Source organism: Frigoribacterium sp. NBH87, assembly GCF_014217665.1.
Taxonomy (GTDB): Bacteria; Actinomycetota; Actinomycetes; order Actinomycetales; family Microbacteriaceae; genus Frigoribacterium; species Frigoribacterium endophyticum.
Genome location: NZ_CP043650.1, coordinates 1,313,741 through 1,766,679 on the forward strand (window position 1 = coordinate 1,313,741; position 452,939 = coordinate 1,766,679).

425 protein-coding genes, 3 tRNA genes, 3 pseudogenes and 1 riboswitch (2 of these 432 running past the window's edge) are annotated in these 452,939 nt (G+C 73.5%); of the genes and pseudogenes, 161 read left to right on the plus strand and 270 right to left on the minus strand.

All coding sequences use genetic code 11. From position 1 onward, the window contains the following. The 3 genes from F1C15_RS06055 to F1C15_RS06065 form a co-directional block, all read left to right on the plus strand. Positions 1-625 carry the 3' portion of a glycosyltransferase family A protein gene (locus tag F1C15_RS06055; RefSeq protein WP_185233594.1) on the plus strand. It extends 449 nt beyond the left edge of the window, so the window shows 625 of its 1,074 coding nt (coding positions 450-1,074); its start codon lies off the left edge, out of view; it ends in the stop codon at positions 623-625. Positions 626-821: 196 nt separating this feature from the next. Then, positions 822-2,582, plus strand: a complete 1,761-nt coding sequence (locus F1C15_RS06060) for a polysaccharide biosynthesis tyrosine autokinase (protein WP_185233596.1) — start codon at positions 822-824, stop codon at positions 2,580-2,582. Continuing rightward, on the plus strand, positions 2,579-3,469 hold the full coding sequence (locus F1C15_RS06065) for a nucleotidyltransferase family protein (RefSeq protein WP_056056902.1): 891 nt from the start codon (positions 2,579-2,581) through the stop codon (positions 3,467-3,469). The genes F1C15_RS06060 and F1C15_RS06065 overlap by 4 nt, the downstream gene beginning before the upstream one ends. 85 nt (positions 3,470-3,554) lie before the next feature. Here F1C15_RS06065 and F1C15_RS06070 read toward each other — a convergent pair whose 3' ends face one another. Then, entirely contained in the window at positions 3,555-4,883 is a 1,329-nt protein-coding gene (locus tag F1C15_RS06070; RefSeq protein WP_185233598.1) for an O-antigen ligase, read from the minus strand. A 230-nt stretch (positions 4,884-5,113) separates the two neighbouring features. On the opposite strand from F1C15_RS06070, the gene F1C15_RS06075 reads away from it, so the two are divergent. From F1C15_RS06075 to F1C15_RS06090, 4 genes are read left to right on the plus strand one after another with little or no spacing between them, the layout of a single operon-like run. Continuing rightward, positions 5,114-7,285 carry an acyltransferase family protein gene (locus F1C15_RS06075; RefSeq protein WP_162240273.1) on the plus strand — a complete coding sequence of 724 codons (2,172 nt, stop codon included), beginning with the start codon at positions 5,114-5,116 and terminating at the stop codon, positions 7,283-7,285. Further along, positions 7,282-9,570, plus strand: a complete 2,289-nt coding sequence (locus F1C15_RS06080; RefSeq protein WP_185233600.1) for an acyltransferase family protein — start codon at positions 7,282-7,284, stop codon at positions 9,568-9,570. Before F1C15_RS06075 ends, F1C15_RS06080 begins: the two co-directional genes overlap by 4 nt. Further along, a complete protein-coding gene (locus F1C15_RS16025; protein WP_219731575.1) occupies positions 9,567-10,727 on the plus strand; it encodes a glycosyltransferase in 1,161 nt (386 codons plus the stop codon). Before F1C15_RS06080 ends, F1C15_RS16025 begins: the two co-directional genes overlap by 4 nt. Then, positions 10,724-11,968 (plus strand): hypothetical protein, encoded by a 1,245-nt coding sequence (locus F1C15_RS06090; RefSeq protein WP_185233602.1) that lies wholly within the window; start codon positions 10,724-10,726, stop codon positions 11,966-11,968. The genes F1C15_RS16025 and F1C15_RS06090 overlap by 4 nt, the downstream gene beginning before the upstream one ends. A 97-nt stretch (positions 11,969-12,065) precedes the next feature. Here the strand turns inward: F1C15_RS06090 and F1C15_RS06095 are convergent, their stop codons facing one another. The 3 genes from F1C15_RS06095 to F1C15_RS06105 form a co-directional block, all read right to left on the minus strand. Further along, positions 12,066-14,525, minus strand: a complete 2,460-nt coding sequence (locus F1C15_RS06095) for a polysaccharide biosynthesis C-terminal domain-containing protein (RefSeq protein ID WP_185233604.1) — start codon at positions 14,523-14,525, stop codon at positions 12,066-12,068. 230 nt (positions 14,526-14,755) lie between these two features. After that, complete coding sequence (locus F1C15_RS06100; protein ID WP_156370084.1) at positions 14,756-16,417, minus strand: hypothetical protein; 1,662 nt, start codon at positions 16,415-16,417, stop codon at positions 14,756-14,758. Between the two features lie 203 nt (positions 16,418-16,620). Continuing rightward, positions 16,621-17,670 carry a LacI family DNA-binding transcriptional regulator gene (locus F1C15_RS06105; RefSeq protein WP_185233606.1) on the minus strand — a complete coding sequence of 350 codons (1,050 nt, stop codon included), beginning with the start codon at positions 17,668-17,670 and terminating at the stop codon, positions 16,621-16,623. A gap of 76 nt (positions 17,671-17,746) precedes the next feature. Here F1C15_RS06105 and F1C15_RS06110 point away from each other — a divergent pair, with 76 nt between their 5' ends. The 7 genes from F1C15_RS06110 (at position 17,747) to F1C15_RS06140 (ending at position 25,818) form a co-directional block, all read left to right on the plus strand. Continuing rightward, the gene (locus F1C15_RS06110; protein WP_185233608.1) at positions 17,747-18,694 is read left to right on the plus strand and encodes a carbohydrate ABC transporter permease; all 948 of its coding nucleotides are present in this window, start codon (positions 17,747-17,749) and stop codon (positions 18,692-18,694) included. Between the two features lie 2 nt (positions 18,695-18,696). Continuing rightward, complete coding sequence (locus tag F1C15_RS06115) at positions 18,697-19,644, plus strand: carbohydrate ABC transporter permease (protein ID WP_056056922.1); 948 nt, start codon at positions 18,697-18,699, stop codon at positions 19,642-19,644. Positions 19,645-19,741: 97 nt separating this feature from the next. Then, a complete protein-coding gene (locus tag F1C15_RS06120) occupies positions 19,742-21,097 on the plus strand; it encodes an ABC transporter substrate-binding protein (RefSeq protein WP_185233617.1) in 1,356 nt (451 codons plus the stop codon). Between the two features lie 110 nt (positions 21,098-21,207). Continuing rightward, entirely contained in the window at positions 21,208-23,118 is a 1,911-nt protein-coding gene (locus F1C15_RS06125; protein ID WP_185233619.1) for a beta-galactosidase family protein, read from the plus strand. A gap of 86 nt (positions 23,119-23,204) precedes the next feature. Then, positions 23,205-24,083 (plus strand): helix-turn-helix transcriptional regulator, encoded by an 879-nt coding sequence (locus F1C15_RS06130; RefSeq protein ID WP_056056927.1) that lies wholly within the window; start codon positions 23,205-23,207, stop codon positions 24,081-24,083. Then, positions 24,080-25,309, plus strand: coding sequence for an MFS transporter (locus F1C15_RS06135; protein ID WP_255465516.1), 1,230 nt, complete (start codon positions 24,080-24,082; stop codon positions 25,307-25,309). Before F1C15_RS06130 ends, F1C15_RS06135 begins: the two co-directional genes overlap by 4 nt. Beyond that, positions 25,306-25,818 carry a GNAT family N-acetyltransferase gene (locus F1C15_RS06140; RefSeq protein WP_219731576.1) on the plus strand — a complete coding sequence of 171 codons (513 nt, stop codon included), beginning with the start codon at positions 25,306-25,308 and terminating at the stop codon, positions 25,816-25,818. The genes F1C15_RS06135 and F1C15_RS06140 overlap by 4 nt, the downstream gene beginning before the upstream one ends. Positions 25,819-25,907: 89 nt before the next feature. Here F1C15_RS06140 and F1C15_RS06145 read toward each other — a convergent pair whose 3' ends face one another. The 4 genes from F1C15_RS06145 to F1C15_RS06160 all read right to left on the minus strand — a co-directional run bounded on the left by F1C15_RS06145 (position 25,908) and on the right by F1C15_RS06160 (position 29,437). After that, positions 25,908-26,411, minus strand: a complete 504-nt coding sequence (locus F1C15_RS06145; protein ID WP_056056933.1) for a pyridoxamine 5'-phosphate oxidase family protein — start codon at positions 26,409-26,411, stop codon at positions 25,908-25,910. A gap of 91 nt (positions 26,412-26,502) precedes the next feature. Then, entirely contained in the window at positions 26,503-27,444 is a 942-nt protein-coding gene (locus tag F1C15_RS06150) for a MetQ/NlpA family ABC transporter substrate-binding protein (protein ID WP_185233621.1), read from the minus strand. A 167-nt stretch (positions 27,445-27,611) separates the two neighbouring features. Further along, entirely contained in the window at positions 27,612-28,385 is a 774-nt protein-coding gene (locus F1C15_RS06155) for a methionine ABC transporter permease (protein ID WP_185233622.1), read from the minus strand. Beyond that, positions 28,382-29,437 carry a methionine ABC transporter ATP-binding protein gene (locus F1C15_RS06160; RefSeq protein WP_185233623.1) on the minus strand — a complete coding sequence of 352 codons (1,056 nt, stop codon included), beginning with the start codon at positions 29,435-29,437 and terminating at the stop codon, positions 28,382-28,384. The genes F1C15_RS06155 and F1C15_RS06160 overlap by 4 nt, the downstream gene beginning before the upstream one ends. Before the next feature lie 257 nt (positions 29,438-29,694). On the opposite strand from F1C15_RS06160, the gene F1C15_RS06165 reads away from it, so the two are divergent. Continuing rightward, entirely contained in the window at positions 29,695-30,525 is an 831-nt protein-coding gene (locus tag F1C15_RS06165; protein ID WP_185233624.1) for a GntR family transcriptional regulator, read from the plus strand. 39 nt (positions 30,526-30,564) lie between these two features. Here F1C15_RS06165 and F1C15_RS06170 read toward each other — a convergent pair whose 3' ends face one another. From F1C15_RS06170 to F1C15_RS06250, 17 genes are all read right to left on the minus strand, one after another. Next, positions 30,565-31,191, minus strand: coding sequence for a hypothetical protein (locus F1C15_RS06170; protein WP_185233625.1), 627 nt, complete (start codon positions 31,189-31,191; stop codon positions 30,565-30,567). Positions 31,192-31,608: 417 nt separating this feature from the next. Next, positions 31,609-32,448: an alpha/beta fold hydrolase gene (locus F1C15_RS06175; RefSeq protein ID WP_185233626.1), complete on the minus strand. Its 840-nt coding sequence runs from the start codon at positions 32,446-32,448 to the stop codon at positions 31,609-31,611. 42 nt (positions 32,449-32,490) lie between these two features. Then, complete coding sequence (locus F1C15_RS06180; RefSeq protein WP_056056942.1) at positions 32,491-32,910, minus strand: tautomerase family protein; 420 nt, start codon at positions 32,908-32,910, stop codon at positions 32,491-32,493. A 126-nt stretch (positions 32,911-33,036) separates the two neighbouring features. Then, on the minus strand, positions 33,037-34,179 hold the full coding sequence (locus tag F1C15_RS06185; RefSeq protein WP_185233627.1) for a transaldolase family protein: 1,143 nt from the start codon (positions 34,177-34,179) through the stop codon (positions 33,037-33,039). Positions 34,180-34,238: 59 nt separating this feature from the next. Then, positions 34,239-35,108 (minus strand): sugar phosphate isomerase/epimerase family protein, encoded by an 870-nt coding sequence (locus tag F1C15_RS06190; RefSeq protein WP_185234123.1) that lies wholly within the window; start codon positions 35,106-35,108, stop codon positions 34,239-34,241. A gap of 6 nt (positions 35,109-35,114) precedes the next feature. After that, on the minus strand, positions 35,115-36,176 hold the full coding sequence (locus F1C15_RS06195) for a Gfo/Idh/MocA family protein (protein ID WP_185233628.1): 1,062 nt from the start codon (positions 36,174-36,176) through the stop codon (positions 35,115-35,117). Between the two features lie 33 nt (positions 36,177-36,209). Continuing rightward, positions 36,210-37,178, minus strand: a complete 969-nt coding sequence (locus F1C15_RS06200) for a sugar phosphate isomerase/epimerase (RefSeq protein WP_185233629.1) — start codon at positions 37,176-37,178, stop codon at positions 36,210-36,212. Positions 37,179-37,225: 47 nt separating this feature from the next. Next, a complete protein-coding gene (gene iolD / locus F1C15_RS06205) occupies positions 37,226-39,124 on the minus strand; it encodes a 3D-(3,5/4)-trihydroxycyclohexane-1,2-dione acylhydrolase (decyclizing) (RefSeq protein WP_185233630.1) in 1,899 nt (632 codons plus the stop codon). Further along, positions 39,121-40,047, minus strand: coding sequence for a 5-deoxy-glucuronate isomerase (gene iolB, locus F1C15_RS06210; RefSeq protein WP_185234125.1), 927 nt, complete (start codon positions 40,045-40,047; stop codon positions 39,121-39,123). The genes iolD and iolB overlap by 4 nt, the downstream gene beginning before the upstream one ends. A 12-nt stretch (positions 40,048-40,059) precedes the next feature. Further along, complete coding sequence (locus F1C15_RS06215) at positions 40,060-41,601, minus strand: CoA-acylating methylmalonate-semialdehyde dehydrogenase (protein WP_185233631.1); 1,542 nt, start codon at positions 41,599-41,601, stop codon at positions 40,060-40,062. A gap of 35 nt (positions 41,602-41,636) precedes the next feature. Then, positions 41,637-42,566, minus strand: coding sequence for a deoxyribose-phosphate aldolase (locus tag F1C15_RS06220; protein WP_185233632.1), 930 nt, complete (start codon positions 42,564-42,566; stop codon positions 41,637-41,639). Further along, positions 42,559-43,485 carry a 5-dehydro-2-deoxygluconokinase gene (iolC, locus tag F1C15_RS06225; RefSeq protein WP_185234127.1) on the minus strand — a complete coding sequence of 309 codons (927 nt, stop codon included), beginning with the start codon at positions 43,483-43,485 and terminating at the stop codon, positions 42,559-42,561. The genes F1C15_RS06220 and iolC overlap by 8 nt, the downstream gene beginning before the upstream one ends. A gap of 38 nt (positions 43,486-43,523) precedes the next feature. Beyond that, positions 43,524-44,969: a sugar porter family MFS transporter gene (locus F1C15_RS06230; protein ID WP_185233633.1), complete on the minus strand. Its 1,446-nt coding sequence runs from the start codon at positions 44,967-44,969 to the stop codon at positions 43,524-43,526. A gap of 457 nt (positions 44,970-45,426) precedes the next feature. Continuing rightward, positions 45,427-45,501 (minus strand) — tRNA-Arg (locus F1C15_RS06235). A 34-nt stretch (positions 45,502-45,535) separates the two neighbouring features. Further along, positions 45,536-46,030, minus strand: a complete 495-nt coding sequence (locus tag F1C15_RS06240; protein ID WP_056056958.1) for an HNH endonuclease — start codon at positions 46,028-46,030, stop codon at positions 45,536-45,538. A 320-nt stretch (positions 46,031-46,350) separates the two neighbouring features. Then, complete coding sequence (locus F1C15_RS06245; RefSeq protein WP_167260107.1) at positions 46,351-47,307, minus strand: C40 family peptidase; 957 nt, start codon at positions 47,305-47,307, stop codon at positions 46,351-46,353. A gap of 257 nt (positions 47,308-47,564) precedes the next feature. Beyond that, complete coding sequence (locus F1C15_RS06250; protein ID WP_185233635.1) at positions 47,565-48,257, minus strand: metal-dependent transcriptional regulator; 693 nt, start codon at positions 48,255-48,257, stop codon at positions 47,565-47,567. 86 nt (positions 48,258-48,343) lie between these two features. Here F1C15_RS06250 and serC point away from each other — a divergent pair, with 86 nt between their 5' ends. Continuing rightward, positions 48,344-49,456 carry a phosphoserine transaminase gene (serC, locus tag F1C15_RS06255; protein ID WP_185233637.1) on the plus strand — a complete coding sequence of 371 codons (1,113 nt, stop codon included), beginning with the start codon at positions 48,344-48,346 and terminating at the stop codon, positions 49,454-49,456. A gap of 102 nt (positions 49,457-49,558) precedes the next feature. Here serC and F1C15_RS06260 read toward each other — a convergent pair whose 3' ends face one another. Continuing rightward, complete coding sequence (locus tag F1C15_RS06260; RefSeq protein ID WP_185233639.1) at positions 49,559-50,236, minus strand: DUF3027 domain-containing protein; 678 nt, start codon at positions 50,234-50,236, stop codon at positions 49,559-49,561. Further along, the gene (locus tag F1C15_RS06265; protein ID WP_185233641.1) at positions 50,229-50,606 is read right to left on the minus strand and encodes a cold-shock protein; all 378 of its coding nucleotides are present in this window, start codon (positions 50,604-50,606) and stop codon (positions 50,229-50,231) included. Before F1C15_RS06265 ends, F1C15_RS06260 begins: the two co-directional genes overlap by 8 nt. Positions 50,607-50,756: 150 nt before the next feature. Between F1C15_RS06265 and F1C15_RS06270 the strand changes: the two genes are divergently transcribed. The 6 genes from F1C15_RS06270 to F1C15_RS06295 all read left to right on the plus strand — a co-directional run bounded on the left by F1C15_RS06270 (position 50,757) and on the right by F1C15_RS06295 (position 57,842). Beyond that, a complete protein-coding gene (locus F1C15_RS06270; protein ID WP_185233643.1) occupies positions 50,757-51,035 on the plus strand; it encodes a hypothetical protein in 279 nt (92 codons plus the stop codon). A 39-nt stretch (positions 51,036-51,074) separates the two neighbouring features. Continuing rightward, entirely contained in the window at positions 51,075-52,943 is a 1,869-nt protein-coding gene (locus F1C15_RS06275) for a helicase-associated domain-containing protein (protein WP_185233645.1), read from the plus strand. A gap of 67 nt (positions 52,944-53,010) precedes the next feature. Then, entirely contained in the window at positions 53,011-54,648 is a 1,638-nt protein-coding gene (locus F1C15_RS06280; RefSeq protein ID WP_056056974.1) for a DNA repair helicase XPB, read from the plus strand. After that, positions 54,645-55,208: a hypothetical protein gene (locus tag F1C15_RS06285; RefSeq protein ID WP_056056976.1), complete on the plus strand. Its 564-nt coding sequence runs from the start codon at positions 54,645-54,647 to the stop codon at positions 55,206-55,208. Before F1C15_RS06280 ends, F1C15_RS06285 begins: the two co-directional genes overlap by 4 nt. Before the next feature lie 81 nt (positions 55,209-55,289). Then, positions 55,290-55,982, plus strand: a complete 693-nt coding sequence (locus F1C15_RS06290) for a response regulator transcription factor (RefSeq protein ID WP_056056979.1) — start codon at positions 55,290-55,292, stop codon at positions 55,980-55,982. A gap of 108 nt (positions 55,983-56,090) precedes the next feature. After that, a complete protein-coding gene (locus F1C15_RS06295; RefSeq protein ID WP_185233647.1) occupies positions 56,091-57,842 on the plus strand; it encodes a cell wall metabolism sensor histidine kinase WalK in 1,752 nt (583 codons plus the stop codon). Positions 57,843-58,287: 445 nt separating this feature from the next. On the opposite strand, the gene groL is transcribed toward F1C15_RS06295, so the two are convergent. From groL to F1C15_RS06320, 5 genes are all read right to left on the minus strand, one after another. After that, entirely contained in the window at positions 58,288-59,907 is a 1,620-nt protein-coding gene (gene groL / locus F1C15_RS06300; protein ID WP_056056983.1) for a chaperonin GroEL, read from the minus strand. Positions 59,908-60,113: 206 nt separating this feature from the next. Then, the gene (locus F1C15_RS06305; RefSeq protein ID WP_056056985.1) at positions 60,114-60,317 is read right to left on the minus strand and encodes a cold-shock protein; all 204 of its coding nucleotides are present in this window, start codon (positions 60,315-60,317) and stop codon (positions 60,114-60,116) included. Positions 60,318-60,629: 312 nt separating this feature from the next. Continuing rightward, positions 60,630-61,262, minus strand: a complete 633-nt coding sequence (locus tag F1C15_RS06310) for a LytR C-terminal domain-containing protein (RefSeq protein WP_185233649.1) — start codon at positions 61,260-61,262, stop codon at positions 60,630-60,632. A 20-nt stretch (positions 61,263-61,282) separates the two neighbouring features. Further along, positions 61,283-61,576, minus strand: a complete 294-nt coding sequence (locus F1C15_RS06315; protein WP_156370092.1) for a DUF3263 domain-containing protein — start codon at positions 61,574-61,576, stop codon at positions 61,283-61,285. A 77-nt stretch (positions 61,577-61,653) separates the two neighbouring features. Then, complete coding sequence (locus F1C15_RS06320) at positions 61,654-62,640, minus strand: DUF2332 domain-containing protein (protein ID WP_185233651.1); 987 nt, start codon at positions 62,638-62,640, stop codon at positions 61,654-61,656. A gap of 100 nt (positions 62,641-62,740) precedes the next feature. On the opposite strand from F1C15_RS06320, the gene msrB reads away from it, so the two are divergent. Both msrB and F1C15_RS06330 read left to right on the plus strand, forming a co-directional pair. Then, the gene (gene msrB, locus F1C15_RS06325) at positions 62,741-63,178 is read left to right on the plus strand and encodes a peptide-methionine (R)-S-oxide reductase MsrB (protein WP_056056991.1); all 438 of its coding nucleotides are present in this window, start codon (positions 62,741-62,743) and stop codon (positions 63,176-63,178) included. Then, positions 63,175-63,729 (plus strand): nitroreductase family protein, encoded by a 555-nt coding sequence (locus tag F1C15_RS06330; protein WP_056056993.1) that lies wholly within the window; start codon positions 63,175-63,177, stop codon positions 63,727-63,729. Before msrB ends, F1C15_RS06330 begins: the two co-directional genes overlap by 4 nt. A gap of 9 nt (positions 63,730-63,738) precedes the next feature. Here F1C15_RS06330 and F1C15_RS06335 read toward each other — a convergent pair whose 3' ends face one another. Then, a complete protein-coding gene (locus F1C15_RS06335) occupies positions 63,739-63,921 on the minus strand; it encodes a hypothetical protein (RefSeq protein WP_056056995.1) in 183 nt (60 codons plus the stop codon). A gap of 155 nt (positions 63,922-64,076) precedes the next feature. Between F1C15_RS06335 and F1C15_RS06340 the strand changes: the two genes are divergently transcribed. Together F1C15_RS06340 and F1C15_RS06345 are read left to right on the plus strand one after the other, a co-directional pair. Then, positions 64,077-64,150, plus strand: a tRNA-Thr gene (locus tag F1C15_RS06340). A 343-nt stretch (positions 64,151-64,493) separates the two neighbouring features. Next, complete coding sequence (locus F1C15_RS06345; RefSeq protein ID WP_185233653.1) at positions 64,494-65,936, plus strand: family 16 glycosylhydrolase; 1,443 nt, start codon at positions 64,494-64,496, stop codon at positions 65,934-65,936. Positions 65,937-65,955: 19 nt separating this feature from the next. Here the strand turns inward: F1C15_RS06345 and F1C15_RS06350 are convergent, their stop codons facing one another. Beyond that, positions 65,956-66,504: a MarR family winged helix-turn-helix transcriptional regulator gene (locus F1C15_RS06350; protein ID WP_185233655.1), complete on the minus strand. Its 549-nt coding sequence runs from the start codon at positions 66,502-66,504 to the stop codon at positions 65,956-65,958. A 103-nt stretch (positions 66,505-66,607) separates the two neighbouring features. Between F1C15_RS06350 and F1C15_RS06355 the strand changes: the two genes are divergently transcribed. Continuing rightward, the gene (locus F1C15_RS06355; RefSeq protein WP_185233657.1) at positions 66,608-67,819 is read left to right on the plus strand and encodes an FUSC family protein; all 1,212 of its coding nucleotides are present in this window, start codon (positions 66,608-66,610) and stop codon (positions 67,817-67,819) included. On the opposite strand, the gene F1C15_RS06360 is transcribed toward F1C15_RS06355, so the two are convergent. Next, positions 67,816-68,061, minus strand: a complete 246-nt coding sequence (locus F1C15_RS06360; protein WP_185233659.1) for a hypothetical protein — start codon at positions 68,059-68,061, stop codon at positions 67,816-67,818. The two genes, F1C15_RS06355 and F1C15_RS06360, sit on opposite strands and share 4 nt — an antisense overlap. A gap of 76 nt (positions 68,062-68,137) precedes the next feature. Between F1C15_RS06360 and F1C15_RS06365 the strand changes: the two genes are divergently transcribed. The 4 genes from F1C15_RS06365 (at position 68,138) to F1C15_RS06380 (ending at position 73,893) form a co-directional block, all read left to right on the plus strand. After that, positions 68,138-68,419, plus strand: a complete 282-nt coding sequence (locus tag F1C15_RS06365) for a hypothetical protein (protein ID WP_185233661.1) — start codon at positions 68,138-68,140, stop codon at positions 68,417-68,419. Between the two features lie 617 nt (positions 68,420-69,036). Beyond that, entirely contained in the window at positions 69,037-69,999 is a 963-nt protein-coding gene (locus F1C15_RS06370; RefSeq protein ID WP_156370250.1) for a 3-oxoacyl-ACP synthase III, read from the plus strand. Further along, positions 69,996-72,770, plus strand: a complete 2,775-nt coding sequence (locus F1C15_RS06375; RefSeq protein ID WP_255465518.1) for an alpha/beta fold hydrolase — start codon at positions 69,996-69,998, stop codon at positions 72,768-72,770. Before F1C15_RS06370 ends, F1C15_RS06375 begins: the two co-directional genes overlap by 4 nt. Before the next feature lie 139 nt (positions 72,771-72,909). Continuing rightward, positions 72,910-73,893, plus strand: a complete 984-nt coding sequence (locus F1C15_RS06380) for an NAD(P)-dependent oxidoreductase (RefSeq protein ID WP_185233663.1) — start codon at positions 72,910-72,912, stop codon at positions 73,891-73,893. A gap of 118 nt (positions 73,894-74,011) precedes the next feature. Here the strand turns inward: F1C15_RS06380 and F1C15_RS06385 are convergent, their stop codons facing one another. Beyond that, complete coding sequence (locus F1C15_RS06385; RefSeq protein ID WP_185233665.1) at positions 74,012-77,614, minus strand: bifunctional proline dehydrogenase/L-glutamate gamma-semialdehyde dehydrogenase; 3,603 nt, start codon at positions 77,612-77,614, stop codon at positions 74,012-74,014. A gap of 245 nt (positions 77,615-77,859) precedes the next feature. Between F1C15_RS06385 and F1C15_RS06390 the strand changes: the two genes are divergently transcribed. Together F1C15_RS06390 and F1C15_RS06395 are read left to right on the plus strand one after the other, a co-directional pair. After that, positions 77,860-78,891, plus strand: a complete 1,032-nt coding sequence (locus F1C15_RS06390) for an ATP-binding cassette domain-containing protein (RefSeq protein ID WP_056057013.1) — start codon at positions 77,860-77,862, stop codon at positions 78,889-78,891. Beyond that, a complete protein-coding gene (locus F1C15_RS06395) occupies positions 78,888-79,730 on the plus strand; it encodes an ABC transporter permease (RefSeq protein ID WP_056057014.1) in 843 nt (280 codons plus the stop codon). Before F1C15_RS06390 ends, F1C15_RS06395 begins: the two co-directional genes overlap by 4 nt. Before the next feature lie 3 nt (positions 79,731-79,733). Here F1C15_RS06395 and F1C15_RS06400 read toward each other — a convergent pair whose 3' ends face one another. Then, positions 79,734-80,432, minus strand: coding sequence for a TetR/AcrR family transcriptional regulator (locus tag F1C15_RS06400; RefSeq protein ID WP_185233667.1), 699 nt, complete (start codon positions 80,430-80,432; stop codon positions 79,734-79,736). 170 nt (positions 80,433-80,602) lie between these two features. Here F1C15_RS06400 and F1C15_RS06405 point away from each other — a divergent pair, with 170 nt between their 5' ends. Continuing rightward, complete coding sequence (locus F1C15_RS06405) at positions 80,603-81,916, plus strand: MFS transporter (protein ID WP_185233669.1); 1,314 nt, start codon at positions 80,603-80,605, stop codon at positions 81,914-81,916. 27 nt (positions 81,917-81,943) lie between these two features. On the opposite strand, the gene F1C15_RS06410 is transcribed toward F1C15_RS06405, so the two are convergent. From F1C15_RS06410 to F1C15_RS06420, 3 genes are all read right to left on the minus strand, one after another. Continuing rightward, positions 81,944-82,183 carry a hypothetical protein gene (locus F1C15_RS06410; RefSeq protein WP_056057020.1) on the minus strand — a complete coding sequence of 80 codons (240 nt, stop codon included), beginning with the start codon at positions 82,181-82,183 and terminating at the stop codon, positions 81,944-81,946. Between the two features lie 11 nt (positions 82,184-82,194). After that, on the minus strand, positions 82,195-82,404 hold the full coding sequence (locus F1C15_RS06415) for a DUF2945 domain-containing protein (RefSeq protein ID WP_056057022.1): 210 nt from the start codon (positions 82,402-82,404) through the stop codon (positions 82,195-82,197). 281 nt (positions 82,405-82,685) lie between these two features. Beyond that, positions 82,686-83,408: a LysR family transcriptional regulator substrate-binding protein gene (locus F1C15_RS06420; protein WP_185233671.1), complete on the minus strand. Its 723-nt coding sequence runs from the start codon at positions 83,406-83,408 to the stop codon at positions 82,686-82,688. Positions 83,409-83,618: 210 nt separating this feature from the next. On the opposite strand from F1C15_RS06420, the gene F1C15_RS06425 reads away from it, so the two are divergent. From F1C15_RS06425 to F1C15_RS06435, 3 genes are all read left to right on the plus strand, one after another. Further along, the gene (locus F1C15_RS06425) at positions 83,619-84,068 is read left to right on the plus strand and encodes a DUF5997 family protein (protein ID WP_056057024.1); all 450 of its coding nucleotides are present in this window, start codon (positions 83,619-83,621) and stop codon (positions 84,066-84,068) included. An 80-nt stretch (positions 84,069-84,148) separates the two neighbouring features. Further along, positions 84,149-85,042, plus strand: a complete 894-nt coding sequence (locus F1C15_RS06430; protein WP_056057026.1) for a neutral zinc metallopeptidase — start codon at positions 84,149-84,151, stop codon at positions 85,040-85,042. Between the two features lie 153 nt (positions 85,043-85,195). Then, on the plus strand, positions 85,196-86,197 hold the full coding sequence (locus tag F1C15_RS06435) for an NADP-dependent oxidoreductase (protein ID WP_185233673.1): 1,002 nt from the start codon (positions 85,196-85,198) through the stop codon (positions 86,195-86,197). Between the two features lie 7 nt (positions 86,198-86,204). Here F1C15_RS06435 and F1C15_RS06440 read toward each other — a convergent pair whose 3' ends face one another. Next, on the minus strand, positions 86,205-87,107 hold the full coding sequence (locus F1C15_RS06440) for a carbohydrate kinase family protein (protein ID WP_185233675.1): 903 nt from the start codon (positions 87,105-87,107) through the stop codon (positions 86,205-86,207). 57 nt (positions 87,108-87,164) lie between these two features. On the opposite strand from F1C15_RS06440, the gene F1C15_RS06445 reads away from it, so the two are divergent. Both F1C15_RS06445 and F1C15_RS06450 read left to right on the plus strand, forming a co-directional pair. Continuing rightward, entirely contained in the window at positions 87,165-88,106 is a 942-nt protein-coding gene (locus F1C15_RS06445) for an ROK family protein (RefSeq protein ID WP_185233677.1), read from the plus strand. 255 nt (positions 88,107-88,361) lie between these two features. Beyond that, the gene (locus F1C15_RS06450; protein ID WP_185233679.1) at positions 88,362-89,405 is read left to right on the plus strand and encodes an NAD(P)-dependent alcohol dehydrogenase; all 1,044 of its coding nucleotides are present in this window, start codon (positions 88,362-88,364) and stop codon (positions 89,403-89,405) included. Positions 89,406-89,549: 144 nt separating this feature from the next. On the opposite strand, the gene F1C15_RS06455 is transcribed toward F1C15_RS06450, so the two are convergent. The 4 genes from F1C15_RS06455 to F1C15_RS06470 form a co-directional block, all read right to left on the minus strand. Next, positions 89,550-90,065: a MarR family winged helix-turn-helix transcriptional regulator gene (locus F1C15_RS06455; protein ID WP_185233681.1), complete on the minus strand. Its 516-nt coding sequence runs from the start codon at positions 90,063-90,065 to the stop codon at positions 89,550-89,552. Next, the gene (locus tag F1C15_RS06460; protein WP_185234131.1) at positions 90,046-91,821 is read right to left on the minus strand and encodes an MDR family MFS transporter; all 1,776 of its coding nucleotides are present in this window, start codon (positions 91,819-91,821) and stop codon (positions 90,046-90,048) included. The genes F1C15_RS06455 and F1C15_RS06460 overlap by 20 nt, the downstream gene beginning before the upstream one ends. A gap of 272 nt (positions 91,822-92,093) precedes the next feature. Continuing rightward, positions 92,094-93,227, minus strand: coding sequence for an AI-2E family transporter (locus tag F1C15_RS06465; RefSeq protein WP_185233682.1), 1,134 nt, complete (start codon positions 93,225-93,227; stop codon positions 92,094-92,096). A 178-nt stretch (positions 93,228-93,405) separates the two neighbouring features. Beyond that, positions 93,406-94,182, minus strand: a complete 777-nt coding sequence (locus F1C15_RS06470) for a glycosyltransferase family 2 protein (RefSeq protein WP_056057039.1) — start codon at positions 94,180-94,182, stop codon at positions 93,406-93,408. A gap of 31 nt (positions 94,183-94,213) precedes the next feature. Between F1C15_RS06470 and F1C15_RS06475 the strand changes: the two genes are divergently transcribed. Next, positions 94,214-94,807: a metallophosphoesterase gene (locus tag F1C15_RS06475; protein WP_082514587.1), complete on the plus strand. Its 594-nt coding sequence runs from the start codon at positions 94,214-94,216 to the stop codon at positions 94,805-94,807. A 43-nt stretch (positions 94,808-94,850) separates the two neighbouring features. Here F1C15_RS06475 and F1C15_RS06480 read toward each other — a convergent pair whose 3' ends face one another. Next, the gene (locus F1C15_RS06480) at positions 94,851-95,813 is read right to left on the minus strand and encodes a thioredoxin domain-containing protein (RefSeq protein ID WP_185233684.1); all 963 of its coding nucleotides are present in this window, start codon (positions 95,811-95,813) and stop codon (positions 94,851-94,853) included. Positions 95,814-96,121: 308 nt separating this feature from the next. On the opposite strand from F1C15_RS06480, the gene F1C15_RS06485 reads away from it, so the two are divergent. Continuing rightward, positions 96,122-97,222, plus strand: a complete 1,101-nt coding sequence (locus tag F1C15_RS06485; RefSeq protein ID WP_056057042.1) for an ABC transporter ATP-binding protein — start codon at positions 96,122-96,124, stop codon at positions 97,220-97,222. A gap of 134 nt (positions 97,223-97,356) precedes the next feature. After that, positions 97,357-98,652: a DUF4032 domain-containing protein gene (locus F1C15_RS06490; protein WP_056057045.1), complete on the plus strand. Its 1,296-nt coding sequence runs from the start codon at positions 97,357-97,359 to the stop codon at positions 98,650-98,652. A 90-nt stretch (positions 98,653-98,742) separates the two neighbouring features. Here the strand turns inward: F1C15_RS06490 and rlmB are convergent, their stop codons facing one another. From rlmB to F1C15_RS06510, 4 genes and pseudogenes are all read right to left on the minus strand, one after another. Next, positions 98,743-99,783: a 23S rRNA (guanosine(2251)-2'-O)-methyltransferase RlmB gene (rlmB, locus tag F1C15_RS06495; RefSeq protein WP_185233686.1), complete on the minus strand. Its 1,041-nt coding sequence runs from the start codon at positions 99,781-99,783 to the stop codon at positions 98,743-98,745. After that, a complete protein-coding gene (gene cysS, locus F1C15_RS06500; protein ID WP_185233688.1) occupies positions 99,780-101,198 on the minus strand; it encodes a cysteine--tRNA ligase in 1,419 nt (472 codons plus the stop codon). Before cysS ends, rlmB begins: the two co-directional genes overlap by 4 nt. Positions 101,199-101,346: 148 nt before the next feature. After that, positions 101,347-102,576 (minus strand): annotated as a pseudogene (gene ispD, locus F1C15_RS06505) (2-C-methyl-D-erythritol 4-phosphate cytidylyltransferase); the annotation flags it as partial. After that, the gene (locus tag F1C15_RS06510) at positions 102,566-103,048 is read right to left on the minus strand and encodes a CarD family transcriptional regulator (protein ID WP_043597211.1); all 483 of its coding nucleotides are present in this window, start codon (positions 103,046-103,048) and stop codon (positions 102,566-102,568) included. The gene F1C15_RS06510 and the pseudogene ispD, both read right to left, overlap by 11 nt. A 109-nt stretch (positions 103,049-103,157) precedes the next feature. Here F1C15_RS06510 and F1C15_RS06515 point away from each other — a divergent pair, with 109 nt between their 5' ends. Then, entirely contained in the window at positions 103,158-103,766 is a 609-nt protein-coding gene (locus F1C15_RS06515) for a DNA modification methylase (protein WP_156370104.1), read from the plus strand. Positions 103,767-103,877: 111 nt separating this feature from the next. Here the strand turns inward: F1C15_RS06515 and F1C15_RS06520 are convergent, their stop codons facing one another. Further along, on the minus strand, positions 103,878-104,564 hold the full coding sequence (locus tag F1C15_RS06520) for a response regulator transcription factor (protein ID WP_056057051.1): 687 nt from the start codon (positions 104,562-104,564) through the stop codon (positions 103,878-103,880). Continuing rightward, the gene (locus F1C15_RS06525; RefSeq protein WP_056057053.1) at positions 104,561-105,751 is read right to left on the minus strand and encodes a cell wall metabolism sensor histidine kinase WalK; all 1,191 of its coding nucleotides are present in this window, start codon (positions 105,749-105,751) and stop codon (positions 104,561-104,563) included. Before F1C15_RS06525 ends, F1C15_RS06520 begins: the two co-directional genes overlap by 4 nt. A gap of 208 nt (positions 105,752-105,959) precedes the next feature. Between F1C15_RS06525 and phoU the strand changes: the two genes are divergently transcribed. Both phoU and F1C15_RS06535 read left to right on the plus strand, forming a co-directional pair. Further along, positions 105,960-106,613: a phosphate signaling complex protein PhoU gene (phoU, locus tag F1C15_RS06530; protein WP_056057055.1), complete on the plus strand. Its 654-nt coding sequence runs from the start codon at positions 105,960-105,962 to the stop codon at positions 106,611-106,613. 22 nt (positions 106,614-106,635) lie between these two features. Beyond that, a complete protein-coding gene (locus F1C15_RS06535; RefSeq protein ID WP_185233692.1) occupies positions 106,636-107,169 on the plus strand; it encodes an AAA family ATPase in 534 nt (177 codons plus the stop codon). A gap of 74 nt (positions 107,170-107,243) precedes the next feature. Here F1C15_RS06535 and F1C15_RS06540 read toward each other — a convergent pair whose 3' ends face one another. Beyond that, entirely contained in the window at positions 107,244-107,996 is a 753-nt protein-coding gene (locus F1C15_RS06540) for a phosphoglyceromutase (protein WP_185233693.1), read from the minus strand. 45 nt (positions 107,997-108,041) lie between these two features. On the opposite strand from F1C15_RS06540, the gene F1C15_RS06545 reads away from it, so the two are divergent. Further along, positions 108,042-108,818 (plus strand): class I SAM-dependent methyltransferase, encoded by a 777-nt coding sequence (locus F1C15_RS06545; RefSeq protein WP_056057063.1) that lies wholly within the window; start codon positions 108,042-108,044, stop codon positions 108,816-108,818. Positions 108,819-108,834: 16 nt separating this feature from the next. On the opposite strand, the gene F1C15_RS06550 is transcribed toward F1C15_RS06545, so the two are convergent. From F1C15_RS06550 to F1C15_RS06565, 4 genes are all read right to left on the minus strand, one after another. Then, positions 108,835-109,947, minus strand: a complete 1,113-nt coding sequence (locus F1C15_RS06550; protein WP_185233694.1) for an aromatic acid exporter family protein — start codon at positions 109,945-109,947, stop codon at positions 108,835-108,837. 9 nt (positions 109,948-109,956) lie between these two features. Further along, complete coding sequence (locus F1C15_RS06555) at positions 109,957-111,090, minus strand: folate-binding protein YgfZ (RefSeq protein WP_185234133.1); 1,134 nt, start codon at positions 111,088-111,090, stop codon at positions 109,957-109,959. Between the two features lie 55 nt (positions 111,091-111,145). Then, positions 111,146-111,781: an FABP family protein gene (locus tag F1C15_RS06560; RefSeq protein ID WP_056057068.1), complete on the minus strand. Its 636-nt coding sequence runs from the start codon at positions 111,779-111,781 to the stop codon at positions 111,146-111,148. Between the two features lie 207 nt (positions 111,782-111,988). After that, positions 111,989-112,282 carry a hypothetical protein gene (locus F1C15_RS06565; RefSeq protein ID WP_185233695.1) on the minus strand — a complete coding sequence of 98 codons (294 nt, stop codon included), beginning with the start codon at positions 112,280-112,282 and terminating at the stop codon, positions 111,989-111,991. Between the two features lie 108 nt (positions 112,283-112,390). Between F1C15_RS06565 and F1C15_RS06570 the strand changes: the two genes are divergently transcribed. The 6 genes from F1C15_RS06570 to F1C15_RS06595 all read left to right on the plus strand — a co-directional run bounded on the left by F1C15_RS06570 (position 112,391) and on the right by F1C15_RS06595 (position 117,681). Then, positions 112,391-113,071 (plus strand): winged helix-turn-helix domain-containing protein, encoded by a 681-nt coding sequence (locus F1C15_RS06570; protein ID WP_056057071.1) that lies wholly within the window; start codon positions 112,391-112,393, stop codon positions 113,069-113,071. Continuing rightward, the gene (gene mshD / locus F1C15_RS06575) at positions 113,068-113,901 is read left to right on the plus strand and encodes a mycothiol synthase (protein ID WP_185233697.1); all 834 of its coding nucleotides are present in this window, start codon (positions 113,068-113,070) and stop codon (positions 113,899-113,901) included. Before F1C15_RS06570 ends, mshD begins: the two co-directional genes overlap by 4 nt. Before the next feature lie 35 nt (positions 113,902-113,936). Further along, positions 113,937-115,085: a hypothetical protein gene (locus tag F1C15_RS06580; protein WP_185233698.1), complete on the plus strand. Its 1,149-nt coding sequence runs from the start codon at positions 113,937-113,939 to the stop codon at positions 115,083-115,085. Between the two features lie 147 nt (positions 115,086-115,232). Next, positions 115,233-115,454 carry a hypothetical protein gene (locus F1C15_RS06585; protein ID WP_056057078.1) on the plus strand — a complete coding sequence of 74 codons (222 nt, stop codon included), beginning with the start codon at positions 115,233-115,235 and terminating at the stop codon, positions 115,452-115,454. Positions 115,455-115,591: 137 nt separating this feature from the next. Then, positions 115,592-116,653, plus strand: a complete 1,062-nt coding sequence (locus F1C15_RS06590) for a glycosyltransferase family 4 protein (protein WP_185233699.1) — start codon at positions 115,592-115,594, stop codon at positions 116,651-116,653. Beyond that, positions 116,650-117,681 carry a DUF418 domain-containing protein gene (locus F1C15_RS06595; protein WP_185233700.1) on the plus strand — a complete coding sequence of 344 codons (1,032 nt, stop codon included), beginning with the start codon at positions 116,650-116,652 and terminating at the stop codon, positions 117,679-117,681. Before F1C15_RS06590 ends, F1C15_RS06595 begins: the two co-directional genes overlap by 4 nt. Before the next feature lie 9 nt (positions 117,682-117,690). On the opposite strand, the gene F1C15_RS06600 is transcribed toward F1C15_RS06595, so the two are convergent. Next, positions 117,691-118,314 carry a TetR/AcrR family transcriptional regulator gene (locus F1C15_RS06600; RefSeq protein WP_185233702.1) on the minus strand — a complete coding sequence of 208 codons (624 nt, stop codon included), beginning with the start codon at positions 118,312-118,314 and terminating at the stop codon, positions 117,691-117,693. Positions 118,315-118,347: 33 nt separating this feature from the next. Between F1C15_RS06600 and F1C15_RS06605 the strand changes: the two genes are divergently transcribed. The 7 genes from F1C15_RS06605 (at position 118,348) to pstB (ending at position 126,813) form a co-directional block, all read left to right on the plus strand. Beyond that, a complete protein-coding gene (locus F1C15_RS06605) occupies positions 118,348-119,316 on the plus strand; it encodes a DMT family transporter (RefSeq protein WP_185233704.1) in 969 nt (322 codons plus the stop codon). A 36-nt stretch (positions 119,317-119,352) separates the two neighbouring features. Beyond that, positions 119,353-121,521, plus strand: a complete 2,169-nt coding sequence (locus F1C15_RS06610; protein ID WP_056057086.1) for an RNA degradosome polyphosphate kinase — start codon at positions 119,353-119,355, stop codon at positions 121,519-121,521. Beyond that, a complete protein-coding gene (locus F1C15_RS16285; protein ID WP_185233706.1) occupies positions 121,518-122,459 on the plus strand; it encodes an NUDIX hydrolase in 942 nt (313 codons plus the stop codon). Before F1C15_RS06610 ends, F1C15_RS16285 begins: the two co-directional genes overlap by 4 nt. Before the next feature lie 280 nt (positions 122,460-122,739). Then, positions 122,740-123,834, plus strand: a complete 1,095-nt coding sequence (gene pstS / locus F1C15_RS06620) for a phosphate ABC transporter substrate-binding protein PstS (RefSeq protein ID WP_185233708.1) — start codon at positions 122,740-122,742, stop codon at positions 123,832-123,834. Between the two features lie 145 nt (positions 123,835-123,979). Then, positions 123,980-124,924: a phosphate ABC transporter permease subunit PstC gene (gene pstC, locus F1C15_RS06625; protein ID WP_056057090.1), complete on the plus strand. Its 945-nt coding sequence runs from the start codon at positions 123,980-123,982 to the stop codon at positions 124,922-124,924. Further along, complete coding sequence (gene pstA, locus F1C15_RS06630; protein WP_185233710.1) at positions 124,924-126,000, plus strand: phosphate ABC transporter permease PstA; 1,077 nt, start codon at positions 124,924-124,926, stop codon at positions 125,998-126,000. The genes pstC and pstA overlap by 1 nt, the downstream gene beginning before the upstream one ends. Before the next feature lie 33 nt (positions 126,001-126,033). After that, on the plus strand, positions 126,034-126,813 hold the full coding sequence (pstB, locus tag F1C15_RS06635; protein ID WP_056057094.1) for a phosphate ABC transporter ATP-binding protein PstB: 780 nt from the start codon (positions 126,034-126,036) through the stop codon (positions 126,811-126,813). A gap of 165 nt (positions 126,814-126,978) precedes the next feature. Here the strand turns inward: pstB and F1C15_RS06640 are convergent, their stop codons facing one another. From F1C15_RS06640 to F1C15_RS06650, 3 genes are all read right to left on the minus strand, one after another. Next, on the minus strand, positions 126,979-127,872 hold the full coding sequence (locus tag F1C15_RS06640) for an anti-sigma factor domain-containing protein (protein ID WP_185233712.1): 894 nt from the start codon (positions 127,870-127,872) through the stop codon (positions 126,979-126,981). Further along, positions 127,869-128,465, minus strand: coding sequence for a sigma-70 family RNA polymerase sigma factor (locus tag F1C15_RS06645; protein ID WP_082514589.1), 597 nt, complete (start codon positions 128,463-128,465; stop codon positions 127,869-127,871). Before F1C15_RS06645 ends, F1C15_RS06640 begins: the two co-directional genes overlap by 4 nt. Positions 128,466-129,004: 539 nt before the next feature. Beyond that, positions 129,005-129,634, minus strand: coding sequence for a DNA-directed RNA polymerase subunit beta (locus tag F1C15_RS06650; protein ID WP_167260216.1), 630 nt, complete (start codon positions 129,632-129,634; stop codon positions 129,005-129,007). A gap of 316 nt (positions 129,635-129,950) precedes the next feature. Between F1C15_RS06650 and F1C15_RS06655 the strand changes: the two genes are divergently transcribed. Next, positions 129,951-130,023, plus strand: a tRNA-Lys gene (locus F1C15_RS06655). 822 nt (positions 130,024-130,845) lie between these two features. Here F1C15_RS06655 and F1C15_RS06660 read toward each other — a convergent pair. Together F1C15_RS06660 and F1C15_RS06665 are read right to left on the minus strand one after the other, a co-directional pair. After that, on the minus strand, positions 130,846-131,778 hold the full coding sequence (locus tag F1C15_RS06660) for an aldose 1-epimerase family protein (protein WP_185233714.1): 933 nt from the start codon (positions 131,776-131,778) through the stop codon (positions 130,846-130,848). Next, the gene (locus F1C15_RS06665; RefSeq protein WP_255465524.1) at positions 131,775-132,599 is read right to left on the minus strand and encodes a DeoR/GlpR family DNA-binding transcription regulator; all 825 of its coding nucleotides are present in this window, start codon (positions 132,597-132,599) and stop codon (positions 131,775-131,777) included. The genes F1C15_RS06660 and F1C15_RS06665 overlap by 4 nt, the downstream gene beginning before the upstream one ends. 79 nt (positions 132,600-132,678) lie before the next feature. On the opposite strand from F1C15_RS06665, the gene galT reads away from it, so the two are divergent. Continuing rightward, positions 132,679-133,782, plus strand: a complete 1,104-nt coding sequence (gene galT, locus F1C15_RS06670; RefSeq protein WP_185233718.1) for a galactose-1-phosphate uridylyltransferase — start codon at positions 132,679-132,681, stop codon at positions 133,780-133,782. Further along, the gene (gene galK, locus F1C15_RS06675; protein ID WP_185233720.1) at positions 133,779-135,002 is read left to right on the plus strand and encodes a galactokinase; all 1,224 of its coding nucleotides are present in this window, start codon (positions 133,779-133,781) and stop codon (positions 135,000-135,002) included. Before galT ends, galK begins: the two co-directional genes overlap by 4 nt. Positions 135,003-135,248: 246 nt before the next feature. Here the strand turns inward: galK and F1C15_RS06680 are convergent, their stop codons facing one another. Both F1C15_RS06680 and glyA read right to left on the minus strand, forming a co-directional pair. Continuing rightward, positions 135,249-136,142 carry a bifunctional methylenetetrahydrofolate dehydrogenase/methenyltetrahydrofolate cyclohydrolase gene (locus tag F1C15_RS06680; protein WP_056059029.1) on the minus strand — a complete coding sequence of 298 codons (894 nt, stop codon included), beginning with the start codon at positions 136,140-136,142 and terminating at the stop codon, positions 135,249-135,251. A gap of 86 nt (positions 136,143-136,228) precedes the next feature. Beyond that, on the minus strand, positions 136,229-137,503 hold the full coding sequence (glyA, locus tag F1C15_RS06685; RefSeq protein ID WP_185233722.1) for a serine hydroxymethyltransferase: 1,275 nt from the start codon (positions 137,501-137,503) through the stop codon (positions 136,229-136,231). A 63-nt stretch (positions 137,504-137,566) separates the two neighbouring features. Continuing rightward, positions 137,567-137,652: riboswitch (ZMP/ZTP riboswitch) on the minus strand. A gap of 77 nt (positions 137,653-137,729) precedes the next feature. Here glyA and clpS point away from each other — a divergent pair. The 3 genes from clpS (at position 137,730) to F1C15_RS06700 (ending at position 140,665) form a co-directional block, all read left to right on the plus strand. Beyond that, positions 137,730-138,032 (plus strand): ATP-dependent Clp protease adapter ClpS, encoded by a 303-nt coding sequence (gene clpS / locus F1C15_RS06690; RefSeq protein WP_056057109.1) that lies wholly within the window; start codon positions 137,730-137,732, stop codon positions 138,030-138,032. Beyond that, on the plus strand, positions 138,029-138,493 hold the full coding sequence (locus F1C15_RS06695; protein WP_255465526.1) for a DUF2017 domain-containing protein: 465 nt from the start codon (positions 138,029-138,031) through the stop codon (positions 138,491-138,493). The genes clpS and F1C15_RS06695 overlap by 4 nt, the downstream gene beginning before the upstream one ends. Positions 138,494-138,610: 117 nt before the next feature. Continuing rightward, positions 138,611-140,665, plus strand: a complete 2,055-nt coding sequence (locus F1C15_RS06700; RefSeq protein WP_185233724.1) for a serine/threonine-protein kinase — start codon at positions 138,611-138,613, stop codon at positions 140,663-140,665. 61 nt (positions 140,666-140,726) lie between these two features. Here F1C15_RS06700 and F1C15_RS06705 read toward each other — a convergent pair whose 3' ends face one another. The 3 genes from F1C15_RS06705 to F1C15_RS06715 all read right to left on the minus strand — a co-directional run bounded on the left by F1C15_RS06705 (position 140,727) and on the right by F1C15_RS06715 (position 149,437). Further along, on the minus strand, positions 140,727-145,061 hold the full coding sequence (locus tag F1C15_RS06705) for an FtsK/SpoIIIE domain-containing protein (protein WP_185233726.1): 4,335 nt from the start codon (positions 145,059-145,061) through the stop codon (positions 140,727-140,729). Between the two features lie 93 nt (positions 145,062-145,154). Then, positions 145,155-146,582 carry an ABC transporter substrate-binding protein gene (locus F1C15_RS06710; RefSeq protein ID WP_185233728.1) on the minus strand — a complete coding sequence of 476 codons (1,428 nt, stop codon included), beginning with the start codon at positions 146,580-146,582 and terminating at the stop codon, positions 145,155-145,157. Continuing rightward, positions 146,579-149,437, minus strand: a complete 2,859-nt coding sequence (locus F1C15_RS06715; RefSeq protein WP_185233730.1) for a hypothetical protein — start codon at positions 149,435-149,437, stop codon at positions 146,579-146,581. The genes F1C15_RS06710 and F1C15_RS06715 overlap by 4 nt, the downstream gene beginning before the upstream one ends. A gap of 206 nt (positions 149,438-149,643) precedes the next feature. On the opposite strand from F1C15_RS06715, the gene F1C15_RS06720 reads away from it, so the two are divergent. The 4 genes from F1C15_RS06720 to F1C15_RS06735 all read left to right on the plus strand — a co-directional run bounded on the left by F1C15_RS06720 (position 149,644) and on the right by F1C15_RS06735 (position 156,303). After that, positions 149,644-149,925, plus strand: coding sequence for a hypothetical protein (locus F1C15_RS06720; protein WP_056057119.1), 282 nt, complete (start codon positions 149,644-149,646; stop codon positions 149,923-149,925). Between the two features lie 120 nt (positions 149,926-150,045). Continuing rightward, entirely contained in the window at positions 150,046-155,481 is a 5,436-nt protein-coding gene (locus F1C15_RS06725; RefSeq protein ID WP_185233732.1) for a DUF6531 domain-containing protein, read from the plus strand. Continuing rightward, a complete protein-coding gene (locus tag F1C15_RS06730) occupies positions 155,478-155,873 on the plus strand; it encodes a hypothetical protein (RefSeq protein WP_185233734.1) in 396 nt (131 codons plus the stop codon). Before F1C15_RS06725 ends, F1C15_RS06730 begins: the two co-directional genes overlap by 4 nt. A gap of 10 nt (positions 155,874-155,883) precedes the next feature. Next, the gene (locus tag F1C15_RS06735) at positions 155,884-156,303 is read left to right on the plus strand and encodes a hypothetical protein (RefSeq protein ID WP_185233736.1); all 420 of its coding nucleotides are present in this window, start codon (positions 155,884-155,886) and stop codon (positions 156,301-156,303) included. On the opposite strand, the gene F1C15_RS06740 is transcribed toward F1C15_RS06735, so the two are convergent. Together F1C15_RS06740 and F1C15_RS06745 are read right to left on the minus strand one after the other, a co-directional pair. Continuing rightward, positions 156,285-156,851 carry a hypothetical protein gene (locus tag F1C15_RS06740; protein WP_185233738.1) on the minus strand — a complete coding sequence of 189 codons (567 nt, stop codon included), beginning with the start codon at positions 156,849-156,851 and terminating at the stop codon, positions 156,285-156,287. The genes F1C15_RS06735 and F1C15_RS06740 overlap by 19 nt on opposite strands. A 108-nt stretch (positions 156,852-156,959) precedes the next feature. After that, a complete protein-coding gene (locus F1C15_RS06745; RefSeq protein ID WP_056059034.1) occupies positions 156,960-157,142 on the minus strand; it encodes a PspC domain-containing protein in 183 nt (60 codons plus the stop codon). Between the two features lie 153 nt (positions 157,143-157,295). Between F1C15_RS06745 and F1C15_RS06750 the strand changes: the two genes are divergently transcribed. Both F1C15_RS06750 and F1C15_RS06755 read left to right on the plus strand, forming a co-directional pair. Next, positions 157,296-158,987, plus strand: a complete 1,692-nt coding sequence (locus tag F1C15_RS06750) for an ABC-F family ATP-binding cassette domain-containing protein (RefSeq protein WP_185233740.1) — start codon at positions 157,296-157,298, stop codon at positions 158,985-158,987. Further along, positions 158,984-160,279 carry an SGNH/GDSL hydrolase family protein gene (locus tag F1C15_RS06755; protein ID WP_185233742.1) on the plus strand — a complete coding sequence of 432 codons (1,296 nt, stop codon included), beginning with the start codon at positions 158,984-158,986 and terminating at the stop codon, positions 160,277-160,279. Before F1C15_RS06750 ends, F1C15_RS06755 begins: the two co-directional genes overlap by 4 nt. Positions 160,280-160,378: 99 nt before the next feature. Here the strand turns inward: F1C15_RS06755 and F1C15_RS06760 are convergent, their stop codons facing one another. Further along, complete coding sequence (locus F1C15_RS06760; RefSeq protein WP_185233744.1) at positions 160,379-161,026, minus strand: hypothetical protein; 648 nt, start codon at positions 161,024-161,026, stop codon at positions 160,379-160,381. Between the two features lie 478 nt (positions 161,027-161,504). After that, complete coding sequence (locus tag F1C15_RS06765) at positions 161,505-162,809, minus strand: MFS transporter (RefSeq protein ID WP_185233746.1); 1,305 nt, start codon at positions 162,807-162,809, stop codon at positions 161,505-161,507. A gap of 476 nt (positions 162,810-163,285) precedes the next feature. Here F1C15_RS06765 and F1C15_RS06770 point away from each other — a divergent pair, with 476 nt between their 5' ends. The 3 genes from F1C15_RS06770 (at position 163,286) to F1C15_RS06780 (ending at position 164,698) form a co-directional block, all read left to right on the plus strand. Next, positions 163,286-163,669 carry a DUF2256 and DUF3253 domain-containing protein gene (locus F1C15_RS06770; protein ID WP_056057139.1) on the plus strand — a complete coding sequence of 128 codons (384 nt, stop codon included), beginning with the start codon at positions 163,286-163,288 and terminating at the stop codon, positions 163,667-163,669. A gap of 146 nt (positions 163,670-163,815) precedes the next feature. Further along, positions 163,816-164,178: a YidH family protein gene (locus tag F1C15_RS06775; RefSeq protein ID WP_056057140.1), complete on the plus strand. Its 363-nt coding sequence runs from the start codon at positions 163,816-163,818 to the stop codon at positions 164,176-164,178. 91 nt (positions 164,179-164,269) lie between these two features. Beyond that, positions 164,270-164,698 carry a DUF202 domain-containing protein gene (locus F1C15_RS06780; RefSeq protein ID WP_197981330.1) on the plus strand — a complete coding sequence of 143 codons (429 nt, stop codon included), beginning with the start codon at positions 164,270-164,272 and terminating at the stop codon, positions 164,696-164,698. A 152-nt stretch (positions 164,699-164,850) separates the two neighbouring features. On the opposite strand, the gene F1C15_RS06785 is transcribed toward F1C15_RS06780, so the two are convergent. From F1C15_RS06785 to F1C15_RS16030, 3 genes are all read right to left on the minus strand, one after another. Continuing rightward, positions 164,851-165,369, minus strand: coding sequence for a DinB family protein (locus F1C15_RS06785; RefSeq protein ID WP_185233748.1), 519 nt, complete (start codon positions 165,367-165,369; stop codon positions 164,851-164,853). 253 nt (positions 165,370-165,622) lie between these two features. Further along, entirely contained in the window at positions 165,623-166,168 is a 546-nt protein-coding gene (locus tag F1C15_RS06790; RefSeq protein WP_185233750.1) for an MOSC domain-containing protein, read from the minus strand. Positions 166,169-166,218: 50 nt separating this feature from the next. After that, positions 166,219-167,019, minus strand: coding sequence for a GNAT family N-acetyltransferase (locus F1C15_RS16030; RefSeq protein ID WP_219731577.1), 801 nt, complete (start codon positions 167,017-167,019; stop codon positions 166,219-166,221). 130 nt (positions 167,020-167,149) lie between these two features. On the opposite strand from F1C15_RS16030, the gene F1C15_RS06800 reads away from it, so the two are divergent. Continuing rightward, on the plus strand, positions 167,150-168,256 hold the full coding sequence (locus tag F1C15_RS06800; RefSeq protein WP_219731578.1) for an XdhC family protein: 1,107 nt from the start codon (positions 167,150-167,152) through the stop codon (positions 168,254-168,256). A gap of 118 nt (positions 168,257-168,374) precedes the next feature. After that, complete coding sequence (locus F1C15_RS06805) at positions 168,375-169,550, plus strand: FAD-dependent oxidoreductase (protein WP_185233756.1); 1,176 nt, start codon at positions 168,375-168,377, stop codon at positions 169,548-169,550. A gap of 44 nt (positions 169,551-169,594) precedes the next feature. On the opposite strand, the gene F1C15_RS06810 is transcribed toward F1C15_RS06805, so the two are convergent. Continuing rightward, positions 169,595-169,810, minus strand: a complete 216-nt coding sequence (locus tag F1C15_RS06810; protein ID WP_185233758.1) for a hypothetical protein — start codon at positions 169,808-169,810, stop codon at positions 169,595-169,597. 131 nt (positions 169,811-169,941) lie between these two features. Here F1C15_RS06810 and F1C15_RS06815 point away from each other — a divergent pair, with 131 nt between their 5' ends. The 4 genes from F1C15_RS06815 (at position 169,942) to F1C15_RS06830 (ending at position 171,721) form a co-directional block, all read left to right on the plus strand. After that, on the plus strand, positions 169,942-170,115 hold the full coding sequence (locus F1C15_RS06815) for an antitoxin (RefSeq protein ID WP_185233760.1): 174 nt from the start codon (positions 169,942-169,944) through the stop codon (positions 170,113-170,115). 130 nt (positions 170,116-170,245) lie between these two features. Next, positions 170,246-170,731 (plus strand): MarR family winged helix-turn-helix transcriptional regulator, encoded by a 486-nt coding sequence (locus F1C15_RS06820; protein WP_185233762.1) that lies wholly within the window; start codon positions 170,246-170,248, stop codon positions 170,729-170,731. An 86-nt stretch (positions 170,732-170,817) separates the two neighbouring features. Further along, positions 170,818-171,258 carry an OsmC family peroxiredoxin gene (locus F1C15_RS06825; protein WP_056057151.1) on the plus strand — a complete coding sequence of 147 codons (441 nt, stop codon included), beginning with the start codon at positions 170,818-170,820 and terminating at the stop codon, positions 171,256-171,258. Between the two features lie 223 nt (positions 171,259-171,481). Further along, positions 171,482-171,721, plus strand: coding sequence for a hypothetical protein (locus F1C15_RS06830; protein ID WP_056057152.1), 240 nt, complete (start codon positions 171,482-171,484; stop codon positions 171,719-171,721). 134 nt (positions 171,722-171,855) lie between these two features. On the opposite strand, the gene F1C15_RS06835 is transcribed toward F1C15_RS06830, so the two are convergent. Continuing rightward, on the minus strand, positions 171,856-172,605 hold the full coding sequence (locus tag F1C15_RS06835) for an HAD family hydrolase (protein WP_185233764.1): 750 nt from the start codon (positions 172,603-172,605) through the stop codon (positions 171,856-171,858). A gap of 150 nt (positions 172,606-172,755) precedes the next feature. Between F1C15_RS06835 and F1C15_RS06840 the strand changes: the two genes are divergently transcribed. Further along, positions 172,756-173,433, plus strand: coding sequence for an NADPH-dependent F420 reductase (locus F1C15_RS06840; RefSeq protein ID WP_244634321.1), 678 nt, complete (start codon positions 172,756-172,758; stop codon positions 173,431-173,433). A 126-nt stretch (positions 173,434-173,559) separates the two neighbouring features. Here F1C15_RS06840 and F1C15_RS06845 read toward each other — a convergent pair whose 3' ends face one another. The 8 genes from F1C15_RS06845 to F1C15_RS06875 all read right to left on the minus strand — a co-directional run bounded on the left by F1C15_RS06845 (position 173,560) and on the right by F1C15_RS06875 (position 182,336). After that, entirely contained in the window at positions 173,560-175,323 is a 1,764-nt protein-coding gene (locus F1C15_RS06845) for a hypothetical protein (RefSeq protein WP_255465529.1), read from the minus strand. Positions 175,324-175,356: 33 nt separating this feature from the next. Further along, positions 175,357-175,647 carry a hypothetical protein gene (locus F1C15_RS16140; RefSeq protein ID WP_255465530.1) on the minus strand — a complete coding sequence of 97 codons (291 nt, stop codon included), beginning with the start codon at positions 175,645-175,647 and terminating at the stop codon, positions 175,357-175,359. Positions 175,648-175,709: 62 nt separating this feature from the next. Continuing rightward, positions 175,710-176,723, minus strand: a complete 1,014-nt coding sequence (locus tag F1C15_RS06850; protein WP_185234141.1) for a glycosidase — start codon at positions 176,721-176,723, stop codon at positions 175,710-175,712. Between the two features lie 129 nt (positions 176,724-176,852). Beyond that, positions 176,853-177,686, minus strand: coding sequence for a carbohydrate ABC transporter permease (locus tag F1C15_RS06855; protein ID WP_056057158.1), 834 nt, complete (start codon positions 177,684-177,686; stop codon positions 176,853-176,855). A gap of 1 nt (position 177,687) precedes the next feature. Continuing rightward, entirely contained in the window at positions 177,688-178,701 is a 1,014-nt protein-coding gene (locus F1C15_RS06860) for a carbohydrate ABC transporter permease (RefSeq protein WP_370543620.1), read from the minus strand. A 3-nt stretch (positions 178,702-178,704) separates the two neighbouring features. Further along, positions 178,705-179,991, minus strand: coding sequence for a sugar ABC transporter substrate-binding protein (locus F1C15_RS06865; RefSeq protein ID WP_082514597.1), 1,287 nt, complete (start codon positions 179,989-179,991; stop codon positions 178,705-178,707). Between the two features lie 69 nt (positions 179,992-180,060). After that, the gene (locus F1C15_RS06870; RefSeq protein ID WP_185233766.1) at positions 180,061-181,191 is read right to left on the minus strand and encodes a hypothetical protein; all 1,131 of its coding nucleotides are present in this window, start codon (positions 181,189-181,191) and stop codon (positions 180,061-180,063) included. Between the two features lie 128 nt (positions 181,192-181,319). Next, positions 181,320-182,336, minus strand: a complete 1,017-nt coding sequence (locus F1C15_RS06875; RefSeq protein WP_185233767.1) for a LacI family DNA-binding transcriptional regulator — start codon at positions 182,334-182,336, stop codon at positions 181,320-181,322. 173 nt (positions 182,337-182,509) lie between these two features. On the opposite strand from F1C15_RS06875, the gene F1C15_RS06880 reads away from it, so the two are divergent. Further along, entirely contained in the window at positions 182,510-183,814 is a 1,305-nt protein-coding gene (locus F1C15_RS06880; protein ID WP_255465531.1) for an AI-2E family transporter, read from the plus strand. On the opposite strand, the gene F1C15_RS06885 is transcribed toward F1C15_RS06880, so the two are convergent. Next, positions 183,811-184,020: a hypothetical protein gene (locus F1C15_RS06885; protein WP_185233769.1), complete on the minus strand. Its 210-nt coding sequence runs from the start codon at positions 184,018-184,020 to the stop codon at positions 183,811-183,813. The genes F1C15_RS06880 and F1C15_RS06885 overlap by 4 nt on opposite strands. Further along, positions 184,017-184,391, minus strand: coding sequence for a hypothetical protein (locus tag F1C15_RS06890; protein WP_185233771.1), 375 nt, complete (start codon positions 184,389-184,391; stop codon positions 184,017-184,019). The genes F1C15_RS06885 and F1C15_RS06890 overlap by 4 nt, the downstream gene beginning before the upstream one ends. 137 nt (positions 184,392-184,528) lie before the next feature. Here F1C15_RS06890 and F1C15_RS06895 point away from each other — a divergent pair, with 137 nt between their 5' ends. Both F1C15_RS06895 and F1C15_RS06900 read left to right on the plus strand, forming a co-directional pair. Next, the gene (locus tag F1C15_RS06895) at positions 184,529-185,053 is read left to right on the plus strand and encodes a DUF6578 domain-containing protein (protein ID WP_185233773.1); all 525 of its coding nucleotides are present in this window, start codon (positions 184,529-184,531) and stop codon (positions 185,051-185,053) included. Positions 185,054-185,196: 143 nt separating this feature from the next. Continuing rightward, complete coding sequence (locus F1C15_RS06900; RefSeq protein ID WP_185233775.1) at positions 185,197-185,940, plus strand: SDR family oxidoreductase; 744 nt, start codon at positions 185,197-185,199, stop codon at positions 185,938-185,940. A 43-nt stretch (positions 185,941-185,983) separates the two neighbouring features. On the opposite strand, the gene F1C15_RS06905 is transcribed toward F1C15_RS06900, so the two are convergent. From F1C15_RS06905 to F1C15_RS06920, 4 genes are all read right to left on the minus strand, one after another. After that, the gene (locus tag F1C15_RS06905; protein WP_185233777.1) at positions 185,984-187,945 is read right to left on the minus strand and encodes a glycoside hydrolase family 127 protein; all 1,962 of its coding nucleotides are present in this window, start codon (positions 187,943-187,945) and stop codon (positions 185,984-185,986) included. Positions 187,946-188,010: 65 nt separating this feature from the next. Beyond that, the gene (locus tag F1C15_RS06910; RefSeq protein ID WP_167261346.1) at positions 188,011-188,772 is read right to left on the minus strand and encodes a carbohydrate ABC transporter permease; all 762 of its coding nucleotides are present in this window, start codon (positions 188,770-188,772) and stop codon (positions 188,011-188,013) included. 128 nt (positions 188,773-188,900) lie between these two features. Beyond that, positions 188,901-189,893, minus strand: coding sequence for a carbohydrate ABC transporter permease (locus F1C15_RS06915; RefSeq protein WP_056057170.1), 993 nt, complete (start codon positions 189,891-189,893; stop codon positions 188,901-188,903). A gap of 92 nt (positions 189,894-189,985) precedes the next feature. Beyond that, on the minus strand, positions 189,986-191,239 hold the full coding sequence (locus F1C15_RS06920; RefSeq protein WP_167260281.1) for an extracellular solute-binding protein: 1,254 nt from the start codon (positions 191,237-191,239) through the stop codon (positions 189,986-189,988). Between the two features lie 179 nt (positions 191,240-191,418). Here F1C15_RS06920 and F1C15_RS06925 point away from each other — a divergent pair, with 179 nt between their 5' ends. The 5 genes from F1C15_RS06925 to F1C15_RS06945 all read left to right on the plus strand — a co-directional run bounded on the left by F1C15_RS06925 (position 191,419) and on the right by F1C15_RS06945 (position 197,620). Then, the gene (locus F1C15_RS06925) at positions 191,419-192,462 is read left to right on the plus strand and encodes a LacI family DNA-binding transcriptional regulator (protein ID WP_056057174.1); all 1,044 of its coding nucleotides are present in this window, start codon (positions 191,419-191,421) and stop codon (positions 192,460-192,462) included. 248 nt (positions 192,463-192,710) lie between these two features. Then, on the plus strand, positions 192,711-194,435 hold the full coding sequence (locus tag F1C15_RS06930; RefSeq protein ID WP_255465534.1) for a CBM35 domain-containing protein: 1,725 nt from the start codon (positions 192,711-192,713) through the stop codon (positions 194,433-194,435). A 186-nt stretch (positions 194,436-194,621) separates the two neighbouring features. Next, positions 194,622-196,598 carry a BCCT family transporter gene (locus tag F1C15_RS06935; RefSeq protein WP_185233779.1) on the plus strand — a complete coding sequence of 659 codons (1,977 nt, stop codon included), beginning with the start codon at positions 194,622-194,624 and terminating at the stop codon, positions 196,596-196,598. Between the two features lie 133 nt (positions 196,599-196,731). Beyond that, positions 196,732-196,959 (plus strand): hypothetical protein, encoded by a 228-nt coding sequence (locus tag F1C15_RS06940; protein WP_185233781.1) that lies wholly within the window; start codon positions 196,732-196,734, stop codon positions 196,957-196,959. An 88-nt stretch (positions 196,960-197,047) separates the two neighbouring features. Then, entirely contained in the window at positions 197,048-197,620 is a 573-nt protein-coding gene (locus tag F1C15_RS06945; RefSeq protein ID WP_185233783.1) for a hypothetical protein, read from the plus strand. Positions 197,621-197,695: 75 nt separating this feature from the next. Here F1C15_RS06945 and F1C15_RS06950 read toward each other — a convergent pair whose 3' ends face one another. Next, positions 197,696-200,953 (minus strand): hypothetical protein, encoded by a 3,258-nt coding sequence (locus F1C15_RS06950; protein WP_185233785.1) that lies wholly within the window; start codon positions 200,951-200,953, stop codon positions 197,696-197,698. A 234-nt stretch (positions 200,954-201,187) separates the two neighbouring features. Here F1C15_RS06950 and F1C15_RS06955 point away from each other — a divergent pair, with 234 nt between their 5' ends. The 4 genes from F1C15_RS06955 to F1C15_RS06970 all read left to right on the plus strand — a co-directional run bounded on the left by F1C15_RS06955 (position 201,188) and on the right by F1C15_RS06970 (position 204,326). Then, the gene (locus tag F1C15_RS06955) at positions 201,188-201,586 is read left to right on the plus strand and encodes a DUF1304 domain-containing protein (protein WP_185233787.1); all 399 of its coding nucleotides are present in this window, start codon (positions 201,188-201,190) and stop codon (positions 201,584-201,586) included. Positions 201,587-201,616: 30 nt separating this feature from the next. Continuing rightward, positions 201,617-202,492, plus strand: coding sequence for a formyltetrahydrofolate deformylase (gene purU / locus F1C15_RS06960; RefSeq protein ID WP_167260296.1), 876 nt, complete (start codon positions 201,617-201,619; stop codon positions 202,490-202,492). A 104-nt stretch (positions 202,493-202,596) separates the two neighbouring features. Then, complete coding sequence (locus F1C15_RS06965) at positions 202,597-202,980, plus strand: DUF2568 domain-containing protein (protein WP_056057190.1); 384 nt, start codon at positions 202,597-202,599, stop codon at positions 202,978-202,980. Positions 202,981-203,156: 176 nt separating this feature from the next. Next, entirely contained in the window at positions 203,157-204,326 is a 1,170-nt protein-coding gene (locus F1C15_RS06970) for an N-acetylglucosamine-6-phosphate deacetylase (protein ID WP_255465535.1), read from the plus strand. Positions 204,327-205,486: 1,160 nt separating this feature from the next. On the opposite strand, the gene F1C15_RS06975 is transcribed toward F1C15_RS06970, so the two are convergent. From F1C15_RS06975 to F1C15_RS06985, 3 genes are all read right to left on the minus strand, one after another. After that, complete coding sequence (locus tag F1C15_RS06975; protein ID WP_185233789.1) at positions 205,487-206,662, minus strand: peptidoglycan DD-metalloendopeptidase family protein; 1,176 nt, start codon at positions 206,660-206,662, stop codon at positions 205,487-205,489. Positions 206,663-206,833: 171 nt separating this feature from the next. Continuing rightward, a complete protein-coding gene (locus F1C15_RS06980) occupies positions 206,834-208,630 on the minus strand; it encodes an AMP-binding protein (protein ID WP_255465536.1) in 1,797 nt (598 codons plus the stop codon). 53 nt (positions 208,631-208,683) lie between these two features. Continuing rightward, complete coding sequence (locus F1C15_RS06985) at positions 208,684-209,859, minus strand: zinc-binding alcohol dehydrogenase family protein (protein ID WP_255465537.1); 1,176 nt, start codon at positions 209,857-209,859, stop codon at positions 208,684-208,686. A gap of 89 nt (positions 209,860-209,948) precedes the next feature. On the opposite strand from F1C15_RS06985, the gene F1C15_RS06990 reads away from it, so the two are divergent. Both F1C15_RS06990 and F1C15_RS06995 read left to right on the plus strand, forming a co-directional pair. Next, a complete protein-coding gene (locus F1C15_RS06990) occupies positions 209,949-210,518 on the plus strand; it encodes a TetR family transcriptional regulator (protein ID WP_056057194.1) in 570 nt (189 codons plus the stop codon). A 149-nt stretch (positions 210,519-210,667) separates the two neighbouring features. Continuing rightward, a complete protein-coding gene (locus F1C15_RS06995; RefSeq protein WP_185233791.1) occupies positions 210,668-211,645 on the plus strand; it encodes an NAD-dependent epimerase/dehydratase family protein in 978 nt (325 codons plus the stop codon). A gap of 86 nt (positions 211,646-211,731) precedes the next feature. On the opposite strand, the gene F1C15_RS07000 is transcribed toward F1C15_RS06995, so the two are convergent. Together F1C15_RS07000 and F1C15_RS07005 are read right to left on the minus strand one after the other, a co-directional pair. Next, complete coding sequence (locus tag F1C15_RS07000) at positions 211,732-212,352, minus strand: NAD(P)-dependent oxidoreductase (protein WP_185233793.1); 621 nt, start codon at positions 212,350-212,352, stop codon at positions 211,732-211,734. 174 nt (positions 212,353-212,526) lie between these two features. Beyond that, complete coding sequence (locus F1C15_RS07005; RefSeq protein WP_219731579.1) at positions 212,527-213,051, minus strand: N-acetyltransferase; 525 nt, start codon at positions 213,049-213,051, stop codon at positions 212,527-212,529. An 81-nt stretch (positions 213,052-213,132) separates the two neighbouring features. Between F1C15_RS07005 and F1C15_RS07010 the strand changes: the two genes are divergently transcribed. Both F1C15_RS07010 and F1C15_RS07015 read left to right on the plus strand, forming a co-directional pair. Beyond that, positions 213,133-213,606, plus strand: coding sequence for an N-acetyltransferase (locus F1C15_RS07010; protein ID WP_056057201.1), 474 nt, complete (start codon positions 213,133-213,135; stop codon positions 213,604-213,606). 173 nt (positions 213,607-213,779) lie between these two features. Beyond that, positions 213,780-214,055 (plus strand): MGMT family protein, encoded by a 276-nt coding sequence (locus F1C15_RS07015; protein WP_255465538.1) that lies wholly within the window; start codon positions 213,780-213,782, stop codon positions 214,053-214,055. A gap of 212 nt (positions 214,056-214,267) precedes the next feature. On the opposite strand, the gene F1C15_RS07020 is transcribed toward F1C15_RS07015, so the two are convergent. From F1C15_RS07020 to sucC, 7 genes are all read right to left on the minus strand, one after another. Next, positions 214,268-216,088 (minus strand): ABC transporter ATP-binding protein, encoded by a 1,821-nt coding sequence (locus tag F1C15_RS07020; protein WP_056059081.1) that lies wholly within the window; start codon positions 216,086-216,088, stop codon positions 214,268-214,270. Positions 216,089-216,171: 83 nt separating this feature from the next. Further along, positions 216,172-218,004: an ABC transporter ATP-binding protein gene (locus tag F1C15_RS07025; protein WP_185233795.1), complete on the minus strand. Its 1,833-nt coding sequence runs from the start codon at positions 218,002-218,004 to the stop codon at positions 216,172-216,174. A gap of 300 nt (positions 218,005-218,304) precedes the next feature. Then, positions 218,305-219,960 carry a bifunctional phosphoribosylaminoimidazolecarboxamide formyltransferase/IMP cyclohydrolase gene (gene purH / locus F1C15_RS07030; RefSeq protein WP_185233797.1) on the minus strand — a complete coding sequence of 552 codons (1,656 nt, stop codon included), beginning with the start codon at positions 219,958-219,960 and terminating at the stop codon, positions 218,305-218,307. Then, positions 219,957-220,550: a phosphoribosylglycinamide formyltransferase gene (gene purN, locus F1C15_RS07035; RefSeq protein ID WP_056057207.1), complete on the minus strand. Its 594-nt coding sequence runs from the start codon at positions 220,548-220,550 to the stop codon at positions 219,957-219,959. The genes purH and purN overlap by 4 nt, the downstream gene beginning before the upstream one ends. A 35-nt stretch (positions 220,551-220,585) precedes the next feature. Further along, positions 220,586-222,283 carry a DUF6350 family protein gene (locus F1C15_RS07040; RefSeq protein WP_185233799.1) on the minus strand — a complete coding sequence of 566 codons (1,698 nt, stop codon included), beginning with the start codon at positions 222,281-222,283 and terminating at the stop codon, positions 220,586-220,588. Positions 222,284-222,463: 180 nt separating this feature from the next. Beyond that, positions 222,464-223,348, minus strand: coding sequence for a succinate--CoA ligase subunit alpha (gene sucD / locus F1C15_RS07045; RefSeq protein ID WP_056057209.1), 885 nt, complete (start codon positions 223,346-223,348; stop codon positions 222,464-222,466). A 14-nt stretch (positions 223,349-223,362) separates the two neighbouring features. Next, the gene (gene sucC, locus F1C15_RS07050; RefSeq protein ID WP_185233800.1) at positions 223,363-224,526 is read right to left on the minus strand and encodes an ADP-forming succinate--CoA ligase subunit beta; all 1,164 of its coding nucleotides are present in this window, start codon (positions 224,524-224,526) and stop codon (positions 223,363-223,365) included. A 300-nt stretch (positions 224,527-224,826) separates the two neighbouring features. Here sucC and F1C15_RS07055 point away from each other — a divergent pair, with 300 nt between their 5' ends. From F1C15_RS07055 to F1C15_RS07065, 3 genes are all read left to right on the plus strand, one after another. Next, a complete protein-coding gene (locus F1C15_RS07055) occupies positions 224,827-226,518 on the plus strand; it encodes a RecQ family ATP-dependent DNA helicase (RefSeq protein ID WP_185233802.1) in 1,692 nt (563 codons plus the stop codon). Positions 226,519-226,593: 75 nt separating this feature from the next. Further along, complete coding sequence (locus F1C15_RS07060) at positions 226,594-227,004, plus strand: ester cyclase (protein ID WP_185233804.1); 411 nt, start codon at positions 226,594-226,596, stop codon at positions 227,002-227,004. A gap of 67 nt (positions 227,005-227,071) precedes the next feature. Continuing rightward, on the plus strand, positions 227,072-227,305 hold the full coding sequence (locus F1C15_RS07065; protein WP_185233806.1) for a hypothetical protein: 234 nt from the start codon (positions 227,072-227,074) through the stop codon (positions 227,303-227,305). Positions 227,306-227,405: 100 nt separating this feature from the next. Here the strand turns inward: F1C15_RS07065 and F1C15_RS07070 are convergent, their stop codons facing one another. The 5 genes and pseudogenes from F1C15_RS07070 to F1C15_RS07090 all read right to left on the minus strand — a co-directional run. After that, entirely contained in the window at positions 227,406-228,122 is a 717-nt protein-coding gene (locus F1C15_RS07070; RefSeq protein WP_185233808.1) for an ABC transporter ATP-binding protein, read from the minus strand. Next, positions 228,119-229,402: a hypothetical protein gene (locus tag F1C15_RS07075; RefSeq protein WP_185233810.1), complete on the minus strand. Its 1,284-nt coding sequence runs from the start codon at positions 229,400-229,402 to the stop codon at positions 228,119-228,121. The genes F1C15_RS07070 and F1C15_RS07075 overlap by 4 nt, the downstream gene beginning before the upstream one ends. Next, complete coding sequence (locus F1C15_RS07080) at positions 229,399-230,295, minus strand: hypothetical protein (RefSeq protein WP_185233812.1); 897 nt, start codon at positions 230,293-230,295, stop codon at positions 229,399-229,401. Before F1C15_RS07080 ends, F1C15_RS07075 begins: the two co-directional genes overlap by 4 nt. A gap of 83 nt (positions 230,296-230,378) precedes the next feature. Further along, the gene (locus tag F1C15_RS07085) at positions 230,379-230,792 is read right to left on the minus strand and encodes a hypothetical protein (protein ID WP_185233814.1); all 414 of its coding nucleotides are present in this window, start codon (positions 230,790-230,792) and stop codon (positions 230,379-230,381) included. A gap of 630 nt (positions 230,793-231,422) precedes the next feature. Next, positions 231,423-231,887 (minus strand): annotated as a pseudogene (locus tag F1C15_RS07090) (ATP-dependent DNA helicase PcrA); the annotation flags it as partial. A 121-nt stretch (positions 231,888-232,008) separates the two neighbouring features. Here F1C15_RS07090 and F1C15_RS07095 point away from each other — a divergent pair. Beyond that, positions 232,009-233,943 carry a hypothetical protein gene (locus F1C15_RS07095; RefSeq protein ID WP_185233816.1) on the plus strand — a complete coding sequence of 645 codons (1,935 nt, stop codon included), beginning with the start codon at positions 232,009-232,011 and terminating at the stop codon, positions 233,941-233,943. Positions 233,944-234,051: 108 nt separating this feature from the next. On the opposite strand, the gene F1C15_RS07100 is transcribed toward F1C15_RS07095, so the two are convergent. The 7 genes from F1C15_RS07100 to F1C15_RS07130 all read right to left on the minus strand — a co-directional run bounded on the left by F1C15_RS07100 (position 234,052) and on the right by F1C15_RS07130 (position 242,259). Continuing rightward, positions 234,052-238,461, minus strand: coding sequence for an FtsK/SpoIIIE domain-containing protein (locus F1C15_RS07100; RefSeq protein WP_185233818.1), 4,410 nt, complete (start codon positions 238,459-238,461; stop codon positions 234,052-234,054). Beyond that, positions 238,458-239,099, minus strand: coding sequence for a hypothetical protein (locus F1C15_RS07105; protein WP_167260325.1), 642 nt, complete (start codon positions 239,097-239,099; stop codon positions 238,458-238,460). Before F1C15_RS07105 ends, F1C15_RS07100 begins: the two co-directional genes overlap by 4 nt. A gap of 38 nt (positions 239,100-239,137) precedes the next feature. After that, positions 239,138-239,635 carry a hypothetical protein gene (locus F1C15_RS07110; protein ID WP_185233820.1) on the minus strand — a complete coding sequence of 166 codons (498 nt, stop codon included), beginning with the start codon at positions 239,633-239,635 and terminating at the stop codon, positions 239,138-239,140. Between the two features lie 167 nt (positions 239,636-239,802). Beyond that, positions 239,803-240,270 carry a hypothetical protein gene (locus F1C15_RS07115; protein WP_185233822.1) on the minus strand — a complete coding sequence of 156 codons (468 nt, stop codon included), beginning with the start codon at positions 240,268-240,270 and terminating at the stop codon, positions 239,803-239,805. 47 nt (positions 240,271-240,317) lie between these two features. Then, positions 240,318-241,541 carry a hypothetical protein gene (locus F1C15_RS07120; RefSeq protein WP_185233824.1) on the minus strand — a complete coding sequence of 408 codons (1,224 nt, stop codon included), beginning with the start codon at positions 241,539-241,541 and terminating at the stop codon, positions 240,318-240,320. Between the two features lie 47 nt (positions 241,542-241,588). Beyond that, on the minus strand, positions 241,589-241,891 hold the full coding sequence (locus F1C15_RS07125) for a hypothetical protein (RefSeq protein WP_185233826.1): 303 nt from the start codon (positions 241,889-241,891) through the stop codon (positions 241,589-241,591). Positions 241,892-241,965: 74 nt separating this feature from the next. Beyond that, the gene (locus F1C15_RS07130; protein WP_056057240.1) at positions 241,966-242,259 is read right to left on the minus strand and encodes a WXG100 family type VII secretion target; all 294 of its coding nucleotides are present in this window, start codon (positions 242,257-242,259) and stop codon (positions 241,966-241,968) included. A gap of 99 nt (positions 242,260-242,358) precedes the next feature. Here F1C15_RS07130 and F1C15_RS07135 point away from each other — a divergent pair, with 99 nt between their 5' ends. Next, complete coding sequence (locus F1C15_RS07135; protein ID WP_185233828.1) at positions 242,359-243,078, plus strand: FHA domain-containing protein; 720 nt, start codon at positions 242,359-242,361, stop codon at positions 243,076-243,078. Between the two features lie 79 nt (positions 243,079-243,157). Here the strand turns inward: F1C15_RS07135 and F1C15_RS07140 are convergent, their stop codons facing one another. Continuing rightward, positions 243,158-245,581, minus strand: coding sequence for an ATP-dependent helicase (locus F1C15_RS07140; RefSeq protein ID WP_185233830.1), 2,424 nt, complete (start codon positions 245,579-245,581; stop codon positions 243,158-243,160). Positions 245,582-245,639: 58 nt separating this feature from the next. Next, a complete protein-coding gene (locus F1C15_RS07145; protein ID WP_255465540.1) occupies positions 245,640-246,662 on the minus strand; it encodes a glycerophosphodiester phosphodiesterase family protein in 1,023 nt (340 codons plus the stop codon). A gap of 275 nt (positions 246,663-246,937) precedes the next feature. On the opposite strand from F1C15_RS07145, the gene F1C15_RS07150 reads away from it, so the two are divergent. Further along, positions 246,938-247,771 (plus strand): Bax inhibitor-1/YccA family protein, encoded by an 834-nt coding sequence (locus tag F1C15_RS07150; protein WP_056057249.1) that lies wholly within the window; start codon positions 246,938-246,940, stop codon positions 247,769-247,771. 486 nt (positions 247,772-248,257) lie between these two features. Here F1C15_RS07150 and guaA read toward each other — a convergent pair whose 3' ends face one another. The 9 genes from guaA to guaB all read right to left on the minus strand — a co-directional run bounded on the left by guaA (position 248,258) and on the right by guaB (position 259,537). Further along, on the minus strand, positions 248,258-249,844 hold the full coding sequence (gene guaA / locus F1C15_RS07155) for a glutamine-hydrolyzing GMP synthase (protein ID WP_185233834.1): 1,587 nt from the start codon (positions 249,842-249,844) through the stop codon (positions 248,258-248,260). Beyond that, positions 249,841-250,284: a DUF3817 domain-containing protein gene (locus F1C15_RS07160; RefSeq protein ID WP_185233836.1), complete on the minus strand. Its 444-nt coding sequence runs from the start codon at positions 250,282-250,284 to the stop codon at positions 249,841-249,843. The genes guaA and F1C15_RS07160 overlap by 4 nt, the downstream gene beginning before the upstream one ends. Positions 250,285-250,372: 88 nt before the next feature. After that, positions 250,373-251,200, minus strand: a complete 828-nt coding sequence (locus F1C15_RS07165; RefSeq protein WP_162240275.1) for an SURF1 family protein — start codon at positions 251,198-251,200, stop codon at positions 250,373-250,375. A gap of 93 nt (positions 251,201-251,293) precedes the next feature. Then, the gene (locus tag F1C15_RS07170) at positions 251,294-252,877 is read right to left on the minus strand and encodes a cation:proton antiporter (RefSeq protein ID WP_185233838.1); all 1,584 of its coding nucleotides are present in this window, start codon (positions 252,875-252,877) and stop codon (positions 251,294-251,296) included. A 6-nt stretch (positions 252,878-252,883) separates the two neighbouring features. After that, a complete protein-coding gene (locus tag F1C15_RS07175) occupies positions 252,884-253,414 on the minus strand; it encodes a cation:proton antiporter regulatory subunit (protein ID WP_056057274.1) in 531 nt (176 codons plus the stop codon). A 223-nt stretch (positions 253,415-253,637) separates the two neighbouring features. Further along, positions 253,638-255,500: a glycerol-3-phosphate dehydrogenase/oxidase gene (locus F1C15_RS07180; RefSeq protein ID WP_082514601.1), complete on the minus strand. Its 1,863-nt coding sequence runs from the start codon at positions 255,498-255,500 to the stop codon at positions 253,638-253,640. Positions 255,501-255,613: 113 nt separating this feature from the next. Next, a complete protein-coding gene (locus tag F1C15_RS07185; RefSeq protein WP_056057277.1) occupies positions 255,614-256,735 on the minus strand; it encodes a GuaB3 family IMP dehydrogenase-related protein in 1,122 nt (373 codons plus the stop codon). Between the two features lie 121 nt (positions 256,736-256,856). Continuing rightward, complete coding sequence (locus F1C15_RS07190; protein ID WP_185233840.1) at positions 256,857-257,837, minus strand: type IV toxin-antitoxin system AbiEi family antitoxin domain-containing protein; 981 nt, start codon at positions 257,835-257,837, stop codon at positions 256,857-256,859. A gap of 197 nt (positions 257,838-258,034) precedes the next feature. Next, positions 258,035-259,537 (minus strand): IMP dehydrogenase, encoded by a 1,503-nt coding sequence (gene guaB / locus F1C15_RS07195; protein WP_185233842.1) that lies wholly within the window; start codon positions 259,535-259,537, stop codon positions 258,035-258,037. A gap of 270 nt (positions 259,538-259,807) precedes the next feature. Between guaB and F1C15_RS07200 the strand changes: the two genes are divergently transcribed. The 4 genes from F1C15_RS07200 (at position 259,808) to F1C15_RS07215 (ending at position 264,096) form a co-directional block, all read left to right on the plus strand. After that, positions 259,808-261,172 (plus strand): branched-chain amino acid ABC transporter permease, encoded by a 1,365-nt coding sequence (locus F1C15_RS07200; RefSeq protein WP_235491277.1) that lies wholly within the window; start codon positions 259,808-259,810, stop codon positions 261,170-261,172. 11 nt (positions 261,173-261,183) lie between these two features. Further along, positions 261,184-262,170, plus strand: coding sequence for a branched-chain amino acid ABC transporter permease (locus F1C15_RS07205; protein WP_056057285.1), 987 nt, complete (start codon positions 261,184-261,186; stop codon positions 262,168-262,170). Positions 262,171-262,243: 73 nt separating this feature from the next. After that, the gene (locus F1C15_RS07210) at positions 262,244-263,311 is read left to right on the plus strand and encodes an ABC transporter ATP-binding protein (RefSeq protein ID WP_167261366.1); all 1,068 of its coding nucleotides are present in this window, start codon (positions 262,244-262,246) and stop codon (positions 263,309-263,311) included. A 17-nt stretch (positions 263,312-263,328) separates the two neighbouring features. Continuing rightward, on the plus strand, positions 263,329-264,096 hold the full coding sequence (locus F1C15_RS07215) for an ABC transporter ATP-binding protein (protein WP_370543627.1): 768 nt from the start codon (positions 263,329-263,331) through the stop codon (positions 264,094-264,096). 796 nt (positions 264,097-264,892) lie between these two features. Here F1C15_RS07215 and F1C15_RS07220 read toward each other — a convergent pair. The 3 genes from F1C15_RS07220 to groES form a co-directional block, all read right to left on the minus strand. Then, positions 264,893-266,233: an ABC transporter substrate-binding protein gene (locus F1C15_RS07220; protein ID WP_056057288.1), complete on the minus strand. Its 1,341-nt coding sequence runs from the start codon at positions 266,231-266,233 to the stop codon at positions 264,893-264,895. A gap of 177 nt (positions 266,234-266,410) precedes the next feature. After that, on the minus strand, positions 266,411-267,397 hold the full coding sequence (gene rarD, locus F1C15_RS07225) for an EamA family transporter RarD (RefSeq protein ID WP_185233848.1): 987 nt from the start codon (positions 267,395-267,397) through the stop codon (positions 266,411-266,413). Between the two features lie 194 nt (positions 267,398-267,591). After that, positions 267,592-267,888: a co-chaperone GroES gene (gene groES, locus F1C15_RS07230; RefSeq protein ID WP_056057293.1), complete on the minus strand. Its 297-nt coding sequence runs from the start codon at positions 267,886-267,888 to the stop codon at positions 267,592-267,594. Positions 267,889-268,032: 144 nt separating this feature from the next. Here groES and F1C15_RS07235 point away from each other — a divergent pair, with 144 nt between their 5' ends. Then, positions 268,033-269,220, plus strand: a complete 1,188-nt coding sequence (locus F1C15_RS07235; RefSeq protein WP_185233850.1) for a class I SAM-dependent methyltransferase — start codon at positions 268,033-268,035, stop codon at positions 269,218-269,220. Positions 269,221-269,316: 96 nt separating this feature from the next. Here the strand turns inward: F1C15_RS07235 and F1C15_RS07240 are convergent, their stop codons facing one another. The 6 genes from F1C15_RS07240 to F1C15_RS07265 all read right to left on the minus strand — a co-directional run bounded on the left by F1C15_RS07240 (position 269,317) and on the right by F1C15_RS07265 (position 274,215). Further along, positions 269,317-270,333, minus strand: coding sequence for a DUF4190 domain-containing protein (locus tag F1C15_RS07240; protein ID WP_185233852.1), 1,017 nt, complete (start codon positions 270,331-270,333; stop codon positions 269,317-269,319). 194 nt (positions 270,334-270,527) lie between these two features. Further along, the gene (locus F1C15_RS07245) at positions 270,528-270,932 is read right to left on the minus strand and encodes a DUF4190 domain-containing protein (protein WP_185233854.1); all 405 of its coding nucleotides are present in this window, start codon (positions 270,930-270,932) and stop codon (positions 270,528-270,530) included. 126 nt (positions 270,933-271,058) lie between these two features. After that, entirely contained in the window at positions 271,059-272,096 is a 1,038-nt protein-coding gene (gene tsaD / locus F1C15_RS07250) for a tRNA (adenosine(37)-N6)-threonylcarbamoyltransferase complex transferase subunit TsaD (RefSeq protein WP_185234165.1), read from the minus strand. 68 nt (positions 272,097-272,164) lie between these two features. Beyond that, positions 272,165-272,671, minus strand: coding sequence for a ribosomal protein S18-alanine N-acetyltransferase (gene rimI, locus F1C15_RS07255; RefSeq protein WP_255465542.1), 507 nt, complete (start codon positions 272,669-272,671; stop codon positions 272,165-272,167). Positions 272,672-272,702: 31 nt separating this feature from the next. Then, positions 272,703-273,365 (minus strand): tRNA (adenosine(37)-N6)-threonylcarbamoyltransferase complex dimerization subunit type 1 TsaB, encoded by a 663-nt coding sequence (gene tsaB / locus F1C15_RS07260; protein WP_185233856.1) that lies wholly within the window; start codon positions 273,363-273,365, stop codon positions 272,703-272,705. Between the two features lie 106 nt (positions 273,366-273,471). Next, entirely contained in the window at positions 273,472-274,215 is a 744-nt protein-coding gene (locus F1C15_RS07265) for an SDR family oxidoreductase (RefSeq protein ID WP_167260364.1), read from the minus strand. A gap of 157 nt (positions 274,216-274,372) precedes the next feature. Here F1C15_RS07265 and F1C15_RS07270 point away from each other — a divergent pair, with 157 nt between their 5' ends. Next, positions 274,373-275,221, plus strand: coding sequence for a helix-turn-helix transcriptional regulator (locus F1C15_RS07270; RefSeq protein ID WP_185233858.1), 849 nt, complete (start codon positions 274,373-274,375; stop codon positions 275,219-275,221). Here F1C15_RS07270 and tsaE read toward each other — a convergent pair. From tsaE to glmS, 5 genes and pseudogenes are all read right to left on the minus strand, one after another. Further along, the gene (gene tsaE / locus F1C15_RS07275; RefSeq protein WP_185234177.1) at positions 275,202-275,705 is read right to left on the minus strand and encodes a tRNA (adenosine(37)-N6)-threonylcarbamoyltransferase complex ATPase subunit type 1 TsaE; all 504 of its coding nucleotides are present in this window, start codon (positions 275,703-275,705) and stop codon (positions 275,202-275,204) included. The two genes, F1C15_RS07270 and tsaE, sit on opposite strands and share 20 nt — an antisense overlap. A gap of 68 nt (positions 275,706-275,773) precedes the next feature. Beyond that, positions 275,774-276,979: an alanine racemase gene (alr, locus tag F1C15_RS07280; protein ID WP_185233860.1), complete on the minus strand. Its 1,206-nt coding sequence runs from the start codon at positions 276,977-276,979 to the stop codon at positions 275,774-275,776. Then, positions 276,976-278,073: an alanine racemase gene (alr, locus tag F1C15_RS07285; protein ID WP_185233862.1), complete on the minus strand. Its 1,098-nt coding sequence runs from the start codon at positions 278,071-278,073 to the stop codon at positions 276,976-276,978. Before alr (F1C15_RS07285) ends, alr (F1C15_RS07280) begins: the two co-directional genes overlap by 4 nt. Positions 278,074-278,198: 125 nt before the next feature. Continuing rightward, positions 278,199-278,567 (minus strand): annotated as a pseudogene (locus tag F1C15_RS07290) (holo-ACP synthase); the annotation flags it as partial. Positions 278,568-278,600: 33 nt separating this feature from the next. Beyond that, a complete protein-coding gene (glmS, locus tag F1C15_RS07295) occupies positions 278,601-280,460 on the minus strand; it encodes a glutamine--fructose-6-phosphate transaminase (isomerizing) (RefSeq protein ID WP_185233866.1) in 1,860 nt (619 codons plus the stop codon). Between the two features lie 76 nt (positions 280,461-280,536). Here glmS and coaA point away from each other — a divergent pair, with 76 nt between their 5' ends. Beyond that, positions 280,537-281,535, plus strand: a complete 999-nt coding sequence (gene coaA, locus F1C15_RS07300; RefSeq protein ID WP_185233867.1) for a type I pantothenate kinase — start codon at positions 280,537-280,539, stop codon at positions 281,533-281,535. A 63-nt stretch (positions 281,536-281,598) separates the two neighbouring features. Here the strand turns inward: coaA and F1C15_RS07305 are convergent, their stop codons facing one another. From F1C15_RS07305 to infA, 13 genes are all read right to left on the minus strand, one after another. Continuing rightward, positions 281,599-282,636: a YdcF family protein gene (locus tag F1C15_RS07305; protein WP_185233869.1), complete on the minus strand. Its 1,038-nt coding sequence runs from the start codon at positions 282,634-282,636 to the stop codon at positions 281,599-281,601. 70 nt (positions 282,637-282,706) lie between these two features. Continuing rightward, positions 282,707-284,068, minus strand: coding sequence for a phosphoglucosamine mutase (gene glmM / locus F1C15_RS07310; protein ID WP_185233871.1), 1,362 nt, complete (start codon positions 284,066-284,068; stop codon positions 282,707-282,709). Positions 284,069-284,096: 28 nt separating this feature from the next. Further along, the gene (gene rpsI, locus F1C15_RS07315; protein ID WP_082514606.1) at positions 284,097-284,582 is read right to left on the minus strand and encodes a 30S ribosomal protein S9; all 486 of its coding nucleotides are present in this window, start codon (positions 284,580-284,582) and stop codon (positions 284,097-284,099) included. A 32-nt stretch (positions 284,583-284,614) separates the two neighbouring features. Continuing rightward, the gene (gene rplM, locus F1C15_RS07320; protein WP_056057329.1) at positions 284,615-285,061 is read right to left on the minus strand and encodes a 50S ribosomal protein L13; all 447 of its coding nucleotides are present in this window, start codon (positions 285,059-285,061) and stop codon (positions 284,615-284,617) included. Between the two features lie 175 nt (positions 285,062-285,236). After that, the gene (locus tag F1C15_RS07325; protein WP_185233872.1) at positions 285,237-285,719 is read right to left on the minus strand and encodes a GNAT family N-acetyltransferase; all 483 of its coding nucleotides are present in this window, start codon (positions 285,717-285,719) and stop codon (positions 285,237-285,239) included. Next, positions 285,716-286,666, minus strand: a complete 951-nt coding sequence (locus F1C15_RS07330) for a tRNA pseudouridine(38-40) synthase TruA (RefSeq protein ID WP_370543621.1) — start codon at positions 286,664-286,666, stop codon at positions 285,716-285,718. Before F1C15_RS07330 ends, F1C15_RS07325 begins: the two co-directional genes overlap by 4 nt. Positions 286,667-286,797: 131 nt before the next feature. Beyond that, positions 286,798-289,569, minus strand: coding sequence for an ExeM/NucH family extracellular endonuclease (locus F1C15_RS07335; protein WP_219731580.1), 2,772 nt, complete (start codon positions 289,567-289,569; stop codon positions 286,798-286,800). A 228-nt stretch (positions 289,570-289,797) separates the two neighbouring features. After that, positions 289,798-290,352 (minus strand): 50S ribosomal protein L17, encoded by a 555-nt coding sequence (rplQ, locus tag F1C15_RS07340; RefSeq protein ID WP_185233874.1) that lies wholly within the window; start codon positions 290,350-290,352, stop codon positions 289,798-289,800. Positions 290,353-290,403: 51 nt separating this feature from the next. Next, the gene (locus F1C15_RS07345; protein ID WP_055799947.1) at positions 290,404-291,396 is read right to left on the minus strand and encodes a DNA-directed RNA polymerase subunit alpha; all 993 of its coding nucleotides are present in this window, start codon (positions 291,394-291,396) and stop codon (positions 290,404-290,406) included. Positions 291,397-291,585: 189 nt separating this feature from the next. Next, positions 291,586-291,984, minus strand: coding sequence for a 30S ribosomal protein S11 (rpsK, locus tag F1C15_RS07350; protein ID WP_055799944.1), 399 nt, complete (start codon positions 291,982-291,984; stop codon positions 291,586-291,588). 45 nt (positions 291,985-292,029) lie between these two features. Next, positions 292,030-292,404, minus strand: a complete 375-nt coding sequence (gene rpsM / locus F1C15_RS07355; protein ID WP_056057338.1) for a 30S ribosomal protein S13 — start codon at positions 292,402-292,404, stop codon at positions 292,030-292,032. 193 nt (positions 292,405-292,597) lie between these two features. Continuing rightward, on the minus strand, positions 292,598-292,714 hold the full coding sequence (rpmJ, locus tag F1C15_RS07360) for a 50S ribosomal protein L36 (RefSeq protein WP_043593327.1): 117 nt from the start codon (positions 292,712-292,714) through the stop codon (positions 292,598-292,600). A 68-nt stretch (positions 292,715-292,782) separates the two neighbouring features. After that, positions 292,783-293,004 carry a translation initiation factor IF-1 gene (infA, locus tag F1C15_RS07365; RefSeq protein ID WP_055965022.1) on the minus strand — a complete coding sequence of 74 codons (222 nt, stop codon included), beginning with the start codon at positions 293,002-293,004 and terminating at the stop codon, positions 292,783-292,785. 178 nt (positions 293,005-293,182) lie between these two features. Here infA and F1C15_RS07370 point away from each other — a divergent pair, with 178 nt between their 5' ends. Next, positions 293,183-294,466, plus strand: a complete 1,284-nt coding sequence (locus F1C15_RS07370) for an LCP family protein (protein ID WP_185233876.1) — start codon at positions 293,183-293,185, stop codon at positions 294,464-294,466. Positions 294,467-294,558: 92 nt separating this feature from the next. On the opposite strand, the gene map is transcribed toward F1C15_RS07370, so the two are convergent. The 46 genes from map to rpoB all read right to left on the minus strand — a co-directional run bounded on the left by map (position 294,559) and on the right by rpoB (position 338,343). Beyond that, positions 294,559-295,341: a type I methionyl aminopeptidase gene (gene map, locus F1C15_RS07375; protein ID WP_056059103.1), complete on the minus strand. Its 783-nt coding sequence runs from the start codon at positions 295,339-295,341 to the stop codon at positions 294,559-294,561. Between the two features lie 55 nt (positions 295,342-295,396). Further along, complete coding sequence (locus F1C15_RS07380; RefSeq protein WP_185233878.1) at positions 295,397-296,017, minus strand: adenylate kinase; 621 nt, start codon at positions 296,015-296,017, stop codon at positions 295,397-295,399. Beyond that, the gene (gene secY, locus F1C15_RS07385) at positions 296,014-297,336 is read right to left on the minus strand and encodes a preprotein translocase subunit SecY (protein WP_056057350.1); all 1,323 of its coding nucleotides are present in this window, start codon (positions 297,334-297,336) and stop codon (positions 296,014-296,016) included. The genes F1C15_RS07380 and secY overlap by 4 nt, the downstream gene beginning before the upstream one ends. A 69-nt stretch (positions 297,337-297,405) precedes the next feature. Continuing rightward, positions 297,406-298,032, minus strand: coding sequence for a 50S ribosomal protein L15 (gene rplO / locus F1C15_RS07390; protein WP_082514609.1), 627 nt, complete (start codon positions 298,030-298,032; stop codon positions 297,406-297,408). After that, the gene (gene rpmD / locus F1C15_RS07395) at positions 298,032-298,214 is read right to left on the minus strand and encodes a 50S ribosomal protein L30 (RefSeq protein WP_082514610.1); all 183 of its coding nucleotides are present in this window, start codon (positions 298,212-298,214) and stop codon (positions 298,032-298,034) included. Before rpmD ends, rplO begins: the two co-directional genes overlap by 1 nt. Then, positions 298,214-298,972: a 30S ribosomal protein S5 gene (gene rpsE / locus F1C15_RS07400; RefSeq protein ID WP_056057353.1), complete on the minus strand. Its 759-nt coding sequence runs from the start codon at positions 298,970-298,972 to the stop codon at positions 298,214-298,216. Before rpsE ends, rpmD begins: the two co-directional genes overlap by 1 nt. Then, on the minus strand, positions 298,969-299,340 hold the full coding sequence (gene rplR, locus F1C15_RS07405) for a 50S ribosomal protein L18 (protein ID WP_056057355.1): 372 nt from the start codon (positions 299,338-299,340) through the stop codon (positions 298,969-298,971). The genes rpsE and rplR overlap by 4 nt, the downstream gene beginning before the upstream one ends. A 2-nt stretch (positions 299,341-299,342) precedes the next feature. Further along, positions 299,343-299,879: a 50S ribosomal protein L6 gene (gene rplF / locus F1C15_RS07410; RefSeq protein WP_167260392.1), complete on the minus strand. Its 537-nt coding sequence runs from the start codon at positions 299,877-299,879 to the stop codon at positions 299,343-299,345. Between the two features lie 6 nt (positions 299,880-299,885). Further along, on the minus strand, positions 299,886-300,284 hold the full coding sequence (rpsH, locus tag F1C15_RS07415; RefSeq protein WP_056057362.1) for a 30S ribosomal protein S8: 399 nt from the start codon (positions 300,282-300,284) through the stop codon (positions 299,886-299,888). Between the two features lie 141 nt (positions 300,285-300,425). Beyond that, positions 300,426-301,013: a 50S ribosomal protein L5 gene (gene rplE / locus F1C15_RS07420; protein WP_056057365.1), complete on the minus strand. Its 588-nt coding sequence runs from the start codon at positions 301,011-301,013 to the stop codon at positions 300,426-300,428. Continuing rightward, positions 301,013-301,372, minus strand: coding sequence for a 50S ribosomal protein L24 (gene rplX, locus F1C15_RS07425; protein ID WP_056057368.1), 360 nt, complete (start codon positions 301,370-301,372; stop codon positions 301,013-301,015). The genes rplE and rplX overlap by 1 nt, the downstream gene beginning before the upstream one ends. A gap of 3 nt (positions 301,373-301,375) precedes the next feature. Continuing rightward, entirely contained in the window at positions 301,376-301,744 is a 369-nt protein-coding gene (rplN, locus tag F1C15_RS07430; RefSeq protein WP_056057371.1) for a 50S ribosomal protein L14, read from the minus strand. A 34-nt stretch (positions 301,745-301,778) separates the two neighbouring features. Beyond that, on the minus strand, positions 301,779-302,075 hold the full coding sequence (rpsQ, locus tag F1C15_RS07435) for a 30S ribosomal protein S17 (RefSeq protein WP_056057373.1): 297 nt from the start codon (positions 302,073-302,075) through the stop codon (positions 301,779-301,781). Beyond that, positions 302,075-302,398, minus strand: coding sequence for a 50S ribosomal protein L29 (gene rpmC / locus F1C15_RS07440; protein WP_056057376.1), 324 nt, complete (start codon positions 302,396-302,398; stop codon positions 302,075-302,077). The genes rpsQ and rpmC overlap by 1 nt, the downstream gene beginning before the upstream one ends. Then, positions 302,398-302,817: a 50S ribosomal protein L16 gene (gene rplP, locus F1C15_RS07445; RefSeq protein ID WP_056057379.1), complete on the minus strand. Its 420-nt coding sequence runs from the start codon at positions 302,815-302,817 to the stop codon at positions 302,398-302,400. Before rplP ends, rpmC begins: the two co-directional genes overlap by 1 nt. 2 nt (positions 302,818-302,819) lie before the next feature. Further along, positions 302,820-303,599 carry a 30S ribosomal protein S3 gene (gene rpsC / locus F1C15_RS07450; RefSeq protein WP_056057382.1) on the minus strand — a complete coding sequence of 260 codons (780 nt, stop codon included), beginning with the start codon at positions 303,597-303,599 and terminating at the stop codon, positions 302,820-302,822. Continuing rightward, positions 303,599-303,991: a 50S ribosomal protein L22 gene (rplV, locus tag F1C15_RS07455; RefSeq protein WP_055799894.1), complete on the minus strand. Its 393-nt coding sequence runs from the start codon at positions 303,989-303,991 to the stop codon at positions 303,599-303,601. Before rplV ends, rpsC begins: the two co-directional genes overlap by 1 nt. 24 nt (positions 303,992-304,015) lie before the next feature. After that, positions 304,016-304,297 carry a 30S ribosomal protein S19 gene (rpsS, locus tag F1C15_RS07460; RefSeq protein WP_056057385.1) on the minus strand — a complete coding sequence of 94 codons (282 nt, stop codon included), beginning with the start codon at positions 304,295-304,297 and terminating at the stop codon, positions 304,016-304,018. 12 nt (positions 304,298-304,309) lie between these two features. Continuing rightward, the gene (gene rplB / locus F1C15_RS07465; RefSeq protein ID WP_056057388.1) at positions 304,310-305,149 is read right to left on the minus strand and encodes a 50S ribosomal protein L2; all 840 of its coding nucleotides are present in this window, start codon (positions 305,147-305,149) and stop codon (positions 304,310-304,312) included. 19 nt (positions 305,150-305,168) lie between these two features. After that, positions 305,169-305,468 carry a 50S ribosomal protein L23 gene (gene rplW / locus F1C15_RS07470; protein WP_056057391.1) on the minus strand — a complete coding sequence of 100 codons (300 nt, stop codon included), beginning with the start codon at positions 305,466-305,468 and terminating at the stop codon, positions 305,169-305,171. Further along, positions 305,465-306,130 carry a 50S ribosomal protein L4 gene (rplD, locus tag F1C15_RS07475; protein WP_056057395.1) on the minus strand — a complete coding sequence of 222 codons (666 nt, stop codon included), beginning with the start codon at positions 306,128-306,130 and terminating at the stop codon, positions 305,465-305,467. The genes rplW and rplD overlap by 4 nt, the downstream gene beginning before the upstream one ends. Positions 306,131-306,133: 3 nt before the next feature. Further along, a complete protein-coding gene (gene rplC / locus F1C15_RS07480) occupies positions 306,134-306,790 on the minus strand; it encodes a 50S ribosomal protein L3 (protein ID WP_056057397.1) in 657 nt (218 codons plus the stop codon). Positions 306,791-306,800: 10 nt separating this feature from the next. Further along, positions 306,801-307,109 (minus strand): 30S ribosomal protein S10, encoded by a 309-nt coding sequence (rpsJ, locus tag F1C15_RS07485; RefSeq protein WP_043593369.1) that lies wholly within the window; start codon positions 307,107-307,109, stop codon positions 306,801-306,803. 477 nt (positions 307,110-307,586) lie between these two features. Further along, entirely contained in the window at positions 307,587-308,423 is an 837-nt protein-coding gene (locus F1C15_RS07490; RefSeq protein ID WP_185233880.1) for a DarT ssDNA thymidine ADP-ribosyltransferase family protein, read from the minus strand. Positions 308,424-308,501: 78 nt separating this feature from the next. After that, complete coding sequence (locus F1C15_RS07495; RefSeq protein WP_185233882.1) at positions 308,502-309,476, minus strand: DNA topoisomerase IB; 975 nt, start codon at positions 309,474-309,476, stop codon at positions 308,502-308,504. A gap of 107 nt (positions 309,477-309,583) precedes the next feature. Next, complete coding sequence (locus tag F1C15_RS07500; RefSeq protein WP_056057403.1) at positions 309,584-309,796, minus strand: Rv0909 family putative TA system antitoxin; 213 nt, start codon at positions 309,794-309,796, stop codon at positions 309,584-309,586. Between the two features lie 140 nt (positions 309,797-309,936). Further along, a complete protein-coding gene (gene tuf, locus F1C15_RS07505) occupies positions 309,937-311,130 on the minus strand; it encodes an elongation factor Tu (RefSeq protein ID WP_185233884.1) in 1,194 nt (397 codons plus the stop codon). A gap of 126 nt (positions 311,131-311,256) precedes the next feature. After that, the gene (gene fusA, locus F1C15_RS07510) at positions 311,257-313,374 is read right to left on the minus strand and encodes an elongation factor G (protein ID WP_056057409.1); all 2,118 of its coding nucleotides are present in this window, start codon (positions 313,372-313,374) and stop codon (positions 311,257-311,259) included. An 86-nt stretch (positions 313,375-313,460) separates the two neighbouring features. Next, the gene (rpsG, locus tag F1C15_RS07515; RefSeq protein ID WP_056057412.1) at positions 313,461-313,931 is read right to left on the minus strand and encodes a 30S ribosomal protein S7; all 471 of its coding nucleotides are present in this window, start codon (positions 313,929-313,931) and stop codon (positions 313,461-313,463) included. Further along, a complete protein-coding gene (gene rpsL, locus F1C15_RS07520) occupies positions 313,931-314,305 on the minus strand; it encodes a 30S ribosomal protein S12 (RefSeq protein WP_043593380.1) in 375 nt (124 codons plus the stop codon). Before rpsL ends, rpsG begins: the two co-directional genes overlap by 1 nt. A gap of 291 nt (positions 314,306-314,596) precedes the next feature. Beyond that, positions 314,597-315,172: a DUF6121 family protein gene (locus F1C15_RS07525; RefSeq protein WP_185233886.1), complete on the minus strand. Its 576-nt coding sequence runs from the start codon at positions 315,170-315,172 to the stop codon at positions 314,597-314,599. Between the two features lie 113 nt (positions 315,173-315,285). After that, complete coding sequence (locus F1C15_RS07530; protein WP_185233888.1) at positions 315,286-316,671, minus strand: NHL repeat-containing protein; 1,386 nt, start codon at positions 316,669-316,671, stop codon at positions 315,286-315,288. Positions 316,672-317,095: 424 nt separating this feature from the next. Further along, a complete protein-coding gene (locus F1C15_RS07535) occupies positions 317,096-317,872 on the minus strand; it encodes a hypothetical protein (RefSeq protein ID WP_185233890.1) in 777 nt (258 codons plus the stop codon). Position 317,873: 1 nt separating this feature from the next. After that, positions 317,874-318,533: a hypothetical protein gene (locus tag F1C15_RS07540; RefSeq protein WP_156370125.1), complete on the minus strand. Its 660-nt coding sequence runs from the start codon at positions 318,531-318,533 to the stop codon at positions 317,874-317,876. Continuing rightward, on the minus strand, positions 318,530-319,579 hold the full coding sequence (gene pilM, locus F1C15_RS07545) for a type IV pilus assembly protein PilM (protein ID WP_185233892.1): 1,050 nt from the start codon (positions 319,577-319,579) through the stop codon (positions 318,530-318,532). Before pilM ends, F1C15_RS07540 begins: the two co-directional genes overlap by 4 nt. A gap of 28 nt (positions 319,580-319,607) precedes the next feature. Then, positions 319,608-320,450 (minus strand): A24 family peptidase, encoded by an 843-nt coding sequence (locus F1C15_RS07550; RefSeq protein WP_185233894.1) that lies wholly within the window; start codon positions 320,448-320,450, stop codon positions 319,608-319,610. Beyond that, on the minus strand, positions 320,447-322,192 hold the full coding sequence (locus F1C15_RS07555; protein WP_255465544.1) for a hypothetical protein: 1,746 nt from the start codon (positions 322,190-322,192) through the stop codon (positions 320,447-320,449). The genes F1C15_RS07550 and F1C15_RS07555 overlap by 4 nt, the downstream gene beginning before the upstream one ends. 56 nt (positions 322,193-322,248) lie before the next feature. Next, positions 322,249-322,938, minus strand: a complete 690-nt coding sequence (locus F1C15_RS07560; RefSeq protein WP_185233898.1) for a type II secretion system protein J — start codon at positions 322,936-322,938, stop codon at positions 322,249-322,251. Continuing rightward, a complete protein-coding gene (locus F1C15_RS07565) occupies positions 322,935-324,350 on the minus strand; it encodes a carboxypeptidase-like regulatory domain-containing protein (RefSeq protein WP_185233900.1) in 1,416 nt (471 codons plus the stop codon). The genes F1C15_RS07560 and F1C15_RS07565 overlap by 4 nt, the downstream gene beginning before the upstream one ends. Positions 324,351-324,450: 100 nt before the next feature. After that, positions 324,451-324,888: a type II secretion system protein gene (locus F1C15_RS16335; RefSeq protein WP_370543622.1), complete on the minus strand. Its 438-nt coding sequence runs from the start codon at positions 324,886-324,888 to the stop codon at positions 324,451-324,453. A gap of 259 nt (positions 324,889-325,147) precedes the next feature. Continuing rightward, positions 325,148-326,380 (minus strand): type II secretion system F family protein, encoded by a 1,233-nt coding sequence (locus tag F1C15_RS07575; RefSeq protein WP_185233902.1) that lies wholly within the window; start codon positions 326,378-326,380, stop codon positions 325,148-325,150. Continuing rightward, positions 326,380-328,239: a type IV pilus twitching motility protein PilT gene (locus tag F1C15_RS16290; protein WP_305038473.1), complete on the minus strand. Its 1,860-nt coding sequence runs from the start codon at positions 328,237-328,239 to the stop codon at positions 326,380-326,382. The genes F1C15_RS07575 and F1C15_RS16290 overlap by 1 nt, the downstream gene beginning before the upstream one ends. A gap of 127 nt (positions 328,240-328,366) precedes the next feature. Next, positions 328,367-330,028 (minus strand): GspE/PulE family protein, encoded by a 1,662-nt coding sequence (locus F1C15_RS07585; protein WP_219731581.1) that lies wholly within the window; start codon positions 330,026-330,028, stop codon positions 328,367-328,369. 205 nt (positions 330,029-330,233) lie between these two features. Then, positions 330,234-330,785: a GNAT family N-acetyltransferase gene (locus tag F1C15_RS07590; protein WP_056057454.1), complete on the minus strand. Its 552-nt coding sequence runs from the start codon at positions 330,783-330,785 to the stop codon at positions 330,234-330,236. A gap of 135 nt (positions 330,786-330,920) precedes the next feature. Next, positions 330,921-334,802, minus strand: a complete 3,882-nt coding sequence (locus F1C15_RS07595) for a DNA-directed RNA polymerase subunit beta' (protein WP_056057458.1) — start codon at positions 334,800-334,802, stop codon at positions 330,921-330,923. Positions 334,803-334,851: 49 nt separating this feature from the next. Continuing rightward, on the minus strand, positions 334,852-338,343 hold the full coding sequence (gene rpoB / locus F1C15_RS07600; RefSeq protein WP_056057461.1) for a DNA-directed RNA polymerase subunit beta: 3,492 nt from the start codon (positions 338,341-338,343) through the stop codon (positions 334,852-334,854). Positions 338,344-338,673: 330 nt separating this feature from the next. On the opposite strand from rpoB, the gene F1C15_RS07605 reads away from it, so the two are divergent. Beyond that, positions 338,674-339,531 carry a spermidine synthase gene (locus F1C15_RS07605; protein ID WP_056057464.1) on the plus strand — a complete coding sequence of 286 codons (858 nt, stop codon included), beginning with the start codon at positions 338,674-338,676 and terminating at the stop codon, positions 339,529-339,531. A 127-nt stretch (positions 339,532-339,658) separates the two neighbouring features. Here F1C15_RS07605 and csrA read toward each other — a convergent pair whose 3' ends face one another. From csrA to F1C15_RS07670, 13 genes are all read right to left on the minus strand, one after another. Next, positions 339,659-339,907, minus strand: a complete 249-nt coding sequence (gene csrA / locus F1C15_RS07610) for a carbon storage regulator CsrA (protein ID WP_056057467.1) — start codon at positions 339,905-339,907, stop codon at positions 339,659-339,661. A gap of 31 nt (positions 339,908-339,938) precedes the next feature. After that, entirely contained in the window at positions 339,939-341,063 is a 1,125-nt protein-coding gene (locus tag F1C15_RS07615; protein ID WP_185233906.1) for a hypothetical protein, read from the minus strand. A 19-nt stretch (positions 341,064-341,082) separates the two neighbouring features. Continuing rightward, positions 341,083-343,134 (minus strand): flagellar biosynthesis protein FlhA, encoded by a 2,052-nt coding sequence (locus tag F1C15_RS07620; protein WP_185233908.1) that lies wholly within the window; start codon positions 343,132-343,134, stop codon positions 341,083-341,085. Then, positions 343,134-344,330 (minus strand): flagellar biosynthesis protein FlhB, encoded by a 1,197-nt coding sequence (locus F1C15_RS07625; protein ID WP_056059113.1) that lies wholly within the window; start codon positions 344,328-344,330, stop codon positions 343,134-343,136. Before F1C15_RS07625 ends, F1C15_RS07620 begins: the two co-directional genes overlap by 1 nt. A gap of 50 nt (positions 344,331-344,380) precedes the next feature. After that, the gene (locus tag F1C15_RS07630) at positions 344,381-345,100 is read right to left on the minus strand and encodes a flagellar biosynthetic protein FliR (RefSeq protein WP_167261376.1); all 720 of its coding nucleotides are present in this window, start codon (positions 345,098-345,100) and stop codon (positions 344,381-344,383) included. 41 nt (positions 345,101-345,141) lie between these two features. Continuing rightward, the gene (gene fliQ / locus F1C15_RS07635) at positions 345,142-345,417 is read right to left on the minus strand and encodes a flagellar biosynthesis protein FliQ (RefSeq protein ID WP_056057474.1); all 276 of its coding nucleotides are present in this window, start codon (positions 345,415-345,417) and stop codon (positions 345,142-345,144) included. Beyond that, complete coding sequence (gene fliP, locus F1C15_RS07640) at positions 345,417-346,280, minus strand: flagellar type III secretion system pore protein FliP (RefSeq protein ID WP_235491331.1); 864 nt, start codon at positions 346,278-346,280, stop codon at positions 345,417-345,419. The genes fliQ and fliP overlap by 1 nt, the downstream gene beginning before the upstream one ends. Before the next feature lie 206 nt (positions 346,281-346,486). Further along, positions 346,487-347,173: a flagellar biosynthetic protein FliO gene (locus tag F1C15_RS16145; protein ID WP_056057477.1), complete on the minus strand. Its 687-nt coding sequence runs from the start codon at positions 347,171-347,173 to the stop codon at positions 346,487-346,489. A 3-nt stretch (positions 347,174-347,176) separates the two neighbouring features. Then, positions 347,177-347,908 (minus strand): flagellar motor switch protein FliN, encoded by a 732-nt coding sequence (gene fliN / locus F1C15_RS07650; protein ID WP_056057482.1) that lies wholly within the window; start codon positions 347,906-347,908, stop codon positions 347,177-347,179. Then, positions 347,905-348,870 (minus strand): flagellar motor switch protein FliM, encoded by a 966-nt coding sequence (locus tag F1C15_RS07655; protein WP_255465546.1) that lies wholly within the window; start codon positions 348,868-348,870, stop codon positions 347,905-347,907. Before F1C15_RS07655 ends, fliN begins: the two co-directional genes overlap by 4 nt. A 46-nt stretch (positions 348,871-348,916) precedes the next feature. After that, on the minus strand, positions 348,917-349,957 hold the full coding sequence (locus F1C15_RS07660) for a flagellar motor protein MotB (RefSeq protein WP_185233910.1): 1,041 nt from the start codon (positions 349,955-349,957) through the stop codon (positions 348,917-348,919). Next, positions 349,954-350,781, minus strand: coding sequence for a motility protein A (locus F1C15_RS07665; protein ID WP_056057484.1), 828 nt, complete (start codon positions 350,779-350,781; stop codon positions 349,954-349,956). The genes F1C15_RS07660 and F1C15_RS07665 overlap by 4 nt, the downstream gene beginning before the upstream one ends. Position 350,782: 1 nt before the next feature. Next, entirely contained in the window at positions 350,783-351,145 is a 363-nt protein-coding gene (locus F1C15_RS07670; protein WP_185230414.1) for a flagellar FlbD family protein, read from the minus strand. 286 nt (positions 351,146-351,431) lie between these two features. Between F1C15_RS07670 and F1C15_RS07675 the strand changes: the two genes are divergently transcribed. From F1C15_RS07675 to F1C15_RS07690, 4 genes are all read left to right on the plus strand, one after another. Continuing rightward, entirely contained in the window at positions 351,432-352,040 is a 609-nt protein-coding gene (locus F1C15_RS07675; protein ID WP_185230416.1) for a hypothetical protein, read from the plus strand. 58 nt (positions 352,041-352,098) lie between these two features. Then, entirely contained in the window at positions 352,099-352,314 is a 216-nt protein-coding gene (locus F1C15_RS07680; protein ID WP_192126680.1) for a toxin HicA, read from the plus strand. Continuing rightward, a complete protein-coding gene (locus F1C15_RS07685) occupies positions 352,311-352,658 on the plus strand; it encodes a type II toxin-antitoxin system HicB family antitoxin (RefSeq protein ID WP_056057490.1) in 348 nt (115 codons plus the stop codon). Before F1C15_RS07680 ends, F1C15_RS07685 begins: the two co-directional genes overlap by 4 nt. Before the next feature lie 302 nt (positions 352,659-352,960). After that, positions 352,961-353,584, plus strand: a complete 624-nt coding sequence (locus F1C15_RS07690) for a YitT family protein (RefSeq protein ID WP_255465588.1) — start codon at positions 352,961-352,963, stop codon at positions 353,582-353,584. Between the two features lie 21 nt (positions 353,585-353,605). On the opposite strand, the gene F1C15_RS07695 is transcribed toward F1C15_RS07690, so the two are convergent. From F1C15_RS07695 to F1C15_RS07765, 15 genes are all read right to left on the minus strand, one after another. Further along, positions 353,606-354,859 (minus strand): mannosyltransferase family protein, encoded by a 1,254-nt coding sequence (locus F1C15_RS07695; protein WP_185230418.1) that lies wholly within the window; start codon positions 354,857-354,859, stop codon positions 353,606-353,608. A 243-nt stretch (positions 354,860-355,102) separates the two neighbouring features. Further along, complete coding sequence (locus F1C15_RS07700; protein WP_056057496.1) at positions 355,103-356,275, minus strand: flagellar hook protein FlgE; 1,173 nt, start codon at positions 356,273-356,275, stop codon at positions 355,103-355,105. Between the two features lie 85 nt (positions 356,276-356,360). Continuing rightward, positions 356,361-356,822, minus strand: coding sequence for a flagellar hook assembly protein FlgD (locus tag F1C15_RS07705; RefSeq protein WP_167260438.1), 462 nt, complete (start codon positions 356,820-356,822; stop codon positions 356,361-356,363). Positions 356,823-356,889: 67 nt separating this feature from the next. Continuing rightward, the gene (locus F1C15_RS07710; protein ID WP_185230420.1) at positions 356,890-358,686 is read right to left on the minus strand and encodes a flagellar hook-length control protein FliK; all 1,797 of its coding nucleotides are present in this window, start codon (positions 358,684-358,686) and stop codon (positions 356,890-356,892) included. Next, entirely contained in the window at positions 358,683-359,432 is a 750-nt protein-coding gene (locus F1C15_RS07715; protein ID WP_255465058.1) for a C40 family peptidase, read from the minus strand. The genes F1C15_RS07710 and F1C15_RS07715 overlap by 4 nt, the downstream gene beginning before the upstream one ends. Next, positions 359,429-359,935, minus strand: a complete 507-nt coding sequence (locus F1C15_RS07720) for a flagellar export protein FliJ (protein ID WP_185230422.1) — start codon at positions 359,933-359,935, stop codon at positions 359,429-359,431. Before F1C15_RS07720 ends, F1C15_RS07715 begins: the two co-directional genes overlap by 4 nt. Beyond that, a complete protein-coding gene (locus F1C15_RS07725; protein WP_255465589.1) occupies positions 359,935-361,224 on the minus strand; it encodes a FliI/YscN family ATPase in 1,290 nt (429 codons plus the stop codon). Before F1C15_RS07725 ends, F1C15_RS07720 begins: the two co-directional genes overlap by 1 nt. A 110-nt stretch (positions 361,225-361,334) precedes the next feature. Beyond that, positions 361,335-362,021 (minus strand): FliH/SctL family protein, encoded by a 687-nt coding sequence (locus F1C15_RS07730; protein WP_185230425.1) that lies wholly within the window; start codon positions 362,019-362,021, stop codon positions 361,335-361,337. Positions 362,022-362,360: 339 nt separating this feature from the next. Next, complete coding sequence (gene fliG / locus F1C15_RS07735; protein WP_156370264.1) at positions 362,361-363,326, minus strand: flagellar motor switch protein FliG; 966 nt, start codon at positions 363,324-363,326, stop codon at positions 362,361-362,363. Between the two features lie 89 nt (positions 363,327-363,415). Beyond that, complete coding sequence (gene fliF, locus F1C15_RS07740; RefSeq protein WP_185230427.1) at positions 363,416-365,104, minus strand: flagellar basal-body MS-ring/collar protein FliF; 1,689 nt, start codon at positions 365,102-365,104, stop codon at positions 363,416-363,418. After that, a complete protein-coding gene (fliE, locus tag F1C15_RS07745) occupies positions 365,104-365,469 on the minus strand; it encodes a flagellar hook-basal body complex protein FliE (protein ID WP_185230429.1) in 366 nt (121 codons plus the stop codon). The genes fliF and fliE overlap by 1 nt, the downstream gene beginning before the upstream one ends. Next, entirely contained in the window at positions 365,469-365,864 is a 396-nt protein-coding gene (locus F1C15_RS07750) for a flagellar basal body rod protein FlgC (protein ID WP_056057516.1), read from the minus strand. The genes fliE and F1C15_RS07750 overlap by 1 nt, the downstream gene beginning before the upstream one ends. Next, positions 365,864-366,208, minus strand: coding sequence for a flagellar basal body rod protein FlgB (gene flgB, locus F1C15_RS07755; protein WP_167260450.1), 345 nt, complete (start codon positions 366,206-366,208; stop codon positions 365,864-365,866). Before flgB ends, F1C15_RS07750 begins: the two co-directional genes overlap by 1 nt. Positions 366,209-366,436: 228 nt before the next feature. After that, positions 366,437-367,156: a response regulator gene (locus F1C15_RS07760; protein ID WP_255465061.1), complete on the minus strand. Its 720-nt coding sequence runs from the start codon at positions 367,154-367,156 to the stop codon at positions 366,437-366,439. Then, entirely contained in the window at positions 367,153-368,997 is a 1,845-nt protein-coding gene (locus F1C15_RS07765) for a sensor histidine kinase (RefSeq protein ID WP_185230431.1), read from the minus strand. Before F1C15_RS07765 ends, F1C15_RS07760 begins: the two co-directional genes overlap by 4 nt. 212 nt (positions 368,998-369,209) lie before the next feature. Here F1C15_RS07765 and F1C15_RS07770 point away from each other — a divergent pair, with 212 nt between their 5' ends. Beyond that, a complete protein-coding gene (locus F1C15_RS07770; protein WP_167260454.1) occupies positions 369,210-370,712 on the plus strand; it encodes a CitMHS family transporter in 1,503 nt (500 codons plus the stop codon). Positions 370,713-370,818: 106 nt separating this feature from the next. Here F1C15_RS07770 and F1C15_RS07775 read toward each other — a convergent pair whose 3' ends face one another. The 5 genes from F1C15_RS07775 to F1C15_RS07795 all read right to left on the minus strand — a co-directional run bounded on the left by F1C15_RS07775 (position 370,819) and on the right by F1C15_RS07795 (position 375,164). Further along, complete coding sequence (locus tag F1C15_RS07775) at positions 370,819-371,163, minus strand: hypothetical protein (RefSeq protein ID WP_185230433.1); 345 nt, start codon at positions 371,161-371,163, stop codon at positions 370,819-370,821. Next, the gene (fliS, locus tag F1C15_RS07780; protein WP_185230435.1) at positions 371,153-371,746 is read right to left on the minus strand and encodes a flagellar export chaperone FliS; all 594 of its coding nucleotides are present in this window, start codon (positions 371,744-371,746) and stop codon (positions 371,153-371,155) included. Before fliS ends, F1C15_RS07775 begins: the two co-directional genes overlap by 11 nt. Then, the gene (gene fliD / locus F1C15_RS07785; protein ID WP_185230437.1) at positions 371,746-373,134 is read right to left on the minus strand and encodes a flagellar filament capping protein FliD; all 1,389 of its coding nucleotides are present in this window, start codon (positions 373,132-373,134) and stop codon (positions 371,746-371,748) included. The genes fliS and fliD overlap by 1 nt, the downstream gene beginning before the upstream one ends. Positions 373,135-373,348: 214 nt before the next feature. Beyond that, entirely contained in the window at positions 373,349-374,215 is an 867-nt protein-coding gene (locus F1C15_RS07790; RefSeq protein WP_195809124.1) for a flagellin, read from the minus strand. Between the two features lie 118 nt (positions 374,216-374,333). Continuing rightward, positions 374,334-375,164: a sigma-70 family RNA polymerase sigma factor gene (locus tag F1C15_RS07795; RefSeq protein ID WP_056057539.1), complete on the minus strand. Its 831-nt coding sequence runs from the start codon at positions 375,162-375,164 to the stop codon at positions 374,334-374,336. 479 nt (positions 375,165-375,643) lie between these two features. On the opposite strand from F1C15_RS07795, the gene F1C15_RS16035 reads away from it, so the two are divergent. The 8 genes from F1C15_RS16035 (at position 375,644) to F1C15_RS07830 (ending at position 382,614) form a co-directional block, all read left to right on the plus strand. Next, the gene (locus tag F1C15_RS16035) at positions 375,644-376,174 is read left to right on the plus strand and encodes a flagellar protein FlgN (protein WP_167260464.1); all 531 of its coding nucleotides are present in this window, start codon (positions 375,644-375,646) and stop codon (positions 376,172-376,174) included. Positions 376,175-376,176: 2 nt separating this feature from the next. Beyond that, a complete protein-coding gene (flgK, locus tag F1C15_RS16040) occupies positions 376,177-377,607 on the plus strand; it encodes a flagellar hook-associated protein FlgK (protein WP_219731530.1) in 1,431 nt (476 codons plus the stop codon). A gap of 5 nt (positions 377,608-377,612) precedes the next feature. Next, positions 377,613-378,500, plus strand: a complete 888-nt coding sequence (locus F1C15_RS07805) for a flagellin (RefSeq protein WP_185230439.1) — start codon at positions 377,613-377,615, stop codon at positions 378,498-378,500. Next, entirely contained in the window at positions 378,497-378,901 is a 405-nt protein-coding gene (locus F1C15_RS07810; RefSeq protein ID WP_370543582.1) for a flagellar assembly protein FliW, read from the plus strand. Before F1C15_RS07805 ends, F1C15_RS07810 begins: the two co-directional genes overlap by 4 nt. Positions 378,902-379,031: 130 nt before the next feature. Next, positions 379,032-380,270 carry a sorbosone dehydrogenase family protein gene (locus F1C15_RS07815; RefSeq protein WP_255465068.1) on the plus strand — a complete coding sequence of 413 codons (1,239 nt, stop codon included), beginning with the start codon at positions 379,032-379,034 and terminating at the stop codon, positions 380,268-380,270. An 86-nt stretch (positions 380,271-380,356) separates the two neighbouring features. Then, positions 380,357-381,463 carry a hypothetical protein gene (locus F1C15_RS07820; protein ID WP_185230441.1) on the plus strand — a complete coding sequence of 369 codons (1,107 nt, stop codon included), beginning with the start codon at positions 380,357-380,359 and terminating at the stop codon, positions 381,461-381,463. 21 nt (positions 381,464-381,484) lie between these two features. Further along, a complete protein-coding gene (locus tag F1C15_RS07825) occupies positions 381,485-381,940 on the plus strand; it encodes a SprT-like domain-containing protein (protein WP_056057556.1) in 456 nt (151 codons plus the stop codon). Positions 381,941-381,972: 32 nt separating this feature from the next. Continuing rightward, positions 381,973-382,614 carry a CGNR zinc finger domain-containing protein gene (locus F1C15_RS07830; RefSeq protein ID WP_235491283.1) on the plus strand — a complete coding sequence of 214 codons (642 nt, stop codon included), beginning with the start codon at positions 381,973-381,975 and terminating at the stop codon, positions 382,612-382,614. Positions 382,615-382,714: 100 nt separating this feature from the next. Here the strand turns inward: F1C15_RS07830 and F1C15_RS07835 are convergent, their stop codons facing one another. Together F1C15_RS07835 and F1C15_RS07840 are read right to left on the minus strand one after the other, a co-directional pair. Continuing rightward, positions 382,715-383,020: a DUF427 domain-containing protein gene (locus tag F1C15_RS07835; RefSeq protein ID WP_056057558.1), complete on the minus strand. Its 306-nt coding sequence runs from the start codon at positions 383,018-383,020 to the stop codon at positions 382,715-382,717. Between the two features lie 61 nt (positions 383,021-383,081). Next, positions 383,082-383,648: a hypothetical protein gene (locus tag F1C15_RS07840; protein WP_056057563.1), complete on the minus strand. Its 567-nt coding sequence runs from the start codon at positions 383,646-383,648 to the stop codon at positions 383,082-383,084. A gap of 186 nt (positions 383,649-383,834) precedes the next feature. Here F1C15_RS07840 and F1C15_RS07845 point away from each other — a divergent pair, with 186 nt between their 5' ends. Continuing rightward, positions 383,835-384,326 (plus strand): hypothetical protein, encoded by a 492-nt coding sequence (locus F1C15_RS07845; protein ID WP_185230443.1) that lies wholly within the window; start codon positions 383,835-383,837, stop codon positions 384,324-384,326. A gap of 69 nt (positions 384,327-384,395) precedes the next feature. On the opposite strand, the gene F1C15_RS07850 is transcribed toward F1C15_RS07845, so the two are convergent. Then, positions 384,396-384,737, minus strand: coding sequence for a DUF4333 domain-containing protein (locus F1C15_RS07850; protein ID WP_056057570.1), 342 nt, complete (start codon positions 384,735-384,737; stop codon positions 384,396-384,398). A 138-nt stretch (positions 384,738-384,875) separates the two neighbouring features. On the opposite strand from F1C15_RS07850, the gene F1C15_RS07855 reads away from it, so the two are divergent. The 3 genes from F1C15_RS07855 to F1C15_RS07865 all read left to right on the plus strand — a co-directional run bounded on the left by F1C15_RS07855 (position 384,876) and on the right by F1C15_RS07865 (position 388,249). Beyond that, entirely contained in the window at positions 384,876-385,535 is a 660-nt protein-coding gene (locus F1C15_RS07855) for a DUF1684 domain-containing protein (RefSeq protein ID WP_056059140.1), read from the plus strand. A 113-nt stretch (positions 385,536-385,648) separates the two neighbouring features. Next, complete coding sequence (locus F1C15_RS07860) at positions 385,649-386,047, plus strand: hypothetical protein (protein ID WP_185230445.1); 399 nt, start codon at positions 385,649-385,651, stop codon at positions 386,045-386,047. 351 nt (positions 386,048-386,398) lie between these two features. Further along, complete coding sequence (locus F1C15_RS07865; RefSeq protein WP_185230447.1) at positions 386,399-388,249, plus strand: DEAD/DEAH box helicase; 1,851 nt, start codon at positions 386,399-386,401, stop codon at positions 388,247-388,249. Between the two features lie 89 nt (positions 388,250-388,338). Here F1C15_RS07865 and F1C15_RS07870 read toward each other — a convergent pair whose 3' ends face one another. Both F1C15_RS07870 and F1C15_RS07875 read right to left on the minus strand, forming a co-directional pair. Continuing rightward, positions 388,339-389,250, minus strand: a complete 912-nt coding sequence (locus tag F1C15_RS07870; RefSeq protein WP_185230449.1) for a type IV toxin-antitoxin system AbiEi family antitoxin domain-containing protein — start codon at positions 389,248-389,250, stop codon at positions 388,339-388,341. 263 nt (positions 389,251-389,513) lie between these two features. Beyond that, positions 389,514-390,056, minus strand: a complete 543-nt coding sequence (locus F1C15_RS07875; RefSeq protein WP_056057579.1) for an NUDIX hydrolase family protein — start codon at positions 390,054-390,056, stop codon at positions 389,514-389,516. A gap of 214 nt (positions 390,057-390,270) precedes the next feature. Here F1C15_RS07875 and F1C15_RS07880 point away from each other — a divergent pair, with 214 nt between their 5' ends. Continuing rightward, on the plus strand, positions 390,271-391,122 hold the full coding sequence (locus F1C15_RS07880; protein ID WP_219731531.1) for an alpha/beta hydrolase: 852 nt from the start codon (positions 390,271-390,273) through the stop codon (positions 391,120-391,122). 13 nt (positions 391,123-391,135) lie between these two features. Then, positions 391,136-391,813: an SIMPL domain-containing protein gene (locus F1C15_RS07885; RefSeq protein WP_185230451.1), complete on the plus strand. Its 678-nt coding sequence runs from the start codon at positions 391,136-391,138 to the stop codon at positions 391,811-391,813. Between the two features lie 12 nt (positions 391,814-391,825). On the opposite strand, the gene F1C15_RS07890 is transcribed toward F1C15_RS07885, so the two are convergent. Continuing rightward, positions 391,826-392,596, minus strand: a complete 771-nt coding sequence (locus F1C15_RS07890; protein WP_255465070.1) for an SDR family oxidoreductase — start codon at positions 392,594-392,596, stop codon at positions 391,826-391,828. A gap of 248 nt (positions 392,597-392,844) precedes the next feature. Next, the gene (locus tag F1C15_RS07895; protein WP_185230455.1) at positions 392,845-394,059 is read right to left on the minus strand and encodes a GNAT family N-acetyltransferase; all 1,215 of its coding nucleotides are present in this window, start codon (positions 394,057-394,059) and stop codon (positions 392,845-392,847) included. Positions 394,060-394,296: 237 nt separating this feature from the next. Here F1C15_RS07895 and F1C15_RS07900 point away from each other — a divergent pair, with 237 nt between their 5' ends. Next, positions 394,297-394,740, plus strand: coding sequence for a DUF1810 domain-containing protein (locus tag F1C15_RS07900; RefSeq protein ID WP_056057591.1), 444 nt, complete (start codon positions 394,297-394,299; stop codon positions 394,738-394,740). Between the two features lie 74 nt (positions 394,741-394,814). Beyond that, positions 394,815-395,666, plus strand: coding sequence for an NAD-dependent epimerase/dehydratase family protein (locus F1C15_RS07905; RefSeq protein ID WP_185230457.1), 852 nt, complete (start codon positions 394,815-394,817; stop codon positions 395,664-395,666). Between the two features lie 78 nt (positions 395,667-395,744). Here F1C15_RS07905 and F1C15_RS07910 read toward each other — a convergent pair whose 3' ends face one another. The 3 genes from F1C15_RS07910 to F1C15_RS07920 form a co-directional block, all read right to left on the minus strand. Next, a complete protein-coding gene (locus tag F1C15_RS07910; protein WP_185230459.1) occupies positions 395,745-396,725 on the minus strand; it encodes an aldo/keto reductase in 981 nt (326 codons plus the stop codon). An 83-nt stretch (positions 396,726-396,808) separates the two neighbouring features. Beyond that, on the minus strand, positions 396,809-397,045 hold the full coding sequence (locus F1C15_RS07915; RefSeq protein WP_056057598.1) for a hypothetical protein: 237 nt from the start codon (positions 397,043-397,045) through the stop codon (positions 396,809-396,811). 1 nt (position 397,046) lies between these two features. Next, on the minus strand, positions 397,047-397,691 hold the full coding sequence (locus F1C15_RS07920) for an FMN-dependent NADH-azoreductase (RefSeq protein ID WP_185230461.1): 645 nt from the start codon (positions 397,689-397,691) through the stop codon (positions 397,047-397,049). Between the two features lie 64 nt (positions 397,692-397,755). Here F1C15_RS07920 and F1C15_RS07925 point away from each other — a divergent pair, with 64 nt between their 5' ends. The 3 genes from F1C15_RS07925 (at position 397,756) to F1C15_RS07935 (ending at position 404,318) form a co-directional block, all read left to right on the plus strand. After that, positions 397,756-402,693 (plus strand): DEAD/DEAH box helicase, encoded by a 4,938-nt coding sequence (locus F1C15_RS07925; RefSeq protein ID WP_185230463.1) that lies wholly within the window; start codon positions 397,756-397,758, stop codon positions 402,691-402,693. Positions 402,694-402,702: 9 nt separating this feature from the next. Continuing rightward, positions 402,703-403,479, plus strand: a complete 777-nt coding sequence (locus F1C15_RS07930) for an Fpg/Nei family DNA glycosylase (RefSeq protein ID WP_185230465.1) — start codon at positions 402,703-402,705, stop codon at positions 403,477-403,479. Positions 403,480-403,658: 179 nt separating this feature from the next. Continuing rightward, positions 403,659-404,318: a peroxiredoxin-like family protein gene (locus F1C15_RS07935; RefSeq protein ID WP_185230467.1), complete on the plus strand. Its 660-nt coding sequence runs from the start codon at positions 403,659-403,661 to the stop codon at positions 404,316-404,318. A gap of 91 nt (positions 404,319-404,409) precedes the next feature. Here the strand turns inward: F1C15_RS07935 and F1C15_RS07940 are convergent, their stop codons facing one another. Together F1C15_RS07940 and F1C15_RS07945 are read right to left on the minus strand one after the other, a co-directional pair. Continuing rightward, a complete protein-coding gene (locus F1C15_RS07940) occupies positions 404,410-404,949 on the minus strand; it encodes a GNAT family N-acetyltransferase (RefSeq protein ID WP_185230469.1) in 540 nt (179 codons plus the stop codon). A gap of 23 nt (positions 404,950-404,972) precedes the next feature. Further along, positions 404,973-406,478, minus strand: a complete 1,506-nt coding sequence (locus F1C15_RS07945) for an APC family permease (RefSeq protein WP_056057609.1) — start codon at positions 406,476-406,478, stop codon at positions 404,973-404,975. A 140-nt stretch (positions 406,479-406,618) separates the two neighbouring features. On the opposite strand from F1C15_RS07945, the gene F1C15_RS07950 reads away from it, so the two are divergent. After that, positions 406,619-408,430, plus strand: coding sequence for a PQQ-binding-like beta-propeller repeat protein (locus F1C15_RS07950; protein WP_185230471.1), 1,812 nt, complete (start codon positions 406,619-406,621; stop codon positions 408,428-408,430). An 18-nt stretch (positions 408,431-408,448) separates the two neighbouring features. Here the strand turns inward: F1C15_RS07950 and F1C15_RS07955 are convergent, their stop codons facing one another. Continuing rightward, on the minus strand, positions 408,449-408,598 hold the full coding sequence (locus F1C15_RS07955; protein ID WP_185230473.1) for a hypothetical protein: 150 nt from the start codon (positions 408,596-408,598) through the stop codon (positions 408,449-408,451). A 175-nt stretch (positions 408,599-408,773) separates the two neighbouring features. On the opposite strand from F1C15_RS07955, the gene F1C15_RS07960 reads away from it, so the two are divergent. After that, positions 408,774-410,477, plus strand: a complete 1,704-nt coding sequence (locus tag F1C15_RS07960; protein WP_185230475.1) for a PQQ-binding-like beta-propeller repeat protein — start codon at positions 408,774-408,776, stop codon at positions 410,475-410,477. 25 nt (positions 410,478-410,502) lie between these two features. On the opposite strand, the gene F1C15_RS07965 is transcribed toward F1C15_RS07960, so the two are convergent. The 6 genes from F1C15_RS07965 to F1C15_RS07990 form a co-directional block, all read right to left on the minus strand. Continuing rightward, positions 410,503-412,548 carry a glycosyl hydrolase gene (locus F1C15_RS07965; protein WP_185230477.1) on the minus strand — a complete coding sequence of 682 codons (2,046 nt, stop codon included), beginning with the start codon at positions 412,546-412,548 and terminating at the stop codon, positions 410,503-410,505. A 77-nt stretch (positions 412,549-412,625) separates the two neighbouring features. Beyond that, the gene (locus tag F1C15_RS07970) at positions 412,626-413,357 is read right to left on the minus strand and encodes an HlyD family secretion protein (RefSeq protein WP_185230479.1); all 732 of its coding nucleotides are present in this window, start codon (positions 413,355-413,357) and stop codon (positions 412,626-412,628) included. Next, the gene (locus tag F1C15_RS07975) at positions 413,354-415,429 is read right to left on the minus strand and encodes a glycosyltransferase family 2 protein (RefSeq protein WP_255465080.1); all 2,076 of its coding nucleotides are present in this window, start codon (positions 415,427-415,429) and stop codon (positions 413,354-413,356) included. Before F1C15_RS07975 ends, F1C15_RS07970 begins: the two co-directional genes overlap by 4 nt. A gap of 468 nt (positions 415,430-415,897) precedes the next feature. Further along, a complete protein-coding gene (locus F1C15_RS07980; protein WP_185230481.1) occupies positions 415,898-416,824 on the minus strand; it encodes a hypothetical protein in 927 nt (308 codons plus the stop codon). 103 nt (positions 416,825-416,927) lie between these two features. Then, positions 416,928-417,812 carry a hypothetical protein gene (locus F1C15_RS07985; protein WP_185230483.1) on the minus strand — a complete coding sequence of 295 codons (885 nt, stop codon included), beginning with the start codon at positions 417,810-417,812 and terminating at the stop codon, positions 416,928-416,930. Between the two features lie 55 nt (positions 417,813-417,867). Beyond that, positions 417,868-418,461 (minus strand): hypothetical protein, encoded by a 594-nt coding sequence (locus F1C15_RS07990; protein ID WP_185230485.1) that lies wholly within the window; start codon positions 418,459-418,461, stop codon positions 417,868-417,870. A gap of 136 nt (positions 418,462-418,597) precedes the next feature. On the opposite strand from F1C15_RS07990, the gene F1C15_RS07995 reads away from it, so the two are divergent. From F1C15_RS07995 to F1C15_RS08010, 4 genes are all read left to right on the plus strand, one after another. Beyond that, a complete protein-coding gene (locus tag F1C15_RS07995; protein ID WP_056057641.1) occupies positions 418,598-419,041 on the plus strand; it encodes a hypothetical protein in 444 nt (147 codons plus the stop codon). 72 nt (positions 419,042-419,113) lie between these two features. Next, positions 419,114-419,452: a DUF3140 domain-containing protein gene (locus F1C15_RS08000; RefSeq protein ID WP_056057644.1), complete on the plus strand. Its 339-nt coding sequence runs from the start codon at positions 419,114-419,116 to the stop codon at positions 419,450-419,452. Positions 419,453-419,594: 142 nt separating this feature from the next. Next, positions 419,595-420,269, plus strand: a complete 675-nt coding sequence (locus F1C15_RS08005) for an SDR family oxidoreductase (protein WP_185230487.1) — start codon at positions 419,595-419,597, stop codon at positions 420,267-420,269. 23 nt (positions 420,270-420,292) lie between these two features. Beyond that, entirely contained in the window at positions 420,293-421,792 is a 1,500-nt protein-coding gene (locus tag F1C15_RS08010; RefSeq protein WP_185230489.1) for a glucose-6-phosphate dehydrogenase, read from the plus strand. Positions 421,793-421,902: 110 nt separating this feature from the next. Here F1C15_RS08010 and F1C15_RS08015 read toward each other — a convergent pair whose 3' ends face one another. Then, entirely contained in the window at positions 421,903-422,700 is a 798-nt protein-coding gene (locus F1C15_RS08015) for a transglutaminase family protein (protein ID WP_185230491.1), read from the minus strand. A 168-nt stretch (positions 422,701-422,868) separates the two neighbouring features. On the opposite strand from F1C15_RS08015, the gene F1C15_RS08020 reads away from it, so the two are divergent. Together F1C15_RS08020 and F1C15_RS08025 are read left to right on the plus strand one after the other, a co-directional pair. Then, positions 422,869-423,216 carry an ATP-dependent DNA ligase gene (locus tag F1C15_RS08020; RefSeq protein ID WP_185230493.1) on the plus strand — a complete coding sequence of 116 codons (348 nt, stop codon included), beginning with the start codon at positions 422,869-422,871 and terminating at the stop codon, positions 423,214-423,216. Between the two features lie 92 nt (positions 423,217-423,308). Then, the gene (locus F1C15_RS08025; RefSeq protein WP_185230495.1) at positions 423,309-423,605 is read left to right on the plus strand and encodes a hypothetical protein; all 297 of its coding nucleotides are present in this window, start codon (positions 423,309-423,311) and stop codon (positions 423,603-423,605) included. A gap of 83 nt (positions 423,606-423,688) precedes the next feature. Here F1C15_RS08025 and F1C15_RS08030 read toward each other — a convergent pair whose 3' ends face one another. Further along, complete coding sequence (locus F1C15_RS08030; RefSeq protein ID WP_185230497.1) at positions 423,689-424,348, minus strand: GNAT family N-acetyltransferase; 660 nt, start codon at positions 424,346-424,348, stop codon at positions 423,689-423,691. Between the two features lie 88 nt (positions 424,349-424,436). On the opposite strand from F1C15_RS08030, the gene F1C15_RS08035 reads away from it, so the two are divergent. Continuing rightward, entirely contained in the window at positions 424,437-424,721 is a 285-nt protein-coding gene (locus F1C15_RS08035; RefSeq protein WP_185230499.1) for a hypothetical protein, read from the plus strand. A 176-nt stretch (positions 424,722-424,897) separates the two neighbouring features. On the opposite strand, the gene F1C15_RS08040 is transcribed toward F1C15_RS08035, so the two are convergent. From F1C15_RS08040 to hxlB, 4 genes are all read right to left on the minus strand, one after another. Continuing rightward, the gene (locus F1C15_RS08040) at positions 424,898-425,800 is read right to left on the minus strand and encodes a hypothetical protein (RefSeq protein WP_255465081.1); all 903 of its coding nucleotides are present in this window, start codon (positions 425,798-425,800) and stop codon (positions 424,898-424,900) included. Positions 425,801-426,190: 390 nt separating this feature from the next. Beyond that, on the minus strand, positions 426,191-426,436 hold the full coding sequence (locus F1C15_RS08045) for a DUF1653 domain-containing protein (RefSeq protein WP_056057669.1): 246 nt from the start codon (positions 426,434-426,436) through the stop codon (positions 426,191-426,193). A gap of 116 nt (positions 426,437-426,552) precedes the next feature. Further along, positions 426,553-427,176, minus strand: a complete 624-nt coding sequence (gene hxlA / locus F1C15_RS08050) for a 3-hexulose-6-phosphate synthase (RefSeq protein WP_167260538.1) — start codon at positions 427,174-427,176, stop codon at positions 426,553-426,555. A 52-nt stretch (positions 427,177-427,228) separates the two neighbouring features. Then, positions 427,229-427,828, minus strand: a complete 600-nt coding sequence (gene hxlB / locus F1C15_RS08055; protein ID WP_185230501.1) for a 6-phospho-3-hexuloisomerase — start codon at positions 427,826-427,828, stop codon at positions 427,229-427,231. A 102-nt stretch (positions 427,829-427,930) separates the two neighbouring features. Here hxlB and F1C15_RS08060 point away from each other — a divergent pair, with 102 nt between their 5' ends. From F1C15_RS08060 to F1C15_RS08075, 4 genes are all read left to right on the plus strand, one after another. Then, on the plus strand, positions 427,931-428,761 hold the full coding sequence (locus F1C15_RS08060; protein WP_082514622.1) for a LuxR C-terminal-related transcriptional regulator: 831 nt from the start codon (positions 427,931-427,933) through the stop codon (positions 428,759-428,761). Positions 428,762-428,887: 126 nt separating this feature from the next. Then, the gene (locus tag F1C15_RS08065) at positions 428,888-429,967 is read left to right on the plus strand and encodes a L,D-transpeptidase (protein ID WP_185230503.1); all 1,080 of its coding nucleotides are present in this window, start codon (positions 428,888-428,890) and stop codon (positions 429,965-429,967) included. Between the two features lie 121 nt (positions 429,968-430,088). Next, positions 430,089-430,634 carry an RNA polymerase sigma factor gene (locus F1C15_RS08070; protein ID WP_167260546.1) on the plus strand — a complete coding sequence of 182 codons (546 nt, stop codon included), beginning with the start codon at positions 430,089-430,091 and terminating at the stop codon, positions 430,632-430,634. Further along, positions 430,624-431,892, plus strand: a complete 1,269-nt coding sequence (locus F1C15_RS08075) for a hypothetical protein (RefSeq protein WP_185230505.1) — start codon at positions 430,624-430,626, stop codon at positions 431,890-431,892. The genes F1C15_RS08070 and F1C15_RS08075 overlap by 11 nt, the downstream gene beginning before the upstream one ends. 178 nt (positions 431,893-432,070) lie before the next feature. Here the strand turns inward: F1C15_RS08075 and F1C15_RS08080 are convergent, their stop codons facing one another. Continuing rightward, complete coding sequence (locus F1C15_RS08080) at positions 432,071-433,447, minus strand: carboxylesterase family protein (protein ID WP_185230507.1); 1,377 nt, start codon at positions 433,445-433,447, stop codon at positions 432,071-432,073. A gap of 212 nt (positions 433,448-433,659) precedes the next feature. Between F1C15_RS08080 and F1C15_RS08085 the strand changes: the two genes are divergently transcribed. Next, positions 433,660-433,923, plus strand: coding sequence for a hypothetical protein (locus F1C15_RS08085; protein WP_185230509.1), 264 nt, complete (start codon positions 433,660-433,662; stop codon positions 433,921-433,923). Positions 433,924-434,227: 304 nt separating this feature from the next. Here the strand turns inward: F1C15_RS08085 and F1C15_RS08090 are convergent, their stop codons facing one another. Genes F1C15_RS08090 through F1C15_RS16155 form a run of 3 tightly spaced genes read right to left on the minus strand, consistent with a single transcriptional unit; the run spans position 434,228 to position 435,716 of the window. Then, entirely contained in the window at positions 434,228-434,818 is a 591-nt protein-coding gene (locus tag F1C15_RS08090) for a DUF3618 domain-containing protein (protein WP_185230511.1), read from the minus strand. Beyond that, positions 434,818-435,243, minus strand: coding sequence for a phage holin family protein (locus tag F1C15_RS16150; protein WP_370543628.1), 426 nt, complete (start codon positions 435,241-435,243; stop codon positions 434,818-434,820). Before F1C15_RS16150 ends, F1C15_RS08090 begins: the two co-directional genes overlap by 1 nt. Positions 435,244-435,269: 26 nt before the next feature. After that, positions 435,270-435,716, minus strand: a complete 447-nt coding sequence (locus F1C15_RS16155; protein ID WP_255465083.1) for a hypothetical protein — start codon at positions 435,714-435,716, stop codon at positions 435,270-435,272. Between the two features lie 212 nt (positions 435,717-435,928). Here F1C15_RS16155 and F1C15_RS16160 point away from each other — a divergent pair, with 212 nt between their 5' ends. After that, positions 435,929-436,057 (plus strand): hypothetical protein, encoded by a 129-nt coding sequence (locus tag F1C15_RS16160; protein ID WP_255465084.1) that lies wholly within the window; start codon positions 435,929-435,931, stop codon positions 436,055-436,057. 369 nt (positions 436,058-436,426) lie between these two features. Here the strand turns inward: F1C15_RS16160 and F1C15_RS08100 are convergent, their stop codons facing one another. Both F1C15_RS08100 and F1C15_RS08105 read right to left on the minus strand, forming a co-directional pair. Then, a complete protein-coding gene (locus F1C15_RS08100; RefSeq protein WP_255465085.1) occupies positions 436,427-437,131 on the minus strand; it encodes a hypothetical protein in 705 nt (234 codons plus the stop codon). Positions 437,132-437,286: 155 nt separating this feature from the next. Further along, positions 437,287-438,351, minus strand: a complete 1,065-nt coding sequence (locus tag F1C15_RS08105; RefSeq protein WP_167260561.1) for a sodium:calcium antiporter — start codon at positions 438,349-438,351, stop codon at positions 437,287-437,289. 230 nt (positions 438,352-438,581) lie between these two features. Between F1C15_RS08105 and F1C15_RS08110 the strand changes: the two genes are divergently transcribed. After that, entirely contained in the window at positions 438,582-439,286 is a 705-nt protein-coding gene (locus F1C15_RS08110; protein WP_185230515.1) for a DUF6766 family protein, read from the plus strand. Here F1C15_RS08110 and F1C15_RS08115 read toward each other — a convergent pair. After that, positions 439,230-439,433: a hypothetical protein gene (locus tag F1C15_RS08115; protein ID WP_056057706.1), complete on the minus strand. Its 204-nt coding sequence runs from the start codon at positions 439,431-439,433 to the stop codon at positions 439,230-439,232. The genes F1C15_RS08110 and F1C15_RS08115 overlap by 57 nt on opposite strands. 195 nt (positions 439,434-439,628) lie before the next feature. Between F1C15_RS08115 and F1C15_RS08120 the strand changes: the two genes are divergently transcribed. After that, on the plus strand, positions 439,629-440,222 hold the full coding sequence (locus tag F1C15_RS08120) for a TetR/AcrR family transcriptional regulator (protein ID WP_185230517.1): 594 nt from the start codon (positions 439,629-439,631) through the stop codon (positions 440,220-440,222). A 134-nt stretch (positions 440,223-440,356) separates the two neighbouring features. After that, positions 440,357-441,316, plus strand: a complete 960-nt coding sequence (locus tag F1C15_RS08125; protein WP_185230519.1) for a helix-turn-helix transcriptional regulator — start codon at positions 440,357-440,359, stop codon at positions 441,314-441,316. Positions 441,317-441,381: 65 nt separating this feature from the next. Here the strand turns inward: F1C15_RS08125 and F1C15_RS08130 are convergent, their stop codons facing one another. After that, a complete protein-coding gene (locus F1C15_RS08130) occupies positions 441,382-441,678 on the minus strand; it encodes a hypothetical protein (protein WP_185230521.1) in 297 nt (98 codons plus the stop codon). A gap of 253 nt (positions 441,679-441,931) precedes the next feature. Between F1C15_RS08130 and F1C15_RS08135 the strand changes: the two genes are divergently transcribed. Next, positions 441,932-443,230, plus strand: coding sequence for an NAD(P)/FAD-dependent oxidoreductase (locus F1C15_RS08135; protein ID WP_185230523.1), 1,299 nt, complete (start codon positions 441,932-441,934; stop codon positions 443,228-443,230). 263 nt (positions 443,231-443,493) lie between these two features. Here the strand turns inward: F1C15_RS08135 and F1C15_RS08140 are convergent, their stop codons facing one another. After that, positions 443,494-444,981 (minus strand): MFS transporter, encoded by a 1,488-nt coding sequence (locus F1C15_RS08140; RefSeq protein ID WP_255465086.1) that lies wholly within the window; start codon positions 444,979-444,981, stop codon positions 443,494-443,496. 92 nt (positions 444,982-445,073) lie between these two features. Between F1C15_RS08140 and F1C15_RS08145 the strand changes: the two genes are divergently transcribed. Together F1C15_RS08145 and F1C15_RS08150 are read left to right on the plus strand one after the other, a co-directional pair. Then, a complete protein-coding gene (locus F1C15_RS08145) occupies positions 445,074-445,637 on the plus strand; it encodes a TetR family transcriptional regulator (RefSeq protein ID WP_185230527.1) in 564 nt (187 codons plus the stop codon). A gap of 58 nt (positions 445,638-445,695) precedes the next feature. Further along, positions 445,696-446,277, plus strand: coding sequence for a GIY-YIG nuclease family protein (locus tag F1C15_RS08150; RefSeq protein ID WP_185230529.1), 582 nt, complete (start codon positions 445,696-445,698; stop codon positions 446,275-446,277). Between the two features lie 241 nt (positions 446,278-446,518). Here F1C15_RS08150 and F1C15_RS08155 read toward each other — a convergent pair whose 3' ends face one another. Beyond that, positions 446,519-447,883: an APC family permease gene (locus F1C15_RS08155; protein WP_255465087.1), complete on the minus strand. Its 1,365-nt coding sequence runs from the start codon at positions 447,881-447,883 to the stop codon at positions 446,519-446,521. A 37-nt stretch (positions 447,884-447,920) separates the two neighbouring features. Next, entirely contained in the window at positions 447,921-448,235 is a 315-nt protein-coding gene (locus F1C15_RS08160) for a helix-turn-helix domain-containing protein (protein WP_056059166.1), read from the minus strand. A gap of 195 nt (positions 448,236-448,430) precedes the next feature. Between F1C15_RS08160 and F1C15_RS08165 the strand changes: the two genes are divergently transcribed. Further along, positions 448,431-449,075, plus strand: a complete 645-nt coding sequence (locus F1C15_RS08165) for an NAD(P)-dependent oxidoreductase (protein ID WP_185230531.1) — start codon at positions 448,431-448,433, stop codon at positions 449,073-449,075. 115 nt (positions 449,076-449,190) lie between these two features. On the opposite strand, the gene F1C15_RS08170 is transcribed toward F1C15_RS08165, so the two are convergent. After that, positions 449,191-449,673 (minus strand): hypothetical protein, encoded by a 483-nt coding sequence (locus F1C15_RS08170; protein ID WP_056057729.1) that lies wholly within the window; start codon positions 449,671-449,673, stop codon positions 449,191-449,193. A gap of 169 nt (positions 449,674-449,842) precedes the next feature. On the opposite strand from F1C15_RS08170, the gene F1C15_RS08175 reads away from it, so the two are divergent. From F1C15_RS08175 to F1C15_RS08185, 3 genes are all read left to right on the plus strand, one after another. Continuing rightward, positions 449,843-450,862 (plus strand): Gfo/Idh/MocA family protein, encoded by a 1,020-nt coding sequence (locus tag F1C15_RS08175; RefSeq protein WP_185230533.1) that lies wholly within the window; start codon positions 449,843-449,845, stop codon positions 450,860-450,862. A 110-nt stretch (positions 450,863-450,972) separates the two neighbouring features. Further along, a complete protein-coding gene (cls, locus tag F1C15_RS08180; protein WP_056057736.1) occupies positions 450,973-452,445 on the plus strand; it encodes a cardiolipin synthase in 1,473 nt (490 codons plus the stop codon). Between the two features lie 225 nt (positions 452,446-452,670). Next, on the plus strand, positions 452,671-452,939 hold the 5' portion of the coding sequence (locus tag F1C15_RS08185) for an esterase family protein (RefSeq protein WP_185230535.1). It continues 1,171 nt past the right edge of the window; the window shows 269 of its 1,440 coding nt (coding positions 1-269); its start codon is at positions 452,671-452,673; its stop codon lies beyond the right edge, outside the window.

Genomic DNA, 452,939 nt, shown 5'->3' on the forward strand with positions numbered 1-452,939 from the left:
CGCCCTCGCGCTCCTCCTCGACCGACAGGTCGACGGGTTCCTCTGGTCGAAGCTGCTGCGGCGCCGGCTGCTCGGCGACGCGCCCTTCCCCGAGCTGACGTCGCAGAGCGACGTCGCGGGGGCGGCGGCGGTGCTGGCCCGCGCCTCCCGGGTGCGGTTCGTGCCCGAGGTGCTCTACCACTGGACCCACCGCCCGGGGTCGATCACGAGGGTCTCGACGCCGCGTCTCGCCAACCTCGAGCGGGCCCACGACCTCGTGCTCGCGGCGGCCGGGGCGCGGGGCGGCGCGGCCGCCGACGAGCGCGTGCGCCAGCGCTTCACCACGACCTTCCTCTGCCTGGCGCTCGTCGCCCTGCCCGTGCGCCTCGGCGCCCCCGCGGCGGTGCGCCGCGACGGGCTCCGCCGGGCTCGACGGGCCCTCGGCGGCGTCGACCTCGGCGCCGTGCGACGACGCGACCCCCTGGCCTGGGGCGTGCTCCGGGGCGCCCTCGTGGCACCCGCCGCGACGACCGCGGCGCTCCGCGTGCTGTACGCCGCGCACGACGCGAGGGGCCGGGCCCGGCTCCGCTCCGGGCTCCGGCGCGGGCCCGCCGCGCCGGCACGCCGCGCGGTCCACCCGGGGTGAGACCCGGGGTGAAAGCCCCGTCGGCCCCGGTGCCCGTCTGCCCCGTGCCCCCGGGGATCGGCGCGCGGCCAGCCCCCGGAGCCCCTCGCCACGCGCGGTAGGAACGACCCGGCGCCCGCCTCCGGACGCCCTCCGGCCGCCGGCCGGCACCCGCCCCGCGACACCAGCAGCACCGCCACCGCGACAGGAGAAGCCCGTGGACCGACCCGACACCGAGCCCCGCACCAGGACCCTCGACCTGCAGGACTACCTGCGCATCGTGCGGTCGTACTGGCTGGGCGCCTTCCTCATCGTGCTGCTCGGCGTGACCGCCGGCGCCGGCTGGACCCTCACCCAGACCCGCGTGTACGAGTCGAGCGCGTCCGGCGTCGTGCAGGTCGCCGCCGGCGGCGACGCCAACCTCGCCTTCGCCGCCGACCAGCTGGCGAAGTCGCAGGCGCAGTCCTACGTCGAGCTCGGCGGCTCGCTCGCGGTGGCCGAGTCGGCCGCGGCGGCGCTCGGCGGAGCGGCGTCGCCGGCGTCGCTGCTGGGGCGCGTGACCACCTCGCTGCCCGAGGACACGGCCATCATCACCGTCACCTCCCGCGGCTCGACCCCGGCCGACGCCGCGGCGCTGACCGACGCCTGGCTCGCCGCGATGGGCGAGCAGATCGCCGCGATGCAGGAGGAGAGCACCGACACGGGCGGCTCGGCCACGTCGTTCGTCGCGCTCTCGTCGGCGTCGGTGCCGACCTCGCCCGCGTCGCCGAACGTGGAGGTGGCCCTCCTGCTCGGCGGGCTCTCCGGCCTCATGCTCGCCGGCGTCTACCTGCTCGTCCGCAACACGCTCGACCGCCGGATCCGCTCCGCGGCCGAGGTGGAGTCACGGTTCGGCGTGGGCGTGATCGGCACCATCCCGCAGAACGACGCGCTGGCCGAGCACGGCGGCCTCGTCGCGGCGCTGCCGAACGCCACCGCCGACGACCGCCACGTGAACTTCGCCATGTCGGAGGCGCTGCGCGAGCTCCGCACCAACCTCGCCTACGTCAAGGTCGACGCGCAGCCGCGGGTGATCGTGATGACCAGCCCGCAGCCGGGCGACGGCAAGTCGACGCTGGCGGCCAACCTCGCGGAGTCGCTCGCCGTGTCGTCCGACCAGCGGGTCGTCGTCATCGACTGCGACCTGCGCCGGCCGACCCTCTCGAAGGTGCTCGGCGTCTCCGAGGGCGCGGGCCTCACCGACGTGCTCTCCGGCCGGGCGCAGCTGCACCAGGTCATGCAGCAGACGGAGGCCGCGTCGAACCTCTGGGTCGTCGGCGCGGGGCGCATCCCCCCGAACCCGAGCGAGCTGCTCGGGTCGCAGACCTTCCAGGACCTCGTCTCGACCCTCGCCGAGCACGCGACCGTCATCCTCGACGCTCCCCCGGTGCTCGCCGTCACCGACGCCGTCGTGCTGGCCGCCAAGGCCGACGGCGTGCTGATGACCGCCTCCGCCGCGCGCACCACCTTCGACCAGCTCGACCGGGCGCTCCAGCTCGTCACGCGGGGCGGCGGCGACGTGCTCGGCGTGGTGCTGAACCGCGTGCCCACCAAGGGCCGCGACGCCCGCGAGTACGGCTACTTCGGCGGCAGCTACTACTACTACGAGGGCGAAGTCGGGACGGGCGGGGCCGTCGGGGCCGGCGCGGGCTCCGGCACGGCGCCCGCCTCCCGCGAGGCCGTGACGGCCCCCGCGCCCGTGGTCGCCCCGACGCCTCCTGCGGCCCCGGCCCCGGCCCCGGTCCCGGCCCCGGCTGGTGCCGCGGCGGCTGCTGCTGCCGCTGCTGCTCCTGGTGTGGCGCCGGCTCCTGCCCGGGTCCCCGCTTCACCCGCCTCGCCCGCGGCGCCCACGTCCCCCGCGGTGCCCGCCTCCCCCGTCGAGGCCCCGGGCGGCGCGCTCACCCGTCGCGAGATCCGCGAGCGCGAGCGCACGCGGTGACCGGGCCGGCCGTCGTCGTGGCCGCCGCCCCCGTCGTCGAGCTGGCCCACGCCCTCGTCGCCGACGTGGCCGGCGGCGTCGGCCTGCGGGCCCTCGTCGTCAAGGGCGACGGGGCCGCCCACCACGGCCTCCGGCCGCCCCGCGTCAGCGCCGACGTCGACGTCCTGCTCCGCGGCCGGGACGACGCCGCCCGGTTCGGGGCGGAGCTGGCACGACGGGGCTGGCGCACCCGCCCCGCCGACGCCGACCTCACGGCCTTCCCCCGCCACTCCGACACCTGGTTCCACCCGGGCTGGAGCTGCGACCTCGACGTGCACCACCGCTTCCCGGGGCTCGACGACGACCCCGGGGCGGCGTTCGACGCCCTCTGGGCCCGCCGCGTGGTGCTCGACCGGGCCGGCCGCGACGTCGCGGTGCCCGGCCGGGTCGACACCCTCCTCGTGCTGGCCCTGCACTGCCTCCGCAGCCCCTGGGTCGAGCGCCACGCCGACGAGCACGACCGCCTGGTCGAGCACGCGCGGGCGCTCCCCGTCGCGGAGCTCGTCGACGCCGCGCGTCGCCTGCGCGCCCTCGCGCCGCTGCGCCCCTTCGTCGAGGAGGCCGCGGGTCCGCTCGACCTCGCCTGGGGCGCCCCGTCCGCGGAGTGGCGGCTGCGCACCCGGTCGGCCTCGCCCCTGACGCGTCGGCTCGTGGCCTTCCGCGACGCCGGCGCCCGCGAGCGGCTGCACGCCGTGCGCCTCGCGCTGCTGCCGCCGCGCGCGACCCTCGTGAAGGACGGCCTCGGCGCCGACCTCCGGGGCGTCGACCTGCTGCGCGCCTACGTCGTGCGCTGGGCGCGGGGCCTGCGCGGCCTGCCCGTGGCCTGGCGCGACGCGCGGCACGGCTGAGGCCCCGCCGCCGACCGCCGATCCCCTCGGACGCCGCGACCGTCCATCCCCTCAGGGGGCGCGACCGCGCCGAGCGGCGACCGCCTCAGGCGACGAGCGCCGGGCGGCGGTCCTCCCGGGCCGAGCCGCCGTCCGCGGCGGCCGCCGCCTCGAGGTCCCGGGCCGACCGGCCCTGCTGCTCCGCCCGGTCCGACGCGGCCAGCGCCGCGGCGCCCGGCAGGGCGAAGAAGAGCGACATCAGCACGCCGACCCCGAGCCAGACGACGAGGTCGAAGGAGGCGCCCATGCCGAGGAAGAGCACGACCACGGCACGGGTCAGGCGGTCGCCGCGGGCGAAGGTCACCACGGCGACGAGCAGGAAGACCGACAGCCCCAGCACCCCCGTGGTGCCGAGCAGGTACACGTAGAAGTTGTCGACGACCTCGAGCCCGAAGGTCAGTCGGATGTGCCCGTCACGGAACAGCCCGACCTCGCTGCCGAAGCCGGTGCCCCAGAGCGACTCCGCGAGCGGCCGGGCCAGCAGGGCGGGCACCGCCTGCACCGACTCGAGGCGGTGCACCCACGAGCCCGAGGCGAGCAGGTCGTCGACGATCTCGGAGAGGCCGAGGTCGAGCAGCAGCACCCCGCTGCCGACCACCGCCGCGATCGCGACGTTGCGCAGCCAGGCGGCGAGCCTCGACCGGAGGAGGAGGTGCACGCCGACGGCCACGACGAGGCAGGCCGCGATGCTCCTCGTGCCCGAGAGCAGCACGCCGCCCGCGCACACGGCGAGCAGGGCCCACCGGGCCCGGCGGGAGAGCTGCCACGGGTCGGCCCAGACGAGGAGGACGGCGAGCCCCTCGAGCAGGCCGAGGATGATCGGGTGGCCGAGGGTGCCCTGCACGCGGTCGACGGCGTCGCCGAGGAAGGGGTTGAGGCGCGTGCCGCCGCGGAGGCCCCACAGCAGCGGCTCGCCGACCGCCAGCTCGGCCAGGGCGATGCCGACCTGCACCACCGCGACCGCGACCACGGCGCCGAGCACGAGGTGCACCTCCCGACGGGTGAGCTGGCCGGCGACGAGCGCGACGACGACGGCGAGCCCGAAGTACGCGACGAGGCGGGGCACCGAGTACGTCCCCGCGACGAGCGCGCCCACGGCGAGCCAGGCCCAGAGACCGGAGACGAGCAGGAAGGGCACGCCGCCGACGCGCCGCTCGAGGCCGCCGCGCGCCAGGGCCACGAGGAGGAGCACGGCCGAGAAGACGAAGCCGGCCACCCACGCGGCGGGCGGTGCGCTGTTGTTGCCGACGGCCACGACGACGGCGACGGTCACGGCGAGGGCCGCCGCGCGGACGCACCAGGCGGGCACGACGAGGAGGAAGACGGCGAGCACCAGCAGGCCGGCGCTCGCGAGCAGGAGGAGGGTCATCAGCATGGGGCGGTCTCCGTTCGGGAGGGGCCATCGCACCACGTCGCCCGGCCGCCGCCGGGCCCTCCGCCCGCCTCCGCGGGCCCGGGCGGCGCCCCTTCCACCCCGCGCTTCGCCCGGGGTGAGTCCCGGGATGAAGCGCCGCGCCCCCGCCCCCGTCAGAGCCCGGGGCGACGGGCGGAGGCGGTCGTCACGCCCCGCAGGATCACCGGGTGTCGATCACCCGAGGAGGACCCGTGACCCGCTCTGCCGCCCACCCGCCGACCCCGCACCGTCTCGACGTGCAGGGCCTCCGGGCCCTCGCCGTCGTCGCCGTCGTCGTCGCCCACGCCACCGACCGGCCGAGCGGCGGGTTCACCGGCGTCGACGTCTTCTTCGTGGTGAGCGGCTTCCTGATCACCGAGCTCCTCGTCCGCGAGCGGGCACGGACGGGGACGATCTCGCTCTCGATGTTCTACCGCCGCCGGGCACGGCGCATCCTGCCCGCCGCCCTCGTCGTGCTGGCCGCGACCGTCGCCGCGACGTTCGCCCTGTACGGCTCGGGCCGCGGCGGCGTCGTCCTCCGCGACGCCGCCGCCTCGCTCGGCTTCGTCGCCAACTGGCGGTTCGCCGCCACCGGCACCGACTACTTCACGGCCGACGGCCCCGTCTCGCCGCTCCAGCACTTCTGGTCGCTGGCGGTCGAGGAGCAGTTCTACGTCGTCTGGCCCCTGCTCGTGATCGGCGCCGTCGCGCTCGCGACGCGCCGTCGACGCGGCGAGCTGGGCCTGCGGGCGCGCCTGTACGCCGGAGCGGCGATCGCGGTCGTGGGGGGCGCCTCCTTCGCGGTGGCCCTCGTGCAGTCGGCGTCGTCGCCGACCGTCGCCTACTTCTCGACCGCCACGCGAGCCTGGGAGCTCGCCCTCGGGGCCGGCCTCGCCCTCGCCGCGCCCGCCGTCGGCCGCCACCTGCCGGGCTGGTCACGCCCCGCCCTGGGCTGGGCCGGAGTCGCGGTGATCGTCGTCGGCTTCGCCACGGTCAGCGAGTCGGCCGGCTTCCCCGCCCCGGGCGCGCTGGTGCCGACCCTGGGCACGCTGCTCGTGCTCGCCGCCGGCATCGACCACCCGCAGCGCTCGCTGGTCGTGCTGACGAACCCGGTCTCGCGCGCGGTCGGCGACGCGTCGTACTCGATCTACCTCTGGCACTTCCCCGTCGTCGTGCTGTTCGCGCCCTACCTGCGCTTCCTGCTGGGAGACGCCGCTCCCGAGGCGCTCGTGACGACGCTCGTGCTCCTCGTCACCGCCGTGCTCTCGGCCGTGTCGCACCGCCTCGTCGAGCAGCCCGTGCTGCGCAGCTCGTGGCTGCTGCCCTCGACGGACCGCCGCCGGAGCGGTCGTCGCGCCGCCGCCTCCCGGCGCTCCCGGCCGCTCGTCGTGGCCGTGGCCGCGACGGTCGCCGTGCTCGCGGTCACGGGCACGGCGATCGCGTCGTCGGGCGGTGCGCCGGCCGACTCCGCCGCGCCGACCGCGGCCGTCGTGCCCGCCCCGCCCGAGGGCGAGGGGGGCGGCGCCCCGGAGGCCGGTGCCGCCCAGGCGCAGCTGACGGCCGAGATCTCCGCCGCGCTCGACGCCGAGAGCTGGCCCGAGGCGGTCGCCCCCGCCGCGGAGAGCGGCCGCGAGGGAGCCGCCCCGGGCAACGCGGGGCGCTGCGGGTCGGTGACGCTGCTGCCCGCCGCGGAGTGCACCTTCGGCGACCCCGACGCTCCCCGTCGGGCCGTGCTCGTCGGCGACTCGATCGCCCAGGCGTACGTGCCCGCCCTCGCCGAGATCGTCGGCACCGGGGAGTGGTCGCTGCGCATCGTGTCGATGTACGCCTGCCCGTTCGTCGACCTCGAGCTCTCGGACGACGCCGCCCGCGCGGCGGCCTGCCGCGACCGCCGCGAGACCGAGTACCGCGTGGTCGAGGAGACCCGGCCCGACGTCGTCTTCGTCGGCAACACCTTCACCCGCGAGGTCGACGCCGCCACCGGCCGCCAGGCCACCCTCGGCGCCTGGTCGGGCGCGTTCCGGTCGATGCTCGAGCGCCTCGGGGCCAGCGCCGGCCAGACCGTCGTCCTGTCGCCTCCCCCCGCCGGCTCCGACGTCCGGGAGTGCTTCAGCCAGTTCGCCGGGCCCGAGGCCTGCGTGAGCCGTGTCTCCGCGTCGAGCTGGCCCTCCATGGCCCAGGACCAGGTCGCGACCGCCGAGGCGGTCGGCGCCGTCTTCGTCGACGTGCGCCCGTGGTTCTGCGACGCGCAGGGCTCGTGCCCCGCCTTCGCCGGGGACACCCTGACGAAGAAGGACGCCCTGCACCCGACGAGCGACTGGATGCGCAAGATCACCCCGGTCGTGCGGGAGGCGCTGGTCGCCGAGGGGGTCGTCGGCCTGTGAGCCTCCTCGCCGCCGCCCCCGCCGCGCCCGCCGCCCCGCGCCCCGCACGCCCCGCCCCGCACCTCGCGCTCCGCTTCCGCCCCGACGTCGAGGGGCTCCGGGCGCTCGCCGTGCTGCTGGTGCTCGCCGACCACCTCGTCGGCGCCCCCTCCGGCGGGTTCGTCGGCGTGGACGTCTTCTTCGTCCTCTCCGGCTTCCTCATCACCGGGCTCCTGCTGCGGGAGGCCGAGACCACCGGTCGCGTCGACCTGCTGGCCTTCTACCTGCGGCGCACCCGCCGCATCGTGCCGGCCGCGCTGCTCGTCGTGGTCGTCACCGTCGTCGCGTCGGCCCTCGTCCTGCACCGCGTCGGCGCCCTCCGCGTGCTCGGCGACGGGGTCGCGTCCGTGCTCATGGTGCAGAACTGGCACCTGGTGCGGCGCGGGGTGAGCTACTTCGGCGGCGACGGCACCGGCTCGCCCCTGCTGCACTACTGGTCGCTCGCCGTCGAGGAGCAGTTCTACGTGCTCTGGCCCTGGCTGTTCGTGGTCTGGGCCTGGTCACGTCGGCGCTCGCGACGGCGCACCGCGGCCGGGTCGACGACGCCCCGCCCGGGCACCGGGCGCAGCGTGCTGCTGGTGGTCGTGCTCGCGGCGACCGCCGCCTCGTTCGGGGCCTCCGTCGCGGAGACCGAGCTGCGCCAGGGCTGGGCCTACTTCTCGTTCCAGTCGCGCGCCTGGGAGCTGGGCGTGGGGGCGGCCGTCGCCGTGGCGGCCCCCGCCCTCGCCCGGGCGGGCCGGGCAGGGCGCACCGTGCTCTGGTCGGGCGGCCTGCTCGCCATCCTCGCGTCGGCCGTGCTCGTCGGCCCCGAGCACGCCTTCCCCGGCGTCGCCGCGCTGCCGGTCGTGCTCGGCACCGCCGCCCTGCTCGCGTCGGGAGGTGCCTCCGGCGGGCGGCGCCTCGCCCCCGTCGTGCTGCTCGACAACCCGCCGATGCGCTGGCTCGGCCGCGTCTCGTACTCCCTCTACCTCTGGCACCTGCCCGTGTTCGTCCTGCTCTCGGCCGTGTGGCCCGACCGCGGCCTCGCCGTCGCGGGGCTCGCGGCCACGCTGTCCGTCGGCCTCGCCGCCCTCACCCACCGGTTCGTCGAGCAGCCCCTCCGCCACGGCGCCGTCGGTCGGCGTGGCCGCTCGGCCGACCCCCGGGCGGAGTCGCGGGCCGAGTCGCGCGCGGAGGCCCGGACGGAGGCGCGGCCCCGGTCGCACGGCCTCCTCGCCGGGACGACGGTGGCGGTGGCGGTGCTCGGCCTCTCCGCCGTGCAGCTCGTCGGCCCGGCGACGTTCCCGCTGCCCGCGCGGGCTCCCGCGGAGCGTGCCGCCGCCGCGCCGTTCCCCGACGAGGCCGCCCTGCGCGCCGCCGTGCAGGAGGCGGCGGACGCAGAAGGCTGGCCGGCCCTCTCGCCGTCGCCGGACGACGTGTCGCTGGCCGACGGCGCGGCCGCCTCGGCCGGCCCCGGCTGCCTCGTCGACCCGGTGGGCGCCTCCCCCCGGTCCGTGGCGGAGGCCGCGGCGGCCTGCACCGCGGGCCCCGAGCACGCCGAGCGCACCGCGGTCGTGCTCGGCGACTCCATCGCGACCAGCTGGCTGCCGGGGCTCACCGGGGCGCTGGTGCCGGAGGGCTGGCGGGTGGTCGGCCAGGGCCTGCAGAGCTGCCCCGCCGTCGACGTGCGCACGACCGACCGGCTCGAGCGCGCCTCCTTCGCCGACGACTGCGCGGCCGCCCGCGACGCCGCCGTGGAGCGCGTGGTCGCCGAGGCCCCCGACCTCGTCGTGCTGTCGAGCTCCCTCGGCGCGTACCAGCGGCTGACCGGGCGGGGCGACGAGGCCGACGCGGCGGGAGCCTGGCGGGAGGGCACGGCCCGCACCGTGGCCGAGCTCGCGGCGGCCGGCGCGACCGTCGTCGTGCTCAGCTCGCCGCCCGAGTCCGCGCCCGCCGCGGAGTGCGCCGTGCGCCCCCGGGGGCCCGCGACGTGCCTCAGCACGCCCTCCCGCGCGTGGGTCGACAAGACGGCCGCGGAGCAGGAGGCCGTGGCCGGCCTCGCCGACGGCTCGACGCCCGGGGCGCCGCTGCGCGCCCGGTTCGTCGACACGGCGCCCTGGACGTGCACGGACGAGCTGCGCTGCCCGGCCTTCGTCGGCGACGGCCTGGTCAAGGTCGACGCCGGGCACCTCGCCGAGCGGTGGTCGGCCTCGCTGGCGCTCGTCCTCCGGGCGGCCCTGCTCGACGGGGCGGGGGACGCCCGGTGAGCGGGCTGACGACGGGGCCCGACGCGGTCGGCCCGGCCGGCGACGAGGGCCCCGGGGCGCCGCTCCGCGTGGTCCACGTGCTCGACTCGTTCACAGCCGGCGGCGCCCAGGCGGTCGCCGTGCAGCTGAGCGCCTGGCTCGCCGCACGCGGCGCCGAGGCGCACCTGCTCGGCGTCGACGGCCCGCTGGCCGCGGACGCCCGGCGGGCCCTCGGGCCCGCGCGCGTGCACGTCCGCCCCGGGACGGTCGCCGTCGGGGGCTCCCTCGGGCGTTTCGTCGCGGGCCTGCGCGCACTCGACCGGGCCTGCCGGGAGGTCCGCCCCCACGTCCTCCACGCGCACCAGCGCCGCGAGGCCCTGCAGTGCCTCCTGGTCGGCGCCCGGCACGGCGTGCCCGTCGTCGAGCACGCCCACACCTACCTGCCCCGCGCCGGCCTCCGGGCGTTGTCGTTCCGGAGCGCCGCCGTGTTCGCGGTCAGCGACCACGTCGGGGCGATGATCGCCGACCGGTTCGGTCGTCGGGACGGCGTCCTCGTCGTCGGCAACGCACCGGCCCGGACGACAGACCGGCCCGTGCTGCCCGTCCCGCCGCCGGGCGGCCGCCCCCTGCGGATCGTCGGCCTGGGCCGGCTCGTCGAGCAGAAGGACCCGCTCCGCTTCGTCCGCGTGGTGGCGGCGGCGGCCCGGGTCGTCGACGTCGAGGCGGTGTGGCACGGCGACGGTCCCCTGCTCGACGAGGCCCGGGCGCTCGCCTCCCGCCTCGGGGCGCCCGTCGTCTTCGCCGGCCACGCCGACGACGTGCCGGCGAGGATCGACGCGGCCGACGCCCTCCTCATGACCTCGGCCTGGGAGGGGCTCCCCCTCGTGGTGCTCGAGGCCTTCGCCCGGCACCGGCCGGTCGTCGCGACGGCGGCCTCGGGCGCGCCCGGCGCGCTGGGCGACGGCCGCGCGGTGGTCGTGCCCGACGACGCCGACGACGAGACCGCGGCCCGCCTGCTGACCACCGCCCTCGCCGACCGGACGAGGACGACCGAGCAGGTCTCCCTCGCCGCCGGGTGGCTGGCGCGCCGGGCCACCCCCGACGCCGTCTTCGGCCCCGTGCTGCGGACCTACGATGAACTGCGGCGCCGCGCCGCACCGAGAGGGCGACGACCGTGAGCCACCAGACCGACCCCGCCCTCCTCGACGCCCTCGACGCCCTGACCGTCACCGCGATCGGCTGCCGGGTGGTGGTCGGGCTCGTGGGCCTCGACGCCGGGCAGCGCGCCGACCTCGCGACGTCGTGGGCGTGGTGCGAGCCCGTCCTCGAGCGTCGACCCCGCTCGGAGTGCGACGCCGTGGCCGTGCTGCGCGGCGACGGCGACGACGACGCCCCGGCGGGCGCCGACTCCGACGCACACGCCGACGCGTCCGCCCTCGTCGTGGCCGACGCGCTCGACCAGCTCACGGAGACCGTCACGACCGTGGTCACGCAGCTCGCCATCGACCAGCGCCGCGACGACCTCCTCCTGCTGCACGCGGGCGGCGTCGCCGACCCCGTCACGGGCGCCGTCGTCGCGTACGTGGCCCCGTCCGGGCACGGCAAGACGACCGCCTCCCGCGCCCTCGGCCGCACCCTCGGCTACGTGACCGACGAGACCGTCGCCGTCGACGACGACGGCCTGGTGGTGCGCTACCCCAAGCCCCTCTCGGTGCGGGGCCCGGCCGCGCCGGGGGCGTCGCGGCCCAAGGCGCAGGTCTCGCCCGACGCGGCGGGGCTCCGACGCGCTCCCGACGGGCCCCTGACGCTCGCGCGCGTCGTGCTGCTCGACCGCGACCCCGCCGCGACGGAGGTGACGGTCGGCCCGATCGGCCTCGCCGAGGCCGCCGCCCGGCTCTTCCCGCAGATCAGCTACCTCGGCGCCCGCGCCCGCCCGCTGCGCCGGCTGCAGGCCCTGCTCGAGCGCACCGGCGGCCTGCTCGTCGTGCGCTACGCCGAGGCAACGACCCTCGAACCGGCCGTGCGCGAGCTGCTCGCCGTGTCGGCACCGGCCGCGACGCCGGGGGGCGAGGGCCCCGGGGAGGCGACGTTCGGGCTCGACGCGCACCGCGCCTCCCCGGGGGCGCCGGGCCCGACGCACGGCGGGGGCGTCCTCGTCGCGACGGCGGTGGACGACTGGGTGGCGGACGCCGGCTCCGTCGTGGTGCTGCACCGCGACTCCCTGCGGACCCTCTCGGGCATCGGCGTCGCCGTGTGGCACGCGGCCCGGGCCGGCCGCACGCTCGACGAGTCCGTGGCCGCCGTCGTGCGCGAGCACGGCCTGCCGGGCGACGGGCCCGAGGCGGTCGCCCGGGCCCGCGAGCTCGTGCTGGCCGCCGTCGCCGAGCTCGTCGCCGCCGGCCTCGTGCGTCAGCGCTGACCGGGCGGCCGCGACCGCCGTCCCGTCAGCGTCAGCGTCAGCGGCCCCGTCAGCGTCAGCGTCAGCGTCAGCGGCCCCGTCAGCGTCAGCGTCAGTGTCAGCGGCGAGCGCCGCGGCGACGCCCGACGGCCGCCGTCACGGCCGCGGCGAGCGCGTCGTCGAGCCCCCGGAACTCGTCGCGCACGTAGGCGTCCAGTCGTGCACGGGCCCCGCCGACCGCGCCCGGGCGCCGGTCGGCCAGACCCTCGACCACCCGCGCCAGCGCCTCCGGATCGGCGGCGGGCACGGTCACCAGCTGTCCGCCGACGAGGTCGCGGAGCTCGTCGAGCGCCGCGCTCTCGCGCGTGACGACGACGCGCCCGGCCGCGAGCCCCTGCCAGACCTTGTTGGCGATCACCGAGCCCGCCTTCTCGGAGTCGCCGAACAGGCCGAGCACGACGTCGTGCTCGCCGATCAGCTCGCCGAGGCGCTCCGGGCTCGTGGCCGGCAGGAAGGCGACGCGGTCGCCGACGCCGAGCTCCGCCGCGAGGGCCGCGGCGTCGGCCTCGCCCCCGGCCCGGTCGGCGCTGCCGACGACGGTCAGGGCGACGTCGGCCCGTCGCGTCGCCGCGAACCCGCGGACGATCGTGGGCACGCCGTGCAGGGGCAGGAACGACCCGTAGAAGAGCAGGCGGAGGCGCGGGTCGGCCCTCAGGGGCCGCTCGCGCGCCCAGGTCGGCGCTCCCACCGGCAGCGACAGGACGGTCGCGCGCGGGTGCCGCCGGCCGAGGTGCTCGGCCCGCACCCGCGTGTCGACGAGCGCGACGTCGGCGGCGCGGACGGCGACCCGGTCGACGAGCGCCCAGAGCAACGCGCGCGGAGACCACGGGGCCCGGAAGCCCTGGTCGCCCACGAGGGTCTCGTGCTTGCCGATGAACACGTCGACGACCAGGGGCAGGCGGCGCACCCGGGCGACGGCCCACGCCGCGGCGACGAAGTCGAGCGACATCTCGGAGACGAGCACGACGTCCGTCGCCCGCGAGCGCACGACGAGCGCCCGGAGGTCGACGAGGTGGCGTCGGGGGCCGCGCGCCCGCTCGTGGAGGTCGACGCGGTGGCCGCGGGCCTCGAGGTGCTCGCGCACCCGCACGTTGCGGGGGTAGCCCGGGTCGTGGACGCGCCACTGGAGCACCCGGAGCCCGGCTCCGGTCGCCGCGCCGTGCGCGTCGCCGCCCGCCCCCGCGGCGCCGAGGGCGCGCGCTGCCGAGCGTCCGCGCCGCTCCGCGACGGCCCGCCCGAGCGACCGCAGCTGCACGACGAGCACGGCCGCCTCGGCGACCACCTCGCCCGCGAGGGCACCGACGACGCCGCCCTGGTGGCCCAGCAGCAGGATGAGCGGAACGCCGACGAGCGCCCCGACGAGCGCGCTCCGCGCGAGACCCCGCACCTCCCCCACCACGACGAGCGCGATGCCGCCGACCGCCCGCGACAGGCTCACGACCACGACGAGGGTCGCGCTGATCGCGGCCTCGCGGTGGCCGAGCGTCGCGACGCCGGAGAACACGACGGCCGACAGCCACGGGCCGGCCACGGTCAGCACGACGCCCGCCGCGGCCCCGACCAGGCCGTTCACGACGATCGCGACGCGGGCACGGTCGAGCCGGTGCTCGACGCCGGCCGGGGCCCCGACCCAGCCCTGGAGCGCGTTCGGCACGGCCTGCAGGCCGGAGAGGAGCATGCGCTGCAGCCGCTCCGCCGCGGCGAAGACGGCGGTCACCGAGGTGCCCGCCACCGCGCCGACGAGCACCACCGGGAGGGCGATGTAGGCGGCGCTCAGCGCGCGCCCGGTGAGCGCGTGGCGCTGCCCGGCGAGGGCGCCGAGCACGCGCCGGGGCGTCAGCCCGGCCGCGTGCCGGGGCCGCACCCCGACGACCGCGAGCCCGACGACCGGGCAGACGACCGAGGGCAGCAGGCACGCGGCGACGAACCACCAGAGCGAGCCGCCGAGCGACACGGCCAGGGCCGCGACCACCATCGCGGCGATGCGCGGCCCCGCCTCGACGGCGAGCACGAGGGACGGGCGCCCCGTGCCGATGAAGAGCCAGGTGGCGTTGAGGCTGCTGAGGGCGCCGCCCGCCGCGATCAGCAGCGCCTCGACGGGGTGGCGGGGCACGAGCAGGGCGACGGCGAGGGCGACCACCGCGAGCGTCGGCACCGCCGCGACGAGCTTGGTCGCCGTCACGAGCGCGAGGAGGCGACGGCGCGCCTCCGGGCCCTGTCGCGCCGCCCGCTGGGTGCCGGTGAGGCCCCAGCCGAGCTCGACGACGACGGCCGCGGCGGCGCCGAGCGACTGGGCCACCGCGACGCTGACCCACGCCCCCTGCCCGAAGGCGGCCGTGATCGCGGGGAGGACGAGCAGGGGCGCGACGGCGGTGAGCAGCGGCAGGGCGACGAAGCCGCCGAGCCGGGCCGCGGCGGACGAGACCGGGCCGCGCGCCCCTCCGCGCCCGGGAGCGGGCGGGTGAGGTGCAGGAGGCGCGGCGGGCGCGGGACGGTCGGCGGCGGTCGGGTCGGGCATCGGGGCACCTCGGTCGGGGACGGTCCTCGGCGGGACGGGACGGAGCAGGACTCCCAGGGTGCGACTCCCCCGTCGCGCGCCCGGGGGGCTCGGGCCTGGCCCCGCGGCCCCGGCCCCGCGACCTCACCCCGGCCTTCACCCCGGGACGCCGCGAGCCCCCCACCCGGGTCGGGCAGGGGGCTCGGGTCGCGCCGAGGCCGCGGTGGCGGCGGGTCGGCGGGCAGGGCGGCCTACGCGGGCACGGTGCCCGCGAACAGGTGCGTGCTGCCGTCGGGGGCGCCGCCGATGGCCGTGGCCGGCACGACGGTCGGGTTCGCCCCGCTGCCGAGCTGCCACGCGCCGCGGTTGTCGGTCGCGATGTACGAGTGGCCCCAGACCTCACCGGTCGCGGTCACCATCGTGTAGGCGATCTGCGGGTCCTCGCCGGCGCGGTGGGCGCTGGCCGCCGAGATGCCGACGACGGCGCCCGTCGCGCCCTCGGCCTTGCGCGCGATCGGGTCGAAGCCGTCGCCGTACGACCAGGCACGCCAGAGCTGGCCGCCCTTGGCGTAGTAGTGCACGCTGCCCGTCGCGTTGCCGCCGATCGCCGTCGCGGGCCGCACGGCGCCGTCCACGCCCGTGTCCTGGAGCTCCCAGGGCACCTCGTTCGCGAGCGTGCTCGCCGAGGCCCACAGCTGGCCGGTGCTGGTGATCGCCGTGGCCGCGAGCTGGCCGGCCATCTCCGGGTGGTAGGCGTTGACCGCGTCGATCTGCACGACGGCGCCGTCGACGCCCTCGAGCTGGCGCTCGGGCGAAGCCGCGGACGCCCCGGTGTTCGTGACGAGCCAGAGCTGGCCGTCCTTCACGTAGCGGTGCTGGCTCGTGCCGCCGGGGCCGCCGACCGTGGTGGCCGGGCGGACCGACGACGAGGCGCCGGTGTCGACGAGCCGCTCGCTCGTGCCGGTGTTGAACGACGCGCGCGCCCAGACCTGCCCGGTGCTCGTGACGGCCGTGAAGGCCAGGGTGGTCGTCGCCCCCGAGAAGTGGCCGTTCGCGGCGGAGACCTGGGTCACCGAGCCGGTCGCGCCGGTGAGGAGGCGGTTCGGCCCCGCGCCGGTGCCGGCACCGCCGTACCACCACAGCTGGCCGTCCTTCACGTAGAGGTGGTAGCTCCAGCTGCCCGTGTTGCCGATGGCCGTGGCGCCCTCGACCGCGGGGTCGGCCCCGGTGTCGACGAGGCCCCAGCCGGCGGCGGCGCCCCGGGTCGCGCCCAGCGCCCAGACCTCGCCGGTCGTGGTGACCGCCGTGTAGGCGACCTGGCCCGGCTGGCCGGGCAGGGTCACGGTCGCGGCGGAGACGTGCGCGATGTTCCCCGTCGCGTCGGGGATCTGTCGGGCGGCCGGCTGGTCGCCCGTGCCCGCCGTGACGGGGACGAGGAAGAGGCCCTCCTGCACGACCGTGACGGTGGCGGTGACGGGCGCGACGCCGGCGACCGTGGCCGTGAGGGTGACGACGCCTCCCTCGGCGGCGCTCGCGACGAGGCCGGTGGCGACCGCGACTCCCGCGGCGTTCGTCACCGTCGTCCAGGTGGTCGAGCCGCCGAACGAGGCGGGGCCGGTGACGGTGAAGGTGACGGTCTCGTTCGCGAGCGGGACCCCGTTCTGCGAGAGCACGAGCACGCTGGCGTCCGACAGGTCGGAGCCGAGCGCCCGCGGCAGCTCGTTCGAGAAGCCGATGGTGGCGCGGGCGTTCGACGACGCCGCGTGGGCGGGGGTCGCGAGGGCGATGCTCACGACGGGCACGGCCCAGGCCGCGGCGGTGACGACGGAGCGGCGCGAGGGCCCGGCGTGCCCCTCGACGACGGACGGCGGGGCGGCCGGGTTCACGGGCAGGGAGCGATGACGATCGGTCACGGTGGGGGTCCTCTTCGTAAGGGGGGTCGACGACGACCAGACGTCTCCCGTCTGGCTCGTGTCGGCACCCTGACCCCTCCGCCGGGGTCCGTCACCGCGACTCCCGCGCCCCCGCGCCGTCGGCGCACCGACATTTCACCCGCTCCGTCACCTGGCGGCGACGCGGGGCCGGGCGGAGTCGCGGGGCCGAGAGCAGGGCGCGGTCAGGCGCGCGGCGGCCCCGCGCTCTCGCGGACGACGAGGTGGGTCGGCACGATGCGGTCGGCCGACGGCTCCTGCCCCTCGAGCATCTCGAGCAGCACGTGCATCGACCGCAGCCCGATCTCGCCGAAGTTCTGGTGCACGGTCGTCAGCGGCGGCCAGAACGAGCCGGACTCCTCCGTGTCGTCGAACCCGACCACGCTGACGTCGCCGGGGATGGAGCGGCCGAGCTCGTGCAGCGCGTGCATCACGCCGAGCGCCATCTGGTCGTTCGCCGCCACGACGCCCGTGACGTCGTCGCGACGACCGATCTCGAGCCCGATGCGGTAGCCGGAGGCGGTGGTCCAGTCCCCGCCGAGGGGCGCCTCCGGCTCGAGCCCGGCGTCGCGCATCGTGTCGAGCCACGAGGTCGCGCGGCGCGTGGCCGAGTACGAGGTGGCGGGCCCGGCCACGTGCACGACGCGGGTGTGGCCGAGGTCGAGCAGGTGCTGCGTGGCCAGGCGCATGCCCTGCTCCTGGTCGGTGTCGACGACGACGTAGGGGTCGACCGCGTCGGAGTCGATGATGACGACGGGCAGGCCGACCGGGACGATGAGGTCGGCGCGGTCGAGCATCTGCGCCTCGATGATGATGACGACCCCGTCGACCGCCTCCTCCTGCAGGCGGCTGAACGCGCCCGCCACCTCGCCCTCGGTGGGGTGCGCGACCGGCATCAGGGTGATCGTGTAGCCCGCGCCCGAGGCGGCCGTGACGATGGCGTCGAGGGTCTTCATGTTGCCGAGGGTCGAGAGCGTGAACATGATCACGCCGATGCTGCGGAAGCGCCCGGTCTTCAGCGCCCGGGCGGCGCTGTTCGGCCGGTAGCCGAGCTCGGCCATCGCGTCGAGCACCCGCTGACGCGTGCCCGCCTCGACGTTGGCGGCGCCGTTCGAGACCCTCGAGACCGTCTGCGACGACACGCCGGCGCGCGCCGCGACGTCCGCCATCGAGACGGTGCGCGTGCGGGAGGGGCGCCGGCTGCTCGACTTGACGATCGGCGTCGAAGGTGTCATGGTTGCGAGCATCCCAGATGTTTACGCAAACACCCAATCAGTGGCTGCGAGACGAACCCCGACGAAGTGGATGGACATGACGACGTTGTCGACACCGGCAGCCCGGCCGAGGGCCGAGGCAGCCCCGAGCTCCGTGGGCGGCGGCGCCCCGATCCGTCGCGACAAGCGTCGCTGGACGGGCTGGGGCTTCGTCCTCCCCTTCCTCGCCGTCTTCCTCGTGGTGCTCGTCGCCCCGGTCGTCTACGCGATCTACCTCAGCCTGTTCCAGGAGAAGATGATCGGCGGCAACGCCTTCGTCGGCATCGCGAACTACGCGCAGGCGCTCAGCGACCCGAACTTCTGGGACGCCCTCGGCCGCGTCGCGCTCTTCCTCGTCGTGCAGGTGCCGATCATGCTGATCATCGCCCTGGTCGCCGCGCTGGCCCTCGACTCGGCCCGGCTGCACCTCACGTCGTTCTTCCGCATCGCGATCTTCCTGCCCTACGCCGTCCCCGCCGTGGTCGCCGCCCTCATGTGGGGCTTCATCTACGGCAATCGCTTCGGGCTCGTCGGCAACCTCGAGGACCTCACGGGGTGGGCCCTCCCCGACCTGCTCTCGCAGGGCTGGATCCTCGCGTCGATCGGCAACATCGTCACGTGGGAGTTCGTCGGCTACAACATGCTGCTGTTCTACGCCGCCCTCCGCGTCATCTCGCCCGACCTCTACGAGGCCGCCGAGCTCGACGGCGCCGGCCCGCTCCGCATCGTGAAGGACATCAAGCTGCCCGCCATCCGCGGGGCCATCGTGATCGGCATCATCTTCTCGATCATCGGCAGCTTCCAGCTCTTCAACGAGCCGAACATCCTGCAGACGCTCGCGCCGAACTCGATCAGCACGTACTTCACCCCGAACATGTACGCCTACAACCTCTCGTTCGCAGGCCAGCAGTTCAACTACTCCGCCGCGATCGCGATCATCATGGGCGTCCTGACGATGGTCGTCGCCTACGTGGTCCAGCTCGTCGGCTCGCGGAAGGACGCCTGACCATGTCGACCCTCACCGGTTCCCCCCTCGCGGCGCCCGACGCCGGCACCCCGACCGTCACCCCCACGCGCGAGACGCGCGACCGCAAGCGCCGCGCCGGCGCCCCGCGCGACAAGCGCAGCGTGCTGCTCACGCTCGTCATGGCGCTGCTGCTCATCTACTCGGTGCTGCCCCTCTTCTGGCTCCTGGTCAACTCGACCAAGACGCAGGAGGCCCTCTTCAGCTCGTTCGGGCTCTGGTTCAGCGGCGACTTCGCCCTCTTCGACAACATCGCGGGCGTCTTCACCTACGGCGACGGCGAGTTCATCCGCTGGCTCGGCAACACGCTCCTCTACGTCGTCGTCGGCGCCGGCGGCGCCACGCTGCTCGCCACCCTGGCCGGCTACGGGCTGGCCAAGTTCGACTTCCCCGGGAAGAAGGCGGTCTTCGCCGTCGTGCTCGGCGCCGTGGCCATCCCCGGCACGGCCCTGGCCGTCCCGACCTTCCTGATGTTCAGCCAGATGGGCCTGACGAACACCCCGTGGGCGATCATCCTGCCCTCCCTGATCAGCCCCTTCGGCCTGTACCTGATCTGGACGTACGCGGTCGACTCCGTGCCGAACGAGATCCTCGAGGCCGCCCGGATGGACGGCTCCAGCGAGGTGCGCACCTTCTTCACGATCAGCCTGCGCCTCCTCAGCCCCGGCCTCATCACGGTGCTGCTGTTCTCGATCGTCGCGACCTGGAACAACTACTTCCTGCCGCTGATCATGCTGAGCGACTCGCGCTGGTACCCGCTGACGGTCGGCCTGAACCAGTGGAACGCCCAGTCGACCACCGTCGGCGGCGACCCGATCTACAACCTCGTCATCACCGGGTCGTTCCTCGCGATCATCCCGATCGTGGTCGCGTTCCTCTTCCTCCAGCGCTACTGGCAGTCCGGCCTGTCGGCCGGCGGCGTCAAGGCCTGACGCCGTCGCGACCCGCGCCTCCCTCGTCCTCCCCCCTGCACCACCACCCGCACGATCACCACGGCACCACCTCCACGATGAAGTGAAAGGCACCACAATGTCCCGTTCCCTCCCCCGCTCCGCCAAGCGCGCCATCGCGCTGGGCCTGGGCGTCGTCCTCGCCGGCTCGCTCGCGGCCTGCTCCTCCGGCTCCGGCGGCGGCTCGAGCCCCGACACGGCGTCGGCCGACGAGCTCGCCGCGGCCCTGAAGGAGAAGTCGACGATCACCGTCTGGGCCTGGGCCCCGGCCGTCGAGCCCATCGCCGAGGCCTTCGAGGCCAAGTACCCCGACATCACCGTCGACGTGCAGAACGTCGGCACCGGCGCCGACCAGTACACCAAGCTGCAGAACGCCATCAAGGCCGGCAAGGGCGCGCCCGACGTGGCCCAGGTCGAGTACTTCGCGATCCCGCAGTTCTCGCTCAGCGACTCGCTGGCCGACCTGAGCGGCTTCGGCTACGACGACCTCGAGGACGACTTCACCGCCTCCACCTGGAACTCCGTCACCGACGGCGACGCCGTCTACGCGCTCCCCCAGGACTCCGGCCCCATGGCGATGTTCTACCGCCAGGACGTCTTCGACAAGTACGGCATCGCCGTGCCGACGACGTGGGACGAGTACGTCGCGGCCGCCGAGACCATGCACTCGGCCGACCCGAACCAGTTCATCACCAGCGACACCGGCGACGCCGGCTTCACCACCAGCATGATCTGGCAGGCCGGCGGCCAGCCGTACAAGGTCGACGGCGAGACGGTCTCGATCGACCTGCAGGACGAGGGCGCGAAGAAGTGGACCTCGACCTGGAACACGCTGGTCGAGAACGGCTCGCTCGCGCAGACCCCCGGCTGGACGGACGAGTGGTTCCGCGGCCTCAGCGACGGCTCGATCGCCACGCTGCTGACGGGCGCCTGGATGCCCGGCAACCTCGAGGCGCAGGCCGCCGAGGGCTCCGGCCAGTGGCGCGTCGCCCCCATGCCCCAGTACACCGAGGGCGACACCGCGACCGCCGAGAACGGCGGATCGTCCATCGCCGTGATGGAGCAGTCGTCGAACAAGCTCGTCGCGGCGGAGTTCACCAAGTTCGCGACCGCGGAGGAGGAGGGCAAGCAGATCTCGTTCGACGCCGGCGGGTTCCCCTCGACCACGTCCGACCTGAACGACCCGGCCTTCCTCGCCGAGGCCCCCGAGTACTTCGGCGGCCAGAAGATCAACGAGGTCCTGTCGCAGGCCGCCGCCGACGTGGTGCCCGACTGGCAGTACCTGCCCTTCCAGGTCTACGCGAACAGCATCTACAGCGACAGCGCGTCGTCGGCCTACTCGAACGGCACCTCGCTCGACCCCGTCCTCGAGGCGTGGGGCAAGGCGTCCGCCGACTACGGCACGCAGCAGGGCTTCGACGTCACCACGAAGTAACGCCCGCGCTCCCGGGCACCGGGCGGGGAGGCACGACGCAGGTCGCGCCTCCCCGCCGTGCGTCCGCCGCACCTCCCCCCGCACTCCCCGTCACCGACAGGACACGCCACATGTCGAGCCCCGTGCCCGCCTCCGCCGCCACCAGCCGCCGCTTCGTCGTCGGCCCCGTGCACTTCGAGCTCGACGGCGCCCCGCACCGCGTCCTCGCCGGCGCGCTGCACTACTTCCGCGTTCACCCCGACCAGTGGGCCGACCGCATCCACAAGGCGCGGCTGATGGGGCTCAACACCATCGAGACGTACGTCGCCTGGAACGCCCACTCCCCCCAGCGCGGCGACTTCGACGCGACCGGCGGCCTCGACCTCGGCCGGTTCCTCGACCTGGTGGCCGCCGAGGGCATGCACGCGATCGTGCGCCCCGGCCCCTACATCTGCGCGGAGTGGGACGGCGGCGGGCTGCCCGGCTGGCTCTTCGACGACCCCGCGGTCGGCGTCCGCCGCAGCGAGCCCCTCTACCTGGCCGCCGTCGACGAGTTCCTCGCCCACGTCTACGAGATCGTCGTGCCGCGGCTGATCGACGCCGGCGGCCCCGTCGTGCTCGTGCAGATCGAGAACGAGTACGGCGCGTACGGCGACGACGCGGAGTACCTGCGCCACCTCGTCGACCTGACCCGCGCCTCCGGCGTGACCGTGCCGCTGACCACGGTCGACCAGCCCACCGACGAGATGCTCTCGCGCGGCAGCCTGCCCGACCTGCACCGCACGGGCTCCTTCGGCTCGCGCGCCGACGAGCGCCTCGCGACCCTGCGTCGCCACCAGCCGACGGGCCCGCTGATGTGCTCGGAGTTCTGGGACGGCTGGTTCGACCACTGGGGCGAGCACCACCACACGACCCCCGTCGCCGAGGCGGCGGGCGAGCTCGACGCGCTGCTCGCGGCCGGGGCCTCGGTGAACATCTACATGTTCCACGGCGGCACCAACTTCGGCTTCACCAACGGCGCGAACCACAAGGGCACGTACCAGTCACACGTCACCTCGTACGACTACGACGCCCCCCTCGACGAGGCGGGCTTCCCCACCGACAAGTTCTTCGCCTTCCGCGACGTCATCGCCCGCTGGGCGCCGGTGCCCGACGAGCTGCCCGCGCGCCGCACGCCGGCGCCCGTGCTGCGCACCGACTTCGACGCCGTCGTGCCGCTCGACCAGCTGGTCGGCGACGCGGGCGACGCTGACGACCGCGGGCAGGCCGGGGCGGCCGGGCAGGAGTCGCGGGTCGACACGCGCGCGTCGGTCGCGACCGCGACCCGTCGCCGTGCCGCCGTGGCCCCCGCCGCCGGGCAGTGGCACCGCACCGCGGCCGTGCCCACCATGGACGAGCTCAGCGCCTTCCGCGGGTTCTCGCTGCACCGCGTGGCGCTGCCGGCCGGCGACGACCCCCGGGCGCTCTCGTTCGCCGGCGTGCGCGACCGCGCCGTCGTCTCGGTCGACGGCCGCCGCGTCGGCGTGCTGCAGCGCGACCAGCACGAGCGCTCGATCGTCGTGCCGCCCGGCGCGCGGCTCGAGGTGCTCGTCGAGGACCAGGGCCGCGTCAACTACGGCCGCCACATCGGCGAGGCGAAGGGCCTCGTCGGCCCCGCCCTGCTCGACGGCACAGAGCTGCTCGAGTGGGAGTCGCTGCCGCTCGACCTCGACGCGATGGTGGCGACGGTCACCCGTCGTGCCGACCGCGCCGCGGGCTCGGTGCGGTTCCTCGACGGGCCCGTGTTCGCACACGCGACCGTCACCGTCGACGAGCCCGCCGACCTCTACCTCGACACGCGCTCGTGGGGCAAGGGCGTGGCCTTCGTGAACGGCTTCGCGCTCGGTCGGTACTGGACGCGCGGCCCCCAGCACACGCTCTACGTGCCCGGCGAGCAGCTGCGGGCCGGCGACAACGACCTGGTCGTCTTCGAGACCGGCGCCGCGGCTCGGCCCGAGGTGTCGTTCGTGGCCGAGCCCGACCTGGGGCACCTGGAGTCGTAGCGGGGGCCTGGCCACGAGGTCGAGCCTCCGAGGCGGGCCCTCGCAGGGCCTGCCTCCGCCGGCGGGCCGGCCGTATCGTCGTCGGCATGGACCCCCGAGCTGACGTGCGCGACTTCCTCTCCAGCCGCCGGGCGCGCATCACCCCCGAGCAGGCCGGCCTCGGTCGCGGCGGTGGTCGCCGGCGCGTGCCGGGGCTGCGCCGCGACGAGGTCGCGACGCTCGCCGGGGTGAGCGTCGACTACTACACGCGCCTCGAGCGGGGAGACCTCGGCGGCGTCTCCGACAGCGTCCTCGACGCCATCGCCGGGGCCCTCGAGCTGACCCGCGCCGAGCACGACCACCTCTACGACCTGGCCCGCTCGTTCGCGCCCACCCGACGCCGCGGGCCCGTCGTCGAGGCACGCGGGGCCGCGTTGGAGGCGCCGGTGCAGCACCTCCTCGACGCGGTCACCGCGGCGCCCGCGTTCGTCACGAACACGCGCATGGACATGGTGGCCGCCAACGCCCTCGGCGTCGCCCTCTACTCCGAGATGTACCGCGGCGACGAGCGGCCCGCGAACCACTCGCGCTTCATCTTCCTCGACCCGCGGGCGCGGGAGTTCTACCCCGACTGGGAGCGCGCGGCCGCCGTCAACGTGGCCATCCTGCGCCGTGACGCCGGCCGCGACCCCCGAGACCGGGGCCTCGCCGAGCTGGTCGGCGAGCTCTCGGTGCGCAGCGACGAGTTCCGCGCGCGCTGGGCCGCCCACGAGGTGCGCCGACACTACTCGGGAGCCAAGTCGTTCCGTCACCCCGTCGTGGGTCTGCTCGAGCTCGACTACCTGGTCATGGAGCTGCAGGACGCCCCGGGTCACTCGATGACCGTCTACCCGGCGGCGCCGGGCAGCCCGTCGGCCGAGGGGCTCGCGCTCCTGGCCTCGTGGGCAGCCACCGAGGGCGTCGACGCCGTGCCGGAGCGCTCGTGAGCGCGACCCCCGCGACGGCCCCGGTCGACCCTCGGCCGCCGCAGGGCGAGGTGACGCGCCTGCCGGTCGTCGCCCTCGTGCTGCTCGCCGCCATCGGCTTCGTGCTGGTCGCGATGGAGACCATGCCGGCCGGGCTGCTGCCGCAGATCGCCGCGGGCCTCGACACCGGCGAGGGCACGGTCGGGCTCCTGATCAGCGCGTACGCCCTCGGCACCGTCGTCGTGACCGTGCCGGCCATCACGCTGACCCGCGGCCTCCGCCGCAAGCCCCTGCTGCTCGGCGCGGTCGCGGGGCTCGTCGTCGCCAACGCCGTGACGGCGGGCTCGACCGAGGTGGCCCTGTCGCTGGCCTCCCGCTTCGTCGCCGGGGCTTTCTCCGGCGTCATCTGGGGCATGCTCGCGGCGTACGGCCGCCGGATCAGCCCGCCGTCGCGGGCGGGGCTGTCGCTCGCGATCGTCTCCACCGGCGCCCCGCTCGGCTTCGCGTTCGGCACGCCGCTCGGCTCGTGGATCGGCAGCACGCTCGACTGGCGCTGGTCGTTCGGCGGGCTGTCGCTCGTGGCCACGGTGGTCGCGGTGCTCATCGCCCTCGTGGTGCCCGCCGCCACGGCGCCCGCGGCGACCGGCGACGCGGCGGCCCGCCGCCTCCCCCTGCTCCGCGTGGCACGGCTGCCCGGCATCGCGGTCATCCTCGCGGTGATCGCCACCTGGATGCTCGGGCACAACACGATCTACACCTACGTCGCCCCGTACCTGCGGTCGACGAGCGCGGACCTCTCGGTCGAGCTCCTCCTGCTGCTCTACGGCGTCGCGTCGATCGGGGGCGTCGTGCTGACGGGGGCCCTGCTCGACCGCCACCCGCGGCCCCTGCTGCACGGCAGCCTCGCCGTCTTCGTGCTGGCCGGGGTCGTGCTGCTCGTCGGCCGCGACGTCACCGCCGCGGTCGTCGTCGCAGCCGTCCTCTGGGGCCTCACCTTCGGCGGCGCCTCGGCGCAGCTGCAGGCCGCCCTGACGACGGCGGGAGGCGCGGAGCAGGACGTCGCGAACTCGTTCCTGCCCGTGGCGTTCAACGTCGCGATCTTCGCGGCCGGCATCGTCGGAGCGGTGCTGCTCCAGCACGCCGACGGGCTCGTGCTGCCCGTCGTCATGATCGTCGGGGGCTCGGCGGCGTTCGTGCTCACGCTGTGGGGGCGGCGCACCGCCTTCCCCGCCAGACTGGTCGGGTGAGCACACCGCACGACCTCGCCATCGTCGCCCGCCCGTACGACCACCCCGACGTGCAGCAGCTCGTCGAAGGCCTGCAGCAGCTGTACGTCGAGATCTACGGCGGCCGTGACGAGAGCCCGATCGACGCCGCCGAGTTCGAGCCGCCCCGCGGGGCGTTCGCGGTGGCGTACCTGTCGGAGAGCCCGCAGCCGGCGGGCTCGGACCGCGAGGGCTCGCCGGCGGGGCAGCCCGTCGGCATGGGCGCCTGGCGGCTGCTGCCCGACGGGCGCGGCGAGCTCAAGCGGCTGTTCGTGCGGCCCGGGCACCGCGGCCGGGGAGTCTCGCGCCGGCTGCTGGGCTGGCTCGAGGAGTCGGCCCGCGACTCCGGCGTGGCCTGGATGGTGCTCGAGACCAACACGGCGCACCCCGAGGCGATCCGGCTCTACCGCTCGGCCGGGTACGAGCCGGTGCCCGACTACGGCCACTACGCCGACGAGCCGGAGACGGTGTCGCTCGGCCGGGAGCTCTGACACCGGCTCGTCGACGGACGTCGGAGGGCCCGGCACCGCTCGTGTGCCGGGCCCTCCGGCGGCGCGGCGTCTCGCCGCGACGGTCGTCGCTACAGCTCGATCTTCTCGTTCTCGCCCTCGAGGGCCTCGCCGGTCACCTTCGACTTGACGAAGGAGAGCACCGAGGCGACCTTGCCGCCGGGGGTGTCCCAGTACTCGGCGCTGTCGGCGCTGAACTTCACCAGGCCGACGTTGGGGTCGGCGGGCCCGTCGGGGAACCACGCCTCGACGCGGCTGTTCCACAGCTCCTCGAGCTTCGCGTGGTCGTCGACCACCGCAGCCGTGCCGGCGAGCGACACCCAGGAGTCGTTCGAGCTCAGCGTCACGCCGACCGTCCGCTCGCGCCCCAGGTGGTGCACGGCCGAGGAGTCCTGCCCGACGATGAACCACAGGTCGCCGTCGAACTCGGCCTCCTGCACGGTCATCGGGTGGCCGACGAGGGCGCCCTTCTCGTCGATGGTCGTGAGCATCGCGAAGTCGAAGCCGCGGAGCAGCCCCGCGAGCTTGGCGACGTCGTCGTCGTGGGTGCTGGTGGTGCCGGTCGTGTCGGTCACGGTGTGCTCCTTCGCGCAGGGCCGGGCACGGTGGGCGCCCGGGGTCGCCCCCACTCTGCTCTCCCCGGGGGGCGCGCGCCCAGCCTTCGGTCTACTCCGCGTCGAGGGGCAGCAGGATGCCCGCGACCCGCGGGTCAGTCGCGAGGAACTCCTGCACGGCGGGGTCGCGGAACGCCTCGACGAGCTTGCGCACCGCCGCCTCGTCGGCGAAGTCGCTGCCGATCGTGAGCTGGCCGGCGAACTCGTCGGGGGCGGCGGGGGCGAAGATCTGCTGCTCGATCGGGACGCCGGCCGCCAGGTAGTACTCGGTGTAGCCGACGGCGGCGTCGAGGTCGGGCAGCGCCCGCGACTGGGCCGCGAAGTCGAGCAGGGTGAAGCGGAGGCCCTTGGGGTTCGACGCGATGTCGTCCTGGGTGGCGTGGCCCACGTCGACGCCGTCCTTCAGCGTGATCAGGCCGGCGCGCTCCAGCACCGACAGCCCCTGCGCCTCGTTGGCCGGGTCGGAGTAGAGCGAGATCGTCGCCCCGTCGGGGATCTGGCTGACGTCGGTGTACTTCGACGACCAGAGGCCGAAGCCCCAGCGGAACACCGGCGTCGCTGCCTCCTCGCGGAAGTCGGGGTTGGCCGCGAGCACCTGGTCGAGCCAGAGCGAGTGCTGGTAGACCGTGCCGGCGATCTCGCCCTCGCTGACCGCCCGGTTGATGGTGTTGCTGTCGCTCAGCCCCTCGAACTCGACCGAGATGCCGTACCTCGGGGCCACCTCGTCGGCGACGAACTGGACGAGCGCCTGCTCCGAGGCGTTGCCCTCGGCGGTCGCGACCGTCAGGGTCGCGCCCGCCTCGGCCACGGCCGGCACGTCGGGGCGGACGAGCGGCACCACGACGGCGACCGCGACGGCGACGACGACCGCCGCCCCGCCCGCGATCCAGGGCCAGCGACGACGACGCTTCAGCTCGAAGCCGTGGTCGTGGGCGGAGGCCGCGGGGGCGGCCGTGCGGGCGGGGTCGGCGGCGGCGGGCGTGTTCTCGGGCATGATCAGGGTCCTTCGGAGCGGGCAGCCGGGGCTGCGGAGGGCGTGACGGGACACCGGCGACCGCGACGGGGCCGGGTCCGGTGAGGAGGAGAGGAGCAGACGGGGAGACGAGAGGAGTCGGACGCCGACGGGCCGGAGGCGCGGTGCACCCGGGGCCCCGGCCGACGTCACACGGCGGTGACGGCGACCGGCGTCGGCCCCGGGGAGCGGCGACGCCACCAGCGTCGGCGCGGCACCGGCTCCGGGCTGGTGGCCCGGACGGCGGCGTCGCCGATCAGCTGCACCGCGGCGACGGTGGCCACGAGGAGGACGATCGTGACGATCATCACCGTGTGGTCGAAGCGCTGGTAGCCGTAGGTGACGGCGACGTAGCCGATGCCGCCCGCGCCGATGGTGCCGGCGATCGCCGAGTACTCGATCATGGCGATCGTGTTGATCGTGAGGCCGCCGATGAGGCTCGGCAGCGCCTCCGAGAGCTGGGCGGTGCGGACGATCTGCAGCGGGGAGGCCCCGCTCGCCGTCGCGACGCGCACCCGGTCGGAGGGGACGCTGCGGAGCGAGTTCTCGACGATCCTCGTGAAGAAGGCGACGCCGGCGATCGACATCGGGACGACCGCCGCGGCGATGCCGATGTTCGTGCCCGTGACGAAGCGGGTGAACGGCACGATCGACGCCATCAGGATGAGGAAGGGCAGGGAGCGGCCGATGCTCACGACCCCGCTGAGCACGGTGTGCACCGCGGGGGCGGGGGCGAGGCCGGCCGGGCCGAGGTTGTGCACGAGCGCGCCGAGGGGCACGCCCAGCACGACGACGATCGCCATCACGATGCCGACCATGAGGAAGGTGTCGCCGAGCGCGGGCAGCACGAGCGCGGGGATCTCGGCGAGGGGCACCGAGTTGTCGTAGGCGGCGGGCGCGCCGGCGGCGAGGACGGCGCTCATCGGACCAGCTCCGCGCCGGCCACGCCGGCCACGACGCCCACGACGTCCAGGGTCTGAGCGGGGGCGGCGCCCTGCCCGGCGCGGCGGGCCGCGAGCCCGAGCGCCGCGGCGACCCCGGGGAGGCGGTCGGTGACCGCCTCGGGGACGGCCACGGTGACGTGGCCGACGGTGGCGCCTCCCAGGCTCTCGACCGAGGCGCCGAGCAGGGCCACCGGGGCGCCGAGCGCCTCGCCGAGCCGGGAGGGCCAGTCGGCCGGCACGTCGGCCGAGACGTAGTCGAGCCGCCACGGCCCCGCGCCGGGCGGGGCCTCGGCCGCCTGCCGGGCCGGGCGGAGCGCCGTGCCGAGCGGCGACGCGGGGTCGCGCAGCAGGTCGAGCAGCCGCCCCCGCTCGACGACGCGGCCGTGGTCGAGACGGGCGACGCTGTCGGCGATCTGCAGCACGGTGTCCATCTCGTGCGTGACGAAGAGGATCGACAGGCCGAGGTCGTCGCGCAGCTCGCGCAGCAGGCCCACGATCGACGCCGTCGAGGCGGGGTCGAGGCCGGAGGTGGCCTCGTCGGCCAGCAGCACGCTGGGCCGGAGCGCGAGCGCCCGGGCGATGCCGACGCGTTGCCGCTGCCCGCCCGACAGCTCGTGCGGCCGGGCGTCGGCCCGGTGCCCGAGGCCGACCCGGTCGAGCAGCTCGGCGACCCGGCGACGCGCCTCGGCGCGCGTGACGCCGAGGTACTCGAGCGGCAGCGCGACGTTCTGGGCCGCCGTGCGACGCCCGAAGAGCCCGTCCGACTGGAAGACCGTGCCGATGCGGCGCCGCGCGACCCGCAGGTCGCGCTCGCCGAGGGCCGTGAGGTCGTCGCCGTTGACGACGACCCGGCCCGAGGTGGGGCGCTGCAGCAGCGTGACGCACTCCGCCAACGTGCTCTTGCCCGCTCCGCTCGGGCCGACGACGGCCGCGATCTCGCCGGCGCCGACGGAGAAGTCGACCTGGTCGAGCACCGTGGTGCGCGTCGTGCCGGTCACGTGGACCTTGGTCAGCGCCTCGAGGCTGATCATGGTGTCCTCCTGGGTCGGTGTGGCGGGGGGCCTCCCGCCGGGTGCCGCCGAGCATAGGGAGGCGCGGGTCGGCCCGCGAGGGATCATCACGTCATGTGTCGCCCCGTGACCCCGTGCGTCGTCGCGCGTCCCCGTGCGTCGTCACGGGGCCGCGCCGACCGATCGCGCCCCCGGCGGGGCGGGTCTGCCCCGCCGGGCGGGCACCGACGCGTAGGGTTGTCCGCACATGGAGGTCCGACGACCCGGAGGGGGGCACGATGACCGATGCCGTGACGACGCCCGGAACGACGCCCGGAACGACGCCCGGGGCGGCCGAGCCGACCGCCGCGTCCGGGCCCCTCGGAGAGCTGCCCGCGGACCTCTTCGCCGACCTGGACCGCGGGGGCCCGGTGCCGCTCTGGTACCAGATCTCCGTCCGCCTCGAGTCCGCCGTCCTCAGCGGTCAGCTGCCGCCCGGCTCACGCCTCGAGAACGAGGTCGGTCTGGGCGAGCGCCTGGGGCTCTCGCGCCCGACGATCCGGCGCGCCATCCAGGAGCTCGTCGACAAGGGGCTGGTCGTGCGGCGCCGCGGCATCGGCACCCAGGTCGTGCACGGACCGGTGATGCGCGACGTCCAGCTGACGAGCCTCTACGAGGACCTCGCCGCGAGCGGGCAGACGCCGTCGACGCGGCTGCTGGGCCACGAGGTCGTGCCCGCCGACGTCAAGGTCGCGACGGCGCTCGGCCTGCCCCCGGGGACGGCCGTCGACCACATCCGGCGCCTCCGGCTCGCCGACGACGTGCCGGTCGCGGTGCTCGAGAACTACCTCCCGCGCGACCTCGCCGAGTTCGCCTCCGACGACCTGGCCGCCCACGGGCTGTACCAGCTGCTGCGGGCCCGCGGGGTGACCATGCGGGTGGCGAAGCAGCGGATCGGCGCCCGTGCAGCCACCCGCGGCGAGGCTGAGCTGCTCGAGATCGAGCCCGCCGGGCCGCTGCTCACCATGACCCGGACGGCCTACGACGCCTCCGGGCGAGCGGTCGAGGTCGGGTACCACTGCTACCGACCCGACCTCTACTCGTTCTCGGTCACCCTGGTCGACAAGTAGGCGCGACCGGCGCCACGAGTCCACCGGAGCCCGCTCCGGTCAGCCGACCCGCGCCTCCGGGGCCCGCCGCAGGCCGACGAGCAGCCAGGCGACCGCGACGAAGGCCGCCGAGAGGACGGCGAGGATCTGCCCTCCCCAGGCGATCAGGACGCTGGCCTCGCCCAGCCACACGGGCGACGTGAAGAAGAGCTGCCGCACCACGGCGAGGGCGGCCCAGACGAGCAGCGACCACCCGGCGAGCGCCGGCACGACGCGCACCCGCACGACGACGACGGCGGCGAGCACGAGCGCGACCAGGCCGATGAACTCCACGGCGCTGGAGAGCACGGCGACCTGCCAGCCGATCAGCGAGCGCGCCGGCAGCACCGCGGTCAGGGCCGGCACCACGACGAGGGCCACGGCGGCGATGCGCAGGCCGAGCCGGCCCGGGCGGCTGGGGCCCGCGATGCCCGGCTGGGACCGGCTGCCGCTCACCAGCCAGAGAGAGACCGACACGACGAGGGCGGCGGCGAAGAGCAGCACCGGCAGCACGGTGACGAAGACGAACGCCGACGACGCGGCCGCGACGACGACGAGCCGCAGGAGGAAGAGGAGCGCCGCTCCGCCGAAGAGGGAGCCGGCGACGACCAGACGGGTGGACAGGGCCGGGGGCGTGGCGTCGGTCATCCCCCGACCGTACCGGCGCCCCGGCGGGCGCGGACGCCGCGTCGAGGCTTTCCTGTGAGCGAGCGGCGGACGGGAGCGTAGTGTCGAGCGCTGTCCCCCGGAGGCACCTAGCCCTCGATGTACCCCGATCGATGTGCCCCACCGTCGGCACGCTCCGACGGCGGACGGACGCCCCTCTCGGCCCGAACCGCGAGGGGCGTCACACCCTCTTCATGTCGAGGCATCGTCGCGCCTGTTCGCGCTCACAGCCTATACTGTCTCTCTCATCGGGCGGCTCAGCCGTTCGCACGAGGTCGTGGGATTCGGGTCCCTGGCCTCGCGGTGGGGTCGCCGCGGAGGGGTCCGCGATGCCGGCCCCACCTCAGTTCTCTCTCCGCCCCTGGCTCGGGGCGGCCGTCAGGCCGCGGGCCTCGCCGCTCAGTCCGCCCGCACGGCGTCCAGCACGGCCTCCGCGACGACGCGCGGCGCGACCTCGGGCAGCCAGTGCCCCTCGTCGAGCTCGACGAACCGGTACGGCCCCGACACGTGACGTGCGGTGAGCTCCGCCGCGCGGCGTCCGAGCGCGGTGTCGTGGCGACCCCACAGGTACCGGGTGGGGACGGTGACGCGACCGGTCGCCAGCGACGGCCTCGCGCCTCCCCCCGGCAGCCAGAGGGCGCGGTACCAGGCGATCGCCCCGGTGAGGGCCCGGGAGTCGCGCATCGCGTCCGCGTACTCCTCCGCCCGCTCGGCGGGCAGCCCCGTGCCCTGCAGCACGGGCGCCAGCCGGCGGCGGAGCAGCACCTCGGGCAGCCACGGCAGCTGGAAGGCGCCCATGTACCAGGAGCGCAGCGCCTGCGACGACGACGTCAGCGAGGCGGCCAGGGCGGCGGGGTGCGGCGTGGACAGCACCGTGAGGCTGGCGACCCGGTCGGGGTGCTCGGCGGCGAGCTTCCACGCGACGGCCACGCCCCAGTCGTGCCCGACGACGTGGGCGCGGTCGATGCCGGCCTCGTCGAGCAGGGCCACGACGTCGGCGACCAGCTCCGTCGACGGGTAGGCGCGCCTCCCCCGCGGTCGCGCGCCCGGCGAGTAGCCGCGCTGCAGCGGCACGAGGCAGCGCAGCCCCGCCGCCTCGAGCCGGGGCACGACGTCGCGCCAGCTGGCCCGGGTGGCGGGGAACCCGTGCAGCAGCACGACCACCTCGCCCTCCGCGGGGCCGGAGTCGGTGGTCTCGAACACGAGGCCGTCACGCTCGTAGCGGGTCAGGCGGTCCATCGGCTCAGCCTAGGCAGCGAGGGGCGAGCGCGCGCGCCCGCGTCACCCGACCGCGGGCGCCGCGGCGGGGACCTTCAGCTCGCCGTTCATGTACTGCGCGACGCCGAAGCCGAACGACCAGTCCTGGGGGCCGTTCTCGACGTACCCGATGAAGACGTCCTCGCCGGCGACGCCCAGGTCGTGGAGCCCCGCGGCGATGCGGGCGTAGAGGGCCTGCTTCGTCTCGTCGCTCCGCCCCCTCTGCGTGAAGATCTGGATCATGACGACCCCGTCGGTCCGCTCGAAGCCCAGCCCGGCGTCCTCGGCGACGATGCGGCCCGTGGGCAGCTCGGTGACGACCTGGAACCGGTCGCGGACGGGGATGCCGTAGACCTCGACGATCGAGGCGTGGATCGAGTCGGCGATGGCGGTGACCTGTTCCGGCGAACGGCCGGCCATGAGGTCGATGCGGACGAGGGGCATGAGGTGGGTCCTTCTGTCAGAGGATTATGTTCTTACATACTAACAAGCGAGGGTCCGGTGTGCCATGTCCAGCCGGGGGGGGAGGCGCGGTGTCCGTGACGGACACCGCGCCTCCCCCGCCGCGCCTCAGACGGCAGGGACGATGACGTCGCGCACCAGGGCGTCGAGCTGCGCGTCGGCCTCGAGGAACTGCCGCAGGGTGACCACGCACGCTCCGAAGCGCTCGAACTCGTCGATCGTCATGCCGTCGACGTCGTAGGCCCGGTGCCACTCCTCGGGGAGCTTCTCGCGCAGCGCGTCGAGGACGTCCTGGTCGACGGGCACGTCGATGCGGTGCTCGGCGGGCACCGAGTTCGCGTTGATGTCGACCTGCCACTGGAACGGAGGCGAGACGACGAGATCTCCCCCGACGAGCTCGCTCCACTGCAGGTGGTTGCGGAACGCGGCCGAGAGGATCCGCGACCGGTAGCCGCGCGCCACGAACTCGTGGTGGGCCTTCTTGAGCGCCGCGACGCCGGCCCACTCGAGGTGGCCGGGCTCGATCAGCACGTGGTCGCGCTTCGCCACGGCCTTGAGCCAGTCGTCCAGTCGACCGCCCATGATGGTCACGACCGACCCGAACTCGTGGTCCACGAGCCCGTCGGCCGTGCGGCGGTCGAGGCCGCGCTCGATCGCGGCGCCGACGGCGAGCGCCTGAGCCACCGTGAACGAGACCGTCGCGTTGATGCTCACGCCGCGGTACGTGGCCTCCTCCATCGCCTGGATGCCGACCTCGGTCGCCGGGATCTTCACGATGATGTTCTCCGCGAGCCCGGAGAAGTGCACGGCCTGCTCGACGAGCGCCGCGGCGTCCCGGTGGAGGCGGGGGTCGGTCTGCATCGACAGCCGACCGTCCCGACCGCCCGATGCCCGGAAGGCGGGCTCGAGCAGCTTCGCCGCCTGGACGCTCAGTTCCTCGACGGCGAGCCAGCCCAGCTCGGACTCGCCGGCGGTCGGGTGCTCGTCGGCCATCTCGCGCAGACGAGGGCCCCAGGTGTCGATGTTGTTCTTGATCACCGTGTAGGCGATCACCGGGTTGCAGGTCGCACCGACGGCGCCGAACGCGATCGAGGCAGCCAGTTCGGCGGGGTCCGCCGAGTCGTTCCAGAGGCTGGTGGGGGTGTCCTGTGCGGCGCGGAGCAGGCTCGGCCGGTCGTCGGACGACGGCGCGGAGATGCCGGTGTCGGTGGCGGTGGCGGTGGCGGAGCTGGAGTCGGTGGTGGAGCTCATTGCTCTCCTCTGAGGTCGTCGAGCCCCCGTCGTGGCGGCTCTCTTCTGTGCTGCGGGGCTCAGGCCGCGGCGATGCGGGAGCGGATCTGCTCGAGCTGGTACCGGCTGACCTCGTCGACCGACTCGTCCTCGGCGAAGACGCTCGACACGGCGATCGTGTCCGGCCGGTCGAGGAAGCCGATCTCGGACAGGCCGCCGAAGAAGCCGTCCCAGTCGACGTCCCCGTCGCCGATCTTGAGGTGCTGGTGCACCCGGGCCGCGGTGCCGGGCGGGTTGCTGATGTAGCGCAGGCCGTGCGATCGGTTGTGGTCGAACGTGTCGGCGATGTGCACCAGCCCCAGCGACTGCCCCGCCGCCGCCATGATCCCGGCCATGTCGCCGCCGTAGTGGAACGTGTGGCAGGCCACGTAGGCGAGACCGACGCTCCGCGAGTTCAGTCCGCGGATGACCCGCAGCGCCTCGAGGCCGTCCTCGACGAAGTCGTCGGGATGGGGGTCGATGTACACCTGGATCCCCTCGCGCTCGAAGATCGGCAGGAGCTCCTCCATCGACCAGTAGAACTGTCGCTCGGACTCCTCCTGCCGCTCGGGGCGCCCGCTGAACTCGGTGTTGATGACGCCGACGCCGAGACGAGCCGTGATCTCGATCACCCGCTTCCACTGCTTGACGGCCGCGCGTCGCGACTCCTCGTCCGGGCCGGACCAGCGCAGCACCGGCAGCACGGACGCGATCTGCACCCCTGCTTCCCTGCAGGCAGCCGCGAAGGCGTCGACGAGGTCGTCGTCGGCCTTCGGGTGCCGGAAGAACGGGATGAAGTCCGCGTGCGGGGTCAGCTGGAGGTGGTCGTAGCCGAGCTCGGCGACCTTGCGGGGCAGCTCCAGCAGCGAGTGGGTGTGGTGCAGCGGCGTCGGGTCGAGGGCGATCTTCACCATGCTCTACGCCCCCGCGAGGACGGAGGAGGCGGGCGAGACCTCGTAGAAGGCCGGCTTGTCGAGCGCGTACCGCACCGGCACCTTCTCGCCCGACGCCTGCGCGACGACGCCCGCGTCGGCGACGACGCTCGCGAGGTAGCCGTCCCACGCCGAGGGGCCGTCGATGGTGCCGGCGTGCGCGGCGTCGACCCAGCGCTGGACCTCGACGTCGTACGCCGCGCCGAAGCGCTCCTTGAACGACGGCGTGATGCCCTGGCCCGTGCTGCCCGCCGCGGCCACCTCGATGCCCTGCGGGCGTCCGATGGACGCCACGCCGCTCTCGAACACGGCGTCCGTCGTCACCTGGTAGCCGAACTGCACGTTCACGTTGATCTCGACGATCGCCAGCACGCCCGAGGCGGTCTCGAGGAGCACGAACTGCGGGTCGCGCAGTCCGTCGGGGGCGAGGGAGTTGCGGCGGGGCTTCTTGACCTCGATCGACACGATCGGCTCGCCCACGACGAACGGCACGACGTCGATCTCGTGGATGACCGAGTCGGTGATGAGGGCCGACTCGGAGAAGTTGGGAGGCGTCGACGGGTTCCGGTGGGCGCAGTGCAGGGCGAGCAGCGCGCCGTGGGCCCCCGACGCGACGAGCTCGCGCAGCTCGAGGTAGCCGGCGTCGAAGCGACGCATGAAGCCCACCTGGATGTGCGGACGGTCGAGCCTCTGCTCGGCCTCGATGATGCGGAGGCTCGACTCGACCGTGTCGGAGAGGGGCTTCTCGCTGAGGATCGCGAGTCCGGCCTCCAGGGCCGGGAGGATGACGGGCTCGTGCAGGAACCCCGGGGTCGCGATGATGACCGCGTCGAGGCGCGTGGCGGCGAGTGCCTCCTCGAACGACGCGAAGGTCTCGGCGCCGGGCGCGAGCTCCGCGGCTGCCGTGACGCGGGCGACGTCGGGGTCGACGACGGCGACGACCTCCGCTCCGCTGATGCGCTGCGTGATGCGCGACACGTGGTCGGCGCCCATCATGCCCGCGCCGACGACGGCGACGCGGAGGTTTCCGGTGCTGGGGATGGTCATGGGTGTTCTCCTTCGAACGGCGTGACGGGACGACTAGTGGGTACGGACGCGACGCGAGCAGCTGAAGATGTGCTCCCGGGTCCGGGTGGCGATGCCGAGCGGCAGGTCGATCGACTCGACCGGGAACATGTCCTGTTCGACGATGGCGAAGATGTCGGGGTCGATGTCGCTGACCGCCTCGATGATCGGCGCCAGGTCGGGCACCCCCTTCGGGGGCTCGACCATCACGCCCATCGCGACGGCGTCGCCGAAGGGCACGTCGTTCTTCAGGACCGTGAAGCGGAGGTCGGAGTCGACCTGCTTGAGGTGCAGGTAGCCGATCCGGTCGGGATGGGTCTCGACGAGGCGGACGGCGTCGCCGCCGTAGTACGCGAAGTGGCCGGTGTCGAGGCAGAGGTTCGTGTAGCGGGCGTCGGTCTCGGCCAGGAACCGCTCGGTCTCCTGGTGGGTGCCCACGTGGCTGTCGGCGTGGGTGTGGAACTGCTGCTTCACCCCGAACTCCTCGAGCAGCGCCTTGCCGAGCTTGTCGTGGCCGGAGCCGAGCGCCGTCCACTGGTCGTCGGTGAGGGTGCGTGCCTCCAGGACCTCGCTGGTGGCGTCGCTGCGCCAGAGGTCGGGGATGACGACGAGGTGCTCGGCGCCGAGCGCCGAGGCCAGCCCCGCGACGGCGAGGGCCTGGTCCCAGGCGCGCTGCCACTGGTCGTCGCCCTTGTGGAAGCCGGTGAAGACCGTCCCGGCCGAGAGCTTGAGGCCGCGCTGGCCGAGTTCGTCCTCGAGCTGGTGGGGGTCGGTGGGGAGGTAGCCGTACGGGCCGAGCTCGATCCACCGGTAGCCGGCCTGCTGCACCTCGTCGAGGAACCGCGGCCACGGGATCTGGCTGGGGTGCTCCGGGAACCACACCCCCCACGAGTCGGGGGCTGTGCCGATGCGCAGCCCCCGGTCGGTCGTCGCGGAGGGGGTCTCGACGGGTGTGGCGTCGGGATCGGTGACGGTGTCGGTCATGGCGGCGGTGCCTTTCGTGAGCGTGTCGTGAGGTCGAGGGGAGGGAGTCAGCCGAGGAGCGGACGCTGGGCCGACCGGTGCTCCCGGTAGTCGGCGAGGGCCGCCTCGGTGGCGTCGAGGGTGGAGACCTGGGCGACGGGGACGTCCCACCAGCCCTCGCCGTCGGGGGCGTAGACGAGGGGGTCGCTGTTGATGTGGATGAGGGTGGTCGTGGGCGACGCCTTGGCCGCGGCCAGCGCGGCGGTCAGGTCGGCGACGGCGTTCTCGGTGGGCTGCACCTCGATGACGTCGACCCCGTAGCTGCGGGCGTTCATCGCCAGGTCGACCGGGAGGACCTCGCTGCCCTGGAAGTCGAGGGAGTCGGGGTCGAGCCTGCGGTACAGGGTGCCGAAGCGGTCGGCGCCGACCGTCTCGGACAGGTGGCCGATCGAGGCGTAGCCGTGGTTCTGGATGAGCACGACGATGATCTTCACGCCCTCGGCGACGGCGGTGACGAGCTCGGTGTGGAGCATGAGGTAGGAGCCGTCGCCGACCATGACGATGACGTCGCGATCAGGGGCGCCCCGCTTGACGCCGAGGCCGCCGGCGATCTCGTAGCCCATGCACGAGAACGCGTACTCGACGTGGTAGCCCAGCGGGTCGCGGACGCGCCAGAGCTTGTGCAGGTCGCCGGGGAGCGACCCCGCCGCCTGGACGACGACGTCGGTGGGGTCGCTGGCGGCCTGGACCGCGCCGATGATCTCGGGCTGGCCGGGCAGGGCGAGACCGGACGGCAGGAACGCCTCGTCGACCAGGTCGTCCCACGCGGCCTTCTCGGCGGCGACGCGCGTCGCGTGCTCGGCGGGGACCGTGTGCTCCGCGAGGGCTGCGCCGAGGGCGTCGATCGCCTCGCGGGCGTCGGCCACGACGGGCAGCTGGGAGCCGTGCTTGTAGGCGTCGAAGGAGGCGATGTTGACGTTCACGAACTGCACGCCCGCCTCCTGGAAGGCTGTTCGGGAGGCGGTGGTGAAGTCGCTGTAGCGCGTGCCGATGCCGATGACGACGTCCGCCTCGGCCGCGATGCGGTTCGCGGCGGTCGTGCCGGTGGCGCCGATGCCGCCGAGGTACTGGGGGTGGTCCCAGGCGAGCGCGCCTCCCCCGGCCTGCGTGGTCCCGACGGGGATCCCCGTCGACCGGGCGAGGGCGTCGAGCTGCTGCTCGGCGCCGGAGTAGAGCACTCCCCCGCCGGCGACGATGACGGGGCGCTTCGCGGACCGGACGGCGGCGACGGCTCGCTCGAGCGGCCCGCGCTCGGGGACTGGGCGACGGACGTGCCACTCCCGCGGCTGCAGGAACTCCTCGGGGACGTCGAGCCACTCGGCCTGGACGTCCTCCGGGAGGGCGATCGTGACGGCCCCGGTCTCGGCAGGGTCGGTCAGCACCCTCATGGCGGCGAGGGCGATCGAGAACAGCTGCTCCGGCCGGTCGACACGGTCGAAGAAGCGCGACAGTGGCCGGAACGCGTCGGTCACCTGCAGGGAGGTGTCGTGCGGCATCTCGATCTGCTGCAGCACGGGGTCGCTGACCCGTGTCGCGAAGGTGTCGCTCGGCAGCAGCAGCGCGGGGAGGCGGTTGGTCGTCGCCAGGGCCGCTGCGGTGAGCATGTTGGCGGCGCCGGGGCCGACGGAGGTGGTGCTCGCGTAGGTGGCGCGCCTCCGGTGCATCCGGGCGTAGCCGACGGCCTCGTGGACCATGGCCTGCTCGTTGCGAGCCTGCAGGTACGGCATCAGGCCGGGGCGGTCGACGTGGTACTGCTTCAGGGCCTGGCCGACGCCGGCGACGTTGCCGTGGCCGAAGATGCCGAACATGCCGGGGATCGTGCGTTCCCGCACGTCGCCGTCGACGGTCCACTGGGCGGCCAGGAACTCGACCAGTGCCTGGCCGACGGTGAGTCGCTTCGTCGTCACGGGCGGGGTCCTTTCGGTGCTGCTGAGGGGAGGTAGGGAAGGCGCGGGTCCGGGTCCTGCGACTCCCACTGGGTGCGCACCCAGCCGTGGGCGGGGTCGTCGGTGATGAGCCACGCACGCTCGGGGTCGGGGCCGGCCATGACGTTGAGGTAGTACAGGTCGTACCCGGGGGCGGCGACGGCCGGGCCGTGGTAGCCGAAGGGCACGAGGGCGACGTCGCCGGTGCGGACGAGCTGGTCCACCTGGATCTGCCCGGCAGGCGAGCCGTAGGTGGCGAACATGCCGAACGGGTCGGCCTGGCCGGGGGCGGCGAGGCCACGGCTGACGGCGGACTCGAAGTAGTAGATCTCCTCGAGCCGGGACTCCGTCCCGGGCACCGACTCGTCGTGCTTGTGCGGCGGGTACGACGACCAGTTCTCGGCCGGGGTCACCACTTCGCAGACGATCAACTTCTGGGCGTGCAGGCCCGCCGGTGTCCCGAAGTTGTGCACCTGTCGGGTGGAGCGGCCCGCGCCCCTGATCTCGACGGGGATGTCGGCGGCACGCAGCACCTGCACGTCGAGCACCTGGTCGGCGGGCGCCTCGGCGACCGCGACGCGACCCGATCCGGTGAGGCGCGCCTCCGTGCCGACCCCGAGGTAGACGACGTCGGCCGGCCCCTCGAAGACGGAGGGCCGCCCGGCGAGCTCGACCGTCCCCGAGCCGCCTCGCTCGTCGCTCCACTCGACGACGACGTCGCCGGTCAGCGGCACGACCATGCGCTCCACCTGCCGTGGGGCCAGCCGCAGCTCGGCACCGTCGACGAGCTCCCCGACGCGCAGGCCGGTGTGCTGCCAGCCGTCGAGCTCGCCGTCGACCACGGTCTGCCAGTCGTCGTGGGCCAGGTCGCCGCGGGGGAAGAACCAGCGCGTCTCGTCGTCCATGTCGTCCACCGGTCAGTTCTGGGGGAACCCGAGGTCGACGCCGCCGTGGCTCGGGTCGAGCCAGCGCGACGTGATCGCCTTCTCGCGGGTGAAGAACTCGAAGCCCTGCATCCCGTAGGCCTTGTCGGAGCCGAAGATGCTGTCCTTGAAGCCGCCGAACGAGTAGTAGGCGACGGGCACGGGGATGGGCACGTTGATGCCGATCATCCCGACCTCGATCTCGGCCTGGAAGCGCCGCGCCGCGCCTCCGTCGTTGGTGAAGATCGCGGTGCCGTTGCCGTACGCGCCCGCGTTGATGAGCGCGACGCCCTCCTCGTAGGAGGCGACCCTCACGACGGAGAGGACGGGCCCGAAGATCTCCTCCGTGTAGACGCGGCTGGTCAGGGGCACCTGGTCGATCAGGGTGGGGCCGAGCCAGAAGCCGTCGGCCTCGCCGTCGACCTCGACGCCGCGGCCGTCGACGACGACGACGGCGCCGTCCTCGAGGGCGACGTCGATGTAGCTCGCGACCTTGTCGCGGTGCTGCTCGGTGACCAGGGGGCCCATGTCGCAGCTCCGTCGGCCGTCGCCGACCGTGAGGCCGGCCATGCGCTCGGTGATCTTCTCGATCAGCTCGTCGGCGACGGGCTCCACCGCGACGACGACGCTGATCGCCATGCAGCGTTCGCCCGCCGACCCGAAACCGGCGTTGATGGCGCTGTCGGCGACGAGGTCGAGGTCCGCGTCGGGCAGCACGAGCATGTGGTTCTTCGCGCCGCCGAGCGCCTGGACGCGCTTGCCGTGCTGGGCGGCGGTCTCGTAGATGTACTGCGCGATCGGGGTGGACCCGACGAACGAGATGCTCTTGACCTCGGGGTGGGTGAGCAGTCCGTCGACGGCTTCCTTGTCGCCGTGGAGGACGTTGAACACGCCCTCGGGCAGACCGGCCTCGGCGAAGAGGCGGGCGAGGAACATCGCGCTGGACGGGTCCTTCTCGCTGGGCTTGAGGACGACGGTGTTCCCGACGGCGATCGCGATGGGGAAGAACCACATCGGCACCATCGCGGGGAAGTTGAACGGGCTGATGATCCCGACGACGCCGAGGGGCGCCTTCGTCGAGTAGACGTCGACCCCGGTTGAGACCTGCTGGGAGAACTCGCCCTTGATCAGGTGCGGGAACCCCGTCGCCAGCTCGACGACCTCGAGTCCGCGCGTGATCTCGCCGAGGGCGTCGCTGAGCACCTTGCCGTGCTCGGACGTCAGGATCTCGGCGAGCTCGCCCTTGCGCTCGTTGAGCAGCTCACGGAAGCGGAACATGATCTGCTGCCGCTTCGTGATCGACAGATCGCGCCAGGCGGGGAAGGCCCGGGCGGCGGAGGCGACGGCAGCGTCGATCTCGGACTGGTCGGCGAGCGAGACGTCCTTCGTGACGACGCCGAGGGCGGGGTCGTACACGGGGGCGGTGCGGCCGCTCGTGCCGGGCACCTCCGCGTTGTCGATCCAGTGCGCGACGAGGGGGCGGCCGTCGGCGGCGACGGTGCCGGCGGCGGACGTGGTGCTGGTGGTGGTGGTCATGGTGGTTCCGTTCCGGATCTCGAGAGGAGGCGCGGTCAGCGTCGGGCGGGCTCGGCCGTGTGCACGAGGCCGGCGGCCACGTCGACGGCCGCGGCGACGTCGCCGTCGCCGGGGTAGAGCAGGGTGCGTCCGACGACGAGGCCGCGGACCCCGGGGAGGGCGAGGGCGTCGCCCCAGCGGGCGTAGGTCTCGTCGGGGTGGCCGGTGGGGTCGCCCCCGAGCAGGAGGGTCGGCAGCGTCGTCGACGCCATCACCCGCTCCATCTCGTCGACGACGGGCAGCTTCAGCCAGCTGTAGGCCGACGACTCCCCCAGGCCGGACGCGACGGCGACGGACTTGATGACGGCGTCGGCGGTGAGGTCGTTGACGACCCGTCCGTCGCGCCGGTCGCTCATGAACGGCTCGAGCATGATCGGGAGGCGCAGCGCCGCGGACTCCGTGACGGCGCGGGCGGTCGCCTCGAGCGTCGCCGCGGTGCCCGGGTCGCCGAGGCCGATGCGCACGAGCAGCTTCGCGAAGTCGAGTCCCGCGGCCGCGATCGACGCCGCCGAGTAGGCGGTGAAGCGGTCGTCGAGCTCGAACGAGGCGCCCTGCAGGCCGCCCCGGTTCATGCTGCCGACGACGACCTTGCCGTCCAGTGCACCGAGCAGGGCGAGGTCCTCGACGATGTCCGGCGTGCCGAGGACTCCGTCCACGCCCGGTCGACCGAGGGCCACGACGAGGCGGCGGAGGAGGTCGTACCGGTCGGCCATCGCGGTCGCGTCGGCTCGGACGCCCAGGGCGCCCCGTGCCGGGTGGTCGGCCGCGACGATGAAGAGCTTGCCGTCACGCTCGAGCGGCCGGCGGCGCGTGCGCGAGGCGAGGACCTCGCTGAGACGCTCCGGCTCGGTCGCCCGGATCTCCCGGAGACGGTCGAACTGCGGGGCGGTGACCGCCTCGTCGACGCTGGTGGTCTGCTCAGGCACGGTGCGCCTCCTCGAGGACGGCCTCGACCTCCGCGGTCGTCGGCATGGCGGTGGAGCACTCGAAGCGGGTGGCGACGATGCCGCCGGCCGCGTTCGCGAAGCGGAGGGTTCGGTCGAGCGACCAGCCCTCGAGCAGGCCGTGGCAGAGGGCGCCGCCGAAGCCGTCGCCGGAGCCGAGGCCGTTGATGACCTCGACGAGGTGCGCGGGCACCTCCACCCGCTCGTCGCGGGTCTTGGCCAGCACGCCCTTCGGCCCCTGCTTCACGACGGCGAGCTCGACGCCCCGCTCGAGCAGCGCGTCGGCGGCCCGATCGGGATCGGTCTCGCCGACGGCGACCTCGCACTCCTCGCGGTTGCCGACGGCGACCGTGACGTGCTCGAGGGCGCGCTCGACCTCGCGGTGGGCGACCTCGGGGCTGCTCCAGAACATCGGTCGGTAGTCGAGGTCGAGGATCGTCAGCGGCCGACGGGCCCGGGTCTGCCAGGCGACGTGGTGCGCCTGGCGGCTCGGCTCCTCGCTGAGGCCGGTGACGGTCGCCCAGAAGACCCCTGCCTGCTCGATGGCGGCGAGGTCCAGCGTGCCCGCGCTGATCATCAGGTCAGGGGCCTTCGGCTGGCGGTAGAAGTAGAGCGGGAAGTCGTCGGGCGGGAAGATCTCGCAGAACGTCACGGGCGTGGCCAGGCCCTCGACCGTGGAGATCAGTCGGGTCGAGACGCCGAGCCTCTCCAGCTCCTGGACCGCGTAGCGGCCGAACGGGTCGTTGCCCGTCCGCGTCAGGACTGCTGCTCGGCGGCCGTACCGCGCGGCCGCGACGGCCACGTTGGTGGCGCTGCCCCCGACGGACTTGCTGAACGTCTCGACCTGCTCGAGGGGCACGCCGGACTGCTGCGGGTAGATGTCGACGCCGATGCGGCCCATGGTGAGGACGTCGAGCGGGCTCGTGCTGTTCTCGGTGGTCACTTGGCGTCCTTCACGACGTAGATGGCTCCGGTGCTGAAGTCCTCCTCGAGCTGCTCGAGCGAGCGCCCGTTCGTCTCGGGCACCCGGGTGGCGGCGAAGACGAGGGAGGCGGCGTTCAGCACCGCGAAGATGAAGAACGTCGTCGAGATGCCGATGCCCGCCACGAGGATGGGGAACAGCAGGCTGACGGCGAAGTTGGTCAGCCAGAGGATGAGCACGGTGAGGCCCATCCCGACGCCGCGCAGCTTCAGCGGGAAGATCTCGGAGAGCATCAGCCAGACCAGCGGCCCGATGGTGCCCTGCATGGTGCCGACGAAGCAGATGACGAAGATCAGCACGACGATCGCGCGCCCGAGGCCCTCGGGGATGAGGAGCGACGACAGGCCGATCAGCAGGTGGAAGACGGTCACGCCGGCGAAGCCGAACATGAGCATGTTGCGTCGGCCGACCTTGTTGATCACGCGCAGGGCGACGAGCATCGCGACGACCGCGATGACGCCGGCCCCGACGTTGGCGATGAGGGCACCGCTCTGGGAGAAGCCGGACTGCTGGAGCACCTGGGTGCCGTAGTACATGATCGAGTTGATGCCGGTGAGCTGCTGGGCGATGGCCAGCCCGATCCCGATGAACAGGATCTTGCGGAGCCAGGGCTCCGCCACGAGGTCGGCGAGACGGGCGCTCTTGGCCTCCTTCTCCTCCGCGGCGAGGAGGCGGACCTCGGCCATCTCGGCGACGGCCCGGTCGTCGGCACGGATCTGCTTGAGCACGGCGAGAGCGTCGTCGTCACGGCCCTTGGCGATGAGCCAGCGCGGGCTCTCGGGGACCCGGAACATGCCGACGAAGAGGGCGATGGCGGGCAGGACGGCGACGGAGAGCATGTACCGCCACACGTTGTCGTGCTCACCCCAGACGCTGCCGATGACGGCGTTGATGGTGAAGGCGGCCAGCTGGCCCGAGACGATCATGAGTTCGTTGCGGCTGACGAGCCCGCCGCGCTGCTCGGTCGGCGCGAGCTCGGCGAGGAAGACCGGGACGGTGACCGATGCCCCACCGACCGCGATGCCGAGGAAGAACCGTGCTCCCGTCAGGAACTCCCAGGTCGGGGCGAGCACGCAGGCCAGGGCGGCGAAGAAGAAGAGGATCGCGAGGGTGTTGATCGTGGGCTTGCGCCCGAACGCGTCGGAGACGCGGCCGATGAAGAACGCGCCGACCGCGGCGCCGACGAGGATGGCCGAGACCATGATCCCCTCGCTGGCGGGGGTCAGCCCGAGGCTCTCCTCCATCGAGTCGAGGGCACCGTTGATGACGCCGGTGTCGTAGCCGAAGAGGAGACCGCCGAAGGTGGCGATGACCGCTACCGTCCCCAGTCTCTTCGTGTGCGGCCCTGAGACCAGGGCGGGGAGCGCCGTCCGAGGGCTGCTCCCTGACGTGTTGGTGACCACGAGTCCTCCGTTGGTAGTGGTTGCTCTCCCCAGCTTCGTCGCTGCGGGGCCGCCCTGGACCTCGACGACGTGATGAGACTACGCATGTCCGTATGTCCTGTCAATGTTCACGGAGGCGAGACGAGCGTCTCGGGCGGACACGTCCTGGAGAACCCGGGTCATGGCCAGTCTGGCGAGCAGCACCGACACTGGACAGGCGTCGGGGAGGCGGTCTGAGCGGGGCGCGCGGAGCTCGGTCGTCAGCCCGCGTGTCCCTTCGCCGCCACGAGGCTCGCGTGCTCACGGCCACGGTCGGCCGGACGAGCACCGGGACGGGGAGCGGTCCTGCCGAGCAGGGCACGTCCCTCTCGAGTCACGTGCCCCTGGAGGGCGACGCCCGGAGCGTTCTCCGCGAGACATCGTGGCCTCAGCGCGGACGAGCTCCTCAGCGACCTCGTGACGAGGGCGGGAGTCGTGGTGGTGCCCCTGGAGGGACTCGAACCCCCAACCCTTTCCTTAGGACGGAACTGCTCTTCCATTGAGCTACAGAGGCTGACCCGGCGAGTCTACCGAACCCGCGCCCGCGCCTACGCGGCCGCGAGGAACGCGTCCCACTCCTCCTGCGGCCGCTCGACCCCGCGCACGACCCAGCCGACGCCGTGCGGCGCCTTCGGCTGCCAGCGCAGCGACCAGCCCATCTCGGCCGGCGTCCGGTCGCTCTTGACGTTGTTGCAGCGCAGGCAGCAGGCGACGAGGTTCTCCCAGCTGTCGGCGCCGCCGCGCGACCGCGGCTGCACGTGGTCGATGGTCGACGCCGTGGCGCCGCAGTAGGCGCAGCGGTGGGCGTCGCGCCGCAGCACTCCGCGCCGCGACACCGGCACCGACCGCGAGTGCGGGATCTTCACGTAGCGCGTCAGCACGATCACCGACGGGCGGTCGTAGGCGAAGCCGGTGCTGACCACGGGGTGCTCGGCGTCGGCGGCCAGCACCGTCGCCTTCTGGGTCATGACGAGCACGAGGGCTCGTCGGAACGAGACGACCGCGAGGGGCTCGTAACCGGCGTTGAGGACGAGAGTGCGCATGCTTTCCCTTTCGAAGCACCCTGGACGGCTTCCAGGGATTCGACTGCCCTCGGTGAGAGCTGGGCCAGCAGTCCGCAGACGAGAAGAGCACCGTCACGCGTGACGGTGCTCTGGTCATCGGGCGGGGTGTCGTATGTGCTCGCTCGACGACGCACCCATGGTGCGGGCGGCGGTCGAACGGCTCATGTGACGCTCCTGGTCTCAGCAGTGCTCCGAGAGCGCCAGGTTAACCCGCGAGAGCCGCCCTGCCTAGAGGCGGGGCGGCTCTTCACAGTCCGTTCACGAGCGCGGGAGGCGCGGTGCGGGAGGCGCGGGTCGGCTCAGACCCCGAAGCGCACGTAGTGCACGGCGCTCGTCCACAGCGGGCGGACGCTGACCGAGCCGCCGGGCTTCGGCGCGTCGAGGATCATCCCGTTGCCGGCGTAGAAGCCGTCGTGCGACCCGTCGTTGAAGATGACGACGTCGCCGGGCTGGGCCTCGGAGGCCGAGATCGGCGTGCCGAGAGCGCCCTGCGCGGTCACCGAGTGCGGCATCGAGATGCCGTACTGCGCGTAGACGAACATGACGAAGCCCGAGCAGTCGAACCCGGCCGGGGTCGCGCCGCCGAAGACGTAGGGCGTGCCGACGTACTGCAGCGCCGTCTGGTAGACGTTCGCGAGGCTGAACGCGCCGGGGGTCGCGGTCGTGCCCGTGGCGGTCGAGGTCGCCGTGGCGGCCGTGCCCGAGCCGGAGAGGTACTCCGACGCGGTGGGGCCGGTGTAGCTGTCGTAGGACGCGGCGAGCTGGGCCCGCTCGGCCTCGCGCTGCGAGGCGAGGGCCACCGCGGCGGCCGCGGCGTCGAGCGACTCCTGCGAGGTGGCGGTGTAGCCGTCGCGCGACGCGTCGGCGGCGGCGACCGTGGCGTCGACCGCGACGGTCTGGCCGTCGGCCTGGCGCGACGCCGACTCGGCGGCGGCCTCGCTCGAGCCGGTCGAGGCCGGCGCCGTCTGGGCGAAGGCCGGCAGGGCCATCGTGCCGAACAGGCCGGCGGTGAGCGTCATGACGGCGGCCGTCGCGACGGTCCGCTTGCCTCGCGACCGGCGGGTCGGTCGAGCGGCGGCGGCCTCGGCGGCCGCTGCCGCGAGGGCGGCGGCACGGACGGAGGAGCGCGTCGGGAGGTCGGCTCGGGTCGGGAGAGCGCTGCGGGGCGTGAGGTCGGTGCGGGTCTGGAGGTCGGTGCGGGGAGTGCGGAGGGCGTCGGGTGCGCCTCCGGGCTGGGTGGGCTCGGTGAGGGTCAAGAGGGCGGGTCTCCTGCGTCTCGACAACCCTAGGGAAGTTGCCCCATCCGTTCGTCAGTTCACGACAAGCGACAGGAGACGGGTGCACGAGACGTCCTGCCACGGGCCTCCACGCCGGCTTCCTGGCGCGGGGACTCAGCGACCATACCCGAGGGAGGCGGTGAAATCATCCTCGAGGAGGACTTTTGTAACGAATCGGTAAAGGACCGATGTGCCCGCCGTACGCCTCCTGGGAGCCGGCCGGGCGCCTCCCCCGGCTAGGCCGTGACGTAGATGTGCTGCGCGACCTCGGTCGGCAGCTCGAGGCCCTCGTCGTGGCCCTCGACGCGGACGAGCACGTAGGTGCCCGACTTCGTCACCGTGGCGACGCCGCCCGGGGTGACGCCCGCGTCGTGCAGCTGCTGCAGCAGCTCGGGCTCGAACTGCACCGGCTCGGCGAGGCGACGCACGGGTCGTGTGACGCCCTCGGGGTTCTCGGCGAGCACCGAGACGAGGTTGACGACGCCGTCGAGGAACCGCCCGGCCGGCGAGTCGCCGAGCTCGTCGAGCCCGGGGATGGGGTTGCCGTAGGGCGACTCGGTGGGGTGGTGGAGCATCTCGAGCAGACGGCGCTCGACCTGCTCGCTCATGACGTGCTCCCACCGGCAGGCCTCGTCGTGCACGTAGGCCCAGTCGAGCCCGATCACGTCGGCGAGCAGGCGCTCGGCCAGGCGGTGCTTGCGCATCACGTGGGTGGCCTTGCTGCGCCCCTCGGTCGTGAGCTCGAGGTGGCGGTCGCCGGAGACGACGACGAGCCCGTCGCGCTCCATGCGGGCGATGGTCTGCGAGACCGTCGGGCCGGAGTGGCCGAGTCGCTCGGAGATGCGCGCCCGGAGCGGCACGATGCCCTCTTCTTCGAGGTCGAGGATCGTGCGGAGGTACATCTCTGTGGTGTCGACGAGATCGGTCAACGGGGCCTCCCCAGGTGATGCGCGGACAACGTCGCAAGCTTACCCGGCCCGACGGGGAGCCTCGCGCGCCCCACTACGATCGACCCATGGCGGACATCTCCATTCCCACAGACCTGCTCCCCACCGACGGCCGCTTCGGCTGCGGCCCCTCGAAGATCCGCGGCGCTCAGCTCGAGCACCTCGTGACGGCCGGGGCCTCCCTGCTCGGCACGTCGCACCGCCAGGCCCCGGTCAAGCAGCTCGTGGGCCGCGTGCGCGCGGGCCTCGCCGAGCTCTTCGACCTGCCCGACGGCTACGAGGTCGTGCTCGGCAACGGCGGCTCGACCGCCTTCTGGGACGCCGCGGCGTTCGGCCTCGTCGAGCGCCGGGCCGAGAACCTCACGTTCGGCGAGTTCGGCTCGAAGTTCGCCGCCGCGACGGCGACGCCGTGGCTCGAGGCCCCGCACGTCGTCCGCGCCGAGCCCGGCTCGCGCGCCGAGGTCGAGGTGCTCGAGGGCGTCGACGTCTACGCCTGGCCGCACAACGAGACGTCGACCGGCGTCATGGCGCCCGTCACCCGGGTCGCCGGCGACGCGGGGGCCCTCACCGTCGTCGACGCCACCAGCGCGGCCGGCGGCGTCGACTTCGACGCCTCGCAGGCCGACGTCTACTACTTCGCGCCGCAGAAGAACTTCGCCTCCGACGGCGGCCTCTGGCTGGCGCTCTTCTCGCCGGCGGCGATCGAGCGCGTCGAGCGCATCGCCGCGAGCGGCCGCTACGTGCCCGAGTTCCTCAGCCTGAAGAACGCGATCGACAACTCGCGCCTCGACCAGACCCTGAACACCCCCGCCCTCACGACCCTGCTGCTCCTCGAGGACCAGACCCGCTGGATCCTCGACAACGGCGGCCTCGCCTGGGCCGACGCCCGCACCCGCGAGTCGTCGTCGGCGCTGTACGACTGGGCCACCGCCTCCGAGTACACCACGCCCTTCGTCGTCGACCCGTCGCACCGTTCGCAGGTCGTCGCGACGATCGACTTCGCCGAGTCGATCGACGCCGCCGCCGTGGCCGCGGCGCTGCGCGCCAACGGCATCGTCGACACCGAGCCGTACCGCAAGCTCGGCCGCAACCAGCTCCGCGTCGCGACGTTCACGGCCATCGAGCCCGACGACGTGCGCCAGCTGATCCGCTCGATCGAGCACGTGGTCGGCGCCCTCTAGGCCCCACCTCGCCGAGACCGCGAGACGCCCCCGTCACCGAGAGGTGGCGGGGGCGTCGTCGTGGGCCCAGGGCCCGAGGAGTCGCGGGTCGGGTCGACCGGGTCAGCGGCGGCGACGTCGACGGCGCGGCGAGCTCTCCTCGCGGGGCGCCGCGTCGGAGTCGGAGTCGTCGTCCGAGTCGTCGGAGTCGGAGTCGTCGTCGTCGTCGGAGTCGTCGTCCGAACGGTCGTGCGAGTCGAGCCCGTCGATGTCGACGCCGTCGACGTCGCCGCCGTGCACGACCGCCTGGGGCTCGTCATCGTCGGAGTCGTCGTCGTCCGAGTCGTCGTCGTCCGAGTCGTCGTCGTCGTCGTCCGAGTCGTCGTCGTCGTCCGAGTCGTCATCGTCGTCCGAGTCTTCGTCAGACTCGTCGTCGTCGTCCGACTCGTCGTCCTCGTCCTCGTCGTCCTCGTCCTCGTCGGACTCGTCGTCCGCCCCCTGGGCGGCGAGGCGGTCGGCCCACGGCACCCACTCGGGCGCGACGAGGGCGTCGTCGCCGGGCAGCAGCTCGACCTCGAGCACGGTGGACTCCTGGCCCTCGACCTGCGCGACGCTGACCGTCCAGGCCCAGCCCGGGTAGCCGGGCAGCAGGGTGGCGAAGCGCACGCTGACGACGCCGTCGACCTCGTCGACCGGCTCGAGCTCGGCACCGATGGTGTCGGGCGGGGTGATCTCGGTGAGCGCCCGGCGAGCGAGCTCGGCGTGGGCCGACCCGGTCGGCTGCGCGGCGGCGTCAGACATCGAACGAGTCCGCGACGGTGCGGAGCAGCACGGCGATGCGGGCGCCGTTCTGCGGGTAGCGGCCGTGCCGCAGGTCGCCGCCGGCCTTGTCGAGCACCTTCACGAGGTCCTCGACGATGACGGCCATGTCGTCGGCGGAGCGACGGTTCATCTTGGCGAGGCTCGGGGCGGTCTCGAGCACCCGGACGGAGAGGGCCTGGGCACCGCGCTTGCCGTCGGCGATGCCGAACTCGAGCCGGGTGCCGGCCTTGACGCCCACGGTGCCGGCGGGCAGGGCCGACGCGTGCAGGAACACCTCGGCGCCGTCATCGCTGGTGATGAAGCCGAAGCCCTTCTCGTCGTCGTAGAACTTGACCTTGCCGGTGGGCATGACGTGACTCCTCGTCGGGGGTTGGTGTCGGTGCTCGGTGGGGGTGCGCGGCCTCGGCCGCGGCTCCCGGGGGCTCCACCGCCCGGGTCTGCCGGACGGAGACCTCAGCTTAGGGCGCGCTCTCCGAGCACGCCCCACTATCCTGTGCACGTGGCAGAGATCAAAGACCCGACCGTGTCCGGCGGCGTCCATCGTACTGAACGCGTCCTGGTCTCCATGATCGCCGCCGTCGTGGGGCTCTCCGTGCTGGCCTTCCTGGCCCGCATCGTCGGCACCCTCGTCGGCGTCTCCAACTACACGGCGGGCGTCTGGCCCGCGGTGACCGTCCTGCCGCTGGTCGGCTTCCCCATCGCGATCCTGCTCATCATCGCCTTCGTCGTGGCCACCGTCGTCCGACGCGGTCGAGAGACCCGAGGCACCACACGCTAGCCGCAGCCGACGGCTGCGCGCCCCCAGGAGGACCCGCCCATGTCCAGTGCTCTCGACCTCGCCGGAGTCCTCCGCGACACCCCGCCCGACGAGCTGGTGCGGAGGCTCGCCCCGCGGCTCGTCCGCGCCTCCTCGGTGAACGACGCCTTCGACCTCGCCGACACCCTCCTCGACCCCTCGTCCGTCCGTGACGCGCTGACGCGCCTCGACCGGACGGAGCTGCTCGTGCTCCAGGCGGCCCGCGTCCCGGGCGACGCCGATGCGCTGGCCGCGCGGCTCGACACCGTCTTCGACGTCGACAGCGACGGCGTGCGGGCGGCCGGCGACCACCTCGTCGACCTCTTCCTCGCCGTCCGCACCGGCGACTCCCTCAGCACCCTCGACGCGGTGGGCGAGCGGCTCGACGACGACCCCGAGCTCTCCCCCGCGCGGCTCGGCGCCGTGCACCCGCCCGTCGTGCTCGAGAGCGTCGGCGACGTCGACCGCGCCGCCGTCGACGCCCGGTCGGCCGAGCGGCTCTACGCCGTGGTGATCGAGGTCGCCGAGATCCTGCGCGCCCTCGACCGCTCGCCGGCCCGCGAGCTCGCCAAGGGCGGGCTCGCCCTGCCCGAGACGCGCCGCCTGGCCGAGGCCGCGCACCTCGACGTCGACGACGTGCCCGTCGTGCTCGCGATCGCGGCGCGGGCCGGGCTCGCCGCCTCGGGGCCCGACGGCTACGCGACCACCGCCGACGCCGTCGACTGGCTCGCCGCCTCCTGGCCCGACCGCTGGGAGCAGCTCACCCGGGCGTGGCTCGCGACCCTGCCGACCGAGATCCTCGCCGTGCTGTCGCAGCGGGTCGAGACGTCGTGGGGCGAGCCCCTGGCCGAGTTCACCGCGTGGGCCTACCCGGCCGGAGGCGCGTGGATCGGCGAGCGCCTCGCCTCCTTCGAGCGGGCGGCCCAGCTGCTCGGCCTCACCTCGGGCGGCTCGCCGACCTCCGCCGCCGTCGCGCTCTTCCGCGAGGGGCCCGAGGCCGCGCGGGCCCGCGTCGCCGAGCTCCTGCCCGACGCGATCGACGAGGTGTACCTGCAGCACGACCTCACCGTCGTCTCGCCCGGCCCGCTCGCCCCGGCGCTCGACGCCCGCCTCCGCGTCGTCGCCGACGTCGAGAGCGCCGGCCTCGCCGCCACCTACCGCATCACCGAGGGCGGCATCCAGCGGGCGCTGACCCGGGGCGAGACGGCCGACAGCCTGCGCGAGTTCCTCTCCGGCATCTCGCTCTCGGGCATCCCGCAGCCGCTCGAGTACCTGATCCAGCAGTCGGCCGAGCGGCACGGGCGCTTCCGCGTCGCCGCCGCCGACCCCGCGGCCACCGACCTGCCCGAGGGCACGGCCTCGGTCGTCAGCGCCGTCAAGCGCTCCGACGTCGACACCCTCGAGGTCGACCACGCGCTCTCGCCCCTCGGGCTGCAGCGGCTCGACGGCCAGCGCGTCGCCAGCCGCTTCGAGCGCGAGACGGTGTTCTGGGCGCTCAGCGACGAGCGGTACCCGGTCGTGCTGGTCGACCCCGACGGCGACGAGTCGGCGCCGCCGGTGCGCCGTCGCCCGCGGCGACCGGCCCCGGTCGAGGCCCGCGACCCGCTCCGCGAGATGGTCGAGCGCCTCCGCGAAGCCGGCGCCGCGGCGGCGTCGGGCGGCAGCCCCGAGACGACCGACCGCGCCTGGATCGCCCGGCAGCTCGACGCCGCCGTGAAGGGCCGGCTCACGGTCACCGTGACCATCGCCATGCCCGACGGCAGCACCACCCACCTCGAGATGGAGCCCACCGGCATCGGCGGCGGACGCGTCCGGGGCCGCGACAAGAAGTCCGACGTCGAGCGCACGCTGCCGCTGTCGCACGTCGTCGCGGTGTCGAGCGCCACCTGAGCCGGCACCGGGCCGCTCCCCGTCACCCTGTGAGCGGTGTCGGGGGCCCCGCCTAGACTCGATCCTCATGACCGGCCCCCTGATCGTGCAGAGCGATCGAACCGTCCTGCTCGAGGTCGCGCACCCCGACGCAGGCGACGCCCGCCACGACCTCGCGGTCTTCGCGGAGCTCGAGCGTGCCCCCGAGCACGTCCACACCTACCGCATCACCCGACTCGGCCTCTGGAACGCCCGGGCCGCCGGCCACACGGCCGACGACATGCTCGGCACCCTCGAGAAGTACTCCAAGTTCCCGGTGCCGCAGAGCGTCAGCGTCGACATCGCCGAGACGGTCGCGCGCTACGGCCGCATCGTGATCGAGCGCGACGACGAGGGCGCCCTCGTGCTGCGGGGCACCGACTCCTCGGTGCTCAGCGAGGTCACGCGGGCCAAGAAGGTCGGCGAGCTGCTCGGCGTCCGCCGCAGCGACACCGAGTGGGAGCTCCTGCCCTGGGCCCGCGGCGAGGTCAAGCAGCAGCTGGTCAAGCTCGGCTGGCCCGCGGAGGACCACGCCGGCTACACCCCCGGCACCCCGCACGCGATCGAGCTCGACCCTGACGGCTGGGAGCTCCGCGGCTACCAGCAGCAGGCCATCGACAACTTCTTCGAGGGCGGCTCCGGCGTCGTGGTCCTCCCCTGCGGCGCGGGCAAGACCCTCGTCGGGGCGGGCGCGATGGCGAAGGCCGGCACGACGACGCTCATCCTCGTCACGAACACCGTGAGCGCGCGCCAGTGGCGCGACGAGCTCCTCAAGCGCACCTCCCTGACGGAGGACGAGATCGGCGAGTACTCGGGCTCCGTCAAGGAGGTCAAGCCGGTCACCATCGCGACGTACCAGATCCTCACCGCCCGACGCGGCGGCCAGTACACGCACCTCTCGCTGCTCGACGCCCTCGACTGGGGCCTCGTGGTCTACGACGAGGTGCACCTGCTCCCCGCACCGGTCTTCAAGCTGACCGCCGAGCTGCAGGCCCGGCGGCGGCTCGGCCTCACCGCGACGCTCGTGCGCGAGGACGGCCGCGAGAGCGACGTCTTCAGCCTGATCGGCCCCAAGCGCTTCGACGCCCCGTGGAAGGAGATCGAGGCGCAGGGCTACATCTCGCCGGCCAGCTGCTACGAGGTGCGGGTCGACCTGCCCCAGCACGACCGGCTCGAGTACGCCGCCGCCCCCGACGACGAGCGCTACCGCCTCGCCGCCACGGCGCCCGCCAAGCTCGACGTCGTCTCGCACCTGGTTCACCGCCACGAGGGCGAGCAGATCCTCGTCATCGGCCAGTACCTCGACCAGCTCGACGAGCTCGCCGCCGTGCTCGACGCCCCGACGCTCACGGGCGCGACGCCGATCGACGAGCGCGAGCGGCTCTTCCAGGCGTTCCGCGACGGCGAGCTCAAGGTGCTCGTCGTGTCGAAGGTGGCCAACTTCTCCGTCGACCTGCCCGAGGCGACCGTCGCGATCCAGGTCAGCGGCTCCTTCGGCTCCCGGCAGGAGGAGGCCCAGCGCCTCGGTCGCCTGCTCCGCCCCAAGAAGTCCGGCCTGCCGGCGTCGTTCTACACGCTCGTCAGCCGCGACACGGTCGACCAGGAGTTCGCGCAGAACCGTCAGCGCTTCCTCGCCGAGCAGGGCTACAGCTACACGATCCTCGACTCCCCCGCGCTGGCGGCATGAGCGACGCGCACGACCTGTCGCTGGGCGACGACGAGCTCTGGCGCGACAGCCTGCGGCGGGTGTTCCTGGCCGACCAGTCGGCGACGGCGACCTTCGGACCGCTGGTCGCCTCCCTCGACCACGACGCGCTGGCGTTCGTCGGCCAGCAGGCGCGCGTCGCGGAGTGGGACGCCTCGGTGGTCGTCTCGGTCGAGCGCAGCTACGAGGTGCAGGGCGGGCTGCACGCCGGCTCCGTGCTGAGCGTCGTCACCTGGAGCCCCGACCCCGAGGTGCTCGAGCGCTCCGACCTCCTGGCGGGCTCGCCGGTCAAGGACCACCTCTTCGCCGGCCTGAGCGCCCTCGGCGAGCTGGACGACGCGGAGGAGGCGCGGGTCGTCTCGGCCCCGGTCGAGGCCTTCCCCGGGTGGCAGATCGCCCGCGCCTCCGGCTACACCGCCGTCCTCGAGCACCGCGACGGCGTGGCCTTCACCCTCGCCGTGCCCGACGAGCTGCTCGAGCTGACGACGCGCATCGCGCTCGTGCCCAACACGGACTGGCCCGGCGAGCACACGGCCCGGTGAGAGTGGGCACGCTGCGCTCACCCGGGTGACTCGCGCTCGGCTCACAGACAACACCGAGGAGGCGCGCAGATACTTGCGTGCATGAGTGACGGCCCCAAGATCCTGATCGTCGACGACGAGCCCAACATCCGCGACCTGCTGACCACGAGCCTGCGCTTCGCCGGCTTCGCGGTGCGAGCGGTCGGCAACGGCGCGCAGGCCATCTCGGCTGTGCTCGAGGAGGAGCCGGACCTGATCATCCTCGACGTGATGCTGCCTGACATGAACGGCTTCGGCGTCACCAAGCGCCTTCGCTCGTCGGGCTACACCTCCCCCATCCTCTTCCTCACCGCGAAGGACGACACGGAGGACAAGATCACCGGCCTCACCGTCGGCGGCGACGACTACGTGACGAAGCCGTTCAGCCTCGACGAGATCGTGGCGCGCATCAAGGCGATCCTGCGCCGCACCATGAACGAGGACGAGGACGCGATCATCCGCGCCGGCGAGCTCACCATGGACCAGGACACCCACGAGGTCACCATCGGCGACACGGCGATCGAGCTCAGCCCGACCGAGTTCAAGCTGCTCCGCTACCTGATGCTCAACCCGAACCGCGTGCTGTCGAAGGCCCAGATCCTCGACCACGTCTGGGAGTACGACTTCAACGGCGACGCCGGCATCGTCGAGAGCTACATCTCGTACCTGCGACGCAAGCTCGACCAGTTCTCGGCCGAGCCGATCATCCAGACGAAGCGCGGCTTCGGCTACATGCTCAAGGCCGCCAAGGCCTGATCGGCCAGCGCGCCGCCCCGCCGGCGTCGCGCGTCCCGCTCCAGCACTCTCCCGGGCGCCTGGGGGCCTCACCGGCTCCCAGGCGCCTCGCGCTAGATTGACCCCTCTATGCACGCACGCCTGTCGCAGTGGTGGAACGAGATCTCCATCCGCACGAAGATCACCGGCATCACGGTCACGCTGGTGACCCTCGGGCTGCTCGTCGCCGGCCTCGGCACGATGACCGTGCTGAGCACGTACCTCTACGGCCAGGTCGACATGTCGCTCGAGGCCGCGGCCAAGGGCTTCACCGGCGCGACGCCGAACACGACGAACGCGCAGTCGTGCACCGTCACGTTCGGCGACACGCGCAGCAGCTACGTCGCCCTGTACCGGGCCGACGGCACCCAGATCTGCGACAACAGCGACGAGCTGGCCGCGGGCACGGCCCCCGACCTCTCGTCCGTGCACATCCCCGCCGACGAGACCAACGACGAGGCCGAGAGCGTCTTCAACGAGGCCCACGACCAGCAGTGGCGGGTCTTCGCCTACAACACCACGCTGCAGACGACGTCGGGCGGGTCGGTCGAGCGCATCGACGCGACCATCGTCACCGGCACGAACCTGGCGGTCACCACGGCCCTGATCGGTCGATTCAGCGGCATCTTCCTGGGCTTCGGCGTCTCGGTCGTCGTTCTCGGCGCCGCGCTCACCCGCCTGCTCGTCACCTCGACCTTCTCCCCGCTGCGCGACGTCGAGGCGACCGCGGCGCGGTTCGCGGACGGCGACTTCAGCCAGCGGCTCGACTCGACGACGCCGAACACCGAGGTCGGGCGCCTCAACCGCTCGCTCAACTCCATGCTCAGCCGGATCGACAGCGCGTTCGACGACCGGGCGCGCACCATCGACCAGATGCGACGGTTCGTCGGCGACGCGAGCCACGAGCTGCGCACGCCCCTCGTCAGCCTCCGGGGCTACGCCGAGCTCTACCGGATGGGCGCCCTCACGAAGCCGGAGGACGTCGCCCAGGCGATGGACCGCATCGAGAAGGAGGCGATCCGCATGGGCGTGCTCGTGCAGGACCTCCTGGCGCTGGCCCGCCTCGACGAGTCGAAGCCGCTCGAGCTGGGCCCGGTCGACCTCGTGACGATCGCCCGCGACTCCGCCCTGGACACCATGGCGTCGAACCCCGACCGCGACATCGCGGTGGTCGTGCACGACCCGGTCGTGTCGGAGACCGGCGAGGAGGCGCCCGTCGGCCCGGACGCGCCCGCCAGCGTCCCCGAGACGGCCCTCGACCCCGGGGCGACGGGCCCCGTGTCGTTCGCGGGCGCGACCCTCGCCCGGCTGCGCAGCCTGCGGGCCCGCGCCACGCGGGCCGCCGACGAGGCCGCCGCCGGCACCGGTGACGGCACGGCCGGCCACGGCCCCGAGGCGCCCGCCGTCGTGCTCGGCGAGGAGAACAAGCTGCGGCAGGTGATCACGAACCTGATGGGCAACGCGATGCGCTTCACGGAGCACGACAGCCCCATCGAGCTCGTGGTGCAGTCCGACCCGGGCCGGGGCGTGGCGACGATCGACATCGTCGACCACGGTGAGGGGATCCCGCCGCAGATCCGCGAGAAGATCTTCCAGCGCTTCTGGCGCGCCGACTCGTCGCGCACCCGTGACACCGGCGGCTCGGGCCTGGGGCTGGCGATCGTGTCGGGCATCGTGGCGGCTCACCGGGGCAGCGTCGACGTCTTCGATACCCCCGGGGGCGGAGCCACCTTCCGCGTGGCCCTGCCGCTCTTCCCCGAGAACGGCGTCCCGCCCGAGACGCCGGCGACCGGCGTGCCCGGCCAGGCCCCCGCCTCCCCCGGCTCCGTCACGCTCGCGTAGCCCGCGCTCCGCCCGATGCGTCTCGCTCGCGGCCCCCGGCGCGCCTACCGCCCGCCCGCCCCGCGGCCCTCCGCTCCGTCTCGGTCGCCTAGCCAGCGCTCACCGCTTGCCCGACCCGCGCCTCCCGGCTCGTGGTCTCGTAATTTGAGAGGGATCGGGCGATCGAACGCTGGGGATCGCCTTGATCTGGCCGACGCTCGACGGATCGCTCGCGTTCTGCGGCGCAACCGCTCGGGACGGCAGACCCACAGCCCAGGATCACTCTCAAATTACGAGCCCCGCCCCGAGCGACTGGCGGAGGCGGGGAGGCGCGGTGGCGGGCAGCCGGGAACCGCCCTGGACTGGCCGACGAGCGACGAATTGCTCGCGTTCTGCGGCGACCCCGGGAACGCCGAAGGGCGGCTCCCCCGGAGGGGAACCGCCCTTGAGCGTGGAACCGTTCGGACTAGAAGTCCATGCCACCCGTGGGGTCGCCGGCCGGGGCCGGGTTCTTCTCGGGCTTCTCGGCGACGACGGCCTCGGTGGTCAGGAACAGACCAGCGATGGAGGCGGCGTTCTGCAGGGCAGAGCGGGTCACCTTGGCCGGGTCGATGATGCCGGCGGCGATCATGTCGACGTACTCGCCGGTCGCGGCGTTGAGGCCGTGACCGATCGGGAGGCCGCGGACCTTGTCGGCGACGACGCCGGGCTCCATGCCCGCGTTGAAGGCGATCTGCTTCAGGGGAGCGTCGATCGCGACACGGACGATGTTCGCCCCGGTCGCCTCGTCGCCCTCGAGCTGCAGCTCGGCGAGGGCGGTCTTGCCGGCCTGGATGAGCGCGACGCCACCACCGGCGACGATGCCCTCCTCGACGGCGGCCTTCGCGTTGCGGACGGCGTCCTCGATGCGGTGCTTGCGCTCCTTGAGCTCCACCTCGGTCGCGGCACCCGCCTTGATGACGGCGACGCCGCCGGCGAGCTTGGCGAGGCGCTCCTGGAGCTTCTCACGGTCGTAGTCGCTGTCGGTCGCCTCGATCTCGCTGCGGATCTGACGCACGCGGCCGGCGATCTGCTCGGCGTCGCCGGCACCCTCGACGATCGTGGTCTCGTCCTTCGTGATGACGACCTTGCGGGCACGGCCGAGCAGGTCGAGCGTGGCGTTCTCGAGCTTGAGGCCGACCTCCTCCGCGATGACCTGGCCACCGGTGAGGATGGCGATGTCCTGCAGCTGCGCCTTGCGACGGTCGCCGAAGCCGGGGGCCTTGACGGCGACCGACTTGAAGATGCCGCGGATCTTGTTCACGACGAGCGTGGCCAGGGCCTCGCCGTCGACGTCCTCCGCGATGATCAGGAGCTGCTTGCCCGACTGGATCACCTTGTCGACGATCGGCAGGAGGTCCTTGATGTTGGAGATCTTCGAGTTGACGATGAGCACGTAGGCGTCCTCGAAGACGGCCTCCTGGCGCTCGGGGTCGGTGACGAAGTACTGCGACAGGTAGCCCTTGTCGAAGCGCATGCCCTCGGTCAGCTCGAGCTCGGTGCCGAAGGTGTTCGACTCCTCGACGGTGACGACGCCCTCCTTGCCGACCTTGTCGATGGCCTCGGCGATGAGCGCACCGATGGTGGGGTCGGCGGCGGAGATCGAGGCGGTCGCCGCGATCTGCTCCTTGGTCTCGATGTCCTTCGCGTCGGCGAGGAGCTGAGCGGAGACCGCGGCGGCGGCCTTCTCGATGCCGCGCTTGAGCGAGATGGGGTCGGCACCGGCGGCGACGTTGCGGAGGCCCTCACGGACGAGCGCCTGGGCGAGCACGGTGGCGGTGGTGGTGCCGTCGCCGGCGACGTCGTCGGTCTTCTTGGCGACCTCCTTGACGAGCTCGGCACCGATCTTCTCGAACGGGTCGTCGAGCTCGATCTCCTTGGCGATGGAGACGCCGTCGTTCGTGATGGTGGGGGCGCCCCACTTCTTCTCGAGGACGACGTTGCGGCCGCGGGGGCCGAGCGTGACCTTCACCGCGTCGGCCAGGATGTTCAGGCCACGCTCGAGGCCGCGACGGGCCTCTTCGTCAAAAGCAATGATCTTAGCCATGTGTTACTCGTCCCTCCCGGACGTCATGAAGCAGAGGTACTTGGCACTCACCTGCGGCGAGTGCCAGAGCGATTCTGGCACTCCCACCTTGTGAGTGCAAGCCGTCCGGGCAGGCCCACGGCGAGCCCCCGGACGTGACGCCGCCGCCCGCCCCGGGAGGGCGGACGGCGTCGTGTCGGAGGGGCCGAGGGGCCGAGGGGCGGGGCTCAGGCGAGCCGCACCGACTCCGCCTGCGGCCCCTTGCTCCCGGTGCCCACCTCGAAGACGACCGCCTGGCCCTCCTCGAGCACCTTGTAGCCGCTCATGTCGATGGCCGAGTAGTGCACGAAGACGTCCTGCCCGCCTCCCTCGACCGTGATGAAGCCGAAGCCCTTCTCCGCGTTGAACCACTTGACGGTCCCGTGTGCCATGGTGCTGCTCCCCTTGCTGTGTTCGTACGGCGGCCGGTCGGTGCCGGGGCCGGGTCGACGCAGTGGCCTGCGCACCCGAACGGTGCAGCCTCGCTCGTTCGGGGCGGGGCGGGCGGGCCGTAGGGGGCGACCAAGACCAGATGCTAGTGCGGCCCCCGGCGCCGACGACAGCCCCGAAGGCCGCAGAACGAACCCGCGGGCGCCCGTCGGCCCGATCCTTTACACGCCCGAAACAGAAGGGGCACGAGGAGGCCCCCGAGGAGGCGCGGAGCGGGGCCCCTGCCCCGGTCGCACCGCCCCCGCGCTCGCCCGCTACGACGAGAAGTCGGTGCCGAGCACGACGGTGATGGTCGCCCCCGGGAAGGCCGTGCTCTGCTGCGTCGCGTCGATGCCGAGCGACTCGGCGACGCCGAGCGCGGCCGCGCGGTCGGCGGCCGTGGCGTAGTAGACGGTGGAGGTGGCGGAGCGCTCGGGCGCGTTGCCCTGGCTGCCGACCGTCCAGCCGGCGGTGTCGAGTGTCGTCGCGGCCCGGCCGGCGAGGCCGCTCGTCGTCGTCGCGTTGAGCACGGCGATCGTCGTCGAGGCGGGCACGTCGGAGGGGTCGGCCGCGGTGGCCGTCGGGGTCGGCGTCACGGCGGGCGTCTCGCCGGCGGCGTCGGTCGACCCGTCGGTCGCGGCCCCGTCGCCGTCGGTCGCCTCGTCGGACGGCTCGGTCGTCGCGTCGCCGGCCTCGGCCGAGCTGCTCGCGCTGGGGGCGACGAACTGGAAGCTGTCGTTGAGGACGCCCAGGGCGACCACCCCGGCGCCGACGAGGAGGCCGGTGGCGAGGGCCGCCCAGGCGACGACCACCCAGCCGCGCCCCCGGCGGGGCTCGGAGCGGTGCGCCCCGACCCTCTCCAGGTCGCGGGGCACCTCGTCGAAACGGTCGCGGGGGTACTTCGGCATGGTCTCCGTGGTCTTCCGGGTCAGCGGGGCGTGGGCCCGAACGAACGGTCGGCGCGGGCCCGGGCGCGCTGGTCGCGCAGGCGCTGCAGGCGACCGACCACCAGGGGCGCGTAGGCCAGTGCAGCAGGTCGGTCGATGAGCGAGTTGAGCAACTGCTGATAGCGCGCGACGCCGAGCCCGAGCTCTCGCCGGATCAGCGCCTCCTTCTGGCCCGGCGTGGCCGGCGGCGACTGCTCCAGGTCGAGGATCGCGCGGTCGAGGGTCGACAACGCGCCCGCGCGCACGCCGGTGCCCCTGCTGCCCTCGTCGGTCACGTCCCGCCCTCTCGATCCTGGTCACCATAACGTCGGGGCGGGCCGTGGCCGGGGAGGCGGGGCGCGGTTCGGCCCGTTCAGCCGACGGTCGTGAGGCGGGTGCCGTGGGCGTCGCCGACGGCGAGCGGCCGTCCGTCGAGCGCGAGCACCGCGAAGGCCGACGTGCGCTCGACGAGGGCCGGGTCGACGGCCCCGACGTCGTCGAGCAGGCCGATCCGCTCGTACGAGACCCAGGTGGCGCCGAGCCCCCTGACCGTGTCGACGAACTGCTGTCGTCGTCTGCCCGGCAGGTAGACGAGCGTGCCGGTCGAGACGACGACGAGACGTGCGTCGGCGGGCGCCGTCGCCGCGAGGGCCTCGAGGTCGTCGACGGCGTCGCCGCGGGCGACCCGGGGAGGCGCGGTGCGGGCGAGCGCGACCGCCCGCTCGAGCAGGTCGGCCCGCTCCGTCGCCCCGGGCGGCAGCAGTGCGCGCAGCCAGGCGACGGCCGCGTCGTCGCGGACGTCGACGGGGTCGAGGTCGAGCCCGGCGCGCCAGACCACCTCCGGCAGCTCGACCGCGCCGAGACCGGTGCCCGCTCCGCCGGGTGCGGCGTCACCACGGCCGTCCGTCACGTCCAGCGTCAGCTTCACGGGGCTCTGCGGGTCGCCCCAGCGGACGTCGCCCGCGCGGTACGAGACGAGGTCGGGCAGGAGGCAGAGGCCGGCCGAGGCCCCCACCTCGAGCAGCGCGACCGGCTCGTCGAGGCGGGCCAGGGCGAGCGAGACCGGGCCGCTCCGGCGCAGGTCGTTCGTCTGCACGGCGCGTCGGCCGAGCTCCGCGACCACGGCGTCGGCGTGGTCGAGCAGCCAGCTCCGGAGGCGCGGCCAGGGCCCCGGGGGCGCATCCAGCCACCGGCACGTCGCGAGCACCAGGACGGGCTGGCGCCGCGACTCCGGCGCCCTCTCGACGACGGCCAGCGCGGCCTCGTCGGCGGCGAGGCCGGCGGCCAGCTCGGCCCAGCCGGGCGACCCCTCGGCGGCGGCCTGCGCCGAGTAGGCGAGGAAGCGGTCGGCGAGCGTCACGGGCCCGAGTCTAGGGAGCGCCGCGGGGCGTCACCCGGGGAATGGGGCTCAGCGGGACAGTGTTGGATGGGGAGTCCCCGAACGTGTCAGGAGTGCACCCATGACGAACGACAACAGCACGTACAAGGTCGAGAAGACCGACGAAGAATGGCGCCGCGAGCTCACCCCGGAGGAGTACTCGGTGCTCCGCCAGGCCGCGACGGAGCGCCCGTGGACGGGCGAGCTCCTCGACGAGGAGCGCGCCGGCACCTACGCCTGCGCCGCCTGCGGCGCCGAGCTCTTCAAGAGCGGCACCAAGTTCGACAGCGGCTGCGGCTGGCCGAGCTTCTACGAGTCCGTCCGGCCCGACGCCGTCGACCTGATCGAGGACTCCAGCCTCGGCATGGTCCGCACCGAGGTCCGCTGCGCGAACTGCGGCTCGCACCTCGGCCACGTCTTCCCCGACGGCTTCGGCACCCCGACGGGCGACCGCTACTGCATGAACTCGATCTCGCTGTCGTTCACCGAGGGCGACGCCGCCTCGACGGACTCGAAGTGACCGGCGTCGCCGACGCTGCCCGTCGGCGACGGTCACGGTCGAAGGTCACCGACGAGGCCCCGACGCGCGAGCAGCTGCTCAGCTACGTCGAGGCCGCGTCGACGGTGGCCGACCACTCGGGCCTGCACCCGTGGCGCCTGGTCGAGCTGCGCGGCGACGACCGTCGCGTGATCGGCCGGTCGCTGTCGGCGGCGACCGGGGCGGACGAGAAGTCGACCCGCAAGGCGGAGGAGAAGTCGCTCCGCGCGCCGCTCGTGATCGCGGTGGTGTCGTCGCCGGTGGAGAGCCGGAAGGTGCCCGAGTGGGAGCAGGAGTCGGTCGCCTCGGGCGTCGCCCACCTGCTGTCGCTCGTGCTCGACGACGAGGGCTGGGGCGTGATCTGGAAGACAGGGTCGGAGACCCGGCACCCGGTCGTGCAGGCCGCCCACGGGCTGACGGGCGACGAGAAGCTGCTGGGCTGGCTGTACGTCGGGGGCCACGGCGAGCGCGAGGCGAAGCCCCGCCGCCTGCTCGACCCGGCCGACTACGTCAGGCCGCTGACCGCGGGCTGACGGCGGCCGCTACCAAGTGCGGCGGCTGTTGCCCAGGACGGTCATCGGGATGCCGAACGACGCCGTCATCAGCACGATGCCGGCGAAGAAGACGAGCGCGTTGGGCTCGCCCGAGCCGAACGAGTACGCGAAGAGCGCGAAGCTCACGAAGAGCAGGACGATCGATCCGATCGCGGTCAGGATGTTGGTCATGGTGGCTCCTCGTCGTCACGGGCGGTGGCGCGCGGCCGACGCCGCCCGTCTACTTCACCACGTCGCCGTCGCCCGCGCCAATCCTGCGCCGAGCCTCGGCGGTGCGCCCCGCAGCGCCCGCGGCGAGCGCCGTGGTCGGTAGGATGGCCGAGCCCGCCGCCTTGGCGCAGTCCGGTAGCGCAGTGCTCTTGTAAAGCGAAGGTCGTCGGTTCGAATCCGACAGGCGGCTCCCCCGGCCCCGTGCCCGCCCTCCGGCGGCACGGGGCCTCTCCCGTCCCCCGCCGCTCCTCCTCCTCCTCCTCCTCCGCGGCACCGTCCGTCGTCGACCGGGGTACAGCGATGCCGACAGACCCCGTCGCGCACCCCCGCGCGAGGGCGACCCGAGCTGGGGCTGACGGCCCCCGGCGGCACGGAGCACGCTGGGAGCACGCCAGGGACCCGACCTCCCCGGCGTGAGCTCCTCCCCCGGCACGTCGTCACGACCCGCTCCTCCCGAGCCCCGCGACCCGGTCCACCCGCTCCACGCGCACCCGCTTGCCCTTCCCACACGCCACGGAAGGGTCCACCACGCCATGAACACCCGTCACCACCGCCGGGGCATCCCGGTCGTCGCCGCCGTCACGGCGGGCCTCGTCGTCGCCACCGGCCTCGTCGCGGCGAGCACGGCCAGCGCATCGGCCGCCACCACGACCCTCGACGCGGCCGCCGCCTCCACCACCCTCGTCACCGGCGACCTGCCCGGCTGGAAGCAGGTGCTGAAGGACGACTTCAGCACGCCGCTCGCCGCCGGCTCGTTCCCCGGGCCGTACGCGTCGCAGTGGATGACGTACGACGGGTTCCCCGACACGTGGAAGATCGGCGCCTACGACGCCGACACCCTCTCCGTCAGCGGCGGGCTGCTCGACATGCACCTGCACACGGGCGCGGACGGGGTGCCGCGGTCGGCCGCGCCGATCCCGCTCGTGAACGGGCAGTGGGGCGGCCAGACCTACGGGCGCTACTCGGTGCGCATGCGCGCCGACGCCCTCCCGGGCTACGGCACGGCCTTCCTGCTCTGGGACGACGAGAACGTCTGGGCCAACGGCGAGATCAACTTCCCCGAGGGCGGGCTCGAGGGCACCACCCACGCCTACAACCACCAGCTCGGCACCCCGTGGAACAACGACCTCGTGCACGACACGGGCGTCTCGTACCAGGCCTGGCACACCTACACGATCGACTGGACGCCGGGGCGCATCAGCTACCTGCTCGACGGCGTCACGGTCGCGACGACCACGACGAACGTCCCCCGCACGCCGATGCACTGGGTGCTGCAGACGGCGACGGACGGCACGAAGCCGGCCGCGTCGGTCGACGGCCACCTGCAGATCGACTGGGTGTCGCAGTACTCCTACGCACCGTCGACCGCGACCAACGCGCCGGTGACCGCGCCCGCTCCGACTCCGGCTCTGGCTCCGGCTCCAGCTCCGAAGCCCACGCCCACGCCCACGCCGACTCCCGCGCCCGCCCCGACTCCCACGCCCGCCCCGAAGCCGACCCCCGCGCCGGCGCCGGCCCCCAAGACCCTGACGACCACGACCCCGACGGTCAGGGGCGACGTCAAGGTGGGCTCCACCCTGCGGGCGAGCGCCGACGGCTGGACCCCGGGCACGGCGGTCACCTGGTCGTGGCGCGTCGACGGCACCCCGGTGCCCGGCGCGACCGGCAGCACCTTCCGCGTCAGGGCCGGCGACGTCGACCGTCGCGTCACCGTCGTGGCGACGGGGTCGGCGGCCGGCTACACCACCGCCTCCCGCACCTCCGCGTCGCTGCTGGTGCTCCCGACGACGTACTTCAGCTGCGGCGCCCTGAACTCCGAGCACCCCGCCGGCGTCGCGAAGAACACCAGCGCCCGCGACCAGGTCGGCACGCGGACCCTCGCCCAGCCGGCCGGGACGACCGTCTCGGCGACCGTCTACGCCGCGAACTCGAGGCTCGACGTCGACCGCGACGGCCTGGTCTGCGAGCGCCGCTGACCGGCGCCCGCCCGGGGCGCTAGCCCTCGAGCTCGCGCAGCAGGGCCGGGAGGCCCCGCAGCAGGGCGTCCCGCTCGTCGCCGTCGAGGCCCGCGATCATCGCGGCCTCGGCGGCGACCTGCACGTCCAGGGCCTCGGCGAGCCGTCGGCGCCCCGGCTCCGTCGGCACGACGAGCCAGCCGCGGCCGTCGGCCGGGTTGGCCTCCCGGGCCACGAGCCCGGCGTCGAGCAGCACGCGGAGGCGCTTGGTGACGGCCGGCGCCGACAGCAGCGTCTCGTCGGCGAGGGCCGTCGGGGTCAGGGGCGCGTCGTGGCGGACGAGGGCGGCGAGCACGTCGAAGTCGGCCCGCCCGAGCCCCAGGTCGCGCAGCAGCTCGTCGCTGCGCCGCTGGATCAGGCGGCCCAGGCGCGTCACGCGGCCGACGACGAGCAGCGGCGACACGTCGAGGTCGGGCCGGAGGCGCCGCCAGCGGTCGTGGACGCGCTCGATCGCGTCGGGTCCGGCGGTCTCGACGCGGCCGGGGTCGGCGGGGCCGGGGTCGGCGCGGGCGGGGGCGGCGGGGCTCACGCGTCGAGGGTACCGGTGGTTCACGGGTAAACTACCGACGACCATCTAGTTCACCAGTGAAGCAGTTCGACGACGAACGCCCACCGTCGTCGAGAGGACCCCCGTGGCACCGTCCCGCCCCGAGCCCGCCGCCAGCCCCGCCCCCGGCGCTCCCGTCGCGCCCTCCTCCCCCGTTCCTCCCCCTGCCCCGCCCGCCCCCGCCGCCCGGCCGGCCGTGCTCCCCCGACCTCGCGACTTCGTGCGCCTCGGCCCGCACGACGGCGCCCACGTGCCGGCCGCGCGGGTCGCCGTCAGCGTCGTGCTCCCGCTCGTCGTGCTCGCGGCAACGGGCCACCTCGCCTGGGCGCCCTACGCCGTGTTCGGCGCCTTCGCGTCGGCCTTCGGCCGTGGGCTGCCCGTGGGCCCGCGGCTGCGGATGCAGCTCGAGGCCGGGGCCGTCCTCGTCGCCTGCGTGCTGCTCGGCGCCGTGCTCTCGACGAGCGGAGCCGACGTCGTGCTCGTCGTCGTCGTCATCGCGGCGGTCGCGGGCCTCGGGTCGCTGATCGCCGACGTGCGGCGGTGGGCTCCCCCGGGGCCCCTCTTCCCCGTCTTCGGGCTCGGCGTGTGCGCGTTCCTGCCCGCTGCCTCCTCGTCCGTGGGCGTCGCCGCGGTGGTCGCGCCGGCGAGCCTGCTCGTGGCGCTGGCGTCGTCGGCGGCCGTGCTGCTGCTGCCCTCCGGCCGACGGCGGGACCGGGCCGCCCGCACCCGTTCGGTCGCGCCCGCCCCGGCCCTCGACCGTCGTCGGGCGCTCCTGCACGCCGCGGTCTGCCTCGTCGGCAGCCTGGTGGCGGGCCTCGTCAGCGTCGCGCTCGGCTTCGAGAACCCGTACTGGGCGATGGTGTCGGCGGTCGTGCCGGTGGTCGGCCGGGCCACGTCGACCCAGCTCGTGCGGGCCGGCCACCGGCTCGTCGGCACGCTGCTCGGCGTGGGCGTCGCGGCCGCGCTGCTCGCGCTCCGCCCCGGGGAGGTCGGCCTGATCGTCGCCTTCGGCGTGCTGCAGTTCGCCGCGGAGCTCGTCGTCGCCCGCAACTACGGGCTGACCCTGCTGTTCATCACGCCGATGGCCCTCGGCATGCGGGCCCTGGCCGGGCCGGTCGACATCGCGCCGCTGGTCGTCTGGCGGGCCGTCGACACCGGCGTGGGCGTCGGCGTGGCGGTGCTGCTGCTGCTGGCGACGCACCGGCTGCGGCGGGCGGCCCTGCCGCCGGCGGCTGCGCCTGTCGCGGCGACGGCGACTGCTGCGGCTGCCCGCCCGGCGCCGAGTCGGACGAGCTAGCCCTGGCGGACTGCCTCGCGGCGGCCGTCACGGCCCCACCAGACCAGGTCGGCGACGCCCTGGGCGATCAGCGCGACGGCGACCACCATGACGATCACGGTGGTGCCGGGTGTCTCCCGGTCGCTCGCGAGGGTCAGCACCTGCACCACCAGGCCGAGCAGCCCGACCGCGATCTCGAGCGCGGGCGGCAGCACCGACCCGGTCTTGGTCAGGGTGAACCAGGGTCGGCGCAGCTCGCTCATGCCGACGACCGTAGTCGACCCGACGGGGAGCAGGGCCCCGGAGGCGCGGGCCGGGTCGGCCCCGTAGCCTGGCCCCGTGAGACGGAAGACTGTCGAGATCGACCCCGACGTGCCGAACTGGCTGCTGACGAAGCAGGGCGGCCTGGTGCGCCCCGTCGTCACGATCGTCTGCGCGCTGCTCGTCGCGGCGAGCATCGTCGCCGCCCTGGCCGTCGGCGGTGGATCGGTGACCGTCGTCACGGTCGTCGTGCTGCTCGCCGTCGCCGGGGCCGTGGTGTGGGCGGTCGCCGACCTCGTGTGGTGGTCGCGCGACGACCGGCGTCGCGTCGTGAAGCTGCCCCGGGGTCCGCGCACCTGATCGACCCGGGCGGCTCGGCTCTGCTCCGGTGCCCTCGACCGCGGCCACCCGCGGGGCGGTCCCGCTTCGCTGATCCACTCCGGAGTGGAGGAGCACCGTGTCGCCGTCACGACTCGCGGACGACTCGCGGACGACTGTTCCACTCCAGAGAGGAGGAGCCTTCTCGGCGACCACTTCTGCTCCGCCCGACGGCTGAGCACCGCAGCGCAGACGTCGGCGGGGCCCGCGGGACGCACCGTCGCGGTCGGCAGACCCGTGCCTCCCCTGCTCGGTCCATGCCCTGATCGGCATGTCTGTGCCCCGGCAACCTGGCAACCGCCCAGCGACGACAGCCGTAAAGTAGGCGGGATGCACCCTCGCCGTGCACCCGACGCCCCGGCCCCCGACAGCCCCTCGCTCGCTCGTGCCCGGACGACGGTCAGGCGAGACGCGCACCGTCGCGACACAGACCCAGCACGACCCAGCACGACCCAGACACAGCACGACCCAGAACAGCACGCCCAGACACAGCCAGCCCAGGCACAACTCGACAGGGAGCCCCGTTGACCGGAGACGCCACGAGCGGCAACGCCACGACCCGCCACAGCAACGTCGCCCTGCTCGCCGTCACGAGCACCATGGCCGACCGGGTCACGACCTCCGCGAGCATCGACGAGAAGCTCCGCCCGGTGCTCAAGCGCCTGAAGCTGCCCACCGGCCTGCTGCAGCGCGTCGCCGGCGTGCACGAGCGCCGCAACTGGGGCGCCGACCAGAGCTTCGACGACGCCGCCGTCGACGCGGGCAAGCGCGCCATGGCCGAGGCGGGCATCCGGCCCGACCAGGTGGGCCTCCTGATCAACACCTCCGTCACGCGGCCGCACCTCGAGCCCTCCGTCGCCGTGCGCCTGCACCACGGGCTCGGCCTGCCGTCGTCGGCCACCAACTTCGACATCGCGAACGCCTGCCTCGGCTTCGTGAACGGCATGACCCTCGCCGCGCAGCTGATCGACGCCGGCCAGATCGAGTACGCCGTGATCATCGACGGCGAGGACGCCGACGACGTCCAGGTCAACACGATCGAGCGCCTGCTCACCAAGGGCTACGGGCGCGACGACTTCATGAGCGAGTTCGCGAGCCTCACGCTGGGCTCCGGCGCCGCGGCCGCCGTGCTCGGCCGCGCCGACCGTCACCCCGAGGGCCACCGCATCGTCGGCGGCGTCACGCGCGCCGCGACCGAGAACTACGACCTCTGCGTCGGCAGCGTCGACGGCATGTTCACCGACGCGAAGGCCCTGCTCAAGCGCGGCATGGAGCTCGTCGTCAGCGCCTGGCGCGAGGCGAAGCGCGACTGGGAGTGGCAGGGCATGGACCGCTACATCATGCACCAGGTCAGCGACGTGCACACGGGCGCCTTCGTGAAGGCCGCGGGCATCGACCGCGGGCGCGTCCCGCTCACGTACCCGACCCTCGGCAACGTGGGCCCCGCCTCCATCCCCATCACCCTCGTCGAGGAGTCCAAGACCCTCTCGAAGGGCGACCGTGTGCTGCTGATGGGCGTGGGCTCGGGCATCAACACGGCGATGATGGAACTCGCCTGGTGAGTCGCCTCCCCCGCGCCGCCCGGGCGACGTCGCCCGCGACGCTGCCGCCCGCGGGGCTCGACGGGCTCGACCCGGCGTGGTCCCGTCTCGTGACCGTGCCCGCGGGCACCGCAGGCACCGGGGGCGAGGGCCGCGCCGGAGGCGCGGAGCCGGTCGACCGCACCTGGCACCTCCTCGACACGGCCGGCTCGCTCGAGGCGCTCGGCGTCGAGCCGGTCGGCACCGTGCTCTGTGTGCACGGCAACCCGACCTGGTCGTACCTCTGGCGTCGTCTCGCCGCCCGCACCCTCGCGACCGCCGCCGCCGGCGGTGCCGCCTGGCGCGTGGTCGCCGTCGACCAGCTCGACATGGGCTTCTCCGAGCGCACCGGCGTCGAGCGCGGGCTGCCGCAGCGCGTCGCCGACCTCTCGGCGCTCACCGAGCACCTCGGCCTCGCCGGGCCCGTCGTCACGCTCGGCCACGACTGGGGCGGCGTCGTCTCGATGGGCTGGGCCGTCGACCACCCCGAGCTGCTCTCGGGGCTGATGCTGCTCAACACCGCGATCCACCAGCCCGCCGACGAGCCGATCCCGGCTCCGCTGCGGCTGACGCTCGCCCGGGGCGTGCTGGGGCGGGCGACCGTCGCCACGACCGGGTTCCTCGACGTGACGCTGGCGATCGCGCACCCGCGCCTCCCCCCGGAGGTCGCCGCGGGCTACCGCGCGCCCTACCGCGGCGCCGAGCGGCGCGGCGGGATCGGCGGCTTCGTCGCCGACATCCCCGTCGACCAGCGCCACCCGAGCCGGCCCGAGCTCGACCGCGTCGCCGACGCCCTGACCCGCCTCGACGTGCCCGCGCTGATGCTCTGGGGCCCGCGCGACCCGATCTTCGGCGACCGCTACCTCGACGACCTCGTCGACCGCCTCCCGCACGCCGACGTGCACCGCTTCGAGGGCGCCGGGCACCTCGTCGCCGAGGACGTCGACTACGCGTCCGCCGTCGAGACCTGGCTCGGCGACCGCGTCACGGCCGCCGTGCCCTCGGCCGCCACTGCCGCCGCGGCGAGCGACGTGCAGGAGGCGCCTCCCGCCGCTCAGGACCGCCCGCTCTGGCACCACCTCGACACTCTCGCCGAGAGCGACGACACCGCCCTGATCGAGATGGTGCCGCACGGCGCGGCCCGCGCCTCCGGCCCCCGTCGGGTGAGCTGGCGGCTGCTCAGCCGTCGCGTGACCGAGATCGCCCTCGGGCTGCGGAAGCACGGCGTCCGCCCCGGCGACCGCGTGTCGCTGCTGGTGCAGCCCGGCGCCGACCTCACCGCCGTGCTCTACGCCTGCGTGCGCCTCGGCGCGGTGGTCGTCGTCGCCGACGCGGGCCTCGGCGTGCAGGGGCTGACGCGGGCCGTCCGCGGCTCGTGGCCCGACCACGTCATCGGCCAGCTGCCCGGCCTCACCGCGGCGCGCGCGCTCGGCTGGCCCGGCCGGGTCGTCTCGACCCAGCGGCTGTCGCCGGTGGTCGCGGCCGCCCTCGGCGTCGAGACGTCGCTGCCCGAGATCGCCGCGCTGGGTCGTCGGGCCGGCCGGGCCCTCGCCGAGCTGCCCCCGGCCCCCGCGGCCGACGCGCCCGCGGCGATCCTCTTCACCTCGGGCTCGACCGGGCCCGCCAAGGGCGTCGTCTACACGCACGGCCAGCTGACCGCGCTGCGCGACGCCCTCGCCGACCAGTACGGCGTCGGCCCCGGCACGGGCCTCGTCGCCGGCTTCGCCCCGTTCGCGCTGCTCGGCCCGGCCCTCGGGGCGACGAGCGTGACCCCCGACATGGACGTCACCTCGCCGCGCACCCTGACGGCCCGCGCCGTCGCCGCGGCGGCGGCCGCGGTCGACGCCACCGTCGTCTTCCTCTCCCCCGCCGCCCTCACGAACGTCGTCGCGACGGCCGACGCACTCGACGCCCGCGACCGCGCCGCCCTGGCCGGGGTCGAGACCTTCCTGTCGGCGGGGGCGCCCGTCTCCGAGCGCCTCCTCGCGGCCGCCGGCGAGCTCATGCCCGGGGCGACGCCGCACACGCCGTACGGCATGACCGAGGGCCTGCTGATGACCGACGTCACGCTCGACGGCGTCCGTGCGGCCGCGGTGGACCCCGCGGCGAACGGGGTGTGCGTCGGCGTGCCCGCGGCGACCACCCGCGTGCTGATCGCTCCCCTCGACGACCGGGGGCGCGCCTCCGACACGGCCTCCGACGCCCCCGGCGTCACGGGCGAGATCGTCGTCTCGGCGCCGCACCTGAAGCGCGGCTACGACCGCCTCTGGCTGACCGACCGCGCGAGCGTGCGCGGCGTGCCGGGTGCCGCCGCGGGCGCGTCCGAGCGCTGGCACCGCACCGGCGACGTCGGGCACCTCGACGACCGGGGCCGCCTCTGGGTCGAGGGCCGTCTGCCGCACGTGCTGACCACCGCGTCGGGGCCGCTGACCCCCGTCGCCGCGGAGCAGGCGGTGGAGGCGCTGGCCGACGTCGCCCGCGCCGCCGTCGTGGGCGTGGGGCCCGCGGGCACGCAGCAGGTCGTCGTGGTCGTCGAGACCGCCGCCCGCTCGCGCCGCCCGGGGCTGGCCGCCGCGCCGCTCGCCGCCGCCGTGCGCGAGGCCGTGCACGCCGCCGTCGGGCACCGCGTCGCGGCCGTGCTGGTCGTCCCCGACCTGCCGACCGACGTCCGCCACAACAGCAAGATCGACCGCGCGCGGCTCGCCTCCTGGGCCGGCTCGGTGCTCTCGGGCGGGCGGATGGTGCGCCCGTGAGGGTGCTCGTCGGCCGCCGGCCGGCTCACGAACGGGCGAGTTCGACACCACCGGGCCTGCGCGCACGCCCGACCTGGTCGCACACGCCCGCCCGGCCGACGCCGGCCCCGCCGACGCCGGCCGTGACGGGGCCGACCCAGTGAGGGTGCTCGTCACCGGCGCGAGCGGGCTGCTCGGCGGCGCCGTCGCCCGGGCCGTGGCCGACGCCGGGCACGACGTCACCACGTTCCAGCGCCGCGCCTCGGGCGTGGCGGGCGTCCGCGACGTCGCCGGCTCGATGACCGACCCGGCGGCCGTCGCCGCCGCGGTCGACGGGCAGGAGGCGGTCGTCCACCTGGCCGCGAAGGTCTCGCTGGCCGGTGCCCCTGCGGACTTCGAGGCCGTCAACGTGCACGGCACGAGGTCGCTGGTGGAGGCGATGCGCGCCTCCCGCGTGCCCCGCCTGGTGGCCGTGTCGTCGCCGTCGGTCGCGCACGGCGGAGCCTCGATCGTCGGCGACGACGCGGAGCCCGCCTCGCCCGAGCACGCCCGGGGCCACTACGCCCGCACCAAGGCCGCCGCCGAGCGGCTCGCCCTCGCCGCCGCCGGCCCCGACCTGCGCGTCGTCGCCGTGCGACCGCACCTCGTCTGGGGCCCCGGCGACACGCAGCTCGTCGAGCGCATCGTCGACCGCGCCCGCTCGGGCCGTCTGCCGCTGCTCGACCACGGCGCTGCGCTGATCGACTCGACCTACGTCGACAACGCCGCCTCGGGCATCGCCGCCGCGCTCGAGCGCGTCGACGCCGTGTCGGGCGGCGCCTACGTGCTGACGAACGGCGAGCCGCGCACGGTCGCCGACCTGATGGGCGGCATCTGCACCGCGGCCGGGGTGCCGGCCCCGCGCCTCCGCGTCCCGGCCGGGGTGGCCCGGGCCGCAGGGTCGCTGGTCGAGCGCGCCTGGGCCGTGCGCCCGGGCAGCGACGAGCCGCCGATGACACGCTTCCTCGCCGAGCAGCTGTCGACCGCGCACTGGTTCGACCAGCGCCGCACGCAGCACGACCTGCGCTGGGCGCCGGCCGTCGACCTCGACGAGGGCCTGCGCCGGCTCGCTGCCTGGTACGCCGCGGGGTCGCCCGCCGTCTGACCGCGCGGTGCGGTGCGGTGCGACGCGGTGCGGTGCGACCGCGCCGACGACGAACGAGGTGCCCCGATCGGGGCCGTGAGCTGTGCCCAGGGCCCAGATCGGGGCACCTCGCTGTGAGCTAGATGACTCCCTCGCTCCAGGCGTCGGGGTTGCCGAAGCGGTGCGCCGTGATCGACACGGCCTGCTCGCGGAGGAACGGCAGCAGCTCGAGCCGGCCCGACGGCGTCACCGGGGCCGCGAACACCGCGACGGCGGGGTCGCCGCCGAGCGCGGAGGCGAGCTCCGAGGCCGCCGAGGCAGCAGGCACGGAGGCAACGGGCACCGAGGAAGCAGGCACCGAGGAGGCGCCTCCCGCGTCGCGCACTCCGGTCACCAGCCGCACGCGCTCGGTCTGCACCGCACCCGCGCGCACCCGGTCGTGCCAGGTCGCGTCGTCCTCGACGACGAGCGAGCCGGCCGCGAGGCCGAGGGCCGGGGCGAGCCCGGCGGGCAGGCCGATCGACGTCGACACGGTGAGCGGAGCCCCGGCACGGAGCCCGGCGAGCAGCACCCGCACGGCGTCGGCGGGCGAGGCCCCCTCGGCGACGCGCACGGTCACCGGAAGGGCGCGGTAGCGCAGCAGGTCGCGCTCGAGGCCCAGGGCGCTGACGTCGCGGGCGACGCCGAACTCGTCGGCCCAGTGCTGCTCGTCGGAGGCGGCGGCCGCGGCCACCGCCGCCCGCTGCGCGGGGTCGGCGAGCAGGGGCGCCGCGGCCGAGAGGGCGGCGGAGACGGCCTGGCCGGGCCGCGCCTCCTGGGGGCCGGTGAGCTCGCCGGGCGTCCACGACCCGAGGTGCACGAGGTAGTTCGGCCCGCCGGCCTTGGCCCCGGCGCCGACCGACGACTTCTTCCAGCCGCCGAACGGCTGGCGGCGCACGATCGCCCCGGTGATGCCGCGGTTGACGTACAGGTTGCCGGCGTCGACCCGGTCGAGCCAGGTGCCGAGCTCGGCGGCGTCGAGGGTGTGCAGCCCGGCCGTGAGGCCGTAGTCGGTCGCGTTCTGCAGCTCGATCGCCTCGTCGAGGGTCTCGGCCGTCATCACGCCGAGCACGGGCCCGAAGTACTCGGTGAGGTGGAACTCGCTGCCCGGGCGGACGCCGGCGCGGATGCCGGGCGTCCACAGCCGGCCGGCGTCGTCTAGCTGCCGCGGCTCGACGAGCCACGACTCCCCCGCTCCGAGCGTCGTGAGGCCGCCGAGCAGCTTGCCCGCGGCGGGCTCCACGATCGGGCCCATCTGCGTCGTGGGGTCGGTCGGGTAGCCGACGCGCATCGTCGAGGCCGCGTCGACGAGCTGACGGCGGAACCGCTCCGAGCTGCCGACCGACCCGACGAGGATCACCAGGCTCGCCGCCGAGCACTTCTGCCCCGCGTGGCCGAAGGCCGACTTGATCACGTCGCCCGCGGCGAGGTCGAGGTCGGCGCTCGGCGTGACGATGATCGCGTTCTTGCCGCTGGTCTCCGCGAGCAGCGGGAGGTCGTCACGCCACGAGCGGAACAGGGCGGCGGTCTCGAAGGCCCCGGTCAGGACGACGCGGTCGACCGACGGGTGCGCGACGAGGTGCCGGCCGAGCTCGCCCTCCTCGACGTCGACGAGCCGCAGCACGTCGCGGGGCACGCCGGCCTCCCAGAGGGCCTCGACCATGACGGCGCCGCAGCGCTTCGCCTGGCCGGCCGGCTTGATGACGACGCTGCTGCCCGCGGCGAGCGCCGACAGCACCGAGCCGGCCGGGATCGCGACGGGGAAGTTCCACGGCGGGGTGACCACCGTGAGGCGCGCGGGCACGAACTCGGCGCCGTCGACCTCGTCGAGCTGCTCGGCGAGGTGGGCGTACCAGGTGGCGAAGTCGACGGCCTCGCTGACCTCGACGTCGCCCTCCGCGATCGTCTTGCCGGTCTCACTCGCGGCGACCTCGATCAGGTCGGCCCGACGGGCGCGCAGCGAGGCGGCCGCGCGGCGCAGCACCTCGGCGCGGCCGCGCCCGCCGAGCGCGGCCCAGCCGGGCGCGGCGGCGACGGCGCCCGCGACGATCTCGTCCACCTTCGCGGCGTCCGTGACGCGGGCCGCCTCGATCGCGGCGGTGCCGAGCGTGCTGGTGCGGGCCCTGCCGAGGATCTCCCGGCCCCACGCCCGGTTCGCGGCGAGCGCCGGGTCGGTGTCGGGCTCGTTCTCGAAGGGGGCCGAGGCGTCGGCGACCGGCTCCGGGGAGGCGCCCCGCGCCTCCTCGAGGCGGCTCTGGACCCGGTGGGGCGCGGGCACGACGCCGTCGACCTCGGCGAGCGAGGCGAGGAACCGGCCCTCCTCGCGGGCGAACAGGGCCTCGTTCGAGGCGAGCTCGAAGACGGCCGACATGAAGTTCTCGCTCGACGCGTTCTCCTCCAGCCGGCGGATCAGGTAGCTGATCGCGACGTCGAACTCGCGGGGGTGCACGACGGGCGTGTACAGCAGCAGCCCGCCGACGTCGGCCTTGACGAGCTCGGCCTGGCCCTCGGCCATGCCGAGCAGCATCTCGAACTCGACGCGGTCGTGCACGCCGCGCGCCGTCGCGAGCAGGTGCGCGAAGGCGATGTCGAAGAGGTTGTGGCCGGCGACACCGACCTTCACCGCGCGCGTGCGCTCGGGCGTGAGCGCCCAGGCCAGCACGCGCTTGTAGTTCGTGTCGCTCTGCTGCTTCGTGCCGTAGGTCGCGAGCGGCCACTCGTGCAGGGTCGCGTCGACGGTCTCCATCGCGAGGTTGGCGCCCTTGACGACGCGCACCTTGATCGCGGCGCCGCCGGCGTCGACGCGGGCCGTGGCCCACTCGGTGAGGTGCTGCAGGGCGCCGAGCGCGTCGGGCAGGTAGGTCTGCAGCACGATGCCGGCCTCGAGCCCGCGCAGGCGCGGCTGGTCGAGGAGGCGCGTGAAGACCGCGATGGTCAGGTCGAGGTCGCGGTACTCCTCCATGTCGAGGTTGATGAACTTCGGCCGGGCGGAGCGGGCGGCGAGCTCGTAGAGCGGGGTGAGCTTCTCGACGACGCGCCCGACGGTCTCGTCGAACGCCCACATCGAGAGCTGGCTGACGATCGACGACACCTTGATCGAGACGTAGTCGACGTCGTCGCGGGCGAGCAGGGCGCGCGTGCCGGCCAGGCGGTGCTCGGCCTCGCCGTCACCGAGGACGGCCTCGCCGAGCAGGTTGAGGTTGAGGCGGGTGCCCTCGCGCTTGATCCCGGAGATGGCGGCGCCGAGCTTCGCCGGCCGGGCGTCGGCCACGAGGTGGCCGACCATGCCGCGCAGCACGCGGCGGGCGACCGGCACGACGACGCCGGGCAGCACCGGGGCGAGCACGCCGCCGCAGCGCACGGCGAGGCGCATGTACCAGGGCAGGAAGGCCGGCACGCGGTGCGCGAGGCCGGCGAGGTTGCGGGCGGCGACGCTGAGGTCTTCGGGGCGGACCACCCGGTCGACGAAGCCGATGGTGAACGCGAGGCCCGACTCGTCCTTGAGCACCTGCGCGAGAAGCTGGGCCGAGCCGGTGCTGGGGGCGTGCGACGCCTCCTGCGCCCAGCGGCGGGCGAGGGCGACGGAGGCGGCGCCCAGGTCGGCGGGCAGGGCCGGCGACCCGGCGGGGGCGGCGCTGCCGGCCGCGGGGCTCGTCGTCGAGGGAGCGGAGGACGGCCCGGCCGTCTGGTCGAGGGAGGTCATGCGAGAACGGTACGACCAGAACTTGCCACCTGGCAAGGTTCGTCACGAGACCGTAACGTGGGGCGGGTGTCGGGGGCACCGACGGGGACGCAGCTCGTCGCGAGGCCGTGACGTGGCGCGGCGACGAGCCGTCCACAGCCGACGGATCGTCACTGGCGCACGGCCCCGCGGGCTGATATTTTGCTGCCCAGCACGGGACCGCACCGAGGCGTTCGGTGGCGGCCCGGCGACCGGCGGAGGCCACCATGGCGATGATCGAGGCGCGGGGCCTGACGAAGACGTACCGCTCGAAGTCCGGGCCGGTGCACGCGCTCACCGGGCTCGACCTCGTCGTGCCCGAGGGCACGGTGAAGGCGCTGCTCGGCCCCAACGGCGCGGGCAAGACCACGACGGTGAAGATGCTCACCACCCTCGAGGTGCCCGACGCGGGCACGGCGACGATCGCGGGCATCGACGTCGTCGCCGACCCGCAGGCCACGCGTCGCACGATCGGCGTCTCGGGCCAGTACGCGGCCGTCGACGAGAACCTCACCGGCTTCGAGAACCTCGACATGATCGGTCGGCTCTACCACCTGGGCGCGAAGGTGTCGCGGCAGCGGGCCCGCGAGCTGATCGAGGTCTTCGACCTGAGCGCCGCCGGCGACCGCCCGGTGAAGGGCTTCTCCGGAGGCATGCGACGGCGCATCGACCTCGCGGGCGCCCTCGTGACCAACCCCCGCGTGCTCTTCCTCGACGAGCCGACGACGGGCCTCGACCCCCGCAGCCGTCTGGCCCTGTGGGAGATCATCACGTCGCTCGTCGCGGGCGGCACCACGGTGCTGCTGACCACCCAGTACCTGGAGGAGGCCGACCGCCTCGCCGACGACATCGCCGTCATCGACGAGGGCCGCGTCATCGCGGAGGGCACGGCCGACCACCTCAAGGCGCAGGTCGGCGGGCACCGGCTCGTCGTCGCGCTGGTCGACGAGGCCCGCTCCGGCCAGGCCGCCGAGGTGCTGCGGCGCCACGGCGACGCCGAGCCCACGGTCAGCGGCGACGGGCGGCAGGTCGAGGTGGCCGTGACCGACGGCCCCACGGCGCTCCAGAGGTCGTTGGCCGACCTGGGCGCGGCGGGCATCGAGCTGCACGACGCGGGGATGCGCCGCCCCACCCTCGACGACGTCTTCCTCCAGCTGACCGGGCGGAAGGCCGTGGCCGACGACGACTCCCCCGACGACGCCGGCGCCCCGACCGGCCGGAAGGGCCGCTCGGCCCGGGAGAAGGAGGCCCGCCGATGACCGCCACGGCCCTCACCCAGACCCTCGTGCCGTCGTCGAGCGCCGGGCTCGGCACCTGGGCGTCCGACGGCTGGACGGTGACGAAGCGCAACCTGATCAAGGTGAAGCGCTCCCCCGACATGCTGATCTTCGCCGTGCTGCAGCCGATCATGTTCGTCCTGCTGTTCAGCCAGGTCTACGGCGGCGCCATCTCCGTCGAGGGCACCGACTACACGCAGTTCCTCATGGCGGGCATCTTCGCCCAGACCGTGGTCTTCGGCTCGACCTTCTCCGGCGCCGCCATGGCGCAGGACTTGAAGGAGGGCATCATCGACCGCTTCCGCACCCTGCCGATGAGCGCCTCCGCCGTCCTCATCGGGCGCACGAACAGCGACCTCGTGCTGAACAGCATCTCGATGGTGATCATGATGCTCACCGGGCTGGCCGTCGGCTGGCGGGTGAACGCCTCGCCCCTGTCGTTCGTCGGCGGGGTGGCCCTGCTGCTGCTCTTCAGCTACTCGTTCAGCTGGGTGATGGCCCTGCTCGGCATGAGCGTCAAGACGCCGGAGACGATCAACAACGCGTCGTTCATGATCCTCTTCCCCCTCACCTTCATCTCGAACGCGTTCGTGCCGAGCGACACCCTGCCGACGGTGCTCCGCGTCTTCGCGGAGTGGAACCCCGTCTCGGCGCTCGTGCAGGCCGCCCGTCAGTCGTTCGGCAACGTCGGCAGCACCCCGGTGCCCGACATCTGGACGCTGCAGCACCCCTACCTCACGGTGCTCGTCGGCATCGGGGTGATGCTCGTCGTCTTCGTGCCGCTCGCGGTGCGGAAGTTCCAGCGGATCAGCTCGAAGTAGGGCTCAGGGCCGGGCAGGAGTCGCGGGCCGGCCGGGCGCGTCGCCCGCGTCGCGGTCGGCGACCTCGGCCCGCACGGCGGCGTCGAGCTCGTCGGTCGACACCGTGAGCACGGTCGCCACGACGAGCCTCATCGTCTCGGCGACGTGCACCTCGTCGCGGCGGTACAGCCACTGCAGCTGCAGGCCGTCCTGCACGGCGAGCACGACGCGGGCCGCGGTCTCGGCGGTGAAGCCGTCGCGCAGCCAGCCCCGGCCCTCGGCGACGCCGAGGTACGCCGACGTCGACGACACGATGCGGTCGTAGTGGTCGGCGTAGTAGTCGTGGGCGGGGTGGTCGCTCGACGTGGCCTCGGCCGAGGCCGTGATGAACAGCGAGATCACCGCGGGCACGTCGACGTTGTACTCGGCCAGCTCGACGAGCTCGGCGAGGCGCATGCCGCCGACGTCGTCGAAGTGCTGGCGCAGCCGCTCGTCGCGGCGGCGGAGGACCGCCATCAGCAGGGCGTCCTTGGTCGGGAAGTAGTGCATCAGCGACTGGTGAGAGACCCCGCACTGCCGGGCGACCTCGCGGAGCGACGCGCCGTGGAACCCCACCTTGCCGAACACCGGCAGGGCGGCGTCGAGGATGGCCTCCCGCTTGGCGATGCCCTTGCGGTAGCGGCCCGGCGTGCGGGCGACGGGGTCGTCGGTCTCGGCGCTCATCGCGCCCAGCCTAGGTCGGGTACCCGCGGGGCGACGGCGTGTGACGTCGCGGGAGGTCGAGGGCGGCGGGCACGGGCGGCGGCCGGGGGCGAGGTGGGCGCGGGCGCCGGGCGAGGACGGGCCGCAGGCCCCGGGGGGAGCTCGCGGCCGTCGCGCGTAGAGTGCGCCGGGTGAGATGGTCGCTGCTGCGCATCCCGGCGTTCCGCGCCCTGTGGGTCGGGCGGCTGCTGTCGTGGGTCGGCAGCGGGCTCGCGCCCCTCGCCCTCGTCTTCGCGGCGATCGACCTCGGCGCCGACGCGGTGGGCGTCGGCCTCGTCGTCGCCGCCCGCTCCGTGCCGAACGTCGTGCTCGTGCTCGTGGGAGGCGCGGTGTCCGACCGCCTGCCCCGTCGCGTCGTGACCGTCGGCTCGTCGGTGCTCTCCGCCGCGTCGCTCACCGTGGCCGGCGTGCTCCTCCTCGCCGACCGCGAGACCCTGGTCACCCTCGCCGTCGCGGCGGCGGTCAACGGCGCCGCCGCCGCGTTCTTCGGCCCCGCGACGAGTGCGCTGCTCCGCGACGTCGTCCCCGACGAGGCCGTCCGCGACGGGACGGTGCTGGCGCGCACGAGCATGAACGCCGGCCTCGTCGTCGGCACGGCCCTCGGCGGCGCCGTCGTCGGGGTGTTCGGCACGGGCGCCGGACTGATCGTCGGGGCCGTGCTGTTCGGGGCGGCGGCCGTCGTGTTCGTGCGCGTCCCCGGGGGGCCGTCCCGCGCCTCCGGCGGGGCCTCGCTGCTGCGCGACCTGGCCGCCGGCGTCGCGTTCGTCTCCCGCTCGCGCTGGCTCACCGCGACCGTCGTGCTGACGTTCGTCTACCAGTTCGCGTTCGCCGGCGGGGTGCACGTGCTCGGCCCGCTGATCGCCGACCAGTCGTTCGGGCGCGTCGCCTGGGGGTTCGCCGGGGCCGTGCAGACGGCCGGGCTCGTCGTCGGCGCCGTCTGGGCGGGGTCGCTGCGGGGGCGGCTGCGCCTGGCCACCGCGGCGCTCGGGGCCGTCGCCCTCGTCGCACCGCTGATGCTGCTGGCGGGCACCCTGGTCGACCTGCCCTACGTGCTCGACCCGCCCCTGATCGACCCGCTGCACTGGTTCTTCTGGCTCTGCGTCGGGCTGTTCGTCGCGAGCGTGGGCCTCGAGGTCTTCACCGTGCCCCTCGACGTGGCCGTGCAGCTGCAGGTGCCCCGCTCGTACCTGGGGCGCGTCTTCGCCTGCCTGACGCTCGCCTCGCTCGCCGGGATGCCCGCGGGCGAGCTCGCCGTCGGGCCGCTGTCGCGGGTGATCGGCGAGCCGCTGACGCTCACCGCGCTCGCGGGGCTCGTGACGGTCGTCGCCCTCGCCGTGGCCGCGACGCCGCGGGTGCGCCGGGTCGACGCGCCGCGCGTGCCCGCCGGGCGTGCCGACCCGGCGGACGCGGGCCCCGCGGACGCGACGGGGGCGGCCCGACCCTGAGGTCGGACCGCCCCCGTCGTGGCTGGGTCAGCGGTAGTCGCCGCGGACGATGGCCTCGGCGTACTTGCGCACGTCCGGGCCGGGCTCGTAGTCGATGAAGCGGCCCTTGAGGCGCTCGTTGAGGGCCGCGAAGGCGTCCTCCCACGAGTCGCCCTCGCCGGTCTCGGCGGCCACGTCGCGGACGGCCTCCTGCAGCACGCGGTCGGCGTCGGTGAGGATCTTGTCGCGGGCCTCGTCGTTCCAGACGACGTCGGTGAGGTCTGCCATGGTCTTCGCTCCTACTTCTTCGCGGCGGTAAGGGCGGACTCCTTGTGGGCCGCCTCCGACCCGGACTTGTCGGACTCGACGATGAAGTACGGCTCGTCACCCGAGGCCTTGAAGGTCTGGCCGTCGAACTCGAACTCCTTCACGCGCTTCTCCTTGACGGTGCCGTGGGTCTCGCCCTGCGGCGTGTTCCACGTCACATGGTCACCCTTGCTGAACGTCATCGTTGCCTCCTGGCTGGCGGCCCGGGGTCGAGCCGCGGGTCGGTGATGGTGCGGTGCCGTGCACGCTACGCCGCGCCTCCCCGGGGTTCTCGGCTCGTCGGGAGGAGGGGTACGGCCGGGCGCCCGGTGCCGACGACCCGAGCCCCGGGCGGCGGCCCGGCGGCCACCATCCTGCGGGCGCCTGCCGCCCCTGCCGACGCACGAACCCCGTTCCGTTCACCGCACCCCCGCAGGACGGGGTGCGATGAACGGAACGGGGTGCGCTGGCGCGCGGCGCGGCGCTAGCGGCTGCGGCGCGGGCGGCTGCGGCCGGTGCCGCGCTGGGGCCCGCCGCGGCCCTTGGCCGGCGTCTTCCCCTTGCCGGTGCCGCGCGGGTCGGGAGCCGACCCCTTGCGGGCCTTCGCCGGTGCGGGCTCGTCCTCGCGCCTCCTCGACCTGCTGCTGTTGGCGGTGCGGCCGCGCACGACGCCGATGAAGTCGTCGATGTCGTCGTCGAGCTGGCCGTCGGGCCAGACCAGCGCGATCGTCGTGGGGTCGAGGTCGGCGACGAAGCGGTGCGTGGTGCCCTTGACGCCGTGCAGGCGGGCGAGCGACTGCGGCATGACGGCGACGCCGGCGCCCGTGGCGACGACGGCCACGGCCTCGGCGAGCGAGAGGGCGGGGTCGAGGTCGTGGCGGTGCTCACCGTCGAGGTCGGCGAGCGCGACCTCCTCATCCTTGCCGAGCGCCGCGATCGGGTGCTCCTTGTGCACGACGACGACGATCCGCTCCTCGTAGAGGGGGATCACCGAGAAGTCGTCGCCGGTGGGCAGCGGCAGGCGGCCGAGCAGCATCACGACCGGCTCGTCGCCGCCGAGGGCCGCGAGGGGCTCGTCGCCGTCGACCTCGACGACGTCGAGGGGCAGGTCGCCGCGCCGCTCCTCCCACATCCGCGACCACTTCGCGAGCGTCACCCCGGGCACGAACCCCAGGCAGAAGGAGGCGCGGGTCGGCTCGGTCGTCATCGGCCCAGGCTACCGGTGCCCCCGTCGCGCACCGGCGGGCCCGCCGGGCCGCCCGCCGCCCTCGCCCGCCGCCCTCGCCCGCCGCCTCCTCCGCCGCCGCCGCCGCCCCCGTGACGAACCACGTCCTCGCACCGGAACCCCGCCGCGGCGCGGTTCCGGTGCGAGGACGTGGTTCGCGGCCGCACGGTGCCGGGCCGGTACCCTGGGCGGATGAGCGACGAGACCCCCCGCGGCAAGGCCCCGCAGACCCTGAAGCCCTTCACGGCCGCGAAGAAGCTCGGGGTGCACCTGCCGGCGACGCCCGAGTCGTTCCAGTCGACCCCGATCACGCGCGACGAGTTCGCCGAGCTCACGGCGAACCCGCCCGAGTGGCTGGCCGAGCTGCGCCGCACCGGCCCGCACCCCCGCCCCGTCGTCGCGCAGAAGCTCGGCGTCACCATCTCGGGCCTCGCCCGGGGCGGCGTCGAGGAGGCGCTGACCACCGACGAGATCCACGCCCTGCTCGAGCAGATGCCGGCCTGGCTCGTCACCGAGCGCGCCAACATGGCCGAGGTGCGCGAGGAGGAGCAGCGCGTCAAGGACCGCGACGCCGGCCGCGCCGCCCTCCGCGCCGAGCGCGACGAGGCGGAGCGCCGCGAGGCCGAGCGCTCCGGCAAGTAGGCAGACCCCGGCCCGCCCCCGCCCCGCCCCGGGCGGCCGCCGGCGGGCGGCGGGCTCCCCCGTCGCGTAGCTTCTGAGCCATGTCCTTCAACGACGACGCCCGCATCGACAGCAGCAAGGTCACGCGGCGAGGCCGCGGCCGCACGATCGGCGTCGCCGGCGGCGGGGTCGGCATCGTCGGCGTGATCATCGTCGTGCTGATCGGGCAGTTCACCGGCGTCGACGTCAGCGGCGTGCTCGGCGGCGGCACCGGCTCCGACGGCGGTGCGCAGTCCGGCGAGCAGGGCGTGGCGAACTGCACCACCGGTGCGCAGGCCAACGAGGACGTCCAGTGCCGCATGGCCGGCGCCGCCGACTCCCTCGACACCTACTGGGCCACCGCGGCCCCGCAGCTCGGCGCGCAGTACGTGACGCCCGAGTTCGCCCTCTTCACGGCCGCCGTCGACACGGGCTGCGGCTCGGCCTCGAGCGCGACCGGCCCGTTCTACTGCCCGCCCGACCAGACCCTCTACGTCGACACCGACTTCTTCGAGCAGCTGCGCGAGCAGTTCGGCGCGACGGGCGGCCCGCTCGCCCAGATGTACGTCGTGGGGCACGAGTGGGGCCACCACATCCAGCAGCTCACCGGGGCCTTCGACCGGGCCGACCGCAGCGCGACCGGGCCGGGCTCCGACACCATCCGGCTCGAGGTGCAGGCCGACTGCTACGCCGGCGCGTGGGTCGGCGCCGCCTCCACCATCCAGGACGACCAGGGCACGACCTTCCTCGAGCCGGTCACCGACGCCCAGGTCGCCGACGCCCTCGACGCGGCGGCCGCTGTCGGCGACGACCGCATCCAGGCGCAGAGCGGCCAGGTCGACCCCGACACGTGGACGCACGGCTCGGCCGAGCAGCGTCAGCGCTGGTTCGAGGCCGGGCGCGCCGGCGGGCCCGGGGCCTGCGACACGTTCAGCGTGCCCGCCGCCCAGCTGTAGGAGGCGCGGGCCGGCACCCGCGACCACGCTGAGGCCGTGCGCGTCGCCGGCCGGCCGACGACCACTGGCCGCTCCGTGAGAACTCCCAGCCAGCTCCCGACCTGTCGTCCCCCGGTCGGAGGAGACTCAGGGCACGCTGCGAGGAGGCACGACATGGCACGTTCGGGCAAGGCGGTCGAGTTCGACCGGTACGGAGACATCGACGAGCTGCACTTCGTCGCCCAGGAGCTCCCCGTCCCCGCCGACGACGAGGTCGTCGTCGAGGTCGTGGCGGCGGGGCTCAACCACATCGAGAACTTCATCCGGCAGGGCGACTTCGTCGACCGCCTCCCCCTCGAGTTCCCCGCCCGGCAGGGCTCCTGCTTCGCGGGCATCGTCAAGAAGCGCGGCGCCGCGGTGCGCGACCTGGCGATCGGGGCCGAGGTGCTAGGCCACTCGATCGGCGGCGGGGCGCACGCGACCTGGGTCACCGTGCCCGCCACGGCGGTCGTCAAGAAGCCGATGAACGTCGAGTGGGAGGTCGCCGGCGGCCTCTACCTCGCCGGGGTCACCGCCTACGACATCGTCCGCGGGCTGCACCTCGGCGCGGAGGACGTCGTCGTCGTGACCGCCGCGGCCGGCGGCGTGGGGCACATCGAGTGCCAGCTCGCGAAGGCCGCAGGAGCGACCGTGATCGGCACCTGCAGCCCCCGCAACCACGACTACCTGCGGTCGATCGGCGTGATCCCGATCACCTACGGCGACGGCATCCAGGAGCGCATCGAGGCGGCGGTCAAGCGCCCCGTCACGGCGTTCATCGACAACCACGGCGGCGACAACCCGGAGCTCGCGACCGCCCTCGGCGTGCCGGCCAGCCGGTTCAGCTCGAGCGACGACCGCCTCGACGTCGAGGTGCGCTTCATCACGGCCGAGCGCGACGACGCCGAGCCGGCGATGATCCTCGGCGCCCTCGCCAAGCTGATCGCCGAGAACAAGGTGCGCGTGCTCATCTCGGGCTTCTACCCGTTCGACGCGGTGGCGCAGGCGTTCGACGACCTCGCCGAGAAGCACTCCCGCGGCAAGGTCGTCGTCGGCATGCAGCCGGTCGAGACCGGCGCGCGGTCGCACTGGTACCTGTCGGGCAAGGCCAGGGCCGTCGCGGAGGCGCGGGACTGACGCGCCCCTAGCCCTCGTCGCCGGGGCGGCGCAGCAGCGCCCCCGGCGCGCGCACGGTGGCGGCGGCGACCGCCATGGCGTCGGTCAGCGCGGCAGCCCAGTCGGTCGAGCCGGGACCGCTCGTGCCCGCGAGCAGGCTGGCGACGATCGACGCGAAGGTCGCGTCGCCCGCGCCCATCGTGTCGACGACCTCGCCCGCCGAGACGGCCACGTCTCGGTGCAGCACCGGGCCGCCCGCGAGCTGCAGGTCGGCCCCGTCGGAGCCCCGCGTGGCCAGCACGGCCCCGGCGCCCGACGCGAGCAGCGCCTCCTGCCAGCCCTCGAGCGAGGTGCCCGCCACGAGCTCGGCGTCGTCGGAGCCGATCTTGACGAGCAGCGAGACGGCGGCCGCACGGGCGAACCCGGCGCGGAAGTCGTCGACGTCGCGGAGGAACCCGGGCCGCGGGTTCGGGTCGACCACCAGCCGCGGCGGTTCGGCGCCCACGTGCTGCAGCAGGCGCTCGGTGAGCCAGGCGTCGTCGAACGGGTACGAGCTGACGGCGACGAGGGGCGCCACGGTGATCGCCTCGACCTGCTCGGGCGAGAAGTCGAGGCCCCGCGCGACGGCTGCCTCGGTGAACGAGTAGCTCGGCTCGCCGTCGACGCGCTCGGAGACCGCGCGGCCGGTGCCGAGCGGGTTGACGGTCGCGACCAGCTCGACGCCGTGCTCGGCGAGGTGCGCGCGGATCGCCGCGCCGTCGGCGTCGTCGCCCACGGCGGCGAGCAGGGTGGTCGGCACGCCGAGCCGGGCGAGGCCGACGGCGACGTTGAGGCCGGCACCGCCGACGTGGTCGTCGGAACCGGCGGGGGTGCGGATCTCGTCGATGAGGGCGTCGCCGACGACGACGACCCGGCCTACGGTCTGGTCCATGCGGGCAGCCTACCGAGGCCCGCCGTCACGGGCGACGGGCCCCGGTACGCTGTCGCCGTGACTGACTACGCTCTCGCCGTCGACGTCGGCGGCACGAAGGTCGAGGCCGCCCTCGTGGCCGCCGACGGCACGCTCGCCCCGGGCAGCCGCGACCGCCGCCCGACCGGCCGCGCCTCGAGCAGCGACGAGCTGGCCGGGGCGGTCCGCGACGTCGTGGCGCACGCCCTGGCCGCGGTCGGGCCCGACGACGTCGTCGTCGGCGCGGGCATCGGCAGCGCCGGCCCGGTCGACCTCGTGCACGGCACGGTCTCGCCCATCAACCTCCCCTCGTGGCGCGGCTTCCCGCTCCGCGACCTGGTCGCCGAGCTCGTCGCGGGCGTCGTCGCCCCCGACGCCCCGGTCACGCTGAGGCTCGACGGCGTCAGCCTCGCCCTGGCCGAGCACTGGGTCGGCGCGACGCAGGGGGCCGACAACGCCCTCGCGATCACGGTCTCGACCGGCGTCGGCGGCGGCCTCATCGTCAACGGCCGCCTGCTCTCGGGCGGCACCGGCAACGCGGGGCACATCGGCCAGATCCAGATCGCCGACCGGCCCGCCGGCCAGAACGCCTCGGCGGCGACGCTCGAGGTCATCGCCTCCGGCCCCAACGTCGTGGCGTGGGCCCGCGCGCAGGGCTGGCAGGGCGAGCGCGGGGAGGACCTCGCGGCCGGCTACCTCGAGGGCGACCCCCTCGCCGTCGCGGCCGTGCGCCGCTCGGCGAACGCCGTCGGCGAGGCCGTGTCGTCGGTCAGCACCCTGCTCGACCTCGACGTCGTCGCGATCGGCGGCGGGTTCTCCCGCGTCAGCGCCGACTACCTCGACCTCGTCCGCCGCACCGTCGACGAGGCCCCGGTCAACGACTACGCGCGGCGGGTGCGCGTCGTGCGCTCCGGGCTGAGCGACGAGAGCCCGCTCGTCGGGGCGGCCGCGCTCGTGTGGCAGGCCGGCCTGCTCGGCTGACCCGCGCCTCCCCCGACTCTGCCTGCCGCAGACCGCCCCGGTGGGCGAGTTCGACGCGAGCGGGCGCGCGTACTGGCCCGCGCGGGTCGAACTCGCCCGCGGTCGCGCGCCCGCGGCACCCGGCCCGTGAGAACGGTTCCCGGCAGGAGCAGCCCCCAGGAGGCGCGCCTAGGCTCGTGTCGTCCCCCACAGCGTCGTCGGAGATCAGCGCGCCCACAGGCGCGCGAGACACCCGCAACCCCCGGAGGTAACCCCGTGCCCACCACCGTCCCCGCTCTCGTCGCCGCCTCGGCCGGCGCCTCGTTCGAGCGCAGCACCATCCAGCGTCGCGACGTCGGCGCCCACGACGTGCAGATCGACATCGCCTTCGCCGGCATCTGCCACAGCGACATCCACCAGGCCCGCGAGGAGTGGGGCAAGGCCATCTTCCCGATGGTGCCCGGCCACGAGATCGCCGGCGTCGTCACCGAGGTCGGCTCCGAGGTCACGAAGCACAAGGTCGGCGACCGCGTCGGCATCGGCTGCTTCGTCGACAGCTGCCGCGAGTGCGAGAACTGCCTCGCCGGCGAAGAGCAGTTCTGCGTCAAGGGCAACGTGCCCACCTACAACGGCCGCGAGTACACGGGCGAAGAGACCTACGGCGGCTACAGCAAGCAGATCGTCGCGAACGAGAACTACGTGCTGTCGATCCCCGAGGGCATCGCGCTCGACGAGGCCGCGCCGCTGCTCTGCGCCGGCATCACCACCTACTCGCCCCTGAAGCACTGGGGCACCGGCCCCGGCACGAAGGTCGCCGTCGTCGGCATGGGCGGGCTCGGCCACATGGCCGTCAAGATCGCGCACGCCATGGGCGCCGAGGTCACCGTCATCAGCCAGACGCTCTCCAAGCAGGAGGACGGCCTCAAGCTCGGCGCCGACCACTACTACGCGTCGAGCGACCTGTCGACCTTCGACGAGCTGAAGAGCTCGTTCGACCTGATCATCAACACGATCTCGGCCGACATGGACATCGACGCCTACGCCCGCACGCTGCGCCTCAACGGCACCATGGTCTTCGTCGGCCTGCCCGAGAACCCGCAGTCGTTCCGCGCCGGCTCGCTCATCATGGGCCGTCGCAGCCTCGCCGGCTCCAACATCGGCGGCATCCGCGAGACGCAGGAGATGCTCGACTTCTGCGCCGAGCACCACATCGGTGCCGAGATCGAGACGATCAGCGCCGACCAGGTCGACGAGGCCTACGAGCGCGTCGTCGCGAGCAAGGTGCGCTACCGCTTCGTGATCGACACCGCCACGATCTAGTCGCCCCGCAGCACGACGACGGCCCCCTCCCGACCAGGGAGGGGGCCGTGGTCGTCCCCGGGCGGGTCCGTCGATCCCGGGCGACGGTGTCAGCCCGTCGCTGTCGTGGTCGCCCGCCGTCGACCCCGAGGAGTCGCGGGTCGCCTACCGCGGGCCGGCGGGCGTGTTGAAGCGGTGCAGCCAGCCTGAGAACTGGGCGAGCTCGTCGTCCGTCCAGCCCTCGACGTGGCTGCGGAACACGGCGCGGTTCTCGTGACGGACCTCGAGCATGCGCGCCTCGGCCCGCTCGGTGCTGCGCAGCGTCGAGACGCGGCCGTCCGAGGCGTCGGCCACGACGTCGACGAACCCGGCGTCGCGCAGCAGGGCGACCTGCCGGCTCACGGCGCTCTTGTCCATCGCCATCGCACGGACGATCTCGCCGGCCGTGCAGGGCTGGTGCTTCATCACGTAGCGCAGCACGTAGAACGCCGTCGGCGGCACGTCGGGGTCGAAGCGGGAGGCCGCGGCCGCGATGGTGCGCTTCGCCTCCACCATGAGCGAGCCGATCTCGTCGACCACGCTGGCCATCAGGCCCTCCCGGCCCTCGTCGTCGGCCACGGGGAGGCGCGGGGCGTCGAGCACCGCGCCTCCCGGCTGGCCGTCATCGATCGGCTGCGACATCCTTCTCCTCGACCAGGGACGAGAACACCGGGCTCTCGCTCAGCTCGTCGTCGGACACGGGGTGGCCCGCCACCTCGGCGGCCCCGGTCGCGATGATCGTATCGACGGTCCCGGTGCGCGGCTGCGCGTCGGCCGGGGCGCTCGAGACCGCGGGCGCGAGCCCGGCGGTCGCCGCGGCGCCCTTGGTCGCCGGGGAGGCGGAGGCTCCGTCGACCGGTGCCGCGCCTCCCTGGGGGCCGGCCGCGGCGGCGCGCTGGATGCCCGACTTCGTGCCGAGCTCGACGTTCGGCAGCAGGCAGACGAACACGATGGTGATGATCGCGAGCGGGGCCGCGATGAGGAAGACGTCGGCGACGCCCTGGCCGTAGGCCGACTCGATGATGGTGCGGATCGGGCCGGGCACGGTGCTGAGGTCGGGGATGCTCGTGGTCGACTCGCCGCTGCCGAGCGCGCTCGGGTCGACGCCGGCGTCGGTGAGCCCGTCGGTGATGTAGCCCGAGACCTTCGTGCCGAGCACGGCGCCCATGACCGAGACACCGATCGTGCCGCCGAGGCTGCGGAAGAACGCGACGCTCGAGGAGGCGGCGCCGACGACGCTCACGTCGACGGAGTTCTGCACGACGAGCACGAGGTTCTGCATGACCATGCCGATGCCGAGCCCCATCATCGCCATGAAGACGGAGACGACGGCGAAGTTCGTGTCGTACTCGATGGTCGACATGAGGAAGAGGCCAGCGGCGAGGAGGATCGAGCCCACGATCATGTAGGGCTTCCACTTGCCGTACTTCGAGATGAGCGCACCGGCGACCATCGACGAGATCAGCAGGCCGAGCACCATCGGCAGGGTCAGGATGCCCGCCATGGTCGGCGACTGGCCGCGGGCCAGCTGCATGTACTGGCCGAGGAAGACGCTGGTGCCGAACATCGCGACGCCGACGCTCAGCGAGGCGATCACCGCGAAGGTGAACGTGCGGTTCTTGAAGAGCGTGAGCGGGATGATCGGCTCCTTCGAGCGGAACTCCACGACGACGGCGAGGGCGAGCAGCACGGCTGCGCCCAGGCCCATCAGCCAGCTGGTGGCCGAGGCCCACTCGAACTGCTTGCCGCCGAGCGACACCCAGATGAGCAGCAGCGAGACGCCGCCGGCGATCAGCCCGGCGCCCCAGTAGTCGACGACGACCTTCTTCTTGGGCTTGGCGGGCAGGTGCAGCGTGCGCTGGATGACGATCAGCGCGGCGATGCCGACCGGCACGCCGACGAAGAAGTTCCAGCGCCAGCCGATGGTGTCGGTGAGCACGCCGCCGAGCAGCGGGCCGCCGATGGTGCCGACGCTCATCACGGCACCGAGGTAGCCCATGTACCGGCCGCGCTCACGCGGGCTGATGATGTCGCTCATGACGACCTGCACCAGGGCGGTGAGGCCGCCGGCGCCGAGGCCCTGGAAGACGCGGAAGGTGATCAGCGTCGCGGTGTCCTGCGAGAAGCCGGCCGCGACCGACGCGAGCACGAACAGCACGAGGGCCACCTGCAGCAGCACCTTGCGGTTCGTGAGGTCGGAGAACTTGCCCCACAGGGGCGTGCTGACGGTCGTCGCGAGCAGCGTGGCGGTGATGACCCAGGTGTACGAGGTCTGGCTGCCGTTGAGGTCGCTGACGATTCGCGGCAGCGAGGTCGACACGACGGTCGACGAGAGGATCGCCACGAGCATGCCCATCAGCAGGCCCGACAGGGCCGTGAGGACTTCGCGGTGGCTCATGCCGGGCGCTTCGCCCGGTTCGTGGGGAGCTGCGGGCTTCGTGCCCGCGGCGGTGGTGGTCTGCGACAAGGTGCGCTCCGTGGTCGTTCTGAGATGGGGGTCGCTGACCGCCGTTGGTCAGGTAGTTGCTGAACGTCAACCATACGCCGTAGTTGACGGAACGCAACCATCTCGCTGCAGATCGTGCAGACTTTTTCCCGAGATACGTCCGCACACGACGGAGGCGCGGTGTGCGTTCTCCGCACACCGCGCCTCCGGCAGGCCCTCGCGGGCTAGCGCACTTCCTCCGGCCGTTTCTTCCGGAACATCTCCGCCGGCTGGTGCTCGCCGTTCCACACCTGCGTGATGCCCCAGACCACGGCCATCAGCGGCACGGCGATGACCGCGCCGACGACGCCGCCGAGGATGGTGCCGGCGGTCAGGGCGACCAGGATGACGAGGCCGTGCAGCTGCAGGGTGCGGCCCATCAGCACGGGCTGGAGGAAGTTGCCCTCGAGCTGGTTGACGAGCACGACGACCGCGATGACCCAGATGGCGGCCACGGGGCCGTTGGCCACGAGGGCGACGAGCGCCGCGAGGATGCCCGCGGCGGTGGCGCCGACGAGCGGGATGAACGCGGTGAGGAAGACGACCACGGCCAGGGGCAGCGCCAGCGGCACGCCGATGATCGCGAGGCCGATGCCGATGCCGATCGCGTCGACCGCGGCGACGGTGGCCGTGCCGCGCACGTAGCCGCCGAGGGTGGCGACCGTCTTGTCGCCGATGCGACGGGCCCGGGCGTACTGCTCGCCCTTGAACGGGCGGAGGAGGAACTCCCAGATGGCCGGGCCGTCCTTGAGGAAGAAGAACAGCACGACGATCATCAGCACGAGTCCGGTCGCGAAGCTGCCGATCGCACTCGCGCCGGCGAGGGCGCCCGAGCCGAACTGCGCGCTCGTCACGAAGTCGACGACGGTGTTCCGCACGGACTCGATCTGGTCGTCGGTGATCGAGAACGGCAGGGTGGTGATCCAGTCCTGAAGCTGGTTGAAGCCCTCCGTCGCCGACTTGGCGAGCGTCGACGCCTGGTTCTCGACGGCCCAGACGAGCAGCCAGCCGACGAGGCCCAGCACGACCACGACGCCGAGCAGGGCGATGATCGTGGCGAGGAGGCTCGGCACCCGGTGCCGGCGCAGGAAGGCGATCAGCGGGTACATCGCCGAGGCGAAGATCAGCGCGAGCAGCACGGGCAGCGTGACGAGGCTCAGCGAGAGGAAGGTGTAGATCACGGCGATGCCGACGACGACGACGGCGATGATCTGCAGGCTGCGGATGGCCAGGCGGCCGAACGCGTCGGTCCAGATGCTGCTCTGGACGGCGGCGTTGTGCTCGACCACCTCGGCGTCCTTGGTGCGGAAGAGTCCCACGGTTCGTCCTCGTCGTTCTGTGTGGTGGTCATGGTGCGCGGCCGGAGGGCGTGCGACGACGTCGTGCGGTGCACGACCGTCTCATCGAACTACCTGAGGGGCCCGGAGGGCCACCTGCCACGCGGGCGACGGGAGAGGAGCCGCCGGGCGGAGCCGCCGGGCGGAGCCGCGGGGCCCGTCAGGCGCGGGGCCGCAGACGACGCCAGACGGCGCGCGTGCGCAGCGGGTCGGCCCGCCACCAGCGGGTGAACGGCACCCCCGAGCGCCCGTGCACCGCGAAGACCCGCAGCGCGCGCCGCGTCCGCAGCCCCGGGTCGGCGCCCCGGTCGAACGGCCGCGCCGAGATGCCCGCCACGACGTCGCGCCGGTAGACGAGGCGGCCGCCCCGCGTCGGCGCCAGGTCGCCGAGGTGGAGGGCGAGGTCCATGTCGTCGTGCAGCCCCGTGTCGCGGCGGTGCACGACGTCGCTCACGGCGGCCCACGCCGACCGGCGCATCATCATGGTCGACCCGAACAGCGGCCAGTGCGCCAGCGCCGAGCCCACGAGCCAGTGGTACGCGCCGACGTACGCCGCCGAGAGCAGCCTCTGGGCCCCCACGGGCGCGTCGTAGAAGCGGGCGTTCGTCGTGACCGCGAGCACGTCGCCGTCGGCCTCGAGGGTGGCCGCGAGCTCGGCGACCCACGTGCGCGGCAGCACGCTGTCGGCGTCGCAGCGACCGATCAGGTCGCCGGTCGCGGCGTCGTACCCGGTGGAGGCGGCGGCCGCGATCCCGACGACGGGCTCGGTGACGACGCGCGCACCCGCCGCGGTCGCGACCGCCACGGTGTCGTCGGTGCTGCCGTTGTCGACCACGAGCACCTCGTCGGGCAGCCGCGTCTGGCGCGCGAGCGACCGGAGGCAGGCCTCGAGGTGCCGCGCGTCGTCACGGACCGGGATCACGACGGAGACTCGCACCGGCCCAGTCAACCGCGCCTAGCCTGGGCCGGTGACCACCACCGTCGTCGTCGTGTCCGACACCCACGTGCCGCAGAAGGCCCGCGCGGTGCCCGACGAGCTCTGGGCGGCGGTCGAGGCCGCCGACGTCGTCGTGCACGCCGGCGACTGGACCGGCACCGCGATCCTCGACGAGTTCGAGCGGCGCTCCCGACGCCTGGTCGGCGTCTGGGGCAACAACGACGGCGACGAGCTCCGAGCCCGGCTGCCGGAGGTGGCCCGCGAGACGATCGACGGCGTCCGCGTCGCCGTCGTCCACGAGACGGGACAGAAGGAGGCGCGGGAGGCCCGGGCGGACCGCCTCCACCCCGAGACCGACCTGCTGCTCTTCGGCCACAGCCACATCCCGTGGGACTCGACCACCGCCTCCGGCACGCGCCTGCTCAACCCCGGGTCGCCGACCGACAAGCGGCGACAGCCGCGGGCGACGTACCTCAGCCTCGTGCTGGACGCGGGCACCGTGCGCGACGTCGTGCTGCACGAGCTGCCGCTCCGGCCGACGACCCGGTCGCGCCGGGCCGACCTGCCCGCGGGGCCGGTGCGGGAGATCGACGTGATCGTGCCCCACCCGCGCCGCCGCGACTGACGGCGACGCGAGCCGGGGCGGTCGGGCCGGGGAGGCGCCGCGGCTAGGAGGCGGGAGTCTCGGCCGGGGCCGGCGTCTCGGCCGGTGCCGACTCGGTGGGCTCGGGCGTCGGCGTGGCCGTCGACGTCGCCGAGTCGGAGTAGCTGTTGCCGGCCGCGGTCACGACGAAGTTGCGGAACTCCTCGTTGGTGAACGGCAGGCTCGGGTCGTACTGCTGGCCGTTGACGAGGACGGTGGGCGTGCCGCGGAAGGTCTCGACGTCGCTGTTCGGCAGCGGCCCGTCGAGCACGCGCTCGGTCGAGGCGCTGACCCAGGAGGCGAACGTCTGGTCGTCGATGCAGGTCTCGATCGCCGAGGCCTGCTGCACGCCGTCGACGCCCGTGGCGATGTCGGCGAGCTGCGAGTCGTCGAGGCCGCGCGTGCCCTCCTCCGGCTGCTGCTCGAACATGGCGGTGTTGAAGTCGAAGAAGGAATCGGGCGCGTAGTTCGCGACGCAGGCGGCGGCGTTCGCGGCGCGGTTCGAGTACTTCGTGCCCAGCGAGCTGTTGGTCAGGATCGCGATCGGGTGGTACTCGACCGTCGCGGCGCCCGACGACACGAGGCCGGCGATGTAGTCGTTGTTGGCCGCCTCGAACTGGCCGCAGATCGGGCAGAGGTAGTCGAGGTAGACGACGATGTCGACGGTGTCGGAGGCCGCCGTGGTCTCCGTCGCGACGGGCTCGTCGCCCGCGTCGAGCGCGGGGGTCGTCTGCGCGACGAAGTCCTGGCCGATGCGGATGCCGTCGCTGGCCATGTTGGCGGGGCCGGGGCCGGCCGGCTTGATGCTGTTCGTGATGACCAGGACGACGCCGACGACGATCGCGACGACGACCAGGCCGAGGCCGCCCTGCAGCACCCAGCGGCTCGTCCGCTGACGGCGCTTCTGCTTCTTGCGGGCGAGCTGCGCCTTCTCGCGGGCGGCGGCCCGACGCTGGTTCTTGGTCAGCGACTTGTCGTTCTCAGTCATGGGGGTGCGGTTCTCCGATGCGCGACGGGGGTCGGGGCGTCGCGTCGTTGAGGGGCAGACGGGTAGGGCGGAGCGGGTCGGAGAGCACGTGGCGCGCCTCCGGCCCCCCGTGATCCTAGGAGAGCGCGCTGGGAGATGTCCGGACACCATCCCCCCGACCCCCCTCCGGCCACCCGTCCGGGGGCCCTGCCAGGGGCCGTTCTGTGGCATGCTGAGGCGCGGTGGTCATCGTCGACCGACACGGTTGATCACCGTCCATTCACAACGGATCGTCCGGCACGTACCTGCCGGTGAAGGAGAAACGAATCATGGCGTCCGTGACGTTCAGCAAGGCAACCCGTCTCTACCCCGGCTCGACCCGCGCAGCGGTCGACGCCATCGACCTCGAGGTCGCCGACGGCGAGTTCCTCGTCCTCGTGGGCCCCTCGGGCTGCGGCAAGTCGACCACCCTCCGCATGCTCGCCGGCCTCGAAGAGGTCAACAGCGGCGACATCTTCATCGGCGACCGCAACGTCACCGACGTGCCGCCGAAGGACCGCGACATCGCGATGGTGTTCCAGAACTACGCGCTGTACCCGCACATGACCGTCGCCGAGAACATGGGCTTCGCGCTCAAGATCGCCGGCGTCGGCAAGGAGGAGCGCGCGACCCGCGTCCTCGAGGCCGCGAAGCTGCTCGACCTCGAGCCCTACCTCTCGCGCAAGCCCAAGGCCCTCTCCGGTGGTCAGCGTCAGCGCGTCGCCATGGGCCGCGCCATCGTGCGCCAGCCCCAGGTCTTCCTCATGGACGAGCCGCTGTCGAACCTCGACGCCAAGCTCCGCGTCCAGACCCGCACCCAGATCGCCTCCCTGCAGCGTCGCCTCGGCGTCACCACGGTCTACGTCACCCACGACCAGACCGAGGCCCTGACCATGGGCGACCGCATCGCGGTCCTCAAGGACGGCGTCCTGCAGCAGGTCGGCACCCCCCGCGACCTGTACGAGAAGCCGCAGAACGTCTTCGTCGCCGGCTTCATCGGCTCGCCGGCCATGAACCTCCTGCCCGCCGACGTCGTCGACGGCGGCATCAAGTTCGGCACGGCCGTCACCTCGGTCGACCGCGACACCGTCGGCCAGGCCAACGGCAAGAGCGTCACCGTGGGCGTCCGCCCCGAGGACGTCGTGGTCAACACCACCGGCGAGGGCCTCGCGGTCACCGTCGACGTGGTCGAGGAGCTCGGCGCCGACGGCTACCTCTACGGCCACACCGAGGTCGACGGCGCGCGCGTCGACATCGTCGTGCGCGTCGACGGCCGCAACCACCCGGGCCTCGGCGACACGATCTACATCACGCCGCAGGCGCACCACGTGCACGTCTTCGACACCGAGAGCGGCCAGCGCCTCGGCGACAAGGCCGTCGTCAGCGCGTAGCCCCCGCACCCCCGATCGGCCCGTCGCGTCGCCAGGAGAACCTCTCCGAGCGACCCGGCGGGCCGATCGCCCGTTCCGCCCCCGACCACCCCCGATCGCCCGGCGCGCCCCGGCCGTCCGACCAGAGAAGACCCATGAGCGACTCCCTCAACATCACCTCGGCCACCGTCGACCCGGCGCTGCTCGACCTGCCGTGGTCCCTCCCCCTCGACGAGTGGCCCGACGAGGCCATCGCGGCCCTGCCGAAGGGCATCTCGCGGCACCTGGTGCGCTTCGCGCACCTCAGCGGCTACGTGATCGCGATCAAGGAGACCTCGGGCGAGATGGCCCGGGGCGAGTACGAGATGCTCCGCACCCTGCAGCGGATGGACATCCCCTGCGTCGACCCCCTGGCGGTCATCACGAACCGGCGCGACGTCGACGGCTCGCCCCTCAACCCCGTGCTCGTCACGCGGCACCTCAAGTTCTCGCTGCCCTACCGGGCGCTGTACTCGCAGACCCTCCGCCCCGACACCGCGAAGCGGCTCGTCGACGCGCTGGCCCTGCTGCTCGTGCGCCTGCACGTCATCGGCTTCTACTGGGGCGACGTCTCGCTCTCGAACACGCTCTTCCGGCGCGACGCGGGGGCCTTCGCGGCGTACCTGGTCGACGCCGAGACCGGCAAGCTCTACCCGGGCGGGCTCTCGAACGGCCAGCGCGAGAACGACCTCGAGGTCGCCCGCGTCAACATCGCCGGCGAGCTGCTCGACCTCGAGGCCGGCGGGCGCCTCGACGACAACCTCGACGCCGTCGACGTGAGCAACGGGATCGTCGCGAAGTACCGCAGCCTGTGGACGGAGCTGACCGGCAGCGAGACGTTCTCCAGCTCGGAGCGCTGGCGCATCACCGACCGGGTCGAGCGGCTCAACGACCTCGGCTTCGACATCGAGGAGCTCGCGATCAAGACGGCCGAGGGCGGCACCCAGGTGCGCATCCAGCCCAAGGTCGTCGACGCCGGCCACCACTCCCGCCGCCTGCTGCGCCTCACCGGCCTCGACGTGGAGGAGAACCAGGCCCGGCGCCTCCTCAACGACCTCGACGCCTACCGGCTGCGGACCGGCAACACCGACGCGGACGAGGAGATGGTGGCGCACGAGTGGGCCGCCCGGGTGTTCGAGCCGGTCGTCCGGTCCATCCCCCGCGACCTCCGCGGCCGCCTCGAGCCGGCGGAGGTCTTCCACCAGCTGCTCGAGCACCGCTGGTACCGCTCGCAGCAGGAGAACCGCGACGTGCCCATCGCCGAGGCGCTGACCTCGTACATCAACGACGTGCTGCGGCACCGCCGTGACGAGCGCACCGTCATCGACCCGGCCACCGAGTCGATCACCCTGCCCGACGCCGAGCTGCTCGAGGCCGAGGACGACGACGACGACTGGCGCTCCAAGGTCTGACCCCGACGCGGTCCCTTCCGTGACCACGAAGAGGAGGCGCGGTGCCGGTCGACCGGCACCGCGCCTCCTCTGTGTCGGGGCTGACGAGCGCTACGAGCGCTCGGCGCGCAGCTTCGAGATCTCGTAGAGCGTGACGCTCGCGGCCATGCCGGCGTTCAGCGACTCGACGGCGCCCGTGATCGGGATCGACACGATGGCGTCGCAGGTCTCGGCGACGATGCGCGAGAGGCCCTTGCCCTCGCTGCCCACGACGACCACGAGCGGGCGGTCGGCGAGCTCGAGGCCCGGCAGCATGACGTGGCCGTCGCCGTCGAGGCCCAGCACGAAGACGCCCTGGTCCTTGAACGACTTGAGGGTCTGCGTCAGGTTCGAGGCCATCGCGACGGGGATGCGCGCCGCGGCGCCGGCCGAGGTCTTCCACGCCGAGGCGGTGAGGCCGACCGAGCGACGCTGCGGGATGATGACGCCCTGGCCGCCGAACGCGGCGACCGAGCGGATGATGGCGCCGAGGTTGCGCGGGTCGGTGATGCCGTCGAGCGCGACGAAGAGCGGGTTCTGGCGACGCTTGATCGAGCCCTCGAGCAGGTCGACCGGGTGCGCGTACTCGTACGGCGGCACCTTGAGGGCGACGCCCTGGTGCACCGAGTCGGGGCCGGTGAGGCGGTCGAGCTCGGGGCGCATGACCTCGAGGATGGGCAGCCCGCGACGCGTCGCGAGGTTGAGGATCTCCTTCGTGCGGTCGTCCATCTCGATGCGCGCCGCGATGTAGAGCGTCGAGGCGGGGATGCGCGTGCGCAGGGCCTCGAGCACCGAGTTGCGGCCGGTGACCATCTCGCTGTCGTCGGAGGTCTTCGGCTTGCGGCGGGGGGCGTCCTGCCCGCCGCGGCCGGCGATCGGCGACCCGGCGCGAGGACCGTTGCCGCCGCGGCCCCGGGCGGCGTCGAGGCGCTCGCGCGCCGCCTTCGCCTTGCCCGCGGGGTGGTACGGGCGGTCCTCCGCGGCGGGCGTGGGCTTCTTGCCCTCGAGCGCCTGGCGCCCCTGGCCGCCGCTGCCGACCTGCTTGCCCTTGCTGCCCTTGCGGACGGCGCTGCTGCTCGGCCGCCCCTTGTTCGCTCCGCTGGTGTTCTTCACTGTTCGAGGCTCCAATGCGACCCGCTGGGGGTGTCTTCGATGGTGACGCCGGCGGACGCCAGCATCTCGCGTACGCGGTCGGCCTGCGCGAAGTCGCGCGCGGCCCTGGCTTCCTGGCGGCTGGCGAGGAGGGTCTCGACGAGGGTGCCGAGCGCGCGGTGCGCGTCGCCCTCGTCGTCTCCGCGCCACTCTGGCGCCAGCGGGTCGATGCCCAGCACGGCCACCATGGCGGCGACGTGCTGGCGGTCGCGGGCGGCCGTGTCGAGGTCGCCGTCGTCGAGGGCGACGTTGCCCGACCGGACGGCGTCGTGCAGCACGGCGATCGCCTGCGGCACGTTGAGGTCGTCGTCCATCGCCTCGGCGAACTCGTCGGGCACGACACGGGCGCCGACACCGGCGAAGCGGGTGTCGGCCAGACGGCGCTCGGCGCGGGAGAGGAACGTCTCGACGCGGTCGAGCGCGGCCTCCGCCTCGACGAGCGCGCCGTCGTGGTAGTCGATGGTCGAGCGGTAGTGCGCCGCGCTGAGGAAGTAGCGGACGACGACCGGCCGGGCGAGGGCGAGGAAGTCCGCGGCGAAGATCGAGTTGCCGAGCGACTTCGACATCTTCTGGCCGTCGACGGCGACGAGGCCGTTGTGCAGCCAGTGGTGCGCGAAGGCGTCGCCGGCCGCGGTCGACTGGGCCAGCTCGTTCTCGTGGTGCGGGAACCGCAGGTCGAGGCCGCCGCCGTGGATGTCGAAGGCGCCGCCCAGGTAGCGCTTCGACATCGCCGAGCACTCGATGTGCCAGCCGGGCCGGCCGTCGCCCCACGGCGACGACCAGCTCGCTGAGGCGGGCTCGTCGGCCTTCGCGCCCTTCCAGAGCGCGAAGTCGCGGGGGTCGCGCTTGCCGCGCGGGTCGGCGTCGGCCGCGGGGGCCATGTCGTCGAGGCCCTGATTGGTCAGGGCGCCGTAGCTCGGCCAGCTCGCGGTGTCGAAGTACACGTCGCCCGAGCCGTCGGGCGCGGCGTAGGCGTGCCCGCGCTCGATCAGCGTCGCGACGATCTGCTGCATCTCGGTGACGCTCGCGGTCGCGCGCGGCTCGTAGGTCGGCGGCAGCACGCCGAGCGCCTGGTACCCCGCGGTGAACTCGAGCTCGTAGCGGTAGGCGCGCGCCCACCACTCCTCGTCGGTGCCGCTCGAGAGCGCGAGGATCTTGTCGTCGATGTCGGTGACGTTGCGCACCAGGGTGACGTCGAGGCCGCGGTAGGTGAACCAGCGGCGCCACAGGTCGTAGACCAGCGCGCTGCGCAGGTGGCCGATGTGCGGCGACGACTGCACGGTGGGCCCGCAGACGTACAGCCCCACCCGGCCGGGCTCGAGGGGGACGAAGTCGACGAGCGCCTGCTCGCGGGAGTCGTAGAGGCGGATGGTCACGCGGTCAGCCTATTCAGTGGTCGTCGGCGGACGGGTCGGACGACCCGTCGTCGGTGAGCGAGGTCGGGGCGACGGCGCCCCGTGCCGGGGCGGAGGCGGAGCCAGGGCCCCGGGGAGGCGCGGTGCGCGCCGCCGGGTCGACGACCGACACCAGAGCGGTCGCGATCGCCGTCAGCCCCCCGCCGCGCCCGGTGAAGCCGAGCCCGTCGGTGGTCGTGGCCGACACGCTGACGGGAGCGCCGACGACCTGCATCAGCCGCTCCTCCATCTCGAGGCGGCGGGCGGAGAGCCGGGGCCGGTTGCCGACGACCTGGACGGCGACGTCGACGACGTCGACGCCCGCGTGCGTCAGGCGCTCGACGGCCGCGGTGAGGAAGACCTCGCCGCTCGCGCCGGCGAAGCGCGGGTCGTCGGTGCCGAACATCGAGCCGATGTCGCCGAGGCCGGCGGCCGAGAGGAGGGCGTCGACGACGGCGTGCGCGACGGCGTCGCCGTCGCTGTGGCCGGCCAGGCCCGCCTCGCCCTCGAAGTGCAGGAGGCCGAGGTGCAGCGGCGCGGCCGGGTCGAACGCGTGGACGTCGATGCCGAGCCCGGTGCGGAGGGCGGGGTCGGGCCGGAGGCGCGGGTCGGAAGCGCCGACCGCCGCGGCCTGCTGCGCCGCGATCGTCTCGGCGCGTTGGAGGTCCCACCGGGTGGTGATCTTGAACGCGACCGGGTCGCCCTCGACGACGACGACCTCGTGGCCGGCCGCCGCGAACAGGGCGGCGTCGTCGGTGTGCTCGGCCCGGGCCGCGGCGTAGGCGGCGTCGAGGGCCGCCCGCGGGAAGCCCTGGGGGGTCTGCATCGCGACCAGCTCGGAGCGGTCGACGGTGTCGAGCACCGTGCCGGCCGCGTCGACGCGCTTGATCGTGTCGCTGACGGGGAGCCCCGGCACGACGCCGCGGCCGGTCGCCTCGACCGTCGACGCGACGAGGTCGAACTGGGCGGTGGGGGTGAAGGGGCGCGCGCAGTCGTGCACCAGGACGGTCGCGACGTCGGGGGCGACCGCCCCGAGGCCGGCGGCGACGCTGGCTTGTCGGCTGGCGCCTCCCGCGACCACCGCGACGTGGTCGGCGACGTGCCCGGCCGCCGCGACGACGAGCTCCGTGGCGTCGGCGAGCTGCTCCTGCGGCACGACCACGACGATCTGGGTGGGCACCGCGGAGGCGAGCACGGCATCGAGCGAGCGGGCCAGGATGCTGCGCCCGGCCACCTCGACGAAGGCCTTCGGCGTGCCGAGGCCGAGACGCGTGCCGCTCCCGGCCGCGACGACGACGACCGCCCGACCGACCCCCGTCAGGGAGCCGACCGTGCGGTCGTCGGTGGTGCTAGGACGCAAGAACCTCGTCGAGGACGCTCGACGCCTTCTCTTCGTCGGTCTTCTCCGCGAGGGCGAGCTCGCTGATCAGGATCTGGCGGGCCTTGGCGAGCATGCGCTTCTCGCCGGCGGACAGCCCGCGGTCCTGGTCGCGGCGCCACAGGTCGCGGACGACCTCGGACACCTTGATGACGTCGCCCGACGCGAGCTTCTCCAGGTTCGCCTTGTAGCGGCGGGACCAGTTGGTGGGTTCTTCCGTGAACGGCGCACGGAGGACGTCGAACACGCGGTCGAGCCCCTCTTTGCCGATGACGTCCCGGACGCCGACCAGGTCGACGTTGTCTGCGGGTACCTCGATGGTCAGATCACCCTGGGTGACGCGAAGCTTGAGGTACAGCTTCTCTTCGCCCTTGATGATCCGCTTCTTGACTTCAGAGATCGTCGCGGCCCCGTGATGGGGGTAGACGACGGTCTCTCCGACCTCGAACTGCATGAATCAGGCTCCATTCTGCGACGCCCAGGATACCATGGAAGGTCGGTGGTAAGGCTGCCCTGACGAACCGCCCCGCTCTGCCCTCGCTAAGCTGGGGCAGACCTTTGCCGTGAACTGGATCCTGGAGGCACTCGTGCGAGTCGCATCTGCAATTGACCGTCGAGGCGTCCGCGCCCTCGCCGCCGCCACCGTGGGTGCCGCCGTGCTCGTCGTCGCCGCCGGCTGCAACTTCATCAGCCCCCAGCGCACGACCCAGTTCTACGACGCCAGCGACGGCACGAGCGTCACGGTCGGCGACGTCAAGGTGCTCAACGCGCTGGCCCTGACCGAGGACGGCGCCGAGGCCAGCCTCGTCATGTCGATCGTCAACAGCGGCGACGACGCCGCGCAGGTGAGCTTCCAGTACGAGACCGAGTCGGGCGACGAGACGCAGACCGTCGACGTCGACGCGAACTCGCAGGTCGACCTCGGCACCGAGGTCGGTCAGGAGCAGTTCGTGATGAGCGACCTCGACGTCACCCCCGGCGCGCTGCTGCCCGTCTTCGTCCAGTACGGCACCGAGACCGGCAAGAGCCTGCAGGTGCCCGTGCTGACCGGCGAGCTCTCCGAGTACGCGACCCTGCTCCCGACGCCGGGCGAGACCACGGCGCCCTCCGCCGAGTCGACGACGCTCCCGTCGCCCGAGGACGGCACGCCCTCGGCCACGCCGACCCCGTAGCGGCACGCGGCGCCCGAACGGTGCCGAGACGACCAGAGGCCCGGCCCGCGTCAGCGGGGCCGGGCCTCTCGTGCGTCGGCGGTCGGACGGAGGCCGCCCGCCGGGGGCGCCTCAGGCCTCGATGCGGTACCCGAGCCCGCGCACGGTCACGAGCGCCTTGGGCTCGGAGGGCACGGGCTCGATCTTCGAGCGGATGCGCTTGATGTGCACGTCGAGGGTCTTGGTGTCGCCGAAGTAGTCGGAGCCCCAGACCCGGTCGATCAGCTGACCGCGCGTCAGCACGCGGCCGGCGTTGCGCATCAGCAGCTCGAGCAGCTCGAACTCCTTGAGCGGCATCGCGACGTCCTCGCCGCGCACCGTCACGACGTGGCGCTCGACGTCCATGCGGATGTCGCCCGCCTCGAGCATGCCGTCGGCGAGGTCGTCGCCGTCGTCGGCCCGGCGACGGAGGACCGCCCGGATGCGCGCCAGCAGCTCCCGCGTCGAGTACGGCTTGGTGACGTAGTCGTCGGCGCCGAGCTCGAGCCCCACGACGATGTCCACCTCGCTGTCCTTCGCGGTCAGCATGATGATGGGCACCTGCGACCTCGAGCGCAGCACCCGGCAGACCTCCGTGCCGGGGATGCCGGGCAGCATCAGGTCGAGCAGCACGAGGTCGGCGCCCGACTTGTCGAACAGGGCCAGGGCGGACGGGCCGTCCTCGGCGACGGTGACGCGGTAGCCCTCGCGCTCGAGGATGAAGGCCAGGGGCTCGCTCAGCGACTCCTCGTCCTCGACGATCAGGATGTGGGTGCTCATCGGGTATCGGTGTCTCCTCGTGTGGTGACCATGACAGGGACGGAACGGGTGTCGGGGCGGGCCTCGAACTCGGGCAGTCGGATCGTGAAGGTCGACCCGCTGCCGACCTGCGACCAGACGCGCACCTCGCCGCCGTGGTTCTGGACGACGTGCTTGACGATCGCGAGGCCGAGGCCCGTGCCGCCGGTGCGGCGCGACCGGGCCTGGTCGACGCGGTAGAAGCGCTCGAAGACGCGGTCGAGCTCGTGCTCCGGGATGCCGTAGCCCTGGTCGCTGACCGCGATCGAGACGCCGCCCTCGTCGTCGACGGTCGCGCCGATGCCGATCCGCGACCCGTCGGGCGAGTAGGCGATGGCGTTCGAGACGAGGTTGTCGACGGCGGTGACGAGCATCGTCTCGTCGCCGAGCACCTGCGCCTTCTTGCCGCCCCGGACGACGAGCGAGATGCCCCGCACCTCGGCCTCGACCCGGTTGCGGTCGACGGCGGTGTCGACGACCGCCCGCACGTCGACGGGGTCGCTCGACTCGAGCGCGTCGGTGGCCTGCAGCCGCGAGAGCTCGATGATGTCCTGGGTGAGGCGGCCGAGCCGGTCGGCCTCGCGCGTCAGGCGGCCGGCGAAGTGGCGGACGCGCTCGGGGTCGGCCGAGGCCGCGTCGAGCGCCTCGGCGAGCAGGCCCACCGCGCCGATCGGGGTCTTCAGCTCGTGGCTGATGTTGGCCACGAAGTCGCGGCGCATGTCGTCGAGCCGGCGGCCCTCGGTGTGGTCCTCGGCGAGCACGAGCACGTAGCGGCCGCCCAGCACGGCGGCCCGCACGCCGAGGGCGACGGTGGCCTCGGAACCGGGGAGGCGCGCCAGGGTGAGCTGCGCCTCCTGCGGGTCGTCGCTCCGCCGCGCCAGGTCGACGAGGGCCTCGACCTCGGGGTGCACGAGGTGCTCCTGGGCGGAGACCAGGCCGAGTTGACGGGCGAACGGCGAGGCCTTCAGCACGTTGCCCGACGGGTCGACGACGAGCCCGGCCGACGAGAGGGCGTCGAGCACCGCGTCGATGCCGTCCGGCAGCGTCGTCTCGACGAGTGCCGCGACGCGGGCGGCCCGGCGCTGAGCCGACACCACCACCATCACGACCGCGGCGCCGACCAGGACGCCGAAGAGCAGCGAGGCCGGCACCAACCAGGTTGGTTCCATGCAGGTCACGATAGTGAACGCCCGGGGCGGGAACGGACGAGAGCCAGCCGGAGCGCTGTACTTTGGGCACTGTTGGGCCTCCCGTCACCGACCGTTAACCTCCACCCGTGAGAGTCGACGGGACTGTGCGGGCGGCTCCGCCGGCACAGCACGGGGCGGTCGCCCCGAGACCCGGACACCCCCGGAACGACGAGAGGCCCAGACTCCCATGCGCGAGGTATTCCAGCAGGAACTGCAAGAGGTGCAGGAGCGCCTCGTCGAGATCGCGGGCCTCGTCGCCGTCTCGATCGAGAACGCCACCACGGCCTTCAACGACTCCGACGTGACGCTGGCGGAGAAGGTCATCGCCGACGACGACCGCATCGACGAGCGCGCGATCGCCCTCGACGAGCTCGCCATCGACATCCTGGCCCGCCAGAACCCCGTCGCCCGCGACCTCCGCATCGTGGTCAGCGCCCTGCGCATCAGCGCGTCGCTCGAGCGCATGGGCGACATGGCCGAGCACATCGCCCAGCTCGCCCGGTACCGCTTCCCCGAGAAGGTCGTGCCGAAGTCGCTGCGCCCGACGTTCCAGGAGCTCGGCCGCCTCGACGTCGCCATCGCGAAGAAGCTCACCGAGCTGCTCACGACGGAGGACGTCCGCCTCGCGGAGGAGATCCGCAACGACGACGACCGCATCGACGAGCTGCACCTCAGCGTCTTCGACAAGGTGCTCGGCGAGACCTGGAAGGGCGCGGCGGTCGACACCGTCGACTCGACCCTCGCGTCGCGCTACCACGAGCGCTTCGCCGACCACGCGGTCTCCATCGCCAAGAAGGTCCAGTACCTCGCGACCGGCGACTGGGTGGCCGCCGAGGTCTGACCCGCTGCGGGATGATGGGGGGATGGCTTCTGTCGCGATCCTCGTCAACGGTCTGCCCGGCTCGGGCAAGACCACCGTCTCGGCCACGCTGGCCGGCGTGCTCGGCTGCCCCCTGCTCGCGGTCGACCCCGTGCAGGAGGCGCTGGCCGACCTGGCCGGGCCGATGATCGCCCCGCAGGCGGTGCGGCGCATCGCCGTGGACGCCGTCTGGGCGATGGCCGGCGAGGTCGAGGCCGGCGTCGTCGTCGACGCGGGCTGGCGGCCCGACGGCGACCTCGACGGCGTGCGCGCCGGCGTCGAGCAGGCCGGCTCGCCCCGCGTGCTCGAGGTGTGGTGCGAGGTGGCTCCCGAGCTGGCGCTGACCCGCTCGGCGGCCCGCGTCGAGGGCGGCGGCCGCCACCCCGTGCACGGCACGGCCGACGAGCTGGCCGCCGGCTGGGCCGACCGGGTCGAGGGCGCGGGGCCGCTCGGCGCGTGGCCGGTCGTGCGCGTCGACACGAGCGGCGAGGTCGACGTCGACTCCCTCGTGATGGAGATCAGCGCGCACTTCGTGTGACGGGCACTGCGTGTGACACGACGGAGCCCGCCCCCGCACGACGGCGGGGGCGGGCTCCGAGGGAGAGGACGCGCCTACAGGCCCTTTTTCTCCCCCTGCGCCGCGACGGCGGCCGCACCGGCGGCGGCGGCCTGCGGGTCGAGGTAGCGGCCGGGGCCGGTGGGGCGGAAGTCGTCGTCGAGCTCGTAGACGAGCGGGATGCCGGTGGGGATGTTGAGCTCGGAGATCTCGTCGTCGCTGATGCCGTCGAGGTGCTTCACGAGCGCACGCAGCGAGTTGCCGTGGGCGGTGACCAGCACGACCTTGCCCTCGGCGAGGCTCGCGGTGATGTCGCTCTCCCAGTAGGGGATCATGCGCTCGATCACGAGGGCGAGCGACTCGGTGCGCGGGGCGTCGACGCCGAGCTCGGCGTAGCGGACGTCGTGCGCCTGCGAGAACTCGCTGTCGTCGTCGAGGGGCGGCGGCGGCACGTCGAACGACCGACGCCAGGTCTGGAACTGCTCGGGGCCGTACTGCTCGAGGGTCTGCGCCTTGTCCTTGCCCTGGAGGGCGCCGTAGTGGCGCTCGTTGAGCCGCCACGAGCGCTTCACGTCGATCCAGAGGCGGTCGGCCTCCTCGAGGGCGATGTCGGCGGTCTGGATGGCGCGGGTGAGGCGCGACGTGTACAGGACGTCGGGCTGCATCTGGTGCTCGACGAGGAGCTCGCCGGCGCGCTTCGCCTCGGCGCGGCCCTGCTCGCTGAGGCGCACGTCGACCCACCCCGTGAAGAGGTTCGCCTGGTTCCACTCGCTGTTGCCGTGACGGAGGAGGATGAGCGTCGAAGTCATGCCTCCAGCGTATCGCCGACGCCCCGGGCTGTCAGACTCGGAGCCATGCCCATCGGATCGATCACGCGCGGCACGACCGGCACCAACCGGCTCCGCCGCGTCGACCGGTGGATCGCCGCGCACCCCGTGCTGCGCCGTGCCGACGACCCGTTGGTCGTCGACCTCGGCTACGGGGCCAGCGCGACCACTCCCCTGGAGCTGCACCAGCGCCTCCGGAAGGTCCGGCCCGACGTCGAGGTGGTCGGCATCGAGATCGACCCGGAGCGGGTGCGGCTCGCGTCGCTCTCGGCGCGGCCCGGCGTGAGCTTCCGGCTCGGGGGCTTCGAGGTGCCGCTCGACGGCGGCCGACGCCCGGCCGTCATCCGGGCCCTGAACGTGCTGCGGCAGTACGACGAGTCGCAGGTCGACGCGTCGTGGCGGCTGATGACGTCGCGGCTGCAGCCCGGCGGGGTGCTCGTCGAGGGCACCTGCAACGAGGTCGGCCGCGTCGCGAGCTGGGTCGACGTCACCGAGGCGGGGCCGCAGACGTTCACGGTCGCGCTGCACCTCGCCTCGCTCGAGGCCCCGTCGGTCGTCGCCGAGCGGCTGCCCAAGGCGCTCATCCACCGCAACGTGCCGGGCGAGCGCGTGCACGACCTGCTGGTCGACCTCGACCGGCAGTGGGCGATCGCGGCCCCGCTCTCGGTCTACGGACCGGTGCAGCGCTGGATCGCGACGGTGGAGGGCCTGCGGGCCGCCGGCTGGCCCGTGCGGCACGGCCGGACCCGCTGGCGGCTCGGCGAGCTGACCCTGCCCTGGAGCGCGGTGGCGCCCCGCCCCTGAGCCCGCGGGGCCGAGGTCAGACGACGGCGAGCCGGCGGCGAGCCTCGTCGTGCGGCAGGCCCGTGGCCATCAGCAGGTCGATGACGAGCGGGCGCATCATCAGCACCACGATCGCCTCGGTGACCGGGGCGCCGGGCGCGACGACGGCCGGGTCGAGGCGGCGGCCGACCGCGCTGAGCGCCTCCCTCGCCGCGGGCAGCCGCTCGACGTCGTCGACCGACCCGCCGAGCACGCCGACCGCGCGGCCCGTGCTCTCGACGAGGTCGGCGAGGCCGAGCCGGTCGCGCCCGTCGCCGAGCGACGTGTCGACCCGGCGGGCGATCACCCGGAGGTTGCGCACCGCGAGGTCGACGTGGAGCCGCAGCGACTGCTGCTGACGGAGGTGCGGGAGGCGCGACCTCAGGAAGGGCGAGAGGCGCGAGATCGAGACGGCCGACTCGAGCGTCGACGCCCAGTCGTCGAGCAGCGGCTGCGTCGACCGCAGGCGCCGGAGCGCCTCGTCGGCCCGGCGGACGTCGTCGGTGCGGAGCGCGACGACGAGCGCCTCGAAGGCCGCCCCCACCTCGGCGAAGAGGGCCCGGGCGTCGGCCCTCGCCAGCCCGACCGGGTCGCGGGGCACGATCGCCGTCACCGCGAGGGCGACGAGCCCGCCGACCGCGCCGTCGACGCTCCGCACGAAGGGGCCGCCCTCCGGGTCGGGCAGCAGCATGACGAGCATCGACTGGGTGGCGGCCGCCGCGGCGAAGGCGCTGCTCGGCGACGCGAAGCGCGCGACCGCGAGCACCACCAGCAGCACGGCCGCGACCTGCCAGAGGCCCTTGCCGAGCACGAGCAGCATGACCTCGCTGAGGGCGATGCCGATCAGCACGCCGACCGCGTTCTCGAGCACGACGCGGGGCCGGGCGTCGCGGGCCAGGCCGAGCGACGAGATCGTGATCGTGACGGCGAGCAGCGGCACCGCGTGGCCGAGCCCCAGGTGCGTGATCGCGTACGACGCGCTGGCGGCCACGACGATCTGCACGATCGCCGGCATCGACGTCACCGTGCGACGGGTCGCCGCCCGGAGGTCGAAGCCGCGGGAGGCGCGCGAGGCCGCCCGCCGGACGGCACCCGGCTGCCGGGTCGCCACCCGGGCCGCCTAGCGGCGGACGGCTCCCAGGCGCGGCAGCCGGGGCACCCCGGCGGCGGCGCCCGCGGAGGCCGGCACGATCGTCTGCGGAGCGGCGGCGACGACGATGTCGGCCGAGAGCACCATGAGGGGCGCGGTCTCGTCGGTGGTGCGCTTGACCACGGCGAGCGCGACGGGGCCGAGCTCGTGGTGGACGGCGGAGCTCGTGACGCGGCCCACGGGGGCCAGGTCGGCGAGCGGGGTGCCGGCGGCGGTCGCCTCGGCGACGGCCGCCGCGGTGACGACGGGGTCGCCGGGGGCGGGCAGCACGGTGTCGGAGCCGTCGAGGTGCAGCATTACCAGGCGCCGCGGCGGGTGCCCGATGTTGTGCACCTTGGCGACGGTCTCCTGACCGCGGTAGCAGCCCTTGGCCAGGTGGACCGCGGAGCGGAGCCAGTCGAGCTCGTGCGGGATGCTGCGCTCGTCGACCTCGGTCGAGAGGCGCGGGCGCCACGCCTCGATGCGCAGGGCCTCGAGGGCGAGGGTGCCGGCGGCGGGCAGGTCGGACGCCGCGAGGGCCGCCAGGTCGGCCCGGTCGACGAGCACCTCGCGGTAGCTCCAGTCGCGGCCGGGGTGCGTCTCGGCGTCGGCGTAGCCGTGGCCGCCGGGGGCGACCTCGCGCCAGGGGTCGACCCAGACGACGGGCACGCCGGCGGGGGCGAGCACCGGGACGGGCAGCTCGACCTCGGCCAGGGCGCCGATCGTCGCGACGTCGGCCGAGCGGTCGGCGACCTCGACGCGGAGCATGAAGCGCATCCGGTCGAGCCAGGCCCGCAGGGGCTCCGCCTCGACGCGGTCGACGAGCAGCCAGGTGGTCTCGCCGTCGTCGACGACGCGGGCGGCGTGCTCGAGGCGGCCGTTCGCGTCGAGCAGGAGGGTCTCGGTCGACCGGCCCGGTTCGAGCCCCAGCAGGGCCTGGCTCGTGAGGGAGTTCAGCCAGCTGAGGCGGTCGGGGCCGCTGACCGTGAGCACGCCCCGGTCGGAGAGGTCGACGACCGCCGCGCCGCGGACGAGCGCCCGCTGCTCGGTGAGGGGGTTGCCGTAGTGCGCGGCGACCCCGCTGCCGTCGTCGACGAAGCCGTCGCGCGCCGCGAAGGGCGACACGACGACGGGGGCGGGGTCGGCGGCCTGCGCCCCCGCGACTCCGGCGGCCGGGGCGTCAGTCAACGCGGGCCAGGCGCCCGGAGGCGTGGGTGCGGAGCTCCTGGCCGAGGGCCGCGATGTCCCAGGCCCAGAGCAGGTGGTTCTCGACGAGGCCGTACATGCGCGTGGCGGCCGAGTACTCCTTCGCGTTGCTCGAGCGGAGCACGGCGTCGGTCGACAGGTCGATGCGCGGGCCCTTGACGCGGCCCAGGTAGAGCTCGTTGACGCCCGTGGGGTGCACGAGCTGCACCTCGAGGCCGAACCCGTCGTCGGGGCGGCGGAGGATCTCGACGGTCTGCGCCGACCGGAACGGCGCGACGCCCTGGCCGGGCAGCATGCCGGGCCCGCGGTCGCCCACCTCGGCGGGGCGTTCGAGGCGCCAGTAGCCGGTCTCGCTCGCCAGGGGCGTGCGCTCGTCGTCGAGCAGCCAGCTGAACGAGCTGTAGTTGAGGTAGGGCAGGCCGTCGTGGCTGAAGCTGACGCGCTGGCCGAACTCGTGCGTGCGACGGACGGCCGGGGGCGCGCCGTCGACAGGAGCGTCGGGGTCGCCCTCGCCGATCTTGTAGTCGACGACGCCCGTGCCCTCCCACACGCCGATGAGCCAGGACAGCGGGACGAGCTCCGCCGGGAGGTCGGTGGGGATGTCGATCACGGGTCTAGCGCTGGCCCTTGAAGAGCTTGACGAGGACGACGACGGAGACGAAGGCGATGGCCAGCGACGCGAGGGCGAGGAGCCCCACGTAGAACATCTCGAGGGCGAGCAAGGAATCCATGCCGCAAGACTACCCGCGCGGCACCGTCGGCGGGAGGGGCGGGAGGCGGTGCCCAGGGGCTGCCCAGCGGCGGCGGGGCACCGGGCTCAGTGGACGAGCGCGAGCACGCCGGTCGCCACGGCGAGGATGACCAGGCTGCCGCAGAGCGTGAGGACGCAGCGCGAGACCAGGCCGTCCTTCTCGCTGGCCGCGAGCTGCAGCACGAAGCTCAGGATGATGCTCGTGGCCAGCACGAGCGGCAGCCACACGTAGAAGTCGTCGCCGGGGGCGGCGATCGAGACGACGACCGCGACGATCAGCGTGAAGGCCCACACGGGCACCACGGTCAGCGGCTTGAGTCGCACGCGGCGGCTGGTGGGCGGGACGGCCGGGGTGGTCACTGCGCGGTTCTCCGTTCGTGGCCCGAGCACCGAGGGGCGTCGACACGTGGTCGAGCCGGGCATCACTCGTGTTTTAGACTGCCGACCATACATTCACTGGAGGTCCGTGTGGCGCAGCTGTTGGTCTTGACCTCTGCGGGCAGCCCTGACGTGCTCCCGGCTCTGGCTCTCCTCAGCCACCGTACCCGGCAGATCCCGGCCGAACCCGCACAGCTGGTGAACGCGCCCTCGAGCGACCTCATCTTCGTCGACGCCCGGGCCGACCTCGCCAGCGCCAAGTCGCTCTGCAAGATCCTCCGCACGACGGGCGTCACGGTGCCCCTCGTGCTCGTGCTCACCGAGGGGGGCCTCACGGCGGTCAACTCCGAGTGGGGCGTCGACGACGTCATCCTCGAGACGGCCGGCCCCGCCGAGGTCGACGCCCGCATCCGCCTCGTGACGGGTCGGCTGGCGCAGTCGCAGACCGGCTCGAAGATCCACGCCTCGGGCGTCGTCATCGACGAGGCGAGCTACTCGGCCAAGGTGCACGGCCGCCCGCTCGACCTCACCTTCAAGGAGTTCGAGCTGCTCCGCTTCTTCGCGACGCACCCCTCCCGGGTCTTCACGCGCGAGCAGCTGCTCAGCGAGGTGTGGGGCTACGACTACTTCGGCGGCACCCGCACGGTCGACGTGCACGTGCGGCGCCTCCGCGCCAAGCTCGGCGACCTCGAGTCGCTGATCGGCACCGTGCGCAATGTCGGCTACCGCTTCAACGTGTACGACGACGACCTGCCGGGGCCCGGCGCGTGACCCCCGCCGACGTCGAGGCGCTCGCCCGCGCGGCCCAGGCGGTCGACGGCAGCCCGCCGGTCAACGACCAAGCGCTCGTCGAGGTGCGCTCGGGCGAGGCCCGGGTCGTCGAGGCGCCGCACGCGGCCGCCGTGCTGCGCTCCGTCAGCGGCGACGACGGCGGCCCGGCCGGCACCGAGGTCGAGCTGGTCGTGCACCCCGACCACCGTCGCGAGGGCCTCGGCGCCCTGCTCGTGCAGCGTGTCCTCGACGAGACGACCGGCCCCACCGCGTTCTGGGCGCACGGCGACCACCCGGGCTCCCGCGTGCTCGCCGCGCGCTTCGGGCTCGACGAGACCCGGCGCCTGCTGCAGCAGCGCGCGCCGGTGGCCCCGCGCACCCCGCGTCTCCGCGAGGGCGACCGCGTCGCCGTGTTCCGTCCGGGCACCGACGACGCGGCCTGGCTCGACCTCAACGCCCGCGCCTTCGCGAGCCACCCCGAGCAGGGCTCGATCGACCAGGCCGACCTCGACGCGCGCCGCGCCGAGGAGTGGTTCGACGCGGGCGACCTGCTCCTCCTGTGGCGGGGCGACGAGCTGCTCGCGTCGTGCTGGCTCAAGCTCGAGGCGGGCCATCCCGGCGAGTTCTACGCCGTCGCGGTCAGCCCGGACCACCAGGGCGAGGGGCTGGGAGGCGCGGTGGTCGACGCCGGCTTCGCCCGCCTCGCCGAGCGCGGCGCCGACACGGCGGCCCTCTACGTCGAGGGCGACAACGAGCCGGCCCTGAGGCTCTACGCCGGCCGGGGATTCGTCGACCACGCGGTCGACGTGCAGTGGACCCTGCGGCGCTGACGCCGCCCGGTCAGGACGACTCCAGGGGGAGAGACATGAGCGAGACACAGGGGACGCCGGCGGACGAGCCGCGCGACGGCGGGCAGGCCGGACGGGCCGACGGGGCCGAGGGAGCCGAGGGGGCAGACCGGGCCGAGGGCGCCACCGGGGTCGCGGGCTCCCCCGCGGCGCCGCGGCGCCGTCGTCGTCGGCTCGTGCTGATCGGCGCGGGCGTGCTGCTCTTCCTGCTCGCGGCGGCGGCCGCCGTCGGGGTCGGGCGGACGGCGGCGTCGCACCGCCCCGAGGCCGCCGTGGCGGCGTACCTCGAAGCCGTGCAGCAGGGCGACGCCGAGCGAGCCTTCGCCCTCGACGGCACGGAGGTCGGCGACGACGACGTCCTCCTCACCGACGAGGCCTACGCCGCGGCGAGCGACCGGGTGAGCGACTTCGACGTCGCCCCGGCGGTCGTCGACGGCGAGTCGGCCACGGTGGAGGCGACGGTGCAGCAGGGCGGCGAGGCGGGCCCCCGGTGGCAGCAGTCGTTCGCCCTCGTGAGCGACGGCCGCGACCTCCTGGTCTTCCCGCGGTGGGAGCTGCAGCCGGTGGAGCTCGGGACGCTGACCGTCCAGGTGGGAGCGCCGTCGTCCGCGACCGTCTCGGTCGCCGGCGCCGAGCTGCCGCGAGGCGACTCGGCCACCGTGGAGCTGCGTGCGCTGCCGGGCAGCTACGACGTCGAGCTCGGCGGCGGCGGCGACCTCTGGGGCGCACCCGCCGTGACCGGCACGGCCTCGGGCGCCGGCAGCCGCGGCACGCCGGCGGTCCTCGTGGCCGAGCTGACCGAGGCGGGCGAGGCCTCGGCCCGGGCGGCCGTCGACGGCTGGGTCTCCGGCTGCGTCGGCAGCCCCGACCCCCGCCCCGAGGGGTGCAGCTTCGCCCTCCTCAACGGCGACGGCGGCTACGAGCTGTCGAACCAGAAGTGGACCCTCGAGACGGCCCCGACGTACGACGTGGGCGCGTGGGACGGCACCGGCTGGGACGTCACCTCGGTGACCGAGGGCGCCGCCTCCTACAGCGCCGACGCCCGCGACGCGTCGGGGGCGACGGGCACCTTCGGCTCGGTCTCGCCCGTGCCCGTCCGCGTGGCCGGGGTCGTCACGGACGTCACGCCGGAGGGCGCGGCGTTCGAGGCCGGCCCCTTCCTCTAGGGCCGGGGCACGTCGGGGTACGTCGGGGTACGTCGTCGACGCCTCCGGGGGCTACTCCGGCCCGGCCTCCGGGCTGCCACCTGGCTCCCAGCGCGACGGAGTGGATTGTGGGGACCGCACGATCCCCACGAGCTGCAGGAGAACACCATGAACCCCGTCCGTTTCCTCTCCGACCTCGGAGTCCAGAGCAAGCACGCCTACTGGGGCGGCTTCGCCTCCATCGTCATCGCCCTCGTGGCCTGGCTCGCGTCGCAGGGCAAGGACTCGAACGACAAGGCCCAGTCCGACCGCTGGGGCATCTTCATCGGTCACTGGGCGCCCACGTTCTTCGGGCTCGGCCTCGCGCTGAAGCTCGAGGAGAAGAAGTAGCACCAGCTCGAGCTGTGCCGAACGCCCCCGTGGAATCGCGGGGGCGTTCGTCGTCCCCTGATCCTGTTCTCGACATGTGATATCTTCGATCTCAGTTCTGCCCGACGTCCCGATCGGGTGACCGACCGAGGGGCCCCATGCGGATCGTCCACCTGACCGACTCCATGTCGAACACCGCCAACGGCATCGTCAACGTCGTCGTCGACCTCGCCACGACGCAGGCCGCCCTGGGGCACGAGGTCTGGGTCGTCTCGGCAGGAGGCGACTGGTACGACCTGCTCCACGCCCACGGCGTCTCGACGGCGGAGGTCGACTTCAGCCGCCGGGCCCCCCGCCAGCTGCCCGCCACCCTCCGCCGCGTCCGGGGCCTGCTCCGTCGCCTCGAGCCCGACGTCGTCCACTCGCACACCCTCACGCCCGCCGTGCTCGCCTCCGTGGCCGCCCCCCGGGTGCCGTCGGTGGCGACGGTCCACAACGAGTTCCAGCGGGGCGTCGGCGTCATGGGCCTCTCCGACGCCGTCGTCTGCGTGAGCGGGGCCGTGGAGCGTGCCATGCAGCGCCGACCCCTCGCGCGCCGGAAGACCTGCACCGTCACGAACGCGACGATCGGCAGCCCCCGGCGCCCCGGGCGCCCGGCGGCCGCCGACCTCGGGCACCCCGCCGTCGTCGCCGTCGGCTCGGTGACGCGCCGCAAGGGCTCCGACGTGCTCGTCGCGGCGTTCGGCCGGGTCGCGGAGGCGCACCCCGACGCCCAGCTCTGGTTCGTCGGCAACGTCGACGAACCCGACACGCTGGAGGCGGCGGCCGGCGCCCCGTGGAGCGACCGCGTGCACACGGTCGGCTCGGTCGCCGACCCGCGGCCCCACCTCTACGGCGCCGACATCGCGGTCACGGCCTCACGGCGCGACCCGTTCCCCCTCGTCGTGGGCGAGCAGCGCGAGGCGGGCCTCGCCTGCGTCGTCAGCTCGGCGGACGGCCTCCCGGAGGCCGTGGACCACGGCGCGGCCGGCCTGGTCTTCCCCTCCGGCGACGTCGACGCCCTCGCCCGGGCCCTCGACCGCCTGCTCGGCGACGAGGCGGCCCGGGCCGACCTCGGCGAGCGCGCCCGCCGCGGCCTCGAGCGCGCGCACGTGACCCGCATGACCGGCGAGTACCTCGCCGTCTACGACCGCCTGCTGGCCGAGGGGCGACGACGATGACCACGACCCGCACCGCTCCGTCCCCCGTCGACGGCGCCCCCGCCTCCACCCGGTGGCGGCTGCTGGACAGCCTGCGGGGGTTCGCCCTCTGCGGGATCCTCCTCGTCAACGTCCCCGACATCACCCGGCTGGGCAGCGCGGTGCCGTTCGACGCCGACGCCCCCGCGAGCACCACGCAGACCCTGCTCGAGTTCGCCGTGCAGACCCGCTTCGTCCCGATCTTCGTCGTCCTCTTCGGCCTCAGCCTCCAGCTCGTCGTCGACTCGGCGCGGCGCCGCGGCACGGCCCCGTGGCTGCCGGTCGGCCTCCGCCTCCTCGCCCTCCTGGGCATCGGCTGCCTGCACGCACTCGTCTACCCCGGCGAGGTCCTGCGCGAGTACGCGGTCGTCGGGCTGCTCGCGCTCCCGGTCGTGCTCTGGGCGCCCCGGTGGCTGACCCTGGCGCTGGGCACCGTCGGCACGGTCGCGGCCTACGCCCTGTTCGGCGGCGGGCTCGCGTCGCTGCCCGGCCTGGTGCTGCTGGGGGCCGCCGCCGCCTCCTGGGGCCTCCCCCGCGTCCTCGAGCGGGGCGGCAGGCCGGTCGTGGCGACGCTGGGGGTCGCCGCCGCCGCGAGCGTGGCGGCCGTCGCCTGGCAGACCACCCAGCCCGGCGACCCCCGGTTCACGACCGCGGGCGGCGTCGCCGGGCTGACCCTGGCCGTGACGTACACGGCGGCGCTGACCTTGCTGTGGTCCACGCGCGCTCGGGTCGTCGTCGCGGCCGCGTTCGAGCCCCTCGGCCGGATGGCCCTGTCGAACTACGTGGGGGCGTCGGTCGTCGTCGTCGCCCTCGTGGCGGGCGTGCCCGCCCTCGACTGGACGCACATGACCTCGCCGCTGCCCGCCGTCGTCACGGCGGTGGTCGTGCTGACCGTACAGTCCGTCGTCAGCCGGGCCTGGCTCACGCACTTCCGCTACGGCCCCGTCGAGTGGGCGTGGCGCACCGTCACGTGGCGTCGACGAGCACCGTTCCGGGGAGGAGTGCTCTGACGCGGGCCGTCAGGCTCGCGGCGTCGCCTCGAGGAGCGAGCGCGCGACGGTGCGGGCGTGCTCGAGGGGCTGGTCGAAGGTCTCCATCCCGACCGTGACGATCGCCCCCTCGTGCACGAGCATGAGCGTCCGGGCCAGGCCGTCGGGGCGGGCGAGCCCCGCCTCGCGGCAGAGCTCGGCGAAGAGCGTGAGCAGCCAGCCCTTCTGCCGCGCCGCCTCGGGGAAGACGGCGTTGCCGTCGTTCCCGTCGCCGACCTCCGCCCGCGCGTTGATCGCGCTGCAGCCCTTGCCGCCGTGCTGCCGCGACCAGTCGACGGCGGCGTCGAACACGGCGAGGACCCGCGCGACCCCGGGCTCAGGCACCCGCGCCAGGTGGGCCGCGAGGTGCTCCCGCCACCGGGCGTCGCGGTGGCGGAGGTACGACACGACCAGCGCCTCCTTCGAGCCGAAGCGGTCGTAGAGCGTCTTCTTCGTGACCCCGGCCGCCTCGGCGATGGTGTCGACGCCGACCGCGTGGATGCCCTGGTCGTAGAAGAGGTCGGAGGCGGCGTCGAGCACGCGACGGGCCCCCGGCGTGAGCGCGGGCAGGGCGGGGACGGCGAGGCTGCCGACGGGGCTGTCGAGATCGACCATGCCTCGACTATACCGATGTGTATAGTCGAGGCCATGAGTAAACAGATCGGTGTACCGAGTGGCCTCGTCGTGGTCGGCGGGGCGGCCGCGTTCGTCCTGGCCTGGAGCTCAGGCTTCACGCTCGCCGCCCTCGCGACCGTCGACGTGCCGGCGACGACCCTCCTGGTCTGGCGGTTCGCCCCGCTCGCCCTCGTGCTGCTCGTCGTCACCGGCCTCCGGGGCGGCCTGCGCGGCGTCACCCGCGGCGACCTCGGGCAGCAGGCCGCCGTCGGGCTCCTGGCTCAGTTCGGCTACTGCGTCTTCGTCTACGCGGCCGTGGCCGCCGGGGTGGCGACGGGCACGACGGCGCTCGTCGACGCCGTGCAGCCGCTGGTCGTCGCGACGCTCGTCGGCCCGCTGCTCGGGCTCCGGGTGCGCGGCGGGCAGTGGGCGGGCCTCGCGCTCGGAGCGCTCGGCGTCGTGCTGGTGGTCGGATCGCAGCTGGGGGACTCCTCCGCCGCACCCGTGGCGTACGTGCTGCCCGCCCTGGCGATGGCCTGCCTGGTCGCCGGCACGCTCGTCGAGCGGCGTGCGCCCGTGCGCCTCCCCGTGCTGACCACCCTGACCCTGCACGTCTCCGTCACGGCGCTCGCCCTCGTCGCGCTCGCCGTCGCCACCGGCACCTTACGGCCGCCCCTCGACGCCGCGTTCTGGCTGGCCGCCCTCCTCACCGCGGCCCTGCCGACCCTCGCCGCCTACGGCCTGTACTGGTGGCTGCTGCGGCGCCTCGGCGTGACGGCCGTCAACGCGCTCCTCTTCCTGGTCGCGCCGACGACGGCGCTGACCGGCGCCCTCCTGCTCGGCGAGCCGTTCTCGCTCGCCACGCTCGGGGGCTTCGCCCTCAGCGCGGCGGGCAGCGCCCTCGTGCTGGGCGGGGAGCGCGGGAGGCGCGGGGCAGCACCCGAGGAGCCCTCCCCCGGTGCCCGCGCGTACCTGACGTCACCTGCCGTTCACCGTCGGTGACCCCGACCGGTCACCGCGGGTGGCACGATGGGGGGCATGGACAGCGAACCACGCGTCGACGGCGCCGGCGTCACCCCTGATTTCCTCGACGACTTCGACGAGATCGTCAGCTTCGAGGAGGGCACGCTGCCCGCCGAGCGGTACCTCGACCGCGAGCTGAGCTGGCTCGCGTTCAACCAGCGCGTGCTCGAGCTCGCCGAGGACCCGTCGACGCCGCTGCTCGAGCGGGCCAACTTCCTCGCCATCTTCGCGAGCAACCTCGACGAGTTCTTCATGGTCCGCGTGGCCGGCCTCAAGCGCCGCATCGCCACCGGCCTCGCCGTGCCGACCAACGTCGGCCGTGGCCCGAACGAGGTGCTCGCCGACATCAGCGCGGCGGCCCACGACCTGCAGGAGCGGCACGCCCGGGCCTTCCTCGACCTCGTGCGGCCCGCCCTCGACGACGCCGGCATCCACATCGAGAACTGGTCCGACCTCGAGGAGGCCGACCGGGTGCGCATGCGCGAGATCTTCACCGAGCAGATCTTCCCCGTGCTGATGCCGCTCGCCGTCGACCCGGCCCACCCCTTCCCGTACATCTCGGGCCTGTCGCTCAACCTCTCGGTGCGGGTGCGCAACCCCAAGACGATGCGCCAGGAGTTCGCGCGACTCAAGGTGCCGCAGATGCTGCCGCGCTTCGTGCAGCTGCCCGACAACGACAGCGGTCGGGTGCGGTTCATCCCCCTGGAAGACCTGATCGCGAACCACCTGCAAGACCTCTTCCCCGGCATGGAGGTCGTCGAGCACCACGTCTTCCGCGTGACCCGCAACGAGGACGTCGAGGTCGACGAGGACGAGTCGGAGAACCTCATCCAGGCGCTCGAGCGCGAGCTGCTCCGTCGCCGGTTCGGCCCGCCGATCCGTCTCGAGATCACCGACGACATGGACCCGGTCACGCTCGAGCTGCTCGTGCGCGAGCTCGACGTCACCGACCAGGAGGTCTACCGCCTGCCGGCGCCGCTCGACCTCGCGGGCCTCTTCGAGATCACGAAGATGCCGCGGCCCGACCTCAAGTACCCCAAGCACCTGCCCACGACGGCCGTCCAGCTGCAGCCGACCGAGCCGAACATGAAGCCCGACATGTTCGCGAGCATCGCGCGCCGCGACATCCTCGTGCACCACCCCTACGAGTCGTTCGCGACGAGCGTCCAGGCCTTCCTGGAGCAGGCCGCGGCCGACCCGAACGTGCTCGCCATCAAGCAGACCCTCTACCGCACGAGCGGCGACAGCCCCATCATCGAGGCGCTGATCGACGCCGCCGAGGCCGGCAAGCAGGTGCTGGCCCTCGTCGAGGTGAAGGCGCGCTTCGACGAGCAGAACAACATCACCTGGGCCCGCAAGCTCGAGAAGGCCGGCGTGCACGTCGTCTACGGCCTGGTCGGGCTCAAGACCCACTGCAAGCTCGCCCTGGTGATCCGCCAGGAGAAGGGCACGCTGAAGCACTACACGCACATCGGCACGGGCAACTACAACCCGAAGACCAGCCGCATCTACGAAGACATGGGCCTCTTCACCGCCGACGACCAGGTCGGGAAGGACCTGACGCGGCTCTTCAACGAGCTCTCCGGCTACGCCATCGAGAAGAAGTTCAAGCGCCTGCTCGTCGCTCCCCGCTACCTGCGGCGCGGGCTGCTCAAGCAGATCCAGACCGAGATCGAGCACGCCCAGGCGGGCCGCGCCTCCGGCATCCGCATCAAGATCAACTCGATCGTCGACGAGCAGATCATCGACGCCCTCTACCGCGCCAGCCAGGCCGGCGTGCCGGTCGACGTGTGGGTGCGCGGCATCTGCACCATCAAGCCCGGGCAGCCCGGGCTCAGCGAGACCATCCGGGTGCGCTCGATCCTCGGGCGCTACCTCGAGCACTCGCGGCTCTTCTGGTTCGCGAACGACGGCGACCCGCAGGTCTTCATCGGCAGCGCCGACATGATGCACCGCAACCTCGACCGTCGGGTGGAGGCGCTCGTGCGCCTCACCCAGCCCGACCACCTCGACGAGGTCGGCTCGCTGTTCGAGCGCGCGATGAGCGACGAGACCGCCTCGTGGTGGCTCGCCGCCGACGGCACCTGGACGCGCCACGCCCGCGACGAGGCGGACAAGCCGCTCGTCGACATGCAGAATTCGCTGATGAAGATGATCACGCAGCGGAAGAAGAGCAGCCGGTGACGGTGGCCTCCACGACGGTCGTCGCGGCGGGCGCCGTGTGCTTCCGGTACGTCGGGGGCGCCGTGCGCGTGCTGCTCATCCACCGCGACCACCACGGCGACGTCTCGTTGCCGAAGGGCAAGGTCGACCCCGGCGAGTCGACGCCGCAGACCGCGGTGCGCGAGATCCACGAAGAGACCGGCTACCGCGTCTCGCTCGGGGCGCCGCTCGGCACGGCCGAGTACGTCATGCCCGGCGGGCGCGACAAGGTCGTGCACTACTGGGCCGCCGAGGTCACCGACGAGTCGTTCGCGGCGGCGGGCACGTTCGTGGCCAACAGCGAGGTCGCCGCCATCCGCTGGGTGCCGCTCGCCGAGGCGCGGGCCGCCCTCACCTACGAGCGCGACGCCGAGGTGCTCGACCGGTTCGCCGACCGCGTCGAGCGCGGGGCGGCGCGCACCTTCGCCCTCGTGGCGCTGCGGCACGCCAAGACCACGTCGCCGGCCGAGTGGAGCGGCTCCGACGCGACCCGCCCGCTCCTGCCGCAGGGGCGCCGGCAGGCCAAGACGATCGCCCCCGCCATCGCCGCGTGGGCCCCGCAGCGGCTCATCAGCAGCACCGCGGCCCGCTGCCTCGCGACCCTCGAGCCGCTCTCCGCCCTGACCCACGTGGGCGTCAAGCAGACCGACTCGCTCAGCCAGGACGCCTTCGAGCGCCACGACGACGACGTCGTCGGGGTCGTCGCGAAGAGGCTGAAGAAGAGGGTGCCGGCGGTGTTCTGCACGCACGCCCCGGTGCTGCCGGAGCTGCTGCGTCAGATCGCCACGAGCACGAAGGGGGGCGAGCGGCTCGACCTGCGCCGCGCCTCCTCGCTGAGCCCCGCCGAGTTCACGGTGCTGCACGTCTCCGTCGAGGGCGGCGCCCTGGTCGCCGTCGAGACCCACGGGCCGGTGGGCTGAGGCCGACCCCCACCCCGGCCCGCGGGTCGGGGCCGAGCCCCCGGGGCCGCCGTCGAGGCGGTGGCCCCGGGGGCTCCGTCGTCTCCGGGCGGCAGCACGGCGCCCGCGTCGCCGCCGCCCGTCGCGCCCGCGGCGGGCCGGATGCCCGGCCGATGTTCCCGCCTCGTTAACCTCCCGTTCACCGGCGCAGACGACCGTGGTCAACCAGCCGCCGTAGCGTCACGCACGGGCCGGCACCTGGCCCGCACACACAGCCAACACACTCCACGAAGGAACCTCTGTGAACTTCAAGCGCACCGGCAGCATCTTCGCGATCGCCGCGGTCGGCACCATGCTCCTCGCGTCCTGCGCCGGCAACGAGGGCGGCGCGGAGGCCGGCGACTCCGCCAGCGCCTCCGACCTCTCGGGCACCATCAACGGCATCGGCTCGTCCGCCCAGGGCACCGCCGAGACCACCTGGGCCGCGGGCTTCCAGACCGCCAACCCCGACGTCACCGTCAACTACGACCCGCAGGGCTCCGGCTCGGGCCGCACCAGCTTCATCTCGGGCGCCGCCGACTTCGCCGGCTCCGACGCCGCGCTCAAGGACGAGGAGCTCGCCAGCGAGTTCGCCGCCTGCGCTCCCGGCACGAAGGGCATCGACCTGCCCGTCTACATCTCGCCCATCGCCCTGGCCTACAACGTCGAGGGCGTCGACGACCTGACCCTCGACGCGGCGACCATCGCCGGCATCTTCAAGGGCACGATCACCACGTGGGACGACGACGCCATCGTCGCCCTGAACCCCGACGCCGACCTGCCGAGCGAGTCGATCACGGCGATCCACCGTTCCGACGACTCGGGCACGACGCAGAACTTCACCGAGTACGTCAAGGCGAACGCCGGCGACGTCTGGGACGCCGAGTCGGGCCAGACCTTCCCGTACAGCACCGGTGACGCCGCCAAGGGCACGTCGGGCGTCGTCGACGCGATCAACAACTCGACCAACTCGATCGGCTACGCCGACGAGTCGGGCATCGGCGACCTCTCGGCCGCCAAGCTGATGGTCGGCGGCGAGGCCAGCGAGCTGACCGCCGACGGCGCGTCGCAGGCCGTCGCCGCCTCCCCCCTCGCCGAGGGCCGCGAGTCGAACGACCTCGCGATCAAGCTCGACCGCACCTACGACGAGGCCGGCTCGTACCCGCTCGTCCTGGTCAGCTACCTGATCACCTGCTCCGAGTACGCCGACGCCGAGAAGGGCGCCGTCGTCAAGGCGTACGCCGAGTACGTCGCCAGCGACGAGGGCCAGAAGGCCGCTGCTGAGCAGGCCGGCTCCGCGCCGCTGTCGAGCGACCTCGCCTCGAAGGTCGCCGAGGCGATCGCCACCATCAAGTAGCACCTGCTGCACCCGGCCTGGGTCGCGCGCTCCCGCGCGGCCCAGGCCGCTCCCCTGCTGCGGCCCGCCGCAGCGCTCCGCCCCGACGGTGGCCCACCCGAAGGCCCGCCGCCGAGACACTCACCCGAGCAGGAAGAACCAGGGAATGACCGTCGCCGCCACCACCCCCACGACGAAGTCCACGGTGCGCCCCGGCGACCGCGTCTTCTCGGGGGCCACCCTCTTCTCCGGCATCCTCATCCTCGTGGTGCTCGCCGCCGTCGCGCTCTTCCTGGTCGTGCAGAGCCTGCCGGCGTTCGTCGCCGAGGCCGGCACGCTGCCGAACGACGCCACCAACTTCTGGTCGTACGTCGGGCCGCTCGTCTTCGGCACGGTGTGGGCGTCGCTGATCGCCCTGCTGATCGCCACGCCGCTCGCCCTCGGCATCGCGCTCTTCATCTCGCACTACGCGCCGCGCCGCATCAGCCAGGGCCTCGGCTACGTCATCGACCTGCTCGCCGCCGTGCCCAGCGTCGTCTTCGGCCTCTGGGGCGTCCTCGTGCTCGCTCCCTTCGTGCAGCCCTTCTACGCGAACCTCGTCGACTGGTTCGGCTGGGTGCCGCTCTTCGCCGGCCCCGTCTCCGGCACCGGCAAGACCATCCTCACGGCCGCCATCGTGCTCGCGGTCATGGTCCTGCCGATCATGACCGCCGTCATGCGCGAGATCTTCTTCCAGGCCCCGGTGCTGCACGAGGAGGCCGCGCTCGCTCTCGGCGCCACCCGCTGGGAGATGATCCGCCTCGCGGTGCTGCCCTTCGCCCGCTCCGGCATCGTCTCGGCCATCATGCTCGGCCTCGGCCGCGCCCTCGGCGAGACCCTCGCCATCGCCATCGTGCTCTCGCCCGCCATCGTCGTGAACTTCGCGCTGCTGGGCTCGCAGAACCCCAACACGATCGCCGCGAACATCGCCCTCCAGTTCAACGAGGCCGTGGGCGTCGGCGTCAACACGCTGATCGCCTCGGGCCTCGTCCTCTTCGTCATCACGCTGGCGGTCAACATGCTCGCCCGCTTCATCGTCAACCGCCGCAAGGCCTTCTCGGGAGCGAACTGATGTCGGTCGCCGCGCGCACCACCACGAACACCCTCACCGCGGGCAAGCTCCCCCGGGGCACGGCCTGGGGCCTGCTCGTCGGCAGCTGGGTCCTGTTCTCGGTCGTCTTCCTGCTGCTGCAGGCCGGCGGCATGACGGAGGACTTCAACATCGTCGGGGCCCTGTTCTTCGGCACGATCCTCTTCGACGTCCTGATCGTCGTCGTCTCCCGCATCGTCGAGGGCGGCCGCAAGGCCGTCGACCGGCTGATCACGTCGCTCGTGACGACGGCCTTCATCGTCGCCCTGCTGCCGCTCGTGTCACTGCTCTACACGGTCGTCTCGCGGGGCCTGAACCGCTTCGACGGCGAGTTCTACACGTACTCGATGCGCAACATCATCGACTCGGGCGGCGGGGCCCTGCACGCCATCATCGGCACGCTCGAGATCACGGCCTTCGCCGCCCTGATCAGCATCCCGATCGGACTGCTCACCTCGATCTACCTCGTCGAGTACGGCCGCGGCGCGCTGGCCCGCAGCATCACCTTCTTCGTCGACGTCATGACGGGCATCCCGTCGATCGTCGCCGGCCTCTTCGCCTACGCCCTGTTCTCGCTGTTCGCCGGCCCCGGCGTCCGCTCCGGCGCGATCGGCGCCGTCGCCCTGGCCGTGCTGATGATCCCCGTCGTCGTGCGCTCCAGCGAGGAGATCCTCAAGATCGTCCCGAACGAGCTTCGCGAGGCGAGCTACGCCCTCGGCGTGCCGAAGTGGCTGACGATCCTCAAGATCGTCCTGCCGACGTCGCTCGCCGGCATCACGACCGGCATCATGCTGTCGATCGCCCGCGTCATCGGCGAGACGGCCCCGCTGCTGCTCACCGCGGGTTTCACGGCCAGCATGAACTACGACCTGTTCGGCGACCGCATGATGACCCTGCCCGTGTTCGCGTACACCCAGTACGCGAACCAGGGCCCCAACTCCTCTGACTTCCTCGACCGCGCCTGGACGGCGGCCCTGACGCTCATCCTGATCGTCATGCTGCTGAACCTCCTGGCCCGCCTCGTGTCGAAGCTCTTCTCCCCCAAGCTCGGTCGCTAGACCCGAACCGGCCCGACCCCAGAAGGAAGCACCGTGTCCAAGCGCATCGAGGTCAACGACCTCAACGTCTACTACGGCAAGTTCAAGGCCGTCGAAGACGTCAACATCACCATCGAGCCCCGCACCGTCACGGCCTTCATCGGCCCCTCCGGCTGCGGCAAGTCGACCTTCCTCCGCACGCTCAACCGCATGCACGAGGTCATCCCCGGCGCGTACGTCGAGGGCGAGGTGCTGATCGACGGCAACGACCTCTACGGGCCCGGCGTCGACCCGGTGCTCGTCCGTCGCCAGGTGGGCATGGTCTTCCAGCGCCCGAACCCCTTCCCCACCATGAGCATCCGCGACAACGTGCTCGCGGGCGTCAAGCTCAACAACCGACGCATGTCGAAGGGCGACGCCGACGACCTCGTCGAGAAGTCGCTCCAGGGCGCGAACCTCTGGAACGAGGTCAAGGACCGCCTCGACAAGCCCGGCAACGGCCTCTCCGGCGGTCAGCAGCAGCGTCTCTGCATCGCGCGCGCGATCGCGGTCTCCCCCGACGTCGTGCTGATGGACGAGCCCTGCTCGGCCCTCGACCCGATCTCGACCCTCGCCATCGAGGACCTCATCGAGGAGCTCAAGCAGGAGTACACGATCGTCATCGTGACCCACAACATGCAGCAGGCGAGCCGCGTCAGCGACAAGACCGCCTTCTTCAACATCGCCGGCACCGGCAAGCCCGGCAAGCTCATCGAGTACGACGACACCGCGACGATGTTCTCGAAGCCCAGCGTCCAGGCCACCGAGGACTACGTCTCCGGCCGCTTCGGCTGATCGACGCCCGGCCCTCAGGGGCCGACCCTGCGACGACGGAGGCGGTCCACCGGTCTGGTGGACCGCCTCCGTCGTGCTGTGGGGGGAACACGACGGAGGCGGTCCACCTGTCGGGTGGGCCGCCTCCGTCGTGCTGTGGCAGGGTCGCGTCGCCGCGGCGGGCGCCTAGGCGCTGCTGACCGCCATGATCGGCTCGCTGGTGGGGACGTCGGAGCCGCCCGCCGGCTCGACCGTGAGGCCGATGGTGGCGCCGGGCGTCATCTCGCCCTTGAGCACCTGGGTGACCGTGGAGTCGGAGGCCGTGTCGAACGTGCCGGCCGGCACCGCTCCGCGGGCCTCGTCGATGTACCAGAGCTCGTACGTCTGGTCGCCGGGCAGCGAGGTGAGGCCGTCGAAGACGACCGCCGAGCGCTTGAGGTCCTCCGACCACACCAGGGTCGCGGTGCCGCCGGTGCTGACGTCGGCCACGGAGCGCTGGAAGTCCTTCGCCGCGTAGATCTCGTCGAGCGCCGACGCGGTGGACTCGGTGCCCTGACTCGGGCCCGAGACCTGCTGGAGGACGGCGCCGCCGCCGAAGAACAGGGCTGCGGCGGCCGCGGCCACGCCGAGAACCGCGACGGGGCGGGTGAACCAGCGGGCACGAGCCGGGCCGGTCGCCTCGAGGAGGCGGCCCGCGGTCTCGGACTCGGAGGGCTCCATCTCGGGCACCGACCGGCGGACGGGAGCGACCTCGTGGTCGTCACCCGCGCCTCCTGCGGTGTCGGGGGCGACCGAGGCCTGCTGCGCCGGGAGCTGCGGCAGGGTGCGGATCGCGTCGAGGACGCTGGAGCGGAGGGCCGCCGAGGGGGCGACCGGCGTCGCCGCGTGGGCGAGCAGCAGGACGGTCTCGCTCATGCCGGTCACCTCCTTCCTGGTGGTCTCGGAGCGGCTCATCAGAGCCTCGAAGTCGTGTCGTTCGTCGTCGCTCAGCGCGTTGAGGACGTAGCTGCCCGCGAGGGCCGCCGTCTCGTCGTCGCCGGGCTGTCGGTCGGTGCCCGTGGGCTCGTCGTGGTCGGTCACGAGGCCACCCCCATCTCGTCGCGCAGCCGGATCATGCCGTCGCGCAGTCTCGTCTTGACGGTGCCGATCGGCACCCCCAGCATCGCGGCCACCTCGCTGTGGCTGTAGCCGCCGTAGTACGCCAGCCGGACGGCCTGGCGCTGGAGTTCGGTGAGGCGCCCCAGGGCGCGTTCGACCCGCTCGTGCTCGATGCGGATCTCGACGGACTCGGTGACCGAGTCGAAGTCGGTGTCGAGGTCTCGGACCCCGATGCGCAAGTCGCGGTCGCGGCCGGCCTGCGAGGCGCGGACCCGGTCGACGGCGCGGCGGTGGGCCATGGTGAGCATCCAGCTCGAGGCGCTGCCCCGGGCGGTGTCGAACCGGGTGGCCGTCTGCCAGATCTCGAGGAACACCTCCTGGGTGACCTCCTCGCTCTGCGCGTGGTCCTTCAGGAGGCGCTTGACGAGCCCCAGCACACGCGGTGCGGTCTGGTCGTAGAGCTCGGCGAACGCGAGCTGGTCTCCGCCGGCGACCCTGGTCAGCAGCTCGTCGGGAGTCGACGGCCGGAGATCGTCCTCCGGAGTCTCGGTTTCACGGGTCACGAGTTTCAGCATATGTCAGGTCTCACCTCGATCCCCTGGTCGCTCGGGTCCGTCACGGGATCGTGACGGTGTGGGACCGCCCCTCCGCGAGGCCGTCTGGGATGGCGATGAGGCCCGGACCCGCGGAGGGAGCAGCCCGCCCGGCGGGCCGTAGGGGGCCGTGTCGGGCGGAGGATCTGCACGATCCCTCACGTCAATGGTTCGGCACCGGGGAGCACCCGGATTGGGCGAGTTTCGCCCGGGGGACGAGAGATGCACGACGACGGGCGCGGAGCGGGGGCCTCGCCGGGAGGCGCGGTGGGCCTCGACCGAGACGCAGTGGACCTCGACGGGGCGTGCCCGGAGGAAGAGGGTGCCGGACCGCAGGAACGCCTCTCGGCGCGAGTCCGCTCGAAGCGGCTGAATTTGGAGCCCGGGGTTACTGCGGCCCGACCTGGACGAGTTTAGCCGCCCGAGCCGGGGCTCGTCACAGGGTTCGCCGGGTGCGAACGGCGGCGCGCCTCCTGAGCGGTCCTGCTGCGCCGGTCTGCTCTGCTGCTCTGCCCCGGTCGCTACGCGAGGCCGCCGTCGCGCCAGAGGGCGGCACAGGCGGTGAGGTCGACGGCGAGCTCGGAGAAGCGCAGCGCCCGTCGGGTCAGGGTGGTCGCGAGGTCGGAGCCGATCGAGTCCTGGTCGTCGGCGACGCTCGTGGCGCCCGCGGCGGCGAGCCGGCAGAAGGCGGCACCCCGCTCGAGGGCGAGGGCGAAGTCGCCCACGAAGACGCCGCGGAGGATGAGGTCGGCGAGCTCGACGACCTCCTCCGGGCTGGCCGGGGCCGGCGCGCCCGCGACGATCGGGTCGATGGTGGACGAGGCCGTGACGCCGCGGTCGAAGAGCAGGGCCACCTCGTCGGGGGCCTGACGGATGACGGCGCGGACGAGGTAGATGCGCCAGAGCGCCCCCGGCAGCGTGTGCGCGGCGGCGTGCGCCCAGAGCTCGGCGACCGCGTCGATGCCGTGCAGGTCGGTGTAGCTGACCAGGCGGTCGAGGATCTCGGGGCTCGGGTCGTCCTTGACCCGCGCGACGAGGGCCGCGGCCGACTCGTGGGCGACCCGGTTCAGCGTCGCCGGGTCGTCGCCGCCCTGGTACGCCTCGAACTGGGCGCCGGAGAACTGGGTGGGACGGTGGAATTCGCGAGGCATCACGCAGAGCTTAGGCGCGGTCGCCGGGCGACGTGCGGGCGGGCGCCGCCGCTTCGCTGAGGGCGGAGCGGGAGCCGGGGAGGCGCGGGTCGATGCCGGTCGGGCCCCCTCGGCCCATCCGGTCTTCCCGGGCCCTCCACCCCTCTCAGCTCGCCCTCTTTCTCTCAAATTTGAGAGAGATCGACCACGAGACACGAGAGCTGCGCCGTGGAACGGTCCCCCTCGGCCGGATCCCTCTCGCTTTCCGACGACACAGTCGGGGAGGCGCGGGCCGGCCGCCGAGGACGCGCGGCATCCCGTATCGTTGAGCGCGCAGGGGCCTCTAGCTCAGTTGGTAGAGCATCGGACTTTTAATCCGCGGGTCGTGGGTTCGAGCCCCACGGGGCCCACGACGCACGCGCGTGACGCACAGGAGGCCCTCCCCGACTCGGGGAGGGCCTCCGACGTGCGAGGGTGGGGCCGTCATCACGTACCCCTACGTGGCGGCCCCACCGCAGGGGCGCGGACCCGAATCCTGCCCCCGACACCGGGCGTCTGGTCACCGCCCGGTACCCGACGAGCGTACGCCATCTCGCGGCACGACGGGAGGGGATCTCACCATCTCAGGGCCGTTCCGGGGGACACCACCCGGGTGGTCTCTGCCGGGCCGGTGCCGACTTGGTGCATGACCAGCGGTTCTCCGGTGCGGGGCGTCGCCCTGGCGAACCCGGAGGGGTTCAGGTGGCCCGACCCGAATCGGGCCACCTCGCGCGGGATCCGAGAGGATCTCCTGTCGCTTACCCGAGATCGATCAAACCATCGGCGGGAGCGGCCCCGCGTCCCCCATTCCGAGTGCCCCTCGCACGGGGACGATGCCCGACCGGGGCTCGACGGAGGCGCCACCAGGGCGTGAGGGAGCGCCGCCGAGCAGGGCCCCGGGGAGGAAGAGGCGTGCCCCCGCCGAGCGCGGTGCGCGGGCGGGGGCACGTGCGCCGACGATGCAGGACGCCATTCGGATCAGGAAAAGAGCGGCCTGCGTCTACGTCGACGGCGTTCGTCCGGTAACCAGCCGGAACGAGTCGACACGCTACCCCGATTCGCCCCCGCCGCAGAAGGATTCCCAGCAACTTGCGCAATTAGGACAATTTGCTGGTCACCCGACCCGCGCCTCCGGACAGGGCCAGGCGGAGGCGCGGGTCGGCCCGGCTGCCGCCCCCAACCCCGACGCCCGGTCAGCCCGCGACGTGGCGGATGCCCCAGGAGCCCGACCAGCGCTCGCCCGGCTCGAGGCGGAGGAGCCCCTCGCCGGTCGCGAGGGCGTTCGGCGGCGCCGTCATCGGCTCGGCGGCCACGGCCAGGCCGAGGACGCCGTCGCGGGGGAAGTTGCGCGGGGTGAACACCTGCACGTAGCCGAACGACGCGTCCTGCCAGAGCTCGGTCGCCGTGCCGTCCGGAGCCGTCAGGCGGGTGCGACGGACGACGTCGTCGCCCGGTGCGACGTCACGGTAGGGGGTGTCGAGGTCGAGGTCGCCGACCACCGGCGCTCCGCGGAGGTCGTAGGCGGTGCCCTCGACCGGCTCGGTGCCGGTGGGGACGCCGCGCTCGTCGACGACGAAGCGCGTCGCGGCGTCGAGCGACACGGTGAGGTCGGCCACGTCGACGTCGCCCACGCGGAGGAAGGGGTGCGCCCCCACCGCGAACGGCGCCGGTCGCGCGCCGACGTTCTCGACCTCGTAGCTGACCCGCAGCCCGTCGGCGACGAGCTCGTGCCGCACCGTCAGGTCGAGCTGCAACGGCCAGCCGTGCTGCGGGTAGACCGTCGCCGCCTGGGTGACCGCGTGCTCGTCGCGCTGGACGAGGCGGTAGCTGGTGTAGCGCAGCAGGCCGTGGCTGGCGTTGCCCTTCGACGGCTCGGTGATGTCGAGCTGCTGCGCCTCGCCGTCGAGCGACCAGCGGCCGCCGTCGACGCGGTTCGGCCACGGGAAGAGCGTGATGCCGCACGCCGACGGCGGCACGACCGTGTCGGGGAAGGTCTCGGTCAGCGCGCGGCCGTCGACGGTCAGCGACCGCAGGCCGGCGGCGACGGAGGTCACCACGGCCTCGACGACGCGGCCGTCGACCTCTCGGCGCAGGTGCAGCTGGTCTCCGGTGGGTGAGCTCGTCACGGTCGTCCTCTCTCGTCGTCGTGGTCGGCCTCGACCACGGTCAGGCCCGCGGCGCGCAGGGCGGTGACCCGGTGCTCGTCGGCCCCGGCGGTCACGAGCCCCTCGAACACGTCGAGGGGGCCGATGACGCCGAGGTGCGCCTCCCCCAGCTTGCTCCCGTCAGCGACGATGTAGCTGCGTCGGGACGTCGTCGTCATGAGCCGCTTGAGGTCGGTCTCGGGCAGGTTGACGTTCGTGACGCCGTGGTCGGGGTGCACCCCGGTGCAGCCGATGAAGGCGATGTCGGCCGTGATCGCCGAGAAGACCGTGGTCGCGAGCGGGTTCACCAGGGAGTGCTGGAGCGGCCGGAGCGTGCCGCCCGAGACGATCACCGTGAAGCGCGGCACCGCCTGCTCGAGGGCGAGGGCGATCGTCAGGCTGTTGGTCACGACGACGACGCCCTCGAGCTCGTGCCGCTCAAGCAGCGCCAGCGCGATCTGCGTGGTCGTCGTGCCGACGTCGAGCACGACGCAGTCGCCCGACCGCACCAGGGCCGCGGCCCGCACGCCGATCGCGTGCTTGGCGTCGATGCCGACCGCGCTCTCCTCCTCGAAGGGGCGCTCGACCACCGGGCGGTCGACCGAGAGCGCGCCGCCGTGCACGCGCGAGACGAGGCCGTCGGCGGCGAGGCTCTCGAGGTCGGTGCGGATGGTGACCTCGGAGAGCCGGAACTCGCGGGCGAGCTCGGCCGTGCGGACGAAGCCCCGGCGGCCGACGAGGTCGGCGATGCGGTCGCGCCGCCGCTCGCCCGGGAGGGGCTGGTCGGCGGATTTGGCGTTCACGGGGTCATCTTCGTATGCTTTCACCTGCTTTCGCAAATGCAGGCTGCAGCCGTGGGAGCGCCGACCCCGAGGAGGGACAATGGCACCCATCGCCGTCCGCACGTCGACCCTGGCCGACGGTCGCGAGCTGATCTGGTTCGACGACGCCGACACGACGCTCGGCAGCGAGCGCCGTGTCGACGCGCGCGTGCTCGACCCGCGGCCCGAGACCGCCTCGATGCGACAGGACCCGCTCACCGGCGACTGGGTGTCGATCGCGGCGTCGCGCCAGAACCGCGTCTTCCTCCCGCCGGCCGAACTCGACCCGCTCGCGCCCGCCAGCGAGACGAACCCCTCCGAGATCCCCGACGTGTACGACGTCGCCGTGTTCGAGAACCGCTCGCCGTCGTTCGGCCCCGCGCTGACCGACCCCGACGCCCCCGCCGGGCTCGACGACCTCGCCGAGATCGGCCTCGGCCGTGTGCGCCGCAGCGTCGGCCGCTGCGAGGTCGTCTGCTTCAGCCCCGACACCGTCGGCTCGTTCGCGACCCTCAGCGACTCGCGCGCCCGCACGGTGGTCGAGGCCTGGGCGCACCGCACCGAGGCGCTCAGCGCGCTGCCCGGCGTCGAGCAGGTCTTCCCGTTCGAGAACCGCGGCCAGGCCATCGGCGTGACCCTGCACCACCCCCACGGCCAGATCTACGGCTACCCCTACGTCACCCCGCGCACCGCGTCGCTGCTGCGGAGCATCGAGGCCTACGGCCCCGACCTCTTCCACGACCTGCTCGAGAGCGAGCGCCAGGGGCCCCGCGTCGTGCTGGCCGGCGAGCACTTCACCGCATTCGTGCCGTTCGCGGCACGCTGGCCCATCGAGATCCACCTGCTGCCGCACCGCCACGTGCCCGACTTCGCCGGCCTCACGAGCGACGAGCGCGACGAGCTCGCGGTCATGTACAAGACGCTGCTGCGCGGCCTCGACGCGCTCTACGGCGACGAGACGCCCTACATCGCCGCCTGGCACCAGGCGCCGGTCTCGGTCGGCCGCGACACCGTGCGGCTCATGCTGCAGATCACCTCGCCCCGCCGGGCCGAGACGAGGCTAAAGTTCCTGGCCGGCTCCGAGGCCGCGATGGGAGCCTGGGTGGGCGACCTCGTGCCCGAGGCCCAGGCCGACCGACTGAGAGAGGCGATGACGCGCGCATGAGCACCACCGACACCCCGGGAGGCACGGGTCAGGCCCGCAGCTACGCCTCCGTCTTCGACTCCCCCGTGGCCGGCACGTGGTCGGCGCCCGGCCGGGTGAACCTCATCGGCGAGCACACCGACTACAACGACGGCTTCGTTCTGCCGTTCGCGATCGACAAGCGGACCGTCGTCACCGTCGGCCGTCGCGACGACCGCCTCCTCCGCGTCGCGAGCACCTTCGACGAGGGCGTCCACGAGATCTCGCTCGACGAGCTCGACCCCTCGGCCATGTCGGGCTGGTCGGCCTACGTCTTCGGCATCGCCTGGGCCCTATCGGTCGCCCCGCAGCACGCCGACGCCCCCGCCTTCACGGCGGCCGGCGGCGACGTGTCGTCGATCGACCTGTCGGCCGCCTCCGGCCTCGACGTCTTCGTCGAGTCCGACGTGCCCATCGGCGCGGGCCTCTCGTCGTCGGCGGCCCTCGAGTGCTCCGTCGCCGTCGCCGTGACCGAGCTCTGGTCGCTCGAGGTGAACCGCCCCACGCTCGCCGCGGTCGGCCAGCTCGCCGAGAACGACGCGGTGGGCGCGCCCACCGGCATCATGGACCAGTCGGCGTCGCTGCTCGGCCGGGCCGACTCCGCGGTCTTCCTCGACTGCCGCAGCCTCGAGGCCGACGTCGTCGACCTGGGCTTCGCGGCCGCCGGGCTCGAGATCCTCGTGGTCGACACCCACGTCGAGCACGCCCACGCCACCGGCGGGTACGTCGACCGCCGGGCGTCGTGCGAACGCGGGGCGGAGGCGCTGGGCGTCACCTCGCTGCGCGACCTCGACGTCGACGACCTGCCCCGCGCCTCCGACCTGCTCGACGACGAGACCTACCGCCGCGTGCGCCACGTCGTCACCGAGAACCAGCGCGTGCTCGACACCGTGCGCACGCTGCGCACCGAGGGCCCGGCGCCCATCGGCCCCCTGCTCGACGCCTCGCACGTGTCGATGCGCGACGACTTCGAGATCTCGGTGCCGCAGCTCGACCTCGCGGTCGCGACCGCCCAGCGCTCCGGCGCGGTCGGGGCCCGCATGACGGGCGGCGGCTTCGGCGGGTCGGCCATCGCCCTCGTGCCGAGCGACCAGCGCGACGCGGTGGCCGAGGCCGTCACGGCGGCCTTCGCCGAGGCGGGCTACACCGCCCCGACGATCTTCACCGTGCACCCTGCCGAGGGCGCGCGCCGCGAGAGCTAGGCGCGGGCGGCCGCGGCCGCCGGCCGGGCCGGCTGGTGCCGGCCGGCGCCCAGCGGCGCCAGCCGGCACCAGCCGGCGCCGCCGGCACCCTCGACGACGGGCGAGTACGACGAAGGCGGGCCACCGTGGTGGCCCGCCTTCGTCGTACTCGCCCGTTCACGGTCGGCGCCGATCTAGGCCGGCGGCGGCGGCCGCCGCGCAGCCGCAGCCGCCGCGCGGCCGCGCGGCCGCGCGGCCGCGTCGCCGTCACGCGTCGCGCTCGGCGGCCTCCACGACGTTCTTCAGCAGCATCGCCCGGGTCATCGGTCCGACGCCGCCCGGCACCGGCGACAGGGCACCGGCGACCTGCGCCACCGCCGGGTCGACGTCGCCCCGCAGCTTGTACTTGCCCGTCTCCTCGACGAGCACGCGCGTGATGCCCACGTCGATCACGGTCGCCCCGGGGGCGACCCAGTCGGGCTGCACCAGCCCGGCCACGCCGGCCGCCGCGACGACGATGTCGGCGCGGCGCACCTCGGCCGCGACGTCGACCGTGCGCGAGTGCGTGAGGGTGGCCGTCGCCTCGAGGCGGGTGAGCAGCAGGCCGAGCGGCCGCCCGACGGTGAGGCCCTGGCCGATGATCGTCACGTGACGGCCCGCGATCGGCACGTCGTAGGCGCGCAGCATCTCGACGATGCCGCGCGGCGTGCACGGCAGGGGCGTGTCGATCGAGCCCTTGCCGCCGGGCACCGCGAGCACGAGCTCGCCGAGGTTGACGGGGTGGAGGCCGTCGGCGTCCTTCGCCGGGTCCATCAGCTCGAGCATCGCCGTCGGGTCGATGCCCTCGGGCAGCGGCAGCTGGATGATGAAGGCGGTGACGGCGGGGTCGGCGTTCATCGTCTCGATCGCCGCGCGGATCTCCGCCTCGCTGGCCGTGTCGGGCAGGTCGAGGCGGATCGACTCGATGCCAACCTCCGCGCAGTCGCGGTGCTTGCCGGCCACGTACGACAACGACCCGGGGTTGGCCCCCACGAGGATCGTGCCGAGCCCGGGCACCACGCCACGGGCGCGCAGCGCGTCGACCCGGACGCGCAGGTCGGCCTTGACGGCGGCCGCGAGGGCCGTACCGTCGATCTTCACCGCGCTGCCCGGCCCCGCGATGAGCGGTCGGTCAGCGGGCTCGACGGGTGCCGTCGCGGGAGCGCCGGGGGCCGCGTCGACCGCGGCTCCCGGCCCGACGCCGGCGCTCACGCGTAGAGCGGGAACGCGTCGGTGAGCGCCTTCACGCGCGCCGCGAGGGCCTCGATGTCGGGCTCGGGCATCAGCGCCAGGGCGATGACGTCGGCGACCTCGGTGAACTCCGCGTCGTCGAAGCCGCGGGTCGCGAGCGCCGGCGTGCCGATGCGGACGCCGGAGGTGACCATCGGCGGGCGAGGATCCCACGGGACGGAGTTGCGGTTGACGGTGATGCCGACCTGGTGCAGCAAGTCTTCCGCCTGCCTGCCGTCGACCTCGCTGGCGCGCAGGTCGACGAGCACGAGGTGCACGTCGGTGCCGCCGGTGAGCACGTCGATGCCGGCCGCCTTCGCGTCGGGCGCGGTGAGGCGCGCGGCGAGGAGCTGGGCGCCTCGGATCGTGCGCTCCTGGCGGTCCTTGAACTCGGGCTCGGCCGCGAGCTTGAAGGCCGTCGCCTTGGCCGCGATGACGTGCATCAGCGGGCCGCCCTGCTGGCCGGGGAAGACGGCGGAGTTGAGCTTCTTGAAGAGCGGCTCGTGGTTCGACAGGATCACGCCCGATCGCGGGCCGGCCAGGGTCTTGTGCACCGTCGACGAGACGACGTGGGCGTGGGGCAGCGGCGACGGGTGCAGGCCCGCGGCGACGAGGCCGGCGAAGTGCGCCATGTCGACCCAGAGGTACGCGCCGACCTCGTCGGCGATGGCGCGGAAGGCCGCGAAGTCGAGCTGGCGCGGGTAGGCCGACCAGCCGGCGATGATGACCTTCGGCTTGTGCTCGAGCGCCTGGCGACGCACGGTCTCCATGTCGATGAGGTACGTCTCGGGGTCGACCTCGTAGGCCACGGCCTTGTACATCTTGCCGGAGAAGTTGAGCTTCATGCCGTGGGTCAGGTGGCCGCCGTGGGCGAGCTCGAGGCCGAGGATGGTGTCGCCGATGCTGGCGATGGCGGAGAGCACGGCGGCGTTGGCCTGCGCGCCCGAGTGCGGCTGGACGTTGGCGAAGTCGGCGCCGAACAGCGTCTTGGCCCGCTCGATGGCGAGGTTCTCGGCGACGTCGACGAACTCGCAGCCGCCGTAGTAGCGACGCCCCGGGTAGCCCTCGGCGTACTTGTTCGTCAGCACCGAGCCCTGCGACTCGAGCACGGCCCGCGGCACGAAGTTCTCGGAGGCGATCATCTCGAGGTAGTCGCGCTGACGGCCGAGCTCCTGCTCGAGCACCGCGGCGATCTCGGGGTCGACCTCGCTGAGCGGGGCGTTGAAGGTCGAGGGCGTCTTCTGGGGGGTCATGGCAGGGCTCTCTCTACACGGTCACGGGACGAGGGCGGCACGAGGTGCCGGTTCTTCAGGTGGCGTGGTGGCCCAGGCGTACGGCCACGTACCGTGTGTGCGTCGCTCCCCGATGGTCGACCATCTGAACGCCAGTCGCGACCCGTCGAGCATACCTCCGCGGGCAGGGGCGCGGGAGGCGCGGAGGCGGTCGTGCGGACCGCCGCGGCGTGGCACGCTGGGGGGCGTGACGCAGACCCTGGACGACACGCGCGTCGGCACCGAGACCGACCCGCGCCTCCTCGTCGCGCCCGACCGCCCGTGGGTCACGCTGGTCTGGGACGACCCGGTCAACCTGATGTCGTACGTGAGCTACGTCTTCCGCAGCTACTTCGGCTACTCGGCCCGCGAGTCGGAGCGGCTGATGATGCAGGTGCACACCACCGGCAGGGCCGTCGTCGCCACCGGACCGCGCGAGGAGATGGAGCGGCACGTCGAGGCGATGCACGACTTCGGCCTCTGGGCGACCGTCTCGAAGGCCGACGAGTGATCCCCTTCCGTCGCGGCCGGGACGGCATGGAGCTGACGCTGCCCGACCACGAACGTGCCCTGCTGGCCGACCTCGTCGCGCAGCTCGTGAGCGTGCTCGAGGGCGGCGACCCCGGCGACCCGGCCGTCGCGCGCCTCCTGCCCTCCGCGTACCCGGACGACGAGGAGGCGGCGGCCGAGTTCCGCAGGTTCACCGCCGACGACCTGACCGCCCGCAAGGTCGCGAACGCCCGACGGGTGCTCGACGACCTCGGCCCGCCGCCGACCTCGCGGCTCGACGAGGCCGGGCAGCAGTCGTGGCTGCGCACCCTGACCGACCTGCGGCTGGTGCTCGGCAGCCGGCTCGGCGTGACCGACGGAGGGCCGGCGCCGACCGACGACCCGGCCGCCCTCGTGATGAACGACGTCTTCGACTGGCTCGGCTACCTGCAGGAGAGCCTCGTGCAGGCGCTGACGCGCTGACCCCCGCTCGGGGTCGGCCACGGCACCGTCTCGGGCCTGCCGACGAGGGGGCGTCGCCGTAGGATGGGCCCCGGGGCGACGGCGGGGGCCCCGCCGTCCGAGGGGGAAGGGGGAGACGTGGCGCAGTCGCGATCCGGCGAGGCCCTGGGGGCGTCGTACCGCCTCGTCGAGCTGATCGGCTCGGGAGCGGCGGGCGAGGTGTGGCGCGCCACGGTCGCTCCGCACGACGACCAGGTCGCCGCCAAGCTGCTGAAGCCCGAGCACGCCGCCGACCCCGGGCTCGTCGAGCGATTCGTGCGCGAGCGCTCGGTGCTCGTCTCGCTGCGGCACCCCGGCATCGTGCGCGTTCGCGACCTCGTGGTCGAGGGCGACCGGCTCGCCATCGTCATGGACCTCGTGCCCGGCGGCTCGGTCGGCGACCTGCTCGAGCAGTCCGGCCCGCTGCCCGCCCGCGACGCCCTGACCATCGCGGCCGAGGTGCTCGACGCTCTCGCCGCCGCCCACCAGCGCGACGTCTCGCACCGCGACGTGAAGCCCGACAACGTGCTGCTCGCCGAGCCCTGGCACCCGGGGCTCGCGGGCGCCGTGCGCGTCAGCGACTTCGGCATCGCCTCCGTCGTCGGCGAACAGGACCGCCGCACGACCGGCCTCCTCGGCACCCCGCAGTACATGGCGCCCGAGCTCATCAGCAACGGGCGCTCGGGGCCCGCCGGCGACGTCTACGCGACCGGCGTCATGCTCTACCAGCTGCTCGCGGGGCGCACGCCGTTCGCCGGTCCGGGCACCGACTTCACCGTCGCCTACCGCCACGTCACCTCGACTCCCCCGCGGCTCGACCTGCCGGGCGACGTCTGGGCGGCGATCGACGGCCTGCTCGCCAAGGACCCGTCTGCGCGCCCCGCCGCGGCCGTGGCCGCCGAGCGCCTGCGCCGCCTCGCCGCCGCCCACGCCGACCTGCCCGCGCTCGCCGCCGTGGAGGCGCCCGAGGGCTTCGACGAGATCGAGCGTCCGGCGACGATCGTGCGCGGCGCCGCGGCCCCGGGAGGCGGCGCCTCCGGCGGGTCGACCGCCGAGCTCGAGAGCGCGCTCGCCCACGGCACCGACGTCGCACCCGAGGTGCAGGAGGCGCGGCCCGACCTGGGCACGGACGGCTCGGCCACCGTGGTGCGGCCGCTGCGACGCCCCGTCGCCGACCCGGCCACGGTCGTCGACGCTCCCCCGCCCCCGCGGCTCGAGCGCGTCCGTCAGCTCGCCGGGTCGCGACCCGGCTGGCTCACCGGACGCGTCGCGGCCCTCGGCGGCGTCGGCGTGCTGCTCGTCGTCGCGCTGGTCGTGGGCCTCGTCGTGCTCGTGCCGTCCGGGAAGGGCGGCGAGGCGTCCGCGCCCGCCACGGCCAGCGCCACGGCGAACCAGCAGGACCAGGCGCTGCCGACCGGCCTCGGGGTCTCGCGCGACGCCTCCTCGGACACCGCCGCCGGCACGGTGACCCTGGCGATCACCTGGTCGGCGCAGGCCGCACCCCTCTCGGGCCCGCTGCTCGAGGTCGTGCCGGGGCTCGACTCCGACGCCGCGTGCCCGCCCGTGCGGTGGAGCTCCACCCAGGGGCCCGTCTCGGCGACCCGCAACCAGCCGTCGCTGACGGGCGTCTCGGCACCGTGCGGCTGGACGGTGCCGGGCGTCGAGGTGCCCGCCGGCGGCTCGGTCGAGGTCGAGGCGACGTTCCCCCTCGCCGTGGCGGACGCCGCGGCGCTCGACGAGTGGCTGGACGCCGCGGCGACCGCGACCAGCGAGGCCGTCGGGTCGGACCGCGTGAGCGGCACGGCGTACCCGGTGCAGCGCCTCCGCGACGTCGTCGTGACGACCCCGTCGCGCACCGTCAGCCAGACGGCCCTGCCGGTCACCCTGGTGCCCGTCTGGCCGAGCGGCCCCGACGAGCTGAACCCGCTCTACACGAGCCCCAGCACGGGCACGCCCTCGCAGATGCTGCAGGACGTCGCCGGCGGCGAGGCGGGCGTGCGCTTCGCCGACGGGTGCTCCGGGGCCCTGGCGGTCTCGACCGACGGCCTCGTCGTGACGGCGCTGTCGATCGCCCCGCAGTGCGTGCTCCGGGCCACCGTGGGCAACTTCACGGCCCTCGAGAGCTCGACGTTCGGCATCACCGCCCGCGACTGACCCGCGGAGAGCCGCCGGCCGGCAGTGGTCTGCAGACCGCCACCCGCCCGCACTCCGAGGATCAGGCGCTCGGGCTGATGGTCTGCACGAGCCGCACCGCGCCTCCCACGCAGGCGTAGCCGCGCCCGCGGCTGAGCGCGACCGGCGCGCGCCGCGGCAGGGTGGCGCCGAGCAGGTCGCCGTCGTAGTCGACGTCGGGCTGCAGCAGCACGCCGCAGCGGGCCTTGCGGACCGTCTTCGTCCAGTGGCTGTAGAGGGTGCGCAGGTCGGCGGACCGGCCCGCGGCGACCACCGTCACCGGCGTGCGGCTCGCGAGCAGCGACGCGATCGACTGGTCGGCGTCGTCGAACCGCTCGGCGTCGTCGATCAGCAGCACGACCGGGCCGCGCTCCAGCCGCAGCGACGCGAGCAGCGCCGGGACCTCGTCGACGCCCACGGCGACGCGGTCGAGCCCGGCCGTCGCGAGGGGCGAGCGCCGGTCGCCGATGCCCCAGACCGCGGGACGGTCACCGGGCAGGGCGCGGATCGACTCGGCGAGGGCACAGAGCAACGTCGACTTGCCCGACCGGGCGGGCCCGGCGATCATCACGTGCTCGCCCTCGTAGACCTCGAGCTGCGCCGGGGTCAGGTCGTCCTCGCCGATGCCGATCGGCAGCAGCCACGGCTCGCCCGTGAGCACGGGCGCGAGGTCGAGCTCGTCGACGCGGACGTCGTCGGGCAGCTGGCCGATGGCGTTGGCCTTCGGCGGCGTGCCGGCCCAGGCCCCTCGCACCTGCGCCACGGCCGCGGCCAGGTCGCCCTCGGGCGTCGCGACGTGCATCTGCAGCCCCGTGACGGTGTCGACGCAACGACCGGGCACCGCGGCCGGGACGCTCTTGCCCCGGATGCCGTAGGAGGCGTAGTCGTACTGGTCGGCGAGGCGGTACAGCCACTTCTGCGTCGTGACCTCGTCCATCGCCGACGGCACCGCCTTGGCACGGGTCGTCGACACGGCGAACGAGAGGCCGAGGCCGGGGCCGTCGGCGTACACGCGGTAGAGCAGGTCGAGCAGCTGTTGCCCCTCGTAGTCCTGGTACTCGTCGCGGAGGGCGGCCAGGCCGTCCAGCAGGACGACCGCGCGCCTCCCCGTCCCCGGCGACGCCCGACGCACCTCGAGCTCGGTGCGCAGGTGCCGCAGGAACCGCGCCTGCTGCTCCTTGGCCCCCGTGCCCGAGCCGACGTACGCGACGGTGTGCGGCAGGTCGGCGAGCGGCGCGAGGCCGCGCGAGCCCATGTCGAGCACGTAGAGGTCGAGGTCGTCGGGCGAGGTCTCGCGGGCCATCGTCAGCGCGATGCTCGAGAGGGTCGTGCTCGTGCCGCTGCCGACGATGCCGAGCAGCATGAGGTTGCCCTCGTCGAGCCGCCAGCCGGCGGGGCTCTGCCGCTGCAGGTCGGGCTCGTCGGCGAGGGCCACGGCGACGAGGTCGCCCCGGACGCCGCCCACGACGGGCACGGCGGGCTCAGCGGGCAGGGCGGGCACGGCGGGGGCGGCGCCGGCTGCGGCCGCGACCGCGACCGCGTCGACGGTCTCGGGCCCGGCCGCCTCGGCGAAGCCCTCCAGCGCGACCCGCTCGCCCAGCGCCTCCGGCCAGACCTGCCGCGGCGGCGCGATGCCGGCGTCGGCGTTCGCCTGCACGACCGCGTCGATCAGCACGTCGAGGTCGGCGGCGTCGTTCGCCGTGGCCCGAGGAGGCGCGGGAGCGGCCACCGGCACGCCGAACGCCCCGATCTCGCGAACGTCGACGGCGCCCGCGGCGACCTCCTGCGCGCGGCCCGTGACGAGGGCGGTCTGCACGGGGGTGATGTCGTCCTGGCCGAGCTTCACGTAGGCGCGGCCGGTCTGCGCACGCCCGATGCCGGCGGCCGCGGGCACGCCGATGACGTTGCTCGAGTCCTCCCGGCTCTGCACGCGCAGCGCGACGCGGAGGTTGGTGTTGGCGAGGATGTCCTCGTTGACGACGCCGGCGGGGCGCTGCGTCGCGAGGATCATGTGCACGCCGAGCGTCCGGCCCACGGCCGCGACGCTGACGAGCGACGACAGGACGTCGGGGAAGTCCTTGGCGAGCATCGCGAACTCGTCGACCACCAGCAGGAGGCGCGGCATGGGCTCCGCCGGACCGGTGCGGAGGTACGCGTCGAGGTTGTCGACGTCGTCCCCCGCCTCGGCGAAGACGCGCTGACGGCGCTCCATCTCGGCCTCGAGCGCCCGCAGCGCCCGGTCGGCGAGCTGCTCGTCGAGGTTGCTGATGGTGCCGATGGTGTGCGGCAGGCGCTCGCAGGCCTTGAAGGCCGCGCCTCCCTTGAAGTCGATCAGCACGAAGGTGAGGCGGGTCGGGTCGTTGCGCGCCGCGAGCCCGGCGACGAGCGAGCGGAGGAACTCGCTCTTGCCCGAGCCGGTGGTGCCGCCGACGAGGCCGTGCGGGCCGTCCTCGACCAGGTCGAGCGTGAGCACGCCCGTCTCGGCGGAGCCGATGGGCGTCGAGACGCCGGTGTCGGCCGCCCACATCGCGCGGATCGCCTGGGCGTCGAGGGCCTGGTGGCCGAGCAGCTCGGGGAGGCGCACCAGCGACGGCAGGGAAGCGCCGGGCACGATCAGCTCGGGGTCGTCGAAGTGCGCGAGGTGGCGGGCGCACTCCTCGGCGGCCTCGAGGGTGACGCCCGCGAGCACGACGTCGTCGACGCGGGCGCGGTCCTCCGGGCGGTGCACGGTCGCGGCCGCGTCGTCGCCGACGACGATGACGCTGGTGCAGGCGGCCGGGAGCTGCTCCTCGGAGGTCGCGATGACGATGCCGCTGACGCGGTGCGGCCGCTCGCCCGGGCGGAGGCTGACGCCGGGCACGCTCCGGCCGTGGCCGAGCAGGGCGCGGGCCGGGGCGTCGCGACCCTCGGTGAGCACCTCGGAGTCGAGCACGACGAGCAGGGCCGGGGTGGGCATCTCGTCGACGGTCTCGCGGAGGCCACGGAGCACGGAGGCGCTCGCCTCGCGCTGCGCCGACATCCACCGCTCGCCCGTGCTGCTGCCCGCGCGGCGGGTGTGCGGCAGCCAGGAGGCCCACTCCCAGTCGGCCTCGCGGCCACGGTCGCAGAAGGTGCCGACCGTGAGGTCGGCGGGCCCGCAGTGCACGGCCGCCTGCACGAGGAGGCTGCGGGCGAGGGCGAGCGCCCCGGCCCGGTCGCCGACGATGCCGACCACGCCGGCGTCGCTGAGGTCCACGACGACGGGCGCGGCGGGCAGGAGGCCGGCCTCGAGCGCCTCCTTGACCTTCTCGTCGCGGCGGGAGACGCCGCGGTCGTCGACCTCGGGCTTCCAGGGCACGTCGCCGATGCCGCCGTGCAGGGCGAGGAAGTCGTCGTCGCCCGCGCGGCGCTGCCACAGCTGGGTCGTCGGCACGGCCGGGCGTCGCAGCACCGTGGCCGGGTCGGGGGCGAGCTCCTGACGGCGGCGCACCTCCTGGGCCGCAGCGTCCGCGATCTCGCGGCGGAACGCCTCCACGGCGGTCGCGAAGCGCTCCTCCTCCTCCTCGAGGTTCTTCCTGCGGCGGTGCTTCTGCTCGAAGTACATGCCGATGGCCATCACCGGGCTGAGCAGGGCGAAGAGCGCGAAGCGGGCGTCACCGAGCAGCAGCACCATGGCGCCGGCCAGCACGAGCGGCGCCACGACGGTGATGACGCTGAACTTCGAGGCCGGCGGCACGTCCTTGCGGGTGGGCGGCAGCACGGGCTCGATCTCGCCCACGCGGCCTGGGCGGGGCGGGCGGTTGAAGGGCGCCGTCGCGGCGGGTGTGAGGTTGTGCAGCGAGCCAGGAGCCGGCACGGTCGACTCGGGCAGGTCGGGGCGCACGATCAGCACCGCGCCGCCCACGATCACGGTGGTGCCCTCGGTGACGCGGACGCCCTCAGCGCCCACCTTCTCGCCGGCGACGACGGTGCCGTTGGTCGAGCCGGAGTCGCGGATCAGCACGCCGTCGTCGTCGAGCTCGACCGTACAGTGCTCCCAGGAGGCGCTGGCCGTCGGCAGCACGAGGTCGGCCTGCGGCGAGCGGCCGACGACGAGCGGGCGGGTGCGGGGCACCTCGACCACGCGCCCCACGGCGAGCCCGCCGGCGAGCGTGACGTTCCAGCCGGCGACGCGGGCCGGCCGCGTCGTGGCCGTGCGGGCGACGCGCGACCCCTCGAGCAGCACGAGCTCGCGCAGCGGCGTGCCGACCGACACGGCCGAGGCGTCGACGAACAGGTCGTCGTCGGGCCCGACGGAGCAGCCCGCGGCCTCGACCAGCTCGGCCAGGGTCGCGGAGCCGCGCCAGCGGTCGACCTCCACGCTGCGTCGCTGGTCGCCCAGCTCGATCACCACGCGCATGCGGGTCTCCCTCTCGTGCCGCGGGCCGAGCGGGGTCGGCCTCGTCGTCGGTGCGGGGGCGGCGGCGTGGACCACGACGCCGCCCGGGCGGTGCTAGTCGGTCGTCGGCCCGGCGAACCAGACCAGGCGGGCCACCCCGGCGTCGGCGGCCGGGCGGAGTCCGAGGGCCTGCGAGGAGGCGTGCAGCACCTCGACCTCGCCGGTGTCGGGCTCGTCGGCGCCGAAGTCGAGCGCCGGCCCGGCGATGCCGTCGGAGGCGACGAGCGAGAGCGAGCCGAGGGCCGCGGAGACCTCGGCCGGGTCGGAGCTGCCGGCCGCCGAGACGGCACGGACGAGCGCCAGGACGGCGTCGTGGCTGCGCGAGTCGGCCTGCGAGGCCACGGCCGAGAAGGGCTGGTCGCCCGTGAGGTTGACGGCGTCTCCGTCCCGGGCGAGCACGCGCACGCCGGCCAGGAAGGCCGACATCGTGCGGCCGGCGGCGTCGGAGCGGAGGGCCACGGCGTCGTCGGTCTGCACGCCCACGGTCGTGAGGTCGCCGGCCAGGCTGCCGCCGCGCTCGCTCAGCGCCGCGGTGAACGCCGGGCTCGTCGCCTCGGGCGTCAGCACGACCGGCACGGGCAGGTCGGCGGACTGGAGGGCTGCCACGAGGGCGGCCTGGCGCGTGGCCGAGCCGCTCAGCAGCACGGCGGTGGCGGGGACGGCGACGCCGGGGGGCGCCGCCTCCGCGGGTGCGTCGGGGTCGACGTCGGTCGACGGTGCCGCGCCGGCGAGCCGGGCGACCTCGTCGGCGACCGCGGTGTCGTCGCCGACGGCCGAGGCGACCAGGATGTCGGCCACGGCGACGCCGGCCGGGCTGCCGCCGCCGAGGTCGACGAGCAGCGTGTGCGTCGACCCGCCGAGCGCGGCCTGGAGGGCGGCGCCCGTGACGGCGGCGTCGGGCGCGGTCGACCAGGCTCCCTCGCCGGAGCCGCCGGGCACCTCCGCGTAGGGCAGCACGACGGGCACGCCGGCCTCGCGGGCGGCGTCGACCGCGCCGGAGACGTGGCTGCCCGAGCTGGCGACGACGATGCCGGCGACGCCGTCGGCGACGAGCACCTCGACGGCCGCGCGGGCGCCCTCGGCGCTGCCGCCGTCGTCCTGCACGGAGAGCGACACGTCGCTGCCGCCGAGCTCGAGACGGCGCTCGGCGACGAGGCCGCCCTGGGCGGCTGCGGCCCACGCAGAGCCCTCGCCCTGCCCCAGCGTGATCACGACGCCGACGGTCGTGCCGTCGGGCACGTCGGAGGCGCGGACCGCCACGGGCACGGAGGCCGGCACCGGGTCCGCGACCGCACGCTGGTCGCCGCGCACGGCCACGACGACCGCGACGACGACGGCCGCGACGACCACCACGGCTCCCGCCGCGAGCAGGAGGCGGCGACGGGGGCGCCGCGGACGCGTCTCGTCGACGCCGGTCTGCTCGGCCGGCTCGGCCGCGGCCGTGCTGCGGGAGGAGGCGTCGGACGGGCTGGCGTGGCTCACTGGTCGGCTCCGATCCGGAAGGACCACAACGTGGTCGAGGTCGCGCCGGCCGGCACGTCGAGGTGGAACGCCGGCAGCGTGGCCGCGGCGTCGACCGACGCCGTGAACTGCGCCTGCTCGCGCATGATGCCCGCGACGTCCTCCGCGCGGATGTTGGCGTAGCCCGACGCGCTCTTCGAGGCGAGGGCCAGCTGGTAGTCGGCAGTGTCCGACTTCGCGGCACTCGTGGCCATGGCCCCGAGGATGCCGGAGCCGTTCACCTGGCGGTCGCCGAGGTCGAGCATGACCGCGGCGAGGTCGGCCGTGAGCAGCGTGCGCGCACCGTCGACGTCGCGCGTCGAGGAGGCCGTGCTCTGGGCGATGCGCTCGAGGGTCGAGGCCGTCTGGGCGTCGACGGCCGTGGTGAGGGCCGCCGTCTGCTCGTCGATCGTGCCGCGCTGCTCCTCGATGGTCTCTCGGGCGTCGCCGACGACCACGTCCGACGTGGAGGTGAGGCCGGCGATCGAGCGGGTGAAGGCGTCGACGACCGAGGCCTGGCTGACGGCGCCCTGCTCGGCGACGACGCGCACCTGCTGGCCGACGAGGGCCTGGACCTGCTCGGCGACGTCCTCCGAGGTGTCGGCGAACGCCTCCTCGACCTGGTCGGCGAGGCCCTGCTGCTGGGTGCGGACGCGCTCCAGGCGGACGCCCAGGTCGGCCGTGTCGGCAGTGGTGACGGCAGCGGCCTCGCGGAGCTGCTCGACGGCGCCGTCGACCGAGCCGTCGCCCGCGGCGACCGCGCGACGGACGTCGGCCGCCGCGGCGGCCAGGTCGTCGCCCTGCTCGTCGAGGTCGGCGAGCACGAGGCCGAGGCCCTGCGTGTCGTCGTCGACGTCGGTGGTCGCGACCACGTCGTCCCAGGCTGCCAGCTGGTCGTCGAGGCGCTCGGCGAGGGAGGCGCGGTACGGGAAGGGTGCATCGAGCTGGGCCGGCGTCGGCGCGGGCTGCCCCGGCTCGACCTCCGTGCCCCCGTCGTCGGCGCAGCCCTCGGCGACCAGGTAGGAGCGGAGGCGCTCCACCTCGTCGCGGCTGATGCCGGGGCCCCCGCCGTCGTCCTGGACGACGTCGCAGAGCTCGGCGGCGACCTTCTCCGCCTGGGCGCGCATCGACCCGATCTGCTGCTCGTCGCCGATCTCGCGGCGGGCGCTCTCGGCGCGGTCGTGGAGGCCGTCGACCTGGTCGCGCAGCGTGCGGGTGCTGGTGCGCACCGACGTCACGGTGGCGTCGAGGGCGGTCAGGGCCGTGGCCACGGCCGAGTCGGACGGGTCGACGGCGAGGGCCTCGATCTGCGCGGAGAGGTCCACGAGGTCCGCCGTGACGTCGGCGTGACGGTCGAGGGCGGCGTCGGCGAGCTCGGGCTGGAGCGACTCGGCGAGCTCATCGCCCTGGCCCACGAGGCCGACGAGTGCGAGGGTGACGAGCAGCGAGGAGCCGTAGAGCGAGCAGGTGAGCGACTGCTGCGTCGCGCATATCTCGGCCGTGGGCTCGGCCGGGCCGACCGTCGATGCGAGCGACACCGAGACCTCGTCGCGGCAGAGCGCGCTGGCCTGGGCGTAGGCGTCGAGCTGCGTCGCCATCTGCAGGAGGCTGCCGTAGACGCTGCCGGCCTGCTCGGGGGCGGGGACGACCGCGGCGCAGCCCTCGCCGTCGAGCGTCACGGCCGGCGCGGTCGCCGTCGTGTCGCCGAGCAGCGTGTCGACGCTCGTGACCGTCGTCTGCAGCTGGGAGAGGACCGTCGACTGCGTGGCGGTGACCGTCGCGCCGAGGTCGCTCTCGAGAGCGGTCAGCTGCCCGCTCAGGCCCTGCATGGTGCTCGCGAGGGAGGCGCTGCTGTCGCGGAGCTGCTCCGCCGTGCGGACGCCGAGGGTGTCGGAGGTGCTCTCGAGGTTGGTGCGCACCTCGGTGATCGTCTCGCCCGCGCGGCTCAGCACGAGGTCGACGTCGGAGACGAGGGCGATGGTGCGCTCCTGCAGCGCGAGCTCGCTGGTCGAGCTGTCGTCGAAGGCCGAGGCCAGCACGCCGTCGACGGAGAGGTCCGTGGAGAGCCCCGCCTGTGCGGCGAGGTCGAAGGTCGGCGATCGGAAGTCCGCGACGTCGGCGACGAGGTGCAGGGTCGTGCTGGCGCCCGAGCGGGGCGGGGCGAGCAGCGCGCCCCACTGGACGACGGCGTCGCCGCCGTCGTTCGTGCTGACGATGCCGTCGGTCGCCCCGGCGGCGCCGGAAACGTCGGTGACGACCGAGCTCGGCGAGACGCCCTCGAGCACCGTCGAGGCCGCGAGGCTGAGGGGGGCGCCGACCAGCGCGGGGTCGGTGCGCGACGAGCCGGCGACGTCGTAGGTGAGCTCCTGCGGCGCCACCGTGAGGTTCTCGACGGCCAGGTCGATCTCGACCCGCCCGTCGAAGCCGTCGAGGTCGGCGAGGTCGGTGCCCGACCGGTCGCCGGCACGGTACGACGTGCTCACGCGGATCGGCAGGTCGTCGGCGACGTCGGCGGGCACGTGCTCGGTGCTGCTCGTCGAGGTCGTGCCGGTGGTGTCGTCGACGGAGACCGTCGTGCTGTCGACGGCCGTGATCGACCCGTCGCTCGACAGGGTGGTGGCGACCGACTGCAGGACGCGGGTGGGGTCGGTCACCTCGGGCGCGCCTCCCGTGCAGCCCGTCGCGACCACCGCGACCACGCCGACCACGGCGACCGCCGACAGTCCCCGGGCGCGGCGGAGCGCCCTCCCTCGTCGGGCGGAGCCGGTGCCCCGCGTCGTGCTCGTCTCCGCGTCGGAGCGCACGGCGACGCCCCCGTCGTTCGATCCCCAGGTCATGACGACCAGTCCCCTCGTGATGACGTTCCTCCGCCCAGAGTAGCCGGAGGCGGTGCACCGACAGATCGGTCGCACGCCCCCCGAAGGGGGACCGACGGATCGGTGCACGAGGGTGCATCCTCGACGAGACGAGGTAGTCTCGTCTCGTTCCGGCCCCGGGGGCGCGTCTCGCGCAGGGCCACACCACGATGAAGGGGTACATCACCATGTCTCGCGTTCTCTCCACCGAGCAGGCCAAGACGGCCATCCAGCAGCTGCAGTCGATCGTCAACGGCGGCTTCACCGACCAGATCACCCAGCTCGACGCCCAGGGCCGCATCCTCTCCGACGCCAACGTCTGGGACGGCCCCCTCGCCGCCACCTTCCGCGGCTCGACCTGGCCCGAGACCAAGGCCGCCCTCGACAAGGCCAAGACCGAGCTCGAGCAGCTCCGCACCCAGCTCGACAAGATCTCGCAGGACATCTTCACCGCCGGCGGCGGCGCGTAGCACCACCCGAGGTCCCGGCTGCTCCCCCGAGGGGGAGCGGCCGGGACCTCCTGCCGTCGCGCCCGCCGTCCGCGGGCGCGACGGTCGATTGATCCATCTGCACTCGGGGGAGAAGAGCACATGACCGATCCGTACGGCAACGAACCGCTGAAGTTCAGCTTCTGGGCGGCCGACAACCTGAAGTCGGCGTTCACGAACGCGGCGTCCGACGTCGAGGGGCAGACCGCCTCGCGCGCCTCCGCCGTCGAGACCGGCAAGCAGGAGTTCCGCGGGCTCTTCGCCGACCTCTTCGCCGAGAACGCGACCACGGCGGCGAGGGGCGCCGAGGGCCTGGTCGACAAGCTCCGCGAAGCTGCCGACTTCGTCGACCAGATCATGGAGTCGGCGAAGCGAGAGAACGCCCGCCGCAAGGAGGCGCGCGACTACACGCAGCGCCAGGGCGAGCGCAACGTGGTCGACCACGTCGTCGACGCCTTCACCGGCGGCGAGAAGGCCCCGACCACGAAGAAGGAGGACCAGCTCGTCCTCCGGGCGAGCTACACGCCGCCGCCCCGCGAGGTGCCCACGGGCGGGGGCGCGTCCGGCCCGACGTCGTCGGCCCTGCCGGCGAACCTGCGGTCGTTCGCCTCCTCGACGACGACGCTCGACGGCGAGCTCTCGTCGCGCCCCGGCACCCTGTCGTCCGCCCTCGACACCTTCTCGACGCAGTGCGACTGGGGCGAGTTCTCCGCCGACGGGCTCGTGCGCGCCCTCTCCGCCTGGCTCGACGACAACGCGAACGACGCCGCCTGGGCCACCACCGTCGCCGACAAGTTCGCGCAGGCCGGCGGCGAAGGGTCGGTGTCGACCCTCTCGAACGCCGCGATCGCCGCCTCGCTGCAGGCCGCCGGCATCGACCTCGGCCGCGACGACCTCGTCATCGAGCCACCGCAGGCCTACGGCGGAGCCCCGACGAACGGCTTCTCGGTCGACCCCGTCAACACCACCACCGGCAACTTCCTCGAGACCGAGGTCGACCTGCCGTTCGCGGGCGCCAGCACGACCCTGAGCGTCTCCCGCACCTACAACAGCCTCGACGGCACCGTCGGCCTCTTCGGGCCGGGCTGGTCGTCCGTCCTCGAGACGCGCCTGGAGCTCGACGACGAGGGCGCGACCTTCACGATGGGCGACGGCCGTCAGGTCGTCTTCCCGCGCCTCGGCGACGGCTGGGACCGCGCCGTCGGCGAGAACTGGTGGCTCGCCTCCGAGGGCAGCATGCTGGTCGTCCGCGACAACGCCGGCGCCCGCTGGGACTTCACCCCCTCGGGCACCTGGCTGGGGTCCGCCGGAGGCGCGGGCACGGCCGTGCAGGTCGCTCGCGGCTCCGACGACCTCCCGGCCCGCCTCACGCACGCCCGCGGCCGCTTGGTCGAGGTCGAGTACGTCGACGGCCGCGTCGCCGTGCTGCGCTCGTCGGACGGGCGCCGGGTCGAGCACTCGTACGACGAGGCCGGACGGCTGGTGGCCGCGACCACCGAGGCCGGCACCCGGCGCTACGGCTGGGACGACGCGGGGCTGATCACGACGGTGACCAGCGCCTCCGGGGTTGTCGAGGTGGTCAACTCGTACGACGACCGCCGACGCGTCGTCGAGCAGCTCACGCCCCACGGCCGCGCCGTGCGCTTCGCCTACCTGCGCGGCCGCGTCACGGTCGTCTCCGACCACGACGGCTCGCGCTCCGACACCTGGATCTCCGACGCCCGCGGCCGTCTCGTGGGCCTGCTCGACAGCTCCGACCAGCGCCAGTCGATGAGCTACGACGCCCACGGGAACCTCGTCTCGGTGATCGAGCGCGACGGCAGCGTGACCGTGCACGGGTACGACGAGCGCGGCCGCCGCGTGCGCACCGTCACGCCCGCCGGCGCCGACCTCACCTGGGGCTGGGACGACCACGACCGCGTCACCACCGTCGTCACCGAGTCGGGCGCCGTCGTGCAGTACGAGTACGCCGACGACGCCGATCGGGACCCCTCGACGATCGTCGACCCCGAGGGCGGGCGCACCGAGCTGGTCTGGCGCGACGGCCTGCTGCAGCAGGCCACCGACCCGACCGGCGTCGTGGTGCGCTGCCGCTACGACGAGCACGGCGACCTCGTCGAGACCGAGAACGCCCTCGGCGACGTCGCGCGCCTCGAGCGCGACCAGGCCGGGCGGCCCGTCGCCGCGGTGAGCCCGAGCGGCGCCCGCACGACCTTCCGCTACGACGCCGCGGGCATGCTCGTCTCGCGCCGCGACCCCGACGGCGCCACCTGGCGCTTCGAGAACGGCCCCGGCGGTCGCCGCACCGCCGTCGTGGACCCGCTGGGCGCCCGCACCGAGCTGAGCTACGCCGCGAACGGCGAGCTCGAGAGCACCACCGACGCCCTCGGCCGCGTCGTCACGCGCACGTTCGACGACCAGGCCGCGCTGGCCCGCGTCGTCCTCGCCGACGGCAGCGTGCAGTCGTTCACCTACGACGCCTTGTCTCGGCTGCGCACGGTCACCGACCCCACGGGGGGCGAGTGGACCCACGAGCACGACCTCGTGGGCGCGCTCACCGCCGTCGTCGACCCGACGGGGGTCAGGCAGGAGGCGCGGCGCGAGACCGCCGACGGCGCGGCTACCCTGCGCGACGCGTTCAGCACCACGACCCTGCGCTTCGACGAGTTCGGGCGCCCGGTCTCGCAGACCTCCGCCGACGGCTCCGCCGAGCTGACGACCTACGACCGCTGCGGCCGCCCGGTCGAGCTCGTCGACGGCGAGGGCGGCCTGACGCGCCTCGAGCGCGACGCGGCCGGCCGCGTCGTCGCGGTCGTCTCCCCCGGCGGCGCCCGCACCTCGTACGAGTACGACGCGTGCGGACGACCGGCCGCCAGCACCGACCCGCTCGGCGCCCGCACGACGCTGACCCACGACGCCGACTCCCGGGTCGTGGCCCGCACCCTGCCCACCGGCGAGGTCGAGCGCATCGCCTACGACGCCGTCGGGCGCGTCGTCTCGCGGCACGTGCCCGGCGTGGGCACCGCCCGCCTCGGCTACGACGCCGCCGGACGGCTGACCTCCAGCCAGGACACCCGCCACGGCCGGCGCCGCTTCCGCTACGACGCCGTCGGGCAGCTCGTCGAGGCCGTCGACGGCCTCGACGGCGTGACCCGCTACGAGCACGACGAGCGGGGCCGCGTGGTCTCCGTCACCGACCCGCTGGGCGGCGTCACCCGCCGCGCGTTCGACGCCGCAGGCCGCCTCGTGAGCTCGACCGACCCGCTCGGCCGCACGACGACCACCGGGTGGGACGCCGCGGGCCGACGCGTGCTGCGTCGCGACCCCGACGGCCGCGAGACCCGGTGGAGCCACGACGCCGCCGGCCGCCCCTCCACGATCACGGTCGAGGGCCGCGAGACCGCGGCCCTCCACCTCGACCCCGCCACGCGCACCCTGCGCGTGGTCGACCGCTCGCGGGGCGAGGGCGTCGACGTCGAGCACGAGCTGGTCTTCGACCGGCGCGGGGCGCTCGTCCGCCGCGCGCGGGGCTCCGAGGCGATCACGTGGGAGCACGACGCCGACGGCCGCCTCGCCGCCCGCGTCGACCCCGACGGCACCCGCACCGAGTACCGCCGCGACGCCGCCGGCCGGGTCGTCTCCGTGTCGCACGCCGGGGTCGAGTCGACCCTGTCGCACGACGCCTCGGGACGCCTCGTCGGGTCGGTCGCGGGCGACGTGGCGCAGACCTGGCGCTACGACGACGGCGAGCTCGTCGAGCACGTCACGACCCGCCTCGACGGCGTGCGGAGCACGCTCGTCGAGCGCGACGACGACGGTCGCATCCGGCGCGTCGAGGGCGTCGACGGCGCCGTCGAGCATGAGTACGAGTACGACGCGGCCTGCCAGCTGCGCTCGGTCCGCGCCTCCGGAGGTGCCCTCACCACCTGGGAGTACGACGCGGCCGGACGAGTCGTGAGCGAGTCGGCCGACGGTGCCGTGTCGCGCTCGACCTACGACGCGGCGGGCCAGCTCGTCTCGCGCGAGCTGCCCGACGGGCGCCGTCTCGACTACGTGCACGACGGCCTCGGCCGCCGCGTGCGGGAGATCGCCGACGACGGCTCGTACGTCGAGTACGCCTGGTCCGACCTCGGGTCGCTGGCCTCGGTCGTCGACCGCGACCCCGACGGCGCGGTCGTGCGCCGCACCGACCTCTGGGTCGATGCGCTGGGCGAGCTCGCCGCGATCGACGGCGTCGAGACCTGGTGGGACACCGCCAGCGCCGTCCCCGCCCTCGTCTCCGTCGGAGGCGCGTCGGTGTTCACCCTGCCGGGAGGCGCGACTCAGGTCGGCGACGACTGGCTCGGCCCGGCCTGGCGCGGCGTGCGGGCGACCGACGCGGGCGACCCCTGGGGCTCGGCCGACGCCTCCTCGGGGCTGGCGGGCCTGGAGCTGCCCGGAGGCGCGTCGCTGACCGCCACGGGCGGGCTGCAGATCGGCGGCCTCGAGTGGCTCGGCGCGCGGGTCTACGACCCGTCTGCCCGCGGGTTCCTCTCCGTCGACCCGCTCGCACCCGTCACGGGCGCGGCGTGGTCGGGCAACCCGTACTCGTACGCCGGCAACGACCCGATGCACGCCGTCGACCCGCTCGGGCTCCGGCCCGCGACCGACGCCGACATGAAGGCGTTCGCGACCGCGAACCAGGGCGCCTTCGCCGCCGCGGGCACGTGGTGGGACGAGAACTGGGAGTACGTCGCTGCGGGCGCCGCGATCGTCGGCGGCGTCGCGCTCATGTGCACCGGCGTCGGCGGGCCCGCCGGCATCGCCCTCATGGCGGCCTCGGGAGCCCTCCTCTCGGGCGGCATCTCGGTGGCGTCGCAGAAGGCCACGACCGGCGAGGTCGACTGGGCCAAGGCCGGCGTGGACACCCTGATCGGCGGGGTCATGGGAGGCGCGGGCGCCGCGGCCGGCGCCTGGGCGACCGGCAGCCAGGCAGCCCGGTCGGCCCTGGCCGTGTCGAACGGCATGAACCGCGTCGGCACCGCCGTCGGCGGCGCGGGGCAGCGTGCCCTCGCCACAGCCGGACAGGCGATCATGTCGGAGACCGGCAAGAAGGTGGTCGCGAACGGAGTCGTCGGTGCCGCAGGCAACTTCGGCACCTACGCGGCGACCACGGACGAGTGGCACTGGGACGAGGCTCTCGGGGCCGCCGGCAACGGCTTCGTCAGCGGCGGCACGGGAGCGTACGGCGGCCGCTTCACCGGCGAGCTCACCGGAGCGGCCGGGTTCCTGGCGAACGGTGCCGTCGGCGCCACCAGCAGCCTGCTCGGCGGAGGGGCCGAAGCCATCATCAGCAACGAGGGCTACCAGCCGGCCGACCTCCTCTGGAACGCGGGGAGCGGCTTCGTCCTGGGGCAGATGCCGGAGGCGGAGGGCACCCCGGGCACCGACCCCGGCTGGGGCATCCACTTCGGCAACGCCGGTGCCGGGCAGGTCGCCAGCTGGGGTGCGGACTCGATCCACGAGGTCGGCGTCGGCATTGGTATCTTGCCACGATGAGCAACGAGACAGCCAAGGGCAAGCCCCGGCGGGACCTGACGGACGACGAGATCGCGAAGGGCACGGTCGTGAACCGGTGGGTGCGCCGTGCCCTGGCCGCGGGCCTCGTCGCCTCGCTCGTCGTCGCCGCGGTGGTCGTGCTGAGGGTGCCCCTCGACACCACGATCGCCTACCGCGGGAACGGTCGCGACGTGGGCCTGCCCGTGCTGGCGCTGCTGCTCGTGCCGCTGATCTTCGTCATCGGGCTGTTCAAGTCACGCGGCCCGGATGCCGGCAAGGTCCCCGAGGCAGAACGCCAGTTCATCGTGGTCGGGTACCCGATCTTCATGCTGCTCGCCCTCGGCGGGCAGCTGTGGTTCGCGGCGTTGTTCTTCGACGCGGCAGGGGCCTGAGGCCGCGGCGGTGACCGCGGTGTCGACGGAGGAGGACCTCGAGGAGGGGCGCGTCGCCTACCTGTGGGGCAGCAGGGCGATCCTCGTGACGAGCCTGTTCCTCGCAGCTGTCGCGATCTCCGTGTCCACGCAGGTCCCCCTCGACACGACGATGGCCTACAGCCGGTCGAGCGGCGCGTTCCGGATCCCCGTCCTCGGCCTCGTCGTCCTCCCCGTCTTCCCCGTCTTCCTCGCGGTGGCGTGGCTGCGGGGCAGGGGCCAGGACACGAAGGAGCTGCCGCGAGCAGAGCGCTTCGTCATCGACATCGTCTACCCCGTCGTGCTGGCGGGGTTCATCTGGGCTCACCTCACGCTGGCGGCCGGGTTCCTCGCCGAGGGCCGCCGGCGGGCCTCGGCGAGGAGGCTGACGACTCAGCCCAGAGGCTCGTAGGGCAGGACGGTGCCGTCGCCGCAGCGCACGGAGTCCGAGGCGCCGGCGACCGAGAAGGTGATCTCCGGGGTCCAGTCGGACGCCTCGAAGTCGGCCAGCGTGCCCACGCTCTTGGGGTAGACCGCCGTCACGACGTCGCCGGAGGCCGTGGCGGCGTCGGGCACGTCGACGCCCTCGTCGTCGCCGACGGCCGCGGTGGCGGAGCGGAAGGCGCCGCCCACGAACTCGGACGACAGCAGCGCCTCGCCGTCGTCGCTGCCGAGGATGAGCTGGAAGGTCGCCTCCTCGGTGTCGCCGTCGACGGGCAGGCCCGTGAAGACGACCTCGTAGGAGTCGCTGGTCTCGGTCAGCTGGACGGTGCCGGTCACCGCGCCCTCGAGGCCGCAGGAGGCCTCGCCCGGCGTCGTCGCGGGAGTCGAGGTGCTCGCCTCGGGGCTGTCGCCGCCGGCCGCCTCGTTGGACGAGCCCGCCGAGCAGCCCGCGAGCAGCACGCTCAGCAGCACCGCCCCGGTCGCTCCGATGGCCCGTGTGCTCGTCGTCGACGTCATGGTCGTCTCCCCCTCAGGTGGCGTGTGGCGGCCGGGTGGGGCCGCGTCGTCGACGCTAGCAGCCCGGCAACGGACCTGTCGGTCCGCCGGACGTCGCCCCGGGAGGGCTCAGCTCTCCTTGGGGAAGAGAACCCAGAGGACGACGTAGAGCAGCACCTGGGGGCCGGGGAGCAGCAGCGACGCGACGAAGATCACGCGCACGAGGAACGGGCTGAGGCCGAAGCGGTTCGCGAGGGCGGCGCAGACGCCCGCGATCATCTTGCCGCGGCGGGGACGAGTGAGGGTGGCCATGCGCCCAGCGTGCCAGCCGAGGCTGGGGCGTGCCCGAGCGTCGACGACGCCTCGGCCGCGGCTCGTCCCTCCCCAGGGCGTGCCCGTCCCCGGGAGCACGCCCGACCCGGCGCCGACCTCGGGGCTCGCCCTCCGGCCTGGGATGATGGAGGGATGAGCGCATCACTCGTGGCCAAGGGCCTCGCCGGCGGCCACGGGCACCGCACGCTGTTCGACGACCTCGACCTCACGGTCGCGCCCGGCGACGTCGTCGGCGTGGTGGGCGTGAACGGGGCCGGCAAGTCGACGCTGCTGCGCCTCCTCGCGGGCGTCGACGAGCCGCAGGCCGGCAGCGTCACCCTCAGCCCGGGCGACGCCTTCGTCGGCTGGCTGCCGCAGGAGCACGAGCGCGTGCCGGGCGAGACGGTCGCCGGGTACATCGGGCGCCGCACGGGCAGCACGCAGGCCACCGCCGAGATGGACGCCGCCGCCGCGGCCCTCGGCGAGGTCGACGCCGCCCCGCGCGCCGACGGGCTCGACCCGGCCGACGTCTACTCGACGGCGCTCGACCGCTGGCTCGCGAGCGGGGCGGCCGACCTCGACGACCGCCTCCCCCAGGTGCTCGCCGACCTCGGGCTCGACAGCCACGGCGACGGCGCGGTCGGCCCCGCGTCGCTGATGACCGCGCTGAGCGGCGGCCAGGCGGCCCGCGTCGGCCTCGCGGCCCTGCTGCTCAGCCGCTTCGACGTCGCCCTGCTCGACGAGCCCACCAACGACCTCGACCTCGACGGCCTCGAGCGGCTCGAGCGCTTCGTCGAGGGGCAGCGCGGCGGCATCGTGCTGGTCAGCCACGACCGCGAGTTCCTCGGCCGGTGCGTCACGAAGGTGCTCGAGCTCGACCTCGCCCAGTCGTCGAACCGGGTCTTCGGCGGCGGCTACGACTCGTACCTGGAGGAGCGCGAGACCGCGCGGCGTCATGCCCGCGAGGCCTACGACGAGTTCGCCGACAAGAAAGCCGACCTGGTCGGCCGGGCACGCACCCAGCGCGAGTGGTCGAGCCAGGGCGTCCGCAACGCGATGAAGAAGGCGCCCGACAACGACAAGATCCGTCGCAAGGCGTCCGCCGAGTCGAGCGAGAAGCAGGCGCAGAAGGTGCGCCAGATGGAGAGCCGCATCGCTCGGCTCGACGAGGTCGACGAGCCCCGCAAGGAGTGGCAGCTCGAGTTCACCATCGGCTCCGCGCCGCGGTCGAGCGCGGTCGTGTCGACGCTCAGCGGCGCCGTGTTCCGCCAGGGCGACCCCGAGACGGGCGAGTTCGTGCTCGGGCCGGTGTCGCTGCAGGTGGCGGGCGGCGACCGCATCGGCATCACCGGGCCGAACGGCGCCGGCAAGTCGACGCTGCTGCGCGGCCTCCTCGGGCGGCAGGCGCCGACCGAGGGCGGCGCGAGCACCGGCACCAGCGTCGCCGTCGGCGAGATCGACCAGGCCCGCGCGCAGCTCGCCGGCACCGTGCCGCTCGCCGAGGCGTTCGAGGCGCTCGTGCCCGACTGGCCCCAGGCCGAGGTCCGCACGCTGCTCGCGAAGTTCGGGCTCAAGGCCGACCACGTCTCTCGCCCGGTCGACGAGCTCTCGCCCGGCGAGCGCACCCGCGCGGGCCTCGCCCTGCTGCAGGCCCGCGGCGTCAACGTGCTCGTGCTCGACGAGCCCACCAACCACCTCGACCTCGCGGCCATCGAGCAGCTCGAGCAGGCGCTCGAGACGTACGAGGGCACGCTCCTCCTCGTCACCCACGACCGCCGGATGCTCGAGACGGTCCGCCTCGACCGGCACTGGCGGGTCGAGGGCGGCAGGGTGACCGAGTCGTGAGGGCCGCACCGCGACTCCTCTCGCACCTCGGCGTCGTCGCGGGCCTGGGGCTGCTCGGCCTCGGGCTGACGGCGTGCACCACGGGCGAGACGGCGCCCGCCGCGGGGACGTCGGGCTCGGCGAGCTCCCCCGCGCCGAGCGCCACGGGCCCGTCAGGCGCCTCCGGCTCCTCCTCGGCCGACGCCTGGGCGACCTGGGACGCGGCCCTGGCCGCCGTCGACGTCGAGCCGGCCCGCTGGCTCGCCGTGGGCGACTCGATCACCGAGGGGCAGGGCGCCTCGTCGCTCGGCACCCGCTGGGTCGACCTCACGCGGGACGGGCTGCGGGCGGCGCACCCGGTCGAGGGAGTCGCGGGCGGGGTCGGCTACCGCCCGGCCGCCTTCGCGACGTACGGCCCCGACTCCCCCTGGGCGCAGTGGGCCACCGCCCGTGACGGCCGCACCACGGCGGTCGCCGACGTCGCCGACCTGGGGCACCGCGCCGTCGAGCTCGACCCGGGCTCCAGCCTCCGGTACGACACCGTCGGCACCGACCTCGACCTCTGGTGGACGCCGGGCGAGGGGGCGTTCTCGTACCGCGTCGACGCGCAGGCGGAGGTGGTGGTCGACACGGCCTCGGGAGCCTCAGGCGGCTCGAGCGGCTCGGACGGCTCGAGCGGCTCGGATGCCTCGGACGGCTCGGACGCCTCCGGCACGGTCGGCGTGACCGAGGTCACGGGGCTCGCCGCCGGGCCGCACGTCGTCACGATCTCGGTCGCCGACGACGCCCCGGCGAGCGTGGTGCTGCAGGGCCTGGCCCAGTTCGACGGAGACCGCGGGCGCGGCGTCACCCTGTACGACTCGGCACGCTCGGGCGCGACGGTGTCGACGTTCACCGACGACCTCGACGGGTTCCTCGCCGCGGCCGGGGCGGCGCAGCCCGACCTCGTGACGATCACGCTGGGCGCCAACGACGCCGTGACGACGAGCCCCGACGACCTCGCGGCCGGCTACACCACGCTGATCGAGGGGCTGCAGGGCCTCGACTCCGCCCCGTCGGTGCTGGTCGTGGACGAGTTCACGCCGGCGCTCAGCGTCGCCTCGGCGTGGAACGGATCCGCCGCCGACTACCGGAGCGCCGTCGAGGAGGTCGCCCGCCAGACGGGCTCCGCGCACGTGACGATCGACGACGCCCTGGCCGGGTCGGGGGTCGCCGACCTCGGCTCGCTGCTGTCGGCCGACGGGCTGCACCCGAACGACGCGGGGCAGCGTGTGCTGGCCGACTACCTGACGGCGACGCTCGCGCGGGGCTGAGCACTCGTCACCGGTCACCAGGGGGGGACCACGACCTCGCCAGGGGACCGGGCCGCGGCGCGGTGCCCGGGCGGGGTCGTGGTCCCGTCGGCTGCCCGGCTAGTCGAGCAGGGCGTACGTCAGCGCGAGGGTGTCGTCGGTCGAGAGCGGCTCGTCGCCCTCGCCGGCGGCGGTGGAGCCGACGATGACGAGGCCGTGCGGCGTGATGACGCTCGCCTGCGTGGTGGGCACGTCGGCCTGGTCGATCGTCGACACGAACGCCCGTCCGCCCACCGCCGAGGCGAGGCCGTCGTCGACGGACTCGGTGCCCTCGGACGCGGTGATCTGCGAGACCTGCTCGTCGATGGCCGCGGCGTCGAGCTCCTGCGCGCTCGCGAGGGCGATGATCGCCGAGCCCTCCTGGGGCTCGACGCCCGGCGTCGACCAGATGCACTGCACGCTGGAGGCGCTGGTGCTGCCGCCCTCCTGCAGCTCGAGGCCGTCGATCGAGCCGCCGAGCGCGGTGCCGACCTCGTCGCACGAGGCGAAGGAGGTGAGGGTGCCGCTCTCGGGAGCCTCGGCCTCCGGGGCCGAGCCGCCGGAGCCGCCCGCGCCGTCGCTGTCGCCGCCGCCGCTGCCCGCGCCGCTGCCGCCGCTCGCGTCGCCCGAGTCGTCGCCGCCGGCCGTGCAGCCGGTGAGCAGCAGGCCGAGCGCGAGGGCCCCGGTGGTGAGGGCGGTCAGCGCCGCCCTCGAAGTCGTCGTGGTCATGGGTCCCCCTGCTGTCGCCGGCGACGCTCGTCGTCGCCGGACCGGGCCACCCTACGCGGCGGGGCGACCGCCCGGCCCTGGCCGCGGAGCGCGCCCGGCCGGACGGCTCCCGGCGACGGCGGGTACCGTCGACCGCCCACGACCACCACGAAGGAGACCCTCATGGCCTCGTTGCTCCGCCGCCTCGCCCCCCTGCTCATCCCGATCATCATCCGCCAGGTCCAGAAGCGCACCGGCAAGGGCGGCTCGACCGGCAAGGGCGGCAGCACGCGCCGTCGCTGACCGACGCCACGGGCGACCCGTCACCTGAGGGAGGCGCGGTGCCGGCACCGGAGCAGGGTCGCGTCGAGCGCGACCCGCCCTCGGTCCCGGCACCGCGCCTCCGTCGTGTCCGGCCGCGCGTCCGTCGTGTCCGGCACCGCTACTCCGTCGCGTACCGGCACCGCGCCTCCGTCGTCCGGGGTGGACCCGGCGTGCGTCAGCGCGGCGAGCGCCGCATCAGGACGGCGTCGGTGACGAGCACGACGACGAGCATCACCGCGGCGACGACGACGTAGAGCAGCGGGAGCACGTCGAGACCGGCTCCGTCGAGCACGAGGGCGCCGATCAGGGCACCGCCGCCGATGCCGGCGTTGAAGCCGGTCGTGTAGAACGCGCTCGCGATGTCTCGGAGGCGCGACGGGGCGACCTGCAGCATCTTCGTCTGGAACAGCGGCGGCAGCGCGCCGAACGTCACGCCCCAGACGACGAACGCGACGAGCGACGGGCCGGGCTGCCCCTCCAGCGCCACCATCGCGAGCACGGCGACGACGACCACGGCCATGCCGACCGGGATGGTGATGCGCGGGCGCTTGCCGAGGAACCAGCCGACGAGCAGCAGGCCGACGCCGCCCGCGATGCCGAACGCGAAGAGCGCGAGGCTGAGCTGCGACTCCTCGATGCCGGTCGAGCGCACCAGGTACGGCGCGATGTAGGTGAAGAACGAGTAGTGACCGACCATGAAGACGGCGGTCACGACGCAGCTGAAGACGATGCCGAGCACCGACGGCGCGGGCATCCGGCGGCGCGCCGTGGTCGTCGCCGACGGCGTGGTCGCGGTGGCGGAGGCTGCGGCCGTCGAGTCGGCCGCGTCGATGGTCGGCACCGCCCCGGTGACGGTGCTCGGGTCGGGGGCGGGCACCGGCGGCAGCAGCCGCCAGACGAGCAGCGCGCCGAGCGCCATGGCGCCGGCGAGCACGCCGAACGCCGCGCGCCAGCCGAGGGCCTGGCCGAGCGCGGTGCCGAGCGGCACGCCCAGCACGAAGGCGAGGGTGCCGCCGCTCATGGCGACGGCGAGCGCGCGGCCCACCTGCTCACGGGGCACGAGGTGCGCCGCGTAGGCGCCGCCGATCGCCCAGAACATGCCGTGGGCGAGGCCGCCGAGGATGCGCGACGCCACGACCAGCTCGTAGCTCGGCGCGATCGCGGTGAGCGCGGCGCTCACGGCGAGCACGGCGATCAGGCCGACGACGAGCAGGTGCCGCGGCAGGCGGCGCGTGAGGTGCGTGAGGGTCGTGCTGGTGAGCACGACCGTGAACGCGAAGACGCTGACGAGCAGGCCGATGGCCGACTCGGTCACGCCGAGCTCGCTGCTCATCTCGGGCAGCAGGCCGGTCGGCAGCATCTCGCCGGAGATGGAGAGGAAGGTCGCGACGGCGAGCGCGAGCAGGCCGGCGAGGGGGAAGCGGGTGGAGCGTCCGTCACCGGCCGGGAGGCGCGGGGGACGCGGAGGTGCGAGGGTCATGGAGGGTCTCGGTCAGTCGGCGGGCGCCGTTCTCTCGACCCGTGGTGCACGGGGAGGATGGTGATCCCGACTGCGCGCTGTCGTGCACGCCCGGGGCCGCGCGTGACGCACGACCACCGTCGAGGGTACGCGACGCGGCCGCGAGGCGCCAGGGTGTGGGCCGGGCGGGCGCTCGCGCTCGGCGCTCGGCGCACGGCGCTCGGGGCTCGGGGCTCGGGCGCGGCGGCGTGCGTGCGTGCGGCAGGCACGGGTGCGGCGGGCGCGTTCCCCGGGGCAGGGCGGGCGGAGGAAGACGCGAGTGATCCGGGGATCGGCCCCGCGCCTCCCGCCTGTTCTCGTCGTCGGCGGGCTGATCACTCTCAAATTTGAGAGGACAGGAAGAGCGGAGGAGCGGAGGAGCCGAGGAGCGGTAGGCGGGCGGGCGCTCGGCGCTCGGCGCTCGGGCGGCTCACGGAGGCGGGGAGCAGCATGGGGCCATGCCCGAGCACGACGAGAAGACCTGCCGCTCGTGCGGCCGCCGCATCGAGTGGCGCAAGAAGTGGGCCGCGAACTGGGACGAGGTCGCGTACTGCAGCGACGCGTGCCGAAAGCGCAAGGTGTCGGCGCTCGACCGGGAGCTGGAGGAGCGCATCCGATCGCTCCTCGCCAGCCGGGCCGCCGCCTCCACCATCTGCCCCTCCGACGTCGCCCGGTCGATCGCTCCCGACGACGAGGCCGCCTGGCGTGACCTGATGGAGCCGGTGCGCCGCGCCGCCCGCCGCCTGGTCGCCGCGGGCGAGGTCGACATCACCCAGGGCGGGTCGGTCGTCGACCCGTCGACGGCGAAGGGACCGATCCGCATCCGGCGCCACCGCGGCTGACCCGTGCGCGGCCCGGCGAGCTGGCCGAAGCGAGCCGGCCGCCGCGTCGGGCACCACGTCCTCGCACGCGAACCACGCCGCGGCGTGGTTCCCGGGCGGGAAAGTGGTTCGTCGCCCTGCGCGGCCGCCCGCAGTAGCGTGAGGGGGTGACCGCGCGCCGCTTCCCCTCGTCCGTCTACGGCGTGGGCAGCGAGCCCGACGCCCGCTTCACGCTGGCGAACGAACGCACCTTCCTCGCGTGGATCCGCACCGCCCTGGCCCTGCTCGCCGGCGGCGTCGCCCTGGAGGCGCTCGGGCTGGGCCTCGAACCGCACCTCCGGCTGGCCGCCTCGCTCGTGCTCATCGTCGCCGGCGTCGCCACCCCCGTGCAGGCCTGGTTCGGCTGGGCCCAGGCGGAGCGGGCGCTGCGGCTCGGCCGCCCGCTGCCCTCGGCTCGGCTGGCGCTGCCGATCGGCGTCGCCGTCGTGGTGGCCGGGGTGCTCGTGCTGCTCGCGGTGGTGCTCGCGTGACCCGGGGGCCGGCCGGGACGTGCCGGGGGGCGGCGGGGCTCACGCGCGCGGCGCCGCGCCGGTCGGCTGCGGGGCGCCGGTCCACTGCAACTTGCACGCGCGCGGCACCGCGCAGGTCGGCGGCGGCGTGAGCGAGGGAGGCGCGGGTCGCGTCGACCGCTCCGCCCGCCCGTTCGACCCCGGGCTCCAGCCCGAGCGCACCGCGCTCGCGTGGCGGCGGACGGCGCTCGCCCTCACGGTGGGGTCGCTCGTCGGGCTCCGCGTGCTGCCCCTGCTGCTCGGCGACGGCGCCGCGACGTACGCGGTCGCCGGGCTCGGGGTCGCGGCGTCGGTCGCGGTGCTCGTGGGAGCGCACCGGCGGTACCGGCGGGTGCACCGCCTCCTCACCTCCGGGGCGGACGACCGCGCCCCGATCGGCAGCGGGCTGTTGCCGGCGGCGGTCGCGCTGCTGACGTTCGCGGCGGGCGTCGCGGCGCTCGCGCTGGCGGTGGCCGGCGCCGCGGGGGCCGGGCAGGGCTGAGCCGCGGCGGCGGCGCACCGCTGCTGCGTGTCCGCGGGTCGGCGGGTCATCGCGACCCCGGGCGGCAGCCGGGAACGAGCCGGCGGGTCGCCGTCACTGCCGGCGGGTCAGCCAGCGCCCGCCCGCCCAGGACGACGCCGACCCGCCGCACCTCAGCGACGCACGTCGTGGAGGTGGTGCACCGGGTCGTGCACGAAGTAGCGCGCGAGCGACTCGACCGTGAAGGCCGAGCCGTCCGACCGGAGGCCGGTGCGACCGAGCTGCTCGTCGGCCACGGCCTCGAAGCGGGCGGCGACGACCTCGGCCACGGCGACCAGCTCGGCGGCGACCGCGGCCGGCTGCTGCTCGGAGTAGCGGTCGGCCACGGCGGTGGCGTCCTGGTCCCAGTTCGCGAAGGCGGGCGCCTCCTCGCGGAGCATCAGCGCGAGCCGCTCGTCGAACACCCGGAAGACGTCGCGCACGTGGGCGCCGTACTCGAGGGCGGACCAGGTGCGGTCGTCGGGGCGGACGGCCGCGTCGGCGGCCGCGAGCACCCCGGGCCACGCCGCCGCGTTCTCGCGGACGAGGCGGGGCACCTCGCGGAACTCCGTCGCCGGCCCGTCGTACCCGCAGTCGTTGCAGGTCTCGTCGAGCACCCAGGTCCAGTTCTTCGTGTCGGGGACGATCGCCATGTCGCGACGCTACCGACGCCCCGGGGAGGCGCGCCACCGACATCCTGCCGACCAGCGACGAGCGCCTGCCGCGGCCGCGCGAGCGAGGCTCGTTCGCCTCCTCCGGTGCCGCAATTCCCGACCATCTGCACCCGAGGGCACACCTGGTGCGGGAAAGATCACGTATTGCAGGCTCGGCGGTCGGCATTTGCAACCACCGGCACGCGAGCGGCGGCGGCGCGGGTCAGACGGGCTGGAGCGGCAGCGGCGCGGGTCAGACGGGCTGCAGCGGCAGCGGCTCGCCGGCGGGCAGCTCGACGACGACCTCGTCGCCAGCACGCACGGTGCCGCCGACGAGCACGACCGACATGACGCCGGCGCGGCGCTCGACCTGGCCGTCGGGGCCCCGGCCGACCATCTGCTTCAGGAGCCCCGGCTCGAAGCCCTCGATCTGCGTGCAGGGGTTGCGCAGCCCGGTCACCTCGACGACGGCCTCCGCCCCGAGCCGCAGACGGGTGCCGGTCGGCAGGCCGAGCAGGTCGACGCCCCGGGTGGTGACGTTCTCGCCCATCTCGCCGGGCGAGACGTCGAGGCCGGCCGAACGCGCCTCCTCGAGGACCTCCTCGTGCATCAGGTGCACCTGCCGCAGGTTCGGCTGGCTCGGGTCGCGCCGCACGCGCGACCGGTGCTGCACCGTCGTGCCGGAGTGCGCGTCGCCCTCCACGCCGAGCCCCGCCACGAGCGTGATCTCGTCGACCACCGGCTTGCTGAAGCGGTGGGCGGAGTCGCGGCTGACGGAGACGACGGAGGCGCGGGTCATGACCACATCCTGCCCCCGGTCGGCGGCGGGGTCACCCCCTCCGCCCGATCTCAGCGCACGGCGGGGGTGACGAGGATCACGACCGACGCCGTGGGCTCCCAGCCGAGCGACCGGTAGAGCAGGGCGCCGTCGACCGAGGCCACGAGCAGCCCCCGGGTCGCACCGCGTCGCCGGGACTCGGCGACGAGGGCGTGCACGACCGCCCCGCCGAGGCCGCGGCGGCGGTGCTCGTCGTCGGTCTCGACGCGGTCGAGCACGGCGGTGCCCGCGGGGGTGAGGGCCGCCCGGCCGGTCGCGGCGTCGTCCCCCTCGCCGGGGTGGCCCTCGCCGACCCAGGCGGTCGCCCGCAGGACGGGGGCGGGGGGCGCCCCGACCTCCTGCACGTCGAGCTCGTACGGCGCCGACACCTCGCGCACGGCCTGCTGGTCGAGGGCCATGCCCATCAGCGACTCCTCGGCGCTCCGCACCTCGAAGCCGGAGCTCCGACCGGCCGCCACGACGGCCTCGGGGTCGTGGCCGACCACGGTCACCCAGACGCGGTCGCCGAGACGCCCGACCTCGGCGGCCTCGGCGAGCACGGCGGCGAGCTGCTCCGTGCGCGCGGCGCGGGACGCGGCCGAGGAGGACGAGGTGGCCGAGGCAGCCGAGGAGGACGAGCCCGCTCCGGGGCCGCCGTCGAGCGGCACCACGAACTCGGCCCAGCGGTCGGGGTGCCCGAACGGCACGCGCCACGAGCCGTCGCGCTCGACGGCGACGACGCCGCGCGAGGCCGTCCAGCCCACGACCCAGTCGGCCACGACCTCGCGGAGGGGACGGGCAGAGGCGGGGGGCGGCACGGCGGGGTCGGTCACCCCCCGAGTCTGCCGCAGCCGGGCGCGGGCCCGCGGCAGGCCCGCGCCCGCAGCAGGCCCGGGCCCGGGCGCCGGGTACGATCGGCGGACCCGTCCGCGCGCCCCGCGCGCCCTCCCCCGAGGAGCCCCCGTGTTCGAGATCGCCGACCGCCTGCTCACCCGCCTCGACGCGGGCGAGCGCGTCGCGGTCGCGACCGCGGTCTCGGTCGTGGGCAGCGCGCCCCGCACGGTCGGCACCTCCATGGTCGTGACGGCCGACGGCACCGTGATCGGCAGCATCTCCGGCGGCTGCGTCGAGGGGGCCCTCTACGAGGCGTGCGAGCGGGTGCTCGCCGACGGCGTGCCCCTGCTCGAGTCGTTCGGCTTCAGCGACGAGGCCGGCTTCGAGGTCGGCCTCAGCTGCGGCGGCACCATCGAGGTCGTCGTGCAGCGGCTCTCCGCCGACGACGACGAGGTCGTCCGCCAGCTGCGGGAGGCGCGGGCCGGCCGCCCGGCGTCGCTCACGCGGGTCGTCGGCGCGGCCGCCACGGCCGACGGGCGCGACGCCGCCGACCGGGACACCACGGGCGACGCCGCCGCCACGCGAGGCACGGCCGGGCCGACCGGCACGGCCGGCACGGCCGGCACGGCCGGCACGGCCGGCACGGCCGGCCCGCGCCTCGGCGACGTCGTCGACCCGGCCGACCTCGACGCGTGCGCGGGGCTCCGCCTGGTGACCGAGCGCTCGGTGCCGGCCCCGCGACTCCTCGTGGTCGGGGCCGTGGAGTTCGCGGTCGCCCTCTGCGCCGCCGGCTCCGCCCTCGGCTACCGCGTCACCGTCTGCGACCCGCGGCCGGTCTTCCTGACCCCCGAGCGCTTCCCCTCGGCCGAGGAGGTCGTCGTCGCCTGGCCGCCGACCTGGCTCGCGAGCACCGAGGTCGACGAGCGCACCGTCGTCGCCGTGCTCTCGCACGACGACCGGTTCGACGCCGAGCTGGTCGCGGCGGCGCTCGCCTCCCCCGCCGCGTACGTCGGCGCGATGGGGTCGCGCGGCACGCACGAGCGGCGCGTCCGCCAGCTGCGCGCCCTCGACGTCGACGAGGAGTCGCTGGCCCGCCTGCACTCCCCCATCGGGCTCGACCTCGGGGCGAGCACCCCGGAGGAGACGGCGATCTCGGTGCTCGCCGAGGTGCTCGCGGTGCGCTCGGGAGCGACGGGCGTGCGGCTGCGCGACCGCTCCGACCCCATCCACCGCTGACGGGCGCCCCGTCGCCGTCGCCGACGCCGACGAACCGACCACCGACTGATCAACGAACCACCTCGTGACGTGGTTCGTCGATCAGTCGGTGGTTCGGGGGCCCCGCTACCCTCGCAGGATGACCGAGCCGAGCCCCGTCGAGAGCACCGCCGCGCAGCCCGCCTGGGACCACGTCGTCGTCGGGGCCGGCGTCGTCGGCGCCGCGACGGCCCGGGCCCTGGCCCGGTCGGGCGCCCGCGTGCTCGTGGTCGAGCGGTTCGCGCGCGGCCACGAGGCCGGCTCGTCGCACGGCGCGACCCGGATCTTCCGCCGCGGCTACACGGCCGACGACTACGTCGCGATGACCGGTGCCGCCCTCGCCGAGTGGCGCGAGCTGGAGCGCGAGACGGGCCGCGACCTGCTCGACCTCACCGGCGCCGTCGACCACGGCGACCCCGCCGTGCTCGACGCGATCCAGGCCGCGTTCGAGCGCGCCGGCGTCGTGCACGAGCGTCTGTCGCCCGCCGAGGCCGAGGCCCGCTGGCCGGGGCTCCGCATCGACACGAGCGCACTCGTCCACGCCGAGGCCGGCCGCCTGCGCTCCGCCGACGCCATCGAGGCGATGCTCGACTCCGCGGTCGCGCACGGCGCCGAGCTCCGCTTCGAGACCCGCCTGCGCGACCTCGACCTGACCGACGAGGGGGCGGTGCTCCGCCTCGAGGGCGCAGGAGGCGCCTCCTCGGTGGTCCGCGTCGCCAGCGTCGTGCTCGCGGTCGGCTCGTGGGCCCACGACCTCGTCGCCGAGCACGCCGCCGCGGCGGGCACCCCGCTGCCCCCGGTGCGCGTGACGCAGGAGCAGCCGGCGCACTTCGCCTCCGCCCTGCCCGACGAGGCGTGGCCGAGCTTCGTGCACTACCCCTCCGACCCGGCCCTGCGCTCCGTGGTGAGCAGCGTCTACGGGCTGCTGACGCCGGGCGAGGGCGTCAAGGTCGGCACCCACGGCACCGGCCGCGAGGTGCACCCCGACGAGCGCGACTTCGCGCCGACCGCTGAGGGCACGGCGGTGCTGCGCGAGTACGTCGCGCGGTGGGTGCCCGGCGTCGACGTCGACAGCCTCGTGCCGATCAGCTGCCTGTACGACACGACCCCGACCGAGGACTTCGTGCTCGACCGGGTCGGCGCGGCGACCGTCGCGACCGGGTTCGCGGGGCACGGCTTCAAGTTCGGGCCCCTGCTCGGCACGCTGCTGGCGGGCGTCGCTACGGGCACGCCGGCCCCCGACAGGTTCCGGCTCGGGGCGGTCGCGGCGAGCTGAGGCGCCGGGCCGCCCCGCGCGGGCAGTCGGGCGAGCGGCTCAGCTCAGCCCTGCGCCTGGCTCTCGCCGCCGCCCGGGCGCACCTTCGCGGTGTCGGCGACGTCGATGCGCGTGACGCCGTCGGGGCGCTCCTCGGTCGTGATGCGCGGAGCCGCGTCCGTCTCGTCCGACTTCGGCGCCCGGGTGAGCTGGTCGTGGCGCTTCTCGTCGGCGGTCATCCCCGTGCTGTCGGCGTCGTCGTGCTCGCTGTCGTGGCTCATGCTGCGACGCTACGCGACCCGGTCGCCGCGCGGCCGGGGTACACCCTGGGACGACGCCCGGGCGGGCCGGGCGCAGGCTGGGGTCGACCGCGGGGAACGCCGCGGCGCCACCGACGCAGAAGGAGAACACCATGGCAGGCATCGCCGACAAGGCCGGAGACTTCCTGAACAGCGACAAGGGCGAGAAGGTCTCGGACGCCGGGGTCGACAAGGCCGGCGACGCGGCCGACAAGGCCACCGGCGGCGGCCACTCGGAGCAGATCGACAAGGCCACCGACGCTGCGGACGAGAAGGTCGGCGACTGATCCACGCCGTCCGTCACGAGACCCGTCGCCCCGCATCGCGGGGCGACGGGTCTCGTCGTCTCGGCCCTCGCACTGCTTTACGTTGCGTTGCGTCCAACCGAGTTGTGCGCGATGTGGTAGCGTCACGACCATGACGACGACGAGCGCGACCCCGGTGGCGGAGGCGACCACCGCCTCCCCGGCGACCGCTCCCCTGCTCGACGAGCAGATCTGCTTCGCCCTCTACGCAGCGTCGCGCGCCCTCACCGCCCGGTACCGCGAGCTGCTCGAGCCGCTCGGCCTGACCTACCCGCAGTACCTCGTCATGCTCGTGCTCTGGGAGCAGGGCCCGACCGGCGTCTCCGCCCTCGGCGAGCGCCTGCACCTCGACTCGGGCACCCTCTCGCCGCTGCTCCGCCGCCTCGACGCCCAGGGCCTCGTGACCCGGGCGCGCGGCGGTCGCGACGAGCGCGCCGTGACGGTGTCGCTGACCGCGGCGGGCGATGACCTGCGCGGCCTGGCCGCGCGCATCCCCGAGAGCATCTGCGCCGCGACGGGGCTCCGGCCCGCCGACATCGCCGACCTGACCGAGACCCTCGGCACGGTGGCCGACAGCGTGCGCGCGGCGTCCTCGTAGACCGCCCCGCGACTCCTCGGCCCTTAGCCCCCTGACTCCTCCGACCACCCGCGACACCCGACCCACACCGACGAAAGAGAGACAGCATGCCCACTCGCACCGCTCGCACCGCCTGGAACGGAAGCCTCGAGACCGGCGAGGGCCAGGTCGAGATGACCAGCTCCGGCGTCGGCACGTACGACGTGTCGTTCCCGAAGCGCGCCGCTGACGAGGCGAACGGCTCGACCAGCCCTGAGGAGCTGCTCGCCGCGGCCCACTCCGCCTGCTACGCCATGCAGTTCAGCGCCGTGCTCGGCGCGGCCGGCGGCACGGTCGAGGCGCTCGACGTCAAGGCCGACGTCACGCTCGGCCCGGACTCGGCCGGCGGGTTCCGCCTCACGGGCATCGCCCTCACCGTCCGCGGCGAGGTCTCCGGCATCGACGAGGCCGCCTTCCAGGCCGCCGCGCAGGACGCCAAGGAGACCTGCCCGGTCAGCAAGGCCCTCACCGGCGTCGAGATCACGCTCGACGCGACCTTCGAGGGCTAGGCAGCCGCACCGCCTCCCTCACGGGCGCCCCGTCACGCAGGTCGTGGCGGGGCGCCCGTGCGTGGTGGGCGCGAGCACGGTGCCGGCACCGCCCCGGCACAGTGTCGGCACCGCGCCGGCACCGCCCCGGCACCCGGACTGGGGACGCCGCCGCACCCAACCCGGCGCGGCCGCGCCCCGAAGACTCCTCGACCGCCCGCCCCGACGACACCAGGAGGACACGATGACCCCGCGCGACTCCTCCCTCGACCGCCCCGCCCGCTGCGCCGAGTGCGGCGGCCCGGCCCGTCTCGTGCGGAACCCGTTCTTCGGCTCGGGGCTGTCGGTGCACCCCGAGCTGCTGACCTGCACCTCGTGCCGGTCGGTCACCTTCGTGCCCGCGCCGCCGCGGCGGGCCTGCACGCCGCCGGCCGGCCGACGCCGCGGCCTCCGTCGCGTCGCGCGCTGGTTCTGCCGCCGCTGACGCGCCGCCGCCGAGCCGAGCTGAGACACACCACGTCCTCGCCGGCGAACCACGCCGCGGCCTGGCTCGGGTGCGACGACGTGGTTCGTCGCCGTCCGACCGCCGCGTCGGCGCTCAGGCGCCGAGCCGCCCGATCAGGCGCCGAGCCGCCCGATCACGCTGTCGTCGAGGCCGCGCAGCAGAGCGGCCACGTCGTCGACGACCTCGGCCGCGCCGGCCTCGGTGAGCTCGCTGCGCGACATGCCGCCGGTCAGCACGCCGACGCAGGCGACGCCGGCCCGACCGGCCGCCTCGACGTCCCACACCGCGTCGCCGACCATGACGGCGTGGTCGGCGTCGACCCCGGCCTCGTCGAGCGCGGCCTGGACGATGCCGGGGTCGGGCTTGGCCGTCTCGGCGTCCTCCGACGAGGTGACGGCCCAGAGGGCGCCCTCGACGTCGAGCAGGGGGCGCAGCACCTCGAGCTCCTCCTCGGGGGCGCTGGTCGCGAGCACGACGCGGTGCCCGCGGCGGCCGATCTCGGCGAGCAGCTCGGGCACCTGGTCGAAGACGTGCAGGTCGGTGTCGCCGTGGGGCAGGTAGTGCGCGGAGTGGCGCTCCTTCGCCTCCTCGCCCCGCGCCTCCGCGACGTCGTCGCCGAGGAGCGAGCTGAGCAGGAGCGAGCTGTCCTTCCCGATCGCGCGGTGGACCCGCCAGCTGTCGACGGGGTGCCCGATGTCGGCGAAGGCCTTCGACCAGGCGTCGACGTGCGCGTAGTTCGAGTCGACGAGCGTGCCGTCGATGTCGAAGAGGACGGCGGTCGTCGGGGCGTCGGACCCGGCGGAGTCGCGGGTCGGGTCGGAGGAGGAGGAGGCCTGGTCGGAGGCGCGGGTCGAGTCGGTCATGCCCCCAGCCTGCGCCTGCAGACCGTGCACCGTTCGGGGCTGGACACGCGCCTCCCGCGTCCTGTCGGGACGGGCGACGCGGCTGGGCGCCGCCTCCGAGGTGGCTGGGAGCGGGAACACGCGACCGCCCGACGGGCGTTGGCTGACGACATGACCACATACGGAATCATCGGAGCAGGCAACATCGGCAGCCAGGTCGCCCGGGCCCTCATCGCCCAGGGGCACGACGTCGTCATCAGCAACTCGCGCGGGCCCGAGACCCTCGGCGACCTCGTCGCCGACCTGGGCGAGAAGGCGCGCGCCGCGACGTCCGAGGAGGCGGCGGAGGCCGGCGAGGTCGTCGTCGTCACGGTGCCGCTGAAGAACTACGAGCAGGTGCCCGTGGCCCCGCTCGCCGGCAAGGTCGTCATCGACACGAACAACTACTACTTCGAGCGCGACGGGCAGATCCCCGCCCTCGACAACGGCCTCGACACCGTGTCGGGCATGCTGCAGCGCCACCTGCCCGAGAGCAAGGTCGCCAAGGGCTTCAACCACATCATGGCGAAGGACATCACGACCGACGGCAAGCCCGCGGGCGACCCCGACCGTCGTGCGCTCGCCACCTCGAGCGACTTCGAGGAGGCCGCCGAGCTCGTGCAGCGCCTCTACGACGAGGTCGGCTTCGACACCGTCAACGTCGGCCCGCTGAGCGAGAGCTGGCGCGTCGAGCGCGACCAGCCCGCCTACGTCGTCTCGCAGACCCGCTCGGAGCTCGTCGAGAACCTCGCGAAGGCCACCCGCGCCACCGCGACCGCCGAGCCGGCGCCGCACCCCTCCGAGGCGTAGCCCCCTCGCCCCGCCCGGCGTGAGCCGAGCGGTGCGGCCGGCACCACGCGTCGAGCCCCGGCCCGGACGCCGCACCCTGACCACAGGGCGCGGCGACCCGTCCGGGGCTCTCTCGTTCCCGCCGGCCTAGCGCGTCACGACGACGAACCCGCCGGTCTTGACGAGCACCACGCTGCGGCCCGACACGGCCTTCTCCGACACGAGCCGGCCGCGCGAGTCGTAGCTCGACACCGTCGACCGGGTGCCGGATGCCCCGACCGTCGCCGGCAGCGGCAGCCGCGACGTCGACGACACCAGGTCGGTCGCCCGCCCGCCGGCCCCGGTCAGCGACAGCCGCTGCACGAGCGGCCGCACGATCAGCGCATCGATCGTCACGGGCTGCGAGCCCCGGGCGGTCACGGTGACCGCGGTGGCGCCCGGCCCGACCGGCACGGGCAGCGTCTGCGGCAGCAGGGCCCCGGAGGCGCCGGTCACGCCCTGCGCGCCGACCCGCGTCGACAGCGTGCCGAGCGGCACCTTCCCGGCACGCCAGACCGAGGTCGAGACGACTCCCTCGGCACCGAGCAGCACGGGCTCGACGCGGCGGAGCCCCGACCCGGCGGGCACCGTGATGGTCGCGGTCTGCCCGGGCCGGAGCGTGAGCGCCGAGCCACCGCTGAGCTGCGACTCCCCCGTCCACGCGGACTCGGGCGTGACGACCGTTCCCGTGGTCGCCGTGGCGGCCTCGGCCTCGACCGTCGTGAGGCCGTCTCGGGCGGCGACCGTCGCCGACGCCTGCGCGAGCGCCGACACGTCGGGCGCACCGTCGAGCGCGATCATCGAGAGCAGGCCGTGGATGGTGCTCTCGGCCCCGCTGTTGCGGTTGACGCTGCCGTCGGCCTGCACGCCGTCGTTCGTCACGCCCGTCGCCCGGTCGTAGACCGGCTGCCCGGAGCGGTTCGTGCCGAAGTACCAGCTGGCGGCCACCGCGGCGACCTCCCGGAACCCGGCGCCGCCCGAGGCGTCGGCCACGGCGAGCGCCGACTGCAGGCGCGCGTCGGCGCCGTAGGCGATCTGCGTCTGGTCGACCGGCGTCGGGTACCAGGCGTTGTCGGGGCCGCTCGCGGTCAGCAGGGTCGTGGTGAACGACGCCGTGTCGACGACGGCGGGCGCGAGCAGGTCGGCACGGCCGAGCACGGTCGAGGCCCGCGCGAGCGCGGCCGGCATCTGCGACGCCCACGAGTGCCACATCGACCGCGAGTTCGTCCAGGGCAGCACGGCCCCGTAGGGCCAGGTCTGCGGGTCGCCGGAGGCCATGCGGGCCACGCTCTCGGCGAGCTGCGTCGTGGCCGTCCGCACGACGGCGTCGTCGGGGGCCGCGGCGACGTACGCGCCCAGGCCGAGCACCGCCTCCGCCGTCGCGTCCGCGCCGTCGACGATCAGCCAGGCGGGCACCTGCACGCCGTCGGCGACGTCGTACTGCCCGTACCGCGAGAGGGTGTCGCGCTGCAGCGCCGCGACACCGAGCTGGAGGCGCTGCTGCAGGAAGGCCGCGAACTCCGGGTCGTCGTCGCGGAAGGCCGCGAAGCCCTCGCCGAACGCCCAGAGGCTGCGGGCCAGCCAGTAGCTGTTGCCGCTGTCGGACGGGTCGGGCAGCTCGACCGGCACCGGGCTGCGGTTGAAGGTGCCGTCGGGCTGCATCCACAGCACGACGTTGCCCGCGGCCGGGCCGGTGGTGGTCTGGAAGTACGCGGTCGCGCGCAGCAGCTCGTACGCCTTCTCACGGCTCGCCTCCGCCCCGGTCAGCTGCCAGTCGCGCAGGTAGACGACGGCCGCCCGCGAGACGTCGTCGGAGTTGTACGCGCCCTGGCCCCAGTACCCGGTGGCCGGGTCGAGCGGCCCGCCGCCCACGCGGGCGAAGGCGCCGCCGTCGCGGGCGTCGGCCTACGTCCACGGCAGGGTCAGCGTCGGCTCGGAGTCGAGCCGGTAGGAGGTGTGGCCCTCCTCGGGCGCCGGCGTCGCCTGGTCGAGGAGGAAGTCGAGGTGGGCGAGGTTCGTCAGCGGAGCCGGGGCTGCCGCGGGCGCGCCGGCCGCCGGGGTGGGAGCCGCCGGAGCCGCAGGGGCAGGAGCCGCCGGAGGCGCGGCGGAGGCGGGCAGCGCCCCCGTCACCCCCAGCGCGAGGGCTGTCGTGGCGGCCAGGGCGAGCCCGGCCCATCGTGCGGTGCGTGCGGTCATCGTCGACCGCCTCCTTCTGTCTCGTCGTGCGGAGTGGTGGGGGTCGTGCGGGGTGGTGGGGGTCAGGCGTGGTCGAGGCGGGCGACGCCGATCTTGGAGTCGGCCATGCCGTAGAAGACCCACGGCACCCCGTCGACCTCCTCGATCGCGGTCGGGAAGACGACGTTCGGCACGATGCCGGCGCGCTCGTCGTCGGTCTCGGCCTCGAGCAGCGGCTCGGCCGAGCGGGCGAGCACCCGGGAGGGGTCGTCGGCGTCGAGGATCATCCCGCCCGCGGCGTAGTTGACGTTCTGCTGCTGCGCGAAGGCGTCCTCGATGACGCCGGTGACGCCGTGGTGCAGCAGCAGCCAGCCCTCGGGCACGCGGCGCGGGGGCGGGCCGCCGCCGATCTTGAGCTCCTCGAACGGGGCCGCGGGCCCGGCGACCGGCCGGTGCTGCCCCCAGCGGGCGAGGGCGCGCAGGTCGCGCTCGACGGCCTCGACCGGCACGTAGCTGATCCAGATCGAGTGGCGACCGTCGGTCACCCCCGCCGGCAGCGGGCTGCCCTCCCCCGGCACGGTGGCGCCGATGTGCCACATCGGCCGGTGCAGCACGGCGAAGCTGCGCACCCCGTCGGGCGCCGTCACCGCCTCGGGGAAGAACGTCGTGTCCTTGTTGTGGAAGAGGCCGAGGTCGGTGTCGAGCTCGTCGACGTAGTCGAACGTCACGGGCCCGAGCCGGCGCCACTCACGCAGGTCGTCGCTGACGGCGACGGCGGTGCGGGGGCCGAGCGGCCCGTACGCGACGTAGGTCATGACGTGCAGGCCGAGCTCGTCGACCCGGGTGACGCGGGGGTCCTCGACGCCCGAGTGCGTCGCCCCGCGCTCCCAGCCGCGGTCGGGGGCGAGCACGACGCCCTGGCGCTCGACGCCGACGGGCACGCCGTCGTCGACGAGCACGCGGGCGAGGCCGACGCGCGAGACGTTGCCGTCGGCCACGAGCCGCGGCAGCAGGTACAGCTCGCCGTCGGGCCCGCGGCCCGAGCCGGGGTTGAGTACTCCCTCGGCCTCGAGGGGGTCGCCCGGGTCGGGGGTCATGACGACCCCGGCCCGGGTCAGCCGGTAGGGGAAGGCGCCCGGCGCGACGGCGGTGGCGGAGCCGCCCGAGGGGCCGGTGGAGGCGGTGGAGGCGGTGGTGGGGGATGCGGTGGTCACGGGGATCTCCTGTCAGCCCTTCACGCTCGAGCCGACGTCGGTCGAGATGAAGTAGCGCTGGAACACGATGAACAGCACGACCACGGGCGCCGCGAGCACGACGGCCCCGGCCAGGGTCGCGCCGAAGGGGTTGGCGGCGGTCGCGGCGACGTTCGAGATGTAGTTCGCCAGCGAGACCGCGAGCGGCTGCATCGATGCCTCCTTCGTGATGAGGAACGGCCAGAGGAACTCGTTCCACGGCCCGATGAAGGTGAGCAGCAGCGCCGTGACGAGGGCCGGCCGCACGAGCGGCAGTGCGATGTTCCACAGCAGCCGGAACTCGCCGGTGCCGTCGATGCGGGCCGCCTCGAACAGCTCGCGCGGCAGCTGGAGGAAGTACTGCCGGAAGATGATGACCGCCGTCGAGTTGATGGCGAACGGCAGGATCATGCCCAGGTAGCTGTCGCTGAGGCCGTAGTTGCGGGCGATCAGCACGTAGAGCGGGATGACCAGCAGCTGGAACGGCACGACCTGCACGAGCAGCGCCAGCGCGAACGTCACCCCGCGCCCCCGCCACTGCAGCACGGCCAGCGCGTAGCCGACGAGCACGCCGAAGACGACCGTGCAGACCAGCACGCCCCCGGTGAAGATGCCCGAGTTCACCAGCCCGGTCAGCAGACCGATGCGGCTGTCGATGGCGGCGTAGTTCGCGCCCGTCAGGTTCGACGGGTGCGGGAAGGCCCCGGCGACGGTGGGGTCGGGCTTCGTCTGCAGCGAGCCGATCACCATGTAGTAGAAGGGGAAGAGGAACGCGAGCGCCCCCACGGCGAGGACGACGCCCCGCAGCACGACCTGGAACCTCGACATGTCAGTCCTCCTTCCCGCCGGCGAAGCGGTTCTGCAGCAGCGCGATCACGAGCACGAGCACGACGAGCACGACGCCGATGGCGGCCGCCTGGTCGGGGTTCCCCTGCTCGATGCCCTTCTGGTACATCAGCAGGACGGGCGAGGTCGACGCGCCGTTCGGCCCGCCTCCCCCGGTCAGCAGGTAGGGCTCGGTGAACAGGTTCGCGCCCGTCACGGTCGAGACGAGCAGCACGAGCACCGTCGCGGGCCGGACGCCCGGCACGGTCACCGTGAAGAACGACCTGACCACGCCGGCGCCGTCGCTCGACGCCGCCTCGTAGAGCTCCTTCGGCACGTTCTGCAGCGCCGCGAGGTAGAGCAGGATGTAGAACCCGAGCTGCTTCCAGGTGACGAACAGCGCGATCGAGGGCATCGCCCAGGCCGAGTTGATGAGCCACGACGGCGACGGCGCCAGCGGCCCGAGCACCTGGTTCACGAGCCCGTTGCCGTTGAAGAGGAAGAGCCACACCGCGACGACCGCGACGCTCGCGGTGAGGTACGGCACGTAGTAGGCCACCCGCAAGAAGCCCTTGAACCGCACGACCTTGTTGAGCGCCGTCGCGAGCACGATGCTCAGCACGACCGTGAGCGGCACGTTGATGACCAGGAACACGCCGACGTTGCCGAACGACCGCAGCACGGCCGGGTCGGTGAACGCGGTGACGAAGTTCTGCAGCCCGACGAACGGGCGCTCGACCTGGGCGCCGGGGGCCGTGAAGAAGTAGTCGTGGAAGGCGATGTACACCGCGTAGCCGAGCGGGTACGCGAAGACCGCGAGCACGAAGACCAGGTACGGCGCGCTGAAGAGCAGGCCGAGGGGGTTCTTGCCGAGCGGGCCGCCGCGACGGCGACGCACGGGGCCGCGACCGCCCGACCGGGCCCCGCCGGGGCGGGGGCGACCCGAGGAGGCGCGGGGCGCCTCCTCGGAGCCGCCGCCGGCCGCCGGCGTGGCCGGCTCGGCGCTGAGGGTCGACACGGCCTAGCCCTGGGCCGCGAGCTCGTCGACCTTCGTGGCCGCGTCGCCGAGGGCCTGGTCGACGTCGCCCTCGCCGAAGATGACGCTCTTCGACCAGGCGTCGCGGAGGGCCTGCAGCTCGGCGACGGTGTTCGGGCCGGACGGCACCTCGATGGTGCGGGCCGCCTGGTCGCCGAAGAGCGCGTAGGCGGGGTTGGCCTCGAAATAGTCGGCGTACGTCGTCGCGAGGTCGGTGCGGATCGGCATCTGGCCGGTCGTCTCGAGCAGCGCGCGGTCCTGCTCCTCGCTCGTGGAGAACTTCAGGAACTCCCACGCGGTGCCCTGGTTCTCGCACGCCGTGTACATGCCGACGTTCTTCGCGTCGCTGAAGGTGTACGTCTCGTCGGCGGGCGTGCCGTCCTCGGTCGGCACGGGCACGGCGCCCCAGTTCACGTCGGAGTAGACGTTCACGGCCCACGGCCCGACGATCGACATCGCCGCCTCGCCGTCGGCGAACGAGTCGCCGGTGTACTGCTCCTGGCCGGCGAGGCCCTGGTCGTAGAGGTCGCGCCAGAACCCGGCGACGGTCTCGCCCTCGTCGTCAGCGAAGGTGGCCTTGCCGTCCTCGACGAGGCCGGTGCCGCCGGTCGCCGCGGCGTAGAGCGGCATGAAGTCGAACTGCGTCTGGAAGAACTCGCTGGTCGGCGCCGGGTGGATCGCGTAGTCGGAGACGCCCGCGTCGACGAGCGTCTTGCTCGTGGCCAGGAAGTCGTCGTAGGTCGAGAGCGCGGGGGCCTCGGCGTCGAGGCCGGCCTGCGTGAAGAGGTCCTTGTTGTAGAAGATCATCACGGGGTTCGACTTCCAGGGCAGCTGGTAGTACTTCCCGTCGGCGTCCTGGTACTGCTCGGCGAGGTCGCCGCTGCGCTCCTCGACGTAGTCGGCGCCGTCGTCGAAGCTCGACAGGTCGACGAGCCCGCCCTGCTTCTGGAACTGGCCGACGGCGCTGGGGGCCGTGTTGTAGACGAGGCAGGGTGCGTTGCCGGCCGTGATGGCGGCGCCGATGACCTCTTCGCTCGACTTGCCGGCGGGGATCTCCTGCCCCTTCACCTGCTCGTCGGGGTGGTCGGCGTTCCAGGCCTCGACGGCGGCCTTGCCCCAGGCGACCTCCGACTCGTTGTTCGAGTACCAGATCGTGATCGGGCCCTTCGCGGTGAGGGCGTCGCCGCCTCCCCCGCCGCCGCCGGAGCAGGCGGTCAGGCCGAGGCCGGCGAGCAGGACGGTGGCGCCGATGAGTGTGGTGCGTCGTTGCACGGTGTTCTCCTTGATCGGGTGGTGCGCTGTGAGGGGGTGCCGCCACCGGCGAGCCGGCGCGGGCGGAGGTCAGGAGGCGCGGGTCGGGCCCGCCGCCTCGCGGTAGACGAAGAGCTCGCGGCGGCCGGGAGGCGCGTCCCAGCCCTGTGCGAAGGTCCAGCGGCCGTCGACCCGGCTGAGCCCGCCCCAGCTGAGCGAGCCGCCCGGCGTGAGGGCGAGCTGCTCGAACGGGCGAGCGACGTCGTAGAGGGCCTGGCTCGCGGCGAAACGTCCGTCCACGTCGTGGAAGACGTCGAGCACGAGGTGCCCGTCGCCGGTGACGATCGCCGCGGCGACCTCGTGCAGGTGGCCGCCGACGCTCGACAGGTCGAGGTAGTCGACCGGCTCGAAGGCCCAGGTGCGCATGTCGTCGGAGCGGCCGACGTGCAGCACGCCGTCGAAGCCCTCGCTGACGAACATCAGGTACTCCCCGCCGAGGCGGACGGCCTCGCCGTGCTCGTCGCGGGGCACCACGGCGCCCTTCGCCCAGAGCCTCGTCTGCTCGGGCGGGGCGATCGGGCCGAGGCGCTGCCAGGTCACGAGGTCGTCGCTGACGGCGAGCATCATCTCGCAGCCGACCGCCCCGACGGGGTAGCCCGTGCTCGGGAACGCGGCCCGCGCCTCCTCGGTGATCGGGTGGACGCCGTTGTAGAACAGCCACCAGCGGCCCTCGGCGCGGTACACCTTCGGGTCCTCGGTGCCGAGCAGCTCGAGGTCGTCGGTCGGGCGGACGACCGGGTTGGCCGGGTCGTCGACCCACGAGGCGCCCGGGGCCGTGAGGTCGAGGGTCGCGTGGCCGATGCGGCTGCCGAGGCTCTCCTTGACGGGCGACGCCCGGTAGAAGAGGTGCAGCGTGCCGTCGTGCTCGACCATCGAGGGGTTGTAGAGCGACGAGCTCGTCCAGCCGATGCCGTCGGGGTCGCTCCACTGGCCCTCGAGCGTGAAGGTCAGGGCGGGGTCGGGCTCGAACGGGCCGACGGTCCAGTCGGGGCGGTCGGGGCCGTAGGCCGCCGGGCCGGAGAAGGTCAGCTGCGCGAGGGCGCCGGTCTGCTCGTTCTCGTGCACCAGGGCGTCGTCGAGCACGGCGCGGAGGGCGTCGGGCGTGAGCGGCTCGAGGCGACGGGCTGCGTCGGTGCTGGTGTTGCTGCTGGCGGGGGTCATGGGGCTCCGACTTCGTCGTCGTGGCGGTCTGGCTGGCGTGGCTGACGGTTACCGAAACGTTTCGGTAGACAGGAAGCTAACACGGCGGGGCACCGAGCGGAAGGGGCTCGGCCGACGAGGCGCCGGGCTCAGCGCGCGGCGGGGGCGGTGGAGTCGCGGACGAGCAGGCGGGCCGGCGCCACCGAGGCGTCGGGCCCGGCCTGGCCCTCGACGGCCGCGAGCAGCAGCCGGGCGGCCTCGGCCCCGATCAGCCGGGGCGTCGTCGTGAGGGTCGTCAGCGCGGGGCGCACGTACGAGCCGAGCTCGATGCCGTCGAACCCGGCGACGCTGACGTCGTCGGGCACGCGCACGCCGAGCCGGTCGGCCTCGGCCATGAAGCCGATGGCGGCGAGGTCGTTCGCGCAGAAGACCGCGGTGGGCCGCTCCGGGCGCGACAGGAGGTCCGCCGCGGCCCGACGCCCGCCGTCGTAGGTGAAGTCGGCCTCGACGACGACGCCGGGGTCGTGGCCGGCGGCGACCAGCGACTCCTGCCAGGCCTCGACGCGGTGGACGGCGTGCACGAAGCGGGCGGGCCCGGCGACGTGCGCGAAGCGGCGGTGCCCCAGCCCGACGAGGTGGTCGACGAGCTCGCGCACGCCCGCGGCGACGTCCTGCCGGACCGCCGGCAGGGGGAAGCCGGGGGCGGGGTTGACGCCGACGGCGGGCAGGCCGAGCTGCTGCACGAGCGGCACGCGCGGGTCGTCGACGACGAGCTCGTTGAGGAAGACCCCGTCGACACGGCGCCCGGCGGCGAGGCGGCGGTAGCGGTCGAGGGTCTCGTCGGCCGCGGAGCCCATCTGCAGGATGAGCGCCCAGCCGCGGGGGTCGAGCACCGACTCGAGGCCGCCGATGAAGCTGCCGAAGAACGGGTCGCTCTCGAGGACGAACGGGTCGCGGTGCACGACGAGGCCGACGGTGAACGCGCGCCCGGAGCTGAGCGAGCGGCCGCGCACGTTCGGCACGAAGCCGAGGTCGGCGGCGGCCTGCTTGATGCGCGCCCGGGTCTGGTCGGAGACCCCGGGCCGGTCGTTGAGGGCGCTCGACACCGAGCTGATGGCGACCCCGGCGCGGGCGGCGACCTCGACGATGGTGACCCGCTGGGTCATGTCGCGCCTCCTCGCCTCGCCCGTGACGGCTCCGCCGCGGCGAGCGCCGCGGACCGGGACGATGCTACGGCAGGCGTCACGGCACCTCGCGGAGTGGCCGTTCAGCGCGCGTGCACGCGCGGGTCTGCGGACTCACAGCCGTTCCATCGGATCCCGCCAAGAGACTGCACGACATGCACCTTCCCTGGCACCGCGGGCGCGCGGACGACGACGCGGCCACCTCGACGGGCACCGCCGACCTCGACATGTCGGGCGCGCCTCCCCAGGCCCCTGCCGCGACGGTCGCGCCGGAGGCGCGGGTCGCCTCCGCGGGCGCGGTCGTGCCGGAGGCGGCGGTCGCCTCCGCAGGCGCGGTCGCGCCGCCTGCCCCCTCGCCCCCGGCCGCCTCGGCCGTCCCGCCCGCGATGCAGCTCGCGGGGGCCTGGGGCTGGCGGTTGCTCGTCGTCGCCGGCTGCCTCGCCGTCGCGGGCTGGCTGATCGCGACCCTCGAGGAGATCGTGGTGCCGCTGCTCATCGCGATCCTCATCTGCGCCCTGCTGCAGCCGGTGGTGCGCCTGCTGACGCGCCGCCGCCTCCCCCACTGGCTCGCTATCGTCATCGCGCTGCTGGGCCTCGTCGTCGTGGTCGGCGGCCTGCTCGTGCTCGTCGTCACGCAGGTGCGGGCCGGCGCGGACGACCTGACGGCGAAGGGGGTGGCGTCGTACGACGCGCTGCGGGAGTTCCTCCGCACCTCGCCGCTGCAGCTCACCGACCGGGAGTTCGACCAGTACGTCGGCCAGGCCGGGCAGGCACTGCAGGACGCGAGCCAGCAGATCCTCAGCGGGGTCGCGGCCCTCGGCTCGGCGGCCGGGCACGTGCTGGCGGGCGGGCTGCTGACGCTGTTCGCGACGATCTTCCTGCTGATCGACGGCCGCGGGGTCTGGCACTGGGTCGTGAGGCTCTTCCCGCGCGCGGCGCGGCCGGCCGTCGACGGCGCGGGCCTCGCCGGGTGGCAGACGCTCGCGTCGTTCGTGCGGGTGCAGGTGGTCGTGGCCGCGGCGAACGCGGTGGGCATCGGGCTGTTCGCGGCGTTCCTCGGGCTGCCGCTGGCCATCCCGATCGCGATCCTCGTCTTCCTCGCGTCGTTCATCCCCGTCATCGGCGCGATCGTGACCGGGGCCCTCGCCGTGCTGCTCGCGCTCGTCGTCGCGGGCCCGGTGCAGGCGCTCGTGATGCTCGGCGGGGTGCTGCTCGTGCACCTGCTCGAGGCGCACGTGCTGCAGCCGCTGGTGATGGGAGGCGCGGTGCGGGTGCACCCGCTCGCCGTCGTCTTCGCGGTGGCGGCGGGGTCGCTCGTCGCGGGCATCCCCGGCGCGCTGTTCGCCGTGCCGACGGCGGCGACGGTGAACGTCATGGTGAAGCACGTCTCCTCGGGGCGGTGGCGGGCGGCGGTCGAGGGGCCGGCGCTGCCCGACGGCACGCCCGCGAAGGGCGCCTAGCGGCGGGCGGGCCCCCGGGCCGGCCAGGGGTCGACGGAGCGCGAGCCCGCACGGGAGCGCTGCTCGGAGCGGAGCAGCCAGCGGCCGAGGCGGCCCCGGAGGGTCGCCTTCTGCGCGGCGTCGCGCGCCCACCGTTCGTCGATCATGTCGACGATGGCCCGGAACTCCGCGAGCACCGCAGAACGAGCTGCGTCGTCGTCGGTCATGGCTCTTCTCCCGCCTCAGGGTCGCGACGACCCTCCTCGTCACCGAGGTCGAGCCGCGCGATCTCGATTCCGATCACACGTGCTATCGCTTCATCCTCCCGGGTCACCCAGGGCGACGCAAGGAGGACGCACATCATCGCCGCACCAGCACGCTGCTGGTCGGTGCTGCGCCCCAGGCACCTCTCCAGGGTCCACGACCACCTCGTCCACCACTGCTCACGCACGGTCGCGGCGTCGAGGCGGCGTCGTGACCGGCGAGCGTCGGCCACGGTCGCCCCGACGCTGACGACGGAGACGACCGCGGAGACGCAGGCCGCGAGGAACACGGCGGCGGCGCCCGGCGGCCAGGCGGCGAGGTCGAGGAACGGCATGGCTCCGGGCTGACCCACCTCCAGGGGCGGACGGAGACGACACGGCTCCGCCTGTGGACGGCGGGACCTGTGGACATGGAGGGAGCTCGAGGGCCAGGGCCGACCCGTGCGGCTCGTCGGCGTGCTTCGCTGGGCGGATGCGCATCGGAGTGTTCGTCTCGAGCTGGGAGCAGGACTGCTGCGGCACGGCGGCCGGCATCGGCGACGAGGTGACGTGGGAGCTGACCTGGGGCCGCGAGTGGATCGAGGCGTCGTACGGCCCGGAGGAGGCGGCCGGCGTCGACTTCGCCGAGACACACCACGGCGGGGACGATGCGCCCCGGGTCGCCGTGGCCGGGCGGATCCTCTCCGTCGACGCCGTCCGACAGCGCTTCCACCGACCGGACCCCGGGGGCCCGTGGACGAACGTCGTCGGCGAGTCGACCAGCGTCGCCGTCGAGCGCCTCCCCGGCCACGGCGAGGACGAGGACGAGGCCGGGGCAGCGGTCGCGGTCTCGGTCGCTCTCTCGGACGAGAACGACGCCTCTCGACCGTTCGGGCCAGGCTTCATCCTGCGGTCAGCGGGGCCCGACGCCCTCGACCTCGCCGGGCAGAGCGGCGTCGCCGGGTGGAGGGTCCGCCTCGACGTCGACGACGGCACCGCCCTGCCGGACGCTCGCTGACGGGCCCTGGCCGACGACGCGGACCAGGCACGGCCCGGACGACGACCGTCGGCGTACTCTCGAGCAGACGACGACACGCGTCGCGCAACTGCGGCGGTCGTCGTGACGTGCAGGACCTACATCGACGGCAAGGGAGCCACGACATGGAACGACTGACAGACAAGATCGCCCTCATCAGCGGAGGCGCGCGGGGCATGGGCGCCTCGCACGCCCGAGTGATCGTGGCGGAGGGGGGCAGGGTCGTCGTGGGCGACCTGCTCGACGTCGAGGGCCGAGCCCTCGCGGAGGAGCTGGGCGACGCGGCCCGCTACGTCCACCTCGACGTCACCTCGGAGGCGGACTGGGCCGCGGCGGTGTCGACGGCCGTCGACGAGTTCGGCGGGCTGAACGTGCTCGTCAACAACGCGGGCATCGTCAACTTCGGCCGACTCGGCACGTACACGCTCGACCAGTGGAACCTCATCCTGAGCATCAACGTGACGGGGGCCTTCCTCGGCATCACGGCCGCCCGCGACGCACTCGTGGCGTCGGCACCCTCCTCGATCGTCAACATCTCGTCGACGGCGGGCCTGCAGGGCACCACGGCGCTGCACGGCTACGTCGCGTCGAAGTTCGCGATCCGTGGCCTGACGAAGTCGGTCGCGCTCGAGCTCGGTGCGGAGAACGTGCGCTCGAACTCGGTGCACCCGGGCGTCATCCGCACGCCGATGACCGACGGCCTCGAGCTCGGCGACCAGCTCGGCGCCCTGCACCGCATCGGCGAGCCGGCCGAGGTGTCGAACCTCGTCGTCTACCTCGCCAGCGACGAGTCGAGCTTCCAGACCGGAGCGGAGTTCGTCATCGACGGCGGCGAGCTCGCCGGCGAGAGCGACAGCGTCAGCGAGTGACCCACCCGGGGCCGCGTCGACACGGCGCGGCCCTGGCCCGGCCTCAGCCCCGCCCCTCCCCCACTGGCAGCCACACGCGCATCGTCGACGGCCCGCGGTTGCCCCACGAGGCGTAGGGCACGAGGTCGACGCGGCCGAGCTGCTCGACCGTCGCCGCGACGGACTGGCCGTACGGCCAGGGCGCCGGCCGGGTCCAGCTGCGGGTCAGCGCCACCCGGGCGCCGGTCGGCGTCGTGACGGGGGCGACCCGGGTGTCGACGAGGACGTCGGCGACGCTGCCCGAGGGCAGGTCGACCGACTCGAGCGCCAGCACCAGGGGCCCCCGCTGCACGGCCACCTGGCCGCGCACCGCGTCGATCCGCGGGTCGGGGTGCACCCAGGAGGCGCGGGTCGGCAGGTCGAGGACGACCACGTCGCCCGCCGCGAACGCCTGCCGCACGACCACCGTCGAGGTCGCGTGCCGACTGACCTCGCCGTCGGGCGCGACCAGCGTGACGGCCGCGCCCTCCGTCCACGAGGGCACCCGGAGCGTCAGCTCGACCTCGCGGTCGGTGGCCTCCCGCCAGGTCACCTCGACGCGGCCGTCGAACGGGTACCCGCTCGCGACCGAGAGGGCGACGGCCGTGCCGTCGGGCAGCTCGACGTCGACGTCGTAGCTGCCGTACTGGTGCAGCTGCACGCCGTCGTCGGTGCGGGTCGCGAAGTACTGCTCCACGCTCGCCAGCGTCCGCGCGACGTTCGTCGGGCAGCACGACACCTCGAACCAGGGTGCGCGGAGGCTCGACAGCGCACGGGCGTTGACCTCGAGCTCGTCGGGCACCGTGCCCTCGGTGCGCTGGTGCAGCGTGTTCGTGTAGAAGAACGCGCGCCCGTCCTCGCGCGGCGACGCCAGCACGACGTTGAGCAGCGTGCGCTCGATCAGGTCGGCGTACCGGGCGTCCCCGTCGGCCAGCAGCAGCCGCCACGACAGCATCGTGGAGGCGATGCCGGCACAGGTCTCGGAGTACGCGCGGTCGGGCGGAAGCTCGTGGTCGGCACCGAACGCCTCGTCCTGGTGGTGGGAGCCCATGCCGCCGGTCACGTACGTGCGGTGCGCGACCGTCGCCTCCCACTGTCGGCGGACGGCGTCGGCCAGCTCGTCGTCGCGGGTCTCGACGGCGACGTCGAGGGCTCCCGCGGCGAGGTACAGCGCACGCACGGCGTGGCCGCGCAGCACGTCGGCCTCGCGCACGGGCCGGTCGTCCTGGAAGTACTCGGCGCCGTACTCGATCTCGGCGAGCAGGCCCCGGCCGCGACGGTCGACGAAGAGCCGGGCGAGCTCGACCCAGCGGGGCTCGTCGAGCGCGCGACCGAGCTCGGCCAGGGCCACCTCGATCTCGGGGTGACCGCAGATCGCGACCCGCCCCCCCGGCCCGAACTCGCGCCACAGGTGCTCGGCCAGACGGCGACCGACCTCGACGAGGCGGGGGCCGGTGCCCGTCCGCTCCGCGGCGACGACGGCCTGCAGGAGGTGGCCCATGGAGTACAGCTCGTGGCCCCACTCGAGGTCGCTCCACCGGGCGCGCTGCCAGGGGCGGCCGAAGCTGGTGTGCAGGTAGCCGTCGTCGTCCTGCGCGCCCGAGACGCGCTCGACGAGGTCGTCGTAGCGGCGCTGCAGGTCGGGGTCGTGCTGACGGCCGAGCTCCCACGCCATGCCCTCGAGCAGCTTGTAGACCTCGCTGTCGACGAACTCGATGCCGGAGTGCTGCCACTCCACGTCGACCTGGTCACGGCCCGCGGCGGCGAGGTCGAAGTTGCGGATCCAGCCGATGCGCTCCATCCAGTCCTCACAGTGCCGCAGCACGACGTCGGCGTTGAGCTGCTGCTTCTCGGCCCAGAACCCGCCGGTCAGGCGCACCTGGGTCGCGTCGAGGGGGGTCAGCGTCGACGTGCGGGGGTCGACGGGCCCGGCGAACCGGCGCCGGTCGCCCGCGAGCGTGGTGGGGCGGGGGGAGGTGGTGGTCACGGTGGTGCTCCTGGTCTCGGGGGGTACGGCGACGGGCTGCGCGGCGAGGGGCCGGGTGGTCACGGTCAGTCCTTGACGGCGCCGGCGGTGACGCCGGCGGCGACGTAGCGCTGGGCGACGACCAGCAGCACCGTCGCGGGGATCGAGGCGACGACCGCGGTCGCCATGATCGAGTTCCACTCCTGGTTGTTGTTGCCGATGTAGCGGTAGATGCCGAGGGTGATGGTCTGCGCGTCGCCGCCGCTGTTGAGGGTCGACGAGAAGACGAAGTCCGACCAGGCCCAGAGGAACGCGAAGAGACCGACGGTCACGGCCGAGTTGCGGCTGACCGGCAGCACGATCGAGACGAAGGTGCGCCAGGTGCCGGCCCCGTCGAGCTTCGCGGCCGAGAGGAGCTCGTCGGGGATGCCCTGCATGAACGCGGTGAAGATCAGCACGCCGAAGGGCACCGCGAGGGTCGAGTCGGCGATGACGAGGCCCCACCACTCGTTGAGGATCCCGAGGTTGAGGTAGATGGCGTAGAAGCCCATCGCCATGATCACCTGCGGGATCATCTGCGCGACGATCATCACGAAGCTCAGGGCTCCGCCGCCGACGGGCCGCAGCTTGGCGAGCGAGTAGGCCGCGGGGGCCGACAGCGCGATCGTCACCACGACGGTGCCGAGCCCGACGAGCAGGCTCGTGCCGAGGTACGGCAGCTGCTCGCTGACGACGGCGCGGTAGCCGTCGAGGGTCGGCTGCGCCGGGAACCACGACGGCGGGCTCTGACGCATCTGCGCCGTCGGCGTCAGCGAGACGTTGATCATCCAGTAGATCGGGAACAGCATCACGGCGGTCAGCGCGACGCCGACGACGGTGGTGCCGAGGCTGCGCCGGCCGAGGCGCCTCGAGGAGGCGCGGCGTGCGTCGCTGGGCGGGCTCGCCGCCCCGGTGGGCCGGGTGGTGGTGACGGCGGTCACGAGTTCGCCTGCTTCCTCTGCACGCGCAGGTAGACGAGGCCACAGATGAGGGCCATGACGATGAGGAGGTTGCCCACGGCGGCCGCGGGCCCGAAGGTGGGCAGCGTCGAGCCGAAGCCGAGCTGGTACGACCAGATGGCGAACGTGGTCGAGGCGTCGCCCGGCCCGCCGCGCGACATGATCCAGATGATGTCGAAGACCTTCAGCGTGTAGACGAGGCCGAGCAGGATCGTGATCGCCGAGACCGGCCCGAGCAGCGGGAAGGTGATGCGCCAGAACGCCTGCCACGCGTTCGCGCCGTCGAGCGAGGCGGCCTCGTAGACGTCCGCGGAGATGTTCTGCAGCCCGCTGTAGAGGATGACGAGGTTGAACGGGATGCCGATCCAGATGTTGGCGATGATCACGCTCGTCAGCGCCCACTGCGGCGAGGTCAGCCAGTTGACCTGCTCGCCGCCGACGGCACGGATGACGGAGTTGACCACGCCGCTCTCGCTGTTGAGCATCCACGACCAGGTCGAGGCGCTGACGATGAGCGGCAGCAGCCACGGCACGAGGAAGAGCGCCCGGAGCGTCGACGAGAGCGGGAACTTCTGGAAGAAGAAGACCGCGAGGGCCATGCCGATCGAGAACTGGAACGCGATCGAGATCGACGTGAAGAGGAGGGTGTTGACGAGGGCGGGGCCGAAGGTGGGGCTCTGGAAGACCTCGACGAAGTTCTGCAGCCCGATGAAGGGCGCGGTGCCGTCGATGAACGACCGCACCGTGTAGTCCCGCACGGAGAGGTCGACGTTCCGCAGCAGCGGGTAGACGTAGAAGACGGCGAGGTAGGCGACCACGGGGGCGAGGAACGCCCAGGCCGCGGCCTGGCCCGGCTCGACGCGTCGACGGCGGCGCGCCGCGGAGGGGTCCGGCGGGGCGCCGGGGGCCGGCGGGGAGGCCGGCCGTGCTGCTCGGGTCGCCTCCGGGCGGGGGACGGTGTCGGTGGTCATCTGCTGCTGCTCCTCGTCGGGGGACGGTGCGGGGGTGCCGCGGGGGCCGGGGCGCCGTGCGCGCCCCGGCCGGGTGCCAGGCCGGGGCCTCGCTACTTCGTGGCGGACTCGGCGGCCTGCTGCGCCTCCTGCAGGGCCTCCTCCGGGGTCGACGACCCGCTCAGGCTGTTCTGCACGGCCTTCCAGAGCTGCTCCGAGATCTTCGGGTAGTCCGTGCCGAGGTCGTCGCTGGTGCGGCCCTTCGCGTCGGCGACCGCGTCGACCCAGGGCTGGAGGTCGGGGTCGGCGGCGACCTGCGCCTCCTGCGCCTCCGTCGTCGGGGCGACGTACGAGAGCGTCGTGTCGGTCGCGACGAGGTTGTCGGTGCTCGTCAGGCAGGCCTGGATCTTCTCGGAGACCGCGTAGCGCGCGTCGTCGGACTGCACGGGCACCGTCAGGAACTCGCCGCCGGTCGGGGCCGGGGCGGCGCCGCCGTCCTTCGAGGGGATGGAGATGATGCCGTAGTCGATGCCCGACTCCTTGACCCCGGCCAGCTGCCAGGTGCCGTTCTCGCCGAAGGCGTAGTCGCCGGTGAGGAACTCCTGCCAGCTGGTCGTCTGCGTGTTGCCGATCACCGAGTTGGGGGCGTAGCCCGCGTCGACCCAGTCGGTCCACAGGGCGAGGGCCGACTGCCCGTCGTCGGAGTCGAGCGTGGTCAGGTCGGCGCCCGAGCCCCAGAACCAGGGCAGGAACTGGAAGCTGCCCTCCTCGGTGCCGATGGCCGAGAAGGTGATGCCCTTCTTCCCCGCCGCGGTGACCGCCTCGAGGGCGGTGGTCAGGCTGTCCCAGTCGGTGATCGAGGCCGGGTCGACGCCGGCGGCGTCGAGGACGCTCTTGTTGTAGTAGAGAGCGAGCGTGTTGGCGCCGATCGGGACGCCGTAGGTCTTCCCGTCGAGCTGGCCGGCGGCGAGCAGGTTCGCCTCGACGGCGGAGGTGTCGGCGCCGGTCTCGTCGGTGTCGGTGAGCAGGCCTGCCTCGGCGAGCGTGGAGACGACGGGGTTGTCGACGAGCAGCAGGTCGGGGCTGTTGCCCTGCTGGCCGGCGAGGAGCGCCTTGCTCGTCAGGTCGGAGGTGTCGTAGCCCGTGCGCTCGATCGTGACGCCGGCGTCGGTGCCGCACGAGCTGACGAGTTTGGCCCAGTCGCTGGAGTCGTCGAACTGGGGGTACGGGTCCCAGAAGGTGTAGGTGCCGGACGCGGCGTCGGACGAGCCTCCGCCCGATCCGCCGGCGCAGCCGGTGAGCGCGGCCGCGGTGGCGAGCCCGACGACGGTGACGATGGCGGCCTTGCGGCGAGTGTTCGTGTTCACGGTGATCCTCTCTGGTGCTGCAGGGATCTCGCAGAGAGGCCGCGCGGTCCGCGCATCTCACCGTCGAGAAAGTAGGGGGTGTCGGCTCCGGTGCGGGGTGGACACCGAAACTGGTTTCGGGGATGAAGCTATGCCTGCTCGGCTTGCTTGTCAACACAGACATGAACTAATTTCGGTACATGGCCACGACAGGGGACAGGGCGGGGTCGACGACGGTCACCCTCGCCGACGTGGCGCGGGTCGCGGGGGTCTCGGTGGCGACGGCGTCGAAGGCCCTGAACGGCCGGGCCCAGGTCGCGGCCGGCACGCGGCTCAAGGTCGAGGAGGCCGCGGCGGCCCTCTCGTTCACCCCGAACTTCTTCGCGAGGGCCCTCAACTCGGCTCGCACCGGCACCATCGGCATGGTGACGAGCGACCTCGACAACCGCTTCGTGCTGCCGATCCTCCTCGGGGCGGAGGACGCCTTCGGCTCCGGCTCGCTCTCCGTGCTGCTGGCCGACGCCCGCGACGACGCCCTCCGCGAGCAGCTGCAGATCGACTCCCTCCTGACCCGACGGGTCGACGGCCTCCTCATCGTCGGCCGGACGACGAACCCGCGGCCGCCCGCCGCCGTGCCCGCCGACGTGCCGGTGGTCTACGTGTACGCGCCCTCGACCGGCGACGGCGACGTGTCGTTCACGCCCGACAACGTCCAGGCCGGCACCGCCGCGGCCGAGCACCTGCTCGGCCTGGGCCGCCGGCACATCGCCCTCGTCAACGGCGAGGCGTCGTACGCCGCCGCCCGCGACCGCGCCGCCGGGGTCGCCGGGGCCCTGCGCGCGGCCGGGCTCGGCCTCGTCGGCGGCGACTCGCTCTACGGACAGTGGGGCGAGGCCTGGGGCCGCGACTGCGCGCGCCTGCTCGTGCGCGGCAGCGACCCCCTCGACGCCGTCGTCGCGGGCAGCGACCACATCGCCCGGGGCGTGCTCGACACGCTCCGCGACGAGGGCCTGCGGGTGCCCGACGACGTCGCGGTCGTCGGCTTCGACAACTGGGACCTCCTCGTGCGGGAGTCCCGCCCCCCGCTGACGAGCGTCGACATGGAGCTCGAGGTGCTCGGGCGCACCGCGGCGCAGCACCTGGTCGACATCATCGAGGGGACCGTCTCCGCCGGCGTGTTCCCGCAGCCGGTGCGCGTGCAGGCGCGGGCGTCGACGATCCCGCGCACCGACGCCGGGGCGTGACGCCCGACGTGAGGCGCTGAGCCCGCGCCTGCGCCGTGGCCCTCGTCGTCGGCCGAGGGCGAACTCCCTCGCCCTCGTCCGAGGGCGAGATGGCCGAGCTACGGCCAGGCGACCCTTGACCTCGCGTCCTCGAAACCACTTCAGGGCACCTTCTTGCTTAATCCGTAGACCTCTGTCAGTCTCAGCGAAAGCGGTTTCGGACAATGCCGTCCCACGCGGCGCCGCTCGTCCACGCGAAGGAGCACAGGATGAGAAAGACCAAAAAGACCATGGGGGCCGTCCTCGCCCTCGGCCTGAGCGCAGCCGTCGTCGCGGCGCTCGTCACCCCGGGCGCGACGGCCAGCGCCGCCGGGAACACGCTCGTCGTCGACGCGTCGAGCAGCATCCGGCCGGTCACCCACGTCGGGGCCGGCGGCCTGTACGCCGTCTCGAGCACCACGGAGCCGGCGCCGGGCCTGCTGACCCCGCTGCGGCTCAAGCAGCACACCCAGCCGGCACCCGGGGTCCAGCAGCTCGGCAACGGAGCCACCGTCCCCTCCGGCGACGTCCTCGTGACGGCGCCGGCGTTCACGCGCGACGGTGCGCAGTCGTACGCCCGCATGCCCGACGTGTACCCGGACTTCCCGTACCGCTGGATCAGCTGGGCCGACTGGACCCAGAAGATCGACACGATGGTGAAGGCGCGCGTCGACGCCACCGGCACGACGAACATCAACGGCTGGGAGCTCTGGAACGAGCCCGACGGCACCTGGGACACCGCGAAGGCCGGCCCCTTCCTCGACGGCTGGACCCGCACCTACCGCCAGGTGAAGCTGCAGGACACGACGACGCCCATCGTCGGCCCGAGCTACAGCCGCTACTACCCCGACCTGATGCGCGACTTCATGGCCCGGGCCAAGGCCGACGGCACCCTGCCCGACGTCGTGGTCTGGCACGAGCTGGAGGACGAGACCTACAACACGGTCGACGAGCACGTCGCCGACTACCGGGCCATCGAGCGCTCGCTCGGCATCAGCCCGCGCCCCATCTCGATCAACGAGTACGGCTCGCCGTCGCAGGTCGACACCCCCAGCGTCGCGGCGCACTACATCGCCCAGTTCGAGCGCACCGGCATCAACGACGCCGAGCGGGCGTACTGGTACGAGTCGGGCACCGTCGGCGGGCTCGTCTGGAACGGCGCCCCCACCGGCTCGTACTGGCTCTACAAGTGGTACGGCGAGATGGCCGGGAACATGCTCGCCGTCACGCCCTCGGGCGACCTCGACGGCTTCGCGTCGTACGACTCGACCCGCAAGATCGTCAACGTCGCCCTGGGCGGCACCTTCGGCGACAACGCCGTCCAGGTCAGAGGCCTCGCGAGCTTCGGCGCACAGGCCAAGGTGACGGTCAACTACACGCCCCGATCCGGGCGCATGACCAACGTCTCGGCACCCACCCAGATCTCGAGCACGACCGTCTCGATCGTGGACGGAGCCGTCACGGTGCCGATCACGAACCAGGACTACCTGGGCGCCTACCAGGTCGTCGTCACGCCGGCCGCCGGGCCGACGACGTCGTACCAGCAGGTGTACGAGGCCGAGAACGCCACGGTCGTGAACGCGCAGCGCCTGTCGTCGGCCACGGCCTCGAACGGCGGCTACGTCGGTCGCATCGACGGCCTGGGCGACGGCCGCTCGAACAGCTTCGTCGACTTCGTCGTCGAGGTGCCGACCGCGGGCGCCTACTCGCTGACGACCCGGTACGCCAACGGAGGTGCGGCCACGTCCACCCAGGGCCTCGCCTACAACGGGGGCGCGTTCTCGACGGTCTCGTACCCGACCACGGGCGGATGGGGCCGGTTCGCCGACTCCGCCGCCGCCCCCCTCACCCTGAAGGCCGGCTACAACGTCATCAGGCTCGCGAAGGGCTCGCCGAACTACGCCGGCGGCAGCGGCTTCGCGGAGATCGACTCGATCACGGTCCGGCCCCGCTGACCCGGGCCGGGCAGAGCCGACGGCCACGTCACGGGAGCCCCGTGACGTGGCCGTCGGCCTGTGCGGTGGCCACCGTCGCGGCTGGTGCCCGGAAGGGGGCGTGAGCCCCGTCGAGGCCGTCGCCCGAGGGGCGTCCCCGACGCCTCGATTGGTCCTTCTGCCCCAAAAGTCAGAGAATTGCTCCTCATGTCAGGAAACCAGCAGGCCCCCCGACCTACCGATCCGCCCGGCGACCACCGCCACGACCGCACCGCCGGAGGCGCGCGACGCCTCGTCCGCGACTTCACCGAGCCGCCGCCGAGCGGGGTGCACCCCGCCCTGATCCCGGGCCTCGGCGTCGAGCAGACCGGCCGCGTGTTCCGCACCGACCGCACCGTCTTCGGCATCGCGATCCTCTTCGCGGTCGCCTTCCTGGCGTGGGGCGTCCTCGGCGGCGGGAGCCTCGCCTCCACCGCCTCGGCCGTCCTGGCCTGGGTGATCGAGTACACCGGCTGGTTCTTCACGTCGATCGCGACCGTGATCATGGTCTTCATGCTCTGGGTCGGGTTCGGCCGCTTCGGGCGCATCCGCCTGGGGCGTGACGACGAGGCGCCCGAGTTCTCGATGTTCTCCTGGATCTCGATGCTCTTCGCCGCCGGCATGGGCATCGGCCTCGTGTTCTGGGGCGCGGCCGAGCCGCTGACCTTCTTCGAGACGCCTCCCCCCGGCACCGACGAGGCCGAGACGGTGGAGGCGATGCACACGGCCCTGACGCAGGTCCTGTACCACTGGGGCCCGCAGGCGTGGTCGTTCTACGCCCTCATCGGCGGCGCGATCGCCTACGGCGCCTACCGCCGCGGCCGCACCCCGCTGATCTCGTCGATCTTCGCGTCGCTGCTCGGCGAGGGGCGCACCCAGGGCCCCCTCGGCAAGACCATCGACATCTTCGCCATCATCGTGACGCTCTTCGGCACGGCGGCCTCGCTCGGCCTCGGCGCCCTGCAGATCGGCCACGGCGTCGAGCTGATCAGCGGCATCGGCCAGGCCGGCAACACGCTGCTGGTCGGCGTCATCACGGTGCTGACCATCGCCTTCATCATCTCCGCCGTGTCGGGGGTCTCGCGCGGCATCCAGGCCCTCTCGAACATCAACACGGTCGTGGCGCTCCTGCTGGCGCTCTTCGTGTTCTTCGTCGGCCCGTCGATGCTGATCCTCAACGTGATCCCGTCGGTCGCCGCCCAGTTCGTCGGCGACCTGCCGATGATGATCGGGCGCTCCGGCTCGCAGGGCGAGGAGGCCCAGGCCTTCCTGTCGAGCTGGACCATCTTCTACTGGGCGTGGTGGATCTCGTGGTCCCCCTTCGTCGGCATGTTCATCGCCAAGATCTCGCGCGGCCGCACGCTGCGCCAGTTCGTCTCCGTCGTCGTGGTCGTGCCGTCGATCGTGTCGTTCATCTGGTTCGCGATCTTCGGCGTCACCGCCATCGACCAGCGCATGAAGGACGCTCCGCTGCCCAGCAGCCCGCCCGAGGAGGTGCTGTTCGGCATGCTCGGCGGCCTTCCGCTGGCGGGCGTCACGACGGTCATCGCCGCGATCCTCGTCGCGATCTTCTTCGTCACCGGCGCCGACTCGGCGTCGCTCGTGATGGGCACGCTGTCGCAGCAGGGCCGCCCCGAACCGTCGCGCTGGGTCACCGTGACCTGGGGCGTGCTCGTCGGCGCGATCGCCGCGGTGCTGCTCGTCGCCGGCGGGGAGGACGGCGCGGGGCTGAGCGCGCTGCAGAACGTGACGATCATCGCGGCGCTGCCGTTCGCGATCATCATGGCGTTCATCATGATCGCGTTCCTCAAGGACCTCCGCCGCGATCCGCTCATCCTCCGCGACCAGTACGCCGAGCGCGTCGTGCGCCACAGCGTGCGCAACGGCCTCGAGGAGTTCGGCGACGACTTCGCGCTGGTCCCCGCCGCGTACGACCACTCGAAGGACGACCTCGCCTGGGTCGAGCACGACGCCGACGAGGGGCTGAGCGCCTCCTACGCGGCGGTCGAGGCCGACGCGGCCGCCGAGGCCGAGGCGTCGGAGGCCTCCGAGGCCTCCGCTGCGGACGAGACCCGGGGAGGCGCGGACGACGCCTCCGTCGCCGAGGGAGCCGTCCCCGGCAGCGGCGAGCAGCACCGCTCCTAGCCGTCCACCACCTGAGGGCGCCCCGCACGACAGCCGTGCGGGGCGCCCTCCGTGCGCCCGGCGGCGCCGAGCGAGGTCGTGCGGACTCGACGGGGCCCCTTGCGGTCACCGGGGATGTCGCTAGCGTGTCGTGATGAACACCGCCACGGTCGTCGTCACCCTCATCGTCCTGGGCATCGTCGCGGCCACGGCCGTGGTGGTCCTCCGCGAGCACCGGTCGCGCGTCCTCGCCGCGCGGCTCGACGCGCAGGAGCACGAGTCGGGCCTGCGCGCCCAGGCCGAGGCCGAGCGACAGCAGGAGGGCCCGCGCGGCGAAGCCGGCGGCATGTCGTGGTCGGCCGGCGGGCACAACTCGGCCTGAGGGCGGGGGCGGCCGTCGGGCCCTGCCTCGAGGATGTCCGCCCCCGCGAACTCGTCGCCTGATGTCGACAGTGGCCTAGCCTGACCAGATGTCGAAGAAGAACGTGGGGGCGGCCGCACTCGCCGTGCTGACCGTCGTCGGGGGCCTGCTCCTGACTGGCTGTGCGTCGGGGAACGCGGCGGCCGGGGCTCCGTCGCAGACGTCGTCGCCCCAGGCCGCCGTCGGCACGGGCGCCGGCGGCGACGACTGGCCCGACGGCGCCGACGCGAGCACGCCGGCGTGCCAGGACGCGTCGGCCGCGACCCTGGCCGTCGTGAACACGTCGCTGCACGAGGCATCCGTCGCGAACGGCACGGTCGAGTCCGTCCTGCCGTGGCTCAGCGCCCGACCCGACACCGACCTCGGCACGTGGACGCTGACCGGCCTCGTCGAGAACGCGCAGACCGCACAGGGCACGGAGGGCGGCTACTTCGTCGTCTTCGCGACCGACTCGGACCCCACCTCACCGACGTTCGACGGTCAGGTCTCGGCGGTCGGAGGCGCCAGCGCCGCCGTGACGACGCTGCCTCCCCTCCAGCCGGCCTACGTCGGGCCGACCGACATGGACGACGTCCCGGCGGGCGCGCTCGCCTGCGGCACGCAGCGGTCGCGGGAGTCCTGACCGCGCGACCCCCACGACGAACGACGTGCCGCACACCCCGAGGGGCGTGCGGCACGTCGTGTCGGCGGCTGCGACCTAGCGCGGGTCGCGCACCGCCTCGTCCGCGGCGTCCTGCGTCGCCGTCAGGGGCTCGAGACCACGGCGCCGGGCGACGACCGCTGCCGAGCCGAGGCCGAGCAGGGCGAGCGCCAGCATCGCCAGGACTCCGGTCGCGACGCCGGGGCCGGTGTACGCGAGGTCGGAGGCACCGGCACCGGAGCCCGGGCGGGCCGTGATCGGCGTGGCACCGGAGGCCGCGGGCACGACCGGCACCGCGCCTCCTGCACCCGCACCGGGCGCACCCGGGGCCGGCGCACCGGGCGTGCCCGGGTCGGCCGGAGCCGGGTCGACGGGCGTCGGCACGACGGCCTCGGCACCCACGCGGTAGCTCGCCGTCGCGGTCAGGCCGGAGCCCGCCCCGAGCGCGCTCACCGTGCGGACCCCGTCGGGGGCGTCGGCCGCGATCGTGCTGACCAGCGCGAAGGAGCCGGCCGAGTCGGCGATCACGGTCTCGACGAGGGGCTCGCCCTCGTCGACCACCGCGACGGTCGGCGCACCGGGGGCCGTGGCGGCCTCGGGGGCGATCGTCACCGCGACGGCCTCGCCGACCCGGAAGCCCGAGCCCGAGATCGTCAGCGACTGGCCCTGCTGCACGACGTCGTCCGACACCGTGAGGGTGCCGGCCTCGGCCTGCGCCTCGGCGCACGCGTCGCCCTGCACCCCGACGGCCGGGGCCATCGGCAGCACCGTCGCGGGCACGGTCGCCGTCGGCACCGTCACCACGGCGTCGTCCTCGCGCACCGTCACCCAGCCGAAGCTGTCGCCGATGGTCGAGCCCTCCTGCGTGTTCGAGATCGTCGCGCGGAACCGCGTCGTCGCCGTCGGGCTCGAGAGGTCGTCGCCCGTCGTCGGCACCGTGACCACCTTGCAGGTCTCGCCGGGCGCGAAGGTCAGGGGCCGCATCGCGACGTCGACCTTGCCGCTCGGCGTGCCGATCGCGCTGAACCACGCGGTGGTCGGGGCGTCGGAGGCGCGGCTGAGCAGCACCGGGACGTCCACCGACCCGAGGCCGTCGCCCTCCTCGATCGCCACGTCGGGCACCGAGACGAACGGACGGGTCGAGATCGCGGCCGTGCCGACGCTCGGCGCCGCGAGGAACGACAGGTCGCTGAGCAGCGCACCGCCGGCGACGCGGGGAGCCGTGAAGCGCACCTCGCGCACGTCGGCCAGGTCGACGCCGGTGAACGACGCGACCGGGATCTCCAGCTGCTGCAGCAGCAGCTTGCGGAGCGGCGCCTTCGTGCCGGGCAGCACCTGCAGGGCGTCGCCGAACTCCGAGGCGGGCAGGCTCGCCGAGCCGCCCTTCCCGTCGACGAGCGTGACGACCAGGTCGGTGCGGGCCGCGACGGTCTCGTCGGGGCTCACACGGAACGACAGCCGCTCGTAGCCGGAGACGTCGGTCGAGCCGCCGGGCATCGGGACGCGCAGCTCGGCCGGGGCGGCGGTCGCCGACGAGGGCTCGGTCCAGGTGAACCGCAGCGACGGCGTGGTCGGCACCGACGGCGCGAAGTTCGCCGGGGTGAAGTCGGGCACCTGGGCCGACAGCAGCGAGGTGGCGCAGTAGGGCTGCGTGCCGGGCACCGGGCGACCGGCGAGGCTGGCGCACCAGGCGTACGTGCCGGCGCCGGCCACGCGCACGGCGGGGTCGGGCACGGCGAACGTCTGCACGTCGAGGCGGGTCGAGGCGGGCTGCGAGGCGGTGACGCGCACGTCGGCGCGGCCGGCCGAGGCGGGCACCTCGTCGGAGCCGTCGAACATCGGCAGGAACTGCTGCTCGCCGCCCATGGTCAGGCGGAAGAAGCCCGTGAGGTACGCGGTGCCGACGTCGTACTGCTCGTCGTCGGTGAGGCGGGCGGGCGCCGTGCCGTAGCCGCAGTCGGGGTCGACCTGCTGGCGGTCCTGCGCGGCCCAGTCGTCGCTGGCCGAGTAGGCGTACTTGCTCGGCGTCCACGTCGTGTTGTAGAAGTTGTGGTTCGTGCCCATCACCAGCACCGACGAGCGCAGCACGTCGTCGCCGTAGGCGAGGCGCGAGTCGTCGAAGAAGTGCTGGCCCTGCAGGTTCGACACGTCGCCGTCGCAGTACGGCAGCACGACGGCCATCGGCACGTCGGGCAGCGTCATGCGGCCGAAGTCGGTCGGTGCGAGCGGCAGCACGGCCTCGATGCCGAAGGGCTCGGGCAGCTCGGCGTTCAGCAGCGCGGCGCGCACGGCGCCGTCACCGCCGCGCGAGTGGCCCATCAGCCCGACGTGGTCGAGGTCGAGGCGCCCGGCGAGGGCGGGGCTGAGGCCGACGGCCGTGCCGGAGTTCGCCTGCTCGAGCAGCGCGAGGTGGTCGAGGATCAGCTGGGCCCGGGCGACCGCGCCGTTGTCGTCGGAGAGCGTGCCGTCGAGGGCGTTGATCGCGTTGGCCGAGATCGAGACGACGGCGTAGCCCTGGCTGGCGAGCACGTCGGCCGAGTCCTGGTACCCCAGGTAGCTCTCGACGTCGACCTGGTCGGGGCTGCAGGGCCAGGCGAGCGGGTTGCGGGTGCCGCCCGAGCACGAGGTGTGGCGCCCGTGCAGGAACATCACGACCGGACGCTCGCCGGTCGCCCCGACGGGCATCGTGACCGACGCGCGCATCTCGCCGAGCCGCCCGAAGCCGCGGATCTCCTCCGCCTCGTCGCCGAGGTCGTAGTCGAGCCGCTCGGTGCCGTAGGCACCGGTCGTCGCGGGGTCGGCCGCGAGCAGGCGCTGCGCGTCGGCGACGCCGTCGTCGGGCACGGCGTCGGTGGTGGGCGCCGGCGCGGCCTGGCGCCGCTGGGCCTGGCCGCCGGTGGCGCGGGCCGGGTCGCCCTCGCCCGTCCAGCCCGCCTGCACCGAGGAGGCGGTGGCCGCGACGGGCAGGGTGGTCACGACGGTGAGGGTGAGACCGTCGAGGCTCTCGGTCGCGACGCCGAGCTCGACGCCGTCGGCCCACAGGGTCGGGGCGGCGCTGCGCTGCTCGACGGGGGCATCGAGGGTCTTGGTGACGACGTACCCGCCGGCGGCGGGCGTGACCGACCAGTCCGAGCCCTGGGCGAGGGTCGTGACCGTGGGAGGCGCGGCGGAGGCCGGGGCCCCGAACGCGAGCGTGCCGGCGGCGACGCAGAGGGTGGTGGCGACGGCGACGCGTCGCCAGAGGCGGTCGAGCGGACGCGACGGGGCGCGACCGGCGGAGGGCCTGGGGGCAGGCCGGGGGGCAGACGAGGGCACGGGTCTCCTGGGTGAGGGGGCGATGACGGACGGTCGTCCGCCCCCGGGCTCCGTCGGCGGCGTGCTCTCCGACGCCCCGGCTCTGGGCGGATCCAGGGGAACCATAGAGCCGTTCCACAGGCCCCCAGGTCGTTTCGTATACGTTCTTCACACAGCCGAAACGGGGCCGTAACACCGGGTGCCAGAAGGCGAACGGAGCCCCGCCCGCGAGGGAGGGGCCCTAGAGTCGGCCCCATGCTCATCGCCCTGATCGCCGGCGCCCTCGCCGCGCTGCTGCACGTCTACATCTTCGTCATGGAGTCCGTGCTGTGGACGACCCCGCGGGTCCGCGCCACGTTCGGCATCTCGAGCGACGCCCAGGCCGAGCACACGAAGCCGCTCGCCTACAACCAGGGCTTCTACAACCTCTTCCTCGCGATCGTCACCGTGGTCGGCGTCGTGCTGATCGCGTCCGACGACTCGGCGGGCGCCTCCCCCGCGGGCGTGGCCCTGCTCGTCGCGGGCACCGGCTCGATGCTCGCCGCCGCCCTCGTGCTCGTGCTGAGCGACCGCACGAAGGCGCGCGCGGCGACGCTGCAGGGCGTGTTCCCGCTGGTCTCGCTCGTGGCGCTGCTGATCGCCACGGTCGCGTAGCACGCCCGCCTCCCGCACTACCCTGGGCTGGTGACCGACCCGACCAGCGACTCCCCCACCACCACGCACTGGACCTTGACGCTGGTCTGCGAAGACCAGCCCGGCATCGTGCACGCCGTCAGCGGGGCCGTGGTGGAGGCGGGGGGCAACATCACGGAGTCGGCCCAGTTCTCGAGCCACGACACCGGCACCTTCTTCATGCGCCTGCAGGTCGAGGCCCCCGGCGAGCGCGCCGCCTTCGAGGCGCAGCTCGCCCCGGTCGTCGAGCGCTACGGCATGCAGCACGCCCTCGACGTGGTCGGGCGCCCGACGCGCACCCTGGTGCTCGCGAGCAAGGCCGCGCACTGCGTCAACGACCTGCTCTTCCGGCAGCGCGCCGGGCAGCTGCCGATCGAGGTGCCGCTCATCCTCGCCAACCACGACGACCTGTCGGGCCTCGCCGAGTTCTACGGCAAGCGCTTCGAGCACCACCCGGTCACCGACGCGGAGTCGAAGGCCGCCTTCGAGGCCCGTGTGCTGCAGGTCGTCGACCGATACGACATCGAGCTCGTCGTGCTCGCCCGCTACATGCAGATCCTCAGCCCCGAGCTCTGCGCGGCGCTCGAGGGGCGGGCGATCAACATCCACCACTCGTTCCTGCCCGGGTTCAAGGGCGCGAACCCGTACCGCCAGGCCCACGCCCGCGGGGTCAAGCTGATCGGCGCGACGGCCCACTTCGTCACGAGCGACCTCGACGAGGGCCCGATCATCGAGCAGAACGTCGTACGCGTCGACCACACCCGCAGCGCCCCCGAGCTGATGGCGATCGGCCAGGACGAGGAGAGCCGCACGCTCACCCAGGCGGTGCGCTGGTTCGCGGAGGACCGCGTGCTGCTCGACGGGGCCCGCACGATCGTCTTCCGCTAGGAGCGGCGGGGGTCGGGCGCCGGGGCGGGGGCGGCGCCGACGCTCGGGCCGTCCCGCCCGCGGTGCCGGGGCGGGCGCCGAGCCGCCGGACGTACGCTGGCCCGGTGACACCGACCTCCTCCGCGCCTCCCCCCGGCCCCTCGCGCACCGGGCCCGTCACGCCGCTCGGCGTGCTGCGCGTCGCGACGATGGCCTTCGGCCTGCTGAGCCTCGCGGCGTGGGGCTACCTGGCGTGGCCGTTCCCGTGGCCGGCGGTGCTGGCCATGGTCGCCGCGCCGCTGTTCGCCGTCGCCGTGTGGCTGCTGTTCCGGTCGCCCCGCTCGGTGGTGCGGACCGACCGGGTCGGCAAGACCCTGGTCGAGACGGCCGTCGTCGGCGCGGTCGTCGTCGTCTGGGTGCAGCTCGGCTACCCCGTGGTCGCGGTCGTCGTCGCGGTCGTCGCGCTCGTGACCGGCGTGCTGGTCGCGAGGCGGGAGGGCGGCTCCTGACCGTCCTGTTCCGCGGAGCCCACGCCGTCGACGCCTCGGGCGAGCGGCCCGGCACGTGGCTGCTCGTCGACGGCGACCGCATCGTCGCGACCGGTCGCGAGGTCGACCTCGACGTCGACGTCGACGTCGACGCGGGCCCCCGGGCCTCGGCGCCCGGGCAGCCTGCAGGAGGCGCGGTGCCGGTCGCCGACGCCACCGTCGACCTCGCGGGGGCCCGCCTGACGCCGGGGATGGTCGACCTGCACTCCCACGGGGCCGGAGGCGCCTCCTGGGACGACGACCTCGCCGACGTCGAGGGCGGCCTGGCCGTGCACCGCGCGCACGGCACCACGCGCTCCGTCCTGAGCCTGGTCGCGGCGCCGCTGCCGCGCCTCCGGCGGTCGCTGGAGCGGGTCGCCGCGCTGCGGGAGGGCGACCCGCTCGTGCTCGGGGCGCACCTCGAGGGGCCGTTCCTCGCCCCGGGGAGACGGGGCGCCCACGACCCGCGGCACCTCGTCGCGCCCTCGCCGGAGGCGGTCGACGCCCTGCTCGCCGCCGCGCCCGGCGTGCTGCGGCAGGTGACCGTCGCGCCCGAGCTGCCGGGCGGCCTCGAGGCGGTCGAGCAGTTCGTGTCGGCGGGCGTCGTGGTCGCCGTGGGCCACACGGAGGCCGACCACGCGCTGACGGCCGCGGCGTTCGAGCGCGGAGCGACGGTGCTCACGCACGCCCTCAACGCGATGCCCGGGCTGCACCACCGGGAGCCCGGGCCCGTCGGGGCGGCCGTGGGCGACGAGCGCGTGACGCTGGAGCTCGTGCTCGACGGGCGGCACGTGCACCCGCAGGTGGCGGCGCTGCTCTTCGCCGCCGCGCCCGGCAGGGTCGCGCTGGTGACCGATGCGATGGCCGCGGCGGGAGCAGGCGATGGTGAGCACCTGCTGGGCGGGCTCGCCGTCACCGTGGCGGACGGGCGCGCCGTGCTGGTGGGCACCGACACGCTGGCGGGCTCGACCCTGACGCAGGACGCGGCCCTGCGCGTCGCCCTCGGCCCCGCACGGCAGTCGCCGGTCGCGGCCGTGACGGCGCTGACGCTGACGCCGGCGAGGGCGCTCGGCCTCGCCGCGGCACCTGCCGGATCGGCCGGTGCGGAAGCGGGCACGGGGGCGGGGTTGGGGGCGGAGGCGGAGGCGGGGGCGGTGGCACCTGCACCCGCGGTCGCCGCGGCGCCTGCCGCGGGGGCAGCCCCTCTCGGGCTGTTGGCGCCCGGCCACGCCGCCGACCTGGTCATCTGGACCGACGACTGGCACGTCGCCCGGGTCTGGGCCGCCGGGGTCGAGCTCGACGTCGGCCGCGCCCCCGGGGGCCCGTGACGGCGTCTCGGCGCAGCGGGCCGTGCCGCCGGGGGTGCGTGACCGCATGCCGACGCCGTCCGGCCGGCTGATGACCGTCGGGCTGGCGGTCGCTCGGCGGGGCGGCGGTCGCCCGGCGGGGCGGCGGTCGCCCGGCGGGGCGGCGGTCGCCCGGCGGGGCGGCGGTCGCCCGGCGGGGCGGCGGTCGCCCGGCGGGGCGGCGGTCGCCCGGCGGGGCGGCGGTCGCCCGGCGGGGCGGAAGCGACGGTCCAGGACGCTCGATCCACTCCGGAGTGGAGCAGCCGCCCGCCCGGTCCGCCCGCCTCGATCCGCTCCTCCACTCCAGAGTGGAACGGCGAACCGCCCGCGCCCCCCTCCGCGCCGGCACTCGCACTGCACGACCGCCGTTCCACTCCGGAGTGGAACGGCGAACCGCCCGCGCCCCCGCCGCTCCGGCACTCGCACTGCACGACCGCTGTTCCACTCCGGAGTAGAGCATCCGCCCGCCCGGTCCGCCCGCCTAGATCCGCTCCTCCACTCCAGAGCGGAACGGCGAACCGCCCGCGCCCCCGCCGCTCCGGCACTCGCACTGCACGACCGCTGTTCCACTCCAGAGTGGAGCAGCCGCCCGCCCGGTCCGCCCGCCCGGTCCGCCCGCCTAGATCCGCTCTACCACTCCAGAGTGGAACGGCGATCCGCCCGCGCCCCCGCCGCGCTGGCACTCGCACTGCACGACCGCTGTTCCACTCCAGAGTGGAGCATCCGCCCGCCCGGTCCGCCCGCCTAGTTCCGCTCCTCCACTCCAGAGTGGAAGAGGGATGCCAGGGGGTCGCTCCGGGGCGGGACGCAGCCGTGGCGACGGGGACGCACCACGTTCTCGCACGGGAACCACGCCGCGGCGTGGTTCGGAGGCGAAGACGTGGTGCGTCGTCGCCGGGCTGGTGCGACGGGACGCGGGCCGAGAGGGAGACGAGGTTCCCGCGCGGAGCGTGCGGTGACGCACCCTGTCCTCGCAGGCGAACCCCGCCGCGGCGGGGTTCGGGTGCGAAGACGGGGTGCCTCACCGGGGCCGGCCCGGCCCGGCGCAGCCCGGCCCGAGCGGGCACGGCCCGGCCCGGCACGGCCCGGCCCGGCCCGGCCCCAGAGCGTGCGGCCCGAGCTGGGCCCGGCCCTGCCCTGCCCTAGAGCGTGCGGCCCGCGTTCGCGTCGAGCCAGGCCTTCGGGTCGACCTGCGTCGAGCCCCCGACGAGCACCTCGAAGTGCAGGTGCTCACCCGTGGCGACCCCGGTGCGGCCGACGGCTCCGACGAGCTCGCCGACCCCCACCGACTGGCCGGTGACGAGCGGGCTGGAGCCGAGGCGCATGTGCGCGTACAGCGTGCTGATCTTCTGCCCGTCGATCACGTGGTCGATGACGACGTACTGGCCGAACTGCGCGTGCAGCCCCGAGACCCGCACGACCCCGTCGGCGACGGCCCCGATCGGCGTCCCGCCGCCGGGCGTCATGTCGAGCCCCATGTGCATGCTCGAGCAGGCCGCGCACGGCGCCGCCCGCGGGCCGAAGCCCGAGCTCAGCACGACGCTGCCGGGGAACGGCCAACGGATGTCTCCGGTGCCGCTGTTCACGACGGTCCCGGCGCCGGACGCCGCACCGCGCGGTGCCGCACCGGACGAACTGCGCGCCGACGACCCGCCCTGCGTCGCGGTCGACGACTCGGCGGCCACCTCGACGGGCGGCGGCGGCGGGGGCGGAGGCGGCGGGTCGGTGACGCCGAAGCCGTCGCGGTCGTCGACGGTCAGCACGACGAGCGAGGCCGCGAGGGTCTGGCCGGGCAGCGGCGCCGTGGCCGACGTCTGCACGCCCGAGCCGCCGAGCTCTGTCGCCGTCGCCGGCGTGACGTTGGAGGAGAAGAACAGGGTGACGGCGACCAACGCGAGAGCGGGCACGGCGGCGTCGCGGACGCTCCGCAGCGCGCTCCGCACCGAGCGAGCCGGGCGAGCCGAGCGAGCCGAGGCGGGGGTAGCGCTCGTGGCGCCAGCGACCTGCGAGGCCGCCACCGACCGCAGCGACGCCGGCTGCCGGAGGCGCGGTGCCGGTCGACCCGACCCCTCGCCCCGGGGCACCGAGACGGGGTGGCGCGTGGTCACCGTGCGCCGAGCGGCGGCCGGCAGGACCACGGGCCCCGCCGCGGGCGGCTCGACGGGCTGGACGATCGAGGGCACGACGGGCTCGAGACCGGACTCCGACGCGTCGCGAGCGGGCTCGACGGCCCCGGCGGCGGCCACCTCGGCGGCACGCTCGAGGGCCCTGGCCTCACGCCGCGTGAGCGGCACGGGCGACGATGCGGGGTCGGTCACGAGAGGCCTCTCACCGGGCTCGCGCTGCTGATCACGGTTCTCCTCGTCGACGGACCTTCCGACCTTAGTCACCATCCTGCCCGCTGACCAGCAGCTCAGGCCGATCCGACGGCACCGCCGACGCCCCCAGAGCGGGCGACGAACGGACGACGAGCGACCGAGGGCCGCGCCTCAACGCACCCGCAGCCCCGGGAAGTCCTCGTCGCGCCACTCGCCGTCGAGGCGCTCGCCCGACCGGGCCGCCGCCTCCTCGCGCTCCCGCAGCTCGACCCGGCGGATCTTGCCCGAGATCGTCTTCGGCAGCTCGTCGGTGAACTCGACGCGGCGCACGCGCTCGTAGGCGGGCAGGCCGGTGCGGGCGTGGGCGAGCACGGCGCGCGCCGTCTCGGCGGTGGGCTCCCAGCCCGCGGCGAGCGTGACGTACGCCTTCACGACGGCGAGGCGCACGGGGTCGGGGGCGGGCACGACGGCCGACTCCGCGACCGCCGGGTGCTCGATCAGGACGCTCTCGACCTCGAACGGCGACACCTTGTAGTCGGAGGCCTTGAAGACGTCGTCGGTGCGGCCGACGAAGGTGATCATGCCGTCGGCGTCGCGGGTGGCGACGTCGCCGGTGTGGAACAGGCCGTCGCGGGTGGCCGCCGCCGTGCGGGCCTGGTCGCCGAGGTAGCCCGTCATGAGGTTGACGGGCCGCACCCGCAGGTCGAGGCAGATCTCGCCCTCGTCGCCCTGCTCGCCGGTGACCGGGTCGACCAGCACGACGTCGACGCCGGGCAGCGGGCGGCCCATCGACCCGGCGACGACGCGGCCGCCGGGCGGGTTGGCGATGATCGCCGTCGTCTCGGTCTGGCCGTAGCCGTCGCGGATGTCGAGCCCCCACGCCTGCTGCACGCGGTCGATGACCTCCGGGTTGAGGGGCTCGCCGGCCGACAGCGCCTCGCGCAGCGCGACCGGCGCCTCCCCCAGCGACGACTGGATCAGCATGCGCCAGACCGTCGGCGGCGCGCAGAACGAGGTCACGCGGGCCCGGTCGAGCTGCTCGCGCAGCGCCGACGCCGAGAACCGCGCCTGGTTGTGCACGAAGACGGTGGCCTCGGCGATCCACGGGGCGAAGAAGCAGCTCCAGGCGTGCTTGCCCCAGCCGGGCGACGAGATCGTCAGGTGCACGTCGCCGGGTCGCAGGCCCAGCCAGTAGGTCGTGCTGAGGTGCCCCACCGGGTACGACGCGTGGGTGTGCACGACCATCTTCGGCTTGCTCGTCGTGCCCGAGGTGAAGTAGACGAGGCAGGGGTCGTCGGTCGCCGTCGCGACCTCCGGGCGGGCCGGGGAGGCGCGGTGCGAGTCCTCGAAGGAGGCCCACCCCTCGAGCTCCCCGCCCACCACGATGCGACCGACGCCCGGGTCGACCCCGTCGAACTTGGCCGCGTCGGCGACGTTGACGAGCACGTGCCGCACGTCGCCGCGCACGACGCGGTCCTCGACGTCGTGGTCGGCGAGCACCACCGAGGTGGGCAGGATGACCGCGCCGACCTTCATGACCGCGAGCATCGCCTCCCACAGCTCCACCTGGTTGCCGAGCATCAGCAGCACGTGGTCGCCGGGGCGCACGCCGCGCTCGACGAACCAGCTCGCGACCTGGTCGGAGCGGCGGCGCATCTCGTCGAAGCTGACCGTCGTCTCGCGGCCGTCCTCCTCGACGATCCAGAGCGCGGTGCGGTCGTTGCCCTCGGCGACCACGTCGAACCAGTCGACGGCCCAGTTGAAGCGGTCGCCGACGTCGGGCCAGCGGAAGGAGTCGCGGGCCGCGTCGTGGTCACCGGCGGCGGCCGCCGAGGCGAGCGAGTCGCGCGCCGCGCGGAACGCGTCGGTCGCGGCCGGGTCGCGCGGGGCGGCACGCGGCGTGGGGGCAGGGCTGGGGGTCGAGCTCGGGTCCGCGATCGCGGTCGGGTCTGCATCGTCGAGGGGCACGCCACCATGATGCTCGCTCGCCCATGCCGACGACGGAATGAGCCGCCCGCCGCTCAGAGCGTGACGACGAGCTTCGTCGCCGACACCCCCTCGCCGAGCCGGTCGAGCGCCGCTTGCACGTGCTCGAGCCCGTGCCCCACGACCTCGGCCCGGGGCGCCGGCACGAACCGGCCCTCGGCGAGCGCCGCGGGCAGGTAGCCGGCCCAGAGCATCGGGCCGACCTCGTCGTGCATGAGCGAGCTGCCCCAGACGAAGGTCGCCCGCACCCCGCGGAGGCGGCTGCGCACCATCACCGCGGCGGTGCGGCTGCCGAGCGCGACCACGGTGCGCACGAGGCCGAGGCTCAGGCCGGGTCGCCGGGGCACGCCGCCGAACGAGACCGAGGGGCTCGCCATGCTGACCCGGGGCGCGCCGGTGCGGGCGGCGATCGTCACGCACGGGTCGGCCGACCCCGTGCCGATCGCGAGCACGCCCGCCACGCGGCGACCGTGCAGGGCGGCCACGACGTCGTCGACGACGCCGGCGTCGCGGTAGTCGAAGAGCTGCGAGGCGCCGAGGGCGCGCAGCCGCTCGTGGTTCGCGGGCGAGGCCGTCGCGACGACGTCGTAGCCCGCGGCGACGGCGAGCTGGATCGCCGCGCTGCCGACGCTGGTCGTGCCGCCCCAGACGACGACGACCTCCCGGGCGCCCCCGGTCGGGGCGGGCCGGGCGCCGACGGGGTGCCGGAGCCCGAGCTGCCCGCCCTGGAAGAGCGCGCTGGCGGCGGTGCTCACCGCCAGGGGCAGGACCACCGCCTCCTCGAACGCCGTGCCCTCGGGCACGGGGGCGGCGAGCGCCTCGCGCACGAGCACGAGCTGCTGGAAGCCGCCGCCGGGCGCGTGCTCCTCGCCCTTCTCGACGCCCACGGCGAGCGCCACGACCCGGTCGCCGACGGCGAACCGGGTGACGGCCGAGCCGACCGCGACCACGTCGCCCGCGACGTCCTCGCCGAGCACGGCGGGGGCGGGCAGCCAGCGGTACATGAGGTCGCCGGTCGTCTGCTTGACGACGTCGACCGGGTTCACGGCGACGGCGCGGGCGCGCACGAGCAGCTCGTGCGGGCCGGGCGCGGTGACCGGGGCGGGGCGCACCGTGAGGTCGGCGAACGGCGCGTCGAGCCAGGCGGCGACGTTGGTCAGCCCCGCGAGGTCGGGGCCGGAGGCGCGGGCGGGGGTGGTGGCGTCGGTCACGGTGTCCTCCTGGACGTCGGCGAGGTGATGTCACCTCGTGTCGTCACTGTACACACGATGTCACTCCGTGTCATCACTAGGATGGGCGCATGAGCAGATGGCAGCCCGACGCCCGCGGGCGACTGGAGCAGGCCGCGCTCGAGCTCTTCCGCGACCGGGGCTTCGCCGAGACGACCGTGCCCGAGATCGCCGCGCGGGCGGGCCTGACCCCGCGCACCTTCTTCCGTCACTTCGCCGACAAGCGCGAGGTGCTGTTCGCCCGCCAGTCGGAGGTGCCCGCCCTCGCGCGGCGGATGATCGCCGAGGCGCCCGCGTCGCACTCGCCGATGCGGATCATCGCCGAGAACCTCGACGCCGTCGCCGCCGCGCAGTTCCCCGACGGGGTCGAGGCGGTGCTCGCCCGCAAGGTCGTCATCGACGGCGACGAGGGCCTGCGCGAGCGCGAGCTGCACAAGATGTCGGCCCTCGGCGACGCGCTCCGTGAGGGCTTCGCCGAGCGGGGGGTCGACCCGCTCACGGCCGCGCTGACCGCCCAGGTGACGATGACGGTGTTCGGCGTCGCGATCGGCCGCTGGCTCGCGGGCGGCGACGACGACGCGCTGCCCGGGCTGCTGCACGACACGCTCGAGTCGCTGCGCGGGCTGCTCGCCGACGGCTAGGGCCCGTCCGTCACGGGCGGCTCCGTCACGGGCCGGCACCGCGCCTCCGCCCGGCTGCCTCGTCGCTCGACCCGCGACTCCCCCCTGACCTCGGCCGCGCCACGCCGGGCGGGCGCGCCGCCGCCCCGCCGCGGGTGCACAGTGGAGCGATGACGCAGAAGACCCTCCTCGTGATCGGCGGCACCGGTCAGATCAGCGCCTCGTGCGTCCGGCTGGCCGTGCGCGACGGCTGGGCCGTGACGGTCGTGAACCGCGGCAGCACCTCGATCCGTGCGCTGCCCGCCGAGGTCGAGCACCTGACCGCCGACGTCCGCGACGAGGAGTCGCTGGCCGGCGCCCTGCGAGGCCGCCGGTTCGACAGCGTGGCCGACTTCCTGACCTTCACCCCCGAACAGCTCGCGACGATGCTGCGCGTCGTGGCCGCCAGCACGGGGCAGTACGTCTTCGTCGGCTCGGCGTCGACCTACCAGAAGCCGCCCGCCGTGCTGCCGATCACGGAGGCGACGCCCCTGTTCAACCCGTGGTCGCAGTACGCCCGCGACAAGATCGCCTGCGAGCGCCTGCTGCGCGACGAGCACCTCGCCGGGCGGGTGCGCGCGACGGTCGTGCGCCCCTCGCACACGTACGACGAGACGCACGTGCCGCTGCTCGGCGGCTGGACGGTCATCGACCGGATGCGCCGCGGCGAGCCCGTCGTGCTGCACGGCGACGGCACCTCGATGTGGGCGATGACGCACTCCGACGACTTCGCGCCCGCGTTCGTCGGGCTGCTCGGCCGCAACGAGGCGCTCGGCGAGGCCTACAACATCATGGGCCCCGAGCTGTTGACGTGGAACGGCATCGTCCGCTGCCTGGCCGACGCGGCGGGCGGGTCGCTGCAGCTGGTGCACCGCACCACCCACGACCTCGTCGAGCTCGCCCCGGAGTGGGACGCCGACCTGCGCGGCGACCGCAGCCACCCGGCCCTGTTCGACACGACGAAGATCCGCGCTCTGGTGCCCGACTGGGAGCCGCGGGTGCCGTTCGCCGAGGGTGCCCGCCAGATCGTGGCGTGGCACGACGCCGACGCGTCGCGCCGCGTCGTCGACCCCGCGGTCGACGCGCTGTACGACCGGCTCAGCGCGTAGCTCGCGGCCGGACGGGACGGGCCGGGGGCTCGTCCTCCCCGGGCCGGCGTCCCCGGGCCGGCCGCGGGGCCGGCCAGGGCCGCCCTCTAGGCGCCGGTGACCACGGCCGTCCGGCGCACCCAGGCGTCGTCGCCGAGCTGGGCGAGCATGAAGCGGGCGACGTCGCCGCGGCTGATCGAGCCCGACGCCCCCTCGGGCAGACGCTCCCCCACCGCGACCTCGCCGCTGGCGGGACCGTCGAGCAGGCGCGTCGGGTAGACGAGCGTCCAGTCGAGGTCGCTGGCGCGCACCTCGGCGTCGGCGACCTCCTTGGCCTCGTAGACCTTGCCGAGCACGGTGTGGAAGAACATCTTCTGGAAGGCGTTGGCGTCGCGCTCGGAGTCGCCGACGCCGAAGGCCGAGCAGACGACCAGGCGCCGGACCCCCGCCGCGGTCATCGCGGGCAGCAGCGCCCGCCCCACCTCGACCTCGACCGGGTGCCGCACCTGGCGCGATCCCACGGCGTTGACCACCGCCTCCTGCCCGGTGACCGCGGCGGCCACGTCGGAGGCCGACGTCGCGTCGCCGACCACCACGCGCACGCCGTCGTCGACGTCGAGCTGCGACGCGTCGCGCACCAGCACCGTGACCTCGTGGCCGGCCGACAGCGCGAGGCGCAGCACGTGCGACCCCACTCCGCCGGTGGCGCCCAGCAGCAAGACCTTCATGGTGCCTCCTCGTCGACGGCGGTCGGGCCCGCGCGTCTCGCTCGTGTCGCCACAGCGAACACCGTCGGGCCAGGAGCGGGCCGAGAGGCCGCTGCACGGTCGCCGACGGGCGCCGGGTAGGCGGGGCGGCGGGGCGGGCGGGGCGGGCGGGGGCCAGCGGGCCGGTGCGCCGGGTCAGCCCTCGAGCAGGTACGTCCGCACCGGCAGCCCGAGCAGCGGGTGCTCGTGCAGCTCGCCGTGGGGCCGCCAGCCGTGGGCCTCGTAGAGCCGCACCGCCGGAGCGTTGCTCGGCATCACGTGCAGCGAGAGGCGGGCGTGCCCGGCCGCGCGGGCGTCGGCCGCGACCGCGTCGAGCAGCGCGCCGCCGAGGCCGCGGCGCCCGTGGCCCGGAGCGACGCCGAGCATCGACAGGTACGCCGCGTCGGGCGGGTCGGTCGGGTAGCCCGAGCCGGGCGCGGTGACCAGGGCGAAGCCGAGGAGTCGCGCCGCCGGCGAGCCCGCCGCCCCCGCGCCCGGGGCGGTCGGGTCGTGCACCCCGCGGCCGGCGACCCACGGCGCGGCGAACTTGGCCGCCGCCCGCTCCGCGGTGCCCCGCGCCGGCTCCGCCCCGTCGCGCTCGCGCAGCGCCGCGAGCCAGACCTCGACGCAGGCGGCGGCGTCGCCGGGCTCGAGGGGGACGGTGGGGACGGGCTCGGTCACGGCAGGCACGCTCCCATGCTGCCAGGGCAACCCCCTCCGCCACGGCTGGTGCGCCGCCGGGACCGCCACTAGCCTGGGCCCATGACCGGCCTGCGCCTCGAAGAACTGTCCGCCTCCACCGTCGTGGCGGCCAACAACCTGACGCTCAAGCCCGGTCAGGAACAGTACGTCGCCCCCGTCTCGCACTCGATCGCCGAGGCCTACGTCAACCCGACGACGGCCTGGCCGCGCGTCGTGGTCGACGACGACGAGGTGGTCGGCTTCATCATGGGCAACTTCGACGCCGAGAGCGACGACGACACCCTCCGCAGCTGCATCTGGCGCATGAACGTCGCCGCCGACCAGCAGGGCCAGGGCATCGGCCGGTTCGCCGTGCACGCCCTCGCCGACGAGGCCCGACTCCGGGGCTTCGACCGCCTCACGGTGGTCTACGAGCCCGGCGACGACGGCCCGGAGGAGTTCTTCCGGCACATCGGCTTCGAGGTCGTCGGCGAGACCCCCTACGGCGAGCACGTCGCCGCGCTGACGATCGCCCCCTCGCCCCACGCGGAGTGACCGCGGCGGCGGCGGAGGCGTCGGGCGGGGCGCCGTCGGGCGGTGCGCCGTCGGGTGGTGCGCCGTCGGGCGGGGCGCCGCCGTCGAGCGGTGAGCCGTCGGACAGCGCGCCCGTCGGCGATCTGACGGGCCCCCCTCCGGCCGGCGACGACTTCGCCTCGCGGGTGGTCAGCGTGGTCGAGGCGATCCCGCCGGGCCGCGCGATGACGTACGGCGGCGTCGCCGCGGCCGTCGGGTCGCGCTCCTCCCGCGGGGTCGGCCAGGTCATGGCCCACGCGGGGTCGGAGCTGCCGTGGTGGCGGGTCGTGCGCGCCTCGGGGCTGGCGCCGCAGGGGCACGAGCAGCGCGCCCTGGAGCAGTACCGGGTGGAGGGCACACCGCTGCTCTGGGCGCGGACGGGCACCTTCCGGGTCGACCTGACCCGCGCCTCCTGGTGGCCCGACGACTGACCGCCCCTCCGGGCGGCCCCGCCCTGGCCCTGTGCCTGCCCCCGTGCCCGGCTACCCGACTGCCCGGCCGCCCCTCCCGGGGGAATCGGAGAGGGATCCGGTCGCCGGGACCCGGCAGAGCCTGGCTCTGGGGGCCCAGCGGTCGGATCACTCTCGAATTCGGAAGGGGTGCGGGCCTGGCCCGGCGCGAGGGGATCGCCGGCGCGATCGGCTCAGACCAGCGAGTCCCGCCAGGCGGCGTGCAGCTGGGCGAAGCGGCCCGTGCCGGCGATGAGGTCGGCGGGCGTGCCGTCCTCGACGACGCGGCCGTGCTCCATGACGAGCACCCGGTCGGCGATCGCGACCGTCGACAGGCGGTGCGCGATGATCACCGCGGTTCGGTCGGCGAGCAGCGTCTGCAGCGCCTCCTGCACCATCCGCTCGGAGGGGATGTCGAGCGACGCGGTCGCCTCGTCGAGGATGAGCACCGCCGGGTCGGCGATGAACGCCCGCGCGAACGAGAGCAGCTGCCGCTGGCCGGCCGACACCCGCCCGCCGCGCTTCGCGACGTCGGTGTCGTAGCCGTCGGGCAGCGCCATGACGAACTCGTGGGCGCCCACGGCCCGGGCGGCCCGCTCGATCTCCTGGCGCGTCGCGTCGGGCTTGCCGAGGGCGATGTTGTCGGCGACGCTGCCCGAGAAGAGGTACGCCTCCTGCGTCACCATGACGATGGCCCGGCGGAGGTCCTTCGGGTGCAGGTCGCGCAGGTCGACGTCGTCGAGCGTCACCGCGCCGCGGGTGGGGTCGTAGAACCGCGACATCAGCTTCGCGAGGGTCGACTTGCCCGCACCGGTCGAGCCGACGAGCGCGATGGTCTGGCCCGCGGGCACGTGCAGGTCGAACTGCGGCAGCACGACGGCGTCGGCCGAGTAGGCGAACTCGACGTCGTCGAAGTCGACCGCGCCCCTCGCGTGCCGCAGATCGACCGGGCGCACGGGGTCGGGCACGCTCGGCTGCTCCTCGAGCACGCCGGAGATCTTCTCGAGCGCGGCAGAGGCCGACTGGTAGCTGTTGTAGAACATCGCCATCTCCTCCGCCGGGTCGAAGAAGCGCTTGGCGTAGAGGGCCACGGCGAGCAGCGCGCCGATCTCGAGCGTGCCGCCGATCACGCGGAAGCCGCCGAACAGCACCACGGCCGCGAGGGTCGCGTTGCCGATCAGCACGAGACCGGGGTCGAAGGTGCCGAAGAGCGTGAACACCTTCGAGTTGGCGCCGCGGTTGCCCTCGACCTCGCCGGCGTACTCCACCTCGTTGCGCGCCTCCTTGCGGAAGGCCTGCACGGCCCGCATGCCGGTCATCGTCTCGACGAAGTGCACGATCACCCGGGCGCTCGTGACGCGCGTCGCGCGGAAGAGGCGCTGCGAGCGCACCTGGAACCACCGCGTCAGCGCGACCAGCGGCACGAGCGCGACGGCGAGCACGAGCCCGCTCGGGGCGTCGAGGCTGACGAGCGCGATCGCGGTGAAGACCATGTAGAGCAGGCCCTGCACGAGCTGGTTGATGCCCGAGTCGAGCAGCTCGCGGATGGAGTCGAGGTCGCTGGTCTGCCGCGAGATGATGCGGCCCGACGTGTACGTCTCGTGGAACTCCAGGCTGAGCCGCTGGGTGTGGAGGAAGAGCCGCTTGCGCAGGTCGAAGAGGATCGCCTGGCTGATGCGCGCCGAGAGCACGGTGTACTGCGCCATCAGCACCGCGCCGACGACGCCGGTGGCGAGGTAGACGCCGACGACGAGCAGCGCCGGCGCCCAGTCCTGCTCGCTCATCAGCGCGGGCAGGGCGCGGTCGATGCCGGCCGCGATCAGCGCCGGCCCGGCCACCTGGCAGGCCGTGCTGACCACGACGACGAGCGCCATGACGACGAGGCGCCAGCGGAGCGGCCGCACCAGCGACCCGAGGAGGCGCAGCGAACGCCCCCGGAGCCGCTTGCTCTCGGCCGCGGTGAAGTCGTCCCTCTCCTCGCCGCGGACCCCCTCGGTCGAGGAGCCCTGCCCGATCCGCTTCTGCGCGGGCGTGCGGCCGTCGAGCTCGGCGTGCTCGGCGGGGGCGTCGGGGCGGTCGCCCGGGAGTGCCTGGTCGCTCACGCGAGCACCTCTTCTCGGCTGGGGACGTCGCCGTCGTCGAGCGACGAGATGACGTAGCGGTAGTGCTCGTTCGTGGCGAGCAGGTCGGAGTGGGTGCCGACCGCGGTGACGACGCCGTTCTCGAGCAGCGCGACGCGGTCGGCGAGGGTGACGGTCGACGGGCGGTGGGCGACGATCAGCGACGTGGTCGACGCGAGCACGCGCCGGAGCCCCGCCTCGACCCGGGCCTCGGTGTCGACGTCGAGCGCCGACAGGGGGTCGTCGAGCACGAGCACCGCGGGCCGTGCCGCGATCGCGCGCGCGAGGGCGAGCCGCTGCCGCTGGCCGCCCGAGAGGCTGAGCCCCTCCTCGCCGACGCGCGTGTCGACTCCCTCCGGCAGCTCGTCGACGAACTGCGCCTGCGCGATGTCGAGCGCCTCGCGCAGCACGCGCTCGGACTCGACGGGGTCGTCGACCAGGTCGGGGCGGCCGAGCAGCACGTTCTCGCGCACCGAGGCGCTGAACAGCGTCGCGTCCTCGAAGGCCATGCCGATGTGGCGGCGCAGCTCGGCCCGGGTGAGGTCGCGCACGTCGACCCCGTCGAGCAGCACGCGGCCGCCGGTGACGTCGTAGAGGCGCGGAACGAGGGCGAGCAGGGTGGTCTTGCCCGAGCCGGTCAGGCCGACCAGGGCCATCGTCTCGCCGGGCTCGACGACGAGGTCGACGCCGTTGACGAGGTCGTCGAACTGCGCCGGGCTGTCCTGGTAGCGGAAGTGCGCGGCCTCGAACTCGAGCCGGCCCAGCGGCTCGGCGATCGTCTCGGGGTGCTCGGGGTCGGTGACCGTGTTGACGCTGTCCATCACCTCGAAGAAGCGGTCGACCGCGGTCCGGGTGTCGAAGGTCATCGACAGCAGGAACCCGATCGACTCCACCGGCCAGCGCAGCACGGTCGCCGTGGCGAAGAACGCGAAGAGCTGGCCGACCGTCAGCTGGCCGTCCGCGGCGAGCCAGATGCCGCCGAGCAGGCAGAGCGCGAAGGCGACGTCGGGCACGAGCAGCAGCCAGAGCCAGAGCTGCGAGATGGCCTTCGCCTTCTCGATCTCGGTGCCGCGCAGGTCGTCGGCGCGCTTCGCGAACTCGCGCAGCGAGTGCTTCCCCCGCCCGAACGCCTTGAGCACGCGGATGCCGTGCACGCTCTCCTCCACGCTCGTGGCGAGGTCGCCGACCTGGTCCTGGCTGCGACGGGCCACGACCGAGTAGCGGTTCTCGAACGCGAGGCTGACGACGAAGACCGGGATCGACGCGACGACGAAAATCAGCGCGAGCACCCAGCTGTAGAAGAAGAGCACGACGAAGCCGACGACGATCGTCAGCAGGTTGACGACGAGCAGCACGACGCCGAAGGCCAGCCAGCGACGGATGAGCGACAGGTCGCTGACCGACCGGCTGAGCAGCTGCCCGCTCTGCCAGCGGTCGTGGAACGCCACCGGCAGGTCTTGCAGCTTGGCGTACAGCGCGTTGCGCATGGTGGCCTCGACGTGGGTGCTCGGGGTGAGCACGAGCCGGCGGCGAGCGGCGATCATGCCCGCCTCGACGACGCCGAGCACCAGCACGACGGCGAAGGCCGGCCACACCTGCGCGGTGTCGCCGCTCGAGAGCGGGCCGTCGACGAGCAGCTGCAGCACGGCGGGGATGACCAGGGCGACGACGGCGGCCAGCAGCGCGGCGACCATGCCGAGCACGATGCGCGGCAGGGCGGGCGCGACGTAGGGGCGGAGGCGCGCGAGCGACCGGACGGTCGACGGGCGACCCGGCTCGGAGCGCGCGGGGGCGGAGGGCTGGCGTGACATGGGTGGTCCAAGTGTCGTGATCGGAGCGCGACGCCGGGGCGCGGCGTCGCGGAGCGTGGAGCGGAGGGCCGCCGGGGCTCCTGGGGAGGAGCGGGGCGGGCGGCCGCCGGAGGTGCCGGTCGGCGCAGTGGAGGAGGGACGGAGGCGACGGTCGTCGGCTGCGGGCAGCCTCATAGACTATGTGATCCGTTGCGCACCCCGCAAGACCAGGTGGTTCGGACGAACGAGCCGGACGCCGGACGACGGCCGCCCCGCCACGACGGGTCGTGACGGGGCGGCCGGAGAGCGACGCGGGCGGCGTCAGTGGAAGAAGTGGCGCTCCCCCGTGAAGTACATCGTCACGCCCGCGGCCGTCGCCGCGGCCACGACCTCCTCGTCGCGGATGGAGCCGCCGGGCTGCACGACGGCGCGCACGCCGGCCTCGAGCAGCACCTGCAGGCCGTCGGCGAACGGGAAGAACGCGTCGGAGGCGGCGACCGAGCCGGTGGCCCGCTCCCCCGCCCGGGTCACCGCGAGGTGGCACGAGTCGACCCGGTTGACCTGGCCCATGCCGACCCCGACGGAGGCGCCTCCGTCGGCCAGCAGGATCGCGTTCGACTTCACGGAGCGGCAGGCCCGCCAGGCGAACTCGAGGTCGGCGCGGGTGGCGGCGTCGGCCTCCGGCCCGGCGACCAGCGTCCAGCCCTCGGACGAGAAGGCGTCGAACGAGTCGACCTCCTGCACGAGCAGGCCGCCGGAGACCTGGCGCACCTCCTGCGTCGGGCGGGCGAAGCCCTCGGGCAGCACCAGCAGGCGGATGTTCTTCTTCGTGGTGAGGACCTCGAGCGCCTCGGGCTCGAAGGCCGGCGCGATGACGACCTCGGTGAAGATGTCCTTCACGACCTCCGCCATGGCGCGCGTGACCGGGCGGTTCGCGGCGATGACGCCGCCGTAGGCCGACACCGGGTCGCAGGCGTGGGCGCGGCGGTGCGCGTCGGCGATCGCGTCGGCGGCGTCGGGCGAGGCGACCGCGATGCCGCAGGGGTTGGCGTGCTTGATGATCGCGACGGCCGGCTCGGCGAAGTCGTACGCGGCGCGGAGGGCCGCGTCGGCGTCGACGTAGTTGTTGTACGACATCTCCTTGCCGTGCAGCTGCTCGGCCTGCGCGATGCCCGTGCCCGCGGGCGAGGCGTAGAGGGCCGCCGCCTGGTGCGAGTTCTCGCCGTAGCGCAGGGTGGCGAGGCGGTCGCCCTCGAGGGCGACGTGCTCCGGGAAGCCGACCCGCGACTCCTCGGCGCCTGCCTCGGTGCCCGCTTCGGTGTCTGCGGCGTCGTGCTCGGCGCGGACTCCGACGTTGTCGGCGAACCAGGCCGCGACGGCCGTGTCGTAGGCGGCGGTGTGCGCGAAGGCCTCGCCGGCGAGGCGCTGACGCTGCGCGAGGGTCGTGCCGCCGAGCGTGAGCGACTTCACGATCTGCGCGTAGCTGGAGGGCGAGACGGCGATCGCGACGTTGGCGTGGTTCTTCGCGGCGGCGCGCACCAGGGCGGGGCCGCCGATGTCGATGTTCTCGACCACCGTCGGGGCGGCGGCGCCCGAGGCGACGGTCTCGACGAACGGGTACAGGTTGACGACGACGAGCTCGAACGCGGCGATGCCGAGATCGGCGAGCTGCTGCTCGTGCGACTCGAGGCGGAGGTCGGCGAGCACCCCGGCGTGGATGCCCGGGTGCAGCGTCTTGACGCGGCCGTCGAGCGACTCGGGGAACCCGGTCACGGCGCTGACGTCGGTGACGGAGAAGCCCGCGTCGCGGATCGTGGAGGCGGTGGAGCCGGTCGAGACGATCTCGACCCCGGCGGCGGAGAGCGCCTCGGCGAGGTCGAGCAGGCCCGTCTTGTCGCTGACGCTGATCAGCGCCCGGCGCACCGGCACGGCGTCGCGGTCGCGGTAGAGGGCGGGGTCGATGGCGTGACCGCTCATGCGGTGGGCTCCTGTTCGAGGTCGATGGTCTTCGTGGCGATGTCGTGCACCGTGCGGACGAGCAGCTCGCGCTCGACGATCTTGATGCGGTCGTGCAGCGACGACTCGTCGTCGCCCGGCAGCACCGGGATGCGGCGCTGCGCGAGGATCGGCCCGCTGTCGACGCCGGCGTCGACGACGATGACGCTGGCGCCGGTCTGCTCGACCCCCGCCGCGATCGCGTCGCGGACGCCGTGCGCACCGGGGAACTCGGGCAGGTAGGCGGGGTGCGTGTTGATCAGGTGCGGGCTCAGCGCCTCGACCACCCGCGGCGGCAGCAGGCGCATGAAGCCGCTGAGCACGACGAGGTCGGCGCCCCAGCCGGTCAGCTGCGCGAGCAGCTCGTCGCCCCAGCTCGCGCGGTCGGGGAACGCCGTGAACGGCACGGTGAAGGTCGGGATGCCGAACGCCTCCGCGTGCTCGAGCCCGTCGGCGTCGCGGTCGGCCCCGACGGCGACGACCCGCGCGGGGTAGTCGGCGTGCTGCGCGGCCTCGAGCAGGGCACGCAGGTTCGAGCCGCCACCGGAGATGAGCACCACGAGCTTCAGCACCCGGCAAGCCTAGCGGTGGCCCGACGGGGCCCCGGTCAGCGGGTCAGTCCGTCGATCTGCTCGGTGGCGTCGCCGTCGTCGTCGCGGGCGCCACGGGCGCTTCCGCTGGCGGTGCCGGTGCCGGTGCCGGTGCCGGCGGGCTCGGGCGGAGTCGCGACCACGTCGATCGGGCCGGTCGCGTCGTCGTCGTGCTCACGGCGTCGCCGCGACGGGATCGACGGCAGGCTCGGCAGGCTCGGCAGCGACGGCAGCGAGGCGCGGGTCGGCAGCCGAGGGAGCCGGCGTCGCGAGGGCGTCGCCTCCGCGTCACCGTGGCCGTCGGGGATCTCCGGCCCAACGGCATGCGCCCCGTCGCGGTCGCGGTCGCGGTCGCGGTCGCGGTCGCGCCCGGCTCCGGCGGCACGGAGGTCGGACTCGCGCCGCGTGTGCTCGCGCCGCGCGTCGTCGCGCCTCGCGTCCTCGCGTCGGTCTTCTTCGCGCCCGTCGTCGTCGTGCCCCTCGTCGTCGTGCCCCAGGAACTTGCGGATCGACAGGGTCAGCGCCAGCGCCGCGGGCAGCCCGACCTCGAGCGCCGCGAAGGCCCCGACGAGCAGCGGGTCGGGGCCGACGTCGACGAGACGGCCGGGCCCGGCCGAGCCGGAGGCGGCCCAGGCCAGCAGTCCGACCGCGAGGCCCGCGACGACGCCCGCGGCGACGCCGACCACGACGCGGCGCAGCAGGTCGTCGACGCCGGCCCGGCGCAGGGCGGCGTGCACCCGGCCGCGCAGCAGCGTGGCGACGACGAAGGAGGCGACCACGGGCACGAGCAGCCCGACGAAGCCGAACGGGAGGTCGGCCGTCGGCAGGGCGCCGAGGAACGGCACGGCGGGCAGCGGCCCCACGGTCGTGCCGAGCGGCGAGACGCCCGAGCCGGTGCCGAGCGCGAAGCCCGGGCCGACGAGCCAGGAGGCCGCCCAGACGACGAGGTCGGGCAGCAGCGCGAGCTGGCCGAGGGTGAGCGCGAGGCCGCCGAGGAACCCGCCGTGGGCGCCCTCGTAGAGCGTGATGAGCTCGGCGTAGCTGGTCACGAGCAGCAGGCCGACGACGAGGCCCGAGACGGCGAGCAGAACGGCGGCGCTGCCGACGCCGATGCGCAGGGCGGCGGCCGTCACGACGCGGACGGCGTCGGGGAGCCGGCCGACGGTGCGGGCGACCCAGCCCGTGACCGGGTCGGGCTCGGCGTCACGGCGACGCCGCGTCACCTCCGCCATGGCGACGAGCGGCACGGCGTAGACGAGCGTGGGCAGCACGATCCCCTGCACGAACGACGGCGTCGCGAGCTCGTGCCGGGCACTGGCGGCGAGGCCCGTGCTGAGCAGCGCGAAGGCCCCGGTGCTGACGAGGACGCCCATGACGCGGTGCGGCGTCTCGGCGATCGCCCGGCCCGCCCGCACGGCGAGCAGGACGGTCAGCACGGAGAAGCCCAGGGCGGCGATCGTCACCGAGATGGGCGCGTCGGCGCCGGCGACCCCGGAGGCCGCCGCCTTGGCGGGGCTGAGCTGGAGGGTGAGGTCGACGCCGTGGCCGACGAGCCAGACGTCGACGGCGGCGCGCCAGAAGACGATCCAGTCGATCTGCAGGCCGTACTGGAAGGCCCAGAGCGAGCTGAGCACGACGACCGGCAGCCCGACGCCGATGCCGACGACGAGCAGGGCCTCGAGGGCCGCGAAGACGGCGGTGACTGGGCGGTTCATCGGGCTCGACTGTACCGGGGCCGCGCGGGGCCGCCGACCCGCCCCGCGGGCGCGCCGCGCCCGGGCCGGGGCACGACGAACGGGCGTGTGCGACGTCCCTGGGCGGTCGGGACCGCCCGCGGACGCCGCACACGCCCGTCGTGCCGACCGGGGTCGGCGGGGCCGGCGAGGGCGTCGCGCCTAGAGCGCGGCGTAGACCTCGCGCAGCAGGGCCGCGGTCTCGCTCGGCGTCTTGCCGACCTTGACCCCGGCGGCCTCGAGGGCCTCCTTCTTGGCCTGTGCGGTGCCCGCCGAGCCCGAGACGATGGCGCCGGCGTGGCCCATGGTCTTGCCCTCGGGCGCGGTGAAGCCGGCGACGTAGCCGACGACCGGCTTGGTCACGTGGGCCGCGATGTAGTCGGCCGCGCGCTCCTCCGCGTCGCCGCCGATCTCGCCGATCATGACGATCGCCTTGGTGTCGGGGTCGGCCTCGAACGCCTCGAGGGCGTCGATGTGGGTCGTGCCGATGACGGGGTCGCCGCCGATGCCGATGGCGGTCGAGAAGCCCAGGTCGCGCAGCTCGAACATCATCTGGTAGGTCAGGGTGCCCGACTTCGAGACGAGGCCGATCGGGCCGCTGCCCGAGATGCTGGCCGGCGTGATGCCGACGAGCGACTCGCCCGGCGTGATGATGCCGGGGCAGTTCGGGCCGATGATGCGCGTGGTGCCCTTCGCCTTGGCGAGCGACCAGAACTCCGCGGCGTCCTGCACGGGGATGCCCTCGGTGATGACGACGACGAGCGGCACCTCGGCCTCGATGGCCTCGATGACGGCGTCCTTCGCGAAGGCCGGGGGCACGAAGACGATCGAGACGTCGGCGCCCGTCTTCTCGACGGCCTCGACGACCGTGCCGAAGACGGGCAGCTCGACGTCGCCGTGGGTGACGGTCGTGCCGGCCTTGCGGGCGTTGACGCCGCCGACGACCTGGGTGCCGGCCTTGAGCATCAGGGCGGTGTGCTTGGTGCCCTCGCCGCCGGTGATGCCCTGGACGATGACCTTGCTGTCGCGGGTGAGGAAGATCGACATTGTTCTGAGGTCCTTTACTTCGAAGCCAGCTCGGCGGCCTTGTCGGCCGCCTCGTCCATGGTCGCGACGACGGTGACGAGCGGGTGCGCCGCCTCCGCCAGGATGCGTCGGCCCTCGTCGACGGCGTTGCCGTCGAGGCGGACGACGAGGGGCTTGGTGGCCGAGTCGCCGAGGATGCCGAGGGCCGCGACGATGCCGTTGGCGACCGCGTCGCAGGCCGTGATGCCGCCGAAGACGTTGACGAAGACGCTCTTGACCTGCTCGTCGCCGAGGATCACGTCGAGGCCCGCCGCCATGACCTCGGCGCTCGCTCCGCCGCCGATGTCGAGGAAGTTCGCGGGCTTGACGCCGCCGTGCGCCTCGCCGGCGTACGCGACGACGTCGAGGGTCGACATGACGAGCCCGGCGCCGTTGCCGATGATGCCGACCTCGCCGTCGAGCTTCACGTAGTTGAGGCCCGAGGCCGCGGCCTTGGCCTCGAGCGGGTCGGCCGCGTCGGCGTCCTCCAGCTCGGCGTGCGCGGGGTGGCGGAAGGCGGCGTTCTCGTCGAGCGAGACCTTGCCGTCGAGCGCGACGACGTCGCCCTGCTCCGTGAGCACGAGCGGATTGACCTCGACGAGCGTCGCGTCCTCCCCCTCGTAGACCGCGTAGAGCTTGACGATGACCGGGGCCACCTTGCCGACCAGCTCGTCGGGGAAGCCGCCGGCGCGGGCGATCTCCTCCGCCTTCGCGAGGTCGATGCCGGCGCGCGGGTCGACCTCGACGCGCGCGAGGGCCTCGGGCTTCTCGACGGCGAGCTGCTCGATCTCCATGCCGCCCTCGACGCTGCAGAGCGACAGGTACGAGCGGTTCGCCCGGTCGAGCAGCACCGAGAAGTAGAACTCCTGGGCGATCTGGGCGCCGCCCGCGACCATCACGCGCTTGACCACGTGGCCCTTGATGTCGAGCCCGAGGATGGCCTCCGCCGCGGCCTGCGCCTCGTCGGGGGTCTTCGCGACCTTGACGCCGCCGGCCTTGCCGCGACCGCCGACCTTGACCTGGGCCTTGACCACGGTGACGCCGCCGAGCTGTTCGGCCGCCGCGCGCGCCTCCTCAGGGGTGTCGGCGACGATGCCCGGCAGGACGGGCACGCCGTAGGACTCGAACAAGTCCCTGGCCTGGTACTCGAAAAGATCCACGCTGTTCTTCCAATCCGCATCGCTGCGCCAGTGCTAGCTCGGTCGTGCCGCAGGGCGGCACCGGCCTCGTCACGGCTCAGCCGAAGTGTCTCGACGTCGTGACGAACAGGCCTCGGCCAGCCTAGCGCCTGGCCTGTGAGCCGCCCTCGGGAGCCGTGACGGGGGTACTCTCCCCGGCCGGGGTACGGATGGGGAGGGATCTCTGCCGATCGCCTGTGGAGCCCGAGCGTGTCGCCGGGGCCGGGAATCTCATGGTCACTCCCGGCGCACCACGGCGCCGCCCGCACCACGAGGAACGCCATGAGCCGCACCGCGAAGAAGCCCGCCCGCACCGCCCCCGACGCCGCCGCGATCGCGGAGATCGCCGCCCGCCTGTTCGAGTGGGACGAGCTGCGCCCCGCCCAGGCCGAAGCCATCACGGCGGTGCTCTCGGGCCGCGACACGTTCGGCATCATGCCCACGGGCTCGGGCAAGAGCGCGATCTACCAGGTCGCCGGCGCGCTGCTCGACGGCCCGACCGTCGTCGTCTCACCCCTCATCGCGCTGCAGGCCGACCAGGTCGCCGGGCTCGTGGGCCACCCGGACGCTCCCCCGGCCGCCGACATCAACTCCGGGCACTCCGACGCGGAGAACGACGAGAGCTGGCGTCGCATCGAGGCGGGCGAGATCACCTACGTCTTCCTCGCGCCGGAGCAGCTCGCCCGCGACGAGACGGTCGAGCGCCTGTCGCGCGCGGGCGTCGCCCTCTTCGTCGTCGACGAGGCGCATTGCGTGTCGTCGTGGGGCCACGACTTCCGCCCCGACTACCTTCACCTCGGCGAGGTCGTCGAGGCCCTGGGCCGCCCGCCGGTGCTCGCGCTCACCGCGACCGGCTCGGGCCCCGTGCGCGACGAGGTGATCGAGCGCCTGCGCCTCCGCGACCCGCTCGTCATCAGCCGCGGCTTCGACCGCCCCAACCTGTCGCTCTCGGTCGTGCGCCACGAGGACGACGCCGAGAAGCGCCGTGCCGTCGTCGAGCAGGTCGCGGAGCTCGTGACCCCCGGCATCGTCTACGTCGCGACCCGCTCCGAGAGCGAGCGCTACGCCGACGAGATCGGCGAGCGCTGCCCCGACCGCACCGTCGAGGCGTACCACGCGGGCCTCCGCTCGGCCGAGCGCGGGGCCCTGCACGAGCGCTTCCACGCCGGCGAGATCGACGTCGTCGTGGCGACGAGCGCCTTCGGCATGGGCATCGACAAGCCCGACGTGCGCTTCGTCGTGCACGCCGACGTGCCCGAGTCGCTCGACGAGTACTACCAGGAGATCGGGCGGGCCGGGCGTGACGGTGAGCCCGCCGACGCGACGCTGCACTACCGGCCGGAGGACCTGGGGCTGCGGTCCTTCTTCGCGTCGGGGCTGCCGTCCCGTGCCGAGCTGCGGTCGGTGTACGAGGCGGTCCGCGCCTCCTCGGGGCCGGTGCGGCGCACGACTATCGCCGAGGCGACCGATCTCAAGCCGCGGCAGGTGTCGCGCCTGGTCGACCTGCTGCTCGAGGCGGGCACCGTGCGGGAGGAGAAGGAGGGGTACACCGCGACCTCCGGCGTCGACGCCGAGACGGCCGCCGAGCGGGCGAGGGAGACCGCGGAGGCGCGTGACCGGGTCGAGAAGTCGCGCATCGCGATGATGCGCAGCTACGCCGAGGGCCGGGGCTGCCGCCGACGCTTCCTGCTCGGCTACTTCGGCGAGGAGGCGCCCGAGCGCTGCGGCAACTGCGACGACTGCCGCGCGGCCGAGGAGGCTCCCGAGCTGCCGGCCGCCGAGGAGTCGCGGGTCGGGTCGGATGCTCCGGCCCCGCTCTTCGACGCCGACACCCGCGTCACGCACCCCGCCTGGGGCGAGGGCACGGTCATGAGCACGGAGGACGACCGGCTGACGGTCTTCTTCGAGAGCGAGGGCTACAAGGTCCTCGCCGTCGAGGCCGTCGTCGAGCACGACCTGCTCAAGGCCGTCTGACACCCCGGCGGAGTAGACCGGGAGCGACCCGAGCACCACCCCCGACCACCGCACCAGGACCACTAGGAGACACGCATGTCGAAGGACAAGAACCTCGCCGCCCAGCAGCTGATCAGTGAGATCCTCACCGCCCGGGAGGTCGACCGCCTCGGCGAGGGCTTCCACGCCGACGTCGTCGACCACGACCCGGCGCCGGGCGCGCCCGCGGGCGTCGCGGGCATCAAGGCGTTCTGGAGCGACTTCTTCACGGCCTTCCCCGACGTCGACCTCGCGGTCGAGACGCTCGTGGCCGACGACGAGAACGTGACCGCCGTGTTCACGATCTCGGGCACGCACACCGGGCCGTTCCAGGGCCACGAGGCGACCGGGAAGTCGTTCACCGTGCGCGGCATCCAGGTCGGCCGCTTCGACGACGACGGCCTGCTCGTCGAGCGCTGGGGCGCCACCGACGAGGCCGGCCTGATGCAGCAGCTCGGCCTGAGCTGAGCGGCTGCTTCTCTCACCACCCACCGCTGTTCCATCCATCCCTGACCCACCACCGGAAGGACGCACCATGAGCGACACCCACGTGCCCGCCGCCTCGGGCGACGAGCCCTACGACGAAGAGACCGAGTTCGAGGAGAGCCAGCAGATCGTCACGAACGACGCGGTCGCCGGCGAGACCGTGCTGCCGGGCCTCGGCGACGGCAACGACGGCCCCACCGGCGGGTCGCCGCGCGAGGCCGAGCCGGGCCTCGCCGACAACGACCTCGCGGGCGAGGACATCGACCTCGACGAGACCGAGTAGACAGCAGCACCGCTACGACGCCCGCCCACCTAACTACGGCGGGCGGGCGTCGTCGTGTCCGGTGTGAGCCGAAGTCGCGCGCTGTCGTCAGTCGCGTCGTTCATCCACCACCCGCAATGGGCAGGGCAGCGCGCACGGGTCCACGGTCGTCTCCGAGCTCACGAAGGCGACGGTCTGCCACCATCACGCGTCGGTGGCAGGCTGCCGCTACGCGAGGACTGTGAGTGGCGATGATGAAGCTGGTTCCGCTCTCCTGAAGACGGGTGAAGAGATCGAGGATCTCGCCTTCGGTGTCCTCGTCGAGGGCGCCGGTGGGCTCGTCAGCAAGGATGAGGGTGGGACGCCTGATGATCGCTCGCGCGATCGCGACACGTTGGGCCTCCCCCCCGGAGAGCTTGGTGACCGGCTTCTTGCCCATGCCCTCCAGCCCTACCAACGCGAGGGCCTCCCTCGTCCGGCGCTCCGGTTGCTCCAGTCCGCGGGCGCCGAAGAGGACGTTCCGTTCAACGGTGAAGTCGTCGAGGAGATCGTAGGACTGCGCGACGAGGCCGATGTGCCGTCGTCGGTGGTCAGCGAGCGGATCGAGGTGCTTCGCCAGCGCCGTGCCTTGGAAGACGTACTGTCCGTCGTATCGACCATCCAGGCCGGCGATGATTCGCAGCAGCGTCGTCTTGCCGCTGCCGCTTCGCCCGAGGAGTGCCACCGAACGCTCGTCAGATGCCATGGTGAAGGTGAGGCTGTCGAATATCGGGCGCATGGCGCCGTTGGGCTCGCGCACGGCTTTGGTGAGCGACTGCAGCCCGAGGAGTTCGGTCATGGTTCGTTCCTTGGACGGTGTCGGATGGTGTGTCGGAGCTGCGTACGGCAACGCAACAGATCCGCGGCCCCCAGCAGGGCGATGAGCGTCAGGCAGAATGTCCGTGCGGACGAATCCTGGTTCGGAAGCAGGTGCGTGACCGCGAGGAATACGACAGCAAGGCTGGCGTACTCGATGGCGACGATGGTCAGCACTGCTCGTCCGAGGTCGCTGCGGCTCTGCCCGAGCTCCCACGCGATGCGAATTCGTCGTTCTCTGCGTCGGGTCGCGCTGTTCGTCAGGATGCCGCTCATCACGAGAGATGCCGCCGCTACAAGGCACTCGACGGTCAGCACCAGGGCGAAGTTGTCGTGAACGAGAGCGCGGACTGAGGCGAACTGCGTCAGGTAGCTCGGCACGCTCAGCAAGGCGTATTGGTCGAACCCTGATGACGTCGCTGCGCTCTGCAGTGTCGTGAAGACCACCGTATCGGGCTGGCCTCGGTCGACGGCGATGTTGGCGTTCAGCATCGCGAAGGCGAGGATGCCGTAGAACCCCGGATCGGCCTCGGCCGCCCCGGTGATGCTTCTCGGGTAGGGAACGACGAGGTGGTCGTCCAGAAAATGATTGATGTCGCCCTGGTAGAACATCGAGGCGTTCGGCGGGAGGAACCCGGCGACCCGCATGCGGGTGGGCTTGAAGTAGTAGTTGGCGGTGAGGCGGTCGCCGACGGCGTAGACACCGTCGTAGTCGGCCCCGAGGAGGACAGGAATCGTTTCGCTGTCGTAGTCGACAGCACCCCAGTCCAGATCGATGTCGTTCTGACCCGCGAGGTTGTAGAAGTCGAAGGTGGATTCGCTCAGCTGCACGGATTTGACGTTCACGACCTGCTTGCCCAGGACCGGATCCTCGTAGGGACCCTGCACTGTCTCCTGGGTTCCGTAGCCTTGCTCGAACGCCTGCCCGCCCGCGAAGTCCGCGACCGGCATGGCCTGATCGAACGCAGAGAGCAGCCGCACGCCTGCAGGGGCGCCTTGCTCGAGGGAGTCATAGAAGGTGGTGACCTTCTCAAGGTTCGCCAGGGACTTCCGGTACTGCTCGAAAAGCGCAGGGTCAGTCAAGCGATCGGTCAGGCCGTACATGTCGACTTCGGCGGAGTCGTCGAAGCTCTGGCTGACCGCATCCTGGGTCGACCGCGAGAAGCTGAATACGTTGTAAAGACTCGTCACGAGGAAGGCGAGCACGAAGACCTTCGCCACGAGACGGCCGTAGGTGCCGCGCAGCAGCGACGACGCGTTCATCTGTCCCTCACCCAGAGCGATGTTGCGAGGGCCCCCGCAGAGACGACGGTGCTCAGCACGAGCGGTGCGCCCGCTGCGGCCGCGAGTTCCGTCGCAGAGCGCAACGCTCCCGCTGAGGCCAGCGCGAGGCCCCAGACCGTCACGAACACAGCCCCAGCGAGCGAGGCGAGAGGGAGAACGCTCAACATCAGCACGCGCAGGCGTCGAGAACCGAGCCGGTACTGAACGGCTGCGACCGGCCTGCGGAAGCCCGCGATGAGCAGCCCGGAGGCCCCCGCACCGAAGAGCGTGAGTCCCCACCCGCACAGGATGACGATCGGTGAGACGTAGTCGATATTGGTGCGTTGATCTGTTCGCCCGCCTACCGGTTCCGTCGCTCTCACCCTCATGTCTGGCAGCGCCTGCGCGCCGCCCTCTACGTCGACAATGACAGGCCCGTCGACGCTGGCGAGGTCCCGGTCCTGCAGCAAGACGTCATGGGCGAGTCCGCTGTCGGCACGGACACCGAGACGGCCGATGACCAAGAACGCCTGCCCCTCGTAGTCGACGTAGCGCCGCCCGTTGTTCAAGCGTGTAGCCACCTGGTGGCCGACGAGAGCAACACGCTCGTCGGTGGCGCGGAACTGTCTTCCTTCGTGGATCGGCAACGGTTCAGGTCGGCCCAGCGTGCGAACCACCCGCAGGTGGCCGCTACCGTCGAGCTCCTGGAAGAGGCGGCCGGTGGGGGGTGTCCTGTCGAGCTCTGCTTGATCGACGACATCGAGCGAGTCGAGCCTCACCGCCGTGGCGCTGTAGAGGTTTCCTCCCTCCAAGGCAACGGCACTGCGGACATCGGCGTAGACGCCGATCCCTGCGCCGAGGGCGCTGAACAGTACTAGGAGCGTCACGCTCAAGAGAGGTTCTCGACGGTTCATGAGGTTCCCGAATGGCTAGAAGCGAGAAGGGGGGGAGGGCAGAACCCTCCCGCCCCGAGGTCCTACCGGCCGTAGTAGGACTTCGCTGACCCCTTGCCGTAGGTGTGGTTCGCGACGAACCACGGCGACGTGGCCTGCGTGCCGCTCGTGCCCCACTGACGACCCGAGCTGGTGAGAACCGTGCTGCCGCTCTCCATCCGAGCAGTCGTGTAGTGGCGCACGCCTACCCACGTCGTCCAGCCCTTCGCGCGCTTGTTCGTGTACCCGTTGACGACCTTCTCTTCAGATGCACCCCGGTGGTTCACCGCGGTCACCGCCGCCGATCTGCCACCGATCTCAGGGCCGGATGAGGTCGAGAACGAACCGGTGTTCTCATCCCACCCACCCAGCTCAGCCGCGCCGGCAACACCAGCCGGCAGAGCTACGGCACCGACAACGAGCGCCGCGACGGCTATCGACATCTTCATTTTCTTCATTTCGATCCTCACCATTGACTGCGAAGAAGGGCAATGGGGCTCCTTGCATACGACTGATGTCGTGCAGCAAGTGACGCCGAACGCCCAGTCGAACCCCAGCGGAAAGTCCGCTTCCCAGCGGCATCCTGCCAGTATTGACATGTTCCACACAAGAACTGGGCGGTATTCATATCGGCAGCCTGACGACGACGGCCTGGCCAGCGAGCGCTGGCGAGCCACGAGGAGGCCTGCCTGATGCGGCAGCTCGGGCGTGCCGCGCCCTACGGCGAGGAGACCACCTTGGAGGAGAGCCAGCAGAACGCCAGGAACGAAGCCGTCGCCGGCGAGACTCGGCTGCCTAGCGAACGGTTCGACAAACGGCCTCTACTCGACCAGCGCGCTCTGCCGCATAGCCAAGCTTGCAGACCCAGGCGCGCCCCTAGACAGGATCCCTCTAGCCGCAAGCTACAGCCATGTGGCCGAAGACCTGGTCGAGGCATCAGCTCGTGGTCCACTGCACGTGAAGGGGCTCGACGTCGTCGACGAAATGCAGATCTTCGTCGGAGGGCGCAGCCATGAGTGGAACCCCGCTAGGTGTCCGGCGCACACCCACGAGAGGGCTTTCATCCATTTCGCGGTTGTCTGTCATCGCTAGACCAACTTCTCGATCGGCGCGACCTTGATCAGCAGCTTCTTGCGGCCGGCCGTGTCGAACAGCACCTCGGCGATGCGGCGGGCACCGACGCCGGTGATGGCCATGACGCGCCCCTCACCGAAGTCGACGTGCGAGATGCGGTCACCCTGCTCGAGCTCGAGGTCGCCGTTGTCGCGCACGGTGCCGGTGACCCGGTTCGACCACTCCGTCTTCGGCTTGGTCTTGGCCGCCGCGGTCGCGCGGTCGTAGCTGCCGCCGCCGTAGCCGCCGCTGGCGCGCGGGGTCGAGCCGAGACGGTCGCCCGCACCGCCCTCGCGACGCGCGTTGAGCGCCCTCGGCTGCGTGCCTCCTCGGCTGTCGGCCATGCCGGGCGACTGCTTCCAGTCGATCAGCTCGACCGGGATCTCTTGCAGGTACCGCGACGGCATCGCCACGTTCACCTCGCCGAACTGGGCCCGCGTCGCGATCGAGACAGCGTCGACGGGTAGGGCCCGTCCTCCCCCGCGACGCCCCCCGCCTCGTCGTCCACAGGAAGAAAAGGTCGTCCCTCATCCGCCGCGACACCTTCGCCAGGGTCATCGCATGACCTCATCGCACCGCCCTCCCAGGCCACCTCGTCCTGCTCTCCTCACGGCCCTCCTGATCGTCCTCGCCCTCGTGGCCGGGCCGCTCTGGCTCGCGGCGCCCGCCACGGCCGTCACGGGCGCGGGCCTCGGCACCGGCCACCTCTGGCGCGGCGACGGCGTCTCGTACCTCGGCACCTACCGACTCGACGACGGGCGTCAGGCCTTCTGCCTCGAGGCCGGCAAGTCGTCGCCCGTCGGCAACCACTACGACACGGAGACCGGCTCGGAGGTGGTCGGCGTCTCGACCGCCGACCACGCTCGCCTGGCCTACATCGCCCGCACCTGGGGCGACACCACCGACGCCGACACGGCCGCTGCGGGGCAGCTCGCGGTGTGGACGATCACGGGGCTGAACGGGCACACCCAGCGGTACTACGCGGGGCGCGCCAACGAGCGCTGGCCGATCGTGCTCGACCGGGCCAACGAGATGCTGGCCGAGGCGACGGCCGCAGCGTCGACCTCCGTCACGGCGTCGACCTCCGTCGAGCTCCGCGACGACGGCACGGGCACCCTCCGCTCCGACCTGTCCGTCGACCGGGTCGGCGGCGGGCCCGAGCTGCTCACGCCGCAGCACGACGGCACCGTCGCCCTCACGGGCGGGGCGTTCGCCGACGGCTCGACGACGGCGGTCGTCCAGAACGGCGTCGACCTCGACTTCCGCGCGACCGGCGACCTCGCCCAGGTCGAGGTGTCGGCCGACACGCGCTTCGACGGGCTGCCCTATGGGCGCATCGTCACGGCCGGAACGAGCCCGGCCGGCTCGCAGCGCATCCTCTTCTCCGGCGGCACCAGCGTCGAGGCCTCGGGCGCGGCGAGCGCCGAGGCCCTCTCGCCGCTGCCCTTCCGCCCCCGGGTAGAGACCCGCACCAGCGACGTCGTCGCCGAGCCCGGCACGACGGTCACCGACCAGCTCACCGTCGACGTGCTGCCGGGCGAGGGGCTCCTCTCGGAGTGGGGCCGCCACGACGTCGCGGGCACGTGGCAGCCCGTCCCCGTCACCGTGCGCAGCCGCCTCCTCGGCCCCTTCCGGGAGCCCGTCGCGCGCGCCGACGACTGGCCCTCCGACGCGCCCGTCGTCTGCGACGTGAGCGTCGTCGTCGACGAGGGCCCCGGCACCTACACGACGCCGGGCTGCGAGCTGCCGAGCGGCGGCTGGTTCACGTGGGTGGAGACGATCGACCCCTCCGACACCCCGGTCGACGCGGGCCGGGACCGCGTGCAGGGCTGGCGCTCTCCCTTCGGCACCGCCTCCGAGACGACCTTCGTCCCGTGGGCGCCCGAGGTCTCCACCACCGTCGTGGGGGCCGACCAGGTCGAGCCCGGCGCTTGCGTCAGCGACGAGCTGACCGTCACCGAGTGGAACGGCCAGGCGCCGGAGGCGCGGGTCGACACCGTTCTCGTCGGTCCATTCCCCGAGGCCCTCGCCGCCGGTCACGACCTCGGCCCGATCGCGGAGATCGACGAGGCCCTGCTCGCCGGCCGGGCCAGCACCACGGTGAGCGGCGACGGCACCTACGAGTCGCCGTGCCTCCCGGTGGAGCGCGAGGGCCACTACGTGTTCCTGTTCACGTCGGAGGGCTCCGTGCCTGACGCCGACGGCGTCCAGGTGGTGCCCGCGTTCGCCGACACGACCGTGCACCTCGCGGAGTCGTTCAGCGTGGTGGCCCCCGAGGTCCCCGAGCTCCCCGCCGAGACGCCCGCGCCGGCGACGGCACCGGCGGGGCTGGCGTTCACCGGGGCGGACGGCAGCCTGCAGGCGGGTGCGGCGGCGCTGGGCGTGACGCTGGCCGGGGCCGTGATGCTCGTGGCCTCCGTGGCGCTCCACGTCCGTCGTCGCCGACGTGGCCACGGAGACACCGCCGAGGAGCTGCCGGTGTCGAGCGCCCCCTGACGTCCTCACGGCGCACCCGCGGGACCGCAGGCCTCCTGGCCTGCGGTCCCGCGGTCCCGCGGGTCGGCGGGTCTGCGGGCCCAGGCCTGGCCGCTCCGCCCGGGAACGTCAGCCGCGGGGCACCGTCACGGGCACGGTGACGCCGTCGCCGAGGTGCACGTGGGCCCGCCCCGGTCGGGAGCGAGCTGACGTGGCGCTGCGGGCCAGCTGTGCCCCGACGAGCTCCCCGTCCGAGGTCGCCCTCGGGCTGAGCACCGCGCCGCAGCGGTTCCGGCGGAGGTCGGCGTGCCAGCCCATGAAGCCGACGCCGAGGTCCGCGGCCGACCCCGCGGCCACCAGGGCACCGGGCCCGTCGGCGCACGAGCGCACGAAGTCGGCGAGCCACGCCGCCGCCGGGGCGTCCTTGACGAGCTCGGCGTCGTCGACGACCAGCACCCGCCCTTCCGGTGCCTCGTCGCCGAGGACGGCGTCCAGCTCGTCGGAGCGGAGGTCGGGGCCGCGCAGCACGGCCACCACCCCGGGCAGCCCGTTCAGGTCCCGGAGCGGTGACGACCGCGGTGTGACGACGACCACCTCGAGCCCCTGGGCGAGGAGGGACCGCACCATGCTGACCAGGACGGTGCTGCGTCCGCTCCGTGGCGGGCCGCCGACGACGAACGTGCCCGGAGCGTCGGCGAGGCGCGGGCCGACCGGCACGAGGTCGTCGCCGCCGATCCCCACCATCGCGAAGGCGCTGCCGAGGGCAGCGGGATCGTGACGTGACCACGCGCCGTCGAAGGTCAGGTCGCCCTCCAGCCGGTCGAGCCGGAACGGCCTGCGGCCGGGCGGCACGGCGAGGTCACGGCGGACGGCCTCGCCCGCCGCCTCGCGGAGGGCCTCGGCCTGGGCGCTGCCCGACGGGTCGGCACCGACCACCGCCACCTGGGTCTCCGCGCCGCTGACGGTGTCCGCTCCGCGCCCAGGGCCGGGCTCGTCGGGCATCGACCTGGGGTCGAGGCCTGCGAGGCCGTAGTCGGCGCGGTCGGCCATGCGCAGGACGAGCTTGCGCTCGACGAGCGTCGCCATCCTGCCGCTGACGAGGAGCCGGTCCCCCGTCACGACGAGGTGCACGCCGACGGCCGCCCCCTCGCGCAGCAGGAGCGTGACGAGCTCCACCGGCTCGCCGAGGTCGAGGTCGCCGAGGCTGGCGACGAAGCCCTCCCAGGGGTCGATCATCAGCACGACGTGGGGCAGGCGGTCCTCCTCCGGGGCGGCCCGGCGCTGCTCCGTGACGCTGGCCCAGCTGCCGGCGGCGAGCACCGTCTGCCGCCGGAGCGTCTCCTCCACGAGGCGTGCCAGCAGGCGGCGCGCCCGCTCGACCTCCGTGCGGCGCACGACGGCGCCGGTGTGCGGCGCCGACGCGAGCGGGAGCAGCGCCCCGCTGCCGCAGTCGATGCCGTAGAGGTGTACGTCGGCGCTCGAGGTGTGGCGGACGACCGACGCCGCCAGGGTCCGCAGCACCTGCGACCTCCCGCTCCGGGCGGCGCCCGCGACGAACAGGTGCCCGTCGACGTCGAGGTCGAGTGCTGCTGTCCGCCGGGCCTGTTCCCGAGGGTGGTCCTCCAGCCCGAACGGCAGTCGCGCCAGGGTGCGGGGAGGCCCGCCCCCTCCGGCCTCCGGCCCGACGAGGTGCTCCAGCTCGACGAGGGGAGGCAGGGCGTCCAGCCAGGGCCGGTGCGGCGACTGCCCGCCGCGGAGCGCCTCGGCCTCCACCACGGCGGCGACGAACTGGACCAGGTCGGTCGTCTCGTGGTCCTCGACGGCGGCGGTCGCGGGCGGACGGGGCTCCGGCCCGGCCGCCCCGTCCCACGACAGCCGGGCCGACCAGGTGCCGTCCGGTCGGGACTCGCGCTCGGCGCGGCCGCCGACACGCCCGGCCTGGAACGGCACGAGCGCCCCCGCGCCGAGGCGCACCAGGGCGCGCCCCGGTGCGGACCGGGGGATGCGGGAGGCGTCGGCGGCGTCGATGACGTCGGTGCTCTCGCCGGCGTCCGTGACGCGCAGGGCGATGCGCAGGTTGGTGTTGGCCCTGATCTCGGACGACACCACTCCCGACGGTCGCTGCGTCGCGAGCACGAGGTGGATGCCGAGGGAGCGCCCCCGCTGGGCGACGTTCACGAGCCCGGTGACGAAGTCGGGCAGTTCCCGGGCGAGGCTCGCGAACTCGTCGATGACGATGAGGAGGCGGGGCAGGGTCGGGAGCGTTCCGCCCTCGGACCGGCGACGCGCCTCCTCGTAGTCCTCCAGGTCCTTGGCCTCGGCGAGCGCGAGCAGCTGCTCCCGACGGTGGAGCTCGGCGCCCAGGCTCGTCAGCGCCCGCTGGACGAGGTGCGGATCGAGATCGGTGACCATGCCCACGGTGTGGGGCAGCGGGCCGCAGTCGCGGAACGCGGCGCCGCCCTTGTAGTCCACGAGCACGAAGGTCATGGAGTCGGGGGCGTTGGAGGCGGCGAGCGAGGCGACGACGCTCTGCAGCAGCTCCGACTTGCCCGAGCCCGTCGTGCCGGCGACGAGGGCGTGGGGTCCGTCCCGCCTCAGGTCGATCGAGAAGGGACCGTCGACGCCCTCGCCGAGCAGCACCTCGGTGCTGGGCGCCCTCTCGGCCCAGCGCGCGAGGACGGCCCTGCCGCTGGGGCGGTCGAGGCCGAGCACGTCGAGGAGGCGGGAGGACGTCGGCAGTCCGCCGGCGTCGCCTCCGTCGTCGACGTCGACGACGGGGGCGAGCGCCCGCGCGACGGAGTCGTGCCAGCCGACGGGCAGGGCGTCGACCCGCACGTGCTGGACGTCGGCCTCGCGGTGGGCGGAGAGCTCGTGGGCGCTGCGCCCGGCCTGCACGACCGTGACGCACTCCTCGGGCAGTGACCGTCGGTCGGCGTCGAGGCAGAGGGCGACGACCCCGACGCCCGGTCCGTCGCGGAGCACCGTGACGAGGCCCGGCAGCGCCCGGAGCCGGCGTGACCCGTCGACGACGACGAGCACGTCGGGGGCGTCCAGCACGGCGCCGCTCGACTCCCGGCGAGCCCGCTGTCGCGCGTCGACGACGGCGGCCAGCTCGGTGAGCCTCCGGGCGACGGACTCGGAGTCGTTGCCGAGGCGGACGCGGCTGTCCGCGCCTCCCTCGTCGGGGCGGGCGTGGGGCACCCAGGCGAGCCAGCCCCAGTGCTCCTCGGCGTCGCGGTCCGTCAGCACGACGACCGCGAGGTCTCGAGGGCTCTGGAGGACGCAGAGCTGGGCCACCATCCACGCGGCGAGCGCCCGGCGTTCGGGGGTGCGCCCGTGCAGCCCCACGACACCCCGGTCGGCGAGCGCCACGGTGACGGGCACGGCCCGCGCGGGGCTGGCGACGGTGCGTCGGTGCTCCAGCAGGTCAGGGTCGTCGAGGGTGACGCCGGAGGGCAGGTCGGCGACGCCGATCCGCACGGTCAGGTGGTCGGGGTCGTCCCGGCGCCGTTCCCAGAGCCGGGCGCGACGCCGGACGGCCAGATCGAGGAGCGTCGCGGCGTCCGGGCAGCTGGACCGCAGCTCGTCCTGCCGACGCACGACCGCCTCCGCGGCGTCGGCGGCCACCGCCTGGCGGGTGGCCGCGTGCGACGCGAGGGCCTCGCGGTGCGTCACCCGGCCGTTGCGCCGGTCGTACAGGTAGTTGCCGACGAGGATCACCGGCGAGAGCAGGCCGAAGACGAGGAAGGTCGGGTTGTCGAGCACCAGCACCATGACGCCGCCCATGACGAGCGGGGCGGCGGCGGCGACGATCGGCAGGGGGCGCCGAGGGGGCGCCTGCGGCTGCGCCGGGTACCGGAAGGCGGTCGTGGGGGGCTCAGGCAGGAGTCGCGGTGGGCGTGCGTGCTCCAGTCGCCCTCCGCCCTCGGCGAGGCCGATCGCGGCGGAGGCCGTCCCGGCGTCCGCGACGCCCAGCAGCACCTCCCCCAGCTCGACCACCGACGACGGCGTGAGCGCCACCGTCGTCGTCAGCGGCACGCCGTCGACGGTGACGGGCGGGACGTCGGCGTCGTCGCAGGCCACGGGAGTGATCGAGAAGCGCGATGCTCCGTCGAGCTGGACGAGGGCCGCGACCGGGGCGACTCCTCGCGCGGCGAGACGGACCGTCGCCTCGGGCGCCGATCCGACCACGACGGTGCCGGGGTCGACGTGGAAGACCGTGCCGGCCCCGGGGCCGCCCACGATGCGGATGCTGGGCAGGTCGGGCGGCAGTGCGGCGACGCCGGGAGGACCGCCGATCGTGAGGACGCAGCCCTCGAGCACCGTTCCCTCGGCGATGCGCGCGCTCTCGGCGACGCGGGCGCCGTCGACCGTGACGGCGGTGCCAAGAGCTGCGGCATCCGGACCGTCGGCGCGGATGCCGACCAGCGGTGCAGCCTGTGCGACGAGCTCCCCCACCGTGGTGTCGGGCGAGGTCTCGAACACGACGTCGGCCGAGGCGCCCGTCACTCCGTCGCGGACGGTGACCGTGAGCCTCACGTCGCCCTGACGACGCTGATGCCGTCGACGAAGGCTCGCGCCACCGGCACCTTCACGGGGACGAACTCGGGCGGGCCGACGTCGCACGTGACCCGGAGGTCGAACGGCCCCGAGCGGAACGCGAAGATGCTGGTGACCGTGATGCCGCCGTCCAGCTCGGCGTAGCGCAGCCCGTAGACACCGAGGCCGAGGGAGTCGGTGGTCACGTCCTCGAGGACGGGTGGCTCGATCCCCGGCAAGTCGCTCTCGAGGACGAGCTCGCGGAGGGTCGCCTCCCGGTCACCGTAGACGAGGCCGAACTGGATCCGGAGCAGGCTGAGCTCGCTGCTCAGCGAGGGCAGGTACATGAACTTGAGCTCGTTGGGCGTCTGCCAGGTCGCGAGCCGGTCGAGCACCTTGACGAGCCACTTCTTGCCGGCCCGGGTCGGGGCCGCCGTCCGGGCGACGACGTCACGGACGGTGGCGGCGATCCACGACCTGGCGGTGTCGTGCCCCTGGTGGGGCCATCGGGCGGGCAGGGCGATCCAGAGCCCGGGGTCGTGCTCGACGAGCACCTCCCACCCGTCGGCGGTGCGGGGATCGAGGCCGTCGTCGCCCGTCGGCTGGATGTCGTCGGAGGTGAGTTCGTGGTGCGTCATGCCTGTTCCTTCTCGAGAGGGGCGGGCGGGTGCGCCCGTCATGTCGTGGGTCGATCGGTGATGACGCGCCCCTGGTCGTCGAGCCAGCGAACGGTGGTCATCATCGCGTCGAAGAGCTCGACCAGCGCGTCGGCCACCGCCTGGGCCTCGTCCTCAGAGGTGTCGGGTGAGGCGCCACCCTCGAGCTGGGCCACCATGACCGCGAACGAGATCAGCACGTCGTCGTCGCCGGGAACGCAGCTGATGACCGTCTTGGCGCGGAGGACCCGCATGCCACCTGTCACAGGCCGCTCGACGCCTGACGAGACCGACGAGACGCAGATGGCAGGCTCTCCTCCGATCAAGAGCGACTGCCTGCCTCTCGCCCCTGCGAACGATTCGCGAGGTCCTGCACGCTGCCCCGCATCCTCGACGGCCACAGACGTGACGACGATGCTGAGGCTGACCCCGCAACCCGGTACCGGGCCTGCCGTGACGTAGGTGTCGAGGACACGCCCCAGACCGGCCAGCTCCTCGAGAGAAGTCGTCGCGCTCACGCCCGAGTGTGAGATTCCTGGACCGTCGCGCTCGTCAGCGCCCTCCCGGACGAGCTGGAGGATGTCCTGCAGGTGGACGGCGCCAGGAAGACGGATCACGGCTGGTGGGACTGCAAGGCGGTACGACCTTGCGCTGACAAGCGATCCTCGGGAGACGTACGAGCTCGTCATGCCGGTGCTCCCTCCGGAGGGCTGTCAGGGTGGGCTGAGTCGCTGACGCCACGGAGCAGATGGCTCGTCGCGATGATCACGACAGCGAGCACGAGGCTGACCCAGATCGTGCCTTTCACGAGCGTCGTGAGCAGGTCCGGTCCGGGACCGGCTGCCGAGAAGACGTGACTGATCGCGATGGAAGGTGCCGTCGACAGCACCCATCCCAAGGCCGAGAGATACGGACGGAGGAGGTGGATGTGCCGGGCTGGACGGCGGACGTACCTCACCAAGACCGCGGTCTGCCAGGCGTTGCCCACGACGAACAGCAGCCCCAGGACCATCGAGGGCAGGACGCCGAGAGTGACCTGAGCGAGCGGATCCTCTCCTGCGGTCTCCGCCATGACCATCCTGAAACGTGTCGTGAGGATGACGATGACACCGAGGACGAGGTTCCACGCGACGGCGACCCGGACGATCGCCACGGACCTGCGGAGCGAGGGATCGTCCGGACGATCGACCGATGCCCGCGTCACCATGCGGTTCCGTTCTCGATGCGGAGGGTGGTGGCGTCGCGGAGGTCACCGAGGAGGGGGTCCAGCCACCCCGTCGAAGCATCGACCGCCCTTGCTGCGGTCACCCCGGCACTCGCGGCCCGGAGGGCCGTCCCTGCGACGAGTAGACGATCGAGTCTCGCCACAGTCTCGGCTCCGGCCCTCGCTAGTGCAGCGGTGGACTCGATGCTCCAGGTAGAGAGTCGTCCGAGTTCGGGGTCACCGAGACCGCGCATGCGTCCTCGCAGGTCGAGGGGACCGTCCATGATGCCTCGGTGTTCACCGTTGACGGCTTCCACGGCTGTGCTCAGCGGCACGCCCCCACGCTGCAGTTCCGCGACGCGTTCGAAGGCCACCTTGGCGACCGAGGTCTTCGCCGCGGCCTTGAGGGCCGCGCCCCCCACCCCGAACGTGGCGAGTGACACGATGCTGATCCCCAGCTCCATGAGGCTTCCCGTGCCTGCCGCCGCCCGAGCCGCCTCGGTCGCTGTCGACGCGAGCATCGTCGCCGTGGCCACGACGCCGATCCACGCCGTGAACGGGCAGAGGAAGGACGCCAGCATGAGGACCAGACCGATGTAGCCCAGCGCTTCGGTCAGCAACTGGATCCACGCGTCGTTCTCTTCCATCCACTGCTGGAAGGATTCGTAGGCGGCGCTGGCGACGCCCCGGACGTCATCCCACCAAGAGTCGACGAGACCGTCGGAGGTGACGTCGTCGAAGCGGGCGATCGCTGCCTCCGCGGCGACGTCGAGGGCGGCTACAGCGGCGTCGACCTTCCGACCCTGGGTCACGACACGGCCGCCCGCCTCGTCCTCACGGAGGCGCTGGACCCGAGCCAGCTCGTCGTAGTCTCGTTGCGCTTCCTCGGAGGTCGCCACGAGAGCCATGCCCTCGTACTTCTCCGCGAGCTTCGCGGCTGCGTCTCGGTCTGCCACCGCGGCCTCGTGCTCTCGCGCCGCGGGGCCAGCCTCCTCCTGGGCCTGCCGCAACGCGACGGCGTAGGCGTGGAGGGCTTCCCCTGCTCCGGCGTAGCGCGCGTGGGCTGCTTCGAGCTGCTCGGCCACGGTGCCCGATCGGTCGAGGAATGCGTCGATGGCATCGCTCTGAGCCCCCTCGGAGTCGAGCTGCCGGAGGGCTCGCGCTGCCGTCGCGATCACCTCAGCGGTCTGGCGGAGACGCGCTGCGGCGAAGAGGACCATCGCCGGATCGCCCGGGACGCTCGCCGCCGAGAACGGACCATCGACCCTCACGACGTCGCCTCGTCACCGGCGAAGGTTGCGGCGAGCCCCTCATCGGCTTCCGCGAAGCCCTCGGCGATCGACGTGGCCGAGGTGCCGAGGCCGCCGATGGAGTCCGCGAGCTCGCGGCGAGTGTCGTTCCAGCTGGTCGAGAACGACTCCACGCGACCGGAGAGGCGGGCGTGGCCGAGGTGCTCGGGCGAACACGCCACCGAGTCGGCAGCCTCGAAAGCGGACCGGACGCCTGCCAAGGTCGTGGTGAGTCGCCCGAGCGCCTCGGCGTCGAACGACAGGGATGATCTGGGGGTCATGCGTGCTCCTGAGCGAGGTGGCCGCGCCGTCGCCGGCACGGCCACCGGGGTGGTCAGCGGTCAGCGGTCAGCGGTCAGCGGAGGCTGGCGGCCAGCTGCTCGTCGGCCGCCTGCAGGGTCTCGGCCGCGTTCTCGAGGAACCGCGCCATGCTGTCCAGGGCAGCGATGGTCGTGCTCGCACCGGTGCTGAACTCGCCGTACGTGGTCGCGAACGCCTTCGAGGAGCTGTCGGTCACGTAGCCCGAGGCCACCAGGTTGTCGATCTGCCCCTTGAGGCGTGAGAGCTGCTCCTCGATCGACGCCTGCCCGGTGCGCAGGTGGGTCGCCTGCGTGCGCAGGTCGTCGTAGGTCACGGTCACGTTGGCCATGGGGTCTCCTGTCTCGTCGAGCCGTCAGGAATGACGACTGCCATGAATATTCCACATGAGACAGACTGGTCGCACCACTTTCCACAGAATGGACGAGAGATGACCAGAAGAAGGAGCCTGGGGAGGCGCGGGGCACCACCCGAGGGCCCGATCGTCGTCGACGCCGCGGCCGTCGCTGCGCTGCGCGACCAGGGCCTGCTGTCACGGGTGCAGACGCTGCCTCCGCCGCCTCCCGAGGGTCTGGTCACAGCCGTTCCCGCGGCGGCCGCCGTCATCCCGCCAGGCCCCGCCGTGCCCCCTCCCCGACGGCACGTGCCCTCGCCCGCGCCCGCCGACCTCGACGACCCCGAAGGCCTCGACGACCTCGACGACCTCGACGACCTCGACGTGACGGTCCTCCGTCCGCGCTCCTACGAGCTCGTCCTCCCCGACGGCGAGGCCGTCCCTGTCGACCGCGACGGCGTCGTCGTGGGCCGACGCCCGCGACACGCCGCGCCGCCACCCGGCGTCTCGACCACCGCCGACGTGGCTGCCACAGCCCCCGCAGCAGCCCTCACCACCGCGCCAGCTCCCCCGGCGTCGATCACCGTCACGGACGAGACGCGTCAGCTGTCGCGCGCCCACTTCCGTGTCTGGGCCGACGACGCAGGGGCCGTGGTGATCGACGACCTCCACTCCGCGAACGGCACGACGCTCCTCCGCCCCGACGGCGGGCCGGTCACGGTCGAGCCCGGGGTCGGCGTGCAGCTGACGCCCGCCGACACGATCGTCGTGGGCGACCACCGCTTCACGCTGCGGCGGTCACGCCCCGCCCCGTGACGACGAACCACGTCGTCGCACCCGAACCACGCCGCGGCGTGGTTCCCGTGCGAGAACGTGGTGCGTGGCGGGGAAACCGCTAGATCTTCTCGATCGGCGCGACCTTGATCAGCAGCTTCTTGCGGCCGGCCGTGTCGAACAGCACCTCGGCGATGCGGCGGGCACCGACGCCGGTGACGGCCATGACGCGCCCCTCACCGAAGTCGACGTGCGAGATGCGGTCACCCTGCTCGAGCTCGAGGTCGCCGTTGTCGCGCACGGTGCCGGTGACCCGGTTCGACCACTCCGTCTTCGGCTTGGTCTTGGCCGCCGCGGTCGCGCGGTCGTAGCTGCCGCCGCCGTAGCCGCCGCTGGCGCGCGGGGTCGAGCCGAGACGGTCGCCCGCACCGCCCTCGCGACGCGCGTTGAGCGCCCGCGGCTGCGTGCCTCCTCGGCTGTTGGCCATGCCGGGCGACTGCTTCCAGTCGATCAGCTCGACCGGGATCTCTTGCAGGTACCGCGACGGCATCGCCACGTTCACCTCGCCGAACTGCGCCCGCGTCATCGCCAGCGAGAGGAAGAGGTGCTTACGGGCACGCGTGATGCCGACGTAGAACAGCCGTCGCTCCTCCGCGGGGCCGCCGGGCTCGCTCGCCGACATGCGGTGCGGCAGCAGGTCTTCTTCGACGCCGGTGAGGAAGACGGCCTCGTACTCGAGGCCCTTCGCCGTGTGCAGCGTCATCAGCGACACGGTGCCGATCGTGTCGTCGAGGTCGTCGGCCGCGGCGACCAGGGTCACCTCGGTGAGGAAGTCGAGCAGGGTGCCGTCGGGGTTGTTGCGCTGGAACTCCTTCGTCACCGCCACGAGCTCGTCGATGTTCTCGGCGCGGGCCTCGTCTTGCGGGTCTTGCGACGCCCGCAGCGCCTCGATGATGCCGCTGCCCTCGATGAGCGTGGTGAGGATCTCGTGCACCGGCGCCGTCGCGGCCGTGGCCTGCACGCCGTCGAGCAGCTGGCCGAGGCCCGTGATCGCCCCGGTCACCTTCGGGCCGAGACCCAGCTGGTCGGCGTTGCGCAGCGCCTCGCGCAGCGGCGCCTCGTGCTGGTCGGCCCAGCGCTGCATCGCCGTCTCGGTCGCCGGCCCGATGCCGCGCTTCGGCACGTTCATGATGCGGCGCAGCGCCATCGGGTCGAGCGGGTTCGCGACGGTGATCAGGTACGCCATGGCGTCCTTGATCTCGGCGCGCTCGTAGAACTTCGTGCCGCCGAGCACCCGGTACGGGATGGCCGAACGGATGAAGATCTCCTCGAGCGCTCGGGTCTGCGAGTTGGTGCGGTAGAACACGGCCATGTCTTTGTAGGCCATGCCGCCCTCGCGCAGCGTCGCGATCTCGTCGGCGACGAACTGGGCCTCGTCGTGCCCGGTGTAGCCCGTGAACCCGGTGATCTTCTCGCCCGCACCGACCGTCGTGAAGAGGTTCTTCGCCTGGCGGTCGAAGTTGTTCGAGATGACGGCGTTGGCCGCGTCGAGGATGTTCTGGGTCGAGCGGTAGTTCTGCTCGAGCAGGATGACCTTCGAGTGGGGGAAGTCGCGCTCGAACTCGACGATGTTGCGGATGTCGGCGCCGCGGAAGGCGTAGATCGACTGGTCGGAGTCGCCGACCACGGTGAGGGAGGCGCCGGGGATCCGCCCGCTGCCGTCGCGCATCGACTGCACGTACTGACCGCCGCGCTCGAGGTCGTCGACGATCTCGGGGTCGACCGGCCGCGTCAGCTCGCGGATCAGCGCGTACTGCGCGTGGTTCGTGTCTTGGTACTCGTCGACGAGGATGTGCCGGAACCGCCGCTGGTAGAGCGCGGCCACGTGCGGGAAGGCCCGGAAGAGGAAGACCGTCTGCGCGATCAGGTCGTCGAAGTCGAACGCGTTCGCCCGCTGCAGCTCGCGCGTGTACTGCCGGAAGATCTCGAGGAACATCACGTCTTGCGGGTCGCCCGCGTTGATCTGCCGCGAGTAGGTCTCGACGTCGGTCAGCTCGTTCTTCAGCTTCGAGATCTTGCCCGACGCCTGGCTGACCGTGAAGCCGAGCGAGTCGGCGTCCAGCTCTTTCAGGATGCGCTTCAGCAGCGCCCGGGAGTCCGCCGAGTCGTAGATGGTGAAGCTCTTCGTGAAGCCGAACTGCTCGGCTTCGCGCCGGAGGATGCGCACGCAGGCGCTGTGGAACGTGCTGATCCACATTCCCTCGCCGGCCTGGCCGACGAGGTGGCCGACCCGCTCGCGCATCTCGGCCGCGGCCTTGTTCGTGAAGGTGATGGCGAGGATCTGGCTCGGCCAGGCCTCGCGCGACGCGATGAGCCCGGCGATGCGCCGGGTCAGCACGCTCGTCTTGCCCGAGCCGGCACCGGCCACGATCAGCAGCGACTGCCCGCGGTACTCGACCGCTTCTTTCTGCTGGGGGTTCAGCCCCGCGGTCAGAGGGTCGCCGGAACCGCCGGCAGCGTCAGAGGGCTCGAGCACGATCGTCATGGCGGGCCCAGTCTAGGCGGGGCCCCCGACACCGGGCAGGGGGCCGCCCAGCGCCTCCTCAGAGCCCGTCGCGCACCGCGATCGCGAGGTCCGGCTGGTCGGCGAAGACCCCGTCGACGCCGAGCTCCATCAGCGCCTGGAACTCCGACTCGTAGTCGCCCGTCGCGGCCTTCCCGCCGGCCTGGCGGTTCGCCTTCGCGAGGAAGTGGTTCTCGATGCGGAGCGTCCAGGTGAAGACCTCGAGGCCCGCCGCGTGTGAGCGGTCGACGACCCGCGACTCCGTCGTGCCGTCCGGGGCGACCAGGGTCGACTTGTCGAGCGAGACGCCGTGCAGCCCAGCCGCGGCGAAGCCCGCCAGCGAGGCCTCGTCGAGCTGGTCGACGTAGGGCGTCGCCGCCGAGCCGTCGCGGGCGACGAGGTCGGCCGCGGCGCCCGCCTTCTCGAGCAGGTAGACCTGCCGGCCGCCGACCCCCCGCTCGCGCAGCTGGCCGAGCACCGTCTGCTCGAAGCTCTCGACGGTGAGGCGCGGGTCGTCCGTCCAGCCGGCGGCGGCGAGCTCGGCGGCGAGCAGCTCGTCGAGCGGCAGCCCGATCGAGGCGAACCACGTCGCGTGCTTGACCTCGGCCACGAGCCCGACCGGGCGGTCGGCCCCGTCGAGGATCGCGAGGAGGTCGCTGAGGCGCTGCACGCGCCCCTCCCCGTCGTGCGCGGCGCTGCCGGGCCGGAGCTGCGGCAGGCGTTCGCGCACCCGGAGGGTCGACAGCTCGGGCCAGGTGAAGTCCTCAGTGAACCAGCCCTCGACGACCCGGTCCTCGATCTCCTTGGTCGTGCGGCGGTCGGCGAACTCGGGCCGGTCGGCCACGTCGGTCGTTCCCGAGACCTCGTTCTCGTGCCGGAGCACGAGAACGCCGTCGCGCGTCGCGACGAGGTCGGGCTCGATCGCGTCCGCGCCGAGCTCGACGGCCAGGCGGTAGGCGGCCTCGCCGTGCTCGGGGCGGTAGCCGCTCGCGCCGCGGTGGGCGATCACGAGGGGCGCGGCGGCGCGCGAGGAGTCGGTGGTCGAGGAGGCGGGGGAGGTCACGTCGGCCACGCTAACCGCCCCCGCCCGGCCGACGCCCCCGTGGGCCCGACGAGCGCCCCCATCCGTGCAGACAGTGCACGTTCGCCCGTCGCGAATGTGGCTCTCATCAGGCAGATCCCCAGCCCGTGCCCGGCCGACACGCGTTAGCCTTTCCCCACGGCGACACGGGTGGACGAGAGCGAGCCCGCGCCGGGCCACGTGGCCCGGCGGCGACCCGGCAGCACCACTCCGGGTCACCACGTCACCGTCGACAACGCGATCAGAAGAGGAACCCCTTGGCATTCTCGAATCCCGGCTTCAGTCAGTCGCCGGCCTTCTCGGAGAAGGGCGGGCCCGTCATCCGCCAGCAGCAGGCCGACGCCCGCACCGTCGCCTACGACGGCATGACGGCCGAACAGCTGCAGGAGCTCTACACGAAGCCCGCGGCCGGCCCCGACCAGACCGACCGCATGACCTACGAAGACACGATCACGAAGACGCTGATCGCGTTCGCCGTGGTCGTCGTCGGCGCGGCCGTCGGCTGGTTCATCCCCGCCCTGGCCTTCGTGGGCGCGATCGCCGGCTTCGTGCTGGCCCTCGTCAACATCTTCAAGAAGAAGCCGTCGCCCGGCCTCGTGCTCGCCTACTCGGCCGCGCAGGGCCTGTTCGTCGGTGGCATCTCGAGCATCTTCGAGGCCCAGTGGGACGGCATCGTCACCCAGGCCCTGATCGGCACCGTCTCGGTCTTCGTCGTCACGCTGCTGCTCTTCAAGAGCGGCAAGGTGCGCGAGTCGGCCCGGGCCACCAAGGTCTTCATGATCGCGATGATCGGCTACGCCGTCTTCTCGCTGCTCAACGTGGGCCTGATGCTCTTCGGCGCCAACACCAACCCGTGGGGCCTGCGCGGCGCCGAGATCTTCGGCATCCCGCTCGGCTTCATCATCGGCATCCTGGTCGTCGTCATGGCGGCCTACTCGCTGGTGCTCGACTTCACGCAGGTGAAGACGGGCGTCGAGCGCGGCGCCCCCCGCATCTACGGCTGGTCGGCCGCCTTCGGCATCGTCATGACCGTGATCTGGCTCTACGTCGAGATCCTGCGCATGCTCGCGATCCTGCGGGGCAACGACTAGCCGACACGGCTGCACCACATCGAGCGGGGCTCGTTCCGAGAGGGGCGGGCCCCGCTCCTGCGTTCGGGGAGGAGCCGCCCGTGCCGTTCGTGGGCACGCGGCTGCGGTCGGGGCCGAGGCCGGGGACTGGCACCCAGTTCTCGCACGGGAACCCTGCCGCGGCGGGGTTCGTGTGCGAGAACGGGGTTCGGGATGGGACGGGGGTGGGCGGGACGGGTGCGACCCTGGAGTGCGTGAGCCTGGATGGCTGGGGCGGGCGTGGCCTATGCCGTCGTAGGTACCGGGTGGGGACGCTACTGGGTGGGCACCGGGGGCGGGGGCGCCCCCGGAATGACCGGGGCTGAACGCTTCGCGTTCAGAGCGGCTCGGTCGGGCGTGGCCTATGCCGTCGTAGGTACCGGGTGGGGACGCTACTGGGTGGGCACCGGGGGCGGGGGCGCCCCCGGAATGACCGGGGCTGAACGCTTCGCGTTCAGACCGCCCCGGTCATTCCCATTCGATGGTTCCCGGGGGCTTGCTGGTGACGTCGAGCACTACTCGGTTGACGCCGTCGACCTCGTTCGTGATGCGGTTCGAGATCTTGGCGAGCACGTCGTAGGGCAGGCGCGTCCAGTCCGCCGTCATGGCGTCCTCGGACGAGACGGGGCGCAGCACGATCGGGTGACCGTACGTGCGGCCGTCGCCCTGAACGCCGACCGAGCGGACGTCGGCGAGGAGCACGACCGGGCACTGCCAGATCTCCTCGTCGAGGCCGGCCGCGGTGAGCTCGGCGCGGGCGATCGCGTCGGCCTTCCGCAGCAGCTCGAGTCGCTCGTGCGTGACCTCGCCGATGATGCGGATGCCGAGGCCGGGCCCGGGGAAGGGCTGACGGCCGACGATGACCTCGGGCAGGCCGAGCTCGCGGCCGATGGCGCGCACCTCGTCCTTGAAGAGGGTGCGCAGCGGCTCGACGAGCTCGAACTGCAGGTCCTCCGGCAGGCCGCCCACGTTGTGGTGGCTCTTGATGTTCGCCGTGCCCGTGCCGCCGCCGCTCTCGACCACGTCGGGGTAGAGCGTGCCCTGGACGAGGAACTTCACCGTCGCGTCGCCCTCGGCCGCAGCCTCGAGCACGAGCGCCTCGGCGGCGCCCTCGAAGCTGCGGATGAACTCGCGGCCGATGATCTTGCGCTTCTGCTCCGGGTCGGTCACGCCGGCCAGCGCGTCGAGGAACTGCTGCTCCGCGTCGACCGTCACGAGGCGGACGCCCGTCGAGGCGACGTAGTCCTCCTCCACCTGGCGACGCTCGTCGGCTCGCAGCAGGCCGTGGTCGACGAAGACGCAGACGAGCTGGTCGCCGACGGCCTCGTGCACGAGGGCGGCCGCGACGGCCGAGTCGACACCGCCGGAGAGGCCGCAGATGACGCGCGACGAGCCGACCTGCTCGCGAATGCGGGCCACCTGCTCGGCGATGACGTTGCCGCTGTTCCAGTCGGCGGGGATGCCGGCGGCGCGGTGGAGGAAGTTCTCGAGCACGGCCTGGCCGAACGACGAGTGCTTGACCTCGGGGTGCCACTGCACGCCGTAGAGCCTGCGGGCGTCGCTCGAGAAGGCGGCGACGGGGGTCGCGGCGCTCGAGGCGAGCACGTCGAAGCCCTCGGGGGCCTTCGAGACCGAGTCGCCGTGGCTCATCCACGTCGTCTGCGAGGTCGGCTGCCCCGAGAGCAGGGTGCTCTCACCGGCGGCGAGGGTCACGTCGGTGGCGCCGTACTCGCGCTGGCCCGTCTGCGCGACCTCGCCGCCGAGGGCCTTCGCCATCGCCTGGAAGCCGTAGCAGATGCCCAGCACGGGCACGTCGAGCTCGAGGATCGCCGGGTCGAGGGCGGGCGCGCCCTCTTCGTAGACGCTGGACGGGCCGCCGCTCAGCACGATGCCGACCGGGTTCTTGGCCGCGATCTCGGCGGCGGTGATCGTGTGCGGCACGATCTCGGAGTAGACGTTGGCCTCACGCACCCGTCGGGCGATCAGCTGCGCGTACTGCGCACCGAAATCGACGACGAGGACGGGGCTCTGCGCCGTCTCGGTGGCTTCTGTCACGCGGGGGCTCCCTGGGTCTTCGGGGTGGGCTCGGCGACCAGCTCCGCGTGCTCACGCAGGGCCAGCTTGGTCATGTGGCTCTCGACGAAGAACGAGAGGAAGGGCACGACACCGCCGAGCGCGATGATGATGAACCGCGAGAACGGCCAGCGCATCAGGCTCCAGAGGCGGAAGTCGGCGAAGAGGTAGACGACGTAGAGCCAACCGTGGGCGATCAGGATGGCCGTCGAGAGGTTGAAGCCCTCGGTGATGCTGTCTTTCGGGACGAGGAAGCCGCCCTGCCCGCCGAGCTGCATCTCGAGCTGCAGCGGCGTGTACTTGAACACCATCTCGAAGACGAGCAGCAGCAGCATCACGCCCGTGACGTAGGCGGAGATCTTGTAGAACTGCACGGCACCCGGGATCTTCGGGATGTCGCGTTGCCGGGGCTTCAAGGGCATGGGGTCGATCCTACTCGGGGCGGGACGGGGGTCGAGCGCCGCTGCGGCGGGCGACCCGGAGGTCGGGAGGGGAGACGGGAGGAGCGGGTCAGGCGGCGACGTCGGCCGCCAGCCGCGCCTCCTCCGCCTCGTCGATCTCGCGCTCGAACGCGTCACGGACGAGGCGGAACCAGAGGAAGACGGCGAAGCCGGCGAACACGACCCACTCGATCGCGTAGAAGACGTTCAGCCAGTTCAGCGACACGTCGTCGACCGGCGCCGGGGAGTAGATGGCGTCGAGGCCGCCCCATGGCTCGGAGGCCACGACGTAGCCGGCGTAGACGTCGCCGCTGAAGTCGGACCACTCGTTGACGAGCGCCGCGACCGAGACGACCGTCTCACGGCCGTCCTGGTAGGCGCCGTCGGAGGGCGCGTCGCTCGGCGAGTACCGGCCGACCAGCGACACGTCGGAGCCGACCGGCACGGCGGCCTCGGCCGCGACGGCCTGGTCTTCGGTGGGGGCCCAGCCGACCGCGACCGCCACGGAGGCGCCGTCGGAGTCGTCGACCAGGCGGCCGATCAGCCACCAGCCCCGGTCGCCGTCGTTGACGCGGTCGCTGACGACGCGGAAGTCGTCGGCGTCGAACTGGCCGGTGACGCTGACCATCTGACCCCCGACGCGGTCGAAGAACGGGGACTGCGGCTCGACGGTGTCGGAGAGCACCTTGACGGTCTCGGTCTCGGGGTTGACGACCTTGCCGCTCTCGATGCTGCGCTCGATCTGCCAGTGGCCCAGCCAGGCGAAGATGCCCGCGATGACGAGCGCGAGCGCGAGCATGGCGATCCAGCGCGGCCGACGGGCCACCTGCCACATGGAGTCGGGGAGGTCGGAGCCGTCGGGAGCGCTCGTGACGGGATGGACCTCGAGGCGACTCACGGGGGCCATCGTACCGTCGGCCCCCGACGGCCCCGCTGTGCGTCCGCTGCGCTCAGCCCGGCGCTCCGCGTCGGCCAGCGCCCCCGATGACGCTCAGTACTCGGGGTCGCGCTGCCGCGTCGCCCGCTGGTCGGACTGCTGCCCGGCCTGCTCGGCCCACATGGCCCGCTCGGCCGCGCTCATGCCGTCGACCTCCGAGTCGTCGTCGAGGTCGCCGTCAGGGTCGCCGTCGCCGCCGGCGGCGCCGGTCGGCGAGGTCGCCACGTCGAGCTCGTCCACGACCGGCCGTGCGTGGTCGAGCTCGTCGACCACCACGGTCCGTCGACGGCGGGGCACCGGCGGGTCGTCGAGGTCGGGGTCGTCGAACAGGCCGGAGTCGGGGTCCGGGTCGCGAGCGATCGTGTCGCCGGGCTCCTCGCCGGCGAGCGCCGCCTCCATCAGGGCGATCTCGTCGGCGTGACGCCCCTCGCGCTGCTGGCGTCGCGCCTCCGCCGCGGCCTTCTCGGCCCGGTGACGCGACCGGAACAGCACGGCGCCGATGCGCTCGGAGTTCGCGGCGAGCAGCGGGCCGATCACGGCCATGATCAGGACGTAGAGGCCCGCGAAGGGCTGCAGCAGCGGGTTCAGCCCGGCGCCCGCCGAGAGCGTCGCGAGGATGAGCGCGAACTCGCCGCGGTTCTGCAGGATGAACGAGGTGTTCAGCCCCGCCTGCGGCCCGAGCTTGTTGAGCCACGCGACGAACTGGCCCGCGACGAGGTTCAGGCCGATCGTGATGCCCACGGCCGCGGCCACCGGGCCGAGCACGCTCGGGAAGAGCGACGGGTCGAGCCCGAGGCCGAAGTTGAGGAAGAAGAAGGCGCCGAAGACGTCGCGCATCGGCAGGGCGAACTGCTCGACCCGGTTGCGGTACTTGGTCGCCCCGATGATCAGGCCGATGAGGAAGGCCCCGATCGCGTCGGTGACGCCCAGCACCTCGCCGAGGCCCGCGAAGAGCACGGCGAGCCCGAAGAAGAGCACGGTGAACAGCTCGTCGTCGCGGGTGCGCATCAGCTTCGACACGACGCGGCCCCCCCACCGCGCGACGCTGAACATCACGACGAGGAAGACGAAGGCGATGCCGAGCTTGAGCACCACCGGCCCCGGGTCGGTCTCGCCGCTCAGCACGACGGAGACGATGGCGAGGTAGATCGCGATGAAGATGTCCTCGACGACGGTGACGCCGAGGATCATCGGCGTCTCGCGGTTCGCCAGGCGGTTCAGCTCGATGAGCAGCTTCGTGACGATCGCGCTCGACGACGTCGCGGTCATGCCCGCGACGATCAGGGCCTCGCGGGTGCCCCAGCCGAGCATGAAGCCGAAGGCCAGGCCGACGCCCATGTTGACGGCGATGTAGGTGCCGCCGGAGACGATCAGCCGGCCCGCGTTCGAGAAGAACTCGTCTTGATCGAACTCGAGGCCCAGGTTGAACAGCAGCAGGATCAGGCCGAAGATCGCGATCAGCTCGATGCTGTGCGCGTCGAAGCTGAGCGGGAACCAGCCCGTGTTCGTGCTGGCGAGCAGCCCGACGAGCATGTAGATCGGGATCGACGGCAGGCCGATCAGCTTGCCGAGCCGCCCGAGCACGTAGGCGAGCAGGAGGAGGATGCCGAGGACGATCAGCTCTTCACCCAGGTGCACCGGCGATCAGCTCCCGGGCGGCGAGTCGACCGGGGCGCGGTGCCCGAACGTGCCCGTGCGGTACCAGGAGAACGCCTTCGCGACCTTCTCCGGCGACCCGGCGACGACGAGCGTGTCGCCCGGGAACACCTTGAAGTCGCCCGACGGGGCGGGGTTCGCCGCGTCGCCGCGGACGACGGCCACGACCGTGAGTCCCACGACGCCCTTGGCGCCGAGGTCGCCGAGCGGCTGTCCGGCGATGTGGTCGTCGTAGTCGACGGTGAACCAGTCGATGCTGAGGCCGGGGATCTGGTCGAGCGCGGAGAGCGACTCGGTGATGCGCGTGCCGCCGAGCAGCTCGGCGAGGGTGTGCGCCTCGTCTTCGCTGAGGCGCAGGGAGACCTTCGTGACGTCGGCCCCGTCGGCGTCGTCGCTGAAGGTGATCAGGTCGCTGTGGCCCGAGCGGTGCGTGATGACGCCGCACTTGCCGCCGTCGTCGGTGATGAAGGTGTGCAGCACACCCACGCCGGGGAGCTTGACTCGACGCACGTCAACCATGGTTGGTCTCCAGGAGGATCGGGGGCAGTCGTCTCAGCCTAGCGGCGGGCTCCGTCGCGCTGGCCGGGCTGCTCATGGTGGGCACAACAGGGCCCCGGGCCCCGGTGTTCCCGCCTCGTGGCCGCGTTCTCGGCGGGCGGACCTGCAGGAGGCGCGGTGCCTGCCCCACGGGCACCGCGCCTCCTGCAGCCTGATCGCGTCGCGACCCCGCCTCGCCCTCGGCTCAGCCCTCGCGGCCTCCCGGCTCGCTGGCGCGCGCCGGCTCGTCGGCGGGCGTGCCGGCCGGCTCCGCCACCGTCTCGCCCGGCTTCGGCGCGCCGCCCTGGTCGGCGCCCGGCACCTTCATGTCGTCCTCGTCGAAGCCGAACGTGATGTCGGGCGCCTCGAGGCGCACGCGGTCGGCCGAGGCGTCGTCGGGCTCGAGCTGGCTGGCCCGCTCGGCGGCGACGCGCTTGAGGTAGTTGCCGACCTCCTCCTCGGTCTCGGAGTCGGACCAGCCGTGCACCTCGGCCATGAGGCGGGCGGCCACGGGCGCGGCGGACTCGCCGCGGTCCCACGCCTCGATCGAGATGCGGGTGCGACGGGCCAGGACGTCCTCGAGGTGCAGGGCGCTCTCGTGGCTGGCCGCGTAGACGACCTCGGCGGCGATGTAGTCGTCGGCGCCGGGCAGCGGCTCGGCGAGCTCGGGCCGCTCGCGGATGAGGTCGAGCAGCTCGTCGGTGAGCGTGCCGTAGCGGTTCAGCAGGTGCTCGATGCGGACCTTGTGCACGCCGAACGCCTTCGCGATCTTGCCGCGCTTGTTCCAGGCCGCGTGGTAGCCCTCGGCGCCGAGCAGCGGGATCTCCATCGTCGTGCTCTCGGGGATGCGACCGTCGAGGGCGGCGACGGCCTCGTCGATGGCGTCCTCCGCCATGACGCGGTAGGTCGTCCACTTGCCGCCGGCGACGACGACGAGGCCGGGCACGGTGTGCGCCACGATGTGCTCGCGCGACAGCTTCGAGGTCTGGTCGGACTCGCCGGCCAGCAGCGGCCGGAGCCCGGCGTAGACGCCCTCGACGTCGTCGCGCGTCAGCGGCACGGCCATGACGCGGTTGACGTGCTCGAGGATGTAGTCGATGTCGGCGGCCGTCGCGGCGGGGTGCGCCTTGTCGAGGTCCCAGTCGGTGTCGGTCGTGCCGACGAGCCAGTGACGGCCCCACGGGATGACGAACAGGACGCTCTTCTCGGTGCGGAAGATCATGCCCATGTCGGAGTGGATCCGGTCGCGGGGCACCACGAGGTGCACGCCCTTGGAGGCCCTGACCTTGAACTGGCCGCGCTCCCCCACCATCGCCTGCGTGTCGTCCGTCCAGACGCCGGTCGCGTTGACGACCTGCTTGGCGCGGATCTCGAAGTGCTCGCCGGTCTGGTAGTCGTGGGCCTTCACCCCGACGACGCGCTCGCCGACCTTCACGAAGCCCTCGACGCGCACGCGGCTGGCCGCGTGGGCGCCGTAGCTCGACGCGGTGCGCACGAGCGACGAGACGTAGCGCGCGTCGTCGACCTGGGCGTCGTAGTAGGTCAGGCCGCCGACGACGGCGTCCTTCGAGAGGCTCGGGATCGCGCGCAGCACCTGGGTCTTGCTGAGGTGCCGGTGGTGGGGCACCCCGGGCGGGCGACCGCCCGTCCAGCTGAAGATGTCGTAGAGGGCCATGCCGGCGCCGATGTAGAAGCGCTCGTACACGGGCTTGCTCAGCGGGTAGAGGAAGCGCACGGGCTTGACGAGGTGCGGGGCGAGCCGCTGCAGCAGCAGGCCGCGCTCGATGAGCGCCTCACGCACGAGGCGGAAGTTGAGCTGCTCGAGGTAGCGGATGCCGCCGTGCACGAGCTTCGACGACCGGCTCGACGTGCCGGAGCCCCAGTCTCGCGCCTCGACGATGCCCACGCTGAGGCCGCGGGTCACGGCGTCGAGCGCGGAGCCCGCCCCGACGATGCCACCCCCGATCACGAGGATGTCCAGCTCTTTCTCCTTGAGCGCCTCGATGGCGTCGGCCCGTTCCTCCGGACCGAGCTTCGAGGAGAGGGATGCGGACGCGGTCGTAGCCATGCGGGGCCTCCATCGTTGGATCGGCGCGGGCCTGAGCCCGCCTCATCGCCCATACAACGCCCGTCAGCCTGACAACGGTGCGTGAGATCGCCCCGCTGGGGACGGATCGAGGTCTAGTGCGGCTGGTAGGGAGCCACGACGACCTCGCTGCGCTGGAACTCCTTGAGGTCGCTGTAGCCGGTCGTGGCCATCGCGCGGCGCAGGGCGCCGACCAGGTTGGCCTGGCCGTCGACCGTGGAGGCCGGGCCGTAGAGGATCTTCTCGAGCGGGCCCACCTGGCCGACGTGCACGCGACGACCGCGGGGCAGCTCGGGGTGGTGCGCCTCGGCGCCCCAGTGGTAGCCGCCGCCGGGCACGTCGGTGGCGCGCGCGAGGGCGGCGCCGAGCATGACGGCGTCGGCGCCGCAGGCGACGGCCTTGACGATGTCGCCCGACGTGCCGAGCCCGCCGTCGGCGATGACGTGCACGTAGCGCCCGCCCGACTCGTCGAGGTAGTCACGGCGAGCGCCCGCGACGTCGGCGACCGCGGAGGCCATCGGAGCGTGGATGCCGAGGGAGGCGCGGGTCGTCGAGGCAGCGCCGCCCCCGAACCCGACGAGGACGCCGGCCGCGCCCGTGCGCATGAGGTGCAGCGCTGCCGTGTACGTGGAGGCGCCTCCCACGATCACGGGGACGTCCAGCTCGTAGATGAACTCCTTGAGGTTCAGGGGCTCGGTGCTCTTCGACACGTGCTCCGCCGAGACGGTCGTGCCGCGGATGAGGAAGAGGTCGACGCCGGCGTCGACGACGGTCTGGTAGAGCTCCTGCGTGCGCTGCGGGCTGAGCGACCCGGCGACCGTGACGCCGGCGGCGCGGATCTCGGCGATGCGCGCGGTGACGAGCTCGGGCTTGATCGGCTCGGCGTAGATCTGCTGCATGCGGGCGACGGTCTCGTCCTCCGGCAGGTCGCGGATCTCGGCGAGGACGGACTCGGGGTCGTCGTACCTCGTCCAGACGCCCTCGAGGTCGAGCACGCCGAGGCCGCCGAGCTGGCCGATGCGGATGGCCGTCTCGGGGCTGACGACGGAGTCCATCGGCGCGGCGATGATCGGCGAGTCGAACTGGAACGCGTCGATCGACCAGCTCACCGACACGTCTCGGGGGTCGCGGGTGCGCCGGCTCGGGACGATCGCGATGTCGTCGAACGCATAGGCGCGGCGCGCGCGCTTGGAGACGCCGATCTCTACCTCAGTCACCGTGCCACCCTACCGGGTGCCGCCCCGCGCCGAGCCCGGCGGCCCGCGGCCCGCCCCGGCGCCCGGCCCCGGCACCCGCCGCCCGCACCCTCGGAGCACGGGCGAGTCCGACCCCGACGGTCTACGACGCTCGCCCCCGTTGGTCGTACTCGCCCGGAACGTGTCGGCGGGGGACGACGAGACCCGCCGAAGCCAACCTCGCGGCGAGCCGACCGAGGTCGAGGGCGTCGTCCCATCCCCATCGGGCGAAGCCGTTCACCTCGGGAAGGCGTCGCACGGCGTTCTCGCGGTCCTTCTCGTGGAGGAGCGCCTCCTTCGACGAGCGCCCCGCCACCATGCCCTCGTCGAAGTACTTGTCGGTCCCGTCGGCTTCGCCGGCCACTCCCTCGCTCGCCCACCAGAAGTCGAGGGTGGCGACGTGGCGACCCTCCTCGCGGAGGACGTGCTGGAGGACCGGGTCGGGCAGCCCCAGGAGGCGGATGCCCACCCGGCTGACCGACTCGAGGGGCGACGCGGCGCGGGGATCGGCGAACTCCACGACCGCTCCGACCCGGCGAGCACCGCGGATCGTGCCTCGGGACTCGAAGTCCGCGAGGAGCTCGGCGGGCGTGACGACACGTCGACGCAGGGCATCGTCCGTCATCACGACGGCGCGGAGGAACGTCTCGGTGAGGCAGACGTCGACCAGCGTCGTGGCCACGGACGTCACGAGCACGCCCTGCACGACGTCGAGCCCGTCTCGGCCGACGGCCCGGGCGTGCTTGACGAAGCCGTGTTCACGGCGGCTTCCGCCCGCGGGCGGGACGAGGACGTGCACGGCGGCCCCGGGCGCGCCGACGACAGGGAGCCCGTGCAGCACGGCCGCGGAGAGATGGCTGACGACGACGTCCGACCGGCAGGCGGCCGCCGCCGCCACCGCGGTGGTCGCGTGGCGCTCCTCCACGCCCATCTCAGCCCAGACCGACGTCTCGACGTACGCCCCGCGGCGGACCCGCACCAGGGCTCCTCGGGCGTGGGACCGTCGGAGCATCGCCGGGTCGAGACCGAGCGAGGAGACGTCACGACTGAGCAGGAGTCCGGGGCGGTGGACGGTGATGAGCATCCGCCCAGGATCGTCCGGGGCAGGCGGCGGCTCCTCCCCCGGCGCCCCGCACGGGGACCACGGCCCACGCGCACCCCCTGGGAAGGGACGACGCCCGGGACGATCGCCCGGGACGACGACGGGCGAGTGCGAGCCGGGCGGGCGTCCAGGGACGCCCGCCCGGGTCGAACTCGCCCGGGGTCGGCGAGGGCGGCGGGCTAGCGGCGGTAGTTGGGCGCCTCGACGACCATCTGCAGGTCGTGCGGGTGGCTCTCCTTGAGGCCGGCCGCGGTGATGCGGACGAACTTGCCCTTCATCTTCAGCTCGTCGACGGTGCGGCCGCCGACGTAGAACATCGACTGACGGAGGCCGCCGGTGAGCTGGTAGACCACGTTGCTCAGCGCGCCGCGGTAGGGCACCTGGCCCTCGACGCCCTCGGGGATGAGCTTGTCGTCGCTGGGAACGTCGGCCTGGAAGTACCTGTCCTTCGAGTACGACGTGTTCTTGCCGCGCGTCTGCATGGCGCCGAGCGAGCCCATGCCCCGGTACTTCTTGAACTGCTTGCCCGCGACGAAGACGAGGTCGCCGGGGCTCTCGTCGCAGCCGGCGAGCAGCGAGCCGAGCATGACCGTGTCGGCGCCGGCGACGAGCGCCTTCGCGATGTCGCCCGAGTACTGGAGGCCGCCGTCGGCGATGACCGGCACGCCGGCCTCGCGGGCCGCGAGCGACGCCTCGTAGACGGCGGTGACCTGCGGCACGCCGACGCCGGAGACGACGCGGGTCGTGCAGATCGAGCCCGGCCCGACGCCGACCTTGATCGCGTCGGCCCCGGCCTCGATGAGCGCCTCGGCGCCCGAGCGGGTCGCGACGTTGCCGCCGATGACGTCGACGGCGGCGAAGGTCGGGTCGGCCTTGATGCGCTTGATCATGTCGAGCTCGCCGGCGCTCTCGCCGTTGGCCGTGTCGACCACGAGGACGTCGACGCCGGCGTCGCGGAGGGCGCACGCGCGCTCCCACGCGTCGCCGAAGAAGCCGATGGCGGCACCGACTCGGAGCCGTCCCTCGTCGTCCTTCGTGGCGTCGGGGTACTTCTCGCTCTTGTCGAAGTCCTTGACGGTGATGAGGCCGCGGAGCTTGCCCGCCTCGTCGACCAGGGGCAGCTTCTCGATCTTGTGCTGGGCGAAGATCGCGATCGCCGAGTCGGGGTCGACGCCCTCGGGGGCCGTCACGAGGGGGGCCTTCGTCATGACGTCGCGGACGAGCGTGGTCTGCATCTCGAAGGGCGAGACGAAGCGCATGTCGCGGTTGGTGATGATGCCGACGAGCGTGCCGTCCTCCTCGACGACCGGCAGGCCGGAGACGCGGAACTGGCCGCAGAGGGCGTCGACCTCGGCCACGGTGGCGTCGGGGGTGGTGGTCACCGGGTTGGTGATCATGCCCGACTCGCTGCGCTTGACCTTGTCGACGTGGGCCGCCTGGTCGGCGATCGAGAGGTTGCGGTGGATGATGCCGATGCCGCCCTGGCGCGCCATGGCGATGGCCATGCGCGACTCGGTCACGGTGTCCATCGCGGCGGAGAGGAGGGGGACGGCGACGCGGATGCGCTTCGTGAGGCGGGACGAGGTGTCGGCCTCGCTCGGGATCACGTCGGTGCGCCCGGGGAGGAGCATGACGTCGTCGTACGTGAGTCCGATGAATCCGAACGGATCCGGCTGGTCCATGAGTCCCCTTCGAAGGAGCGAGATGAGGTGGTCGGTGGCACCGGATCGCCGTCGACTCCGGTGCTCCATGTTAAGCCGCCCCGTGCCTCCTGAATTCCGCCCTCGGAGGACGCTCTCGTGCGTCGATGTCGCTATTTCGTAACGAATTGTCGTCATTGGCCTGTGTCCTGCACGAAACACGGCCGACACACAGCGAAAGTAGCGTCACCAACGACGGTCGCCAGCGGCACCCGGGGCATCGCCCCGACTGGCACCTGTCCAGGAGGTCCCGTGAAACCCGACACGACCATCGCAGGCAGAGCTCCGCTCCGCCCTGCCCTGATCGTCACCGTCCTCGCTCTGCTGCTCGGCCTCGCCGGCGCGTTCGTCTCGGTGACCCTGGCTCCCTCGGCCGCCCACGCGCAGGGCGGGGCCACGGCCTCGTGCCAGGCCGACGCGAGCACGGGCTGCATCCAGGGCAGCATCAGGACCTCCGACGGCGAGCCGGCCACCGGCGTCGTCGTCGACGTCACGGGCCCCGGCGGCTTCGAGGGCACGGCCGAGGTCGACGGCACCGGCCGCTGGGCCGTCCCCGTCACCGAGGCCGGCGAGTACGCCGTCCAGCTCGACGAGGAGTCGCTGCCCGACGGGCAGTTCCTCCGCAACGCCGAGACCGAGCGCAGCGTCGACGCGACGCTCGGCGCCAACAAGAGCGTGATCTTCCAGCTCACCCAGACCGAGGGCGAGGTCTCCGGCGCCGCCGCCTCCTCCTTCAACTGGGACCGCCTCGCGCAGCAGTTCGCCTCGGGCATCCGCCTCGGCCTGCTGCTCGCCCTCGCCGCGATCGGCCTCTCGCTGATCTACGGCACCACCGGCCTCAGCAGCTTCTCGCACGGCGAGCAGGTGACCCTCGGCGGGCTGCTCGCGTACGTCTTCGCCAACCAGCTCGGCATGAACATCTTCCTGGCGGCGACGATCACGGTGATCCTCTGCGCGGCCACCGGGTTCATCCAGGACTGGGCGATCTGGAAGCCGCTCCGACGGCGGGGCCTCAGCCTCACCCAGCTCATGATCGTCACGATCGGCCTGTCGATCGCCCTGCAGTACGCGTTCCAGTACTTCTTCGGCGCCGCGACCGTCCGCATCCAGACGGCCAACCCGACCACGGTCACCTTCGCGGGCGTCACGCTCACGGTGCAGTCGTACGTCGCCATGGGCATCTCGGTGATCGTGCTCGTGCTCACCGGCCTCTTCCTCACGAAGACCCGCACCGGCCGCGCCACCCGCGCCGTCTCCGACAACCCCGCCCTCGCGGCGGCGTCGGGCATCGACGTCGACCGCATCATCCGCCTCGTGTGGACGGTCGCGGCGGGCCTCGCCGGCCTCTCGGGCGTCATGCTCGGCCTCGTGCTCAACGGCGTCAACTGGATGACCGGCCTGCAGATCCTGCTGCTCATGTTCGCGGCGGTCACGCTCGGCGGGCTCGGCACCTCCTTCGGCGCCCTGGCCGGCTCGCTCATCATCGGCGTCATCGTCGAGCTGACCAACCTGGTGCTGCCGGGTGACTTCAAGTACGCCACCGCGCTGCTGATCCTGATCGTGATCCTGCTGTTCCGTCCGCAGGGCATCTTCGGTCGCGCCGAGCGGATCGGTTAAGGGGACAACACATGGACTACGTCATCGACCTCATCCGCCAGCTCACCGGCGAGGCGCTCGCCCCGACCACGGCCGCGTTCGCGATCGCCGCGATCGGCCTCAACATCCACTTCGGCTTCACCGGACTCATCAACATGGGCCAGGCGGCGTTCCTGCTGCTCGGCGCCTACGGCTTCGCGATCTCGCTGACCAGCGGCCTGCCCCTCGGGCTCGCGGTGCTGATCGGCATGGCATGCGGCCTCGTCTTCGCGCTCATCCTCGGCGTCCCGACGCTGAAGCTGAGGGGCGACTACCTCGCCATCGTGACCATCTGCGCGGCGGAGATCATCCGCATGGTCGGCCGGTCGAGCATCCTCACCGACGTGACCGGCGGCTCGAACGGCATCACCGGCTCGTCGTACCGTGACCCCTTCACGGCGCTCTCCCCCCTGCCCGACGGTCAGACCACCGTGCTGTGGTTCACGTACGACAACAACGGCGTCAACGGCTGGTGGATCCGCATCGTGGCCTGGGCGCTCGTGGCCCTGCTCTGCGTCATCGTGTTCCTGCTCAGCCGCAGCCCGTGGGGCCGCGTGCTCAAGGGCATCCGCGAGGACGAGGACGCCGTGCGCAGCCTCGGCAAGAACGTCTTCTCGTACAAGATGCAGGCGCTCGTCTTCGGCGGCGTGATCGGCTCGCTGGCGGGCATCATCTACGTGCTGCCCTCGTCGGTGCAGCCCGACGCCCTCGGCCGCTCGACGACGTTCTTCATCTGGACGGCGCTCCTGCTCGGCGGCGCGGCCACGGTCTTCGGCCCGGTGCTCGGCGCGATCCTGTTCTTCGTCGTCCGCCTGCTCATCCGCACCCTGGCCGGCGACTTCATCCCCGCGAGCATCATGAGCAACCAGCAGGCGGACCAGTTCTCGTACGTGCTCGTCGGCGTCGCCCTGATGTGCCTGATCATCTTCCGACCGCAGGGAATCCTCGGCAACAAGAAGGAGCTGTCGTTCAGTGTCTGAGACCACGACCACCGGCACGGCCGGAGCGCCCTCGGGCCGAGACCGCAAGCCCGGCTACGACTACGACCGCACCGTGCTGCGCCAGAAGCTCACGACCGTGGGGCGCACGCCCGGCTCGTCGAAGCCCGACCCCATCCTCACCGTCGACAACGTCGTGCGCCGCTTCGGCGGCATGACCGCCGTCGACGTGGGGCACGTCGAGGTGCAGCGCGGCGCGATCACCGCGCTGATCGGCCCCAACGGCGCCGGCAAGACGACGTTCTTCAACCTGCTCACCGGCTTCGACAAGGCGTCCTCCGCCCCGACCGCGTTCAAGCGCGGCGAGGGCACGGCCAAGTGGGTCTTCGACGGCAAGCCGATGGGCAACGTCGGCGCGGCCAAGGTGGCCCGGGCCGGCATGGTGCGCACCTTCCAGCTGACGAAGGCGCTCTCGCGCCTCACCGTGATGGAGAACATGCTGCTGGGCGCCCGCGACCAGCCGGGCGAGAACTTCTTCGTCGGCATCGTGCCCCCGCTGTGGAAGGCCCGCGAGCGTGAGATCACCGTCAAGGCGGAGGAGCTGCTCGCGCGCTTCAAGCTGCTCGAGAAGAAGGACGACTACGCCGGCAGCCTCTCCGGCGGCCAGCGGAAGCTGCTCGAGATGGCCCGCGCCCTGATGAGCGACCCCGAGATGATCATGCTCGACGAGCCGATGGCCGGCGTGAACCCGGCGCTGACGCAGTCGCTGCTCGGCCACATCCAGTCGCTGCGCGACGACGGCACGACCGTGCTCTTCGTCGAGCACGACATGCACATGGTGCGGCACATCTCCGACTGGGTGATCGTCATGGCCGAGGGCAAGGTCGTGGCCGAGGGCCCGGCCGACACCGTCATGGACGACCAGGCCGTCATCGACGCCTACCTCGGCGCGCACCACGACACCGACCTCGGCGACGACTCGCTGCTCACCGACGAGGCGTTCGACCAGATCGAGGAGGAGGTGGCGGCGGAGGACGCGGCCCGCGAGGGCGACCCGACCCGCGCCTCCTCGACCACCACCGCGGGCGGCGTCGCCGGGCGCGACCTGCCGGGCTCGCCCGACCCCTCCACCCCCACCGCGACGAACGCGGCCGACGACCAGCAGAGCGGAGACAGGGCATGAGCGCCTCGACGACGGAGATGCACCCCGGCACGGAGAAGTTCGCCGGCACCGAGCCGATCATGAACGCCAGCGGCCTCGTGGCCGGCTACCTGCCCGGCGTCAACATCCTCAACGGCTGCGACCTGGTCTGCTACCCCGGCGAGCTGATCGGCATCATCGGCCCGAACGGCGCCGGCAAGTCGACGCTGCTCAAGGCCCTGTTCGGCCTCGTCAAGATCCACGAGGGCAGCGTCACGCTCGGCGGCGAGGACATCACGAACCTCAAGGCCAACAAGCTCGTGCAGGCCGGCGTCGGCTTCGTGCCGCAGACGAACAACGTCTTCCCGTCGCTGACCATCGAGGAGAACCTGCAGATGGGCATGTTCCTCCGCCCGAAGGCCTTCACCGAGCGGCTCGAGTACATCTACGACCTCTTCCCCGTGCTCGGCGACCGTCGCGGCCAGCGCGCCGGATCGCTCTCGGGCGGCGAGCGCCAGTCGGTCGCCATGGCTCGCGCGCTGATGATGGACCCGAAGGTGCTGCTGCTCGACGAGCCGTCGGCCGGCCTCTCGCCGGTGCGCCAGGACGAGACCTTCATCCGCACCCGCCGCATCAACAAGGCCGGCGTCTCGGTGATCATGGTCGAGCAGAACGCCCGCCGCTGCCTGCAGATCTGCGACCGCGGCTACGTGCTCGACCAGGGCCGCAACGCCTACTCGGGCACCGGCCGCGAGCTCGCCGACGACCCGAAGGTGATCGAGCTGTACCTCGGCACGCTCGCGAAGGACGTCGACGAGACGCACTGACCCCGGCGCCGAGCGCCACGAGGGCCCCCACGCTGCGGCGTGGGGGCCCTCAGGCGTCGTGGGGGGGGGCTCGTGTGGCGGGAGGCTCGTGCGGCGGGGGCGCTGGGCCTGCGGGAGGCGCGGTGCCGGTCCCACGCACACCGCGCCTCCCTGCGGCCCTCGCTGCGGATCGTGGCCGGTGCGGCGGGTCGGCGTCACTCCCGGCGGGCCCGCGCCGGCCCGCCCCGGAGGACACCGACCCGCCGCACCCGGGGCTCTGCCGTAGAACGCGAGCGATCCGTCGGGCGCCGACGCAAGAAGGCGGGCCTCCGAACCATCGCAGCACGGATCACGCTCAGATTTGAGAGCACGACGCTGTGGGAGGCGCGCTGCGGGTTCGGCGCACATCGCGCCTCCCCGGGGTTTTCCCGTAGAACGAGAGCGTTCCGTCGGGCGCCGACGCAGGAAGGCGGGCCGCCGAACCGCCGCAGCACTGATCACGCTCAAAATTGAGAGCAGGGGGCTGTAAAACAGGCCCTCGGTGGTGGACCGTGGCCGAAGCGGCGGGTCCCCGTCACCCCCGGCGGGTCAGCGCCCACCCGCCCAGGAGGACACGGACCCGCCGCACACGCCTACACCGCACCCCGCACCCCGCACACGGAGAAGGCCCCGACGCCGGAGCGTCGGGGCCTTCAGGGTGCAGCAGGTGCCGCGGTCGGGTCAGTCGCCCGCGGTGCCCTCGACGGCCGTCTGGTAGACGAAGGCCCCGACGCCGGAGCGTCGGGGCCTTCAGGGTGCAGCAGGTGCCGCGGTCGGGTCAGTCGCCCGCGGTGCCCTCGACGGCCGTCTGGTAGACGGGCTTGTTGTCGCCGTCGAACTGGTAGATGCCGATGAAGGCCGACGACGGGTCGTTCTTGTCGTCGAACGGTCCGATGCCCGAGGGGCCGGTGTAGTGGATGTCGCCGCCGCCGTCGAGCGCGGTGACGCACTCCTCGAAGGTCGAGCACTCGGTGCCGTCGGTCGCGCCGGAGACCCCGGCCATGTTGGCCTGGATCGTGCCGGCGTCGGTGCCGCCGCCCTTCACCGCGGCGAGCGCGGCGAGGATGGTGGCGTCGTAGGACTCCTGTGCGTACGAGTAGTCGGCGAGGGGGCTGCCGGCCGTGCGCTGGTAGAAGTCGCTGAAGCGGGCCTGCAGGTCGGTCGACGGGAACGCGCCGGGGATGGTGCCCTTGGCGCCCTCGAGGGTGCCCGGGTCGAAGTCCTCGCTGTAGTCGGCCGTGTTGCCGTCCGACATGTAGACCTTGCTCATGTCCCAGCCCTGCGAGACGAGCTCGGGCACGATCGACGCGGTCTCGTCGAAGGCGAGGATGACGATGGCGTCGGGGTCGGAGCCGATCGCCGCGGTCACCTCGGACGAGAACGTGGTCTGGCCGGGCGGGAACTCCTGGCCCTCGCCCTCGGCGCCGTAGACGACGGTGCCGCCGGAGGACTCGATCGAGGCCTGGGTCGAGTTGCGGAGGCCGGTGCCGTAGGTGTCGTTGAAGACGATGAACGCGACGTTGGCGTTGCCGTCGTCGACGATCTGCTGGCCGAGCGCCGAGCCCTGGACGGAGTCCGGCGGCGCGGTGCGGAAGTAGTACGACGAGTAGCCGCTGAGGTCGGTCGCCGTGTTGGCGGGCGAGATCTGCACGATGCAGGCCGCGGTGATCTGGTCGATGACGTTCAGCGTGACGCTGGAGGACTCCGCGCCGATGGCGACGGGCACCTTGGCGTCGATCAGCTGCGTCGCTGCGGCGCTCGAGACGGTGAGGTCGTTGCTGTCGCCCGAGTCGGTGCTGGGGTCGATCGTGACGTCCTGGCCGAGCACGCCGCCGGCGGCGTTGATGTCCTCGACGGCGAGGCCGACGCCGGACTCGGCGGGCGGGTTGAGGTACGCGAGGGTACCCGTGCTCGGCAGGATGGTGCCGATGCGGAGAGCGTCCTGGCTGGGGCTGCTGGGCGCCTCGCAGGCGGCAGCGGGGTCGGTCTTCGCCGACGCCGACGCACTCGACGAGGAGGTGTCGTCGCTGGGCGTCGAGGTGGACGAACAAGCGGCGAGGAGGACGGAGGCGGCTCCTGCGAGCGCCAGAGCCTTCAGCCCTTTGGTGGATCGGATCATCCGTGGTCCCTTTCTGGAAGCGCGTGCAGCCGGACCGCCACTAGGCAGACGGTCCTCGCGATTGAGAAGAAACTAGGGCTCGATTGTTTCCGGCGCGTGTTCTGGTCGTCACTCAGGGGTTTCGTTAGCAATTCGTGACATGCCCTCAGGAGGCGCGGTGCGGGCCCCGGACGGACGTCACGCTTCGGCGGGCCGCGGCCGTGCCCGGCGGCTCGCCGACACCATGTCGACGGTCAGCACCACGAGGGCGACCCAGACGATCGCGAAGCCGACCCAGCGGCTGGTCGGCATCTGCTCGTGGAGCAGGACGACGCCGACGACGAACTGCAGCACGGGCGCGAGGTACTGGGTGAGCCCGATCGTCGCGAGGGGCAGCCGTCGCGCGGCGGCCGCGAAGAGCAGCAGCGGGACCGCGGTCACGACGCCCGAGCTGATCACGGTGAGGGTGTGCAGCAGGCTCACCGAGCCGAACACGACGCCGCCGTCGACGCCGGTCGCCGCGATCACGACGAGGGCGACCGCCGCGACGGGCGCGACCGCCAGCGTCTCGAGGGTCAGGCCGCTGACGGCGTCGACGCGCCCGCCCATCTGCTTCTTGACGAGCCCGTAGGCGCCGAACGAGAACGCCATGATCAGCGACGCCCACGGCACGCCGCCGGTGCCGAGGGCGATCACGACGACGGCGACGGCGCTGAGGCCGATGGCGGCCCACTGGGCGGGCCGCAGGCGCTCCCGCAGCACGACGACAGCGAGCAGGACGGTGACGATCGGGTTGATGAAGTAGCCGAGGGCCGCCTCGACGACGTGCCCGGCGAGCGTCGCGACGATGAAGGTCGTCCAGTTGACGACGATGAGCACGCCCGCGAGCGCCATCGGCGCGACGACGCGGCCCTGGCGCAGCAGCGCCAGGAAGGCCGGGAAGCCGCGCGTGACGGCGAGCAGCACCAGGCAGAACGCCAGCGAGAAGAGGATGCGCCACGAGACGATCTCGAACGGCCCCGAGGGCGACATGAGCAGGAAGAAGATCGGCAGCACGCCCCACAGGCCGTAGGCGCTGACCGCGTAGGCGAGGCCGGAGCCGGCTCGCTCGGCCGGGCCCGAGGGCCGGGCGGGGCCGGCGGGCTCGACGGGGGCGGAGGAGGCGCGGGCACGGTCGTCGGTCACGTCACGACTCTAGGGCGAGCCCCCGTCGCCGACCGGCCCGGTGCTGCCGTCGACCGTGCCGCTCCTGCCGATCTCGCGAACGGGCGGCCCGCACAGCGCCTCGACGGGACGGCGCCCCGCCTCGCGCCGCCCGCGCACGACGAAGGCCCCCGCCGTGTGGCGGGGGCCTCCGGGTGGAGCAGGGTGTCGACCGACTAGCGGACGATGACGGCGAGCACGTCGCGGGCCGAGAGGACGAGGTAGTCCTGGCCGTCGTACTTGACCTCGGTTCCGCCGTACTTGCTGTAGATGACCTTGTCGCCGACGGCGACGTCGAGCGGGACGCGGTTGCCGTTGTCGTCGATGCGACCCGGACCGACCGCCACGACCTCGCCCTCCTGGGGCTTCTCCTTGGCGGTGTCGGGGATCACGAGGCCGGAAGCCGTGGTCTGCTCGGCTTCGACCTGCTGGATGACGATGCGATCTTCGAGCGGCTTGATGGAGACCGACACGGTTGACCTCTGCTTTCTCGGAACTTCGTAGAACGTGGGGTGGCACTCACCACGTGCGAGTGCCAGGAACAACTGTAGGGGCCCGCTGGCACTCGGTCAACACGAGTGCCAGCGGCACGGCGTCGATGCGCGAGACTGGAGCCCATGGACACCACCGAGCTGCTCGAGATCCTCTCGCCCGAGGGGCTCCGGCTGCTCGACTCGCTGCCGGCGCGGCGGAGCGACGACGACGTCGTCGGCACGGTCGCGGCGCTCCGCAAGCAGGGCCACTCCCCCGCGCTCGTCGCCGCCGTGCTGAGCCAGGCCCGGCTCCGGGGCCGTGCCGTCGCCAAGTTCGGCGACTTCGCCAGCCGCATGCTCTTCACCGAGGCGGGCCTCGAACAGGCCACGCGCCTCCCCGTGGCCGCCCGGCACGCCGGCCGGTTCCGCGCCGCCGGGGCCCGCCGGGTCGCCGACCTCGGCTGCGGCATCGGGGGCGACGCGATGGCCCTGGCCGCCCTCGAGCTCGACGTGCTCGCGGTCGAGCGCGACGAGGTCACCGCCGCCGTCGCCGCGTACAACCTCGCCCCCTGGTCGGGCGCCCGCGTCGAGCACGCCGACGCCGCCGACGTCGACCTCGCGGACGTCGACGCCGTCTTCCTCGACCCGGCCCGGCGCACGGCGGGCCACAGCGGCACCAAGCGCCTCGCCGACCCGGCCGACTGGTCGCCCTCGCTCGACGTCGCCTTCGGGCACGCCGAGCACCGCCCGACCGGGGTCAAGCTCGGCCCCGGCATCGACCGCGAGCTGCTGCCCGCCGACGCGGAGTGCCAGTGGATCTCCGTCGACCGCGAGGTCGTCGAGCTCGGGGTCTGGTTCGGGGCGCTCGCGCGGCCCGGCGTCGGGCGGTCCGCCCTCGTGGTCACCGCCTCCGGCACCGCCGAGCTCACCGCGCCCGCCGACTCCGACGACGTCGAGGTGGGCGACCTCGGCGAGTGGCTCTACGAGCCCGACGGCGCCGTCATCCGGGCCCGCCTGATCGGCGACCTCGCCCGGAGCCTCGGCGCCCGGACGGTCAGCCGCGACATCGCCTACCTCACCTCCGACACGCCGGTCGAGACGCCCTTCGCCCAGGTCTTCCGCGTGGTCGAGGCCCTGCCCCTCGACGAGAAGACCCTCAAGCGCGAGCTGCGCGCCCGGGGCGTCGGCCGCCTCGAGATCAAGAAGCGCGGGGTCGACGTCGACCCCGCCGCGTTCCGCAAGCGCCTCTCGCTGCAGGGCACCGGCTCGGCGACGCTGGTGCTGACGCGCGTCGCCGGGCGACACACGGCCCTGCTCTGCGAACGCGTCTGACCCGGCACGACGACGGCCGCCGCACCGGGGTGCGGCGGCCGAGGTCGTCAGGAGGCGCGGGCCGGGCGGTGAGCACCGCCGCCGGACCGCCTCGGGTCAGTACCCGTAGTAGCTGCTGTCGGCGACGGTGCTGAAGAACGTCGCCCAGCCGATCCAGACGACGATCGCGAGGGCGATGCCCGCGTAGCCGACGATGAGGCCGGTCAGCCAGAACCCGCGCGAACGGGGCTCGCGCTTCTGGGCGATGTGGCCGAGCACCACTCCGGCGATCGAGAAGATGATGCCGGCCCCGAAGGTGACGACGAGGATCGTGATGAACGCGCCGAAGATCGACCCGATCATCGCGAGCAGGCTGAGCACGCTCGACGGCTTGGTGGGCCCGGCCGAGGCGTAGGGGGCGTAGGGCGAGCCGTAGGGCTGCTGCTGCTGCGGGGCGCCGTAGGGCTGGCCGTACTGCTGCTGCGGCTGGCCGTACTGCTGCGGGGGCTGACCGTACGGGCCTGGCTGCGGCTGGCCGTACTGGCCCGGCTGCTGCGGCTGCTGCCCGTACTGGCCCTGCTGCGGCTGCTGCCCGTACTGCTGCGAGCCCGGCTGGCCGGGCGCCGCCGGGCCGGTCGGAGCACCGTAGCCGGGCCGCGGCGGCTGGGGAGCACCGTAGGGCGCCGACGCGGGAGCCCCGTAGGGAGCCGACTGCGGAGCGCCCTGCGCCGGCGCCCCGTAGGGTGCCGACTGCGGAGCGCCCTGCGCCGGCGCCCCGTAGGGAGCCGACTGCGGGGTCCCGTACGGCGCCGACTGCGGCGCACCCTGCGCCGGGGCACCGTAGGGAGCCGGCGCCGACGGCGCCGTGCCCTGCGCCGGGCCGGCCTGCGGCGCCGCGAACGGCGAGCGCTGCGGGGCCGGGGTCTGCCCCGGGGCGATGAACGGGTCGTGGGCGGGGCGCGCGGCGGGCTGGGACGCGGCGCCGGGGAAGGAGGTGGGGGGAAGCGGCGGTGACTGCTGCTCACCCGCGGGTGCGGGCGGAGGCGTCGGCGCCTGCGCCGGCTCGGTCTGCGGCGCGTCAGCGGACTGCGGTGCGCGCCCGGACTGCTCGGGGGTGGTGTCGTCGGTGGCCATCAGGAGCCTTTCGCGTGCGGGCGGCGGAGCATCGGAGGAGTCGCGGTGCGGTGTCGCAGGTCAGGTGCGGTGCCGTGCGGTGTCGCCTCGACCGCGGCGGGCCGGACGGACGACGGGGCCCACGCCGTCGGCGTGGACCCCGTCATCGTATCGACGCCTCCGATGAGGCAGCCATGAAGCCCGTGGGCGTCGGCTCAGTACGTCGAGTAGTCGAGCTGGCCCGAGCTGGCGAGCGCCCCGAAGAGGACGGCGAAGCCGACGGCCAGCAGGATGCCGCCGATCAGCACGACGTAGCCGAGGACGGTGCCCCAGAGCGCCATGCCGCGCCCCTCCTCGCCCGTCTTCTTGATCTGGCTGAGCGAGATGTGCCCGACGACGATCGCGGCGATGCTCGCGATGCCGGTGAAGAAGCCCGCGATGCCGAGGATGAGGGCGATCAGCGCGAGGCTGTTGCGCGGCGCCGGGCCGTAGCCCGGGCCGCCGGGGGCGCTGTAGCCCTGGCCGACGGGAGCGCCGTAGGCCGGCGGCTGCTGGCCGGAGGGCGTGCCGTAGCTGTCCTTCTGCGGCTGGCCCTGGGGGGCCGGGTACTGGTCGGTCATGTCCCGTGGTCTCCTCGTCGTGCGCCCGGCTCGTGCCGGTGGTCTGGTCCGCTCGATGCTACCGGCAGGGGCCCCGAGCGCCCCGCCCTCCGGGCACCTCCCGCGCAACAGCCGCGGGCGCGGGGCTCAGACCGCCTGCACCACGGTGACCGGCAGCGTCGAGTCGGCGCCGAAGTCGAGCGGCGAGGGCGCGTGACCGCGGGCCACCAGCTGGGCCCCCAGTGCGGCGATCATCGCCCCGTTGTCGGTGCAGAGCGAGAGCGGGGGCACGCGCAGCTCGACGCCCGCCGCCGCGCAGCGCTCGGCCGCCAGCGCGCGGACCCGGGCGTTGGCCACGACCCCGCCTCCGAGCAGCAGCCGCGGCACGCCCCGGTCGGCGCACGCGGCGAGGGCCTTCGTGAGGAGCACGTCGGCGACGGCCTCGCGGAAGCTCGCGGCCACGTCGGCCACGGGCACCTCGAGCCCCTCGTCGCGACGACGCTCGACCCAACGGGCGACCGCGGTCTTCAGCCCCGAGAACGAGAAGTCGTACCGGTGCCGCACGAGGTCCTTCGGGAGGGTCAGCCCGCGCGGGAACCGGATCGCCGCGGGGTCGCCCTCGGCGGCCACCCGGTCGATCTGCGGCCCGCCGGGGTAGGGCAGGCCGAGCAGGCGGGCGACCTTGTCGAAGGCCTCGCCCGCGGCGTCGTCGATGGTCTCGCCGAGCAGCTCGACGTCGTCGACGAGGTCGCGCACGTGCAGCAGCGAGGTGTGGCCGCCCGAGACGAGGAGCGCGATCGTCGGCAGCTCGAGGTCGCTGCCGTCCTCGCGCAGCACGTCGGCGCCGACGTGGCCCACGAGGTGGTTGACGGCGTAGAGCGGCGTGCCGGTGGCGAGCGCGAGGGCCTTCGCCGCGCCGACGCCGACCATCAGGGCCCCGGCGAGACCGGGGCCGCTCGTGACGGCGATCGCGTCGAGCTGGTCGAGGGTGACGTCGGCCTCGGCGAGCGCGGCGCGCAGGGCCGGCTCCATCGCCTCGAGGTGGGCGCGGGCCGCGACCTCGGGCACGACGCCGCCGTACCGGGCGTGCTCGTCCATCGACGACGAGATGACGTTGGCGAGCAGGGTCGTGCCGCGCACGATGCCCACGCCGGTCTCGTCGCAGCTGGTCTCGATGCCGAGCACGAGCGGGCCCGAGTCGCCGGACGCGGCTGCGGGCGCGACGGACGGTGCCGGGGAGGCGGTGGTGGCGGTCACGGGGTCGGCTCGCTCTCGGTCGCGGCCGGCCGGGTCTCGGTCGGCGGAACGGTCAGGCGCATCACGACGGCGTCGACGCCGTCGGGCATGTAGTAGCGGGGGCGGACGGCGATGGCCTCGAAGCCGGCGGTCTCGTAGAGGTGCTGCGCTCCCGGGTTGTCGGCCCGCACCTCCAGGAAGACCTCGCGGGCGCCGCGCCGCCGGGCCTCGGCGACGAGCTGGGTCAGCAGGGTGCGCCCCAGGCCGCGGCCGCGCGCGCCGGGGACGACCGCGATGGTCTGCACGTCGGCGTCGGGGGCCCCGGGCAGCGAGAGCAGCCCGGCGTAACCCTCGACGACGGTGTCGTCGGCCTCTGGGGTGGCGACGAGGTAGTAGCCGTCGCGCGACGCGAGCTCGTGCGCCATGCCGCTCCGCGACCACGCGTCGGTGGCGAAGACCGACGTCTCGATCGCCATGACCGCGTCGAGGTCGTCGACGTCGGCCCGACGCAGCCGCCAGCTCACCGGCCGACCGGCTTCGGCCCCGCCGAGGGCGTCACGTCGGGCTCGCCGAGGGCGTCACGTCGGGCTCGCGGAGGTAGAGCGGCTCGGGCGCCGCGAAGGCGCGGCCGTGCTCGAACAGGCGCTCGGCGAGCATGCCGAGGGCCGCCGCCGAGACCACGGTCGAGTCGGGGTCGGTGCGGGGCGACCCCGAGGAGGCGCCCGTCGCGTCGTCGAGGTCGGCCGGGCGCACCAGCGCGGGCCCGTCGAGCAGCACGGGCAGGCCGTCGTCGTCGAGCCCGGCCCACGCGCTCCAGGCCACCTCGCGGCGGCGCGCGTCGGTGACGACGACGAGGGGCGAGTCCAGGCGGCCGCCGGCCTCGGCGACGTCGCGCCCGGCCTCCGCCGAGAGCCGTTCGAAGGCGACCGCGTCGTGGCTGCCGACCGCGAGGCAGGGCACCCCGGCGCCGAAGGCGAAGGCGCGCGCGGCGACGATGCCGACCCGCAGCCCGGTGAACGGCCCGGGGCCGACGCCGGCGACGACCGCGCTCAGGCGCGAGGGCTCGACGCCCGCGACCCGGAGGGCCTCGTCGATCAGGGTGCCGATCACCTCGGCGTGCCGCCGGGTGTCGGCGACCGCGCACTCGGCGAGCACGCCGCCGTCGCGGTCGACCACGGCGACGGCCGAGCCGGCGGAGGTGTCGATGGCCAGGATCACGCACCGATCGTACGCGGTCCCGGGGAGGCGGCCCGCGCCTCCCCGGGGCCTCCCCCGTCGACGAGGCGGACCGCCGCCCCGAGGCCCGGGGCGAGCCGGCGCCGCGTCAGTGCGCGCTGAGCACGCGCAGCACGTCCGCGTGCCGCCCCTCCGCCTCGGCGTCGCGGAGGAAGCGGACGCGGTCGACCAGGACCTCCTCGACGTCGGGCTGCTCGGTGAGGATGCGCATCGTCTCGTCGAGGTACTCGTCGAGCGGCATGGCGTTCGGGTCGTCCGACTGGCCCATCAGGGTCGTCTGCACCGCGGGCGGCACGAGCTCGACGACCTGCAGCGGGGTGTCGGCCCACTGCACGCGGAGGCTCTGCGTGAACGAGTGCACGGCCGCCTTCGTCGCCGAGTAGGTCGGCGCGGCCGGCAGCGGCACGCTGGCGAGGCCCGACGAGACCGTCACGAGCACGCCGTCGGGCTTCGCGGCCAGGAAGGGCGCGAACGCCGTCGTCGTGCGGATGGTGCCCAGCAGGTTCGTCACCACCGTCGCCTCGGCGGTCTCGAGGTGGGCGGGGTCGCGGAGGTCCTCGGGCAGCATGATGCCGGCCATCGTCACGACGACGTCGAGGGCGGGGTGGTCGCGCGTGACGCTCTCGGCGGCGGCCGCGATCGAGGCGGGGTCGGCGACGTCGACGACGACCGACGACATGCCGGGGTTCGCGGCGACGATCTCGTCGAGCAGGGCACGGCGGCGACCGCCCACGACGACGGTGTCGCCGCGGGCGTGCAGGCGCTCGGCCAGGCCGCGGCCGATGCCCGAGGTCGCGCCGGTGATCAGGACGGTGTTGCCGGTGGTCTTCACGGTGCCTCCAGGGCGGTGAGGGGGTTCTCGGGGGTGACGGGCGCCGTCGGGGCGCCCACGACGACCCTCCTCCGTCGGCACCGGGGAGGGAAGGGAGCGTCGGTCGGGGGAGCGTCGCTCCCTGGCTGGCGGGCGCCGACCACGGCAGGATGACGGCATGGACCGCTCCGGGCTCGCCGACTTCCTCCGCCACCGCCGCGAGCGCCTGCAGCCCGCCGACGTGGGGCTGCCCGCCGGGGCCCGCCGCCGCACCGCGGGGCTGCGCCGCGAGGAGATCGCCGGGCTCGTCGGCATGTCGACCGACTACTGGTCGCGGCTCGAGCAGCAGCGCGGCCCGCAGCCGTCCGACCAGATGCTCGCCGCCATCGCCCGGGGGCTCCGCCTCGGCCTCGACGAGCGCGACCATCTGTACCGCCTCGCCGGCCAGGCGGTGCCCCGCCGGGCCCGCCACACGCCGCACGTCAGCCCGGGGCTGATGCGGGTGCTCGACCGGCTCGACGACTCCCCCGCCCTCGTGATCACCGAGGCCGGCGAGACCCTCGCCCAGAACCGGCTCGCGACCTCGCTCTTCGGTGACCACACGGCCCATGCGGGACTCGACCGCAGCGCCGTGCACCGCTGGTTCGCCCGGCCGGAGGCGCGGCGCCCGTACCCGGAGCGCGAGCAGCCCCGGCAGGCCCGCCTCCAGGTCGCCCAGCTGCGGGTCGCGACCGCGTCGGCCGACCCCGACCCCCTGGCGGTGCGCGTCGTCGAGAGCCTGCTCCGGGTCAGCCCGGAGTTCGCCGAGCTCTGGCACCTGCAGGAGGTCGTCACCCGCTTCGACGACCACAAGACGCTGTGGCACCCGGAGGTCGGCGAGATCGAGGTCGACTGCCAGGCCCTCTTCACCGAGAACCAGGCCCAGGTGCTGCTCGTGCTGACGCCGCGGGCGGGCACGACGGCGGCGGAGTCGCTCCGCCTGCTCGGGGTGCTCGGCGCACAGGCCTTCAGCTCGTCGGGAGCGTGACCCCGGCCCAGCGCGGGCCGTGCGCGGTGATAGTGACGCGGCGCGGCTCGTCGTGGACGTCGTCGGCCGCGGCCACGTCGTCGGCGAGCGCCTCGTCGGCGAGCGCGTCCTCGACGACGGGCACCGCGCCTCCGGCGCCCGTGGGCCGCTCGATCACGACGTCGAGCCACGAGTCGGCGACCCCGTCGAGCAGCCCGGCGCCCCACTCGACGACGACCACCGAGCCCTCGTAGTCGAGGTCGAGGTCGTCGAGCTCTGCCGCGCCGCCGAGGCGGTAGGCGTCGACGTGCACGAGGGGCACGCCCGACTCGCTGGGGTGCGTGCGGGCGAGCACGAAGGTGGGGCTGGCGACCTGGCCCCGCACGTGCAGGCCCTCGCCGAGGCCGCGGGTCAGCGTGGTCTTGCCGGCTCCGAGCGGCCCCGTCAGCACCAGCAGGTCGCCCGCCCGCAGGAGGCCGGCCAAGCGACGGCCGAGCGACTCCATGTCGTCGGTGTCGACGACGGCGCCCGCGAAGAGCGATCGCCCCTCGTCGACCGGGGCCGCGTCGTCGGTCACGCGCGACCGCCCGTGTACACCCGCTCGACCCGGGCGCCGATGCGGCACGAGACCTCCTCGGGCACGCTGCCCGTCAGGTCGGCCCACTCGCCGATGGTGAGCTCGCCGCGGTCGCCGGGGCCGAAGAGCACGACCTCGTCGCCCACCGCCACGTCGTGGTCGCCGACGTCGACGAGGAACTGGTCCATCGCGACCCGGCCGACGATCGGGTGGCGGCGACCCGCGATGGTCACCTCGACGCCGTGCTGGGCCCGGCGGCTGACGCCGTCGGCGTAGCCGATCGGCACGAGGGCGAGGGTCGTGTCGTGCGGCGCCCGCCAGGTGTAGTCGTACGAGACGCCCGTGCCGGCGGGCACGCGCTTGACGCGGACGACGCACGCGCTCACCGTCAGCACGGGGCGGAGGCCGCGGTCGGCGGCCGTCACGCCCTCGGTGACCGGGTTGCCGTAGCCGTTCGAGCCCATGCGCACCATGTCGAAGCGGCGCTCGGGGTGCTCCATGCCCGCCGAGCTCGACGACATGTGGCGCTTCTCGAAGGTCGCGCCGAGGGCGGCGGCGTCGTCGAGGGCGCGGCGGAAGACGAGGGAGGCGGCGTGGTCGTCGGCCTCGCTGGTCTCCGACACGTGCGAGAAGCAGCCCCGGAGGCGCACGACGCCCTCGTCGCGCAGCTCGACGGCTCGGGTGACGAACTCGGCCCAGTCGGCGGGCAGGCAGCCCTCGCGGTGCAGGCCGGTGTCGATCGTGAGGTGCACGAGGGCCTCGTGGCCGGGGCCGGCGGCCCGGGCGGCGGCGGCGAACGCCTCGAGCTGCTCGAGGGTCGAGACGCCGAGGTCGACGCGCAGCCGCACCGCGGCGTCCCAGTCCTCGTCGGGGCCGAGCTGCCAGGCGAAGTACGAGGCGTCGTCGCCGACGCCCTCGCGCCGCAGGCGGTACGCCGGCTCCGGCTCGACGGTGCCGAACCAGCGGATGCCCGCGGCGAGCGCCTCGGGCACCAGCACGTCGACGCCGAGCGAGTAGGCGTCCGCCTTGACGATCGCGAGCACCTCGACCGGGGCCATGCGCTCGATCAGCGAGGTGAGGTTCGCCCGGTAGGCGGCGAGGTCGATCGTCGCGCGGCGCAGGTACCCGGCCGCGGGGCGCGCCGCGACGCTCTCGGGGCCGGTCTCGGGGGCGGGGCCGGTCTCGGGGGCGGTGCCGGTCATGCGTAGCTCCTCGGGAGGCGGGCCGACAGCGACGCGACGACCTCGTAGGTGATGCCGTCGAAGGCCCGGGCCCAGTCCTCCGCGCCCTGGTGCCCGAGGGCGGGGTCGCCGAACAGCACGACCTCGTCGCCCACCTCGACCGGGTCGTCGCCGACGTCGATGACGAGGGCGTTCATCGCGATCCGGCCGCGCACCCGGTAGGTGCGCTGGCCGATCGTGACGGAGGCGCGGTCGCTGGCGGCGCGGTCGACGCCGTCGGAGTACCCGACCGGCACGATGGCGATGGTCGTGTCGCGCTCGGGCCGGAAGACGTAGCCGTACGAGACGCCCTCGCCCGCGGGCACCCGCTTGACGGTCGTCACGGGCGCGCGCATCGTCAGCGCCGGGCGCAGCCCGAGGTCGGCCGCCCGGCGGTCGGGGAAGGGGCTGAGCCCGTAGGCGGCGAGCCCGAACCGCACCATGTCGACGGGCCCCTGGCCCACGTCGGCGAAGTGCAGGGCCGCGGCCGAGGCGGCGACGTGCCGGAGGCGCGGCTCGAGCCCCAGCCCCCCGAGCGTCTCGATCGCGGAGAGGAAGGCGGCGACCTGCGCGCCGTCCTCCTCTGGGGAGGCGTTCGACAGGTGGGTCATCACGCCCTCGACCGGCAGGCGGTCGGCGAGCGCCGCGGCGCGGGCGAAGAACTCGGGCCACTCCGCGGCCACGGCGCCGTTGCGGCTGAGGCCGGTGTCGACGCAGAGGTGCACGGCCCGGACCCCGGCCTCCGCCGCGGCCTCGAGCTGGGCGACGTCGGAGACGGCGGGCGTGACGTCGTGGGCGGCGGCACGCTCGAAGGTCTCGCCGGGAGCGTGCAGCCAGGCGAGCACCGGGGCCGTGACCCCGGCCTCCCGGAGCTCGACGGCCTCGTCGAGGTCCGCGACGCCGAGCCAGTCGACGCCGGCGTCGACGAAAGCGCGGGCGCACTCCACGGCGCCGTGCCCGTAGGCGTTGGCCTTCACCACGGCCATCACGCGGGCCGGTGCCACCGCGGCCTTCAGGGTCGCGACGTTGTGCCGCAGGGCGGCGGTGTCGATGGTCACCCGGATGTCCTGCGTCACGCGTCGGCTCCTGTCTCGGTCTCGGCGGTCTGGGTCGGGCGGTGGTCGTGCTGCGGGGGCTCGTGCTGCGGGGGCTGGTGCTCCGGGGGCTCGTGCACCGGGGGCTGGTTCTGCGGGGCACGCTGGTCGGTCTCGGCCACCACGTAGGCCACGGCGACTCCCCCGTCGTGGCTCAGCGAGAGGTGGAGGCGCGTCGCGCCCCGCGACTCCGCCAGCGACCGCGCTCCCCCGGTCAGCCGGAGCGAGGGGGCGCCGCTCGCGTCGGAGACGACCACGATGTCGTGCCACCGCACGCCGGTCGACCCGCCGAGGGCCTTGATCAGCGCCTCCTTGGCGGCGAACCGGGCCGCGAGCGACCGCACCGGTCGGGGGCTGCCGTCGGCGAGCACCCTCTCGGCGTCGCCGAAGAGCCGGGCGGCGAGCGCGCCGGTGCGCTCCAGCGAACGCTCGAAGCGCTCGAGGTCGACGACGTCGACCCCGATGCCGACGATCACGGGCGGGCGCGGGTGCTCATGCGGCCGGGTGCCCTACTCGACCGTGACCGACTTGGCGAGGTTGCGCGGCTGGTCGACGTCGAGGCCCTTGGCCGCGGCCAGCTCCATGCCGAAGACGTGCAGCGGCACCACCGAGAGCAGGGGCTCGAAGAGCGGGGCCGCGAGCGGGATGTGCAGCACCTCGTCGGCGAAGGGCAGCACCGCGGCGTCGCCCTCCTCCGCGATCGCGATGACGCGGGCGCCGCGCGCGCGGATCTCCTGGATGTTCGAGACGACCTTGGGGTGCAGCGACCGCGGGTCGCGCGGGCTCGGCACGATCACGAAGACGATCTGGCCGGGCTCGATCAGGGCGATCGGCCCGTGCTTCAGCTCGCCGGCGGCGAAGCCCTCGGCGTGGATGTAGGCGAGCTCCTTGAGCTTGAGCGCCCCCTCGAGGGCGATCGGGTAGCCGACGTGGCGGCCCAGGAAGAGGACGGACCGGGTGTCGGCCATCCAGCGCGCCAGGGTCGCGATGCGCTCGGACGACTCGAGCACCTTGCGGATCTTGTCGGGCACGGCCTGGAGGTCGGTGACCTGATCGGCGATCTGCTCGGCGGTCAGGGTGCCACGCAGGGTCGCGAGGTGCAGGCCGAGGAGGAACAGTGCAGTGCCCTGCGCGACGAACGCCTTCGTCGACGCGACGGCGACCTCCGGACCGGCGTGCGTGTAGATGACGGCGTCGCTCTCGCGGGGGATGGTGGAGCCCTGCGTGTTGCAGATCGACAGCACCTGCGCGCCCTGCTCGCGGGCGTACTTGACCGCCATCAGCGTGTCCATCGTCTCGCCGGACTGGCTGATCGAGACGACGAGGGTCTTCTCGTCGAGCACCGGGTCGCGGTAGCGGAACTCGTGCGCGAGCTCGACCTCGACGGGCACGCGGGCCCACTGCTCGATGGCGTACTTGCCGAGGATCCCCGCGTAGGCGGCCGTGCCGCAGGCGATCACGATCACGCGGTCGACGGTGAGGAGGCGGTCGCGCACGCCGTCGAGGTCGGTGAGGGTGACGGCGCCGTCGTGCACGCGGCCGAGGAGGGTGTTGGCGACGGCCTCGGGCTCCTCGCTGATCTCCTTCGCCATGAAGCTCGACCAGCCGCCCTTCTCGGCGGCCGAGGCGTCCCAGTCGACCTCGAAGGTGCTGGTCTCGACCGGCGCGCCCTCGAAGTCGACGACGTCGACCGAGTCGGGGCGGATCGTCACGATCTGGTCCTGCCCGATCGACATCGCGCGGCGGGTGTGCGCGACGAACGCGGCGACGTCGCTGCCGAGGAAGTTCTCGCCCTCGCCGAGCCCGACGACGAGCGGGCTGTTGCGACGGGCGCCGACGACGACCCCGGGCTGGTCGGCGTGCACGACGAGCAGCGTGAAGGCGCCGTCGAGGGTGTTGACGACGACGCGGAGCGCCTCGGTCAGGTCGCCGGAGGCGCGGTAGGCACGGGCGACCAGGTGGGCCGCGACCTCGGAGTCGGTCTCGCTCGAGAACTCGACGCCCTCGGCGAGCAGCTCGGCCTTGAGGTCGGAGAAGTTCTCGATGATGCCGTTGTGGATGAGCGCGAGGCGCCCGCCGTCGGAGAGGTGCGGGTGCGCGTTCGCGTCGGTCGGGCCGCCGTGGGTGGCCCAGCGGGTGTGCCCGATGCCGGTGGCCCCGTCGGTCAGCGGGTCGGCCTCGAGGTCGTCGACCAGCACCTTCAGCTTGCCGGCGCGCTTGCGCGTGCCCAGCTGGCCCGCCGCGTCGACGACGGCCACTCCGGCCGAGTCGTAGCCGCGGTACTCGAGGCGCTTGAGCCCGCCCAGCAGGACCTCGATGCTCTTCTCGCCGACGCCCGAGGCGCCGACGTAACCCACGATTCCACACATGCGACCGATCCTATGCGGTCCCGTCCGCGCCTCCTGTGCGGTCGCCCCGCGCGCCCGACCGGGTAGCCTCGCCGTCATGGCCGAAGCCCCTCCGTCGACGACGACCCCCGCGCCGGGCCAGGCCGCGCACGCCGCACACGCTCCCCACGCGCCGACGCACGCCACCCCGTTCGTCGAGATCGGGCGCGACGCCTGGGCCGACCTCGCCCCGGCGACGCGCCTGCCGCTCACCGAGACCGAGATCGTGCAGCTGCGGGGCCTCGGCGACCGGCTCGACATGCGCGAGGTGCAGGACGTCTACGTGCCGCTCAGCCGCCTCCTCAACCTCTACGCCGCGGGCGCCCGCAACCTGCACCGGGCGACCAGCGACTTCCTCGGCGAGCGCGCCCAGCGCACGCCCTTCGTGATCGGCGTCGCCGGCTCGGTGGCCGTCGGCAAGTCGACGGTCGCCCGTCTGCTGCGCGAGCTGCTCAGCCGCTGGGACGACACCCCCCGCGTGGAGCTCGTCACGACCGACGGCTTCCTCTACCCGAACGCCGAGCTCGAGCGCCGCGGCCTCACCGACCGGAAGGGCTTCCCCGAGTCGTACGACCGCCGGCACCTGCTGCGGTTCGTCTCGCAGGTCAAGAGCGGGGCGGAGGAGGTGCGGGCGCCGTTCTACTCGCACACCAGCTACGACATCATGCCGGGGGCCGAGGTCGTGGTGCGGCGCCCCGACATCCTCATCGTCGAGGGCCTGAACGTGCTGCAGCCGCCGACCCCCGGCCGTCTCGCCCTCAGCGACCTGTTCGACTTCACGATCTACGTCGACGCCCGCACGAGCGACATCGAGTCGTGGTTCGTCGAGAGGTTCCTCGCCCTGCAGAAGGGCGCCTTCACCCAGGAGCGCTCGTTCTTCCACCGCTTCGCCGGCATGGACGAGGCGGAGGCGCGCGCCTTCGCGTCCGGCGTCTGGCGGTCGGTGAACGAGCCGAACCTCGTCGAGAACGTGCTGCCGACGCGGTCGCGGGCGACCCTGGTGCTGCGCAAGGCGGCGGACCACGCGGTGAGCTCGGTGCTGCTCCGCAAGATCTGAGCGGGCCTGCGGTGCGGCCACCGCGACTCCTCGGCGGCCGGAGCCCGGGAGGCGCGGGTCGGCTCACACGGGCAGCAGCGACCAGACGGCGGTGAGGCCCACCAGGGCGACCGCCACCGCCACCGCCGCGGCGTTGAGTCGACGGTGCTCGACCATGATCGCGACGTACTCGCGGAGGAAGGCGCTCGGCACGTAGTACGCCGCGGTCGGCGAGCCCACCACCTGGGCGTCGCTGCCGATCGACCGGGCCAGCAGGGCGGCCCGCAGCACGTGGTAGTCGTTCGTCACGACGAGGGTGCTGCCGTCGCGACCGGCGTCGCGCTGCACCTCGCGCGAGTAGAGCAGGTTCTCGCGGGTGCTCGTCGAGGCGGTCTCGGGCCGGACGTCGGCGGGGTCGGCCCCCTGCGCGAGGAGGTACTCGGCCATGGCGTCGCCCTCGGCGCGCGGCTCGTCGGAGCCCTGGCCGCCCGACGGCACGAGCAGCGGCCTCGCGGCGGTGCCGGGCACGGAGCGGTAGACCGAGAGCGCCTTGTCGAGACGGCTGCGCAGGAGCGGCGGCACCTCGCCGCGGACCAGGCCGGAGCCGAGCACGACCACCGTCGCGGGCGTGCGCGTGTGGCGGTAGCGGCTGTAGACCAGCGAGTAGAGCCCGAACGCGGCGAAGGTCGCGGCCGCGTACCCCGCGACGAAGACGAGGAGGACTCCCAGGGCGACGAGGACGACCCCGACCGGCCCCGGCAGCTCGGCGACGTCGGGCCCGAAGACCAGCGCGGCCGCCGCGACCGGCACGAGCAGGATGGCGACGCCCGCCAGCAGCGACAGCAGGTTGCCGAGGCTGCGCCCCTCGGAGCGCAGCATGGTGACGCCGTTGCCGAGCAGGAAGAGCGCGAGCACCACGACGAGCAGGCCGGCGACCACGACGCCGAGCAGGACGGCGCTCTGCTGGGCGGGCCCGGTCGCGGCGACCTCGAGCACGCCGGCCACCAGGAGGCAGCCGAGGGCCGCGACGAGGAAGACGCCGTTGCGCAGACGCCGCGCGTCGCGGCGGCGGCTGACGACGTAGAGCACCGCGAAGACGACGGCGGGCAGCAGGAGGAGCATGCGCCCATGGTGCCCGATGCGGGCACGGGGGCGGGGACGCCGGGCCTGCGGGAGGCGCGGGTCGGGCCCGCTAGAGCGCCAGTCGCTCGCGGACGACGTCGGCGAGCTCGTGCGCGACGCGGTCGGCGGTCGCCTGGTCGGCGGCCTCCACCATGACGCGCACGACCGGCTCGGTGCCCGACGGGCGGAGCAGCACGCGGCCGGTGTCGCCGAGCTCGGCCTCCAGGGCCGCCACGGCGTCCGCCACGCCCTGGTCGCCGTCGAGACGCTCACGGTCGACGCCACCGACGTTGATGAGGATCTGCGGGAAGACCGTCATCACCCGGGCCAGCTCGGCCAGGCTCTTGCCGGTCTCCGCCATGCGCGCGACGAGCGACAGCCCGGTGAGGATGCCGTCGCCGGTGGTGGCGTGGTCGCCGAAGACGATGTGGCCGGACTGCTCGCCGCCCAGCGTGTAGCCGCCGGCGCTCATGTCCTCCAGGACGTAGCGGTCGCCGACGCGGGTCTGACGCACGGCGATGCCGTGCTGCTCCATGGCGCGGATGAGGCCGAGGTTGCTCATCACCGTCGCGACGAGGGTGTCGTGGGCGAGGCGCCCGTGCTCCTTGTGCGCCAGGGCGATGATCGCCATGATCTGGTCGCCGTCGACGACGGTGCCGGTCGCGTCGACCGCGAGGCAGCGGTCGGCGTCGCCGTCGTGCGCGATGCCGACGTCGGCTCCGTGCTCGAGCACGGCGCGGGCGAGGTTGTCGAGGTGCGTCGAGCCGACGCCGTCGTTGATGTTGACGCCGTCGGGGTCGGCCCCGATCAGGGTGACCTTCGCGCCCGCGTCGGTGAAGACCTCGGGCGAGACGGCCGAGGCGGCGCCGTGGGCACAGTCGAGCACGACGTGCAGGCCGTCGAGGCGGTGGGGCAGGGCCCCGAGGAGGTGCAGGACGTAGCGGTCCTCGGCGTCGGCGAACCGGCGGATGCGACCGACGTCGCCCCCGACGGGCATCAGCTGCGGCTCAGCCATGGCGGCCTCGATGCGGTCCTCGACCTCGTCGGGCAGCTTCGTGCCGCCGAACGCGAAGAACTTGATGCCGTTGTCGGGCGCCGGGTTGTGCGAGGCGCTGATCATCACGCCGAAGTCGGCGCCGATGTCGTCGACGAGGAACGCCGCCGCGGGGGTCGGGATCACCCCGGCGTCGAGCACGTCGACGCCGGAGCTGGCCAGGCCCGCGCACACGGCGGCGGTCAGGAACTCCCCCGAGATGCGGGGGTCACGGGCTACCACCGCGACGGGTCGTCGCCCTTCAGCACGACGAGCGTCGGCGTGGTGGCCCTTCGTGAGCACCACCGCGCTCGCCTGGGCGAGGCCCAGGGCGAGCGCGGCGGTCAGCTCACGGTTGGCGAGGCCCCGAACACCGTCGGTACCGAAGAGACGCGACATCGCGAGACCTGCCTGTGGGGGTGTGTGACTAGCGCTTCGAGAACTGCGAGGCCTTGCGGGCCTTCTTGAGACCGGCCTTCTTGCGCTCGATGACGCGGGCGTCACGGGTGAGGAAGCCGGCCTTCTTGAGCGTGGCGCGGTTGTTCTCGCGGTCGATCTCGTTCAGCGTGCGGGCGATGGCGAGGCGCAGGGCGCCCGCCTGGCCGGAGGGGCCGCCGCCGGTGACCTTGACGGTCACGTCGTAGGCGCCGAGCAGGTCGAGCACCTTGAACGGGTCGTTGATCAGCTGCTGGTGCAGCTTGTTGGGGAAGTACTCCTCGAGGGTGCGGCCGTTGACCACGAAGGTGCCGGAGCCGGGGACGAGGCGGGCACGAGCGATGGCCTCCTTGCGACGTCCGACGGCGGAGCCGGAGACGTTGAGGACGGCGCGGGGGGTCGCCGAGGCCTCGGGAGCGGAGCTCTCCGTGGTGAAGCTCTCGGGAGCCTGGTCGATGGAATCTGCGATCTGAGCCACTGTGTGGGGGTCCTTAAGTCTGAAGGCGGACGCTACTGAGCGACCTGGTCGAGGGTGTGAACCGTGGGCTGCTGAGCAGCGTGGGGGTGCTCGGCACCCGCGTACACCTTCAGCTTCTTGATCTGGGCACGGCCCAGCGAGTTCTTCGGCAGCATGCCGCGGATCGCCTTCTCGACGGCGCGCGTGGGGTGCTTCTCCACCATCTCGGAGTACGTGGTGGCGGTGAGGCCGCCCGGGTAGCCGGAGTGGCGGTAGTAGAGCTTCTCGGCCAGCTTGGAGCCGGTCAGGGCCACCTTGTCGGCGTTGATGATGATGACGAAGTCGCCCATGTCCATGTGGGGGGCGAAGGTCGGCTTGTGCTTGCCGCGCAGCAGTGCTGCCGCGTGGCTGGCCAGACGGCCGAGGACGACGTCGTTGGCGTCGATGATCAGCCAGTTCGGCTGGACGTCAGCCGGCTTGGGGGAGAAAGTGCGCGTCACAGTAGTGCTGCTTCCTGGTCGAGGTGAGGTGTTCGTGGATCCCGCTCCGTTGCCGTTGTCGCCGAAGAGACGGCGAGAACGAGTCAGGTGGAGGGCTCAACTTCGGGCGCCGCGCGCAGTTGCGCAGACACCAAGGGTCGACGATACCCGACACGCCCGGGGCCGTCAAACGGCGTCACTCGCCGCCGAGCGCCGCCAGGGCCTGGCCGTCGAGCCGGAACGTGGTCCACTCGTCCATCGACGTCGCGCCGAGCGACCGGTAGAAGCCGATCGACGGCTCGTTCCAGTCGAGCACGGCCCACTCGACGCGGGCGAGGCCGCGCGCCGTCGCCTCCTGCGCCAGGCGCGTCAGGAGGGCCCGCCCGTGGCCGGCGCCCCGGTGCTGCGGCGCGACGTACAGGTCTTCCAGGTGGATGCCGTGGACGCCCTCCCAGGTCGAGAACGTCAGGAACCAGACGGCGAGGCCCGCGAGCTCGCCGGGCTCGTCGCCGTCGACGACGAACGCGAAGACGGCGGGGGCGTCGGCGAAGAGCGCCCGGCGGAGGTCGCCCTCGGTGGTCTTCACCGCCTCCGGCTCCTTCTCGTAGACCGCCAGCTCGACGATCAGGCGCAGCATCTCGGGGACGTCGGAGGGGGTCGCGGGGCGGGGAGCGGTCATCCGTCGAGGCTAGCGGCCGACCGCTTGACCTGGGTGAGCACGACCCGGGCCGCCACCTCGTCGTCGGGCGGGTAGCCGACCTCGACCATGGTCAGCCCCGTGGCGGGGACGACGCGGAACTCACCGTTGCGCTCGGCCTCCCGCCGGACCCCGACGGCCCGGTGCTCCGGCATCGACCCCTCGCCGACGGCGACGCACGCCCCGACGAGGTTGCGGACGAGGTTGTGGCAGAAGGCGTCCGCCTGCACGGTGGCGACCAGCACGCCGTCGGCCTCGCGCCTCCACGTGAAGTGCTGGAGCTCGCGGATCGTCGTCGCGTAGTCGCGGTGGCGGCAGTACGCCGCCCAGTCGTGCAGGCCGACCAGGCCCGCGGCCGTCGCGTTCATCAGGTCGAGGTCGAGCAGGTGGTCGTACCAGAGGGTGTGGCGGCGGCGTGAGGGGTCACGCTCGGCCCCGCGGTCGGCGATGCGGTACTCGTAGCGGCGCCACAGCGCGCCGAAGCGCGCGTGGAACCCGGGAGGCGCCACCCGCGCCCCCGAGACCACGATCTCGTCGGAGGCGCCCGCCAGCCCGTTCAGCCGACGCGCGAGGACGGTGGGCGCGTCGAGCGGCGAGCGGTCGACCATGCCCCGGTGCGGCCGCTGCAGCTGGGCGACCTGCTCGGCCGTGAGGTCGAGGTGGACGACCTGGCCGCGGGCGTGGACGCCGGCGTCGGTGCGGCCGGCGACGGTCACGGTGGGCACGTGCTCGTGCCGGCCGAAGAGCACGCGGAGCGCGGCCTCGACCTCGCCCTGGACGGTGCGGCGGCCGGGCTGCTCGCTCCACCCGGAGAAGTCGGTGCCGTCGTAGGCCACGGTGAGCCGCACCCGGGTCATGCCGGGGTCGAGGTCGGGCACCAGGCCGGAGGCGGGGGCCGGGGCCGGGTCGTCGCTCGTCACGTCGACCATGGTACGAGCCCGCGGGGCGCCGGGGCGCCGGGGCGCCGCCGCCTGCACGGCAGCTCGCGGCGCACGACGACGGCGGCGGCCAGGGCACGGTCTCCCGCGCCCCGGCCGCCGCCGTGGTCAGCTGGTGCGGGCTACTCCCCCGCGGCCAGGCGACGACGCTGCACGAGCACCGTGCCGCCGGCGGCCATCAGCGCCAGGGCGAGCACGGCCCAGCCGAGGACCCCGTCCGAGCCGGTGTAGGCCAGGCCCGAGCGGGTCGGGGCGGAGGCGACGGGGGCGCTGCCGGCCGGAGCCGTGCCCGCGCCCGTGCCGGCACCCGCGCCGGCACCGGGCGCGACCGGCGTGGCCGGGTCGGTCGGCACCGGGGTCGGCGCGACGACGTCGGCGAGCAGGTCGACGCCGACGACGACGGGGTCGTGGTCGCTGGCGCGGAACTGGTCGAGCTGGAGCAGGTCGCGCACGTTGTAGTTGAAGCGGCTGTACTCGAGGCCGACCGACTCACCTGAGTTGATGTTCCAGATGTCGACGCCCGTGACGGCCTCGAGGGCGGCGGGCGAGGCCAGCACGTGGTCGAGCGAGCCGCTCAGGCCGCTGAACACGTAGCTGTACTCCTCGCCGTCCTCGGTCGAGCCGAGGTCGGTGAAGCCGGCGGTGCGCAGCACCTCGATCGGGTCCTCCTGCGAGTAGGCGTTGAAGTCGCCGAGCAGGAACACCTTGTCGGTGCCGACGGCGGCCTCGCGCTCGGCGGCGAAGGCCACGAGGGCGTTCGCCTGGTTCACGCGGGAGGCGTTCGAGCCGCCCTGGCCGTCTCCCAGGTCGGCGTCGGCGCCGGACCCGCTGCCCTTCGACTTGAAGTGGTTCGCGATGGCGAGGATCGTCGAGTCGACGTCGCCGCCGACGGGGCGGAACGCCTGGGCGAGGGGCTGACGCGCGTTGCTGAACGCCGCAGAGCCCGTGAGGATGCTCGAGTCGCCGACGCTCTCGACCACGTCGGCCTTGTAGATGAACGCGAGGCGGATGACGTCCTCGTTGGCCGGCAGGGCGGCGGGCGACGGGACGAACTCCCAGACGTCCGACCCTGCGTCGGCGTTGAGGGCGTCGACCAGGATCGACAGGGCCGAGTCGCGGTCCTTGCCGAAACGGGCGGAGTTCTCGATCTCCTCGAGCGAGACGACGTCGGCGCCGAGGGCGTTGATGGCCGTGACGATCTTGGCCTGCTGCCGCTGCAGGTCGTCCTGGTTCGCCGCGCCGCGGGCGTCGCAGCCGCTGTTGACGGTGACGGGGTCGCCGGCACGGTCGCGGTAGTAGGTGCAGCCGGTCAGCGAGTCGCCGGTGGTCGGGAAGTAGTTCAGCACGTTGAAGCTGGCGAGCCTGACGTCGCCGCCGACCTCACGGGGAGCCTCGGTGCGGACGTTCTCGAAGGTGACGGGCAGGTCGGCGTACGCGACGTCGCCCGTGACGCGGCTGGTGGGCTGGTACTTCCAGGCCGAGTTCCGGAAGTCGAGGACCACCGGCTCGGTGAAGGCCACCGAGGCACCGACCGTGACCGGGTTCTCGTTCGACAGGTACGGCACCGGGATCGACTGGTTCGCCGCGGTGAGGAAGTTCGTGGTGGCACCGTCGTCGAGCGTCACGGCCCGAGCGGCGTTGTCGGCGATCGTCGCCGCGTACTTCGCGCTGCCGGGGCGTCCGACCTCGGTCGGCTGGATCAGCGGGGTGCTGCCCGACGCGAGCTTCACCTCGCCGTACTGGTTCGTCGTGTAGGTGTCCGCGACCGTGAACTCGCCCTGCGGCAGCAGGAGCATGCTCTCGATCGACTCGCGCTGCGCGTCCGTGGCGGGGAACCCGACCGTGGCCGGCGCCGGGGCGACGACGGTGGAGGCGTCCAGCTGCGTGACCTGGTCGGTGCCGTCGACCGTCAGCTCGGTCAGCCCGAAGAACTCGGTGACCTCGCCGACGAGCTCGACGTAGTCGCCGACCTCCACCGAGGAGGCGGTGGCCGAGGAGTACACGAAGACCGCGTCCGACGAGAGGTGCGTCGAGAGGTCGAGCGCGCCTCCGGTGCCCGGGGTCTGGACGACGTAGCCGTCCAGGCCGCCGGTCGGGTACGTCGCCGTGACGACGCCGCGGGTGGTGACGGTGCGGCCCGCGTAGGGGCTCGTGTCGGTGACGCCCTGCAGCTGCGCCACGGTGACGTCCGCCTCCGACACCGGCGGGGTCGGCGGCACCGGCGGAGTGGGCGTCGTGCCGGTGCTCGCGGCGTTCTGCGGCGTGATCTGGCCCTGCTGGACGAAGTCGGCCGCGTTGACGTCGGTGTCGGAGAACGCCGTGCGGACGTACGAGGTCGGGACGGGGTTGGCCGATCCCACCTCCGCCGCCGTCGTCTCGAACGTGTTCGACGTCCCGTAGCCGAGAGCGTCGACGACGCCGGGCGTCGCGGTGGAGATCGACCCCGCCGGGAGGGCCAGGGCGGTCGTCGTGCTCGCCAGCACGAGGGTGCCGCTGGCACCGCCGGGATTGACCGTCGTGACGACGTCGGGCGTGGGCAGCGGCGCGCCCGTGGTCCCGTTGGACGACATCTGCACGAGCAGGTAGCCGCCGGGCGCGATCGACCCGCTCAGGGCCCCCACGCCGGTGAACGTGCCGCTCGACGTCGCCGAGCGGTACTGGATCGACCAGCCCGCGACGGAGACGGAGGCGGTGGTCGGGTTGTAGAGCTCGACGAACTTGTTCGCGAACGGAGCGTTCATGCTGCCGCCCTTGAGGTAGGCCTCGTTGATGACGACGCCGGTGCCGCCGGGGGCCGCGGAGGCGGCGACGGGCACGAGCGGAGCGAGGCAGAGGGCGAGGCCGGCCGCGAGGGCGGCGGCCGTGACCGGGGTGTGGCGGGAGCGCGGGGACATGTGTTCCTTCAGCTGGCGGGAGGTGACCCACCGACGCTACGGTCCACAACCTCCTCAGGGGTTTCTGCCATGTGACGCGTAGGTGAACGACACCTGTTCGGGGGACGCGCGCGTCCGCCGAAGGCCCCACACCCCGCGATCCACGACGAGCGTCGCCCGCGGGCGGACGACGGAGGGCCCGTCACCTCGCGGTGACGGGCCCTCCGGGCGGTGCGGTGGAGCTCGCTGCTACTTGTCGTCCGACTTCGCGGCGGCGTCGGCCTCGACCTCGGCGGCGGGGGCCGTCTCGGTCTCGGACTCGACCGGAGCCGACTCCTCGACGGTCTCGGGCTCCTCGACGGGCGCCTCCTCGACGACGGGCTCCTCGACGGGCGCGGCGGCCGCGGCCGTCGAGCTCTTCGACGACTTGACCTTGGGGGTCACGGGCTCGAGGACGAGCTCCATCGACACCATCGACGCGTTGTCGCCCTTGCGGAAGCCGAGCTTCGTGATGCGGGTGTAGCCGCCCTCACGCTGGTCGACCAGGGGAGCGATCTCCGTGAAGAGGATGTGCGCGGCGTCCTTGTTGTTGCGCAGGGTCTGCATGACGCGACGACGCGAGTGCAGGTCGCCGCGCTTGGCGAAGGTCACGAGGCGCTCGGCGACGGGACGGAGGCGCTTGGCCCGCGTCTCGGTCGTCTTGATGCTCTTGTGCTCGAAGAGCGAGGCCGCGAGGTTGGCGAGCATGAGGCGCTCGTGCGCCGGTCCGCCTCCGAGACGGGGACCCTTGGTGGGCTTGGGCATGATTGATGGTTCCTAGCTGTCGAAGATGATCAGGGCGGGGACGGACGAGACCTAGTTGGTCTCTTCCTCGTCGTAGCCGCTGTAGAAGTGGGCTCCGTCGAACCCGGGGACCGTGTCCTTGAGCGAGAGACCGAGCTCCACGAGCTTGTCCTTCACCTCGTCGACCGACTTCTGACCGAAGTTGCGGATGTTCATGAGCTGCGTCTCCGAGAGGGCGACGAGCTCGGACACCGTGTTGATGCCCTCGCGCTTGAGGCAGTTGTAGCTGCGCACGGAGAGGTCGAGGTCCTCGATCGGCGTCTGAAGCTCGCTGGAGAGGACGGCGTCGACCGGCGCGGGGCCGATCTCGATGCCCTCGGCGGCGGTGTTGAGCTCACGGGCCAGGCCGAACAGCTCGGTCAACGTGCGACCGGCCGACGCGATGGCGTCACGGGGCGAGATCGCGGGCTTGGTCTCGACGTCGACCACGAGGCGGTCGAAGTCGGTGCGCTCACCGGCACGGGTGGCCTCGACGCGGTACGTCACCTTGAGGACGGGCGAGTAGATCGAGTCGATCGGGATCTGACCGGCCTCGCTGAACTCCGAGCGGTTCTGCACGGCCGACACGTAGCCGCGGCCACGCTCGATCGTGAGCTCGAGCTCGAACTTCGCCTTGTCGTTGAGCGTCGCGATGACGAGCTCGGGGTTGTGGATCTCCACGCCGGCGGGGGCCGAGATGTCGGCCGCCGTGACCTGACCGGCACCCTGCTTGCGCAGGTACGCCGTGATGGGCTCGTCGTGCTCGCTCGAGACGACGAGCTGCTTGATGTTCAGGATGACCTCGGTGACGTCTTCCTTGACACCGGGGACCGTCGTGAACTCGTGCAGCACACCGTCGATGCGGATGCTGGTGACAGCGGCTCCGGGGATCGACGAGAGCAGGGTGCGACGCAGCGAGTTGCCGAGGGTGTAGCCGAAGCCGGGCTCGAGGGGCTCGATGACGAACCGCGAGCGGAACTCCGAGATGTTCTCCTCGGTGAGGGTGGGGCGCTGTGCAATGAGCACTGGTGGATTCCTTTCGGCGAAGAGTCCGCTATATGACTCTTGGCGGTACGACAGGTGGCTGGCCCGTCGGGTCTGTTGAGTTGTGGGGGCTCCCGGCGAGGGAGCCGGAGGCGCGGTGAACGCGGGTGAGCCCGTCGCGCCTCCGGGCCCTGCGGACAGGGCGGGGAGGCGCGACGGGCATCGACTCAGTTAGACGCGACGACGCTTCGGCGGGCGGCAGCCGTTGTGCGCCTGAGGGGTGACGTCGTTGATCGACCCGACCTCCAGGCCGGCGGCCTGGAGCGAGCGGATCGCCGTCTCGCGGCCGGAACCCGGCCCCTTGACGAAGACGTCGACCTTCTTGACGCCGTGCTCCTGCGCCTGGCGGGCGGCCGACTCGGCGGCCAGCTGCGCGGCGAAGGGCGTCGACTTGCGCGAGCCCTTGAAGCCGACGGCTCCCGAGGAGGCCCAGCTCAGCACGGCACCCGAGGGGTCCGTGATCGACACGATCGTGTTGTTGAACGTGCTCTTGATGTGGGCCTGGCCCACGGCGACGTTCTTCTTCTCTTTGCGGCGGGGCTTACGCGCGGCCGACTTCGGTGCTGCCAATTTTTTCTCCTACAACCTAGAGGCGAGTACGGCGGGAGCCGGGGCCTAGCGAGCCTTCTTCTTGCCGGCGACGGTGCGCTTCGGGCCCTTGCGGGTACGAGCGTTCGTCTTGGTGCGCTGGCCGCGCACAGGCAGGCCGCGGCGGTGGCGGATGCCCTCGTAGCTGCCGATCTCGACCTTGCGGCGGATGTCGGCGGCGACCTCGCGACGGAGGTCGCCCTCTACCTTGAAGTTGCCCTCGATGTGGTCGCGGAGAAGGACGAGCTGGTCGTCCGTGAGGTCCTTGACGCGGATGTTGCCGTCGATCTCGGTCTCGGCGAGAGTCTTGAGCGCGCGGGTGCGGCCGACTCCGTAGATGTAGGTCAGTGCGACTTCCACGCGCTTGTCGCGCGGGATGTCAACGCCTGCTAGACGTGCCATGGTGGCTTCTCCTCAGAGAGTGGTGGAGGTCTGTCACAGCGCCGGTGCCCGGGCCTCCGCCCCGGGGTGTCCCCCGCGCCTCCTGCCTGGCTGCTGCCGGCGGTGCGGGTTCTGGTGCTGCTCTGTCTTGTGGTGCTGTGGAGCCCTCGAGGGACTCCGGCCTCTGTCCGACCGCGGGAGGCGGCCGGTCAGATCAACCCTGGCGCTGCTTGTGGCGCGGGTTGCTCTTGCAGATGACCATGACGTTGCCCTTGCGGCGGATCACCTTGCAGTGCTCGCAGATGGGCTTGACGCTGGGGTTGACCTTCATCGTTGTTTCCTTGATCTCGCTGGCTTCGTGCCCCACGGGTGCGTGGGGCCGTTCCTTTCCAGCACGCCCTACTTGTAGCGGTAGACGATCCGGCCGCGGGTCAGGTCGTAGGGGCTGAGTTCGACGATCACCCGGTCTTCGGGGAGGATGCGGATGTAGTGCTGACGCATCTTGCCGGAGATGTGGGCGAGAACTTTGTGCCCGTTGCTGAGCTCAACGCGGAACATCGCGTTGGGCAGAGCTTCGACCACTGCGCCTTCGATTTCGATGACACCGTCTTTTTTGGCCATAGCCTCACTGTCGCTAAGAATTGGGAGTGTTGGTCGTGCGGGGATGCGGTGCCGCAGGCACAGAAGTGACCTGGGAACACCAAAGATCGATCCTAGGTCCTCCCGCTACACTTCAGCAACCCGCCCGTCGACCCGACACGCCGAGTCGAGGGTGATGACGCCGACCCGTGGAGCCCCGATGCCCGACCAGACCCGACCACGAGGCCGCCGCGGCCTGGCCCGCCACGGCCGGCTGCGACGCCGCGGCCCCGCCGGGGCGCTCGTCACGATCGTCGCGAGCTCCCTCGCCGTGCTGCTCGTCAGCGGTGCCTCCCTCGCCGCCATCGCCGTCCGTGACGTGACCTCGTCGGTGTCGACGGTCTCGCTCGGCAACGAGGCGCAGGTGGAGGACGAGAGCATCGAGGCCATCACCGGCGGCGCCAACATCCTCCTCGTCGGGAGCGACGAGCGCGCCGACCAGTCGTCGGCCACCGCCGACACGTCGATCGAGGGCCAGCGGAACGACGTCACGATCCTGGTGCACCTCTCCCAGGACCACAGCCAGCTGACGGCCGTCAGCATCCCCCGCGACACCATGGTCGACCTGCCGGCCTGCACCGGCGAGGACGGCACCGCCTACCCCGCCGAGACGTACGTCCAGTTCAACACCAGCCTCGAGAACGGCGGGCTGTCGTGCACGGTGGCGACCGTGGAGGCCATGACCGGCCTCACCATCCCCTACGCGGGCAAGATCACCTTCGACGGGGTCATCGAGATGTCCAACGCCCTCGGCGGCGTCGACGTCTGCGTCGCCGAGCCGATCTCCGACCGCGACACCGGGCTCAGCCTCGACGCCGGCACGCACAGCCTCCAGGGCGGCCAGGCGCTGCAGTTCCTCCGTACCCGCTACGGGGTCGGCGACGGCAGCGACCTCGCACGGATCAACTCGCAGCAGGTCTTCCTCTCGGCCATGATGCGCAAGATCATCTCCGGGGGCACCCTCAGCAACGTCGCGACTCTGTACAAGCTCGCCTCCGCGGCGCTGAGCAACATGCAGCTGTCGTCGACGCTCAGCTCGCCCGACACGCTGGTGAAGCTGGCCCTCGCCCTCAAGGACCTGCAGCCCGCCGACATCGTCTTCGTGCAGTACCCCGTCGTCGACGACCCCCGGAACTCCGCCAAGGTCGTCCCCTCGACAGCCGACGCGCAGCTGCTCAACGACGCCCTGGCGGCCGACACGCCCTTCACCCTCGGCGACGCCGCCACGGGCCGCGGCAGCGAGGCGGACCCGGCAGCCCCGGTGCCCGCTCCCGCCGCCACCACGGCGCCCACGGCGCCCTCGACGGCCACCGCTGCCCCGGGCGCGGCCTCCACCTCGGAGCCCACGTCGCCGGCCGCGGAGCCGGGCGCACCGGCCGTGCTGCCCTCGACGATCACCGGCCAGTCGGCGGCCGAGGCGACCTGCTCCGTCGGCAACGGCTGAGCCGCGTCGCCCGCGGGCGGTGACGCCCCGGGTTCACGGACGTCCGGGGGCGGGCCGAGGCATGACGTGCCGGCCCGCCCGGGAGGCGCGGGTCAGGCGATCGGGACGGGCACGACCCCGAGGGGCGCCAGCTGGGCTGCTCCCCCGTCGTGTGCGGTGAGCACCCAGATCCCGCCCTCGTGCACGGCGACCGAGTGCTCCCAGTGCGCCGCGGAGCTGCCGTCCACGGTGGTGACGGTCCAGTCGTCGTCCTCGGTGACGGTGTCGATGCCGCCGAGGGTGATCATGGGCTCGATGGCCACGACCAGACCCGGCTTGACCGCCGGGCCGCGCCCCTTGACGCGGTAGTTGAAGACCGGCGGGTCCTCGTGCATGGAGCGCCCGATGCCGTGGCCGACGTAGTCCTCGATGATCCCGAAGCTGCCGCGCGACTCCACGTACTCCTCGACGGCGTCGCCGACCTCGTTGAGGTGACGAGCCGACGCCAGGGCAGCGATGCCGTGCCAGAGGGCCTGCTCGGTGACGTCGGAGAGCAGCCGTCGCTCGGCGACGAGCTCGGGGCGGCTCGGGTCGTCGAGCACGAAGGAGCGTGCGCTGTCGCCGTTCCAGCCGTCGACCTCCGCCCCGCTGTCGACGGAGACCAGGTCGCCGGGCTCGAGGGCGCGGTTGCCGGGGATGCCGTGCACGACCTCGGCGTTCACCGAGGTGCACACGGTGTTGCGGTAGCCCGGCACGAGCATGAAGTTCGGCACGCCGCCGCCGTCACGGATGGTGCGCTCGGCGATCGCGTCGAGCTCGCCGGTGGTGATGCCGGGTCGCAGCGCGGCAGCGACCGCGTCGAGCGATCGCGCCGTCAGCACGCCGGGCGCCGCCATGGCGCGCAGTTCGTCCCGGGTCTTGTAGATGCCCGGCTTGCGGAAGGCCACCCGGCTAGGAGGCGGTGGCCGTCGAGCGGAAGCCGCGCTCGCCCAGGGCGGCGTCGATGCGCTCCGCGACCTGCTCGATGGTGCCGAGGCCGTCGACCTCGACGACCAGGCCCCGCGACCGGTAGCTCTCCAGCAGAGGAGCGGTCTCGCGCAGGTAGACGTCCTGGCGGTGCCGGATGGCGTCCTCCGTGTCGTCCGAACGCCCCTGGTCGAGGGCCCGCTTGCGCAGCCGCTCGACGATCTCGTCGCGGTCGGCCACCAGCAGGATCACGGCCTCGAGCGCCTGCCCCTTGGTGGACAGGTAGTCGTCGAGGAACCCGACCTGCTGCAGCGTGCGGGGGTAGCCGTCGAGCAGGAAGCCCTGCGCCGCGTCGCTCTGGTCGAGCCGGTCGGAGACGAGCTCGTTCGTGAGGCTGTCGGGCACGTAGTCGCCGGCGTCCATGATCGTCTTGACCTTGACGCCCAGCTCGGTCTCGTCACGGACGTTGGCACGGAAGATGTCGCCGGTCGAGATCGCCGGCACCCCGAGGGTCTCCGCGATCTGGGTCGCCTGCGTGCCCTTGCCGGCGCCGGGAGGGCCGACGATCAGGAGGCGCGGGCTGGGCCCGGTCTCGCCCCCCGTCACTTGAGGAGCCCCTCGTAGTGACGCTGCTGCAGCTGCGAGTCGATCTGCTTGACCGTCTCGAGACCGACTCCGACGATGATCAGGATGCTCGCGCCTCCGAACGGGAAGTTCTGGTTGGCGCCGACCGTGGCCAGGGCGATCAGCGGGATGAGCGCGATGATGCCGAGGTAGAGCGAGCCCGGCAGGGTCACGCGCGTCAGGACGTAGTCGAGGTACTCGGCGGTCGGGCGCCCGGCCCGGATGCCGGGGATGAACCCGCCGTACTTCTTCATGTTGTCGGCGACCTCTTCGGGGTTGAAGGTGATCGCGACGTAGAAGTACGTGAAGCCGACGATGAGGGCGAAGTACAGCGCCATGTAGAGCGGGTTGTCGCCGGAGGTGAGGTTCGCCTGGACCCACGCCACCCACGCCGGGGGCGCGGTGCCGTCGGAGGGCTGGTTGAACTGGGCGACGAGCGCGGGCAGGTACAGCAGCGACGAGGCGAAGATGACGGGCACGACGCCGGCCATGTTGACCTTGATCGGGATGTACGTGTTGTTGCCGCCGTACGTGCGCCGCCCGACCATGCGCTTGGCGTACTGCACGGGGATCCGCCGCTGGGACTGCTCGACGAACACGACCGCGGCCATGATCACGAGCCCGACGGCGATCACCATGAGGAAGATCTCGAAGCTGCGCGCCTGCGCGATGCTCCAGAGGGCGGTGGGGAAGCGGGCCGCGATCGAGGTGAAGATCAGGAGCGACATGCCGTTGCCGATGCCGCGCTCGGTGATGAGCTCGCCCATCCACATGATGAGGCCGGTGCCGGCGGTCATGGTGATGACCATGAGCATGACGGCGTACCAGGCGTCGTTGGTGATGAGCTGCTGGCACTCGGCAGCGCCGGAGCCGGCGAACAGCGCACCGGAGCGGGCCACGGTGATCAGGGTCGTCGACTGGAGGATGCCCAGCGCGATCGTGAGGTACCGGGTGTACTGCGTCAGCTTCGCCTGGCCCGACTGGCCCTCCTTGTAGAGGGTGTCGAAGTGGGGGATGACGACGCGGAGCAGCTGCACGATGATCGACGACGTGATGTAGGGCATGATGCCCAGCGCGAAGACCGAGAGCTGCAGCAGGGCGCCGCCGCTGAAGAGGTTGACGAGCTCGTAGAGGCCCGAGGTGCCCTGGTTGCCGGCGAGGCACAGCTGCACGTTCTGGTAGTCCACGAACGGCGAGGGGATGAACGACCCCAGCCGGAAGAGCGCGATGATGCCGAGAGTGAACCCGATCTTTCGGCGAAGGTCGGGCGTGCGCATGATGCGCGCGACAGCTCTGAACATGTGGGGCCTCCCGGCATGAAGGATAGACGACTGAAAGGGGTGGCCCTGTCGGACCACCCCCTCAGGTGATTACTTGGAGACGGTCCCGCCGGCGGCGACGATCTTCTCTTCGGCAGAGCCGGAGACCTTGTCGACCGCCACGGTGAGAGCGACGCTCAGGTCGCCCTGTCCGAGGACCTTGACCTTCTCGTTCTTGCGGACGGCACCCTTGGCGACCAGGTCGCCGACGGTGACCTCACCGCCCTGCGGGTACAGCTCGCCGAGCTTCTCGAGGTTGACCACCTGGTACTCGACGCGGAACGGGTTCTTGAACCCGCGCAGCTTCGGAGTGCGCATGTGGAGCGGCATCTGACCGCCCTCGAAGCCGACCTTGACCTGGTACCGGGCCTTCTGGCCCTTGGTGCCACGTCCGGCCGTCTTGCCCTTCGAGCCCTCACCGCGACCCACGCGGGTCTTGGCCGTCTTGGCACCGGGAGCCGGACGGAGGTGGTGGACCTTGAGGACCTGCGGGCGGGCGACGTCCGCCGACTGACCGGCCGAGGCCGACTTCGTCGAGGTCGTCGTCGAGGCGGCGGCCGAGGAGGCCGTCGACTTCTTGGTCGTCGCCTTGGGGGCGGCGGCCTTGGTGGTGGTCGCCTTGGCGGCGGCCTTCTTCGGAGCGGCCTTCTCGGCGGCGCCGTTCTTCTCGTCAGCCATTAGTCAATCTCCTCGACCTTCACGAGGTGGGCGACCGTGTTGACGTAGCCGCGGTTCTGCTTGGTGTCCTCGCGCACGACCGACTGGCCGATGCGCTTGAGGCCCAGGCTCCGCAGCGTGTCACGCTGGTTCTGCTTCTCGCTGATTACGGACTTGATCTGGGTCACCTTGAGCTGGGCCATCAGGCACCTGCCTTCTCGGTCGCAGCGGCCTTGGCCGCCTGCTCGGCGCGGGCCATGAAGGCCGGCATCACGGCGTCGATGTCGAGGCCGCGGCGAGCGGCGACGGCACGGGGCTCCTCGAGCTGCTTGAGGGCCTCGACGGTCGCGTGGACGATGTTGATGGTGTTCGACGAGCCGAGCGACTTGCTCAGGACGTCGTGGACACCGGCGCACTCGAGCACGGCGCGGACGGGACCACCGGCGATGACTCCGGTACCGGCCGAGGCCGGACGCAGCATGACGACGCCGGCAGCGGCCTCACCCTGGACGGGGTGCGGGATCGTGTTGCCGATGCGGGGGACGCGGAAGAAGTTCTTCTTCGCCTCCTCGACGCCCTTGCTGATGGCCGTGGGGACCTCGCGGGCCTTGCCGTAGCCGACGCCGACGAGTCCGTTGCCGTCTCCGACCACGACGAGCGCGGTGAAGCTGAAGCGACGACCGCCCTTGACGACCTTCGACACGCGGTTGATCGTGACGACGCGCTCCAGGAACTGGCTCTTGTCGTCACGGTCGCCACGGCCACGGCCGCCGGCGTTGCGGTCTCCGCGACCCTGGCCGCCACGACGGTCGGTGCGACCGCCCTCGCGGTTGTTGGACTCCGAGCCGGCAGCCGTCTCGACGGGGCGCTCGACGACGGCCTCGGCCGGAGCCTTGACCGTCTCGGTCGCCGCGACCGCGTCGGTCTCTGCGGGGGGAGTGGTGTTCGTAGCGTCGCTCACAGGTTCAAACCAGCCTCTCGGGCGCCTTCGGCGATGGCCGCGACGCGTCCGGCGTACTTGTTGCCGCCGCGATCGAACACGACGGCCTCGATGCCCGCGGCCTTGGCGCGCTCGGCGACGAGCTCGCCGACCTTGCGGGACTTCGCGGTCTTGTCACCGTCGAAGGTGCGCATGTCGGCCTCGAGGGTCGATGCGCTGGCGACGGTGAAGCCCTTGCTGTCGTCGACGACCTGCACGAACACGTGCCGGGCCGAACGGGTGACGACGAGACGGGGGCGCTCTTCGGTGCCCACGACCTTCTTGCGCAGGCGGGTGTGACGGCGCTTGGTGGCGGCCGACTTGCTCTTTCCTCGTGTACCGAGACCCATGATTACTTACCTGACTTTCCGGCCTTGCGGCGGACGACCTCGCCGGCGTAGCGAACGCCCTTGCCCTTGTAGGGCTCGGGCTTGCGCAGCTTGCGGATGTTGGCAGCGACTTCGCCGACTGCCTGCTTGTCGATGCCGACGACGGTGAGCTTGTTGTTGCCCTCGACCGTGAAGCTGATGCCCGCGGGCGGCTCGACGGTGATCGGGTGCGAGTAGCCGAGAGCGAACTCGACGTTGGAGCCCTTGGCCTGCACGCGGTAACCGGTGCCGACGACCTCGAGGCCCTTGGTGTAGCCCTGGGTCACGCCGATGATCTGGTTGGCGATGAGGGTACGGGTCAGGCCGTGGAGCGACCGCGACTCACGCTCGTCGTCGGGACGCGTCACGACGACGGTGCCCTCCTCGAGCGCAGCTTCGATGGGGCTCTTGACGACGAGCGACAGCTCGCCCTTGGGGCCCTTGACGGTGACGGCCTGGCCGTCGATCTTCACGTCGACCCCGGCAGGGATCGAGATGGGGAGTCTTCCGATTCGAGACATGACGAATTACCACACGTAGGCGATGACTTCTCCGCCCACGCCCTTCTTCTCGGCCTCACGGTCGGTCAGCAGACCGGAGGAAGTCGACAGGATCGCGACGCCGAGGCCGCCGAAGACCTGCGGGATCTCGGTGGACTTCGCGTAGACGCGGAGGCCCGGCTTCGAGACGCGCTTGATGCCCTTGATCGAGCGCTGGCGCTCGGGGCCGTACTTGAGGTCGATCGTGAGGGTCTGGCCGACGCGAGCGTCTTCGACCTTCCACGAGTCGATGAAGCCCTCACGCTGGAGGATCTCCGCGATGTGGGACTTGAGCTTGCTGCTGGGGAGCGACACGGTCTCGTGGAACGCCGAGTTCGCGTTGCGCAGTCTGGTCAGCAGGTCTGCGACCGGATCTGTCATCGTCATGCGGTGTACTTCTTCCTCATCGGGTTTCGCCATCCGGTACACCGGGTGTCGACCTTGATGATCGGGTGGTCGTGGAGCGGTTCTCCACGACCTCAGGGGAACGGTCGGCAACTCCGGTGAGGAGTTGCCGACCGAACGATCTTAGTTGGCCTGGTCGGCCGTGCGGAACGGGAAGCCGAGAGCCTTGAGCAGAGCCCGGCCCTCGTCGTCGTTCTTCGCGGTGGTGACGACGGTGATGTCGAAGCCGCGGACACGGTCGATGCGGTCCTGGTCGATCTCGTGGAACATGCTCTGCTCGTTGAGACCGAACGTGTAGTTGCCGTTGCCGTCGAACTGACGGTCGCTCAGACCGCGGAAGTCGCGGATGCGGGGCAGCGCGAGCGACAGCAGGCGGTCCAGGAACTCCCAGGCACGGTCGCCGCGCAGCGTGACGTGCGCGCCGATCGGCTGGCCCTCGCGCAGCTTGAACTGCGCGATGGACTTGCGGGCCTTGGTGACCTGGGGCTTCTGGCCGGTGATCGCCGTGAGGTCCTTGATGGCCCCGTCGATGATCTTGCTGTCGCGGGCGGCCTCGCCGACACCGGTGTTCACGACGATCTTGACCAGGCCGGGGACCTGGTGGACGTTCGTGAAGCCGAAGTCGCTCTTCAGCTGCGGCAGGATCTCCGCGCGGTACTTCGCCTTGAGGCGCGGCAGCGCCGCAGGCGTGGTGGTGGTGGTGTCAGTCATCAGAGGTTCTCTCCCGACGCCTTGGCGTAACGGACGCGGACGGTCTTGGTGACGCCGCCCTTGGTGACCGTCTCTTCACGGAAGCCCACGCGGGTCGGCTTCTTGGTCTTGGGGTCGACGAGCGCGACGTTCGACACGTGGATCGGGGCCTCGAAGGTCTCGATGCCGCCGGTCTTGGTGCCGCGCTGCGTCTGGCCGACGCGGACGTGCTTCGTGACGAAGTTCACGCCCTCGACGACGACGCGGTTGCGCTCCACGAGCACCTCGAGGACCTTGCCCTGCTTGCCGCGGTCTCCGCCGCGGGCCTGCGAGGCTCCGCTGATGACCTGCACGAGGTCACCCTTCTTGATGTTTGCCATGACTTAGATAACCTCCGGCGCCAGCGAGATGATCTTCATGAACTTCTTGTCGCGAAGCTCGCGACCGACCGGCCCGAAGATGCGGGTACCACGGGGGTCCCCGTCGGCCTTCAGGATCACTGCGGCGTTCTCGTCGAACTTGATGTAGGAGCCGTCCGGACGACGGACCTCCTTCTTGGTGCGGACGATGACCGCCTTGACGACATCGCCCTTCTTCACGTTGCCACCGGGGATGGCGTCCTTCACCGTGGCGACGATGACGTCGCCGAGGCCGGCGTAGCGACGGCCGGAGCCACCGAGCACGCGGATGGTGAGGATCTCCTTGGCACCGGTGTTGTCGGCGACCTTGAGGCGGGATTCCTGCTGGATCACTTCTGTCTCCTTCTGCTCAAGCAGGCCGCGAGGCCTACTTGGCCCTCTCGAGGATCTCGACCAGGCGCCAGCGCTTGGACGCGCTGAGCGGACGGGTCTCGTTGATCACGACGAGGTCGCCGACGCCGGCCGCGTTGGCCTCGTCGTGGACCTTGACCTTGGAGGTGCGGCGGATGACCTTGCCGTACAGGGGGTGCTTCACGCGGTCCTCGACCTCGACGACGATGGTCTTGTCCATCTTGTCGCTGGTCACGTAGCCACGACGGGTCTTGCGGTAACCGCGGACCTCGACAGCTGCCGAGTCGACCTCGGTCTTGTTCTCGGTAGCCATTACTTCTCCTCGGCGGTCTCGGCGACGGGCGCCTCGTCGGCGGCGGCAGCCTTCTTGGTCGACTTCTTGGTCGCCTTGGGGGCGGCCTCGACCGGGGCGGGGGTGGCACGGATGCCGAGCTCGCGCTCACGCAGGACCGTGTAGATGCGAGCGATGTCGCGCTTCACGGCACGCAGGCGGCCGTGGCTCTCGAGCTGACCGGTGGCCGACTGGAAGCGCAGGTTGAACAGCTCTTCCTTGGCCTTCTTCAGCTCATCGACGAGACGCTCGTCTTCGAAAGTGTCGAGCTCGACAGGACGGAGCTCCTTGGAACCGATCGCCATTATGCGTCGCCCTCCTCGCGCTTGATGATGCGTGCCTTGAGGGGCAGCTTGTGGATTGCACGAGTGAGCGCCTCCTTGGCGACCTCCTCGCTGACGCCGCTGAGCTCGAAGAGCACGCGACCCGGCTTGACGTTCGCGACCCACCACTCGGGCGAGCCCTTGCCGGAACCCATGCGGGTCTCAGCGGGCTTCTTCGTGAGCGGACGGTCGGGGTAGATGTTGATCCACACCTTGCCGCCACGCTTGATGTGACGCGTCATGGCGATACGAGCGGACTCGATCTGACGGTTGGTCACGTAAGCGGGCGTGAGGGCCTGGATGCCGTACTCACCGAAGCTGACCTTGGTGCCACCAGTGGCCTGGCCGCTACGGCCGGGGTGGTGCTGCTTGCGGTGCTTGACACGACGGGGGATAAGCATGGTTACGCCTCAGCTCCTGTGGTGGCGGGTGCCTTCTGCTCGCGGGGAGCGCGGTCGCCCCCGCCGCGGCGGGCGCCGTCACGGTCGTTGCGGCGCTCGGGGCGAGACGACTTCTGGTTCGCCTGCTCGCGCGCGAGCTCCTTGTTGGTGATGTCGCCCTTGTAGATCCAGACCTTCACACCGATGCGACCGAAGGTCGTCTTGGCCTCGTAGAAGCCGTAGTCGATGTTGGCGCGGAGCGTGTGCAGGGGCACGCGGCCCTCGCGGTAGAACTCCGAGCGGCTCATCTCGGCGCCGCCGAGGCGACCCGAGACCTGGATCCGGACGCCCTTGGCGCCGGCGCGCTGGGCGCCCTGGAGGCCCTTGCGCATGGCACGACGGAACGCCACGCGAGCAGCGAGCTGCTCGGCGATGCCCTGGGCCACGAGCTGAGCCTCGGCCTCGGGGTTCTTGACCTCGAGGATGTTCAGCTGGATCTGCTTGCCGGTGAGCTTCTCGAGGTCGCCGCGGATGCGCTCGGCCTCGGCGCCACGACGACCGATCACGATGCCCGGACGGGCGGTGTGGATGTCGACGCGGACGCGGTCACGGGTGCGCTCGATCTCGATCTTGGCCACGCCGGCGCGGTCGAGCGAGGTCTTGAGCAGGGTGCGGATCTTGATGTCCTCCGCGACGTAGTCGCTGTAACGCTGACCCGCCTTGGTGCTGTCGGTGAACCACCGCGACACGTGGTCGGTGGTGATGCCCAGACGGAAGCCGTACGGGTTGACCTTCTGGCCCATTACTTGCTCGCCTTCTTCGTAGCGTCTGCTGCCTCGACCTCATCCGGCGTCGCGAGGACGATCGTGATGTGGCTCGTGCGCTTCAGGATCTGGAAGGCACGACCCTGGGCACGCGGCTGGAACCGCTTGAGGGTTGCGCCCTGGTCGACGAATGCACGGCTCACGTAGAGGTCCTGCTCGTCGAGGTAGCTGTTGTCCTTGTCCGCCTTCACACGGGCGTTGGCCATGGCCGACGCGACGAGCTTGTAGACGGGCTCGCTCGCGCCCTGCGGCGCGAACTTCAGGATGGCCAGGGCCTCGAGGGCCTGCTTGCCGCGGATCAGGTTGACGACGCGACGGGCCTTCATGGGGGTGACGCGGATGTGACGCACGCGTGCGATCGACTCCACCATTTCTCTCCTCCTTACGTCGCCGCGTTAGCGGCGACGACCCTTCTTGTCGTCCTTCACGTGACCACGGAAGGTACGGGTGGGCGCGAACTCGCCGAGCTTGTGGCCGATCATGCTCTCGGTCACGAACACGGGGATGTGCTTGCGACCGTCGTGCACCGCGATGGTGTGGCCGAGCATGTTCGGGACGATCATCGACCGGCGGGACCAGGTCTTGATGACGTTCTTGGTGCTGGCCTCGTTCTGCGTGACGACCTTGCGAAGCAGGTGGTCATCGACGAAGGGGCCCTTCTTAAGACTGCGTGGCATCTTCTACAACTCCTACTTACGCTTCTTGCCAGCGTTACGACGGCGGACGATGAGCTTGTCGCTCTCCTTGTTGATGTGGCGGGTGCGGCCCTCTTTCTGGCCCCACGGGCTGACCGGGTGGCGACCACCGGAGGTCTTGCCCTCACCACCACCGTGCGGGTGGTCGACCGGGTTCATGGCGACACCACGGACGGTCGGGCGGACGCCCTTCCAGCGCATGCGGCCGGCCTTGCCCCAGTTGATGTTCGACTGCTCGGCGTTGCCGACCTCACCGATGGTGGCGCGGCAGCGGGCGTCGACGTTGCGGACCTCGCCCGACGGCAGGCGGAGCTGCGCGTAGGGGCCGTCCTTGGCGACGAGACGCACCGAGGCGCCGGCCGAGCGGGCCATCTTCGCGCCGCCGCCGGGCTTGAGCTCGATGGCGTGGATGACGGTACCGACCGGGATGTTCTTGAGCGGCAGGTTGTTGCCGGGCTTGATGTCGGCGCCGGGGCCCGACTCGACGATGTCGCCCTGCGACAGCTTGTTCGGAGCGATGATGTACCGCTTCGTGCCGTCGACGAAGTGCAGGAGCGCGATGCGCGCCGTGCGGTTGGGGTCGTACTCGATGTGAGCGACCTTGGCGTTGATGCCGTCCTTGTCGTTACGACGGAAGTCGATCACGCGGTACTGGCGCTTGTGGCCACCACCGATGTGACGCGTCGTGATGCGGCCGGCGTTGTTGCGGCCACCGCTCTTGGACAGGGGACGCAGCAGCGACTTCTCGGGCGTGGAACGCGTGATCTCCGCGAAGTCGGAGACCGACGAACCGCGACGACCAGGAGTCGTGGGCTTGTAGTTACGAATAGCCATTTTGTCTTCCCTCCGGGCCCTAGCCGACAGCCGTGAAGATGTCGATGGTGCCCGACTTGAGCGTCACGATGGCGCGCTTGGTGTCCTTGCGCTTGCCGGTGCCGAAGCGCGTGCGGCGGGTCTTGCCGACACGGTTCAGCGTGTTGATGCTGTCGACCTTGACGTTGAAGATCTTCTCGATGGCGAGCTTGATCTCGGTCTTGTTCGATCGCGGGTCCACCGTGAAGGTGTACTTGCCCTGGTCGATCAGGGAGTAGCTCTTCTCGGAGACGACGGGCGCGATGATGACGTCGCGAGGGTCCTTGCCGTAGCCGCTCATGCGGTGGCCTCCTTCTGGCGCTTCGAGGCGACGAAGCCGTCGAAGGCGCTCTTCGTGAAGACGATGTCGTCGCTGACGAGCACGTCGTAGGCGTTGAGCTGGTCGTACGTGATCACGTGGACCGTGGGCACGTTGCGGACGCTCTTGCGGGTCAGCAGGTCGTCGCGGTCGATGACGACCAGGACGTGCTTGCTCGACGCGATGGTCGAGAGCAGGTCGAGGGCGACCTTGGTGGAGATCGTGTCGGCGACGAAGCTCTCGACGACGTGCACGCGGGCGCCGCGGGCACGGTCGGACAGAGCACCGAGGAGGGCCGCGGCGATCATCTTCTTGGGGGTGCGCTGCGCGTAGTCACGCGGCTGCGGACCGTGGACGACGCCACCGCCGGTCATCTGGGGAGCGCGGATCGAGCCCTGACGAGCGCGACCGGTCCCCTTCTGCTTGAACGGCTTGCGGCCGGCGCCGGAGACCTCGCCGCGACGCTTGGTCTTGTGCGTGCCCTGACGAGCGGCGGCCTGCTGGGCGACGACGACCTGGTGGATGAGCGGGACGTTGGTGACGACGTCGAACAGCTCGGCGGGGAGCTCGACCGTGGTGCCGGTCGAGGCGCCCTTGGCGTCGATGACGTCGACCGTGGTGGCCGATGCGGTAGTGGTGGCCATGAGCTACTTCCCCTTCACGGCGGTGCGGACGAAGACGATGCGGCCACGAGCACCGGGGACGGCGCCCTTGACGAGCAGCAGACCCTTCTCGGCGTCGACGGCGTGCACCGTGAGGTTGAGGATGGTGACGCGCTCTCCACCCATGCGACCGGCCATGCGCATGCCCTTGAAGACACGGCTGGGGGTCGACGAAGCACCGATCGAACCGGGCTTGCGGTGGTTGCGGTGGGCACCGTGCGAGGCGCTGACGCCCTTGAAGTTGTGTCGCTTCATGACACCGGCGAAGCCCTTGCCCTTGGAGGTGCCGACGACGTCGACCTTCTGGCCGGCCTCGAAGGTGTCGACCGTGATCTCCTGGCCGAGCGCGTACTCGGCGGCGTCGGCGGTGCGGACCTCGGTGAGGTGGCGGCGGGGCGTGACGCCCGCGGCGTCGAAGTGGCCCGTGGAGGGCTTGTTCGACTTGCGGGGGTCGATCTGGCCGGCGGCGATCTGGACGGCGCTGTAGCCGTCCTTCTCGAGCGAGCGGATCTGGGTCACGACGTTGGGAGCGATCTCCACGACGGTGACGGGGACGAGCTTGTTGTTCTCGTCCCAGACCTGGGTCATGCCGAGCTTCTTGCCGAGCAGGCCCTTGACGTTCTTGGTGGCGCTGACAGTCATGGTCGCCCCCCTACAGCTTGATCTCGATGTTGACGTCGGCCGGGAGGTCGAGGCGCATGAGCGAGTCGACGGCCTTGGGGGTCGGGTCGACGATGTCGATCAGACGCTTGTGGGTGCGCTTCTCGAAGTGCTCGCGCGAGTCCTTGTACTTGTGGGGCGAACGGATCACGACGACCACGTTCTTCTCCGTCGGCAGCGGCACGGGGCCGACCACGGTGGCGCCCGCGCGGGTGACCGTGTCGACGATCTTGCGCGCGGAGGTGTCGATGACCTCGTGGTCGTACGACTTGAGTCGGATGCGGATCTTCTGTCCCGCCATGTGTGGCTCTCTCTCGTTCGGACGTCGCGCACCTCGGGGGCCGCCTGACGCTGTTTGCTGGGCAAACATCTGGCACGACGTGTCTCTCGCGTACCGCTGTTCTCGTGTGAAGCCATCTCGGACACCAGCGAGCCGTGGCTCGAGCGTGTCGGTGGCACGAGGGTGGCCCGGGGAGGGCAATCTTCGCTGTCACCGCCGCGCAGAGCTGTGCCCGAGGGCCAGCGCGCTGGAGATTCCGTTGTGAGATGTGTCCTGCTACCCGCGGCCCAGGCGACGAACGCCTGTGCACTGCCTGGCAGTGATCCGGGGCTCGGCGCTCGGCCGACCCGGAATGTTGAACTAGACGATTTTGCCACACGCGTGCATTTGCTGCAACCCGGGCGTGTCGCGGATCCGGGCGACCCCGGCGAGGGGGCCGTGACGCAGGGGAGGCGCGGTGCGAGTGGTCTCGCACCGCGCCTCCTCGAGGGCCGGTCGTCAGGCCGTCGCGACCTCCGCCGGGCGGAACCACGGCGGGTACACGGCCACGCGCGGCGCGTGGTCGGACGAGTCGGCGAAGAGCTGCTTGACGCGGTCGCGCATCTTGTCGTTCGGGACGCCGACGAGCGTCACGGCCTCGAGCTGCACTCCCCCGGGCACCAGCACCTCGGGCTCGAGCAGGTCGGGGTCGGCGAGCGAGAAGCGGCGGACCATCGAGGCCGCGTCGTCGAGGCCCACGGCCTGACGGACGCCCTGGACGGCGGCGTCGCCCTCCGTGACCACGAACCCGTCGTCGAGCGACGAGACCGGCACGACCAGCATGACGAAGTCGGTGGCCTTGGCGGCGCGTGCGGCGTCCGACCACTCGTAGCCGTCGGCGCCCGAGCGCAGGACATCCCACGCGGAGGCGTGGGGCGACAGCGAGAACGGGACGTGCTCGGCGAGGACGGCACCGGAGGCGCTGGTCACCGAGGCGCGGAGCGCGCGGGTCGCCTCCGAGCTCACGTCGAGCTCGGGCTCCGCCGCGGCGCCGGGGCGGAGGGCACCGGCTGCGATGATGCCGGGCAGGTTGCTCACGTGGGTCCAGTGGTAGACGCGCTGCTGCGCGAAGACCGGGACGGGGGCCGCGGCCGACTGCGCGGCGACGGCGACGGCCGCGGAGTCGCGGGCCAGCGCCGGCGTGCTGCGCAGCGACTCAGGCTTGCGCGACGCGGCGCGGCGCTTGGTGGTGAGGGTCCGGACCTCACCGTCGGCATCGAGCAGGGGCTCGCGCTTGCGGGGGGCGCAGATGTCGCAGAGCTCCCTCTCGAACCCGTGGATGCACTCGTCAGTCACTGCAGTAGTTCCTCTCGGGCGTCCGACTCGATCGGACGCAACCCTCTACGGTACGTCATGAGCCTGCGTGGCCGCGACTCAGCGATAGAGCAACGAGCGCACCTCGGACTCCGCCGAGCCCAGGCGGCCCGGGTCGATCGTCTCGCCGTGCTCGTACGCGTCGACGAGACGCGGGTCGACGTACGACTTCCGCGCGATGCTCGGGGTGTTCCCCAGGACGTCCGACGCGTCGCGCATCGCCTGCGCGAGCGCCCGGCGGCGCCGACCGACCGTGGGCTGCGGTCCGCTCCGGGCGAGGCTCACGGCGGCCGCGACCGTGCCGTGCAGGGTGCGGAAGTCCTTGGCGGTGAAGTCGTCGCCGGCCCGCAGCTTCACGTACTCGTTGATCTCCGACGCGTGCAGGGGCCGCCAGGGGCTCCCGGCCTCCGGTCGCCAGGCCAGGAGGCGTGAGCGGCCACCCCGGGTCTTGAGGCTGCGCACGACCGCAGCGAGGTCGGGGTCACGGATCTCGCTGTCCCACTCCTGGCCGCTCTTGCCGGGGAAGGAGAGCGCGACCACGTCACCGGACACCTTCCCGTGCGAGCAGAGCAGGGTCGAGAGCCCGTGGCTGCCGTGCTCCTCCGCGTAGCGCTCCGAGCCGACCCGCAGCGAGCCGGTGTCGAGCATTCGGAACGCCGCCCCGAGGGCGCGGTCGCGGACGGGCTCGTCGAGGCGCAGGTCCATCGTGACGAACCTGCGGGCGGTGGGCAGCGACTCCGCGAGGGAGAGGGCGCGGTCGAACTTGATCCGGTCCTTCTGCTCACGCCAGGTCGGGTGGTAGATGTACTGGCGCCGGCCGGCGGCGTCCTTGCCCGTGGCCTGCACATGCCCGTTGGGGTACGGCGCGATCCAGACGTCCGTCCACGCGGGCGGGATCCCGAGGTGGTCGAGCCGTTCCCGCACGACCGGGTCGCTGATGGTCGACCCGTCGGCGTCACGGTAGCTGAAGCCCGTGCCCGAGCGGTGACGCGAGATGCCGGGATGGGCCTGATCGGTGCGTCGGAGGCGCGGCATCGGTCGAGTGAACACCGTCCGGTCGAACGGTGGCCGGGTCGCCGGGGTACAACGACGGCCCCCGTGCCCCTCGAGGGCTCCGGGGGCCGGCGACGGGGCCGTGGGCCCTACTCGTTGCCGATCTTCTTGTCGGCGGCGCTCTTGGCCTGCTGGATCTTGTCGGAGTGCTTGCCCCCGGTGGCCTTGTCGGCAGCGCCGGCGACGGCGTCGAGGATGCGGTCGCTGACGCCCTCCGCCTTCTCGCTCTTCAGGGCGTCCTGCACCTTGCCGTCGTTGAGGAACGACTGTGCCTTGCGGGTGATGTCGTCGAAACCGGCCATGACGTCTCTCCTGTCTGCGCCGGCGCTTCCGGCGGCACCCCATGGTGACACGCCGGACCCTGGTGACACGAGAGAGGGGGCCGGGCCCTCTCGGGCCCGACCCCCTCTCAGGAGATCAGCAGTGCTGGAGTGACCAGTACTTACTTGGCGATCTTGGTGACGGTGCCGGCGCCGACCGTGCGGCCACCCTCGCGGATGGCGAAGCGCAGGCCCTCTTCCATGGCGATGGGCTGGATCAGCTGGACGGTGATCTCAGTCGTGTCGCCGGGCATGACCATCTCGGTGCCCTCGGGCAGCGTGATGACACCCGTGACGTCGGTGGTGCGGAAGTAGAACTGCGGGCGGTAGTTCGCGTAGAACGGGTTGTGACGCCCACCCTCGTCCTTGGAGAGGATGTAGACGTTCGCCTCGAACTCGGTGTGGGGCGTGATCGAGCCGGGCTTGACCACGACCTGGCCGCGCTCGACGTCCTCGCGCTTGGTGCCGCGGAGGAGCAGGCCGACGTTCTCACCGGCGCGCGCGTCGTCGAGGGTCTTGCGGAACATCTCGATGGCGGTGACGGTCGTCTTCGACGACTTCTCCTTGATGCCGACGATCTCGACCTCGTCGTTCGGCTTCAGGATGCCGCGCTCGACACGACCGGTGATGACGGTTCCACGACCGGTGATCGTGAAGACGTCCTCGACGGGCATGAGGAAGGGCTGGTCGGTCGCGCGGACCGGCTCGGGCACGTTCTCGTCGACCTGGTCCATCAGGTCGGCGACCGTGGCGGCCCACTTCTCGTCGCCCTCGAGGGCCTTGAGAGCGGAGACCTGGACGACGGGGGCGTTGTCGCCGTCGAAGTCCTGGCTCGAGAGGAGCTCGCGCACCTCGATCTCGACGAGCTCGAGGATCTCCTCGTCGTCGACCATGTCGGACTTGTTCAGCGCCACGACGATGTAGGGAACGCCGACCTGACGGGCGAGCAGGACGTGCTCACGCGTCTGGGGCATCGGGCCGTCGGTGGCGGCGACCACGAGGATCGCGCCGTCCATCTGAGCCGCACCGGTGATCATGTTCTTGATGTAGTCGGCGTGGCCGGGAGCGTCGACGTGAGCGTAGTGACGCTTCTCCGTCTGGTACTCGACGTGCGAGATGTTGATCGTGATGCCGCGCTGCTTCTCTTCGGGCGCGTTGTCGATCTGGTCGAAGGCCGACGCCTCGTTGAGGGTCGGGTACTTGTCGTGCAGGACCTTGGTGATCGCCGCGGTGAGCGTGGTCTTGCCGTGGTCGACGTGACCGATGGTTCCGATGTTGACGTGCGGCTTGGTCCGCTCGAACTTGGCCTTAGCCACTGTGGGTCCTCCTCAGGACTCGGTTGCAGTGGGGCCGGGGGCCGGGTCGATGACCCGGCCTACCGGACACTGCGGATTGGTGTGTGTACATGTTACGCGGTCGAGGAACGGCCGCGAGATTCGGGACTATTCGCCCTTGTTCTTCTGGATGATCTCCTCGGCCACGGCCGAGGGGACTTCCTGGTACGACTCGAACGTCATCGAGTAGACGGCACGGCCCGAGGTCTTCGACCGCAGGTCTCCGACGTAGCCGAACATCTCCGACAGCGGCACGCTGGCCCGAACGACCTTCACACCACTGGCGTCTTCCATCGACGAGATCTGCCCGCGACGCGAGCTGAGGTCGCCGATGACGTCGCCCATGTACTCCTCGGGCGTACGCACCTCGACCGCCATGAGCGGCTCGAGGAGAACGGGCTGGGCCTTGCGAGCCGCCTCTTTGTAGGCGATCGACCCAGCGATCTTGAAGGCCATCTCGGACGAGTCGACGTCGTGCGCCGCACCGTCGAGGAGCAGGGCCCGGACGCCCACGGTCGGGTAGCCCGCGAGGACTCCGACCTGCATGGCGTCCTGGATGCCCGCGTCGACCGACGGGATGTACTCGCGCGGCACGCGGCCACCGGTGACCTTGTTGACGAACTCGTAGGTCGACTCGGCCGTGACCTCGAAGGGCTCCAGCGCGATCTGGACCTTGGCGAACTGGCCCGAGCCACCCGTCTGCTTCTTGTGGGTGTAGTCGTAGCGCTCGATGCCCTTCTTGAGGGTCTCGCGGTACGCGACCTGGGGCTTGCCGACGTTGGCCTCGACGTTGAACTCGCGCTTCATGCGGTCGACGAGGATGTCGAGGTGGAGCTCGCCCATGCCCTTGATGACCGTCTGGCCGGTCTCGGCGTTGAGCTCGACGCGGAACGTCGGGTCTTCTTCGGCGAGCTTCTGGATGGCCAGCGAGAGCTTCTCCTGGTCGGCCTTCGTCTTCGGCTCGATGGCGACCTCGATGACGGGCTCGGGGAAGGTCATCGACTCGAGGACGACCTGGTCCTGCGGGTCGCACAGGGTGTCGCCGGTGGTCGTGAACTTGAGGCCGATGACCGCGTAGATGTGGCCGGCGGTCACGCTGTCGACCGGGTTCTCCTTGTTGGAGTGCATCTGGAAGATCTTGCCGATGCGCTCCTTCTTGTCCTTCGTGGAGTTGACGACCTGGGCGCCCGACTCGATGGAGCCCGAGTAGACGCGGACGTAGGTGAGGCGACCGAAGAAGGGGTGCACCGCGACCTTGAAGGCGAGGGCCGAGAAGGGCTCCGTCGACTCGGGCTTGCGGATGATGACCTTCTCGGCGTCACGCACGTCGTGGCCCTCCATGGGCGGCACGTCGAGGGGCGAGGGGAGGTAGTCGATGACCGCGTCGAGCATCGGCTGCACGCCGCGGTTCTTGAAGGCCGAGCCACAGAAGATCGGGTAGACCTCGCTGTTGACCGTCAGCTTGCGGACGGCGGCCTTGATCTCGGCGACGGTGAAGTCGGTGTCGCCCTCGAGGTAGCGCTCCATGAGAGCGTCCTCCGCCTCGGCCACGCGCTCGATGAGCTTCTCGCGGTACTCGGCGGCGCGGTCGGCCAGATCGGCCGGGATCTCCTCGATGTCGTACTTCGCACCGAGCTCGACGTCGCCCTTGGCGTCGCCGCGCCACGTGAGCGCACGCATCTCGACGAGGTCGATGACGCCCTCGAACGAGCTCTCGGCACCGATCGGCAGCTGCATCACCAGGGGCTCCGCGCCGAGGCGGTTGACGATGGTGTCGACGGTGAAGTAGAAGTCGGCGCCGAGCTTGTCCATCTTGTTGACGAAGCAGATGCGGGGCACGTCGTACTTGTCGGCCTGACGCCAGACGGTCTCGGACTGGGGCTCGACGCCCTCCTTGCCGTCGAACACGGCGACGGCGCCGTCGAGGACGCGGAGCGAGCGCTCCACCTCGACGGTGAAGTCGACGTGGCCGGGGGTGTCGATGATGTTGATCTGGTTCTTGTTCCAGAAGCACGTCGTGGCCGCCGACGTGATGGTGATGCCGCGCTCCTGCTCCTGCGCCATCCAGTCCATCGTGGCCGCACCGTCGTGGACCTCACCGATCTTGTGGGTGATGCCCGTGTAGTACAGGATGCGCTCGGTGGTCGTCGTCTTGCCAGCATCGATGTGAGCCATGATGCCGATGTTGCGGACCTTGTTCAGGTCGGTGAGCACGTCCTGTGCCACGGGTTCCTCCGAAGGGGTAGGTGGGGAGTTGTGGGAGCCGGGGAGGCGCGGTGCGGGGAGTGCCCGCACCGCACCTCATCGACTGGTTACCAGCGGTAGTGCGCGAAGGCCTTGTTCGCCTCGGCCATCTTGTGCGTGTCCTCGCGACGCTTGACAGCGGCGCCGAGGCCGTTGGAGGCGTCGAGGATCTCGTTCATCAGGCGCTCGGTCATGGTCTTCTCACGACGAGCCTTGGCGTACGAGGTCAGCCAGCGGAGCGCCAGGGTGTTGGCGCGGTGCGGCTTGACCTCGACGGGGACCTGGTAGGTCGAGCCGCCGACGCGGCGCGAACGCACCTCGAGGGTCGGGCGCACGTTGTCGAGCGCCTTCTTCAGCGTGGCGACGGCGTCCTGGTCGTTCTTCGCGGCGACGCCGGCGAGGGCACCGTAGACGATGCGCTCGGCGAGGCCCTTCTTGCCGTCGAGGAGGATCTTGTTGACGAGCTGGCTGACGATCGGCGCCCCGTAGACGGGATCGGCGACGACAGGGCGCTTGGGCGCGGGTCCTTTACGAGGCATTACTTCTTGTCCTTCTTCGCACCGTAGAGGCTACGAGCCTGCTTGCGGTTCTTCACGGCCTGGGTGTCGAGGGCGCCACGAACGATCTTGTAGCGCACGCCGGGGAGGTCCTTCACGCGACCGCCGCGGACGAGCACCATCGAGTGCTCCTGCAGGTTGTGGCCCTCGCCGGGGATGTAGGCGGTGACCTCGGTGCCGTTGGAGAGCTTCACACGGGCGACCTTGCGGAGCGCGGAGTTCGGCTTCTTGGGGGTGGTGGTGTACACGCGGGTGCACACGCCACGCTGCTGGGGGTTGGACCGCAGGGCGGGGGCCTTGGTCTTGACGACCTTCGGCGTACGACCCTTGCGGACCAGCTGCTGGATGGTTGGCACTGGTTCTCCTAGATTGCGCTCTGCTCGTGCAGGGCTCTGCTCTGTCCGACCGGACGGTCGGCATCCTCGTCGTGCCTCACGCCGGCGCCGCACCCGGAGGTGCTCACCAGCGCTGAGCCCGACCGCGGCGCTGCTCGAGAGACGAGGCCGCTGGTCGTCGTGGACGGCCTGGAGGCCACCACGAGAGACGGTGCATCCGACCCCCACGACCGGGCGGACCCCGTCGTGGTGCGGATTTTTCGGGCGCGCCGTTGAGCGCACACCCGATAGAGCATAGCTTCCGGTAGGGGCTTAATCAAATGATCGCGGGCTGCCCCGGGACGGGTCGACGCGCGACGCCGCCGCGACCCCGAGCACCACGAGCCCGGCCCACAGGGCGCTGCCGAGCACGAACGGCGAGAGGACGTACCGGCCCGCGAACAGGACGGCCGCGGCGCCGTCGTCGCGCACCAGCGCGTAGCCGACCGAGCCGACGACGACCATGGCCGCCCAGACGAGGAGGGCGGTGACGAGGGCCGGGGGCAGGAGTCGCGGGGCCGGGGTGCGGGGCGCGCCCGCGCCGGGGCCGTCGGCGGTGCCCGTCGGGGCCGGTCGGCCCGGGCCGACGCCGTCGGCGGGCTGGGCCGGGAAGGTGCCCCGCGACTCCGGCGCCCTGCCCTCGGCCCGGTCGGCGACCGCGGCCGAGCGCATCAGCGCCAGGAGCACGACGAGCAGCGCCGCGGCCGCCATGGCGGGGCCGAGCAGAGTGCCGGCGTCGGGCTCGCTGATGACGTCGCGGTCGAGGAGCAGGCTCTCGAAGCCGGCCGTCGCGATGAGGAGCGCGGCGAAGAGCACCGTGCCCATGAGTGCGTACACGGCCCTGGTCATCCCGCGAGCGTACGCCGCGCCTCCGACAGGGCCCGGGCGGACGACGGGACCGCCCCGCCGCGCCTCAGGGGAGGGCGGCGGGGCGGTCCCGTCGAGCGGAGCGTCGACCCGCGTCAGGCACGGCGGCGTGCCCGCCCGGCGCGGCCCGCGGCCACGGCGGTCAGGGCGAGGCCCAGGCCGACCAGCACGGCGGCGATGCCGAGCGGCGTCGTCGTGTCGGAGCCCGTGAAGGCGAGCTCGCCGTCGGCCGGGTCCGCGGCGGCGCGGGTGGCCGTCGGGGTGAGGCGCGTCGGAGCCCCGGCAGCCGGCGTGGTCGCCGCGGGGGCGGCCACGGCGGGCGTCGCCGGGGTGGTCGGCACGGTCGGCGTCACCGCGGCCGGGGTGGTCGGGGTCGTCGGCGTGGTGGGGGTCGTCGGCGTGGTCGGCGTTGTCGGCGTCGTCGGCGTCGTCGGCGTCGTCGGGGTGGTGGGCGTCGTCGGGACGACGGCCGCCGCGGTGATCGCGAGGAACTGCAGGCGGTCGGTGTCGCTGTCGGTCACGACGACGGTGTCGCCGTCGACCGCGACGCCCCACGGGTTCGAGAAGGAGCAGGCGTCGGCCCCGCCGGCGCCCACGGTGGTCCAGGTCTCGCCCTCGCGGACGAGGAGGACGTCGCGGGCCTCGTCGGTGACGTAGATGCGGCCGGCGGCGTCCACGGCGATGCCCGCCGACTCGTCGAGGCGGAAGGGCACGGCGATGGTCGACACCGTGCCGTCGACGGCGACCACGCGCACCTCGTCGGCGGGGCGGTCGATGACGTAGACGAGGCCGTCGGCGCCGACGGCGACGCCGATCGTGCCGTCGGTCGTCTGCGGGTCGCTGGCGGGCAGCACGACGGCCCACGTGGTCTCGCCGGGGGCGAGCGCGACGACCTGGTCGGTGTAGCCGGTCGTGGCGTAGACGGTGCCGTCGGCGGCGACCGCGACGCTGGTCACGCGGTCGAAGCCGGCGTAGTCGGGCAGGGCCGTCCAGACCTGGGTGTCGGGCTGGTAGCGCAGCACGCGGTCCGCCTCGGTGTCGGCGACGACCAGGCTGTCGGCGCCGACGGCGCTGCCGTCGAACGCGAGGCCGAAGGCCTGGCCCACGGGGCCCAGGTCGGCGCCGGGCGCGGGGGCGTCGGTGTAGGTGCCGTCGGCCGCGCGCTGGTGCAGCACGCCGGTGGCCGAGTCGAGCACCCAGATGCTGTCGCGGGCCGTGTCGACCGCGACGCCCTTGGGGTAGTCGAGGCCGTCGGCGCGGCCGGGGACGTCCTCGGACGTCGTGCACGACAGCGTGGCCGGCGCGGTGGCGGCGAAGGCGGAGGGCGCGGGGAGGAGGACGACGGAGGCGGCGAGCAGGGCCGGGATCGCGACCGCAGCCAGGCGGGTGCGACCGCTGAGGCCGCGCCTCCCGGCGTCGGTCGGGACGGTGGAGGGCAGGGCGGGGCGCGCGCCAGGGCGCGCCGACGAGGACATCGACATTCGGGTGTGCGACTTTCGTGCGGAGTGGTTCGCGACCGCGGGCGTTCGGGGCGCCCGGGACGACGAGCTGGGTGGGCTCGGCGTCGTCGTGGTGGGTGGCCACGAGGGGCAGGTCGCGGGCGCGCCCGGTCGGGATGGTCGGGCGGCTCTCCTGGAGACTACGGGCTCGGGCCCGGGAGGGCGATGTGGACGGCGGGTGGTTCCCCCCGCCCGGGGGGCGTGGTGGCCCTCACCCGGGGTACACGGGGACCGGGCGGTCGGGGCGGTGGCGGGGGACACGCGCGCGGTCGTCGTCGCCGTCGTCGCCGATCGGCCCCCGACGACGCCGGTCGCCCCGGACGACGAACGAGTGGTCACGACGTGCTCCTCCGCCGGGGCGGGGAGGGCACGTCGTGACCACTCGAGGGTCGCGCAGGTGGGGGGGCTACTCCCCCGCGGCCGTGCTGTCGTCGGCGTCGCCCTCAGCCTGCGCGGTCGGCGTCGTGGTGGCGTCGGTCGGGGTCGAGGCCGCGTCGAGCAGCACGTAGACGTTGCCCGAGACCGTCCAGCTGTCGGGGGCCGCGCCCTCGCTGCCGGCCTCCTCGCTGCCGGAGCTGCCGAAGGTCTCGAGGGCGAACAGCCGGCTGCCGCCCTGGAGGGCCGCGACGAAGTCGAGGGCGTCGGAGTACGAGCCCTCGACCGTGATCGAGACCGGCACGACGGAGAAGTTCGCCGCGGTGATCGCCGGGTCGCTCACGAGGTCGGGCGCCGTGGGGGCGACGGGCTCCGCGGCCGGCGCGGCCGTGGCGGCGTCGGTCGACTCGGCCGTGGCGTCCGTGGAGGCCGCGGCGTCGGCCGGGGCGGTGGCCGCGACCGGGGCGTACGCCTCGGCCTCGGTCGTCGTGATGTCGACCACGGTCGTGCTGGTCTCGTCGGAGAGCCGGCTGACCTCGCTGATGAAGGTCGAGAGCGACGCCGACGACGGGATCGCCGTCTGCAGCGTGCCGAGCTCGGACCGCAGCGCGGGCAGGGCGTCGTTGTCGGCCTGCAGCTGGGCGATCGCCGCCCGGATCTGCTCGTTCTGCGTCGTCACCGTCGTGATCTGCTCGCGCGACGCGGTGGCCGCCGAGAGCTGCGGCTGGACGCCGAGCAGGAAGCCGAGGGCGAGCACCACGACGGCGGTGCCCATCGCGGCGAACATCATGAGTCGGTTGCGGTCCACGTCAGTCGTCCTTCTCGTCGAACCGGCCCGAGAAGGCGTCGGCGGTGATGTGCATGGTGACGGTCGCCTCGTAGACGCCGTCGGAGAAGGCGACCGACCCGGGGGTCGCGTCGGCGAAGCCGGGCAGGGTCGCGAGGCCGTCGAGCCAGACCGGCACGGCGGGCAGGGTGGGGCTGGTCGCCGTGAAGACCACGGTCGCCACGCGCGAGCCCTCGAGCGGGGACGTGCCCTGCGCGTACGACTCGAGCGGCGAGGCCTGGTCGAGCGAGACGCTCGTCACGGTGACGCCGACGGGCAGCGTGCCCTGCACGGAGCGCAGGTAGGTCGCCCAGTCGATGTCGGTGGAGCCTCCGACGGCCTGGCCCGACTCGATCAGGTCGACCTGCGACTGCGTGTCGCGCACCTCGGAGAACTTCGCCTGCTGCGCGAGCAGCGTGCTCGTCTCGCTCTGGACCACGGTGAGGTCGTCGGCCGCGGAGAGCGAGCCGAGGGTGGCGGCTCCCGAGGCGACGACGGTGGCGGCCACGAGCACGACGACGCCGAGCCAGGTGCGGCGCGTGGTCGAGGCGGCGCGACGCTCGGCCCGCACCTCCGGGGGCAGGAGGTCGACGCGGGGGGCGCCTCCCACGGTGATGGCGGCGTCTCTCTTGGACGATCTCATGCGGCGCTCCCGAGGGCGAGGCCCAGGGCCACGGTCAGGTCGGAGGGGCGGGCCCGGAGGGCCGCCTCGTCGACGGTCTTGGCGACGGCGACCGTCGCGAGGGGGTCGCCGAGGGCGACGGGGAGGCGCGTGACCTCCGACAGGGCGTCGGAGAAGCCCGGCATGGCCGAGCCTCCCCCGGCGAGCAGGATGCCCGCGACGGGGTTGGCGGGCCGCGTGTTGACGAAGTACTGGACGGTGTTGCGCAGGCTGCCGAGCAGGTCGTTGGTCGACTCGAAGATGGCCGACGAGGCCGCCTGCTCCTGCGGGGTGGTGACGACGGTCGAGAGTCCGCGGGCGTGCTTGAGCTGCTCGGCCGCGGCCGGGCCCGTCTCGAGCGCGGCGGCCACGGCCTGCGTGATGTCGTCGCCGCCCGAGGGGATGATGCGGACGAACTGCGGCACCCCGTCGGTCACCATGACGACCGAGGTCGTGTTGTGCCCGATCTCGACGACGGCCACCGTGCCGACGACCCGGGGGCGGTTCACGAGGAGGCGCACCGTCGCGAACGGGATGAGGTCGACGCCCAGCGTGGTCAGGCCGGCGAGCTTGCTGGCGCGCACGTTGCCGAGCACGGCGTCCTTGACCGCGGCGATCAGCAGGCCGTTGACGACCGGCCCGTTGTCGCCCGCTCCCTCGCTGTACGGGTAGAAGTCGAGGAGCGCGTCGGCCACCGGCACCGGCAGCATGTCCTGCACCTGGAAGGGCAGCGCCTCCTTGATCCGCTGCGGCGACATCTTCGCGACGGTGAGGTCGCGGGCCAGCACGCGCTGGTTGCCCATGCCGAGCACGACCCGCTTGCTCTTGAAGCCGCCGACGGACCAGAGCTGCTTGAGCGACCCGGCGACGGTCTGCGGCTCGAGCACCTCGCCGCGGCTCGCGGCGCCCTCGGGCAGCTCGACCTCGGCGAAGCGGACCACGGTCGGCTTCGCCTTGTCGGCGTCGGCCACCTCGACGGCGCGCACGGAGCGGCTGCCGATGTCGATGCCCACGATGTTCTTGCCCATCAGTGCTGCTCTCTGTCAGGTCGCCTGGTCATGCCAGGCCGAGGAGGGTGAGGTAGCCGGTGGCGACGATGCCGCCGGCGAAGACGCCGACCCAGGCGCCCGCGAGCATCCAGGGTCCGAAGGGGATGCCGCCGCTGCGCTGCACCCGGCGGGTGGCCAGCAGGACGACCGAGAAGAGGCCGCCGAGCAGGAAGGCCGCGAACGACCCGACGGCGAGCTCGGCCCAGCCGAGCCAGCCCAGGTAGAGGCCGAGCACGCCGGCGAGCTTGATGTCGCCGAGGGCCATGCCGCCCTTCCAGCCGAGGCCGAGGGCCAGGTAGAAGAGGAACATCGCGGCGAGGCCGACGCCGGCGCGGAGGAGCGCCGCCCAGTCGCCGACCAGCGCGCTGGAGGCGGCGAGGAGGACGCCGCCCACCGCGTAGCTCGGCAGGACGATCGCGTCGGGCAGGCGGTGGTGCTCGACGTCGATGACGGCGAGCGCGACGCTCGCGCCGGCCAGCCAGAGGAAGGCGAGCAGCGAGAGGAGGCGCGACACCAGCGGCAGGACCTCCGTCGGCACGTCGGTGAGCGGCCAGAGCCGCGCCGCGACGACGAGGAAGAAGACGCCCGTGGCGAGCTCGACGATCGGGTAGCGGGCCGAGATCGCGGCCGAGCAGTCGCGGCAGCGCCCGCGGAGGGCGAGCCAGCTGACCACGGGCACGTTGTCACGACGACGGATCGGCGAGCTGCACGACGGGCAGGCGCTGGCCGGGCGTGCGATCGAGACGCCGGCCGGCACGCGGTGCACGACGACGTTGAGGAACGAGCCGATGAGGAGGCCGAGGCCGCCGGCGACGAACAGGGCGACGAGCCAGGGGGCGGCGGCGGTCACGAGGCGGCTCCCGTCGACCGGTAGGCGGGCAGGACCTCGGTCTGCGTGGTGATGCCGTACGACGTGGTCACCGGGCTGAGGAACTTCGGCGGCGCGAGGTAGCGCAGGCGGGTGTCGTACGCGTAGGCCTTGATGTAGCCGTTCGAGCCGTTGCGCACGACGCCGCGGAAGGCCTGGGCGATCGAGCCCTTCACCGTGAGCGTGCCCCGGTCGCCGCCCCGCCCGTAGTTCTGCACGAGGAAGGAGTGGTTGACCGAGATGATCGCCGCGTCGATCTCGCGATCCGAGTCGCCGAGCAGCGAGGCGCCGGTGGCGGCCGACACGGGGTTCCAGACCCACGCGACGCCGTCGGACGCGAGGCCGAGGACGTTCGTGCTGGCGTTCGTCTGCGAGTACACGACGTCGCCCGTGACGTAGAGGTAGTTCTGGGCCGCCACCGTGAGCTGGCCCTGGAAGGTGCCCTTGACGAAGACGTCACCACTACGGGCTCCGTAGGCGCAGGTGCCGGTGCCGGTGCCGCCGGTGGTCGAGGAGGTCGGGACGGACTCGCCTGCCCGGGGGTAGCCGACGTGGTTGTTGCTGCACGACGTCTCGGTGAGGTCGCCGACCGACGCGGCGGCGTTGACGTTCTGCTTCCCCGCGCCGGCGCCGGCGACGAGGACGGGGATGTTCTGCACGTAGACGATGTTGTTCGCGGGCACGGGGATCGTCGCGCCCTTGGCGGAGCCGAGCTGGCCGTCGGCCGTGCCGGGCAGCCCGCAGTCGGCGTCGGTCGTTCCCTCGGTCGCGGCGGCGTTCGAGATGCGGGTCTTCTTCGTGTACGGGGACTTCACCGTCATCTTGCCGTCGGCGGTGAAGACGATGTCGGTCGGCCCCGTGTACAGGCAGCCGGGGCGCGCGACCTCACCGGGGATGTCGGTGCGCATCTCGCGGATCTTGTCGCCCAGGGTGTCGGGCATCAGGACGCTCGCCACCTGGTCGGGCCCCGCACCGGGGGCGCGCTCCTTGAGGAACCGCTGGCCCGAGCACGCGTAGCCGTTCGAGTCGACCTGGGCGTACGAGCGGCCCGTCGTCGGGCTCGCCGTCGTGACGCCCTGCTCGAAGGTGGCCGAGCAGACGCGCATCGTGTCGTTCGAGTGCGCGGGGCCGGCGATGACGTCGCCGCCGCTGAATGCGATCTCGCCGCAGGCGTCGCCCTGGGTGCGGCCCTCCCACGCGTGACGCTTGCAGTCGGCGCTCGTCTTGCCCGTGAGCGTCGGGTCCTGCGACTCGATGTCGGTGAAGTAGAGGTAGTCGATGAAGCCCTTCTGACGGAGCTCCGCGATCACCGATCGGGTCTCGCCGCCGACCTTCCCGGTCGCCCGCACGCGGAGCGCGCCCGCCGAGGCGAACTTCGAGTTGTCGACCTCGTAGCGGAACGACGCCCGGCCCTCGCTGAAGGGCACCGTGGCCCAGGTGCCGGCGGCTCCCGTGCCGAACGCGGGGTTGACCTGCGAACCGGTGGGCAGGCTCACGGGGCTCGCGGTCAGCTTGCTGAACGGCGCGGCCGGGTTCCCGAACTGCTGGTAGCTGTTGTCGTTGGCGAGGCGCGCCTGGTACTCCTCCACGCCCGCGTAGGCGGCGGAGAGGGCGGCGTTCCAGTCCTGGTCGCGGTCGGCCTTCTTCAGGCCGCTGGTCGCGACCGTCAAGGCGGTAGCCGCCATGATGATGAGCACCATGCCGAAGATCAGGGTGATGGCCATGGCCATCCCGCGGTCGTCGCGGAGACGGTCTAGGCGGAGTGCGCGGCGGAGTCGGATCACGAGACGGCTCCTCCGAGGAGGTTCGAGAGCGAGACGCTGTTCTGGAGGGTGACCGTCTGGGCGGTCTTGGCGCCGGCCCGGTCGACGGACAGGCTGATGCGCACCGAGGCGATCGTCGACATCTGGGTCGCGGTGAGGGCGCCGGAGGCGTCGGGCAGCAGCTGCTTGCCGCTGAAGTCGACGTAGCTGAAGAGCGGCGTGCCCGAGACCGCGGTCGTCAGCACGGAGCCCCCGACGACGCGCGTCGTCGCGGCTCTCGTGAACTCCCACGAGTCGGACCCGCTGGCTGTGCCGACGACGGTCGTCTCGACGAGGCTGCGGTCGGGACGGACGGTGAACGACACCTTCCGAGGGACGGTGCTGACGGAGTCCGCGGTGTTGACCGCCGAGGTCAGGGTCAGGGCCTCGGTCGAGGCCACGCTGAAGGACGGCGTCTCGGCGCCGCCGGGGGCGGGGGTCGTGCGGGCGGCACGGATCGTGCGGGTGAGGTCGGCGAGGCCGGTCGACGCGACACGCGTGTTGAGGTCGATCGAGCGGGCCTGGCTGGTGGCCTTGGCGAGCGAGACGAAGGTCGTCGACACCACCGTGATGACGATGCCGAAGACCATCATCGCGACGAGAAGCTCGGCGAGGCTCACGCCCGCGTCGTCGCGACGGCGGGCGAGCAGCGCGCGCAGCGCGGTCACGAGGCGGGCCTCGGGTCGAGGCTCACGACGTTCGACGACGTGCCGGAACCGCCGAGGATCGCGCCGAGCAGGGAGCCGATCAGGCCGCTCAGCGTCACGCCACGGAGGGTCGAGGTGCTGCCGCCGGAGGAGATGGCCCAGGTGCCGTAGGGCAGGGCGAGGGTGACCTCGCCCGAGTTCGTCTTGTTCTTCACCGTGAAGTTGTAGGTCTGGGGCACGGCGCAGCCGGGGTCGCCGTTGAGGGCCGCGGACGACGTCGCCCGGACGACCGAGTCGGTGCCGGCGGCCAGGCGGATGGTCACCACGCCCATGGGCAGCGGGTAGGCGGCCTTCCCGTCGGAGGCGGCCACGAAGGGCTGCACCGGAGCCGTCTTGCCCGCGGCGTTGGCCGGCCAGAGCGACGGGTCGGGCGAGAGGCAGGTGCCGCCCGCCGTGCCGGTCGGTCGGTAGTCGCCCGCGACCATGCGGTAGCCGGTGGCGAGAGGGAAGAGGAAGACGTCGGACGGCGTGCCCGTGGTCGTCGTCGGAGCGGGCCCGCCGAGGACGGTCGTCTTGAGGTCGTCGGGCAGGAGGACGGAGGGACCGCTGTAGTTCGAGGCGTACTTGACGGCGTAGTCGTCGCCCGCGGCGTAGGTGAACGTCACGCCTGCGGAGTCGCCCTTGACGACCACGATGCCGGTCTTGACCGGGGCCGCCGCCTGGGCGGCGTCCCGCCAGGGAGCGGCGTCTGAGCGGGAGATCGTGACCTTGTACGCCCCGGGGAGCACCTTGATGGCGACCGCGCAGCCGTCAGCGTTCGTGGTGCCGGGCTTCGACCCAGCGGTGAGCGCCTTGCCGGGGCTCGACGTGGTCGTGTCGGGCTCGACGGCGACGACGAGGCCGGGGACGGGTGCGCCCTGGTCGTCCTTGACGCCGACGAGGATCGTGCCGGTGTCCTGGTCGTTGAGGCGACTGTTGGGGGCGAGGATCGTCTCGCTGCGCACGGGCGAGTCGGAGCTGCGCATGCCGTCCCACTCGACCTCGATGTGGACGTGCTTGTAGAAGAGGGATCCGTTGCCGCTCGCGGCAGCCGGGGTGCAGGTGGCGTCGACGCCGGAGGTCGTCTGCCACGACGCGGTCTGCTTGACGGTGTACATGACTCCGCCGACGCTCTTCTTCGTCTGGCCGCTGGCCACCTGGATGACGTCGGAGGTGCCGCGGGCGACGTCGACGGCCTCGGAGGCGAGGTTGGTCGCCACCTCACGGCTGCGGTTGTCGCTCGAGATGGAGAGCGTCAGGCCCACGGCGACGACAGAGCCGACGGTGATGACGGCGAAGACCAGGAGGGCGACGACCACCTCGACGAGCGAGAGGCCGGCGTCGCGGTCGGCCGGGTCGGCGGGCCGCAGCCGGTCGCTGAGGAGCTGGAGCATGGTGGGTCACCTCCCGGTCGGGTCAGGGGTGGAGTTGCAGGGTGGGGGCGGAGCAGGGCGGGAGGCGAGGCGCGTCGGCACCTCGCCTCCCGGTCGATCGTCAGGCGCAGGCACCCTCGACGACGGCAGCGGCGTCGGTGATGCTGAAGAGCTTGCCGGTCTTGCCCTTGCCGTTGATGCAGAAGGTGGTCGTGCCGGTGGTGGGCGCCGTCTTGAAGCCGAGGACGTTGTCCGCGCTGACCGTGTAGCCGTACTTGCCGAGGGTCGCGGCGTCGAGCGTCGTGGGCAGGTTGCCCGTGTCGGTCTGGAACCCGATGACCGCGGTCTTCGCGTTCGAGAGGTCGCTCTTCACGGAGGCGTCACGGGCGTTGTTCTGCACGCCGAGGTACACCGGGATGGCGATGGCGGCGAGGATGCCGATGATGATCACGACGACGAGGAGCTCGATGAGCGTGAAGCCCTTGTCCTTGTCGGCGGCGAGGTTCTGGCGGCGAGCGCTGAGCTTGCCCATGAGCGCGAAGTACATGAGGGTGTCCATTCCGGTACGGGGTGCAGGGGGAGTGATCGGCAGCGGTCACTGATCACCGCCGGGAACGATGCTGCCAGCGGGCCGCAGCCCCCGGAATCCCTTGGACGGGGGGTTATGCCCTGCGACACGGCCCCAGTCCGGGGCTCCCCCGAACGGGACAGAACCCCTGGTCACGCCTCGATCACACCCGTATGGGGCACACGCACGAAGGACCCCTCCAGGCGACAGGTGTCGCCCGAAAGGGGTCCCGGGCCGTGCGGGCCGAGCGCTACTTGATCAGCGAGGTGATCTGGAAGATCGGCAGGTAGAGCGCGACGATCATGCCGCCGACCACGACGCCGAGGAAGGCGATCAGCAGCGGCTCGATCAGCGCGGTGAGCGACTCGGTGGTCGACTTGACCTCCTGGTCGTAGAAGTCCGCGACCTTCTCGAGCATGGTCTGCAGCGAGCCGCTGTCCTCCCCCACCGCGATCATCTGGGTCACCATCGACGGGAAGACGCCGGAGGCGGTGAGCGGGCCGGCGATGGACTCGCCCTGCCGGACCGACTCCGCGACCTCGACCAGCGCCTCCTCGAGCACGTAGTTGCCCGAGACCTCGCCCACGATCCGCAGCGCGGTGAGGATGGGCACGCCGGCGCCGATCATGTTCGAGAAGTTGCGGGCGAAGCGCGCGATCGCGATCTTGCGCAGCAGCACGCCGAAGACCGGCAGCTTGAGCTTCAGCGGGTCGAGGCGCGAGCGCACCTTGACGCTGTTCTTGTTCGTGCGCCACCAGATGGAGAACGCGATGCCGATCACGAGGCCCGCGGGCACCACGTACGGCATGGCCCGGGACGCGTAGACGAGCATCATCGTCGGCAGCGGCAGCTGACCACCCAGGTTCGTGAACATGTCCTGGAAGATCGGCACGATGAAGAGCAGCATCACGACGACGGCGACGAGCGACATCACGAGCACGACGACCGGGTAGGTCATCGCCGACTTGATCGTGCCGCGGAGGGCGACCTCCTTCTCGAAGTTCTCGGCCGTCGACTCGAGCGCCTTGTCGAGGAACCCGCCGGTCTCGCCCGCCTTGATCATGTTGATCATCAGGGGCGGGAAGTCCTTGTCGTGCTTGCCGACCGCGTCGGAGAACGAGACCCCCGTCTCGACGTCGTCACGCACCTCCCCCATGATCTTCGCCAGGCGCTTGCTCTCGACCTGGTCGGCGAGGATGGTCAGGGTGCGCAGCAGCGACAGGCCCGACCCGATCATGGTCGCCATCTGGCGCGACATGACCGCGATGTCCTTCATCTTCACGGCCTTGTCGCCGAGGCCGGGGATCGACACCTCGCGCTGCAGGCCGGTGCCGGCCGCCGCCTCCGTGATCGAGATCGGCTGCACGCCCATCGTGCGCAGGCGCGTGATGACCGCGCCCTCGCTCGAGGCGTCGACCTTGCCCTTGACGACCTTGCCCGCCGTGTCGCGCCCCTTGTAGGCGTAGGCGACCGCGCCGGCCATCAGGCGTCGCCCCGCGAGAAGGCGTCGCCGAAGTCGATGCCGCTGTCGAGGCCCTGCGACTCGCTCTTGTTGATGACGCGCGTGACGAGGCGGTCGAAGCCCTCGCGGTCGTGCACCTTCTCCATCGCGGCCTTGTGCGTCACCACGCCCGTGTTGACGAGGTCGGCGAGCTTCTGGTCCATGGTGTGCATGCCGAGGTCACGGCCCGCCTGCATCGAGGATGCGATCTGGTAGGTCTTGCCCTCGCGCACGAGGTTGCCGATGGCCGGCGTCATCATCATGATCTCCGTCGCGACGACCCGACCGCGGCCGCTCGCCTTGGGCAGCAGGGTCTGGCAGACGACGCCGCGGAGCGTCGAGGCCAGCTGGGTGCGCACCTGGTCCTGCTGGTGCGGCGGGAAGACGTCGATCACGCGGTCGATCGTCTGCGCGGCGCTCTGCGTGTGCAGCGTCGCGAAGACGAGGTGCCCGGTCTCGGCGGCCGTGAGCGCCACCGAGATGGTCTCGAGGTCGCGGAGCTCGCCGATCAGGATCACGTCCGGGTCCTGGCGCAGCACGTGCTTGAGGGCGGCGGCGAAGCTGTGGGTGTCGTGCCCGACCTCGCGCTGGTTCACCAGCGAGCGCTTGTGCTGGTGCATGAACTCGATCGGGTCCTCGACCGTGACGATGTGGTCGGCCCGGGTGCGGTTCACCAGGTCGATCAGCGCGGCGAGGGTGGTCGACTTGCCGGAGCCCGTGGGGCCCGTGACGAGCACGAGGCCGCGGGGCAGCTTCGCGAAGGTCGACACCGACTCGGGCACGCCCAGCTCGTGCAGCGGCTTGATCTCGGTCGGGATGAGGCGGAACGCCGCCCCGAGCGAGCCGCGCTGCTGGTAGAAGTTCACGCGGAAGCGCGAGTCGTCGGAGAGCGACCAGGCGAAGTCGAGCTCGAGCTCGTCGTCGAAGCGCTCCTGCTGCTCGGGCGTGAGCAGGCTCGCGAGCGCCGCGGCGACCGTCACGGCGTCCCACGGCTCGGGCGAGGTGTGCGTCGGCTGCAGGGAGCCGTCCACGCGCAGCGTGGGAGCGGCGTCGACCGTGACGTGGAGGTCGGAGGCGCCGCGCTGGACGACCTCGATCAGGGCGGCGACGAGACCGGGGTGCGCCGTGGTGCGGGCGTGCTCGTGCAGCTCGATGCCGAGGTCGGTCGCGGAGACGACGGGCAGGGCGGCCGTGACCGGAGTCGCGGGCGAGGCGACGGGGGCGGCGTGCTGCGGCTGGGGCGGCGCCACGGCGGCCGCCGCGGGGAGCACGGGGCGGGCGGCGGGAGGCGTCACGGACACGGGGGCGGAGGCGGAGGCGGAGGCGTGCATGACGGGCGCCGGGGCCGGAGCAGCGGCCGGAGCGGCAGTCGGCTCCGCGACGGCCACCGGGGCGACGGCCACGGGCGCGACCGACACCGGCGCGACCGACACGGCCGGCTCGTCGGCCATGTCCGCGATCGCGTCGAAGCGCGGGTCGCTCCAGCTCGGCGTGGCCGGGGCACGCGTGAGCCCCGCGACCGCCGGCGACGACGGGGCGCGACCGCTGCCGACCTCGGCCGCGGCGGACGCGACCGCTGCGCCGAGGGCCTCGGCGAGGCGCGCGGCCCGCCGACTCGAGGGCGCGGGCGTCGGGGTCCAGCCCAGCACCGCCTCCTGGTCGCCCTCGAGCGCGTAGACGTGCTTCGTCGGGTCGACGGGGGGCGAGGCGGGCACGAGCGTCACCGGCGCGGGCGGCTCCCACGACGTCGCGGGCGTGTCGGTGCTGACCTCGCGGCCGGGTCGGCCGGGGGCCCACCCGTCGGCGGCGTGGGGCTCGTCGGGGATCTCGTAGACGCTCATGCGGCGGCCTCCGGGGCGGTGGTGGCGGATCGGGTCTCGGGGGCGACGACGCGCGTCGCGGGAGCGGGTGCAGGTGCCGCAGCCCCGGCGGGGGCCGGGGCAGGGGCGGAGGAGGCGCGGGGCCGGGTCACGCGACCACCCGCAGGATCTCCTCGACGCTGGTGAGGCCGAGCTTCGCCTTCTCCCAGCCGTCCTGGCGGAGCGTGAGCATGCCCTGCTCGCGGGCCGTGCGGCCGATCTCGGCGCTCGAGGCGCGGGTCACGGCGAGGCGCTCGATCTCCTCCGAGACGCTCATCACCTCGTGCAGGGCGATGCGCCCGCGGTAGCCCGTGTTGGAGCACTGCTGGCAGCCGACGGGCTGGAAGACCGTCGGGTCCTCGCCGTCGCGCAGCTCGAACTTCAGCGCGGCGAGCTGCCGCGGCGAGTAGTCCGTGGGCTGCTTGCAGCGGTCGCAGAGGCGCCGGGCGAGGCGCTGGGCCACGACGCAGTCGATGGCGCTGCCGACGAGGAAAGGCTCGATGCCCATCTCGGTGAGCCGCGTGATGGCGCTCGGGGCGTCGTTCGTGTGCAGCGTGCTGAGCACGAGGTGGCCGGTCAACGACGCCTCGATGGCGATCTGCGCGGTCTCGTGGTCGCGGATCTCGCCGAGCAGGACGACGTCGGGGTCGGAGCGGAGGATGCTCCGCAGCGCGCTCGCGAACGTGAGGCCGGCCTTCGGGTTGACCTGCACCTGGTTGATGCCGCGCATGCGGTACTCGACCGGGTCCTCGACCGTGATCACGTTGATCTCGGGGCGGGCGACGGCGTTGAGCGTCGTGTAGAGCGTGGTCGACTTGCCCGAGCCCGTGGGGCCCGTGACGAGGATCATGCCGTACGGCTTCGAGTACGACGCCGCGTAGACGTCGAAGTTGCGCTCGAGCAGGTTGAGGTCGCGGAGGCTCATCGACGTGTTCGAGTTGTCGAGGATCCGCATGACGACCTTCTCGCCCCACACCGTGGGCAGCGTCGCGACGCGGAGGTCGATCTGACGGCCGCCGTGACGGACCGACATGCGGCCGTCCTGCGGCTTGCGGCGCTCGGCGATGTCGATCTCGCTCATGATCTTGAGGCGCGAGATGACGCCGTTCTGGATGGCCTTCGGGGCCGGCTGCATCTCGTGCAGCACGCCGTCGATGCGGTAGCGGATCCGAACGTCGGTCTCGCTCGGCTCGATGTGGATGTCGGAGGCGTGGTCGGTGATCGCCTGGCTCACGAGCAGGTTGACGAAGCGCACGATGGGCACGTCGTCGTCGGGGCCGTCGGTGATGTCGGCCGCCGCCTCCTGCGCCTTCTCCTCCTCGAGCGTGCTCGTGAGGTCGTTGAGCTCGTCGTCGGCGCGGAGGTAGCGGTCGATCGCGGCGAGCAGGTCGCCCTTCTCGGCGACCACGGGGTCGACGCCGATGCGGAGGCCGGCGCGCACGTCGTCGATGGCGAAGACGTCGCCCGGGTCGGCCATCGCGAGCAGCAGGCCACCGTCGCGCACGCCGATGGGCAGCACGCTGTGGCGGCGACAGACGGCCGCGGGCACCATCGTGACGGCGGCGCGGTCGACGGGGTAGTCGATCAGCTCGACGAAGTCCATGCCGGCGGCCTGCGCACGGGCGCGGGCCACCTGCGAGGTGGTCACGACGCCCTGCGACAGGAGCTCGCGGATGGAGGCCTCCTCGTCGGTGGAGCGGCGACCGACGCGGTCGAGGTACTCCATGGGCAGCAGGCCGTGCAGGATCAGGATCTCGGTCATGGAAGCCACGGGACGTACCTCCTCGGTACAGCCGCCGCGGGTGGTCGGGATCGCGTCGGCACGGTCGCCCGGGTCGGGAGTCCGAGCGGTGTCCACGCTAAGGCGAGCGGCCCTCGGGGGCACGTCCCAGAGCGGGTGCCCCCGCAAGGGGGCACAGGGCGTCACCCGTCGCCGCGGCCGGCCGTGCAGGAGGCCTGCGGGAGGCGCGGGCCGACTACCCGAGGACGCGCTGGTACAGCACGTGGTCCTGCCACCGCCCGGCGATCCGGAGGTAGCTCGGCGCCGTGCCGATCAGCGTGAACCCCGAAGCCTCGAGCACGCGCCGGGAGGGCACGTTGTGCGGCAGGGCGCTCGCCTCGAGGCGGTGCAGCCGCAGGCGCGTCGCGGCGAGGTCGGCCACGACCGCCACGGCCGCCCGGGCGAGGCCCCGGCCCGTCCGCTCCCGGTCGACCCAGTAGCCGACCGAGGCGGCCTGGACCGGGCCACGGACGATGTGGTTCAGCGAGATGCCGCCGACGACGCGGTCGCCGTCGGGGCCTCGCTCGACGAGGTGGAGGGGCAGGGCCTCCCCCGAGTCCGCCGCCGCGATCCGTGCCGTCAGCAGGGCGAGCTGGCCGGCCGGCTCGAAGAACGAGGCCGGGCGAGCAGGGTCCCAGGGGGCGAGGTGGTCGCGGTTGCGCGCCTGCGCGGCCGCCAGCGACGCGGCGTCGCCGACCCGCGCCTCCCTCAGGGTGACGTCGTCGGTGAGGGCCTGCTCGAACTGCACCCCACCGAGCGTAGGCGCGGGCACGACGAAGGGCCCTGGCTCTCGCAGGTGCGAGAGCCGGGGCCCTTCGTGGTGCTGGGCCTCCTGGGGAGGTGCGGGTCAGGTCAGACCCTCACCGCGCCTCCCCGGGGGGGCTCAGTTGTAGGTGCCGGGCGTGAAGTCGTCCGACGAGAACGAGTCGAAGTCGACGAAGCTGAGGTCAGCCTCGTTGAACGACGCGTCGTCGGTGAAGACGCGGTTGGGGTACCGCTCGGCCTTCGCCTCCTCCGTCGCCTCGACCGACACGTCGCGGTAGCGCGACAGGCCGGTGCCCGCGGGGATCAGCTTTCCGATGATCACGTTCTCCTTGAGGCCGACCAGCGGGTCGCTCTTGCCCTCCATGGCGGCCTGCGTGAGCACGCGGGTCGTCTCCTGGAAGGACGCGGCGGACAGCCACGACTCGGTCGCGAGGGAGGCCTTGGTGATGCCCATGACCTCCTGGCGAGCCGACGCCGTGCGCTTGCCCTCGGTGAGCGCACCGCGGTTGATCTCGTTGTACTTCGACCGGTCCACCAGCTCGCCGGGGAGCAGGTCGGTGTCGCCGTGGTCGACGACGGTGACCTTGCGGAGCATCTGACGGACGATGACCTCGATGTGCTTGTCGTGGATCGGCACGCCCTGCGAGCGGTAGACGTCCTGGACGCCACCGACGAGGTGCTGCTGCACCGCACGGACGCCCTTGACTCGCAGGACCTCCTTCGGGTCGACCGCACCGGCGATGATCTGGGCACCGAGCTCGACGTGCTGACCGTCCTCGACGAGGAGGGTCGAGCGCTTGAGCACCGGGTAGATCACCGGCTCGTCGCCGTTGTCGAGGTTGAGGATGACGCGGCGGGCCTTGTCGGTGTCCTCGATCGTGATGCGACCCGCGCCGTCGGCGATCGGGGACGCGCCCTTGGGGGTGCGCGCCTCGAACAGCTCCGTCACACGGGGGAGGCCCTGCGTGATGTCGTCGGCCGAGGCCGAACCACCGGTGTGGAAGGTGCGCATCGTCAGCTGCGTGCCGGGCTCACCGATCGACTGGGCCGCGATGATGCCGACGGCCTCGCCGATGTCGACCAGGTTGCCGGTGGCCAGCGAACGGCCGTAGCACTGGGCGCAGACGCCGACGGCGGCCTCACAGGTCAGCACGGAGCGGACCTTGATCGACTCGACGCCCGCGGCGACCAGCTGGTCGATGAGGACGTCGCCGACGTCCGCACCGGCCTCGGCCACGACGGTTCCCTGCGGGTCGACCGCGGCGGCCGCGAGCGACCGGGCGTAGACCGTGTTCTCGACCGTGGCGTCGCGCACCATGACGCCGTCGGCGTCGGGAGCGGCGATCGGCAGCTCGAGGCCGCGCGAGGTGCCGCAGTCGTCCTCACGGATGATGACGTCCTGCGACACGTCGACGAGTCGACGGGTCAGGTACCCCGAGTCGGCCGTACGGAGGGCCGTGTCGGCCAGTCCCTTGCGGGCACCGTGCGTCGCGATGAAGTACTCGGCCACCGACAGGCCCTCGCGGTACGACGAGATGATCGGGCGGGGGATGATGTCGCCCTTCGGGTTGTTCACGAGGCCTCGCATGCCGGCGATGTTGCGCACCTGCAGCCAGTTACCACGAGCACCCGAGGTGACCATGCGGTTGATCGTGTTGTCGACCGGGAAGTTCGACCGCATCTCGGCGGCGACCTCGTTCGTGGCCTCCGTCCAGATCTTGATCAGGTCGGCACGACGCTCGGCGTCGGAGATGAGGCCCTTGTCGAACTCGGCCTGCACCGCCGCGGCCTGCTTCTCGTAGCCCGCCACGATCTCCGGCTTGCGCGGAGGCGTGAGGACGTCGGAGAGCGCGACCGTGACACCGGAACGCGAGGCCCAGTAGAAGCCCGCGTCCTTGATGTTGTCGAGAGCCGCCGCGACGGCGACCTTCGGGTAGCGCTCGGCGAGGTCGTTGACGATCGTCGAGAGCATGCCCTTGTCGGTCACCTGCTGGACGAACGGGTAGTCCGCCGGCAGGTTCTCGTTGAAGAGCGCACGGCCGAGGGTCGTGTCGAGCAGGATGTCCTGGCCGACCTCGTAGCCCTCGGGGCCCTCGCCCTCGGCGAAGTGCACGCCGTTCATGCGGATCTTGACCATCGCGTTGAGGTCGAGCGAGCCCTGGTCCTTGGCGAGGATCGCCTCGGACACCGACGAGAAGGCACGGCCTTCACCGGTGGCGCCCTCGGTGACCGTCGTCAGGTAGTGCAGGCCGATGATCATGTCCTGGGCGGGCAGGGTCACCGGACGGCCGTCGGACGGCTTCAGGATGTTGTTCGACGCGAGCATCAGGATGCGCGCCTCGGCCTGGGCCTCGACGGACAGCGGCAGGTGCACGGCCATCTGGTCGCCGTCGAAGTCGGCGTTGAACGCCGCGCAGACGAGCGGGTGCAGCTGGATGGCCTTGCCCTCGACCAGCTGGGGCTCGAAGGCCTGGATGCCGAGACGGTGCAGGGTGGGCGCGCGGTTCAGCAGCACGGGGCGCTCGCGGATGATCTCCTCGAGCACGTCCCACACCTGCGGGCGCGAACGCTCCACCATGCGCTTGGCCGACTTGATGTTCTGAGCGTGGCTCAGGTCGATCAGGCGCTTGATGACGAACGGCTTGAACAGCTCGAGCGCCATCTGCTTGGGCAGACCGCACTGGTGCAGCTTCAGCGTCGGGCCGACGATGATGACCGAGCGGCCCGAGTAGTCGACGCGCTTGCCGAGCAGGTTCTGGCGGAAGCGACCCTGCTTTCCCTTGAGCATGTCGCTCAAGGACTTCAGGGCGCGGTTGCCGGTGCCGGTGACGGGACGACCACGACGGCCGTTGTCGAACAGTGCGTCGACGGCCTCCTGCAGCATCCGCTTCTCGTTGTTGACGATGATCTCGGGGGCACCGAGGTCGAGCAGTCGACGGAGGCGGTTGTTGCGGTTGATGACGCGGCGGTACAGGTCGTTCAGGTCGCTGGTCGCGAAGCGGCCACCGTCGAGCTGCACCATCGGGCGCAGCTCCGGCGGGATGACCGGGACGACGTCGAGAACCATCGCGGCCGGCGAGTTGCCGGTGGCGAGGAAGGAGGAGACGACGCGCAGTCGCTTGATCGCGCGGATCTTCTTCTGGCCCTTGCCCTCCGAGATCTGCAGGTGCAGGTTCTCGGCCTCGGTCGCGAGGTCGAAGGCCTCGAGGCGCTTCTTGATGGCCTCGGCGCCCATGTGGGCCTCGAAGTACATGCCGAAGCGGTCCTGGAGCTCGTGGAAGACGGCGTCCTCGGGCTTGAGGTCGCCGACCTTGAGGGTGCGGAAGTCCTCCCACACGCGCTCGAGGCGGTTGATGTCCTCGTCGAAGGCCTTGCGGGTCTGGCCCATCTCCTTCTCGGCGACGTCCTTCGCGCGACGCTTCTGGTCGCTCTTGGCGCCCTCCTCCTCGAGCACCGCGAGGTCGTCCTCGAGCTTCTTGAGGCGGTCGGCGATGCGCGTGTCGCGCTGCGACTCGAGCTGCTTGATCTCGAGGCGGAGCTCGTTCTCGAGGCCGGGCATGTCGGCGTGACGGCCCTCCTCGTCGATCGAGATCACCATGTAGGCCGCGAAGTAGATGACCTTCTCCAGGTCCTTCGGGGCCATGTCGAGCAGGTAGCCGAGGCGCGAGGGCACGCCCTTGAAGTACCAGATGTGCGTGACGGGGGCGGCGAGCTCGATGTGGCCCATGCGCTCACGGCGCACCGACGACTTCGTGACCTCGACGCCGCAGCGCTCACAGACGATGCCCTTGAAGCGGACTCGCTTGTACTTGCCGCAGGCGCACTCCCAGTCACGCGACGGCCCGAAGATCTGCTCTCCGAAGAGGCCGTCCTTCTCGGGCTTCAGCGTGCGGTAGTTGATGGTCTCCGGCTTCTTGACCTCACCGTGCGACCAAGCACGGATGTTGTCGGCCGTCGCGAGGCCGATCCGCAGCTCATCGAAAGTTGTTGCTTCGATCAAAATTCAGTCCCTTGTCAGAAAGATTCGACGTGTCGTTGTGGGAGGGGGCTCAGATTTCGTCGACGTTCGACGACTCGAAGCGCGAGGAGATGTTGATGCCGAGCTCTTCGGCGGCACGGAAGACCTCGTCGTCCGTGTCGCGCAGGCTGACCGTCTGGCCGTCGGCCGAGAGGACCTCGACGTTCAGGCAGAGCGACTGCATCTCCTTGATGAGGACCTTGAAGCTCTCCGGGATGCCGGGCTCCTGGATGTTCTCGCCCTTGACGATCGCCTCGTAGACCTTCACGCGGCCGAGGATGTCGTCGGACTTGATCGTCAGGAGCTCCTGCAGCGCGTACGCGGCGCCGTAGGCCTCGAGGGCCCACACCTCCATCTCTCCGAAGCGCTGTCCGCCGAACTGCGCCTTACCACCCAGCGGCTGCTGCGTGATCATCGAGTAGGGGCCCGTCGACCGAGCGTGGATCTTGTCGTCGACGAGGTGGTGCAGCTTCAGGATGTACATGTACCCGACCGAGATGGGGTTCGGGAACGGCTCACCCGAACGACCGTCGAACAGGCGCGCCTTGCCGGACGAGCCGATCAGGCGGTCGCCGTCACGGGTCGGCAGGGTCGAGTCGAGGAGGCCCTCGATCTCGCGCTCGGCGGCGCCGTCGAACACCGGGGTGGCGACCTTGGTGCCGGGAGCGGCGCTGAGCGCCTCCGGGGGCAGGTTCTTGGCCCACTCCTGGACGCCCTCGACGTTCCAGCCCTGCGCGGCGATCCACCCGAGGTGGATCTCGAGCACCTGGCCGAAGTTCATTCGACCGGGGACGCCGAGCGGGTTGAGGATGATGTCGACCGGCGTGCCGTCCTCGAGGAAGGGCATGTCCTCCACGGGGAGGATCGTCGAGATGACGCCCTTGTTGCCGTGGCGGCCGGCGAGCTTGTCGCCCGCGGTGATCTTGCGCTTCTGGGCGATGAACACGACCACGCGCTGGTTGACGCCCGAGCCGAGCTCGTCGTCGCCGTCCTGCGAGTCGAAGACCTTGACGCCGATGACCGTTCCCTGCTCGCCGTGGGGCACCTTCAGGGACGTGTCGCGGACCTCACGGCTCTTCTCGTTGAAGATGGCGCGCAGCAGGCGCTCCTCGGCGCTGAGCTCGGTCTCGCCCTTCGGCGTGACCTTGCCCACGAGGATGTCGCCGGGGCGGACCTCGGCGCCGATGCGGATGATGCCGCGCTCGTCGAGGTCGGCCAGCAGGTCCGGGCTGACGTTGGGGAGGTCACGGGTGATCTCCTCCTTGCCGAGCTTCGTGTCGCGGGCGTCGACCTCGTACTCCTCGATGTGGATCGAGGAGAGCGTGTCGTCCTTGATGAGGTTCTGCGACAGGATCATCGCGTCCTCGTAGTTGTAGCCCTCCCACGGCATGAACGCGACGAGGAGGTTCTTGCCGAGCGCGAGCTCGCCGTTCTCCGTCGCCGGGCCGTCGGCGATGACCTCGCCGACCTCGATGCGCTGACCGGCGTCGACGATCACGCGGTGGTTGTAGCTGGCGCCCTGGTTCGAGCGGTCGAACTTGCGCAGGTAGTACTCCTGCGTGCCGCCCTCGTCGAGCTGGACCACGACCACGTCGGCCGAGACCTCGGTGACGACGCCCGCGGCGTCGGCGGTGACGACGTCACCGGCGTCGATCGCGGTGTAGCCCTCCATGCCGGTGCCGACCAGGGGGCTCTCGCTGCGGACCAGCGGGACGGCCTGGCGCTGCATGTTGGCGCCCATGAGGGCGCGGTTCGCGTCGTCGTGCTCGAGGAACGGGATGAGCGAGGTCGCGACCGACACCATCTGGCGCGGCGAGACGTCCATGTAGTCGACCTCGTCCTTGGCGACGAGCTCCACCTCGCCGCCCTTCTTGCGGACGAGCACCTTGTCGTCGACGAAGTCGAAGCCGTCGGTGAGGGGGGCGTTCGCCTGGGCGACGACGTAGTCGTCCTCCTCCGACGCGGTGAGGTAGTCGATCGTCGCGGTGACGTGACCGGCCTCGACCCGGCGGTAGGGGGTCTCGATGAAGCCGAACGAGTTGATGCGCGCGAACGAGGCGAGCGAGCCGATCAGGCCGATGTTCGGGCCTTCCGGGGTCTCGATCGGGCACATGCGGCCGTAGTGCGAGGGGTGCACGTCTCGCACCTCGACGCCGGCGCGCTCACGGGAGAGACCGCCCGGCCCGAGGGCCGAGAGCCGACGCTTGTGCGTCAGGCCCGAGAGCGGGTTGTTCTGGTCCATGAACTGCGACAGCTGCGAGGTACCGAAGAACTCCTTGATCGCGGCGACGACGGGGCGCACGTTGATCAGGGTCTGCGGGGTGATCGCTTCGATGTCTTGAGTGGTCATGCGCTCGCGGACGACGCGCTCCATGCGGGAGAGACCGGTGCGGACCTGGTTCTGGATCAGCTCGCCGACCGCGCGGATGCGACGGTTGCCGAAGTGGTCGATGTCGTCGACGTCGAGGCGGAGCTCGACGGCGTTGCCGTCGCGCGTGCCGTCGATGGTCTTCTCCTCGGCGTGCAGCGAGACGAGGTACTTGATCGTCGCGACGATGTCGTCGACGGTCAGGACCGAGTCGCCGAGGGGCGCGTCGATGCCGAGCTTGCGGTTGATCTTGTAGCGACCCACCTTCGCCAGGTCGTAGCGCTTCGGGTTGAAGTAGAAGTTGTCGAGGAGCGCACGCGCGGCCTCGGCCGCGACCTGCTCGCCGGGACGGAGCTTGCGGTAGATGTCCTTGAGGGCCTCTTCCTTCGTGAGGATGGCGTCCTTCTCGAGGGTGGCCTCGATGGACGCGAAGCCCTTGAACTTCTCCGTGATCTCTTCGCTCGTCAGGCCGAGGGCCTTGAGGAAGACGGTGACGCTCTGCTTGCGCTTGCGGTCGATGCGGACGCCGACCTGGTCGCGCTTGTCGATCTCGAACTCGAGCCAGGCACCGCGGCTCGGGATGACGCGGGCCGAGTAGATGTCCTTGTCGGAGGTCTTGTCGGAGGCGCGCTCGAAGTAGACGCCGGGGCTGCGGACCAGCTGCGACACGACGACGCGCTCGGTGCCGTTGATGATGAACGTGCCGCGCTCGGTCATGAGCGGGAAGTCGCCCATGAACACGGTCTGCGTCTTGATCTCACCCGTGAGGTGGTTCATGAACTCGGCGTTGACGTAGAGGGGGGCGGCGTAGGTCTTGCCGCGCTCCTTGCACTCGTCGATCGAGTACTTGGGGTCTTCGAGCTCGGGCGCGGTGAACGACAGCTGCATCGTCTCGCCGAGGTCCTCGATCGGGGAGATCTCCTCGAAGATCTCCTCCAGGCCGGAGTGGAGGGCGAGGTCGGTGCGACCCTGCTCGGTGGCCTCGGCGAGGCGCTGCTTCCAGATGTCGTTGCCGACGAGCCAGTCGAAGCTCTCGGTCTGGAGCGCCAGGAGGTCGGGGACCGTCAGCGTGTCGGTGATCTTGGCGAACGAGAGGCGCGATGCGCCACGGCCGTTCTTGGGTGAGTTGGTGTTTGCGGTGTTCGCAGCAGCCAAGGAAGTAACCTCCGTGGACCCCGTCGGGTCATCACTGTCGGACAGTATGAGTGAGTGGTTGAACGGCCCTCCCGGAGCCGTCGGGGCGTACAGTCCGAGGACCAGCCCGTTCCGACGACCGGACGCGCCCCCGCCGCGATATTCGGAGGCCGTCTCGAGGTGCGTCGTCGACCGCAATATGACGACGGGACGCACGGGGAGCGCAAAGGTCAATACTATGCAGCCGGGACACGCCTGGCAAGCCCTGTCGTTGACTCTCAGCGGAACCTTCGGTATAACGCGGGAGCGGCCCGTGTGTTCCCGCCCCCGAGGGGTGGGAAGCTGGGCCACATGGCTGCTGCGCACGACGACCCCTCCGGCGAGATCACCATCGGCGCCGGCCTCGCCCGCGTCGACGAGGACCGCCACCGACCCGGCGCGTTCACGCTCGTCGTCGACGGCACCCCGCAGTCGCACGTCGACCTCGACGACCCCACCCACCTCGCCTTCGAGTACGTGCGGCGCATCGGCCACGCCATCGACCTGCTGCCCGAGGGGCCGGTCACGGCGCTGCACCTCGGAGCCGGCGCGCTGACGCTGCCCCGCTACGTGGAGGCCACCCGCCCGGGGTCGCGACAGCAGGTGGTCGAGCTCGAGGCGGACCTCGTGGCGCTGGTGCGCGAGAAGCTGCCGCTGCCGAGGGGCGCCTCCATCAGGGTCCGCTACGGCGACGCCCGCGAGGTGATGCTGAAGCTCCCGGCCGGGCTGCGCGGCACGGTCGACCTGCTCGTCGTCGACGTCTTCGGTGGCTCGCGCATCCCCGCCCACGTGACCTCGCTCGAGTTCTACTCAGCCGCGGCGGAGTTCCTCTCCCCCACCGGCATGCTGATCGTCAACTCCGCCGACGGGGCCGGGCTCGCCTTCGCCCGCGGCCAGGCGTCGACGCTCTCGACCGTCTTCGACCACGTCGCCGCCGTCGCCGACCCGGCGACCCTCAAGGGCCGGCGGTTCGGCAACGTCGTGCTGATCGGCTCGCCGTCGCCGCTGCCGACCGACCGCATGCCGCGGCTCTACTCGTCGGACCCGTTGCCGGCCAAGGTCGTGCACGGCCGCGAGCTGCGCGACTTCGTCGCCGGCGCGCCCGTGGTCACCGACGCGACGGCGGTGCCGTCGCCCGAGCCGTCGCGGAGCGTGTTCGGGGCGCGCTGACCGCCCGTCACGGCGAGGCACCCCCTTCTCGCACGGTAACCCCGCCGCGGCGGGGTTCACCTGCGAGAACGGGGTGTGTCGCGAGCAGGGCGGGGTCGCAGGCGCGGGGCGCGCCGGGCGCGCCGGGCTACTGGTCGGCGCGGGGCGCGGGGGCACCGAGCGCGGCGCGGAGGCGGGCCTCGGCGTCGTCGGGGGCCGCGGCCGCCGCGACGTTGGCCTCGGAGACCGCCTGGACGACCTCCTCGCGCTGGATCTTCACGCCGCGGGGGGCGTCGATGCCGATGCGCACGCCCTCGCCCCGGGAGTCGAGGACGGTGATGACGATGTCGTCACCGATGAGGATCCGCTCCCCGACCTTGCGCGTCAACACCAGCATCGGGCCAGCTTAGCGACGTGAGGGTCGCTGGCTACTCGCGCCACCCCACCGGCACGCCGAGCAGGTGCACCGTGCCGGGGGTCGCGGTGTCCTGCGCGCCGACGACCGCGACGGCCGCGACGGGCTGCACCGCGCGGACGGCCTCGACCCAGCGCGCCGTGTCGTCGTGCTTGCGGCCCACGTCGACGGCGACCCAGAGCTGGTCGGCCCCGATCGAGCGGAGGGCGTCGGGGGCGTCGTCGTCCCACGCGAGGGCGGTGACGACCGACGAGCCCTCGTGCACCCCGGTGGCCCGGGCGAGGATGGCGCTGCGGCGGTCGGAGACGTCGACCGAGCGCAGCCCGAACGCCGACGCCATCTGCGCCGCCACCCGGAACGCGTCGCCCGGGCGGCCCACGACGACGACGAGGTCGCCGGCGCCGCGCAGCAGCCCCGGAGCGGCCGGCAGGTCGGCCTGCCCGGCCGCGGCGAGCGCGGGCGACGTGGTGGCGGCGGCCGCGGCGAGGAACTCCGCGGCGGTGGTCAGCGGGCCCGGCCGGGCGTCGTCGGCGGCGGCGGGGGCGACGACGGGGTCGACCGCGATGCCGTTGAAGGTGAAGTCGTCCATGATGTCGGCGAACGCGTCGGTGCGGGTCGAGACGTCGGCCGGCGACGGGACCGGCACCGCGCCTCCGGCGGTCGACGAGGAGGCGGTGGTCGCGCCCGCGGCGGAGGCGGCGGCCGCGGCGGCACGGGCGGCGCGACGGGGGCTGTCGACGGCGCCCGCGTCGGGGGCGCGCGGCAGCACGACGACCTCGGGTGCGGGGCGCCGGCCGGCTCCCCCGCCGGCGAGCACCTCGTCGAAGGGGTCCCGCGCGGGTGAGGGGGCGGCGGCCGCGGCGCCGGGGCGGGCCCCGTCGTCGAAGCCGTCCGCCGCGTCGGCGTCGGCGAGGAGCGCCGCGATGCCCGCCCGCGAGGCGGGCTGCGTGATGGTCACCCGGGCGACCGGGCGGTCGGTGGCCGGGTCGGGCACCTCGACGGTCACCTCGTAGTGCTTGCGGGCGAACAGGCCGCCCACTCCCCCGACGGTCACCTTCTGGGCGGCGACGACCCGGGCGCCGGGACCGTGCACCGCGCGGGCCTCAGCGGCGAGCTGCTCGAGCGACTCCCCGCTCATCTGCACCCTGCGCGCCACGTCAGGCCGCCGTGATCGGGTCGGCCGCGCGGACGACGCCGACGGTCTCGATGGTCGAGCCGGCGGCCGTGGCCTCCTGGTACGAGAGAACCGGCAGGCCGTTCTGCTGCGCCGACACGAGCCGGTGGATGGCGGGGCGGAGCGCGGGCGCGCAGACGAGCACGGCGCTGAGGCCCTGGGCCTCGACGCTCGCGACCGAGTCGCGCAGCGAGCCGAGCACCTGCTCGACCCGGTGGCCGTCGAGCAGGATCTGCGTGCCCTGGTCGCTCGGCCGCAGCCCCTCGAGCATCGACTGCTCGAGGCCCGGGTCGATCATGATGACGCGCAGCACGGCCCCGTCGAGGTAGCGCGCGGTGAGCGCGGGCCCGAGGGAGGCGCGGGCCGCCTCGATCAGCCCCTCCGGGTCGGTCGACTGCTTGGCGCGGAGCGTCAGCCCCTCGCAGATGCGCGCGAGGTCGTTGATCGGGATGCGCTCGGCGAGCAGCCCCTGCAGCACGCGCTGCAGCTCGGCGAGTGACAGCATGCTCGGCACGAGGTCGTCGACGGCGGCGGCGTTGACCTGCTTGACGCCCTCGGTGAGCACGCGGACGTCCTCGCGGCTGAGGAGGCGGGCGGCGTTGTCGCCGATGATCGACGAGAGGTGGGTGACGAGCACCGAGACGCGGTCGATGACGGTGGCGCCGGTCATCTCGGCGCTGTGGCGCATCTCGGCCGGCACCCATTTGCCGGCGAGGCCGAAGACGGGCTCGATCGTGACCGTGCCGGGCAGCGAGTCGAGCTGGTCGCCGAGGGCGAGCACCGAGCGGGCGGGCGCCTGGCCGCGGCCCGCCTCGACGCCGGCGATGCGGATCGAGTAGGTCGACGGCGGCAGGTCGACGCTGTCGCGGGTGCGGACGGGCGGCACGACGATGCCCATGTCGACGGCGATCTTGCGGCGCAGCGCCTTCACGCGGCCGAGCAGGTCGTCGGAGGCCCCGCTGACCATGTCGACGAGGTCGGGCGCGAGCAGGATCTCGAGGGCGTGGACGCGCATCTGCTCGAGGAGGTCCTCCGTGGTGTCGGTGGGGGCCGGGGGCGCGACCTCGGCCTCGAGGGCCGCCCGCGCCTCCTCGGCCTTCGCCTTCGTGCTGAGGCGCTGGGCGATGATCAGCAGCGTCGCGCCGATGACGAGGAAGGGGATGATCGGCATGCCGGGGATGAACCCCATGCCGATCGCCGCGACGCCCGCGATGGCGATCGCGATGCGCGACTGCCCGAGCTGCGCCGCCGCCTGCGAGCCCATGTCGCTGTCGGCGCCCGAGCGGGTGACGATCATGCCGGTGCTGACCGCCATCAGCAGCGCGGGGATCTGCGTGACGAGGCCGTCGCCGATGGTGAGCAGGCCGTAGTGGCCGAGGGCGTCGGCGGGCTCCATGCCGTTCTGCAGCACGCCGATGGCGATGCCGCCGATCAGGTTGATGACGATGATCAGGATGCCCGCGATCGCGTCGCCCTTGACGAACTTCGACGCGCCGTCCATCGCGCCGTAGAAGTCGGCCTCGGCGCTGACGTCGGCGCGGCGCTGCTTGGCGACCTCGTCGGTGATCAGGCCCGCGTTGAGGTCGGCGTCGATGGCCATCTGCTTGCCGGGCATCGCGTCGAGGGTGAAGCGCGCGCCGACCTCGGCGACGCGCTCGGCGCCCTTGGTGACGACGACGAACTGGATGATGACCAGGATGCAGAAGATGACGGCGCCGATGATGATCGAGCCGCTCACCGCCACGTGGCCGAACGCCTCGATGACGTGGCCGGCGAAGCCCTCGCCGAGCACGAGGCGCGTCGACGCGACGTTGAGGCCGAGGCGGAACAGCGTCGCCACGAGCAGCAGCGACGGGAAGACCGAGAAGTCGAGCGGCTTCTTCACGAAGAGCGTCGTCAGCAGGATCACCAGCGCGAGCAGGATGTTGCAGATGATCAGCACGTCGAGCATCGGGGCCGGCACGGGCACGACGAGCAGCAGCACGATCGCGACCACGCCGACGGGCACGGCGAGCTTGGGGAGTGTCTTCTTCATCAGGCGGTTCCTCCGGTGACGGACGGACGGGGAGCAGTGGGGGCACCGGCCGGAGGCGCGGTTCGGGAGGCGGCGTCGCGCGCGACCCGCAGGCGGCGGGGCATCGCGTCGGCCTCGAGCGAGCCGGGCGTGAGCACGCCGGCGACCTCGTCGGGGGTGGTGGGGCGGGGGTTGGCGTGGGTGCCTGCGACGGCGGACGCCCCGCGGGCCTGGAGGGCCATCACGAAGGTCAGCACGCGCGCGACCGGCGTGTAGAGGTCGACCGGGATCTCGTCGCCGAGGCCGCAGGAGGCGTGCAGGGCACGGGTCAGGGGGACGTCGCGGACGAGCGGCACGCCCGACTCCTCGGCGCGGGCACGGATCGCGGCGGCGACGGCGCCGGCGCCCTTGGCGACGACGCGGGGCGCCGACTTGCCGGGCTCGTAGCGGAGCGCGACGGCGTAGTCGGTCGGGTTGACCATGACGACGTCGGCGTCGACGATCGCGCCCATCATGCGGTTGCGGCTCATGGCGAGCTGACGCGAGCGGCGCTGCGACTTGACCAGGGGGTCGCCGTCGCTGCTCTTGCTCTCGTCGCGCACCTCCTTCTTCGTCATGCGGGTCTTCTTGCGGTTGCGGCGCATGACGACGAAGACGTCGGCGGCGGCGAGCAGCAGCCCGGCCACGATGGCGGCGCGGAGCAGGATGCCCGTGCCGGCCTCGGCCTCGGCGAGCAGCGCGGAGACGCTGAGGCCGCCGCCGCTCATCAGCACGGGCATCAGGCCCTGGATGGCCATCCAGAGCACGACGCCGACGACGGCGGTCTTGATCAGGGCCTTCGCGCCGTTCCAGAGGGCCTGGGTGCCGAAGGTGTTCTTGATGCCGGCGAGGAGGTTGAACTGCTCGTAGTTGCCGGTCATCCGCTTGATGTGGACGCCGCCCTGCACGATCGCGGTGACGAGCACGGCGACGCCGACGACGGCCAGCATGGGCGCGATGGTCGCCGCCATCGACCCCACGCCGTCGCCGAGGAGGGCGACGACGGTGGTGTCGTCGGGGTGGCGGATGATCTCGCCGATCGAGAAGAGCTGGTCGGTGCCGGCCTCGGCCCCGCGCTGGATGGTGCTGGGGATCATGACCGCGGCGGCGCCGACTCCGATCCACGCGCTGAGGTCCTGCGAGCGCGACAGCTGGCCCTTGGAGTGCACCTCCTTCATCCGCTTGTCGGTCGCGGCCTCGGTCTTCTCCCCGGAGTCGTCGGCCACGGCTACCCCACCCCCAGGAGCATCTTCGAGGCGTCGCCGGTCAGCGAGCGCACGACGCCGGGCAGGGCGAGGAAGACGCCGCCCGCGAGCATCACGGTCATGAGGATCTTGAGCGGGAAGCCCATCGCGTAGGCGTTGAGCGCGGGGGCGACGCGACTGAGGAGGCCGAGCCCGACGTCGGCGAGGAAGAGCACGACGGCGAGGGGGCCGGCGATCTGCAGGGTCGCGAGGAACATCTGCGAGACGCCGTGCGCCATCATCTCGACCGGGCGGGAGAGGTCCATGCCGAGCCCGAGCGGGAACGCGTCGAACGACCGGGTCAGCCCGCCGATCAGCAGCTGGTAGCCGCCGCTCGCGAACATCAGCGCCAGCGCCGTCATCTGGAAGAGGCGCGTGAACTGCGCGCCGTTCACCATCGACTGCGGGTCGAACGCCTGCGCGAGCGTGAACCCGCCGAAGAGGTCGATCAGGCTGCCCGCGGCCTGCACGGCCGAGAACGCGAGGAACACCAGGAACCCCAGCACGCCGCCGACGACGACCTCGAGCACGAGCGCCACGACGAACTGCCCGGTGGCGAGCGACTCGTACCCGGGCGTCACGCGCGGCGCGACGGCGAGGCCGAGGCCCACGCCGAGCATCGCCTTCACGCGGCCGGGGAAGGCCTTGTAGGAGAACGGCGGCGCGATGACGATGAACGCCGTCATGCGCACGGCGGCCAGCATCGTGGCCTCCAGCCAGCTGAGGTCGAGGGTCACGGTCGGGCCTAGCCGCCGCTGAGGAGCTGCGGGATGCGGTCGAAGACGGCCGTCGTGAACGAGACCATCTCGGAGATCATCCAGTGCCCGCAGACGATGAGGGCGACTCCCACCGCCACGGCCTTCGGCACGAACGAGAGGGTGACCTCCTGGATCTGGGTGATCGACTGCAGGAGCGAGATCGCGAAGCCGACGACGAGGGAGGTGATCAGCACGGGGGCGGCGAGCTTGCCCGTGATGATCAGCGCCTGCATCGACAGGTCGAGGACGGCGTTGGAGTCCATCAGCTGCCCACCTGGTAGCTCTCGATCAGGCTCGTGATGATGAGGCCCCAGCCGTCGACGAGCACGAACAGCAGGATCTTGAAGGGGAGCGAGATCATCACCGGCGGGAGCATCATCATGCCCATCGACATCAGCGCGGCGCTGACGACGAGGTCGATGACGAGGAAGGGGATGAAGATGACGAAGCCGATGATGAAGGCGGCGCGCAGCTCGCTGATCATGAACGACGGGATGAGCGTGAGCATCGGCACGTCGGTCTGGTCGGCGGGGTTCGGCTGGTCGGCCGAGCGGGTCATCAGCGCGAGGTCCTCCTCGCGGGTGTGCGCCAGCATGAACTCGCGGAGCGGCGCCGAGCCGGCGTCGATCGCGCCCTGCAGGTCGAGCTGGCCCGAGAGGTAGGGCTGCACGGCGTCGTCGTTGATGTGCCCCAGGATCGGCGCCATGATGAACAGGCTCAGGAAGAGCGCGAGGCCCGCGAGCACCTGGTTCGGCGGGATCGACGGCAGCGCGAGCGCGTTGCGGGTCATCGCCAGCACGACGAAGATCTTCGTGAACGACGTCATCATCAGCAGCAGCGCCGGTGCCACGCTCAGCAGCGTGATGCCGATCAGCGTGACGACCGCCTGGCTGGGCGTGCCGTCGGGGCCGGTGATGTCGATGTCGAGGCCGCCCGTGCCGGTGCCGTCGGTGACGGTCTGGTCGGTGTCGGTGTAGTCGGTGGGGGTCGTGCCGGCGGTGCCGTCGGTGCTGCCGACGGCGGGCGCGGTCGGGTCGACCGGCGCCACCGGCGAGACGGGGGCGGGCGCCGGGGCGGCGCTGGCGCTCTGGCCGATCAGCATCAGCAGGGCCGAGGCCACGACCATCGCCAGCAGGCCGACGACGACCGCGCGGGCGAGGCGGGTGTCGGCGAAGCGCACGGGCGCGGCGTCGATCGAGACGAAGCTGCTGCGGCGGGTGGGCCCGCCGGCGAGGGCACGGCCGCGCAGGCCGTCGTGCAGCGTCGGGGCGAGCCGCGCGACGAGCGCGGAGCCGAAGGAGGCGCGGGTCGGGCGGGCGAGGGAGGCGCGGGTCATCCGGCGCGTCCGGCCCGCAGGGCCGCGGCCGCCTGGCGCCACGTGCCGGGGGCGAGGATCGAGCCCTCGAGCGGGGTCGAGGCACGGCCGCGGCGGCGCTCTCGCGGGTCGCGCGGGGCGCGGGCGGCGGTGGCCGACGCGGAGGCGACGGTCGCGGCGCGGCGGGCGGCGCCGCGGGGGCGGAGGAGCTCGGGGGCCGGGGCGACGGCGACGGGGGCCTGTGCGGCGGCGGCGGCGGCCGACGCGGCCGGGACGGCGGCCACGGGCAGCGGGGGCTGGGTGGCGAGGACGGCCTCGAACGACATGGGCGCGGGCGCGGGCACCACGGCGGGGGCCGGGGCGGTGAGGGGGGCGATCGGGGTGACCCGCGCCTCCTGCGGGGCCGTCACGGGCGCGACCGGGGCCGGCACCAGCGCCAGCGGCGCGGGGCCGGGCACCTCGGCGGCCGAGAGGACCGTGACCGACGACTCGGTGACGCCGAGCACGAGGCGCTCGCCCTCGACGTCGACGACGACGACGCTGGCCTTGGCGCCGAGGCCCTGACGGGCGACGACGGTGACCGGGGCGGCCGACTTGCCGGAGCCCCGGACGCCCTTGACGAGGCGCTTCTGCAGCACCCACAGCAGGGCGAGCACGACGCCCAGCGAGAGGGCGACGCGCAGCGCGACGAAGAGCGTGTCCACCGGTCAGACCAGGCCGTCGGCGACGTCGAGGATCTTGGTGATGCGGACGGCGTAGTCCTGGTCGACGACGACGACCTCGCCGTGCGCGATCAGGCGGCCGTTGAGCAGCACGTCGGCGGGGGCGCCGGCCGAGCGGTCGAGCTCGATGACGGCGCCGGGCTCGAGGCCGAGCACGTCGCGCACCGACATGCGGGTGCGGCCGATCTCGACCGTGAGGGCCATCTCGACGTTGTTGATGCGGCCGAGGTTGCCGGCGACGGAGTCGAACAGGGGCGACGAGGAGGCGCGGGCCGGGCTCGACCCCACGGTGCCGCCTTCGCGGATGCGGATCGCGAACCAGCCGGCGGGCTGCCCCGCGGCGGTCAGGTCGAAGACCACCGTGTCGGGGTCGGCGAGGAGCGCGTCGGCGGGCTCGCGGCGGCTCTCGCCGAGCACGCCCACGCCGAGCACGCCGGTGGCGGCCTCGAGGGCGGGGCGGAGCACGTCGCCGACGGAGACGAGGGGCGAGTCGGTGCCGGCGGCGGCGGTCAGCTGCTCCATGTCGACGAGCACGAGCGCGGTGTCGGCCGAGACGGCGCCGACGAACGAGGTCATGACGACGCTCGACGCGGCCGTGCGGCGGCCCTGGGCGACGACGGCCTCGAGCGGCACGGCACGGAGCGGCGACGGCGTCGGCAGCACGGAGACGAGCGCCTCCGCCGCGGCGGTGTGCAGGGTGATGGTCGTGCCGGTCATGAGGTTCCTTCTTCGGTGCCGGTCAGGGAGGTGGAGACGACGATGCCCGCGAGGCGGGAGCCGTTGGCCCCGACGGCGGCACGGCCGACGGACTGGCCGTCGACGGTGATCTCGAGCGGTCGCGAGCGCGGGTGCGGCAGGGGCAGCAGGTCGCCGACGGCGAGGCCCAGCACGACGCCGGGGCGGACGGAGGCGGGGGCCAGCTGGAGCGCGACGCCCACCGGCACGGCGGCCAGCTGCGCGCCGAGCAGGCGACGGGCGTCCGCGGCGCCGACCGTCGGGTTCGACTCGCCGAGCTGGGGCAGCAGCACCTCGGCCGGGATGGCCACGGTGCCGAGGGCGGTGCGCTCGCCGACGCGGATCTCGAACGTCGCGACGATCATCAGGTCGGACTTCTGCGCCGCCTGGGCGAACTGCGAGTTGTACTGGAAGCCGCCGACCGAGACCGCGTCGACCAGCAGCGAGCCGAACGAGTAGCGGAGGTCGTCGAGCGCGTCCTCCATCAGGCGGCGCACGAGGGCCTGCTCGACGGGCGAGAAGGTGCGGTCGGGCATCGCGTGCGGCTTCGAGGCGCCGAGCATGTGGCTGACCCAGCCGAGGGCGGCCGAGGTCGGGAACTGCACGACCGCCTTGGGGCCGATGCCCTCGAGCGGGCAGAGCACCATCGCCGTCGTGGCCGGCAGCGACGAGGCGTACTCGTCGTAGGTCAGCATCTGCACGTGCTCGCAGGTGACCTGCGAGAGCACGCGGACCTTGGCGGTCAGCTGCGTGCCCCACTGGCGCGCGAAGGTGTCGAAGGCGAGCTCGAGCACCCGCGAGTGCTCGCGGGCGAGCGTCGTCGGGCGGCGGAAGTCGTAGACCTCGACCTGGCGCGCCGACCGGGCGACCGGCCCGGCGGCGGGCGCGGGGGCGGCGGGCGCCGACGCGGGCGCGCTCGTCACGGCGGGGTCGAGGAGGGTCACGGACGGACCTATCGGCCCGTGCCGTCACCGCGTTAGAGGCGCGTCGTCAGTGCCCCCCGGACTGGGCCCCCTCGTCGTGCGACTCCTCCTTCTTCTCGCTCTTCTCGGACTTCTTCTCGTCCTTCTTCTCCGTCGGGGCCGCGGCGGCCTCCGCGGGGGCCGCGGGCGCGACCGGCTCGGGGTTCCTGCCCGCGGTCACCGCGCCTCCCGCTGCCTCGGCCGCCTGCTCGAGCTTCGGCAGCAGGGCGCTGACGTCGTCGCTCTGGTTGGAGAGCACGACGATGTCGACCCGGCGGTTCGCCGCGAGGTCGGCGTCGGTGCTGCCCTGCACGAGCGGGCGCGACGAGCCGAAGCCGACGGCCTGGGCGTGCTCGACCGGCAGGCCGCCGCGCTCGACGAGGTCGCGGAGCACCTGCGTCGCCCGGGCCGACGAGAGCTCCCAGTTCGTGGCGAACGGCGCCGTCGAGCTGCGCTGGTCGGCGTGGCCCTCGACCGAGACGTCGTGCGAGCTGTCGCGGAGCACGGGCGCGATCGCGTCCATCACCCGGGTCGCCTCGCCGCTGAGGTCGGCGCTGTTCGTGCCGAAGAACGTCTCGGAGCCGACGAGCCGCACGGTCAGGCCGCGGGCGTCGGTCGCGAACTGCACGTCGGCGCTGAGGCCGGAGCCCTCGAGGTTGCCGGCGATGGCCTCCTTGATGGCGGTCAGGTCGTCGAGCTCGGACTGCGCCAGGGCCTGCGCCGCGGCCGCCTGCTCGGCGGTCTGGGCCTCGCCCGACGCTGCCGCCTTGCTCATGTCGGTCTCGTCGCCCTCGGAGTAGCCCTCGCCCTCCTCCGTCACGTCGCTCGCCGGCACCACGGTGCCCGAGGCGCTGTCGACCTTGCCGACGTCGGTCTGGCCGAAGCCCGTCGCGAGCGAGTTGCGGAGCGCGATGTACTTGTCCTGGTCGACGCTCGACATCGCGAACAGCACGATGAACATGCACATCAGCACGGTGACCATGTCCATGTACGAGGCGAGCCAGCGCTCGTCGGGGTGCTCCTCCTCGGCGTGGGTCTTCTTCTTCCGCCCGCCGCGGCTGCCGCTCACGCCGCGAGCCCCTGGTCGTCGGCGCCGGCCTTCGCCTTCGCCCCCTTGGCGCCGCCCTTGCCCTTGGCGTCGGTCAGCGCGTGGGTCGGCACCATGGCCTTGAGGCGCTCGCCGAGGAGGCGCGGCTGGCTGCCCGCCTGGACGGCCAGGACGCCCTCGATCAGCAGCGTCATGCGCGCCTCGTCGAGGTCGGCGAGCTTCTTGAGGCGGCCGGCGAACGGCAGCCAGAGGAAGTTCGCGCTGAGGAGGCCCCAGAGGGTCGCGACGAAGGCCGCCGCGATCAGCGGGCCGAGCTCGTCGGGCGACGCCAGGTTCTCGAGCACGTGGGTGAGGCTGACGACGGTGCCGATGATGCCCACGGTCGGGGCGTAGCCGCCGAGGCTGTTGAAGAACTTGCTCGCGGTGCGGTCGGCGGCGAGGCGGGACTCCATCTCGTCCTCGAGCAGGATGCGGAGCTCCTCGCCGTCGGTGCCGTCGGCGATGTTCTGCAGCGCGCCCTTCATGAACTGGTCGGTCGACTTCTCGGCCTCGGCCTCGAGCGAGAGCAGGCCCTCGCTGCGCGCCTTCTCGGCGAGCGCCACGATCTCGTCGATGACCGACTGCGGCGGGATCACCTTGCCGGTGAACGCGTGCGGGATCTTCTTGAAGCTGAGCAGCGCGTCCTTGATCGTCGTGCCGGCGATGCCGACCGCGATGGTGGCGCCGAAGACGAGGAGCATCGGGGCCGGCAGCAGCAGGCCCTCGACGTGGACGCCCTCGAGCTTGATCATGCCGAAGAGGGCACCGAAGGCGAGCAGGATGCCGATTATCGTCGCGGGGTCCACGTCAACGCTCCAGGGTGGTGGTCGCGGGGGCGGCGGTGGCCGTCGGGGCCGCGGCCGTGGGGAAGGGCGAGACGAGGCCGGAGCCGCTCGAGCCACGGACGATGCCGAGCTGCGGGCCGGTCGACGTGCGCGAGCCGAGGGGCTGCGTCGCGGGGGCGGCGGCGTGCGGCTCGTCGTAGGCGATGGCGACGATGCGGGCGCGGTAGCGGGCGATCATCTCGATCACCTCGGCCATGGGCTCGGTGACGATGTACTTCGCCCCGTCGACCATGATCAGCGTCGTGTCGGGCGTCTCGTGGATCCGCTCGATCAAGTCTGGGTTGACAGCGAATCTGCTGTCGTTGAGTCGCGTGACGACGATCATCGGCCCGTCCTAGGTCTGTGTTCTCCCGCCACCGTCCGTGGGGCGAGCGAGCGCTCGTCCTGAGCTGCTCAGGGGGGACTATCGGCCGGGGGCGGGCCGCCGTTAGGCGGCGGCCGCCGCGGTGTCCGCACTTCGGCGGACGCGCGCCGAGGTGCCCCGTCCTGGGCCCTCCGAGGCGTCGCGGGCCCAGGACGGGGCACCTCGATGCCCGCGGTCGCGGCGGAGACCGACCGATCGGTATGGTGTGTGGCACATATCAGTCGTGACCCGTCGGAAGAAGGCAACTGTGAGCCACTCGCACCCCTCCCCCACGCCCCTCACTCCCGGAGCGACGCCCGACGTCGTCGTGCACCGGCCGACCTGGGCGGCGTTCTGGGTCTCGGCGAAGACGCGCGCCCTCATCTTCGGGGCCGCGATGCTGTTCGTGGCGGTGCGTTCGGGCCCGTCGGGCCTCGTCGCCGTGGTGGTCGCCCTCGCCGTGGCCGGGGTCGGCTTCGCGGTGTTCCTGCGGACCGCCACGGTCACGGTCACGCCGACGTCGGTGAGCTACCGCCGTCTCGGCCGCACGAGCACGGTGGCGCTCGACGGGCGGCAGCGCGGCCTGCTCTGCGTGATGACCCAGGGCGTCCAGGGCATCCCGTGGCTGGGGGTCGTCGGCCCGGGCGGCGAACGCGTCGGCCTCAGCGGCGCCTACTTCGACGGCGCGGTGCTCGGCGACGTCGCCGCCCGCTCCGGCGTCACGGTCGTGCCGGCCGAGCAGCGCCTCACCGGGAAGGAGGCGCACGGGATGGCCCCGGGGTCGGTGCCCGCCCTGCTGCACCGCCCCGCCCTCGTGGCGCTGATCGCGACTCCTGTGGTCCTCGGGGTGATCGCCGTCATCGCGATCCTTGCCTAGTGGTGCCACAGATGGGACCATCGAGATGAAGGCTTCGTTGCGGAGGATCGTCGAGAGCATGCGGCGCAACCCCGTCGACGTCAGGTTCACCGACCTCGAGAAGGTCTGCGACGGCGTCTTCGGTCCCCCTCGACGCAGGGGCGGCAGCCACGCGATCTACCGGACACCCTGGCGAGGAGACCCTCGGGTCAACATCCAGGACGATGCCGGCAGAGCGAAGGCCTACCAGGTCAAGCAGGTACTCGCAGCGATCGACGAGATGGAGTCACGATGAGCATCGTTCTCGACACCCCCGAGGTGCGGCACTACAGCTACGCGGTGGCCTGGTCTGCGGAGGACCAGGAGTACGCCGCCACGGTGGCGGAGTTCCCGTCGCTCTCGTGGCTCGACGCCGACCAAGACGCAGCCCTGACCGGGCTCCGCGGCCTCGTGGCCGACGTCGTCGACGATCTCGTCGCCTCCGGCGAAGACGTCCCGACACCGTTCGGAGAGCGACGCTTCAGCGGCGAGTTCCGTCTGAGGACGACGCCGGACGTGCACCGCGGCTTGACCATCGCCGCAGCTCGTCAGGGCGTCAGCCTCAACCGTTACGTCAACTCCCTGCTCACGCGCGACTGAGGGCGCTCACGCAGAACGACGCACGCCCTCAGCCGAGCGACCACCCGGGCGAGGGCGAGGAGGCACGGGCGGGCTGGCAGGATGTCCCGGTGACCGACACCCCCGCGAACGACGGCACGCGCGACGCCACCCCTGTCGCCCGTCCCTCCTCCCCCACCGCCGAGAACGCCGCCGCCGAGAACGCTGCCGACGGCGCGACCACGCCCACCGGTGCGACGCCGACCTGGTCGACGCCCGAGTCGACCGGGCCGGACGCCGCGCTGTCGCCCGACACGGCGACCCCGCTCGTCGACGACCCGGCCCTGACCGAGAACTCCGTGACGGTCGACGCCAACAAGCACACGCTCGCCGAGAACGTGATGGGGGTGGTGACGGGCGTCTTCATCGCCTCCTTCGGGCTGTTCCTGCTGAAGGAGAGCGGCTCGGTCTCGGGCGGCACCGCAGGCCTCGCCCTGCTGGTCAGCTACGCGACCGGCCTGTCGTTCGGCCTGCTCTTCCTGCTCGTCAACGTGCCGTTCTTCGCCCTCGCGCTCTGGAAGAAGGGCGTGGGCTTCACGCTGCGCACCGTGATGACCGTCGCGATGGTCTCGGCCTTCTCGTACCTGCACCCGGTCGCCCTCGGCATCGACGAGCTGAACCCCGTCTACGGCACCCTCGGCGGCAACCTGCTCGTGGGCGTCGGCCTGCTCATCCTCTTCCGCCACGGGGCGAGCCTCGGCGGCATCAACATCCTCGCGCTGATCCTCCAGGAGAAGGTCGGCTGGCGTGCGGGCTACGTGCAGATGGTGATCGACGTCGCCATCGTGCTGTTCTCGCTGACCGTCGTCTCGCCCTGGGTCGTGCTCGTCTCGGCCGCGGGCGCCGTCGTGCTCAACCTCGTGCTCGCGCTGAACCACAAGCAGGGGCGGTACCTCGGGCGGACGTGAGCCGCGGGGCACCCTCGCGCCCTAGGGCGCCCAGAGCGTCCAGAGGAGCACGACCGCGACGGCCTGGAGCACGACGCTGGCGACGATCGTGACGACCACGCGCCTCCTCGTGACCGACAGCTGCGCGTCGGCGAAGAGCGGCGACAGCGGCAGCAGCATGCGGAAGCTGCTCTGCTGCGGCAGGAACACCGCCACCAGGTAGGCGACGTAGCCGATCGTGTACGTCTGCAGCTCGAGCCCCAGGCGACCCGACCGCCGCACGAGTCCGACGGCCAGGACGGCGATCAGCGCCGCCGCCGCGACCACCCCGAGCCACCCGCCCATCGCCGCCCCGAACCGGAACCACGGCGTGAACGGCACGAAGCCGTCCGACCCGATGTAGTCGCGCCACCACGACGACTCCGTGGCGAAGTAGCCGTCGCGCTCGCCCGTGACGAGCGCGACGACGACCGGCCAGGCGAAGCCGGCCGCCGTGACGACGAGGCCCGCCGCCCAGATGCGCACGTGCTCGGTGACCGGCTCCCGCTCGCGGCGCACGAGCCGCACGAGCCAGGTCAGGCCGAGCGCCGCCGACAGCGCGAGGGCCCCCGGGTGCGCGAACGACGCCAGCACCCCGAAGACCGCGAACCAGAGCCACCGCCGAGCCGTCATCGCGAGCAGCGCCGCGAACATCAGCAGCAGGAACAGGCTCTCGGCGTAGGGCACCTGCAGCACGAACGACATCGGCGAGACCGTGAAGAAGACGGCGCCCCAGAAGGAGGCGCGGGCCCCGAAGCGCCGCAGCATCAGCCGGTGGAGCACCAGCGTCGCGCCCGCCCCGGCGAGCGTCGCGACGACGAGCGCGCCGACCAGCCAGCTGCCGCCGACCACCGGCGCGACGAGCTTCACCACCGCGGGGAACAGCGGCATGAACGCCCATGCGTTCTTGACGACCTGGCCGTCGTCGTTCCGCGGCAGCTGCGTCGGGTAGCCGCGCTCGGAGATCTCGGCGTAGAAGCGCGCGTCCCACGACGAGAGGTAGCCCGCGAAGCCGGGTCCGCCGTCGTGCTGCGCCCAGCTCGAGGTCGCGGTCAGGCCGTACGTCACAGCGAGCAGCGCCGTGCTGAGCAGGCGCGCCAGGGCGTAGACGGCGAGGAGGCGGAGGGCCGTCGCGAGGGCGCTGGTGGTCGGCGCGGGTCGGGCTTCCGGAGCGGCGTCGAGGCTGAGGCCTGGGCCGGGGCCTGGGCCGGGACGGGGGGCGGGCGGCGTGCGGTGCGCCTCCGTCCCCGTGCTCATCTCCCTTGTCTACGCACCGGGCCCTGGGAGGCCCGCTCCCGCGTACCCCGCCGGTCGGGGCGTCGAGTGGTCACGATCTGCTGCTCGCCGGCCTCTCGGACCGCAGATCGTGACCACTCGGCGCGTGCAGGCCTCCGCACCGCGAAGAACCCCGTTCCGTTCACCGAACCCCGGCAGAACGGGGTGCAGTGAACGGAACGGGGTTCGTCCGGGCCGAGCAGGCGCGGCGCGGCGCGCGTCGAGCTAGCGCTTGAGGTTCGTGAGCTCCTGCAGCACCTCGTCGGAGGTGGTGATGATGCGGGCGTTCGCCTGGAAGCCGCGCTGCGCGACGATCAGGTTGGTGAACTCCTGCGAGAGGTCGACGTTGCTCATCTCGAGCGTGCCGCTCGAGAGCGAGCCGACGCCGGGCGAGCCGGGGATGCCGAGCGCGGCGCCGCCCGAGTTGGCCGTGGCGCGGTAGCCCGACGCCCCCGCCTTCTCGAGGCCGCCGGGGTTGGTGAAGGTGGCGAGCGCGATGCGGCCGAGGGCGAGCGACTCGCCGTTGCTGAACTGGCCGACCAGCGTGCCGTCCTTCGAGAGGGTGAAGCCCTGCAGCGTGCCCGCCTCGCGGCCGTTCTGGTCGGTGACCGCGACGGTGTTGAGCTGCGCGAAGCCGGTGATCTTCGACAGGTCGACGGTGATGCCGTCGACGACCATCGAGCCGGCGCCGACCTGCGCGCCGTCCTGGAAGGCGAGGGTCGTGTTGCCGCCCGCGCCCGAGCCGTCGGTGCCGACGACGTTCCAGCCGCCCGCCGTGCGCGTGAACGACAGCGTCAGGGTCTTCTCCGTGCCGAATGCGTCGTACACCTTCGTGTCGCGCGTCAGCGTCGAGCCGACGGCGGTCTCGGAGGGGAGGTTGCCGGCCACATTCGCGGCGGTGGTCGCCGTGGCGGGGGCCGCGCCGTTGAGGGGCAGCGTGATGTCGCCGATGGCGCCGCCGTCGTTCACGACGCCGTCCGCGGCCGAGTAGCCCTGCACGATCTTGCCGTCGGCCGACACGAGGCGGCCGTCGGCGTCGAAGTCGAACGCGCCGGCGCGCGTGTAGAGGGTGTCGTTGCCGAGGCGGGTGACGAAGAAGCCGTCGCCCGAGATCATCAGGTCGGTCGCCTTGCCGGTGGCCTGGGCCGAGCCCTGCGCGAAGTTGGTCGAGATGCCCGCGACCTGCACGCCGAGGCCGACCTGGGCGGGGTTGGTGCCGCCGATGCCGGTCTGCGGCCCGCCGGCGCCCTGGGTCATCTGCGACAGGGTGTCCTGGAACTGCGTGGTCGAGGCCTTGAAGCCCGCGGTGTTGACGTTGGCGATGTTGTTGCCGGTCACGTCGAGCATCGTCTGGTGCGAACGGAGGCCCGAGATGCCGGAGTAGAGGGAGCGGAGCATGGCAGCTGCCTTTCAGGGAGCATGAGGGAGGCGCGTCCTGCGCGGGGAGACCGGTCGCGTCCTGCAGCCGGTGTGGTGCGGGGAGCTACGGGGCGGTGGGAGCGGTCGGGGAGGTCGGCGCGGTGATGCCCGAGATGAGGTCGAGGGCGACCTCCTTGCCGGCGACGGTGACCTTGGGCACCGAGTCGGCGAAGGAGACGCTGGTCGCGGTGCCGGTGACGCTCTTGCCGTCGGCTCCGGTGTAGCTGACCTGCTGGCCGACGAGGTTCGAGGCCGCGATGCGCATCTGCAGCGAGAAGCCCTCGTTCGCGGTGGTGGTCTGGTTCGTGACCTGCTCCATCATCGCGAGCTGGGTGGTCTGCGAGATCATCGCGTTCGTGTCCATCGGCGACGACGGGTCCTGGTTCTTCAGCTGCGTGACGAGCAGCTTCATGAAGATCTCGCTGTCCATGGTCTGCTTCGGGGCGCGGCCGGCGCTGGCGGCGGCCATCGCGGCGGCCTGCGTGGCCGGGTCGACGGTTCCGGAGATCTGGTCGATCGAGGGCATGTGACGGGACTTCCTGGTCGGGGTCGTGAGGTCGAGGGGAGGCGGCGGGCGCGGTCGGCGCCGGCGGTCAGGCGAGCACGTCGAGCGAGGTGACGGGCCCCGAGGAGGCGCGGTGCACGCCGTCCGCACGGGCGGCGGCTCCGAGGCCGGTGCCGGAGCGCCGCAGCCGCTCGTCGTCGGGTGCCCGCCCGGCGGCGCCGTCGCCCCGGCCGTCGCGCTCGCCGGCGCCCGCGGCCGCGCCCCGGTCGTCGGAGGGGGCGTTCTGGCCGGAGAGGTCGATGCTCGCCTGCACCCCCGACCCGCCGAGGTCACGGCGCAGGTCGGGCAGGATCGCCCGGACCGCCTCGCGCCCGGCGTCGGACGCCGCGAACATCTCGACGTGCATGCCGTGCGCGCCCACGTGGGCACGGACGGTCACGGGCCCGAGGGCCTCCGGGCTGACGCTGACGGTCACGACGTGGATGCCGGGGCCGGCGGCGGCCAGCGAGAAGAGCGGCCGGTGCAGCTGCGGGGCGAGGGAGGGCGCCGGGGCCGACGGGGCCGCGGCCGGGGCGGGCGTGGCCGCCGCGGCCGCACCAGGGCCGGAGGCGGGGGCCACGACCGGCACGGCGAAGAGGGCGGCGGGGCCGGTGCCCGCGCCGGGGTCGGCGGGGGCGGGGGCGGCCGCGACCGACGTGCCGGGCACGGAGCCCGTGGTGGCCGTGCTGCCCGTGGCGGAGCTCGACGCGGCAGGGCCCGCCGGGGCCGCCGCGGGGGCGGCGAGGTCACCCGTCGCGGTCGCGACGACGGGCGAGCCGACAGCGGCAGTTCCGACCGGACCGCCCAGAGTCGTGAGGTCGCCGGTCGGCACGGAGAAGGCAGGTGCCGGTGCCACGGCGGAGGCGGCCGCGCTCGTGCCCGCGGACGGGACGGCGGACGCCGACGTGACGGGGCCCGGCAGGGCGGAGGTCGACGCGGCCGGTGCAGAGGCGACGGAGGCGGCGGCCGGGGAAGCGACGCCGGTCTCGCCGAGGGCACCCGCGGCGACGACGACGGGCCCGGCGCGGTGGGGAGCACCGGAGGCGTCGGGGACGGCGGGGCTGGTGCCCGCCGACGTCGCCGTCGCCGCGGCGAGGACCGTCGCGGCGCCGGACAGCGTGCCGGTCAGCGCCCCGGCCACCGACGGCACGACGGCGGCGGGGTCGACGTCGCTGGTCGTGGGGCCGGTGACGACGGTCGGCACGGCCTCGGACGTCGGTGCACCGACCGGCGACGGTGCGACGCCGAGCCACGGCGCGGCCACGGCGAGCAGGGCCGTCGAGAACGGACCCGACGGTGCCGGGGCGGCGTCGGCTCCGGCCGTCGGGTCGGCGGTGGCGGGGACGGCTGCGCCCGCCGCCACGGCGGCGTCGGCGGCGCCCGCCGCGTCGCCCGCAGGATCGACGACGGCCGCGGCCGCGTCGTCCGCCGCGGGAGCGGTCTCGCTCCGCGCTGCTCCACTCCGGAGTGGATCAGCGACCCCGGCGGGCGTCGCGCCCGTGCCGGGGGCGTCGCCGACGCGCGTCGGGGCAGAGGCACGGTCGTCCGCGCCGGCGGGGCGAGCGGGGTGCGGCTGGACCCGCGACTCCCCCACGGCCTCGCGGGTCAGCCGGGCGGCGGCCGCCCGGGTGGCGACGACGTCACGGGCGGCGCCGGCGTCACGCGACGACCCGGCGTCGCGCGCCGAGCCAGCGTCGCGCGCCGAGCTCATCGCCGCGCCGAAGGCCCCGAGCGCCGCCGCGCCCGAGGAGGGGACGGCGCCCGAGCCGAGCCCGGCGGCGCGACCCGACGCGGGCAGCGCCGACGGCGCCGGCGGCGCGGACGGCAGCGTGCGCAGCCCGCTCACGAGGTCGCTCCCGACCGCATCAGCTGCTGCAGCTGCGCGGTCATCAGGTCGACGTTCTGCACGGAGCCGGCGGCGGCCGCCGCGGCGCCGACCGACGACACCGGCGCGGTGCCGGCCGTCGCGGGCACGACGCGGCGGATCGTCGCGAGGTCCGAGTCCTTGTACCAGTTGTTCACGATCTGCACGTCCTTGCCGGGGCGCGGGGCGTGCAGCACCTTGCCGTCGCCGAGGTAGATCACGATGTGCCCCTCGCCCTTCGGCACGAGCAGGTCGCCCGGCTTCGCCTCGGCGAGCGACAGCACCTCGGCGCCCATGTCGGCCTGATCGGGCACGACGCGGGGCATGGCGACCCCGAGGTCGGCGAACACGCGCTGCACGAGCCCGGAGCAGTCCATGCCGCTCGCGTCCTCGCCGCCGAACACGTACGGCACGCCCAGGTACTTCTTCGCGGTCTCGACGACGTCGGGGCCGGTCGCCCCGCTGCCCGAGGCCACGGCGCCCTTCACGGCGTCGACGGAGGCGGTGGTCGAGAGCGAGCCCGCGCCGGCGGCCGAGGAGGCGGCCGGTGTCGCCCCGGTGCCGGCGAGCGCGTCGGCGAAGGCGCCGGCGGACGCGGCGGACGTGCCGGTGCCGGTGCCGGCCGCGGCGGCGCCGCCGAGCAGCGCGGCCGCCCCGCCGGTGCGGAGCTGGGCGATCTGGCTCTGGATGTCCTGGATGCGTGACAGGACCTCGGTCACGGGGCTCACGAGCGTCCTCCGGGAGGGGTCGAGGGGGAAGGCGGGAAGGGCGAGGGAGTCGTGGTGCCGACGGCCGGGGCAGGCGCCGCGGTCGGGGCGGGCGGGGCCCACGACTGCGTCGCGATCTCGTCGAGGGCGACCTGCTCGTCGTGCAGGTCCTCGGCGGCGGAGAGCACCGCGTGCTTCTCCTCCAGCTTCTCGAGCCCGATGGCGGCGCGGCGGGCCTCGCCGAACGCGGCCTGGGCCTCGGCGGCCTCGGCCTGGCGGCGCTGCGTCACGGCGTCGAGCTCGGCGAGCATGCCCCGGGTCGAGGCGCGCGACGCGGCGACCGCGCTGAGCATGGCCGCGTCGGTGATGGCGACCGGGCCGTCGTCGAGCGTCCGCCGCGCCGCGAGCCGCGCGTCGGCGGCCGTCCGCAGGCGGCCGTTCGCGTCGGCGAGGCGGCCGGCCGCGATGTCCTGCTGCGCGTGGCGGAGCCGGAGCAGGCCCGCGAGGGAGAAGGATCGGGGCATCAGGCACCTCCGAGTCGAGCGGTGAGCTGGGCCAGGCGGCCCCACGACTCGGTCGAGGGGGCCTGGTCGTCCATGGCCTGCTGGAGGAAGGCGTCGATGGAGCCCTGGTGGTCGACGGCCGCGTCGACGAGCGGGTTCGTGCCGCGCTGGTACGCGCCCACGTCGAGCAGGTCCTGCGCGGCGCGTCGGGCGGCCATCACCTTGCGGAGGCTCGTCGCCGCGGCGCGCTGGGCCGGGGTGGTGACCTTCGAGGCGACGCGCGAGACCGAGCCGAGGGCGTCGACGGACGGGAAGTGGCCGGTCACGGCGAGCTTCCGGTCGAGCACGACGTGGCCGTCGAGGATGCTGCGCGCGGCGTCGGCGATCGGCTCGTTGTGGTCGTCGCCGTCGACGAGCACCGTGTAGAGGCCCGTCACCGAGCCGACGCGGTCGGTGCCGGCGCGCTCGAGCAGCTCGGCGAGCACCGAGAAGGTCGACGGCGGGTAGCCGCGGGTGGCCGGGGGCTCGCCCACCGAGAGGCCGATCTCGCGCTGCGCCATGGCCACGCGGGTCAGCGAGTCCATCATCAGCACGACGTCGGCACCCTCGTCGCGGAACGACTCCGCGATGCGGGTCGCGACGAACGCGGCGCGCAGGCGCATCAGGGCCGGCTCGTCGCTGGTCGAGACGACGACGATCGAGCGCGCGAGGCCCTCGGGCCCGAGGTCGTCCTCGAGGAACTCCCGCACCTCCCTGCCGCGCTCGCCGACGAGGGCGACGACGCTGACCTGGGCGTCCGTGCCGCGGGCGATCATCGAGAGCAGCGACGACTTGCCGACGCCCGAGCCCGCGAAGAGCCCGACGCGCTGGCCGCGGCCGACGGTGGTGAGGGTGTCGAGCACGCGCACGCCGAGCTGCAGGGGCGTGTCGATGCGGGCCCGGTGCATGGCGGAGGGGGTCTCGTGGTGCAGGCCGACGAGGTCGACCGGACGGCCGTCGGGGCGGCGCAGCGGGCCCTTGCCGTCGATCGGGCGGCCGAGGCCGTCGAGCACGCGGCCGAAGAGGCCGGCGCCGGTCGGCACGAGCAGCGGGCGGCCCGTGGAGCGGGCGGGCGTGCCCGCGGTGACGCCGGTCAGTCGACCGAGCGGCATGCAGCGGAGGCCCTCGGGGGTGGTCGCGACGACCTCCGCGAGGGTGGCGCCCGGAGCGCCGGGGCCGGCGGAGTCGCCGACGGTGACGACGTCGCCCACGGCGGCGTCGAGCCCCTGGACGGTGAGGCCGAGGCCCACGGCGCTGACGACGCGCCCCACGCGCTGCGGGCGGGCGGCGACGCGGGCGGCCGCGACGCGCGCGCCGAGGTGGGCGGCGAACGGGTCGCCGGTGCGCTCGGCGGAGAGGTCGAGGGGAGTCGCGGTGAGGGTCACGAGGCCACCTCGTCGCCGTCGCCGAGCAGCGCCGTGCGTGCCCGGCCGAGCGCCGTCGACAGCCGGGCGTCGACCAGGCCGGTGGGCAGGTCGGCCTCGGCGTCGCCGTGGCGGAGCGAGGGGTCGGCGACGACCTCGACGCCGGCCGAGCGGGCGGCGTCGGCGACGAGCGCGGCGTCGGCCGGGTGCAGGCGCACCCGCACGACGACGGAGGGGTCGAGGCCGTCGAGGGCCCGGGCGAGGGCGGCGCGGGCCGTGCGGCCCCCGCGCGGGTCACCGTCGCGCGAGCGCTCGGAGGCGGCGACCTCGTAGCCGACCACCGCGGAGGCGAGGTCCAGCGCGGTCGCGACCAGCGCCTCCTCGGCCTCGTGCAGCACGGGCACGACGCGCTCCTCGAGGGCGCGGCCGGCGGCCGCCAGGGCCGCGAGGGAGGCGGCGGTCGCCTCCTGCAGGCGCGCCAGGGCGTCCGCGTGCTCGGCCTCGAGCACGGCTCGACGGGCCGTCAGCTCGCGGTCGGCGGCCCGGAGCCCGGCGGCGTAGCCCGCGGCGTGGCCCGAGGCCTCGGCGCGTGTGCGGCGCTCGACGTCGGGGTCGGCCTGGTCGGTCGCACGGGCACCGGTGAGCGACGGGTACACGAGGCGCGAGAAGGCGTCCTGGGCGGACGGGGCGTCCGGTCGGGACATCACGGGATCGAGCACAGAGCAGCCGTTCGACGGTGGGGAGTGCGGCCGATCCGTGGCCAGGGAGGTGAGCGATCCGTGCTCAGCTGCGACTCTCGGCGGCCGCGCGGGGGGCGTTAGCGCTCGCCCCGAAGGGGGGCCGGGCCGCCGGCCGCCGGCGGAGAACGAGAGGGATCCGGCGCGGAGCACCGGGGACGCCGCGATCCCGGGGCCGCCGCCGGCCGATCACTCTCAAATTTGAGAGAGAGGGCTGCCGAGGGCGGGCGGGCGCCGCCGCGGGGGGGCGGCCGGGCTACGCGCCACTCTCAAATTTGAGAGTGATCCGCCGCGGCGGGGGCGGGGCTAGTCGACGAGGGCGTCCTCGTCGGCGCGGTGCACCGTGATGGCGCCCTGGGCCTCGAGCTCGCGGATGGCGCGCACGACCTCGGCCCGCGCCTCCTCGACCTGCGACTTGCGCACCGGGCCCATCGACTGCAGCTCGTCGTCGAGCAGCTCGCGGTTGCGCTCGGAGACGTTGCCCCGGATGACCTCGGTGACGGCGGCGAGCGCGCCCTTCATGGCGGTCGCCAGCACGGCGGCGTCGATGCCGCGGAGCACCTGCTGGATGTCGCGCGACTCGAGCTTGACGATGTCCTCGAAGGTCAGCATGCGCGAGCGGACCTCCTCGGCGAGCGCCGGGTCACGCTCGTCGAGGCCGTCGAGCAGGGCGCGCTCGGTGGCGCTGTCGCTGCGGTTGATGATCTCGACCAGCGGCTGGATGCCGCCGACGACCTCGACCTGCTCGCGCGGCGCGACGACGGCGCCGGCCCGCACCTTGAGGGTGGTCGCGACGATGCCGACGGCCTCCGGGGTCGCGGTGCCCATCGTGGCGATGGCCTGGGCGACGTCGGCGCGCACCTCGACGTCGAGCCCGGCCAGCACGGCGGAGGCCTGCTGCGGCCGGAGGTGCGCGAGCACGAGGGCGATGGTCTGCGGCAGCTCGCCGTCGAGCAGGGTGATGACCTGGCCCGGGTCGGCCTCGTCGAGGAACTCGAAGCTCTTGCCCATCGCGTTCGAGGCGAGGCGCTCCATCACGCCGGCGGCGCGCTCGGAGCCGAACGAGGCCTCGAGCAGGCCGACGGCGACGTCGTGGCCGCCGCGGCGCTGGTAGCGGCCGCTGACGCTGAGGTCGTGGAACTCCGCGACGGCCGACTCGGCCACCGCGGGGTCGACGCGGCGCAGCCGGACGATCTCGGCGGTGATCTCCTCCGCCTCCTCCTCGCTGAACTGCTTCATCACGGTGGCGGCGCGGGTCTGCTCCATCTGCATGAGGATCACCGCGACCTTCTGCGCACCGGTCAGGGGGGCGCCGCCCGCACCGGGTGCGGCGGTGCCGAGCCCGGCCAGGGGCACCAGGCTCACGAGCCGACCCGCTGGTCCATCAGGCCGCGCAGCAGCTCGGCGGTCTTCTCCGGGTCGCGCTCGGCGAGGGCGTCGATCTCGGCGCGCTTGCGCTCGGCCGACACGTGCTCGGGCGAGGGCTCGGGGGCGTCGACGCTGAGCAGCTGGGTGGGCGCGTCGTCGCCGAGCATGCGGCGGCCGGAGGCGCCGGCGTCGCCGAGGTCGAGCGGCACCGTGGCGTCCCAGGTCTGGGCCGGGGCGCCGGCGCTCAGCTCGCCGAGGTCGATCTCCTCCCGGGCCTGGCGGCGGCTGCGCTTCGCGAAGACGATCATCGCGACGATGATCGCCAGGGCGATCGCGCTGACGATGCCGACGGTGCGGACGGTGCTCCACATGGCGGCGTCCGCGGCGGCGGCGTCGGCGGCGGCCAGCGCCTCCTTCGCGGCGTCGGCGCCCGAGGTATCGAAGTCGACCAGCGCGACCTTCACGTCGTCGCCGCGGGCCGCGTCGATGCCGGCCGCGGCCGTGACGAGGTCGTTGATGCTCTGCAGGTTGACGTTCTTCGCCGCGTTCGCGTCGAGGGCGACCGAGACGGTCTGTCGGCTGACGCCTCCCGAGGGCACGCTCATCGTCTCGGTGGTCTTGTCGACCGCGTTGTTCTTCGTCGCCGACTCGTTGACGTAGCCGTCGTCGCCCGCGGCGCCGCCGGCGGCGGTGCCGCCCGCGGTCGCGGTGTTGTTCGGCACGGCGATGTTGTCGGGGCCGAGCACGCCCGTCGCCCCGGTGCCGCCGGCCCCGGCGGCTCCCGCTCCGTACTGCTCGGTGGTGCTCGACTCGCTGAGCGCGATCGGGCCCGTGGTGGGCTGCGAGAACGACTCGGTGACGCGGGTGCCGGCGTCCTGCTCGAGGTCGGCGGCGACCACGACCGACGAGTTGCCGACGCCCACCACCTTGTCGAGCATCGCCTGCACCGACGACTGGACCTTGGTCTCGTAGTCGCCCGCCTGGTCGCCCGCGCCTCCCACGGCCCCGGTGCCGATCTGCGAGAGCACGGCCCCCGAGGCGTCGGTGACGGCGACGTCGGTGGTCTTCATGCCCTCGACGGAGGCGCTGGTCAGATTCACGATCGCCTGCACCTGCTGGTCGGTGAGGGTCGCGCCGCCCTGCGTCTCGACGAAGACGGAGGCCGTCGGGTCCTTCTGCTCGGAGACGAAGACGCTCTCCTCCGGCACGGCGAGCTGCACGCTCGCGGTCTTCACGCCCTTCATCGCCATGATCGTCTTGGCGAGCTCGCCCTCGATGGCGCGCTTGTAGGTGACGTCCTGCTGGAACTCCGACGAGGTGACGCCCATGGTGTCGAGCAGCGAGTAGCCGCCCTCGCCGTTCGTCGACGGCAGCCCCGCCGCGGCCGCGGTGAGGCGCTCCTGGTAGACGCTCTCCTCGGGCACGAGGATCGTCTGGCCGCCGGCCGTCAGCTGGTACGGCACGCCGTCGGCCTTGAGCTGCTCGACGATGGCGCTCGCGTCGACGGGGTCGATGCCGCTGAACAGCGGGGTGTAGGTCGGCTTCGTCAGCCAGCTCATCAGCGCGAACGCGCCGAGCGCGAGGGCCGCGACGAGGATGACGACGATGGTCTTCTGGGCGACCGAGAAGCCGGCCAGGGTGGCGCGCAGCTTGTCGAGCGTGCCCTTCAGTGCGGTGGGCATCAGGCCTGCATCCTCATGATCTCGGTGAAGGCGTCGACGGCCTTGTTGCGGACGGCGCTGACCAGCTCGAGGGTGACCTGGGCGCGCGTGGCGGCGATGGTGGCGTCGTGGATGTCGGTGAGGTCGCCGGTGACGGCCTTCACGGCGAGGGTCTTGGCCTCGCCCTGCAGCTGCTGGAGGCCCTCGACGGCGCCGACCATGCTCGCGCCGAAGGTCGCGCCGGAGGCGGTGGGCGCCCCGGCCACGCCGGTCACGTCGGCGACGCCGCCGGCCCCGCCCGCGCCTCCCGCCTGCACGATCGACGACACGTCGGCGTAGCCGGTCGGCTGAACGGCTCCGAGAGCCGGGATCCCTGCGACAGGCATCAGCCACGTCCGATCTGTAGTGCGGCCTCGTAGGCCGTCTTGGCACGGTCGACGACAGCGGCGTTGGCCTGGTAGCCGCGCTGCGCCATGATCAGGTCGCCCATCTGGGCGCCGAGGTCGATGTCGGGCATCCGGACGTAGCCCTCGGCGTCGGCCAGGGGGTGGTCGGGGAGGTACGTGACGCGGCCGGCCTCGCTGCCGTAGCGGTCGGCACGGACGAAGACACCGGAGGTGCCGGCGCCCTCCTGCACCTCGACGTAGCGGGCCTGGAAGGCGGTGTCGTCCATCGACTTGACGGTGTTGACGTTGGCGATGTTGTCGGAGACGGCGTCGAGCCACTTGCGGTGGACGGTGAGGCCGGTGCTCGCGATGCCGATCGCGTCGAAGGCGGGCATCAGCTCGTCCGGAACGCGGCGCGGACGGCCGTCAGCTCGGAGTTCATCGCCTGCGTGGCGAACTGGTAGCGGAGCACCGTGTCGACGTTCGAGAGCGTCTCGGTGTCGAGGTTGACGTTGTTGCCGTCGAGCCGCGTCGGCTCGAGCGACCGGCTCGTGGTCGCGCCGACGGCGCCGCTGCCCTGCGAGACGGAGCGGCCGAGGGCCTCCTCGAACGCCACCCGCTTGGCCTGGTAGCCGGGGGTGTTGACGTTCGCGATGTTGGCCGCGATGGTCTTCTGGCGCAGCGAGAGGCCGTCGAGGGCGCTCTGCAGGGCGGCCTGGGTCACGGATTCGAGGGGCATGCACGTTCCAGGGGTCTCGTGTCTCCGTGTCAGGGAGACGAGGGGCCGATCCGTGGCCGGGGTGTCGAGCGATCCGTGCTCAGGGCGCTCTATCGGCGCGGCGGCGGGGCACGTAAGTGCACGCCCCCGGAGTGGGGGGACGCTGGAGCTCAGAGGATCGCGGAGCGATCCCGCGACGCCAGTCCCGAGGGAGCCTGCGACCGAGGCCTGCTCGCGTCGACACCCGCCTCAGGCGCGGAGGTAGCGGTGCTCGGGCCGGCCGGCCGACCCGTAGCGGAGCTGCATGGCGAGGTGGCCGTCGGCGGCGAGGGAGGCCAGGTACCGCTGGGCGGTCGCCCGGCTGACCCCGACCTGGTCGGCGACCTCGGCGGCGCTGAGCTCGGCGGCGGACGCGACCACCGCCTCCAGCACGGCCTGCTCCGTCGCCGAGCGCGACCGCGACGACGCCCGCGCGTCGCCGGAGTGCAGGATGCGCTGTGCGCGCTCGACCGCCTCCTGGTCGACGCCGCCGCGCTCGCCGGCGCCCCGCCCGGCTGCGCCGCCGCCCTGCTCGGGCCCGTGGTCGTCGAGCACGTGCTCGAAGCGCCGGTAGGCCCGCAGCCGTTCGTCGAGCAGCTCGGCCGCGAAGGGCTTGATCAGGTAGGCGAGCGCCCCGCGGCGGAGGGCGGTGCGCACCGTCGACGGGTCGGAGGCCGCGCTGAGCACGAAGGCGTCGACGTCGAGCTCGCGCAGCAGGTCGAGCCCGCTGCCGTCGGGCAGGTAGAGGTCGAGCAGCACGAGGTCGACCGGCTGCTCGGCCAGCGCCCGGCGGGCGGCCGCGACCGTGCCGACCGGGGGCAGGGCCCGGAAGCCGTCCTGCGCGTCGACCCTCGCGCGGTGCACGTCGGCGACCCAGAAGTCGTCGTCGACGACGAGCACGGTCAGCGGGGAGGCGGGCGTGGCGGTCACGAGGTGCTCCTGGAGGGGTCGGGGCGGCCGGGGCGGCCGGGAGCGGCGGCGGGGCCGGGCGGCACCGCGCCGGCGGGCTGCACCGCGCCGACGAGCCGGGCGCAGAACACGGCGCCGTGGGCGTCGCCGCCGGGCGAGCCGAGCCACACGTCGCCGCCGCGGCGACGCGCGGTGTCGCGCGACAGGGGCAGCCCGAAGCCGAGGCCGTGCACCGGGTCGTGCACCGCGCCTCCCCCGGGCTCGCCGTCGTCGGCCTGCGACGGGCCGGGCACGTCGCGGCGGCGCTCGAAGAGCCGCTCGGGGCGCGCGACCCCGTCGCCGGAGTCCATCACCGAGAGGTGCAGGTCGGGGCCGTCGTCGAGCAGCTCGACCTCCACCCAGGCCGGCGTCGTGCGGCCCGCGACGGCGGCGCGCACCGCGTTGTCGATCAGGTTGCCGAGCACCGTCGTCACGTCTCCCGCCTCGACCACCTGCCCCGCGACGAGCGTCTCGGGGCCGAGCTGCAGCAGCACGCCCCGCTCCGCCGCCTCGACGCCCTTGGCGCCGACGAACGCCTGGAGGTACGGCTCGGCGAGCCGGTCGGCGTGCTTCACCGGGTAGCGCAGCGGCCCGTGCTCGAGCACGTCGGCGAGGTAGCCCTTCGCCTGCTCCACCCGCCCGATCTCGAGCAGGCCGGCGACGGCGTGCAGCCGGTTCGCGAACTCGTGGCGCTGCGCGCGCAGCGCCGTCGTCATCGCGCCGACCGCGTCGAGCCGGCGGGTGAGCGCCTCGACGGCCGTGCGGTCGCGCAGCACGGCGACGCGGCCGAGGTCGACGCCCTCGCGGGCCACCGGACGCACGTCGACGATGAGCACCCGGGGCCCGACGACGAGGGTCGTGCCCGCGGGCCCGGCCAGCCCCGCCGAGGGCGACCCCGAGGAGGCGCGGGCCGGGTCGAGCAGGTCGGCCAGCTCCCCCGGCAGCTCCAGCTCCGCGAGCGCGCGCCCCACGACGTCGTCGCCCGCCGAGCCGAGCGCCAGCAGCTGCGCCGCCTGCTCGTTGCAGACGCTGACGCGGCCCTCCCGGTCGACCGCGAGCACCCCCTCCCCCACGCCGCCGAGCACGGCCTGCTGGTTCTGCACCAGGGTCGCGAGGTCGTCGGGCTGGAGGCCCAGCGTGAGGCGGTCGAGGCGGCGGCGGATGAGCACCGACGCGACCACGCCGAGCAGGAGCGCGAGGGCCGCGACGCCGACCACCGGCAGGGAGTCGCGCGCGACGGTGTCGTACACGCGGGCGGGGGCGTAGCCGACGCTGACCTCGCCGACGACGACGGGGCGCTCGCCGGAGGCCGCGTCGGGGGCGAAGACCGGCACCTTCGCGCGGGCGGAGTCGCCGAGCGTGCCGCGCTCCCACGACACCGTCTCCTCGCCGCGGAGCGCCGCGTCGGGGCTCGTGCTGACGCGCTCGCCGATGCGGTCGGGCTCGGGGTGGGCGAGGCGGACGCCGCGGTCGTCGGTGACGACGACGAAGAGCGCGCCGGTGCGCTGCTGCACCGACGAGGCCGTGAGCTGCAGCGGGCCCCCGGCGAGCGCCTCCTCGTCCAGGGCGGTGCCGTCGACGCTGAGGGCGGCGACCTCGCGGCGCACGTCGCCGTCGGCCGCGACGCTCTGCGCGACGGCGAGGGCGGTCGACTCGGCCTCGTGGGCCAGGCGCTGGACGGCGACGCCGACGAAGACGGCCGTCGTGAGCAGCACGACGGCGGTGACGACGGCCAGCTGCAGCAGCAGCACCTCGGTCGCGAACCGGCGCCGCGGCCGCGACGGTCGGGCGCGGGCGCTCCGGGGTGAGCTGTCGTCGGTCACGAGCGTCAGCGTAACCGGGGCCGGGGAGGCGCGTGAGCAGAACGAGCAGAACGCCGACAACGTGCGGAACGGCTCCAACGCGCAGAAGCGCGACGCGCCTCCGACCTGGCCGCTAGCGTGCCCGGACGCGCCGCGCACCCGACCGGCCTGCCCCCTCGGGGGCGGTGACGTCGGGCCGGCCCACCGACACGCTCACGGACGAAGGAGTCCCGATGCTCGTACTGCTCGGCTATCTGATGATCCTCACCTTCATGGTGCTGATCATGACGAAGCGGCTCTCGCCGATGCTCGCGCTGATCATGGTCCCGACGATCTTCGGCCTCTTCGCCGGCGCGGGGCTCGGCATCGGCGACATGGTGATCGAGGCGGTCGGCGACCTCGCCCCGACCGCGGCCCTGCTGATGTTCGCGATCATGTACTTCGGGCTGATGATCGACGTCGGCCTGTTCGACCCGCTGGTGCGGCTCATCCTCCGCGCGACCGGCAACGACCCCGCGAAGGTCGTGCTCGGCACCGCCCTGCTGGCCGGCGCCGTCTCGCTCGACGGCGACGGCTCGACCACCTTCATCGTGACGACGGCGGCCATGCTGCCGATCTACCTGCGGCTCGGCATGAGCCCGGTGGTGCTGACCTGCGTCGCCGGCCTGATCAACGGCACGCTGAACATCGTGCCCTGGGGCGGGCCGACCGTCCGCGCCGCGGCGGCGCTCAACGTCTCGCCGTCGGAGATCTTCGTGCCCCTCGTGCCGTCGCTCGTCGCCGGCCTCGTCATCGCGTTCGCCTTCGCCTGGCTGCTCGGGCTGCGTGAGCGGAAGCGCCTCGGCGGCAGCGTCTCGCTCGACACCGCGGCCGTCGCCGTGCCCCTCTCGAAGGCGATGGCGAACGCCGGGGCCGGCGTCGCCGAGGGCCGCGGCGTGTCGATGTTCACCAGCCCGACCGTGGCCCTCGGGCTGCGCGGCGGCCGGGCCGACGGGTCGCGGGCCGACGCCCCCGGCGAGCGGGCGGTCGACAACGCCGGCACGGGCCTGTCGGAGAACGGCACCCCCGGCGTCGGCACGATGGCCGACACCATGCTCGACCCGACCCGCGAGACGCTGCGCCCGCGGCTGATCTGGTTCAACCTCGTGCTGACGGTCGCCGTGATGGTGCTGCTCGTGCTCGACCTCTTCCCGCTCGCCTACGTCTTCATGGTCGGCTCGGCGATCGCGCTGCTCGTCAACTTCCCGAAGGTGAAGCAGCAGACGGCCGAGATCGTCGCCCACGCGCCGAGCATCGTCGGCGTCGTCTCGATGGTGTTCGCCGCGGCCGTGCTGATCGGCGTGCTGAACGGCACCGGCATGGTCAGCGCCATGGCCGACTGGCTCGTCGACGTCATCCCCGACGCGATGGGGCCGTACCTCGCCGTCATCACGGGCCTGCTGAGCCTGCCGCTCACCTTCTTCATGAGCAACGACGCCTTCTACTTCGGCATCCTCCCCGTGCTCGCCGAGAGCGCCTCGGCGTTCGGCATCGAGCCCGTCGAGATGGCCCGCGCGTCGGTGATCGGCCAGCCGGTGCACCTGCAGAGCCCGCTCGTGCCGGCCATCCTGCTGCTCGTCAGCCTCGCGAACGTCAACCTCGGCGACCACCACAAGAAGGTGCTCTGGCGGGCGGCCGTGGTGTCGGTCGTGATGCTCGTCGTCGCGGTCGTCGTCGGCGTCATCCCCTGGGGCTGACGCGCCGGGCCCTCGACACGAGTGGTCACGAACTGCTGCTCCCGGCGACGGGAGGGGCAGTTCGTGACCACTCGGCCGTGGGGGCGGGGGTGGCAGCGAGGGCGCGTCAGCCCGTCGCGTCGAGGTAGACCGGGCGCTCGGGCTGGTGCGAGGCCTCGACGGTGCGCACGACGTCGAGGTGGCGACGCGCGTCGAGACGGGCCGCGTCGACCCGGGCGAGCGCAGCTCGCTGGGTCGTGGCGACGCCCGCCGCCCGCTCGGCCAGCGACGGCGGCAGCGGGCCGAGGCCGACGGGCGGCGCCCACGCGACGAGGGCCGCGAGGTCGGCCCCGCCGACCTCGCGGTCGGGCGCCTCGGTCGGTGCCCCGGCACGGAGCGCCAGACGCTCGAGGTCGTCGAGGACGGCCGACCAGGTGACGACGGCGGAGCCTGCGGTGACGTCAGCCGACACCGAGGGCACCCCCGAGCGACGACGAGGAGGCGATGGTCGAGCCGTAGCCCGCGGTCGCTCCGCCGAACGCGGAGGCGCCGGCAGCCCGGGGGGCTCCGGCCCCGGTGACGGCCGCGCCGGGCGCGGCGGGGGCGGGGAGCGGGACGCCCGCCGCGCCTCCGGCCTGGAGCGACGCCGCGGCGTCGTGCCACGCCTGGCGGAGGGGCTCGAGCAGGCCGACGACCTCCCGCGTGAGGGCGACGTCGTGGTGCACGTTGGCCGTGACGAGACCGGTCGACGTGTAGTTGTAGAGGGCGAGCAGGCCCTCGCCGCCGTCCCAGACGTCGACCTTGAGCGACGACGAGAGCTCGGCGATGATCGCCTGCGCGTGCAGCAGCTGCTCCGACGCGCCCGCCCAGTCGGCGACGAGCTGGGCCTGCTCGGCCCGGCCGAGGTCGAGCATGAGGCGGTCGTAGAGCATGGTGACGAGCTGCACGGGCGTCGCCGAGAGCACGGCCTGCTCGTTGTAGGCGGCACGCTGCTTCTGCGCGACGGCGGCGGGGCGTGACGTGGCGGCGAAGGCCGCGAAGGCGGTGGAGTCCATCAGCTGCTGCTCCCGGTGAGGCCGGCGATCTGCGAGGTGAGCCACGACTGCTGGCTCTGCAGCTTGCTCAGCGAGGTCTCGAGGGCGGTGTAGGTCTTCTGCAGCTCGGCGCGCCGGCTGGCCAGGCGGTCGTCCCACCGGACGACCTGGTCGTTGAGGCTCCGCACGACCGACTGCTGGCCGGTGATGACCTTGGTCAGCGTGCCGTCGCGCTTGTCGCTGACGCTCGTGGCGGCGGCCGCCACGCGCTCGGCGATGCCGCTCATCATCGCCTGGACCTTCTCGGGGTCGGCGGCGAGGGCGGCGGCGTACTTCTCGGCGTCGACGGAGAACTGGCCGGTCTTCGCGTCGATCGAGATGCCGACGGTGCTCGGCGAGAGCCCGCCGACCGGGGCGATGACGGCGTCGGTGAGGAGCTGCGTGACGGCGCGCGTCACCGAGTTCCCGCCGAAGACGCCCGGGGTGACGGTCGTGGTGCCCGAGGCGTTCGTCGTGCTCGCCGCGGCGCTCCTCGTGCTGATCAGCGAGAGGGCGCCGTTGACGCCGGCGACGAGGTCGGTCGCGACCTTGGCCGCGGCCTTCGCGTCACGGGCCACGGTCAGGTGCACGGGGTCGGCGGAGACCGCCGAGACGGTCACGGAGACGCCCGGCAGCACGTCGGTGAAGGTGTTCGAGCTGCTCGTCACGACCTGCTCGGCGGCGGTGCCGGCCCAGAGGGTGACCGAGGCGTCCCGCGCGGCCGCGACGACGGCGGCGCCGGGCCGCGCGACGACGTCGGGGGCGGTGCCCGCGGCCACGTCGGCGGCCGAGCCCTCGCGGAGGGTGAAGTCGCGCGCCGAGCCCGTCTTCTCGCTCGACAGCTGCAGCCGGTACTGCACGGCGCCCGAGGCGTCCTTGCCCGAGGCGACCTTGACGGCGCTGACGCCGGCGGCGGAGGCGTTGATCGCCGTCACGACGTCGTCGAGCGACGAGGAGGCGGCGGTCACCTCGGTCGTGGTGCCCGACGCCGAGACGAAGGTGAGGACGGGCGGCGACTGCGGCCAGCTCGTCATGGCGGCCGTGACGACGGTCTTCGACGAGGCGACGGCGCCGACGACGAGGTCGACGCTGCCCGAGACGGCCGACGAGGTGGTCGTGGCGGTGACGGCGGCGGAGCTGCTCGTCGCCGTGAAGAGCGAGAGGGAGGCCGGCTTCGCGGTGCCGCCGGCGAGCGTCGCCAGGTCGGCGATGCGGGTGTTGAGCCCCTGGAGGGCCGAGACGAGGCTCTGCCCGGCGGTGGCCTTGTTCTTCAGCAGGGTCTGGGGCACCGCCTCCGAGGCCATGAGGGTCTCGATGAGCTTGGTGGTGTCGAGGCCGCTGACGAGGCCGTCGATGCCGAGTGACGCCATCGGGGGCTCCTTCGGGTGGGGCGGTGCGGGCGTGCGGGGGGGGGGGCAGGGACGTACAGGGGCACCGGCGACGATGCCGGTGCCGGTGAGACACGACGACCGGCGGCCGGGGCGCGGAGGATCAGCTGCCGCGCCCCGACCACCGGTCAGGACCGTGAGGTCGAGGGTGTCGACCTCCCGCTGGGAGCAGGAGGCCTCAGCCGTTCAGCTCCGACTAGCGGAGGAGCGACAGGACGCCCTGCGTGCTCTGGTTGGCCTGGGCGAGCATCGCCTGGCCGGCCTGGCTGAGCACGTTGGAGCGGGTGTACTTGACCATCTCCTCGGCCATGTCCACGTCGCGGATGCGCGACTGGGCCGCCGTGAGGTTCTCCTTCGCGACGTTGGTCGACGCGATGGAGTGCTCGAAGCGGTTCTGCACGGCACCCAGCTCGGAACGCGCCGTCGACACGTTCTTGATCTGGGTGTCGATCGCGGCGATCGCCTTGAGGGCGTCGCCGGCCGAGCCGAGGCCGGCGGCCGTGGCAGCACCCGTCGGGTCGGCAGCCTGGGCCGCGATGCCCTTGACGACGGTGGCGACCGCCTTGATGTCGGTCAGCTTGACGTCGATCTGGTCGTTCGCGGCGGTCGAACCGGCACCGACCTGGAACGTCAGCGACTTGGTGCTGTCGAGCAGGTTGATCCCGTTGAAGTTGGTCGACCCCGAGATGCGGTCGAGCTCCTTGCCGAGCGACGCGACCTCGGTCTGGATCGCCGTGCGGGCGTCGGCGTTGTTCGAGTCGTTGCCCGACTGCACGGCCAGGTCGCGGACGCGCTGGAGGATCGAGTGCACCTCGGTGAGGCCACCCTCAGCGGTCTGGACGACGGAGATGCCGTCCTGGGCGTTGCGAGCGGCGACGCTCAGTCCGCCGACCTGCGAGCGCAGGCCCTCGGAGATCGCGAGGCCGGCCGCGTCGTCAGCGGCACGGTTGATGCGGAGGCCCGACGAGAGCTTCTCGAGGCTCTTCGACAGGTCGTTCTGCGTGGCGTTCAGGTTGCGGTACGTGTTGTTCGCAGCGAGGTTGGTGTTGATCTGCATGCCCATGGTGTTTCCTCTTCCGTGACTGGGTGGTGTTCGTCAGCCCGTCCGTGGGCTGACACCGGCTACTGTCGGCCGGCTGCCGGTGGTCGTTAGCGACCTCCGGAAGTTTTCTGGGGCCCGCCTAGACGGCGGCGCTGAAGCCGTCCGCGGCGGGCTCGCGCATGGCGCGGGCGATGCCGACGGCGGCGTTGGTGGCGACGCGCGACAGGTAGGCGCTGCGGCGCGCGGGCGCCGTCTTCGAGACCGGCACGAACTCGGCCGCCTCGTCGTCGGCGTAGTGCGCCGCCAGGGCGTCGCGCAGCAGGCGGACGGCCTCGGTGCGCTGCTGCGAGACGGCGCTGTGGGTGATGCCGAGCTCGTCGGCGATCTCGGTGACCGTGCGGTCGCCGAAGTAGACGCCCTCGACGATGAGGCGCATGCGCTCGGGCAGCGCCTCGACGGCGGCGCGCACGTACCGGCTGCGCTCAGCGGCGAGCAGCTGCTCGCCGGGCAGGGGCACGTCGGCGGCGAGGTGGTCGGCGACGGTGTCGTCGAGGCTCGAGACGGTCCGCGCCGCGTCGGTGAGGGCCGCGGTCGCGGTCTGGCGGTCGACCCCGAGGGCACCGGCGATCTCGTCGACCGAGGGGGCGCGCCCCAGCGACGCGCTCAGCGCCTCCTGCACGGCCAGGGTCTCCTTGATGCGCTTGCGGGTGCCGCGGCTCGCCCAGTCGCCCGAGCGCATGTCGTCGGCGAACGCGCCGACGACGCGGGTGCGGGCGTAGGCGCCGAACGGGATGCCGAGCGTGGGGTCGAAGGCCTCGGCGGCCTGCACGAGGGCGACCGCGCCGACGCTGGCGAGGTCGTCGCGCGAGAGGTGCGTGGCCCGTGAGCAGACCTCGGAGACGAGGTAGCCGACGAGGGGCAGGTTCTCGACGACGAGGGCGTCGCGGGTGGCGCGGTCGGTGCGGTTCATTCACTTGCTCCCAGCAAGAGGGGCCTGCGGGGGCAGGCACGTCCGAGGTGTTCCAGGCGCGACGAACAGCCCTCTGATCAGGGCTGTCTCGATCCGTCACGCTGCCTGCCCCGTGAGGGGCGCGGCGGTGGTGGTACGAGGTGGGGCGGGCGGTGCTGCAGGCCCCGGATCGAGTCCGTGGCCCGGCGTGTCGATGTGGCCCGCCGTGCACCAGCAACGCTATCGACGCGCGGGGGGCGGGTGGGGGCCGCGCTGTCCCCAGAGCGGGGGCGCGCCTGTCACGTCTCCGGGGGGGCCTCGCCGGAGGTGCCCCCCGGGCTGGGGTGGAACGCCCCTTCCGCCGACCCCCGCCGACCCTGTAGGGCCGACCGCACGACATCGTCCGGCCGGGCGCCTAACGCCCCGCCGGGGTGCGCCGATAGTCCCCGCTGAAGAGGACGTCACCGCTCCTCGACCACACCCGACCACAGGAGACCGACATGGGAGCGAACGAGCTGTCCGCTCTGCTCTGGCGAGAGCGCGAGCTCCTCGAGCTGCTCACCTTCAAGCTCGAGGAGGAGCAGCTGCTGCTCACCGCGGGCCGCACCCGCTGGGTCGACCACGCCACGCGCGAGGTCGAGCAGGTGCTCGACCGGCTCCGCGAGGCGGGGCTCGCCCGCAGCGTCGAGGTCTCGAGCGTCGCCCAGGAGTGGGGCACCGACGAGGAGGCGCCCCTGCGCGACATCATCGCCGCGGCTCCCGCAGGCCCCTGGGGCGAGATCTTCACGGCCCACCTCCGCTCCATGACCGACCTCACCGCGCGCATCGCGCAGCTGCGGGACGAGAACGAGCGCTTCCTCCGCGCCGCCGCCCGGGCCACGCAGGAGACCCTCGCCACGGCGGCCGACGCCGCCGCCGGCAGCATCTACGACGCGAGCGGCTCCGTCGGGGCCGGCGCCCCCGGTCGCCGCGGCGGCCCGGCCGGCGCGACCACCGCCTCCGGCGGGCACCTCTTCGACGGGAGGCTGTGACCGTGGCCAGCACCTTCGGCGGGCTCAGCGCCGCCTACACCGGCCTCGTCGCCGCCCGCACCGGGCTCGACGTCACCGGCCAGAACATCGCCAACGTCAACACCGAGGGCTACACCCGCCAGCGCGTGGGCCAGTCGTCGGTGGAGGCGCCGGCCCGCGTGGGGCTCTACAGCTCCGGCGTCGTCGCCGGACAGGGCGTCTCGGTCGACGCGATCGCCCGCCTCGGCGACCAGGTGGTCGACGGCCAGGTGCGCGGCACCGCCGCCGCCGCCGGCTACCAGTCGGTGCGCGCCACGGCCCTGTCGACCCTCGAGGAGTCGCTCGGGGAGCCCAGCAAGACCGGCATCGCCGCCCAGCTCGGCCAGTTCTGGAACGCCTGGAGCGACCTCGGCAACCACCCCGGCGAGACCGGCCCCGCGGCCGTGCTGCTCGGGCAGGCGACCACCCTGGCCGGCAGCATCGCCAGCGGCTGGAAGGCCGTCGACGACCAGTGGACCGCCGTGCGCGGCCAGGCCGACTCGCTCGCCGGGCAGATCAACAGCGCCGCGACGCAGGTCGCCGACCTCAACGACCGGATCCGCACCGCGACCCAGCAGGGCGTCAGCGCGAACGAGATGATCGACGCCCGCTCGCGCCTCACCGAGACGATCGCGTCGCTCGCCGGCGGCACCGTCCGCGACGCGGGCGACGGCACGGTCGACGTGCTCCTCGGCGGCAACGCGCTCGTCAGCGGCACGACCGCCCGCAGCATCGTCGTCACCGGGGAGCACTCGATGACGACGGCCGCGGGCGGCGCAGCCGTGGGCCTCGCCTGGAGCCACCGCCCCGGCGACGCGATCGCCCTCGACGGCGGCAGCCTCGCCGGCGCCGTCTCGCTGCTCGCGCCGGCCACCGCCGACGGCCGCGGCGGGGCGATCGCCCAGGCCGCGGCGTCGTACGACGCCCTCGCCAGCCAGCTCGCGACCCAGGTCAACGCCGTGCACGCCACGGGCGTCACGGCCGACGGCTCGCCCGGCGGCGCCTTCTTCGGCCAGACCGCGGGCGTCTCCGCGGCGCGCGGACTCACCGTGCTGCCGACCAGCGCCGCGACCATCGCCTCGCGCTCGGCCACCGGCGGTGCGCTCGACGGCTCGATCGCCCAGGCGGTCTCGCAGGTCGGCGTGGGCACCGGCTCGCCCGACCGCACCTGGTCGACGATCGTCGCCGGCGTCGGCGCCGCGTCGCAGACCGAGTCGGCACAGTCCACGCTGACCGACCTCGCTGCGACGTCGGCGAAGTCGCGCCAGCTCAGCGGCGCCGGCGTCAGCCTCGACGAGGAGAACGTGAACCTGCTCAGCTACCAGCACGCCTACCAGGGAGCCGCCCGAGTGATGACCGCCATCGACGAGATGCTCGACACGCTGATCAACGGCATGGGCCGGGTCGGGAGGTAGGGGCGATGCTGACCCGTGTGACGAACCAGATGACCGCGCTGCGGTCGCAGGAGCACCTGCAGGCCGGGGCCACCCGCCTCGCCCAGATGCAGGACAGGGCGTCGAGCCTGAAGGCGATCTCCGTGCCCTCCGACGACCCGACCGGCACCGCCGAGGCCCTGCGCGTCAAGGCCCTCCAGTCGGCCGCCGCCCAGCACAGCCGCAACGTCGACGACGGCTCCGGCTGGCTGACGACGGCCGACAGCGCCCTCACCGCCGCCGACGCGGTGCTCGCCAAGGTGCGTGAGCTGACCGTCCAGGGCGCCAACGAGGGCGCTCTCTCGCAGGGCGCCCGCGACGCCATCGCCACCGAGATCACCGGCCTGCGCGCCGACCTCCTCGCCGACGCCAACGCCAGCTACGCCGGCCGCAGCGTCTTCGCCGGCACCTCCGACGCGGGCGTCGCCTTCCGGCCCGACGCCGCCTTCACCGGCGTCACGGGGGCCGCGGTCACCCGCCGGGTGGGCCCCGAGACGACCGTGCGGGTCGACGCCGACGGCGCGACCGCCTTCGGCACCGGTGCCGACTCCGTCTTCGCCCTGCTCGACCGCATCGCCACCGACCTCCGGGCCGGCACCCCCGGCATCGCCGGCCACCTCACCGCCATCGACGCCCGCGTCGGTGCCCTGCGCGGCGTCCAGTCGGACGTCGGCGCCCGCCACTCCCAGCTGCTGAGAGCCGAGGACACGCTCATGGACACCTCCGTCACGCTGGAGGCCCAGCGCTCCGGCCTCGAGGACCTCGACCTGGGGCGGGCCGTGCTCGACCTCAAGCTCCAGGACAACTCGTACCAGGCGGCCCTCGCGGTCACGGCCAAGGTGCTGCAGACGTCGCTGATGGACTTCCTCCGATGAGCGCCGTGACGACGACGGTGACCTTCACCGCGCCTCCCTTCGGGCTCGAGCCGGCCGTCGACTTCGTGCTCGACGAGATCGACGGGGCCGTCGGGCTCTACGCCCTCCGCGCCGTCGACCCCGCGACGAGCGAGGTCGACGCCTCCGTGCGCCTGTTCGTGCTCGACGCGGCCGTGCACCTGCCCGACTACTCGCCGGTGCTGACCGACGAGCAAACGACCGCCCTCGACCTCCGCTCGGCCGACGAGGCCCTGCTGCTCGTCGTCGCGACTCCGGTCGAGACGGGCATGACCGTCAACCTGCTCGCCCCGGTCGTCGTCAACGGCCGTACGGGATCGGGCGCCCAGCTCATCCTCGAGGGCCAGGACTGGCCGCTGCGCGCGGAGCTCGCCGCACGCTGACGACGCCGCCGCCCGTGGGCGGGCCGTCGGCGGACGTCCGCGGGCTGTCCGCGGGCTGTCCGCGGGCGGAGGCGACGATCCCTCGCTCGTCACGGTCCTGCAACGATGCGCCCCACGTGTCGTCTCCGTCGTGTCTGATGGAGCGATGGAGGCGCGGAGCACGACGACGAGGCGCCCCCGGCCCCGACGTCTCGCGCTCGGCGCCGCGGGGCTGGCGATCGTCGTCGCCGCGGGCCTGGCCTCCTGCACGGGCGGCGACTCCGGGCCGGGCTCGGCCGACGCCTCCCGCTCGGCCTCCGGCATCGCCTCGGCCCCCGTCACGACCGACCGCGGGCCCGCGCCGGCCGCGCGCGCCACGACCACCGGCGCGGTGCGCGTCGCACCGGGCGCCGAGCCCACCGACGTCGTCACGGGCCTCGATTCCCCCTGGTCGGTCGTCCGGCTCGACAGCGGCTCGTCGTTCGTCAGCCTGCGCGACACCGGCCGCGTGGTCGAGCTGACCGCCGACGGCGACGTGCGCGACGTCGCCGAGATCGACGGGGTCGTGCACCAGGGCGAGGGCGGCCTGCTCGGCCTCGCGGTGCTCGCGGGCTCGCCGTCGTACCTCTACGCCTACGCGACCACCGACTCCGACAACCGCGTGCTGCGGGCCCCGATCACCGGCACGGCGGGCTCGTACGGGCTCGGCCCGGTCGAGGAGGTGCTCACGGGCGTGCCGAAGGCGTCGAACCACGACGGCGGCCGCCTGGCCTTCGGGCCCGACGGCATGCTGTACGTCACGACCGGCGACGCGAACCGCGGCGACGAGGCCCGCGACCCCGACTCGCTCGCGGGCAAGATCCTGCGCCTGTCGCCCACCGGCGACGTGCCCACCGACAACCCGATGCCCGGGTCGCCCGTCTACACGCTCGGCCACCGCAACCCGCAGGGCATCGCCTGGGACGGCTGGGGCTCGATGTGGGCCGCCGAGTTCGGGCAGGACCGCTGGGACGAGCTCAACGCCGTCAGCCCGGGCGGCGACTACGGCTGGCCCGACGTCGAGGGCACGTCGCCGTCGTCGGACACGCTCGCGCCCGTGCTGCAGTGGGGCACCGACGACGCGAGCCCGAGCGGCCTGACCGCGGTCGGCTCGACCCTCTTCCTCGCCGGGCTCGGCGGCGAGCGCCTGTTCGAGATCCAGGTGCCCGAGGCGGGCGTGGCCACCGCGACCGAGCGGTTCGCCGGCGACGACTCGCTCGGGCGCGTGCGCGACGTGCTGCCGGGGCCCGACGGCACGCTCTGGCTGGTCACGAACAACACCGACGGCCGCGGCGACCCGCGCGGCGGCGACGACCGGATCGTCAGCGTGCCGCTCTCCGCGCTCGACTGAGCCGGGCGGGCGGTCTCGGACGGAGTCGCGTGTCGCGTGCGCGGCGGACGGCCAGTTCCGCGCACCGGCGGTTACCCTCGTACTCGATGAGCCAGCACGACCCCTCCCTCGGATCAGCCTCCGGCAGCGCCCGCCCCGGCAGCGCCTCGGAGGGCCGCGCGCGCCCGAGCAGCTCCGCCGCCGGATTCGACCCGGTCAGCCTGCGCACGGCCGTCGACGTCGGCGCCGCCGAGGCCCGGCTCGCCGCCCTCGGGCAGAGCCGCAGCACCTCCGCCCTCGGCGAGCGGGCCGACCTGCTGCGCACGCTGGGCCGCCTCGACGAGGCCCTCGCGATCGCGGAGGAGGCCTTCCGCCTCGCCCACTTCACCGGCGACCGTGCCGACTCGACCGCGGCGCGCATCCGCCGCGCCCACATCTTCCGCGAGCAGGGCAAGCTCGAGCGGGCCCTGAACGACCTGCACACCAGCCGCATCACCGCCTCGACGGAGGAGTGGCGCGACCTCGAGACCGCCGCCGCCGAGCTCGAGGGCTACACGCTGTTCGACCTGGGCCGTCACGACGAGGCGCAGGAGGCCCTGCAGCAGGCCGTCGTCGCCTTCGAGGCCACCGGCGCCCCGCGTGACCGCGTCGAGGCCCTACGCCGCGCGATCGAGGGCGTCCTCCGGGCGTACCTGTCGGGCACGGGGCCGATCGAGCCGGTCAGCGCCCCCGCCGACGCCCCGACCACGAGCGCGCCCGCCGCGGCGGCTCCCGTCGCCGCTCCCGCGCCGGCCCCCGCGCCGGACGCGGAGGCCCGCCCCGGCGACACGAACCCCGTCGACCTCTCCCGCCCCTCCGACGCCCTGGTGCCGACCACGGCGCCCGCCGACGACGAGCGCCCCGCCGCCGTGGCCCCGGGCTCGGCCCCGGCCGGCTCCTGGCGCCCCAGCCAGCCGGCCCCGGCGGGTGACCCGCAGCCGGAGCTGCCGCCGCGCGCCGACGCCGGCCTGTGGAGCAAGATCTCCGGCCTCGCCGCGAACGCCTCGGCGCACCGCGAGCGCACGGAGCGGGCCGAGCGCGCCGCCCGCGGCGACGGGCGGGCCGACGGCCCGCACGACGACGAGCCGCGTCGCGGAACCACCGGCGTGACCGGCGTGGTCGACGGGCTGCCCCGTGACGACCAGCCGACGACGTGGCCCTTCCCTCGCCGCTGACCCGCGCCTCCTGACCCTCCCGTGGCCGACCTCGACCGGGTGCGGCGCTGGGCCGACGCGCTCATCGCCCTGCACCTCGACCCCGCGGTGTGGAGCTTCGCCTTCGACGCGGCCAAGACGCGGGCCGGGCTCTGCAACTACACGGCGAAGCGCATCTCGGTGTCGCGGCACCTCGCCGGCCGGTACGAGGACGACGAGATCCACCAGGTGCTGCTGCACGAGGTCGCGCACGCGATCGCCGGGGCGCGGGCGGGCCACGGGCCCCGCTGGCGGGCCACCGCCGCCGAGCTCGGCTACGTCGGCGGGCGGCTGCACGACGGCGCCGTCGCCACCGAGCTGGCGCCCTGGGTGGGGGTCTGCCCCGCGGGCCACGAGCACCACCGCTACCGCCGGCCGACGAAGGTGCTGACCTGCGGCCGGTGCGCCCGGAGCTACGACCCCGCCCACGTGATCACCTGGACGAAGCGCGAGGTCTGAGCCGCAGCGGCGACACCGCCTAGGGTGGTCAGGTGACTGGTCAGTGGCTGCGTTCCGACACGGGCACCCCGTGGTTCTTCGACTCGGGGGCGCTCAGCCTCGACTTCGCGTACCTCGGCGGGTTCCGGGCCGGCTCGCGGCTGGGCCCCGAGTCGGGGTTCGCGCTGCCGGCCGACGGGTCGGTGCCGTGGGACGGCCTGCTGCTGCCCGCCGACCTCGACGACTGGGTCGCCGAGCGCTGGCCCGGCGTGGGGGCCGCCGCCTCCGACCGCGAGCTCGCCGACGCGCGCGCCCTGCGCGACGCCGTCGCCCGCCTGGCCGTCGCCGCCACCGACGCGACGTCGCCCGACCCCGACGACGTCGACACGCTCAACCTCTTCGCGGCCACCCCCGACGTGCCGCCGACCCTCGCGGGCGGCCGGCGCCAGGCGGGGGCGGGGCGACTGCGGCTGGGTCAGGCCCTGGCCTCCGTCGCGCGCGACGCCGTCCGCCTCCTCGACGAGGTGGGGTTCGGCGGCGGTGACGACTCGCGCCTCCGGCGCTGCTCCAACCCCGAGTGCGGCCTCGTCTACCGCGACGAGTCGCGCGGGCGCAGCCGGCGGTGGTGCTCGATGCAGCGCTGCGGCAACCGCGCCAAGGTCCGGGCGCACCGGGCCCGTCTCGCCGCGGGCTGACGCCGCCCGGAGACAGCAGTGCGGCGGGTCACCGTCCTCCCGGGCGGGCCGTCGCCGACCCGCCGAGGAGGGCGGCGACCCGCCGCACCCGTCAGACCGTCTACTCGACGACCTGCACGTCCTTCCAGAACGCGACGTAGCCCGAGTAGTCCTGGCCCACGCGCTCGAACGACGTGGGGATCGGGGTCGGGTAGCTCCACGCGCGGTCCTGCAGCAGGGTGTCGCCCGACTTCACGCTGAAGTACTGGGTGTCGCCCTTCCACGGGCAGTGGTACTGCGTCGGGCTCTCGGTGAGCAGCTCGGCGTCCACGCTCGCGGGCGGGAAGTACCAGTTGCCCTCGATCGAGATCAGGTCGTCCTTCGGGGCCTCGGCCACCACGGTGCCGTCGCTCAGCACTGCCTTCATCGTTCCTCCTCTGGGGTCCGTCCGGGCCCGGCCGGCTCGGCCCGGCCCGTCGAGGTGAACGCTACGCCCGCGCGCGCTCTTCCCCGACGACGCGCAGCGGCTGCTCAGGGGCCCGGGCGGCCGCGACGGCGTCGGCCCGGCCGGCGCCGGCCAGCTCGGCCGCGGAGACGGAGGCGCTGAGCAGGTGGGCGGACGCCCGCCGCAGCGAGACGGCCGCGGCGCAGACGAGCGCGGCCTCGGGCGACGAGAAGTCGACCCCGGCCGCGGCGAGCGCGTCGACGACGGCCCCGGCGGCCAGCTGGTCCTCCCCGGCGGGGCGGAACCCGTCGTCGTCGACCGACCCGGCCGCCACCACGGCCACGACCGCGCGGTCGCCGCGGCGGGACTGCCGGTCGAGCACGTGCCGGGCGACGTCGTCGGCGGCGGAGGCGGCGGTCACCGACAGCAGGTCGGCCCCGTCGTCGACGAGCTCCGCCACGCGGTCGAGCACCTCAGCCCGCGCGAGGAGGCCGTGCCCGTCGAGCACGTCGACGACGACCACGACGTGGGCGCCCGCCACGACGCGGGCCGCGCCCGGGACGCCGTGGTCGAACCGGACCTGGTACTTCTGCTGCTGGGGCTCGCTCACCCGTCGAGGCTACGTCGGAGGCGCGCACGGGTCGCGGGTGTTGCGGCGCGTTACGCGAGCGGCTGCGGGGCGGCGGGGGGGGGGGGGCTGCGGTCGCGGGGGTGGAGCGGCTGCGGGGCGGCGGGGGTGGAGCGGCTGCGGTCGCGGGGCGGGGCTCGCCCAGCACCGGGGGTGCACACTCGACCCATGCACGTGCAGCTCAAGATCCGCCTCGCCTGCCCCGTCGACGCCGCCGCCGACGCGCTGCGCGACCCCGCCGTCATGGTCGCGGTGACGAAGCCCCTCGTCGTCTACCGCTCGGAGGAGCCGGGCGGGTTCCCGCACCGCTGGGACGAGGAGGCGCACCCGGTCTCCGCGCGCATCCTCGGCCTGGTCTCGCTGGGGCACACGCACGTCGACCTCGACTGGCACGAGCGCGACGGGGCCTGGATCCAGCGCGACACCGGGCGCGGCACCTCGGGCCAGTTCGCCTCGATGCGCATCGACCACCGCATGGCGGTCTCCCCGCTCGGCGACGGCGAGACTCTGCTGCGCGACCGCCTCGTCTTCCACGCCGGGCCGGTCGGCGTGCTGCTCTGGCCCGGGCTGTGGGCCGTGTGGCAGTGGCGGGCGCTGCGCATGAAGCAGCTGGCGCCGACCTGGCGCACGCCGAGCGCGCACCCGCGCCACGCGGGCTGAGCACCGGGCGCGCGCCGAGCTGAGCGCCGGGCGCGCTCATCGCCGCGCGGGTGCCGTCCGGGCCGAGCGTCAGCCTTTCGGCTCGTCGTCGACGACGACCGACACCGTGTACTCGCCGTCGTCCTGCCCCTCGGTCGAGATGGTCGAGACCGAGTCGTAGAGCACGTCGTAGCCAGGAGTGTTGACGTCGCAGTGCACCTCGTCGCCGTCGACCACGGGCACGGCCTCGTCGCCGCAGTCGACGTCGGGCCGCGTGCCGACCTCCTGCTCGAGGGCGTCGGCGACCGCCGTGGCGAACGCGTCCGCCGACACCGTGGGCGACACGGAGGCCGAGGCGCTGCAGCCGACGACCCCCAGGGCGAGGGCGGCCGCGACGAGGGCGGTGCTGGTGACGGTGCGGACTGTGCTCATGGTTCCCCCTGTGCGGGGGCACGCCGGTCGTCCCCCGGCGTCGAGCTTGCCACGGACGATGGGAGGCGCGTTCCCGGTCGACGAGGAGGGCCCGGGTCTAGCGTCGAGCCGGTGACCGACCCGACCCGCGACTCCTCCGTGCCCTCCGCCTCCCCGGAGCTCGCCTCCCCCGTCTCGACCGTCGACTCGGGGCTCGACCTCGCGGCCTGGCGGCGGACCATCCACGGGCTCTACCGGCAGGTGCGCGAGGCCACCGACCTCGCGGCGGCCCACGACCTGTGGCGACGCACCCGTGACGAGCTCTTCGCGACGAACCCCGTGACGCCGCTCCTGCCGGAGGACCGCCCCGTCTTCACCGGCCTGCCGACCGCGCCGTACGACCCGGCCTGGCGGTTCGAGGTGCCGATCACGCCCGCCGAGCCGCACCGCATGACCGTGACGACCGGCACCGACGGCGACGTGCCCTTCGACCGCGTGGGCCTGGTCGACGTGCCCGGGGTCGGCAGCCTCGACGTCTGGCGCCTGCGCTCGTACGGCGGCGGCCTCTTCGTGCCCGTCGGCGACGCCCTGGCCGGGAAGCCCGGCGGCACCTACGGCGGCGGCCGCTACCTCGTCGACACCGTCAAGGGCGCCGACCTCGGCCCGGGCTCGGAGCCCGGCTCGATCGTGCTCGACTTCAACTTCGCCTACAACCCGAGTTGCGCGTACGACCCGGCCTGGGCCTGCCCGCTCGCGCAGCCGGGCAACCGCGTCGCCGTCGAGATCCCGGTGGGCGAGCGGTACCACGGGGCGCACTGACGTCGGCGCGGAGGGCTGGGGTCACGCCCGCACGCCCGCACGCCCAGCCGGCTGGACGTGGTCCGTCCAGCCGCCCCGGTCGGCCCACCGACCTGTCGGCTAGCGTGGCCGCCGTGACCTCGACGACGCCGCCCGCCTCCTCCGGCCCCGCTGGCCCCTCCTCGCCGGAGGCCGTGACCCAGGCCCTGCTCGACCTGGGCCGCGACCCGCAGCACCCGTTCTCCGTCGCCGTCGAGGGCGAGCGCATCATCGCCCGGTGGGTCTGGAAGGACGCGCACGACGCCGTCGGCAGCGCACGCAGCAGCTACGCGCTCCGCATCACGCTCCTGGCCGAGACGCACGAGTACAAGCGCTCAGAGATCAACACCGAGCGCAGCACCGGCACCGCCACCGGGACTGCCACCTTCACCTCGGCGAAGGTCGTCGGGCCGGTCGCGCGGACCCTCGAAGCCCACGGCTGGCAGCGCCGGAAGACGGCGCTCGGCAAGGCCATCCGCAGCCTTTTCTCCTGAGCCCCTCGGTGCCCCTGCTGTCCACCGGCGCTCGGGGCGGAACGACGACCGTCGCGCTTTGCCGACACAGCCGCTAGACTGGGGGCACTTGTGGATCGATCCGTTCGGTCCCCTGCGTCGTAGCACGCCCCTCCCCGCCTCCCGACCTGGCACACACCCAGGCATCCAGCAGGCGCGCGAAGCTCACTCTGCGGCGAAACGATCGTGCACACCTGCACCGTCGCCACACCTCGAGCCCGGCTACGACAGCCGCTCTCCGGCTCTGCACCGCCGTGCCGTCCGCGCCCCGCGCAGACGTCGCGGCCGTCCGCAGCCCGGCCCGGCTCGACACCCTGCCCCTGAAAGGCACGCATGTCCACCACGCTCCCCGTCACCGACGCCACCGACGTCGCCGACGCCCCCACCGCCTCCTTCGCCTCGCTCGGCGTCCCGGCCCCGATCGTCGCCGCCCTCGCGAAGGACGGCAAGGAGAACGCCTTCCCGATCCAGATCGACACGCTGCCCGACACCCTCGGCGGCCGTGACGTGCTCGGCCGCGGCAAGACCGGCTCGGGCAAGACCCTCGCCTTCTCCATCCCGATGGCCGCGCGCCTCGGCGGCGCGCTGGCCGGCGGCGCCCGTCGCGCCGGTCGCCCCCTGGGCCTCGTGCTCGCCCCGACCCGCGAGCTCGCCACCCAGATCGACGCCGTGCTGGCCCCGCTCGCCGCGGCCTACGGCATGCGCACCACCACGATCTTCGGCGGCGTCTCGCAGAACCGACAGGTGCAGGCCCTCAAGGCCGGCGTCGACATCGTCATCGCCTGCCCCGGCCGCCTCGAGGACCTCATGAAGCAGGGCTTCATCAAGCTCGACGCCGTCGAGGTCACCGTGCTCGACGAGGCCGACCACATGGCCGACCTCGGCTTCCTGCCCGGCGTCACCCGCATCATGAAGGCCACCCCGAACGACGGCCAGCGCCTGCTCTTCAGCGCGACCCTCGACAACGGCGTCGACAAGCTGGTCAAGCAGTTCCTCCACAACGAGGTGCTGCACTCGGTCGACGAGGCCAACTCGCCCGTCGCCAAGATGACCCACCACGTCTTCGAGACCGAGTCGCTCGACACCAAGAAGGCGCTCGTCGAGAAGCTCGCCTCGGGCAAGGGCCGCCGCATCCTCTTCATGCGCACCAAGCACCACGCGAAGAAGCTCGCCAAGCAGCTCACCGACTCGGGCATCCCCGCCGTCGACCTGCACGGCAACCTCTCGCAGCCGCAGCGCGACCGCAACCTCGCCGCCTTCCAGGACGGCTCGGCCCGCGTGCTCGTCGCCACCGACGTCGCCGCCCGCGGCGTGCACGTCGACGACATTGAGCTCGTGATCCACGTCGACCCGCCGACCGAGCACAAGGCGTACCTGCACCGCTCGGGCCGCACCGCCCGCGCCGGCGCCGAGGGCGACGTCGTCACCCTCGTCATCCCCAGCCAGAAGCGCGACGTCGCCCAGCTGATGAAGAAGGCCGACATCCGCCCGACCATCACGTCGGTCACCCCGTCGTCGCCCGAGGTCGCCGCGCTCGTCGGCGAGGTCGCCGCGTACGTGAAGCCGGCTCCCCGTGCCGCCGTGCAGCAGCAGGGCGGCGGTGGCGGCGGTCGCTCGCAGGGCGCCAACGCCCAGCGCAAGCGCGCCGCCCGTCAGGACAGCCAGGGCAACCCGATCGCCCGCGCCGACCGCTCGGGTCGCCCCGCGGCGGCCGGTGCCGGTGCCGGCGGCGGACGGTCCGGAGGCGCGGGTCGCGGCTCCGAGGCCGGTCGCGGCGGTGCCGGTGCGGGTCGCTCCGGCGGCGCGCGTCAGGGCTCCGGCCAGGGCTCGCGCGACGGCGGCTCGCGCCGCGACGCCGCGCCCCGGGGCGGCGCCTCGACCTTCTACTCGACCGAGTCGGGCCGCGGCGCCGTGACGCCCGTGCGCGAGGACTCGCGCGACGAGGCTCGCGGCACCCGCCAGACCGGGCGCCGTGCGCAGAGCGACGGCGGCCAGAGCCGCACCAACGCGGTGCGCAACGACCAGGCCGACTTCGCCGCCTCGCAGGGCCAGCGCTCCGGCGCCGGCGCCGGCGGCGGCTCGCGCCGTGCGTCCTCCGACGGCGGTCGCCCCGGCGGCCTCAAGGTCGGCGGCCTCGTCGGCGGCAAGCCGCGCAGCGGCGGCGGCCAGCGCGGCGGTCGCTGAGCCACCAGCTCTCCCCGCTGACCCCGAGACACCCCGTTCTCGCATCGGAACCCTGCCGCGGCAGGGTTCGGGTGCGAGGGCGGGGTGTTTCATCGTCCACGGCGAGCGACACCGGCGTCAGCCAGCACCGCTGCCAGCCGGCTCGGGTCGTTCGCCGCGGCCCAGTCCCACCGAGCGAAGCCGCGCACCTCGGGCAGGGCGCGGATGCGGTCTTCCCGCTTCTTCTCGTCGATCTTCACCTGATCGAGACTGCGCCCGGACCGCCGGGCGAGCTCGAGGTACTTCGTCAGGCCGTCGAACTCGCCGACGACGCCGAGCTCCGGCCACCAGAAGTCCACGCGGCCGATGAGACCCCACCTGTCCCAGAACTCCCGCTGCAGCTCCGGCAGCGGGACACCGATCTCGACCATGACGACCCGGCTGAGCGACTCGCCGGGCGACTCGGCCAGGGCGTCGGCGAGGTCGAGGGCGATGAGCGCGCGTCGCCGACCGACGCGAGGCGCGCGCTCGACCGCGGCGCGGAGCGCGCCGCGGTCGAACGCCCCGAGTCGTAGACCGTGGTCGAGCGCCATCACGGAGGAGCGGAGGCTCTCGAGGCGGCTGACGTCCGACGCGGCCCGCACCGGGCTCACGACCCTCAGCCCGCCCAGCTCCGTGATCTCATGGCCGGCCAGTGCGGCACTGTGCCTGACCATCAGCCCCGTGGTCTTCGTCGCGCTCCTGGCCCTGTCGACGACGTGCACCCGGGACGGCATCGGGGACGCGAGGGGGAAGCCGTGCACCGCGAGGGCCGACCGGTGCGACACCACGATGTCGGACGTCGTCCGGGCGACGGTGGCGCGCACGACGACGGCGTGCCGCTCCTCGGGGGACGCCGCGACCCACGCGGGAGCGGAGACGTACGTGCCGGGGGCGACCCGCACCAGCTCGCCCCGCCCGGCTGCCCGGCGCAGCGCCCGGTCGTCGCGACCCGACCGCACGAGCGACGACCGGTGGATCATCGAGCCGACGAGCGGCTCAGGAGGAGGTCGGTGGGGCGGCTGAGGGGGTGGCGAGAGCAGGGGCATGACGACGATCCTGCGACCGTGATGCCGACGCGACGGGGCCACACGTCTTGCCCTGTGCAGTCGCGACCCCCGCCTCCCCCTGTGGAGGAATCGGGTCGCACCATCGAGACGAACCTCGTCCTCGCTCACGAATCCTGCCGCGGCAGGGTTCCCGTGCGAGAACGGGGTTCCTCAGCGAGGAGGGGGCGCGGCGGGCGCTAGTGCAGGGCGCCGACGGAGGCGAGCGCCGAGCGGAGCAGCGCGCCGCGGCCGCCCTCCATCTCGTCGGCGACCTCGGGGCTCGCGGCCTGGTGCGGCGTCAGCCAGGTGAGCTCGAGCGCGTCCTGGCGCGGCTCGCAGGTGCCCGTGACGGGCACGACGTAGGCGAGCGACACCGCGTGCTGGCGGGCGTCGGTGTAGACCGACGAGCCCGGCAGCGGGAAGTACTCGGCGACCTGGAACGGCACCGGCGACGGCGGCAGCTGCGGGAACGCCATCGGCCCGAGGTCCTTCTCGAGGTGGCGGAACAGCGCGGTGCGCAGGCTCTCGCCGTACATCACGCGGCCCGACACGAGCATGCGCGACATCTCGCCCTCGGGCGACGCACGCAGCAGCACGCCGACCTCGGTGACGATGCCCATGCCGTCGACCCGCACCGGCACGGCCTCGACGTAGAGGATGGGCAGCCGCTGGCGGATCGAGTGCAGCTCCTCCTCGGACAGCCAGCCGGGATTGGGGTCGGGGGTCTGCACGGAGCTCATGGCCCATGTCTACAGGCAGCGCGCGGCGCCCGGGCGACGAAACGCTAGGGGCGAACACGCCGACGACCGCCGGTGGCCGGGCGGGCACGCCCCGAGGCGAGCGCGCCCGCCCGGCGCGGAGCGAGCCCACGAGGCGAGGCGGGACAGGGCGAGGCCCGACGAGCGGAGCACGAGGAGGCGCGCCCCGCGACGCCCCGCTGGCTAGGCTCGGCGCATGGTCACCATCGATGCCGCCCTCGTCCGCTGGTCCACCGACGAGGCCGAGCGTGCCGGCCGCCCGTTGCTCGTGCTGCTGCACGGCGTCGGGTCGCACGAGGGCGACCTGATCGGGCTGGCTCCGTACCTGCCCCGCGACCTGGCGATCGCCTCCCTCCGGGCTCCGCTGCCGCACGGCGACGGGCACTCCTGGTACCCGCTCGCGCTGCCCGGCTCGCCCGAGCCCGGCCCGGTCGACGAGGCCGCGGAGGCGGTGCTCGCTTGGGTCGACTCGCTCGGCGACGCGCACCCGTCGGTGGCCCTGCTCGGCTTCTCGCAGGGCGGTTCGCTGACGCTGCAGCTGCTGCGCCACGCCCCCGAGCGCTTCGCCTGGGCGGCGGTGCTCGCGGGCTTCGTCGTGCCCGACGACTCGGAGGCCACGTCGCGTCGCGACGCCGAGCTCGCGCGGGTCCGCCCCGACGTCTTCTGGGGCCGCGGCGACGTCGACGCGGTCATCCCGCTCGACGCCGTGCAGCGCACCGCCGACTGGCTCGCCGCGCACGCCGACGTCGAGGAGACCGTCTACCCCGGCCTCGCCCACGGCATCAGCCAGGAAGAGCTCGACGACCTCAACGCCTTCATCTCGCGCGTGACCAACCCGCTGGCCGGCCTCGATCCCGACACTCTCGACAGCGACAACGACAGCGACAGCGACAGCGACAGCGACAACGACAGCGACGTCTCGGCGGCCGACCGCGACGCACCCGACCGTGCGGCCGCACCCGACGCCCCCGCGACCACCGACGCCGACGCCCTCGCGGTCGACGCCGGCCGGCGCATCGGCACCGTCGACGACCCCGCCGTCCGCTAGGCGGGAGCGCCCCGTGGTCACGATCTCCGTCACCGGCACAGCGACGCACCGGCACCGGGCCGAGCGCGGCACCGTGCGCCTCGGCCTCGCGAGGGAGGGCACCGACCGCGAGCAGGTGCTCCGCGACAGCGTCGCCCTGCACGACCGGGTGACCGCCGAGGCCACCGTGCACCGCCGTCAGGGCGCCGCGACCTGGTGGAGCGCCGACGACGTGACCGTGGGCCCCGTGCCCGGTGCCTGGCAGGAGGACGGCACCCGCGCCTCCACCGGGCTGGTCCGCTCGCGGTCGACGGTCGCCGTGCGGTTCTCCGACGTCGCCGTGCTCGCCCGCTGGGTCGCGGGGATCGCCGCCCTCGAGGGGGTCGCCGTCGAGGGCGTCGAGTGGTCGCTGAGCCACGACCGGCGGCCTGAGGTCGACCGGGCGGCACGGGTCGCCGCGGTCGCCGACGCCGTCGTGCGCGCGGTCGACTACGCCGACGCCCTCGGGCTCGGCACGCCGACCCTGCGGTCGCTCTGGGAGCCGGGCCTGCGCCCGGGTGCCGGAGGCGCGGGCGCGGCGGGCGGACCGGGCCTGTTCGCGCGCGCCGCTTCCCCGTCCTCGGCCGACGACGGCTCGCTGGCGTTCGCGCTCGTGCCCGCCGACGTCGAGGTGCACGCCGAGGTCAGCGCGGACTTCGTCGCGGAGGGCTGAGGCCCCCGCCCGCTACACGCTCCGCCAGCTGTCGTCCTGCAGGTGCGACCCCGCCTGCGGGCCCATCTGCAGCATGCCGCCGTCGACGGCCCAGGAGGCGCCCGTCACGTACCCGGCGGCGGGCGACGCCAGGAAGGTGATCACCGACGCGATCTCCCACGCGTCGCCGGGGCGCCCGAGCGGGATGCCCGGCCGGTCGACCCCCGTCGGGTCGACGTCGGTCTGGCCGGTCATCGGCGTCGCGATCTCGCCCGGGGCGACGGCGTTGACCGTGATCCCGTCCCGACCGAGCTCGAGGGCCATCGTCTCGAGCAGCCCGCCGAGGCCGTGCTCGGCGGCGTCGTAGGCCGCCGACCCGACCCGCGGCTGGTGCTCGTGCACGCTCGTCACGCCGATCAGGCGGCCGCCCCGGCCTGCGGCGACCATGCGGCGCGCGGCCCGCTGCAGGCAGACGAAGGCGCCGTCGAGGTCGGCGGAGACGACCCGTCGCCACTCGGCCAGGGACATGTCGACGACGAGCTCGGAGGCGCCGGTGCCGGCGTTGGACACGAAGACGTCGAGGCCGCCGAGCCGGTCGGCCAGCTCGTCGACCACGTCGCCGCAGCGCTCGAGGTCGGTCGTGTCGAGCTGCGCGACATGGGCGGTGCGCCCGTGCGAGCGGACCTCCTCGGCCGTGGCCTCGGCGCCGGCCTCGTCGTCGAGCCAGGTGACGCCGACGTCGAGCCCGGCGACGGCGAGGGCGACGGCGGTCGCCCGGCCGATGCCCGAGTCGGATCCGGTCACGATGGCGTGCTGAGGGGCGAAGGGGGGCACGGGGGTCCTCTCGACGTCGGTGGCGGTGAGGTGCCGGCGGGAGGCTGCCCCTCCCGCCGGCTCCTCACGACGCTAGGCCGGAGTCGCGGGTCGGGTCGGGCCTTGACAGCCGCCTCCCCGAGGTGGCAGCGCGGGCACCGAGCGGCTGGCGTGGCCCCGGGGCCCCCACCGCGCCTCCCCGGGGCCCGCGGCGGTGCGCGCCGCCCGCGCTGCGCCTCCTACCGGGCCGGCAGCTGCTTGCTCCAGACTCCCTCGTGCTCGAGCGGGACGAAGCCGACGGCCTCGTTCACGTCGAGCATCGGGCGGTTCTCCTCCGCGTTGAAGGTGATGACGGCGGGGTGCCCCGGGCGCTCGGCGGTGAGCAGGTCGGTGGTCGCGACCTTCAGCAGCCAGCCGAGCCGGTGCCCACGGTGCTCGCGCAGCACCAGGGTGTCCTGCTGGAAGGCGGGCGACGCGAGGTCGGCCGGGGCCGCCAGCTGGCTGAAGCCGACCAGGTGCCCCGACGGCACGTGCTCGACGACGGCCGTGAAGCGGGTGCGGGGGCCGGCGAGCGCGAGCTCCTCCTCGTCGCGGAAGCGCTCGGCCGTCCAGACGTCCTCGGGCTCGGGCACGCCGCCCGCGGGGGCGTCGGTGCTCATGCGCGTCTCGAGCAGGGCCAGGTCGACGAGCCAGCGCTCGGGCGAGCGCCCGACCCACGAGTGCAGCCGGTAGTCGTCACCGGCGGAGGCGCGGGCCCGGTCGCGGATCTCGCCCAGCGCCTCCTCGTCCGGCGGCAGCGCGAGGCGGCTGCAGCGCATCACCTGGCCGAGCTGCCACCCGCGGCCGCGCAGGAACCGCACCTCGACGTTCGTCGCGGGCACCGAGCCGGCGCCGGTCGGCGGGGTCAGCCGGGGCTCGCCGTCGCCCCGCGACCGCACGTAGGCGATCAGCTGGGTGCGCCCCTCGGCGGCGGCGAGCGCCTCGAGGTGGTCGGCGAGCACGGTGCCGAAGCCGCGACGGCCGACCTCGGGCAGCACGCAGACGTCGAGCCACGCGGTGCCGGCGGCGTCGCCGGAGCGCCGCGTCTCGTAGTCGCCGACCGCGACGACGACGCCGTTCTCGCGGAGGACGAACCGGCGGCGGTCGGACCACGTCGTGTCGAGGTAGCCGGTGAGCAGCTCGGCGGGGCTCCACGAGAGCTCGTCGCTGCCGACGGCGGCGCGCCGGACGGCGTTCTCGACCTCGACCGACTCGACGAAGTCGGCGGCGTCGGGCGCGTCGATGCTCGCCGGGACGACGACCTGCTCGACGACGGCGCCGGTGTGGGGGTGCGTGGTGCGGACGGGCGTCGCGGCGGTGCCGGCGGGGGTGTCGACGGGGATGCCTGCGGGGGTGCCGTCGGTGCCGCCGGGGCGGGGCCCGGTCGGCTCGGGGGTGCTGGTGCTGGGGGTCATGTCGGCCCTCGGCCGCAGGGGCGTGCGGCGGTGCGCGCCGCCCGGTGGGTAGCCGACCAGACTAACGCGTCCGGTGCGCGGAGTCGAGGGCGTGGTCGTGGCCGTGGCCGTGGCCGGCGGGTCCGCGTCCTCCTGGGCCACCGCCTCGCCGGATGCGGCGGGTCTGCGTCCTCCTGGGCGGGCCCGCGCCCACCCGCCCGGGAGGACAGCGACCCGCCGCAGGGGTAGACCGGAGCGATGACCGACCACTCCGAGCTCCTCGCCCGCCACGACCTCGAGCGCTTCGTCGACGCCCAGGAGGCGGACGGCACCTTCGACCGCGCCCTCCGCGAGCTGCGGAACGGGAACAAGCGCACCCACTGGATGTGGTTCGTCTTCCCGCAGGCGGCCGGCCTGGGCACGAGCGAGACGTCGCGCCGCTACGCGATCGGCTCGATCGGGGAGGCCCGTGCCTACCTGGCGCACCCGCTGCTCGGCCCGCGCCTGCTCGACAGCGTCGACGCCCTGCTCGACCTGCCCGGCGACGACGCCGTCGCGGTGCTCGGCGACGTCGACGCGACGAAGCTCCGCTCGTCGCTCACCCTCTTCGCCCAGGCGGACCCGTCCGAGCGACGCTTCTCCGACGCGCTCGCGAAGTTCTTCGACGGGCAGCTCGACCCGGCCACGCTCGAGCACCTCTGAGCGCGGGCTCTCCGCCCGCCGCTGCCGCACGCGCGGCACGCGGCACGCCCAGCCGGCGCCGCTAGCCTCGCAGCATGAGCGTCTACATCGCCGGCTGCGGAGACCTGGGCACCGAGGCAGGGCTGCGGTTCGCCGCCGCCGGGCACCGGGTGGTGGGCCTGCGGCGCCGCGCCGAGCTCGTGCCCGCGCCCCTCGAGGGCCGTGCCGTCGACCTCCGCACGGAGACCCCCGTCATCGACGACGACGCCACGGTGGTCGTCGTCGCCCTGGCCGCGGGCAGCCGCGACCCGGACGAGTACCGGGCGACCTACGTCGACGGGCTGCGCCGGGTGCTCGACGCGATCGAGGCCTCGGCGGCCGACCCGCGACTCCTCGTGGTGTCGTCGACCGCCGTCTACGACGTCGACGACGGCAGCGTCGTGACCGAGGAGACCCCCGCGACGGGCGCGAGCCCGACGGCGGCGGTGCTGGTGGAGGCGGAGGCGCTGCTCCGGGAGCGCGCACCGCACGCGACCCTGCTGCGGCTCTCGGGCATCTACGGCCCCGGCCGGGAGCGCCTGATCGAGCAGGTGCGCGGGGGCGAGGCGACCCTCGCCGAGCAGCCGGGAACGTCGCCGCACACGAACCGCGTGCACCGTGACGACGCCGCGGCCGCCATCGTCCACCTGGCCGGGCTCGCCATGATCGGGCCGGTCTACCTCGTCACCGACGACGAGCCGGTGCGGCTCGACGACGTGCTGACCTTCCTCGCCGCGGAGCTGGCCGTCGAGGCCCCCGCACCCGCGCCTCCCCGGGGTCGTCAGGCCGGCGGCGACAAGCGCCTGTCGAACGCGCTGCTGCGCGCGACCGGGTTCTCGTTCACCTACCCGACCTACCGCGACGGCTACCGCGCTGTGCTGGCGGGCGCGGGCACCCGGCACGACTGACGGGCGGGCCGCCGGGCGGTCACGAGACGCGGCCGGCGGACCCGCCGACGAGGGCGCGGTGACCGCTCGGCAGCGCGGTCACCAGCGGGGGTGCACCTGATCGCGGAAGTACTGGTCGTAGATGCGGACGACCTCGGAGTCGAGGCCCTCCTCCAGCTCGACGTCGCCGGCGGCCGCGTTGGCCCGGGCCTGCTCGACGTTGCGGGCGCCGGGGATGACCGTGCTGACGCCGGGCTGGTCGACGATCCAGGCGAGGGCCGCCTGCGGCACCGTGACGCCCTCGGGCACCGACTCGGCGAACTCGCGCGCCGCGGCGACGCCCTGTTCGAAGTCGACGCCGCTGAAGGTCTCGCCCTGGTCGAAGGCCTCGCCGTGGCGGTTGAAGCTGCGGTGGTCGTTCGCGGCGAAGGTCGTCTCGGTCGTGTACTTGCCCGAGAGCAGGCCGCTGGCCAGGGGCACGCGGGCGATGATGCCGACCCCGGCGCGCTGGGCGGCGGGCAGCACCTCGTCGAGGGGCTTGAGCCGGAAGGCGTTGAGGATGATCTGGACGGTCGAGACTCCGGGGCGGGCGGTGGCGGTCAGGGCCTGCGCGGTCTCTTCGACGCTGACGCCGTAGGCCGCGATCGCGCCGTTCGCCACGAGCTCGTCGAGGGCGTCGTAGACGGCGTCGTCGGAGTAGACGGCCGTCGGCGGGCAGTGCAGCTGGACCAGGTCGAGCGTGTCGACGCCGAGGTTGCGCCGCGAGCGGTCCGTCCACGCGATGAAGTTCTCGCGCACGTAGTTCGAGGGCACCTGGTCGGCGCGGCGGCCCATCTTCGTGGCCACGGTCAGCGGCACGTCGGGGTTCGCGGCGCGGAACGTGCCGATGATCTGCTCGCTGCGGCCGTCGCCGTAGACGTCGGCGGTGTCGAAGAAGGTGACGCCGGACTCGACGGAGGCGTCGAGCACCTCGAGAGCGTCGCTCTCGGAGACGTCGCCCCAGTCGGCGCCGAGCTGCCAGGTGCCGAGGCCGATGACGGAGACTTCGCGGCCGGTGCGGCCCAGGGTGCGACTGTGCATGGGGACGAGCGTAGGCGTCGCCGCCGACATCGGTCCGCCCGGCCGGTCGGGAGGGGCCGCCGAGGCCCTCCGGCCGGCCGTGCTCAGCGCCTCGTCGTCGCGCGCCCGTCCGCCGCCCGCCGCACGGCCGCCCGCACGATCGCCCAGGCGACGGCGACCAGCACGAAGGCGGCGAAGAGCAGCACGACCCCCACGCCGACGCTGCCCTTGGCGAGCGAGACCAGGCCGACCACCGCGGCGATCGCCGACAGGAAACCGAGCACCCGGGCCGTCGCCGCCTGGGCGCGACGCGCGAGGCGCGACCGCGTGGGGCCCGCCACCTCAGCCGAGACGACGCGCGGCGTCGCCCGCGGCCGTGAGGGCGGAGGCGAGCTCCCGCTCCGACCTCTCGCGCGCCTCCGCCGGCATCGCGAGCAGCTCGCTGAGCGTGAGGTCGGTCGTGATGACCTCGACCGCCATGCCGAGCGCCCCGCCGAGCACCTGCTGCAGCACGGGCACGGCGTGGTCCCAGCCGGCGGTCGGCGTGCCCGCGTCGTAGGCGCCGCCGCGGCTCGTGACGACGACGGCCGGGCGGCCCGCCATCGGCTGCTGGTCGTCGCCGTCGAGCGGCGCCGTGACCGAGGGCAGGTGGACGTTGTCGATCCAGGCCTTGAGCGTCGACGGCACCGTGTAGTTGTAGAGGGGAGCGCCGACGAGCACCACGTCGCTGGCCACCAGCTCGGCGATGAGCTCATGCTGCAGGGCCTCCGCGGCCGGGTCGGGCGACGCGCCCGCCGGGCGCAGGCGCGGCGGCCAGTGCAGCGCGGCGTCGGCGAGGTGCGGCAGCGGGTCGGCGTGCAGGTCGCGGCGGGTGACGGTGTGGTCGTCGCCGAGCGACCGCCACGCGGCGGCGAACGCCGCCGTGATCGCCCGCGAGCGCGAGGCCCCCAGGTCGGCGGACGAGTCGAGGTGCAGCAGGTTCGGCATGCGACCACCGTAGCCGCGGCCGCCCGGCCGGTTGTCGGGGGTGCAGGGCAGGATGGCCTGCACGATGACCGACGTGCTCGAGAAGTTCTCCCCCGCGACCCGCGAGTGGTTCCGCGGCGCCTTCCCGGCGCCCACGCTCGCCCAGGTCGGGGCCTGGGAGGCCATCAGCGCCGGCGACGACGCCCTCGTGATCGCGCCGACCGGGTCGGGCAAGACCCTCGCGTCGTTCCTCTGGTCGATCGACACGCTCGCCAGCGGGCCCGCCCCCGAGGCGCGCGAGCACCGCACGCGGGTGCTCTACATCTCGCCCCTCAAGGCCCTCGGCGTCGACGTCGAGCGAAACCTCCGCTCGCCCCTCGTCGGCATCACCCAGACCGCGCGACGCCTCGGCATCGAGGCACCCGAGCTGACCGTGGGCGTGCGGTCGGGCGACACCTCGTCGGGCGACCGCCGCCTCCTGCTGCGCACCCCGCCCGACATCCTCATCACGACCCCCGAGTCGCTGTACCTGATGCTCACCTCCGCGGCCCGCGAGAACCTCAAGGGCGTGCACACCGTCATCGTCGACGAGGTGCACGCGGTCGCCGCCACCAAGCGCGGCGCCCACCTCGCGCTCTCGCTCGAGCGCCTCGACGGCCTGCTCGAGAAGCCCGCCCAGCGCATCGGGCTCTCCGCGACGGTCCGCCCGCCGGAGGAGGTGGCGCGCTTCCTCTCCGGCCGCAAGCCCGTGACGATCGTGAACCCCCGGTCGGAGAAGACCTTCGACCTCAAGGTGGTCGTGCCGGTCGACGACATGACCGAGCTCGGCACGGCCGCGCCGCTGGAGGGCTCCGCCGCCGGGTCGGCCCCGCAGGGCTCGATCTGGCCGCACGTCGAGGAGGGCATCGTCGACCTGATCCTCGACCACCGGTCGACGATCGTCTTCTCGAACTCCCGCCGGTTGGCCGAGCGCCTCACGGCCCGCCTCAACGACATCTACCTCGAACGTACGGGCGGTGACGAGGCCGTCGCCGAGTCGAGGTCGACCACGGTCGGTCGCGAGCTGGTCGCCGTGGGCGCGGTCGCCGGGGCGGTCGGCGACGAGGCCGACGTGGCCGTCGACCCCTTCGCGCCGGCCGCACCGGCTGCCCCGACGCGGAACCCCGCGGTCGGAGGCGGCGCTCCCGCCCAGCTGATCGGCGGCAGCGGGCAGACCCAGGGCTCCGAGCCGCTGCTCGCCCGCGCGCACCACGGCAGCGTGTCGAAAGACCAGCGCGCCATCATCGAGGACGACCTGAAGAGCGGGCGCCTGCGCTGCGTCGTCGCCACCAGCTCGCTCGAGCTCGGCATCGACATGGGCGCCGTCGACCTCGTCATCCAGGTCGAGTCGCCGCCGTCGGTCGCCAGCGGCCTGCAGCGCATCGGCCGGGCCGGGCACCAGGTCGGCGAGACCTCGCGGGGCGTGATGTTCCCGAAGCACCGCGCCGACCTCATCCACTCCGCGGTCGCGGCCGAGCGCATGGTCGCCGGCCTGATCGAGGAGCTCCGGGTGCCGACGAACCCGCTCGACGTGCTCGCCCAGCAGACCGTCGCCGCGGTCGCGCTCGACGAGATCGACGCCGACGAGTGGTTCGACACGGTGCGCCGCAGCGCCCCCTTCGCGACCCTGCCCCGGTCGGCCTACGACGCGACCCTCGACCTGCTCAGCGGCAAGTACCCCTCCGACGAGTTCGCCGAGCTGCGGCCCCGCATCGTCTGGGACCGCGTGCACGGCACGCTGACCGGCCGACCCGGTGCTCAGCGGCTCGCCGTGACGAGCGGCGGCACCATCCCCGACCGCGGCCTCTTCGGGGTCTTCATGGTGGGCGAGAAGGCCGCCCGCGTCGGCGAGCTCGACGAGGAGATGGTCTACGAGTCGCGCGTCGGCGACGTCTTCGCGCTCGGCGCGACGAGCTGGCGCATCGAGGACATCACGCACGACCGCGTGCTCGTCTCCCCCGCCTACGGCCAGCCCGGCCGCGTCCCGTTCTGGAAGGGCGACGGCATCGGCCGCCCCGCCGAGCTCGGCCGCGCGATCGGCGGGTACCTCCGCGAGCTCGCGGGCTCGTCGGCCGACGACGCCGCGGCGCGGGTCGCGGCCGGCGGCCTCGACGGGCGGGCCGCCAAGAACCTCATCGCCTTCATCGCCGAGCAGCGCGAGGTCGCGGGCCACGTGCCCACCGACACGACCCTCGTCGTCGAGCGCTTCCGCGACGAGCTCGGCGACTGGCGCCTCATCCTCCACTCCCCCTACGGCATGCAGGTCCACGCGCCCTGGGCCCTCGCGGTGTCGGCCCGCATCCGCGACCAGCTCGGCGTCGACGGCGGTGCGATGGCGGCCGACGACGGGATCGTCGTGCGCATCCCCGACACCGACGCCGAGCCTCCCGGGGCCGAGCTCTTCCGCTTCGAGCCCGACGAGCTCGACGACATCGTCACCGAGGAGGTCGGCGGCTCGGCGCTCTTCTCCTCGCGCTTCCGCGAGTGCGCGGCCCGTGCCCTGCTCCTGCCCCGGTACAACCCCGGCCGTCGGTCGCCCCTCTGGCAGCAGCGCCAGCGGGCCTCGCAGCTGCTCGACGTCGCGCGCAAGTACCCGCAGTTCCCGATCGTGCTGGAGGCGGTGCGCGAGGTCCTGCAAGACGTCTACGACCTGCCCGCCCTGATGAGCCTCACCCGCGAGCTCGAGACCCGCGCCGTGCGCGTCGTCGAGACCGAGACCGAGGTGCCGTCGCCCTTCGCGCGCTCGCTCCTCTTCGGCTACGTCGCGGCGTTCATGTACGAGGGCGACTCGCCCCTCGCCGAGCGCCGGGCGGCCGCGCTCTCGCTCGACTCCACCCTCCTGCAGGAGCTCCTCGGCCGCGCCGAGCTCCGCGAGCTGCTCGACGCCGACGTCATCGACCAGCACGAGCTCGAGCTGCAGCGGCTCGCGCCCGACCGTCGCGCCCGCGACGTCGAGGGCGTCGTCGACCTGCTCCGCCTGCTCGGGCCCCTCACCACCGACGAGATCGTCGAGCGCAGCTGGCTGGCCGAGACCGCGGGGTCGGCGGCGGCGGAGCCCGACGACGAGGCTCGCGGCAAGCTCGAGGCCGCGCTGACCGACCTCGCGCGGTCGAACCGCGTGCTGCGGTTCACGCACGCCGGCGTCGAGCGCTGGGCCGGCATCGAGGACGCCTCGCGCCTCCGCGACGCCCTGGGGGTGGCCCTGCCCATCGGCGTGCCGACCGCGTTCGTCGAGCCCGTCGACGACCCGCTCGGCGACCTCGTCGGCCGGTTCGCCCGCACCCACGCTCCGTTCACGCCGCTCGCCGTCGCCGAGCGGCTCGGCCTCGGCACCGCCGTCGTGCTCGAGACCCTGCGCCGGCTCGGCGTGCAGCGACGCGTCGTCGAGGGCGAGTTCCGGCCGAAGCACCAGGGCAGCGAGTGGTGCGACGCCGAGGTGCTGCGCCGCCTGCGCAGCCGCTCGCTCGCGGCGCTCCGCCACGAGGTCGAGCCCGTCGCTCCCGACACGCTCGGGCGCTTCCTGCCCGCCTGGCAGCACGTCGCCACGGGCACCAAGGGCAGCGGCCTGCGGGGGCTCGACGGCGTCGTCCAGGTCATCGACCAGCTCAGCGGGGTGGCGTTGCCGGCCTCCGCGTGGGAGTCGCTCATCCTGCCCGCCCGCGTCACGGACTACTCCAGCGGCATGCTCGACGAGCTGACCGCGACGGGCGAGGTCATCTGGTCGGGCTCCGGCAGCCTGGCCGGCAACGACGGCTGGGTCAGCCTGCACCTCGCCGACGGCGCCCAGGTCACCCTGCCCGAGCCGCTCGGTACCGACACCGACGAGCTGCAGCGCGAGGTGCTCGCCGCGCTGGCCGGCGGCGGTGCCTACTTCTTCCGCCAGCTCTCCGACGCGGTGGGCAGCACCGACGACGACGCCCTGGTCACCGCCATCTGGGATCTCGTCTGGGCCGGGCAGATCACGAACGACACCTTCGCCCCGCTCCGCACCCAGGTCGGCGGCAAGGCGCCCCGGCCGCGCACGCCGACCCGCTCGCGCTCGTCGTACCGGAGCCGCGGGCGCGTCACGATGCCCCGGCAGGCGGGGCCGCCGACGGTCGGCGGGCGCTGGTCGCTGCTGCCGCTCGCCGAGCCCGACGCGACGGTGCGCGCCGCCGCGATGGCCGAGATCCTGCTCGAGCGGCACGGCGTCGTCACGCGCGGCGCGGTCGCCAACGAGGGCGTGCGCGGCGGGTTCTCGACGGTCTACAAGGTGCTGAGCGGCTTCGAGGAGTCAGGCCGGGCACGGCGCGGCTACTTCGTCGAGGGGCTCGGCGCGGCGCAGTTCGCCACCGGCCCGACCGTCGACCGGCTGCGCTCGTTCGTGCGCGACGAGACCGACCGCCGCGACGACGACGCCCTCGCCGCCGCGGGGCGCGGGCGCGAGATCCCCGTCGTCACGCTCGCGGCGACCGACCCCGCGAACCCGTACGGCGCCGCGCTGCCCTGGCCGGGGCAGGCGCCCGAGGGCGTGCTCGACCCGACCCCCGGCGGCCGGGCGGGGTCGTCCGGCGGTGCGGCCACGGCCGGTGGCGGCACGGCCGACGCCACGGCGAGCGCGGCGACCATGACGAGCTCGGCGACCGCGACGGGCGGTGCCGGTGCCGGCGGCGCGACCACCGCCTCCGCAGCGTCGGCCCCCGCCGGCAAGAAGAAGGCCGGCCACCGGCCCGGGCGCAAGGCCGGGTCGCTGGTCGTGCTGGTCGACGGCCGTCTCACGATCTACGTCGAGCGCGGGGGCAAGACGATCCTCACCTTCGGCGAGCCCGACGACCGAGAGCTGGCCCTCGCGGCGGGCTCGCTCGCCTCGGTCGTGCGGTCACGGCTCGGCAAGCTCGCGGTCGAGCGCGTCGACGGCGAGTTCGTGCTCGGCACCCCGTTCGGCGACGCCCTGCGCGACGCGGGGTTCGCCCCGACGCCCAGCGGCGTCCGGCTCAGGTCGTAGAGGGCACCGATGCCCGAGGGAGACACCGTCTACCGCGCCGCGAAGAACCTCGACGCGGTGCTGCACGGCCAGACGCTCACGGCGAGCGACTTCCGGGTGCCCGCGTTCGCCACGGTCGACCTCAGCGGCGAGGTCGTCGACGACGTGATCAGCCGCGGCAAGCACCTGCTGCACCACATCGGCGGCCTGACCCTGCACACGCACCTCAAGATGGAGGGCTCCTGGCACATCTACCGCCGGGGCACCCGCTGGCGTCGCCCCGCGCACCAGGCGCGCGTCGTGCTCGAGACCGAGGAGTGGGTGACCGTCGGGTTCGACCTCGGCGTCGTCGAGCTCGTCGAGCGCGACCCGGAGGACAGCGTCACGGCGTACCTCGGCCCCGACCTGCTCGGCCCCGACTGGGACGCCGGGCGGGCCCTGGCGAACCTCGAGGCCGACCCGGCCCGCGAGGTGGGCCTCGCGCTGCTCGACCAGCGGGTGCTCGCCGGCGTCGGCAACGTGTACCGGGCCGAGATCTGCTTCCTCCGCGGGGTGCTGCCCACCCGGCCCGTGGGCGAGGTGGCGAACCGCGCGAAGATGATCGACCTGGCCCACCGCCTCATCGTCGCCAACAAGGACAGGGTCGAGCGCACCACGACCGGGACGCTCCGCGGCACGACCGACTGGGTCTATGGCCGGGCCGGGAAGCCCTGCCTCCGCTGCGGCACGAAGATCCTCCGCGGCGAGCTCGGCGAGTCCGAGCTCGAGCTGCGCGACACCTACTGGTGCCCGCGCTGCCAGACCTGAGCTGACGCCGTCGTGGCGCGCGCGCGGGCCTGCCGACCTGCGACTCCTCGGCACCGCCGACCCGCGACTCCCCCGCCTTCGTGACGAACCGTGACGCTCACGCGGGTCACGCCGAGGAGGCGACCGTACAGTCGGCAGCACCCGGTCCGCACCCGACGCGGACCCGCCAGGAGGTCGTCATGACGTCATCGTCCATCGCCGAGCAGGTCAGCACCTTCAACGAGGGCTTCACCGCGCAGATCGGCCCCGAGCTCTCGGCCGTCTTCGACGCCGAGCAGCAGGCCCTCACCGCCGCCGGCCGCCCGGACGACGCCGTCGGCGTCGGCGACCAGCTGGTCGACGCGACGCTGCTCACGCCCGAGGGCGCCGAGGTGTCGCTCGCGACCGTCGTCGGCGAGGGCCCCGCGGTGCTCGTCTTCTACCGCGGTGCCTGGTGCCCGTACTGCAACCTCACGCTCAAGACCTACCAGGAGCAGCTGCTGCCGACCCTCCGTGACCGCGGCGTCGGCCTCGTCGCGATCAGCCCGCAGACGCCCGAGGGCTCCGAGCTCGCGACGAGCAACGGCAGCCTCGACTTCCCCGTGCTCTCCGACCCGGGCAACGTGCTCAGCCGCGCCCTGGGCATCGTCACCGAGCCGACCGCCGAGGCCCGTGCCGCCCACACGCAGCTGGGCTTCGACGTCGCCGACAGCAACGCCGACTCGACGGGCGACATCCCCTTCCCCACGGTGCTCGTGGTCGACGGCGACGGCCGCGTCGTGTTCGCCGACGTGCACGTCGACTACACGACCCGCACCGAGGTCGACGAGGTCGTCGCCGCGCTCGACCTGCTGCCGTAGCGCGGGGGCGCCCCCGTCATCGCGGTGCCCCGTCCTGGGTCCTGCCTCCGCTCGGGGGCCCGGGACGGGGCACCTCCATGCCGGGTGGAGTTCAGGAGGCGCGCAGCGGCTCCCGGCGGAGCACCAGCTCCAGCCCGTCCACCTCGTCGACCTGCTCGCCCACCAGCACGAAGCCGTGCGACCGCGCCAGGGCCAGCGAGGGCGCGTTGTCGGGGCTGACGCTCGCGCGCACCGACCGCACGGCGGGAGCGGCGTCGCAGAACGCGAGCACCGCCTCCAGCACCTGTGCCCCGACGCCCCGGCCGCGCAGCTCGGGCAGCACCGTGTACGACACCTCGACCTCCCCGTCGGCGTCGGGTCGGCCGTGGAAGCCGGTGTGGCCCACGACCTGCCCGTCACGGGTGGCGACCCAGGCGACCCAGGGCTCGTCGCGCTCGTCGGCGAGGATCTGCTCGAGGCGGATCGCCCAGAGCCACCCGTCGTCGAGGAAGGCCGCCGGCAGGTCGACGCCGATCGCCACCGACGCGAGGGCCAGGTCGCCCGCGACGAGCGCGTCGACCGCACGCAGGCCGAGGGGCCCCACGGCGACGGCGTGCTGCCGTGCTGCCGGGGGCCCCTCGGGTGTCGTCATGCGGTCAGCCTAGGGCGGGCCCGCTACTGCTCTCCGCGCCCCACGCGCGAGTGGCGACGGCCGTAGGCGAAGTACACGACGACGCCGATCACGAGCCAGACCGCGAAGCGCGCCCAGGTGAGCGTCGTGAGGTTGAGCATGAGCCACACGCAGAGCGCGGCCGAGAGGATCGGCAGCACCGGCGACCACGGCACGCGGAAGGCGCGCGGCAGGTCGGGGCGCTGGCGGCGCAGCACGATCACGCCGATGCTCACCAGCACGAACGCCGAGAGGGTGCCGATGTTGATCATCTCCTCGAGCACGCCGACGTCGGTGAGACCGGCGATCAGCGCGACGACGACGCCGGCCAGCACCTGCACGCGCACGGGCGTGCCGCGCTTGGCCGAGGTCTTGGCGAGGCCGCGGGGCAGCAGGCCGTCGCGGCTCATCGAGAAGACGATCCGGGCGAGGCCGAGCAGCAGCACCATGATGACCGTGGTCAGGCCGATCAGGGCGCCGACCGCGATGACCTTGGCGGCCCAGTCGACGCCGACCAGCTCGAACGCCGTCGCGAGGTTCGGGGTCTCGCTGGCGGCGAGGTCGCGGTACGACACCATGCCGGTCAGCACGATCGCGACGAGGACGTAGAGCAGCGTCACGATGCCGAGGCCGAGGAAGATGCCGCGGGGCAGGGTCTTCTGCGGGTCCTTGACCTCCTCGGCGCTCGTCGCGACGATGTCGAACCCGATGAAGGCGAAGAAGACGAGCGAGGCGCCGGCCAGCAGGCCGAAGACGCCGTACTGCGCGGGGGCCGCGCCGCTGAGGAAGGAGAACAGCGACTGCGTCCACGCGTCGGTGCTGCCCTCACCCGTGCGGGGCTGCGAGGCCGGCACGAACGGCGTGTAGTTCGAGGCCTTGACGAAGAAGAACCCGACGACGATCACGAACAGCACGATGCCGACCTTGATCACCGTGAAGACGCCGCCGACGCGCGAGCTGAGCTGCGTGCCGAGCACGAGCAGCACCGTGAAGACGGCGACGATGAGGAAGGGGCCCCAGCTGAGGTCGACCGGCCCGAGGGCGATCGTGTCGGGCAGCGGCACGCCGAACTGCTCGAACACCGTGCTGAGGTAGATGCCCCAGTACTTGGCGAGCACGGCGGCGCCGGTGAGCGTCTCGAGGATGAGGTCCCACCCGATGATCCAGGCGAGGAACTCGCCCATGGTCGCGTAGGTGAAGGTGTACGCGCTGCCCGCGACGGGGATGGTGGAGGCGAACTCGGCGTAGCACATGATCGCCAGGCCGCAGGTGACGGCGGCGAGGATGAACGAGATGATGACGCCCGGCCCGGCGAAGTTCGCGGCGGCGTTCGCGCCGACCGAGAAGATGCCGGCACCGACGGCGACCGCGATGCCCATCAGGGTCAGGTCGGTGACGCCGAGCGAGCGCTTGAGCTTGCTCTCGCCCTCGAGCGAGTCCTGGATCGAGGCCTCGACCGACTTCGTGCGCCAGAGGCTGCGCGACCCGGGGCCGTGGGTGGGTGCGGTCATGTCGTCTCCTCGCTCGACCTGCGCCGCCCCGGCCGGAGCGACCCGCCATGCTACCCAGCAGACGGGCCCCGTGACGACGGGGCGGCCGGGCTGGGTCGGCGCCGTGGTGCGGGCTGCACCGCGACTCCTACGATGGCCGGGTGGACGACGACGAACGCGGGGCCTGGCAGCCGACCCCGCCGCCGCGCCCCGACGTCGCGTGGGAGTCGCGGGTCGGCCAGGGCGGCGGGCCCGCCCCCGCAGACGCCCGCGCCCGCACCGTCGGCCCCGAGCCGCACGCCGACGCCGACGCCGATGCGGCCGCCGCCCCCGCCGCCGGCACGTCGCCTCCCCCGCCCCCGTCCCGCCTCGCCACCTCCGCGGCGTCCGTCGCCGACGCCGCCCGCGCCGGCTGGGCCCGCCAGGGACGCGGCCGCCGCCTCGCCCTGGCCGGCGTCGCCCTCGTCGCCGCGACCGTGCTCGTGACGACGGGCGGCGTGCTCGCCCGCCCGAGCTGGGCGCCCCTCGCCGCTCCCGGGGCCGCCGTCGACGAGCTGCGCGGCCCGCCCACCGACGGCCTCTGGCGCACCGACCTCGGCGCCGCCTTCGACCTCGACCTCTCCGACCAGTGCACCTCGCTCGAGGTGGTCGCCGACGTTGGCACCGACGACGTCGTGGTCGGCACGCGCTCCCAGGGCTACGGCGACGGCTCGCCCTGCGGCGGCACCGGCGGCCGCCTGGTGCGGCTCGACACCCGCACCGGCGAGCTGCGCTGGGGGCTCGACCTCGGCGCCGAGCTCGGGCTGGCCGTCACGGGCGCCCGCGTCGCGGCCGCCGCCGACGGCGAGACGGCCCTCGTCTCGGCCGACGGCGTCTGGGGGCGCACCTCCGGCACGGTCGCCCGCGTCGACACGACCGACGGCCACGTCGTCGAGCGGCTCGACGACGCCGCCGCCGGGCTCGCCCCCGGCACCCTGCTCGAGGCGCTCCAGGTCGAGGGCGACGCCGTGCTCACGTCGGCCACCGACCTCGACCGCTACGACCCGGGCGGGGGCCTCGAGCTCGGCCCGGGCGACGCCGACCGGCTCACGCTCTTCGCCGCCGACGACTTGACGCGCCCGGTCTGGACGGGGCTCGGCGTGAGCGCCACGCAGGCCTGGCTGCTCGGCGGCACGCTCGTGGCGCAGCTCGTCGACCCCGCCGCCTACGCCGTCGACGCGGAGGAGGCGGTCGCCGACGCCGTCTGGTCGACCGTCGACGTGGGCACGGGCCAGGTGCAGCCGCTGCCCGGCGAGGCCCGCGACCTCGGCAGCGTCGAGGCCTGGGGCGACCGGCTGGTGCTCGGGCGGCAGGTCTCGTCGGCGGGCGACTCGGTCGTCTCGCTGGTCGACCCCGTCGAGGGCCCGGTCTGGTCGCGCGACCTGCCGCCCGGCACCTGGACCCGGCTCAGCGCCGGCTGCCTCGTCGTCTCGGACGACTCGGGCACCGTGACCTGCGTCGACCCCGACACCGGCCGCGCGCGGTGGAGCCGCGAGCTCGGGACGGACGACGCGGGCTCGCCCGGCAGCTCCGGCCTGACGGTGAACGGCTGGGTGCTGCCCGGGTCGGGCACGCCCGAGGAGTCGGTGGTCGTCTCGACGGCACCCGGCCAGATCGAGGAGTCGTCGGAGGGCGAGACCGACCCCGTGTGGATCGTCGACCCGGCCACGGGCGAGACCCGCCTCGACCTGACGCTGCCCTCGGCGTCGGTGGTGGTCGCGGCCTCGCGGACGACCGGCTACGCCCTGCGCAGCTGGTGGAGCTCCGACTCCCCGCCCGCGGTCACGGCCTTCGACCTCGCCGACGGCCGGACCCTCTGGACGCACGAGATCGGCACGACCGGCTCGCTGTCGCCGTTCTGGCGCCGCACCCTCGTGACCGTCGACGACGGCGTCGCCCGGGGCCTGGCCGACGACGTGCGCCTGCCCGACTGACCCCGCCGGCGCGAGCGCTCAGCGCACCAGCATCGGGAAGACGAACACCGCGAACAGGAAGAACGCGGCCATCACCGCGAAGAGCACATACGTGCCGCGGCCCACGGCGGCCTGCCCCTGGGCCTCGCGGCGGCGCATCACGCGGCGGCGGTAGACGACCTGGAGCACGATCAGGACGACCGCGGCGACGGCCAGGATCGTGACGACGAGGGCTTCGATGGGACTGCTCCGTTCGGGGGCGGCGGGCTGCCAGCCTACCGGCCGCGGCCCGGGCGACCGGTGGGCTCGTACGATGGCGCTGCACGAGGAGGCGCGGTGCGCGACCCCGAGGACGGAGGGCCAGGTGACCGAGGCTCCGTGGCGCCCGCCCCGCCCGTCCCGCGGCGACGACCCCTGGTCGGCCGGCGCCGACGACGCCCGCCGTGCCGAGCCGCTCGCCTCCGCCGACCCGGCCCCCGACGACGCCCGCCCGACCGGCGCCGCCCGCCCCGCCGACCGTGACGCGACCGGGCGGCGGTGGCCGCGCCTCCTGCGGGGCCCGCACCGCGCCTCCCGGGGCCGTCGCCTGCTGCTCGCGGCCGGCGCGACCCTCCTCGCGACGACGCTCGTCGTCACGGCCGGGGTCGTCACGCAGCCGCGCTACCCCGTCGGGCGGCCGCTCGGCGGCGTCGTCGTCGACGAGCTGCGCCGGCTGCCGTCGCCCGAGGGCTGGGTGCTGACGCCCGACCGGCTGGGCGTCGAGGGGGTCGACACGGCCTGCCTCGACTACACCGTCATCGGCCGGGTCGGCGGCGGGTCGCCCGACCTGCTCGTCGCCACGAGCACGCAGCTGACCACCGTGCTCGGCGTCTGCGACGACCGCGACGGCCTCGGGGAGCGCGTCGCACGGCTCGACCCCGGCACGGGCACCGTGCGCTGGTCGCTCGACTCGGACGCGGTGGGAGGCGGCGGCGGGGCCCTGCAGGTCTGGCCCAGCACCCGGCGCGGCGACCTGCTGCTCAGCACCGGCGCGTTCGGGGGCTTCGGCGTCTCGGAGTCCGGCTTCGCCCGCGTCGACCTCGGCACCGGGGAGCTGCTCGAGGTGCAGGCGACCGACGCCGGGCTGCGCCGCGTCGTCGACGCGAACGACGACTGGGTGCTCGTCCGCACCGACCCCGACCGGAGGGGCGACCGGGGCACGTCGTTCGTCGACGGCGACTCGCGCAGCCGGCTCGAGCTCTTCGCGCGCGACGACCTCGACGCGCCGACCTGGTCGGGGTCGACCTCCGACCAGGAGGACGTCGTGCTGCTCGACGACGCCGTGCTCGTCTTCGCCCGCGGAGCGGCCGTGCGGGTCGACGCCGCGAGCGGCGAGACGAGCGCGTGGGGCGACCGCTGGCGCACCCCCGTGACGCCCGTGCGGCGGGGCGAGCTGCTCGCCGTCGACTCCCCCGGCTCGGACGGGCGCGTCGACACGGCCGAGCTCGTGGTCTACGACCTCGACGGCACCGAGCTCTGGCGCCGCCGGCACGACGCCGACCGCACGCCCGTGCTCTCGGGCGGGTGCGTCGTCTTCTCGGGGCGGGACGCGCTGTCGTGCGTCGACCGCCTGACCGGCGACGAGCGCTGGAGCGTGCCGCGCGACGACGACGACCGGGGCGTGCCGATCGTGCTCGAGCCGCCGGTCGGCCAGAGCGGGCGCGACGCCTTCGTGCGGACGTTCGTCCGGGCGCCGTCCGGCGACGACGACGGAGACCGGGTCGTGGCGATGATCGACGACGCCACGGGCGAGCAGCTGCTCGAGGCGGCCGTGCCGAACGAGTCGACCATGGAGCGCGCGTCGGAGTCGGTCGGCTACGCCTTCTCGCTGCTGCGCTACGCGAACACCGGCGACCTCGTGGGCCGCTCGGTGACCGCGTTCGACCTCAGCGACGGCCGGCGGCTCTGGCGCGCGGAGCCCGACGAGCTCGGCGTCGACGACCTGCAGTTCTGGGGCGGGGTGCTGGTGGGCATCGGCCGCGACGGCACCGTCCGCCGCTTCGGCGACCCCGTCCGCCTGGTCGGCTGACCGGGCGGACGGGGGGAGGCGCGGGTCAGCCCGCCGAGGCCGCCCCGGCAGCCAGGATGTACGCCATGGCGTACGACCGCGAGTTGCCGTTGTCGATCGCCGTGTCGGGCAGGGCCTCGAGCGTGGTCAGCGCCGAGGCGGCCGCGTCGGGCCCGGCCAGCGCCGAGTACATCAGGACGTAGTCGCCGAGGGCGCCGGCGAAGCCGTCGGGGGCCGCCTCCGCGACCAGCGCGTCGACCTTCTCCGCGCCTCCCGCGGGCTCCGACCCCAGGTAGCCGATCGAGGTCGGCGACAGGGGGATCAGCTGGATGCCGGCGATGGCCGAGGGCTCGGCCGAGAACCAGGTGGCGTAGTCGCGCTTGCCGCCCCAGTTGAGCGAGACGACCTCGTGGTCGAAGCCCTCGAAGACCGGGTCGGAGAGGTCGGGCGCGACGTAGTAGGCCAGGGCCGACTGCGTCTCGGCGCTGAGCATCCACGACGCCTCGTCGCCCAGGGCGGCGTCGCCGCTCGCGGCGGCCCAGAGGGCGAGGCCCGAGTAGGCCGTGACGGCCTCGGACGACGACTCCTGGTTGTTGCCGTCGGCGAAGGGCGAGTAGCCGCTCGCCCAGCTGTGCGACCAGTAGGGGTCGAACGCGCGGCGGTCGGGGAACGAGCCGTTCTGCGCGCCGGAGGCGATGTCGGCGGCGAGCAGGTCCATCACGGGCTGCCAGCGCTCGGCGAGCTCGGGGTCGTCGGCGGCCATGACGCCGGCCGCGTAGAGGAAGTAGCCGTAGTGGAAGTAGTGGTCGTTGAACTCCTCGGAGCCGAACGACACGGCCTTGCCGACGACGCCCTTCACCGCGGGGTCGTAGACGAAGCACTCCTGGTCGCGGGTCTCGCAGCCGGCCGGGTCCGTCCACAGGTCGAGCTCGTCGACGATGGTCTCCTTGAGCGTGGCCGCCGACTCGTCGTCGCCGAGCTGCACGGCGAGCTGCCAGAGCATCGAGGCCCGGTAGAGCGACTTGCCGCCGAAGTAGGTGTCGGCCGCGAAGGTGGGCAGGGCCGCGACGTCCTTCGTCAGCTGCTCGCCGACGGCGGTCTTCTGCTCGTCGGTCAGGCTGCCGAGGTCGAGGCTCGCGGCGGGCGCCGTGGTCGGCGCGTCGAAGGTCAGCGAGCTGCCGACCGCCAGGGGCACGGTGCCGTAGACGGTCTCGTAGCGGAGGCCGGTGTCGGTGCAGCCGGAGACCTTCGCGGTCTGCCCCTGGTGGGGCGCCGCGACGACGAGCGTGTCGCCGCCCGCGGCCGTGGCGTAGGCGAGCTCGGTGGTCGTGACCGCGTCGTCGCCCTCGCCGGAGGACGACCACGACGTCGCGACGCCGGCCAGCGGCGAGGCGGCCGCGTCGAGCACGGTCGAGACCTGCTCCGACGACGCGCCGGCGGGGATCGCGACGAGCACGACGCTGCCGCCCTCGTCGAGATCGACGCTGGTGCCGTCGAGCGTGCCGCCGTCGACGACGACGCCCCAGGTGGAGTCGCCGACCTCGATCGTGCCGCGGCCGTCGCCGGCGGCCGTCACGGCCGCGCCGAGGGTGTCGGTCTGGGCCGAGGCCGCCGTGTACGACACGGTCGGCGAGCCCTGCGCGACCACGGTGTGGCCGAGCACGGCGTCGCCGTCGCGGTGCTCGACCGTGACGGAGACCTCGTCGTACGCGCTGACGACGGACTCGGTCGCGCCGAGGTCGAGCGTCACGTCCGGCAGGGCCGGCCCGACGATCGCCGTGGGCGAGGTGACCGGCTGCGGCATGCCGGCGGCGACGCCGTCGTCGGTCAGCTGGAACGAGATCGGGTACGGGAAGACCGGCATGGGGGCGTCGCCGAAGACGAGGCCGGAGAACCACTTGTTCGTCGGGGGCACGAGGCCGTCGGCGAGGCGCATCGTGGGCACGTCGCCGACCGACTCCTGCGGCAGGGCCTCGACCAGCGGGTCGACCTGCGACGCGGGGAACACGCCGCCCGTCGGGGGCGTGGAGTCGTCGGGCGTGGCCGTGCCGCCGTCGGGCGACGCGCTGCCGCTGGTGCAGCCGGCGAGCACGAGGGCTCCGGCGGCGGCGAGGGCGACGCCCGAGAGGAGGCGGGAGGCGGCGGGGCGGGGAGTGCGTGCGCTGATGGTCAGATGCCGATCTGTCGGAGGAAGCCCTGCACGGCGTCGGTCGGGCCCGCGAGGACGCCGTCGTCGCGGAGGTGGAGCTTGGCGGTGACGGGCGTGCCGGGGCTGACGAGCCCGCCGAAGGAGCCCTGGACGAGCTCGTCGCTGGCGACCTGGAGGGTCGTCTCGGCGCTGCCGTCCTGGGTCTCGACGGTCACCTCGGAGACGGTGCCGACGACCGAGGTCTGGTTCGGCAGCTGGAGGTCGACGACGGCGCCGGGCACGATGCGCTCGTAGTCACGGGGCGTCAGCACGAAGTCGGCGCGGACGAACAGGGTGTCGGACTTGTCGATGGTGGCGAGCGAGGCGCCGGCCTGCACGAAGCTGCCCTCCTTGAGGGTGACGTCGGCGACCGTGCCGTCGACGGCGGCCTTGAGGGTGAGCAGGCCGTCGGCCGCGACCGAATAGGTGGCCGTGTCGTAGGTGACGAGGCCCTTGTCGATGTCCTGCAGCAGCGAGAGGCTCTGCACCTCGAAGAGGGTGTCGCCCTCCTTCACGGTGTCGCCGTTCTCGACGAACGACTGCGTGATGGTGCCGCTGTAGTCGGAGCCCACGGAGTACTCCTGGGCCGCGATCTCGGCGCTGGTGCTGATGGCCTGCTGCTGGCGCTGCGTGAAGATCATCGTCGAGCCGGCGACGAGCACCAGCACGACCAGGATCCCGGCGGTGAGCTTGAGTCGGTTCATCCAGGTCATGAGGTGACCTCCTGCTTCTGCTTCTCGGCGGTCGAGCCGTCGGTGTCGTCGGTGCGGCGGGCGGCCTCGCGGCGGCCGCGTCGGGTGGCGAGCGCCTGGGCGCCGACGAGCATCGCGTGGCGCTCGTCGTCGCGGGCGGCCTGCTCGGGGTCGTCACTGGGGGTCATGTCGGCGAGGTGGCGCAGCTCGCGCAGCTCCTGCAGCTCCTCCGCCGAGCGGGGGGCGGGCCGCGACACCTGGGTGCGGGTCGGGGCGGCGGAGGGCGTCTCGTCGTGGAGCACGAGGGCCTCGGGCTCGGGCAGCTCGCCGCGCTTCGCCGCACGGGCGTAGCGCTTGATGGCCCGGGCCTCGCGGCTGGCGGCCACCATGAAGGCGGTGAGGATGCCGGTGTTGAGGAGGTTCCACACCGTGGCCAGGGTCAGCACGCCGTTGTCGACGTCGCGCACGATGGCGACGAGGCTCGTCAGCGACAGGAAGACCCAGAACAGCACCTGCGGGATGATGAAGTTGAAGGGCGACGAGACCTTGCCGGCCCGCCCCGTGACGCTCCACGCCTCGTCCTTGCCGCTCAGCACGTTCCAGAGGGCCTTGACGTAGATCGGGAACGACACCGACGCGAGCATCAGCACCTCCCAGCGGAACGACCCGAGCGTGTAGAACGCGAGCACGATCTGCATGAGGTAGAAGCCGGCGTAGAAGAGGAACCACTGCAGCACCGAGATGTGCAGGTTCATCGGGCGGAGGTCGAAGAAGATCTCCATCGGCGGCACGAGCAGCAGCAGCAGGGGCGCGATGCCGGTGAGGTAGTTCGTCGCGGTGACGAAGTACTGGAGGCGCTGGTCCATCGTGAGGCGGCGGCGCGGGCTGAGCGGGAAGTGGCGGAAGAGGATCTCGAAGCCGCCGGTCGCCCAGCGGAGCTGCTGCTTGCTGTAGGCCTCGATGGTCTCGGGGGCGTCGCCCACGGCGAGGGTCAGCGGGATGTAGATCGAGCGCCAGCCGGCCTCGTGCAGGTGCAGGCTCGTCCAGACGTCCTCCGACTTGGAGTCGGTGTCGATGCCGCCGACCTCGTCGATGGCCTCGCGGCGGAAGATGACGTTGGTGCCGACGCAGAACGCGGCGTTGAAGCGGTTGCGGCCCGGCTGGATGAACTTGTAGAAGACCGTCTGCATGTAGCCCGCGCCGCGGCTGACGAGGCTCGTCAGGTTGCCGTAGGTCTGCGGGGTCTGGACGAAGGCGACCTTCTCGTCGACGAAGAACGGCACCGTCTCGAGCAGGAACCCCTCCTTCGGCACGAAGTCGGCGTCGAAGATGGCGAAGTAGTCGCCCTTGGCGATGGCCAGCGCGTGGTTGACGTTGCCGGCCTTGGCGCCGTTGCTGCTCAGGCGGCGGATGTAGCGGGCGCCGAGGGCGGCGGCGAGGTCGCGGACCTCGTCGCTCCGGCCGTCGTCGAGGACCCACGTGCGGTGGGCGCCCCGGAGCGCCAGCGCGGCCTTGACCGTCGTCGCGATCTTGGAGAGCTCCTCGCCGTAGACGGTGATGAAGACGTCGACCGTGACCTCGCGGCCGTCGACGACCATCGGCCAGAGGTGCGGGGTGCCCTCGAGGCCGCGTCGCTCGATCTCGGCCTCGTCGAAGAGCGTGTCCTGCGTGGCGTGGAAGTCGAAGTCGCGGGGGTCCTGACCGCCCGAGAGGATCGTCCACATGGCCAGCAGCGCCTGCACGACGAGGATCGCCTCTGCGACGATGATCATCGAGTAGGGCAGCAGGTCGCCGCGGTTGCTGGGGTTCAGCAGGAACTGCGCGTAGAGCAGGATGCCCAGGGTCGCGACCAGGACCAGCAGCACCATGACGGGGCTGTGGCTGCGCGTGCCCTCCGCCCGGGAGCGGACGGCCTCACGCTGCGCCGACACGGGTCGGCGGGTGCGGGCGGCGGGCTCGACGACGTCGGGTGTCAGGTGCCGCACGACGGCTCGGGAGGCTGTGTCGTGCGTGTCGTCGGGCCCGCCGCCGTGGCGGGGGCTCTCGTCGGTCGTGCCGGGGGTGCGCGGGACGTCGCGCATGGTTCGGGACATGCGTGTGCTTCTCCAGGTTCGGGCTGGGGAGACCGGGCGACTGGAGCGGGGTGAGCGCGCCGGACGTCCGGTGAAGTGCGTCGGCGACTCCGGCGACGAGGGGCGACGGCCCCGGGGCGGGGGCACGTCGGACGGCCGGTCGTGCTGGTCGTCCGTGGGGGCACCAGGGGGTGTCGGCCGGAGGGGTGGTCCGGCTGCAGGGTGGCCCGGTCGTCGTGTGGGCCTTTCGGGGGACCGCACGTCGACTTCGATGAACAGTACAGGGGCGTTCGGAGCACACTAGCCCCCCGGACGGGGGGCATGTCCCCCGTCCGGGTGGCGACTGCCCCGGGTTGCCGGGCCTGACGCCCGCTCCGCTCGCCCGGATTGTCACCCGTCCGGGTGACGACGTCACCCCCTGCGGTGTCCCCCGGGCGCACCGGCGCACCGGGTGCCTCGCCGCGCGGCGACGACAGGGTGACGGGTGCCTCAGGCGCCCGGGCCGGCGAGGCCGAACAGGGCGACCACCTCGTCGAGGTCTCGGCCCAGGACGAGGTCGAGCGGCCCGACGTCGCCGGCGTCCGCCAGCTGCGCGACGGCCGCGCCCGACGAGCCCTCGACGGCACGGGCCCTGCCCGCGACCATGAGATCGACCGGCTCGGCCCGGGCTCGCACGGGCGCGTCGGGCAGCGGGTCGAGGCCGTCGGCGACGCGCCGGTCGACGGCGAGGGCCGCCAGCACCCAGCGTTCCGCGAGGCCGACCGGGCGCAGCGACGCGAGGGGCGACCGGTGCCCCCGGCCGAAGACGACCGTCATGGTGTCGCGGAGCTCGACATGCCAGGCGACGCCGCCGACGTCGAACCGGCAGAGCTCGTCGGAGTGGAGGTCGACGACGGCCCCGAGGCGCTCCAGCGCCCGAACGGACGTCGGGCCCAGGAGGCGCACGGTCGTCGAGGCCTCGCGCTCGCGACGCTCGCGCTCGAGCACCGCCCGGGCGGTCGGGGCGTACTCGGCGTCGAGCGCGTCCTGGTCGAGCGGCGCGCCCTCGGCGAGGCGCGCGTGCAGCCACGCCGGGTCGAGCTGGCCGAGGTAGCGGAAGCGCACCTGGACGACCCCGGAGGGGTCCGGCGCGGTGAGGGGCCCGTCGGGGACGAGCAGGGCGACGCCGTGGTCGACCGACCACACGGCGACGACGGTGCCGTCGACGACGGCCACCCACGACCAGCCCTGCGCGCGCACGTCGGGGCTGCTGCGCTCGACGACGTCGCTCACGAGCGACCCGGCCGGGACCCGCAGCTCGCGGCGGTGCGTCCGGGCGTCGTCGCCCATCGACACGCTCTCCCGGTCGACGACGACGACGAGCTCCGCGGGCACGTCGCTCGACGCCGCGCCGACGAGCCGAGACCAGATCCCCATGACCGTGACGCTACCGGCACGTCAGTCCGGCCGCGCCCGGGGGGCCTCCTGCCCGCGGGGGACGAGGCCCGGCGTGCGGCCGCCGTGTCGACGAGCGTGACGGCTACAGCGCGCCCGCCCAGCCGGCGAGGAACTCCGCGCCCGCCTCGTCGTGGATGAGGCCGGAGGCGCTCGTCAGCACGGCGTACGGCTTCACGGGGACGCCGTCGGCCGGCCGCACGTCGACGTGGGCGACGGAGTGGCCGTGCTCGTGCAGCCAGTCGGCCATCGCGTAGTCGCTCCGCGAGTCGCCGACGGTGCGCCAGGCGAGCGGTGCGGGGCCGTCGAGGGCGAGCAGCTCGAGGGCTCGCTCCGCCCCCAGGTCCTTGCCGAGCCGCACGGACTCGATGTCGGTCGAGATGATCGTGGGGTCGACCCGCCACTGGACGGCGCCGGCGGCGTCGGGCCGCACGTCGTCGAGACGGCGCACCCCGGCGCCGCGGCGGGTCAGCGCCTCCATCGCCCTCTCGTCGAAGTCGCGCTGGCGGGCCAGGTAGGTGGCCGACTCGACGGTCGTCAGCTGCTCGATCGAGACCATCGCGCGCTTCGTCCGGTCGAAGAAGACGAGGTCGGCGTAGTCGCTCGCGACGAGCGCCTCCATCTCGTCGGCGAAGTCCGCGGGCATCGCGAGGCTCGCGTCGACCTGCACCTCGCTCATGCCCGCCGGTCCGTGCTCGGGCCCGATCGAGAACCACGACGCGCCCTTCTCGCAGACCGCGTGCACCCGGGCCCCCGCGGGGAGGCCGGCGGCGATCAGCTCGCCGACGACCTCGTCGCGGATGAAGGCGTCGGAGCGGCCCGTGTTGAACACGACCGGCGTGCCCGCCGCGGCGAGCACGACGAGGTCGCGCGTGATCTCGGGCAGCGCGATGCTGCGGGTGACGGGGCTGGCGATCGGCCCGTCGACGTCGAGGAGGAGACCGAGGGCGGGCTGCGGGGCGGCGTTCACCCGGTCATCTTCGCAGGCGCGGAGACCTGAGGAGTCGCGGGTCGGGTGACCGGGGTCAGGGAGCCGGGGTCATCTCCGCCACCTGGGGCAGGAACTCGGCGAGCGCCGCACCCACGATGATGACCGACACGACGACGCTCACGACGCTCAGGACGAGGTACACGACCATCGGTGCCACGCCCCGCCCGGTGCGGCGCTTCACCACGACGGCACGGCCGATGACGTAGACGACGCTGAGGAACGCCCACGGCCACGCGAAGGGACGGTCGACGCCGCGGCGCTTCAGCGCGCGCCAGTCGAAGAAGGCCAGCACGACGGTCAGGGCGTAGAGGCCCCAGCTGACGAGCTGGGCCAGGAGCATGCCGGGCGACGAGGGGGTCGCGGTGCTGCCGGCCTCGGCGAGGCGGAGGCTCTCGTCGAGGTAGGACGAGATGTCGACGAAGGCGAGGGTCAGGAGGCTGAGCAGCGGCGTGACGGCGATCGCCCACATGTACGGCGTCGACGGGTCGGCGTCGGTGCGCTGCGGGGCCGGCGGCCCGTACGAGTTCGGCTGGCCCGCCCACGGCTGCTGGCCGTACGCGGGCTGCTGACCGAGGCCCTGGCGGGGGTCGTCGCTGCCGGGCTGGCCCGGGTAGGAGGGGAAGGTCATCGTCGGTCCGTCCGGTCGGGGCGCAGGGTCGCTCCACTGTAGCGACGAGGCGACCCCCGCCTCCTCGGCCATGCGACGGAGACGAGACCCCTCCCGGAGTGGGAGGATGGTCGCTCCGGACCTGAGGAGGACTCCCGTGGCGTTGCTCCCCGAGCCTGTCATCGCGGCGCTCGACGCGTTCGCGGCCCCCGACCGCCGCGACGACCTGCGGTCGCTCGCCGTCGGCGACACCGACCCGTCGCCCGACCGCCTCGCGGCGCTCACCGAGTCGACCGACTGGGTCGACATGGCCGCCGCCCACAGCGTCGCCCCCTCCCTCGGCGACCCCGAGGGCCTCCGCCGCCTGTTGACCGCCATGGGGGCGGAGGGCCGCTGCGCCGTCCTCTCCTCCGCCGGCTCGGAGGACGACCGAGACCTCGGCGGCGCCCTCGACAGCGTGCTGCACCAGTCCGGCGGCGCCCTGGTGGTCTGCCGACCGGGGCCCCTCGCCTTCCTGATCACCGCCTCCGGCGAGCACTGGCTGCTCAGCGACCGCGAGGTGCCCCAGCTCACCGGCCCGATCCCCGTCGTCAAGCCGTAGCCGTCATCTATCCGGGGCGTCGACACGACACCCGGCGCGGACAGGCCGCCGCCACGGGTGCAGTGTCGGAGCATGGCTGATGACGACGACCGGCAGACGACCTGGGACGACTTCCACGACGACGTGACGATGACCGCGTCGGAGCTGGAGGCGTGGCTCGAGACCGACGAGTCGAAGGAGGTCGGGCAGCACTCCGAGCCCGGCGGCGAGTCGGTCGGGCACGAGAGCGGCCGGCACATCGTGCGCATCCTGCACACGAAGAAGGCCGACCTCACCGACGACGACTGGGCCCACATGGCCAAGGTGCACGGCTACGTGGCGCGGCACTCGAAGCAGCGCCCGGACGGCGACGTGACCGACACGAAGTGGCGCTGGTCGCTGATGAACTGGGGCAACGACCCGCTCAAGTGAGGCTGTCGGCGCGGGACCGGCGTTCCTCCTGAGCTGAGATACCTTGCGATACCCTGCCTCAGGTATCCACACGTATCAGGGGAACTGGCGCGGATCAGGTCGCGGCGGGCCCGCCGTCGGGGGCCCGCGGCAGACTGGCCGCATGAAGACCGCCCTCGTCACCGGATCCACCCGCGGCATCGGCCTCGCCGTCGCCCGCGACCTCTCCCGCGACCACCACGTCGTCGTGCACGGCCGTGACGAGGAGGCGGTGCGCGCGGTCGTCGCGTCGCTCCCGTCGGCCTCGGCCTGGGTCGCGGACCTCTCAGGGCCGGCCTTCGCCGCCCCCGAGCTCGACCGCCTCGACGTCGTGGTGCACGCCGCCGGCGTGATCGGCGGCGACACCGTCGAGTCGACGACGCGCGACGACTGGCGCCGCGTCTTCGAGGTCAACGTCTTCGCCGTCGCCGAGCTGACCCGCCAGCTGCTCCCCGCGCTCCGGGCCGCCGAGGGCACGGTCGTCGCGATCAACAGCGGCTCCGGCTTCATGGCCGGCACCGGCGGCGGCACCTACGCCGCGAGCAAGTTCGCCCTGCGCGCCCTCACCGACGCCCTCCGCGAGGAGGAGCGCCCCCACGGGGTGCGCGTCAGCTCGGTGCACCCGGGCCGCGTCGACACCGACATGCAGCGCGAGCTCGTCGAGAAGGAGGGCGGGCGCTACGACACCGCGCTCTACCTCGAGCCGGGGTCGGTCGCGGACGCGGTGCGGCTCGTCGTCGACCTGCCGCACGGCGCCACCGCCGAGGTGGTGTCGGTGCGGCCGACGCGCCGCGCCTGACCCGGCGGTCTAGCGTGCACGACATGACGACTGCGAACACCGAGACGGCCGCCAAGGCCGGCTCGTCGGCCCACGGCCCCGCGACCCTGCTGATCCTGGGGGCGAGCGGAGACCTCGCCTCGCGCCTCCTCATGCCCGGCCTCGGCGGGCTGCTCGCCCACGAGCCCCAGCGTCGCGTGCAGCTGATCGGCGCCGGCGTCGAGGAGTACACCGCCGAGGAGTGGACCCAGCGCGTGCGCGACTCGTTCGCGTCGGTCGACGCCTCGGGCCCCGCCGTCGACGCCCTGCTCGAGTCGACGCGGTACGTCACGGCCGACGTGACCGGCGCCGAGGGGCTGCGCACGCTCCTCGAGGCCTGCGACTCGCCGCCCTCGATCTACTTCGCCCTGCCGCCGGCGATCACCGAGAAGGCCTGCGCGGCGCTGCGGGAGGTCGACCTGCCCGACGGCACGGCCCTCGCCCTCGAGAAGCCCTTCGGCACCGATCTGGCGTCGGCGAAGGCGCTCAACCGCTCGGTGCTGAAGCTCGTGCCCGAGGACCAGGTGCACCGCGTCGACCACTTCCTCGGCCGGTCGACCGTGCTGAACCTGCTCGGGCTCCGCTTCGCGAACCGCCTCATCGAGCCGATGCTCAACAACCAGCACGTCGAGAGCGTCGAGATCGTCTACGACGAGGAGCTCGCGCTCGAGAACCGCGCCCGCTACTACGACCACGCCGGCGCGATGGTCGACATGATCCAGAGCCACCTGCTGCAGGTGATGGCCGTGCTGACGATGAACGCGCCCGCGACCCTCACCGCCGCCGACCTCCGCGACGAGAAGGAGCTGGTGCTGCGCGCCACCCGCATCTGGCAGGACGACGCGACGCGCCACACCCGCCGGGCCCGCTACGGCGCCGGCTCGGTCGACGGCCGCGAGCTGCCGGCCTACGCCGACGAGCAGGGCGTCGACCCGTCGCTCGAGACCGAGACGCTCGCCGAGGTCGTCGTCGAGGTGCAGAACTGGCGCTGGGCCGGCGTGCCGATCCTGCTCCGCTCGGGCAAGGCGCTGGCCTCGCGCCGCCGCGAGATCGTCATCACCTTCCGCCCGCCGGCCCACGTGCCGCGCGAGTTCGTCGGCGGCGGCGAGCCCGACCGCCTGCGCATCGCGATCAGCCCCGACGAGATGTCGCTCGAGCTGAACGTGAACGGGCCGGGCGACGCGTACGACCTCTCCCGCGCCTCCTTGAAGGCCGTCTTCGGCGCGTCGGACCTGACGGCCTACGGCGAGGTGCTCGAGGGCATCCTCGACGACGACCCGACGCTGTCGGTGCGCGGCGACTCCGCCGAGGAGGGCTGGCGCATCCTGACGCCGGTCGTGCAGGCCTGGTCGAGCGGGGTCGTGGCCCTCGACGAGTACCCGGCCGGCTCGGCCGGGCCGTCGTCGTGGCCCGCGGGGCCCCTGCAGGACGAGCCCGCCGAGCGCTCCGAGGAGGGCGCCGAGCTCGCCCACGACGCCGACGACCCGCAGGCCGGGCGCGACTGAGCCGGCGTCGCGGGCGATCGCCGGCTCCGGGCCGCCGACGGTCCGGGGCGCGGACGCTGCCGCCGCCGCTGCCGCCGCCGCTGACGACCTGAGGGGGTCGGCCGCCGCGCTCAGCCGAGCGTCACGAAGGCGGTGACGTCGTCGCGCGGCAGCTCGTCCGCGACCGCGGTGACCGTCATCGACCGCAGCCCCACGTAGGCGCCGTAGCTCGAGAGGAACGCGGTGTCGCTCGCGTCGCGCCCGGTCGCGATGCGCACGAGCGTCTGCCGCGGGGCGAGGGCCGTGGCGTCGACGACGTGCCACGCCCCGTCGACCCAGGCCTCGGCGACGGCGTGGAAGTCCATCGGCGCGAGTCCGGGTGCGTAGACCGACACGAGTCGGGCGGGCACGTCGAGCGCCCGCAGCAGGGCGACGACGAGGTGCGCGTAGTCGCGGCAGACGCCCCGCCGGTCGAGCAGCGTCTGGACGGCGCCGTCGGTCGGGGCGCTCGCGCCCGGGACGTACGCCAGCTGGGCGCCCACCCACGAGCTCACCGCGGCCAGGAGCCCGCGCCCCTCGAGGCCCCGGAACTCGGCGCGGGCGGTCGGGGCGAGGGTGTCCGACTCGCAGTAGCGGCTCGGCCGCCGGTAGCGGACGAGGTCGATCTCGTCGCGCTCGGGGGCGTCGGCGTGGCCGGTCACGGTGGCCCGGTAGTCGACGACGACCGTGCCGGGGCCCACCTCGCAGAGGTGCAGCCGCGTGCCGTGGCGGTCGTCGACCTCGCGCACGTCGACGGGCTCGCCGTCGAGCGTGACGACGAGCTGCTCGTCGAGCTCCGTGCCCGGCAGGCGCGCGGCGGCGATCGAGAGGACGAGCTCGGCGGGGCCCGCCACGTCGAGGTCGAGGTGGGCGGTGGCGGTTCGGCGCATGCGCCGATGATGCCAGGCCCCGGGGTCGGGCACGTGTCGGCCCCGTCACGGGCTCGTGACACGCCGTCCGAGGCACCAGCGCGGGGGTCTCGGCGGTGTCAAGGGGTCGGGTCCGGAGCCGTCCATGCCGGGGCGGGCATCTACCGTAGTGAGCTGAGGAGGAGCACGTTGGGGACACTGTTCTACGGGTCGGACCGCACGGCCGTCGACATCGACGACCGGACGCTCGCGCACCTCCAGCTCGCCGTCGTCGCGAAGCTGCGCCGGCACGAGAGCTTCTCCCTCACCTGGCGCGACGCCGACGGCTCGGGCCAGGGGCGCCACGTGCTCTGGGTGCACGAGTCCATCCCGCTCCGCTTCGTCTACGCCGGCAGCCGCATGGCCGCGATCAACCGCGCGTGGGTCGACGCGATGCTCGCGACGGCGACCACGACCACGGGCATGCGCGTCGTCCCCGAGCCTCCGCTCGGCGGCGCGGCCGTCGCCGCGGGGGACGCGGCCTCCGCGCTGGGCTGACCCGCGCCTCCGCGGGGGGGGGCCGCGGTGCCGGTGCCGGTGACCGACATCCTCGCGGCACGGCTGTCAGGGGTCGGCGGTTGGATCGGGGCATGCCCTCGTACCGCGTCGCCCTCTCCGTGGGAACCCTGCGCCCCGGTTCCCGCCCCGACGAGCTGCTGCCCCGCGCCGCCGACGCCGCGGCCGAGCTGACGACGGTGGAGGCGCGCGACATCCTGCTGAGCCGCGGCGAGCCCCAGCTCGTCGTGCGCTACACCTCGCCCGACGACGACGTGGCGGTGGCGGTCGGCGCCGTGGTCGAGGCGACGGTCGGCGAGCTCGCCGACGTCCTCGGCGGCCGGGTGCTGCGCCGCGACGGCGGGGCCTGGACGCTGGTCGCGGCCGTCTGACGCGGGCTGGTCGGCGCGGGCTGGTGGGTGCGAGCTGGTCGGCGCGGGCCTAGCCTGCGGGAGGCGCGGTGCGGGCTCCGGTCCTAGCTCACGCCTCCGGGCGCGGGGCGGGGCGGGCGGACGAGTCGCCGCTCCCACGCTCCGGTCGGCACGTCGAGCTTGCGCGTGCCGTCGGCGACGAACCCGTGCCGGGCGTAGAACGCGAGGGCCCGGGCGTTTCGCTCGAAGGCCCAGAGGTAGGCGGCACCATCGCCCAGCGCCTCCCGCAGGAGGGCGTCGGCGAGGCCGCCGCCGCGGTGGGCGGCGCCGACGTAGAGGGTCGTCAGCTCGACGAGGTCGAGGTCGAACGGGTCGTGGCGGAGGTCGCCGTGCGCCCAGCTGACGACGCCGGCCACCTCGCCGCGCGCGTCGTCGGCCGAGGGGCCCCGTGCATCGTCGCCCGGGGTGTCGTCAGCGTCGTCGCCTGAGGTGTCCCCCGCGGCGTCGCGCACCCGGGCGACCACCACGTGCCGCGCCGGCGAGGCGACGCGCAGGCCCCACGAGGCCACCCTCTCGGGCACGCCCACGGCCGCGAGGTAGGCCGGGTCGACGACGTCGCGGTAGGCCTCCCGCCACGTCTCGGTCTGGAACACGGCGATGTCGTGCACGTCGGCGGCGCTGGCGGTCCGCAGCGTCCAGGGCAGCGCCTCGGGTCGCGCCGCACGACGCGCCTCGGCGTCGTCGCGGGGCTCCGGCGGGGTCATGCGCCCATCCTGCCCAGGGCGACCGGACAGTGTCCGGGCGACCCGCGCCTCCTCGACCTCTCCCCCGGCGGGTGCGTAGGCTCGGCGCATGAGGGGACAGGCGAAGGTCGCGACCGTGCTGCTGACGGCGGCGCTCGGAGCCGTCGTGCTCGCCGGCTGCGGCGACGACGAGCCGGTCGTCGAGGTGACGCCGAGCCCCGTCAGCCCCACCGCGACTCCCGAGCCCGCGACGCCCGCGCCCACGCCCGCGCCGACCGTGACCGTGCCCGCCTCCCCCGGCGACGGCGCGTCGGAGCCCGGCCCGGCCCCGACCTCGCTCGTGCCCGTGCCGCGCGAGGAGGACGAGTTCAAGACCATCCCGCCGCAGGACTGAGGGTCGACGCCGGGCGGGCGGGTGCGACCGGGGCGGGCCGTCACGGTCGCCCGGCGGGGTCGCACTCGCCCGCCGACTCCCGAGCCCCGCACGCCGAGCCGGCGCCGGACGGGACGACGACGGCGGGGCGCCTCCCGAGGGAGGCGCCCCGCCGTGAGCGGGTCAGGCCGGACCGATCAGTACCAGTTGACGGACTGGCTGTGGCGCCAGGCGCTGCACGGGGTGCCGTACGCGCGCTTGATGTAGTCGAGGCCCCAGGCGACCTGCGTCGAGGCGTTGGTCGCCCAGTCGCTGCCGGCCGTGGCCATCTTGCTGCCCGGCAGGGCCTGCGGGATCCCGGTCGCGCCGCTCGGGTTGTAGGCCTGGTAGTTCCAGCCGGACTCCTTGGTCCAGAGGTTCACGAGGCAGCCGTACTGGTCGCTGCCCCAGCCGTACTTCGACGAGGCGAGGGCCTGCGCGGTGGCCTTGGCACCGGCGGGCGTGTTCTGCGCGGCGAGGGCCGCGGCGGCGTCGGCGGCGGCCTGCGCGGCGGCGGCGGCCTGCCGGTCGGCCTCCGCCTGGGCGGCGGCCGCTGCGGCGGCGGCGGCTGCGGCGTCGGCCTGGCGGTCGGCCTCGGCGGCGGCGGACTGCACCGTGCGGGCGCTGTCGACGGTCGCGGCGACCCGGTCGGCGAGCGTGTCGGCGTCGAGCGACTCGTAGTCGGCGAGCGAGGCGACGCTGGTCTGCAGGGCCGACGCGTCGACCTTGCCCTGCGACGACGCGACGACCTGCGACGCGGCGTCCAGAGTCGCCTTCGCCTGGGCGTCGGCGAGGGCCGACGCGATGGCGTCCTCCTGCCTCTCGGTCTCGGCGGCGTGCGCGGCGGCGACGGCCTCGGCCGACGGAGCGCGGTTCACGAGGGCGAAGCCGGAGCCGGTCACGAGGGCGACCGCGGCGATCGAGCCGATCGCGATCGTGCGGCGACGAGCGGTGCGGCGACGGGCGGAGGCGAGCTCGCGGCGGGTGGGGGCGGCCGCGGCGGGGGCCGTCGGCCTCGTGCCCTCGGCGGGCACGGTGGCGCTGGTGTTCTCGGAGGTCATGTCGTCCAATGCTCGGCCGACCCGCGCCTCCGGAGGGGCTCCGGGTGCTCCTCGAGGGAGCGGGCACGCGTCACACGGGGGCGATCACCGCGGTGGCGGTGTCGGACGGTCCCTCCGGATCTCGGGGCACGGCGTCTCCGGCCTGCGGGGGCAGGCTCCCGAGGTTCGGGCGAGACGGCGCGAGGACGCGTCGGCGTGACGGGGTCGGTGGTGCGGCAGGGCTCAGGGCCCGTTCGTTCGTCCGCGCTCCCGCGGGGGACAGGGCGTACGCGCAGACGAAGCGGCAAGCATGCACGCCCGGCCTGAACGGGACCGACCGGCTTCCTGGCAAACCCCTGTGCGGTCTCGACCTCGCGGCACATGCCCAGGTCGGAATGTGCCCGGGTCAGCTCAGTGCAGGCGGGTGAACCGGGGCCCGTCGTGCTCGCCCCGCGTCACGTGCGCGACGAAGTCGGCGAGGGGGCGCACCCAGAACGAGTAGTCGTCGTAGAGCTTGCGGTAGAAGACCAGCGGCTCCTCGGTCTCGCTGTGCCGCCCGGTGCCGACGACCTCGTAGAGGGCGCCCTTGAAGTGGCGGTAGATGCCGGGCTCGGGAGGCGCGGGCGGGGTCGCGGGGGCGGGCGTCGGCTCGGTCATCGCCCCAGGCTAGGACGCCGTCGGCCCACGACGAACCCCGTCCTCGCACGGGAACCACGCCGCGGCGTGGTTCCTCGGCGAGGACGGGGTTCGTCAGCGAGGAGGCGGTGGTGCCGTTACTTGATCGCGGCGCGGATCTCGGCGGCGGCACCGGCGACGTCGTCGGCCGAGTAGATCGCGGCACCGGCGACGGCGACCTGCGCGCCGGCGTCCTGCACGGAGCCGACCGTCGCGGCCTTCACGCCGCCGGCGACCGAGAACGGCACGCCCGAGGCGCGGCCGGCCTCGAGCAGCTTCTCGAAGGTGAAGCCCTCCTCGGCCTGCTCGTCGAGGCCGGCGTGCATCTCGACGAACTCGGCGCCGAGCGCGACGACCTCCTTGGCGCGGGCGGCCTTGTCGCTGACGCCGATCAGGTCGACGACGATGCCCTTGCCGTGCGCCTTCGCGGCCTTGACGGCACCGGCGATGGTGCTGTCACCAGCGACGCCGAGCACGGTGACCAGATCGGCACCGGCCTTGAAGGCCTCGTCGGCCTCGAGCTCGCCGGCGTCCATCGTCTTGAGGTCGGCGAACACGATCTTGTCGGGGTGCGCCTCCTTGATCGCGGTGATGGCGCGGAAGCCCTCCGCCTTGATCAGCGGGGTGCCGAGCTCGATGATGTCGACGCTCGGGGCGGCGGCGGCCGCCAGCTCGAGGGCGGCGTCGGTGGTCAGGGTGTCCATGGCGAACTGCAGCTTCATGTGGTGCTCCTTCTGTGGTGGGGTGAGGGGGTGTCGAGGAGGCGCGGTGCGGCTACTCGAGGTTGGCGTGGCGGGGCCACATGTCGTCGGCGCTCTGGCCCGACCGCTGCCAGAGGGCGTGGAACAGCGCGTCGCCGACCAGCACGACGACCTGCTCGAAGAGGCCGCCGGCGTACTGCGCCGAGGCGGCCCTCGAGCGGTCGAGCTTGTCGGCGGCGGGCACGATCAGCACGGCCGTGGCGACCTCGGCGAGGGGCGACGAGTCGTCGGTGGTGACCGCGGCGACGCGGGCCCCGGCGTCGACGGCCGACTGGGCCGCGCCGACGATGCCGCCGGTGGTGCCCGAGCCGCTCGCCGTGAGCAGCACGTCGCCCTCGCCGATCGCCGGCGCGGTCACCTCGCCCACGACGTGGACGGTGAGGCCCAGGTGCATGAGGCGCATGGCCGTCATGCGGAGCGCCAGGCCCGAGCGGCCGGCTCCGTGCACGAAGACGCGGCGCGCCCCGGAGAGCAGGTCGGCGACGGCGGCGAGGCCGTCGGGGTCGGTGTCGACGACGGCACGGACGGCCCGGTCGACCTCGGCGCGCACGAGGTCGAGCGCGACGGAGGGGACGGCGGCGTCGGGGCGGTCGGCGGTGTCTGCGGGAGGCATGGCTCCTGGTCTACGCGCACCGCGCCTCCCCGGGGCCGTCCGTCCGGTGGGGGCGACCTGCCCGAACGGGTAGGTCGGGGAGGCGCGGGTAGGGTCGGGCGGGTGACCGACGACGACCTGCCGCTGCCCTCCCCCGCCAGCCGGGCCCTCGTCGTCGAGCACGCGCGGGCCGTGTCGGACCTCGTCGACCGACAGGCCCTCACGCTCGAGTCGCTGCTCGCGACGCTCCGCTCGACCCGGCTCGACGATCGCGCCGCCCGGACGCTCGCGACCGAGATCGCGGCCTCGGCGATGGTCGAGATCCGCACCGAGACCGACCAGCAGCGCTCGCTGCTGCTCGAGCCGGTGGTCGGGGCCTTCGCGCGCCTCCGGAACGACCTGCGGCCCCTCGTGCGGTTCGGCGACCTCGACGTGCAGTTCGTCGAGCCGCCCGCGACCGGCCGGGCCCTGCCCGGCGAGGTGGCCCACGCCGCACGCGCCATCGTGCGGAGCGCCGTGCTCGCCCTCGTCGACTCCGGGCGGTCGAGCCGGGTGCGGATCCAGTGGGACTGCGACGGGCTCAACCTGCTGATCGGCATCCGCGACGACGGGGCCGGCGAGCTGACGGTGCACGACGACTCGCTGCGGCCGATCGCCGAGCGGGTCGCGGCGCTCGACGGCTCGCTCGACGTGGCGTCGACGCCGGGGTGGGGCAGCGACGTCGCCGTGACGCTGCCCCTCGACCCGCCCGCGGAGCCGGGCAGCCTCGACGAGTCGGTCGCCCTCAGCCCGCGCGAGCGCGAGGTGCTGCGGCTCGTCGCGTCGGGGGCGCGCAACCGGTCGATCGCCCAGGCACTCGGCATCAGCGAGAACACGGTGAAGTTCCACGTCTCGAACCTGCTGCGGAAGGCCGGGGCCGCGACCCGAGCCGAGCTGACCGCGCTCGCCCGGTAGGCGCCCTCTCAAATTTGAGAGGGATCCGCGCCGGAGGAGCGCAGGGACGCGGGAGTCGCGGGTCGAGATCACAGATCACTCTCGTTCTGCCCGGAGCGGCCCCTCGCCGGGCAGACTGGACGCACTGTGGACGAGACACCGGACGCGACGCCCCCCGCCCCGCACGGCCCCGGCCGGCCGGCCGACGCCGGCACGCCCGAGGCCGCCCCCGCGGCCGGCACCGTCGCGGCAGGCACCTCCGACGCCGGCACGCCCGCGGCCGCCTCCACTCCCGCCGCCGCACCCCGCCGCCTCCCCCGCCGCACCGCCGTCCTCGCCGGCGCCGCCGCGCTGGCCCTCGTCGCCGCGGGCACCGTCGCGGTCGCGGTGACCCGCGGCGAGCCCGCCGCCGCGCCGACCTCCGCGCCCGCCGCCGCGCCGACGCCCAGCCCGAGCCCCACCGCCGCGCCGGCCCCGGCGGCCGTGCCCGCGCCTCCCTCGCCCGAGGCCCTGGCCGCGCTCCCGCTCGCGTTCTTCGACGCGGTCGTGCCCGAGCTGCTCGACGGCGGCGACCTCACGCCGACCAACCAGTGGACGATCGCGACCCCGCGAGCCGCGCTCGTCGCCCTCTACGCGAGCCCCTCGGCCGACGCGGCCCCGGTCGCGACGTTCGGCGCCACCGTCCCGACGCTGAACCGCCCCGCCGCCACCGCGGTCTGGGGCACGAGCCCGGGCCTCGACGGGGGCATGGTGCTCATCTCGACGCCCGCCCGCAGCGCGACGCCGGGCGACGGCGGGGTCGCCGCCGCCCCGAGCGCGACGTTCGCGTGGGCACGAGCGGCCGACTTCACGCTCAGCCCCGCGACGCAGTCGATGCTCGTCGACAACGCCAGCTCGGTGATCTCGGTGCTCGACCAGGACGGCGCGGTCTCGGCCCAGGAGGTCGCTCGCCTCGGCTCCCCCGACGACCCCACGCCGGCCGGGACGGCCACCTACATGGAGGCCAACTACGTCGACCCGAGCATCGGCTACACGCAGGGCCAGCCGATCGCGCTGACCGGCGCGCACTCGCCGCTGCTGGCGGGCTACGGCGGCAACTCCGCGCTGACGGCGATCCACTACTACCCCGACCCCACCGGCTCCTCGCACGGGTGCGTCCGGGTGTCGGCGGCGATGACGCAGGCGCTGGCGACGCTGCCCGTCGGCACGCCGATCCAGTTCACCTGAGCGCCGGAGGCGCGGGCGGGGCCGGGTGCGCACCGCGCCTCCCACAGGGCCTGCTGAAGAGATCTGCACGAGTTCGTCAGGATCCGTCCTCCGGCGACATTCCTAGGTGAGGGGGGTGGACATGGACCTGACGACGGAGAGCGACTCCGATCTCGTACGACGCACGGCGACGGGCGACCGGCACGCGCTGTCGACGATCTTCGACCGCTACGCGCCGGCCGTGACCCGGTACGCGTGGGCACTGGTCGACAGCCGCATGGACGTCGAGGAGGTCGTGCAGGACACGCTCGTCACGATGTGGCGACGGTCGGCCGAGATCGTGCTGCACGACGGGTCGCTGCTGCCCTGGCTGCTCGTCGCGTGCCGCAACCACGCGATGAACCTCCGTCGCAAGCGGGTCCGTGACTCCGCCGACGAGCTGCCGCTCGACCTCGCCGACCTCGACCAGGAGGACGCGGCCGAGGCGCGGGAGCGGCTCCGCTGGGTGCGCGCCGAGATCGACGCCCTCAGCCCCCTCGACCAGCAGGTCATCGAGCTGTGCCTCATCGAGGGACGTTCCTACGCCGAGGCCGCGAAGGCGCTCGGCATCAGCGTCGGCTCCCTCACCCAACGGGTGAGCCGGAGCCGCGCCCGACTCAGGAAGGCGGTGACGAACGATGGACGTTGAGCCCCCCGTCGGTGACGACCTGAACCGCATGCTCGTCTCGATGAAGCAGCAGGTGCTGCAGCGAGCGGCGACCGAGCCCCCCGCGAAGCCCCGCCCGTGGGCCCGCCGGCACCTCGGCCTCACCCTCGGCCTCGTGGCGCTGCTCGGCATCGGCGGCGCTTCGGGCGCCCTGGCGCTCGTGCTGCCCTCGCCGTTCGAGGCGGCCGCGCCGGCCTCGCCGACGAGCACCCCGGAGCCCTCGGCGACGCCGCGCGCGACGGCGACCCCGACCTTCACTCCGGCCGCGCCCGAGCAGGACCCGGTGCCGCGGCCCGCGTACGACGTGGACTGCGCGACGCTCGGCGACCAGATCGGGGTCGACGAGGTCGTGCCGGGGGCGTCCGTGGAGGAGGTGCCCCTCGCTCCCTACACTGCGGAGTACCTGCAGGAAGGTGCCCTCCGGTGCACCTGGGTCGAGGGTGACGTGAGCACGTCCGGGCCCTTGAGCGGCTTCTCCGTGACGATCGTCCCGCAGGGACCTCGTGGCCTCGAGTGGATCTCGGGCCTGCGCCAGTCCGGCCTGTCCGAACTCGGGGTGGGCGACGCGTCCGCCGTCGCGTGTGACCCGGACATGGACCGTGCGTGCCGCAGCTCCGTGGTGGTCGGACCCTGGTGGATGGAGGTCGGAGCCTACGACTTCCGCGCGGCCTCGGCGGGCGGCTACGTCGCAGCGCCGACCGCGGACACGCTCCGACCCGCCGCCGCGGCGCTCGCGGGTCTGCTGGAGGCCCGGACGCCGCCGGCACCGTGGCGGGTGCCGACGTCGACCTGGGGTGTGACCGGGTGCGACGGCCTGCCCTCGGCAGCGGCACTGGCTCCCGCCGTCGGGGCGGGACCGCTCGACGAACCGACCGACCAGCTGGCCACCGACGCCGTCTCCACCGGCATCGAGCTGACGCAGCTCGACGCACCGATCTGCACCTGGGTCGTCCAGGACCAGCAGCTGGACGGTCTCTACGCGGTCGAGGCGGTGTGGGCTGACGGAGCAGCGTGGGCCCTCCGCGAGTCCCTCGTGCCGGGCACGCCGGTCACGGTCGCCGGCGCTGAGGACGCCCGAGGATCGTGCTCCTCCGAGGTGGGCCGAAGTGGCTGCGTCATCGACATGGTGGTCGCCGACACCTGGGTCCAGGTGTTCAGCCAGTCCGCCCCGACGGCCCCGGACGGCTTCCAGCAGCTCGTGCCGGCTGCCGAGGTGATCGCCGCGGCGAGGCGCGGCTGACGAGACCCGGCTCGGCGCGGGGGCGCCGGGCCGTGGTCGGCCGCCGGGGGGCGGTCGGCCCGGGGTCGGGGGCCGGTGCGGGGGCACCGGCCCACGACCTCGTCACGCGCGAGGCGCAGAAGACGCGCGAGGCGCAGAAGGCGCAGGAGGCGCAGGAGGCGCGGGAGGCTGCTGCAGGTCAGCTCCGGAAGAGGCGGATCGTCCCCTGCAGCCCCGCCCCCGCGTCCGCCGCGACCGTGCCGGTGCGGGCGAAGTCGGCCCAGATCTGGCGCACCCGCCGCCCGCGGCGGTCGACGTCGGCCCAGTCGGCGTCGCCGACGAGCATCGTGTGCCCCCAGCTGTCGACGCCGCCGAGCAGCAGCGGCACGTCGGTCACGTGCGCCGCGCCGAAGACGGCCCCCTCCGGGGCCCAGGTGAGCTCGTAGCGGACGGCCCGGCCGCCGGCCGCCCGGTGCCGCGCCGCGAACGCGCGGGCGTCGCGCCCGTAGATCGCGTGGGTGGTCGCGCCGACGAGCAGCCGCCGGAAGACCCGCCCGACGACGGGCAGCGCAGCCAGGCGCTCCAGCGCCGGCACGAACGCGAAGAACAGGCCCGTCTCCTCGCTGGTCGAGCCGATCAGCAGGTCGACGTCGGGCGCGACCTCGCGCCACGCGGCCTCCCGGTCGGCTTCGGCGGGCAGGGGCGCCTGGCCGTACTGCAGCCCGAACGCCATGCCCCCGCGGAGGCCGAACCGGCGGGCGGCCTTCTCGGCCGCGGCCTGGAGGGCGAGCACCTGCGCGACGGGGGCGTTCCGGGGCGGGGTCCCCACCGCCTCCACCATGGCTCGGTTCATGCGCGAGCGGCCGCGGGTGATGCCGAGCGGCGCGCTCTGCACGATCGCGCGGCGGAAGAGGCCCCGGGCACCCTCGCTGATCATCAGGTGGGCGACCGAGTCGCCGCCCGCCGACTGGCCGAAGAGCGTCACGCGGTCGGGGTCGCCGCCGAACGCCGCGACGTTCTCGTGCACCCAGCGCACGGCGGCCACCTGGTCGAGCAGCCCGAGGTTGGCGGGCACCGAGGCGCCGTCGCCGTAGAAGCCCAGCATGCCGAGGCGGTAGGTCACCGTCACGACGACGACGCGCTGCTCGGCCACGAGCGCCCTAGGGTCGTAGACGCCGAGGTCGCCGGCGCCCGTCACGTACGAGCCGCCGTGGATCCACACCATCACCGGCAGCGACTCCCCCGGCTCGAGGTCGGCGGGCAGCGTGATCGACAGCGCCTGGCACCGCTCGGAGTCGACCATGCCGTCGCTCGCGCCCTCGATCAGGGCGCTGAGCGTGCGCGACGAGAGCTGCGGCGAGGCGGGCGCGCGCGAGAAGGCCTCGTAGGGCACGGCCCGGCCGTCGGCGTCGACCGCAGGAGTCGCGGGTCGGGGAGCCTCGAAGCGCTCGGCCTCCGCGTACGGCACGCCGAGCACCCGCACCACGTCGCCGTCGACGAGGCCGACGACGGGCCCGCTCGGCGGGGCGAAGGAGCGGGTCTCACGAGGGGCTCGGGGCTGGGTCGGCGCGGTCACCGCCCCACGCTAGTCGCGCCTCCCCGGGACTCGCGTCGACCCCCGTGCGCCCACGAGGCGGGCGCGGGTTCCTGGGGTCTCGCTGTGCAGTTCGGTCGTTGTCTTGAATGATTCAAAACTAGGGCTAGGGTAGAGGCAACGCCGACGGTGACGAGGAACGCCACCCGACCCGACGGTGCCGCCTCGCCGCCCCGCACGCCGAGGAGGCCCCCATGAGCACGAACCACACCCGCACCGCCGCCCCCGCCCAGCCCTTCCCGCTGGGCGGCCAGTACACCAGCACCGCTCGCCGCGACGAGCCGGTCGGCAGCTACGTGTCGTCGACCCGCGGCGCCGAGCGCCTCGTCGGGTCGTACGTCTCGCCGTCGGTGCCGCGCACCTCGCTCGGCCGCTACGTCCGCGCGCAGTTCGGTCGCCTGGCCACCCACACCTCGACGATCCGCACCCAGACCGGGTCGATCGTCCTCGGCCGCTAGCCGAGCCCCTGACCGGCACCGCTCCCCCCGGCGGTGCCCCGGTGGCGTCGTCCCCCCGACGCTGCCCGACGCCCTGCCTCGCGATGTGCACACGCTTCCCGCGAGGCAGGGCGTCGCTGCGTCCGCGCGACCACCATCGAGGTGACGCTTGCTGGGTCTTGCGGGCACGCGAGGGCCCAGGACGCGTCACCTCGCTGCGGCGCCACGCGCGACGCACGCCGCGCACCCGGACGAGGTGGCCCGCCCGCTCCCCCACCGTGGTGGGGAGGGCGGGGCGGGCCACCTCGTCGGCGGAGCCGGGTCGCTACGCGCCCTGGACCGTGTCCTTCGACTGCTGCGCGCTGTCCTTCACGTCGCCCGCGGCCGACCGGGCCTCGTCCTTGACGGTGCCCGCCGCCTCCTGGGCGGTGTCCTTGACGCTGGCGAACGCCTCCTGCGCCGGCTCCTTGAGGTTCTGCGCGACGTCCTGCGCGGCGCCCTTGACGGCGTCGACGGCGGGGCCGGCCTGCTCCTTCGCCTGGGCGACGAGCTCCTGCTCCTTGTCCGAGGCGGGGATCAGCGACGACAGGAGCCAGCCGGCGCCGAAGGCGATCAGGCCGACGGCGAGCGGGTTGCCCTTCGCCGTCTGGACGCCCTGGTGCACGGTGTCCTTCGTGGAGTCGACAGCGCCCGACGCGGCGCCGGAGACGCTGCTCGTGCCGTGGTGCGCGGTGCCCATGACGGACTCCTTGACGCTGCTGAACTTGCCCATGACCTTGTCGGTCTGGCGGTGGGCGATGCTCGTCGGGTTCACCTTGTCGGCGAGGGCGTCGACGTCGTAGCCGAGGCCCGCCCGGGTGCGCTCGATCTCGGCCCGGATCTGCTCCGGGGTCTTGTTCTCGTCAGTGGTGCTCATCAGTGGCCTCCAGGCTTCACGGTCTCGGGGATCTTCTTGAGGGAGTCGGCCGTCTTCGGCGCCCCCGTGATGTCCTTGACTTCCTTGCGTCCGCGCGTGAACAGCACGAGCGCGACGACGGCGTAGACGACGGCGATGATCAGCGACGACCAGCCCAGGCCGATCAGCTCGCCGAGGCTCCACATCGCGGCCAGCGACAGGAAGAGCAGGGCGAACAGGCCGGTGAGGCCCGCTCCGCCGAACATGCCGGCGCCCTTGCCCGCCTTCTTGGCCGACTCGGTCAGCTCCGCCTTGGCGAGGTCGACCTCCTGGCGGAAGAGGGTGGAGATGTCGCTCGTGACGCTGCCGAGGAGGTCGCCCAGCGACGACGTCGCCGCACGCTCCTCCGGGTCCGGCACGCCGGGGGTGGGCCCGCCGGCGGGCACGCCGCCGCCGGGGAAGGTGGCGTCGGTCACGGGCGCGTCGCCCCCTCGCCCGGGAAGGTGCCCGGGGTGCTGGAGCTCGTGGTCGTGCCGAAGCCGGGCACGTCGCCCTCGGTGACGACGTCGTACTCGCCCGCGACGGGGCCGGTGATGGTCGCGTCGCCGGCCGGAGGCGCGGTGCGGCTCGTCACGCCCGCGGGCGTCGTCGAGGCGGTGCCGGTGCCCGTCGAGCCCGCGTCGCTCGCGTGCTCGCTCTTGGCCTCGGCCGTCAGCGCCTTGACGACGCGTCCGGCGAAGAGGCCGGAGACGGCGGCGATCGCGATGAAGGTGCCGGGCTTGCGCGCGGCGTAGTGCTTGACGTCGTCGAGCAGGGTGCCGGGGTCGCGGCCCTCGAGCCAGCTGGCGACGCCGTGGGCGCGGCCGCTGAGGTTCCGGACGAGGTCCTGCGCGAGCCCGGTGTCGCTCGAGTCGGCCATGGAGGTCAGCTGCTGGCTGACGGCGTGGAGGCCCTCGGCCGCCTTCTGCTGCTGCGCGCCGGCCTGGTCCTTCAGCTCGGAGGTGGCCTGGCCGAAGAGCTGCTTCGCCTGGCCGGACGCCTCGGAGGCGACCTTGCCGGCCTGATCCTTCGTGGTGCCCGCGACCTGCTGCGGAGTCCGCCGCGTCGCCGGCGACGGCCTTCACCTCGCCCTTGGCCGCGTCGGCCTTGCCGGAGCCCGACGAGTCGGCGGAGCCGGAGCCGGAGCTCGTGCCCGTGCCGGTCGTGGTGGCGCCCGGGGCGGACGTGCCCGCGACGACGGAGTCGAACGGGTCGCCCTGACCGGTGACGTCGCCCAGGGACGACGTCGAACCGGCCGCCTGGTCGTACAGGGGGGTCGACGGAGTGCCGTCGGTGTGGTCAGTGTCGCTCATGTCGAGACCTCTCGGGATGGTCGGTCGGCCGCCGGGGGAGCGGCCGCTCTGTGGTTGCGGCCACTCTCGACCGGGCGCTCCCGCACGGCGCCCGGGTTGGGCCGGAGGGGTACATCCCGTCCCAAACGTGCTTGACAGCCCGACTCGACACCGTTCGTCGACCCCGCCCGCACACGCGGAAGAGCCCCGCTGCGCGGTGCGCAGCGGGGCTCTTCCGGGAACCACCGGTCGGGTCGTCGACCGGGTGGGGTGCGTCGCCGGAGGGCGACGGCGGGTGCTACTTGGTGGCGACGGTGATCTTCGCGACGCCGACGAGCATCTCGTCCTGGACGGCGTCGGTCTTGAAGGTCTGGTTCAGCAGCGCGGCCGCGTCGGGGCTGACGTGCACCGTGGTGCCCTCGAGGATCGCGTTGTCGCCCTCGGTCTGCAGGGGCTTCAGCGAGCCGCCGTAGAGGTTGAACAGGTAGGCGTCCTCGGCGGCGACGGTGCCGTTGGCGGTGACGGTGCCGTAGAGCTTCGACTCGCCCGGGTCGATCCGGAAGTCGGTGAGCTCGACGACGGTGCCGTCGGCGGCGGTCAGCGACAGGCCGGAGCCGTCGTGGTCGATCTCGCCCTGGACGTAGGGCCGGACGTCGCTGGCGGGGTCGTAGTAGTCGACGTTGCCGCCCGTGATCGGGAAGGCGAAGGAGCCGTCGGTGAAGGTCGCGGTGCCGACGACGCCGGGGGTCAGGCCGAGGCTGGTGAGCGCGTCGACGAAGGACTGGTCGACGGCGACCTGGGTGTCGACGCCCTTGCTCAGGTCGGGCAGCGACGCCAGCGGCGTGGCCTCGGCCGTGGGCTCCGCGGCGGCGGAGGACGAGCTCGACGAGCCGGCGTCGGACGAGGTGTCGTCCATCGAGCAGGCGGCGAGCGAGAAGACGAGTGCGCCGGAGGCGACGAGGCCGAGGGCGGTCTTGGTGATGGTCTTGCGCGTGATGGTCACGATGCAGCTCCTTGTCTGTGGTTCCCGGTGGGGATGACAAGGGTTCGCCGCCCCTCCCGAGATCGACTGGTCTCGTTACCCGACCGTGACCTGCGGGCCTGCACCGCGACTCCCGCCGGCCCGTGCCGAGGCAGCGCCGGGGCCGTGCGCGGCCGTCAGCTCGCGATGGCGAACAGCCCGCCGAGCCCCACGAGGTACAGCACGAGCACCACCAGCGAGTCGACGCCCATGCCCGCGATCCGCCGCCGGGGGCGGAAGAGCAGCCCCACCACGTAGACGAGCGTCAGCAGGGCCGCGAGCGCCGTCAGGTAGATGTCGGAGGCCTGCGCGGCGGGCAGCACCGCCTCGCCCGAGATGAGCGTCGCGACGAGGAAGAGCACGGGCAGGAAGGCGTTGCCGCCGAAGATGTCGCTCATCGCGAGGTTGTCGTCGCCCTGACGCACGGCCTGCAGGCCGGTCGAGATCTCGGGCAGCGACGTGGCGAGCGCCAGCACGGTCGCGCCGAAGAGCACCCCCGACAGCCCCAGCTGCGACGACGCCGCGTCGCCCGCCCGCTCGAGCACGACGCCGGCGGCGAGCGTCGCGAGCGCCGACACGGCGAAGACGACGGAGGCGCGGGTCGTGCTCATGCGGGAGTGCGGCTCGGCGGGCTTCCGACGTCGGTGCCCCGTGGTGTGGGGCGACGCGTCGGGGGCCCGGCCCTCCTCGTGCCAGGGCAGCCCCTTCCCGGCGCGCTGCACCAGCAGCAGCCCGACCACCCAGAGGACGGCGATCAGCACCACGTCGGGCGTGAGCCGCAGCAGCACGAGCCCGTCGGGCAGCTGGCTGCCGGCCACGACGACCGTGAGCACGGCGACCACGACGACCGCCTCGAGCACGAGCGTGAGCGACGCGGCCCGGTAGGTGAGGGGCGCGACCCCCTTCCCCCGGCGGCCGAAGACGTCGAGCACCACGAGCACCACGGTCTGGATCGCGATGCCGCCGAGGATGTTGCCGACCGCGACCGACACGTCGCCCGACAGCGCCGCGCTGACCGTGATCGCGATCTCGGGGAGGTTGGTCGCGACGGCCAGCACGATGAGCCCGCCGAGCGCGCTGCCGATGTGCAGCCGGTCGTCGAGCACGTCGGTCGTCTTCGAGAGCTGGATGCCGGCGACCCAGGTCACGGCCGCCGCGGCGACGAAGATCACGATCAGGAGCCAGAGGGGGAGGGAGTCCACACGGCGAGGCAACTCCTCCCGACGGGCCGTGTCCGGCTCCGGGCCGCGGAGATCCGCCGTCGTCCGGGAGCGGGGCGCGGCCGCCCCCACCAGCACCCGGGGAGGCGCGGTGCCCGATCCCGAGGGAGGGCTCGACCCGCCGCCGGGGCCGGTCTAGGCAGGAGGCATGTCGTGCACACCTCGTCCGCACCGCACCTGCTCGCCTTCTTCGTGATCGGGGCGCTGGCACGGTGACCGGCACGCGCACGACGCGGCGTCGCCTCGTCGACCGGATCCGCGACTCCGGCCTGGGCCTGTTCTTCGGGGCGCTCTTCGTCGCCGCGCTCGTCGCCCAGTCGTTCGCGGGGTGGGCGACCTTCACAGACGACCAGACGAGCGCCCGCCTGCAGCCGGTCAGCTGGCTCGAGTACGTGACGTCGTCGAGCTTCGCCGCCGACGTCGCCGAGAACTGGCAGTCGGAGTACCTGCAGTTCGTCCTCTTCATCGGCGCCACGGTCTGGCTCGTGCAGCGCGGGTCGACGGTGTCGGGCGAGCTCGACCAGGTCGGCCCTCAGAGCGACGAGCGGCAGCACGTGCGCGGGCACGCCCTGCCCGGCTCGCCCCGCTGGGCCGCGGCCTCGGGCTGGCGGCTGTGGCTCGCCTCCCACTCGCTCGGGCTCGTGATGGGGGCGATCTTCGTCGCCTCGTGGGCGGCCCAGGCCGTCACCGGCCACGTCGCCCACGACGAGCAGCAGCTGCTCGACCTGGAAGCGCCCACAGGTCTCTCCGGCTACGTCGCGTCGGCCGACTTCTGGAACCGGACCCTGCAGAACTGGCAGTCGGAGTTCCTGGCGGTCGGCAGCATGGTCGTGCTGTCGATCTACCTGCGCGAGCGCGGCTCAGCCGAGTCGAAGCCCGTCGGCGCCGCCCACGACGACACCGGGGTCGAGGGCTGAGGCGCCCTCGGCGAAGAAGTCGGCGTAGCGCGCCTCGTCGACGGCCGGGGGCACGTCGGCGGGGGCCGGCGCAGGCACGGCGCGGCGCTTCGGGTACGCGCCGATGTGGGCGCGGGGCACCGCGGAGTCGCTCGAGTAGGCCGTCACGGTGCTGACGCTAGGGGACGGGAGCGACGCCCCGGGCCCCGGGCGACGGCGCACGAACACGGACCCCGCCCCACCGCGCATGCCGGACAACCGGGGGCGGACCGCGGCCGTGCGCGGCCACTCCCGCTCGTTCTGCCGATCGTGCAACTAGTGTCGTGCAGGTCCCGACCAGACCCCACCGATCGATCCGAGCCCATGACCACAGCCGCCGTGAAGCCCCCGCCCCTCGACGTCACCGGGCGCCACGTCGTCGACGTCGCCGACGACCTCTTCAACTCCCGGGGCATCCGGTCGGTGCGCCTGCTCGAGGTGGCCACCGCCTCCGGCGTCGAGATCGACGAGATCCGCCGCCTCTTCCAGTCGAAGTCGGGGCTCGTCGAGGTCGTGCTCGAGGCCCGCCACGTCACCTGGTCGCAGCACATCGCCGACGCGACCGTCGAGGTGCCCGACTCGCGCGACAAGCTGCTCGCCATCTTCGGCTACCTCGAGGAGTGGTTCGCGGAGGACTCCTTCCAGGGCTGCGTCTTCATCAACTCCTACGGCGAGCTCGGCCGCAACAACACGCGCATCGCCGAGATGGCCCAGCGACACAAGGAGTCGTTCGTCGCCCTCGTCACCGACCTCGCGCTCGACGCCGGCCTGCCCCGCGAGCTCGGCTCGAGCATCGCCCTGCTGGCCGAGGGCGCCCAGGTCTCGGCCGCGATGACCCGCACCACCTCCCCGGCCCGCGACGCCCGCCAGGCGGCCGCGATGCTCATCGCGCTCTACCAGGACGACGACGAGCGCTGAGCCCGCTCCCCCGCGCCGAGCCGCTCCCCCACCTCGGCCCCTCCCCTGCACTGGGGCCGCGCCCGGACGGTCGGTCTGTCCACCCCGCGCATCGTCGGGCCCCGGGGTACAGCGCTTCGTGCGACACTCAGCCAGTGCGCGCCCTCGAGAACACCCCCGTGAGGCTCGAGCTCACCTCGTCGGACCTCACCACGGCGCGCGAGACGCTCGAGGGCCCCTTCGCGTCCGGCCGCTTCGAGGCCCGGCCCGTCCGCGACCGCCCGTTCTCGTTCCGGCACACGGCCGTCGGCGACACCGCGATGACGCTGCGCGAGACGCGGTTCAGCGGCCACCTCGGGGGCGGGCTCGCTCCGCACGACGAGTACGTGGTCGCGTGGATGCAGTCGGGCACGGGGTCGTTCACCGAGGGCCGTGACGAGACCGAGTTCACCTCCGGCATGCCGGTGCTGCTGCCGCTCGAGACCGACTACTCATTCGCCTTCGACGACTTCGTGCAGAAGTGCGTGCACTTCCGCACCACCGATCTCGAGCGTGTCGCCGCCGAGCGGGAGGGCGCCGCCCCCGGCCGCCTGCACTTCGACCGCCGGGCCACCCCGACGCCCGCCGCGATCCGCGCCTGGTGGAACACCCTCGCCCTCGTCTCGCGCACGGTCACCGACCCCGAGGTCAGCCCGCTGCTCGCCTCCGAGATGTCACGGCTGGCGGCCGTCGCCCTGTTGCAGCTCTACCCGTACCGCAGCGCCGACCTGCCGCCGCAGCTGCAGGCCCCGCGCAACGCCCGCATGCGCACGGCGGTCGAGTACGTGCACGCCCACGCGCACCTGCCGATCACCTCGACCGACATCGCCAAGGCCGCCGACCTCAGTCTCCGGGCCCTGCAGGAGGGGTTCCAGCGCACCTTCGACCTCGCCCCCACGGCGTACCTCCGCCAGGTGCGGCTCGACCGCGCCCACGACGAGCTGCGCTCGGCGGCCCCGGGCGCGACCTCGGTCGCGACCGTCGCCCGCACCTGGGGCTTCGCGCACCTCGGCCGGTTCTCGGCGTCGTACATGGAGCGCTTCGGCGAGTACCCGCGCGAGACGCTGGCGAGCTGAGCTGAGCTGCGCTGCGCTGCGCTGAGCTGCGCGGAGCTGGGCTGCGCTGCGCTGCGCTGCGCCCGCTAGCGGCGGGCGGCGCGCGCCGGGCGCGCGGCGCGGTCGCGACGGGGCGGCAGGCTGAAGAGCGGGATCACCGGGGCGAGCCCCTCCTCGGGCTGGGCCTCGACCGGGCGGGCGGGCTCGACCCGCGCCTCCCACGCCTCTCCCTCGTCGATGACGAGGCCGCCGAGCTCGGCGCCGACGGGCACGAGCTCCTCGAGCGAGCTGACGAGCGCCAGGCGGTCGCGGGCCTCGCGGTCGTGCCGCAGGAAGGCCGACGCGGGGGTCGCGGGGCGGCGGTAGAGCACGTAGCCCTTCACGTCGTCTCCCGCCGTCGAGGTCGCCCGCGGCCTGGTCGGCGCGGGCCCGGCGAGGTCGTGGCCGGAGCCGGAGGGGGTGCCCCCGGATGCGCTGAGCCTACGCGGCGGCACGGCCGCTGTCCGCGGCCCGCGGACACGTGCCTCCTGAGGCTCGCTCAGTGGGTAGCCTGTCCTCCGGACGGGACACGATCCCGGCCATCCTCGGGGTCAAGGGCGACCACCGGCTCGCACCACACATCGCAGGAGTCAACTCATGGCTGAAGACAGTCGCCCCCACATCGTCATCGTCGGTGGAGGCTTCGCCGGCATCGCCGCCATGCGGGCGCTGCGCCACGCCGACGTGCGCATCACCCTCGTCGACCGTCACGTCTACAACATGTTCCAGCCGCTCATGTACCAGGTCGCCACGGGCGGCCTCAACGCGGGCGACGTGACGTACTTCCTCCGCAGCCTCCGCTCGAAGCAGTCGAACGCCGAGTTCCGCCACGGCCTGCTCACGACCGTCCGGGCCGACGAGCGCGTCATCACGCTGCGCGACGGGGAGGAGATCGCCTACGACGCCCTCGTGCTCGCGAACGGCGTCAACACCAGCTACTTCGGCACCAAGGGCGCGTACGAGTACGCCTACTCGATGTACTCCCGCTCGCAGGCGCTCCGCATCCGCGACGAGCTGTTCACGCAGCTCGAGAACGCCGCGGCCTCGGTCGGCAGCGGCGAGGTCCGGGTCGTCATCGTCGGCGGCGGCGCGACCGGCGTCGAGATGGCGGGCTCGCTCGCCGAGCTGCGCGACCAGGCCCTGAAGGACGCCTACCCCGAGATCGACGCCTCGAGCATCACGATCACCCTCGTGCACCGCAGCGGCGAGCTGCTCAAGCCGTTCTCGCCGCGCCTCCGCAAGTACGCCGCGAAGGTGCTGCGCAAGCGCGGCGTCGACCTGCGCCTCGACACCGGCGTCGAGGAGGTCCGCCCCGACGGCGTCGTCGCGGCCGACGGCGAGTTCATCCCCGCCGAGCTCGTGATCTGGGCGACCGGCGTCGCCGCCCACGCCGAGGTGGCCGGCTGGGGCGTGCCGCAGACCCACGGCGGGCGCATCCAGGTCAACGACGACCTCACCGTCAAGGGCCTCGACCGCATCTTCGCCGCGGGCGACATCGCCGCGACCGACGACGCCCTCGCCCAGCTGGCGCAGCCGGCGATCCAGGGCGGCGAGCACATCGGCGAGCAGATCCAGCGGATGCTCGCGGGCAAGCCCCTCGAGAAGTTCAAGTACCACGACAAGGGCACCATGGCGACGGTCGGCACCAACGCCGCCGTGGTGCAGCTGCCCAACGGCTTCACCCTGACCGGCCCGGTCGCCTGGCTGCTGTGGGTGTTCGTCCACATCACCAGCCTGCTCGGCAACGGCAACCGCCTGTCGACGCTGACGCACTTCTTCGTGCGCTACCTCTGGGCGCTCCGCAAGCGGGCGATCCCGATCGTCGGCGACGTGCGCCCGGTGCGCCCGAACGGCGACCGCGCGCCCGAGAAGTGGCAGACCGAGAAGGCGGAGTAGCGCCCTCAGGGCAGGCCGCCTCCCCGCGCCGCCCTGCGCCCCCTCGCCGCCCTGCGCCCCCGCGCTGCCCTGCGCCCCCGCGCTGCCCTGCGCCCCCTCGCGAACCACCGACTGATCAACGAACCACCATCTGACGTGGTTCGTTGATCAGTCAGTGGTTCTGTCGTGTGGCGGCGGCAGCGGCGGCAGGGGGGCGGGGGCATGCGGGAGGCGCGGTGCCGGACTGACCGACACCGCGCCTCCTCGGGGCTGCTGCGGGCTGCTCAGCCCATGTGCACCACGGGGCCGGAGGGGAGCAGGTCCTCCTTCGAGCCGCGGATCATCACGAACGAGATGACGGCGGCGACGAGCGTCGCGACGCCGGCGGCGACGAACGCGGCCGAGTAGCCGTCGACGAGGCTGCCGAGGCCGACGGCGGCGCTGCCGGCCACGGCCGACGCGTAGAGGTTCGTGTAGACCGCGAGGCCCACCGAGCCGCCGATCTGCATCATGGCGTTCGAGGTGGCGCTGGCCGCGCCCGCCTCGTGCGGCGCCACTCCGGCGAGGGCGAGGTTCTGCATCGGCACGAAGACGCCGGCGAGGCCGACGCCCATCACGATCAGCGGGGGCAGCACGTGCGTGGCGTACGCGCCGTCGACCGTCACGAGCGAGAGCCAGAAGAGGCCAGCCGCCGCGATGACCGGGCCGACGATCATCAGCACGCGCGGGCCGATCACGGGCAGCAGCTTGGTGAGGATGGGCGCCATCACCATGATGACGAGGGTCATCGGCAGGGTCGCGAGGCCGGCCTCGAGCGGGCCGAAGCCGAGCACGATCTGCAGGTGGAAGGTGAGGTAGAGCAGGGCGCCGATCATGACGCTGCCGACGATCAGCTGCACGAGGAAGGCCCCGCCGCGGACGCGGTTCGTCAGCACGCCGAGCGGCAGCAGCGGGTGGTCGGAGCGCTTCTGGATCAGCACGAAGAGGGCGAGCAGTCCGGCGCCGAGGGCGATGAAGCCGATGACGACGGCGGAGCCCCAGCCGTCCTCCGCCTGCGTGAAGCCGTAGACGAGCGAGGCGAGGCCGAGGGCCACGACCACGGTGCCGGCGACGTCGAGGCGGTTGTCTCCCTCGGCCTTGCTCTCGCGGACGACGAGCGCGGCCGCCACGATGGCGACGATCACGATCGGCACGTTGACGAGGAGGCACCAGCGCCAGCTGACGAACTCGGTCAGCACGCCGCCGAGCACGAGGCCGACGGCCGCGCCGGCACCGGAGATGGCGCCGAAGACGGCGAAGGCGGTGTTGCGCTCGCGCCCGCGGTCGAAGGTCGTCGTGAGCACGGCGAGGGCGGCGGGGGCGAGCAGGGCCGCGAAGACGCCCTGCAGGGCGCGGGCGGTGACGAGCAGCTCGCCGGTCGAGACGAGGCCGCCGAAGGCCGAGGCCGCGCCGAAGCCGACCATGCCGACGATGAAGGTGCGCTTGCGGCCCCAGAAGTCGGCGATGCGGCCGCCGAGCAGGAGGAGCGCGCCGAAGGCCAGGGCGTACGCGGTGACGACCCACTGGCGGTTCTCGTCGGTGAGGCCGAGCTCGGCCTGCGCCTGGGGCAGGGCGATGTTGACGATGGTGCCGTCGAGCACGACGACGAGCTGGGCGAGGCCGACGATGACGAGCACCCACCAGCGGCGGCTCGGGTGGGCGGGGGCGGAGCCCGGCGTGGGCGACGCGGAGGGCGCGGTCGTCGGGACGGAGCCTGTCGATGAGGTGGTCACTGTTCTCCTGGGTAGGGCGGGTCCCGGCATGAGGACCGGGCAACACTACCAACCATTTGGTTGGAGCGCCACCGTGGGCTAGGTTCTCGGCCATGGCCCACGACGCGAACGAGACCCGACGACGCATCCTCGAGGCGGCGACGGCGGAGTTCTCGGCGCGCGGGCTCGCGGGTGCCCGGGTCGACCGCATCTCGGCCGCGGCCGGCTGCAGCAAGGAGCGCCTCTACGCCCACTTCGGCGACAAGGAGGCGCTGTTCACGACGGTGCTGAACCTCTCGTTCGCGGAGCTGGGCGCCGCCGCCGCCGTGCCCTACGCCAGCGCCGAGGAGTTCGCCGTCGCCCTCTTCGACCACCTGGCCGAGCACCCCGAGAACCACCGGCTGCTCAGCTGGGCCCGCCTGGAGGACACGCACGACTGGCAGGCCTCCTTCGCCGTGCTGCAGGAGACCCGCGACGCGTCGATCGACCAGCTCGACCGGGTCGGCGCCGTGCGCGCGACGCCGTGGGGCGGCGACGACCTGTTCGCCGTGCTGCTCTCGATCGCGTCGGCCTGGGTGCAGCTGCCCGGGCTGGAGGGGGCGCCGGCCGCGACGACGGGGCGGGACGAGCAGCGTGAGATCGTGCGGGAGGCGGTGCGGAGGCTGGTGCGGGGTTAGGGCGCGCGGGACGGGCTGCCGCGGGAGCGGCGTCGGTGGTCGGCCGTACGGTCCGGGGATGGACCTGACCGACGCCCCGCCGTGCACCGGCGGCGGCGACTGCCCGCACGCCGTCGAGCCGGGTGCGCCCGTCCCGCTCTGCCGGCGGCACCTCGAGCTGGCCGCGGACTGGTGGCGCGACGCGGAGCGGGGAGGCGCGGGCATCGGCGTCGAGGACGCGCTGCCCACGCCGTGCCCGGCCTGCGGAGCGCGACTCGGGGTGCGCTGGCCCTCCGCCTGGCTCTGCGCGGTGTGCGAGTGGCGGCAGGGGGACGTCCCGGACGGCGAGCTGGCGCCTCCCCGGGTGGACGTCGTGTACTACCTGCGCTTCCGCGACAGGATCAAGATCGGCACGACCGGGAACCCCCGTCAGCGCCTCGCCGCGATCTGGCACGACGAGCTGCTGGCGCTCGAGCGCGGCGACCGCGCCGTGGAGCGGGCACGGCACGAGCAGTTCGCGGCCCAGCGACACGGACGCACGGAGTGGTTCACCGCCGACGGCGAGCTGCTCGCGCACGTGCGCGCCCTCGCCGAGGGGCAGCCCGACCCGTGGTCGCTGCACGCCCGCTGGAGGAGCGAGGCGGTCGCGCGGCGCGTGTGATCCGGGCGGGGCGGTACGGGCGGGATGCGCGGGACGGGGCGCGGGTGGTCGTCGAGCGTCGGGGCGTCGGCAGCGGGTGCGACCGCGACAGCGACAGCGACAGCGACCGGATCGTCCGTGCGACCGGACGACGCCCCCCAGAATGCTCGATCCACTCCGGAGTGGAGCAGCCTGGCTCGAAGGGCACACCTACCGAACGCCGCTCCACTCCAGAGTGGATCAGCGCGGAGCGGGACCGTCCTCAGAGCCCCGTCGTCCGAGACCCGCGCCCGGCGCCCGGCGACCCGCGCCTCCGACGGAGCACCACGAGACGACCCAGCACCCCCACCGCGAAGACCCCCGCCCCGGCGACCACCGACGCGAGCGGCAGCGTGACCACGAGCGCCACGCACGCGACCGCCCCCAGCACCGGCAGCACGCGGGGCCAGCGACGGTGCTCCCCCGTCTGCGTCAGCGCCGCGACGTTCGCCACGAGGTAGTAGACCAGCACGCCGAACGACGACGCCCCGATCACGCCCCGCAGGTCGACGGTCAGCACGAGCACGCCGACGACGGCGGCCAGCACCAGCTCGGCCCGCAGGGGCACACCCCTCCGGGCGTCGACCACGGCGAGCCCCCGGGGCAGGTCGCCCTCGCGCGCCATCGCCAGGCTCGTGCGCCCGATGCCCGCGACCAGGGCCAGCAGGGCCCCGCTCGCCGCGACCCCCGTCGCGACCGCGACCACCGGCGCCAGCCACCCCGCTCCGGCCGCCTCGACGGCGTCGACGAGGGGGCGCTGCGACGCCGCCGTCCCCGCCGACCCGAGCGCACGGAGCAGCACCAGCGCCACCGCGGCGTACACGACGAGCGCGGCCGACAGCGCGATGACGACGGCCCGCGGGATCGTCACCGACGGGCGCCGCACCTCCTCGGCGAGGGTCGCGATCCGCGCGTAGCCGGCGAAGGCGAAGAACAGCAGGCCGGCCCCCTGCAGGACGGCGACCGGCGTCGGTCCCTCACCCGCGCCTCCCGCACCGCCTGCACCACCAGCACCGGAGGCCGCGTCGAGGACCGCCCCGACCCCGGGAGGCGCGCTGCCGACCACGACCACCACCACCACCAGCACGGCCAGCACCGCGGCCACGATCACCGCGGTCGCCGCGGCGGTCCGGGTGATGCCCGCGGCGTTCAGCGCGGTCACGGCGACGACGAGCAGGAGGGCGGCGGGGCGGGTCCACGGGTCGGGCACCAGCGCGACCGCGGCGGTGGTCGCCATCGCGGCGCAGCTCGCCGTCTTGCCGACGACGAAGCCCCAGCCCGCGACGAACCCGGGCCACTCGCCGAGCCGCTCGCGGCCGAAGGCGTAGGCGCCGCCCGAGGTCGGGTGCTGGGCCGCGAGCTGCGCCGTCGACGTCGCGTTGCAGAACGCGACGATCCCGGCGATCAGCAGGCTGACGAGCAGCAGGTCGCCGGCCGCCGCCGCGGCGGGGGCGAAGGCCGAGAAGACTCCTGCGCCGATCATGGAGCCGAGCCCGATCACGACGGCGGCGACGAGGCCGAGCCGCCGCTGCAGGCCCCCGGGCGCGGACGACGAGGGCGAGGCCGAGGGAGGCGGGGCGGCGGTCACGCGCGGAGCATACCCACCGCGGGTGACGCGCCCGCGCTCAGGCCCGGCTGTCGTACTCCCGCTGCGAGTCGCTGACGTCGCCGAAGTGCTCGATCGACCAGCGCTCGAGGGCCTTGAGCGGGGCCCGGAGCGTCTGGCCCGCCTCCGTCAGCTCGTACTCGACGCGCGGCGGCACCTCGGCGTAGACGGTGCGCGAGACCAGGCCGTCGCGCTCGAGCCCGCGCAGCGTCTGCGTGAGCATCTTCTGCGAGATGCCGTCGACCACCCGGCGGATCTCCGAGAAGCGCCGCGGGCCGTCGTCGAGGGTGCCGACGACCAGCACCGTCCAGCGGTCGCCGATGCGGTCGAGCACCCGCCGCGTCGGGCAGCCCGCCTGGTAGGGGTCGAGCTCGTACGACGAGGCGTCGAGCCCGCTGGTCTCGCTCGTCGACTCGCTGAGCTCGCGCGTGGCCGGATCGATGGTTACCAAAAAGTGCCTACTTCCCGATGGATACCAATGGACGTAGCGTAGCCCCGTACCGCCCCACCGCGACAGAAGGAGAACCACATGACCCGCATCACCGTCTTCGGAGGAACCGGCTACGCCGGCAGCGCGATCGTCGCCGAGGCCGCGCGCCGCGGCCACGAGGTGACCTCGGTCAGCCGCTCCGTGCCCGAGCAGCAGGTCGAGGGCGTGCGCTACGAGACCGGGTCGGTGCTCGACGCCGACGTCCGCGCCCGTGCGGTCGCCGGGGCCGACGTCGTCGTCTCCTCCCTCTCGCCCCGCGGCGAGCTCGACGGCCAGATCGTCGAGGCCGACCGCGAGATCGCGACCCTGGCCGCCGAGCACGGCGCCCGCCTCGTCGTCGTCGGCGGCTTCAGCTCGCTCCGCCTCGAGGAGGGCGCCGAGCGCCAGGCCGACACCGGCCAGCTGCCGCCCGAGTTCGCCGCCGAGGCCCTCCAGATGCACGCCGTGCTGCTCGAGCTGCTCGACCGCCCCGAGGGCCTCGACTGGACCTTCGTCTCGCCCGCCATGCTCTTCGGCGCCTACGCACCCGGCGAGGCGCTCGGCCGCTACCGCGTCGGCGGCGACGTCGCCGTCTACGACGCCGAGGGGAACTCCGCGATCAGCGGGGCCGACTTCGCCCTCGCGATCGTCGACGAGGTCGAGACCCCGGCGCACGGCCGCGAGCACATCAACGTCGCGTACTGAGCGACCACGGGGTCACACGGTGACCCACCGCGGGAGGCGCGGTGCCCGGTCGACGGGCACCGCGCCTCCGGCGTGTGGTGGGGTGGTGCGCTCGGCCCACGCCGCCCGGAGCGGCTCAGCCCCGGCGGCGGCCGATCGCGACCGCGAGCGCCAGGACGGCGACCGTGACGCTGCCGCCGACGGCGAGGAGGACGCGCTCCTGACGGCGGCCCGCGAGGGCGAGCCGGTTCGTCGCGTCGCGGAGGGAGTCGGCGGCCGTCTCGGTGACGTCGCGGCTCGCCTGCGTCACGTCGGCGACGATGCGCTCGGCGGCGGCGGCGAGGTCGCGGCCCTCCTCGGCGGCGTCGTGCAGCAGGCCACGGGCGTGCTCGGCCGCGTCGCGCCCGGTGGCGGCGGCGCCGTCGACGAGGCGGGCGGCACGGTCAGCGGCGTCGCGCCCGGTCGCGGCGCTCTCGCGGACCTTCTCGCCCGCCTTCGCGGCGAGGTCGCGGAGGGCAGCGCGGTCGTCGGGCGAGACGACGCCGCTCTCGTCAAGGGCCGACAGCGCCCGGCGCGCTGCGGCGCGGAGGGAGTCGCGGGGCCTGTCTGGTTCGCTCATGTCGTCGCCTCTCGTTCGCGGTGCTGAGCCCCCGACGCTACCCCGCGCACATCCGGATGCCCCTAGGTGGGCCCCGGCGGGCGCGGAGGGCCCAGGACGAGGCATCTCGACGCCGCCGGGGCGCAGCGTGCCGCGGCGTGGCGCGTCGCGGCGGGGCCAGCATGGGGGCATGACCCTCACCTTCCCCTCCTCCTCCGCCGCAGCGCTGCGCGGGGGCCCCGCCCTGCGCTGGGGCGTCATCGGCGCCGGCGAGATCGCCGGCGACTTCACCGACGCCCTGCACTCGCTCACCGACCAGCGCGTCGTCGCGATCGCCTCCCGCAGCCAGGAGCGCGCCGACGCCTTCGCCCGCCGTCACGGCGTCGAGCGCGGCCACGACGACGCCGCCGCGATGGTCGCCTCCCCCGACGTCGACGTGGTCTACGTCGCCACCCCGCACACCCGGCACCGGCCCGACGCCCTGCTCGCGATCTCCGCCGGCAAGCCGGTGCTGATCGAGAAGCCGATGGCCGTGAGCACCGCCGAGGCCGACGAGATCGCGGCCGCGGCCCGGGCGGCGGGCGTCTTCGCGGCCGAGGCGCTGTGGACCCGCTACCTCCCCCACATGACCGTCATGGCCCAGCTGCTGGCCGACGGCGCGATCGGCGACGTGCGGCTCGCGACCGCCGAGGTCGCCTGGGCGAACGACCTCACCGCTCCCGGCCGCATGACCGACCCGGCCCTCGGCGGCGGCGCCCTGCTCGACATCGGCGTGTACGCCGCGTGGTTCACGCAGTTCGCCGGCGGGCACCCGGTCGAGGTGCGCGCCTCGGGCACCACCCGCGCCGACGGGGTCGACCTTGAGGCCGCGATCGTCACTCGCAGCGACCGGGGAGTGCTGGCGACGGCAGCGACCAGCCTGCTGGCGACCTCGCCCGGGCGGGGGACGATCAGCGGCTCGGCCGGCTCGCTGCGGACGCTCGAGAACCTGGTCTTCCCCGCCTCCTTCGAGCTCGCGACCGACGAGGGCACCGCCGTCTGGAGCGACCCCGCCGTGCCGACCGGCCGCCGCGGGCTCGCCTACGAGGCCACGGCGGTCGCGGGCTTCGTCGCGGAGGGCGTCACCGACTCGCCGCTGCACTCGCTCGCCGACGCACGCTCGGTGCTCGCGACGATCGAGGCGGCCCGGGCGCAGCTGACGGTGATCTGAGGGCGGCCGCGGTGGGCTGGGCGGGGCCGCCGTCCCTCCCCAGGAGCCCGTACCCCACAGGGGCGAGACCCGGGGAGGCGCGGTCAGGCACCACCTGACAGGATCAGCCCATGAGATGGCGCTCCGTGCTGAAGGCACTCCCCACCGTGGTGCTCGTCGTCGACATCGTGATCCGCGTGGTGTCGGTGGCGGCCGTGCCGCGCAACCGCAAGCCGAGCTCGGCGATGGCGTGGCTGACCGCGATCTTCGTCGCGCCCATCCCGGGCAGCCTGCTCTTCGGGCTGATCGGCTCGTCGAAGCTGCCCCGCGACCGGCGCGAGAAGCAGCGCGAGATCAACCAGCGCATCCTCGACGGCACCGCCGGCCTCGACACGAAGGCCGCGACGATCGAGACCGAGCCGCCGTGGTTCGGCAGCGTCGTGAAGCTCAACCGCACCCTCGGCTCGATGCCCCTCAGCCCGGGCAACACGGCCGAGCTGCTGCCCGACTACCGCGCGTCGATCGAGGCGATGACGGCCGCCGTCGACGAGGCCGAGCGGTACGTGCACGTCGAGTTCTACATCTTCACCCGCGACGAGACGACCTTCCCGTTCTTCGACGCGCTGAAGCGGGCCCACGACCGCGGCGTGCAGGTGCGGGTGCTCTACGACCACTGGGCGACGATCCGCAACCCGCAGGGCCGCGTCACGCGCCGGTGGCTGCGCGAGGCGGGGCTGAACTTCGAGGAGATGCTGCCGTTCCACCCGACCAAGGGCATGTGGCGGCGCCCCGACCTGCGCAACCACCGCAAGATCGTCGTCGTCGACGGCGACGTCGCCTTCACGGGCTCGCAGAACATGACCGACCCGAGCTACAACAAGCGCGGCAACATCAAGCGCGGCCTGCAGTGGAAGGACCTGATGGTGCGGCTCGACGGGCCGGGTGCCGTCGGCCTCAACGCGCTCTTCCTCACCGACTGGTACTCCGAGACCGACGAGCTGCCGGTCGTCGACGACCTCGAGGCCCCCGTCGAGCGCCGCACCGGCCCCGACGCGATCGAGTGCCAGGTCGTGCCGAGCGGGCCCGGGTTCGACGGCGAGAACAACCTGCGGCTGTTCAACGCGCTCGTCTACGGCGCGCAGGAGAAGCTCATCATCGCGAGCCCCTACTTCGTGCCCGACGACTCGATGCTCTACGCGATCACCACGGCCGCCGAGCGCGGCGTCGACGTGCAGCTGTTCGCCTGCGAGGTGGCCGACCAGTTCCTCGTCTACCACGCCCAGCGGTCGTACTACGAGACGCTGCTGCGCTCGGGCGTCCGGATCTTCCTCTACGAGAAGCCGATCGTGCTGCACTCGAAGCACTTCACCGTCGACGACGACGTGGCCGTCGTCGGCTCGAGCAACATGGACATGCGCTCGTTCAGCCTCAACTTCGAGGTGTCGCTGCTCGTGCGCGGTGCCCACTTCGTCGAGCGCCTGCGCGCCGTCGAGGACGACTACCGCTCGAAGTCGCGCGAGGTCCACCTCGACGAGTGGCTGACGCGGCCGGCGGCGATCCAGGTCGTCGACAACGTCGCGAGGCTGACCGCGGCCGTGCAGTAGGCGGGAGGCGCGGAGGCGCGGGGGACGCGGGCCGGGCAGGAGGCGCGGGCCGGGCAGGAGGCGCGGGCCGGGCAGGAGGCGCGGGCCGGACGGGAGGTGCGGGCCGGGCGCCCTGCGGGTCCCGTCGCGCTGACGGCTGCGTCATGGGATCGCTCCCTAGGGTGTGCCCGCCCCGCGACCCGTCGACGCCCGACCTCCGGCGGGGCTCGTCCGGAAGGCCCCGCGGTGTCGTTCTCCCTCGTCTCCGTCCTCACCCTGGCGCCGGTGTACGCCCTGGCGCTCGGGCTGGCCGTGTGGCTCGTGCGCCCGCCGGGCGACCGGGTCGGGCGGCGGGACGCGCGGCCCGGGCGGAACTCGGCCGGGCTCCGACCGCACCTCCGGACCCGGGCGGGCCGCCTGCGACCCCGCCTCCGATCTCGCACCCGCCCCCGCCCCCGGCGCTGGTGGACGGCGGTCGGCGTCGCCGCCGTGGTCGGTGCCGGCGCGGGCGCCCT

What these genes read in the sequence shown, in the direction of transcription:
- F1C15_RS06070 (WP_185233598.1), bottom strand. Translation starts at nt 4,883, where the DNA reads ATGCTGATGACCCTCCTCCTGCTCGCGAGCGCCGGCCTGCTGGTGCTC.
- F1C15_RS06095 (WP_185233604.1), bottom strand. Translation starts at nt 14,525, where the DNA reads ATGCCCGACCCGACCGCCGCCGACCGTCCCGCGCCCGCCGCGCCTCCT.
- F1C15_RS06105 (WP_185233606.1), bottom strand. Translation starts at nt 17,670, where the DNA reads ATGACACCTTCGACGCCGATCGTCAAGTCGAGCAGCCGGCGCCCCTCC.
- F1C15_RS06110 (WP_185233608.1), top strand. Translation starts at nt 17,747, where the DNA reads ATGACGACGTTGTCGACACCGGCAGCCCGGCCGAGGGCCGAGGCAGCC.
- F1C15_RS06115 (WP_056056922.1), top strand. Translation starts at nt 18,697, where the DNA reads ATGTCGACCCTCACCGGTTCCCCCCTCGCGGCGCCCGACGCCGGCACC.
- F1C15_RS06120 (WP_185233617.1), top strand. Translation starts at nt 19,742, where the DNA reads ATGTCCCGTTCCCTCCCCCGCTCCGCCAAGCGCGCCATCGCGCTGGGC.
- F1C15_RS06125 (WP_185233619.1), top strand. Translation starts at nt 21,208, where the DNA reads ATGTCGAGCCCCGTGCCCGCCTCCGCCGCCACCAGCCGCCGCTTCGTC.
- F1C15_RS06130 (WP_056056927.1), top strand. Translation starts at nt 23,205, where the DNA reads ATGGACCCCCGAGCTGACGTGCGCGACTTCCTCTCCAGCCGCCGGGCG.
- F1C15_RS06150 (WP_185233621.1), bottom strand. Translation starts at nt 27,444, where the DNA reads ATGCCCGAGAACACGCCCGCCGCCGCCGACCCCGCCCGCACGGCCGCC.
- F1C15_RS06155 (WP_185233622.1), bottom strand. Translation starts at nt 28,385, where the DNA reads ATGAGCGCCGTCCTCGCCGCCGGCGCGCCCGCCGCCTACGACAACTCG.
- F1C15_RS06160 (WP_185233623.1), bottom strand. Translation starts at nt 29,437, where the DNA reads ATGATCAGCCTCGAGGCGCTGACCAAGGTCCACGTGACCGGCACGACG.
- F1C15_RS06165 (WP_185233624.1), top strand. Translation starts at nt 29,695, where the DNA reads ATGACCGATGCCGTGACGACGCCCGGAACGACGCCCGGAACGACGCCC.
- F1C15_RS06170 (WP_185233625.1), bottom strand. Translation starts at nt 31,191, where the DNA reads ATGACCGACGCCACGCCCCCGGCCCTGTCCACCCGTCTGGTCGTCGCC.
- F1C15_RS06175 (WP_185233626.1), bottom strand. Translation starts at nt 32,448, where the DNA reads ATGGACCGCCTGACCCGCTACGAGCGTGACGGCCTCGTGTTCGAGACC.
- F1C15_RS06180 (WP_056056942.1), bottom strand. Translation starts at nt 32,910, where the DNA reads ATGCCCCTCGTCCGCATCGACCTCATGGCCGGCCGTTCGCCGGAACAG.
- F1C15_RS06185 (WP_185233627.1), bottom strand. Translation starts at nt 34,179, where the DNA reads ATGAGCTCCACCACCGACTCCAGCTCCGCCACCGCCACCGCCACCGAC.
- F1C15_RS06195 (WP_185233628.1), bottom strand. Translation starts at nt 36,176, where the DNA reads ATGACCATCCCCAGCACCGGAAACCTCCGCGTCGCCGTCGTCGGCGCG.
- F1C15_RS06200 (WP_185233629.1), bottom strand. Translation starts at nt 37,178, where the DNA reads ATGACCGACACCGTCACCGATCCCGACGCCACACCCGTCGAGACCCCC.
- iolB (WP_185234125.1), bottom strand. Translation starts at nt 40,047, where the DNA reads ATGGACGACGAGACGCGCTGGTTCTTCCCCCGCGGCGACCTGGCCCAC.
- F1C15_RS06215 (WP_185233631.1), bottom strand. Translation starts at nt 41,601, where the DNA reads ATGACCACCACCACCAGCACCACGTCCGCCGCCGGCACCGTCGCCGCC.
- iolC (WP_185234127.1), bottom strand. Translation starts at nt 43,485, where the DNA reads ATGGGCCGCATCGGCGTCGACATCTACCCGCAGCAGTCCGGCGTGCCC.
- F1C15_RS06240 (WP_056056958.1), bottom strand. Translation starts at nt 46,030, where the DNA reads ATGCGCACTCTCGTCCTCAACGCCGGTTACGAGCCCCTCGCGGTCGTC.
- serC (WP_185233637.1), top strand. Translation starts at nt 48,344, where the DNA reads ATGGCGGACATCTCCATTCCCACAGACCTGCTCCCCACCGACGGCCGC.
- F1C15_RS06260 (WP_185233639.1), bottom strand. Translation starts at nt 50,236, where the DNA reads ATGTCTGACGCCGCCGCGCAGCCGACCGGGTCGGCCCACGCCGAGCTC.
- F1C15_RS06265 (WP_185233641.1), bottom strand. Translation starts at nt 50,606, where the DNA reads ATGCCCACCGGCAAGGTCAAGTTCTACGACGACGAGAAGGGCTTCGGC.
- F1C15_RS06275 (WP_185233645.1), top strand. Translation starts at nt 51,075, where the DNA reads ATGTCCAGTGCTCTCGACCTCGCCGGAGTCCTCCGCGACACCCCGCCC.
- F1C15_RS06280 (WP_056056974.1), top strand. Translation starts at nt 53,011, where the DNA reads ATGACCGGCCCCCTGATCGTGCAGAGCGATCGAACCGTCCTGCTCGAG.
- F1C15_RS06285 (WP_056056976.1), top strand. Translation starts at nt 54,645, where the DNA reads ATGAGCGACGCGCACGACCTGTCGCTGGGCGACGACGAGCTCTGGCGC.
- F1C15_RS06290 (WP_056056979.1), top strand. Translation starts at nt 55,290, where the DNA reads ATGAGTGACGGCCCCAAGATCCTGATCGTCGACGACGAGCCCAACATC.
- F1C15_RS06295 (WP_185233647.1), top strand. Translation starts at nt 56,091, where the DNA reads ATGCACGCACGCCTGTCGCAGTGGTGGAACGAGATCTCCATCCGCACG.
- groL (WP_056056983.1), bottom strand. Translation starts at nt 59,907, where the DNA reads ATGGCTAAGATCATTGCTTTTGACGAAGAGGCCCGTCGCGGCCTCGAG.
- F1C15_RS06305 (WP_056056985.1), bottom strand. Translation starts at nt 60,317, where the DNA reads ATGGCACACGGGACCGTCAAGTGGTTCAACGCGGAGAAGGGCTTCGGC.
- F1C15_RS06310 (WP_185233649.1), bottom strand. Translation starts at nt 61,262, where the DNA reads ATGCCGAAGTACCCCCGCGACCGTTTCGACGAGGTGCCCCGCGACCTG.
- msrB (WP_056056991.1), top strand. Translation starts at nt 62,741, where the DNA reads ATGACGAACGACAACAGCACGTACAAGGTCGAGAAGACCGACGAAGAA.
- F1C15_RS06335 (WP_056056995.1), bottom strand. Translation starts at nt 63,921, where the DNA reads ATGACCAACATCCTGACCGCGATCGGATCGATCGTCCTGCTCTTCGTG.
- F1C15_RS06345 (WP_185233653.1), top strand. Translation starts at nt 64,494, where the DNA reads ATGAACACCCGTCACCACCGCCGGGGCATCCCGGTCGTCGCCGCCGTC.
- F1C15_RS06360 (WP_185233659.1), bottom strand. Translation starts at nt 68,061, where the DNA reads ATGAGCGAGCTGCGCCGACCCTGGTTCACCCTGACCAAGACCGGGTCG.
- F1C15_RS06370 (WP_156370250.1), top strand. Translation starts at nt 69,037, where the DNA reads ATGGCCGACCGGGTCACGACCTCCGCGAGCATCGACGAGAAGCTCCGC.
- F1C15_RS06385 (WP_185233665.1), bottom strand. Translation starts at nt 77,614, where the DNA reads ATGACCTCCCTCGACCAGACGGCCGGGCCGTCCTCCGCTCCCTCGACG.
- F1C15_RS06390 (WP_056057013.1), top strand. Translation starts at nt 77,860, where the DNA reads ATGGCGATGATCGAGGCGCGGGGCCTGACGAAGACGTACCGCTCGAAG.
- F1C15_RS06395 (WP_056057014.1), top strand. Translation starts at nt 78,888, where the DNA reads ATGACCGCCACGGCCCTCACCCAGACCCTCGTGCCGTCGTCGAGCGCC.
- F1C15_RS06400 (WP_185233667.1), bottom strand. Translation starts at nt 80,432, where the DNA reads ATGAGCGCCGAGACCGACGACCCCGTCGCCCGCACGCCGGGCCGCTAC.
- F1C15_RS06410 (WP_056057020.1), bottom strand. Translation starts at nt 82,183, where the DNA reads ATGGCAGACCTCACCGACGTCGTCTGGAACGACGAGGCCCGCGACAAG.
- F1C15_RS06415 (WP_056057022.1), bottom strand. Translation starts at nt 82,404, where the DNA reads ATGACGTTCAGCAAGGGTGACCATGTGACGTGGAACACGCCGCAGGGC.
- F1C15_RS06420 (WP_185233671.1), bottom strand. Translation starts at nt 83,408, where the DNA reads ATGACGACCGAGCCGACCCGCGCCTCCTTCTGCCTGGGGTTCGTGCCC.
- F1C15_RS06425 (WP_056057024.1), top strand. Translation starts at nt 83,619, where the DNA reads ATGAGCGACGAGACCCCCCGCGGCAAGGCCCCGCAGACCCTGAAGCCC.
- F1C15_RS06430 (WP_056057026.1), top strand. Translation starts at nt 84,149, where the DNA reads ATGTCCTTCAACGACGACGCCCGCATCGACAGCAGCAAGGTCACGCGG.
- F1C15_RS06435 (WP_185233673.1), top strand. Translation starts at nt 85,196, where the DNA reads ATGGCACGTTCGGGCAAGGCGGTCGAGTTCGACCGGTACGGAGACATC.
- F1C15_RS06440 (WP_185233675.1), bottom strand. Translation starts at nt 87,107, where the DNA reads ATGGACCAGACCGTAGGCCGGGTCGTCGTCGTCGGCGACGCCCTCATC.
- F1C15_RS06455 (WP_185233681.1), bottom strand. Translation starts at nt 90,065, where the DNA reads ATGTCGCAGCCGATCGATGACGGCCAGCCGGGAGGCGCGGTGCTCGAC.
- F1C15_RS06460 (WP_185234131.1), bottom strand. Translation starts at nt 91,821, where the DNA reads ATGAGCCACCGCGAAGTCCTCACGGCCCTGTCGGGCCTGCTGATGGGC.
- F1C15_RS06480 (WP_185233684.1), bottom strand. Translation starts at nt 95,813, where the DNA reads ATGACTGAGAACGACAAGTCGCTGACCAAGAACCAGCGTCGGGCCGCC.
- F1C15_RS06485 (WP_056057042.1), top strand. Translation starts at nt 96,122, where the DNA reads ATGGCGTCCGTGACGTTCAGCAAGGCAACCCGTCTCTACCCCGGCTCG.
- F1C15_RS06490 (WP_056057045.1), top strand. Translation starts at nt 97,357, where the DNA reads ATGAGCGACTCCCTCAACATCACCTCGGCCACCGTCGACCCGGCGCTG.
- F1C15_RS06510 (WP_043597211.1), bottom strand. Translation starts at nt 103,048, where the DNA reads ATGCAGTTCGAGGTCGGAGAGACCGTCGTCTACCCCCATCACGGGGCC.
- F1C15_RS06520 (WP_056057051.1), bottom strand. Translation starts at nt 104,564, where the DNA reads ATGAGCACCCACATCCTGATCGTCGAGGACGAGGAGTCGCTGAGCGAG.
- F1C15_RS06525 (WP_056057053.1), bottom strand. Translation starts at nt 105,751, where the DNA reads ATGGAACCAACCTGGTTGGTGCCGGCCTCGCTGCTCTTCGGCGTCCTG.
- phoU (WP_056057055.1), top strand. Translation starts at nt 105,960, where the DNA reads ATGCGCGAGGTATTCCAGCAGGAACTGCAAGAGGTGCAGGAGCGCCTC.
- F1C15_RS06535 (WP_185233692.1), top strand. Translation starts at nt 106,636, where the DNA reads ATGGCTTCTGTCGCGATCCTCGTCAACGGTCTGCCCGGCTCGGGCAAG.
- F1C15_RS06540 (WP_185233693.1), bottom strand. Translation starts at nt 107,996, where the DNA reads ATGACTTCGACGCTCATCCTCCTCCGTCACGGCAACAGCGAGTGGAAC.
- F1C15_RS06545 (WP_056057063.1), top strand. Translation starts at nt 108,042, where the DNA reads ATGCCCATCGGATCGATCACGCGCGGCACGACCGGCACCAACCGGCTC.
- F1C15_RS06580 (WP_185233698.1), top strand. Translation starts at nt 113,937, where the DNA reads ATGAGCGAGACACAGGGGACGCCGGCGGACGAGCCGCGCGACGGCGGG.
- F1C15_RS06585 (WP_056057078.1), top strand. Translation starts at nt 115,233, where the DNA reads ATGAACCCCGTCCGTTTCCTCTCCGACCTCGGAGTCCAGAGCAAGCAC.
- F1C15_RS06590 (WP_185233699.1), top strand. Translation starts at nt 115,592, where the DNA reads ATGCGGATCGTCCACCTGACCGACTCCATGTCGAACACCGCCAACGGC.
- F1C15_RS06595 (WP_185233700.1), top strand. Translation starts at nt 116,650, where the DNA reads ATGACCACGACCCGCACCGCTCCGTCCCCCGTCGACGGCGCCCCCGCC.
- F1C15_RS06600 (WP_185233702.1), bottom strand. Translation starts at nt 118,314, where the DNA reads ATGGTCGATCTCGACAGCCCCGTCGGCAGCCTCGCCGTCCCCGCCCTG.
- F1C15_RS06605 (WP_185233704.1), top strand. Translation starts at nt 118,348, where the DNA reads ATGAGTAAACAGATCGGTGTACCGAGTGGCCTCGTCGTGGTCGGCGGG.
- F1C15_RS06610 (WP_056057086.1), top strand. Translation starts at nt 119,353, where the DNA reads ATGGACAGCGAACCACGCGTCGACGGCGCCGGCGTCACCCCTGATTTC.
- pstC (WP_056057090.1), top strand. Translation starts at nt 123,980, where the DNA reads ATGACCGTCGCCGCCACCACCCCCACGACGAAGTCCACGGTGCGCCCC.
- pstA (WP_185233710.1), top strand. Translation starts at nt 124,924, where the DNA reads ATGTCGGTCGCCGCGCGCACCACCACGAACACCCTCACCGCGGGCAAG.
- F1C15_RS06645 (WP_082514589.1), bottom strand. Translation starts at nt 128,465, where the DNA reads ATGCTGAAACTCGTGACCCGTGAAACCGAGACTCCGGAGGACGATCTC.
- F1C15_RS06650 (WP_167260216.1), bottom strand. Translation starts at nt 129,634, where the DNA reads ATGCCTCGCGAATTCCACCGTCCCACCCAGTTCTCCGGCGCCCAGTTC.
- galT (WP_185233718.1), top strand. Translation starts at nt 132,679, where the DNA reads ATGGCACCCATCGCCGTCCGCACGTCGACCCTGGCCGACGGTCGCGAG.
- galK (WP_185233720.1), top strand. Translation starts at nt 133,779, where the DNA reads ATGAGCACCACCGACACCCCGGGAGGCACGGGTCAGGCCCGCAGCTAC.
- glyA (WP_185233722.1), bottom strand. Translation starts at nt 137,503, where the DNA reads ATGACCCCCCAGAAGACGCCCTCGACCTTCAACGCCCCGCTCAGCGAG.
- F1C15_RS06705 (WP_185233726.1), bottom strand. Translation starts at nt 145,061, where the DNA reads ATGCGCGTGGTGATCGAGCTGGGCGACCAGCGACGCAGCGTGGAGGTC.
- F1C15_RS06715 (WP_185233730.1), bottom strand. Translation starts at nt 149,437, where the DNA reads ATGACCTGGGGATCGAACGACGGGGGCGTCGCCGTGCGCTCCGACGCG.
- F1C15_RS06720 (WP_056057119.1), top strand. Translation starts at nt 149,644, where the DNA reads ATGTCTCGCGTTCTCTCCACCGAGCAGGCCAAGACGGCCATCCAGCAG.
- F1C15_RS06725 (WP_185233732.1), top strand. Translation starts at nt 150,046, where the DNA reads ATGACCGATCCGTACGGCAACGAACCGCTGAAGTTCAGCTTCTGGGCG.
- F1C15_RS06730 (WP_185233734.1), top strand. Translation starts at nt 155,478, where the DNA reads ATGAGCAACGAGACAGCCAAGGGCAAGCCCCGGCGGGACCTGACGGAC.
- F1C15_RS06740 (WP_185233738.1), bottom strand. Translation starts at nt 156,851, where the DNA reads ATGACGTCGACGACGAGCACACGGGCCATCGGAGCGACCGGGGCGGTG.
- F1C15_RS06745 (WP_056059034.1), bottom strand. Translation starts at nt 157,142, where the DNA reads ATGGCCACCCTCACTCGTCCCCGCCGCGGCAAGATGATCGCGGGCGTC.
- F1C15_RS06750 (WP_185233740.1), top strand. Translation starts at nt 157,296, where the DNA reads ATGAGCGCATCACTCGTGGCCAAGGGCCTCGCCGGCGGCCACGGGCAC.
- F1C15_RS06760 (WP_185233744.1), bottom strand. Translation starts at nt 161,026, where the DNA reads ATGACCACGACGACTTCGAGGGCGGCGCTGACCGCCCTCACCACCGGG.
- F1C15_RS06765 (WP_185233746.1), bottom strand. Translation starts at nt 162,809, where the DNA reads ATGACCCTCGCACCTCCGCGTCCCCCGCGCCTCCCGGCCGGTGACGGA.
- F1C15_RS06770 (WP_056057139.1), top strand. Translation starts at nt 163,286, where the DNA reads ATGCCCGAGCACGACGAGAAGACCTGCCGCTCGTGCGGCCGCCGCATC.
- F1C15_RS06785 (WP_185233748.1), bottom strand. Translation starts at nt 165,369, where the DNA reads ATGGCGATCGTCCCCGACACGAAGAACTGGACCTGGGTGCTCGACGAG.
- F1C15_RS06790 (WP_185233750.1), bottom strand. Translation starts at nt 166,168, where the DNA reads ATGACCCGCGCCTCCGTCGTCTCCGTCAGCCGCGACTCCGCCCACCGC.
- F1C15_RS06805 (WP_185233756.1), top strand. Translation starts at nt 168,375, where the DNA reads ATGACCGAGCCGAGCCCCGTCGAGAGCACCGCCGCGCAGCCCGCCTGG.
- F1C15_RS06810 (WP_185233758.1), bottom strand. Translation starts at nt 169,810, where the DNA reads ATGAGCCACGACAGCGAGCACGACGACGCCGACAGCACGGGGATGACC.
- F1C15_RS06815 (WP_185233760.1), top strand. Translation starts at nt 169,942, where the DNA reads ATGGCAGGCATCGCCGACAAGGCCGGAGACTTCCTGAACAGCGACAAG.
- F1C15_RS06820 (WP_185233762.1), top strand. Translation starts at nt 170,246, where the DNA reads ATGACGACGACGAGCGCGACCCCGGTGGCGGAGGCGACCACCGCCTCC.
- F1C15_RS06825 (WP_056057151.1), top strand. Translation starts at nt 170,818, where the DNA reads ATGCCCACTCGCACCGCTCGCACCGCCTGGAACGGAAGCCTCGAGACC.
- F1C15_RS06830 (WP_056057152.1), top strand. Translation starts at nt 171,482, where the DNA reads ATGACCCCGCGCGACTCCTCCCTCGACCGCCCCGCCCGCTGCGCCGAG.
- F1C15_RS06835 (WP_185233764.1), bottom strand. Translation starts at nt 172,605, where the DNA reads ATGACCGACTCGACCCGCGCCTCCGACCAGGCCTCCTCCTCCTCCGAC.
- F1C15_RS06840 (WP_244634321.1), top strand. Translation starts at nt 172,756, where the DNA reads ATGACCACATACGGAATCATCGGAGCAGGCAACATCGGCAGCCAGGTC.
- F1C15_RS16140 (WP_255465530.1), bottom strand. Translation starts at nt 175,647, where the DNA reads ATGACCGCACGCACCGCACGATGGGCCGGGCTCGCCCTGGCCGCCACG.
- F1C15_RS06850 (WP_185234141.1), bottom strand. Translation starts at nt 176,723, where the DNA reads ATGACCCCCGACCCGGGCGACCCCCTCGAGGCCGAGGGAGTACTCAAC.
- F1C15_RS06855 (WP_056057158.1), bottom strand. Translation starts at nt 177,686, where the DNA reads ATGTCGAGGTTCCAGGTCGTGCTGCGGGGCGTCGTCCTCGCCGTGGGG.
- F1C15_RS06870 (WP_185233766.1), bottom strand. Translation starts at nt 181,191, where the DNA reads ATGACCCCCGCCAGCAGCAACACCAGCACCGACGCAGCCCGTCGCCTC.
- F1C15_RS06875 (WP_185233767.1), bottom strand. Translation starts at nt 182,336, where the DNA reads ATGACCCAGCGGGTCACCATCGTCGAGGTCGCCGCCCGCGCCGGGGTC.
- F1C15_RS06880 (WP_255465531.1), top strand. Translation starts at nt 182,510, where the DNA reads ATGCACCTTCCCTGGCACCGCGGGCGCGCGGACGACGACGCGGCCACC.
- F1C15_RS06885 (WP_185233769.1), bottom strand. Translation starts at nt 184,020, where the DNA reads ATGACCGACGACGACGCAGCTCGTTCTGCGGTGCTCGCGGAGTTCCGG.
- F1C15_RS06890 (WP_185233771.1), bottom strand. Translation starts at nt 184,391, where the DNA reads ATGCCGTTCCTCGACCTCGCCGCCTGGCCGCCGGGCGCCGCCGCCGTG.
- F1C15_RS06895 (WP_185233773.1), top strand. Translation starts at nt 184,529, where the DNA reads ATGCGCATCGGAGTGTTCGTCTCGAGCTGGGAGCAGGACTGCTGCGGC.
- F1C15_RS06900 (WP_185233775.1), top strand. Translation starts at nt 185,197, where the DNA reads ATGGAACGACTGACAGACAAGATCGCCCTCATCAGCGGAGGCGCGCGG.
- F1C15_RS06910 (WP_167261346.1), bottom strand. Translation starts at nt 188,772, where the DNA reads ATGCTGTTCCCGATCTACTGGATGATCAACGTCTCGCTGACGCCGACG.
- F1C15_RS06915 (WP_056057170.1), bottom strand. Translation starts at nt 189,893, where the DNA reads ATGACCACCGACACCGTCCCCCGCCCGGAGGCGACCCGAGCAGCACGG.
- F1C15_RS06925 (WP_056057174.1), top strand. Translation starts at nt 191,419, where the DNA reads ATGGCCACGACAGGGGACAGGGCGGGGTCGACGACGGTCACCCTCGCC.
- F1C15_RS06930 (WP_255465534.1), top strand. Translation starts at nt 192,711, where the DNA reads ATGAGAAAGACCAAAAAGACCATGGGGGCCGTCCTCGCCCTCGGCCTG.
- F1C15_RS06935 (WP_185233779.1), top strand. Translation starts at nt 194,622, where the DNA reads ATGTCAGGAAACCAGCAGGCCCCCCGACCTACCGATCCGCCCGGCGAC.
- F1C15_RS06940 (WP_185233781.1), top strand. Translation starts at nt 196,732, where the DNA reads ATGAACACCGCCACGGTCGTCGTCACCCTCATCGTCCTGGGCATCGTC.
- F1C15_RS06945 (WP_185233783.1), top strand. Translation starts at nt 197,048, where the DNA reads ATGTCGAAGAAGAACGTGGGGGCGGCCGCACTCGCCGTGCTGACCGTC.
- F1C15_RS06955 (WP_185233787.1), top strand. Translation starts at nt 201,188, where the DNA reads ATGCTCATCGCCCTGATCGCCGGCGCCCTCGCCGCGCTGCTGCACGTC.
- F1C15_RS06990 (WP_056057194.1), top strand. Translation starts at nt 209,949, where the DNA reads ATGAGCAGATGGCAGCCCGACGCCCGCGGGCGACTGGAGCAGGCCGCG.
- F1C15_RS06995 (WP_185233791.1), top strand. Translation starts at nt 210,668, where the DNA reads ATGACGCAGAAGACCCTCCTCGTGATCGGCGGCACCGGTCAGATCAGC.
- F1C15_RS07000 (WP_185233793.1), bottom strand. Translation starts at nt 212,352, where the DNA reads ATGAAGGTCTTGCTGCTGGGCGCCACCGGCGGAGTGGGGTCGCACGTG.
- F1C15_RS07010 (WP_056057201.1), top strand. Translation starts at nt 213,133, where the DNA reads ATGACCGGCCTGCGCCTCGAAGAACTGTCCGCCTCCACCGTCGTGGCG.
- F1C15_RS07025 (WP_185233795.1), bottom strand. Translation starts at nt 218,004, where the DNA reads ATGTCACGCCAGCCCTCCGCCCCCGCGCGCTCCGAGCCGGGTCGCCCG.
- purH (WP_185233797.1), bottom strand. Translation starts at nt 219,960, where the DNA reads ATGAGCGGTCACGCCATCGACCCCGCCCTCTACCGCGACCGCGACGCC.
- F1C15_RS07040 (WP_185233799.1), bottom strand. Translation starts at nt 222,283, where the DNA reads ATGAACCGCCCAGTCACCGCCGTCTTCGCGGCCCTCGAGGCCCTGCTC.
- sucD (WP_056057209.1), bottom strand. Translation starts at nt 223,348, where the DNA reads ATGTCGATCTTCCTCACCCGCGACAGCAAGGTCATCGTCCAGGGCATC.
- F1C15_RS07055 (WP_185233802.1), top strand. Translation starts at nt 224,827, where the DNA reads ATGAGCCGCACCGCGAAGAAGCCCGCCCGCACCGCCCCCGACGCCGCC.
- F1C15_RS07060 (WP_185233804.1), top strand. Translation starts at nt 226,594, where the DNA reads ATGTCGAAGGACAAGAACCTCGCCGCCCAGCAGCTGATCAGTGAGATC.
- F1C15_RS07065 (WP_185233806.1), top strand. Translation starts at nt 227,072, where the DNA reads ATGAGCGACACCCACGTGCCCGCCGCCTCGGGCGACGAGCCCTACGAC.
- F1C15_RS07070 (WP_185233808.1), bottom strand. Translation starts at nt 228,122, where the DNA reads ATGACCGAACTCCTCGGGCTGCAGTCGCTCACCAAAGCCGTGCGCGAG.
- F1C15_RS07075 (WP_185233810.1), bottom strand. Translation starts at nt 229,402, where the DNA reads ATGAACGCGTCGTCGCTGCTGCGCGGCACCTACGGCCGTCTCGTGGCG.
- F1C15_RS07085 (WP_185233814.1), bottom strand. Translation starts at nt 230,792, where the DNA reads ATGAAGAAAATGAAGATGTCGATAGCCGTCGCGGCGCTCGTTGTCGGT.
- F1C15_RS07095 (WP_185233816.1), top strand. Translation starts at nt 232,009, where the DNA reads ATGACCTCATCGCACCGCCCTCCCAGGCCACCTCGTCCTGCTCTCCTC.
- F1C15_RS07105 (WP_167260325.1), bottom strand. Translation starts at nt 239,099, where the DNA reads ATGACGCACCACGAACTCACCTCCGACGACATCCAGCCGACGGGCGAC.
- F1C15_RS07120 (WP_185233824.1), bottom strand. Translation starts at nt 241,541, where the DNA reads ATGGTCCTCTTCGCCGCAGCGCGTCTCCGCCAGACCGCTGAGGTGATC.
- F1C15_RS07125 (WP_185233826.1), bottom strand. Translation starts at nt 241,891, where the DNA reads ATGACCCCCAGATCATCCCTGTCGTTCGACGCCGAGGCGCTCGGGCGA.
- F1C15_RS07130 (WP_056057240.1), bottom strand. Translation starts at nt 242,259, where the DNA reads ATGGCCAACGTGACCGTGACCTACGACGACCTGCGCACGCAGGCGACC.
- F1C15_RS07135 (WP_185233828.1), top strand. Translation starts at nt 242,359, where the DNA reads ATGACCAGAAGAAGGAGCCTGGGGAGGCGCGGGGCACCACCCGAGGGC.
- F1C15_RS07140 (WP_185233830.1), bottom strand. Translation starts at nt 245,581, where the DNA reads ATGACGATCGTGCTCGAGCCCTCTGACGCTGCCGGCGGTTCCGGCGAC.
- F1C15_RS07160 (WP_185233836.1), bottom strand. Translation starts at nt 250,284, where the DNA reads ATGCCCTTGAAGCCCCGGCAACGCGACATCCCGAAGATCCCGGGTGCC.
- F1C15_RS07175 (WP_056057274.1), bottom strand. Translation starts at nt 253,414, where the DNA reads ATGGTTGACGTGCGTCGAGTCAAGCTCCCCGGCGTGGGTGTGCTGCAC.
- F1C15_RS07180 (WP_082514601.1), bottom strand. Translation starts at nt 255,500, where the DNA reads ATGGCTACGACCGCGTCCGCATCCCTCTCCTCGAAGCTCGGTCCGGAG.
- F1C15_RS07190 (WP_185233840.1), bottom strand. Translation starts at nt 257,837, where the DNA reads ATGCTCATCACCGTCCACCGCCCCGGACTCCTGCTCAGTCGTGACGTC.
- guaB (WP_185233842.1), bottom strand. Translation starts at nt 259,537, where the DNA reads ATGGACCAGCCGGATCCGTTCGGATTCATCGGACTCACGTACGACGAC.
- F1C15_RS07205 (WP_056057285.1), top strand. Translation starts at nt 261,184, where the DNA reads ATGGACTACGTCATCGACCTCATCCGCCAGCTCACCGGCGAGGCGCTC.
- F1C15_RS07215 (WP_370543627.1), top strand. Translation starts at nt 263,329, where the DNA reads ATGCACCCCGGCACGGAGAAGTTCGCCGGCACCGAGCCGATCATGAAC.
- F1C15_RS07220 (WP_056057288.1), bottom strand. Translation starts at nt 266,233, where the DNA reads ATGATCCGATCCACCAAAGGGCTGAAGGCTCTGGCGCTCGCAGGAGCC.
- F1C15_RS07235 (WP_185233850.1), top strand. Translation starts at nt 268,033, where the DNA reads ATGGACACCACCGAGCTGCTCGAGATCCTCTCGCCCGAGGGGCTCCGG.
- F1C15_RS07240 (WP_185233852.1), bottom strand. Translation starts at nt 270,333, where the DNA reads ATGGCCACCGACGACACCACCCCCGAGCAGTCCGGGCGCGCACCGCAG.
- F1C15_RS07245 (WP_185233854.1), bottom strand. Translation starts at nt 270,932, where the DNA reads ATGACCGACCAGTACCCGGCCCCCCAGGGCCAGCCGCAGAAGGACAGC.
- F1C15_RS07270 (WP_185233858.1), top strand. Translation starts at nt 274,373, where the DNA reads ATGGACCGCTCCGGGCTCGCCGACTTCCTCCGCCACCGCCGCGAGCGC.
- tsaE (WP_185234177.1), bottom strand. Translation starts at nt 275,705, where the DNA reads ATGGAGTCGCTCGGCCGTCGCTTGGCCGGCCTCCTGCGGGCGGGCGAC.
- alr (WP_185233860.1), bottom strand. Translation starts at nt 276,979, where the DNA reads ATGACCGGCACCGCCCCCGAGACCGGCCCCGCCCCCGAGACCGGCCCC.
- glmS (WP_185233866.1), bottom strand. Translation starts at nt 280,460, where the DNA reads ATGTGTGGAATCGTGGGTTACGTCGGCGCCTCGGGCGTCGGCGAGAAG.
- coaA (WP_185233867.1), top strand. Translation starts at nt 280,537, where the DNA reads ATGGCCGAAGCCCCTCCGTCGACGACGACCCCCGCGCCGGGCCAGGCC.
- F1C15_RS07305 (WP_185233869.1), bottom strand. Translation starts at nt 282,636, where the DNA reads ATGCTCCTCCTGCTGCCCGCCGTCGTCTTCGCGGTGCTCTACGTCGTC.
- glmM (WP_185233871.1), bottom strand. Translation starts at nt 284,068, where the DNA reads ATGTCGCGTCTCTTCGGTACCGACGGTGTTCGGGGCCTCGCCAACCGT.
- F1C15_RS07325 (WP_185233872.1), bottom strand. Translation starts at nt 285,719, where the DNA reads ATGACCGCTCCCCGCCCCGCGACCCCCTCCGACGTCCCCGAGATGCTG.
- F1C15_RS07330 (WP_370543621.1), bottom strand. Translation starts at nt 286,666, where the DNA reads ATGGTCGACGTGACGAGCGACGACCCGGCCCCGGCCCCCGCCTCCGGC.
- F1C15_RS07335 (WP_219731580.1), bottom strand. Translation starts at nt 289,569, where the DNA reads ATGTCCCCGCGCTCCCGCCACACCCCGGTCACGGCCGCCGCCCTCGCG.
- rplQ (WP_185233874.1), bottom strand. Translation starts at nt 290,352, where the DNA reads ATGCCCAAGCCCACCAAGGGTCCCCGTCTCGGAGGCGGACCGGCGCAC.
- rpsM (WP_056057338.1), bottom strand. Translation starts at nt 292,404, where the DNA reads ATGGCACGTCTAGCAGGCGTTGACATCCCGCGCGACAAGCGCGTGGAA.
- rpmJ (WP_043593327.1), bottom strand. Translation starts at nt 292,714, where the DNA reads ATGAAGGTCAACCCCAGCGTCAAGCCCATCTGCGAGCACTGCAAGGTG.
- infA (WP_055965022.1), bottom strand. Translation starts at nt 293,004, where the DNA reads ATGGCCAAAAAAGACGGTGTCATCGAAATCGAAGGCGCAGTGGTCGAA.
- F1C15_RS07370 (WP_185233876.1), top strand. Translation starts at nt 293,183, where the DNA reads ATGCCCGACCAGACCCGACCACGAGGCCGCCGCGGCCTGGCCCGCCAC.
- map (WP_056059103.1), bottom strand. Translation starts at nt 295,341, where the DNA reads ATGGCGGCGCCCGGCGTGCTGACGGCGCGATCGCTCGACGCGGTCGCT.
- secY (WP_056057350.1), bottom strand. Translation starts at nt 297,336, where the DNA reads ATGTTCAGAGCTGTCGCGCGCATCATGCGCACGCCCGACCTTCGCCGA.
- rplO (WP_082514609.1), bottom strand. Translation starts at nt 298,032, where the DNA reads ATGGCTGACGAGAAGAACGGCGCCGCCGAGAAGGCCGCTCCGAAGAAG.
- rpmD (WP_082514610.1), bottom strand. Translation starts at nt 298,214, where the DNA reads ATGGCCCAGCTCAAGGTGACCCAGATCAAGTCCGTAATCAGCGAGAAG.
- rplR (WP_056057355.1), bottom strand. Translation starts at nt 299,340, where the DNA reads ATGGGTCTCGGTACACGAGGAAAGAGCAAGTCGGCCGCCACCAAGCGC.
- rplF (WP_167260392.1), bottom strand. Translation starts at nt 299,879, where the DNA reads ATGTCTCGAATCGGAAGACTCCCCATCTCGATCCCTGCCGGGGTCGAC.
- rpsH (WP_056057362.1), bottom strand. Translation starts at nt 300,284, where the DNA reads ATGACGATGACAGATCCGGTCGCAGACCTGCTGACCAGACTGCGCAAC.
- rplE (WP_056057365.1), bottom strand. Translation starts at nt 301,013, where the DNA reads ATGACTGACACCACCACCACCACGCCTGCGGCGCTGCCGCGCCTCAAG.
- rplX (WP_056057368.1), bottom strand. Translation starts at nt 301,372, where the DNA reads ATGGCAAACATCAAGAAGGGTGACCTCGTGCAGGTCATCAGCGGAGCC.
- rpsQ (WP_056057373.1), bottom strand. Translation starts at nt 302,075, where the DNA reads ATGGCTACCGAGAACAAGACCGAGGTCGACTCGGCAGCTGTCGAGGTC.
- rpmC (WP_056057376.1), bottom strand. Translation starts at nt 302,398, where the DNA reads ATGGCGATCGGTTCCAAGGAGCTCCGTCCTGTCGAGCTCGACACTTTC.
- rplP (WP_056057379.1), bottom strand. Translation starts at nt 302,817, where the DNA reads ATGCTTATCCCCCGTCGTGTCAAGCACCGCAAGCAGCACCACCCCGGC.
- rpsC (WP_056057382.1), bottom strand. Translation starts at nt 303,599, where the DNA reads ATGGGCCAGAAGGTCAACCCGTACGGCTTCCGTCTGGGCATCACCACC.
- rplV (WP_055799894.1), bottom strand. Translation starts at nt 303,991, where the DNA reads ATGGTGGAGTCGATCGCACGCGTGCGTCACATCCGCGTCACCCCCATG.
- rpsS (WP_056057385.1), bottom strand. Translation starts at nt 304,297, where the DNA reads ATGCCACGCAGTCTTAAGAAGGGCCCCTTCGTCGATGACCACCTGCTT.
- rplB (WP_056057388.1), bottom strand. Translation starts at nt 305,149, where the DNA reads ATGGCTATTCGTAACTACAAGCCCACGACTCCTGGTCGTCGCGGTTCG.
- rplW (WP_056057391.1), bottom strand. Translation starts at nt 305,468, where the DNA reads ATGAGCGGCTACGGCAAGGACCCTCGCGACGTCATCATCGCGCCCGTC.
- rplD (WP_056057395.1), bottom strand. Translation starts at nt 306,130, where the DNA reads ATGGCCACCACTACCGCATCGGCCACCACGGTCGACGTCATCGACGCC.
- rplC (WP_056057397.1), bottom strand. Translation starts at nt 306,790, where the DNA reads ATGACTGTCAGCGCCACCAAGAACGTCAAGGGCCTGCTCGGCAAGAAG.
- rpsJ (WP_043593369.1), bottom strand. Translation starts at nt 307,109, where the DNA reads ATGGCGGGACAGAAGATCCGCATCCGACTCAAGTCGTACGACCACGAG.
- F1C15_RS07495 (WP_185233882.1), bottom strand. Translation starts at nt 309,476, where the DNA reads ATGCCGCGCCTCCGACGCACCGATCAGGCCCATCCCGGCATCTCGCGT.
- F1C15_RS07500 (WP_056057403.1), bottom strand. Translation starts at nt 309,796, where the DNA reads ATGGCCGGTTTCGACGACATCACCCGCAAGGCACAGTCGTTCCTCAAC.
- rpsG (WP_056057412.1), bottom strand. Translation starts at nt 313,931, where the DNA reads ATGCCTCGTAAAGGACCCGCGCCCAAGCGCCCTGTCGTCGCCGATCCC.
- F1C15_RS07525 (WP_185233886.1), bottom strand. Translation starts at nt 315,172, where the DNA reads ATGACCAGGGCCGTGTACGCACTCATGGGCACGGTGCTCTTCGCCGCG.
- F1C15_RS07530 (WP_185233888.1), bottom strand. Translation starts at nt 316,671, where the DNA reads ATGTCGATGTCCTCGTCGGCGCGCCCTGGCGCGCGCCCCGCCCTGCCC.
- F1C15_RS07540 (WP_156370125.1), bottom strand. Translation starts at nt 318,533, where the DNA reads ATGAGATCGTCCAAGAGAGACGCCGCCATCACCGTGGGAGGCGCCCCC.
- pilM (WP_185233892.1), bottom strand. Translation starts at nt 319,579, where the DNA reads ATGGGCAAGAACATCGTGGGCATCGACATCGGCAGCCGCTCCGTGCGC.
- F1C15_RS07555 (WP_255465544.1), bottom strand. Translation starts at nt 322,192, where the DNA reads ATGGCCATCACCCTGATCTTCGGCATGGTGCTCATCATCATGGCGGCT.
- F1C15_RS07565 (WP_185233900.1), bottom strand. Translation starts at nt 324,350, where the DNA reads ATGCTCCAGCTCCTCAGCGACCGGCTGCGGCCCGCCGACCCGGCCGAC.
- F1C15_RS16335 (WP_370543622.1), bottom strand. Translation starts at nt 324,888, where the DNA reads ATGGACACCCTCATGTACTTCGCGCTCATGGGCAAGCTCAGCGCTCGC.
- F1C15_RS07575 (WP_185233902.1), bottom strand. Translation starts at nt 326,380, where the DNA reads ATGGCCGGCGCGGTCGCCTACGCCTACAAGGGGCGCGACACGGCGGGC.
- F1C15_RS16290 (WP_305038473.1), bottom strand. Translation starts at nt 328,239, where the DNA reads ATGAGCGTCTACGAGATCCCCGACGAGCCCCACGCCGCCGACGGGTGG.
- F1C15_RS07605 (WP_056057464.1), top strand. Translation starts at nt 338,674, where the DNA reads ATGGCTGCTGCGCACGACGACCCCTCCGGCGAGATCACCATCGGCGCC.
- csrA (WP_056057467.1), bottom strand. Translation starts at nt 339,907, where the DNA reads ATGCTGGTGTTGACGCGCAAGGTCGGGGAGCGGATCCTCATCGGTGAC.
- F1C15_RS07615 (WP_185233906.1), bottom strand. Translation starts at nt 341,063, where the DNA reads ATGAGCGGGGAGTCGCTCGAGCAGCTCGCCGCTGAGGCCCGCGCGGTG.
- F1C15_RS07620 (WP_185233908.1), bottom strand. Translation starts at nt 343,134, where the DNA reads ATGAAGAAGACACTCCCCAAGCTCGCCGTGCCCGTCGGCGTGGTCGCG.
- F1C15_RS07625 (WP_056059113.1), bottom strand. Translation starts at nt 344,330, where the DNA reads ATGAAGGAGGTGCACTCCAAGGGCCAGCTGTCGCGCTCGCAGGACCTC.
- F1C15_RS07630 (WP_167261376.1), bottom strand. Translation starts at nt 345,100, where the DNA reads ATGCTGGCCGCCGTGCGCATGACGGCGTTCATCGTCATCGCGCCGCCG.
- fliQ (WP_056057474.1), bottom strand. Translation starts at nt 345,417, where the DNA reads ATGGACTCCAACGCCGTCCTCGACCTGTCGATGCAGGCGCTGATCATC.
- fliP (WP_235491331.1), bottom strand. Translation starts at nt 346,280, where the DNA reads ATGGTCGTGGCCTCGGCCCTGCTGATGCTGATCGGCCAGAGCGCCAGC.
- fliN (WP_056057482.1), bottom strand. Translation starts at nt 347,908, where the DNA reads ATGACCGGCACGACCATCACCCTGCACACCGCCGCGGCGGAGGCGCTC.
- F1C15_RS07670 (WP_185230414.1), bottom strand. Translation starts at nt 351,145, where the DNA reads ATGATCGTCGTCACGCGACTCAACGACAGCAGATTCGCTGTCAACCCA.
- F1C15_RS07680 (WP_192126680.1), top strand. Translation starts at nt 352,099, where the DNA reads ATGCGGCGCAACCCCGTCGACGTCAGGTTCACCGACCTCGAGAAGGTC.
- F1C15_RS07685 (WP_056057490.1), top strand. Translation starts at nt 352,311, where the DNA reads ATGAGCATCGTTCTCGACACCCCCGAGGTGCGGCACTACAGCTACGCG.
- F1C15_RS07695 (WP_185230418.1), bottom strand. Translation starts at nt 354,859, where the DNA reads ATGAGCACGGGGACGGAGGCGCACCGCACGCCGCCCGCCCCCCGTCCC.
- F1C15_RS07700 (WP_056057496.1), bottom strand. Translation starts at nt 356,275, where the DNA reads ATGCTCCGCTCCCTCTACTCCGGCATCTCGGGCCTCCGTTCGCACCAG.
- F1C15_RS07705 (WP_167260438.1), bottom strand. Translation starts at nt 356,822, where the DNA reads ATGCCCTCGATCGACCAGATCTCCGGAACCGTCGACCCGGCCACGCAG.
- F1C15_RS07720 (WP_185230422.1), bottom strand. Translation starts at nt 359,935, where the DNA reads ATGCCCCGATCCTTCTCCCTCGCGGGCCTGCTCCGGCTCCGCCACGCG.
- F1C15_RS07730 (WP_185230425.1), bottom strand. Translation starts at nt 362,021, where the DNA reads ATGTCCCGACCGGACGCCCCGTCCGCCCAGGACGCCTTCTCGCGCCTC.
- fliG (WP_156370264.1), bottom strand. Translation starts at nt 363,326, where the DNA reads ATGCAGATGGAGCAGACCCGCGCCGCCACCGTGATGAAGCAGTTCAGC.
- fliF (WP_185230427.1), bottom strand. Translation starts at nt 365,104, where the DNA reads ATGCCCACCGCACTGAAGGGCACGCTCGACAAGCTGCGCGCCACCCTG.
- fliE (WP_185230429.1), bottom strand. Translation starts at nt 365,469, where the DNA reads ATGCCTGTCGCAGGGATCCCGGCTCTCGGAGCCGTTCAGCCGACCGGC.
- F1C15_RS07750 (WP_056057516.1), bottom strand. Translation starts at nt 365,864, where the DNA reads ATGCCCGCCTTCGACGCGATCGGCATCGCGAGCACCGGCCTCACCGTC.
- flgB (WP_167260450.1), bottom strand. Translation starts at nt 366,208, where the DNA reads ATGCCCCTCGAATCCGTGACCCAGGCCGCCCTGCAGAGCGCCCTCGAC.
- F1C15_RS07770 (WP_167260454.1), top strand. Translation starts at nt 369,210, where the DNA reads ATGCTCGTACTGCTCGGCTATCTGATGATCCTCACCTTCATGGTGCTG.
- fliS (WP_185230435.1), bottom strand. Translation starts at nt 371,746, where the DNA reads ATGGACTCCACCGCCTTCGCGGCCTTCGCCGCCACGTCACGCCCCGCC.
- fliD (WP_185230437.1), bottom strand. Translation starts at nt 373,134, where the DNA reads ATGGCGTCACTCGGCATCGACGGCCTCGTCAGCGGCCTCGACACCACC.
- F1C15_RS07790 (WP_195809124.1), bottom strand. Translation starts at nt 374,215, where the DNA reads ATGGGCATGCAGATCAACACCAACCTCGCTGCGAACAACACGTACCGC.
- F1C15_RS07795 (WP_056057539.1), bottom strand. Translation starts at nt 375,164, where the DNA reads ATGAACCGCACCGACCGCGCCACCCGCGACGCCCTCGTCGTCGAGAAC.
- F1C15_RS16035 (WP_167260464.1), top strand. Translation starts at nt 375,644, where the DNA reads ATGGGAGCGAACGAGCTGTCCGCTCTGCTCTGGCGAGAGCGCGAGCTC.
- F1C15_RS07805 (WP_185230439.1), top strand. Translation starts at nt 377,613, where the DNA reads ATGCTGACCCGTGTGACGAACCAGATGACCGCGCTGCGGTCGCAGGAG.
- F1C15_RS07810 (WP_370543582.1), top strand. Translation starts at nt 378,497, where the DNA reads ATGAGCGCCGTGACGACGACGGTGACCTTCACCGCGCCTCCCTTCGGG.
- F1C15_RS07820 (WP_185230441.1), top strand. Translation starts at nt 380,357, where the DNA reads ATGAGCCAGCACGACCCCTCCCTCGGATCAGCCTCCGGCAGCGCCCGC.
- F1C15_RS07835 (WP_056057558.1), bottom strand. Translation starts at nt 383,020, where the DNA reads ATGAAGGCAGTGCTGAGCGACGGCACCGTGGTGGCCGAGGCCCCGAAG.
- F1C15_RS07845 (WP_185230443.1), top strand. Translation starts at nt 383,835, where the DNA reads ATGCACGTGCAGCTCAAGATCCGCCTCGCCTGCCCCGTCGACGCCGCC.
- F1C15_RS07850 (WP_056057570.1), bottom strand. Translation starts at nt 384,737, where the DNA reads ATGAGCACAGTCCGCACCGTCACCAGCACCGCCCTCGTCGCGGCCGCC.
- F1C15_RS07865 (WP_185230447.1), top strand. Translation starts at nt 386,399, where the DNA reads ATGTCCACCACGCTCCCCGTCACCGACGCCACCGACGTCGCCGACGCC.
- F1C15_RS07870 (WP_185230449.1), bottom strand. Translation starts at nt 389,250, where the DNA reads ATGATCCACCGGTCGTCGCTCGTGCGGTCGGGTCGCGACGACCGGGCG.
- F1C15_RS07875 (WP_056057579.1), bottom strand. Translation starts at nt 390,056, where the DNA reads ATGAGCTCCGTGCAGACCCCCGACCCCAATCCCGGCTGGCTGTCCGAG.
- F1C15_RS07880 (WP_219731531.1), top strand. Translation starts at nt 390,271, where the DNA reads ATGGTCACCATCGATGCCGCCCTCGTCCGCTGGTCCACCGACGAGGCC.
- F1C15_RS07895 (WP_185230455.1), bottom strand. Translation starts at nt 394,059, where the DNA reads ATGACCCCCAGCACCAGCACCCCCGAGCCGACCGGGCCCCGCCCCGGC.
- F1C15_RS07900 (WP_056057591.1), top strand. Translation starts at nt 394,297, where the DNA reads ATGACCGACCACTCCGAGCTCCTCGCCCGCCACGACCTCGAGCGCTTC.
- F1C15_RS07905 (WP_185230457.1), top strand. Translation starts at nt 394,815, where the DNA reads ATGAGCGTCTACATCGCCGGCTGCGGAGACCTGGGCACCGAGGCAGGG.
- F1C15_RS07910 (WP_185230459.1), bottom strand. Translation starts at nt 396,725, where the DNA reads ATGCACAGTCGCACCCTGGGCCGCACCGGCCGCGAAGTCTCCGTCATC.
- F1C15_RS07920 (WP_185230461.1), bottom strand. Translation starts at nt 397,691, where the DNA reads ATGCCGAACCTGCTGCACCTCGACTCGTCCGCCGACCTGGGGGCCTCG.
- F1C15_RS07925 (WP_185230463.1), top strand. Translation starts at nt 397,756, where the DNA reads ATGACCGACGTGCTCGAGAAGTTCTCCCCCGCGACCCGCGAGTGGTTC.
- F1C15_RS07930 (WP_185230465.1), top strand. Translation starts at nt 402,703, where the DNA reads ATGCCCGAGGGAGACACCGTCTACCGCGCCGCGAAGAACCTCGACGCG.
- F1C15_RS07935 (WP_185230467.1), top strand. Translation starts at nt 403,659, where the DNA reads ATGACGTCATCGTCCATCGCCGAGCAGGTCAGCACCTTCAACGAGGGC.
- F1C15_RS07940 (WP_185230469.1), bottom strand. Translation starts at nt 404,949, where the DNA reads ATGACGACACCCGAGGGGCCCCCGGCAGCACGGCAGCACGCCGTCGCC.
- F1C15_RS07945 (WP_056057609.1), bottom strand. Translation starts at nt 406,478, where the DNA reads ATGACCGCACCCACCCACGGCCCCGGGTCGCGCAGCCTCTGGCGCACG.
- F1C15_RS07970 (WP_185230479.1), bottom strand. Translation starts at nt 413,357, where the DNA reads ATGACCTGGATGAACCGACTCAAGCTCACCGCCGGGATCCTGGTCGTG.
- F1C15_RS07975 (WP_255465080.1), bottom strand. Translation starts at nt 415,429, where the DNA reads ATGTCCCGAACCATGCGCGACGTCCCGCGCACCCCCGGCACGACCGAC.
- F1C15_RS07980 (WP_185230481.1), bottom strand. Translation starts at nt 416,824, where the DNA reads ATGGGGATCTGGTCTCGGCTCGTCGGCGCGGCGTCGAGCGACGTGCCC.
- F1C15_RS07990 (WP_185230485.1), bottom strand. Translation starts at nt 418,461, where the DNA reads ATGACCTTCCCCTCCTACCCGGGCCAGCCCGGCAGCGACGACCCCCGC.
- F1C15_RS08000 (WP_056057644.1), top strand. Translation starts at nt 419,114, where the DNA reads ATGGCTGATGACGACGACCGGCAGACGACCTGGGACGACTTCCACGAC.
- F1C15_RS08005 (WP_185230487.1), top strand. Translation starts at nt 419,595, where the DNA reads ATGAAGACCGCCCTCGTCACCGGATCCACCCGCGGCATCGGCCTCGCC.
- F1C15_RS08010 (WP_185230489.1), top strand. Translation starts at nt 420,293, where the DNA reads ATGACGACTGCGAACACCGAGACGGCCGCCAAGGCCGGCTCGTCGGCC.
- F1C15_RS08015 (WP_185230491.1), bottom strand. Translation starts at nt 422,700, where the DNA reads ATGCGCCGAACCGCCACCGCCCACCTCGACCTCGACGTGGCGGGCCCC.
- F1C15_RS08025 (WP_185230495.1), top strand. Translation starts at nt 423,309, where the DNA reads ATGCCCTCGTACCGCGTCGCCCTCTCCGTGGGAACCCTGCGCCCCGGT.
- F1C15_RS08030 (WP_185230497.1), bottom strand. Translation starts at nt 424,348, where the DNA reads ATGACCCCGCCGGAGCCCCGCGACGACGCCGAGGCGCGTCGTGCGGCG.
- F1C15_RS08035 (WP_185230499.1), top strand. Translation starts at nt 424,437, where the DNA reads ATGAGGGGACAGGCGAAGGTCGCGACCGTGCTGCTGACGGCGGCGCTC.
- F1C15_RS08040 (WP_255465081.1), bottom strand. Translation starts at nt 425,800, where the DNA reads ATGACCTCCGAGAACACCAGCGCCACCGTGCCCGCCGAGGGCACGAGG.
- F1C15_RS08045 (WP_056057669.1), bottom strand. Translation starts at nt 426,436, where the DNA reads ATGACCGAGCCGACGCCCGCCCCCGCGACCCCGCCCGCGCCTCCCGAG.
- hxlA (WP_167260538.1), bottom strand. Translation starts at nt 427,176, where the DNA reads ATGAAGCTGCAGTTCGCCATGGACACCCTGACCACCGACGCCGCCCTC.
- hxlB (WP_185230501.1), bottom strand. Translation starts at nt 427,828, where the DNA reads ATGCCTCCCGCAGACACCGCCGACCGCCCCGACGCCGCCGTCCCCTCC.
- F1C15_RS08070 (WP_167260546.1), top strand. Translation starts at nt 430,089, where the DNA reads ATGGACCTGACGACGGAGAGCGACTCCGATCTCGTACGACGCACGGCG.
- F1C15_RS08075 (WP_185230505.1), top strand. Translation starts at nt 430,624, where the DNA reads ATGGACGTTGAGCCCCCCGTCGGTGACGACCTGAACCGCATGCTCGTC.
- F1C15_RS08085 (WP_185230509.1), top strand. Translation starts at nt 433,660, where the DNA reads ATGAGCACGAACCACACCCGCACCGCCGCCCCCGCCCAGCCCTTCCCG.
- F1C15_RS08090 (WP_185230511.1), bottom strand. Translation starts at nt 434,818, where the DNA reads ATGAGCACCACTGACGAGAACAAGACCCCGGAGCAGATCCGGGCCGAG.
- F1C15_RS16155 (WP_255465083.1), bottom strand. Translation starts at nt 435,716, where the DNA reads ATGGCCGACTCGAGCGACACCGGGCTCGCGCAGGACCTCGTCCGGAAC.
- F1C15_RS08120 (WP_185230517.1), top strand. Translation starts at nt 439,629, where the DNA reads ATGACCACAGCCGCCGTGAAGCCCCCGCCCCTCGACGTCACCGGGCGC.
- F1C15_RS08135 (WP_185230523.1), top strand. Translation starts at nt 441,932, where the DNA reads ATGGCTGAAGACAGTCGCCCCCACATCGTCATCGTCGGTGGAGGCTTC.
- F1C15_RS08145 (WP_185230527.1), top strand. Translation starts at nt 445,074, where the DNA reads ATGGCCCACGACGCGAACGAGACCCGACGACGCATCCTCGAGGCGGCG.
- F1C15_RS08150 (WP_185230529.1), top strand. Translation starts at nt 445,696, where the DNA reads ATGGACCTGACCGACGCCCCGCCGTGCACCGGCGGCGGCGACTGCCCG.
- F1C15_RS08165 (WP_185230531.1), top strand. Translation starts at nt 448,431, where the DNA reads ATGACCCGCATCACCGTCTTCGGAGGAACCGGCTACGCCGGCAGCGCG.
- F1C15_RS08170 (WP_056057729.1), bottom strand. Translation starts at nt 449,673, where the DNA reads ATGAGCGAACCAGACAGGCCCCGCGACTCCCTCCGCGCCGCAGCGCGC.
- F1C15_RS08175 (WP_185230533.1), top strand. Translation starts at nt 449,843, where the DNA reads ATGACCCTCACCTTCCCCTCCTCCTCCGCCGCAGCGCTGCGCGGGGGC.
- cls (WP_056057736.1), top strand. Translation starts at nt 450,973, where the DNA reads ATGAGATGGCGCTCCGTGCTGAAGGCACTCCCCACCGTGGTGCTCGTC.